The following is a 457,473-nucleotide window of genomic DNA, read 5'->3' as shown; positions in this document are numbered from 1 at the left end:
CGGCTGGCTCGGACTTGGCTTTTGCCATGTCGGACAGTTTTGCTACTGTGTCTTTTGTCCACTTGGAAGAAATCTCTGTGGACTTCTCAACAGCTGTCAGCGCTACGCCGGACAGTTTTTCGTTCAGAGCTGCGGATGTTTTGAAGGATGCTTCCATGGAAGTTGTGTCCACTGGGAATGCGCCCATCATGTCTTTGAGCATTGCGGTCATGTCTGGTGTTGCTGTCTTTGTCATTTGGGTAGTCCTTGCTTGCATCAACGCAGCATTATGCTGCGTTCTAATTTCAGGTCGCGTCCCGCTGGCTCGTCCAGTGTTCCGCGTCTGCAAACAACATAGATGCTGCAGCGCGGCATTGCAAGTATTTTCTGCACCGCAGCATCGCCTTTAAGTTGTACCAAATCTTGCTGAAAAATCAGCCTCTTGCCTTTACGGCAACGTAGGTTCCCGGCGCGTCGCATAAAATTTTTCTTCCTGCGTCCCCCGGAATACGGGCGGGAATCATCTTGCCTGAGTGTTTCGCAAGCCACTTCTCCCAACGCGGCCACCACGACCCTTCGGTAAAGTCAGCACCTGCCAGCCAATCCTCATGGCTGAGTGTTAGATCATCGTTGGTATAGTGGCCGTACTTGCCTTTACTGGGGGGATTGACGATGCCCGCAATGTGCCCCGACTGGGTCATGATAAAGGTCTTGTCGGTGCTGCCCATCTTTTGCACACCACGATAGCTGTCTTTCCAAGGGGCGATGTGGTCCGTCTCACAAGCGATGGCGCAAAGCGGCACATCGACCTCGTCCAGCACCAGATGTGCATCACACAGATCATAACCGCCCTCGGCCAGTTCATTGTTCTGGCACAACCCGCGTAGGTACTGCATCGCCATTTTCGCAGGCAGGTTGGCCCCGTCCCCGTTCCAATAAAGCAGGTCAAATGCGGGCGGTGTCTCTCCCATCATATAACTTTTGACGGCAGGCCCGTAGACCAGATCGTTGGAGCGCAGGAAAGAGAAGGTCCGCGCCATTACAATAGATGGCAGGATACCCTTATCCGCTGTCTCCGCCTCAATCCCATCGATAAAATCATCGGTCAGGAAGGGGCGGAACTCTCCTTGATCGGAGAAGTCGGTGAGTGCAGTAAAGAAGGTGGCGGATTTCACCGACGTATCACCGCGCTGCTTGAGCAGGCTCAGCGTGAGACTGAGCGTGGTGCCTGCGATACAATACCCTACTGCATTAACCTGCTTTTCACCCGTAATCGCCTTCACTTCGTTGAAGGCGGCGATATAGCCTTCCTCAACGTAGTCTTCCATGCCGACATCGCGGTAGGTCGCATCTGGATTGATCCACGACACCATAAACAGAGTATACCCCTGATCGAGCACCCACTTCACAAATGAATTCTGCTCTTTGAGATCGAGAATATAGTATTTGTTGATCCATGGCGGAAAGACGATCAGCGGTGTGGCGTGCACTTTCTCAGTGGTGGGGGTGTATTGGATCAACTCGAACATACGGTTGCGAAACACCACTTTGCCGGGCGTGGTCGCAATATTCTCGCCCAACTGGAATGCATTTTCGTCGGCAAGGCGCACGATCATTTCGCCTTTGTTGGCCTCAAGATCACCGATGAGGTTCTCAAGCCCTTTGATCAGGCTCTCCCCTTCGGTATCGACTGCACGTTGAAGCGCGTCAGGGTTGGTCGCAAGGAAATTGGTCGGACTCATCATGTCGATAATCTGACGCGAGAAATAGGCCAAGCGCTGTTTTTCACGCGGTTCCATATCCTCCACATCAGCGACGGCCTGCTCCAAAGCTTCGGCATTCATCATGTATTGCTGTTTGACGAAGTTGAAATACGGATGCTGCTCCCACAGAGGGTTGGCAAAGCGGCGGTCAGTCGGCGTGCGGTCCGCTGGAGCCGTGAGCGTCCCCTTTGCAAGCGCTTGCTGCGCCTCGACGAAGTGGGTAACTGATTTTGTCCAATAGCCCAACTGATGCTCGATCAGTTTGGCAGGATTAGTCATCGCCTCCTGCATGTAGGCTTTTGCTGCTTTTTGGAACAATTCCTGATTGGGAGCATCAAGGGCGGCCTGATGCGTGTTGCGATTGGCCAAAACGTTTGTCAGACGCTCGCGTAACGCCTCCACTTTGGTCAGGTTTTCGGTCATCCGTGCCATGGAAGCCGCAGTCGGTTCACCATTTGTCGTAGTATCAGTTGCCATGTTAATAATTCCGTCCTATGTTTGCACCTGCAGCATTTTAGTTTGATTGGCCTGTTCGAGGCCTACCAAAACCCCGATGCGCCCGAATCTGGGCTTTGGTACAGGAGTTCCGCTATGCGCTTTATGGCATCATACGACATGATGGAGACAATCCGAAACACAAATGAGTGGCTCGGAGCTTCCGCAAAGGCGATGGCCGCCTATCCCGCATTGTCAGTCTTCCCCAATCCCGCGCTTGAAATGGTCGGCGCATGGGGAGAAGTGACAGAACGCACGTTCAGCCGTATGGCAGTCAAGCCTGACTGGAACATCCCTCCCTTCGTGGGCGCCGAAGGCACAGACCGGCTGGTATCCCAAGAGATTGTACTCAAGGGCGACTTTGGCGATCTGCTGCACTTCCGTGTACAGGGCCGCACCAAGAAGAAGCGCCGCGTTTTGCTGGTTGCCCCTATGTCGGGCCATTATGCTACACTGCTGCGCTCGACTGTGATCAGCCTTCTGCCTGATTGTGAACTCTATATCACCGATTGGCACAACGCGCGCGATATCCCTGTCAGCTCTGGCAAGTTTGATGTCGAAGATTACACCATGCATTTGGTCAACTACATGCGCCACCTCGGCGCCGACACGCATGTAATCGCTGTATGTCAGCCTGCGCCATTGGCCCTCGCCGCCACCGCATATCTGGCCGAGGAAGATCCAAAGTCGCAGCCAAGCTCGCTCACCCTCATCGGCGGTCCGATTGATCCGGGCGCGGCACCGACCGAAGTCACCGATTTTGGCCATTCTGTCACCATGGGTCAGCTTGAGCAGTCCATGATCCAACAGGTTGGTTTCAAATACAAAGGCGTCGGGCGCATGGTCTATCCAGGCCTTTTGCAGCTCAGCTCGTTCATATCGATGAATTTGGACACGCATAAGGACGCGTTTACGAACCAGATCAAGCGTGTCGCAAAGGGCGAAGCCCATGAGCATGACAAGCACAACAAATTCTATGACGAATATTTGTCAGTTATGGATATGCCTGCGGAGTTCTATCTCTCTACCGTGGACCGTATTTTCCAGAAACACGAGATCGCAAACAATGATTTTGTGGTAGACGGAAAAAAAGTGGACATGGGTAAGATTACCACCACCGCGATAATCACGATTGAGGGCACAAAAGACGACATCACCGCCCCCGGTCAATGTATTGCCGCTCTTGCCCTGTGCACAGGTGTGCCGGACGAGAAGAAGGCCAGCCACGTCGAAGAAGGCGCCGGTCACTACGGCATCTTTGCGGGCAAAAGCTGGCGCAACAATATCCGCCCACTGGTGATGGATTTCATTGACGATCACGAAAAAGCCACCCCTCCAGGCTACCGCGTGAAGCAGGCGGCAGAAGCGAAGAAATCCGCAGCCGCGCCTAAAGCCAAAAAGGCCTAAGTCATGACGGATGTGCCCTTTTCTTGTCAGTGTGGCGAGATTAGGGGCACATTACATCATGTGACCCCGCAAAACGGCAACCATGTGCGGTGCTACTGCAATGCCTGTCGTGCTGCGGTTCTTTATACAACCGGTGAAGATGTGGGCACGCGCGGTGTCGAGCTTTACCAAACCACCCCCGACAAAATCAGCTTTCAGCAAGGGCGCGGCAACCTTGGCGTTTTTTCCTTCTCGCCGAAAAAGCTTTTGCGATTTCGTGCGATCTGCTGTGGTGTCCAAATGTTTACGATGCTGCCCACACCCAAATTTGCGTTGGCAGGTGTCATGACAAATCTTCTGGAAGATAAGACTGCCATCGGTCCCATAGCGATGGAAGCGTTTGTTCCACAGCCAGATGGACGCTCCAAGCACAGCTCGATCTTACGTCTTTATGGTGGAACCATGTGGCGTGCGCTGGTCGCGCGTATCACGGGGCGATGGAAGCAGACGTCATTTTTTAACATCAAGACGGGCCAACCCGTCGCAGAGGTATATGTCCCGACCCCTGAAGAGCGTGCGAAATTACCGCTATGACTATCTCAACACGTAAGGCTGGGCCAACCACTCGCGCAGCGCGGCTGTTGTCTCGTCGGGCTGTTCAAGCATGGGCAAATGGCCCGAATTCTCCAGCACGCGCAACTGTGCATATGGGATCAGCTCTGCCATAAACTCGTGCCTTTTGACGGGATAAAGCGTGTCATGCGCCCCACACAGCACCAAGGCAGGCACTTTACAACGGCGCAGCGTGGCCTGCTGGTCTTTGCGGCGCTGCATGGCGCGGGACTGTCGGATATAGACTTCAGGCCCCAGCGTTTGTGCCATCTCCATCACAAGACCCAGCACCTCGTTGCGGTAGGGACCAGGGGCCAAGGTGTTCACGCTTATCTCGTCACGCACGACGTCCATGAACCGTCCAGAGCGTACTTTGACGATCATTGGTTCACGATTGGCCGCAATCACGGGCGTCTCAGCCAGCGGATGTGTATCAAGCAGGGCAATGCGCGCCACACGATCGGGTGCACGGCGCAAAATCTCCATCGCGACAACACCGCCCATGGAAAACCCCGCCAACGCAAAGCGTTTCGGCAGGATGTCGAGCAGCGTCGAGGCGATTTCCTCGATCCGCTCCCCTTGGGTGACGGGGGCGACCATAACGGCGGTATCACAGGACAGTTCTGCAATTTGCGGACCAAACAGGCGCGCATCGCACATCATTCCCGGCAATAGAACCAGTGGCTCTCTCATGGCGCAATTTACTCCGGCTTCCCTGCCTCACGTGCATGCCGTGCCACGCGGTCAGGTGCAAGCCCTCAGGGGTACGCAATGCCCCGCAATGGGGGGAAATCCGCGTATCGCGCGGCACGGATGACCTTATTTTCGGCAGGTGTCTCCCCTGCCCGCAACAACATGCCGCGCGGCGCGATATAGCTGCTGATGGTGCGTTGCGGATCTGGCCGCCAGACTAAATTGAAGGCCGCCAGTTTGGGAAAAAACCACATCTCGGAGTACGGAAGATGGTCATGCACCCACCACGCCAGATCGCGCCAGTCGCGCCCTTGGGCGTATTGATCGGCAAACCACGGAATCACTAGTGAGATGCCAGCAATGGGACGGCTCGGCACATCCCAAATGTGGCACTCGATCGGATTGTCGCTGCGCGCACAGTTCAGTTTGTTCTCATTGCCGTAAGTGTTGAGCGCGGCGGAGCGGTAGCCGGAGCGGATCGCAAGACGGCCAAAAGTTTCCTCCAGCGGGTCAAGCAACTCCTGACACAACCGCTCCCCGTGTTTGATCGCCAGATCGGGATCATCGGGGATGTTTGGGATGCCGTGAAAGGCGCTGATCTCGCTCATCATGAAATCGCGCATGTAAAAATGCTTGGACAATCGCACACGGCCAAGAGTCTCAAGGCTCCACATGCTGGCCGGTGTACGCATCAGTATCCGTTCCAGCGGAACGCGCCATCCTCCGACAAGGATGAGAAAGGATTATGTGACACTTCCCAAATGTTGCCCTCTGGGTCAGAAAAATATCCGATATATCCGCCCCAGAACACGTCTGATGCAGGTCGCAAAATGCGGCCTCCAGCCACCTCGGCCTTTGCCAGCAAAGGTGCGACCTCTTCTTTGGTCCGTACATTGTAGGAGAATGTCGTCGCACCCTTACCCATCTCCTCCACCGGCAAACCAATATCCTCGGCCAGCTTTTCCAGCGGATAAAGGCCCAGCGTCTGACCGATCAAGTCAAACGCGATAACGCCATCCTGTGTCTCGACACGGATCCAGTCCAGCGCCTCATAGAATGCGGCCATGGCTTCCATATCCCGTACGCCCAAGGTGATCAGACTGATCCGTTGCTCCATTACATAAATCCTCCAGACTGGTTTTTCCATTGCCCCAGCACATCCTCGACCGCCCGCTCGATCAGCCCAAGGCATGGACCGTCAGAAAAGCGGTGGTCGGCGTCCTTGACCAACAGTAGCTGCATGTCGGGGCTGGAGGCATGGTCCAACAGCCGCGTGGCAGTGGCGACGCTCACGGCAGAATCTGCCGTGCCTTGCAGCATCCGTACCGAACAGGGCAATTCAAGATGCCCGCGCAGCACCAGATGCTTGCGCCCGTCCTCGATCATCCGCTTGGTCACTACATATGGCTCCATGTAGTCGGAGGGCAGCTCGACACGGCTCTGGGCCTGGAGCGCTGCGCGTTGTGTTTCGTCGAAACTGTCCCACCAGCCATCTTCGGTAAAGTCTGGTGCGGCGGCGATAGTGACCAAACCCGCCAGCCGCTCGGGTGCTGCACGCGCCAGCAGCAGTGCCTGCCAGCCACCCATGCTGGACCCAACGGGCACAATCTGCCCGTCGGTCAGAGCATCGACGGTCGCCATCGTATCCTCATGCCAATCGCCGATGCAGCCTTCCTCGAAGGCACCTGATGATTGACCGTGACCGGAGTAGTCAAGCCGCAGAAATGCACGCCCCGTCGCCTGAGCCCAATCCTCCAGATGCACTGCTTTTGTGCCTTCCATGTCGGATTTGAGCCCTCCTAGAAAGACGATGCAGGGTCCCTCACCGCGCGTCAGGTGGTAGGCGATTTTGCGCCCCTGTGCTGTGTCCAGATAAGATGGCTCTGTCATTTGATATCTTTTCAATTGGGGAATTGGGTTAGAGGCCGTGCGGCCTAACCACTGACATAAGGCTTATCCGAGGGGCGATAGAATATTTTTTGATTGTGCAGACGACCCAATAGCTCGTTAATTGTTGTGACATGATCATCGTCGGGTACTTTTGGCAGCAACGCGCGCGAACCTTCGCGTCCCAAGGACAGATCACGTGTCACCACGTTGAGGGCAGCTTCTATCAGGTCGATATCGGACAGGGTCAACTCGAAATTACGGTTGTATTTGGGCATGGGAGAACCTTTCGCTGGTTGGCCAACTGTGCCGCATTCGCGCACGCGGTTCAACCGTCCTCACCAGCGTTGGATTTTGTGCCGCAACGGCATTGATTCGCCTTGTTGCCGCGCAGCGCATTAGTGCTAAACCTTTGGATATGAATGCAACAGCGCCAGACCGTTTGATGATCCCTGCCCTCTCAGCCTGCAACTTTGTCATCGGCATCGGGGCGTTCGGGATTATTGGTCTGGTCGAGCCTTTGGGCGCTGATATGAGCCTCACGCCTGCACAAACGGGCCAGCTACTCACGGTTTATGCCGTCTCCTACGCATTTTTGTCGCCGCTGCTCATCGCTTCAACGGGTAAAGTTGGGCGGAGGCGTATTATGGCACTGGGGTTTGTGATCTTTGCACTCGCCGCGCTGATCTCGGCGTTATCGCCCTCCATGACGGGACTGAACATCGCTCGGATTATGGCGGCGGCAGGTGCGGGCATATTTACACCGCTGTCCGCCGCAGTTGCCGCAGGGCTTACGCCCGAAAACAACCGCGCCAAAGTTCTGGCCGCGGTCTTTTTCGGCCTCACCATGTCTCAGGTTGTGGGCGTCCCTGCCAGCAGTTGGATTGCCTATACCTTCGGCTGGCGATGGGCGTTCTGGCTGGTCTTTGCACTGGCGCTGCCGTGCATCTGGCTCATCTGGACGCGGGTGCCTGCGGGGCTGCGGTTCCAGCCTGTGACCCTTGGCGATTTGCGCGATGTTATTGGTGAGGGGCGGCTCATGCTTGCCATTGGGTTCACCGGATCGTTTATCGGAGCGCAATATGTGCTCTTCACCTACATCGCCCCCCTGCTCAGCTCCACGATGGGGTTTGGTGGCGATGGTATCGCACTCACTCTGATGATGGCGGGATTTGGTGCAGTGGCGGGTAATATTTTGGGCGGGTACCTCTCGGACCGCTTTGGCTGGCGTATCACGCTGACAGGGCTTTGCATCTTCCAGATGCTCATGATGCCGATGTTCTCGCTCCTACCGGTCAGCGTGCCTGTCCTGATTTGCATGGTGTTCCTGTGGGCCATGGGTGGCTGGTCCTTCATGGCGGCACAACAAGTGCGCCTGTTTGCACTCGCAGGGCACCGTGCACCTGTTGTGCTAGCGCTTAACGCAGCGGCGATTTATGTGGGCGCGGCGATCGGGGCGGCACTGGGCGGGTTGATGATCACCAACTTTGGCCTTTTGTCATTGGGCATCACGGCAGGGATCGGTGCGTCACTGGCCTTGGCACATTTGACACTATCTGCACGCCTCAGCCCGCTGAATGAGGCGCACCCTTGACGCAAACGCCCGCTGCGGTCAAAAGCGCCCATACATAAACCCGCAACCGGGCGTCTCGTAGGCGCCAAACTGACGAGGAGACCGACATGGTCCAGATCGCACTCACCCTTCCCGACGGCAATGCACGACACTACGACGCAGGTATCACTGCGGGCGAGGTCGCAACTGACATCTCCAAATCGCTGGGCAAGAAAGCCATCAGCGCCACCGTGAACGGTGAGCACTTTGACCTCGCGTGGCCGATCAACGTCGATGCTAGCATAGCCATCCACACCATGGCCGATGAAGAGCAGGCCAATGAATTGGTGCGCCACGACCTTGCGCACATCATGGCCCGTGCGGTGCAGGAAATCTGGCCCGATACAAAAGTCACCATCGGCCCCGTGATCAAAGACGGCTGGTACTATGACTTTGACCGCGCCGAAAGCTTTACCCCCGAAGACCTCGGCCTCATCGAAAAGAAGATGAAGGAGATCATCAACAAACGTGATCCCGTGCGCACCGAAGTCTGGGACCGCCCCCGCGCGATCAAGCATTACGAGGATCTTGGCGAGCCGTACAAAGTCGAGCTGATCGAAGGCATTCCAGGCGACGAGCCTTTGCGCATGTACTGGCATGGCGAGTGGCAGGACCTCTGCCGTGGCCCGCATCTGCAACACACCGGACAAGTACCGGGTGACGCGTTCAAGCTCATGTCCATCGCGGGCGCCTATTGGCGCGGTGACAGTGACCGCGCGATGCTGCAACGCATCTATGGCGTGGCCTTTACAGGTAAGGAAAAACTAAAAGCGCACCTCAACATGCTGGAGGAAGCGGCCAAACGCGACCACCGCAAGCTGGGCCGCGAGATGGACCTTTTCCACATGCAAGAAGAAGCCCCCGGCCAGATTTTCTGGCACCCGAACGGGTGGATGATCTACACCCAGCTTCAGGATTACATGCGCCGCAAGCAGCGCAGCGATGGCTATGTCGAAGTGAATACACCGCAGGTTGTGAGCCGTAAATTGTGGGAAGACTCGGGCCACTGGGAGAACTATCAGGATCACATGTTCATCGTCGAAGTGGACGAGGATCACGCGCGCGAAAAAACCGTCAACGCGCTCAAACCGATGAACTGCCCCTGCCACGTGCAGATCTTCAATACAGGGATGAAGTCTTACCGCGACCTGCCCCTGCGTATGGCCGAGTTCGGCTCGTGCAACCGCTATGAGCCATCAGGTGCGCTGCACGGCATCATGCGTGTGCGCGGATTTACCCAAGATGATGGCCATATCTTTTGCCGTGAGGACCAGATTGTCGAGGAGACGGCAAAGTTCATCACCTTCCTCGCCTCCGTCTATGCCGATCTGGGGTTCAACGACTGGACCATCAAACTCTCCACCCGCCCGGAAAAGCGTATCGGCTCGGATGAGAGCTGGGACTACGTTGAGAAGGCGCTCGGGGATGCGTGCAACGCTGCGGGTCACGAGTTCGAGTTGCTGGAGGGTGAAGGCGCGTTCTATGGCCCCAAGCTGGAGTTCACCCTGACCGATGCCATTGGCCGTGAGTGGCAATGCGGCACCTTGCAGGTCGATCCAAACCTGCCCGAACGCCTTGATGCGACCTATGTCGGCGCGGACGGCGGCAAGCACCGCCCTGTGATGCTGCACCGGGCGACCCTTGGCTCTTTCGAGCGGTTCATCGGTATCCTGATCGAAGAGCACGCGGGCAAGCTACCCTTCTGGCTGGCCCCGCGTCAGGTTGTCGTGGCCTCCATCACCTCCGATTCCGATGCTTATGTAGATGAGGTGGTCGCAACCCTCGTCGCTGCGGGTGTGCGTGCCGAAGCGGACAAGCGTAACGAGAAGATCAACTACAAGGTGCGCGAACACTCGGTCGGCAAGGTCCCTGTGATCCTCGCTGTGGGTGCGCGCGAAGTCGAAGAGCGGACCGTTTCCGTACGCCGCTTGGGTGAAAAGCAGACCTCGGTCCAAGCGCTTGTCGATGTTACAGCCGCGCTCAAAACCGAAGCGACACCACCTGACCTTTTGTAACAATCCGCAGGGTTGGCCCCTCACAAGGCCACCTGAATTGTTACAGAAACGCGAAATAGGGATAAAAACCGCCGGATTCGCACAAGAATTCCGGCGGTTTTTCTAACAGACCTGTGACACACTGTCTCGTGAGTAGATTTTGTCGCGCATGCCTGTTTTAGTAGCCATACCGATACAAACCAAGATTTCAAAAGGGAGAGACCTGATGTCCACAACCATGAAAACCCTCGCCATTGCAGGCGTCGTTGCCGCATCCATGTCTGGCGTTGGCACAGCCGCCGAAGCAGCCTCGAAAGAGAAATGCTATGGCGTGTCTCTCGCAGGGGCCAATGACTGCAAAGCAGGACCTGGCACCACATGCGCAGGCTCCTCTGTCACAGATTATCAGGGCAACGCATGGACCTTGGTCGACGCGGGCACCTGCACCACAATCGAGTTGCCTGCCATGGCAGACGGCTCTGCACGTGCAGGCTCGCTTGAGCCACAAGACCGCGACCTGCCAGCATAATTATACTGTCACAGGGCGCGGCAATGCTTGCGCCCTGTGGACACCATATGATCCTTGGAGAGCATTGATATGTATGACCAATCCTCCCCCGCTTCTGCTCTGCCCCATGGCGTGGGCGTTGGCTACAAACCCCAACATTTCACCGATCTGGTAGCGGCGCCCGGCGCTGTTGAATGGATTGAAGTGCACGCTGAGAACTATATGGGCGACGGTGGTCGCCCTCACGCGCAGCTGCGCGCGTTAGCGGAGCGTTTTGCCCTGTCCATCCACGGTGTGGGCCTGTCCATCGGGGGCGATCAGCCGCTTGACGTTGAACACCTCGTCCGCCTGCGTACTCTGATTGACCGCACCAATCCCGCCAGTTTTTCCGAACATCTGGCATGGTCCACCCACGGCGCGGAATACCTCAACGATCTTTTGCCCCTGCCCTATACTGATGCCACGCTCACCCGCGTTGGGGATCACATCGCACAGGTGCAAGACACGCTTGGCCGTCAGATGCTGCTGGAGAACCCGTCAAGCTACCTCGCCTTTGCCGAAAGCACGATGGCCGAAGCGGATTTCCTTGCGGCACTTGTGGCGCGCACGGGCTGTGGCCTGCTGCTGGATGTGAACAACGTCTTTGTCTCGGCCACCAACCTCAACCTCAGTCCCCATGCCTATATTGATGCCTACCCCCTTGAAGCTGTTGGCGAAATCCACGTGGGTGGCCATGATGAGGATCACGATGATCAGGGTGCGCCCCTCCTGATCGACAGCCATGGTGCCGCCGTGATTGATCCGGTTTGGGCGTTGCTGGACTATACTCTTGCACGCTCCGGCCCAAAGCCTGTGCTGGTGGAATGGGATACCGATGTCCCTGACTGGCCCACTCTACGGACCGAAGCTGACCGTGCTGCGGCCGCTCTCGCGCCTGTGCTGGCGGTCTGATGACTGTAACCCAAGACCAGTTTCGTGCCGCGCTTTTGGATATAGCGGTACCCGTTCCCGATGGTCTTCTCGACGGGATGGGCGCCCCTGCCGGTCGCCGCTACAGCGTCTATCGCAACAATGTAACCCACTCTCTCATAGAGGCGATGAAGGTCGCCTTCCCTGCGGTGCGCAACCTGCTTGGGGCGCAAAACTTCGATACGCTGATGCCGGTATTTGTGCGCACGCATCCACCGCGCTCCCCGATGCTCATGTTCTATGGCGCTGATTTTCCTGCGTTTCTAGAAGAGTTCGAGCAACTCAAGCATCTTGGCTATCTTGGTGATGTGGCGCGTCTGGAACTGGCATTGCGCAGATCTTATCATGCGGCGGATGCTGCACCTTTTGATCCGATAGTCCTGCAACAACCGCCCGAAGTGCTTGCAGAGATGCGCCTGTTCTGCGCCCCTGCGACATCGGTCATGCGTTCGCGCTGGCCCTTGTTTGACCTTTGGCGACGCGCATTTGATCCCGACGCCCCCGCGCCCCAAGCACAAGGTCAGGCCGTCCTGATCACGCGTCCCGAATTTGACCCAGCCGTACATCTGCTCCCCACCGGAGCTGCCACTTGGCTCTCCTCACTTGAGGCAGAGCCAATAGGGCGGGCAGTTGAAGTAGCTACCGCTGCAGCACCCGCCTTTGATTTTGCTGCTACCCTTACGCTCGCTCTCCAGACACACGCCTTCTGTACCCCCGAAAAGGACACGTAATGAATACCCTCACCACCCACTATCGCGACGCTACTGACCGATTGGAGCAGGCTGACTGGCTTGTCCCTACTCTCGCGCGGTTCTTGTTTGCTGCGATCCTGCTCATGTATTTTTGGGTGTCCGGGTTGACCAAACTTGGCAACGGGTTTGCTGGCATTTTCTCCCCCTCGACAGGGGCATATGCACAGATCTTTCCACGCGTGATGGAAACCGTTGGTTACGACACCGATCAACTTGCCCTGTGGCAGAAGCTTTTGGTGCTTACAGGCACTTGGGCAGAATTCGTATTGCCGCTGCTCATTGTTGTAGGTCTGCTGACCCGCCTCGCCGCATTCGGTATGATTGGCTTCGTCGCCCTTCAGACGCTCACAGATCTCTACGGCCACGGTGCCTGGGGCGACAGCAAGGTTTTGGGCGCGTGGTTTGATCGCTTTGCCGATGGTATGATAATGGACCAACGGGCGCTGTGGATTTTCCTATTGTTGGTAATTGTCATAAAAGGCGCAGGACCAATCTCTTTTGACCGCGCCCTGCGCCCCGCCGACTAACTCGCGGCTTTCACATCCGCCTCGGTCTGTGTGGACCACCCCAGAAACAACGTGTCGCCCGCTTTGATCAGCGGGCGTTTCATCAATGCTGGGTGCTGAGCAATCAACGCAAGGGGCGACTCACTCCGCGCAGCCTCATCCAATCCTCGCCAAGTGGTAGAACGGGTGTTCAGCAACCTATCTCCGAACATCTTGAAAGCTTGCGCCATCACTTCATCAGGCACACCATCAACCCGGACATCGCGCAGTTGCGCATCAGGCAGTGCCTTTACCGCTTTTCGGCAGGTGTCACAATTTTTCAAACCGAATATTTCAACCATCGCCTAAATCCTCATCATAGCGCTCGCACACTCGCCAAATTATCAATAATTCGTCGCCCTGTCCTTGAAATCTTCCAAACATGCACGACTTTTATTTCTACGGTGGTCGATCATTCCATAAGCCACCATGCCGCAACGACGCGGGTCTATACTGAATAAGGAGGCTATGAAGAGATGCCAACAGGAACAGTCAAATGGTTCAATACTACAAAAGGTTTTGGGTTCATCGCCCCAGAAGGAGGCGGCGCAGATGTATTTGTTCACATTTCTGCTGTTGAACGCTCGGGGCTGACCGGTCTTGCCGACGATCAGAAGGTCAGTTTTGAAATGGCCGAAGGGCGCGATGGACGGCAGATGGCTTCGGAGATTACCCTACTCTGAAAGATGCCCCGACAGCGCATCAGCTTTGTCGGGGTTTTTGTTTCACCTCAAGAGCTTAGTCGAATGTGCAGCCTTTTGTGCCAATTTGGCAATCGCTGCGCGCACGGCGTGTTCTGTGCGTGACGCGGTGCGTTACGTGGCGCTTTTTCTTAGCGATTGGATGGGACATGGCAGATTGATAGCTGATGTGTTGGTTGGGCTTGCCGCAGCAGATGACGCCGTTGATGGAGACGGGTTGTAGGCCTGTGGGGCAGTAATTCTCGTGCGTTTTGTAGGGATAGATTTTGGTTTCTGCTATGGCCGTTTGAGGCGCTACGGTCATTAAGCCGAGGGCTGCGATTAGTGCCAATCCTTTGAATCTATACATTTTATCTCTCGCTTTTGATGGGTTCCCTCGTAGTTTTGCCGAGGTGGGGCTTCAAGTCCAGCTTTTTCAGGTCAGGGTTGTGGGGAGAGAGGCGTAGCCGTGGAAGCGGATGCGACCGCCTGATTTGCGATTTTCAGAAATTTTGTAGTCGGGGTAGCGGGTTAGGAAGCGCTGGATCGCGATGCGGCCCTCCATGCGGGCGAGGGTGAGGCCAACACAGACGTGGGGGCCACCTGCGAAGGCGAGGTGGCGGTTGGGTTGGCGAGAGATATCAAATTTTGTTGGGTTATCAAAGACTTCTGGATCACGATTTGCGGCACCGATGCAGAGGTGGAGGTTGGTGCCTGCGGGAATTTTGTGGGCGCCTAGGGTGACTTCGGAGGTGGTTTGACGGTTGCCGAATTGATTGGGAGAGGCCATGCGGAGGACCTCTTCTACAGCCGTATTTATGAGGCTGGGATCTGCGATTAATTTAGCTTTTTCAATGGGATGGTCGTGCAGGAGGGCGAGGCCTGAGCCGATGAGATTAGTGGTGGTCTCGTGCCCTGCGTTCAGGATGAAAATGCAGTTTTGAATGAGCTCGATCTCGGAGAGGGTTCCTTGGGTGTCGCCTTGGATTAATCGGGTCAGGACGTCTGTTTCCGGGTCGCCGGGGTGAGCGGTGCGGCGGGCGATAAGGTCTTGTAAGTAGGCCTTAAATTCGGAGACGGCGGTGTGGCCTTTGGTGAGTTGGGTGTCCGTCAGGGTCGGCTCTAGGGCGCCCAGGATGGCGAGGGACCAATCGCGCAGGGGGGCGCGTTCGTTCATTGGGATATTTAGGAGGTTTCCGATGATCTGGATGGGGATGACGGAGGCGTAATCCTCAATGATATCTGGGGTTTGGGGCATGTTGTCGAGGAGGTGGTCGACGGTTTTGATCAGGCCGTCATCCATGCACGCAATCGCCTTGGGTGCGAGGGCGGAGGACATGATGCGGCGGACGCGGGTGTGGAGGGGGGGATCGTTGAAAACCAGCGACGTTGTATGATGCTCAAACAGCGGGGAGCCTGCGCCGAACTTGGGTTCAAACGCTTGTTTTTTATCGGAAATATAGGTGGTGGTGTCGCGGTAGATCGCGTTCAGATCGGCGTGACGGGAGATGATAAAAGAGCCGTCAGGCTGGGGGCAAACGGGAGCATTTTGCAGGAGCGCATCGTAGTGCGGGAAGGGATTTTCGGTGAAATCCGGCGGGGGGCTGGCGAGGTTTAACATTTGGCTAGTTTGGCGGATTTGGGGGGTTGGTCAATGGGGGGTGTTATCTGTGCACCGTCTGTACACCCCCCGTACACCGTCTGGGTGTATGGTTTCTGTTGCGTTGCAAAGGAAGCGTATGCCCGATTCAACTGTTGTTAACCTTGTCACAGCTATTGTGCCTGCATGCCGAATTATATCCGACCCCGCCAGTCTGGCGCTTGTGTTTTTCTGACCATCACTTTGGCGCAACGTGGGTCAGCGACCCTTGTGGAGCGGATAGCGATCTTGCGGCAAGCGGTGCGCGCGACGATGGAGACACGGCCCTTCAGGATTGATGCTTGGGTTGTTATGCCCGACCACATGCATTGCGTTTGGACCTTGCCCGAGGGGGATGCGGAATACGCGCAGCGTGTGCAATCGATCAAGGCGCGCTTTTCGCGTCAGTTGCCGATGGGGCCGCGCAGGGCGAGCCATATTGCGCGGCGCGAAAAGGGTATTTGGCAGCGCAGATTTTGGGAGCACCATATCCGCGATGCCGCCGATTTCGAGAACCACATCGCGTATTGTTGGCACAATCCGGTAAAGCATGGGTTTGTGGATAATGTCCGCGATTGGCCATATTCGTCATGGCACCGTGATCATGCGTAGCGATGGGGTGACGCGTAGGGTGTGCATTTATGCGCACCGATGCGCGGCGTTGAAAGGGCGGACGGTGCGCATTGAATGCGCACCCTACAGCTCGCTGCCAAACAGAGTTGGGCATTATCGATACGCTAGTCGCCTCAACGCTCCTTCGTATAAATCAATCAAAACACGCATATCATCCAGTCCATTGAAGAATGATTGGGAGTCCACTCCATGTTCTGGTGTAAGTTTCAATTCAGTTCTAACATGTTTCAGTCTGCCCTTACCCACTTGTTTGGACCAACCTGGGAACCCAAGTGAACACACTCTTCGCATCTCAGTATGATATTGCTGCTTTTGAAATGGATGCTTTTTTTTCACTTCCACTTTTTCCCATCGGGAAATATCGATGGAGTTATTGCTCGGATTTTCCATTACAACATCGTATTTCTTTAGTACTTTTTCCAATTCTCGATAGGTGATCAGGTATTGTCTCTTATCCAGCCGATGTGTGTTTTCTCGAAGATACCAACTGATAAACCTTACTTCAGGATCATATTCCGACTTTTGTAAATCTTTAAATCTACGATACTTCTTCAACCCTCGTTCAGCTATCAAAACTGTTAAATTTTCTAGATCAGTTGGGGAAACCGATAGAATAAATCCATTTACATACAGATAGTGAATCGTGCTTAAATAAGCTGTTCTCTTGTTCGCATCGTAAAATGGATGGTTCATTATCAAACCGTAGAGAAGCGTCGCCGCTTTCTCGTGTACAGTACTCCACTTTTCGATGCCTCCATACGAAACATGCGGTCGACTTAAAGCTGACAGCAACATTGCTGGCTCCTTTGGGCCAATACCACCAATTCCTTCGCCTTCGCCCTCTCTCAAAAAATAGTCAACGACCGAAAAATGTGCACGCATAACCTCTTCAACCATAAATGCCGTGCCATCCGACTGATCAGAAACCAGCGATATTGCATTTGAATATTTGGGCTGCAAACTTGGAACTAGCGTATCAATAAAGGGCTCCATTAAGAATTGGTCTCCTTCAGCGCCCCCTCAAACTCCCGCCACTCCCCCTTACTCATCCCCGAAGTCTCCTGCGTGACCTCCTCGCCCTTCAACATGCGGCGTATACAATCCAGCGCTTTGCCTGACATCGTGGCTCCACCCAAACGGTAGTCCTCGAAGGCTCCGTAGGCGGCGGGTACCCAGTCGGCGACGACTTTGCAGATTGCATCGGCGTAGACGCGGATTTCGTATTGCGCGTGGCTGTCGGCGCGCAGGCGGAGGAAGTGGAAGAGGTTGTGCAGGTCCACTTTCCAATACCATTGGGTGTAGATGTTGGCGGGGAGGTTCATGCGGGCCAGTTCGCGTGCGAGGCCGTCTTGGGGTTCTCCGTCGGGGCCTTGCTCTGCGATCATGGCCTCGTAGTTGTCGTAGGCGCGGTTGCTGTCTGATTTGAGGATTTCGAGGACGCGTGCGGCTTCGGCACCCTCAAGGACGCCGCCTCTGCCTTGATTGTTGATCACGGATTGCGCGTTGATGTGGGAGGGTTCGGGAATGTAGAACTCGCGGTCGAGGATCGAGTAGCGCGCGGAGTATTCGTTGACGTTGGCGGTGCGGTGGCGGATCCACTGGCGCGCGACAAAGACGGGGAGTTTAACGTGGAGTTTGATCTCGCACATCTCGAAGGGGGTGCTGTGCCAGTGGCGCATGAGGTAGCGGATCAGCCCTTCGTCGTTCTGGACGGATTTGGTGCCTTTGCCGTAGCTGACGCGGGCGGCCTGACAGATCGCCGAATCGTCGCCCATGTAGTCGATGACGCGGATGAAGCCGTGATCGAGCACTTCGTGCGCGGTGTAGAGGTGTTTTTCCATCCCCGGGGCCACGGCACGCAGGGTTGGCTGTGGATTTGACCGCAACTCGTCAATTTCGGCTTGTTGCTCTGGGCTGATCGGCATTTTTGCGGTCCTTTGGTCGGAATGGATGGGATGTCATAGGATTCGGGGGCCACTATATCTGGCGATGGGCGGCGCGGAAACGCCAGATATGGTATTGTTTTTTGGCCATAGTATGAGGGTTAATCCGCCTCTTCGAGCCATGCACGTTGACAAGCGGCAGGCGGGGCGGCGATGGTCGGAAAAACTATAAAACATCAGCTCTCGAGGGCAGAACATTGAAAAATCAAATTATCAGCCTCGCAATGATTGCGGGTTTGGCGGCATGTAGCGGCGGTAACCCGTTTGATGTCGTTGAAACGGAGGAAGTCGCTGGCGGTGAGACCGATGGCGATGGCATCACAACAGATTCTGGCGTGCCCCCCGGGACGGTATCGCCCTCAGCCGGCTCTACCGTCTTTCGCAGTGAGCCGCTTTCCGACGCTGCCGGCGCCGAGAACTATGGCAACGGTTTTGCCAATAGCGTGAGCTATAACAGCGCCGATGACACCTTTACGGTAAACAACCTCGCGTTTGATGGCGACAGCCCATACCAGCGCGGCACCATCGTGAGCAGCCTGAACGAAGGGCGGTTTGCGGTATACGAAGCCGAGGATTCAGCTACCGATCCGATAGGTGGCGGTGCGATTGACCAGCTGACGTACCGCGCCGTTTATGGCGTGAGCCGCAACCGCACAGATACTGGCATTCCCACAACGCAGTTTGCGATTATCCGCACGGGCAACTACATCCCCTACGGTTTTGGTGGCTTCATTTATCAGCGTGACGAAACTGTGACCCTGCCTGCCTCGCTGCAAGCGGGATATACAGGAAGTGCGGGCGGTCTGCGTGATTTCAAGAGTGGGGGCGGTCTTCAGTACACGACCTCAGACATCCGTATCTCGGTGGACTACGATGACTTTGACGACGGTGCGGCCGTCCGTGGGGCGATTGAAAACCGCAAGGTCTTTGACATTGATGGTAACGACATCACCTCTGAAGTCGCAAACCAGATCAGTGAAGGATTGACCGAACTTCCGATTGCGCGATTTGTCATCGGGCCTGGCGTGTTGCAGGAAAGTGGTGATTTGGTCGGTGAAATTACGGCCAACTACACAGATGTAGAAGGCAACGTCGCCTCGTATGAAACGGGGAATTACTACGCCATCATGTCTGGGGACAATGCTGAAGAGATTATTGGCGTCTTCGTCCTTGAATCAGCCAGCCAGTCCTCACGCGATACCAGCGGATTTATCGCTTATCGGGGCGATGTACTGAGACCATGAACCACAACGCGAAGCGCTTATTTGCTTTGACATTCGGCGCGGCGGTTCTGTCCGCTGCGCCTATTGCTTTTGCAGAGCAATCACCGTCCGAGCAGGTCCAACTTTCGGTAGAGCAGATGCGCCTTGCGGCGGAACTGAACCTGCGCAATGGTGACTTTGACCGTGCGTTGGTCTTTGCGGATGCTCTGCTGAGGCGTGATCCCAAGGATGTAACAGCCCTACTGATCCGCGCCCACGCCCTGCGGGTAAAGAAAGAGTTTTCTGGCGCACAAAACGCGGCCCGTCATGCGTGGCGTGCGGCCGAGACGGACAATCACAAATACACTGCTGCAATGCTAATGGCGCAAGCGTTGTCCTCGGATAACAAGCGCACACGCGCACAATTGTGGCTACGCCGCGCCGCCGAAGTTGCCCCGACAAAACAGCATGAAGCACGCGCAGCAGAGGATTTTAGATACGTTCAGCGGCGCAACCCATGGCAAACGAATCTGTCTTTCACGCTGGCGCCCAATTCCAACATCAACAATGGATCAGCGCGCGACACGTCTTCACTTCTGTATCAAATCTTCAACCCATTAGACATTGACGGGGCTGGTATCGTCGAGCTTGGGGCTGCGAGCAAGGCGCTCTCCGGGATTGAGGCGGGGCTGAGCGTACAAACGCGCTACCGCTTCAAGCAGACAGAGCGAACGGCTCATGATCTGAGATTAGGCGTGTCCTTTCGCACCTATCAGTTGTCGGCTTCTGCCAAGGCTGACCTTGCCGAAGCCGATGCCGAGCGTGTGGCCCAAGGACAAGAACCAAGCGATATAACGGGTAGCGATTTTTCCTATGGCACCGTGCAGGTTGGATATGGCTACAAACAGCTGCGCAAGGACCAGCGCGGCGAGTTTTCCTTTACAGCGGATGTTGGGCAAAGTTTTTATGGCGGCGATGAGTACAACAGCTTTTTGCGCACTTCGATCAGCCAATCCTATTACGCATCCCGCACGACCAAATATTCTTTTGGTCTGAGCACCGATTTTAGATACGCGCAGCAGGGCGCTGATTACCAATTATACCAGATCAATGCAGGGATAAGCCGCAAGCTTGCTAGCGGGGATGGCCTGTACTTGGGTGCAGTTGCAAGCATGACAACTTCGGATACAGAGCGCTTCGAATATGGCGAACTGGGTCTGCGCGGCGGCTATGTGCTGGGGCGTGAGATCATGGGCACCTCTTTGCAATTCGGGTTGAACACCAGCTTTCGGGATTATGATGTATCGCCGCACGATCCGTCGGGTCGGCAGGAATTCAAAGTGGGCGGAGATATTACCGCCACATTCAAGCAGATCGACTATTTCGGGTTTAATCCCACCGTCAGCCTGACCGCCTCTACCACCAACAGCAATATCGGACTTTATGATGTGAACCGTGTGGGGCTGAACATCGGGATTGCATCGGCGTTTTAGGGTCTGGGTATCTCGACAAGGGGGCATCGGGTGCTACGGTAGAGGCAAATAGAAATGCCCAAAAAGGAGCCTTCCCAATGCCCATCAAATATCTACACACAATGGTTCGCGTCAAAGACCTTGATGCGTCCATCGCTTTTTACAAACTGCTGGGGCTGGTTGAGCGGCGGCGGATGGACAACGAGGGTGGACGCTTTACCCTTGTGTTTTTGTGCCCTCCCGGCATGGATGACGGTCATGCGGATGTGGAGCTGACCTATAACTGGGACGGCGATGAAGGGCTGCCGTCTGACAGCCGCCATTTTGGCCATCTCGCCTATACCGTTGAGAACATCTATGAGACATGCCAGCACCTTATGGACAATGGCGTGCTCATTAACCGTCCGCCCCATGATGGGCGTATGGCGTTCGTGCGCTCGCCCGACAACATCTCGGTTGAGTTGTTGCAAGAGGGCGACGCGCTGGAGCCCGCAGAACCGTGGACTTCAATGGGTAATACCGGCAGTTGGTAATGCGCTGCTTCTGGGCGGCAGGGTTGGCGTTGGCTGCCCTGCCCGCTCATGCAACTGAGTGTCGTCTGGCCCTCGCACTTGCGGTGGATATTTCAAGCTCGGTCGATGCAACTGAGGATACCTTGCAGCGCAGCGGTATTGTCGCGGCTCTTACCTCACCCGAAGTGGAGGCGGCATTTTTTGCTTCTGATCTACCAGTGGCTCTGGCAGTCTTCGAATGGTCGGGGCGGTATAATCAGGAAGTTATCCTTGATTGGGTGATGATCGACAGCCGCGCTGCGCTACTCGGTGCGGCGGAAGTGGTTGCAGCATCGAAACGCTCGCACAACGATTTTCCAACGGCGATGGGTTACGCCTTGGGCTATGGTGCGCAGCTGCTAGCGCGTAGCCCTGAATGTCTGCGCAAGACACTGGATATGGCGGGCGACGGGGTCAGCAATGAAGGGTTTCCCCCCGCCAATGCCTACCGCGAATTTCCATTTCAGGATGTGACGGTGAACGGTCTGGTGGTGAATGCGGCGGATTTCGAGGGCGAAGTTGGCCTGATCGCGTTTTACAGCGGCGAAGTGATCCATGGCCCCGGTGCGTTTTTGATTATCGCGGACGGGTTTGATGATTTCGAGCGCGCCATGCGCCGCAAGCTGGAGCGTGAACTGACGCCGCCCACAATTGGTGCATTGGAGCTGGAGGGAGACGCGGGATGAGAGCAGTGCTCCTTTCGCTACTGCTCGCTTTGGGTGCGGGACAATTGGTTGCGCAGGAAGTTTGCCGTCAGGCGCTGGTACTGGCGCTCGATGTGTCAGGATCAGTTGATGCGCGTGAATACCGTTTGCAGGTGGGCGGCGTAGCTAGGGCGCTGAGTAGCGACGCAGTGCGCGCCGCTTTGCTAGAACGCGTCGAGACGCCTGTTGAATTGCTGGTGTTTGAATGGAGTGGCCCCCAAGACCAGATGCTTTTGGTGCCCTGGACGCGGATCACGGATGCGGCGGCGCTTGAGGATGTGATTGCGCAGTTGAACAGCGTCGAGCGGCGGGCTGAGGCCACACCCGGTACCGCCCTTGGCGTGGCAATGATGCGCGGGGCGCAATATCTGGCGCAGCGGGGACATTGCTGGCGTCAAACGCTGGATATTTCGGGCGATGGGAAAAGCAACCTTGGGCCACGTCCGCGCAATGTAAAGCCCAAGTTGGAACAGGCGGGGATTACCATCAACGCGCTGGTCATCGGGGCTGATGATCCTTCGAGCGGTGACATTCGTCAAAGCGAGATTGCCGAGTTGAGTGCTTATTTTCGGGCGGAAGTGATCTTGGGGCCAGATGCTTTTGTGGAGGTGGCGCTTGGGTTTGAAGGATATGCAGATGCGCTGGAGGCCAAACTGCTGCGCGAGCTCGATGTCTTGGTGCTCTCGCAGCGGTGAGGCCTTTGCTCAGGTGTCGTGACCGGGGTTCTGCCGTGCGAGTTTGCGCATCAGACCGGGCCAGACCAGATTATCGCCCATGCCTGGGGTAAAGGCACCTGCAGCTTGCCCTGCGACGGTATCTGCCATGGTTTGCGGCTCCTCATGCAGGTTCTCGTCCCCCGCTGCTTGGGCCAGAATTTGAGTTTTGCAGGCGTTTTCAAGGAAATACATGCGCAGAAACGCGATTGCGCAGTTTGGCCCGACCGTCAGCGTGCCATGGTTGCGCAGCATCAGCAGGCTTTTCTCGCCGATGTCGGCCACGATACGTGCGCGCTCATCCAGATCAAGTGCGATGCCCTCATAGTCGTGATACGCCAGATCGTTGTTCACAGCCATGGAGAACTGGGTATAGCGACGCAGGCCGCCGTTTTGCACCGACACGGCCACACCGTAGGGTGTGTGTACATGGATGACACAGCCTGCGTCATGACGCGCGGCGTGGATCGCACTATGGATCGTAAAACCTGCGGGATTGATGAAATAAGGCGTATCGGCGCAAATATTGCCATCAAGGTCGATCTTAACCAACGAAGAGGCGGTCATCTCGTCGAACATCAGACCGTAGGGGTTGATCAAAAAGCGCTCTTGTCCATCCTCGTCGGGAAGGCGCAGTGAAATATGGGTAAAAACCAGATCGGTCCAACCATGCAGCGCACAAAGGCGATAGGTCGCGGAAAGTTGGCAGCGCAGGTCCCATTCGGCCTCGGACACTTGGCCCTTGAGGGTGGGTAGGCCTACGGGATCAGGAATATCAAAGCCGCCTGTGCGAAGCGCTGATTGGGTGTTCATGGCTGTCTCCTCTGGGGTGCATCTGTCGCAGAGGAGTGTCGGACCTGAACAGCGGCCCTGTCAACGATGCTGATGCAGCATGACGCGGCGTTGATTATCCATAAGTTTCTGCATAGCGGCATGTTTTGGCAATGAGGTTGCGCATCGATTTTGGGGTTCCGGTGGATGCAAACATTTATAAAATCAGCAAAGGCGGAATCTGAAACGACAATCTCTTCGGAAAATTGGAGGTGTGTGACAGGCTTAAGACGCGCAGCGAGATACCCCGCTGCGCAAGTTCATCAGTAAATATAACGGATTTGATCAGTCCAGTATCGCTCTACCCGTTTGAGGGAGGCGGTGATGTTGATCACACCCTCTGGTCCCAGCACGCCCTTATCCTCAAGTCCGCCCGCGTGGCGCGAGAACAGATCAGCCACCACATCGCGGATATAGCGGCCTTTTTCCGTTAGGCGCACCCGCACGGAGCGGCGGTCAATCTCGCAGCGCTGGTGGTGCATATAGCCCATCTCGACCAGCTTTTTGAGGTTATAGCTCACGTTGCTGCCTTGGTAATAGCCGCGGCTCTTAAGCTCACCTGCGGTTACTTCATTGTCACCGATGTTGAACAACAAAAGCGCCTGGACCGCGTTGATCTCCAACACGCCGACCCGCTCGAACTCGTCTTTGATCACATCCAGCAGCAATCGGTGCAGCCGCTCTACCAGCGACAGCGCCTCCAGATATCCGGTCATAAATCCCTTTTCGGGGGGGGACGTTTTCTCATTGGCTGGCAGGCCAATGGTATCCTGAACACTCATACTACTCTCCGACTTATTATGGCTCTGCCGCAGAGAATGCATAAAAAGTCGGAATATTTCGTTAAAAGCTAGAGGATCAATTTATTCAACGGAAATATGGGCTTGGATGTCTTTAACCAAATCTACATAGGGAGTTTTTGGTGCAAATTGTCCAGTGACCCATTGATAGAGGTCGTGGTCGTTCTCATCGAGGAAGTCGTCATAGAGGGTCAGGCCATCGTCGCTCATGCTCGATAGGCGGTCGGTCGCATAGGCGGAGAGGATCAGGTCCATCTCTTTGATCCCGCGGCGCATGGAGCGCATGGCGAGACGTTTGATCCGCGTCTCGCGCGGCTCGCCTTCGGGGCGGTCGGGGCGGGGCATTACAAAAACAGGTTCAGACATCGGTGGTCTCCATCAACATTGCGCGCAGGCGTTTTTCCAGCCGTGCGACGTGTTTGGCACTTTGTGACAGCTCGACCCGCAGGCCACGCATCTCGCTAAGCAATTCGGCAGCGTCAGCAGGCAGGACCCCTGCCCCGTCGGCACCATCAAGACCTTCACCCTCCCCGTTGATCATCCACATCATCGAGACGTTGAGCAGACCCGCCAACATCGACAGGCGGTTTGCACGCGGCTCTGACAGATCGTTTTCCCAGCTTTGCAGGGTCTTGAGGCGCACGCCAAGACGGCGGGCCAGCACTTCTTGGGTCATGCCAGCGGCATCGCGTGCAGCGGCGACACGGTCCCCGAAGGTGGCAGCGTCCGGGCCGAACCAGTCTGCCTGTGCTGTGTCGTCTTGTGCTGTGTCGTCGATCTCATCCGTCATTCTGTGCTCCTGTTACGCCAAAGGCGCTTGCAACTGCGGGGGGCCACCCCCTATGAGTGTTCGTGACTTTCATATAGCGCAACGAGGCCGAAATGGAACTGCTCTCCCGTACACTTGCACGCGTAAAACCCTCCCCCACTATTGCTGTGACAACAAAGGCTCAAGAGCTCAAGGCTGCTGGCCGTGATGTGATTGGTCTGGGCGCGGGCGAGCCTGATTTTGACACACCCCAGAACATCAAGGATGCGGCGGTGGCCGCGATTGCAGCGGGTAAGACCAAATATACTGCTGTGGATGGGATCATCGAGCTCAAGCAGGCGATCTGTGCCAAGCTCAAGCGCGACAATGATCTGGATTATGTACCTGCGCAGGTGAGTGTCGGGACCGGTGGCAAGCAAACTTTGTACAATGCCTTTATGGCGACGCTGAACCCAGGTGAAGAGGTGATCATTCCTGCGCCCTATTGGGTCAGCTATCCTGATATGGTGCTGCTTGCAGGCGGGACGCCTGTTGCGGTCGAATGCCAGATCGAACAAAACTTCAAGATGACGGCCGAGCAGTTGGAAGCGGCGATAACGCCCAACACTAAGTGGTTCATCTTTAACTCACCGTCGAACCCGACGGGTGCAGGATATACGTGGGATGAGTTAAAGGCGCTAACGGATGTATTGCTACGCCATCCGCATGTCTGGATCATGACCGACGATATGTATGAGCATTTGTGCTATGACGGTTTCAAATTCTGCACCCCAGCGCAGGTGGAGCCAAAGCTTTATGACCGCACGCTGACCTGTAATGGTGTGTCCAAGGCCTATGCGATGACGGGCTGGCGCATCGGCTATGCGGCGGGGCCGGAGAAATTGATCGGCGCGATGCGCAAAGTGCAGTCGCAATCGACGTCCAATCCTTGCTCCATCAGCCAGTGGGCGGCTGTTGAGGCGCTTAACGGGACGCAGGACTATATCGCGCCCAACAACGAGATGTTTGTGCGCCGCCGCAATCTGGTAGTCAAAGCGATGAATGCAATCGACGGGATGACCTGCCCCGTGCCGGAAGGGGCGTTTTACGTGTATCCGTCTATTGCGGGGCTGATTGGTAAGACGTCGACAGTAGGCACGTTGATCGAGAATGACGAAGTTTTCGCTACGGCATTGCTGGAAGAGACTGGCGTGGCGGTGGTGTTTGGCGCAGCCTTCGGCCTGAGCCCGAACTTTCGCATTAGCTATGCCACGTCGGACGAAAACCTTGTGGAAGCCTGCGAGCGGATCACGGCATTTTGCGCAGGGCTCAGCTGAGACCAAACACAGGCGCGAGGCGCAGGGGGGAATAATTTTCCACTGCGCCTTAGGGGGGTCGCGTACCCGCGAAAAAAGACAGACTTGGGGTGATCCAGATGGCCGACAAATTGCCAGAATATTATTTTCGCGTGCGCGAGAATGGCGCGTTTGTGTTTCGGCTGGATACAGAGAACCGCCAACGGCGCATCGAGATGGACCAGATCGCGGTCGTCAACATGCGCAACGGCGAGATAAAGCCGCAAGGGGATCGTACCCTTTCAGAACCTGATATTGCAGCCATCAAAGAGTGGATGGAAGAACGCGCGGCGACGCTGGCGCACCGCGAGATTGACGATATTTTCCGCGCCATTGATTATCTGAACACCACGGCACATTGGGCGCAGTCCCGCGCCAATGACGAACAGCTTGAGGCAGTGACCGATGCGCTGCTTTTGGCGATGCATGACTTGCGCAGCACGCTGGTACGCAAAAAGGCAGACCGTTTGATGAAGAACTAGGCGTCGATCTGTTTTCTGGCTATGCTTGGCAAAACAGTTCGCCAGAAGCGCCAGTTGAGCAGGATTGCCGCCACGCCAAGGCCAATGGCAAGGCCAGCCCAAATGCCTATGCCGCCCCATCCAAAGGTAAAGCACAGCACATAAGCAGTTGGCACACCCACCACCCAATAGCTGAATGCGGCATAAACCATGGGCAGGCGTGTGTCCTGCACCCCGCGCAGAGTGCCAAGGGCGATGGCCTGAGTTCCATCGGCCAGTTGAAACAAACCCGCCATGAACAGCAGCCCTACTCCGATGGAGAGGATTTCGGCGCGGTCGGGTTCATCCTTCGGGATGATGATATCGATGAAAAACTCGGGCAGCAAGATGAACAGGCTTACCGTGAGAACGGCAAAGGTGAGTGACATCATCGTGACCACGAATGCGCCGCGTGCGAGATGGGGCGCGTCGATGCGGCTGTAGGCATTGCCAGCACGCACTGTGGCTGCGTTACTAAGACCGAGGTGAACCATGAAGGTCAGCGAGGTGAGCTGCATCGCGATGCCATGGGCCGCGAGGGGAACAGTGCCGAGCCGGCCCATCATAAAAGCGGCGGCAGCGAAGAGACCGACCTCGCTCAGCGCGGTGATGGAGATCGGCCAACCGAGGACAAACACCCGCCGGAGCATATTTCGATCAGCGGCCCAGATGCGGCGGAAGAGATCATGTTCGGGCAGCGCGAGACGCACATAGATCACCACACCGATCAGTGAGACAACTTGCGTGCTCAGTGATGCGATCGCTGCACCGAAGATGCCCAGTTCAGGTGCGCCCCAGTTGCCAAAAATGAGCGCGTAATTGACCAATGCATTTACCACAGCGGCGACGACTGTGATCCAAAGCACTACTTGCGTACGCTCAAGGGCGGCGAGATAGGATTTTAACACCATGACAAACAGTGCAGGCAAAATGCCCCAGCCTGCCACCGAGAGATAGAGTGCGCCGTTGGTCACCACATCCTCCCCCTGCCCCATAAGGCGCAGGATCGGTGCAGAAAAGATCATCAGCGGCAGCGCCAACAGCGCAAAAGCAAAGCTGAGCCATAGGCCCATGCGCGTGGCGCGGCGGATAGACGTCTCATCCCCTTCGGCCTGAAAGCTGGCGACCATAGGCATCACGGCCCAAGCAAAGCCCGAGCCGAAAATAAACAGCACAAAGAAATAGGTCGAGGCCAGCGTCACGGCGGCCAGTTCCTCGACCCCGTACCGACCAAGCATGACCGTATCAGTCACACCAATCGCCATCTGCGCGATGTGCCCGCCGATGAGGGGCAGGCCCAGAACGGCAATGGCGCGGATGTGCGCGGGGGTGGACATGATTTTGAGCATAGCGCCTGTCTAGGCTCAAATCTGCGGCTGCGAAAGGCGCGAATTGGCGTTTGTGATGTTGCGTCACAACGGGGCGGTATGATTGTGTAAACGGGCCGTGCTGACCTAGGCTGGTCTCAACAATCGGGAGGATGTGACATGGGCGAGCATTGGACAGAGACGGTCGAGTTGAACGGGGAGGCGTTTTTCGTACGCCATTGGGGGGACAAGAAAGCACCCAGAATTTTGATGCTGCACGGGTTCCCTGAATATTCGGGCGCGTGGAACGATTTGGCGCCGCTGCTGGCCGAGCGCTTCCATTGCATCGCGCCCGACCAGCGCGGATACGGGCAAAGCTGGCGACCTGCCGATCCTGCGCTCTACAAAACGGCGCTTCTAGTGTCCGATCTGGTGGCGCTTATTGGCGAAGAGCCGATCATTGTGCTGGGCCATGACTGGGGCGCGTCTGTGGCTTATGCGCTGACCATCGGACGGCCTGATCTGGTGTCCAAGTTGATCATCATGAACGGTGTGCACCCTGCCCCGTTCCAGCGCGAATTGGCCAAAGGCGGGCCGCAAACAGATGCCTCGCAGTACATCCACTTCCTGCGGCGTAAAGGGTCAGAGAATATTCTGGCTGCCGATGATTTTGCCAAGCTGATGGGCTTGTTCTCGGCGCATATGGATATGGACTGGCTCAGCGGTGAGACGCTAGCAGGATATAAGGCGGCATGGCGCGATGCGGCGGGGTTGCGCGGGATGGTGAATTGGTACCGCGCCTCGCCGCTCAAGATCGGACAGTCGGGAGAAGCCATTCAGGGCTTGGTGTTTGATCCTGCGCGGTTGCAAGTGCGCTGCCCCCACCTGCTGATTTGGGGGACAGCGGATACGGCGCTGCTGCCAGAGACAACCGAAGGTTTGGAGGAGTATGCGCCTGATCTGACACGGGTGGAGATTGCGGGCGTGGATCACTGGCTGCACCATCAAAAACCGCAAGAGGTGGCGGATGCGGTGCTTGGCTGGCTGGGGTGAGGATGCAGATGGGGTGTCTGTGAGGCTGAGTCCAATGTCCCATAAGAGCCTAAAGTAACCGATGCTGCGCTTGGCATGAATGACTGCTTCACTTCGTCGGCAGTGGCACGTCGGGCCACTGGGTAGTGAGCTCTGCTTGAACCCCGCGCTCTAGATAGGTTGACAGAACTACGTAGCTTTTGGTGCCCCTGACGCCTGGGAGAACATAAAGCTGAGCCAATAACTCCTCTAGTGCCTGTGCGTTCGCGGTGCGTACTTTCATGATGACGCAGGTATCTCCGGCAACGGAGTGCATTTCTTCAATCTCAGGAAGGTCACGAAGTCCCATCATGCGCTCGCTCTTTCCCCAGCCATCCGCATCAACATGCACAAATGCGAGGAAGTTCTTTCCACAAGCCGGACCGTCAAGTTGTGCGCCGATGCCCTTTATCGCGTATCGCCTCAATCGCTTGACACGCTCATGCACAGCAGGAGCCGAAAGTCCGACTTGCTCGCCGATATAGGCGTACGTGGCGCGGCCATCGAGATTGAGGGCGGCTAATATCTTTCGGTCAAATGTGTCCAGCGGACGCTTGGTAGGCGCTGTCTGCTGAACATCTTTTGTTTCTCTCTTCATACCGCCGATTTTGCCTTTTTATGCATTATCTATTCCGTAACTTGCAGTTATAGCGAAAGGATATTCAGATGAAGACCCGAGAAATCAACCCCACGACCGGAATTTACCCGGCAACGCGCGACTACGTTCACGCGATGGAAGTGACTGGAGCATCGAGACAACTTTTTGTCAGTGGAACAATGGGCTTGGCCGAAGATGGGTCAGCCCCAGCGAGCTTGGACGAACAGCTCAAACTTATCTGGACAAACATTCAGCGCATCCTGACGGAGGCCGAGATGTCTGTTTCGAACATCGTGCGGCTCACCAGCTACCTAGCCCGACCCGAATACGCCGAGAGAAACCAAACCGCACGAGAGAAGGCCCTAGGTGGTCGGGCAGTGCCTACTACGGCAATAGTCGTTACAACACTCGATCCCTCTTGGCTGGTCGAAATCGAAGTCATCGCCATGAGCTAGCCATTCCAAAATTAGACCTTCGCGCAAACGCAGCGAATGCACGCTTTGTCCGCACAGCAGACTTGAAAGGATTGATGCCTGCCAAACGGCTAGGGCGCACCCCTAGCTGTGATTCCAGTCGTCAGGATCGGCGCTGTTGTTGGGGCTGAGGCCGATGATGTCACCGTCGGTAGAGCAGCCAAGGCCCAAAACGGTGCGGTTGGCGTAGGAGAAATAGGCAGTGACTTGGTTGATCTCTAGGATCTCGCCATCGTTCCAGCCTGCCATACGCAGGGCCTCCACATCCATTTGGACCATATCGTTGGGCGATTGGGTGAGACGTTGAGCATAGCGCATTGCGGCATGTTGGCGGGCATCGAGTGGCATGGCGGGAATGTCGGTATCCTCTATCGCCGTCCGCAAGGCCTCCGAGCGGGGATCGTCGGCGAGCAGCCGTTTCATGCCCGCGAAGTGATGCTCGACACAGTAATTACAGCCGTTGAGGTGCGAGACCCAGACGCCCAGCGCCTCAAGAAACCACTTGGAGATCGTGTTGTCGCGGTGGTGCAGGACGTATTTATAGACCGCCATATGCGCCTCCATCGTGTGGGGGCGCAGAGAGTGCATCATCATGATATTATCGACATTGTTGTCGGGGCCAGTGACACGCTTGTAGAGGTCTTTGAGCTTGCCAGTGGCGGCGTCGAAGGGGATGGTTTTGATCCAGGCCATGGGGATGCTTTCGGTGATAGGACTTTCGCGAAAGCTTAACCTAAAAAGATAACCATAGGCGACGTCTCTTTTCATCATGACCGTTTTGGGAGTCCCGTCTGCGGGCTTTTCTGCTGTAAGGCAAGAATTCTGAATGGCTGCTTTCGAGGTCTTGCAGTTCTCTAACTGGTTTCAGCACAGGAGGTCTAACTCGCAATCAAATTACTTGACCTTATCAATAATTGATACTATCAACTAATAATGAAATCTCACTCTCCAGAATTAATGTCCCCGTCAATTCACAAAAGCCTTGGCTACTGGACATCTCTCGCAGCTCGGACAATGGAGGCTGAGTTTAATAAGCGTTTAGCGCGTTTCGGAATAACTCGTGTCGCTTGGGCAGTGCTTGGTTCGATCCATTATGATGAAAAATTGACGCCGTCCGAATTGGCCAAGTTTCTCAGTCTTGATCGGGCGGCCATCACAAGGTTGCTGGACAAACTTGAGGCAGAGAAGCTGATAACCCGTCACCAAACTGGTGATGACAGGCGCTCAGTTTCTTTGCGACTGACGCCCAAAGGCCAAGCAGTTTCTGTTGAGGTCGCGCAAGAATCCGAGTCCGTCAATGCGCAATTTGCGGCTGGGATCGCACCTGAAGATGTCGAGCAGCACATCGAAATGATCAAGAAAATTCTTGGAAACGCCAACAAGACCGTCTCGTCCCTTTAACATTAAATATAGGAGACTTTCATGAAGCGCTTATTGCAAATACTGACTCTGCTCTGTTCGTTGGGGCTCACGCAAACAGCTTTGGCCGCAACAGATTATCCGGTAGACGCACCCGTCGGCGGTGAGTCGTTTGGCCATAGCGTTACCTCCATTGGCGACGGCATCTACGTTTTTCGTTGGTGGGTTTACCGCAATTTCTTCATCGTTACTGACGACGGAGTGATTGCAACAGATCCGATGAATCCCAAGGCGGCAAAGCTGTTGAAAGCTGAAATCACCAAAATCACGGATAAACCGATCCGATACGTTATCTACAGCCATAATCACCATGATCACATTGGCGGAGGCGTCATGCTAGATGGTGAAGGCGTTGAGTTCATCGGGCATGAAAACGTGGCAAAGGAATTGGGCGATCACCCCAATCCGACCATTCCCCTGCCCGACATCACTTTTGCAGACACCTACACGGTAGAGTTAGGTGGGCGAACCGTTGAGCTTGAATACTTTGGCCCCAATCATGGTGAAAGCTTAGTCGTGATGCGGTTGCCCGAAGAACAAATTATATTCGTTGTCGATATTGTTACACCGCGTCGGGTGGCATTCAGGATGATGCCTGACTTTTGGCCCGATGAGTGGGTCCGCTCTCTTAAAGAAATCGAAGCGACAGACTACGACTATGTAATCACTGGCCACGGTCCAGAGTTCGAACCCGCAATCGAACTGGCGGCCGTCGTGACGGAACAGCGTGAATATATCGAGGATCTTATGGCCGCTGTAAAATCTGCAATGGATGCGGGAACTCACAGTCCGGACGAGCTACAGCAGACAGTGAAGCTTCCTAAGTATGAACACTGGCGCGCCTATGACGCTTGGCTGCCGATGAACATCGAACGCATATGGGCTTACTACCACATGGGTTGGTGATCCACTAAGTGTTGATCACCCGAAGTCCGCCGAAGATTTGGTGGACTTCGGTTTTTGTTGGCGCAACTTCAGCTCAACGACAAAAAGTGTAGCTGGATGGTATCGATTGCTGCCGTTCGAACTTCGCGCTGCATCCCGGAAAATAGGCTCGAAACTGCCCGACTCTTCGAAGCGAAAAGGTTACATGCTCACTTGCGCGTGCGGGTGAATACCATCTTTTGTTCGTGCAAATCTGCCTTATCCCCGATCCACGCATAGGCAAGGAGTGCAGGCTCTCGGTCGCCAACGGTAATGCGGTGTAGATGGTCGGGCGGGTTGAAGATCATGGAACCCGGAACATAAACGCCTTGGTGGTTTTCGGACACCGCACCTGACAGACAGACATAGCTTTCGGTGATCCCTTTGTGCGCGTGGGCGGGATAGGTGCAACCCGGCGCAAAGAGGACCACGCCGAGGATGATTTCGTCACTGATGATTGGCCCATTTTGCCCTGCAAGCTCCGCGTAGGCATAGCTGTTGGCGAGGCCCTTGGGTACTTTTTCATATCCGTATTGCCAGCTGAGTTGACTGTCGAGCGCGTCAAAAGCGCGGACCACGGGGGCAAGCACGCCTTGGCGTCCTTCGTCCAATGCACGGCGCAAATGCGCGGTAACAGGCTTTTCGGCGCGGGGTTGGAGGCGGATGGTCGCGTTCTTTTTGAGCAAGCGGCTAATGGCTTCGCGAACCTTGCGCTGGTGGGAGCGAATGCGGTCACTGCCCCCTGCGGGGAGGTAGCGGTAGAGTTCGTCATATTCTTGCAGCAGATAGCGCCAGTTGGGCATATCGCGCAATGTGGGGTCGGTCTGCGGGGTGGTGTCCATGGCGTCGCTCCGTGAGTTAAGCGTGACCTAGCGCGGGAATGGAAACGCGCAAAGAGGAAAACCGCCACAGCGGCGATATTAGCAGTGGATAAAGCAATGTCGGCGATTGCCCCGCCGCACCGCACCTGTCAAAATACGCGCTAATCAAAAGCAACAGCAGCAGGCTTATCCCATGTCCGATCTCCTCTCCGGCAACACGCCAAAGCCGTCCGAGTATGATGCCTCCTCGATCCAAGTGTTGGAGGATATGGAGCATGTACGCCTGCGGCCCGGAATGTACATCGGCGGTAAGGATGATCGCGCGTTGCACCACATGGTGGCGGAAATCATCGACAACTCGATGGATGAGGCCGTCGCGGGACATGCCACGTGGATCGAGCTTGAGCTGCACGATAATGGCCATGTCACCGTGCGAGACAACGGGCGCGGTATTCCAATTGATCCGCACCCCAAGGACCCGACCAAATCCGCGCTGGAGATTATCTTCTGTACGCTGAATGCGGGCGGTAAGTTTTCTGGCGACAACTACGAGACGTCGGGTGGTTTGAACGGGGTTGGCTCATCAGTGGTCAACGCTTTGAGCGATCATTTGCGGGTGGAAGTAGCGAAGAATCGCGAGCTGTTTGCGATGGAGTTCTCCCGCGGTGTGCCGCAGGGCAAGCTGGAGAAGATTGGTGCAGCCCCGAACCGACGCGGTACTGCCGTGACCTTCCATCCTGATCCCGAGATTTTCGGCAATCTGCAACTGCGCCCCTCACGGCTCTTCTCGATGGCGCGGTCCAAGGCGTTTCTCTTCTCCGGTGTTGAGATCCGCTGGAAGTCCGCCCTGCCTGATGGAGATATGGCCCAGGAGGCGACGTTCCACTTCCCCAATGGTCTGGCGGATTACCTCAATGAAGTGATGGCCAAATCCTCGACATACGCCGAAATCCCGTTCTGCGGCTCGGTGGATTTCAAAGAGAAATTCGGCCAGCCCGGCAAGGTGGAATGGGCGATCAACTGGACGCCATCCCGTGACGGGTTCATCCAGTCCTACTGTAACACCGTGCCCACGCCAGAGGGCGGGACGCATGAGGCGGGGTTCTGGGCGGCGATCCTCAAAGGGATCAAGGGCTACGGCGAGCTGATCTCGAACAAAAAGGCCAGCACAATCACGCGGGAGGATTTGATTACGGGCGGTTGTGCGCTGGTCTCGATCTTTATCCGCGAACCTGAATTTGTGGGCCAGACCAAGGACCGATTGGCCACTGTGGATGCACAGCGGATGGTCGAGAACGCCGTGCGCGACCACTTTGACAACTGGCTGGCAGCGGATACGAAATCTGCGGGCGCGATCCTTGATTTTCTAGTGCTGCGAGCCGAAGAGCGGCTCAAGCGGCGGCAGGAAAAGGAAACGGCGCGGAAATCTGCGACCAAAAAGCTGCGCCTGCCTGGAAAGCTGACGGATTGTACGTCCAAGACGCGCGAAGGCACAGAGCTGTTTATTGTGGAGGGCGATTCCGCTGGCGGCTCTGGCAAGGGGGCGCGTAATCGGGTCAATCAGGCACTCTTGCCGCTCAAGGGTAAGATTTTGAACGTGCTGGGGGCGGCGTCCTCGAAACTGCACACCAACTCGGAGATCAACGATCTGTGCGAGGCCTTGGGCGTTGGCATGGGCACGAAATTCAACCTCGACGATCTGCGCTATGACAAGATCATCATCATGACCGACGCGGATGTGGACGGCGCACATATTGCGGCGCTGCTGATGACGTTCTTCTACACACAGATGCGGCCGATGATCGACCACGGACATCTGTATCTGGCCTGTCCGCCGCTGTTTCGCCTGACCCAAGGGGCGCGCCGCGTTTATGTGGCAGATGATGCGGAGAAGGATATGTATCTGGAAAAGGGCCTTGGCGGTAAGGGCAAGATCGACTTGCAACGCTTTAAGGGTCTGGGCGAGATGGACGCGAAGGACCTCAAAGAGACCACAATGGACCCGGCCACGCGCAAGCTGATTAAGGTGACGGTTCAGGAAGACACACCGGGCGAGACGTCAGATCTGGTCGAGCGGTTGATGGGGAAGAAGCCGGAGCTGCGCTTCCAGTATATTCAAGAGAACGCGCGATTTGTGGAGGAGTTGGATGTTTGAGGGGAGCGAAACTTGATAATAATATTCGATCACCTCGACCCCGCAGATTTAAAGAAAGCACGCAGGTCTGTCCTCGCCGCATCAATAGCGACATTGATATTTGCGACCTTGCAAATCAGTGAAGATAGCCACATTGAATTTTTGGAATTCACGCTGCAAATTTCGCAGAATAAAATTGTTAAGCTTGGGCAGGTCGCAGCACTAATTCTTTTGGTGATTTTTTTCTTAAAAATGATCCCAAATGCGATTGTGGCTATCAAAGCTGCGTGGCTTAATCGACTCAAGAGCATTGATCAACATGAGAGCATGACACTTCAATACAGTTGGGGTTGGGACGAAAGCGAAGACTTTGGTGACGATCCCCAAGGGGAAATCAAAGCCCTCGAAAGTAAACAAAAGTATAGAAGAACAAAGTCAGAAAGGTTCTTTGACCGAAATTTAGCTCTTACAAATACGGTTATTGCCTTGGTCATGGACGTTTCGTTGCCAATAGTTTTTGCTTTATTTGCGGTCTGTAATCCATATTTCCTAGCCCAAAGCATCCAAACCAATGACAAGCAACTATTTTTGCTCAAATCGCAGCAAGATGAGATAATAGCGCTTGACGAAGACAACGAGGCACTGGGAGATAGGCTCCCTCCCCTTGAGAGCGAGAACGGAGGCTAGGCACAAACGCGCGTCCTGGTGACTGGAACTTCGGTGGCAGATGACCGGTGCGGGCCGTTAGGTTTTGCCCTTACCCCGCTCCCTACTCCTGAATATGCTTCAAATACGCCACCAGATCCGCAATCGGCTTGCTTGTCATGATCGGCTGGCCTGACTCGGATTTGAGTATCGCGTCTTTTTCCTCAAAGAACGGGCCGTAGATCGGCATGGGGGAACCGTGGGAGACGAGCGGGTCGCTGCCGTCGATGCGCATGACCACGCGCACTGTCGGAAAGCCGTCATGACGTTTGGCGAGTTCGCGCAATGATGGCGGTTGCAGGATGAGCGCGGGTGCAAGGGGCCCGTCGCCCCGCGCCTCTGCGCCGTGGCACACAGCGCAATGTTGGTCATAAAGGTTTGTGCCCATCTCCACGTCCTGCGCCATGCTCATTACGGGCGACAGAATGAGCGTTGTGAGGGCTGCCAATACCAGTTTCATAGGGCTCTCCTTTTGAGTTTCACTGAGCGTAACACAGCAGCGGCGCGCATGGTCTGATCTGGATCAATTTCCGCAGCACGGGCGATTTTGCGCTTGTGCAGGCCCGGTCTCCCCGCGTTAATACTGCCATGCGCTATGCCCTTTTGATTTTGTTATTCCTTGCCGCTTGTGGGGGCCGTCCGCTGACGGAAACAGAGCGGGCGTTTACGGCTGGAATTCACGGGCCTACGCTGGACGTGAGCCGTGTGCGCCTGCATGACGGAGCACCCACGCGGGCGGTGACGTTTCGACGCAAGCCGCGACCGCGGACCACGTGCCGCGAGTTGATCTTTCCGCCGAATACGGAAGAAAAGATCGTGACTTCCAAACCCGCCGCTGTCGCGCTTTATAACCGTGTGCTCTTTGACAAGGACTGGTTCCTTGACGATTACCTGCCCGATTATCCTGACCGCATCGGACTGGTCGCAGCGATGCTGCTTTCCCATGAGTTGACGCATGTCTGGCAGTGGCAGAACCGCAAGCTGACGGGGTATTCACCCCTCAAGGCCGCTAGGGAGCATCAGGTGAGCGATGATCCCTATCTGTTTGATCTGGCGGACCGCAAGTTTCTGGATTTCGGGTATGAGCAGCAAGGCTCGATCGTGGAAGAGATGGTGTGTTGTCGTGCGTTGCAGCCACAAGGGGCGCGGACCAAGCGGTTGCATGCGTTGGTGTCTCAGGTGATGCCAGTTGCAGCCCTGCCGCAGAGCGCCGCGTACGATGTCGGTCTGCCGTGGGACGGCATCGATCTCAAGCGGATATGTATGTGAGGGGCGGAATGGCGCACTATGCGATGATCATGGTGCTGGCGGGGATTGGTATTCCCGTGCTCGCCGCACTCAACGCGCAACTTGGCGTGCGGATCGGCTCTCCTGCGGCGGCCGCCACTGTGCTATTTGTTGTGGCGTTTATCGCCTCATTGGTGGTCGCGTTTTTGGTAGCACCGCAGGGATTTTCCAAGCTGGTAGATGTACCTAAGCATCTGTTTCTGGCAGGTGTATTGATCGCGTTTTATGTGCTGAGCATCACGTTCATTGCGCCGCATTTCGGAGTGGGCAATGCGGTGTTCTTTGTCCTCCTGGGACAGTTGATATCAGCAGCATTGATTGACCACTTCGGACTGTTTGGCGCTCAGGTCTCGCCTGTTAGCCTGACCCGCGCGGGCGGTATCAGCGTCATGGCAATAGGTGTCTGGCTGACACAACAGGCGTGACGGGGCGCCGAGTTTTACGATAATTCGGGCTCAAATTTTTTCAAAAATTTGGCACCACGGTCAGGCGTTTGCGAGACTTGTGATAAGGGTCCATGTGTCCTCCCCAACTTCGACAGGGTCCATGCTCTGCTTGTTCTGGCCGGGCATGCGCGCGCCTTCATCTTGGGCGATATGCGCGGCCAGAGCTTGGACTTTGTCGCCAAAGTCATGGCTCACGCTTGGATCGATGATGAGGTAGTATTGGCCCAGATCGTGAGGTGCGCCCTCAGGCGCTTTGAGGGGTTTGACGTCACGCGACAGGACCGACCCTGTGAGAGCGGCGGCGAGCACTTCGGCCATGAGGCCAAATCCCCAACCTTTGTATCCGCCCATGGAGACAAGCGAACCTTTAATCGCGGCGTTAGGATCGGTGGTGGGGTTACCCTCTGCATCAAGTGCCCAGCCTTCGGGGATGCTCTGGCCCGCCGCTTTGGCCATAGTGATTTTGCCCAGTGCTACTGTCGTCGTGGATTGGTCGAATTGCATTGCGATGCCGCCCTGCCCGTCTGGCACAGAGAATGCGATGGGATTTGTGCCGATGGCGCGGGTCTTGCCCCCTGGTGCAGCGACGATCGGGGATGCATTGGTAAAGCCGATGCCTATCATGCCTGCGAGGGCGATTTGTTCGGTGAAATAGCCCAGCGAGGTGCAGGTGTGGGCATGCGCTACGGATAGGGATGCCACGCCATTTGTGCGTGCGGCATCAAGGGCAACGGGAAGTGCATGGGCAAAAGCGGGTTGAGCAAAACCAAAGCCTGCGTCAGCCAACACGGCCCCTTTGCGCGGGGTGCTGACTTGGGGTGTGACGGTACCAGAGACGCGGCCAGAGCGGAGTTGTTGGCAGTAGCTCTCGACATAGTAGAGGCCGCAAATTTTGTTGCCCACACTTTCGGCTTTGCGCACGGCACGCGCGACTTCCGCGGCGGCGAAAGCTTCGGCCCCGTGTACGCTCAATGCGCGGCGAACGGTTTGTTCGATCTCGTCGAGGGATATCTGTGGCATGTGGAGGGCTCCGATTGGAATGGCGTTTAGACGGCGCGCAGGGTGCCTTTGTCGAGGCGGATCTGGCGGTCCATCCGTGCGGCAAGTTCAAGGTTATGGGTTGCGATGAGGGCCGACAGGCCTGTGCTGCGGACAAGTGCCATGAGGGCGGCAAAAACAGTCTCGGATGTCTCGGGATCAAGGTTGCCAGTCGGCTCGTCAGCGAGCAGGAGTTTGGGGCCATTGGCCAACGCGCGGCAGAAGGCGACGCGCTGTTGTTCCCCCCCCGACAGCTCTGCGGGGCGGTGGGCGGCGCGGGGGGCGACGCCGACACGAGTGAGCAGGTCGATGGCGTGCGCCTCTGCCACATTGCGAGCGATCCCATTGGCGAGTTGCGGCAGGATGATATTCTCGGCTGCGGAGAATTCGGGGAGCAGATGGTGGAATTGGTAGATGAAGCCCACATCGTTGCGGCGTACCGCAGTACGGGTGGCGTCACGCTTGCCTGTCATGTCTGAGCCACCGATCTCGACTGTGCCACTGTCGGGCGTGTCGAGCAGACCTGCGATATGCAGCAGGGTGGATTTACCCGCACCTGAGGGCGCGACAAGCGCCACAACTTCGCCTCGTGCAACTTCAAGGTCGATACCGTTGAGGACCGTAACCTCACTAGGTTTGCCGCTGTTGTAGGCCTTTTTTATGTCGCGCAAGCGCAGAACAGGATTACTCATAGCGCAGCGCCTCAACCGGGTTCATCCGCGCCGCACGACGTGCGGGAAAGATGGTTACAATGAACGAAAGTCCCAATGAGAGCCCTACGGCAGAGAGGACGTCACCCAACTCCAACTTAGCGGGGAGGAAGTAAATGCCACGGATCGACGGATCCCATGCATTTCCGCCCGACATCCAATTCACCAGACCAAAAACCTGATCCACATAGAGCGCAAAGAGGCAGCCAAGGATGACGCCCATGGCCGTGCCGATGATGCCTGTGAAGGAGCCGCAGATGAAAAAGATGCGCAAAATTGATCCCTCTGACAGGCCCATGGTGCGCAGAATACCGATGTCGCGACCCTTATTTTTCACAAGCATGATGAGGCCTGAGACGATGTTCATCGCGGCGATCAGAACAAGAACCGAGAGGATTACAAACATCACGTTATCCTCGATTTCAAGCGCGTTGAGAAAGCCCGACGACGCTTCGCGCCATGTCCAGATCAAGGCACTATCACCAGCGGCGGCGAGGATATCGGGGCTGATGTCCTCTACCTTGTCGGGGTCGGCGACCATGACCTCCAGCTCGTTCACGGCTCCCTCAGAATTGAAGTAGCTCTGCGCCTCGGCCAGTGGCAGATATGCGCGGGTGCGGTCAATATCGTAGCGGCCGGCGGTGAAAATGTAAGTGACCTCATAGGCGTTGATGCGCGGGCTAGTGCCAAAGGCAGTTTTCACGCCATCTGGCGAGATGAGGCGGATCGTATCGCCTACCTGTGCACCCAGTGTGCGGGCGATTCCAGATCCTATGGCGATGCCTTCGCCAAAACGGCCAATGTCCCCTTGGGCCGTTTGGGGATTCGCAATGCGGGGGATGGTGTTGAGGTTCTCGGAGGTGATGCCGTAGACTTCCATGCCTGCGTTGTTACCCTGAAATGTTGCCATGACCTGACCGCGCACGATGGGGGCAACGCGGGTGACACCGTCTACAGCGGCGATTTGGGCGGCCAGTACATCATAGTCGCGGATACTGTGGTCGACACGGCCATTGGGCTGAACCACGCCCATTTCATAGACGGTCACATGAGCGTTTGCGCCCAGAATGGTATCAACAAACTCCGCCCGAAAGCCCGAGCGCACGGCCAGCGTCGCGATGAGGGCAAAGACAGCAAGCGTGATACCGATAAGGCTGATCCACGTCATCGTGCTCACACCGCCCTCACTGCGCCGCGCACGCAAGTAGCGCCATGCGATCATCCACTCAAACGGGGCAAAGGGGGGAGTCTTGGTGGCCATTTCGGTCCTAGCTTACGCGATTTTGCGCACCGTGGGGGTTTGTGGGGTGCGGGTCAAGATGAGGTGGGCGGATCAGGCCGTGGGCGCCGCCGAAAGGGCATGCGCAGGAGGCCAAATATGAGGCTGAGTGCAAGACTGCCGAGGACAAAGCCCACACCCGCGAAGGTCAGCCCCGCAAAATTCATCGGCACCGCAGGTTGGTATGCCTCCCACGCGGCACGGGCAATTTCGGGGTCAGTAAATCGGGTGCCGTTATAAGCTCGCATAAATGGCCCCTGCCCTTGGAGCGTTTCAAGGTCGCGGCGCAGCCGTTCATAGCGTGCGATGGAGCGGGTCATATCGGTGCCACGCCGCTCCAGAAACGGAGTGCCTTGCATCTGGGAAATTGCATCGTCGCGGGTGAGATTCGAGGCCGTGGCGGAGGCGTCAAAATCAGCGACAACTCCGCCCAGTGCATCAACCGCACCGCCCAGCCGTTGCAAATACTGCTGTGAAAATTCCGGGAACTGGGACGTGGCAGCTGCCCCTGCAAGGCCGCCTACAAACACCATACTGCGCAGTATCATCGCCAATAGTACCCCACTCACAACGCGTTGTCCTGATCGCTGCCTAATGCGCAGGGGTCATAAGATCAAGGCGCCCTTATTCAGGCGTGAGCCGCAACAACCGACCATGTGAATTGTCCAGGATCAAGATCGCCCCATCACGGTCAATTTCCACATCGCGTACGCGCATTTTACCATCCAAGAATCGCTCTTCACCCACCACACGGTCACCTTCAAGGACCAAACGCACCAAACCGCCGGGGTTGAGCGAGGCGGCCAAGACGTTACCCTGCCAGCCGTCGAACATTGTCCCATCGTAGAAGGCGAAGCCACCAGGAGCGATGACAGGATCCCAGTAGTATTGCGGCTCGGCAAAGCCTTCTTGTCGCGCTTTTCCACTGCCAATCGCTGAGCCGCTGTAATTCACACCGTAGCTCACAACGGGCCAGCCATAGTTTGCGCCAGCAGCGATTTTGTTAAGCTCGTCGCCGCCTGCGGCCCCATGCTCCAGCGTCCAAAGCGTTCCGTCAGAAGGGCGAATATCCGCGCCCTGCACGTTGCGGTGGCCAAGGCTCCAGACTTCGGAGTTAAAGGGATTCCCCGCAGCCGCGCCGCCCTCAAGATTGACGCGCACGACTTTGCCATAGGTTTTATCGAAATCTTGGGCATATTTGCGCTCACGGGTCGAAAAATGCTCCCCCGTGGTGATGTAGAGGTAGTCGCCCTGCGGCACCACGCGAGAACCGAAGTGCATGGCGTTGGGCGATGGCGGGTCTTGCACAAACACATCGCGCAGTTCGCTCAGGCTAGTGCCATCCGCACTCAGAACCGCGCGGGCAGCGGCGGTGGCTGACATGCCGCCTGCCATCGGTTTGGCGTAGGTCAAAAATATCACACGGCTTGTGGCAAAATCCTCAGCCAATGCAACATCAAGCAATCCGCCCTGCCGCTGAGCCAGCACTTCGGGCACTCCTTTGATCGGCGGCCCTGCCTTGCCGCCGCTGACCAAGCGCAACGCGCCTGATCGTTCAGTCACAAGGTAGCCACCTTCAGGCAGCACTTCGACGCCCCACGGCGTATCAAGACCCTCGGCCAGCACGTCGATTTGCAGCATTACACCGCTTTCAACAGCGGCTGCGCGGGTCTGGTTTTGAAATGCGGGAGTGAATTGCGGGGCGTTCTTTGCGCCCTGCTCAACGCCCTGTGCGCAAGCGCCTGTGGCCATAACAGCCGCTACTGCAAAAGTGAGTATATTTTTCATCGCCACTCCTCATGTCATCAAACATAGAATGGTGCAAAAGGAGCGCAGATCCAGCCCGCGCTCCCTTGATCGGTCAAATTCCGCGAACGGTGAGACCTTTGTAGATCTGGGCAATGCGCTCGACTGCCTGTTCTGGCGGCATCTCTTCGCTCTCGCCTGTGCGGCGGGAGGTCAGCTCAACCACACCATTCTTAAGGCCGCGTGGCCCCACAGTGATGCGCCATGGCAGACCGATGAGGTCCATTGTTGCGAACTTGCCGCCTGCACGCTCATTGCGGTCGTCGTACAGCGGCTCAAGGCCCAGCGCCGTGAGGCTGTCATAGAGTGCTTGGCACGCGCCATCGGCTTCCTCGTCGCCCTGTTTGAGGTTGATAATGCCGCAGTGAAAAGGTGTGACCCCTTCGGGCCAGATGATGCCCTTGTCGTCATGGCTGGCCTCGATGATCGCGCCCAGAAGACGGGAAACACCAATGCCGTGGCTGCCCATATGGACAGGAACGACTTTGCCATCAGGCCCTTGCACGGTGGCACCCATGGCCTCGGAATATTTGGTCCCGAAATAGAAGATCTGCCCAACTTCGATGCCGCGTGCTGTGCGGCGACGCTCTTCTGGGATCTCGTTGAACAGCGCCTCATCGTGGGTCTCGTCGGTGCGGGCGTATTTCGTGGTGAATTCTTCCATCACGGCGGCACATTCTTCGTGGCTGTCATAATCAATCGCACGGTCGCCGAATTTCAGGTCGGTCACGGCGCTGTCATAGAACACCTCCGACTCGCCCGTCTCGGCCAGCACAAGGAACTCATGCGTATCATCGCCACCGATGGGGCCAGAATCCGCGCGCATGGGGATCGCTTGCAGGCCCATCCGCTCGTAGGTGCGCAGATAGCTGACGAGGTGACGGTTGTAGGCGTGCAGCGCATCCTCTTTGGTCAGGTCAAAGTTGTAGCCGTCCTTCATAAAGAACTCGCGCCCCCGCATAACGCCAAACCGCGGGCGCATCTCGTCGCGGAATTTCCACTGGATGTGATAAAGGGTGAGCGGCAGGTCTTTGTAACTACCCACATGGGAGCGGAAGATGTCGGTGATCATTTCCTCGTTGGTTGGACCATATAGCATGTCGCGGCCCTGACGGTCAGTTATGCGTAGCATCTCTTCGCCGTAATCATCATACCGACCACTTTCGCGCCACAGGTCAGCAGGCTGCAAAGTTGGCATAAGCATCGGCACGTGGCCTGCACGTATCTGCTCTTCATGCACGATATTTTCCAGCTTGCGCAGCACCTTAAAGCCCAGCGGCAACCATGAATAAATCCCTGCGGCGTTCTGCTTGATCATACCCGCCCGCAACATATAGCGGTGGCTCACAATCTGCGCCTCAGCGGGTGTTTCTTTCAAAACGGGCAGGAAATAACGGCTCAAACGCATGGGGCGCTCCTCTAAAAACTTCGTCTTTTGCCTAAGCTAAACAAGGCCTCACCACAATCATCAAGATGACTGCTTCTCTATTTTGCCAAATAAAGTCTGGGGAGCCCGAGGGGCTAGCCCCTCGATTCCGAACTCACAGCCGCACGCTGCACCAACCGTAGCGCCACATCAGTAGCCTTGGCCATATCCTGTACCGAAATCCATTCAAGCGGCCCGTGTATTTCCTGCATGCCCGTAAAAATGTTGGGACAGGGCAGCCCCATTTCCGTCAGGCGCGACCCGTCTGTGCCGCCCCTGATTGGGACCGAAACAGGCTCGATCCCTGCATCCCGCACGGCGTTATGGGCCAAATGCACAGGGGTCATGTCATTCTCCAACCAATAGCGCATGTTGCGGTATTGCGGTGTGATCTCGCAGGTGATTTGCGCACGCGGCTCGGTCAGGGCAACAGCCTCACAAACTTTGCGCAGGATTTCGCCCTTGTGGGCCAACCCTTCACGCTCGAAATCGCGTATGATGAAGCCGACGCGGACCTGTGCAGCGTCGCCGGAAATGTCAGTGGCATGGATAAATCCTTCGGCACCGCTTGTCGTTTCGGGCGTCATGGTCGTCTGGGGCAACGTCTCAACGATGCGGGAAGCCAGATGCATGGCATTGACCAGCTTGTCCTTGGCCCAACCTGGATGGATCGAGACGCCTGTGACGGTGACAATGCCCCGATCCGCCGAGAATGTCTCATGCTCCACCTCCCCCGGTTTGGAGCCGTCGAAGGTGTAGGCAAAATCGCAGGCCATATCGGCAGGCAGGCGCGGATCGACGCCGCGACCGATTTCTTCGTCAGGGGTGAAGGCAAGGCGCAGTTTACCGTGCGGGATATCGGGATTTTCCAGCAAATGGCGTGCAGCCGTCATGATGATTGCTACCCCTGCCTTGTCATCTCCGCCCAGCAGCGTGGTGCCAGAGGCGGTGATCAAGTCATGTCCCACACACTCGGTCAGATGGGGCGAGATATCTGGGCCAAGGCGGCGCTCGGGCGCATCGGGGAAGGTGATATCGCCACCATTGTACCCTTGGATCAGGCGCGGCTTTACCCCTGTGGCATTGAACTGCGGGGCGGTATCCACATGGGCGCACAGGCCGATGGTCGGCCCTTCAGCAGTCGCAGGCACGGTGGCGAGCACGACGCCGTAATCGGTGAGCTGCACGTCGCTTGCGCCCATTTCCTCCAGCTCCGCCACAAGCATGCGGCTCAGGTCCAGCTGGCAGGCTGTTGAAGGCTGGCTGGTGCTGCTCTCGTCCGATTGTGTGTCCACAGCGGCATAGCGCATCAGACGGGTTTGGAGTTCAGTATCAAAGGCGGTGCGCATCAGTGGCTCCTTTTGTAAAGTTCTGGGCAATCGTGGCGCTGCGCAAGCTGGTGTCAAGCAGTGCTGTCTTGACCGACAACAAACAACTGCCCCAACAGGGCCGCACGGGCGATGGCCTGCGCCGTTGTATCCACATCAAGCGCGTCGCGTGCCCCGCGCAGGTGTTTCTCGACTGTCGCGACGGACAGGCCAGTTACCACGGCCACATCCTGCATGGATTTACCCTCGGCGATCCATTCGAGCATCTCGCGTTGGCGCGGGCGCAACGGGTTGCGTTTGGAGGGCAGCGGCATCCGTGTGATGTTGAGATGTGCCGCAATACACATGGTCTCGATCGCCTCGCCGTGGTCCTGCCACAGCGCATCCATTTTTGCCTGCGACCAGTCGCGCTGTCCCATCATGCCCAACCCCCCTTTGAGGCGCGTGGTGTCCGAGGGAAAGCTGAGCAAGTAGCCTGCAGGTTGTCCTGCAGCCCCCATTTCTTCCAAAAACCGCTGTTCGTCGCGCGGCAATCTTCCCGCCTGCGCTTCTTCAAGGAACCACCCCCAAGAGACTGTTCCGTCATTCTCAGCCATCCAGCGATAATGCGGCGAGCGACGGTAGAGGCCTGTTTCGATGTAGTCGGTAAAATCCTGCGCGCCCATCGAAGACAAAAACAGGATATCCTGTAGATCGCCCAGCGACATGCCATAGCGCGATCGGGTCAGCCCATAGCGCACGGCAGTGATTCCGAAGAACCCCAGCCCTTCCAACAGCAACGACCAGACCTCGCCATAGGAGGATCCTTTGAGGATGCGGGCCGTCTGGCGCATTAACATCGTGCTACTTGGTGTTTGGATCACGGCAGACATCTTTCAAACTCCTGACGGGATAGAACATTCTAAAGTGTAGAGTGGGCCAAGGTACACTGTCCAGACAAGCGAAAAACCGCCCCAAAGCGCGTAGATCCAAAAGCAAAACAACAAGAAGACATGGAACAGGCCTGAACCTTTGATCCACCCTGTGCGTCGCGTTTGGGACATGCACAGCTGCATGTTACCCAGCGATAATGGATGACCCGATGATTAAACAGATATGTACCGCCGCCGCCTTTGCGACCACCCTTGGCATGGCGACAACCGCCAATGCCGACAACATTGTCGAGATTGCCTCTGCCGATGCGCGGTTCTCGACGCTGGTCGCGGCAGTCCCCGCAGCAGGTCTGGCCGAGACACTGCAAGGTGCCGGACCTTTCACCGTCTATGCCCCGCTCAATGATGCCTTCGCCGCCCTGCCCGAAGGCACGGTCGAGACATTGCTCATGCCCGAGAACAAGGGCCAGCTGATCGATATCCTGCTCTATCATGGGGACGACCGCAATCTGCCCGCCGAGGCGATCCCCACAGGCTCTACCTACTTCAAGCGGATCAACACGGCCGAGCGGTTGTGCATCACCAAAAATGCCGATGGCGTAAACATTGCGGACGGCACGGGCGAGATGGCCACAGTTGTTGTCGCGAACATCAAAGCGGACAATGGCGTGATCCATGTCATCGACAAAGTGCTGCTGCACGGCACACGCCCTGCCTGCCATAAACTGCGCGCCCTAGCGAAGAATCCAAGGCCCTGCCCCAGTAGGTAGGGCCTTTTCAGGTCCGCAGCTCTGCTGGCCCCTTGAAAACATAGGCGTCATGGGCGATGTGTCATGCAACCTTCAGGAGCGCACGCTATGGCACTGCCGATCAAAGACCAGATGAAATATTGGGGCGTCGCCGCAGCCGCTATAATGGTGATATTATGGTTTATGGGGGATGTATTGCTGCCCTTCGTGCTGGGCAGTGCAATTGCATATTTCCTCGATCCCGTGGCCGACCGCCTAGAGCGGCTGGGCTTGACGCGGGCCATGTCCACGGCGGTGATTACTGTTGTAGCGCTCTTGGTATTTGTCATCATGGCGCTTTTGGTCATTCCGACGCTGGTGTCCCAAGCGGTCAATCTGTTCGAGATTGCACCCGATCTAACCAAGCGCCTCAGCCTTTGGGTGACCGAGCGTTTCCCTTCACTGCTTGAAGAAGGCTCGACGCTGCAAAGCTCGATTAATTCGCTGGGGACAGTGGTAAAGGAGCGCGGTGGTGAGCTTTTAAATACGGCGCTCAGCTCTGCCGCCGGCATCATCAACATCATCATGCTGTTTGTGATCGTGCCTGTGGTGGCGGTTTATATGCTGCTTGATTGGGACCGCATGATTGCGCATGTGGACGGGCTGTTGCCGCGCGATCATGCCCCTGTAATTCGCCGCCTTGCCCGCGATATCGACAAGACACTGGCCTCGTTCATTCGCGGGATGGGTACAGTTTGCCTCATCCTCGGAACCTATTATGCTATTGCGCTGATGCTGGTGGGCTTACAGTTCGGGCTGGTCGTCGGGTTCATCGCGGGGCTGGTCACGTTCATCCCCTATCTCGGTGCGCTTATTGGCGGTGCCTTGGCGCTTGGGTTGGCCTTGTTCCAGTTCTGGGGCGATTGGGTGTCGATCGGCCTTGTGGCAGGTATTTTTGTGATCGGTCAGGTGATCGAGGGCAATGTGCTGACGCCCAAGCTTGTGGGGAATTCCGTTGGTCTGCATCCTGTCTGGTTGATCCTATCGCTGTCGGTTTTTGGCACGCTCTTCGGCTTTGTCGGGATGCTGGTAGCCGTGCCTGTTGCGGCCGCACTTGGGGTGATTGCACGCTTTGGTGTGGGGCAATATCAGGACAGCCTGCTGTACCGTGGGACAGAGCAGCCGCACACGACATTCACCGAAAAGTCCGAGTAACATGGCCGTCCAGCTGGGATTTGATCTGCCGGTGCGGACCGCGCGGGGACGAGATGATTTTCTGATCGCCCCCTCGAATGCGATGGCCGTGGCCATGATCGAGAACTGGCGCAACTGGTCAGGTGCCAAGATGGTGCTGAGCGGCCCTGTCGGCGCAGGTAAAACCCACCTCACCCATGTCTGGGCGCAAGCGGCGGATGCAAAAATAATCGCTGCGCAGGATTTGCGCAGCGAGGACGTGCCGACGCTTGCAAAAAGCAGTGTAGCGATTGAGGACATTCCGCAGATTTCAGGGGATGCAGAAGCGCAAACTGCATTGTTTCACCTCCATAATATGGTGCTGGCCGAGGGGCATACGCTGTTGCTCACCGGAACAGGCACGGTGGGTCATTGGGGCTTGCAGCTGCCCGATCTGGTAAGTCGCCTGCAAGGGGCGATGGAAACCACGATTGATGCGCCTGACGATGCGCTTCTGGCGGCGGTTTTGGTCAAGCTATTGGCAGATCGCCAGTTAATGCCACCGCCTGATGTGATCCCTTACCTGCTCAAGCGGATGGACCGCTCATTTGCAGAGGCAAACCGGATAGTGGCAGCCCTTGATCATCAAAGTCTTGTGCTCAAACGCCCGATCACACGTGCGTTGGCGGGGCAAGTGCTGGACAATCTCCCCCAAGGCGGGTGATAGTCGGACAACCCCGTCTTATTGCTGTTACATTTCTTTGGGATAGCTACGTCCATGTCTGATGCCGACTTCCTGACTGCACCTTTTGATCCTCCTGTTGATCTTCCTGATCTGGACCTGACAGGTCCGGGGCGGTTCCAGAACCGTGAGTTGAGCTGGCTCGGCTTTAACTGGCGTGTGGTCGAGGAGGCCGAGAACCCCCGCGTGCCGCTCTTGGAGCGGTTGCGATTTTTGTCGATCTCGGCGGATAATCTGGATGAGTTCTATACCGTGCGGGTCGCAGGTCTGCGTGAGTTGGCGCAGGCAGGCAATACCACCCCCGCCGCCGATGGCCTGACCCCTGCCGAACAACTGGTGCTGATCAACCAGAATGCCCGCGCCCTGATGATGCGCCAGCAATCGGTGCTGGTGGATTTGCTGCGCGAACTTGATGATCAGAACATCATGCTGGAAGGGCCACAAGACCTGAGCAAAGACGACCTCAAGGCACTTGATGATGTGTTCCTCAACAAAGTGTTTGCGGTTCTGTCGCCGCTCGCAATTGACCCCGCGCATCCCTTCCCTTTTCTGCCCAATACCGGCTTTGCCCTCGCGGTGCAGTTGGAGCGAGTAAGTGATAAAAAGCCGCTGCAAGCTCTGCTGCCGATCCCTGCGCAAATCGACCGTTTTGTGACCCTTCCTGCACCAGACGGGCGCAGGCGCTTCCTGCCGCTCGAAGAGTTGCTGGTGCTGAAAATTCCTGACCTGTTTCCAGGTTATAAACTCAAGGCGCATTTTGAATTTCGCGTGTTGCGCGATAGTGATTTGGAAGTAGAGGACGAAGCCGAAGACCTTGTGCGCGAATTCGAAGTAGCGCTGAAACGTCGCCGGCGCGGCGAAGTCGTGCGGATGACCCATTCGGCGGGGGCGCCGCCCAAACTGCTTGCCACGATAATGGACGAGTTGGGGGCGAAGCCGCAGGACGTGATCGAGATTGACGGCATGATCGGTATCGATGATCTGTCACAGCTGGTGAGCGAAGATCGCCCTGATCTGCTGTGGCCCCAATTCATCCCGCGTATCCCGGAGCGGGTCAGCGACCATGACGGCGACATGTTCAAAACCATGCGCTCGAAAGACATGCTTTTGCACCACCCTTACGAGACATTCGATATGGTGGTGCGGTTCTTGCAGCAGGCCGCGCGCGATCCGAATGTAGTGGCGATCAAACAGACACTCTACCGCACGTCGCGTGACAGCCCGATTGTCGAGGCGCTGTGCGAAGCGGCGGAAGACGGCAAATCCGTCACTGCACTGGTCGAGTTGAAAGCCCGTTTTGACGAAGCTGCAAACATCCGCCAGTCGCGGCGGCTGGAGCGTGCTGGTGCGCATGTGGTTTATGGCTTCATCGACCTCAAGACGCACGCCAAAATATCGACAGTGGTGCGCCGTGAGGGGGACGAGTTAGTCACCTATACCCATTACGGCACGGGCAATTATCACCCCATTACGGCGCGAATTTATACCGACCTGTCGCTCTTTACCTCCGATCAAAAGCTGGGGCGCGATGCGACAAAGGTCTTCAATTACCTGTCGGGATACGCACAGCCTGCGCATCTGGATAACCTTGCCATTTCGCCGACCACACTCAAACCGCGCCTGCTGGCGATGATTGCGGCAGAGGCCGAGCATGCCAACGCAGGCAAGCCAGCAGTCATCTGGGCCAAAATGAACAGCCTTGTGGATGACGAGGTGATTGATGCGCTTTATGCCGCCTCCAACGCAGGCGTACAGATCAGCCTTGTGGTGCGCGGCATTTGTGCCTTGCGCCCCGGTGTGCGAGGATTGTCCGAGAACATTCGCGTTAAATCTATTGTGGGCCGTTTCCTTGAACACAGCCGAATCGTGTGTTTCGGCAATGGCTACGGCCTGCCGCACAAAAAGGCGCGGGTGTTTATGTCATCCGCTGACTGGATGGGCCGCAACCTTAACCGCCGTGTCGAGACGTTGGTCGAGATCGAGAACGCCACCGTAAAGGCCCAGATCACGAGCCAGATTATGGCGGCGAACCTTGCTGATATTGCGCAAAGCTGGGTTATGGCGCCTGACGGCAGCTTTACCCGTCCACCCCTGCCTGAAGGGCAATTTGCCTTTAGCTGCCACCGCTTTTTCATGGAAAATCCATCGCTGTCGGGCCGTGGAACGGCAGGCGCGTCGGATGTGCCAAAGCTCACCCATACCGAAGACTGACGCGCGCGTCGGTTCCCCTTTGGTTAGTGATTGACGCGGGGCGGGGTATGGGCCACCCTTCCCGAAATTTCCGCCTCACCTGCCGGAGTGCGCATGACTGATCTGATCCCCACGACCCCTCCCGTTCCTGAAACCGGCGTGGCCGATCTGGGACTTTTCGGCAAACCTTTGTTCCAAGACCCTGGTGCGCGGGCGCTGCGGCGCGTTGGTGTGGTTGATGTCGGCTCCAACTCTGTTCGGATGGTGGTGTTTGATGGGGCCGCGCGAAGCCCTGCGTATTTTTATAACGAAAAGATTATGTGCGCCTTGGGTTCAGGCATGGCCGATACGGGGCATCTTTCGCCTGAGGGCCGCGTGCGTGCCCTGTCCGCTATGCGGCGGTTTTCAAAACTGGCCGAGGGGATGGGCTTGTCTGAAATGACCGTAGTGGCCACGGCAGCGGTGCGCGATGCCTCTGACGGGCGCGAGTTCTGCGAGGAGGTCCGCGCAGAGACGGGCCTGAAAATTTGGGTCATCGATGGTGAGGAAGAGGCGCGACTGTCGGCGCAAGGTGTCCTGCTTGGCTGGCCCGGTGCCTACGGTCTGGTGTGTGATATCGGGGGTTCCTCGCTGGAACTGGCGGAGATTTCGGGCGGACGCGTGGGCAAGCGGGTGACATCATCGCTTGGACCACTCAAGCTGCGCGATATCAAAGGCGGTGCCAAAGCACGCAATGCCCACATCAAAGAAGTAATGCAGGCCCTCGCCGAGAAGATGGGCGATCAGCGCGACCGCATGTTCCTTGTGGGTGGCTCATGGCGAGCGATTGCACGAATTGATATGATCCGCCGCGGATATCCGCTGCACGTGCTGCATGAATACCGGATGACACGTCAATCGGTGCGCGACACAGTTGAATATATCCGCACCAATGACATTGAGGAGTTGCGTACGCTTGCGGGGGTCTCTTCCGCACGGGCGTCACTGGTACCCTATGCTTGCGAAGTGCTGAGCCGACTGGTCAAGACCTTCAAGCCAAAGGATATTGCGATCTCAAGCTATGGCATCCGCGAAGGGATGCTCTATGAGCAGATGCCGCAACGCCTGCGCGATCGAGATCCTCTGATCGAGGCTTGCCGCTTTGCCGAAGATAAAGATGCGCGCTCCCCCGGTTTTGGCCGCATGCTCTATAACTTCATTCTACCACTTTATAAATCAGCCTCCGAGCCGCGCAAGCGACTGATCAAAGCCGCGTGTTTGCTGCATGATGTCAGTTGGCGCGCGCATCCCGATTACCGCGCTGAAGTCTGTTTTGACAATGCCACGCGGGCAAACCTTGGTGGGTTAAAACACTCCGAGCGGATTTTCATGGGGTTGGCCCTCATGCATCGCTATTCCAACAAAAGCGAGAATGCACGGTTTGGCGATCTGTTCGAAATGGTAGATGCACAAACCCGCGCCGAAGCAGAAATTCTGGGCAAGGCCATGCGTTTTGGCGCGATGCTGTGGATGGATAAGGTGGCAGAGCTTGGCGAGATGCGCTGGTATCCGAAGAAAAAAGAACTGCATTTGCGGCTGAGCCCAGAGATGATGCCGCTGTTTGGGGAAGTGGCAGAAGCGCGGTTCAACTCGCTCGCCTCATCGCTGGAGGCACAAGCGATTGTGACCACCGCAAAGCGTTAAAGCTCGATCTGGGGCATCTGCTCTTCTGGTGTCAGCTTTGGCACATCGGGCTTGCGCCGAATGATGATGTCGCCATTAGGTTGGACTTCTGGCGCTTCATAGACGCTCCAGTCCTCGACTTCTTGCAGCATGCTCAAGAGTTTGGGCCCCATTTCGCTTACGAAATCCTGCAAGGCGGGGCCTGCCTCTTCCATCAACTTGGCCATCTCGTCTATGGCGGGGGCCATCTCCTTCATCAACCCTTCAAAGAAAAGCTGCGCACCACGCTCCATCAGCGTCGGCCCGTCCTCCTGCGCCATAAGCGGTGAGGCGAGCATCAAAGTGACAAGCGGGACGGCAATGATCTGTTTCATAATTTTAATATAGGAGGTATCGGCGAAAATTCCAAACTACAGCTCGATATCAAGCGTGACGGGAAAGTGATCGGAAGCGGTAACAAGGGCATCGCGCAGCGTGGGATCAGTCCAACAGATCGGGTCATCCAGCGGGTGCCAAATACGCCAACGCGGGTTTCTCGCGCGAAGCATGGGGCAAACCATGATGTAGTCGAGGAGCGCTTGTAAAAACCTGTCCTCTTCACGAATCCAAAAACGCGATGTGGTAGGCATCGCGCCAATCCGCTGACCCAATGCACGCGCAGCATGCGGATCAAAGAGCGGATGCGAACCCTCTGCGCCAAGGATCACCTCGACCGAGGAGCGGCCAAACAGATCCTCGAACACATCCAAACCGGGGCCGTCGTTGAGATCGCCCATCAGCATCAATGGTGTGCCGGTCTCGATGCTTTCGTCAATGCGTGCGCGTAGCCAGACCGCTTGGGCCAGTTGCTTGCGACGGTTGGCAATCGATATCTGCATGGCGTGTGCATCGTCGCGAGCACCGTATGGAGCCTTAGATTTGAGATGTGCACCGATCATGCGAAAGTCAAAACCAGAGCCTGTTTTCAGAGCCAGCTCCAGTGGCGGTTTGGAGAACACGACCTTATCTTCAGTGGCATCAATATCAAGATCGATGCGCAAAATGCCATCAAAACGCGGCGCACCTGTGGCGCCATCTGGTCCTGTTTCGGCCCCTTGGGGATCATGCTGTGCCGTGAGGGTATCCGGGTCAAAGAGCAGGGCAATTTCCTGTTGGGTGTTATTGCTGAACCCCATAACCGCCGTTCGTGCCCGTAAATCGAATGCAGAGGCAAAGTTTTCGAGCGCAGTAACAGTGCTGCTTTTTCGGCCAGTATCAGGGGCTTCAATCACCATCACGGCGTCTGCATCAATGGCCTGAAACACTCGTCCCACTGCTGCAATCTGTTGGGCGCGGGTAACGTCGCGGCGGCCAGACCACCCCTCATCCACACGCAACCTGTCATCGTTGTCAAAGAGATTGGCGAACCACTCCACATTATATGTTGCAATGCGCATCAGGCGGCCTTGCCCGACAGTGTCTCCCAAGCGCGATTGATATCAATCATCCGCTTTTCGGCAAGTTTCACGGCTTCTTCGGGCAGACCGCGTGCGATCAGCGCATCAGGATGATTTGCGCGCACAAGCTTGCGCCACGCGGCGCGCGCCTCCTCACGGCTGGCGTTCTGCGCAATGCCCAGCACGGTATGCGGCAGCGGCGAGCTGTTGGGAACAAAGCGCGCGCGCATGGTCTCGAATGCCCCTTCTGGCAGAGCAAAGATATCGGCAACTTCTTCGAGAAACGCATTTTCGTTCGGGTGATAGATGCCGTCAGCCATGGCGATGTGAAACAGCCCCTCCATCAGATCGCACAGGATAGAGGCATCATCGCCAAACATGTTTTTGATACGGCGGGCATAGTCATCAAATCCTGCGACATCAGTCCGGGCAAGGTTAAAAACCTTGGCAGCACCTGCTGCGTCTGTATCGGCGATCTGGAACACTTCGCGAAAGGCAGTGACTTCGTCGCGGGTGACCTGCCCGTCTGCTTTTGCCATTTTGGCACCAAGTGCCACCACCGCAATCGTAAAAGCGACGGAACGTTGGGGCGCTGTGCGCAGGCGGTCAAAGACAGCCGATAGCCCCTCGCCAGAGGCGAGAGCAGAGAGGGCTTCGGAAATGCGGGTCCAGATTGACATGAGGTTACCTTACCCTGTGGACGATGAAATGTCAGGGGGCCGTAAGGGTTCTGCTCATCAAGATCAGATCATGCCAGCGTCCCATTTTGTGCCCTACCTGTGGTAAATGGCCAGTTTTTGCAAACCCCAATCGCTCATGAAATGTAACTGCAGCAGTATTTTCGCCACCGATCGCGGCAACCATGACGTGGATGCCTTGCACGTAGGCTTGGGACATTGCCTCCTTTAGCAAAGTGCGACCTATGCCTTTGCCGTGGGTTTGGGTGATGATACTGTGTTCTGCCGTGTGGACGTAGCCATCGCCTGCACGGAAAGGTCCCCATGTGATAAACCCTGCGCAGATGCCGCCAAGCTCAGCAACGAGAAACGCATCCCTGCGGACAGCGAACAACGCGGCCAAATCCTCGTCGCTCTTTTGCACGCTCATAAATGTCGCGGTTGTGTCGCGGATCATTGCGTTCCACAGCGCTTTGATCTGCAAGAGATCGTTTGCCGTGGCCGCGCGGATCAGCACAATTTGGCCGTGCCTTGCGGTGTTGTGAATGTCGTTTTCAGTTTCGCCTCTCCCACACTGAAGATAATGCGCTTGTCTGCAAGAAGCGGGGCAAGGAGTGCACCCAAAGCCATGGCCTGCGGGTGATGCACCTCCAGAGACGTCAGTGCGCATCCTTGCTGGGTCAAGCGCGGTGCAGGATGGGCATCGCCGATCCACTGTATCAACGCAGGGGCGCAATTATCATAGGGCAGCATGCCGCTTTGCGGGACTGCCATGCGCCAATGCAGATCGCCGCGTTGCAGATCGACGGGCATGCCAAAGCCATCGGGGAGTTGCCCCAGCGTCGCATCCAGATCGTCACAACGACAAATCCAGTTGGTCAGGCGTGGCCCGCCTGCAAAATTATCCAGATCAAACCATCGTGACCTATCAGGTTTGGGCGCATCGGGGTTGATCGCAATCGCTTCCAGATAAAGACCGTCCTCCAATCCCAAGAGTGTGTTGTGGGTGTGGAAAATCGCATGCTCGCCACCCTTTTGCAGCGGTACACCAAGCGCGGCCTCTACATGGGCAGTTGCCGCCGCGAGTGTCCCTCCCGCGACAGCGATATGGTCAAAAGTGATCATGCCCGTGCAGCGCGTATCAGCTTCAAGATATCCTGTGCGGCATTCGGGATGTTGGTGCCCGGACCAAAGATTGCTTTCACGCCAGCATCATAGAGGAACTGGTAGTCCTGCTGCGGGATAACGCCACCACAGATGACCAGAATATCCTCGGCACCTGCATCTTTGAGAGCTTTGACAAGCTGCGGCGCGAGGGTCTTGTGACCCGCCGCTTGAGAGCTGATGCCAATGACATGCACATCGTTGTCAACGGCGTCTTGCGCAGCTTCAGTTGGCGTTTGGAAAAGCGGACCTACGTCCACGTCGAAACCGATATCTGCAAAGGCAGTTGCGATAACTTTGGCACCACGGTCGTGACCGTCCTGCCCCATTTTAACAACCAGCATACGGGGGCGGCGGCCCTCATCTTCGGCAAAATCTTCAACCGACTTCTGAATCGCGGCAAAGCCTTCGTCGCCTTCATAAGCGGCTCCGTAAACCCCTGCGAGGGTTTTGACTTCCGCGCGGTGGCGGCCAAATTCTTCTTCCATGGCCATGCTGATCTCTCCTACGGTGGCACGGGCGCGCGCAGCTTCAATGGCGGCTTCCAGCAGGTTGCCGCCCTCTTTGGCGCGGCGGGTCAGCTCGAATAACGCATGTTCAACAGCGCCATCATCGCGGGACGCCCGGATAGACTTGAGGCGCTTGATCTGGCTGTCGCGCACTGCAACGTTGTCCACATCCATTATGTCGATCGCGTCTTCTGTTTCGCGGCGGTACTTGTTTACGCCGACGATCACATCCGTACCGCGGTCTTGGCCTGCCTGACGCTGGGCGGCAGCTTCTTCAATGCGCAGCTTGGGCATGCCAGTGGCCACAGCCTTGGTCATGCCGCCCATTTCCTCGACTTCCTCGATCAGCTTCCATGCCGTCTCGGCCATATCGTGGGTCAGCTTTTCGACATAGTAAGAGCCTGCAAGCGGATCGACGACATTGGTCACACCAGTCTCTTCTTGGAGGATCAACTGGGTGTTGCGTGCAATGCGGCTGGAATTCTCGGTCGGAAGAGCAATTGCCTCGTCCAGAGCGTTGGTGTGCAGAGACTGCGTGCCGCCGAGGACCGCTGACATCGCCTCATATGCCGTACGGATCACGTTGTTATAGGGGTCTTGCTCTTGCAGACTGACACCAGAGGTCTGGCAATGGGTGCGCAGCATGGAGGACTTCGGATTTTTCGGCTCGAACTCCGCCATGATGCGGGACCAAAGCAATCGGGCAGCGCGCAGTTTTGCGGCCTCCATAAAGAAGTTCATGCCAATGCAGAAGAAGAAGCTCAGGCGCGGGGCGAATTTATCTACGTCCATACCGGCAGCAATCGCCGTGCGCACATACTCGCGCCCGTCAGCAAGTGTGAAGGCCAGCTCTTGTACAAGGTTCGCGCCCGCCTCTTGCATGTGATAGCCTGAGATCGAGATGGAGTTGAATTTTGGCATCTCGTTTGCCGTGTATTCAATAATATCCGCGATGATCTTCATCGAAGGCTCTGGTGGGTAAATATAGGTGTTGCGCACCATAAATTCTTTGAGAATGTCGTTCTGGATGGTTCCCGACAGGACGGCGCGGGAGTGTCCTTGCTCTTCGCCTGCGACGATGAAACTGGCGAGGATCGGGATAACCGCGCCATTCATCGTCATGGAAACGCTTACCTTATCGAGTGGGATACCATCGAAAAGGATTTTCATATCCTCGACGGAATCAATCGCCACACCAGCCTTGCCCACATCGCCCTCAACGCGGGGATGGTCGCTGTCATAGCCACGGTGCGTTGCCAGATCAAAGGCGACAGAAACACCCTGTTGGCCTGCCGCAAGGGCGCGGCGGTAGAAGGCGTTGGACTCTTCAGCCGTGGAGAAACCCGCATATTGCCGGATCGTCCACGGACGACCTGCGTACATCGTCGCCTTTACGCCGCGCGTATAGGGCGCCTCACCAGGGATACCGCCAAGATGGCTTACACCGTCAAGATCTTCGGCAGTGTAGAGCGGGGAGACGTCAATCCCCTCAAGCGTCTTCCACGTCAGATCCTCAAGCGAGCGGCCACGCAGCTCTCCCTCAGCCAGTTTGCGCCAGTCGCCCTTGTTGGCGCCCTTGGAAGCTGTGTTCGGTGTATCGGTCATGGGATTGTCCTTTTGTAAGTGCGCCCGTTGGCAGGGTGAGCCCTGCTCTTGTACGGGTGCGATCCTCTGTCAGTGTTGCAAGCCCGTCCGCACCGGCGGCGAGCCACATCATATCATCGGCGTAAGCCTCGCGCAGGGCGGCACCCTGCTCGGGGGTAAACGGGTTCCAACGCCCCTCACCTGTCACCAGATGCGCAGGGAGCGCGTCAACAGGAACGCCATTCTGTGCCATCTTGTCGCGCAACATCGCAACATCGGGAGAGCGGTTGAGCCAGCTTTTGGCGTGGGGTTGGGGGGCTGCATGGCCAGTGGCCACTTCAAGTATCTTGTCCGCCTGGCCCGCAAATTGCTCAAACGGCATCACGTTAATCTCTGTCTCAGGCAAAGCACAGGACAAGTCGGTGATCACGTCGCGCCATGTGCGCGATGAAGAGGCCAGTGCTGCAATACGTGATGCATCAGGCAGAGAATGGCCCCTGCCCACACCGTAGGCCGCAACGGAGGACCACCACAAATCTTGCGCACGGATACACATGACGACACGGGTAATCCGCCCCTCAAACGCCGCATCAAGCCGCGCCATGCGCTCGCCTATGGCGGGGAAAAGCGTGGCGGCCCGCAGGCAAGCGCGCGGTGCGCCGATCATGTTTTCCTCACTCACCAAAAGGCGCTTGGCCCCTGCCCGTTTCGCCTGTGCGGCGTGCAGTCGCACACGGCCCATGGCACGGCGTTGGAGGTTACGACCATTCATCATACGCGGCGCGGCGAACAACCCATCAAACAAACCCTTGCGCAGCATGTTCGGCTCCCAGAGAGCAGTCCCTTCGGCCATAAGATCCGCGCGGTTGCCCCGCAAATAATGCTGAAAACTGGTGGAGGCGGTGCGATGCGCACCCACGTGAAGGATGATATCCATAAACCTAACAATGCCTTTGCGCCAAGGGGCCACGCGCGGCGGCCCGGGAAGGGAAACTGCAACAGTCATGTGGCAAAACCCCTTGCGGTGGGCTTAATGCTAAAAATAAGGCTATCTGCCTTCGCAATCGACGTTAGACCCACTATATACAGTCCAAAGGGAGATGTTATGAAATCGTTGTTAAGTGCTGTAATTATTGGGTTAATTGGCTGTTCGGCACAGGCGCAAACTCTGTTCGAGCCTGACTTCCCACTGGTTATCCTCAATGCTGCGGACACGGATTTGAGTGAATTTGTATGGAAAAATCGCCCGATCATCGTTTTTGCCAACAGCGAAAATGATCCAGCCTTCATCGAGCAGATGGAGTTGCTCATCGCTCGGCCAGAGGCGTTGACCGAGCGCGATGTCGTTGTGATCGTTGATACTGATGCAGAAACACTCAGCCCCATCCGGCGCAGGATGCGGCCGCGCGGGTTCATGCTCACACTTGTTGGAAAAGACGGCGATATCAAATTGCGAAAGCCATTTCCACAGGATGTTCGTGAAATTACTGCAAGCATCGACAAGATGCCCATCCGCAAACTCGAAGTTCGCAACGCGAAGGAACGCGCCAGCGAATAGCGCACGTCGCGGCATTGAACTGCCTTACCTTCCTGAAAAGGCGCACCACTGCGGGCAACCCTGCCCGCAGATATTATCTGTGAATTTCCGCTCACTCGAATTCCATGATGATATCGTCCACCGCGAGGCTGTCACCGGCGCCAGCGTTAATCTTGGTCACCACACCTTTGCGCTCGGCACGCAGGATATTTTCCATTTTCATGGCCTCGATTGTGCAGAGTGCCTGACCATCCTGCACTTCATCGCCCACAGCCACATCCAGTTTCACGATCAGACCCGGCATCGGGCAGAGCAATAGCTTGGATGTGTCGGGGGCAACTTTAACGGGCATCTTGCAGGCCATCTCCGCCTGAAGCGGGGTGCGCACGTGTACTTTGAGATCAGCACCACGGGTGCGGATGCGGAACCCACCCGAGATTTTGCCGACTTTGAGGATCAGCGGCTTGTCCGCCACTGTCATCGTGGCGAGTTGATCACCAGGTGTCCAATCACCCGATACGCGCAGGGTTTCGCCCCCTTCAAAGGTTACGGTGGCCCCTTCTTTGTCAGCCGTGATCGTCACATCAAAGCTGTGATCCTGCACGGCAACATTCCATTCGGTGCCAACTTTGCGCTCGTGGTTGTCCATCCGGCCCGACACGCGGGCGCGGCGGATTTCGGCAACGCGGTGCATGGCGGCAGTGGCGGCAGCGATGCGTTTCAACTCCCCCTCAGCCAAGGTGACGCCTTGAAATCCATCAGGGTATTCATTTTCGATGAAGGCTGTTGTCATGGTACCCGCAACAAAGATCGGATGATCCATGACCGCACTCAGGAACGGCAGGTTGTGACCGATGCCTTCCACTTCAAAGCTGTCGAGAGCCACACGCATCCGCTCGATCGCTTCCTCGCGGGTGGGGGCCCATGTGCAGAGTTTGGCGATCATAGGATCATAATACATGCTGATCTCGCCGCCTTCATAAACGCCTGTGTCATTGCGCACGGCTGTCTCGCCCGTAGGGGCATCGCCATGCCATTTGTCATTCGTCAGCAGCGGGCCAGCGGCGATTTCCTGAGGAGGGCGGTAGCGTGTTAGGCGACCGATGGATGGCAAGAAACCACGATACGGGTCCTCTGCGTAAAGGCGGTTCTCGATGGCCCAACCGTTGATCTGCACGTCATCTTGAGTGATCGTCAGCGCCTCGCCATTGGCAACGCGGATCATCTGTTCCACCAGATCAACGCCTGTGATCATCTCGGTGATCGGGTGTTCAACCTGCAAACGGGTGTTCATCTCAAGGAAGTAGAAATTCTTGTCGCCATCGACGATGAATTCAACAGTACCTGCCGAGGTGTAGCCAACCGCCTGCGCCAGCGCGACCGACTGCTCGCCCATGGCTTTGCGCGTCTCGGCGTCGAGGAAGGGGCTCGGCGCTTCCTCAACAACTTTCTGGTTGCGGCGCTGGATCGAGCATTCACGCTCATTAAGGTAAATACCGTTGCCATGCGCGTCACAAAGCACCTGAATTTCGATGTGGCGCGGGTTGGTTACGAATTTCTCGATAAAGATACGATCATCACCAAAGGAATTGGCGGCTTCGTTCTTGGAGGACTGGAAGCCTTCACGCGCTTCCTCGTCGTTCCACGCGATGCGCATTCCCTTGCCACCGCCGCCTGCGGTCGCCTTGAGCATGACTGGGTAGCCAATCTCACCGGAGATTTTCACAGCCTCGTCAGCATCTTCAATGATGCCCATATAGCCTGGTACCGTGCTCACGCCGGCTTCTTTGGCGATCTTCTTGGAGGTAATTTTATCCCCCATCTTTTCAATCGCCCCTACTGGGGGTCCGACAAATGCCACGCCCTCAGCGGCCAGCGCCTCGGCGAATTTGGAGTTCTCGGAGAGAAATCCATAGCCGGGATGCACGGCCTGAGCGCCCGAGGATTTAATCGCCTCCATTACTTTATCAATCACGATGTAGGACTGGTTCGCCGGCGGTGGTCCGATATGCACTGCCTCATCTGCCATCTGTACGTGTAGCGCTTGTTTGTCCGCATCCGAATAGATCGCGACAGTCTGGATACCCATTTTGCGCGCGGTTTTGATAACGCGGCAGGCAATCTCGCCACGGTTGGCGATCAGGATCTTATTGAACATATTCAGGGCCCTTATGATGGTAGAACGGATTTGAGAAACGCAAAAAACCACGCGGGCCAAGGGCCTGCGTGGGAAGTGAGGTAGATGAGTACGGGGCGGATGGCCCCGATGTCGAATTATTTACAGCGGACCAATTCAGTTTGGCAGGCGAGCAAATTCGCCCCGGCGCCAATGGCTGCCCCTTGCAGGACGCTGCCACTGACAAGGACGGCCGCCCCTGCACCGATGGCCGCGCCGCCAATGGTTTGTTCGGTGACCGTGTCACCGCAAGCGCTGAGCGCTCCTGCAAGCCCGAGTGCAGTGATGATCCTAAATGTGCCCATGCCCGCGACCTTTTATAGGTTCTGTTTGCAAAGCGCGCGCCAGATCGACCAGCGTTTTCACGGCCCACCCTCGGCCCAAAAAGGACGGGCAGCGCGGCGGAGGGACTTGCCTGCTGCCCGTCAAAGGAAGGGTTTTGGTTCGTGGTCGAGAAACACTCAGAGCCGAAACTGTGGTGCGTCTTCACTGTGACCTTGGCCCGCATAGATACGCCTGCATAGCGCCCTGTCAGAACCGCAGCTTTTTCGGCCAAGCCTTGCTCAAATTGAAGGGTGGTGCGCAACAACATGCCGATTATTCACCCACAACTTGCGGAAATGTCTGGCGTGCGATGCGCAGATCGATTTTGAGCATGGCCTCGTAGTCGGCAGGGTCAAACGGATCAGTAGCGGGGATCACTTCGCGGCCAAAGAACCACGACAGACGGCCCGCATCAAGATTGCCACGCTCGAAAGGCTCCTCGCCGAAAGTGTCCCATAGTGCCTTGAAAAAGAACTCGTCTGCGCGGCGGTCTGGCGCACGGCGATCGGGACGGCGCTCACGTGCGCTCAGCTCGGTTGCGCCCTTGGGATTGGCACGACGCAATGTGAATTGGAAGTCCGTACCCGGAAGCCGTCCGGGAAATCCGCGATGTTTGAGCATATAGGCTAGTGCCATGCTGCGCCCTCCGCGGTTGAGGGTTTGCTTGGGGTCAGGACGGGCGCGGACGCCCATCCCGTCTTTGATTTACTTGTACTTGCCTGTATACACAGGCTCTTGGCTGATCGGTTCTGGATCAACCACGACAAATTCTTCGACCTGCTGCTCGCGCGCACAGGCAGCAACGGCGACCATAAGGCCGAGCATTGCGAAAAGTTTGATGTTCTTCGACATCTGTATCTCCTGTCACTTGTTATACGGGGTTCGGTTGTGAAACCTGCCATTTTTCCCGCAATAGATTTGGGCTGCGCACATGCGCTACCCATGGCTATCATACCCAAGTGAGGGTGATGTGGATATGTGGATAAATCTGTGGACAACTTATGTGACTCCAAAGCCGCAAAACCGCCCTTGCATGAGGGTCGATCCGCAAGATGTTGTGTATGCATCAGAATTCATCCCACATGCAGACGCCGTTTTCAGGGCGAAACGATTCAAAATACTGCGTCGCATCGGGGTCGGGCACGCCGAATTCGGTGATGCGGTCCATGAAGGAGATCACGATTTTATCGCCTTCAAGCCCGTATTGGTTGATGTAGGAAAGCGCAAAAGTCTGGCACAGATGCAGCATGTCTAGGCCTGCAACTTCGAAGTTGATTTGCCCTGCTCCCACTGCAATTTGTGGCGTGAGGTAGCGAAAGCGTAGGTAAGTTGTGCTCTCCTGCGCGTCCACCAATACCTCGTGTAGCATAGCCTCTTGGCCCGAAGGGACAGGAGTTGCGGCGAGCGGTGTCGCAAAGAGGACCAATCCCATAAGCGCTCTCATGAGGCTTCCGCCGGATGTGTCTCAAAGACTGCTGGAGAAACGATCTCGATCAGTTCCATGTCATCGGAGTGGCGCACTTCGCGGTGGCGGATGCCAGAAGGTTGCAGAACGCATGACCCTGCACGCAGGGTATGCTCGCCCTCACCCTCATATTCGAACACAACCCAGCCTTTGGTAACATAGACCATCTGGAACTCGAGATCATGTGTATGCCACGTCCCAGGACTTTCCATCCCGGGCACAGCGCGGATCACATGCGCACCAAACTTGCCGTCCGTTGCTTCTGTCACGCCAAGCTGGCGGTACTCAAAGAACGGACGCAAGCCTGCCCCTTCAAACACGCCGTTGTCGGCATGGCCGATGGTGAAGCCTTTTGTGGACCAGACGCTCATCCCTTACAGCGGAATGTTGTCGTGCTTTTTCCACGGCACGTTGGTTTTCTTGTTCCGCAGGGAGGCAAATGCGCGGGCAATCCGCTTACGCGTGCTGCGCGGCTGGATTACTTCGTCGATGAATCCGCGTTCGGCGGCGACGAAGGGGTTGGCGAAGCGGTCTTCATAGTTGGCTGCGTGCTCGGCGATCTTTTCGGGATCATTCAGATCGGCGCGGTGGATAATCTCGGTCGCGCCCTTTGCGCCCATTACAGCGATCTCGGAGGTGGGCCATGCGTAGTTGAAGTCGGACTTCAGATGCTTGGAGGCCATAACCACATAAGCACCGCCATAAGCTTTGCGCGTGATCAGTGTGACCATGGGCACAGTTGCTTCGCCGTAGGCGTAGAGCAGCTTAGCGCCGTGTTTGATCACGCCACCGTATTCCTGAGACACACCCGGCAAGAAGCCCGGCACATCGACAAGCGAAAGGATCGGAATTTCGAACGCATCGCAGAAGCGCACGAAACGCGCCGCTTTGCGCGCGGATTCGATATCAAGCACACCCGCAAGCACCATCGGCTGGTTCGCAACCACACCAACGGAACGGCCCTCAATGCGGATAAAGCCTGTGATGATGTTCTTGGCGAATTCTTCCTGAATTTCGTAGAAATCACCCTCATCCGCCAGCTTGAGGATCAGCTCTTTCATATCGTAGGGCGTGTTCGCATTCTCTGGCACAAGCGTATCAAGCGATGGCTCGATGCGATCAGGGTCATCAAAGAAGGGGCGCACGGGTGGCTTTTCGCGGTTGTTGGACGGCAGGAAGTCGACCAAGCGGCGGACCTCGGCCAGCGCTTCAACGTCGTTCTCAAAGGCGGCATCGGCGACGGAGGACTTTTTGGTATGCGTGGATGCACCGCCCAGTTCCTCGGCAGTCACCTGCTCGTTCGTCACGGTCTTGACCACATCAGGACCTGTTACAAACATATATGAGCTGTCTTTGACCATAAAGATAAAATCGGTCATGGCGGGGGAGTAGACAGCACCGCCCGCACAGGGTCCCATGATCACACTGATCTGCGGGACAACGCCCGAAGCCTCAATGTTGCGCTGGAAGATATCGCCATATCCTGCAAGGCTGTCGACACCTTCCTGAATACGCGCACCGCCTGAGTCGTTGATACCGATGATTGGTGCGCCGTTCTGGATCGCCATGTCCATGATCTTGCAAATCTTCTTGGCGTGCGTGGCAGAGACCGAACCGCCCAGAACCGTAAAATCCTGAGAAAAGACGTATACGAGGCGGCCATTGATCGTGCCCCAGCCTGTGACAACGCCATCGCCTGCAGGCTTTTGCTCTTCCATACCAAAGTCAGTGCAGCGGTGAGTGACGAACATGTCAAACTCTTCAAACGAGCCCTCGTCCAGCAACAGATGCACACGCTCCCGCGCGGTGAGTTTGCCTCGCCCGTGCTGTGCGTCGATGCGTTTCTGACCACCACCAAGGCGCGCATCTGCGCGGCGATCGTCAAGCTGTTGCAGGATATCTTTCATGGACAGGTCCCCTTACCGAATTTCATGCGTCAACATAGAGGAGGGACGCGGGGAGACAAAGGTCATTTTAGCAAATTTGCAAACAATTTCCAAAGGTATGACTGCAAATTGCAAAATAGCTAATTCAATTAGCGCTATGCTGGTCCGATGAGTGAAACAACTCTTTCTCGACAATGCACAAGGAGCGCCCTACTTATTTAACAATGCAACAGATCAGAGAAGACCTCCAGCCAGTAAAACTCGGCTCTCGGACGTCCCCGCCTCATATTTTGACCCTTATATTACTCGCTGGCATGTCTGCCTGCGTTATGAATATGTTTTTGCCCAGTTTGCCCGCAATGGCGGCACATTTCGAGACGGACTACGCAGTCATGCAGTTGTCTGTGGCGATTTACCTTGGATTTTCAGCGATCCTGCAGATCTTTGTCGGGCCAATCTCTGATAAATATGGCCGCCGTCCCGTTGTTCTGTGGGGGCTTGGCATTTTCATGTTGGCCACTTTGGGCTGCATTTTTGCAACCAGCATCGAAATGTTTCTTACATTCCGCATGGCGCAGGCCGCGATTGCGACCTCCATGGTGCTGAGCCGTGCTGCCGTGCGCGATATGTATGCGCAGGATCAGGCCGCTTCGATGATCGGCTATGTCACAATGGGCATGGCCGTGGTGCCGATGATAAGCCCTGCGATTGGCGGTGTCCTTGATGAATGGTTCGGCTGGCAGGCTGTGTTCTGGGCCTTGTTTGTGTTGGGCGGGGCGACACTTCTGCTCGCGTGGGCGGATATGGGCGAAACGGCCCTGCCTTCGGATAAATCCCTCACCGCGCAGTTCCGCGAATACCCCGAGCTTTTGCGCAGCCCGCGGTTCTGGGGCTATGCGTTGGCGGCGAGTTTCAGCTCTGGCGCATTCTTTGCCTATCTGGGCGGCGCGCCCTTTGTGGGGCAGGTTGTGTTTGGCATGTCGCCTGCGACCCTCGGCTTTTTTTTTGGCGCCCCTGCGGTCGGATATTTCACGGGTAACTTCATCACCGGACGCTACGCCGTGCGCTTTGGTGTGGATAGAATGGTCATGTGGGGCTGCATCGCCAATGCCATGGGCAGCACGATCTCCTTGATGATATTCGAGTTGGGTTTTGGTACGCCGATCAGCTTTTTCGGGCTGATGATGCTGGTGGGTCTTGGCAACGGTCTGGTGATCCCCAATGCCACGGCGGGCATGCTGTCCGTGCGGCCGCATCTGGCGGGGACGGCATCGGGCCTTGGCGGTGCGATTATGATTGGCGGCGGTGCCGGTCTGAGCGCTTGGGTCGGTATTCTGCTCACGCCAGAGACGGGCGCATTCCCGCTTTTGTGGATGATGCTGATCACAGCACTTTTGGGACTTGTCTCTATCGTGCTGGTCATGCGCCGCGAGAGATCCCTGCGCCTAAAGGCCTAGGGCCACCTTGCGCCAGTGAGTTTGCAAAGTTAGACACAAACCAAGTCGAATTTGCAAAGGGCGCAACGACATGGCCACCCAGAAACTCTATGCAGGGGCAAAGCTGCGCGAGCAGCGGCTCAAGATCGGGCATACGCAAAAGGATTTTGCCGCCCGCCTTGGCGTCTCTCTGCCCTATCTGAACCAGATGGAGAACAACAACCGCCCTGTCTCCACAACTGTGGTGCTGGCGCTGGCCTCCGAGTTCGGAATGGATGTGACGGAGCTGAGTTCGGGCGACACAGAGCGCCTGACCAGCGACATGCAAGAAGTGTTGTCCGATCCACTGTTTGCGGGGGACATGCCAGCACTGGCCGATGTGCGCCTCGCGGCCTCAAATGCTCCCAGCCTTGCACGGGCGTTTATCGCGCTACACCAAGGGTACCGTCAGGCCCACGAACGCCTCGCCTCACTGGATGAGGCATTGGGCCGCGAAGATGCACGCCCTACGCCGAGCCCATGGGAAGAAGTGCGCGACTTCTTCCACTATTGCGATAACTACATCGACGCCGTGGATCGCGCCGCCGAGCATTTTGCCACCCGTGCAGGCCCAGACATTCGTGCCGCCGCTATTGAGACCTTGGCACTTGCGGGTTTGACAGTGGTCTTCAGCGATATGGACGCCCTGCGCATGCTCGACCGCGCGGCAGGTGCGGTCCATATCTCGTCTCGCGCCCAGCCCGAAACCCAGACTTTCCAGCTGCTTTTGCAAGTGGCCCTGACCCAGCAGAACGCGTTATTAGAAGCCACCCTTGATCTGGCACGTTTCCATTCCCCCGCCGCCCGCGACATCGCCAAAATTGGGCTGGCAAACTATTTTGCAGGGGCGGCCCTGCTGCCCTATCGTGCGTTTCAAGCGCGTGCGCAGGCGTGTCGCCACGACCTCGAAGTACTCGCCCAACATTTCGGCGCCTCGATCGAGCAGATCACACACCGCCTTGCCACCCTGCAACGACCGGGTGCGAAAGGTGTGCCGTTTTTCTTTGTCCGCGTTGATCAGGCTGGCACAATTACCAAGCGCCACTCCGCCACGCGCCTGCAATTTGCCCGATTTGGCGGGGCTTGCCCCTTGTGGAATGTGCATCGCGCCTTCGAAACACCAGGTCAGTTCCTGCGCCAACTGGCCGAGACACCCGATGGCGTCCGCTATATCTCGATTGCCCGTGACATCACCAAATCAGCGGGGCGGTTCGGCGCGCCCACGCGGCGGTTTGCATTGGCTTTGGGCTGTGAGGTGCGCCATGCCTCGCAGCTGGTCTATGCCGACGGGCTCGACCTCACACGCGACTCTGCGTTTGAGCCGATTGGCATCTCATGTCGGATTTGCACGCGCAAAAACTGTCACCAACGGTCTGTGCCTCCACTTGAGCGCAACCTCGTCGTTGATCCTGATCGCCGCGATGTGCTGCCCTATAGTGTCGATTAACGCTTGGCTGCACGCCATCCTGCCGCTTGGGCCGCGGCGGTGGAACAGAACCACCGCTCGCCCTTGGTCTCGTCAATTCCAGCATTTTCGTAAAACTGCTGGCCGGGCGAATGGTAAATCTTTACGCCCTTGGTGTTGATGTTACCCTTAATCTTGCAGGCGTCATCGGGCGGGATCCGCCCTTTAGCGCGGGTCTTGCGGTGCTGTGACGGTGTCTGCAAACGCACAGCGTGCAATCCGCGATCAATGGCTGATGCCTGACGCTCGATCTCCACATAGTCTTTGCTGTATTTTACATAGGCAAAAGCGAACCCTTCTCGCACCAGCCACGCGCCTACATCCTCGCCCAAGGCCGCACATCGTGCCACCGTCCGCCCGTAGCGGTCCAACTCCACAGCATCGCAGCGTGCCACTTCACCAGTGTAGCGATCAGTGACAGCGCGCGTAATCCAGCCGCCACAGGCCCAATCAGCACCCTGCTCGGTCTGGCAGATCTGGTCACTCTCGGGCGCATCAATGCCGTGTAAACGGATGCTGACGCCCGCCACTTCAAAACTATCGCCATCGATCACGCGAATGGTCCCGACAATCTGGCCCTCCCGCTCGTTCGCCTGCGTGATCCCACCAAACAGGCCAAGCGCGACAACGCCCAGCGCCAAGAGCACGGGAAAGCGCCAGCGGCGCAGGGGGGATTTGAACAAAACAGCCATCACGGCCACTTATGGAAAATAAACATTCCCTTAAGATAGCGGCGAAAGGCCCAAAGGTTAACAAAAAGTTAACGCCGCTCTGGATTTATGACTAGTCGTTAACCTTTACCGCTGCGCGGTCTGCCAGTCCGGATGTATCCATGGTTGGTCATTTGACGCCGCCAAGGGTTCTTTGCCCAGCACATGATCCGCCATCTTCTCCCCCACCATGATCGAGGGGCCGTTGAGATTGCCATTGGTAATACGCGGAAAGATCGAGCTGTCGACCACGCGCAGCCCCTCGACACCAAACACGCGCCCATGGCTGTCCACCACAGAGTCCACATCATCTTCGCTGCCCATTTTGCAGGTGCCACAGGGGTGATAGGCGCTCTCGGCATGCTCGCGTACAAAGGCATCAATCTCGTCATCGGACTGCACCTCCGCGCCAGGCTGGATTTCATGTTTCACAAAGGGCTTGAACGCGTCCTGCGCAAAAATCTCGCGCGTCAGGCGGATACAACGGCGCCACTCCTCCCAATCCTCTGGATGGGACATATAGTTAAACAGAATCTTAGGATTGTCCGCAGGATCGCTCGAGCGGAGCGAGACGCGCCCCCGCGATTTGGAACGCATCGGCCCCACATGCGCCTGAAACCCGTGCCCCTCTGCCGCCGCCTGCCCATCATAGCGCACCGCTATGGGCAGGAAGTGATACTGGATATCAGGATAGGGGATGCCCGCACGGCTGCGGATAAAGGCCGCACTCTCGAACTGGTTTGACGCGCCCATGCCCTTCTTTGTGAACAGCCACTGCGCCCCGATCACGGCCTTCGAGATCAGGTTCCAGTGTTTATAAAGCGTGATCGGCTGGCTCGCCGCCATCTGCATATAAACTTCCAGATGATCCTGAAGATTGCCGCCCACTCCGAGCCTATCCGCGACAACATCAATACCATGCTCCCTAAGGTGCGCCGCAGGACCAATCCCCGACAGCATCAAAATCTTGGGCGAATTGATGGAGGACGCCGCCAGCAGCACTTCGCGCCGTGCGCGGATCACTTCGATCTTGCCGCTGCGTTCAACCTCCACACCCACAGCGCGGCCTTTTTCGATCACCACCCGCCGCACAAAAGCGCGCGTGATCTCAACAGTGTCACGCTTGAGCGCAGGACGCAGATAGGCATTGGCCGCAGACCAACGGCGTCCGCTATGCACCGTCTGCTCCATCGGCCCAAAGCCTTCCTGCTTCTCCCCGTTGTAGTCGTCAGTGGCTTCATAGCCCGCCTGCTTGCCCGCTTCGACGAAGGCCGCAAATAGCGGGTTCTCGCGCGGCCCACGGCTCACGTGCAACGGACCATCCTTGCCACGCCAATAGCTGTCACCACCGTGGCCACCATCATGCCACGTCTCCATGCGCCGGAAATAAGGCAACACATCGGCGTAGCCCCAGCCGTCCGCGCCCTGATCGCGCCAATGGTCATAGTCCATCGCATGACCGCGCACATAGACCATCCCGTTGATAGACGACGACCCGCCAATCACCTTGCCCCGCGGGCAGACCAATTCACGCCCGTCCAGATGCGGTTCAGGTTCGGAGAGATAACCCCAATCATAGCGCTTCATGTTCATGGGATAGCTAAGAGCGGCAGGCATCTGAATAAACGGCCCCGCATCCGTACCGCCATGCTCGATCACCAGCACCGATGCCCCTGCCTCACCCAAGCGGTAGGCAATGGCACAACCGGCGCTTCCCGCGCCCACAATCACAAAATCGGCTTCCATCATTCTCTCTCACTTCACGTGATTCCACGACGGGTCAAGGAGGCCAGAGGCCCCCGGCTCTTGCCGGGCTTGTCCTTGAGGCGTCGGGGAATCGCCCCAAACTTGGCGAGGTGACTTTAGGATCAGAATGATCCCTCAGGCACCTCTCAGCAAAACGGGAAAAACCTCTCAGCCTCTCCCAGCGTTATTGTTTCGTAGACACACCGGCCGCACGCTTCAAAATATGAAATGCGCGTCAGCGCTCCGCTGGATCACGCGCCTTCTCAAAATGGCGCTTCCATATCCCCCATGCGCACGTAAACCGACTTCACTTGGCTATAGTGCTCAATGGCTGCTTTCGAGTTTTCACGGCCCACACCAGAGGCCTTCATGCCGCCAAAGGGTGCTTCCACCGGCGCATCGTTATAGCTGTTGATGAAACAAGTCCCCGCCTCCAGCGCGGCCACAACACGGTGAGCGCGGCTCAGATCACGGGTAAAAACACCAGCCGCTAATCCAAACTCGGTATCATTCGCCCGAGCCAGCACATCGGCCTCTTCTACAAAATCCAGCACTGCCATTACAGGGCCAAAAATCTCCTCGCGTGCGATGACCATATCGTCGGTCACATCGGCAAAGACACAAGGCTGCATATAAAACCCTGCCCTCTCGATCGCCTTGCCCCCGTATACCACGCGCGCACCTTCCGCCTCGCCTTTGGCGATATAGTCGAGCGCGATGTCCATCTGGCGCTTGGACACCATGGGGCCAAAGCTGGTGGCGGGGTCCATCGGGTCGCCGATCACCGCGTTGTCCAAACGCTCGGCCAACCGTTTGAGGAAGGCCTCCTTGATCGAGGTATGCACAAACACCCGCGTCCCGTTTGAGCAGACCTGACCGGAGCTATAGAAGTTCGCCATAATCGCGCCCGAAACAGCGTTCTCGATATCGGCATCCTCGAAAACGATCATCGGGGATTTGCCGCCCAGCTCCATGGTGACATGCTTCATGCCCGCCGCCGCCGCTGCATAGACTTTGCGGCCCGTAGGCACAGAGCCTGTGAGCGAGACTTTGTCCACGCGGGGGTCCGTAACCAACGCAGCCCCGACATCCCCCAGACCCTGCACCACATTATACAGACCCGCAGGCAGGCCCGCCTCGTGCAAAATCTCGGCCACTTTGAGCGCACTCAGCGGTGTCGTCTCGGAGGGCTTGAACACAACCGAATTGCCGCATGCCAGCGCAGGGGCACCTTTCCAGCAGGCGATCTGCGTGGGGTAATTCCACGCGCCAATGCCCACACAAACGCCCAGCGCCTCGCGGCGGGTATAGACCCAGTCTTCGCCAAGCTGGATATGCTCCCCTGTGAGCGTCGCGGCCATACCGCCGAAATATTCCAGCGCATCCGCACCAGAGGTCGCATCCGCCACAGAAGTCTCCTGATAGGGCTTGCCGGTATCATAGGTCTCCAGCACGGACAGGTCGTGGTTCCGCTCGCGCATGATATCGGCAGCACGGCGCAGGATGCGTCCCCGCTCGGTCCCGCTCATCGCGGCCCACGCGGCTTGGGCCTTTTTGGCAGCAGTCAAAGCCTGCTCGATAATCGCAGGTGTTGCGGCATGTACTGTCGCGATCACTTCGCCTGTGGCGGGATAGATCACGTCAATCGGCGCCCCTGCGGTATCTTCAACATAGGCGCCATTGATAAAATGGCTGGCGGTTGGTTGGATCTGCATCATATCTCTCTTTTCATCGGATGTCGGCATGTGCCGCGTCTGGTATTTCTATTCCCCACGCGGAAAGCGTTTGTTTTCTTCCAGCACGTTGAGGTCCATGTGGTTGCGCATATAAGCCTCGGAAGCGTCGCGCAGCGGTTGGTAATCCCACGGATAGTAACCACCAGAGCGTAGCGCCTCGTACACTACCCAGCGGCGTGCTTGGGATTTGCGCACGTCTGCATCGTAGGCGTCGAGGTTCCAGCGGGCTTCGGATTTGGCTTTGAGTTGGGCGAGCGTACCTGCGTGGGCAGGCACTTCGGCAAGGTTGCTCAACTCATGCGGATCGGCGTCGAGATCAAACAGTTGGTCGGCATCCAATGCACAGCGGTTATACTTCCACTTGCCATAGCGCAGGGACACAAGCGGCGCGTAAGAGCCTTCCGCCGCGTATTCCATCGCCACAGGCTCGGTTCGCTCCACCCCCTGCCCCATCGGCACAAGGCTCTGGCCTGTTGTCCATTCCGCGACGTCCTCCATGCTCACCCCTGCCAGATCACAAAGCGTCGGGCAGACGTCGATATTGCTCACAGGTGTAGTCTGTAGCCCCGCCTCCATCTGCGGCGCGGCAATCATCATCGGCACGCGCGCCGAGCCCTCGAAGAAGCTCATTTTGAACCACAGCCCCCGTTCCCCCAGCATATCACCATGGTCAGAGACGAATACGATGATCGCCTCTTGGCGCGTGTCCTCCAGCGTTTGCAATATCTCACCCACTTTATCGTCGAGATAGCTGATGTTGGCAAAATAGGCGCGGCGGGAGCGTTTGATATCTTCTTCGGTGATGTCGAACTCACGCCAATTGTTGGCGTCGAAAATCCGCTGCGAATGGCTGTCGTGATCGTCGTAAGCCATTGCAGGGATCTCGGGCAGCAGGTGTTCGCAATCCGCGTACAAATCCCAGTATTTCTTGCGCGCCACGTAAGGGTCATGCGGGTGTGTGAAGCTGGCTGTCAGGCACCATGGCCGCGAATCCAATCCACGCGACAACTCATAGATCTTGCGCGTTGCCTCGTAAGCTACGGCATCGTCGTATTCCATCTGGTTACTAGTCTCGGCCACACCTGCGCCTGTGACGCTGCCCATATTATGATACCACCAGTCGATCCGCTCGCCGGGTTTGCGGTAATCGGGGGTCCAGCCGAAATCGGCGGGATAGATGTCTGTGGTCAGACGCTCTTCAAAGCCGTGGAGCTGGTCCGGCCCCACAAAATGCATTTTGCCTGCAAGGCAGGTCTGGTATCCTGCACGGCGCAAGTGATGTGCGTAGGTAGGGATGGAAGACGCAAACTCTGCCGCGTTATCATAGACGCCTGTCGCACTTGGTAACTGACCCGACATAAATGCCGCCCGCCCCGGTGCGCAGAGCGGCGAGGCTGTGTAGGCGTTCTTGAAACGCGTCGAACGAGCAGCCAGCTTCTTGAGGTTCGGTGCGTGCAACCAGTCGGCAGGACCATCGGGAAAAAGCGTGCCGTTGAGTTGATCCACCATAATAATCAGGATATTGGGCTGGGTCATTTTGCGGCTTTCACAATCATTTCCAATGCGTTCAGGGCGGTCTGCTGGGCGTCCCTGCTGGACCCGTCCTCGGACAGGGCCGCACGCAGATACAGACCGTCAATAAGAGCGGCCAGCGTTTCGGCATGCGCTTGCGGTGTGGCACTGAGCGGGCGCAGCGCATGGGTGAGGTTCGAGCGCAGGCGTGACTGATAAACCGCCAAAAGCTGCTTCATTTGCGGCTGGGTCGGGGCGGCGGCATAGAGGGTCATCCATGCGGCGACTGTTTCGGGCGCAAAGCATGTCTCGTCAAAACTGGCTGTGATGATCGCTTCGGCGCGGGCCAGCGGTGTTATGGTCCGCCTGAGGCTGTGGCGCACAACGGCGCCATACTCACCAAGGATATGGCGCATTGCAGCCAGAAGGATCTGGTTCTTTCCACCGAAATAGTGGTGTGCAAGTGCCGTAGACATGCCTGCCGTCTTGGCGATCTGGCCCACCGTCACGTCAAGCGACTGCGCACGGCCAATCTCGGCGATTGTCGCCTGCACCAGTGAGGCGCGGCGCAGCGGTTCCATCCCGACTTTGGGCATCAGATTCGGCCTTCTCTAAACATAAAAAGCAACCTGATCTTTTTATATTGACCCGTCAATCAATAAAAAATCAACCCTTGGTCGCAGGCGCATCTGGTGTCACTTGGCGCTTCAGCATCGCCTCGCGCCACGTAATAAACGTAACGGAGCTGAGGATCACGATGCCACCCAGAACAACCCAGATATCGACAGCCTCCCCAAACCAAAGCGCACCAAGAAGCGTTGCCCAGATCAGCTGTAGAAATGTGACAGGTTGCGTCACCGTCATAGGTGCAGCGGCAAAGGCAAGGGTCATGGTATAGTGCCCAGCCGTCGCAAATACGGCCACACCTGCGAGAAAGGCAAGTTCGCGCGCGTTGGGCGTCACCCAATCTGCAAATGCAAAGGGCGCAAGGCCGATGGTCACAAAAACAGAGAGCAGCCCGACAACCACGCCCGGCTTAACTTCATCCGCCATGATTTTCGCCAAAAGGTAGCTGCCTGCAAAGACAACAGCCGCCATGAGCATGGCGAGATGGCCGTCACTGACCTCACGAAATCCGGGGCGCAGGATGACTGCGGCCCCCGCCAGACCCAGCAGCACCGCCACAATGCGTCGCGCCGCCAGTCGCTCTCCCAGAAACACCGCAGCGCCGATAGTCACATAGATCGGCGCGAGATAGCCCATAGCAGTGACTTCGGCGATGGGAATGCGCACCATGGCATAGAACCACAAGATCACACCGCCCGCGTGAAAAAAGCCGCGCATGGAAAATAACGTCCATTGCCGTTTCGTCAGATGTGCAGCCCGCAACGCGCCCAGCGAGGGCAGCAAAAACACAAGTCCCATAGCATAGCGCAGAAACGCCGCCTCCCCCGGAGGCAGGCGCGGCCCCATCGTTTTGACCAGTGCTGTGACCATGATGAAACAGATGCCTGTCACAAACATCCAGAAGATGCCCACAAGCGGCTGATGGGGAGTGCGTGTTACCATTGGCCAAGTTGACCGTAGTTATGGATTACGCGCAAGGGCTTACTGGGTCAGCAGCGCGACACCAATCGACCACATCGTGACAGCAATCAACGCATCAAGGATACGCCAACTCACCGGCTTGGCGAATACCGGCTGCAAAAGGCGTGCGCCGTAACCGAGGATAAAAAAGAAGATCACACTCGCCAAGATCGCACCCAACGCAAAGGCCGTGCGATCAGGATATTGCGCCGAGACCGAGCCCACCAAAACCAATGTATCAAGATAGACATGGGGGTTGAGAAAAGTGATCGCCAACAGCGTCAGGATTGTCCGCTTGAGCGATTGTGCAGGCGCCCCCGCAGCTTCGAGCACTTCTCCGCCACGCCACGCACTCAACGCGGCACGCGTCCCGTACGCGATCAGGAATGCCGCCCCGCCATAGCGCATCGCCGTCTCGAACCACGGAACAGCCGCCGCCAATGCGCCAAAGCCCGCAACACCCGCCCCAATTAACAGCGCGTCGGTAATCGCACAGGTCAAACAGACCCAGAACACATGCTCGCGCCGCAAGCCTTGCCGCAAAACAAACGCGTTCTGTGCCCCAATCGCAAGGATCAGCGAGAGGCTGAGCAGAAAACCGGGAATAAAGGAGGACATTTGGAATTGGCCTTGTGGCTGGATCACGAACAGGCCATTGGCCTAGGTCTGCTGGTCTGTATTGTCCAGACGTTACAGCCCCTCACAACAATGCGTTTTGTTTGTGATCGCGCTTTGGCGTAAATTTGACAAAGTGAAAGCGTATTATCTTTTTATTACCTTTCAATGCGTTATTCGACGCAACAGTAAAAACTGGAATATATCGTCACCTCACGTGAAACTGAACAGCCGCCTCTGGCGTATATAGATAAGAGTGCCTATCTGCACCGTTAGAGATGAAGGAAAAGCAGATGACCGAGACAACCAAGAAGCTAGAAATTAGCCAGACCGAGCTGGACCTCATAGCAAACGCGCTTGAGACCCAATCAAAGATACTGTGTATGCAAGCCAGCGCTGGCGGGCATGGCGCACTTGCCCGTCTGAACGAAGTAAAACGCGTTTTGGCCACGATCGCATCGCACCGCGAAGACGCAAGCCCCCGCCGCGCTGAGAACAGCGGATTATGGGGGCTTATGCGCTCCATGCGTCAGGCCACCTGATACCCTAGAGGTTCGGACGGCGGCCCGTTTTGCAAGGCAGCAATCGACACTTCATACAATAGATACGAAAAAGGCCGCTGCAAACGAATGCAGAGGCCTTTTTGCGTTTCAGAAGGTGCGCGTTATTCCAGCGCTTCCATCACCTCGTCGGAAGCCTCGAAGTTTGCTGTAACACGCTGCACATCGTCGTCATCTTCCAGCGCATCGATCAGCTTCATCAGCTTTTGCATGCCCTCAAGGTCCAGCTCGGTTGTCACGGTCGGGCGCCAGATCAGCTTGGTGCTGTCGCTCTCGCCCAGCTCCGCTTCAAGAGCGGTGGACACTTCGTTTAGGTCGGTATCCGCGCAATAGATCACATGCCCGTCCTCGGAACTGTCGACATCCTCGGCCCCCGCTTCAATCGCGGCCATCATGACGGTGTCGGCATCGCCCACAGAAGCAGGATACATGATCTCGCCTTTACGGTCGAACATGAAGCCGACGCTGCCTGTTTCACCCAGATTACCGCCATATTTGGTAAAGGTAGAGCGTACGACAGAAGCGGTGCGGTTACGATTGTCGGTCATCGTTTCGACGATGACGGCAACACCGTTGGTGCCATAACCCTCATAACGGATTTCTTCGTAATCCTCCGCATCGCCCCCAGTCGCCTTTTTGATCGCGCGGTCGATGTTGTCTTTCGGCATCGAAGCCTGCTTTGCTTCCTTCACCGCAAGGCGCAGACGCGGGTTCTTGTCCACATCGGGGTCGCCCATTTTGGCCGCAACTGTGATCTCTTTTGAAAACTTCGAGAACATTTTCGAGCGCAGCTTATCCTGACGCCCCTTGCGGTGCTGGATATTTGCCCATTTGGAATGGCCTGCCATGGAGTGTCTCCGTTTGAGGTAATTGTATCAGGCGCGCTTATAAGGCAGCAGATGCATCGGGGGCAAGGCTCACATCGGCAGAGGGGCCAGCAGGTGGCAAACCTATGTAACGCTCATGGCTTTTCACCCCTTGTCCTAAACGCGGCTGTGCAACATGGTGGCCGAATGACAAATGATCAGATTATCCTCTTCGCGCTTTTTGGCGCTGTTTTTGGCCTCTTGCTCTGGGGGCGCTTCCGCTATGATATCGTAGCTTTTTCTGCCCTGATGGCAGGTGTTGTGCTGGGGGTTGTCGACAGCAAGGACGCCTTTGACGGCTTTGGCCACCCCGCAACTCTTGTTGTGGCCCTTGTGCTTGTTGTCTCCGCGGGGCTTGTCCGCTCAGGTGCAGTGCTGCTGATCACCCGCACGCTTATCGACAGCTCCCGTTCGCTTGGAGCGCATATCACACTCATGGGCGCTGTTGGCGGCATCCTGTCGGCCTTTATGAACAACGTTGCGGCCCTCGCACTCCTGATGCCCGTCGACATCCAGACAGCACGCAAAGCGGGACGCTCGGCGGGCCTGTCGCTGATGCCACTTAGCTTTGCCACAATCCTTGGCGGTATGGTCACCCTTATCGGTACGCCCCCCAACATTATCATCGCAGCGATCCGCGAAGAAAGCCTTGGCGCACCGTTCAAAATGTTCGACTTTGCTCCTGTGGGCGGCGTAGCCGCAATTGCGGGTTTGATTTTTGTCGCCCTCATCGGCTGGCGGCTCATCCCCGCACGCGACGATACCAGTCTCAGCGCAGACGACCTTGATGCCTATATCGCCGAATTGGTTGTGCCCGAGGGCAGCAAACAGATCGGCAAGCGCCTCTCGGAGTTGGAAGAAACGGCCGAAAAGGCGGACGTCATTATCATTGGCCTGATGCGGGACGGCAAGCGCCGCTATGGCCGCGCACAAAGTGCTGAACTGCATGCAGGCGATGCCATCGTATTAGAGGCGGCTCCGGACGCGCTGGATGAATTCCGCTCCACACTTGACCTCGCAGTGGCCGAGGCCGAACGCGCCGAACGCCTGCATGCAGATGGCGAGGGCGTTGAGATCATAGAGGTTGTTGTGACCGCCGAATGCCGCCTTGCAGGTCGCACTGCCCAATCTGTTGGCCTTGCATGGCGCCAGCGCACTGTCCTGCTTGGCATTTCACGGCGTGGTCAAAAGATTACTGCACAGCTGCGTAAAACCGAACTCGAGATAGGGGACATCCTGCTATTGCTCGTCCCGCGCGATACTGGCGATGATGTTGTTCAATGGCTGGGCGTCTTGCCTCTCGCTAACCGCGGCCTTGCGGTTACGGAAAACAGCAAAGTGTGGCTCGCCATCGGTCTTTTCGCGGGTGCTGTCGTCGCGGCCTCGCTTGGGCTGATCTATCTGCCCATCGCTTTAGGCATCGTTGTTGTCGCCTATGTGCTTGTGAAAATTGTGCCGCTGTCGGAACTTTATACCCATATCGAGTGGCCCGTGGTTGTCTTGCTCGGTTCTATGATTCCACTTGGTGCTGCCTTACAAAAATCGGGCGGGACCGAACTTATCGCAGGCTCGCTCGTGAACCTCACTGAAGGCATGCCTGCTTGGGCCGTGCTCACTGTCCTGATGGTTGTCACCATGACCCTGTCGGATGTGCTCAACAACACCGCTACGACGATCGTAGCTGCTCCTGTCGGCATCCAGATGGCTCAGACGCTCGAAGTGAACCCCGACCCGTTCCTCATGGCCGTAGCCATCGCCGCCTCCTCGGCCTTCCTGACCCCTATCGGGCACAAGAACAACACGCTGATCCTCGGTCCCGGCGGCTACGGCTTTGGCGACTACTGGCGCATCGGACTACCACTTGAGATCATTATTGTGGCCGTTTCCATTCCCGCCATCCTTGTGTTCTGGCCGCTCTAGGACTGCGCAGTCGACCCTGCATTCAGTTTGCCATAAACCTGCAAAGGTCATGAGGCAGCGCGACCAGCGCAGTCCTCAAACCTTAAAAGAAGATCGGTATCACGGCACTCGCTATTACAGACATCGACAGATTCAGCGGAATTCCAACACGCATGAAGTCAGTGAACTTATACCCCCCTGGCCCGTAAACCAAGGTGTTGGTCTGATACCCGATGGGCGTCGCAAATGCACAAGACGCCGCAATCATCACGGCTACGACAAGCGCACGAGCATCCATGCCAAGTGCATCCGCCAATGAAATAGCAATTGGCGTCATAATCACTGCCACAGCATTATTCGAGACAATCTCGGTAAAGATGGTGGTCATCAGGAAGACACAAAAGATCACAATCGCAGGGGACATGGTCCCCAAAAACGGCGAGACCGCATCGACAATCATCTGCACGGCCCCTGTATGCTGGAGCGCTGCCCCCACGCAGAGCATGGAGAAAATCAGCGCAAGCAAGCGCCCGTCAATGAAGGAAAACGCTTCATCCGCATCGATGCAGCCTGACACCAACACCACAGCCACGGCAATAACAGCCAGCATCAGAATGGGCGCCACGTTAAAGGCTGCGAGGACAACAATCGCGGCCAGCGCACCAATGGCAATGGGCGCATGACCACGACGGTAGGCGCGCTCGGACGGGGTGCTGACATCCACCATATCCATATCCACCGACAGGCGGTGGATATCTTCCGCGTTCCCTTCAAGCAGCAGCGTATCCCCAACCCGCACCACCAGATCGTCCAGCTGTCGCCCGATATTCTGGTTCCGGCGGTGCACAGCTAGCGGGTAAACACCGTAGCGGCGGCGCAAGCGTAAAGCGCCAAGCGAGCGGCCAATCATCTTACAGCCCGGTGTAATGAGAACTTCGACGGTTGTGGTCTCTACTGCCGAAACTTGGTCAACGCGTTTTAACTCAGGCGTAGCTTGCAGGCTCAATAACTCTGCCATCTGCGTGCGCAACACGACGCGGTCACCCGTTTGCAGAATAACATCCTTGAGATTGCGCCGCAGGGACGCATCCCCGCGCACCACGTCGATCAGGCGTACGCCTTCACGCTTGAACAGCTTTACGTCCAACACTTCGCGCCCGATCAAGTTGCTGTCGGTGGGGATCACAGCCTCGGAAAAGAACTTCATTTTTGAGCGGTCGCCTAGCATACCCGCCATGCTATCGCGCTCCGGCAGCAGCCGCTTTCCGATGGTCGCCATATAGATGAGCCCCCAAGTACAGACCACCAAACCCACGGGCAGGATTTCGAAAATACCAAACGGCTCCATCCCTTGCGCACGCGCCACACCGTCCACCAACAGGTTGGTCGAAGTCCCGATCAGGGTAAGAGATCCGCCCATGATTGCCGCATAGCTGAGAGGAATCAACAACTTGGACGCCTTTGTGCCAAGTGTTTTGCTCAACTGCACCACCACAGGGATCATCACAACAACTACTGGCGTGTTGTTCATAATCGCAGAAGCCCCCATAACCGACAGAATTACTCCGATTACGGCTAGTTTGGGGTTGGTGCGAGCATAACGCTCTGCCATGCGGGTCAGCACCTCAAGCGCACCTGTGCGTACCAGCGCCCCCATTACGATAAACATTGCAGCAATCGTCCACGGTGCCGAATTTGACAACACCATCTGCGCATCGTCATAGGGCAACAGCCCTAATGCCAGCAGAGCAGCAGCCCCCCCAATCGCAACCACCTCTGTGGGCAGAGATTCGCGCAAGAACAGGATAAACATGACCCCCACAACCGTGAGGGACATAACAGCCTGTGAGAATTGTGAGAGTTCAAAGAGATACATGGGATCGCCCTTATTGAAGTCTTACTTGTCGCCGATTGGCAGGCCTGTATCAAGCAGTGCTTTGGGACGCGGTTGTACCAGGTACATACCTGCAAACATCATTGCCAGTGCCAGCCAGATCACATTCGAGAATGCTTCTCCCAGCACCAGCCACGCCCAGAACAGGCCAAAGCCTGTCACCATATAGCTAACTTGTACTGCAAACACCGCCCCTGCCCGACCAACAAGCCAGACATAGCTTGCGTAGACCAGCACATGCACAACCGATGCCGCCACAAGAGCCGCCTGCGCCGTCGGCAATGGCCATTGCGGTACAACCGTCTGCCCTGTGGCCAGCATTAAGGGTGCTACGGTGACCAACCCTACCAGCGATGCCCCGAGCATCAGCTGGAAAGGATCGAGCCCAGCCACACCCCAACGCGCCACGTAATTGCCCTCAAACGCATAAAACATTGCAACTACCAGATAGATCGCTGCCCATCCAACAGGCACCGCTTCGCCCAGATCAACAGAAGGAACGATAATGATCAGTACGCCAATCAGACCAAAGCACAGCCCCCCAAGGCGCCGCCATGCGAAGCTGTCTGTTCCCAAAAGCAGCGCGATGCAAAAGGCAAACATGGGAATGATACTCAGCAAAAGCGACATGATGCCCGCGGGCAGATGCACAGCCGCCTGATAGCTCAGCGAATTAGGCAAGACTGCCCCGATGAGCGCAATGACCAGATAAGCCCGCAAAGCAGCCGCATGACAGGGCAGACCTGTGCGGCGGATGGCGCAAACAGCGCCCATCAATACAGCACCCAGCACCTGCTGCCAAACAAGCAGCCCGAAGGGGCCATATCCCGTGCTGACAGCAATTTTGGTCAGGGGCTGTGTCGCCCCCCAGCCTGCGCCCATCAGCACGAGAAAGCCGCTGAACAAAAGGAGTTCGCGGCGATAAAACGTGCTTTGGCTCAAGGGGCGCTCTGTTGCAACTGTCCGCCTTGGCGCACTGGCACGATCCGCGTGGCCTTGCCCGTCTTGTCATCCGTCTCGACATAAACACCAGAAAGGGTCGCCTCGCCATTGGCCGGGGAAAACCGCTCTTTGGGCATGCCAGTGATGAAACGGCGCAGCGGCTCAGTCTTTTCCATCCCGATCACGGAATTATAGTCGCCGCACATACCAGCATCAGACAGGTAGGCAGTGCCACCCTTCAAAATCATCGCATCGGAGGTTGGCACATGGGTATGGGTGCCGACGACCAATGACGCGCGCCCGTCACACCAATGCCCCGTCGCCATCTTTTCGGACGTCGCCTCACAGTGGATATCCACAATGATCGCATTGGCCAAACCGCCCAGCGGATGCGTCTTGAGCACCGTATCCAACGCCGAGAACGGATCGTCGTAGGGGCGTTTCATAAACACCTGCCCAAGCGCTTGGGTCACCAGAACCTGCTTGCCCGTGCGCGTCTTGAACAGGCGCGCGCCCTTGCCCGGTGCATTTTTGGAGAAATTTAGCGGGCGGATAATGCGCGGCTCCTGCTCGATAAAGGCCAGCATGTCCTTTTGATCAAAGGCGTGGTCCCCCAGCGTCAGACAATCCGCCCCCGCCTCCAGCAGATCCTTGGCATGGCTGCCAGACAGGCCCATCCCAGAGGTCGCGTTCTCACCGTTCACAACGATGAAATCGAGTTTCCATTCAGTCCGCAAGCGGGCCAGATTTTCGGTAATGGCGCGGCGCCCGGCGCGGCCCATCACATCACCAAGAAAGAGTATTTTCATGGAGGCATCGCTACGCGGGTGTCCCGCCGCGTGCAAGAGGATAGGTGAGCGAACGCACAAGAGGTATGTATTCGCGCAGCATATCACAAAGTCATGTAGGTCCGCTTTCTAGTATGTCGCTGCTATGTAGCTGATCGTTGCCCGCCTAAGTCGTTTTGAAATTGCATCAAAGTCTCGCTCGCCTGCCGAAATCGCAGAATCGACCATGCCATGACACATGGCGATAACATCTTGCGCAACGGTCTGCGGATTCTCAATTGCGTGGCGCTGAAGCACCCCTAAAACGAGCTGAAACATGTTGGATTTAAGCGCTTGGGTTTCTGCGTCCATCGGCAACTGCGCTTCTGCTTGCTCCAGAATATCAGTTAATTCTGGTGCGCGCAGGTGGTGCTTCAGGCTTGCGTCGATCATTGCACCGATGACGTCAGCAAGAACACCCGCATTTGATGCCTGCTGTGCTGCAATCAAATCCGTAAGCATGTCGCGGCGCATATCACGCACTAAGGCAGCAAGGATCGCCTCTTTGCCCGGAAAGAACTGGTAGAGTGAACCGACCGAGACACCCGCACGCTTAGCGACAACATTGGTGTTGAACCCCTTAAGGCCATTCCGCAACAAAATCTGCTGAGACGCGGTCAGAATGGCTTCAACCGTGTCACGGCTTCGCCCTTGTTTTGGTCGACGTCTCGGCGTGAGTTTTTTGATATTTTCGGGCATTTTAAGGTGAGCAATCATTCGTGTTTGTTGTCTAACAAACTGCGGCAGGCGTCGATGGAAAACAACATAAACGTGAGCAATCACTATGAGAGGCCTGCGTCATTCATCGTAACCAACTGAATCATAGCACTTTCTAACTGATCGCCCAACTAACCAAAGGCGAGTAGCTTTTGGATGCCCTGAACTCGTATTTTGATACTCAACAGCACCATTTCAGGGAGAAACCAGATGACAACCAACGGGACAGAGCAAGACACCAAAGGCAGTAAGCGATTGTTTTGGACGGCCTCGGCATTCTACGCCCTGATCGCGTTTGAATTCTTTTACATGGCCAGCCCTTTTGCGGCGTATTTTTATTCGGTCTACGGACCAGGCATGGACTGGCTTCAGGCGCTTCCAATTGCAGATTGGACGTTGTGGTTCATTCTTCCCCACCTTGTGGAAGACACCCGATCTGCGGTGCTCAACTATGTCGAATTGTTTGGCCTCGCCCTGCTATTCGGTGGCCTTATTGCGTTTGTTGCAGGCGTCTTTCAGGTCTACCGCGCCAAACTCACGAAAAGTGGGGCGGTGAAGGAGGGCGTTTACCGATACATCCGCCACCCGCAGTATTTAGCGTTAATCATCGCCAGTTTGGGCATGCTGTTGGTGTGGCCTAGATTTCTTGTGTTGTTCTCTACCTCATGTGTGATCCTTGCCTATGTGCTGCTTGCGCGCAGCGAGGAACGACAGTGTTTGCGGTCATTTCCCGACTATGCTGACTATATGGAAACGACAGGTATGTTCTTGCCGCGCATATCCCAACGCACAGGCACTGGGCCCATGAGTACCTTCGGTCTCCTTGCTGGTTTTGTGATGACGGTCGCACTGGTGACGGCGGGTGCATTCGGCCTGCGCTCTGCTGCCATAGGATCGCTTTATACAGTGGACACCGACGCGGGCGTCTTTCTGTCTGTGGCGCATATTGATGATGCTGACCTTGCATCTGTCGCCCAGATTGTCTTGGCAGATGTTGATGTTCAGGAAACGATTTCTGCGGCTGACGCACATGGGCAGGTGTTGGCGTATGTGCTTCCAACCGAGATGTACGTTTCAGAGATACCGATGCATCTGCCAGCTGGGGAGGCTTTCGGGCATTCCGTTCCCCGCAATGCTGACCCCACTCAGTGGAAAGTTATCCTCACTCAGGCTGAATTTGGCGCGGGCCACGATGGAGCAAATATCCTTCGAGAGGCCGTCAACAAATCACCGCTGGAAGAGGTGCATATCGACCTTTCAACGCAGCAAATCACGAACAGGCACGAGCCGCCACAAGATGCATTCTACAACGGTCGTCAGGTTCCGATCTTTTAATAATGCCTCAAAACAGCTCAAAGAAAGATCTAACAAATGCAACGTGTATTACCGCCGCTTCTGCTTCTCCTGACCTTGGTCGTCATGATTGTCGCAGCCTATGCTTGGCCTGTCGGTGACATAATCCCCCAGCCCGTGCGATGGATTGGCGGGTTTGCGGCGGCGATAGGCATTTTGATTGCGGCCAAGGGGGCGCGGCTGTTCAAACAGGTCGGCACCAACATTAAGACATTCGATGCGCCAGAAAAACTTGTGACTACGGGGCTGTTCGCATTGAGTAGGAACCCCATGTATCTTGGCTTTGCGCTTTGTTCAGTTGGGTTTGCTATAGCGCTCGGGTCGACGTCGCCGCTTCTTGTAGCCGCATTCTTTTGTGTGACTTTGGACCGCTGGTATGTGCGGTTCGAAGAGGCAGTTATGCAAGAAACCTTCGGTGCAGAGTATGAAACATACCGCTCCCGTGTGCGTCGTTGGCTGTGAAACCGCGCACATCACGAACCACTCCTATTGTCTGGCTTTGCCTCGCCCTTCCGGCCATATCGTGGGGTGTCACCTTCACCCAGCAGGGCGCGATCATCGCAGATGATGTGTTGAATCCAACCGGTGCTTTATCGGCCATTCTGTTTATCCTTGCACTGACGGCGACACCCTTGCGCTATGTCTGGCCACGGGGCGTTTTTACTGTCTGGCTGTTGCGCAATCGGCGCTATCAGGGCATCGCAAGTTTTGGCTACGCGCTGCTTCATACCTTGTTTTACCTGCTGGATGCGGGATCGCTCTCGAAGGTCGTTTCGCAACTGCCAATACTGGAGATTTGGACAGGTTGGATTTCGCTGCTGATCATGGTTCCGCTGGCGTTCACATCAAGTGATGTCGCAGTCCGAAAGCTAGGGCGTCAATGGAAAAAGCTACAACGATGGGCTTACGCTGCTGCCGTTCTTGGGTTGCTGCATGCCCTGAGCTTGAACAACTGGGAGGATCCTTGGGAACCGATGATCGTGTCTGCGCCATTGATTGTGCTGCAAGTTTTGCGGTTAAAACGGAAAATTACGACGCGACGCACCAGTGCTTAGATGAGTGCTGCTCGTGCATTATCTTCCAGCCTGTTCCTATAGAGGCACGAGGTTCAGTGTTCCGTTTCGCAGAGGCCGTGATCAGCAAGCGTTTCTATGACCGCGCAGGTAGCCATATTGCCAGCATCACACTTTGTGATGCGTTTCAACTCACGCTCTAATCGTCGCAACTTTGTAATTTTGCTCTGAACCTCTCGAAGGTGTTGGGCGGCAATGCTGTGCGCATCATTGCATGGTTCTTCTGGATGCTGGCTAAGGTCCAGAAGCCCCCTAATGTCTTCTATCGTAAATCCCAGATCACGAGAGTGACGGATAAAGGACAAGCGGCTTAGGCCATCTTTGGTGTATCTGCGTTGATTGCCTTCTGAACGCCCAGGTTCATCGATCAAACCCATTTGTTCATAGTAACGAATGGTCGGTATTTTGACGCCCGTGCGCTTGGAAAGCTGGCCGATTGAAAACATCGAATTTTCCTCTTGAAGCTCTAGTAGCTAGAGGAATTATAGTTGTGAAGACTCGAATATGGAAGCGTCTTCATGAACATACCCCCACTCGCGCAACTGGCATTTTGCATGGTGATGGCAAGCTTGCTTGCTGCTTTCGCACCACTAGCGGCGTTCCATGCACCTGTATGGCTAATTGCGTTTGAAGCAATCGCTGGAGTCGCGTTTCTGCTGCCCGCCGTCGTGAGCTTCGCGCGTCACAAAACGACAGTGAATCCGCAGTCACCAGAGGCGGCGACCACGCTCGTAACCAGCGGCATCTACAGCATAACGCGCAACCCGATGTACGTGGGAATGCTGATCCTCTTGATCGCTTTTGTCCTATGGCTCGGGGCTCTCAGCGCAGTCTTGGCTGTAATCGCGTTCTTTCTGATGATTGATCGATTTCAAATCAGGGGCGAAGAACGGGTCCTGATCCAATTATTCGGCAAACCTTATCAAGATTATGCCGCGCGTATCCCGCGCTGGCTTTTCATTCGCACAAAACTGGAATCATCAAATGACTGAGACAATCAACGAAACCGAAGTCTTGTGCGGATGCTCCGGTAATCCAAAATTTGATGGTGTCGATCCCGCCTACAAGCGGGTTCTTTGGATCGTTATCTTCATAAACGCTGCCATATTTTTCATTGAAATTTCGGCGGGCAAACTTGCTGGATCACAGGCACTTCAAGCAGATGCTCTCGACTTTCTGGGGGATGCATTAACCTACGGCGTCAGCCTCGCAGTCATCGGGATGAGCCTTAAGGTACGTTCAACCGCTGCGCTCATCAAAGGGCTTAGCCTGTTGTTCATGGGCCTTTGGGTCTTTGGCTCGACGGTTTACCAGATATTCATTCTGGGCGTTCCTACCGCGCAGATTATGGGCTTGATCGGGTTGCTGGCGCTTGCTGCCAACTTGGCAAGTGTCTTGCTTTTGATGCGCTACAAGGACGGTGATGCAAACGTCCGCTCTGTCTGGTTGTGTTCGCGCAATGACGCCATTGGCAATGTCGCGGTCATGATTGCAAGCTTTGCAGTCTTTCTGACGGCTTCGGCGTGGCCTGATCTCATCGTGGCGATCATTATGGCAGGTCTGTTTCTGAGATCGGCCGAGCTTATTCTGGTTCAAGCTTGGCAGGAATTCCGTTCAGGCGAAGATACTGGGGCGCTAAACAACCATGGACACGATCATGCTTAACAATATCGAAGTCTTCGCAATTTTCATCGGTGGGATTGCCGAGTGCTACCTTCTTGTGGCCTTCGGGTGGTCAATCGCATTCCCAGAGCGTCGTATCTGGCCCCCAAAGGAGGCCACAACCGGCATCAAGCTTCGAGTCTGGCTTGCCACGATCTCGATATTTATCGCGACCTTCGTGCTGGGCATCGCTGACTGGAACAGTTTCGACTGGCCAGCACCGGCCCGGTGGACCATTGGTCTTGGCTTAATGATCACAGGGAATGTAGTTGTCTGGATGGGTGTCAGAAAAATCGGCCTAGGTGCGACCAGTGGCGAAGTCGCCGAGTTAAAGACTGATGGCCTCTATCGCTACTCTCGCAACCCACAATACGTTGCTGACATGGTCATCCTTATCGGCTGGGCCGTACTGTCTGCGTCAGGATGGGCGGCATGCGTCGCCACGTTCGGCGTCATCGTTCTCGCGGCCGCGCCATTTGCTGAAGAACCTTGGCTGGAAGACGTCTATGGGGCGGATTATAGGACCTACAAAGGTAAAGTGAGGCGTTACCTTTAGCAGGGTTGCCGAAAGCGGACCTTGCCACTACCGGAGCGAATGGCAGTTTTGTCCCGCGAAGCGGCTATCGGCATGTAACACCCGCACTAAATATCGTTCGCAACCGCAGCTAAAGTCTGGTTTGAGCCCAAAATGACGGATGCTGCGTTTTGCGCGGACGGCGGCTTTGCGTCCATTCTAATGGATGTAGCGGAATGCATGAGTGGCAACTCTATTCGTCAGATTGATGTTTGGGAAGTGAGGCGGTCTGGGTCGACCACCTCACCCCAATTTTAGACTACTGACCAGAAAGCTGACGCAAAGCACCTGCCCAATCTTCGATGTGGTACGTCCGGACGATCTTACCATCCTCGATTTCGTGGATGTCGATTGTCATAATGTCAAAGCTACGTCCTTCGCCGTCAACGCCGAAGAGTGGACCAACGGGGGTGCCAGTTGCGCGGCTGCGCACTGTTACGAAATTGCCGTCTTGATGCATGGCTTGAACGTCCCAATTGAGATCAGGAATAAGTTGCGCAAACCCACCCACCTGTCCGAGAAAAGCTTCGGCGTTCTTGTCGTTGCCAGAATAACCACCGACGCTTTCCCAATTTTCCGCGATTGCGGCCTGAAAGGCGGCGGTCTCTGATTCAGACGCTGGATCGCTAAGCAAATCATAAAATGTCGTAACGGTTGCGGTGTCATCAGCCCATGCACCAGTCGCAATCGTGGTAAGGGCGATAGAAGCAGCTGAGAGAATATTTCTCGTCTTGTTCATACTAGAGTCTCCTGTTTTTCAAAGAGACACCCGCAGATGTTCTGCAGGTGTCATACAGGAACTATGGACAAGTCGCATTTGATACATAAGATAGGATATATAAATCTAATTGTTCGGATTTTTTGACTAATGATAGACCGCCTCCGCCAGATGGCCATTTTTGTCAAAACGATTGACCATGGCTCTTTTCGCGGCGCAGCGCGCGAGTTACGGCTGTCGCCTTCCGTGGTCAGCCATCACATTTCTCAGCTTGAAGAACATCTTGGCGTCGCGTTGATGTATCGCTCGACAAGAAAACTGGCCCTGACCCATGAGGGCGAGCGGTTGCTTATGGCGTCGCGCAAAATGCTAGAGGCTGTTGAAGGAGAGCTCGCGACACTTTCAGTCTCGGCCCGTGATCCGAGTGGTGAGTTGCGTATTACGCTTCCTTCCGTTCTATCCCAATCGCCTCTCACGGATACGATTGCGAAATTCTCGAAAACGTATCCGCGTATTCGCCTGACATTGAATTTCTCAGACTCCCGTCGAGCGCTGATTGAAGGTGGATTCGACATCGGAATTCGTATGGGTCCTGGTGTTAAGAAATCACCAAACAGCACATTGCTCTTTAAGGTCGGTCGCAAGCTTGTAGCATCTGCCGATTACCTTTCCACTCGCGAGACTCCAAGTGATCCAAATCAGATCCGCGATTGGGATTGGCTTGCGCTTTCTACGGCAAAACACGACTCGCTTACATTCCGGAAAGCTGGTTGCGCACTGGTCAAAGTCAGGCCCGAAGCATGTATTTCAGCAAACGACGCGCAGGCGCTTTACCGGCTGGCGCGTCAAGGGACTGGGCTTGCGGTAGTTCCAGTATTTCTGGCCGAAACGGATGTAGCAGATGGCCGTGTCAGTTTTGTGTTGCCTGATTGGACTTTGGGTGAAATCGACGTTTTTGCCGAATGGCCGGAAAACGCACCGAGACATGGCTTGATCCATTTGTTTCTGGGAGAGTTGAGTATCGGGGGAGATCGTCAACGCCAGACCGCAACCTCCGCCCCGGAAACTGAGTAATTACTTCGGCCTGACCAAGACAATTGCGGCCGCTTGCCGCCAGTCAAATTCCGCACGACATTCCAACAGCAGCCATTGGCGTAACCGCAGCGAAAGCTCACTTTGTCCGCTTAGCAGACCTCTATGCAATCTGCAGCGGAGGTCCGGTTTCCGCCGTTGCTGCATTTTGTCACCAGTCAGCATTTGAAAATGCGGTCGTTGGCGACGGATGCGGCAAGGGTCACTTTGTCCCGCATAGCGTGAATTCAGACATTACTCAATTTCGCGGTTGCGACGAAAGTCCGCAATGACGGGCCGCACCGCAGCATCTTGAGGTGGCCGTGAACGGAAGTAATGGGCCGTGAGTTGCGGGGGACAGGGACCTCTATCATAGCTCGAAGCAGATATTGGCGCAGAGCGCAGCAAAGGTCTCTTTCGAGCCCATTGTGACCGATGCTGCGGAGTGCAGGAATGTCCGTTTTCGGGGAGCTGGCAAAATTGCTCCGAAATTCCGGCCCATAGCTGCCATTCGTTGTAGTGCTCAGCGCTACGGTGCAGCTTCCCCGAAGCGGACGTTTGCAAAGGTGTGCAGCAATTTAGCAACGCCGTTGATTGCTCTGCGAACGAAGTTATTTTGAAAGTAACTCCAGAGATGTTTGCCTACTCTGATTTGAAGCTATGTACAGTTTAGACCACGACCTCCTCCCAAAAATCGGCGGGCATATCATGAAGCTGTTGAGCTGCGGCGTCATCGATCCAATCTTGTTGCTCATCCTTTGACCAGTGAGCGAAGTCTGAGACTTGAGACGCCATTGCACGTGCCTTTCGGATCGCTTGTTGATATTTCAGCTGCTCGATCGGCGCATTCGGAACGATGGCATAGACAAATGTTCCATTCATCGCAGCCGCAAGGTTTTCCATTTGCTTGAGGGAAACAGATCCTTCTTTCTCGCTGCGTTCTGCTTGATACACCGCATTACGGCTGACACCTTTGCGCAAGGCGACCTGTTCTGCTGACATACCCAACGCAAGACGCATCGTCGAAATCCAACCCTTTTCAGGAATCGATCTATCGGTAAACTGCTCCGCAGTGCGGTCGAGCAATCGAGCCAGTCGCCTGCGTTGTATGAAATCTGGCATTCAGATCCTTTTGGTCATCTTTTTGACGACGTCGGAAGTACATGTAGCTGCTAATTATGATAATTACTAATTTATTATGCACTTATTTTATGATTTGCATATATATACCTAACATTATCTCTTATTTGTGTTAAGTGTGTCCAGAAGGAGATCAAATGTTCGAAATATTCTTGGCGCCAAACGCCTTACCATTTGCGATCGCACTTGCTGTCACTGCTGGCTTGTTTGTCATTGAAATTATTAGTCTTATTTTTGGGGCAACCGTTCTTGGCCTTGGTGGAGAGGCTCCCGATATTGATGTCGATGCAGATTTTGATCTATCGGCAGATATTGATGTTGAAGGGCTAGATGCTGATCTCATTGGGGAGATTGGCCCCGCGCCCTCTGATTTTCTGACTTGGATCGGCGCGCGCGACGTACCATTTTTGATCTGGCTTGTCTCGTTTCTGACGATGTTTGGTCTGTTTGGCCTCATAATCCAGTCCGTCGCACTGTCCATACTCGGTGTGCCCCTTTTTACAATTCTGGCCGTTATAATAGCGATTGCGCCTGCCCTTGGCATCACGCGGATCATTGCCAATTGGGTTGCGTTGATTATGCCAAAAACGGAAACCAGCGCCATGCGCACGCGGTTCTTGGGGGGACATCACGGCACCATTACCCAAGGCACGGCTACTCGGGGCAATCCAGCAGAAGCTAAGATCAAGGATCGGCATGGGAATATGCACTATTTGCGGGTCGAGCCCTTGGATGATGACGGGATATTTAGCCAAGGCGATGATGTTACTTTAATCCGTAAACGCGGCGATAAGTTCTTTGTCATCTAAGCCACACACTTCACTCAGATTTACATTTTAAACGACTTAATGGAGTACACTATGGAGCTTGCTAACATTCTTACAATTGCCGGTATTATTATCGGCCTACTGGTCTTCATTGGCCTGATCATGGCCCGCCTCTACAAACGCGCAACCCGTGAAACCAGCTTGGTCAAAACCGGATCAGGCGGCAAAAAGGTCATCATGGACGGTGGCACAATCGTCGTGCCCTTCTTGCATGAGATTTCCAAAGTTAACATGAGAACACTGCGCCTTGAAGTGGCGCGCGTGAACGAACAGTCCCTGATCACCAAGGACCGCATGCGTGTAGATGTTGGCGTTGAATTCTATGTTTCGGTAAACGCGACTGACGATGGCATTTCGCGTGCGGCACAAACGCTGGGTGACCGGACATTCCATGTAGATCAGTTGCGCGAAATGATTGAAGGTAAACTTATTGACGGCCTGCGTGCTGTTGCTGCCCAGATGACGATGGACGAGCTGCATGAGAACCGCGCAAGCTTTGTTCAGGAAGTTCAGAATGCGATTTCCGAGGACCTGTTAAAGAACGGTTTGGAATTGGAAGCCGTGTCATTGACCGCACTAGATCAAACGCCATTTGAACAGCTGGATGAAAATAATGCCTTTAACGCGGTCGGCATGCAAAAACTGGCGTCTGTTATCGCGACATCCCGCAAAGAACGCGCAGAGATCACCGCCGAGGCAGACGTGTCTGTTGCCCGCTCCGAGATGCAGGCGGAAAAGCTGAAGTACCAAATTGACCGCGAACAGAAGGAAGCGTCAATTATGCAAATTCAGGAAATTCAAACATTACAGGCGCGTCAAGAAGCCGAAATCGCCCGCAATCAAGAGGCCTCTGATCAAGCAAAGGATCAGGCCCGCATTGAACGGGAGCGTGCTGTGCGGGCCTCGGAGATTGAGCGTGAGCGCACGATTCGTGAAGCCGAGATTGCAAAAGAGCGCGAGCTTGAGGTTGCAGATCAGGAACGCCAGATTATCGTTGCCAAAAAGTCTGAGGAAGAAAGCCAAGCCCGTGCCTCAGCAGACAATGCCCGCGCCGAAGCAAAAAAGGCTTCCGAGGCGATTGAAACAGCCCGCGCAGTAGCAGAAGCCGAGCGTCACAAGCAGATTTCCCTGATTGAGGCTGAAAAGGAGGCTGAACGTCAAGCCACCGGGATCCGTCTTGCCGCCGCAGCTGAAAAGGACGCCGCAAGCGACCGCGCAGCAGCCAAACTTGAAGAAGCCCAAGCTGATGCAGACGCTATGATTGTGCGCGCTAAAGCCAAGAAGGCAGACATGCTTGCGACAGCGGAAGGCCAGACCGCGATTGCAAACTCGGAGAATGAGCTGAGTGCCGAGATCATTGCAATGAAGGTTCGGTTGGCTGGCTTGGAGGCGATGCCTGCGATCATTTCCGAGATGGTTAAACCCGCTGAAAAAATCGACTCAATCAAGATCCACCAGGTGACTGGCATGGGTCGTGGCATGGGCGGTGACGGTGCTGCTGGCGGAGGTGGCACTCCGGTCAATCAAGCGCTGGATTCGGTGCTTGGGATGGCGCTGCAGATGCCCGCAATGCAAGCTCTTGGCAAGGAGTTGGGCATCAGCCTTGAAAACGGTGTGGCCGGTGTCGCCAATGGCATTCTGGATGTGCCCGCTACAACACAAGCGACTGTCGACGAGCCGATTGAAGAAGTAGCTAAAAATTAGATTAAAAAGGGTGCTCAGAATATCGGGCACCCTCAATGGTCTCTGAAAGTCGGCAGAAACTGGGAACATCAGTGGCTTCCATCGGTTCTTTGAGAAGATCGCAAGTTTGATGAATTTGATTTAATTTCGGCATTACCACCATTCGCTACGGCTGAAAGTACCACGTCGTTCCGAATCTCTGCTTCCTGATACTATTAAGTCAACACTTGCACTCGCGGCGAAAGTCTATTTCCTGCATCTGGTTGCATCAACTGTCTATAAGAGCGGCCATTGGCTGAGCGGCAGGCAAGGTCGGCTTTGTCCCGCAAAGCGGACCTTTGCGACGACAGTTTTTGCACCGTGCTCTGACCCGCCCAACTAATCAGATTACCGCCCAAATCTCACGCAAGGCACGCCCTGTTAACCTCTGCTAGTACTCCCAAACAGTGCACAGGGGTGTGTACGGATGCTGTACAGGTGATGTACGCATAACGCCCCCCTAAAAACCCTGCCCCACAAGGCGTTAACGCTCTTCGGAACGCAAAATCACAAATCACACGTTCCCCTGTTGCGCATACGCACCCGTTGCGCTTCAATCAGGTCCAAATGCAACGGCAGGCGCACTATGAAAAACAAACTTCTTCTGATCATCCTCGACGGTGTCCCCTACCGTAACTGGCGGCGCCTTTTCGGAAATCTTGAAGGGTGGGTCGACAGTGGCGATGCGCGGGTGTGGAAAATACGCTCGGTCCTACCCTCCACCTCCGCCTCCTGCTATGCCTCCATCCACACAGGCGTTGCTCCTGCCCAGCATGGCTGCACCGGCAACGGCAATGTCTTCCGGCTGAGCCAGCCTGATGTCTTTTCCCAAACCCGCGCTGCCGGTGGTGTCACGGGTGCCGTCGCCCACAGCTTCTGGTCGGAGTTCTTTAACCGCCATCCTTTTGACTACGTTCGCGATATCGAATATGACGAGCCAGAAAGCACCAGCATCAACCACGGCCGTTTTCACACAATGACGGGCTACGGCCTTGTGAACCAGATGACTCCCTCGGATGTGGATCTCTTTGCCACACTCACCAATCTGTGCCTGCGATTTGGGCTTGATTACGGGATGCTGCACACCTGCACTCTCGACAGCATGGGCCACCGTTTTTTCCATGACTGTCAGGAAATGGATCACGCCTGTCACGTCATGGACGAGATGTTGGGGCCATTCATCCCCAAGTGGCGTGCCGCAGGTTATGAGGTCATTGTAACTGCGGATCACGGTCAAGACGCACGTGGCCACCACGGCGGGCGCGATCCGCTCCAGCAAGAAGCCGCGCTTTACTATTTTGGCGATGCAGAGGGGCCTGAGGCCGATGTCGTGATCGACCAGCTACAACTTGCGCCGACGATCCTGACCCGTCTGGGTGCACCTGTGCCGGGCACCATGAAAGCATCAAGCTTCTTGCGCTAGTCAGTAGGGCCACTGACCTTTTGCCAGCGCGGCGACCGCATCAGAGACACGTTTAAAAAACGCAGCCCCCCGCGTGGACATATTGCGCGCGCGCAAGCAGCCATGCACAAGCCCCGCTTCGTTGAACCACACGGCCTTCCCCCCTGCTGCGGAGACGGCATTGCGGTAGCTTTCGCCGTCACTGGACAGCGGATCGCATTGCGCCGTTACAATCACCGTGTTTGGCAGACCTCTAAAATCGTCATCATGGAGCGGCGCATAACGCGCATCCCCCACAGGTGATTTAGCTCCACCTGTGCGAATGGTTTGATAGAATAGCATGTCGCGGGTCGTCAATTCTGGTGCATTTGCATGCGCGACATAGCTGCCTTTTGTCGGATCCCCACCCAAGCCTGGATAGATCAAGATTTGCCCTGCAATGCGGTCACGGGCATGATGGGTAACCGCTGCAGCAAGGTTGCCGCCCGCGCTGTCTCCCGCCATCAGGATCGTCCCGCCAAAAGCAGCCTCAATCCCCTCGAAAGCAGCCGCGGCATCATTGTAGCAACCGGGAAATACGGTTTCAGGCGCAAGGCCGTAGTCCACGGATATGACACGCACCCCTGCCCGTGCGCACAACTCGGCACAGACATCATCGTGGCTGTGCAACCCACCGACGACAAAACCGCCCCCATGGTAATAGATGAGCGTAACCTCAGCAGGCCCCGCCTCATACCGGCGACAGGCTACGTCACCGTGCGGCTCATCCCATGTCTTCACACCCTCCGGGCGGCCTCCGTGGAATGCAGCGCACATATTGTCATAGACTTCGCGTTGCTCTGCTACGGTCAGATCAACGGCATTCGGCGGATAAAACTCCGCCCCTTTTGCGATATAGGCCTGCACCTCAGCGTCGAGGAGCAGGCCATAGTCAGGTTGATTGCTCAAGCGGCATCCCACTGGGTGACAAAGCTGCCCAACACTTCGTTCACAGAGTCAGCATCCGCGCCATTCATCGCCATGACAGCAACAAGACCGCGCTTTTTATCGTCCATCACATGATCAACCCGTGCGGCGACGCCTGCCTTTTCCAAAGCACCGTTAAAGACCCGTGTAATCGCCATGCGCCGCAAATCAGGCTTGAAGATTTTGCCAACAGCGGTTTTGGGCAACTCATCCATTATGGTTATGTTCTTGGGCTGGGCCGCACGCTCATGCACACGGCTGTTGGCGAATTCCAACAGCTCTTCGGGAGTGACACTCGCGCCACCGACCAACTCAACAAAAGCGCAAGGCACTTCGCCGGCATGGGCATCGGGCTGACCGATAGCACCTGCAAAGGCCACGGCTTCATGTCCCAAAAGCGCTTCTTCGATATCGGCAGGGTCAATATTGTGACCGCCTCGAATGATCAGGTCCTTGGCGCGGCCAGTGATCCAGATATATCCATCCTCATCCTTGCGCCCCAGATCACCCGTGCGCAAAAACTTTTCATCATAGTAGAGATCAATGTTTTTATCCGCTTCGGTATAGGTATTGCCTGGGAAAACGCCGGGATTGGAGACGCAAATCTCGCCGATTTCATCGACCTCGGCATCAATCGGGCCATCTGGCGTCCCTTTGATTATCCGCACCTTGGAATAAGGAAATTCGACCCCGATGGAGCCAACTTTCCGCACGCCATCCGTGGGGTTGCCCGAGACAAGCACGGTGGCTTCGGTCAGGCCGTATCCTTCGACAATGGTGATACCTGTCGCCTTCTCGAACCGCTTGAACAACTCCATCGGCAACGGGGCAGAACCGGAAAAAGCAGTCTTAACCGTAGACAGGTCCGCATCAATCGGTCGCTGCATCTTGGCCGAGATCGCAGTCGGCACAGTGATGATGAAAGTGACTTTCCAGCGCTCGCAGAGTTTCCAGAAATTATCAAACACACCCTCGCCACGATACCCTTGTGGGGTAGGTAGGATGATGTGGGCACCTGAATGCACGCAGCCCATAAACACCGCATGCACACCCATCACATGGAAGAAGGGCAGCGGACACATCGCCACGTCGTTCTCTGTATAAAGCAGACGCGCACCCGTCCATCCGTTGTAGATAATGCCGGAATATTTGTGCTGCGCCACTTTAGGCATGCCCGTTGTACCGCCCGTGTGGAAGTAACAGGCCACACGGTCCTCTTGCGGATCCTCAAACTGCAAGGTTTTTGGCTGCTTCGCCATCTCCTCGTTGAGGTTCATGTATTTCGCTTGGTTCTGCACAGTCCGCTTGGGGCGGATCAACGGCACGATGATCTTTTTCAGACCTGTGAGGTACCGGTGCAGGTCAACTTCGAGCACGGTTTTGACATTCGGCGCGAGAGCAACTGCTTCGGCTGTTTTATCTGCTACATCTGTCTTTGGGAACGGACGAAGGGTCACAACTACGGAAGCGTTCGTTTCCCGCAGGATTGCGCCTATCTGCTCAGCGTCGAGCAGCGGGTTAATAGGGTTTACGATACCTGCGATTGCACCGCCCAGCAGAGTTATCGCCGTCTCGTTGGTGTTGGGAAGCACATAGGCTACAACATCTTTTGGACCGATCCCGAGACTGCGAAACAGGTTTGCGGCCTGCACGGATTTATCGTGCAGTGTCTGCCATGTCAGCGTCTCGGCAAAATCTTTTGGACCCGAAAGAAGCTGATAGCTTATGGCATTATGATTTGGAAATTTCGAAGTGGTGCTGGCAAGCATGCCATACAGCGTTTTGTGCAGATCGCGGTCTTCCCACGCGCTCTCTGCCTCGATAATGTCGCGGTCCGGTATCCCAGAATATCCCATGTGTTTTCCTCCCCTGTGCTGCCACTTTTGTGACATGCGTAATTTGTCACATGACGATGACCTGCCCGCCGCCAAATTTCAAGCAAAGCATGGCACGGGACGCAGCGTTATGATGCTGCTTGCCCATACGTCAGTCATGTGAAGGAGATATGGGGATGGTCCGCGCCATGCGGAAGGGCTGTACCCCGATAAAGCGCGGGGTACAGCAGTATTCTTAGGCCGCTGGAATGCGCAGCACCTGACCGGGATAGATTTTGTCAGGATGGGTCAGCATCGGCTTGTTTGCTTCAAAGATTTTCTCGTAATGTGCGCCATTGCCGAGGGTCTTTTCCGAGATTGCCCAAAGGGTGTCACCCTTCTCGACCGTGTGGAACGTAGGCTCGCCCTCGCCACCTGTCACATCGTCCTCGACAGCAGCTACGCCTTCGACGTTGCCCACGGCCAGAATGACCTTCTCGCGCATTTCCTGTGAGGCAGCTTTGCCTGTCACAGTCACTTTGTCGCCGTCTACTTTAATGTCCAGACCTTCGGCATCAAGGCCAAGCTCTTTCAATTCATCTTGCAACGCCGCGCCGGACACTTCGGCGGCATCATCACCACCAAAAACTTTTTTGCCAGCACCTTTAACGAAACTCCACAGACCCATTTGAATACTCCCTGAATGGATTGATTTGTGCCCAGAGTGTTTCACCCTGCGGCACATAAGCGCAAGGGGGAATTACTCTGCCGCAATTCCGTCCGTGAATTGAAGTCGTGCCAAACGGGCATAAAGCCCCCCTTTAGCCACCAGATCATCATGGGTGCCCGTGTCCACAATCTGCCCTGCCTCAAGCACAACAATGCGGTCCGCCTTTTTCACAGTCGCCAAACGGTGTGCCACGATCAGGGTTGTACGCCCCGCGCTCAACTCTTCCACTGCCGCTTGCACGGCCCGCTCACTCTCGGCGTCCAATGCGCTGGTCGCCTCATCCAGCAGCAGCACAGGAGCCGCGCGCAAAATGGCACGCGCAATGGCGATGCGTTGTTTTTGGCCGCCAGACAGCATCACCCCACGCTCACCGAGGTAGCTGTCATAGCCTTCGGGCAGCTTGGCGATGAATTCATCAGCGGCGGCGGCACGCGCGGCACTCTCGATCTCGGCGTCTGTCGCTTCCGGGCGACCAAATCGGATGTTCTCGCGTGCGGAGGCGGCAAAGATCACAGGGTCTTGGGGCACCAATGCGATCTGGCGGCGAAACGCGTCCCGCTTGAGGTCGCGCAGATCAACGCCATCAAATGTGATGCGCCCAGATTGCGGATCATAGAACCGCAAAATCATCTGGATGATGGTTGTTTTACCGGCACCCGATGGTCCAACAAATGCAACAGTCTCGCCCGGCTTGATCTCCAGCGTGATCCCATCAAGGGCGGCAGTTTCTGGCCTTGAGGGATAGCGGAAATTCACATCTTCAAACCGGATATGACCTTGCACCGGCTCTGCCAAAATCTTTGCTGCGGCAGGATCGTTCACGGGGTCTTGGGTTTCTAGCAAATCAACCAAACGCTCGGTTGCTCCTGCCGCGCGTTGCAACTCGGACCAAATCTCTGACAGGGCAGCAACAGCACCCGCGACCATTACCGCATAAATCAGGAACTGGATCAGCGCCCCAACAGTCATCACTTCATTGCGCACATCACGCGCACCAATCCAAAGCACGCCAACGACGCCAGAAAAAACAAGGAAAATCACAATGGTAGTAAGGTAAGCTCGGGTTCGGATACGGCGCCGCGCAGCCTCGAACGAGTGCTCTGTCATGTCGGCGAACTGTGCACGGCTTGCCGTCTCATGGGTGAATGCCTGAACCGTTTGTACGGCAGTCAAACTTTCGGAGGCATTGCCGGAGGAGGCCGCGATCCAGTCTTGGTTCTCACGGCTTAGCACACGCAAACGGCGGCCAAGGAAAAGGATGGGCAGCACAACAGCAGGCACAATCAGCAGCACTAACCCCGCCAGTTTGGCCGAGGTAAGCAGCATCAGGATTAACCCGCCCACAAACGTCAGGAAGTTGCGCAGCGCGATGGAGATCGACGAACCGATAACGCTGAGGATCAGCGTAGTGTCAGTGGTAATGCGGCTGAGGACTTCGCCCGTCATAATCCGCTCATAAAAAACTGGGCTCATGGAAATCACGCGGTCAAATGTCGCCTTGCGAATGTCGGCAACCACACGCTCCCCCAGCCGCGTCACAAGCGCATAGCGCAGCGCAGACCCCACGGCGAGCAGGCCCGCAATCGCGAGGGCAGCAATGAAATACTGATCCAGCAGCGCCTCCTCGCCCACGTTGAACGTATCCACAACGCGGCGCACCGCCAAAGGCAAAGCCAGCGAGATCATCGCCGTCGCCACCAGCGCCGTCAGAGCCCCGGCCATGAGCAAGCGGTAAGGCCGCAGGAAGGGGAGCAAAGCACCCAATGCACCAATCTTGCGCGAGCGCGCGCGCTCTTCTGTAGCCGAGGGGGGGGGCGTCGGAGTATCCGCCATGCGCTGTCCTTTATAAAATCGTGCAGCGCTTAGTGGCGTGCGGATCATGCGGGGTCAAGCGTTGCGCTGTCGCATGCTGCAATTGCTGTAAGAAAGAGTGGAGCGGGCGGAGGGAATCGAACCCTCATCTTCAGTTTGGAAAACTGAGGTCTTAACCATTACACAACGCCCGCGCACCTGCATTGGGTATGTCATCAATGCCAGAGCGTCAAGATGGTCTGCGGTGGATTTCTCACCTGCACCCGTCAAAAATACGCATCTTCAAAGCACGTTGCGCCCCAATACTCCGGGAAGCCATGTTTTCACGTTGGCTTGTCTGCCCATCTGCCACCCCAAGACCTGATTGCTCGACAGACATGGCAACCCTGTCCGCGCCTCGATTTGGTCAATCACATCCAATGTCCTCAGATTGGTACAGGATAAAAACACCGCTTGTGTCCCACCCCGAGCCACAAGATCATACGCTGCCTCGACAATGGAGTGCGGTGCGATGCGCACAACACTCGCTTCATTGGCCTCGTTGAAGCTACCGAAAACAGGTGTGGCGATGCCTGCCTTATCCAATGCGTCGCGCAAGCGGTCAGACACATCGGCCGTGTAGGGTGATAAAAACGCAAGCTGCGTAACATCCATGGCGCGGCATGCTGCAATCAAAGCGCTGAGCGGGTCGGTGACATGTCCGGTCTGCGCACCCTCACCAATCAACTTGGCCACCTGTATGGACCCGATCTGCGCAGAGGCCGAAGTGCAGCCATATCCGATTGCAGCATAGCGCAAAGCATTTGGCAAAAGCCGCGCTGCATCTGTTAGATGAGAAGACATAGCGCGTAATTTCTCTGGCGTGACTTCGGGAGCACTTGGCACACGGCTGACGTAAATGGGCTGCTCGATGGGAAACATGCGGCGCAGATCGCCCTCAATCGTCTCATCAGTTTGTAAAACAATCATGCCCAACGGCGCAGATCCGTCCGCAATACGGGAGTAGCCATAGTCGGTCACACCTGCACCATCTCGCGCCCCGCACGCGGCGATAAAAAGCGCGGCGCACCGCCCGTGATCACGATGTCCTCCTCATGGACCAAGATTTTGCCGCCCTCAACGGAAATCCCGGGCTCAAGCGTGATCACCATCCCTTCCTCCAACACCGTCTGATCGTCAGGAACCAGCGAAAGGCCCTCTGTTAATTGCATCCCCAAACCATGCCCCAGCCGCCCCGCCTCAGAACCGCCTGCGCCCCCTGTCACAATACTGTCCATCGCGTGAAAAAGCTGTGCGGCGGTGGTGCCGACCCGTGCGATATCCGCTGCGGCGTCAACGGCATCAATCAGACGCGCATAGGCTGCTTCAGTTTGCGGTGTCGGCGCGCCCAGACTGAAATTGCGATCAAAGTCGCAAAAATATCCGTCCCAAACGAGACCGGTATCGAGCATCAGCACATCACCTTGCGCAAGAGCCGCATCACTGGCTGGTGAGATTACATCGCCATACCCGCCTTGTGCAGCGCCACCCGCAAGGTAGGGAACCCAATCCGCCCCCTCCTCCAGACACAAGCGCTGAAAATTACGAAACACACGCGACAGGGGGACACCCTTTGCGGCAATCTCTGGCACGCGGGCAAAGGCACGGCCCGCAATGGTGCAAGCGTGTTCAATCTTGGCAATCTCTATGTCGGATTTGACAGACCGAAGCCGCGCCACGATCCCCGCATCATCGCTCACAGAAGGCCGCAGTCCCGCCTGCACCCGGGCCCAATCAGCCAGCGGCATACGCAGATGGCTCTCATATCCCATCGGCGTCCCGATATTTGCAAAAGCGTTCAATGTATCTGTGAGCAGGCTTACGCCGTCATCAGCCAGATCGGGTGCACGCCATGTCCGAATATCATCAATCCACGTTTGCCCCATCAGCGCCGCGCCAATGGACGGGATCACCGCAATCGGTTTGCCCTCATTCGGGACCACCAAAAACCAAGGGCGCGACGGACTTTCCCAGAACCGCGTGAGGTATCCTGTGAAATAGCGCACATCGGCCTCAGTGGTGAGCAAAAGCGCATCAAGGCCTGCCGTCTCCATCATCTTTTGGGCACGGCGGGTGCGGTTTTCAAACTCCGCTTGCGCAAAGCCGCGCTGCATCAGGCGGGGCCTTCGCTGAGCACGCAGAAAATCCGTGATTGTGCCGTGATCCCGAGGTCATCGCGTTGCGCATCATCCAACGCAATCAGCGCCGCAATACCCGCAGCGCCCGACGGGGACGAGCCAAAGCCCGCAACCATTGCAAGCCCTGCCCCTGCTTGGCCTTCCGCCTCCGTGATCAGCGCGAAATCATCTGCGTCCTGTGCCAACCCTTTCAGCGCAATGAGCGAGGGCATCTTGCAATCAAGCCGTCCCATGTCTGAAACGGGGCCGCTGCTCTCAACCGCTTTGCCTGCCGCGATAGACCCATGCAGCGCGGCAGCAGCATGCGGTTCAACCACAATGATGCGGGGCGTGTCACTCCATGTCTGCCGCGCCAACGCAGCACAAGCACAGGCAAGTCCACCAACGCCTGCTTGTAGGAAAATATGCGTGGGCATCTCGGGCAGTTGCTCAATCGCCTCTGCCATAAGTACAGTATAGCCTTCCATCAAACGGTAAGGGCGCTCTGTATAGCCATGCCATGACCCATCCGACAGCAGGTCCCAGCCATTGTCATCAGCGGCCTTTTCCGCCGCTTTCAGACTGTCCTCATAGGTCTCGCCCTCGCGGACGACCTGTGCGCCCTGCTCTTCCAGCCGTGACGCGAAACTCTGGGGCACTGTCTGCGCGATATAGACAACTGACGCCGCGCCAAACGCCTTTGCCCCCGCTGCGACAGACATACCGTGATTGCCCGCGCTCGCGGTGACGTAGGTGCGTCCGCTCACGTCAATATCCTGCGCATCACAGGCGATGACATAAGCCGCGCCCAGCGCTTTGAAACTGCCCAGCCCCATGCGCCCACGCTCATCCTTGATCCAGACGTCCTGCACGCCTGCTTGTGTGGCAATGGCAACTGACGCCTCCAGTGGCGTCACCTTCGCCACAGGGCAACGCGCAACCAATGCCTGCGCCCGCGGCGCATCACGGGACGGTAGCGGGATGTCATCAAGACCGGAAAGCGGCGCGGGGCGGGTAATATGCAAAATATCCATATTCCAGAGGTGAGCCGTAAGCAGGCCATGGGTCAAGAACAATCGCGCCATAATATCGGCACGGAGTGGCGTGCCCAGAAAAGTTGGAAACGTCCCAAGCCATATTGGGCTCTGGGCAACAACAGTGAAGTGCCGCCCATAAGCCCACCGATCAGTAGCCACACGCTGCCCAGACGGTAAAGCTCGGAAAATCACATCGTGAAGCCTTACGATCACAGGCCCCGAAAACACAAAAGATGTGATCGAAATGTTTGCATACTGTTTACTGCAGATTTAATTGCGGATTGAGCGGGGGTGCCAGCCGTAGAACTGGGCGGCCATTAGCACAAATATCAGAACTTTCAGGGCGTCTTTCTTATGCCAAAGGTTTGTGACAATAGCGCAACCCTAAAATTGGTCGCCGGAGCACAGACAAAAATAAAGCACAGGCGTAAAACTGGCTGTCGGCCTATCAGGAACAAATTTTTGGAAATAGCTCCAGATGAAGCCCTACAGATCTAAATCCCAAAGGAATAGGAAAAGAACCCAAAAGTAGAGGACCTCAACCAGAGTTCTAGTCACCTACGCAAGGTGTACCTGCCGCCGCCCAAATTTCCAGGTCCTCCGCCAACTCTTCGGTGGTTCCAGGTGCGGCGTTGCGCCCTGCACCGGGTTTGAAGCCGTAGTTAACAAAAGCACTCGTGCGCACGTGCTCAGCCAGTTCAGCCATGTCGAAGCCATCATTCGCTTCAGGATGGCGCAACTGCTGACATACCTCGACACTAGACTTTCCACGCCACGCTAATTCAACAGGCGGCAAACGCCACGCCTCGTCAATTTGCGGTGCGGCATGCGGCACATTATTCGCGCCTTCGGCACTGATGTGACAGACGCGGCACGGAATACTTTCTGCCCCAATTCTGCTTTCGCCTGCAACAATGTTCATTCCGTGCACACTGTCCTTGGCATAGCCAAGGTCATCCCACGCAGGCCGCCCGCTCTCTCCGACGTGACAATTTGTGCAGCGCGGATGGGATGCCACGGCATAGATCCGGTCCCAAGCTGACGACCCCGCATCCTGCGCCTGTACGCCTGCTGGCAAGATCAATGTGAGGGCGAGTGCCAGACGCCTCATACGAAATCCACCGTGTGAAAGAATGGCATTTCGCGCAGGCGTTTGCCCGTTGCAGCAAAGATCGCATTGGCCAAAGCGGGTGCCGCAGGTGGCACAGGAGGCTCACCCACACCGCGAATTGCGGGATTGTTCTCAAGCCCGCGCACTTCAATGATCGGACATTGGTGCATCCGCATGCCTTCGGCGAAGTGATAGTTATCCTGCTCTGCACGGCCATCAGAATAGGTAATCTCGGAGTTCATAGCATGGCCCAGACCCCAGATCACACCCCCCGCGACTACATTCTCGAAGGTAACAGGGTCAACAACCCGCCCCACTTCGGCAGCAACCCACACATGGTCAATCTTGATCCCGTCATCTGTATCAGTTACTTGCACCACTTCCGCTGTGGGCACCCCAAAGGACGTCACCAGCGCCACACCGCGCCCTTGACGGGGTCCAAGCGGGCTGCCCCAGTTGGACATCTCGGCCACAGCTTCCAAAACAGCGCGGGCATCGGGGTCATTGGTCAGACGCAAGCGCTCCTCCATCGGATCGGCCCCTGCGGCATGGATCAACTCATCCAGAAAACTCTCTGCGAAAAAACCAGCTGTAGAGGCCCCGACCGAGCGCCATGACGATGTCGGCGCAAGCTCTGGCACAGCGTAGGCACGCACACGAAGATCTGGCACAGCGTAGCGCATGTTCCACGCCCCCGCAGCGATTTGCGTATCTGGTCCGGGAACAGGCGCACCAAGGCGACCCGATTGGGAGCGCGAGGAAGAAACTGTGGCAATGTCGAGATCAAGCACCGTCACCTTGCCATCTGCATGCGCACCACGGCCGCGTCCCATACCAATCTGGCGGTTATAGTCTTGCGCAAAATCTTCCTCACGGCTGAACGTAAGTTTGACAGGTGTGCCCATCACTTCACGCGCCACATCCACCACAACATCGACATTGTCGAACTCAAGACGGTGACCAAAGCTGCCACCGGCGTATTGGTTGTGCAAAAAGACCTGCTCCGTCTCCATGCCCAACCGCTTCGCAACACGCTGCTCTACAAAGCCGGGAATTTGGTGGGCAACCCAGATGTCCACACGATCTGCGGTGACCAATGCCATGGCATTGAGCGGCTCAAGCGGTTGGTGCGCCACATAGGGCGCACGGTATTCGGCCTCAATAACCTCAGCACCCTCAAGCGCGGCATCCACATCACCGTCATGGCGCCACTCTTTGTCCAGACGCTCTGGTGTGAATGAAGCGGCAACTTCGGCCCAATGGGTCTCCTGCTCGGCGGGGTACGGGGCCCGTGCCCAGTCATATTCAATCTCTTCCAGTGCGCGGAAGGCACGCCAAGTGTTGTCTGCAATCACCGCTACACCGTAAGGCAGACCGACGATTTGCGAAACACCGCGCATTCCCTGTGCCGCTGTCGCGTCAAAGCCTTGGAGTGCTGCCCCTTTCCGTGGGTTCATCCGCACCGAGGCATGCACCATACCGTCAAGTTTAAGATCGATACCATAGGTCTGCGTGCCTGTAGATTTAGCCACCACATCCAACCGCTCGACCTGCTTACCGATCAAACGCCACTGGGACGGATCACGCAGAGTGACATCGGTAACAGGCTCCAATTCAGCCGCGCGGTCAGCGAGGTCGGTATAGGCGATGCGCACGCCATCGGGCAGGACAACTGCCCCCGCTTCGGTCTTGAGCAACGCTGCCTCAATGCCCGTCTCGGCAGCAGCTGCCGCTTTCAACGTCTCACGCGCTACGGCCCCTGCCATGCGCAATTTGTCAAAACTGTCAGGCACCGAGGTTGAACCACCTGTCACCTGCGCGCCTAACACCTTCATGACAGCACCCATGGTGCTGCGCATCGCCTCTGCGGCAAAGCTGTCGTCGTTAGAGCGGAACGGCACTGCCTCAGCCGCTAGCGCTGTGTTGTAGTAAGCACCCGCAGGCACGCCCGGCGTTGTGGAAATTTGGTTTAGCTCCACATCCAGTTCCTCGGCGATCAGCATCGCTTGCATGGAGGCGGCACCCTGACCGAGATCTGTATGCGGTGTGACCAGTGTGATACCTTCGGCGTTGATCTTGACCCAAGGATTAAACACCGCATCGCCCGCACGCGCACTGGCGATAAGCGGGTTGTCTGGGTCCCGTTTTACCAGATAGGTGCCGAATGCCACGCCGCCCAAGATGGCCGCAGAACCGACAAGAAACGAACGCCGCGCGATTGTTTTCAGACGACCCATATCAGGCTCCTTGCAGCTTGGTTGCGGCGGTTTTGATCGCAGCACGAATGCGCGGATAGGTTCCGCAGCGACACAAATTACCGCTCATCGCTTGATCAATTTGTTCGTCATTTGGCTCACCATTCAAATCGAGAAAACTGGCCGCCTGCATGATCTGCCCCGACTGGCAATAGCCGCATTGTGCGACCTGATGCTCGATCCATGCCTCTTGAACAGCGTGCAACGCACTGGGAGAACCGAGACCCTCAATTGTGGTGACATTCCCGTCTACATCCCCTGCCGCCAACTGGCAGGAGCGCACGGCAACACCGTCCACATGAACGGTACAAGCGCCACATTGCGCAATGCCACAGCCGTATTTTACATCTGTAATGCCCAGTTCGTCCCGCAGCACCCACAGCAGAGGCATGTCATCCTCGACATCAACTTCATGGGATTTTCCGTTCACGTTCAGTTTCATCGTATCTGCCTCTTGGTGGGTCGATTATTTGGATTGCATCCGCTCAATCATTTTGAGCACAGCACGGCGCGGCAATAACGGAATGATCCAGTTGACCATGAAGTCCAACTGCTTTTCGTTGATTGCGACCAGTTCACCACGAGACATAGCATCGTATCCATATTTTGCCACCGATCTGGGCGTTTTACCGCCACCTGCTGTCAGCTTTGTTCCGTGCAAATCGGCGCGGTCGGCAAAGGCGGTTTTGACATAACCGGGTGCCAGAAGGGTGACTGTCACCCCTTGGGGCCGCAGCTCATGATCCAACGCTTCAGAAAAGCTTTTTACAAAAGCTTTGGTTGCGAAATACACTGCTTGAAGCGGGCCAGGCATAAAGCCGGCACTGGAACCTACATTGAGGATGCGGCCTTGCGCACGTTTGGACATCTCGCGCCCGAAGTGATGGCTTAACGCGACCAGCGCTTTGACGTTTAGATCAATCATCTCCAACTCGTCGTCGATATTACGATCAATATGACGCCCCTGCCCGCCAAATCCTGCGTTATTGATCAGGATATCAATCTGGATACCCGCTTCGGTCACTTGGCGAACAAGCTCGGATGGCCCCTTGGCAGTTCCAAGATCAGCAACAATGACATGCGCTTTTACTTTATGCTCTGCCTCGATCTCGGCAGCGAGTTTTTTAAGCTTATCCTCCGAACGGGCCGTCAAAACGACATCGCCGCCTTTCTGCGCATGATAGCGGGCAAATTCGGCCCCGATACCAGAGGATGCGCCAGTGATAAGGGCAGTTTTCGACATTAGGATAGCTCCGACTTGATTGAAAAGGCTTGCATGACAGATACGCGCGAGGCGCGGCGTGTCAACATGCGGTCAAGGGTCAACTCAGCCGCTTGCGCAACGTCAGAAGTCCATAAAAGCAAAGGCCCGCCAAAAGCCCCCACACCGCAGCACCGATGCCAGCAACACTCATGCCTGATGCCGTGACTGCGATGGTTAATATCGCCGCCTCGCGCCCATGATCTTCTGCCAATGCGGCCCGCAATGCCCCCGCCATGACATTTAATACCGCAAGACCGGCAAGCGTGGAAAAGACAAGGTCCGGAACAGCGGCAGCAAAGGCAGTCAGCAATCCTGCGCACATGCCGAACAGACAATAGAACACGCCTGCCATGACGGCGGATTTATAGCGCTCTGCGGGGTCGGGATCACTGTCCGAATTTGCGCACATCGCCGATGTAATAGCCGCCACACAGATCGAGAAAACACCAAAAGGGGCCGCAAGGATGCTGCCTGCCCCCACGGACGAGAGCAGGGCAGATGGCGGCGGGGTAAAGCCATAGCTGCGCAGGATCGCCACGCCCGGAACGTTCTGGGTGGCCATCGTCACGACAAACAAGGGCAGCCCGATACTGATCGCAGCGGTGAGCGTAAACGAAGGGTTGGTCCATTCGGGCAATGTCACAAATGACATGCCGCGAAGTGCGGCGGTATCGCCCATCGCAAAAGTCATCACACCCGTCATCACAAGCGCCACTGGCACCGCAGCAAGGCGGTGTACCAGCGCCCCCGCAATCCACGCCCCGATGATTGGTCCCACAAAAAATGGCAGTTGCGGCAAAGCTTGGAAAGGCACTAGACAAATGGGGAAGAGCACCCCGGCCAGCATCGCCTGGGCCAGATTTGCGGGAATTGCAGCCGCAGCATGCCCCAAGGGGCGGACAAGACCTGCCGCCAGCGTGAGCAGACCTGCGACAATGAACGCGCCAACGGCCACAGGAAAACCGCCCTGCGGTGCCACACTCACTGCCAGCAACGCAGCACCCGGTGTCGACCACGCGATGCTAACGGGCATGCGAAAATAGAGGCTCAGGACGATGGCGGCGATACCCATCGCCATGGCAGAAGCCATAAGCCCTGCCGACGCCTGGGCGGGGCTCGCGCCGACGGCAGAAAGCCCCTGCACCACAATCGGGAAAGTACCAAAGAATCCGACAATCGCCACCACAAGTCCGGTGGAGACGTGCCGGACGGTCGGGGTCATCCTAGAATTCGACGACGGCGCGAATGGATTTGCCTTGGTGCATCAGTTCAAATCCTTCGTTGATTTGGTCGAGGGTGAGCTTATGCGTGATCATCGGGTCGATCTCGATCTTGCCGTTCATGTACCAGTCTACGATTTTTGGAACATCGGTACGACCTTTGGCCCCACCAAAAGCTGTCCCGCGCCAAACGCGGCCGGTAACCAGTTGGAAAGGACGGGTGGAAATCTCGGCACCTGCTGGGGCTACGCCGATGATAATGCTCTCACCCCAGCCTTTATGCGCGGCCTCAAGGGCGGTGCGCATGACTTGGGTGTTGCCTGTGGCGTCGAATGTGTAATCCGCGCCACCTTTGGTCAGTTCGACCAGATGGGCGACAAGATCGCCCTCGACCTTTGAAGGATTTACGAAGTCAGTCATCCCAAAATAGGTGCCGACCTCTTGCTTGTCGTCGTTGAGGTCCACACCAACAATCTGGTCCGCCCCTGCCATGCGCAGCCCTTGAATCACGTTGAGGCCGATACCGCCCAGACCAAACACAATACAGCGCGCGCCGATCTCAACTTTAGCTGTGTTGATGACCGCACCAATCCCTGTCGTCACACCGCAACCGATGTAGCAAATCTTGTCAAAGGGTGCGTCTTTGCGGACCTTGGCCAGCGCAATCTCGGGCACGACAGTATGGTTCGCAAAGGTGGAGCAGCCCATGTAATGATGGATCGGCGTACCATCCAGCATGGAGAAGCGTGTGGTGCCATCGGGCAGTTGGCCGCGTCCTTGGGTGATACGAATTTTCTGGCACAGATTGGTTTTGCCGCTCAGGCAGTACTCGCATTCACGGCATTCAGGGGTATAGAGCGGGATCACGTGGTCCCCGACTTCCAGCGTGGTGACACCCTCGCCCACTTCCAGCACAATTCCCGCACCCTCATGACCAAGGATAGCGGGAAAGATGCCTTCGGGATCATCACCTGAGCGGGTGAATTCATCTGTATGACACAGGCCTGTGGCCTTGATCTCGACCAGCACTTCACCGCGCTTGGGTCCTTCCAGATTGACCTCCATGATCTCCAACGGTTTTCCTGCTTCAACAGCAACGGCGGCGCGGGTTCTCATCATGGTGGCTCTCCTGAAAATATTTGGCCCAGAAGGACCCAAGGACGGCGGTTTTGTCAAGCAGATCGCATGGCGGATGCCGCCTGATCAACAAGCGTCTCGGGCGCTGTTCCCAACACTTCTGCTATTGCAGTACTTAATGGTGTCGGCGTGAAATCAGGCAAAGCTGCCGCCAAAGCGCTTCCATCAACGCGGTGGGGTGTGTCCCACAGATACCGCATCTCGTTCACTTCGCGTATCAGCGGACTGAAGAGGCCAATGATACGCATCAAAGACCAAGGGAAAGATGCAGTTTTGAGCGATTGACCGACCTGCCGCTCGACTACGGCCTTAAGCTCTGCTCCCGTCAGGCTATACCCTTCAAAGCCAAAGCTTGCGAAAGGCGGGAGTGCGCCCCGTTTCTCAGCAAGACCTACCATCGCCCGCGCCATGTCAGGCAGATAGGCCCAAGCATGCACCGCATCCATGCGACCAGGATAAGTGAAAATACCTTTGCCCACCTTATTAGTGATATAGGTTTCGAACCAGTTGCCCGTCTTGGTCTTCTCGATGAAATCGCCACCGCGCAGGACGACACTGCGCAACCCCTGCTCTGCAGCATCGGCAAAGGCCTGCTCCATCGTGACACGCAAGGCACCTTTGCGGGTCGTGGGGGCAAAGGTCCCACTCTCACTCAGTAATTCAGGCGCGTTTTCGCCAAAGGGGTACACATTGCCTACCACCATGACCGTGGCCCCGCTGGCGCGGCCTGCCGCGATAACATTACGCGTATGGATTGGCATCTGTTTGGTCCAATGCTGATAGGCGGGATGGACTGCGTGCACGATCACATCCACGCCCCGCGCCGCCGCGACCAAGGCATCGCGTTTCATCACGTCACAGGCAACATGAGAAACGCCAGCAAGCGGCGCACCATCGCCTGCACGGCTCAAAGCGCGGACGTTCCAGCCTGCATTTGCGAAAGCCTGGGTTGCAGCGCGGCCAAATCGACCCTTTGCACCGAGGATGAGAACTGTTTGTGTCATGATAATCTCCGTGTTCATTTCTATTGACACTTGAACTCTAGCAATCAGAATATGGATAGATAATTGTCAAAATTGGAATTGCGATATCCATATATGAATACCCCTGATATCCCTTGGCATCTTCTGCAATCCTTTGCCGCGATGAGTGAAGCGGGATCTCTCTCCTCTGCGGCAGGAAAGACGGGTACCAGCCAACCCACGCTCAGCCGCCACTTGAACCAGTTGGAGGATCTGCTGGGGACACGGCTGTTTTTCCGTACGTCGGCAGGTCTTACACTCACGTCAGAAGGCGCGGCCGTGCAGGCACATGCTGATGCGATGGCGCAGGCCGCGGCGCAACTTTCCTTTAAAGGAGCGCAGGCCCAAGAGATCAGCGGAACGGTGCGCATCACCGCCAGCCAGATTGCCGCGACCTATCTTTTGCCGCCAATGCTGAGCAGTCTGCACATCGCCCATCCCGCCCTCGACCTTGAGGTGGTTGCAACAGACCAAAGCGAAAATTTGCTGCGCCGCGAGGCCGATCTGGCGGTGCGCATGTACCGTCCGACACAGAATGACCTGATTGCGAAAAAGGTGGCGGATTTACCCATCGGAATATTCGCATCCCGCAGCTATCTGGAGCGGCGCGGCACACCCCAAACTCCGCAAGACTTGGCGCAGCATACAATGATCGGCTATGATCGCAGCACACTCATCATCGACGGCATGCGTCAGGTCGGGATGGAGGTCGACCGCAGTTTTTTCGCCTTCCGCTCAGATGATCAGGTGGTGTGCTGGCGCATGATACAGGCGGGGTTCGGCATCGGTTTTGGCCAGCGCGGCATGGCAGAAATGCATGAGGAAATTGTCGAAATCAACCCTGAGATGGATATCGGAACGATCCCTGTCTGGCTCACCGCGCATAAAGAGTTGCGGATGAGCCCGCGGGTACGTCTGTGCTTTGACCATCTCGCGGACTGTTTCGCGGCGCTTTAGGCTTTCTCGATCACCGGATCAGATATGTCCGCATCGGTGGCGGGCACATCAAATGTGGCCCACTGCTCACCCTCGGGCAATTCAGGTGGTGCATCACAAGCACGGCGGTGCATGTTCACTTTGGCGATGAAGTTGGCCGAAATCGGTGCTGTGACAAAGAGGAACCCCATGATCAGCAACTCCTGAATGGCCCCCTCGTTAAACACACCGTTGTAGATGACGGAGGCCAAAAGCAGCGCCCCCACGCCAACGGTCCCCACTTTAGTTGGCGCATGCAGACGCGTCATGCTGTCGTTGAACTTGAGCAATCCGATTGCGCCCACCAGCGTAAAAATCGACCCCACAACAAGGCAGAATATAACCGCGTAAATGGCAATAATTTCATAAGTCATTCGATGATATCTCCCCGCAAGACAAACCGCGCATAGGCTACGGTCGAGACAAAGCCGAGCATCGCAATGATCAGCGACACTTCGAAATAAATGCGCGTCCCTTGAGACAGTCCCATCAGGACGATCAGACCGATCGCGTTCACCACCATCGTATCCAGCGCCAGAATTCGGTCGCCCGTATCAGGCCCGATCACAACACGGATCATGGCCATCAGCTGGCACAATCCAACAATAACAAATGCGAGGATCAGCGCATAATCCATCATCTCGGTAGCGAGAGTCATACGAAAATCTCCTTCAGGCGTGCCTCATAACGGTTTTTGATCGCATCCACTTCAGCCGCAGGATCATCGGTGTGCAATACATGGACCAGCAGGTAATAACCACTTTCGGAGACATCTGCCGACACCGTACCGGGGGTCAGCGTGATGGTACCCGCCAGCAGGGTGATCGCCTCAGGCTTGCGCAGATCAAGCGGGACAGTAATCCACGCGGGCTTCAGCTTGGCGTTGGACACGGTCAGAACAATCCATGCCACTTGGATGTTGGCCACCAGAATGTCCCACATGACCAACAGTGTATAAGAAATCATTTTCCCCACACGAAACCCACCGGGGCGTTCGGGCCAGAAGGCCGCTGTGAGGCGCGGAATGATTGTGCCGAGGATCAGGCCGAACACAAGCATCCCGGCCGAAATTCCATTCTGCAAAATCGTCCAGACAATCGTGAGCAGGATCGTGAGGAGCGGATGGGGAAAGAGCCAGTGGAACAAACGTGCCATCTCAGGAATCCCCCTCTTTTGTCTCGACCTTTTCATCGGTCTTCGCACCGCTCAACTTACCCGGCGTGCCAAGCACTGTGTCGATGTAGGTATCAGGTTGGAACAACTGCGCCGCTGTTGCGCCAGTGTATTTGTACATCTGCCCAGCAAATACCGTATGCGCCATCAGCAACGCCAGCAATCCGCCCACCGCCACAAACGACAGGGCCGAAGGTGCCGCGCGCCCCGCATCCGCGACAGGTGCACCATCCGATTGCGCCTTCCAGAACAGCACCGATCCCGCACGGGCGAAACCAACGATGCTGATGAGGCTGGAAACAAGGACGACCGACCAGACCCATACCGCAGGTCCGTTGTCAAAGGCCGCATTCAGCACCATCAGCTTACCTACAAAGCCGGACAAAGGCGGCAGGCCCGTCATGGCAATAGCAGCAACCATAAACAGCCCTGAAATCAGAGCAGCACCCGCCACAGGAGCGTCTGTGCGGAACTCAAGATGCCCACGGCTTTGGCGAACCAGATCAACGATGAGGAACAAGGCCCCCGCCGCCAGCGTGGAATGCACCATGTAGTAAAGCGCTGACGCGATGCTTTCTTGGGTGAAGAGCGCAATCGCTACCATCACCATACCCATCGAGCTGATCACCGCGAAGGCGACCAAACGGTCGAGCTTTTTGGCGGCCAGTACACCCACAGCACCTACAGCAAGCGAGAGCAACGCCACAGGCAGAAGCCATGTACCGTGCAAGCCGGAGGTCACGTCAAGATCGACAGGGAAGATCATCGTGTAAACGCGGATGATCGCATAAGCACCCACTTTGGTCATGATCGCGAAGAGGGCCGCAACGGGGGGCGGTGCCTCGGCATAGGAGCTGGGGAGCCAGAAGTGCAACGGAACCACCGCAGCCTTGATCGCAAACACAAGGATCAGCAGGACCGCAGCCACACGTATGCCCACCGTCGCATCCGCACTGATGAGCTGCACCCGCTGGGACAGATCCGCCATGTTGAGCGTCCCCGTCTCGGCATAGATCGCGCCCAGCGCAAAAAGAAACAGGGTCGAGCCGAGCAGGTTGAACAGCACGTATTGAACGCCTGCGCGCAGGCGTGCATTGCCGCCCGAGTGGATCATCAAGCCGTAAGAGGCAATCAACAGCACCTCGAAGAAGACAAAGAGGTTGAAGAGGTCACCTGTCAGGAAGGCACCTGCGATGCCCATAAGCTGGAACTGGAACAAAACGTGGAAGTGCCGCCCCCGCTCGTCCCATCTGGAGCCGATTGCATAAAGCAGCACAAAGAGCGCGAGCACTGCCATAAGCAGCACCATCATCGTGCTCAGCCGGTCCCCGACCAGCACAATGCCGAAAGGAGCTGCCCAATCACCAAGCTGGTAGAGCATCACTGTGCCGTCAGAGGTCTCAAGCGCGAGGCCAAGTGCGATGGCAATCATCGACAGAACACCACCAACCGAAAAAACCCGTTGGATGCCCATGTGATAGCGCGCAGCGAGAATAATAAACGGTGCGAGGATCGCCGGCAGTACAACCGGCATAATCAGCCAATGGGTCATGTTGCGTCCTCCCCACGGCCATCTGCATCATCAATATGATCATCGTCAGTGCCGAGGTATGCGCCCAGTGCAATCATTACCACAACAGCCGTCATACCAAAGGAAATCACAATCGCCGTCAGCACCAAGGCCTGCGGCAGCGGATCAGTATAAACAGCCGCATCCGACAGGATCGGTGGCGCACCCGTTGTCAGACGGCCAGAGGCGAACAGAAACACGTTCACAGCATAAGTGAGCAGTGACACGCCGAGGATCACAGGAAAGGTCCGCAAGCGCATAACCATGTAAAGGCCACCCGCTGTCAGCACACCAATCGCAGAAGCTACAAGAAATTCCATGTTATGCTCCTCCCCCTTTTAGCGCTTCGTTCTCTGATCGCGCAGGGTTGATATCCATGGCGTAGTCACTGTCCTTTACATGGGCGCGGCGTGCGAGGCGCGAGAAGCCGTCAAGCGAGAGCATAACTGCCCCCACAACCGCGAGGAATACGCCGAGGTCAAAGAGCGCGGCAGTCGCCAGCTCGAACTTCTCAAACGGCGGGATGCGAACATAGGTGAAGTCGGAGGTCAGGAACGGCTTGCCCACAAACCATGATCCGATACCCGTCAGGCCCGCGATCAATACCCCTGCCCCGATCACACCATGGTGCGGATAGCGCTGGCGCTGACTGGCCCAACTGTAGCCGCTGGCCATATATTGCATGACTAAACCAATAGAGACGATAAGGCCGGAAATGAATCCGCCACCCGGCTCGTTGTGGCCGCGCAGGAAGATATAGAAACCTACCATCATCACAACGGGCATCAGTACGCGGGTCATCACCACCATCATCATGGGGTGCATGTCACCCGCCAGCGGTTTGTCCGGTCTACGGTTGAGCAGACGCGCACGCACAGGACCGCCCAAGAGCGTCTCCGTCAGCGCATAGATCAGCACCGCTGCGATGCCCAACACGATAATCTCGCCGAAGGTATCGAAGCCACGGAAATCCACGAGGATCACGTTCACCACATTGGTACCGCCGCCGCCCTTATAGCTGTTGGCGAGATGAAATTCAGAAATTGGCGAAGTAACAGCGTCGCGGAGCAGATAGTGATAGCTGAGCGCCATGGCAGCCGAACCACCTGCAACTGCAACGCTCACGTCACGGAAGCGGCGCATGACCGAACTTTCAATCGGTGTTTCATTTGGTAGGAAGTTAAGCGCGAGCAGCAAAAGGATCGTGGTCACAACCTCCACCGTGATCTGGGTCATCGCCAGATCGGGCGCAGAGAAGAACACAAAACCGACCGAGACCATGAGGCCCACAATGCCAATCAGCACCAGCGACAAAAGACGGTTGCGGTGCTGGAACATCATGCCCAAGACCGCTGCCACGAGCATCAGCCAGCCTGCAACTTCTATCGCGCCCACAGGCTGGACTTCGCGTGTCGCGGCACCGACAGTACCCGTGCGCCATGCGTAGTATCCCGCAACAACCACAGTCACTGCCATCACCGCGCCATAGCGTGTAAATGCCCCGTTATGCAGCGGCAGTGTCAGCGCCTTTGCCAATCGCACGATGCCTTCGACCAAGGCCTCAAAGATCGTTTTAGCCTCAGGGCGCGGGGCCGCATCCCACAGCTTGAGAAGCGGGTTGAACAGCGCCAGAACGATCAAACCACCCATAACCGCCGCGATGGACATGTAAAGCGCAGGCACCAGACCGTGCCAGATTTTGAAGTACGCCTTTGGCACTTCGACAACCCCACCAAGAACGGCAGAGGTAATCCCTTTGACCGCAGGCTCCGCCAGAAACGGCGCGACACCGATGACTACAACCAGAAACACCAAAAGCGCAGGCGGCAACCACAGACCGCTTGGCGGATCATGTGGTGTGGCGGGGTAATCGTCCCGCTTAGGGCCAAGGAAGGTGTGACCAATGAGGCGGAAGCAATAAGCTGCGGAGAAGAGCGACCCCACAACTGCCAGCGTCGGGACGATCCAGTGATTACCGCCAAGGACCGTGTGATAGGCCTCCTCGAGCATCATCTCTTTGGACAAGAAACCGTTGAGCAGCGGAATACCCGCCATCGACAGGGCCGCAAGGGTGGCAATTACGAAGGTGATCGGCATGAGGTGCCGCAACCCGCCAAGACGACGAATGTCGCGGGTATGCGTCTCGTGATCAATAATGCCCGCCGACATAAACAACGCGGCCTTAAAGGTCGCGTGGTTCAGGATGTGAAACACCGCCGCCATTGCGCCAAATGCCGTACCGGTGCCAAGCAGCATGGTAATAAGGCCAAGATGCGAGACTGTGGAGAAGGCCAAGAGCGCTTTCAAGTCATGCTTGAACAACGCGATCACAGCGCCAAGCACCATGGTAATCAGCCCAGCAGAGGTGACCAGCCAGAACCATTCTGGCGTGCCGGACAGAACGGGCCACATGCGCGCCATCAGGAAAATACCCGCCTTTACCATCGTGGCGGAGTGCAAATACGCAGACACAGGTGTAGGTGCGGCCATCGCGTGGGGCAGCCAAAAGTGGAACGGGAACTGCGCGGATTTGGTAAAACATCCAATAAGGATGAGGATAAGCGCGGGAAGATAGAGACTGCTCTCTTGAATCAACTCACGGTTCTGGAGGATCACGCTCAGATCATAGCTGCCTGCGATCTGGCCGAGGATCATCATACCACCGATTAGGGCAAGGCCGCCCATACCTGTAACAGTCAACGCCATACGCGCACCTTGGCGGCCTTCGGGCAGATGCTTCCAATAGCCGATAAGCAAGAATGACGAGAGCGAGGTCAGCTCCCAGAAAACAAGCAAAAGCAGGATGTTATCCGACAAAACGATGCCAACCATCGCCCCTTGGAACAGCAGCAGATAGGTGAAAAACTCACCCATGTTATCCTCACGCGCGAGGTAGAACCGCGCATAGGTGATGATCAGCAAGCCGATACCAAGGATCAGCGTGGCAAAGAAAAATCCCAACGCGTCCAGCATCAGAGTAAAGTTCAGCCCCAGCGAGGGGATCCACTCTGCGCGGAACATCACCACATCGCCTGCCATCACCGCAGGCAGGTTGGTCATCAATCCGACAAAGGCGGCCAGAGTTATCGTAAATGTCACCCCCGCACAGGCGGCACGCCCCGCTTGGTTCATCAAACCGGGCAGCAACGCACCCAAAAACGGCAAAGCAACAATCAAAAGAAGGGACACGTGCGCTCCATACTGTTGGGGCCAAGAGATCTTTGCCTCTGCGGCTTGTCGTTTCGCCCCGATATGGAATCATGAACGATAGTTGTTTTGTACTCTAGGCGCTAAATAGGAAAGGTGCGAACCGATACCAAGACGCGACATGAAATTTCTTGAGGTTTTTGATCAGATACAGCGTCCGCCGTCTACTTCCATGCAGACGCCCGTTATCATAGACGCCTCATCCGAGCATAGATAGCAGGCCGCATTGCCCATATCCTCGGGTGTGGAAAAGCGCCCCAAGGGAATTGTCGAGAGGAACTTGGCACGCATTTCCGGCGTATCCTCTCCCATGAAAGACGCCAAAAGCGGCGTCTCGCCTGCGACAGGGTTCAGCGCGTTCACTCGCACACCCGAAGGCGCAAGCTCCACCGCCATCCCCTTGGTCGCGTTATTCATCCAACCCTTGGTGGCATTGTACCAATTGAGATTGGGGCGCGGCGACACACCTGCCGTGGAGGCAATGTTCAGGATGTTGCCCGCGCGGCGTGCCTTCATCAGGGGGACGATGTTGCGTGCTGTGAGGTAAACAGATTTGCAATTCACCGCAAAAACGCGGTCGAATTCATCGTCGCTGATCGTCTCCATTGGCGCGGGCAGATGCGTGATGCCTGCATTATTTACCAAAATGTCGATATGACCCCAAGCGTCGCATGCCTGCGCCGTCATGGCCGCAACACTGGCACCATCCGACACATCAACAGTCGCGACAATCGCATGGGCGCCCATCTCCTGACGCAGCTCCTCCGCCATCGCTGTATTCAGGTCCGCAATCATGACCTGTGCGCCTTCGGACACAAACTTCCGCACTATCCCCGCGCCAAAGCCGGAGGCACCGCCCGTTACAATCGCCGTTTTTCCCTGCAAACGCATCTCAAACCCTCCCAAGTTTGTTTCAATTTCTGTCACTACCCATGAAATGCCGCCACTGTTTTCAGCGATGTGAAACCATATAGTGCCTCAAACCCCTTCTCGCGGCCATGACCCGACAGGCCTGAACCGCCAAAGGGTAACTCTACCCCGCCCCCCGCGCCGTAATTGTTTAAGAAAACCTGCCCAGAGCGCAGCGCTTTTGCCAACCGCATCTGCCGCGCTCCGTCCCGCGACCAGACAGACGCCACAAGCCCGTAGGCCGTGCCATTAGCAATCGCCAGCGCCTCGGCCTCATCCTCAAACGGAATGATAACCTGAACAGGGCCGAAGATCTCGTCTTGGGCCAAGATATGATCAGGTGACACACCCTCGAACAATGTGGGGGCGACATAGGCGCCGCCTTTTGGGGCATCGGTGATAACTGTTCCTTGGGCGACCATGTGTAGGTCAGTGCCTTTGGCCAGAAACCCGTCGACGATTTCCTTTTGACGCATAGAGACCAAGGGTCCAACGGCCAGATCAGCCATCGAAGGCCCTGCACGCAGGGCGACATAGCGTTCTGCCATTTTTGTCACAACCTCGTCATAGACACCCCGTTGCACCAGAATACGCGACGAGGCAGAACAGGTCTGGCCCGCGTTCTGAATACCCGCGTTCACCAGAAACGGCAAAGCAGCGTCAATATTCGCGTCGTTAAAAACCAGTTGCGGAGACTTGCCCCCCAGTTCCAAAGTAACAGGCACCAAATGCCGGGCTGCGGATTGCTGGATCAACCGGCCTGTCCCAACCGATCCAGTGAAGGAGATATGATTAACGCCTGCGTGAGAAGTGAGCGCGGCCCCCGCCTCAGCTCCCAAACCTGACACGACATTGAGCGCACCATCGGGCAGCCCCGCACGTCGCGCCAATTCGCCAAAGGCCAGCGCTGTCAGGCAGGCCTCCTCGGCAGGTTTTAAGACCGCGGCGTTGCCCGTAGCCAATGCCGCACCAACCGAGCGACCAATGATCTGCATAGGGTAATTCCACGGCACGATATGCGCTGTCACCCCATGCGGTTCGCGCAGGGTGTAAACCGTGTAGCCGTCGAGATAGGGGATCGTCTGGCCATGCAGTTTGTCCACTGCCCCTGCGTAGAACTCCATATACCGCGCAAGGGCTACGACATCGGCGCGCGCTTGGGTCAGAGGTTTGCCAACATCAAGTGCCTCTAACTCCGCCAGCGCGTCAATATTCTCCAGCACCAGCACACCGATTTTTTGCAAAATGCGCCCCCGCTCAACGGCGGTACTGCGGCCCCAAGGCCCGTCAAACGCTGTGCGTGCCGCTTGCACGGCCCTGTCGATATCCTCGGCGTTGCCCCGTGCAATTTCGCACAGCACAGTCCCATCAGACGGGTTGACCAACGGAAGTTTTTGACCACTGGCGGACGGAACCCATTTGCCTGCAATCAAACAATGGCTTGGATCAATATCCAACGGGCGCAATGACATGGCAACTTCCTCACAAGGTGTGCCCTTCAGATTGGCAAGCCTACAAGCACTTGGCAAGACGCTAGCGTATATTCATCCGAATTGAGATCCGTCAGTTGCAGCTATCATTACTTTCAGAGGCTAAACTCTGACAGGACTTTTGCCTCTTTTGCTTTCAATGCCATTCGCGCTGTGGGGCCATAAATGCTCAGATCACTGCGCAGTTCGGGAAACAGCTCAAACAGTTCACTGCGTGCATCATCGGCCAGCCTGTCGACGCCAAATGCGGCGGGATGGAAGCTTTCTGCGGGGATGCCGTTGGCGAATATGATCTCGTGCTGTTCAAACATGATATGGATGTAAGTGACGCTCTCTTGGGGTTTACGCACCACGTCCTTACCGTCGATCAGATGCAAGGCGGGTACCAGAACTTCGGATTGCCCGAACAAAAGTTCCGCGCGGTACCCCTTGATCAGCATCCGGTGTTGTGGCGAGACTGTGAGGTCATCCAATGCACCGGGGAAAACAGACTTCGCAAAGTTTACTGGGGCGAACTTGTCGTCGCCACAAACAGTTGTTTTGCCGATCCAACCAATCTTTTGCAGGCCGTTGTCCTGAGTAATGACAGGATCGCCAACCTTGAGATCCTCAATCTTGCGTAGGCCCGAATGTGTGGCAACCAGCGTCCCTGGGACAAAGCAGATGATGTTTTCAATGTTGTTGAAGTTAACAACTGTACCGTCGAGCAGCTGAACCGTACCCGAAATGCCGCCGCCCACATCAATGGGATTTGTGATGTTAATCGTTGTACGGTCTGCGATTCCGTTCAGGTCGAGCGTGTCGCCGTTTATCTCGGCGCCTTCGCCGCCGTTTATAAAGATTGCGTCGCTTCCCGCCTCGCCCAGATCAAAGAGGGTGAACAGGTCGTCCCCGTCTCCGCCCTCAAGGGTGTCGCCTTGGGCCGCTTGCAGAACATCATCACCAGTGCCGCCGTCAATATCGTCAGCGCCCAAACCACCGGTAATGGTATCGGCACCTTGACCGCCCTCCACTGTATCTGCGCCAGTGCCGCCGATGACACTGTCGTTGCCGTCTCGGGTAGCGATGTTGATGCCCGATGTGGTGGCAGAACCGTCAACTGTATCTGCGCCGTCAGAGAGCGTGATCCGTTCAATTTCGGAGAATCCGAGTGTGTCTGTCCCGTCGCTGAACGTTCCAGCCTCGTTACCGGAATAGACAACGGTGATAGGATCAACGATCGCGGCAGTGTTCACGGCGAGCGTGTCAAAATCGGTGCCTGTCGTGGTCGTTTCGCCGCCGATAATCGTGTCGGCCCCGAATGCGTCTTCAATACGGAAGGTATCGTTGTCTGCACCGCCATCAATGAGGTCCGCACCCGCCATCCCGTTGATGACATCGGCCCCATCACCGCCCAACAAGGTGTCATCACCGCCAAAGCCGAAAATGACATCATTGCCAGCTTCGCCAAAGACCACGTCATTGCCCGAACCTGCGGTGATATAGTCGTTTCCGTCCCCGCCCATGACCGTGTCATCACCAGAACCGCTGGAAATGGTGTCATTGCCCGCTCCCGCTTCGACACTATCGTCATCCGAGCCGTCGAGCGCGTCGCCTGCGTCAATCATGTCCCCTTCGGGATCGTCTGTGTAGCCTGCGTTGATCAGGTCATCGCCCGAAGTGCCTTCAACGATGTAATTTGGGCCAATTGGAATGCCAATTGAGACCAGTCCAGCTACACTATCGACCTCGCTTGAGAGAACACCGACCAGCGTGATGCTTTCGCCGCCCGTGAAAGTCAGGATTGCGTCACCTGTGCCGTCGCCATTTGTGTCGCTGACAACAACGTCGTTGGTGTTGACCGGCGTGGTACCGCCATCACTGGTCAGGCCGGACACATCGAGCTGATCGTTTGTGGTGCCATCGCCGCTGTCGGTCAGATCAAAGGCCTGAATTGTATCCGCGCCGCTGCCATCCGCCAGCACAACTGTATCACGTCCACCGCCAAGAATGATGTTTTCGATATCAATGAAGGTGGCTGTATCCGTGCCATCGCTCACTGTGCCGTCTTCGGGATCAGCGTCGGTCAAATTGACCGTGACACCAGTGGTAGTCGCGCTCAGATCAAGAGTGTCACCTGTGGCCTCGGTGGTTTGGCCGCCATCAATGCTGTCATTGCCAAAGCCGTCCTCAAGCACGATGACATCGTCGCCCTCTGCGCCATCAATCGTGTCCGCACCGGTGCCTCCCGCAATCGTATCATCGCCAATCTCGCCATCAAGCAGATCATTGCCCGCGTCGCCGCTGATAAGGTCATCGCCCGTGCCACCCATAACAGTGTCATCGCCCGCACCCGCTGTGACGGTATCGTTCCCGTTACCTGCCTCGATACTGTCGGCATTGGTGCCTGTGGCGTTATCATTGGTATCGACCATGTCGCCTTCGGGATCACCGGTGTAGCTCGCGTCGATGTTATCGTTACCCCCCGTGCCTTCGACGATGTAGTTTGGCATTGGGATGCCAATCGCTTCGAGTGCTTCGGGATCGTTGAAGATCGCGGCTGGTACGCCGATCAGAGTCAGGCTCTCGTTGCCAGGGAAGATGAGGATCGCGTCGCCTGTACCATCGCCATTGGTATCGGAGACGGTAATGTCATTTGTGTTCACAAGCGCGCCGTTGGCATCAGACATGCCTGTCACATCAAGCTGGTCAACACCTGTCCAGTTACCTGCACCATCCACAGTCGGCGGCGCAAAACCTTCAATACTGTCAGCGCCAGAGCCGTCGCCGAGGATCAGCGTATCGGTGCCAGCACCCAGCACGATGTTCTCGATCTCGGTAAACGTGGCCGTGTCCGTTCCGTCCGAGACTGTACCAGCCTCAGGATTCAAAGCCGTCAGATCGACAGTCAGATCGTCCGTTACAGCACTAAGGTCGAGCGCGTCACCTTTTGTCTCGCCCGTCTCTCCGCCAGCAATGATGTCATTGCCAAAGCCGTTTTCGAGAATGTTAACGTCGTCACCAGACGCACCCAACAACGTGTCATCGCCGGTACCACCATTCAGTGTATCGTCCCCGTCACCGGCACTCAGGCTGTCATCGCCTGCACCGCCGATAAGGGTATCTTCGCCACCATTGTTACCACCGAGCAAAGTGTCATGGCCGTCGCCCCCCAAGAGGGAGTCGTTGCCATCGGAGCCGTCGAGGTAGTCATTTCCCTCTCCGCCATCGAGGGTGTCGTTGCCAATCCACGCCTCCACGCTGTCGTCGCCCGTGCCACCGCTGAGGCTATCATCACCAGCACCGCCGAACACGCTGTCGTTGCCCGCGCCGCCGCTGACGGTATCATTGCCATCATCGCCACTGACACTGTCGGCGCCATCCCCTCCGTCGATGCTGTCATCGTTCTGACCACCCGAGATTGTGTCATCACCCGTGCCGCCCAGTAGCGTATCATTGCCATCATCACCGTTGATCTGATCCGCCTCGGTTCCGCCATCAATGATATCGTTGCCGCCACCGCCCGCGATGGTATCCGTCTCGCTGCCGCCAAAGATCGTGTCAGCCTGGTTTCCACCGAAGATGAGGTCGTTGTTGCTGCCACCGTCGATAAAGTTACTGCCCGTTGAGCCATAGATCTCGTCGTTGCCAGCCCCACCCAAAAGCGTGTCGTTGCCAAGGTCACCAATCAGCGTATCGTCGCCAGTGCCGCCATCAATGCTGTCATCACCATCATCACCATCAAGCGCATCGGCGCCTGCACCGCCCAGTATCGTGTCGTTGCCGCCCTGACCAAAGACGGTATCATTTCCTTCTCCTGCAATAACGCTGTCATTGCCTGCGCCAGCAAACACTTCGTCATTGCCGGTTCCGGCAACAATCGTGTCGGCACCTGCACCAGCGTCGATGATATCATTGCCGGCACCTGCCTCGATTGAATCGTCATTGGACCCGTCGAGCGCATCGCCTGCATCGATCATGTCCCCTTGGGGATCAAGCGTGTAGCCCGCATTGATCGTGTCATTGCCCGAAGTGCCTTCGACAATGTAGTTCAGCGGAACATCCGCCTCTGTCGTTACGGTAACAAAGCCGACATCGGTGTTTCCCGCGCTATCCACAACAGTATAGGTGAACGGCTCACTTCCCAGATCGTTATCAGACAGGATTGTGATGGTATTGTCGGCATTCAACGTAACTTGCTCGCCTGTCGGGAGAGTCACTGTCTGGCCTACAATAACGGGCACGCCGTTAATCTCAGTGATGGTCAGGCCGTTGCCTGTTGTGTCAATGTCGTTATCCAGGACATCGACAGTTGTCGCGGTGTTGGCCTCAACTGTGATTTCGTCATCAAAGGCCACGGCGATGGTCTGGACACTATTGGCAGCAATGAGAACATTCGTGTCATAGACACCGTCCCCACCATCGGCCAATGCGATGCGGATCGTATTCAACGCACCTGAATTTACGGGCGCATTGATGGAAAGAACCTGTGTGGTCCCATCCATTTCAGTGTTGTACGTGTCGCTCGCAGTCGGGTTGTCGATATATAGGTTGGAAGCGACAGTGCTGTTGACTGTATCAATCGAGACAACGCCACCGGGTACGGGATTGAACGGCACATAGACCGTATTCACCCATACGCCAAATGCGTCATTCACACCGCCGTTAACGTATTCGAGGTACTCCTCGGATGAGAAGGTGAATAACATGGTGATGTAATCGCCCGTGGGCGTGAACGTCGCTTCGAGGATGACGGCATCTTGTGTCGATTGACCTGTCACAGCGTCAAGTTGTGTATCGCCAAGTTGATTGTTGTTTGTACTCGCACCGCTCTCAGAGGTGTTTGTATCTGTCGTGCCGCTGCTATTGGTGAAATCAGCCGCTTGGCCCGTTGACAGAATAATGCCTGCATCACCCGGCGCGATCGTGCCCAGCGTTGCGTCTGCGCCTGAGTAGGTGCCAGATGCACCTGCCGCACCTGTGAGTGTTGCCGTGCCGATCGTCACCCCGTTGCCAAAAATGGTCTGGGCGAGCGTGGTCGCGTCAGCAGTTGTGTTGATGGCTAATTCTGTTGCGATAGGCATTACGGGTATTCCAATTCTTAAGCGCCACGTCGGACAAAGCGGCGCGTTCAAGATTGGAATATGTCAGGGCATTGAGGGCCTACTGGGGCTACAAATTGATTTAAATTAGACAGAGCAACAACTTCGCAGCCTCTTAATGCACGCAAGGGTAGGTAAACTGAGGCAACTATGGCTTTTTTTGCGTTACAATCGCGCAATTTGGTCACAATTGTATCCATAGGGATAACAAAGCTCTCCTTCGCTTAACTTTAGCGCGCAGCCCCGAACAATGTGGCGGAGCTTCTTTTCTAAGCGTCTTGCGTCGCACCTGAACAATGCGTTTACAATCCGTGGTTTTGGCGCCTAGTGTACCTCCCGAACCTGAAACACCCTCGGCTTCTCCGGCCAAGTTTCCCACGGTTTCGTGCGACGCAGCGGGGAATGCCTACTGGAAAGAAACGCAGATGCATCTATGGCCTGCCAAGATTACCGAGCTGATCACGCGTGAGACGCATTTCGGGAGCCGCGACATCAACTGTTTTTCAGACCGGCCAGATACACTGGACGCGATGTTCGCGCAGTCTGTCGCGCGTAATCCCGACGGTGAAGCCATGATCTGTGAGGACGTTCGGCTGACTTACGGCGCGCTCGATGCGCAGGTCGATACGGTCGCCGCAGGCCTACAAGCCATTGGCGTTGCTGCACAAAGCCGGGTTGCTCTTCTATTGGGCAACAGCGCGGAATTTCTGGTCGTGTTGTTGGCAAGTTTACGGATCGGGGCAATTGCCGTGCCGATCAATGTCCGCGAGCAAACGCCCGAGCTGGTCCATATCTTACGCAGCTGTGGCGCTTTGGTTCTGGTGCATGACGCTGATTTGGCCGCAAAGCTCCCCGCTGCTATCGATCTGCCCGAACTTCGACATCGCATCTGTTTGGGTGAAGCCGTTGAGGGATCAACCTCCTATGACAGCCTTCTGGCTCATGGCACTTCCCCTGATCGACCACCCGTCACCGAAGAGGACACTGCCGTCATCCTCTATACTTCCGGCACTACGGGGCAGCCGAAGGGCGCAATGCTCACGCACCTCAATATCATTCATTCCGCCATGCATTTTGAATTGTGTATGGAACTGGGCGCGGGCGAGCGGTCCTTGCTCTCGGTGCCGGCCTCCCATGTGACGGGTTTGGTCGCCACGCTGTTCACCATGCTGCGCACAGCAGGATGCAGCGTAATCATGCGAAACTTTCAGGCAGAGGCGTTTTTGGCGCTAGCGGCGGATGAGAAAGTCACCCAAACGCTCATGGTGCCTGCGATGTATAACCTGTTTCTGTTGCGCTGTCGGATTGAGGATTATGATCTGTCGCATTGGCGCATCGGCGGCTATGGCGGTGCGCCAATGGCACAGTCCACCATTCAAGAGTTGTCTGAAAAACTACCTGACCTCTTGTTGGTTAACGCATATGGCGCGACCGAGTTGACATCTCCCGCGACGATCATGCCGCTCGGCTTCGGCACGACACGCTCGGACAGTATCGGGGTAGCAGTTCCGTGCGGCGAAATCCGCATCGTTGACGAGACGGGCCATGACGTAGAGACAGGGGCGCATGGCGAATTGTGGATCAAGGGGCCGATGGTGGTGCCGGGCTATTGGAACAATCCCGAAAAGACCAAGGCCGAGTTTCAGGGCGGCTATTGGAAAAGTGGAGACGTTGGTTCACGCGATGCAGAGGGTTTTGTGCGCCTGCATGACCGACGCAAGGACATGATCATTCGCGGCGGCTACAACATCTATTCTGCCGAGATCGAGAATACCCTGACCGCGCATCCCAGCGTGATCGAATGCGCTGCCATCGGACGGCCTGATCCCGTGCTGGGCGAAAAGTTGCATGTGTTTGTGCAGACCGCCGATGCCACAATTAACGAGGACGCGGTCAAAGCATTCGTTCGCGCCCGCATGGCGGATTACAAGATACCAGATTTTGTGACGCTGATTTCCGACCCGCTGCCGCGCAACGCCAACGGCAAAATCGTCAAGGCAACTCTACGCGCTTTGACAAAAGATTAGGCTGTCATCCCGCCGACAATCGTGCGTGCGAGGTCAGTTGCAATCAGATCGCGGTCTGCATCGCTTTGCTCGGGGCGCACACGGTACCAGTCAACCAAGCCGTTGAGCGCACCCATCATCACGCGCCCTGCGATCTTGACACTGGGCACACAGAGGCTGCCCTCAGCGACACCAGCATTCAAAACATCGCGGTATAGTTCCTCATAATCGTTGCGCTGGTTTATCAGTTCGGTCAGAACGGCACGCTCTGCTTCTGTTGTGGACCCGCGCAGATAAATCTCAACGCCCAGACGGATGCTGCGCTGATACGGCAACGTGTCCATCATAACACGGGCATGGGCCACAGCCATCGCTTCGAGCTTTTCGCTATACGGGATCGACAGCTCCAGCACCGGACCGACGGCATCAAAGCAAAATTGCATCGCCTGTCGGTGCACCGCAAAATAGATCGCATTCTTGGAGCGGAAGTGATGATAAACCCGCCCTTTGGTCGAGCCCAGCACATCAGCAATGTCGTCAATTGTCGCCTTTTCAAGCCCTTTGAGCATAAAACATTGCGCGGCAGCCTCAATGATCTGCTGTCGACTGTCCAATTTTTCATCGGGCTTTTTATCGGCTTGCGCGTGCATCATCTCAACCTATTTCTTGCCCTTCCCATTTTTAAAGGGGTCCTTTTTCCGTCTGTCCGCTGGCAAGGCGGCACAGGTGTTCTATTCCCTACCTTATCATAGGTCACGCGCAAAACTCTCAATTTAAGCCATTCGCACGACGGAACGCATGATCACTATTGACACCTCACTGTACAAGACTGACATTAGCATACTACCGAGAATGTTGCGCCGCCAAAACACCAATGGTCAACAGTCATTTCGTCACTTCGCGGACGAGAGAGGTGGAAAGACAGTCAACGGCCCCGATGTGTAAACGCCGCGTTTCTGGGTCAATTCATATGTTTGGGAGGACACAAATGACTTACAAGAACACAGTAGCAATTGCCGCCACGCTTGTCGCGGCAACCCTAGCGGGACAAGCCGCCGCCAAAGAGCGTCTCAATTTCGCATACGGCTACCCGAATACGTCCGCGATCGGCAAAGCAGTTGATGATTATGCAGCTGCCGTATCCGAACGGTCGAAGGGCGAAGTGGACGTGACAGGCTTTGCCATGTCCCTGCTCAGCCTGCCAGAGACATCACCCGGTGTGCGTGACGGCCTAGCCGATGTAGGATTTGTGCTGCCGCCCTATTATCCCGCTGAATATTCGACAAACCTGTTCCTGCACGAGATGAACCTGCTCATCAATCTGGTGGAAGAGCCCACAGGCAAAGAGCCTCTGGCCTTCGCGGGTGCAATGCTGGAGTACTCCTTAAACAAATGCCCCGAGTGTATGGCAGAGAACGTCGCGCAAAATCAGGTCTATACCGGTGGCGGTGTAACACCCCTCTACAACCTGCTGTGTAAGGACGTAAAAGTCACAAGCATTGCTGACCTCAAAGGCCTCCGCCTTCGTGCAGGTGGTGCCGGTTTTGTGCGCTTCGCTGAAGCCTTTGGTGCCCAAGGTGTACGCCTTCCTGTGTCCGAGGCCTATGAGGCGCTAGATCAAGGTATCATCGATTGCGCCATGCTTTCTGCGCCTGAGTTGACGAACTATAACCTGCATGAAGTTGTCACCGATATCACGCTTGCCGTGCCGGGTGGTGCGTTCGCCGGTGTGTCCTCTGCCAACATCAATGCAGACCGTTGGAAGGCAATGGATGACGCAGGCCGCGAAGCACTGCTTTGGGGAGGTAGCCATATGACCGCGGACGTCACATGGAACTTCTACACTGATGATAGCGCCGCAATCGAGCATGCACGCGGCAAGGGCATCAACATTCATACAGCAGATGCAGAATTGCAGGCAGCGGTGAAAGACTTTGCCCGTTCCGATCTGGAGACAGTATCGGCCCTGTTCAAAGACACCTACGGCGTTGAGCGGTCAAACGAGATCGCAGCTGACTTTGGCCCGCTCTTGGCAAAGTGGAACGGCCTTGTTGTCGATATCGACAGCAGCGACGCATTGCAGCAGCTGTTCTGGAACGAAGTGATCTCGAAGGTTGATCCGGCCACTTACGCCAAATAAACCAAGCATCACTTGATACTCGGGGCGCGGCGCATTGCTGCTGCGCCCCACTTTCATATCCCTCACATACAACGGATAGATCCATGAAAACCATTGCATCCGCAATCTCATGGCTGATCTCGGGCACCGCGACGATTGCAGGCATTATGGTGCTCATGCTGGTCGCCCATGTCACCATCGACGTGGTTATGCGTTTCGTCTTCGAGACGCCGCTCAATTCCACAATTCTTTATGTTTCGGCCTTCTACATGGTCGGCATCGCCTTTCTCCCGCTTGCCGCGGTTGAGCAGAGGGACAGCCACATCGCCGTCGAATTGTTGGTAGAGAAGTTCCCGACAAAGGTTCAAAGCTTCCTCGCTGGACTGGCGCTCCTGCTCACGTGCATTGTGACGGCAACAGTTGCCATTCGCACAGGGGACGAAGCGATTGCGAAATACATGGGTGGTGCCTTCTCGATCGAGGCGGGCGGTAAGGTTATTACATGGCCCACATATCTGCCTCTGCCCATCGGTTTTGGCCTCATGTCGATTGTCGCGGGCTGGAAATTCGTCTGCCATATGACTGGGCGGCCTCACGGCCTTGATGCGCTGCGGATCGAAGATCCTTACCTGTCCGATGGAGACACAAAATGACCGAACTCCAGATTGCAGGTATCTTTATTGCCGTCCTGCTGGTGATGATCTTGATGCGCATTCCCATCGGAATCTCACTTATTGCAGTGTCCTTCGGTGGACTATGGTCAATGTTCAACTGGAACATCGCATGGGGCAGCCTCGGCATTGTGCCCTACAGCTTTGCAAATTCTTGGGTGCTCAGCTCAATCCCTGCATTCCTATTCATGGGGTTCATTTGCTACCACACGCGGCTGACCCAAGGCTTATTCAACGCTGCGCAAATCTGGCTATCAAACTTGCCCGGCGGTCTGGCGATCGCATCCGTATTTGGGTGTGCGGGCTTTGCGGCGGTGACAGGGTCGTCGGTGGCATGCTCTGCTGCAATGGGCAAAATTGCGGTACCGGAAATGATGCGCCACCGCTATAGTGCAGAACTGGCCACAGGTACCGTGGCTGCGGCGGGTACTATCGGTGCCTTGATCCCCCCGTCGATCCTGATGATCCTCTATGGCATCATCTCGCGCCAGTCGGTGAGTTCGTTGTTCTTGGGCGGTCTGGTGGTGGGTTTGATTACCCTCTTTGCATACATCGCCCTCATCATCGTGCGGGTAAAACTGAACCCCAACCTCGCACCACCTGTGAAAATTAGCGCAACCCGCGCCGAAAAGATCAAGGCGCTGGGCCAGACATGGCCTGTTCTATTGATCGTCGTTGGCGTGTTCACGGGACTATTCAGCGGCGTATTCACCCCGACGGAAGCAGGTGCCATTGGCGCAATGCTGTCTACGCTGGTGGCATTTATGAACCGCACGCTCACGTTCAAAGCTCTGCGCATGGCAATTACCGAGACGCTGACCACAACAGCGGCTCTTCTGATCATCGCTGTCGGTGCGAGCTTGCTCACCCGCTTTCTGGCGCTGTCGGGGATAGGCGATGCGCTCTCGGATACGATCCTCGGGTTTGGCGTCTCGCCACTAATGGTTATGATCGGAATTGTCTGCGTTTATCTCGTACTCGGCATGATGTTGGAGCCTGTTGGCGCCATGCTGCTCACCTTGCCCATTGTCCTGCCGATTGTGGACGAGACAGGCTATAGCCTGCTGTGGTTCGGTGTGGTTCTGGTCAAGCTGCTCGAGATCGGAATGATCACGCCTCCCATGGGGATGAACGTGTTTGTCATCAAAGGAGTGGTCGGTAACATCGCATCTCTCTCGACAGTATTCAGAGGCGTGTTCTGGTTTGTTATCATCGACCTCTTCATCGTCGCGGCGCTGATCGCCATGCCGGATATTGTGCTATTCCTGCCCGCTATGGTCGGAAGATAGCGACCAAGCGTCACCGACACCGCGCTACGTGGTGTCGGTGATCATACGCTAGATAATTTCGTCTTCGTCGAACAACGGCGCTTCCTCAAGTTGGGTGGCAAGGTCATCTACAGCCGCTTCAGCAACATCCGCTGATTTGACTGCCGCGACATGAAAGAGCGCGTCACCTTCATGTACAATCGGCATGACAGCCCGCCCGACGATGATCCCGCCATATTTAGCGGCAACTTCGATCTCGCTTTGGCCGAATGGATCAGAGATGGCTGCGATGATATCGCCTTCCTCAACCAGATCGCCTTCCGCCTTGAACATCCGCAACAAACCACCCGCTGGTGCACGCAGCCAATGACTGTCCGAACAAACAATGGATTTTGCTTTGGGTGCCGCAATGCCTGCACGGGGCAACAACCCCTTATCCTTGAGGATGCGCAGAATGCCCGCGACGCCGGCACGCACATACATCTCGTCAAAACGCATGCCCTCCCCCGCCTCATAGAGGACTACATCAACACCAACTCTCTTGGCCTCTTGACGCAAACTGCCATCGCGCAGGGCACTGGTCAGGATCACAGGCGCGCCAAAGATATGGGCAAGGCGCAGCGTCTCGCGATTATTGGCAGAGACACGCACCTGCGGCAGGTTCGTGCGGTTGATCGCGGCCGAATGTAAATCAATCCCGAGCGAGCAACGGGCCACAATCTCGGTCATGAAGATATACGCCAGCCGCGAGCCAAGCGAGCCATGGGCAGAGCCAGGAAAGCAGCGGTTAAGGTCACGGCGATCAGGCAGGTAGCGAGAATGATTAAGAAAGCCGAAGGTGTTCACAATCGGAACCACAATGAGCGTTCCGCATAGCGACTTGAGGTTTTTGGTGCGCAGCAGGCGGCGCACAATTTCGACCCCGATGACCTCATCGCCGTGGATGCCCGCACTTACAAATATTGTCGGACCGTCCTGCTTTCCATGTACCACATGCGCAGACAGAGTGACGGGGGTGTGATCCGACAGAGTACTGACGGGAATGTTGATGGTCTCGCGGCTGCCCGGAGCCACCGACACTCCCGCCAGCTCGAAACTGGCGCGCTTGCTCATCCTTTTCCCTTGGTCTTTGTGGCGTTGGGCTTGGCGTGCTTCTCGATATGCTCGATCATCATGCCCGCGATATCGAGGCCTGTTGCCTTCTCGACCCCTTCCAGACCGGGGGAGGAGTTTACTTCCATCACCACTGGGCCACGGTCTGCGCGCAGCATATCAACACCACACACGTTAAGGCCCATCGCCTTGGCAGATTTAATCGCAGTTGTACGCTCCTTTGCAGTCAGTTTTATAACCTCTGCCGTACCGCCACGGTGCAGGTTTGAGCGGAAGTCCCCTGCCGCCCCTGTACGCTTCATCGCGGCGACAACTTTGCCCCCGATCACAATGGCACGGATGTCTGTGCCGCCTGCCTCCTTGATGAACTCCTGCACTAGAATGTTCACACCTGCGCCGCGAAACGCTTCAACCACAGATTTGGCCGAGCGTTTGGTATCGGCCAGAACCACACCTATACCTTGGGTGCCCTCCAACAGCTTGATCACAACAGGGGCACCGCCTGCGAGATCCAGCACTTCTTCGGTCTGTTTGGGGTCATGCGCAAAGGTTGTCGTAGGTAGGCCGATGCCGTCACGTGCCAGCAGCTGCATTGAGCGCAGCTTGTCGCGCGAGCGACCAATGCCCACACTCTCGTTAAGTGGATAGACGCCCTGCATCTCGAACTGGCGCAGCACGGCCATGCCGTAAAATGTGATCGAGGCACCGATGCGTGGGATGACTGCGTCATAGCCTTCCAGCTTTTCGCCATTGTAGTAGATTTCAGGGTTCTGTGACACGATGTTCATATAGCAGCGCAGCGTGTTGATGATATCGAGCGTGTGCCCGCGCGTCTCCGCCGCTTCCTTGAGGCGCTGGTGGGTATAAAGGTTTGCATTTCGGGCAAGCATTGCGATCTTCATGGTGTGTTTCCTTCAAATGCCGGCTTTGTGCTGACAAGGTATGATTTGCCCGGATGAACGGCGATATTGTGATGACGCAGTGCGCGCCGCCCGAGAATTAAGGGGAACCGCATGGAGCCACGGTCCGTCAGGGAGATGTCGATTTTCCACTTGCGACCCGCAAGGATCATTGGTGTGCGGATGACGATACGCGTCTCTGGCATACCACTGGTGTTGGTGATGGCGCGCTTGGTGAAGACCGGAAACGTCAGAACACGCGACGGCTCCCCCTTGATATCAGGGCTGAGGAATCGCACCCATTTTTGATCATTTTGATAATAGGTCTCTATGTCTACAGCATGAAGTGCAGTGGTTTTTGCACCCGTATCGACCTTTACGGCAAAATCGGTGAGGCCAAGATCAGGCAGGCTGATACATTCATGCCAGCCAATGATCATCAATGGCTGAGACTGGTCCGTTGCGCCGTGAGTCATGTCAAATTTTCCATGGGGATTCTCTTCTCATCATACTGCAATACCCGTGCAACAGTTTCCATAGACTGTACATGTGCAGTCAGCATAAGAAGAAAAAATTCAGCCCAGAGCCAGCAATACGAAGAGATGATAAACGAGTATTCCGGCGATGAAGGTGTTTGGAGGTCACTGAAAATGCGAAAACTATGTGAAACCTGTGGCTGGACAGGTTCCCTGATTGGGTCGGCCGGGGCTGCCTACCCCTCGCATTCCTGTCTGCATTTTCGAGGGGGAAACGACCACTTTCCAAAAAATCACTGCAAACTTCACAATTGGCAGGTGATAATTCAAGGCGACAAATGTATTTAGGTATGGCACATAACTATTAGGGTCGGGAATGCCGTGTTTTAAAACCGCTACACAAAGACCCTTTGCAGAGAGCCGCCTTTGGTGTGTAACTCTGAAAGATAATGGGAGAGAGAACTATGAATAAACTGAAATCAACGCTTTTGGGCGCGACTGCATTGGCTTTTGCCGCTTCTGGAGCACTGGCGCAAGAAGTGACGCTGAACATGCATCAGTTCCTACCAGCGCAGGCCAACGTACCCAAGCAAGTTCTTTCTGTTTGGGCAGACCGCATTGCGACGGAATCTGATGGGCGGATCAAGATTGAGATGTTCAACTCAATGGCACTTGGCGGTACTCCACCAGAGCTGCTCGACCAAGCAGTTGATGGCGTGGCAGATATCGTCTGGACCGTTGTAGGCTATACACCTGGCCGCTTCCCCGAAACCGAAGTGTTCGAGCTGCCCTTTATGGTCGAGGATGCGCGCGCCGCCTCCTGCGCCTATTGGAAGATGTACGACAAAAATATGCGCGAAGATTTCAAGGATGTGCATATCCTTGGGACATGGGTCCACGGCCCCGGCATGTTCCATACGTCTGATCCCGTCGAAGTTCCATCCGACCTTGAAGGCATGAAAATTCGCGGTGGCTCGCGCCTTGTGAACCAACTGCTTGAGCGGACGGGTGCGACTCCCGTGGGCATGCCCGTTCCTGCCATCGCCGAAGGCTTGTCCAAAGGCGTGATCGACGGCACCACGATCCCATGGGAAGTGACACCAGCGCTCAAAGTGCCCGAGTTGGTTGAGAACCACACCGAATTTGAAGGCCCTGGCCTTTACACCCTCGGATTTGTTCTGGCGATGAACAACAACTCGTACAATAATCTGCCAGACGATCTTAAGGCCGTGATGGACGCGAACTCCGGTTTGGACTTCTCGGTTTTTGCCGGCGGCACTCAAGCTGATGCTGATGGTCCTGCACGGGTTATTGCAGTTGAGATGGGAAACAACATTGTCACTGTGGATGCAGCAACTGCTGCCTCCGACTGGCTGCCCGTCATCGAGCCGATCTATGCAGACTGGATCGCTGATATGGACAGCAAAGGCCGTGATGGCCAAGCCATCATCGATGAGGCGCGGGCGCTGATGTCAGGCGAATGCAAAGGCATTATGTCAAAATTCTGATCGCAATAGACAAGCTATAAAACGGCTGGCCGCCCTGGATTGGGGCGGCCTAGGCATAATTTGCCATACGACTTGTGGGGCCAGAATGTACTCTTTCATATATAGATTGTCGCGTGCGATGGCTTATCTTGGTGGCGTCATGCTCACTGCGCTGATCGTCTTGACCTGTATTTCCATTGTCGGGCGCAGCCTGAATGGTGTGCTGCACGCCGACGCAGTTGTCTCCCTCATGCCTGATCTTGCGCGATGGTTGATTGACGCGGGCATCGGTCCGATCAATGGCGATTTCGAATTGATCGAGGCGGGCGTGGCTTTTTCCATCTTTGCGTTTCTGCCTTGGTGCCAAATCACGGGTGGCCATGCCTCTGTCGATATTTTTACATCCAAACTTTCACCGCGTGCGGACCGCATTTTACAAATGCTGATCGACGTGCTGTTTGCCACTGTCCTCGTCCTGATCGCAGTGCAACTCTATGCTGGCCTGCTGAGCAAGCTGAACTCGGGCCAGACCTCGCTGCTACTCGAATTTCCCGTCTGGTGGGGCTATGCGCTGTGCATGTTTGGTGCAGTCACCAGCGCATTTGTGAGCGTTTACATCGCCGTCTTGCGTATCGCATCGGCAGCAACGGGGCAGAACTATCTGCCGACTATGGACGGAGCAGACCATTGAGTGATGTAGCGATTGGCGCCCTGTCGTTTCCTGTCCTTCTCGGGCTGATCTTCCTGCGCGTCCCCATTGGTCTGGCGATGTTCACCGTAGGTTTTGGCGGGCTTGTGTTTGTCAACGGTGATGCTTTTATCGCCGTCGCCCGGCTCAAATCCGAGACATACACAACTTTTTCCAGCTACTCGCTGTCGATCATCCCGATGTTTCTATTGATGGGTCATTTCGCAACTTTGGGAGGGATGAGTCAGGCGCTGTTCAAAGCAGCAGAGAGTTTCTTGGGTCACCGCAAAGGCGGCGTGGCAATGGCTGCTATTGGCGCTTGCGCTGGCTTTGGGGCAATCTGCGGGTCTTCCCTCGCGACTGCTGCCACCATGAGCCGCGTGGCCCTGCCCGAACTCAAGCGTTACGGATATTCTGGTGGCTTCTCTTCTGCAACACTGGCCGCTGGCGGCACGCTTGGCATCCTGATCCCACCCTCTGTGGTTCTGGTGATCTACGCGATCCTGACTGAACAGAATATCGCCAAGATGTTCCTTGCAGCCTTTATTCCGGGCATCATTGCCGCTCTTGGCTATGTCCTTGTGATCTCCCTGTATGTGCGCCTCTACCCCAACAGCGCGGGCACCCGCGAGCGCATGCCCTATATGGAGCGCTTCATGGCCCTGGTTGATGTTTGGCCAGTGCTGCTTGTCTTTGGTACTGTCGTCGGCGGCATCTATCTGGGGTGGTTCACCCCAACCGAAGGCGCTGCGGTTGGCGCACTTGGCACAGGGGTGATCGCATGGTTTGCAGGAGGACTGAGCCGCTCGTCGCTGGCTGAAAGCTTCTACGTCACTGCCCGGTCCACTGCGATGATCTTTTTCATCGTACTGGGCGCTGCCTTTTATAATGGCTTCCTCGCCCTCACTCAAGTACCCCAAGAGATTGCCGCGTGGGTCGTGGAGCAAGGCGTCAGCCCGTGGATGGTGCTGATCTTTATCCTCGTGCTCTATTTGCTGCTCGGCTGTGTGATGGACAGCCTTTCGATGATCCTACTGACCATCCCGATCTTCTGGCCAATCATGCTTGAACTCGACTTTGGCTTTGTCTTGATGATGGATCTTCACGCTGCCAAACTGGATACCGCGATCCAAGAGGGTATGACCGTTTGGGACGGATTGCTAGGTGGAGGCATCCCGAACCTAACTGAAGCAAAATTCGACAGATTGCTGGACAAGAGCAATGCACAGGCTGCCCTACTCGGGCTAGGCTCTGTAGCCGATGCCGCAACGCTATCGCTCAGTCAAAACCAGATCATTGCCATCGTGAACGAGACAACGCCTGAAATGGTACAACAAGCACGCGATGTGGTGGCAAGCGGCGGAGAGCTTAGCCGCGAGTTGCTGCGCGAGTTGAACATCCGCGGCGCGAACGAGAGTGCGCTCAACCGCATTAACATCGAACAGACAGCGATCTGGTTCGGCATCCTTGTGCTGATCGTGGTTGAGGTCGGTCTGATTACGCCGCCTGTTGGCATGAACCTATTTATCATCAACGCGATGGACCGCTCTACGCCCATCATCGAGACCTATAAGGCGGTGCTATTCTTTGTTGCGTCTGATTTGTTTCGCGTTGTGCTGCTGGTGGCCTTCCCCGCAATCACACTGTTCCTGATCCCATGGTATTAAGAGCGCCTTTACACGCGGCATAACGAAAGCGGCACGCACTCCACCGGAGTGCGTGCCGCTTTTCATTTGGCTCTCAGCAATTTATAAAAGAAGAAGTCGTCCTCATCCAACTCGTTTTCGCTCATGATTGTGAGCAACGACGTACAGCCATCAACATCAAAGCTCAGGTTTGTCTGGCGGTCAGTACAGGACAAGGCGACCATCAACTCTTCTGGTGTTTCGAAAACATCGCCGAGGCCGCTCACGTCAATCCTGTCGGCAGCATCATCCACGCCAAAGCCCTGAACTGTCACAGACCCTTCGACCGCGTGGATTGCGAAAACTTCATCACCTGTGCCACCGGTAAGCGTGTCGGTTCCAGCCCCGCCATCAAGGGTGTCGTAACCTGCACCACTACTCAGTCCGTCATTTCCCTCATTACCATGAATCGTATCATTTCCGTTGCTGGCATTGATCAAATTGTTTCCATCACCGCCCTCGGCATGGAAAGCAGACCCCGCACTCTGCCCGTCGATGAAGTCAATACCTTCGTCCATATAGATGCTGTCAGAGTCCTCATAGACGCCGATAAATGCCAGATCATTTCCAGCACCGCCGTGGATCTCATCATTGGCCTGACTGTCCACCAGAATGTCGTTCCCATCGTCCCCGTAAATCGTATCGGTTCCGATGCCGGCAATCAGCGTGTCGTCGCCGTGACCACCACGCAGTGTATTGTTCCCATCTCCACCTACGAGAGAGTCATCGCCTGACCCGCCATTCACGGAATTGACAGCACCCAAAGCAAGGAACGTATCGGCCCCAACGCCACCCGTCAGAACGTCGGCATCGTCTGTCCCACTGACTGAGCCGGAAGACAGCATATCCTGCCCTTCAAAGACCACCGCGCTGACGTCACCCATGAGTGTTGCATATGCATCGATATTGAATTCACCCAGCACCGTAAAAGGGCGCGGCACATCTGCGTGTACATCACCCTGACCCTACGCGACACCTGCTCCATTTTTCTCAAGTGACATGAGACTGTCGGGATCCACCGCTACAGACCACGTGGCTGTCTCGCCCACTACGATCACGCTGTCCGCTACAACAGCATGGCGCACCCCGTCCACATAGACAACAAATTCCATCGTGCCACCCGTGCCGGATCGGCTCAAGAAAATATTATCGGCCCCTGTGGCGTCGCCGCTATCGAAAACGGTCTGCCCGTTTCCATACCCAAAGCTGTCAAAGCGCGCTGTCACACTAGGCGTGAAAGCGCCACCTATCTGAGGCGTATCAATCATGGGCACATCTTCAGAATTTCCTTGGACCGCATCTCATCCACATCAGCCGGTTTCACAAATGTAGTAGAATTTGATCAAAACTTCCCACTCATGCTGCATTCGGCATAAGAAGCAATCAGTTATACGAGTATCGATTTTTTTTGCCCATTCATGAAAAACGCACAATTTTTGACAACTGCGGCATGTAGGTGAGATCGGTACTGGATTGTTTCTCTATCGCAGCTTGCGCGCAACGATTCAGCCGCCATCCAATTATGGAATTCGCAAGTGAGTTAGACAGCTGACGTCGCCTTCCCAAGGCAGCTGGACTGTCCTAAGCAGAAACAAATGCAACGCGGGGAGAAGGCGATGGCAGAAGCTATTCAGAACAGATGCAAAAATATGATCCTTGGTGCCTTGGTCGCAGATGCGGCCGCGATGGGGCTTCATTGGATTTATGATCAATCCCATATTCGAAAGATTGCGCCTGATGTGCCTGAATTTTCTGCACCTGATCCAAAAAACTATGAAGGAGTGATGGGCTTTTTCGCCCATCCCAATCGCACCGCTGGTGCACAGTCGCAATACGGCGAGCAGGCAGTTGTAATGTTGCGGACCCTCGCTGCATCCGGCGGGCACTTTGAAGAAGCTGCGTTTGCCGATGCGTTTCAGGCGCATTTCGGCTATGGAGGCGGCTACGTTGGGTATATTGATCATGCGACGCGAGCGACTTTGGACAATATGCGCCATTTCGAAGACGCGGCCATGGCATGCATAGAGACGGATCCTTCTGACGCGCCAGCACGCATCGGAAAAAGCGTTTTGGGAAAAGCTCTCCCTCTCTTGATGAGACATTCAGGGACTGCTTTGAATCAAGAGTTTGAGGAGCAAATCCGCGCCACTTATGACGACGACGCAATAGTGACCTATGCGATGCTGCTGTTGGACAAACTCAAAAAGGTTCCTCTTCCGACTGGGGCACATGACTTGCAGCTTCCAGCAATTGCAAAGTTACCTCCACTTGTCGCGCTTCTCGTATCCCGAAATCAAAACGCGGCCTTTGACGGGATCGTCGCATCAGCGGTGAAGACTACAAACGATCACCCGACTGCTGCGCACTACGGCTTAATATCGGCTCATATGATAAGGGGCGCACTTACATACGGCACCAGTGCCGACGCGGTTCGCGCCGCGCGCTCCATCGCGCAAGGGGAGGCTGTGACCCTGCTGGATAAAGCAATCGCCATGAGAGATGAAAGCTGTGAGAACGTAACACAGCAATTTGGTATGGCCTGTGACTTACCCTTTGGCGTGCCATCCGCCGCCCATAACATCGCGACAGCCCCATCATTCAGCGATGCAATCCGCCGCAACATTTATGCTGGCGGTGATACCTGTGGACGGGCCATTCTGGTCGGTGCGGTTATGGGTGCAATTTACGGCTGCGGTGGGGCACAAGGTATTCCCGCTGAATGGGTCGCCCACCTTGAGAAACGAACCGAAGTATCAAATTTGTTAAAAGTGCTTTTTGAATAATGGCACTGCTAGCCTGTTGGGTGGCGGCATTCCTAACAATTTGCAAGCTGTGTTGCTGATCTGATCAAGTCCAAAAATAGGCCAGCCGCGATTGTCCCTATGCTACTGATGGTAGAACCACGGCAGCCTCCACTGTATCAGGTGGCAAAGTGATGCTAAAGATGCAGCCGCGCACGGGTGCTGACCGCAACGTGATTTCGCCTCCCCATGCCGCAACCGTCCTCTGAACAAACGCAAGACCGAGACCTGTCCCTTCTGTCTGGGTCAGCCTCGAAAAAGGTTCAAACACACGTTCCTGATCCGCAGGGCTGATGCCCGGTCCGTCATCTTCAACATCAATCACCACTTGGCCCTGATTGATATATCCGCGAATGGTAATTGTACCTTTACGCTTATCGTGATGCTTGGCCGCATTCGTAATCAAGTTGCGCATCACCATATCAAAGCAGGTCGGCTCTACCTTTACTGCGGGCATGTCTGGAGTAATCACAATACGCATCGCCTCCCGCGGTGCAGCCATCTTGACGATATCCTCAAGCCGCTCGTTCGGTACAAAACAACGTGAGGGCGCTTGGTCAGAGTCGGCCTTGGCATAATCCAACAAGTCAGAAACCAGCAAACTCATCCGCCCAGACAAATCGCATAACGTGTCAAAGTTATGTTGTGCGTCCAATGGCAGCGGCATTTGCGCTTCAAGCAAGTCCTCAATGATAAATTCGAAGAGCATTTTTTGCTGCGCAAGTGGGGCCTTAAGATCATGTGCTGCCATGGCCGAAAATGCCAACAGCTGCTGGTTTTTTCGAACCAGCTCACTCCGCTGATCGGCTAGTTGCTTTTGTTGTTGATGAAGAACACTGACATCAACCCAGATCGCCGCATAATAACGCGTGCCAAGGGGGAATATGCTCAGATCAAAGCTACACCCTTGGCGCGTATGAACAATTCTCTGATCACTGCGCCCCTCTCTTAAAGTTGTTGCCATTTTCTGTGTGAATTCAGCAATCCCCACTGGAGCCAAATCATTAACCAAGAGGCCCGATTGGTAAAAATCGACCCATACTTGCGACAGGGTTGCACCACTCTTGAGGCGAGGGACAAGCTCGGGAAATCGCGCGACAAAGCCACTGTTCCAATGAACGGCTTTCATGTCCGCATCAAAAATCATGATCGCTGCGCGCATCTGGTCAAATGCGTCGATCAACAACTGGTTGGCACTAGACTCACTGGCCAAAACTGCAGAGCGGCGGCGCAGCCGGATCGTATAAATCCCAAGCGCTACAGTCGTCAGCGCGATACCGCCCACAATCATCGCAACATTGCCAAACCACGGATGCTGGACAATGCTGCGATCAACGCCAAACCAAAGTGTTCGCACAGCTGTGAGTTTCTCCGGTGAGACGCGCTGTTTGATCGCTCTTTCAAAGGCAGCATGCACCTCCGGCAGTTCACGACGGATGATTATCCCGTAGGGTGTGACTGCAAGGGGCGGTGAAAGGCGACGCACTTTGTCTTCGACAAAACTTGCCCTCAAACGCTCATCAAATGTCTCGGAAACGGATACAACAGCATCCACTTCCCCGCGTAACAGCGCCAGCAGCAATGTATCGGATGTCTGATATTCAACCAGTGCGACACCCGGTAATAACTCTGCTGCGCTTTGCGAGATTGCACCGATTACAACACCAATACGTTTGCCAGATAGGGCCTCAACAGACGTCTTTTTACTGTCTTGCCGCACATATGCCGACAAAACGTAAGCCCCAAGAGATGCCGTTGCCAAACCTGCTGCCCGACGCTCTGGTGTCAGAGCAAGAAATACGGTCAAGTCGACGTCGCCTTGCGCTAGCATCGCCAAAAACTGTTTCGGATTTTCCGCCGAAACAAACTGAATATCGTAGCCCAATGGTTTCGCCAGATCCTTTATTATATCAATGCTATATCCCTGTGCATCGCCCTCTGAATCTGTGAAACTATACGGGTAAAAGTCACCATAAACAGCCCGCAAGACTGGGCTATCTCCCAGCTGCTGGGCGGACAGAACACATCCGGCAAAGGATGCTGTCAGCAACACAAACGTGGCCAAGGCAAAGCGGAGAAAAAAGGACATGGGGCGGGCTCTTTAACTAGACAACTCGCCTTGGTTTATCTCAGGTTTATAAATTCATAGTTAAGGGCCCATCACCTTATTGGATGCAAGCCAGTCGCTCGGACTTTCGCCACTGACCCTAAGGAATTCACGATTGAAATTGGATTTGGTATTGAAACCCGATCCAAGCATTGCGGTTGTCACGTTTTCACCAGCTAAAAGTGATTTTTGCGCGACAGCAATACGTGCCGCATTGATATAACGGGATACGTTTTCGCCAGTTACCCGATTGATTGCGCCTGACAATTGCTTAACGGGCACGCGCAAACGGCGTGAGAGCTGGGACATGGTAAGGTCCGGGTTTAAATAGGGCCTTGCCTGCTCCATCAAAACTTCGAGCTGCGCCATAATTTGAGTATCTGCCGGATCGGCTTCACGTGGCGGAGCAGTCTCATCGACCTCTACTGCCCCACTGCTCAACGCGCCGGATAGTGTTAAAGCGCCCACTACAATCAGCGTTGTGCTCGAAAATATACTTATGAGCCATGGCTGCAAATGACCCATGTCTAACAGTTGAGCCAGCACGATTACACCGTCACTCGCAGCGGACAGGATGAGAGCCCCTCCAATGATCTGCCAGACAAGGCGCGGAAGATCACCCGCTTCAAGCCGCATTCGCGGCAAAGCGTCGGATCCTTTCAGGCAGGTCCAAATGATGAAAGTTCCGTAGCCCAGAAAAAGCGCCGGGATCAACAGATCAAGTGCGGGTCGGCTCAGGACCACAGCGCCTGCGACCACTAAAGGACCAATAAGATGCAGTCCGTCATGTGCCGCCAACCGCCGCACGGCAGTTGCCTGAAACGCCACCCATGCCATTGGCGGGATCAGGCTGGCTGTGACTGGTTGGAGAATTTGCGCAAAAGGTATGCCGTAATGCTGTGCGAACGAGATGATGAACCCCTGAGCTGCACAAAGCGCCAGCAGCATCGCAAGCGGTCCATGGCGTCGGTCCATCACCCAAAGCCTGATCAGCAGAAAACTCAGGACAAGGGCACTGATCATAGGAATAGGCAGGCTGGGCATCAGATCATTCTCATATTCTGTGAGATGTCAGAATGGTCCTAAAACGCGATCTTGGCGACCTCAAACAGGATTTAGGACGCCAAGAAAACAGCGGTGCGGCATCCAGAACCCATCGCAACCCACTTGTTAGGAGACCCCCATGAACATCTTTGTTAAATCCACTATTGCCTTCATAATGACCACAACCGCGCTGCATGCAGATCCTGCTGGCGTCCGCGATCTCCGCATTGATGCCCCTCACCATGACCGCGCCATCAGCGGGGCACTCTACTACCCCTCACAGGGTGGCGGTACGCCAGAAATCTATGCAGAGAACCCCGTTTTTGTCGGCATGCCCATCCTCAAAGAGGCAAACATGGCAGAGGGTAAACGCCCGCTCGTGCTACTGAGCCACGGTATGGGCGGTCATATCCGGTCGCTCGGCTGGCTTTCAATTGCGCTTGCGGAGCGGGGCGCGATTGTTGTTGCTGTGAACCATCCCAATTCAACGTGGGGCGACTTTGACCTTGCAGAAGGATTAAAGCATTGGACCCGCACGCAGGATATGAAACGCGCTTTAGATATGGTGCTGAGTGATCCAGAACTCTCTGCGCATATCGATACGACACAGATCATGGCGGCAGGCTTTTCCTATGGCGGGTGGACTGCCCTTTCATTGGGTGGGCTAAAAGGTAATCATGCAGCCTATGTCGCGCATTGTGCCGAATATGGCGCGGCGTCCAGCCATTGCTCCGACCTTGAAAGCGGTAATGCAGGTCTGGCCGATATGGATCAAACCCTTTGGAATGGCGACTATAGCGATCCACGGATCACATCGGTCTTTGCAATTGACCCTGGCCTGATCTGGGGAATGGGTGTGCAAGAAGTCGAAGGGATCGTCGGGGATGTGACACTGATGTCCTTGGGTGAAGGGGAGAGCCGTCTGCTCGCCACCGATTTCGATCTGGCAAAACTGCCCGCAGTCCTGCCTAAGGCTCAGATTGTCCGGATGGTACCTGCTGCGCATTTTTCGGTTCTGCCAGTTTGCAAACCGCAAGGTGCCGCAATCCTCGAAGAAGAAAAGGATGATCCAGTTTGCACCGACCCGGCAGGGACAGACCGCGCCGCCCTTCACGAAAAGATCATTGCGGTCCTGGCGGAAAAACTCGATCTCTAAGTAAAATACCTCCAAGCGGTGCACACAGCATCGCTTGGAGGAAAACACTTACCTTTATGCCATAAACCATGGACGACCCAGACCGCCAATACGTTCTTTGGCCACCCGCATCCCGATCCAGAGGGACAAGAGCAAGCCCGTCCCGACACCCGCCGCAATGCCCAAGCGCACGCCCGTCAGCCCACCATCGATCACATAGGCAAAAAGCCAGATAAAAAGCGCAATGCCAATCCACTGGCGGTAAATTCCGATCCACATGGTCCACGCCGCTTTCTTGAGCGCTTGTAGTAAGGAGTTGATTGAGAAGAGCACCACATAAATGGGTAAGATTGCTGCCTCAACCTTGAGAAACAGCGCCGAGATGCGGATGACTTCAGGGTCGTTGGAAAAGACAGATGCCGCCAAGCCGCCGCCAAACCACAAGAACGGGAATGCCAAAGTGGTGCCGATCACCCCAAGTATCCAGCAACGGTGAAACGCTTCGCGCACGCGCGCATCATTGCCAGCGCCAAAGTTTTGCGCCGCAATCGGGACAAGCGAAATAGTGATGCCCAGAGCGGGCAGCAAGAACAACTGTTCAATCCGCATGGTGATACCGTAAGCCGCCAAGGAGGCCTCGCCATAATCCTTGAGCGCGTATTGCACGATGAACCCGCTTGAGAAAGTTACCAACAGCGCGAAACCTGCGGGGAAGGCTTGGGCAATTATTTCGTAGTATTTGGCGGTAACTGGCTTGAACTCTGACCACTTGAGGTCTTGCATCATCGTGCGACCAAAAACCCGCCACAAGATAAAGACAGCAACGCCTGTCTGGCTCAACACTGTGGCCAATGCGATGCCATTAAATCCGATGCCACCAATGACACCGGGGATGCCAAACATAAGTAGCGGATTCAGACCCACATTGACAAAGAAGGCTACCACCAACGCGCGTTGCATCGTGCGCGTGTCCCCGCGCGCCTGCAGGATGCCGTTAGCTGCGGGGCCGATGATGAACCCCGGCAACGCAAAGATGAGCCAATAGAAATATCCCAAACCCGCGTCGCGGTATCCCCCAGGCTCCGACACCACAGCAATCAACGTTGGACCGGATACAGAGGCAATTGCGAACATAAGTAACGTGACCATCACAGCGAGGCCGATCCCTTGGACTGCGAGATGCCGTGCCTCGGCGTCGTCCTTGCGGCCTTTCGCATTGCCCACCAGCGCACTCATTGCGGAACTGAGGCCAAAGCCCACGGCAACAAGGATAAAGAATGCCTGAAATCCAACAGCAAGCCCCGCCTGCGCCTGCGTGCCAAAGTAGCCAGCATAGAAGGTGTCCACCACGTTATAGAGTGTGCTGAACAACATCCCCACAGCCGCAGGAATTGCGAGGCGGCGGAAATGACCGCCAAGTGGGCCTTGTGTGAGGTCGTGGTCTATCATCGCGACTGCCTTGAAATGAGGCGGGCAAAAAGCAAATGGCCCAGAATGGATAAGGGCGCCCTAAGGCGCCCTCTCAACAATTATATTCTGCGGCTCACAGACCCCATTTCAAAGCAACCTCTTCGAAGAAACCTTGGGTCTTTTTCAACTCGATCCAGCTATTAACATAGTTGATCCAGACCTGATCGGTCTGTGGCAGCAGCATCGCGATTGGTGTGGGCGCACGTGGTGTGTCCACCTCGACCTGACGCACATTCGGGAATTTCTCCAGCAGCGTCGAACCCTCAATATTGGACGTTACAAAAACATCCGCACGGCCCGACAACACTTCTTGGAAACCACGCGCTGGCGCTTCAACCACTACGATCTCCGCCTCGGGGAACCATTCTTTGACCATCTTCTCGAAGGAGGTGCCGAGCGTTGTCGCAACTTTCACGCCCTCTTTGTTGATGCTATCCCAACCGTCGAAGTTGCCGACTTTGTCATCCGTCGTGAAGGGGAACATCTCAACCGCGATGTAGCTGTGTGAATATCCGGCAGCCTTGAGACGCGCAGGGCTGATCGAAGCGGAGCCCGTCATATGGTAGTTGCCAGCAACAACACCGTTCACCAGTGTTTTCCAATCGGTCGGCACCATTTCAAGCTCGACGCCCATATCAGCTGCGAGCTGTGTCATGATGTCGATGTCATAGCCCACATATTCGTTGGTCGCCGTGTCACGTACGGACATCGGGTTCCAGTCGCCTGTTGTGCCGACTTTCAGCACGCCCTCGCTCAGAATTTCGTTGAGAGCGGATTGCGCCATTACTGGCGCTGCCGCGACGGATGCGGCGAAACCAAATGCAAGGCCGATGGTTTTCAGAAAATTCATGTGTCTTCCTTCTAGGATTGGACTATGTCGTCGCAGATGCGACTTGTTAACTTGTGCAGCAACCTAATGCCGGTTGCGCCCATGGCAACTGTCACCTCTACTATACATTCCGAAAGGGAGACGTCCATGGCAGATCAGACAAGCTTCAATCACGCAAACGCGATTGAAATCAAAGGTCTCAACAAATGGTATGATGCTTATCACGCGTTGAAAAATATTGATCTGACTGTGGCTCATGGCGAGCGGATTGTGGTTTGCGGCCCCTCCGGCTCTGGCAAATCAACGCTGATCCGCTGCGTGAATTCACTGGAGGCGCATGACAACGGCTGTATCACTGTGGACGGTACAGTAATGGGCGATGCGGCCTCGATCGAAGCGATCCGCGCCGAAGTCGGCATGGTGTTTCAGCAGTTCAACCTATTTCCACACCTTACCATTTTGCAAAACCTCACCCTTGGCCCGATGAAGGCACGCGGCCTGTCGCGCAAGGATGCCGAAGAACGTGCCATGAAATATCTTGAGCGCGTGCAAATTCCCGAGCAGGCCGACAAAAAACCGGGTGCTTTGTCAGGTGGTCAGCAGCAGCGCGTGGCGATTGCGCGGTCGTTGTGTATGGAGCCAAAGATCATGCTCTTTGACGAGCCGACTTCCGCGCTTGATCCTGAAATGATTTCTGAAGTGCTTGATGTGATTGTGGACCTTGCCGAGAGTGGCATGACGATGATCGTGGTCACCCATGAGATGGGCTTTGCCCGTCGCGCAGCAGACAGGATGGTGTTTATGGATCACGGCAAGATCGTCGAGACGGGCACGCCAAGCGAGTTCTTCGAGAACCCAAAGACCGAGCGCTGCCGCGCTTTCCTCAACCAAATTCTAAAGCACTGAGAGCGCCCATGAAAAATCTCTTCGCACTCGTAGCGCTGACGCTCCTTACGGGGTGTGGCAGTGGCGGAAACTGGGGCTGGTACGTCATTAACCCAACAACCACTCAGGGCTGGAACAATATCACCTTTCTGCTCGACGGTTTTGGCGCAACGATCCTGCTGTCGGTGATCGCAGCGGTCATGTCCATGGTAATTGGGCTTATGGTCGCCCTGCCCGGCATGTCGTCCAACCGCTGGATCAGAATGCCCAGCCGCATCTATATCGAATTCGTACGTGCCATCCCGTTGCTTCCTATGCTGTTCTGGGTATTCTACGGTTTACCTGTTGTGCTTAAATCCATGGGCATCTCGGTCAGCATCGACGCATTCTGGGGCGCTGTGATTACGCTGGCGATCTCTGACTCTGCCTTCACTGCAGAGATCTACCGCTCGGGCATACAATCCATCGCGCGCGGCCAAACGGAGGCCGCCAAAACCATCGGCCTCACCTACGCACAAACCATGCGCTATGTGATCCTCCCCCAAGCTATCCGCCGTATTCTGCCCCCCTTGGCGAACCAGTTTATCTACATCGTGAAGATGAGCGCATTTGCCTCTGTGATTGGCATGCAGGAACTCACGCGCCGCGCGAACGAACTTGTGGTGACAGAATATCGTCCGCTGGAAATCTACAGCCTGCTGATCCTTGAATACCTTGTGCTGGTGCTGATCATCAGTTTCTTTGTACGCTGGCTGGAACGCAAAATGGGCGCGGACGAGAGCCGTTAACAGGAGAGAGCAATGAACTGGACCAAATTCCTTGATGAGACGATGGGTCGTATCGGCAGCTTGCAGGCACAAACACCCAAGATGTTCGAGGGTTTCAACACGATGGGTAAGGCAGCCAAAAAATCGGGTGCGCTTGACGAGAAAACCAAAGAGCTCATCGCCCTTGGCATCGGGATTTCGACCCGCTGCGACAGCTGCATAGGGTTTCATGTCAAATCGCTTGTGCGCATCGGCACGACCCGCGAGGAACTCTGTGAAGCGTTGGAAATGATCGGCTATATGGGCGGTGGCCCGTCAATTGCCTATAGTGCAAAAGCGCTTGAGGCATATGACGAGTTTGCAGCCGTCTGATGTACCGGCGATATGCGATCTATTTCACACCTGGCGGAGCATTGGCAAAGACAGGCGCCGCGTGGCTGGGATGGGACATCGCAACAGGCAAAGCCGTACCTCATCCGCCTATAGAAGGGCTGAATATCGCAGCCCTGACAAAGCGCCCTCGAAAATACGGGCTTCATGCCACCATCAAACCGCCGATGGTCCTTGCCGATGGCACCACGGCCGAGGCGTTTGTCAAAGCGGCAAGCAGTCTTGCAAAAAACATCGATCCAGTGGCCCTCGACGCCCTTCACATCACTCAGATCGGCAGGTTTTTGGCCCTTACCGCCGGGGGTGACACACCGCAGCTGGATGCGCTGGCTGCGCAGTTTGTCGAAGCACTCGATCCGTTTCGCGCACCTCCCACTCCCGAGGAGATTGCCCGCAGACGCCATCGCACTCTTACAGCATCACAAGAACGTAACCTCGCCCGCTGGGGATATCCGAATGTGATAGAAGATTTCCGTTTTCACATCACGTTGACGGGTCCGATCAAAAATCCAGAGGAGGTCTTGGCAAAGGTTACTGCGCATTTTGCGCCCGTCTTGCCATCTCCTTTTATAATAACGAACCTGATTGTGGCTGGCGAGGATGCTGACGGCATGTTCCACGCGCTCACACGGCTACCGCTGGGGCGCTAAAGCAGTCAGATCGACCCCTCCGCCAATCGCATCGTTAATCAAAGCGCGGGCATCAGGCACCAGCGCCTCAAGCTGTGGCAGATCGTTGACACAAAGGAACTTAACCTGCGCCAGAGCCTTCTTTTGTAAAAGTTGGCGGGTTTTTTGCGGATCTTCTCCCGCTCCTTGACCACTTTTGATGTGAAGGGCATCTGCTCTATCCGCCAAAACCGCTTGCCCTTCAGCGATGCAGTGATGATTATGTACGCCTTGGGGTAAAAACTGACTGATATCACGAAAGCGGTGAGCGATGTTGGTCGCAAATACATCGCAATGTCTTTCGAACAGATGAGCCATTACGCTGCGCCGCAAGGGGTGCACGACATGGGCTGCCGCAAACACCCGGCCGGCATCCACATCGCAAAGCGCTGCCGCGTTAATCTGCATGAAGTAATTGAAAGCGGCGGGATCGTTCCGTGCATCCGCGTCAGCCACCAGCGCACCATAGTCGCGCCACGTACCGCGCAAAACGGGGTGGTCGCCGTTGAACATATCGTTTGGGTCGATCTTGGCCGTCAGAAAAACATCATCGTTGAAATACAAAAAGCGCTCGCTCAGCCCCTCGATCCGCCACATCACGCTCTCGATCGCCAATGAATTGAATGTCGGCAGGACATCCAGATGCCCTTTGAAAATCTCGGCATGCAAAGCGATGCGCACTTTCGCCCGCAGCGCCGCTGGCAAAGGAGACAGATCAGGCCCGTCTTGCTCGACCACAATCCAGATGTATCGCACCCAAGGAGCGTTGTTATGGATCGATTGCAGGCAGAAATATATCTCGTCGCTTGATTCCCAACGGTGCGGATTGCTGGCGTTTTCATTCAGCGGACCGGCCGTCTGCGTCATAAAGTGCATTCGGCGGTGACGATGCGCCTCGCAGGTGCCATCCACCCATGTGATGACAGCATCAATCGGATCGGGAAGGTCGGTGTCTTTCACGGGGCTCTATGCACTTTTCTGGGGTCTTTCTGAGCAACTTAGTGCGCTCTTGCATAAAGGGCATAAGATATTCGCATGTCAGGATAGCTTGACGTGGGACGCTCCCCGTTTGACATTGCGCCATACACCAGCCGCAGGAGCCATAATGCAGCCTACGATAGATCCTGATATTTTGCGCCAATGGATCGGCAAGCAGGAGAATTTGCGTGATACGCTGCATCTGGGTCCCGCCAATCTGATGCAGATGACCCTTGACCGTGAGCCGACACTGGCCCTTGGTGCTCCGCTGCCACCGCTTTGGCATTGGCTCTATTTCCTTCAATCCGCCCCGCTCGGTGCGCTGGGACGCGATGGGCATCCGGCACGCGGCGGATTTCTCCCGCCTGTGGCTCTCCCGCGCCGCATGTGGGCGGGTGGGCGCTTTGGCTTTGGCACGCCTTTGCGTTTAGGTGAGCAAGCCGAAAAACACTCTACCATCAAGGAGGTCGTTCTTAAAACAGGGCGCTCGGGTGCGCTATGCTTCGTCACCGTGCGTCATGAGGTGAGCAGCGAAGGGTCGCCCGCTTTTTGGGAAGAGCATGATATTGTCTACCGTGAAGACCCGTCCAAAGGCGTGACACCACCCCTAACCGCACCAGTCGGCGATGCGTGGGACTATGTCGAAAAAATCACGCCCTCTGAGGTAATGCTTTTTCGTTATTCCGCGCTCACGTTCAATGGCCACCGCATCCACTATGACCGCGACTATGCACGCAACGTTGAGGGTCACGCGGGCCTTGTGGTTCACGGCCCGCTTATTGCGACGATGCTGATAGACATGGCCCAGCGCATCGCAGGGGGCACCCTGCCGCGCAGTTTCGAGTTTCGCGCAGCGAGCCCAATATTTGACGGCGCACCGTTTAGCCTGAACGCCAAACACTCGGATGACACTGTTACACTTGCGGCTGCAACGCCACAGGGGCGTTTGGCAATGCAAGCTACAGCCATTTTTTGAATGTACCGCGTGGAAAGCTCAGAGCAATGACAGAGGATACTCAAGCTGGACGCATGGCGGCAATATCATGGCCTGTCTGCAGCGCGATTGGTCCAGTTGGTATCGCGCCAATGAACCTGTACAAGATGTTGCCGCGGAGAAAGGCGTCATTGGTCACGGACAAACACCTCCCCGATCTCGCAGCGGCCTTTGACGGCTTCGGCATTGGTGACGACGCTATACTGTCCTTTCATCATCATTACCGGAATGGCGACCGCTTGATTAACGCTGTACTGGCGGAGGCCGCGCGCCGCGGTTTGCGCGGGCTGACGATTGCGCCTAGCTCATTGTTTCCCGTCCATGCGCCGCTGGCCGATTACATCAAAAATGGCGTGATCGGGGATGTTGTGACGGACTATGCCAAGGGGCCCGCTGCGGAGGCGATGCTGTCAGGTGCCCTGCGCAACCCTGTGCTGCTGCAAAGTCACGGAGGCCGTGCACGTGCGCTAAGCACAGGGGCTCTGACAGTTGATGTCGCCTTTGTCGGGGCCTCGCTTGCGACTGCCGATGGTGCCTGTACTGGGCGTGGCGGTGCGTTGGCTTGCGGCCCTCTGGGCTATGCGATGGTAGATGCGGCATATGCCACCAATACGGTCGTGTGCGCCCATGAGATTATCAGTGGCCCCCTGCCCCATATCGATATTCCTGCGGCGCATGTGGATGCGGTAATCCCCTTCTCGCATCCTGGTGACGTGGGAGGCATCGCAAGCGACACAACCTTGCCTTCGCCGACGCCCCAAGCGCGACAGATTGGCAGTTTGGTGGCAAAGGTCATCGCCGGCGCGGGGCTGATGCGTGATGGTATGTCCCTGCAAACGGGAGCGGGGGGCTATTCCCTGTCTGCTGTGCCACTCATCGGGGCCGCCATGGCGCAGGCAGGCGTGCGCGGAAGCTATATCTCGGGCGGGATAACAGGTGCGCATGTCGCCCTGCAACAGGCAGGTCTGTTTGAGCGGATCCACGACGTGCAGTGCTTTGATGACGCTGCTGTCGCTTCCTCGTGCTCCAATGGCGGTCATCATGCCATGAGCGCTTCAGACTACGCCAACCCGCTTAACTCTGATGCCATCGTAGAGGAATTATCGGTCATGGTTTTGGGCGCTGTAGAAATAGACCGCGCGTTCAACGTCAACGTGACGATAGGGGGCGGTGGCACGCTCATCGGGGGTCCAGGAGGGCATCCTGATGCCGCACAAGGGGCTGAGTTAACAATCGTGACCACGGGCCTCACGGCAGGCGGCTATGCCAAGCTGGTCGAACATGCAAGATGTGTCACCACAGCAGGAGCATATGTCGATGTTCTGGTGAGCGACTATGGAATCGCCGTGAACCCCGCACGACCAGACCTCGTAACTGCGCTAGGGAAAGCAGGCCTCCCCATAATTGCTTTTGATGCGCTCATGAAAATAGCGCACCAGAATGCAACCAAATCGAGAGTGCCGACCGCACCCCGGCCACGGGTGTATTTAGAGCACCGTGCAGGCGGTATCTTCGATTGGGCGTGAGACAACCCAGTTCCCCATAACACGCGCGCATCAGCAAGGGCGGTTGAACGCCACGCCTGTTGCCGCCAATATCAACCTTCCAGCCCCTCCTAAAAGGACCGCAAATGTATTTGGCCATGAACCGTTTCACCGTTACCATCGATAATGCCGAAGCGTTTGAGGCGCTGTGGCTGGGCCGTGATAGCCAGCTCAAAGAGATGGACGGGTTTGTCGAATTTCACATGCTCAAGGGAAACGAATTGGACGGCAAGATCATCTATGCCTCCCACACGGTCTGGGCCTCGGAAGACGCCTTTCGTGGATGGACGAAAAGTGATGCTTTTCGCAGCGCCCACAAAGGTGCAAAAGAAACTGCAAAGCTCTATGAAGGTGCGCCCACGTTCGAGGGGTTCAGCGCGATCCAACATATCGCTAAAAATTCACCCTAAATGCGAAGCAGTTAATACGCGCTTCGCCATATTTCCGTAGCTTTATGCTATTAGCCACTGGTCTACCTAAAACTCAGGACAATGGCATGAGCATCTTCTTCAGACCCGCCGTCGGCGGGCGGGCAAGCGCGGACCCGAACGCCACTTTGGCCCATATCCACGACTATGCCGAACGCGGACTGGCCTTGGGCGGGCAGCGCATGCTGATTTTTGCTGCAGCCTTGGTGCTGCAGGCTTTCTATATAAGCTTTTTCTTTGCGGCGATCTCGCTCATCCTGATTATCGTGGCCGAAGTTTTTGACGCGCGCACTCTATCGCAGGCCCGAGAACTCACGACAAATAGCCCCGATGCGTTGCGCAAAGTCTTGCGGCGCATTCACATGGGGGCCCTTTATGGCGCATCTGTCGTCAGCTTCTTTGCGCTTTCCGTCGCTTTTGCCCAGACTGGCAAACAGTATCTTTTGCCCATGTTTTTCCTGTTGGGTGCAGCGGTATTTGCAGCCATGCACAATCATCAACTGGTCACGGTGCTCATTATTCGCCTCACCATCTATGGCGCCACCTTTCTCATCATTCCACTACTGGATCTCATTGCTTCGGGCGCATCGCCGGGCCACGAAACCTGGCTCAATTTTTTCACGAGCCTGTTTGTGCTTTATTTCGTCGCTGATTGCTCGACTATCGGTGTGCGCTACTACCGCACAAATATGCGACAGCTGGCGCAGCTCAGGGTCGAGAATGATCGCGCAAATGCTGCCCTTGCTGCGAAAACCGAATTCCTGTCAACGGTGAGCCATGAATTGCGCACACCATTGACGTCAATCCGTGCCGCCCTTGATATGGCCATGGCAGGCGTTTTTGGCCCGATGCCGGATAAATCCATGAAAGTCTTGAGCATCGCACAGCGCAACGCACAGCGCCTTAGTGCACTTATTGACGAGCTGCTAGACCTCCAGAAAATCGAGGTCGGCATGATGAAGTTCGACTTCTCGGAGGTACAGCTGGCAAAGCTGATTTCGAATACCGTGACCGATAACCGCTCTTATGCTCAGGAGTTGGATGTGACCCTGACCATGCTGCCCGTCGATACCGGACTCTATATAAGGGCTGACCCGATGCGCCTTGAACAAGTGGTCACAAATCTGCTCTCCAACGCGGCAAAATTCTCGGAGCCAGGAAGTGAGGTCACTCTTGGTGTAACAGCCGATGCCGATGGGGTCTCTATCCGTGTGTCGGATCAGGGTGTCGGGATTGACCCGGCCGATCATGATCGCATTTTTGACAGTTTCAGCCAACTCGACAATACAGATATCAGAAAGGTGAACGGCACAGGTCTCGGGCTCAATATCTCAAAACGCATCGTGGAAGCACACAAAGGCGAAATCGGCTTCGAGCCTAATCCAAAGGGTGGCACCATCTTCTTTGTCAATCTAAGCCGCACTTACCCCGCAGAGCGTGGCGAAAATCTAGAACCCGCTGCAAAATCAGGATGTTAAATTACCATATGTTCCCTGGCTTGGATCTCCGCCAAAATCTACTCAAATAGCATTTACATTTTGACCAACTACGCCCATCCTTCAGCAGTTTTTACGTTATTTGAAAAGCCATTCCTTGCCCCTTCAGAACATTATACCCAACCCAGCCGACGAACAAAACGCGATTGCAAATTCATTGGCAATGCAGATTATTTTTGGAAAAATTGCGCCTTTTCACAGGTTGATTGAAGACGACTTGATGGCCGAGTTTGCAGCTTCCCGTCACCGCGTTCGCCGTGCCATTGATATCCTCGTTTCGCAGGCGTTGGTCGTGCGTGAAACGAACAAAGGTGCGCATGTTTGCGGCTATTCAGGTGAAGAAATTCAGCAAATTTATGAATTGCGCGACATCCTGCACACAGCTGCTTTGCGCCGAATAAAATTTCCTGTGGACCCAAAAACCATTGCAGCGTTACGCACTCTGAATGACGCTCACGTGGCTGCCTCATCGCAAGGCGATTTGGAAAAGGTATTTCACATAAATAACCGCTTCCATGCCACCATTTTTGCGTGCTGTGGCAATCCCGTATTAGCCGAGGCGATTGAGCTTCAAGCACAGCGTACCTATCCTGTGCGCACAAACGGCTTTCATCGGGCGGGTTATCTTTCTTTGGCACAAGATGAACATAAGAAAATGATAGACGCGCTTGAGTACGGCAATGTTGAGGCCCTGATCTTGTTATGTAGAGCACATATAGCACGCCCGATGCGGAGCTATCTTGAACAACATGGCCTTGCACCTTGCGCATAATCCGGACCTGAGAGTTGGTAGAGATGCACATTTTCTGATTCAAGTTTCAGGGCGTTTGCACCATAACGGATAGAAAAAACGCCACAGAAAAGCACCTTATCGTGGCTATCAAATTGTCCAATTTCCGCCGCTTTTCCACGTCAAAACCTCCCTTGTAGTTTATTGCGTTGCGTTGTTTGTGGAGTGCCCAAGGTGAGAATTCTTGCGACCGATGATGATCCGATTATCTTGGAACTCGTGTCACAGTTTCTGATCACTGTCGGACAGCACGACGTGGTCACCGCAAAGAGCGCGTCCGAAGCGCTTGACCTACTTTCGAAAAATGATCCAGCGTATATCGAGTGTTTTCTGAATGACATCCAGATGCCCCAAATGGACGGCATCGAACTGGCCCGTCAGATCCGCAAGTTGCCAAATCATGCTACTTCGCCGATTATTATGCTCACGGCCATGTCGGAGAAGCGTTATATCGACGATGCCTTCGCAGCTGGCGCATCCGACTATATCACCAAACCGTTTGACATGATCGAGTTCAAAACCCGTATCAGCATGGCAGAACAGCTCGTCCTGAGCCGCAAGACTGTTACGGCTAAGCTCTTTGCGCCGAGTGCGCTAAAAATTGCGGTTGGTAAAGATGACGCAGTCGATTTGCATGCTCCTGTTGAACTTAACGATATCGACAATGTGATAGCATGCAGCGCCATGGAAAACTATGTCGCGCAGCTATCACGAAGCTCGCTTTTTGGTTCAACCGTTTTTGCATTCACACTCCGCAAACCAGAAACCTACTGCGAAGCACTTTCGCCAGCAGAATTCAAATTTCTACTTGAGGATGTGGCCGAATGTATCTCGGATTGTTTGGCCGATCATCAGTTCCTCATGACTTATGCCGGTAACGGGACCTATCTGTGCATCACCGAAAGCGGCTGGCGCCCAGAGATGTCCAAACTGATGGCCGCAGTAAACCTTCATCTAAACCAGATGAAGATCGTATCGAACACCAGTGCAGAGCTTTATCCCCGTGTTAGCGCAGGGAATGCCATCAGATTGGTCTGGAAATCCAATGATCAAGTGCTTAGCGCGCTGGGCAAAGCACAAACATCAGCCGAACACGCCGCAGCAGAATTCGAGCGCCTCAAATCAGACTTTTTTCATACGGGGAGATTAGCATGAGTTCTGTAGCTCTACAGATTCCCGGTCTTGACCGGATACGCCTGCGCTTTCTTGACTTGCTCGAACACCGCAAGGTCAACATCGCCCGGCACGCATTGGCTGCATGGGACGGCGAAACAGCCGAAGAGATCAATGCAAATCTTGAAGCTGCACGCAGCATACTGCACCAGATCGCTGGAACAGCAGGGACAGTTGGATATGAAGCGCTAGGAATTACCGCGCAGCATTGCGAGGCTCAGATCATTGCTCACATTGAAGGGCCCTATGCAGACCTTGCCGTTTGCCCCGGTGAAATTATCTGGTTCATTGATACGTTTGTCGAGGCCTGCGACGGTCTGGCTGAATAAGCGAAATCGCCTCAACCCATTGTTGACTTGATCTGATCACCCAGTGTCATCGGATCAAACGGTTTACTAATAACTTCGGCGGCACCTGCAGCCCGCAATTCTTCCAACTGCGAACTTTGTGCGCGTGCGGTCATGAATATCGCGGGTGTATCTTTGACATGTGGGCGTTCACGCATGAGCGAGAGTGCTTCCTTCCCCGTCATCCCTGGCATCATCATATCCAACAGAATAACATCTGGCGTAAAGGTTTCGAGGCACGATAACGCATCAGGGCCAGAGGAGCATTGAACCACTTCAAATTCGTCGCGAAGCTCAAGCGACAGTTTCACGATCTCCCGAATATCCGCATCGTCTTCGACATGTAGCAGCTTTATCATCGATATCCCTAATCAACAGGACTCACCCTGCGTTTTGCATGTTTTCAGTAGCACGCAAGGTAATCGATGTACCGATTTGGCGTGGTAAGCTCACTTGAAATACCGTGCCTGCCCCTTCTCTACTCTCAAACTCAATTCTACCGCCCAAAGTGTCTACAATTCCTTTACAAATGCTCAACCCAAGTCCCGAGCCGCCGTTTCTGCCGCGATTTGAATTAGTCATATCGGCAAACCTCTCGAATACCTTGTTTTGATCGTTTTGCGGAATTCCAATACCATAGTCCTGCACGCAAAGGATCACACCACCCGCCGAGGTCTTGAGCGAAACAGTAATAGTTCCACCCGTTCTGGAGAATTTAGCTGCGTTAGTCAGCAAATTGTCCAGAACCTGCATGATACGGTGTGCATCACTGTTTAACCAAACAGGAGCATCCGCACCAACGAGGTCAATAGTAAGATCAAATCGTTGGAAAATTAGGGCCGATGTATCGATGACGTCACGAAGCAGCGCCGCCAAGTCAAACACGCGAGGATCGATTGCCATCCGTCCTTCGGCAATCTTCTGCGTTTCGAGAATATCATTCAGAATATGAGACATCCGGTCAGCGTTTCTGTGTGCGACGCTAAGAAGTTTGCGCGCCGATGCTGACATATCCCCAGATGCATTTGACAACAATAATCCCATAGATCCTTTGATTGACGTCAGCGGTGATCTTAGTTCATGGCTAACTGTTGCCATACATTCTTCTGCCATTTTCCGCTGCGCTACATCAGTAGAAACATCGCGATACATCAGCATCACGCGCTCACCATCGTCAATATCCTTGGCTACCGCGAGGAAGTGGCGCCCCTCCATCTGGATCGGTTTGGGATCGAGAGACTTTGACTCCGATGGCATCCCGCGAAGGTCTCCGCAGTTTTCCGTAGGCCAAATATCCCAGACAGAACGACCGATCAGGGCATCACCAGTTCGCCCAATGCATTGCAAAGCAGCACTATTTTCATAACAGACTCTTCCGTTTGTCCGCTGGATCACCCACACTGGGTCATCGAGGAAGTCAAACGCCGTAAATTGATCTTCCTTTGCGCGACCCTGCCGCAGCAAAAACGCAGGTATGCTAGCGGCTAAAAAAAGTGCGCCAGAGATAGGTAATGACGTAAGCGGAAGTGCTGATGAAGCTAGAATGGTCTGCGCACCGACATACCAAATCGCTCCAAACGCGATCCCGCTTAAAAGAGCACTGCGCGTAGAAAAGCCAGCATTCTCGTTCATGGGGTGCATCTCCAAATCTGTCATTTTTCAAACGGTTTTCGTAATTTCGTGCTTGGGTGAACTATCTTCCAGCAAATTGACGATTTTGAGGCGATGCGCGGTGTATCGTGCCTTCTTATTTTCGTCGTGAGCCAATCCATCAATCAAGACCTTCAACCGTTCAACGATATCTGTTACCCCACGCTTGGGACCGATCAGAGGTTCAGCAAACCACTAATCGTGATACTTAGATTTGGTCTGTGCAACGCCAAGAAACGCAGCTTCAGGGTAGCGCTGCGTTAAGCGGGGGAGCGCCTCTTCATCCTGTGTTTTGGCGATTTTGCATTCGATTATTAGAAAATAACAAAGCGTGGTAGAAAAGTGCAGTGCATCTTACGTGCACCCTCCCCGAAGATGAACATCGCCTACGCCTTCCAGTTCACCAGCAATTTTTGCCGCGAGGATTTCATCCTCACCGACTCAAACAATCTATGGCAGAACCGGCACAGAAGCCGCGATGTCATTCATCCGTTCTTCTATCGTTTTTGATGACGTCGTCTTTGCCAAGGGGCAGGAAAACCAAAACATTGTTTGCCTACCAGATCGTCGTTCAAATCCGATCTGTCCACCATGTCGCAGAACGATCTGCTTGGCGATATTAAGGCCAAGACCTGCCCCGCCTGCGATCCGCGTGTCCGATCCATCCGCTTGCGTAAATGCGTTAAACAAATGGGCCTGAAATCCCTCGGGCACAGGGGGGCCAATATTTTCAACTTCTATGATCGCGTCAACACCACGCATATTTGTTCGAACAACGACGGAGGTGTCAGGATCAGAGAATTTACTCGCGTTTGAAAGTAAACTGCCCAGAACTTGCTGCAACCGCCGAGCATCGCCTTCGACCAGTACGCCATCGTGGTTGTTAATCAGTTCGAGCGTGTTTCCATGTTCGTGTGCAAATTCCTGCATTTGAGCCACCGCATTGACAGCAATCTCTTCTAGGGAGAGGCTTTCGATTGCAAACGGCACCTCACCCGAGGATATTTTTTCAAGATCGAGAATATCATTTACAATCGCCGTTAGCCTGTCGACATTTACACTTGCTATATCAAGCAATCGAAGCGCCCCTTCGGGAAGAGGCTGCGTCACCGAAAGCAACCCTAAAGCACCCTTGATCGAGGTGAGCGGCGTGCGCAATTCATGGCTCACGGTCGCGACAAACTCGCTTTTGATTTGTTCAATTCGTTTTTGATCAGTGATATCAATGATCTGTGCAATATAGACATTCTCAGATCGGTTTTTGTCATAGGTCCAGTTCAGGTTGAACAAGCCCCATCGGTTTTCGCCGCTGCGCGTGCGCAACTGAAACTGGTTCTGATAGGTACTGGCCGTATCGGATTTGAGTAATGCACGCACATCACGCGATAATATTACAAAATCCTTGCGCGACAGCAGCTGTGCGAGCCGCATACTTTTGCGCATTGCTTTAACATCATACCCACTCAGCGTCGCAAGTGCCGCATTCACGCCAATAAACTGCCCATGCTCGTTCATGACCGCCATCCCAACAGGTGCATCTTCCAAAACCATGCGGAAACGTGCCTCGCTCAGCTCCAGTGCATGGCGCACTTCGCGCAGATCGGTGATGTCCATTTGGGCACCGATCAGTTTTGTAGGAAGCCCGTCGCTGCTACGCGAGACAGGCACCGCGTTTGAATACATCCAGCGCCACTGCTCACCACAGCGGATGCGATATTCAGTGATGCTCCGCTCCGCCTCACCAGAAAAGCACTTGCGATCTGCCGCAATCAACGCGGGCAAATCGTCAGGATGGACCCGCGACAAAAAATCTCGCTCCCAGTCAAACGGGGGCGTCAAATCATCGGTTCCCATGATCTTGTGCCACGTCTCTGACAACTCCCCTTTTCCTGTAACGCGATCGATATCAAAGATGCCGATACCGGCCCCCGTTAGCGCGGTTTCGTAGCGTTGGTGCAATGCTTCTATCGCCCTGCGGCTGGAAATTTGTTCCGTCACATCGCGGATCAATACCGTCTTATGCACTGTCCCTTCAGCGGTACGCCACGTGTTCGTTTGTACATCCAGCAATAATCTTTCACCGATGGACGTCATTCCTTCTGCATTGCAAATATCACAGATGCGCTCCCCGCTGCGCATGCGGACAACACTTTCGAAATTCTGGCCTTTAAACGTCGCCTGCGAAATACCAAACAAGGAGGCGGCCCCCTCATTTGCAAAGGTTATCTGCCCCTTCTCGTTGAGCACCATGACGACCGATACACTGGTGTCGAGCAGCGCACGATTTTCTTCCTCACGCGCCCCAAGCTGTCTCGCACGTAGTTCAGCCATCAACTTCAGGGATCGGTGTCGCATCGCCGTAGCCCTTAGCGCGGAATGCACAAGCGCCGTAAACGCAAGGCCCATCCCAAGCAGCAGATAGGGAAAGGAACTGCTGTAGCGCCTATCAAATTTTGGCTTACTTGAGAATTCAAGGAGCCAATGACTGCCGTATTGCTCTATGGTGTAGTTATGTCTGAAGTGTCCCTCAACAACATCCTCTTCAGGGGTCAAAAACAATGCCTGCTCAACCTCGGGCAATGACCCTTGGTAGACATTCAGATCATATAAAGTGCCAAACTCCGAAGTGACCCCACCAAGTATCGTTTCAACGCTAAAGGGAGCCATCACCCACCCTTTGAAGACGTGAATAGTATCGCCAGCCGCAACGCTTGGCGCGTATACGGCCTGTAGCATCAGCAATTCAGCCTTGGCCGGCATGGCCTTGCTGCGGACCAGAACAGTTTCCCGGCTGCTGCGTGCAAAGTCGAGCGCATCTCGCACATCTGCTTCGGCCAACCTATCGACCCCGATGAGCCCCCCATACTCCGACTCTGGCCCGAAAGTGGTAACGATGAGCGTTTCACTGCCCTGATCTCGCGACTTAAACGCGAGCGTCATACCCTGCGGTGAGCCAGTTGCGCGTTCGATCAGTGTGATGTCTTGTGCGGGAACGGCGCGGATAAAAGCAAACCCCTGCAAGCCGGGCGCATTCTGCTCAAGATTGAGGCCGTTCATATATGTCTCGATCTTTCCGACATCCACTTGGGAGTCGGTAGCAATATAAGCACTCATACCGACCAGCACTTGGGCGTAATTCCGAATGCGCAAATTGATACCGCCCACACCATTCATGGTAAGTTTGCGAAACTGAAATTGCGCATGCAGCTGCTCAAATCTAGTGGTGTAGCTGAAGCCCCAAATGCTCACCAACAGACAGATTAGGACCAAAAGCCGGCTTCCACGCCTCGACACGGTCATGCGCTGTCGAAATCCGCGCCAACCTGCGACGTGTCGCCCGTCCGGTACTGTTCCGCGAGCGCCAGAATCGGGATCACCGCGAATTTGTGTAAAAATCGCAAACAGGGACAAACGAGAAATCTCCGCTGGGAAAGGCTTCTCTTCTTCCTATCTTGCAAAGATTAACAGCAGCTAAGCGCTCAATGATTTCATCAAACCGTTAAGCAGACGAACAAGTTCGGAGCCGGATGAAAGGCCTAGAGCAAGCGGATCAAAAGCGCCGCGGAGAGCGCCACCACAATCAGACCCGCTGCGATCTCGAACATAGGCATTACCCAGTTCAGCGCACTGGCACTGGCCAGACTACGCATCACACCGCCGCGAAATCCGCTTGCTGCAATGCCAACGGCAACCGTGACCGAGGCAGTACCGAGCGCCATGGCAAAGGCACCCGCAATCCCAACGAGAGGAATATCCATTTGCCACGTAATGATCAGCACGAACAACGCACCTGTGCAGGGCCGCACAGCAATCCCTGCGATCAAGACAAGCGCGTCGCGCAGGCTTGTCGCAGTCTCGGCCTCCTCTATGGACGGCCCGTGTCTGTGTCCGCAGCTTGAACATGTATCAGAGGGACCATGATGCGCATGTCCGAGAGTGGCCTGGGTGCGGCGCAACCGCGCTACGCCGCGCCAGACCAGCCACAGGCCGATTGCTGCGATCAGCGCATAGCTGAACGGGGCAAGCCAGTCCTCAGCCGCCCCCACCATTCGTTCGCGTGTCAGCCCCAAAAGCCACAAACCGCCAAAGGCCAGTACAATCGCAGTGACCGCTTGGCCAAGGCTGGAAAGAAATGCTATGAGGGACAAACGCCCAATAGGAACCGTGCGGGCCATGCCATATCCGCCCACCAACAGTTTTCCGTGGCCTGGACCGATGGCATGGAAGAACCCGTAGGCAAAACAGCTGCCCATCAGCAGGGCAAAAGCACCGCCATCCCCACCGCGCAAAGCCCGTAACGTACGCGCGATACCGTTTTGAAAGTTGCGTTGCTCACCCGCGGCCCATGCGGCCATCTGGTCGAACCCGCCACTCCACCAGAGCCATGCAACCACCGTGCAGGCCAGCAGGAGAGCTGCTCCTATTGCGCGGCGCATGTGATTTTAACTTCTGTGGCAAAGCGGCGACCAATATCACCAAGCCCTGCGGCCTCCATATCGAAATCCATCGGCAGCGCACCGAGTTCTGCTTTTGTCATGGCAAGTGCGCCTTCGATATCAGGCTCTGCTATCGCCACCGCACAGCCGCGTCCGCCTTGTATTTCGACAGGCAGGCGCACTTCGTAGGCTGTGTAATACGTCCCGTCATAGGGCAAAAATTGAGCCGCCTTCGTGATCTTGGGCGCCCCCTCGACGGCACGCAGGTGGGTGGTAACAATCTTGCCATCCCGCAGGGTTGCTGTTGGCGCAGAAGGTGCAGACAATCCAAGGGATGCACCGTCCACCATCCCCACCAGATCGCCGTTGTACCCCTCGATCCACTGCATATCGAAACCCGTTAACACAGCAATGTCTTCGGCATTCAGGACACCGTCATAGTCACTGTCCACGCCCATGTCCTCGGTCACCAGCAGGGAGTAAAGATCGTCATACTCCCACGTGACCTGCACATGGGTCAGGCGATTTTCATCATCGAGCACAAACGAAAGCCCTGTGTTCACAAAAATATGCGGATGCGCCGCCAGCGGCGCCGCGAACAGGGTCATACAAAAGGCCAGAGATTTATTCATGATCGCTATCTATGCGCAGCAGATGCGCTGTTCAATCACTCAAACGTTCAAACAGCGGCAGCAATCAGCCGACCCAGACGTGCAATACCCTCGTCGATGCTGGCTTCGTCCGTGCGGCTAAAGCTCAGGCGCATGGTGTTGGTGCCAGACCCGTCTGCAAAAAACGCATGACCGGGGACAAAGGCAACCCGCTCGGACTTGAGCGATTGGGCAAGCAAGTCGGCGCAATTCATATGCTTGGGCAGTTCCAGCCAGATAAACATACCACCTTCGGGGCGGGTCCAAGTCACCCCTTTGGGCATATGTGTTTCCAAAGCAGCCAGCATACGATCACGCCGCGCACTATATGCTAACTTAATCTTGGCTACATGAGCATCAAACTGCGCATTTGCCACTGTGGCAATCGCCATCTGGTTTATGGTGGAGCTGTGCAAATCCGCCGCCTGTTTGAGCAATACCAACTGGCTGATTACCTCTTGTGCACCACAGACCCATCCAACACGCAAACCGGGGGCCAGAGTTTTGGAGAAGCTGCCACAATAAAGCGTGCGGCAGGCGTTGATATCGCCCTTACGCTCAATCTCGCGGGCCAACACAGGCGAAAGCGCCTCGCCCTCGTATCGCAGGCTTTGATAGGCGGCATCTTCAATCACGGCGATGTCCAGCTCGTCTGCCAGATCAATGACCCGCTCGCGCATCCCCGCATCCAGCGTCTTGCCCGTGGGATTGGCAAAATCAACGGACATATAGGCAAACTTCACGCGCCCCTCACCTGCCGCCTCGGCATAATCCGTGGCAGAGCGGTTTGTTTCAGGGTCAAGGCGGTCATAGCGCGGCTCATAGGCGTTGAACGCGCCCAATGCGCCCAAGTAGGTCGGCCAGCCGACCAGCGCCGTATCACCGGGGCTGAGCAGCAGCTTGCCCAGATAATCCAGCGCCTGTTGGGAACCGGACGTGATCAACACGTTGTCGCGGGTACAAGGAATGCCCAGACGCGCCATTTCACCCACGATCCAGTCGCGCAGCGGCCCGTAGCCTTCGGACACCGAATACTGCAAAGCCGTCGCTTGGTTTTCGGGCGTCAGCGCATTTGCAAAAGCCTCCTGAAACGCTTGCGCTGGAAACAAGTCAGGGTCAGGGATGCCACCCGCAAAGGAGATGATGTCAGGCTGATCCAAAAGCTTCAAAAGCTCGCGGATTTCGCTGGCCTTCATACGGTCGTTGCGCGTTGCGAATATCTGGTGCCAGTCCATCATTTGTCCCTCCCGAACAACTGTCTCAGGGTACAAAGCATGGATTCGCAATTTAGGTCAATAAGTATGTCCTATATGTCCGAAACGGCCCTAAACCCGCCAGCGCAGCACACGCCGCTCCAGCATCCCAATGACCCAAGACAGCAGAACCCCCAGCACCGACAGGATCACAACACCTGCAAACAACCGCTCCAGATCATAGAGGCTGCCCGCCTCTAGAATATAGGCACCGACACCGTATTCCGCGCCCAGCATTTCCGCTGCGACCAGCAGGATAATCGCGATCGTGAGTGAGATGCGAAGGCCTGACAGGATACCAGGCATCGCACCGGGCAACACGATCTTGCGGACAATCGACCACCAGCTCAGGCCGAAACTCTGCCCCATGCGGATCAACGTGCGGTCCACATTGTCAACGGCTGCATAGGTCGCCACCACCGTGGGCGTAAATGTCCCAAATGCGATCAGCGCATATTTGGACCCTTCATCAATCCCGAACCAGATCACAAACAGCGGCAGCAGCGCGATCTTGGGGATCGGAAAAATCGCAGCGACCAGCGGGACAAGACCCGCCCGCACATAGGCAAACAGCCCGATCATCACCCCCACGGAAATGCCAACAATCGCCCCCATCGTTGCCCCCACCGCCAAACGGCTTAGCGAGGGGAGCAGATGTTTAAACAACAGCCCAGAGTTCCAAAGCTCAACGAAAGTGCCCAACACATCGGACGGCTTGGGCAAGGTCAGTGCAGAGATCCACCCGCTTTGCGTACCCCATTCGGCAAAAGCGATGAGCAGGATAAAAACCGCAATCCCAAGGCCGCGCACACGCACTGGGGCAAAGCCGCCCCCCCGAAAAGGAACACGATCAGACATTCAAAAGCTCCGCATCCGCCGCTGCTGCCTCATCACGCATGAGGCCCCAAAGATGCTGCTGCTGCGCCTCAAGGGCCGCATCGCCATAGGCACGTTCCGCCAGCGGAGTTTCAATTTCGACAATCTCGCGCACTTCCCCCGGGCGGCGCGAGAGCACAACGATCCGGTGGCCAAGACGCACAGCCTCCGCCAGATTATGCGTCACATAAACCGCGGTAAAAGGCGTCCGCGTCCAGAGCCCGACCAGATCATCCATCAGCAATTCGCGCGTCTGACTGTCGAGCGCGGACAAAGGCTCATCCATCAGCATCACCGCAGGGTTTACCGCCAAGGCACGCGCAATCGCAACACGCTGCTTCATGCCGCCCGACAGCTGCTTGGGCAGTGCGCCTGCAAAATCCGTGAGCCGCGTGCGGGCCAGAACATCGGCGATGATAGCAGCTTGATTGCTGAGACCGTGGTCCTCGAGCACCAGCGCTACATTCCCCTCCACCGTGCGCCACGGCAGCAACGCGAAATCCTGAAAGATGTAGGTGAGCGCGTTCAAACACCCCTTGGGCGCGGAGCCTACCTGAAGCACTGCACCCTCTGTCGGCTGCTCCAACCCGCCCAGTAGCCGCAACAACGTGGATTTCCCACAGCCTGACGGCCCAACGATGCAGGTGATCCGCCCTGACGGAATGTCCAACGACACATCGCGCAGCACATCAGTTTCGCCGTATCGGTGCGTTACAGCATTAAGCATCAAATCCACGGAATATCCTCAGTCAAACTTCACGCCCTTTGCGATTTGCACCAAAAGCCCCAGCACGATGCCCGCGGCAAAGAGTGCCAGCCCGCCCAAGATGGCCTCCGTCAACGTGGCAGCACCTAGCATACGCGCCACAGACACAGCCATTTCAATCGGAGTCCCAGAAAAGGCAACATAGACGCCCAGAGCAGCCCTTAGCAGACCCACAACAATAAGAAGCCATGCGACCAAGCCGCCACATCTGATAAAGAACATTTCATGCCTTCCGAAAACAAGGGCAGAGCGTTGAGCGCCCTGCCCCTGGATATGTGTGCGTCTTGGTTACGCGCCCACAGTTTCGACATAGGACGTATCCACCAGCGTATCGAAGGTAATATCCTTACCCACCAAATCCTCAGACTGGAACCACTCAAGCTGGTCGCGCACGGAGGCGACATTCATTTTTGCACCCTCGTTCAGGCGCATGGTGCCGTTGATGATGGAGGGGGCGGCTTTTTCGCGCGGGCGGTCCGTATAGACATATTTATGGATCAGATCGACCATCGCGTTCATGCCATCCTCGCCGCCGTCCTTGGCGATCATGGCTGCGTTGTAATCGGCGACACCTTTTGAATATGCTGCGAGATAATCAGTGGTCATCTGCTTTTCCTCGGCTGCGTTCTTGGCGGAGGTAAAGACCGTGGTGACCTGATAATCAGGTAAATACGTCGCAACATCACCGATGATATGCACAGCACCAGACCCCGCCAAAGGCTTGGCGATATGGGGCACAATAGACCACGCATCAATCTGGCCAGACTTGAGCGCACCAATGATTGCGCCCACTTTTTGCAATGGTTTGAAGTTGAGGCTGATCCCCTCAGCCTCGGCCATTTTCGAGCCCATGTAATGGAACGATGAACCTGCCGTGCTCATCCCGAAGGATTTGCCATCCAACATGGAAGGCGCGGTAATCCCTGCTTTGAACGCGGCATCTGAAACGAGGAATTTCTGACCGTCAATGCCCGTTTCCTCCTGCAAGGCGCCACCGATAACCTTGATCGCGCCCTTATCGGCGAGCGATACAAGGCCACCAGAAATCGCGGTCACAGCATAGTCCACATCGCCACTGGCAATTGCCACGGCCATCGGCTGCGCCGCTTGGAAGAATTTGACTTCGACATCCAAACCCGCCTGCTTGAAATACTCCCGCTCAAGCGCGACGAAAGTGCCGGAATGGCTGGTAAAGCGCAGTGCGCCGAGTGTGATCTTGCGACCAGATGCAATCGCTGGAACCGCCAGCCCCAATGCAGCCGCAGAAGCTGTGATACTCGCCAGTGTTTGGCGGCGTGTTAGAATTGTCATGTCTCTTCTCCCCATTGTTTTTCAGGTCCAGCTTGCCCTTGGCCTTCGCAAATAGTCAAGCAAACAGCCCTATCGCCTGATTGCCCTGCACCGCAACAAGGGCTATGACCTCCCCAACCCAGACACAGAAAGGCTGCTGCCCATGTCCTTTGATCGTTCCATCAAAATTGCCCCTTCCATCCTTGCATCCGACTTTGCCAATTTCGGTGCGGAATGTGCTGCCGTTGAGACGCAGGGCGCGGATTGGATACACGTTGACGTCATGGACGGACATTTCGTGCCAAACATCACCTTCGGTGCGGCCACTTGTGCCGCCATCCGCCCCCACATCAAAGGGATCATGGACGTGCATCTGATGATCTCTCCCGTCGATGCCTATATCGAGGATTTCGCAAAGGCAGGGGCAGACTTCATCACTGCCCATGTCGAAGCAACACCCCACATTCACCGTACGCTCCAAGCGATCCGCGCGACGGGAGCCAAGGCTGGTGTAGCACTTAACCCCGGCACACCTGCATCAGCAGTGGCCGAGTTACTTGACCTCACCGACCTGATCTGTGTGATGACTGTGAACCCCGGTTTTGGCGGTCAGAAATTCATCGATATGAGTGACAAGATCAAAACTCTGCGCGCCATGATCGGCAACCGCCCCATCCATATCGAGATCGACGGCGGCGTTGACCCAAAGACCGCACCCATCGTGGCGGCGGCAGGTGCCGATGTGCTGGTTGCGGGTTCAGCCGTGTTCAAAGGCGGGTCGGTCACGGACCCCGCCCCCTACGGCACAAACATCCGAAACATCCGCGAAGCGGCGGCGGGCGTCTATACTTAAGAATTCGTTGCTTTAGGGCAGATCGCCGCCCAAGACCTCGATCATCTTATGCTTGAGCAGTTTGCCTGTCGGGGCCGCGGGCAATGCCGTGGCCAAAACGATATGCTTGGGCCGCTTGTAACCCGCCAGCCGCTCCTTCACGAAGGCACGCAGTTCCTCGACACTAGGGCGATCACTGTCTGACACTTGAACAAAGGCAAGCACTTCCTCATCGCCATCCTTGGTGCGACCAACGACTGCGGACTGTATTACCTGCGGGTGATCGTTGAGGGCCGCCTCGACTTCGGGGGGATAGACGTTGAACCCACCGTGGATGATCAACTCTTTTGACCGACCCAGAATGTGCAGCTTATTCTCGGCGTCTATCTTGCCCAGATCACCCGTGCGCAACCAACCCTCCGGCGTCAACGCCGCAGCAGTAGCCGCCTCGTTGCGGTAATAGCCTTTCATAAGGTGCGGACCGCGCACCAGTACTTCGCCCTCGTCTACGCCATTGCCGCCCGGCGCGTTCACGTCAATCATCGCCTCAGTGCCGGGTGTCACCGGCCCAACGGAAATATCAGGGGAGCCGATGGGATTGTTTGTGGCGGAAGCGCCTGACGAAGTCTCTGTCATGCCAAAGCCGTTTTGTAATGGTAGCTCGTAAAACGCTTCGGCCTTACGCTTCCACGCAGGGTCAAGCGGCGCACCACCGGAAGAGACATAGCGCAGCTTCGGCGCGCCCAGACGCTCCATCCCCTGCTCTTTAGTGTATTGCATGACAAGCGCGTGCATCTGTGGGACTGCAGGAATGATCGTGATCCCGCCCATCGCAGCATCATACAGTTTTTGCGCCGAAAACCGCGCTTCGATCTGGACATGCGCACCAGTAAAACAAGCCCCCGTCAGCACAGAGATCAAGCCGAACACATGGCTCATCGGAAGCACGCCATAGACCACATCATCAGGCGTCATTTTACGCAACCCGCTGGAGGCCATGCCGCCAAACCGGATGCCGCTATGGGTGAGCATTACGCCCTTAGGGTCGCCCGTGGTACCCGTAGTATAAAGCAGCACGGCCACATCATGCAGATCCGCATCGGGATCTGAAGTCCCCTGCGCCAGCAGCAATGATCCAAAGGCACCCGTGATCTCGTGTGCACCCATCCGCGCCCCATGTGCGGCCGCATCAGGCGAGACATGGGAGGTCATCAGGATCGCCGCAGGAGTGGCATGTTTGAGAACTTTGGCGACTTCTGCCTCTGTCTGCCGCGCGTTGAAGGGGATGATAACAGCGCCCACTTTCCACGCTGCATGCAGGGCCGCAACCGCCGCTGCGCAATTCTCTACCAGCAGCAACACACGGTCAGTGGGCTGCACACCCGCCTTGCGCAATTCCGCCGCGAGGTCGTCACTGGCGCGGTCAAGCTCTGCGTAGCTCCATTTCACACCACTGGAATCGCTCAGCGCAGTGCTGTCGGGGGCGACCGCAACGCGATCTTTCAGAAAATCTTCAACCCGTGCCATGCGCCGTACTCCTGTTCAGCCGTAATTCGGGCTGCGTTTTTCTAAAAATGCCGCGATGCCTTCGGCAGCCTCGGGCGCGCCAGTCGCATGACCCATAGCGTCACGCTCATGGTCCAGCTGTTCTGCCTCTGTCGCATCATATGCAGCAGCCACCATTTTGCGGATCGCCGCCTGTGCATCGCGCGGCCCCGCTGCAAAGCGGTCTGCGTATGCGCGTGCCACATCGATTGTGCCGCCAACCTCGGTGAGTGTGTTGACCACACCCAGATCATGCATACGCTCGGCCAGCACAGGCTGGGCCAGCATACACATCTCCATGCTCAGCTGCCGGGGTAGCGCACGGGCCAAATGCGCCGTGAGGCCGCCATCAGGCACAAGCCCCGCTTTGACATAGGCCGCCACGAATTTCGCGCCCTTCGCGGCGACAACAATATCACAGGCCAGTGCAAAGCTGAGGCCAGCACCCGCAGCGCCGCCCTCAACAGCCGCGATAAACGGCACAGGACAAGCACGCATGGCGCGGATCACATCGTGCAGCCCGTCAATACGCGCGGTGCGGTCTTCGGCCGACATGCCTTGGCTTTTGATGAGCTGGTTGAGGTCGCCCCCCGCACAGAAAAACGGCCCCTCTGCGGTCAGGATAATCGAGCGGATGCGCCGCTCGGAGGCCATCTCACAGGCTTGCATGATGCAGGCATAGAGTTCGGGCGAGAGTGCGCCGCGTTTGTCCGTGTTCCCGTTCCAGATGATCAGGCGGTCGCCTGCGTCTTCCAACCGTGCGCTCATGATATCTCTCCCGTTATGTTAGTTTCTCTTGTGGAACGCGTTTGAACACGCCCGTTGATGTGGCCACCAATGTGCCGTCCTCGTGGCGCAATTCGGCGCTGATGAACAGCAGGCTGCGCCCGCCGCCCGTCACTGTGCCCGTTGCCGTCATGCGGCCCCGTTTGCCAGAGCCTACAAATTGTGTATTCATCGAGACCGTCAGAAACGGCGCTTTGCCCGTCGCATCCACCGTGAGCGATCCGGTTGTCCCGCACGCGTTATCCAGCAGCGTCACAGCGATCCCGCCGTGCAATACACCATGGCGGTTGAGGTGGTCATCGGTCACATCAAGATAGCAACGCCCATGTGCCGTGTCCCGAACATCCACGACATAGCCGACAAGGCGTTGTGTGCCGGTCTCACCATGGATGAAACCGGCGTCTTCGTTATGCTGCGGCGAGGGCAATAAACCGCTCCAGGTGGTGATCCACATCACCGAAACGGTGATCAGCCATCACAATACGCTTGGCGATATGAGCCAGTTCGTATTCTTGGGTCATGGCAATGCCGCCATGCAACTGAATGCTCTCTTCGCCCACCAGACGGCCGACGCGACCAATCAGGTTCTTGGTGGCGGATATGTTGCGCTCACGCACGCCGCGCTCGGCTTCCAGATGACCTGCGGCGAGGATGACAGCAGAGCGTGCCTGCTCCATCTCGATCAACAGATCGGAGAAACGATGCGCCAAGGCTTGGAATGTGCCAATCGGGCGGCCAAACTGCTTGCGCGTGCCAAGATAATCTTTGGTCAGGTAGCAAGCCGTCTCCATCGCGCCCAAAGTCTCAGCGGTCTGGGCGACGTTTGCCGCAGCGATACGCGCCTCAATGGCATCCGCCGCTTTGCCAGCCGCACCCAAACGGCTCGATGCTGGAACCGCCACATCGTCCAGCGTGACTTCGGCAGCGCGGCCCCCTGCGAGCAGAGCATAGCCCTGAATGGTCAGACCTTTTGCATCTTTGGGAACCAAGAACAGCGAGATACCATCCGCATCATCCTGCGCACCGCTCTCACGCGCGGAGACCACCAGCATATCGGCAGCTTCGGCGTTCACGACAACAGCTTTGCGCCCACTCAGGATGATCTCGTCACCCTTCTCTGTCGCAGAGGTGCTGACACGGGTCAGGTCATAACGGCTTGTCGGCTCACCGTGGGCGAAGGCCATCTGCAGACTGCCATCGATTATGCTTTCAATATGCGCTTGCTGGTCTTCGTTTCCCAGATCGGCAACTAAACCACCAGCAAGAACCGCAGTATCGAGGAAAGGCTCAACAACTCCTGCGCGGCCCAACTCTTCGAACACCACTGCGATGTCGAATCCTTTGCCACCAAAGCCGCCATGCTCTTCGGAGAAGAGCGCGCCAATGACACCAAGCTCGGCCAACTCGGCCCAGATCTCGGAGGACATGCCACTGTCGGAGTTCAGTATCTTGTTACGGGTCGCTGTGTCGTATTTCTCCCGCAGGAAACGGCGCAGCGTATCTTGCAGCATTTGCCGCTCTTCGGTCAGATCAAAATTCATGGCTCAGCTTCCCATCGTAACTTTTGCAATAATCCCGCGCTGGATCTCGTTTGATCCCCCGAAGATCGACAATTTGCGGTTGTTGAAATACTTGGCCGCGACAGGACCTGCGCCCAGCGGATCGGGGATCATCGCGTTTGAGCCCTCTACTGCCTCGGAGGAGAACGGCATTGCGTATGCGCCTGCCGCACGGCGTGCCAGATCGTTAATCTCTTGGCGGATGATGGTGCCTTTGACCTTGAGCATAGAGGATTCCACGCCCGGCGCAGTGCCTGCCGCCGCTTTTGAGACAATGCGCATGTTGGTCGTGGACATGGCCATCAGATCAATCTCGACCTGCGCTACACGCGCCGCAAAATGCGGGTTCTCGATGAGGGGTTTGCCGCCCGCCATCTCGGACTTTGCCAGGCGTTTGACCGCCGACAGACCCGCTTGGGAGAAACCTACGCCAGCGATGTTTGTGCGCTCGTGGGTCAGCAGGTATTTGGCATAGGTCCAGCCTTCGTTCTCTTTGCCCACAAGGTTCTCAACGGGAACTTCAACATCCGTAAACCAGACTTCGTTCACTTCGGGCGTACCATCAAGCAGGATGATCGGGCGCACTTCGATGCCCGGTGTGTCCATGTCGATCAGCAGGAAGGAAATGCCTTCCTGTTGCTTCACGTCCTTATCGGTGCGCACGAGGCAGAAGATCATATTGGCGTGCTGGCCCAGTGTGGTCCACGTCTTCTGGCCGTTCACAATGTAATGCGTGCCTGCTTCGTTCTTGACCGCAGTTGTTTTGAGCGAGGCAAGGTCGGAACCTGCACCTGGCTCGGAGTAACCCTGACACCACCAATCCTCACCCGACAGGATGCGGGGCAGCCAATAATCGTTTTGCTCTTGCGAGCCGAATTTTTGCAACACGGGTGCCAGCATACCAAGGCCAAACGGTACGATCCGCGGGGCAGAGACCATCGCGGCCTCTTCCTCGAAGATATGCTTTTGCACAGCGTTCCACTCGGCACCGCCAAACTTCTTGGGCCAATTTGGGGCGAGCCAGCCTTTCTCGTTCAGCAGGCTATGCCAGTTTTCCATGTCTGCTTTGGTCAGCTCGGCCTTGCCGCGCACTTTGTCTTTCATCTCGGGCGTGACTTTTTCCGCCAAAAACGCGCGTACTTCGTCGCGAAAGGCAATCTCTTCGTCGGAATAGCTCAGATCCATTTTAGGTTCCTCTCCATCAATCTGTCGGGTGCACTCAAGCTTTACTTAGCTGGAGCGCGGTTCAAGTCATCAAAGCTGCGACCCTCCGCCACAAGTTGTTGCAACAGCGCGCTTGGTTTCCAGAACCATGCATCCTCTGTCGCGAACCGCTCGATGTCGGCGAGAACGGCCTCCAGCCCTTGCAGGTCTGCCCATTTCAATGGGCCACCCCAAAAACGCGGGAATCCGTAACCAAACAGCAGTACCATATCCACATCGGCGGGGCGTCGGGCGATCCCCTCTTCCACCACCTTTGCTGACTCGTTCACCATGGCACACATATAGCGCCTGACAATCTCCTCATCACTGAAATCACGTGGCGTTATTTTCAATTCCGCCTGCTCGGCTGCGATGAGTTCGGGGATTTTGGGGTTTGGCACGCTTGCACGGCTGCCAGCTTCATAAAGATAGTATCCCTCTCCCGTCTTGCGCCCGAAGTGGCCCTTCTCGCACAACTTGTCGATATAGGTCGGCACACGCTCGTCGGGGTGGCGGTCAGGTGCTTTGCGCTTGCGGGTCATCCAGCCGATGTCGAGCCCTGCGAGGTCAGCCACGGCAAACGGCCCCATGGCAAAGCCGAAGTCAACCAGTGCCTTGTCAATCTGATAGGGTGAAGCTCCATCAAGCACCATGTGATCCGCCACTGTACGGTAAACGGCCAGAATACGGTTGCCAATGAACCCGTCGCACACGCCAGCACGGACCGATATCTTGCCCAAGCGTTTGCCCAGAGCGAACCCCGTGGCCACAACATCAATCGCAGTTTTGTCGGCCACCACAACTTCGAGCAGCTTCATCACATGCGCGGGGGAAAAAAAGTGCAGCCCGATCACATCCGCAGGCCGCGACGTGGCCGCCGCAATCTCGTCCACATCCAGATAGGAGGTGTTGGAGGCGAGAATGGCTCCCGCTTTGCACACAACATCCAGCTTGCCAAAGACTTCCTTTTTCACTTTCATATTTTCGAACACGGCCTCGATCACCAGATCAACGTCCGACAGCGTGTCGTATTGCGTGCTCACGGTCAGCGCTTTGGTGGTTAGCGCGTCATATTGCTCTTGGCTGATCTTGCCGCGCTTCACCGCGCCGCTGAGGTTGCCCTCTATGCGGCCTCTCGCGGCAGCGACTTGCTCCTCCGTCATCTCGATCAGGACAACGTCCATCTTCGACAAAAGCGCCGCAGTGGCGATGCCTGCGCCCATGGTTCCGCCGCCGATCACACCAATAGCCTTGAGGGGACGTGGCTCAACCCCTTTCAGCTCGGGCAGGTTGCTCACTGCACGCTCGTTAAAGAAGGCGTGAATCATGCCCTTGCTTTGGTCGCTGGCCAGCATTTCCATGAACAGTTCACGCTCAGCCGCCATGCCATCAGCGAATGGCAGTTCCGAAGCGGCCTGCACCGCGCGTACACCTGCGCCGCCACTGATCTGGCCACGACCCTTTTTCATCACCCCTTCATAGGCCGCATTCCAATCAATCTCTTCTGCAGCAGGCAGTTCCGATACAGGGCGGCGCGGGGCGTTTTCGGCCAGTAATGAAGCGGCATAGGCAAGGCCCACCTCTTGGGGGTCGCCCTCTTCAATCTTGTCGATAATGCCCATCTCATGCGCTTCGGCAGCGCCAATCTGGCGACCCGATGTGATCGCCTCAATCGCCTTATCAGCCCCCACCAGTCGCGGCAGACGTTGGGTGCCGCCTGCGCCGGGCAAAAGGCCCAGATGCACTTCAGGCAAACCCACTACGGCTGAGGGCTGCGCGACGCGGTAATGCGCACCAAGGGCGACTTCCAACCCGCCGCCCAACGATACGCCATGCATGGAGGCAATAACCAGCAGCGGCGAACCTTCAATACGCGTGCACAAATCGGGCAAGGCGGGCGCCTTCGGGGGTTTGCCAAATTCCGTGATATCCGCACCCGCAATGAACGCGCGGCCATCGCCAACGATAAGCACCGCCTTTACGTTGGCATCGCCTTCGGCGCGGTCCATCGCGTCCGACAGCCCCTGACGCACCGCTTGGGACAGGGCGTTCACAGGCGGGTTCTGGATACGCAAAACAGCAACAGGACCTTGGACACTATAGTCAACAGAATCAGACATTTTGGCTCTCTTTCACTCAGTTATTTCATCAACCGCGACGGCTCAGCGCGGGTGCGCGGCCTGTGCGCATCTCAAGGGCTTTTACAAGGCGGTGCAAAGCGGGACCAACCTCCGCGTGCATCCGTGCCGTTGGAAGGGTTTCGGGCGTGGCCCCGCAAGTAAAGGCAACTGCCTCACCGAACTCTCCAGCATCATAGGGAACACTCACCGCGTTTACCGTACTGGCATAGCGTGTCGCCTCGGCGGCGATGATGAACCCTTGGCCCAGCAACTGATCATATCCATCCTGCCGCACGGCCCGCATATCTGCATCAGGCTCCAGTGCCTCAAACCGCTCTGCGTCCATTGTAGCCAAAAACGCCTGCCCCGATGAGGACCACAGCAAAGGAATACGGTGCCCAGGCTCCAGCCAGATCGCCTGCGCCGTGGCAGGGCGCCACGTGCGCACCAGCATCATGCGATCACCGTCACGCACCGCGATGAGGGCAAGAGTGCCTGTATCGTCAGCAAGCTGCTGCATATCATCGCTGACCATATCTACAAAACTGACTGCAAGGGAGGCCACGGAGCCCAGCACAATCGCCTCGGGTCCAAGGCGGAAACGGTCATTTCGACCTCCATGGCTGAGATAGCCTAACTCACACAGGGTATAAGTCAGCCGCGAAATCGTCGGCTTGGGCAGGCCCGTACGCTCCGCGATTTGGGCATGGGTCAAACCATTATCGCTGGCCCTGAACACACGCAGGACACCAAGGCCACGGGCCAGCGTATTGGCGAACTTCCTGTCCGGATTCTGGCTTGAGCTTTGGTCTGTCATCTGGCCGCCGTGAGGATCAAAATGGATGTCATCGGAAATTGCATGATACGGATCGATGCAGTGATGTCCACGCTTTGAACAAGCGCCCGACGTTCATACACCTCGGGCCTTAGCGCATGACCCGAACCGGCAGCGCTACCGCAGAACACAATCGCGCCCGTCCATCGCGATTACACGTTGCAAACAGGGAACAGCGCTGGACGGCGCTTGTTTTATAATGTTCACTCTGGCCCAAGGGACAAGGACAGACATGGCGCTGCTAGAGGTATCATCACTCACAATCGGCTTTGGAAAAGCGGCTCCTGTTGTTGAAGGCGTCAGCTTTTCTGTGGAATCTGGTGAAACCCTCGCTCTTGTAGGGGAAAGCGGGTCGGGCAAAACGCTGACCTGTCGATCCATCCTGCGGATTCTGCCAGCAAATGCCCAGCTCCGCGGGGGGGAGATTCGCTATAATCACGCGGGTGCGAGTTGTGATTTGACGACTGCCCCCGAAAAACAGATGCGCAGCTTGCGCGGTGATCGTATCTCGATGATCTTTCAGGAACCGATGCGCTCGCTCTCGCCACTGCACCGTTTGGGGGATCAGGTCGCGGAGGTTTTGCACCTGCACAACGCCATCAGCGGTTCCGATGCAAAGCGTCGTGTGCTGGCACAGTTTGAACGTGTTGGTTTTAACGATCCAGAACGCGCATGGACAAGCTATCCTTTCGAGATGTCAGGCGGCATGCGCCAACGCGCTATGATCGCCATGGCGATGGTATCCAAACCCGATTTGCTGATCGCGGACGAGCCGACAACAGCCCTTGATGTCACCACCCAAGCGCAGGTTTTAGGACTGATCAAGGATTTACAACGCGAGACAGGCATGGCCGTGATCCTCGTGACCCATGATCTTGGCGTTGTGGCCAATATGGCGGACAAGGTCGTTGTAATGAACAAGGGCCGTGTGATGGAGGCAGGTACCGCGCAGCAGGTGCTTGGCGATCCGGCCCACGGCTACACTAAAAAGCTATTTGCCGCCGCTCCTGTCATTCCGACTGTTTCTGATCCAGTAGCTCCAGCCCCGCAAACCGATCTCATTCTTGAAATCCGCAATGTTACGAAAAGCTTTACCCTGCGTACGGGCGGGTGGCGCGCGCCGACCGTGGTTACGGCCTGCCGCAATGTGGACCTCAAACTGCCCCGCGGTAAGACGCTGGCCGTGGTCGGTGAAAGTGGCTCAGGAAAGACAACTTGCGCGCGCGTAGCTCTTGGCGCGATCACGCCAGATGCCGGCGGCGAAGTTCTATTTTCAGCCCGCAGTGGCGAGACGCCCACTGATGTGCACAATATGACCTCCGCCCAGCGCCGGAATTTTCAGCGCGACGCACAAATGGTGTTCCAAGACCCCTACTCCTCCCTATCCCCGCGTATGCGGGTCCAAGAGGCGCTGACCGAACCTGCTGAAATCCACAATATCGGCACCCGTGCCGAGCGGCGCGAGAAAGCGGCCGAGATGATCCGCATGGTGGGCCTCAGCCCCGATATGCTGCCACGCTATCCGCATGCCTTCTCGGGTGGCCAGCGCCAGCGGCTGTCCATTGCGCGTGCTCTTACCCTTGATCCCAAACTGCTGGTCTGTGACGAGCCGACCTCGGCGCTTGATGTCTCGGTGCAGGATCAAATTCTTGGCTTGTTGGAGGATATCCGCGACGAAGCGGGGCTCAGCTATCTGTTCATCAGTCACGATCTGGCCGTTGTGGCCCGTATCGCCGATGAAGTGGCAGTCATGCGCGGCGGTGTTATCGTCGAGCAGGCCACCCCCGACATTCTATTTCACAACCCGCAGCACCCCTACACTCAGGCGCTCATCGCGGCCCAGCCAGAGCCAGATATAAACCGCCCCATCGACCTTGATCTGGTCGCAAAAGGGGCGGGCAGCACGGAAAGCTGGCCAGAGATGTTCCGCTTTGAAGGTCAGGCCGCCCCTGCCCTACGCGAGCTGACACCCGGGCATATGGTGCGTTGCCATGCGTAAATTGGTCATATTGGCTGCGGCCTTCCTCCTGACGACAGCGCCTCTTTTTGCTCAAACGCCGCCCCTCACCGAAAGCAGCTTTTGGGGTTTGGAGGTTAAGGACGGCATTTTGCCCCCTGTATCCGAGCGCGCCCCTTCCGAGCCGCTGATCGTAGATCTGGAGGCCAAGGGCCGAACCAACGGAATTCAGGGCGGCACCCTGCGCACCCTTGTATCGCGCAGCAAAGATATTCGCCAGATGGTCGTTTATGGCTATGCCCGTCTGGTGGGATATGCTCCCGACTATTCGATCCAGCCCGACATCCTACGCGCTGTCGATGTGTTTGAGGACCGACGCTATACCCTGCATCTGCGCAAGGGGCATCGCTGGTCCGATGGTGCGCCGTTCACTTCTGCCGATTTTGCTTATTGGTGGAACGATGTGGCAAACAACGACGAAATCACGCCCTCTGGTCCGCCAGAGTGGATGATGGTCGACGGCAAGATGGGCATTGTCACCTTCCCCGATGCGCATACTATTGTGTTTGAATGGGACAGCCCCAATTCGAGTTTCTTGCCACTGCTCGCACAGGCCAGCCCGCCGTTCATCTACCGCCCCGCGCATTATCTCAAACAATTCCATGCAGATTATGCAGATCCTAACTTTCTGGTGCAGGAAATTTTGGCTGCTCGTGTCAAGAGTTGGCCCGCCCTGCACAACAGACGCGACAACATGTACAAGTTCGACAATCCTGACCAGCCGACTCTACAGCCTTGGATGAATGCGAGCGGAGAGCCTACGTCGCGGAACCTCTTCGTGCGTAACCCCTATTTTCACCGCTTCGACACCGCAGGCACGCAACTGCCCTACATCGACGTGGTCCAGATGACTGTAGTGGGCAGCGGCCTGATTGCAGCCAAGGCAAACGCAGGCGAAGTCGACCTTCAGGCCCGTGGCCTTGATTTCCGCGATGTAGCGATCCTCAAGAAGGGTGAGAAAGACGGGGGCAACTACCGCACTCTTTTATGGGCCAACGGTACCGCCAGCCAGATCGCCATTTATCCCAACCTCAACTTCGCCGATCCGGTCTGGCGCGATGTCATGCGCGATGTGCGTTTTCGCCGTGCTTTGAGCCTCGGGATTGACCGCCGCATGATTAACCGCGCTCTTTATTTCGGACTGGCAGATGAGGGCGGAATGACCGCACTGGAGCGTAGCCCCCTACACAATGCCGATCACCTCTCCGCATGGGCCGCGATGGATATCGCACATGGCAATCGCCTGCTCGATGAGATGGGCCTGACCGATCGGACAGGGAACGGGCTGCGCAAGCTGCCTGATGGTCGCCCAATGGAATTTGTGATTGAGACCGCTGGAGAGCGGCAGGAAGTCGAAAACGCCCTGACAATCATCACCGACACATGGCGCGAGTTGGGCATCAGTCTGGTGATGCGCCCGCTTGACCGCGATATCCTGCGCAACCGCATTTACGCAGGCACAGGCATGGCAGCGGTTTGGTATGGCTGGGATAACGGCCTGCCCAGCGCTGCAACGTCGCCCGAATATCTTGCGCCCACGCAACAAGAATTTTTCGCATGGCCCAAATGGGGTCAGCATTTTCAGACCATGGGACAGGCCGGTGAGGCTCCAGATATGGAGGCCCCAAAACGCCTGCTACAGCTTCAGTCCGATTGGAACAGGACGAGTGATGCCGCTATGCGTGAAGCAATCTGGAATGAGATGCTCGACATCCACGCACAAGAACAGTTCGCGATTGGTATCCTATCGGGTGCCCCGCAGCCCGTTGTCGTATCGCGGCGCTTGCGCAATGTGCCCGAAAAAGGCATCTGGGCCTATGAGCCAGGTGCGCACTTCGGTATCCACCGCATCGACGAATTCTACTTTGAAGATCCATTCCAGCAGGTAGGCCAATGATCCTTCTCCGCTACGCCATTGGTCGGTTTTTCACGATGCTTCTGACGCTGTGGATCGTTTCGATCCTTGTGTTTGCCATCATCAACCTGCCCCCCGGCGACTACCTCAGCAACCAGATCGCAGAGTTGCGCGCGACGGGTCAGGCCGAAGGTGTCGCCAAGGCCGAGTTCCTTCGCAGCGAATATTCTCTCGACCGTCCATTGTGGGAGCAATACATGATCTGGGCAGGTTTCATGCCCGGTCCACAAGGATTTTACGGCCTGATCCAAGGTAACTTTGGCTGGTCATTCGAGTTTGACCGCCCCGTGTCCGAGATTGTGGGCGATGCTCTTTGGCTCACAGTTTTGGTCAACCTCGCCGCAGTTCTCTTTGTCTATGTTGTGGCACTTCCCTTGGGCGTGCTCGCCGCCGCCAAATCCGAAACTTGGGTGGATTATACCGCTGGTTTTATCGGCTACCTTGGCCTCGCAACACCCAATTTTTTGCTGGCGCTGATCCTCTTCTATTACGGGCATAAGTACTTTGACCTGCCCATCGGCGGTCTGATGAGCCCCGAATTCGAGGGCCAGCCGATGTCGTGGGATAAGGTCAAATCCATCTTGTTCCATCTCATCGTGCCAACCTTTGTAATCGGCACCTCTGGCGCTGCTGCCATGATGCAACGCTTGCGGGCAAACATGCTGGATGAGCTCAGCAAGCCCTATGTCGAAACTGCCATCGCCAAAGGCATGAAACCCGCTGCAATGCTGCGCAAATATCCCCTGCGCATGGCGTTCAACCCTTTTGTCGCTGACATCGGCAACCTGCTGCCTGCAATGATTTCCGGCTCTGTATTGGTGTCGGTTGTTTTGGGCCTGCAAACCATCGGCCCCTACCTGCTCACGGCGCTCAAGTCACAGGACCAGTTCCTTGCCGCTTTTGTGCTTATGTTTGTCGCCCTGCTCACGCTGATTGGCACGATGATCTCGGACGTACTTTTGATGCTTCTTGATCCACGCATCCGTACCGGAGGGCGCCGCGAATGAGCAATCGTCCCGATGGCCGCTATGTCGATCCCGCGCCGTGGGTAGATGGTGCCGACCTCTCCGCGCCCGAACGGGCCGAATTTGATGCGCCCAGTTATGTCCTGATCTGGCGCAAGTTCCGGCGTCATAAACTGGGTCTGGTTTCGGGCTTGTTCCTGTTGATCTGTTACCTGATCCTGCCCGTTGCAGGATTCGTAGCCCCCTATACGGCGAACGAGCGCAGCGCGGATTACCTCTATCACCCCCCTCAAGAGATTAACCTATGGCATGAAGGCGAATTCATTGGCCCTTATGTCTATGCCACCACGGCCATCGCCGATCTCGAAAATTACCGCTGGCGCTATAGCGTGGATGAAACCGCCCCCATGCCGCTCACGTTCTTCTGCGAAGGCGCGGACTACAAAATCGCAGGCCTGATATCATCAGACACGCACCTGTTCTGTGCGCCCGAAGGGGCCACAATCTTTCTCTGGGGCTCCGACCGCCTTGGCCGCGATGTGTTCAGCCGCATCCTCTATGGCGCGCAGCTGTCGCTTACTGTTGGCATTATCGGCATCACCGTGAGCTTCATCCTCGGTATCTTCTTTGGCGCTATGGCGGGATATTTTGGTGGACGCATCGACTGGACCATCAACCGCGCGATCGAAATCCTGCGCTCGCTGCCCGAGCTCCCCCTCTGGCTCGCCCTCTCCGCTGCCGTCCCCTCCAATTGGGGGCCTGTGGCTGTCTTCTTTATCATCTCAATTATCCTCGGCATCCTCGACTGGCCCGGCCTAGCCCGTGCAGTGCGCGCCAAATTCCTGAGCTTGCGTGAAGAAGAATACGTGCGCGCCGCCGAGATGATGGGCGCAAAGCCCAGCCGCGTGATCCGCCGCCATCTACTTCCCAATTTCATGAGCCACTTGATCGCGAGTGCGACCCTCTCGATTCCCGCAATGATCCTCGGCGAGACAGCGCTGAGCTTTCTCGGGCTCGGACTGCGTGCTCCCGCTGTCTCTTGGGGTGTGATGCTCAACGATGCCCAAAACCTTGCCAGTATCGAAATCTACCCTTGGACGGCGATTCCCATGCTGCCTATCATCGTCGTGGTCCTCGCCTTCAACTTCCTCGGCGATGGCCTGCGCGCCTCCCTAGACCCCTACCGCAGCTAAAAAAGGTGCCACATTCCTGCGGCACCTTTCGTTATTTTAATTAGAATTGCTGAGAGCGCGAGGGGCAGAGCCTTTCGCGTATATCAAATGGGCTAGAAGCCAATTCGACATATCTTAGCCGTACCAGCCACCCATTTTCACTTCGATACCTTCGCCGACCATCTTGGCGAATTCAGCGGGGTCCTGCGTGCCATTGTCACGGCCACGGTAGTGGTAGGGATAGACAAACGTTGGCTTGAATTCCGCCACAGCAGAGGCCGCTGCATTGGCATCCATTGTGAAGGGCAGGTTCATGCAGACGAATGCCAGATCAATGTTCTCCAAAGCACGCATTTCAGGCGTATCTTCGGTATCACCCGAGACATACATGCGGAAACCTTCAAAGTTCAGCACATAACCGTTGTCGCGGCCCTCCGGATGAAAGTTCTTGCGGTCTTCGGTAATATTATAAGCGGGGATCGCTTCAATGCTCAGCTCTTTGAAAATCGCTGTCCCCCCGTTTGCCACTTCACCTGCCTGTGCCTGCATGGCTTCTGGAAGCTTGGCGAAGACTGCGGGGTTTGCAATGATCTGCGTCCCCTCACCCACGATAGCATCCAGCGTTTCCTGATTGTAATGGTCACCATGCTCGTGTGTGATCAGAACCAGATCAGCGGCAGGCATATCTGCATAGATTTCGGCGCCACCGACCGGATCAACGTAAATCACACCAATCGGTGTCTGCGCGACAAAAGACGCGTGGGCGACTGGCATAATTTTGATCGGACCCGCTGGGGTATCAAACGTATCGCCTGCGTGTGCGGCGGCACGCGCAGCAAAGGGCAGTATTGTCACTGCACCTGCAGCGGCGGCTGTGGTCAGCATGAATTGGCGGCGGGATGTGTTGGTAAAATCAGACATGAATGCTCCGTTATGTGCGTGTCATTACGTCACACTTAGACCGCCCCCTTTGACTATCAAGGCTCACCTATCATCGCCGCTCGCCTCTCCTGCCGCCTCTGGCAGATCATCTTCTTCAAGCGATGCATGCGCTGCTGCGGCGACTTCTTTCTTTTGGTCTTCGGTAAGATCGTCAACTTTGCCATCGGCCAACCGCACGGTCACTTCGCGGTGGGCAAACTTGATGCCTTCGCGCTCGAAGAGCTCGCGAATTTCCTCATAGACCCGTTTTCGCACCAACCATTGATCACCTGGTTTGGTCATAAATTTCACGCGGATGATCATCGCGCTGTCCTGCATTTCGATCACACCCTGCGACTTTAACGGTGCTATAAAATTCTGCCCGATTACCGGATCATCCAACAGAGCAATACCAAGTTTTTTGATGAGCTTGCGCACCTTCTCTACGTCCGTGTCATAGGTCACCCGCAGGGGCAGCTTCATGATCACCCAGTCGCGGGAATAGTTTGTCATAACTTGCAGCTCGCCAAACGGGATCGTGTGTAAGGCACCAAGATGGTGGCGCAATTGGAACGAGCGGACCGATATTTTTTCGACGGTGCCTTTGACCCCCCCCACATCCAGATACTCCCCCTTGCGAAAGGCATCATCGAACAGGAAGAACGCCCCCGCAAAAATATCGCGCACCAGCGCCTGAGAGCCGAAGCCAACCGCGACACCGACGATACCAGCACCCGCAAAGAGCGGACCAACGTTGATCCCGACTTCCATCAGGAGGATCAAGATGATGGTCACGACCACCACGATAAGCGTGAAATTTCGAAAGAGCGGCAGCAACGTGGCAAGGCGTGATGCAGAGGATGCGCCGCCTTCATCGCCTGGCTCTGCCTCAATCTCGTCCCCGCTTTCTTCTGCGATCTTTGTATCAATCCAGATGCGGAACGCGTGATAGACGACATAGCCAATGAAAACGATGACCATGAGGTCCAGCAGGCGGTCAAAGACGGATTCGACCATTCGTGCGCTGTCATTGTCCCAAATATAGAAGAATGCATAAGACCCCGCGACAAAGGCCAGAATACCTGCAACCCGCCGCGCCAAAGCTTCAAAACTATTGAGGACGCGCACTGGCTGTCCGCGCTCCTCTGCTGCGGCCGAGAGCATATCGTGCTCGGCGTCGGTCAGATCGGCAACCGTGGGGGCCTGCACCGCTAAAGCAGGCTCAATGCGCGCTCCAAGGGGGCCAGCGGGGCTGTCACCCTCAAGGGCGAGTTCAGGATCGGGATCAGGACCATCTTCACGCAGCATCTGCCGTTCTTGCGCCTCACGCTCAAGTCGCGCTTGCTCGGCGGCTTCGCGTTCGGCCTGTTTGTCGCGCAACAGACGCAGAACACGCGCACGGGCAAAACCGCGCTCAATGATATAGTTGACTACGCCGTAGACCACGACAATCGAGACAACGATCCCGTATGCACCCGCAATCAGCGGGATCGAGCTGGGGTTCTCCAACACCAGATCATAGGTCAGCTCGAACCACGCGAACACGACATAGACAATTACCACAGGCGCCCAAAGCTTGCTCAGCATCCGCGCGAGCAGGCCCACTTCGACGGGTTCTTTTCCGCGCCGAAGCGCATAGGAGATCGCGCGGTGATTGACGAGAACCATTAGGATGTTGAGCAGCACCAATACTCCTGAAAGCAATGCTGCAACCAATGCATAGATGTCATAGTTCAGGCCCAACTCTCCAATCCATATACCGAACAGGATCGCACAGATGTCAAAGCCCGCAACCAACCACAGCCACCTGTGCAACCGCTTTGCATCGCGGTCGGAAAAGAACGGGATGCGGTATTGTGGAAGGAAAGGGGACAGAATCATCCGCCACAGCCCCGCCGCAACACGGCAACAGAAATAGGCAATATTGATGAGCGTTACGGTAAACTGGGCCGCGCTGTCAGTCAGCGGCGGAAAGAAGGTAACGCCCAAGATATAGGCCACCGCCATGGAGACCAGAATGCCCACAACGCCAATGAAAAAGCGGAACACCAGAAACGGCATCTTCTCGGCGTAGCCTGTAGGATCCTCCATTACGCGGGCCACCACAAAGCGTTTGACCAGACGTTTACCGAATATTTCCCGCTCGACAATCACGCCAATGCCGAACAACAGCAAGCTCATCCCCAGCATTTTTACAAACAGCATCAGCGTGCCATCAGGCGACGCTGCCCGCAGAATATACAGGACTTCTTCCAATGCTACGGGCAACTCTTTAAGCCTTGTAATCAGCGCATCGCGCACCTGATCTGCATTCTCCTGCACCTGCATCAGCCGCGAATAATCCTCGGCGGTTGGCGGCGCATTCGGATTTACCGCCGGCTCCGTCTGGGTGAGTACGCGACCGTCGGTATCAATAACGATAATGCCCACGCCGTCCCGTGCTGCACTGCGCAGTGTTTCGGCCAGTGTCTCACTCTCCGGGATCGCCTCCACCTGAGGCTCTCCCGACAGGAGCGATGCAATACCCTGCGCTTGAACCTGGTGAAGCGGTGCAAGGGCAAAAACAAGCGCCATCAGCGCGACATACATCATGCGGTAGATCATTGAACTGCTTTCCTTTGGCATCCGGCACGCAACCGCATTCACACAGACGTGACGCTACGTGCTTGGTCCGTGCATTGCAATTGACCTCGCCTTTGCCATTTCAAGTACATCAGAGATACCAACCGACATTCTGATCATGTTTTACAAGGGACAATCTTTCGTGCCATAGCGGTGGAAGGGCTGTACCGCCAATTTACTTTTTACCGCAGCCCAAGGAATTAACTATGACCACAGCCACCAATACCGACAGGATCGCCGTCTTAGGTCTTGGTTATGTGGGGCTTCCGCTGACGCTGGCCTTGGCGCGTGCAGGCTTTGACGTGCTGGGCTATGACATTCATGCGCCGATGATTGATGCCCTGCGTTCAGGCACCGATCCAAACGGCGAAATCTCGGACGAGAAGGTCGCAGCGACCACCGCAAAATTTTCCCATGACGCCGTTGACTTGGCGAGGCGCACTGCCTTTATCATCGCGGTGCCCACGCCCATTACCGACGCAAAAGCGCCTGATTTGGGGCCTGTTCTGGGTGCTTGCGCGACCATTGCACCACATCTGACTGACGGCGCATTGGTTGTGCTGGAAAGTACTGTCTACCCCGGTGTCACCGAGGAAGTCTGCGGTCCGGCTCTTGCTGCTGGAAGCGGGTTGGAGGCAGGTCGCCAGATCAAGTTGGCCTATTCGCCAGAGCGCGTGAACCCCGGTGATGCCGAACACTCTATGGAGAATGTGATCAAGATCATCGCGGCGCAAGATGCGGAAACATTGGACCGTGTCGAGGCAATCTATGCCCCCGTGGTAAAAGCAGGCTTGCACCGCGCCTCTTCCATCGCAACGGCAGAAGCGGCGAAAGTGATCGAGAATACCCAGCGCGATCTCAACATTGCCCTTGTCAATGAATTTTCGCTGATCTTTGCCCGCCTCGGCCTTGATACTCTCGAAGTGCTGGAAGCGGCGGGGACCAAATGGAACTTCCTGCCGTTCAAGCCTGGCCTTGTGGGTGGGCATTGCATCGGTGTTGACCCCTATTACCTCACCTACCGCGCCGAGCAGCTGGGCTATCACCCCGAAGTGATCCTTGCAGGCCGCCGCATCAATGATGCCATGGGCGCACATGTGGCCCAGACCCTGATCAAAGCAATGCTCAAGAAGGGCATCGGCGTGCGAGGGGCGCGTGTATTGATCCTCGGTTATACGTTCAAGGAAAACTGTGCGGATACCCGCAATACCCGCGTGGCCGATATCGTGGCCGAGCTTGGTGATTATGCGGTGAGTGCAGAGGTTCATGACCCGTGGGTGGGTGTTGAACGTCTGCATAGTGAGCACGGTGTGACCGCCGTCGAGGCACCGCAGGCTGGTACCTATGACGCAATCATCGTCGCAGTCAGCCACCGCGAATTTGTAGCACTCGGATCCGAAGCTATCCGAAATTTTGGCAAAGAGGGCGCCGTGCTGTACGACATCAAAGGAATATTCGGCAAATCAGGCAGCGACCTGAGGCTTTGAGCCTGCTGACGATCGGAAAGAATGATTATGACGCAACAGGCCATCGTAAAAGCCACCGCTCGCGCACCTTCGCGCCGCATTATGCTTTACAGCCATGATACGTTCGGGTTGGGCCATTTGCGCCGCTCCCGTGCACTGGCCACAGCACTGACAGCAGGTGATCCCGAAGCCTCGGCAATCATCCTCACTGGCTCTCCTGTGGCCGGGCGGTTTACTTTTCCCGAACGGGTCGACCATATCCGCCTGCCCGGTGTGACGAAACTGCCTGACGGCTCCTATGTGAGCTCGACCTTGGGCCTAAATATTGACGCGACCACAAATCTGCGTGCAGGTCTGATCCAGTCAGCGGTTGAACAGTACAACCCTGACCTGCTCATTGTGGACAAAGAACCTACGGGATTTCGCGGTGAATTGTTGCCCACCTTGGAGTGGTTGCAAGCACAAGGCACTTGCCGTGTGGTGCTGGGCCTTCGTGATGTGCTGGACGAGCCTGAAGTGTTGGCCGCCGAATGGGCACGCAAGGGGGCCGTAAAAGCAGCGGAAGCCTACTACGACGAGTTTTGGGTTTACGGCAATGAAGATATTTATGACCCGACAAAAGGCTTGCCCTTCAGCGATGCTACCCGCGCCCGCATCCACTATACAGGCTATCTGCGCCGCACCCTCACCGACAGCTCGGATGTGCCGGACGAACCTTACATTCTGATCACGCCGGGCGGCGGCGGCGATGGGGCCGCGATGGTGTCGCTTGTGCTGGATGCCTATGAGGCCGATCCCGATCTGGGACCCCACGCGATGCTTGTCTATGGCCCTTTTCTGTCGGGAGATGTGCGCGATGCTATGGATGCACGTGTGGCCGCTCTCAATGGCCGCGTGACAGCGACAGGGTTCGACAGCCGCATTGAGGCGCTTTTTGCCAACGCCCAAGGAGTTGTTTGTATGGGCGGCTATAATACATTCTGCGAAGTGCTCAGCTTTGATCAACGCGCTGTGATTGTGCCGCGCACTGTGCCGCGCCTTGAGCAGTGGATACGTGCGAGCCGCGCTGAGGAGCTTGGCCTTGTTCGTATGCTGGATGATGGGCGTGATGGTATGACTGTCGATGCAATGGTTGCCGCGATCCGTAACTTGCCCACGCAGAAGAAACCCTCCGAGGCGGGGGCCGATGGTATCCTTGACGGATTGAAAGTGGTCGTGGAACGCGGTCGCGCCCTCATGGCCCAAAAGGACGAATGATTATGACCACGCCCCCCCTCGCCATTGTTGTTAAAGGCTGGCCGCGCCTGTCGGAGACATTCATCGCCCAAGAATTGGTAGCGCTTGAGGAAGCGGGGCTGAGTTTTGACTTGTGGTCGTTGCGTCACCCGACCGACAAGAAAACCCACCCTCTGCATGACCGCCTCGAAGCCCGCGTGCGCTATCTGCCGGAATATCTGCACGAGGAGCCACGGCGTGTTCACGAGGCTATGGGGGCTGTTACGGCGCTGTCTGGTTTCGATGCTGCTGCCGAAATCTACGCACGCGATCTGGAACGCGATGACACCGCCAACCGCCGCCGCCGTTGGGGGCAGGCCTGCGTTCTAGCACATGAGGCCGAAGGCTCGCTTGAGGCTCTCTACGCACATTTCCTGCACACACCTTCTTCCGTTGCACGCTATGCTGCGATCCTGCGCGGGGTGCCTTGGTCCTTTTCGGCCCATGCAAAAGACATCTGGACTTCTCCCGACTGGGAGTTGGAGGAAAAGCTGAACGGCGCGACATATGGCGCGGCATTCGGGGCCACCTGCACGCGGTTCGGTGCCGAGCATTTACAGGGGCTCGCAGACACGCCTGAACGCGTTGATCTGGTCTATCACGGCCTTGACCTCGCCCGTTTTCCTGCCCCACCTGACCGCCCCCTGCGCAGCCTCGATGCGCCGCTGCGGATGATGTCCGTCGGGCGCATGGTCGAGAAAAAGGGCTTTGACACGCTCATTGATGCACTCGCGTTGTTGCCAGCAACGCTCAACTGGCACTGGACCCATATCGGCGGTGGCGAGCTGGATGCCGTAATGCGAGCTCGCGCGCAAGCAGCTGGCGTAGCGGATCGCATTACTTGGCGCGGCGCTTGCGATCAGCCTGATGTGATTGAGGCAATGCGCACCGCAGACCTCTTTGTGCTGCCCTCGCGTATTGCAGCGGATGGCGACCGAGACGGGCTGCCCAATGTGTTGATGGAAGCGGCGAGCCAACTGCTGCCCATTCTGTCCACACCAGTCTCTGCCATCCCCGAATTCATCACCACGGGTACACATGGCCTGCTCGCCATCGACAGCGCGGACGCCTTTGCCGATGCCATGCAGCAAATCGCAAGTGATCCGACGCTCGGCCCCCGCCTTGCGCAAGCAGCTCATACCCGCCTGCATGCGGATTTCACCATGGCCCCCGGCATTGCACATCTGGCCAAACGCCTGCGTGGCATATTGAAAACCGTCTGATGCTGTTGGCCTTTTATGCGCCCCTAAAACCACCTGCCGACCCTGTTCCCTCAGGGGACCGCGCAATGGCCCAAAGCCTGTTGGCCGCTTTTGATTACATGGGTACGCATGTTGATATTCCCTGTACATTGCGCAGCCGTGATGGTGTGGGCGACGGCACTATTCAGGCCAACCTTCTGGCCAAAGCTACCGCGCTGATCCCGCAGATAATCACGCAAGGGCGCGATGCGAACTGGCAGGCTTGGGTGACTTATCACAGCTACTATAAAGCGCCCGATCTCATTGGTCCTGCCGTATCCCGCGCCCTTGGTGTCCCCTACCTGTTGATAGAAGGCACACGCGCCCGCAAACGATTGGGCGGAGCATGGGACGCTTTTGCCCGCGCTGCCGAGGCGGCATGTGATGCTGCGGACGTAGTCTTTTACCTGACCGAGCGCGACCATGAAGCGCTGGCAAAGTATGCGCCCCAAAGTCAGCGGCTTATACATCTGCGGCCCTTCCTGTCCCAGACTGGGTTACCCCGCACCGCGCATGGCACGCACTTTCTCAGTGTGGGAATGATGCGGGTAGCTGCCAAACTGCCCTCCTACCAGATCATCGCGGATGTCATGGCCCTGCTGCCTGAAACCACCCAGCTTGAGATTGCAGGCGACGGCCCCGCCCGAGCTCAAGTCGAAGCTGCCATGGCGCCGCTTGCAAATCGTGTGCGTTTCCTCGGTGCCTTGGATCCTGACGACCTTGCCGCCGCGTACGCCCGCGCTGGCGCCTTGATCTGGCCCGGTGTGGATGAGGCGTTCGGCATGACCTATCTGGAAGCACAGGCCTATGGATTGCCCGTCATCGCCCAAGACCGCCCGGGCGTGCGCGATGTCCTATACCCTCGGACTTATCCATCTGTCGATGCTGGCGCAGCTGGTATGGCCGAATTTGCCATGATACCTGCACCCGCCCCTGACGATATCCGCGCATATATGGCCAAACATCATCTTCTACCTGCCGCCGCCAAGACACTGCGCACTGGGCTGAGACAGGTAGGCGTCACATGATCCGCCTTGCACTCTTGCGCCACGGCCACACCACCTGGAACCGTGAGGGCCGTGTTCAAGGGCGTAGCGACATCCCGCTGGATGCTTATGCCGTACAGGAACTTGGCGCACTACGCCTGCCCACACCATGGGACAGCGCTGATTTGTGGTCCAGCCCGCTGGAACGTGCGGCCCATACCGCCCGATTGGTCGGTGGACACGCGCCCAAAACCGACGCTGCGCTCATGGAAATGAACTGGGGCGATTGGGAGGGGCGCAAAGCCGCAGAACTGCGTTCCGACCCTTCCTGTGATCACCGCGATATCGAAACATGGGGTTGGCACTATACGCCTCCGAATGGAGAGTCGCCCGCAGCGCTGCATGCGCGTCTATTGCCATGGGTGGCACAGCGAAAAACCAATACGGTCGCCGTGTGCCATATCGGTGTGATGCGCGTATTGATGGCCCATGCGACAGGATGGAATTTCGACGGTCTTGCCCCTTTTGCAGTCAAGCGAAACCGGTTGTTTGTGATCGAAATAAGGGGCAACGACTGGACCTTACTGCCCGACTCCATCAGATTGGAAAGCCGCCCGCCATGAACGTTATGATTGTTGTCACCCATCTGCTTGGCACCGGGCATTTGGCCCGAGCGCTCACTTTGGCACGTGCGTTTGATGCTGCGGGAGATGCTACTTGTGTGGTGTCAGGCGGGATGCCTGCGCCGTTACTCACCAAAAATGGGGATAAACTGGTGCAACTGCCACCCCTTCGCTCCGACGGGGTTAATTTTTCCCGCTTGCTCACATCTGAAGACACGGTCGCCACACCAGACTATCTGGCCGCTAGGGAAGATACCCTACTTTGTGCATTGGCCGCTTTCCGCCCCGACATCCTCATTACCGAGCTTTTTCCCTTTGGTCGCCGAATTTTGCGGGACGAATTTCGCGCTCTGCTGGATGCCGCTAAAGATATGCAAAAACCGCCACTGATTTGCGCCTCTGTACGCGATATTCTTGCACCGCCATCCAAACCACAAAAAGCAGCCTTTGCCGATGAAATGGTGAGTGCGTATTATGACAGCGTTCTGGTCCATTCCGATGAAAAATTCACCTCGCTGGACACCAGTTGGCCTGTGTCATCCACCTTGCGGGCAAAGTTAAATTACACAGGCTATGTCACACCGACGGCGGTGGGTCCGCATCCTGATAAGGTTGGTGCAGATGAGGTTATTGTCAGTGCTGGTGGCGGCGACGTAGGCGGGCCGATTTATGAGGCGGCGATGACGGCAGCAGCGCAGATCAAGAAGCCAATGCGTATCCTTGTTGGCGGTGCAAATCCGGATGATCGCATCAACGCACTGCGCAAAACGGCACCACCAGATGTGATTGTAGAGCCCGCGCGGCCCGACTTCCGCCAGATGCTCCACCATGCCGCCGCATCTGTTTCGCTCTGCGGGTATAATACCGCGCTCGACATCTTGCAGGCAGGCACACCTGCGGTGTTCATTCCATTCGATGAAGGGGGCGAAGTCGAGCAAGGCCTACGCGCCTCTGCCCTTTCAGCACAAGACGGGATCAGAATGCTGTTACGCGCGGATCTTACCGCCCAGAACCTCTGCACCGCAATCGATGCTGTCATTGCAGAACCGCGCCGGAACAGAAGCCTTGTGCGTTTTGATGGCGCGGCCCGAACAGTCGCAGTCACCCATGCGCAAAGGAGACAGCAATGAGATTTGACTGGTCCGCTTTGACACAAGAGATGTCGCACTGGCGGAGTGAGAACCTGATTCTCCCGCTTTGGTGGCGAGACGATGACGCCGTGGCAGAGACACCGGCATTGGTAAGACTGTCCGAACTTTCAACAGAAACGGGATTGCCTGTTCACCTCGCTATCATACCCGATTTGATCGAGGACTCCCTGATCGCCGAGGTCAAACAGCAGGCACAGTTGATCCCCGTTATCCATGGCTGGCGACATGAGAGCCATGCGCCTATTGGTTCTAAAAATGCCGAGTTTGGACATATGCGTGCGGATGTCCCAGCAGAGCTTGGCCAGGCTTTTGACCGGATGAAGGACAGCTTTGGCGACCGGTTGGTTTCGATCTTCGTCCCGCCGTGGAACCGCATCGCTCCTGAAGTACTGCCGATATTAGAAGCATCAGGATATCGGGGCCTGTCGACCTACGGACCCCGCCAAGCCGTTCAACCCATTCAAAACATCACGCAGATCAACACGCATATTGATCCGATATTCTGGCGTGGTCACCGGGGGTTGTCGGATCCCGAAGAACTGGTCATCGGAATTACTACGACCCTGCGCGACCGCCGTATGGGTCTGACGGACAAAGAGGAACCACTTGGCCTGCTTACCCACCATCTGGTCCATACCGAAGCGGTATGGGCATTCACCGGCGATCTCGTTCGGGTTCTGCTCGATGCTGGCGCCATCCCCGCCGATATCGCAGGGCTACTTCAGGCGGGGCGCAGGCCAAGCATCTGACGCGCTTGGGTCGGGGTTGCTACTGCGCGCTCATACTCGGCGCACAGTTTAGCGGCGCGTTTGATCAGGGCCGCATTAGAGGGGGCAAGCGTGTTTTTGTCGAGGCGGACGTTGTCTTCGAGACCTGCTCTTGCGTGGCCCCCTGCGGCAATGGCCCATTCGTTGAGGATGATCTGGTTAGGGCCTACTCCGGCTGCGCACCAGAGAGCATCAGGGGCGAGACGTTCGACGGTTTTGATATAGAAATCAAAGGTCTCGCGGTCGGCAGGCATGGCGTTTTTGACGCCCATGACGAATTGGACGTACAGCTGGCCCTTGATGCGGCCATCGCGGTTCATCTCAACCGCTTTGTGGATGTGGCTCAGATCGAAGCATTCGATTTCGGGTTTGACGTCGTATTTCACCATCTCGGACGCCAACCAATCGACCAGCTGTGGCGGGTTCTCATAGACGCGGGTGGGGAAGTTGTTGGAGCCTACAGACAGACTTGCCATATCGGGGCGCAGGGACAGCATTCCGCCGCGCTCTTGACCCGCGCCAGAGCGGCCACCTGTGGAGAATTGCATAATCATATCAGGGCAATGCGCGTTGATCCCCTCCTGCAGCGCCGCGAATTTATCGGGGTCTGAGCTGGGCGTCTCGTCGTCATTGCGCACATGGGCGTGGCAGATGCTGGCGCCTGCCTCATAGGCCGCATGGGTGCTCTCGATCTGCTCGGAAATGGAGATCGGGACGGCGGGATTAGCGGCCTTGGTGGGGACAGAACCAGTGATGGCGACGCAGAGGATGCAGGGGGTCATGAGGCTCTCCAAAGGCAAAAACAGGGTGTCACCCCTTGTACACCCCCTGTGCACCCCCCGTACACCACGTTGGCACTCTTTAATTTGCAGTCAGGTGGGTGATCTTGCGTGCGACCATGTAGGAGATTGGCAGGGCGAGCAGCGCGCCCACGGCGGCAGCCATGAGGATCGGCGGGAAGCTGACGTAGCCCATGACGAGCACGGCGATGACACCACTGCCCGCCAGCGTGGTGGCAATGATGGAATAGAGGATGGAGGCGAGACGGATCATGGGGAGGCTCCTTTGTGCGCGTTGTCAGGAGGAGCATAGGCGCAGCGTGACGGCGCGACCTTGATTCAGGTCAAGATAGCCGTAGCGCGGAACCATTGCGGGTCTGGCGCATTAGACGTGAACAAAAGGAGAATATCATGGAAAACCCAAAGACAGAGCCGACAGGAAATGCCGTCAAAGACCCCGAAGATTGGGTGACGGGCGACGAGCCAATGACGGGCGCGCAGGGCAGTTATCTCAAGACGCTGTGCGAGGAGACGGGCGAGGAGTTTAATGGCGATCTGACCAAGGCCGAAGCGTCAGAGCGGATCGAAGCGCTCAAGGAAAAAGCGGGTCACTGATCCGCTCAGCGCTTTTTGACGAACTCCGTCAGGATCACGATGCGCTGGCCCTCAACGCGGCCCTCGATATGGGCGTCGTTGTCGGGGACGAGGGTGATGCGGTGGACGGCGGTGCCGCGCTTGGCGGTGAAGCCTGCGCCTTTGACGTTGAGGTCCTTGATCAGAACCACGGTATCGCCTGTGGCGAGGGGGACGCCGTTGCTGTCGCGGTGGTTGGTCGCGGCGGCTTGGTTGTCGGCCCACGCTTGGGTTTCGTCGTCGAGGTAGAGCTGTTCGGCCAGATCGCGGGACCAGTCGGTGTCGAGACGTCTTAGAGTGCGCAGGGCGAAGACTTGGAGGGCCGCGTCTTCGGACCACATAGTCGAGGCGATGGCGCGGAAATGATCAGGGGGTGTTTGGGGGTCGGCGCAGGTGGCGCAGATGGTGATGGAGGCGTCAGCGGGGCCGCCTGTGACGGGGGTGTCGGTGAGGGGCGCGTCAGTGGTGCAGAGGGGGCAGGTCATTTTGGGGTCCAGTCAGGTCGGTTTTAGCGGATGTACCACCGATCCTGCGGCGTGCCATGTTTTTCGTCAGGCTCTGACCAGTCCATTTGTTTTAGAACGGCGTAGGTCGCGGGGAGGGAGATTATGGCACCCACGATCATGGAGGTGATCATGGAGGTCCACGAGAAATAGCCCGCGACAATGACGGCCACGACGAGCGCGCCCGAGAGGGTGGAGAAGACGATGGAGTAGATGGCGAAGGCGAAGTGGATCATGGGGGGCCTCTTTGGGTTATTTTAAAGATAGGCTATTTGGAGCAGTCTTCAATTAGAGGCACCGCGCACGAACAGAGGGGCTGGTGCGAAGCGCCCTTCCCTTAGGCGCGGTTCGGGCGCTGCCAAATCAGGGAATTGGCTTTCTCCGAAGGCTTGATAAGATAGAGAAACTTTCCTAATGCAAAACAAATATTAGAGACGGATCTAAAAAATGGACATTTTGTTAAATACGTGGGAATTTGAATACGCTCTTGTCCCCTGTATAATTGCCTATCTCATTTTTGATTTACCAATTATCTATCGAAGAGTGACTCGCAAGGCTTATGTACCCATTTATTTCGCTTTTTTTCCTTACGGCTTTTCTGACGAACTGTATGCGAAGTATTTTGATGAAGACCGCTTTTACATGGTTGGAGGTCCATACCGCGCAGTGGACAAGTCGAAAGCGCGGACAAGTATCATATGGGTTTCAGTCCTTTCACTCGTTCTCACAATGGCAATAAGCCCCTTTATTTCTGGGATGTTTGGCCACTATATCTTGAGTTCTGAACAATTCACACAGTTCCTTTGGACCCTCGGGATCATCAAGGCAGTTCTTCTGGGTACTTCTCTCTATAATTTACGTTGGGAGTACCAAATAACCGACTATGTTCCCATCTCATATATCGCGTTGATCTACATAATATATTGGGGTGCGCTATTAACGCTTACGATCAACTCGTACGGCTGGATTGCTGAGCAGGACTCAATCGGTGGATTTTCTTCGGTAATGCTGAGCCTATGGGAGTTCTTTCTTTATGACATCGGCATTCAGCTGGCATTAGTTGCTGCACTTGGTGCACTAATTCCGTGGCGCTTAACCCAGAACTTTCACCCAATGGACAACGAAGACGAAATTGAATGATCAACACGCGTCGATCACAAATATTTCGTTGCGTATCAGAATTTAACGAATTTTCATCAGATGTACGGGCTTACGCAGCTGCGCTGACGATATCTGAAATGCAATTTCGACCATTCTATTTTCGATTTATAGAATATTCTTATGTAATGATATTGATCTCGCTTGGTTTAAATCCAAGCCGAGTTTCAATAGGAATCAGTCAACTCTCGCTCCGTCATATTCGGCGAATTGAGGGTCTATCAAGCCTCCAAGGACTTGTACGGAGTATGGACGGGCGCTTCTCTCTGTTAGTTTGTTGCAAGTTAATTGAAGAGATGAATGCCGATTGCATTGACGACGTCATAAGTGAGTACAATGGTAATGCTCTGCCTTACTATCGTAGAACTGTAAAAAACGAACTTCGTCTGCTGCAATCATCCATCCATTTTCAGCGCTGAGATAAAGGCCTCTTGAGGTATATTAACGCTCCCAAACTGCCGCATCTTCTTCTTACCCGCCTTCTGCTTATCCAGCAGCTTGCGTTTACGCGAGGCGTCGCCGCCGTAGCATTTGGCCGTCACGTCTTTGCGCATGGCCGAGAGTGTCTCGCGGGCGATGACTTTGCCGCCAATCGCCGCTTGGATCGGGATTTTGAACATGTGACGGGGGATGAGGTCTTTTAGTTTTTCGACCATGGCGCGGCCGCGCATTTCCGCACGGTCGCGGTGGACCATGGTGGAGAGCGCGTCGACAGGCTCGTCGTTCACGAGGATGGACATTTTGACCAGTGCGTCCTCGCGGTAGCCGATCATCTGGTAGTCGAAGGACGCGTAGCCTTTGGTCACCGATTTGAGGCGGTCGTAGAAGTCGAAGACCACCTCATTGAGCGGCAGGTCGTAGACGACCATCGCGCGGGAGCCTGCGTAGGTGAGGTCCATCTGGATGCCGCGGCGGTCTTGGCACAGTTTGAGGACATCGCCCAAGTATTCGTCGGGGACGAGGATGGTTGCTTTGATCCGCGGCTCTTCGAGGTGTTCTACAAACGTGAGGTCGGGCATGTCGGCGGGGTTGTGCAGCTGCTGCATGGTCCCGTCCTTCATGTGGATGTCGTAGATGACGGAGGGGGCCGTTGTGATGAGGTCGATGTCATACTCCCGCTCGATCCGGTCGCGGATGACTTCGAGGTGCAGCAAGCCAAGGAAGCCGCAGCGGAAGCCAAAGCCGAGGGCGGCGGAGGTTTCCATCTCGTAGCTGAAGCTCGCGTCGTTGAGGGCGAGTTTTTCGATGCTGTCGCGGAGGTCCTCGAACAGGGCGGCGTCCACGGGGAAGAGGCCACAGAAGACGACGGGCTGGGAGGGTTTGAAGCCGGGGAGTGCTTCTGTGCAGCCGCGTTTCTCGTGGGTGATGGTGTCGCCAACGCGGGTATCGCGGACCTGTTTAATGCTCGCGGTGAGGAAGCCGATTTCGCCGGGGCCGAGGACGTCGATTTCTGTCATGGCGGGGCGGAAGACGCCGATGCGGTCGACGTGGTGGACCGAGCCGTTTTGCATCATCGTGATTTTGTCGCCCTTGCGGAGCTGCCCGTCCATGATGCGGACGAGGACGATCACGCCGAGATAGCTGTCGTACCACGAATCGACGAGCATCGCTTTTAGCGGGGCGTCGAGGGTGCCTTTGGGGGCGGGGAGACGGTGGACGACGGCCTCTAGGGTTTCGACAATGCCTTCGCCCGTTTTGGCGGAGACGCGGATCGCCTCAGAGGCGTCGATGCCGATGACGTCCTCGATCTGTTCGGCGACGCGGTCACAATCGGTGGCGGGCAAGTCGATCTTGTTCAGGACGGGCACGATCTCGTGGTCAGCGTCGAGCGCGTGATAGACGTTGGCCAGCGTCTGGGCCTCAACGCCTTGGGTGCTGTCAACAACCAGCAGAGAGCCTTCAACCGCACGCATGGAGCGGGAGACCTCATAGGCGAAATCGACGTGACCGGGGGTGTCGATCAGGTTAAGGACATATTCCTCGCCGTTGAGCGCTTTGTAATTGATGCGCACGGTCTGGGCCTTGATCGTGATGCCACGCTCGCGCTCGATGTCCATACTGTCGAGCATCTGCGCCTTCATATCGCGCAAGGCAACGGTCTGCGTCTCTTGGATGAGGCGATCAGCGAGGGTGGATTTGCCATGGTCGATGTGGGCGACGATGGAGAAATTGCGGATGTGTGAAAGTGGTGTCATAGATTTGATATGTAGGGGTTTTGAGGAGCGGTCAAGGTGGATGATGTCGCGGGGAAACTAATAGAATGACGATATTTATCGAGGGCCTTCGACTCGGTGACTACCGTGGGATAGGTAAGACGCAGGAAATCGCGCCATTGAAGCGTTTCAACTTCTTTGCGAGCGCAAACAACAGCGGAAAGTCGACGATTCTTGATTTCCTTGCTCGCTATGGCGAAGCCCTGTCTTCGAATTCCACAAAAGCAATAAATCTGCCCTATTTGGATCAACATCGCGAGAGCGGAAAAACCCACCCAGTAATTGCCGTTGGCATTGAGAGGGACGAATTCCTTGATAAAGTGGAGGAAACTGACAGCGGTCAAACGCGATCAGGTAAATCAATTTCTGATTTTTTTTACGAGCTAAGTGGTGCCTCTGACTTGGTTTGGTTTGAAGCAAATGAAGCAGGCAAAGGTAAATTTACTGCGTTTAAGCACGTTGATCGTAGTACGGTGGGAAGCGCAATGCATAGCGATGACTGGTACGCTCTTTGGAAACGTCTTACCGGTCATAGTGGCGGTGGCCTCTTACAGCACCATGTTCCTGAAACTCTTAGCAGGATCGATGGCATTTTCAGCTTTTCATTTCCGAGCATTCACTTGCTGCCTGCGGTGCGGCAAATTGGCGACGGAGAGCAAGCCTTTGAAGGCCTTGGCGGCGAAGGTCTTATTGGTCAGCTTCAAAGGCTACAAAATCCCTCGATAGAAGAACAAGAAAATAAGACGCAATTCGAGAAGCTTAATCACTTATTGCAGACCGTTCTTGGTAAGCCAGACGCTGAAATTGAAATCCCCCACAATAGAGAAGCCATCATTGTCAGAATGGACGGAAAAGCACTTCCTCTTTCTTCGCTGGGAACAGGGATTGAGGAAGTGATCATGATCGGTGCCTACTGCACCATCTATGACGGCACAATTATGTGCCTCGAAGAACCAGAGCTGCATTTACATCCGATCCTACAACGCCAACTCCTCTCTTACCTAAAGGACAATACTACTAGCCAATACTTCGTCTCTACCCATTCTGCCGCATTCATTGACATGCCAGAGGGCAGGATTTTCCAAGTTGAGAACGATGGAAGTTCAACGACCATTCGGAGTGTCTCTGCTCGCGCTTCACGACGACTGTTGAGCGATCGCTTAGGTTATCGTGCATCAGATGTTGTACAAGCGAACAGTGTGATCTGGGTCGAAGGACCTTCTGACCGAATTTACATTAAGCAGTGGCTCAAACAAGTCGATCCAGAACTGGTCGAGGGTATCGACTATTCGATCATGTTTTATGGTGGGCGGCTTCTGAGCCACCTAACTGGTGAAGAAGACTTGGTTGCCGACTTTATAAATCTGAAAGCGCTCAATCAGAATTCTGCCATCATTTTAGATAGTGATCGGCCAAAGAATGGAGCGCGATATAACGCGACCAAGATGAGAATTCTAAGTGAGTATAAAGAAAATTCTGGTTTTGCTTGGATTACGCAAGGACGAGAGATTGAAAACTATCTTGACGCTGAGAAGTTACATGAAGCATTGAAGTTGGTTCATCCGACCACCTATCAGCTTCCGAACGTAGGGGATGAGTTTGCCAACCGTATGAATTGTCTTAGGTCCAAATCAAGCGATGGAACGAAAATGGGAACGGCAGAAAAGGTAAAAGTCGCGCAAAAGCTAGTTGAGGAAGAGTTGAACCTCGACGTTCTTGACTTAAAAAAGCAGATCAACGGCTTGGCCGCGTTCATTCGCAAAGCCAATCATCGGTAGTCCACTCCCCATTTGCCCCCTGCCCTGCATCTGTGCTAATCTCGCGCCAGAGCAGATAACGCCGCACCAAAGGGGAAAACCCCACCCGCGGCTTGAGACAAAGGCAGAGACTATGAAAACAACGGTTTTGGTACTGGTTGCGGCCACTGCGCTGTCCGCTTGTGGCGGCGGTGGTGCATCAAATTACACGACTCGCGGGGCTTATGCGCCTACGCAGCTTTTTGCCACGGGGCCGATCCAGCGTGCGTGTATGTCGCAGGGGCGCAAGGCGGCGAGTTCTCAGCGGTGTGGCTGTGTTCAGGCGGTTGCGGACCAGCAGTTGTCCAGCGCCCAGCAGCGGCGCGGGGTTAAGGCGTTCAAGGATCCGCATAAGTTGCAGGAATGGCGGCAGTCCGATCGCGCCTCCGACAATGCGTTCTGGGATGTTTGGAAGGCCTTTGGCCAGACCGCATCACGCGTTTGCACCTAGGCTTGTGACTGGGTCGGTTCGCCAAAGCGGTCTTTGAGCCGTGTGGCGATCTGGTCGCGGGCTGCGCGGAATTGGGTGAGTTTTGCCTCGCGCCCCTCGCCCAAGCCTGTGGGGTCGAGGATCGGCCAGTATTCAACATCAAGGTGGAAGTAGCGGGTGAGTTCCAGCGCGCGGCGTTGGGAAGCGGGCGAGAGGGCTATGACCAGATCGAACGAGCTTAGGTCGTCGCCCCAGTTCTCCATCTCGTCAAAGCTGCGCGAGCGGTGGCGGGAGAGTTCCACGCCGAGTTCCTGACAGACGGCGATGGAAAAGCCGTCGATCTCCAGATCATTTTTCACGCCGACGGATTGGACATAGACGTCCATCCCGTACATCTGCTTCATCAGCCCTTCGGCCATGGGGGAGCGGACGGCATTGTGGTCGCAGCAAAAGAGAACCGACTGGGGAAGCTCTTGGGTCACGCCTCAGCCTCCGAAATGCAGGACGCAGATGAGGGTGAAGAGGCGGCGGGCGGTATCAATGTCGATCTCGGCTTTGCCCTCAAGGCGTTCCTGAAGGACGCGGGAGCCTTCCATGTGGATGCCGCGCCGCGCCATGTCGATCGTCTCAATCTGGGCGGGGGGGAGTTTTTTGACAGCGTCGAAGTAGCTCTCGCAGATTTGAAAGTAGTCTTTTACAACTTGGCGGAAGGGGCCAAGGGAGAGGTGGAATTCGGCGGCTTTTTCATCGTCTTCGGTGGCCACATCAAACACAAGGCGCTTGTCGCGGATCGACAGGCCAAGGTGGTAGGGCCCCACGGGGGCGGGTCGGTCATCGCGACTGGGTAGAACAAAAGTGTTGTCTTCGAGCAAATCGAACATCGCGACGCGGCGCTCTTGCTCAATCTCGGGCGTGGGGGCCGGCAAGTTGGCGTCATCAATTACGATATGGGTGATGCGCGACATGGTGTGGCTCCGGTTTGGGCGGTGTGAATCCCCTGATAGACCAGCGACGCGGGTCACGCAATCACTGCGATGGCGAGCATAGATAGCAAGGAAGCGTTGCAAGGCCACCCTGTGACACATGCGTTGCATAATATCACAACGGAACGCATTCGATGCGCCTCAACTCCCTACAGTCGAGCGTCTTGGAACAAGCTGTCTTTGCCACTTTGTACGCCTATTTCTGTGCATGCTAGACTGCCGCAAAAGACGAATTTTCAACCAACGATCCAAGCAAGAAAGCTCGGGTTTGTCGACTAAATCGTTAACTAAAAATGGTAGAAATTCGTTTACCGCACCGCAGTTGGGCTTTCCCACGCAAAGTTTTGAAATAGTGGGCGTGGCTGCCCCGCTTTGCGCTTCGCGACGTTCGCATCAAGATGCGGCAACCCTTTGTCGTGGATGTGTCGGCTCGGCTTCTTGCGCTGCAGCGGCAAAACAGGCGCTAATCATTCAGTTTACGCAGACGGGCCGTTACAGACAGACCGTGCGCTTCAAGGCTCTCGGAACGGGCCAGACGTTCGGCGGCGGGGCCAATGGCGCGAAGAGCAGCGGGGGTCATGTGAGCCAGAGTTGTGCGCTTCATGAAATCCAGCACTGAAAGGCCGGAGGAGAAGCGTGCCGAGCGGGCAGTAGGCAGGACGTGATTGGGGCCGCCAACGTAGTCGCCGATGGCTTCGGGAGTCCATTGGCCCAAAAATATCGCGCCTGCGTGGGTGATCTTGGCGCTCAGTGCGTGGGGGTCGGCAACGCAAAGCTCAAGGTGCTCGGGGGCGATGCGGTCGGTGAGTTTCGCGGCTATGTCGAGGTCAGGCACGGTGATGATCGCGCCAAAGTCGCGCCACGAGGGGCCTGCGATATGGGCACGTTGGAGAGTTTCCAAGCGTTTTTCGACGGCGGCGGCAACTGCCTTGCCGAAGCCGGCATCTGTGGTGATGAGGACTGATTGCGCGCTCTCGTCGTGTTCCGCTTGAGACAGCAGATCAAGGGCGATCCAGTCGGGATCGTTGTCAGCGTCGGCGACGATAAGGATTTCCGAGGGGCCAGCGATCATGTCGATGCCGACTTTGCCAAAGACGCGGCGCTTGGCGGCGGCGACAAAGGCGTTGCCGGGGCCAGTAATTTTATCAACGGGGGCTATGGTATCTGTGCCATAGGCGAGTGCGGCGACCGCTTGTGCGCCGCCGATGCGGTAGACTTCATCCACGCCAGAGATTTGAGCGGCGAGCAGGACCAGAGGGTTGAGGATGCCATCAGGTGTGGGGACAACCATGGCGAGACGCTGCACGCCCGCGACTTTTGCGGGGATGGCGTTCATCAGGACCGAACTGGGGTAGCTCGCGAGGCCGCCCGGCACGTAGAGGCCAGCGGCGGAGACGGCGGACCAGCGCCAGCCAAGAGTGGCCCCTGTGTCGTCGGTCCATTCTTCGTCTTTGGGGAGTTGGCGTTCGTGGTAGGCGCGGACGCGGGCGGCAGCGAGTTCTAGGGCTTTGCGGTCCTCGGCGCTGACGTCCTCGCAGGCTGCTGCGATCTCTGCTGGAGTGATACGAAGGGTGTCAGCGGTGAGCGTGATGCGGTCAAACTTTGCAGTTAGACCAATGACAGCCGCGTCGCCGCGCTTGCGCACCTCCGCAATGATGTCTGCCACTACAGCATCCACATCCGGGCTGTCCTCACGCTTGGCGTTTAGAAGCGTGGTGAAGGCTCCTTCAAAATCGGGGGCAGTGGCGTCTAGGAATACGGGCATGAGGGAAGCTCCTGTGGTTGGACCCCGAGTTAGCGGGGAATGGCGTTGGCCTCAAGAGGGGTGCGGCAGGATGCGCAACAACATCAAGTCATTTTCGGGACCGTTTTCACCGATTACTGCGTTGGGAAGGCGCCCGTACTGAGTGAAGCCCTCCCGCAGATAGAAAGTAACAGCACGGGTGTTTGCCTCGTTAACTGTAAGCTCTAATTGCCATTGGCCCGCACGTGTGGCGTATGCGATTGCGGCCCGCATAAGGTCCCTTGCGAGAGATGTTCCTTGGAAATCAGGTACCACGTAGAGGGGGCCAATCTCGGCACGGTGGCGCATGGAAGGCAGGGTATAGGGATTTAAGCCGATCATGCCGACGGGCTTACCCTCATGCATAGCGAGGAACTTGCCACCGCTTTTCAAGCGGGACACATCATCTTTATCATTGCTGGCCTCATGTTCGGCCAGCGACAGCATGAATGCATGCGGATAGCGCACCATTCCGTCGCGGCGCAGGCTGCGCCATTGGTCTACGTCGTTTTCCGTGGCCTCCCGAATTTCGACCATCAGTCGGGATGGCTAGGGCGTTTTTTCGATGGGGCCGTGTAGGGGCGTGTGACGTCTTTGAGTGTTACGTCCAGCGCTTCGACGGTGAGGCGGATTGCGCCGTCACCTGCCAGCGTGAGGATGATATGGCCTGAGGGGGCGTCTGTTTGCTCAAAGCCGATGTGCAGGAGCGACAAAACCGTGTCGGCATCGCCTTTTGGCACGCCTTGGGACGCGACACTCTGGACGGTGTTGAACATCAGCACGGATTGCACGCGTTCGGGGGCGTGACGCTCAGATCCGTTGTCCTCCCAGCGCATGCGGTTCAGGAGCAGGGCAAAGCGCCCTGCCCGTTTGTCCCACTTCATCTCCGAGGCGGGAAAAACGGCGTCTTGGGTCAGTGAGGAGATGATTTTCAGATCATCCGCGTCCAGAGCGCCGAGGTTGAGGGGGGACTCACCGCCGTCCTCGAATTTTGCATCCATGCTCATTCGTCTTTGATCCGCTCAATATTGGCGCCAACGCCGGAGAGTTTGGCCACGACGTGCTCATAGCCGCGATCAAGGTGGTAGACACGGGAAACTTTTGTCTCACCTTCAGCGGCCATCCCCGCGAGGATCAGCGAGACGGAGGCCCGCAGATCGGTGGCCATGACGGGCGCACCTCTCAGTTTGTCGACGCCTTTTACGATGGCTTTGCCGCCGTGCACTTCTACTTTTGCGCCCATGCGGATGAGTTCGGGAGCGTGCATAAAGCGGTTCTCGAATATCTTTTCTTCCAGTGTCGAGGTGCCTTCAGCTGTGCAGAGGAGCGCCATCATTTGTGCCTGAAGGTCCGTCGGGAAGCCTGGGAAAGGCTCGGTTGTGACATCCACCGCTTTTACGCGATCCGTGCGGCGTTTGACCTTGAGGCCTTTTTCCGTCTCGGTCACTTCGATACCAGCTGCGTCCAGTTTTTCGCAAAAAGCGCCGATGAGGTTGATGCGGCCGCCCAACAGCTCAACTTCGCCGCCGCAGATGGCGGGTGCGAGCATGTAGGTACCAAGCTCAATCCGGTCTGTGACGATGGGGTGTGTGGCGGCACCGAGGCGGTCAACGCCTTGGATCGTGATTGTAGGGGTGCCGTCCCCCTCGATCTGTGCACCCATACGGCGCAGGCAATCGGCGAGATCGACAATCTCTGGCTCGCGCGCGGCGTTATTGATGACTGTCGTGCCCTTTGCCAAAGTTGCGGCCATCATAATGTTTTCAGTTGCACCAACGGAGGCGAAGGGGAAATCAATCACAGCCCCTTTGAGGCGGCCACCGGCGGCTTTTGCATAGAGGTAGCCATCGCGCAAATCGATGCTGGCGCCCATTTTTTCAAGCCCGTCGGTGTGGATGTCCATTGGGCGTGCGCCGATAGCACACCCCCCCGGCAGGGACACTTCGGCATAGCCCTCACGCGCCAAAAGCGGGCCGAGGACCAGATTGGAGGCGCGCATTTTGCGCACGATGTCATATTCGGCGCGGGTGTTGATGGACCCGTGGCAAGACATCGAAATCACGCGACCTTCTTGCAGCGTTGTTATTTCAGCGCCCAATGATTGTAGCAGCTGCGTCATGGTGCGGATGTCGCTGAGGCGCGGCGCATTGGTGAGGGTCAGAGGCTCCTCACTCAGCAGCGTTGCTGGCATCAGGGCGAGTGAGGCATTCTTTGCGCCTGCGATCGGAATTGAGCCTGAGAGCGGACCGCCGCCCCGTACCAGAATTGCGTCCATGCCTTAGTCTTCCTTGTGTTGCGCGTCTTGCGCTGTGCCTGATGTATCGCTCTCGGAAGCGCGTGCGCGAGCTTGTCCCTTGCGCCGTGCCATATTGGCTTTCAGCGCTTGAGCCAGCCGCGCCTTTTTGCGCGCAGCTTCTGCCGCTCTAGCCGTTTGGGCCTGCGATTGGTCGCTTGTTTGAGAGGGCTGTTTGTCTGCCATGACGCTTGTCTAACGCAGCGATGCGGCGGGGTCCAGATAGCTGAGAATTTGGCTTGCACGGCGCGGCATTTGCCGCTAGTCAGCGCGGTACCAACGCTGTGGTAGCTCAGTGGTAGAGCGCGTCATTGGTAATGACGAGGTCGGGAGTTCAATCCTCCCTCACAGCACCAGGTTTCTCCGATAATATAAAATATTGATTTTGCGCAAGCTGCCTGCCCTACTTTGCGCAGCTTATGGTGCCGCCGTGCGCGATAGTCGTACGCTTTGAGCAGTGAGGTGCTGATTGGCTTCGCAGGGGAGTTTGACGTGGCCGAGATGTCCCAGTCGAGGCCTTCCTGATCCGCACGTTAGGCTGCCTGCGGTTTGGCTCCCGCCCGATTTGCATGGTTTTCTGTGTCGATCAGCGCTGCAGCGAGGGCTCGGCGGCGATGCCGATACGGACGGCGGTATAGGCCCCTTTGTCGATGGCTCCCATGGCGCGTTGCATCTCAAAATGGGAGAGGTCCACAGGCGTTAAGAGCCAAGAGTACAAGCGGCAGTGTTTGCATAATGATATCTGCATGTCGGGGCCGCCCCCTAATGTTTTCAATTGTGAGACTATTTCCAGAATTGAGCTCGAATGCGACGAAATATGCAAAATCGGCAATTTGTTTCAAATTGCAACTTCAATAGAAAAGTCATCTGAAATCTTGAAGTTGGGTGATCGCGCAAAACGCTGATTGCGATCACCCCTCTTTAGTTAGCGTAACTGGCTTAGCAGGGATAGGGACGGCTTTCCCGTCACGGGCAGGCCTTGGTTTGCCTGATAGGCGCTGATCGCTTTTTCGCTGTTGGGGCCGATCACGCCGTCACTGCCGCCTGTGTCAAACCCTTTGGCGGTGAGACGCTGCTGCAGGGTGATACGATCATCTTTTGTCAGGCCGTTTGCATCGGGCGGGAAGCTGCCGCGCAAGCGACCGCCGCCACCGATGCGGTCTGCCAGATGGCCCACACCGATCGCGTAGGCGTCAGAGTTATTATAACGCTTGATCGCATTGAAGTTGCGCGTGACAGAGAAGCGCGGGCCGCCCGCCTGTGGTTGGATGGTGCGCCCTTGCGGTGCGCCACTCCCCACTTCGCCGCCCCATTTGGTGCCGCGTGACCAACCGTTCCGCTTGAGATAGGCGGCGGTGGAGGCGAGTGAATCCGTGGGATCTTCGGACCAGATGTCGCGGCGGCCATCGCCAGTGAAATCAACGGCAAAGGCCTGATACGACGTTGGTATAAACTGGGTATGCCCCATCGCGCCCGCCCATGACCCTGTCATACGGGAGGCTGGTATATCGCCGTTTTGCACAATCTTGAGCGCGGCGATCAATTGCTTTTCAAAGAACGCGCCGCGTCGCCCGTCAAAGGCCAGCGTGGACGTGGCCGAGATCACAGGGACATCACCTCTGCGCTCGCCGAAATAACTCTCCAAGCCCCAGATGGCGCAGATGATTTCTGCGTCGACACCGTATTGCCCCTCAAGCGTTTGCAGGGTGCCACGGTGACGGGCAAACGCGGCGCGACCTTTACTGACGCGTTCGTCGGACGCTGCGATGGAAAGGTAGTCTTCAAGGCTGCGCTTGAACTCGGTCTGGTTGCGGTCACGTCTCACGCAACCAGGCAGGAAGCCTGTGCCGCGGAAAGCCTCGGTCAATGTCGCTTGCGAGATGCCACGCGATGCGGCGCGGCTGCGAAAGCCCCTGACCCATGCGTCATAGCCCGCATTGGGGGTCGGGCGCAGATCGGCGGGCAAGCCGCCTGTGTCTGCTCTGCTTTGGTACGTTGTTGCCCCGCCGCCACAAGCGGTGAGGGTGAGGGCGCTGGCCCCCATGAGAAAATGTCTGCGTGAAAATGTCATTATACCTGCTCGCCTGATTGGTCTTTTGACGAATGATAAAGGAATGCAGGCGCGTGGCAACTGCCCTTACTGCGTCGCACGCGGGGCTTTGCCTATGGCTCTTCCCCGCCGCACAATCCGTCAGGGGCGATAGAGTGGCACTGTGGACATCGACATCTTGGCAGAGCCGTTTTGCACGTCGCGTGCGTGGCTGATGTAAATCAGCGTCTGGTTTTTCTCGTCAAAAATCCGCTTTACCTTAATGGATTTAAAAACGATGGAGCGTGACTTGGTGAATACATCCTCGCCCTCATCATCGCGGTCGATATCACCGATTTTAATCGGACCAGTTTGACGGCAGGAGATTGAGGAATTGGACGGGTCTTCAAACCAGTTTCCTTTTTGCAATCGGTCGATTATGCCACGCTCGAAATAGGTGACGTGGCATGTCACCCCGTCGACCTCAGGATCGGCCAAAGCCTCGATTATCAGGTCATTTCCGAGCCAGTCCACATCGACATTGCCGACCTGTTCGGCGGCAAGCGTTGCGGGCAAGGAAAGGGTGAGAGCAGTCAAAATGTGTTTTATCATATCGTTCAACGCAGATGCAGGCTGCGATGTTCCGCCGCATGCAAAATAAACATTCCCGTTTCAATTTGCTTGCCTGCCGGAGGTTGAGAACATTATAAGAACATCATGGCAAAATTGAACCTTCAGGAAAAGCTGGCCCTGCTCAGCGATGCGGCGAAATACGACGCAAGCTGTGCGTCGTCTGGCACGAGCAAGCGCAATAGCGCGGATGGCACTGGCCTTGGCAGTACGGAAGGGTCGGGGATTTGTCATGCCTACGCGCCTGACGGGCGCTGTATCAGTTTGCTGAAAATCCTGATGACGAATTTCTGCATTTATGACTGTGCCTATTGCATCAACCGTGTGTCGTCTCAGGTGCCGCGTGCGCGGTTTACGGTGGAAGAGGTCGTGCATCTGACGACCGAGTTTTATCGCCGAAATTATATCGAAGGCTTGTTCCTGTCGTCGGGCATCATCAAGAGCCCTGATGATACGATGGCCGATATGGTGAGGATTGCGAGAAGTTTGCGGCAGGATCACAATTTTCGCGGGTATATCCATCTCAAAACGATTCCCGATGCCTCGCCCGAGTTGATCGAGGAAGCTGGCCTGTTGGCGGACCGCTTGTCGATGAACATCGAATTGCCGACAGATGCGGGAATCAAAGCTTATGCGCCTGAGAAGGACGGCAACGAGATACGCCGCGCCATGGGGCGGGTGGAGCTGCGCAAGCAAGCCGCCAAGGAACGCACGCATACGGGGCGGAGGAGCGCAAAGTTTGCGCCGGCAGGGCAAAGCACGCAACTGATCGTGGGGGCGGACGGTGCAAATGACGCCACTATTTTGCAAAGCTCAACGCGGCTTTATTCGTCATACAAATTGAAGCGGGTTTATTATTCAGCCTTTTCGCCCATTCCTGACAGCACGGCCTCCTTGCCCCTCATCAAGCCACCATTGGTGCGCGAGCACCGGTTGTATCAGGCGGATTGGTTGCTTCGCTTTTATGGCTATCAAGCAGACGAGATAGCCTCGGCCGCGACGGACGGGATGCTGGATCTGGAGATTGATCCTAAACTGGCGTGGGCCTTAGCCAACCGACATGTCTTTCCTGTGGATGTGAACCGTGCAGGCAAGGATATGCTGCTTCGTGTTCCGGGGTTCGGGACGAAATCGGTGCAGCGCATCCTGTCAGCTCGGCGCAGTGGTGCGTTGGGGTTTGGCGATCTCAAACGCATCGGTGCATTGGTGAATAAAGCCAAGCCCTTTATCACTACTCGCGACTGGTCCCCTGGCGGACTGACCGACGCAGCCAATTTGCGTGCGCGGTTTGCCCCCCCACCCGAGCAGATGAGTCTGTTTTGATCTATAGCCCTCGCCTGCCGCGACTGGCGACTTTTGAAGCATGGCGCGATGCGGCCCGTGCCTTGGCCAGCAATGACATCCCTGCGGATGATATCGAGTGGGCGCTGGAGGGAGAAGAAGAAGGCCTGTTTGGTGGCGGCGCTCCCCTGCCCGTGCCGCGCGAGATATCAGTGCCATCAGCGTTTTTACCTTTGGCCAAACTGGTCTGTGCGCACCGCGCCGGCGGCGTGCATGATCTTCTCTACCGTGTGCTGCTGCGCTGTCGCGGCAATGCGCGGCTGTTGGGAAATCGTGCAGACGCAGAAGTGCAACAATTGGAGGCATGGGCCAAGAACGTCCGCCGCGACATGCACAAAATGAAAGCTTTTGTCCGTTTTCGCGATGTGACACCCCATGGCGCGAACAGGCGGCAATTCATCAGCTGGTTCGAACCTGACCACCGGATCGAGGAATTGATTGCGTCGTTTTTCACGCGGCGGTTTGGCGATATGGATTGGGTGATTGTCACCCCCGAAGTGACCACGCGGTTTGCGGGGGGAGATGTGAGCCATGAAGCGGTGGCCAGCGAGCGCCTTGATCTGAGTGACGAGACAGAAGAGCTTTGGAAAACGTACTACGCCAACATCTTTAACCCCGCGCGCCTCAAGGTGAAGGCGATGCAGTCGGAGATGCCCAAGAAATACTGGAAGAACCTGCCCGAAGCGGATTTGATTCCTGGCTTGATTGCGGGAGCAGAAGCGCGAATGCGCAAAATGCAGGAGGATGCCCCGACCCTACCCCCCATCCGCGCCGAGCGGATATTGGAGCGTCTGCCGACGCGCGATGAAGCCCACGATCTACATGCCTGTGCGCGGTGTCCGATAGGCGCACAAGCAACGCAAGCAGTATTGGGTGTAGGGCCACTCGATTCGCCCTTGATGATTGTGGGAGAGCAACCCGGTGATCGTGAGGATCTTGAGGGTGTGCCTTTTGTCGGTCCTGCAGGGCAATTGCTTGATGCTATAATGAGCGAGGCAGGCCTCGACCGTCACGCAGCTTATGTGACCAATGCCGTCAAGCATTTCAAATTTTCTCCAAGGGGTAAGCGGCGCATCCACCAAAGCCCGCATCGCAGCGAAGTGGAGGCTTGTCGGCTCTGGCTGGAGCAGGAGATTGCCCTCGTTCAGCCTGCCTTCATCCTTGCATTGGGCGCTACTGCAGCGCTGGCGCTCACGGGGGATGGTACGGCGCTGATGGCACGGCGCGGGCGGGTCGAGCGCGGGCGCGAGGGTATCCCCGTTTTGATCACACTACATCCCTCCGCTATCCTGCGCAGCGATGGCCCAACAGCGCTGCGTGAGTTGCTAAAACAGGACTTGGCTAAAGCGGCTAAGATGCAGGAGGAAATCAACACGCTTTGAAGATAGTTGTAATACAACAGCAGAGGAATTTTTTCACATTCCACCACCAATGAGGTAGTCATGCACTCATTAAGAAACCCCAAGCTTACCGCTTCAAATAAAATACTTGGATTTTGACCAAATTTTCAAAATATCGGGTTGCTGTCCTCCTCATCATGACTTAGAGAACCCTCATTGGCGCGGGATGGAGCAGCCCGGTAGCTCGTCAGGCTCATAACCTGAAGGTCGTAGGTTCAAATCCTACTCCCGCAACCAATCAACCGGAAACAGCCCGCGCAGTTTGCGCGGGCTGTTTCGTTACTGCTGATGCAGCTTTCTGGTTTGACTGAGTTTTCAATAAACCGTTGCTGCGCTAACGCCCGACGTCTTTTCCAAGTCATCGGGCGCACAGAAGGGATCAGAAGATAAAGCTTTCGCTTTCAAGCGCTGCCAATTCTGCGGACAGGAGTGTGATTTGGTCGCCTGCTTGGCCAGCGGCGAGTTGGGACAGGTCGATGATTGTTGCCCACCCTTCATCGCGTGCAGCGTCTGTGACTTCTGCAAGATCTGTACCAAAGGCGCTCAGATCGAGGATGTCTGTGCCTGCTTCAAAATCAAAGACAAAATCCTGACCATCGCCCGCTTCGAATACAAATGTATCTGCGGTGGAATCACCGCTCCAGTTGCCACCCCAAAGTTTGTCATTGCCTGCGCCGCCGTGAATTTCGTCTGCGCCCGTTCCGCCGACAATCTTGTCAGTGCCCGCCCCGCCGATCAAAGCATCATCGCCTGAGCCGCCAGCGAGATAATCACTTCCTTCGCCACTGTTAAGCGCATCATCTCCTGCTTCACCACGCAAGCTGTCGTTGCCTTCACCGCCGAGCAGTTCGTCGTTGCCTGATCCGCCCGAAATCAAATCATCGCCCTGATCGCCAGACAGCATATCATTTCCCGCACCGCCATTGATGTCATCGGCACCTGCATTGCCGTAGATTTCGTCGTTCCCTTCCCCCCCGCGCAGGGTGTCGTTGCCGCCCTCCACTTGGGTCAATGTCGGGCCACGCAACAAAACGGCCGCTTCTGCGTCAATCTCGGCGAAGGCATCGGCAGAGCGGGGATCGACGGCACCATCGTTCGAGCCTGTTGAGACCGTTTCGGCCATGAATTCGGCGAATGCTTCGCCCGTGTGCCAATCCATATTGATGCGGAAAATGCCGCCTTGGGTGGAGGTGGATTGATCAAGGTCGTGATCACCATTATTCAGACCGAAGTAGAGATTGCCATCCGCATCGAAGAATACTGCGCCATACGCGCCGCGCGGCATACCATCGAGCATTGTATCACCGTGGAGGGTGCCGGTGATTTCAAGCTCGGAGAATGTCGGTGTGCCGCCATCGGTCACAGTGCTGGTATCGATCCGCACCACACGCCCATGGCCGCCATTGTGATCCGGTGCCACCACCGCGAGGAAGCAGTTTTGCTCGGCGTTGAAAGCGATATCGTATGTGCGGTCTGTGAACATGTCGCTGGGGAAGTGGAAATGCTGGATCACGGGATTGCCATCCGCGTCGAAGTTGTCGACATCGACAACGCTGATGCGGTTCAAGCCGGAGTGGAAGGTCCACAGGTTGCCTTCTGCATCGAAGTCACCGACATAATCGCCGTAAAACCCGTCGCCCACGCGGTAGGCGTCGCCGCTGGCGTCAATCATGACGATGTCGGAGCTGTTGACCTGATTGCCCAGCGCATCCAGACCGCTGGATTTTGCCACGCCGTAGATGAGATTGTCTTCGATGTTGAAGCCAACAGCGTTGATGCGCAAATCGGGTGCATCGCCGATGACAGTGTATTCATTTTTTTCAGCATCAAAGACGTTCAGTTGTCCGTTGATGACCTGATAGAGATTGGACTGGCCTGCGGCGAATGCGTCTACCGTGATCGCGTCCCCCCCGAAGGAGACAGTCGTTTCATAGGAAATGATCGGACCGTCGAAATTGTAGGAGATGCCATCTGATCCCTCAACAGCGCGAAAGCTCAACGCGCCCCCATTTCCCGTGCTGACAACGTCGACTTCGAACGTCTCGTAGGCGCCTGACGTTGTCTCGACCGTGTCGACGACTTCGCCGTTCCAGATGACTTCGACTGTGGCTGAGGAGTTGCCTGCGGAAAAGTTTGCGGCGAGATCAAAGGCGATTGTATATGTCTTTCCTGCGACTGTTGCAGCGGATTGCGAGATTTCTGTTGTGCTTTGGTTGTCGGTAATGGCCCATGCCCCGCCTTGTGCCAATGCTGTAAAAGTAGAGGCATCATCACGCGCGCGGGCCAGCAGATTATCACCCGCCAGATCGCCATAGATCACATCATTGCCAGCACCGCCGTTGACGATGTCATTGCCCAGACCCGCCTCGGCGTAATCATTGCCCTGCTCAAGGTTGACCGTATCATTGCCCAGACCTGCGAAGGCGCGATCATTGCCAGAGCCCGCATTTACGATGTCATTTCCTGCGCCCGAAAACAGCAGGTCGTTGCCGCCATTGCCCAGCAGCACGTCATTGCCTGCGCCTGTGGTGATGATGTCATTGAAGGAGGTGTTTGCGCCATATGTGCTGTGTACCACTGCGGCCTGATTATAGGTCCATGTGCCGTCGACGAGGGTCCATTCTGCGCCGACCATATCGCCAGCGGCGAGATCGTTGCCACGACCTGTTGTGATCTCGTCGTCGCCCTGATTACCGTTGATCCGAATGGCATCCTGTGCGGCGACGGATAAGACCGCGCCGTCGATGTTGTTAAATCCATCGCCCATGATGTCATTTATGGCGGTGCCGGTGAACTCGAATGCATCGTTGCTGAGGTCAATCGTCATGTCGTTTCCTTTTGAATTTCTCAGAGCAAGCATCTCGCTCAGCGTGTCGTGGCCTGACCCTCAGACTGCGTGATTGCGTTTGAGCAAGGCCGTTGATGCTTTATGGCGTTGGGAAATCCGCTTGGGCAGTTTGGCAAACAGATAAGAGATGACCCAAACGGATAGGTCGGCTCTCCTGTCGGATCGACGGTTTGGGCAGGGCGGTAGTTTAGCCTGCGAGGAGATTGCCCCGAAGTGGTAATTTTGCGATGCACCCGCCAAGAGTGCAGTCCGCACAACCAAAAGGGCGCGGTATTTGCAACAACTCTGTATAAATGAATTCAAATGTCTACGGGCGACAAATACGTGCCACTTTTTAAAGTGACACGCGGGCTTGAGGCAAGATTGAGGTATAAAGGCATGCAGCCTGTTTGTGCGTGGACGTCTGTGGAATTTAGAGCGATGTGCGGTCTGGAAGCAAAACGGTGAACCCGTTGCGAAACATAATACACGTTACTTTGGCAGCGCTGGTGCTTCCGTCTGTCGGGAGCGCGCAAAGCAATGCGCAGGGAAATCCTGTGGCAGAACCCGAACTGGTTTCCGCAGTTGAAGCGCGGACAGTTGTTGTGGATACGGCCAACCTTGCCGTCCCTTCGGCCAACGAAATTATTGTGGACCTGCCCAGCGCGCGGCATGCCTCGCGCTACCAACAAGGTGACGTAAACGGGCTACGCTATGTTCTGTTTCCGAACGGGTCGGGCAAGATCATGCGGGCAGAAGACACGCGTTCCGTGCTGTACCGGTTAAGTTGCACCACCGGCATCTCGTGTATCATTACGGGCGTTGGTGCGGCAGATGTGACTGTGAAGGCTGTCAACGCTCCCAAGCCTGCGATGCCTGTTGCGCCAGATGGTGACGCACTTGCGCGATATCTGGCTCAATGGGTTCTTGCGGGGACGGGTTCTGCGCCACAAGAACTTAAGGCTGATGATCCCTCCGTTGAACCAGCACCCGTTATCGTGACGGCCGCGCCAGCACTTGACACTGCACAGGAGGATGAGCCCGTTGAGAACGCAGCAAAAGTGTCGCCCGCTCCTGTAAACAAGATTGCCAAGCCATCCAAGTCAGCACCAAAACTGCCGGCCGCGTCGCGCAAAAAGGATAAGCCAATCTCTGTACGGGTATCCGAGGCTGCCAAACCTGTTTCGCGCACAGCCGTTCAGAACACACCAGAAGTGACGCAGAGCGCAGCACCCGAGAAGACGTTTTTCCAACGCATCAACCTTGCCTGTTCTATCACTGGGAGCGTCACGTTACGCTATAGGAACCACAAAACCGGCTCGGAGCGATTTGGCAAACCGCGTGCCAGTCTGGGGTGCGGGGCAAAGCTGAGTGAGAAACTATCGCTGCGCCTTTCCATCATCGGCTACGCAGACAAGCACGAGAAATCACCCTCGGACGCGGAATTCACATACGCGATTACATACCGTGCAACGGATAAGATTACGCTTGGCTATTCCAACTATTCTGGCCGCTTTGACAACTCGAGCAGCGCATTTGTCGACTCGCTCACCTCTGGCACGTTGCGGGCAAGTTACAAGCTGCCGCGCATCTCTTTGCCGAATGAAAAAACTATCGGCTGCTCGGCCAGCATCGGGTTGCCGAACCCCAAAGATACCACTGCGAACCTGACGTGCAGCTATGCTGTGACAGACAAGTTACGGATCAGCGGTACGGCCTATGCCTATTTCTCTGGCAAACAGGAAAGCTATGATGCGGACTTTGCCTATAGCGCAAGTTACAGGGTCAATGACGACTGGAGCGTGACCTATAGCAACTATGCCAACAACCGCTTCTTCTGGAACAGGAGCAACAGCTCGGGTGAAGGACTGTTGGGAGGCACGGTCTCCGTCTCTTACAAGTTCAAGTTCTGAACCCCGATCACAGGCAGGTGCCAAGATCGGCCAATTCTGCTATTATCAGCGTGATAAGATCATCACAGGGCTGACCTTCTCTTGCGCGGTGCTCAAGATCGCGCGCCATTTCCGCCATGTTGGTAAATCCAAGAACAAGCGATGAGCCTTTGATGGAATGAGCCTGCTCACTTATAGTTTTCGCATCTTGGGCAGCGGCAGCCACGATAACCTTGTCAAAACGCTCGGACGTGTCAGTCATATATTTTCGCACAAGGTCGACGAGTTTCTCCTCGGAAAAGATCGTCAGCATCTCGGTCACAGTGGCAGGCGCCATTCGGGAGAAAGCTTTTGCAGCGCTTGTTTCATGGGCGGCTTCAACAGGTTTGGTCACTTCGTTTTGCCCCTTGTTCCCACATCTTGTTAGCGCGGATTCCAGCTTTGACTTCAGTTCCTCAAACGGGATTGGTTTGGACAAGATTGTATCAATTCCCACCAAGGCCGCCTCGTCCTCGACAGCATCCATGACATGGGCCGTAAGCGCAAGAAAAGGAGGCATCGGCACATTGCCCCATTTCATCCGGATGCGGCGTGTGGCCTCAAGCCCGTCCATTTCCGGCATGGCGACATCCATCAAGACCAGATCAAACTTTGCAGGATCAAACATATTCAACGCGATGCGCCCATTCTCCGCAAGATGTGCAATCAGATTCATACGCTCGGCATATGTGAGCAATAGCTTTTGATTGATGATGTTGTCTTCGGCAATCAAAACGCGTTTACCAGCAAGGATATTGCTTGTTGCTTTGGGCACGTCGATTGATGCGGGTTTGGTCGCGAGAGGCGCGCCGATTTCGACGGGCAACTCGAACCAGAATGTTGACCCTTTGCCCAGCGCACTTTTCACGCCGACTGTCCCGCCGCATCCCTCAAGGATTCGTTTACAGATGGCCAAGCCCAAGCCGGTGCCTTGTGCTGCGGCAGAAAGGGGATTTGCGATTTGGGAGAAGTCCTTGAACAGGTTTTGAATGCCAACCTCCGAAATACCGACGCCGAAATCCTCGACTTCGACGCGCAAGAGTGCGCCCTTCTCGTGCGAGGCTGCGGTCGCTCTTATGATGATGGGGCCATCAGTGGAATAGCGCACTGCGTTGTTGATAAGGTTCGAGATCACTTGACGAATGCGCGTTGCATCCCCGAGAAATATCACAGGGACGCTGTCGCCTATTTCGGCTTGGATAGTTCTGTTGACGTTGATCTCGCTTGAGTTGGCCAACATGCACACACTTTCGATCAACGCGCGCACATCTACGCGTTCTTCCTCGAAGATGAACACGCCTGCTTCCATCTTGGAGAAGTCGAGCACATCATTGACGATGCGGCTGAGGCCAGTTCCTGCGCTGGCGGCATATTTCAGCAGTTCCTGCTTGCCCACATCTGTCTCGTCCATTGCCAGCAGATCGATCATGCCTAGCATACCGCCCAGCGGGGTGCGAATTTCATGGCTCATGGTGGCGACAAACCTGCTTTTTGCTTTGCCTGCGGCTTCGGCCTGCTCAAGGGCCTGCTCCAGTTCCGCAGTGCGCGCCCGAACGGCCTCTTCGAGATGGGCAGATCGATCACTTAGCTGTTGGTTTGCACGATAAAGTTCGCGGCTCTTCGCCTCCAGCAATTGCTCTGCTTCCTGACGGGCCGCGCGCTCACGCTGATAGCGTCGGCGCGATACGCGGTCATCGATATGACTTTGAGTATCGTTCATTTGCTCGGGCTGCTTTATTGGTTCAGGCGGATATCGAACAGAGTTGCATTTGTTCTGCCTGAAACGGGACAGCGTTCGATTGCGGCTGTCTCTTTATACCGCTCAAGACAGGCCTCGACCATGCCATGGCAAAACTCGACCAAAGGCCGTGGCGAGGAATAGGTGAGCTTCAAATGCTTGTCGGCAAGGCGATCTGTCTCAAATACGGGCAGCTCAGCATCGGGGTAGAGCTTTTTGACATCGACATGAATCTCACCATCGACGGCTTCGAGAAGCGAGAAACTGTCATGTTTTCCTGTGAAAAACTCAGCATAGTTTTCAGTAAAGTGGTCCATCATCCAATGACCAAACTTCCTTTGGAGCACTTCGGCGCTGATGCCGGAATGCTCGCTGAAGGCCATGACGATTTTGATTAGCTCCGAGCAGGGGTAGTTGCCCACGGTGGTAAACGCCCCGTCATTCTTGAGGTCTACTTTGTCGAGCACGAGGTCAACGACGTCTTCGCCAAACGCGTCTTCTGCCATGCTTACCAGCTCTACAAAGATCGTGCCCTTCATGTGTCGCCTCTTTTCTAAAAACCCTAACAGCCTGCGTTCGGGTCTGATGACGTATTGATCACGGGATAGCGTTACCCAGTTGTCCCGACATCTTAAAACAACATCATGACAATTTAGGGTCGCTAACGTGACACCCTCCGGCAAGGGGATTTCTCAGTTTTTTTCCCTGACTTGAATGGCGTCGGTTGACCTATAGATGTTCAACGGCGCAAAAGTCTGGCGGTTGAGTGCAATATGGTCCTGAACAGTGATGGACTTTGAATTTTTGCCACTTAATGGACAAATTCTACCTGTTTATAGAGCACTAAGATTATTTCACACGACTTAGGATTTATCCACGTGAGCATTCGACATTCAAACGGGATCAACTGGATTGTGCTCATCCTCAAGACTGGCACATTCAATGTGCAGGCGCCGAGGATTACGGGGGCGTGCTTGTGACGGATCGCCTTAAAATCATTGTCGCGGAAGATAATATCGTGCAGCGGGCCTATCTTTCGCAGCTGATCGAAACGCTTGGCTATGACGCCGTGCCTGTGGAAGATGGACGCGAGGCGTTGCAGCACGTGCGCAATTCAGACGTCCAAATCGTCATCAGCGATTACCAGATGCCCTACCTTGACGGGGTCGAGCTTACCCGTGAAATCCGCAAGCTAGAGCTGGATCACTACGTTTACATCATCATGATCACTGGCAGCGAAGAAGATGACGTCAGAAGCGAGGCCCTTGAAGCGGGTGTTGATGATTTCCTGAATAAAATGCGCAGTCCTGTTATGCTCAATGCGCGCATCCGTGCCGCAAGCCGCATGATCAGCCACGCAGGAGAGTTGGCCGAGCGTAACAGGGTGATCAAGGAATCCAGTGAGCGCATTCAAGAAGACTTACGCGCGGCAGCGGCAGCACAGCGGCGGCTGCTTCCGGATATTCAGACAGAGATGTTGGGCTTTACCATCGCATCTGCTTTTGTGCCTTCATCGTTTGTCTCTGGCGATATGTTCGGTTGCTTCCCACTCACTGAGGATACGTTCGGGTTCTACGCCGTCGATGTATCGGGGCACGGGGTGCATGCGTCCCTTTTGTCTGTTGCGATTGGCTATCTCATCACGCCCGAGTTTTTCAGAAAAACCGTACTGCGGGACGGGAAGCTGGATGATCCCGCTGCACTGGTTGCTAATTTGAACCTGCGCTTTGGCGCTTCGGACGATGACGAATATTTCACGATGTTCTGCGGCGTAATCAATACAGTGACCGGAAAAATGGATTATTGTCAGGCCGCCTACCCTTCTCCCTATTACGTTAAAGACACAGGTGAGACCCAGATGATCGGTGATGGCGGGTTTCCCGTAGGTATGTTGCCCGATGTGGAATACGAAAATAATACGATGATGATTGATCCGGGGGGTGCGATTGTCATTTGCTCCGATGCGGCACCCGAAGCCGAGAATAGAAACAACCAGCCTTTCGGCCTCGACCGTTTGCGCCAGATGGTTTCAACCCTGCCCGACACAGGCGCGCAGAATATGCCCGATCATCTTGTGCGCACACTCACCGATTGGCGTGACGGCGATACACTGGAAGACGACCTGACAGTCGTCGCCCTGCAAAGAAAGAAATAGAATGATACACACGACACAGCATGATCCCGATGCAACCGTCGTTCGACCGGGTGTTGAACGCCTAACGGCTGCAAATGCGACAGAGTTTAAGACCGAAGTCGTTGCTTTGGTTGAGGCAGGACATAGTCAGATCATCATAGATTTTGCGGCTGTCTCGTTTCTGGATTCCTCGGGTCTTGGCGCACTTGTGGGTGTGCTCAAGAAGATCGGACATCGCGGTGACCTGTTGGTTTGCGGATTGAATGGCGACGTTGACCAGATGTTTCGCGTGTGTCGAATGGACCGCGTCTTTCCAATCTACCGCGATGTTGATGCCGCTTTACAGATGCTGCGCGAGCGTCAGTGAGCCATCAAACCCACCATATGCCCAAGCAGCTTGCTGCTGTGGATCCGATTGTTGTGGCCCTGCGGTCGGAGGTAGAGCCGATTGTTTCAGACGGGACACGCTTCCGGTTTGGAATTTGTATTATTGAGGCGCTGACCAATCTGGTGACCCACGCGGCAGTGGACACATCGGAAACCGCGATAGAGATCAGGATGAACCTGAAAAACGGATACGTGAAAATCGAAATTTTCGATCCTTTGGGGGCAGCCCCCTTTGACCCGTGTAGTGCAGCTAAAAATCTATCGGAGATAGATGGAATGGCAGAGGGCGGACGAGGTATCGGGCTGATCATGGAATGTTCGGATGCGGCCCAATATGGGCCATCCGGTGATCGAAATAGCCTAAAATTAGAATTCTGGGACGCCGATGATGCGGCCAGCCCACAGTCCGAAAACGGAGCAGAAACATGATTAGAAAATCTCCCATCAAAACCGCCTTGCGCCTTGTGGCCTCGTGCATCGCGCTGACAGCGGCGACATTCGCGCAGGCCCAAGAAACCAGCGATGGCCCTCGCGCCATTACGATCCAGAATGTGATTGTGAACGGCACCGAGTACGACAACATGACGATCCGTTCGGACTCTCCACTGATCATCGACTTCGACGGTGTGGCAGGTCTGCGCCCTACGTGTGATCGTGGTGCGCGCTTTGGCTCAACGGCGCATTTTGGTCGCAACGGCGCGTTGACTGACCGTGAGTATGCGATGGCAAAGACGGCGTGGTCATATTTTACTAAGCGGTTCCAGCCCGAGACGGGTCTTGTAAATGCGGTGGGCTCCTATCCCTCCACCACATTGTGGGACACGGCATCCTATATTAGTGCGCTTGTGTCTGCCTATGAGCTGTGTGTGATCGACAAGCGCGATTTTGATACCCGCGCGACCAAGCTGCTCAACACCTTACGCAACCTTGATCTTTTTCAGGGTGAAGCGCCGAACAAAGTTTATAACTCCAAGACAGGCGAAAAAGTTAACTATGCCAACGAGCCGGGTGAAGTTGGCATGTCAGCCCTTGATATCGGGCGGATGCTTGTCTGGTTGCGCATCCTCAAGGAGCGTCATCCGCATCTGGCCAACAGCGTAGATAACGTGCCGATGCGCTGGAACTTTTGTAATCTTGTGAATGATGACGGCCGCATGTTCGGCTCGTTCAAGCGCGGTGATGGCACAACCCGTTATGTTCAGGAAGGGCGTCTGGGATACGAGGAATATGCTGCCAAGGGGTTCGCGCTGTGGGGTTTTGATACATCACGTGCCATGTCACCAGAGCCGCTGGCCTATACGACTATTTTCGATGTGAAAGTGCCCTATGACGGGCGTGATCCACGGGTATTCAAGAACCAGAATTATGTGTTGACCGAGGGGTATATCCTCGACGGTCTCGAACTGGGTTGGGACATGCCGACTGATACCGTTGATGATCCTGCAACGGCGAGCCACGGCTGGCGCGCTGAGTTTGCCAACCGCATCTATCTGGTGCAACAGCGCCGGTTCGAGCAGACGGGCATCGTCACGGCCCGCTCCGAGCATCAGGTCAACGGCAGCCCGTATTTCGTCTATGATACGATCTTCGCTGACGGGTATGCGTGGAACACGCTTGATCCGACGGGGGAGTATCAGCCCGACCGCTCTGCCATTGCGGCGAAGGCTGCTGTGGGGATGTGGGCGCTTTGGGATACGGATTATACCGACCTGCTGTTTGAAAGTGTTGCCGACCTTTCAGAGCCTGACATGGGTTTTTACGAGGGGCTGTACGAGAACGGGAACGGCTATATCCCACTGCAATCTGCTAACAACAACGGCATCATCCTCGCCGCACTTTTGTACAAGGTGCAGGGGCCGATCCTGAAAAAAGAGAACAACAACGTCCAGACATGGGACATGAAGTTTAACGGCACGGACATTCGCGACAACAAGTGCCACCCAAACCAGATGATCAAAGAGGTTGCCTGTTGTGCTTGTGCCAACCCGCCAAAAATTGATCCCGTTATTCCCGTGGAGGAGTTCATCTATTGCCGTCCTGTTCTGACAGGTGGCGAGATTGGGGCGACCGAGTGCTCAACAACGGAGCATAACCTCGCGCCGCCCAAAGTGCGCAATGTTCTCCCGCAGTCGTGCCCAATCCCGTCTGCTGACCAATGAGCGGGGGCGGCAAACCTCGTCTGCTTTGGTTTGATGCAAACCGTGTGTTTGCAGCAATGGGCGTGGTGCTGATCCACTCCTCGACCGATTTCGCAGGCCAGCCGTTTGCCAATGCCGATCCTGATGCGCGGCTGTTGCCGATCTTTTTCCGCTCGCTGGGGGAATTCTCCGGCTCGGAAATGTTCTTTATGTTCTCGCTGTTTCTTATGGCGATGCGTGTGGACAAAAAGATGCCCGCCTATGGTACTGCCATCGGACAGCAGGCCAAGCGCCTGTTGGTGCCCTTTGTCTTCTGGGTGATTTTCTATGCCTTTTTCAGAATGATCAAAGCCGATGCTTTTGGCTATGCTCCTTATATGTGGGACCAGATTACTGATGCCAAAAGCTGGGTCGGCTACTTTATCTTGGGCAAGTCACAGTATCATATGCACTTTTTGCCGACGCTCTTTGCCTTGTTCCTATTTTATCCAGTGATGCGCATTGCGACGCGGTATCCTGTGATGGGGTTTACGGTTTTGTTGACGCTGGGTGTGATGAACAGTGCACAGGCGTTTGTTTGGGGTTTGGACCTTGAGCCTGCTCTGCGCGACTATGTTATTCGCGCGCTAAAAGTATTTGGCTATGTCGGGTACGGTTTTGCCGCCTTTGCGATTTACGGGCTTTGGAAGGACGGCATTCCGCGTGGTGAATCCCGCCTTATCCGGCGCACTGCCTTCTACCTTGCGGGGCTGGCTTATGTCTCGACCATGCCGTTTTACGGTGTTGCCTATGAAACAGGCGCTTGGGGCGTGCGGGGCGGTTGGGATTTTTACGGCCATTTCCTGATGCCTATCTGCATTTTCTTCGTGTTCCTCGGGGGGCAGTTCTTGCAGTGGTCGAACCGCTGGTCCGTGCTGGCGCAATACAGCTTTGGCGTTTATCTGGTGCATCCGCTGGTCATAGACCTGTTTGATGTGGCGCTCTTCACGTCGGGTGCGTCAGGCTACATGGCGCCTTGGGCGATTGTTTTGACGCGCTATGCTGTGGCCCTTCCCGCGTCCTTTGCATTGGCGTGGGGCCTATCGAAAGTCGCTCTGCTCGCATGGACAATCGGCCTGGGTCCGACGCCGTGGGAACAGCGCAAATCCCGCAGCAAAGCGGGTGTCTAAAGATGGATGACTATTTCCTGAAGTTCGAGGACCGCAAGCCTGAGCCACCCCTACCCTATTCGGCTACGCGTGAAATGCTCTGGCAGTTTCTGGCGACAATCGCGCTGGTTGTGGGTGGTTGGTACATCTGGTGGCGGTGGGCGCATTCGCTCAACCCCGAGGCGATGTGGTTTGCTGTGCCTTTGGTGATTGCAGAAACCTGCGCCTATTTCGGGATGATCCTTTTTGTATTTAACCTTTGGAAAGATGATCCGCTCAAGATAGAGAGCCCGCCAGAGACGCTGGACGATGTGGTGCGCAACCATCCCGAAGGCGCGCGCAAAATTTCCGTCGATGTGATGTTTGCCACCTATGACGAAGATCCCGAGCTGGTCCGCCTTGGCATTCTGGATGCAAAGCGGATGACATATCCGCACCCGATAGATATTCGCATTCACATCCTTGATGACGGGCGACGCCCCGAGATGAAAGCGGTCACGGAAGCCGAAGGTGTCAACTATATCACCCGCAGCACGAACGAGGGCTTCAAGGCAGGTAATCTACGCAACGCGATGGAGCAGACCTCTGGGGACTTTATGGTGATCTGCGATGCGGATACACGCCCGTTTCCCACGCTATTGGAACACACGCTTGGCTATTTCCGCGACGAGAAAATGGCGTGGGTCCAGACGCCGCAGTGGTTCTATGACCTGCCCGAAGGGGAGCACTTGACGGACAAGCTTAAGCGGCGATTTGGCCACAAGGGTGCGCAAGTAGGCAGCGCGATCGAGCGTGCGATTGGTCCCCTTGTATATGGCGCTGACCCTTTCGTGAACGACCCTAAAATGTTCTATGATGTCATTTTGCGGCGGCGGAATTGGGTGAATGCATCGTTCTGCTGTGGTGCAGGATCCATCCACCGTCGTGAGGCCGTGATGGAAGCCGCCTTGCGCAGCTTCGGCGATAAGGTCGAGCAGCGCGCATTTGCCATTGAAGAGAATGTCACGGTGTCGAGTAAGGAGCGTGTTGTAGCGACCGAGTTGATGGCAGCGATCCGCACTGAGTCTGCGGCTACAGAAGTGCTGACCCCCTACCGCTTTCACGTCTCGGAAGATATTTACACGTCGATTGTCCTGCACTCCGACAGCGAGCGGGCATGGAAATCCAAGCAGCACCCTATCGTCGAGAGCAAGATGCTGTCACCGCAAGACATGCTGACATGGACAGTTCAGCGGTTTAAATACGCAGGCGGCAGTCTGGATATTTTGAAGAACGACAACCCGCTGTTCAGGCGTGGTTTGTCGTTTGGGCAACGGATGATGTACGGCACGACCTTCTATTCCTATCTCGCACCCCTTTGGAACATCGTGTTTCTGTTTGCACCAGTGATCTATCTGCTCACTGGCATCTCGCCTGTCGCGGCCTATTCGGATGAGTTCTTTTTCCGCCTGATCCCGTTTCTTGTAACGTTGGAACTGGCGATCATGGTAGGCACATGGGGCATTGCGGGATATGCGGCCAAAGCCAGCTATCTCGCGTTTTTTCCACTGGGCTTGAAGGCCCTGTTCGCCGTAGCCAAGGGTGAGAAGATTTCGTTCAAAGTAACTCCCAAAACGCGGCAGTCGGGCACGTTCCTTGAATTGGTCTGGCCCCAAATTGCGGTTGTTGCCCTCACCCTACTGGGAGCTATTTGGGCTCTCGGCGCACTGGTTATCGGGGACACATCACATTCCGCTGGTGGAGTGGTCGCAAATATCCTTTGGGGCTTTAACAATTGTTTGGCCATGGCAGGCATGATCGGCGCTGCAATGTGGCAACCGCCCAGCACAGATAAGGTATCTTTAAAATGAGTTTCCGCGACAACCTGATAAAAGCACGCAGTCACATCACCTTTCTTGTGGCATTGGGGTTGGGCCTTGCGCTTGTTATCTCGCTTGAGAAAAGAATAGACACCCGTAAATCCGAGGCCGTTGAAGTGACAGAACAGGCGCAAACGCTGACCGAGGCCGTGCAGTCCCCTCTCTCTATGTTTGAGGATGTGACCCCGCTGCCCTTGGCGATCACAGGGACCAGCACGCAAGAGGACCTTGATCATGCGCGGATCGCGTGGCGCTATTTCGAGAACAACACCCATCCCGAGACAGGGCTGGTCAATTCGGCGGATAAATACCCCTCCACCACGATGTGGGAAACGGGATCCTATTTTATCGCCGTGATTTCTGCCGATCTGCTGGGGATCATCGAGAAAGAAGAGGCGGAAGCGCGTATTGCGCTGGCGCTTGGCACATTGAGCGAAATGCGCTTGTTCGACGATGCCCTGCCGAACAAAGCCTATAATGTGCAGACGGGTGAATTGGTCGATTACGGCAATCGGCCTGTCGAGCGTGGCTTGGGCTGGTCTGCACTTGATATCGCGCGGATGGTCGGTGCGATGGGGCAAGTCCAAAACAGCTATCCCGATCTTGCACCGCAAATCGCTGCGGTCATGGACACGTGGGACCTGAGCCAGATGGTTGAAAACGGGCAACTCATCGGCGGCAATATCGCTGATGAAAAGCTGCGCCGTGATCAGGAAGGACGCGTGGGCTATGAGCAATACGCGGCCAAGGCGATGATGCTGTTCGGCTTTGACATGGTTAACGCATACCGCGCGGAAGATCATTTGATGGTGAAGGAAGTAATGGGCCAGCCTATTCCAGTTGATAGCCGCCTGCACCGAAATATCACGCCTGCGTTCACCGTGAGTGAACCTTATATTTTTGACGGACTTGAATTCGGGTTTGACGCACGTTCGCACCGTTTTGCGACAGCAATCTACAAGGCGCAGGAGGCACGGTTTCGCGAAACTGGCGTTCTAACCGCAGTGAGTGAATCCCACCTCGATGAGGCGCCTTACTTTGTCTATTCATCCATTTGGGGTGGTGGTGCGCCATGGGCAGTCATGACCTTTAAGGGGGAGCGTCTGGACAGCAAGCGCACAGTCACAACGAAAGTGGCCTTTGCGATGGATGCCCTGTTTGGTACCGACTACACGCGTGAATTGGTTGCTACGATTGCACCTTTGGGTGATGTCGAGCGAGGCTGGCCCGAGGGCATTTACGAGATTGATGGTAGTACAAACGGTTCTGTCACGACCAACACAAACGCAACTGTGCTGGCCGCCCTCGCCTTTCGTGCGCACGGCCCTTTGATCCAAGCGCGCCAATGAACAGACGCGCGCTCGGCTTTTTCTTTGTTTTCCTGTCGGGCGTGGGGCCCGCCGTAGCGGACCCCTGCGTCCTCGCCACGTTTGACAAGCCTTTGCAGGGCGCCAACAATGTCGTGACCCGTCATGCGGATGTCCCGTCATCCCAGTTTCCCGGCCTTTGGCAGGAGGGGGTTTTAGAAGGGTATTTCTACGCCGTTTATGGCAATGGTGAGGGAACCGTGGCGGCGGCGAGGACTGCGCCCGCTTGGGAAATAAGAATTTCCTGTGCAGCGGGGCAATTCGAATGTGCATTTACTGAGGATGGTACACCGCCCAAGGCGGCAAATCGCGTGGCCGGTGTCGTGGCCCAGTGCTTGAAGGGTAAAGCGTCGCCAAAGGATGAGCCCGTGATCCCCGAGCCTATTGTGCCATGTGGCCTTGCCACGTTGGAGGATGGAAGCGATGGCAAATTGCTTCAGCAGCTTTTAGTAATTGCAGGGGCTGATCCCGGACCTCTTGACGGGTTTGTCGGGAATGATACGCGCAAAGCGCTGGCCGAAGTTCTGGGGGCATCATCAGCGTCGCTGGGAACAGCCGAAGCGCTCACTGCATTGGACGCGTTTCTCTGCAAATAGCGCTGCGGCGCGCGGTTGAAGAAGCTCAGAATAGTCCAGCTTCTCGCGCGATAAGGGCCGCTTGGGTGCGGTTAGCGGCGTCGAGCTTTCGATAGAGCGTTTTCATGTGCAGCTTGACCGTAGGTTCGGTGAGTTCGAGATCGCGGGCGATTTCTTTATTCGACTTCCCCTCGGTCAGTCCTTTTAGCACCTGCAACTCCCGCTGTGTCAGCTTTTGCGCAAGCGGATGTTCGGGGCTCTCCTCGACGGCTGTCATAAAATCGATGGGAGCGTACTGCTCCCCCATCGCCATAAATTTGACCGCGTTGATCATGGATTTAGCGGGCAGTGTTTTAGGGACAAAGCCTGCTGCTCCTGCTTCTAACGCCTGCTCGGCGATCTCCTTTGTGGCCTCACCAGAGAGCAGCGCAACCCGCTGCCCATCTTTCATTGCGATTGTCTGCTTTAGCCCATCAAGGCCGTTCATGCCCGGCATATTAAGGTCGAGCAGGATCAAATCGAAGCGTGCTTCGCTATCAATCAACTTATGGGCACCGAACAAATCGCCAGCCGTGCAAGTCTCGATATCGCCCTGCGCTTCTAGAAAAAGGACCAGTGTATCGCGTAGCAAATCATGGTCGTCTGCAATCAATACGCGCATCACGGCCTCCTGTATTGCCTCTACCTTTAGCGTTACACTTAGACGTTTTTACAGTGCAATGGCAGCACAATAGTGGCGACCCTCGCGTTTTCGCCCGTCAGGGGGATGTGGTACGGTTATTCATATAACTATCCGAAAGGATAGGAACCTATCCCCCTGCTACGGGTGCGCCAACCGAGAATATCCTATACCAAGGGCAGAAATGTAAAAAGGATGACCCGATGTTGCGCAATACTCTTCAAGCGATCTCAATCACACTTTGTATGACTGTCCCAGCCTGGGCCGGAGATATGGTAACACCAACGGGTGAGGTTATGCTTAGTGTGTCGGGCAATCTGAACCAGACGAATGCTGACGGGGCAGCCCTGCTTGATCTCGAAATGCTGCAAGCACTTGATCAGACAATAATCGAGACTTCCACAATCTGGACAGAGGGGAAGCAGACCTTTGAGGGGGTCTCCCTTGCTGTGTTGGTAGAGGCGTTGGGCATTACGGGCGGGACTTTGCGCGCCACTGCAATCAATGACTACACTGTTGAAGTGCCACTGACCGATGCTGTTGAAGGGGGACCCATCGTAGCATACCGCCTCAATGGCGAGACGATGTCTGTGCGCGATAAGGGTCCCCTCTGGCTCGTGTATCCTTATGATGACAACTCCGATTACCGTACCGAAGTCGTCTATTCGCGAAGCATATGGCAATTGGATCGCATCGAGGCCGTAGACTGAGTTTTGATTGCGGCGCAAAGCTGATACTTTGCCTCAATCGCAGGAGTATCCGGTGTCACAATCGAAAAAGACAGATTTCCGCAATCGCTTGATCATGACTATCCTGCTGGGGTTTGTTGGATTTCTTTCGATTGCGTTTCTCACGATAAATGTTGCGCGCGATCTGCGACTTCTCAACTCGGCTACATCGGACAATGTTCAGTGGACACTGTCACAAGCCGAGGTAGAATTCCTTGAATTCGAGATTATACTTGATGCGGAATTGAGGGACAGCGTTCCTGATCTTGTACAATTGCGTCGCAGCTTCGATATCTTTTATAGCCGGGTTCAGACTCTCGCCCAAGCGTCAATATATGCGCCCGTCCGCGAAGTTCCTGAGTTCTCCAACAACCTCACTGCGATACAAGCATTTCTGGCGCAGACTGTTCCAACCATTGATGCTCCCGATGAAACGCTGGGCGCGTCCCTCCCGGCTCTTTCCGAAGCGACGCGAGCGGTTCGTAGCGATGTGCGCAAGCTCGCCAACAGCGGCCTCAACTTTTTCGCTACCAACTCTGACGCGCGACGCGAAAGGGTATTTGACACGTTATTTCAACTCGCCGCAGGCGTCGCCTTTCTGTTGGCTACCTTGCTCATATTCTCTCTTTATCTGGGCTTTTTGAACCGTCTGAACGTGAGGCGCCGCCTGAATGCCATCCAGACCAGCAAGCGGTTGAATGTTGTCACAAGCACCGCGCTGGATGCTGTCATTGTTTGTGATGATGACGGGCGGGTTCTGGATTTCAACGCGGCCGCTGTGCAAATGTTCGGATATAGTGCCGAAGAAGCGATCGGGAGCGATCTGGGAGCGCTGATCGTCCCTGACCATCACCGCGCTGCCCATGATGCAGGTATGGTCCGAATGCGCGCGAATGGCGAAAAGCGTGTCGTTGGCAAGGGTCGGATCAAACTTGAGGCAAAGCGGGCTACTGGCGAAATCTTCCCTATCGAATTGGCAATTCAGTCAGCAGAGGTCGATGAGGGTGAAATATTTATCTCGTTTCTGCGCGATATCTCACACCGTGTTGCTGCAGAAGAAAACCTCGTGGCCGCAAGAGATCGGGCACTTGCCGGGGAGAAAGCCAAGACCGATTTTCTGGCGACGATGAGTCATGAAATCCGCACGCCGTTGAACGGTCTGTTGGGCAACCTAAGCCTTTTAAAGGACACCGAGTTAGACGCCAAGCAATCCCAGTACATCAAAAACATGGACACCTCCGGCAGGCTGCTAATGAGCCATATCTCGGACGTTCTGGACATCACAAAATATGATGCGGGCAAATTACAACTGCGACCCGTAGTTATGAACCTCAGCACGCTTTTGCAAGATATTGTGGACAGCCAAAGCGGAGCTGCTGCGGCACATGACACAAGCCTTTCTTGGGCGTGGTCGGGCACGCCAGGTGATTGGATTTTTGCTGACAAAGAGCGCATCCAGCATGTGCTGATGAACATTATCGGGAACGCCATCAAATTTACGCGCAGTGGTGAAATCATTGTTAATGCGCAGGTCGTCGGAGACATCACTACCTCCCCTGATGTGGAGCTGACCATAACTGACACTGGCATTGGCATGGACGCAGCGCTTAAATCGCAGATATTCGATGACTTTATGACGGGAGATGCGTCTTACGACCGCGATGTTGGCGGGACAGGACTGGGCCTCGGGATCGCCTTGCGGTTTGTGAAGGCGATGGGTGGCACCATAGATGTACAAAGCGAAGAGGGAAAAGGCAGCATGTTCACCGTCCGGTTTCCTATCAAACCTGCTGTGCCACCTGTATCAATGGACCAGACTTCGCAGGATGCTGCCAAGTTACCGTCAGCGCATATTCTGCTGGTCGAGGATAATGAGATCAACCGCATGGTCGCCCGCGAGATGATTTATGCACAAGGTCATACTGTTACCGAGGCGCATAATGGACAGATCGCTGTGGACCTTGCTGCAACGCAACACTTTGACCTTATCCTGATGGATATAAGCATGCCTGTGATGGATGGTCGTACGGCAACGCGAGCGATACGGGCCTCGAATGGACCCTGTGCAAATGTCCCTATCGTGGCACTCACTGCAAACGCCATGGTCGATGAGCAGGAGGCGTTTTTGGAAGATGGCATGAATGATATTCTAACCAAACCACTTTCGCGTGCGGGATTGATCAACTTGATCACATATTTCACAAGCGAGACTGGCGGTTGCGCGACACAGGCGAATACATCCGCGCCACTCGTAATTCCGGTGCACTTGGCCGAAATGAAAGAAGCCTTGGGTGTTGTCGCAACAGACACATTGCTGGCGCAGTTTATAGACGAAATGGACCAAGCCACCGTGTCCTTGTCCACAGACCTGCCCTTAGAGAAAGCCGCCGAAATGGCGCACAAAATGTCAGGAAGCGCTGCAACTTTCGGTGCTACCGAACTGCGAAAATCGCTGAACAAGATCGAGAATTCAGCCAAGACAGCTAACATCCCGGCAATGCATGCTGCCATCCAGAACCTCTCTGGCGTTTGGACAGCAACTAAATCTCTTTTGCGCGTTCAGTGATCCGCAAACCTTAGCAAATCAGAAGCCTATAGCAGCCGTTTTTCATCTAAAGCCGTTAGCTAAACCTAAATCTTGTACCAGAACCATGGTCCACTACGGCGGTTGTGACCTCTCGCAACTAATCAAACCGAAACAGCCCGCAAAAATTTGTGCTGGCTGTTTCGCTTCAGCCTCCTCTTGTCACAAGATGCCAGCCAAATGGCCTGCAAGTTCGATATGATGCCCGTTTGGCGCATGCTCGTTGGGGATCATACCGATTTCAGACACCAGCCCACACAGAGCTTCTGTCGCTTCAATCTTGATGGCCGGGTTCCGTAGCGCCGACGATGGTTTCCGAATCTTGAATTGATAAAGATCAGTTAGACTGGGAGGTAGTCGAAAGGCTGGTGGTTCAGGGCTTTGTGAGAGAAAATCAGTGAGCAAAAACTTTCCAGCTTCGAGTTCCGCCATTCTACCCTTCATCCTTGGTTGATACTTCCCAGCCTCAATTGCAGCGAGGATGCCTGTGATCTTCCTCTCCACCTGAACGACATCTCGTGTGGCTTTCTCCTGCGCTGCATCCGCATTAAGAGCACGACGATACTCTTCCACGAATGTCGCAATCAGTTCAGGATGGACAAGGCTGTCCCGCAACCCTGTGAGCACACGATCTTCGACCACTTCTCGTTCAATAGTGGAGCGATTGGTACAGATGGCATTGCCCTTATTCTGGGCCACAACACAGCCGTAGCGGGTCTTGTTGATCACAGTGTAACTTCTGCCGCGGCAGTCGCACTTAATTAGGCCAGAGAACAGATAGCTTGGACGTTGTGCATTCTCGGGACGTGTCCGAGGATCTTGAATCCCTGCAGAATTCATATCTATTCGGGTAAATATCTGCTATGTCTTAATCCTTTCCCACAAATAGTCATAAATAATCTGCAAATCGGGGACTTCCTCGGTGTCCCATTGCTCAGGCGGGTTCAGTCGTGCCTTGGCGCTTTTGAGTGTCCGGATCTCTAGCAAAAGTTTGGCAGTATCAGACTAGGTTCAGGAAATATCCAATAGTTGCATTGCAACTTGCAGATTTTTAATTTCATGAGATTTATCAAGTATCTTTATTACGTTTGGAGCTGAAAAACAGGCGGTGACTGATGATCATTGAAGGGTCAGGTCAAAATCCACACAGAGAGCATTGTTCTGCGTCTTGGACCTCCCGTCATAAAGCGCCCCTGCCCTTCTCTATGCCTCGTACCAAAGCTCCGACCAGAGCTTTCACCTCCTGCGATAGGTACTCGCGAGGAGATCCAGCAAATTGACCGTTCAGAGACATCTGAACAACACCGTGGACGGCGGCAAAGAGCGTCTGCGCACGCAGTGCCAGTGCATCACCAACCAAGTCCGGAAACATTTCATGCAGAGGCTTAACGATGTTTTCAATGAGCACCATATACTCTTTCTGATGCCATTGCGGCAACTCTTGGTTCTCTGGCAAACGGTGATTGAACACGGCATGCCAAAGATTTGTCTCAGCCATAGCGAAGGCGACATAAGCTTGCGCCAAGCTCTGGATCGCCTGATCTGCGGCGGCATCATGGGGGACGACCTCTTTTAACGTGTCGCCAAGCCGCGCAAGGGTTTTCGAGTTCACGAGAATAATCAAGCCGTCAAGATCAGTGACCACATTATAGAGCCCGCCTAAAGCGCAGCCTGCTTTTGTGGTTACGTTGCGCGCTTTCAGCCCTTGTAGACCATGTTCGGCAATCTCGCTTTCAGCAGCTTCTATCAGGCGCATGCGCAAAGCATCCCGCTTTGCATCCTTATTGTTTCCCAAATCAAAACACTCCGTTTTTTGAACGATGTTCACTTTTATCTTGAACGATGTTCATTCTTGCGTCATACACTTACTTGAACAACGTTCATTTACCAGAGGAGATCGAAATGTTCAAACAACTTATGACACTGGTACGGGGCTGTTCAGCCGACAGTGCAAATGCATTTTTGGATGCAAACGCGTTACCATTGCTGCGCCAGCAAATCCGCGAAGCCGCCGCATGTGTGGAGAAATCCCGCAAGGCTCTGGCAATGGTGATCGCATATTCCGAGCGCGAGAAGGTTTCGCTCACCCGTATCGAGGAGAAGATCGCCGATCTTGAGCTTCGCGCTACTGCCGCTTTGGATAACGACCAACTGGAACTGGCGACGGAAGCTGCCGAAACAATTGCCCATCTTGATGCAGAACGGAACGCGGCACAGCACACGATCAAGACATATAGCACCGAGATTGCGCGAATGCGGGAAGGTCTCAGCAAAAGTCAGACGGTCCTTGGCGATCTGACACGCGGTCAGCGCCTCGCGGAGGCCAACGACAAAGCACAGCGGGTCCAAGGCCAGATGACGACATTGCATTCCGGCAATCTGGAAGAAGCCGCCGACACATTGAAGCGCCTTCAGGAGCGCCAAGCCCACTCGGATGCCACAGTGGCCGCATTGGAAGGGCTGTCAGCGCCCGACAATGCCGCCGCAATGAGCGACCGATTGGCCGCAGCGGGGTTTGGTCCGGCCAAGCGATCTGATGCAGCTGCGGTTCTGGCGCGGCTGAAAAACAAAAAATCCTGAATCCGATAATTCAAAACAACACAAACAGCGAGAGATGACACAATGACAAACGCATATATCAACAAGCCTTCACAAGCCTGGAACATGTTCACCTACATCCAATTTATTATTGCAGCTTCGATGATGGCAGGCGGTATCTTCTTTCTCGAAGCCAGCTTTTCCGCAAAAGGATTTTACGCGATGGCCGCTCTCATGCTGGTCAGCTCCACTGCCGGCATCACAAAAACGGTACGCGACGTCGAAGAAAGCGAGCGCCTGCACAACAAGATCGAAGATGCGCAGACCGAGCGTCTTTTGGCTGAAACAAGTTCAACCACCTGAACCTTATGCCGTCATCCGGGTGCGTAATTTATGCGCCCGGATTTTCCCCTCAGGATATTTCGCAGGATCATTTCAATGCAACTCAAACTTCTTACATTTCGCCGTGTCGCACATTTCACCACCTTTTTCCTTGTCATCACTGCCTTGCTCGGCTGGGCTGCAACTGCCGCTTCTATCCATCTAACAGGCGCATCCCTCACGGCCGCATGGGGCGCTCTTGGCCTCGCAGCGGTTGCGACTTTCGCCGCGCTTTTTTGGTCACGCCGCGCAGGATGGCTTGTTATACTCACAACAGCCGGCATCACGGCGGGGTTGTTTCAACAGATCAAACCTACCGAGGACCGAAACTGGGCCTTTGACGTAGCGCACGGTGTCACAGCGCGCGTTGACGGCGATATTGTGAAGCTTGGCAATGTAAGGAATTTTGACTGGCAGTCGATTGATATTGCAAATGTCTCTTGGGAGGAGCGCAGTTATGATCTGTCGAAACTCGCGTCCGTCGACATGGTCACCTCCGTGTGGGACAGCCCCGATATTGCGCATCTCATTGTAACTTTCGGGTTCGGCGATGGTTTGCGGGTGGCATTTTCGGTCGAAACACGCCGCGAAAGTCATGAGGAATTCAGCTCGATCGGCGGTTTCTTTCGTCAATTCGAGATGGTTCTGATCGCTGCGACAGAAGAGGACATTCTGCAACTGCGCACAAACCACAGGCAGGAGGATGTCCGCCTTTATCCGCTCGATCTCAACGCCGAGCATCGTCGCGCCCTGTTCTTATCCTATGTGAAGATGGCCAAAATGCTGGAAGAAAGCCCCGCCTTCTACCACACACTTACGCGCAACTGCACAACAGCAATCCTTCCACTGGCGCGCGGCATCAAGCCTGAGATGAAGATGGATTGGCGTGTGTTAATGTCTGGCCATTTGCCAAGCTACATTGATCAACTTGGCGGATTTGGGGATGAGGTGGCGATGGAGGTTCGCGAAGAACGCGCCGCAATCACGCCGCTGGCACTGTCTGCACCTGAAGCGCCCTATTCCGATGTCATCCGCGCGGCGTATCGATCTCAATAATAACGTCCGAGACATTGAGGCGGGTTCGGTTGGGAGTTTCGCCTTTGGCAGCCCCCAACCGGAGTGCGTTCAGCAACATCCGCTCCTTTGAGATACCAAAGCGTTGGCAGACAGTCGCGCAGGTCGCAGGGTGATCTGCGAGGGCGGCGGCGGGCCATCCCACCAGACCCCTTGTTGTCGCCGCAAGCCAATATCGGTAGAATGCCCGCCCAGCCTCATACATTGATCCATCAACGGGCCAATGGAACAACGCGATTGCCCCCGCGCCCGATGTCCGTGCCGCCTCCCCCGACAAAGCAGGGCCAAGCCCGAGCCATGCCAGCAGGTCATAGAGTTTAGTCCCCAAGACAGACGGTGCCAGAACAGCACTCAGGCGGTCCATAACAAGCGCCTCATTATTCAGGCCATCGCTGTGATAACCTGCGCTGGTGGGCTTCATTCGCATCCAGTGCAAAAGCTCGGTGCGGAAGTTTTGATCCCGCATGATCGCTGCAGATGCGTGATCAATGCGCGTCGCCAGCCATTTGATCTGATCACTCTTTTGAATGAGGGTCACGTTATTGTCGTGCCAACCTGACCAGACATCGTCGGGACTTACGCTGAAACCCGTGCGATGTGTGATCCTGTTTTTGACGTACTGCGCCAAGGCAACATCATCGGGCCGCGCTGCACCCTTCGGCGTTACAGAAGCGACGGGCCGCAATTCCCCTTTATCTATAGAGTCCAGCCATGTGACATCAGCACCAAACCCTCGAGCGGAAAACGACAGAACGGTGGCTTCAACTGCCGCACCGCAGGCAATCTGAAAGTCACGGTCATTTGGATCGCCAACGGGCAAGCGGCGACTGGTATCGGCATAGACCGTGACCCCCTCTCCTGACTGCGCCCAGCGCACAGGCTGTGTGTTATGGGCCGAGGGGGCCAGCATGGCCTCGGCGACAATCGCCTCGAAGATTGCGCGGTCCATCATGCCAGATATTTAGAGAAGAGGTGCAAGCGATGCAGCGCCTTCGCACCGCTTTTCTCCGTTTGTCTCAAACTTGCGGTATTTTCATCCGCGATCCATGTACCGCCAACAGACCTATACCCCGCAGCGATCATGTCTTTTGCCATCTCGCCGAGCATGAGCGGGTTCACCGAGCGGCGTTGGAATTCCGGCATCACCCCTTGGAAGATCACTACGGCGCGGGTCCTGTGCGCACGGTAGCGCAGATAATGATAGGGGGCGGACAATTTGAACCGTGACCCAATCTTCGCCAGTAAAGGATTGAGATCAGGAATGGCGATGACTGCACCAACTGGTTTGCCCTCATAATGCACAACTTTGGAGATGCGGGGGTCCATGATCCACTTCATATCTTTTGCCTGAAAGTGAAATTCTTCGGCTGAAACTGGCACAAACATGGGGTTATCTTTAAAGCTGTGGTTCAAGATGGTTCGTGCATCCTCCAGACGCGCATCAATGGTTCGGCGCGTAATCGGCGCAAAGGAAAACCCGTCATCGAGGATCGCCTGCCGTGTCTCGTCGGGCAAGACCTGAGGGGCATCCTGCTGAGTCAGGAACAGCTGGAAAGTCGTCATTGGGAAGTGGCTCTGATAGCCCATCTGTTTCAGCAGTTTTGGCACATGCGGCGGATTCCAGATTTGATCGGTATAGGCCGCATGTTCAAATCCGTTGGTCACGACTCCCGATTGCTGCATGGCTGTGAGGTTGAAGTTACCCGTTAGCCGCGTCAGCCCCTTTGCTTTTGCCCAAGCTTCGGCAGCGCCGAGCAGCATTGCCGCAACCTCTGGATCGTCCGCGCAATCAAAGAAACCAAAATACGCCTGCTTTGGATCATGGAGCGCATTTGAAGCAGCATGGATATGTGCAGTAACGCGTCCGATCGCTTTGCCGTTACGCTTAACCGCAAAATAAGTGAAATCCGCGTCACTCTGGAAGAGCGGGTTTTTCACGGACAGAAACCGCGCCAGATCGCTCTTCATTGGGGAGACATAAAGGGAATGCGCCCCATAAGCGTTGAAGGGTGCATCGAAAAAGCCGCTAAAATCGCGTTCGGATAATTCTATCATGATTGTTTTTCGCCTGTAATCAGCGTCGCCATACGGGCGATAGCACCAAAGCCTGACTGCGACGTGTCTGCCCCCGCAATGGCAGGGTTATTCAGCATCACGAGGATCAGCGGATCCTGTGTCAAGGCAACTGCATGTGTCGCCCCGTACCGTGAGAACAACCAGTTCATGAGTTCCGAATTCCCCGCATCGATTTGCTGGCGGTGGTTCAGAGATGCAAATTCACCGCGCAAAGCAGGGATATCGAAATCGCCGAGGTCGCTTTCCAACAACAACACGGCTTCTGGCGCCCCTGCCCCACGGCGTAAAAGCTCCAGACCCGCCTGCGGTCCTGATCCCGTGACACGCGCCATTTCACGCATGGCAACAATCGAGCCATCCTCTATATGCAGTGCGATGGACGCCTGCCAGATTGCCAAAAGCATGATCGCAGCGACAAGCACAGAAACGACCTGCATGCCATTTCGCATTGAGAGTGGTGCAACGACCATCAGCAAAAGGGTCAGCCCTACGCTCACGACAACCACGCTCCCAAAGCCGCGCAGAATTTCCGATTGCTTGAGACCGGAGCGGCGGAACCCTATGGAAAGCCAGCACAGCGCCAAGACAGCCAGACCGCCCAGACGCACAGGCAGATCAACTGCAGGTGTGCGCATAAAATCCGACAGCATGAAGGGTAGGATCAGCAAAAACGACAGGGCCATACGGCTTATGGACTGGTTTTCGGCCAATGACAGGCTGTCGTAATCGCGGGAGAAAGTGAACCATGCCACCCCTGTCAGACCGACAAGTTGGAGGAGGAGCAATCCGAGGACGTGCCAGAACTCGATAGCATCAAACGACACCAAACCCAGCAGGACAAAGACCACCGCGCCACCCCCGCATAGTTTCTTAAGCCACGGGGGGGCGTGGCGGCGCAAAAGCACCTCTGCAAGCAGTAACGCCGCTAGTGGGATAAGTGCTGCCATAGCATAGGTCGTCGCCGTAAAGGCCCACCCCATATTGCCCCAGTGACCCACACGCGCGACCATCAAGACCACAAGGACCCAAAGGCAAAAGCGAAAGCTGCGCCGCACGGGTGCTGTCTGTACGATGTCATCAAGACTGCGCAGGACAATAAAGGCACCTATCGCCCCGCAAATCGAGACAGCCGCATCAGCCACAAATTCCGGAGAGCCAAGGATCAACGGTTTATCATCTTTGATAAGGCGCGGCGGACAAGCGGCTTCATCACCATGGTGATGAGTTTGTTTTTCGGGCGCTCGATCTTACCCCTATGCGTATTGAGGAACCAGCCGCGATGATCTGTGCCACGCGAACGTTTCAGGATGATGTTCAATGCCTCGCCTGCCATCAAGGTGCCGGCCATCACGACCATGGGGGCAAATGACATCCTGCTTCTGGTCCCTGCAACCATTTCACCGGCCAGATCGAGATCGATGTAATGGCGGGAACTGGAATGCAGCATTACATGCGTCGCCTCCGCCATGACCGCGTCCGAACGCATCTGGGAAGTGATCGCATTCCATTCAGTTCCGATCGTCGGGAAGCACAGCCATTCTTCGGGCATCGGGCTGTCGGGTATTGTGACATAAACGGAGGGCAGCGGGGAGGCATAGGCGTCAATCACTGCGCGATTGTGCTTCTTTGCCGTACGATACAACAGCAAGCTCGCGCCCAGATCATCAGTGCCATTGATTACAACATCGCAGGAGGAGACAAGGCGGTCGACGTCTTCGCACCAATCAGCGCCCAGCACCTCTATCTGCGCTTGTGGATTGATGCGCAGACACTGGTCGCGCGTAGCCTGCGCTTTGTCCTGACCGACAGTATCAAGGGTCGCGAAGAGTTGGCGGTTCAAATTTGAGACTTCAAAGGCGTCCAGATCTGCAAGGATGAGCCGCTCCACCCCTGCACGGATCAGCGTCATAATAGCACTTCCGCCCATGCCACCTGTGCCACAAACAAAAACGCATGCATCCCTCAGGGTCTTTTGTTCTGCTTCCGATACGAACCCCAAATTGCGGGTGGTGAATTCATCATAGGTAAAATCGGTCATTTGTGCTTCTCCTGTGCGCGCAAAACGCCGACTTCACGGCGGCTATCGGTCCAGTGCCAGACAGGCAAAGCCAATCTTTGCAGCACCGCCGCCCCCACGACCATCAACACGGCCGCAAATGAACGCGGCGGCACTTCACGTGCGAGATATGAAAGTGCCGTTTTTGTGTCGATTTGGCCCAATTGGAGGACATCGTCGCCCCTCTCGTAGTCCAGTTCACGTTCACAAAAGGCGTTCACAGCATCATCTCGATGCTTCGGAGCCTCTTCGAAGGTCTTTTTCAAATGATCCGAACCGCCCGTGTAGGCGTTCTTGATCACAAATCGATCTTCGTCAAACTTGGCATCATCGCCCACGCCAAAGACATGCCTGTGATCGTTGATGATCCTGCGCGCCAATAACAAATGCATCAAACTTCGGGTTTCACCGCTTGCATGCCCCGGCGCGGGATAGACACGCGAAAACCCTGCACCGACCAACCCGACAACTGCAGGAACCTGCGTGACATTGGAAACCCAAAGCGGCCGCATGCCGTTACGAAACAGCATGAGGATGCAGGTTAACCCATAAAGGACCCAGCTGAGCCCTTGGCTGCGCAACGTAGGGTCCACCATGACCAGACCCAAGTGCAGGACGTCTTCGGATGTATGCCCCAGATCGACGTCAATATGCGCCAGCGCATTAAAGGCAACAGGTGTTTGGTCGGACTTCAACGTGACAAGGGTAACGATGGAACGGCTCAGGCTGGACGTATCTTTGCCAAAAACACCATATTCCAAGTTGCCAGCAGGCAAAGTTGTGGAGGCAACCTGACGCAATTTGCCCACAAATTCCTCCAACTCTGCGGCCTCCATCCAAAGGCTTGGACGCTCTACAACCCTGACCATATGCGTCCGCGACACAGAAAACGAGATGTCCAAATGCTCTTGCGAGGCCGCTTTCAATAATATTCGAAACACTTAAATGCCCCAATTTGATGAGCTTAGATTAAGTCGAGAACTATGGTCGAATAAAGGCTTACTTTAAGATGAGGGCCTTTTCTCAAACGAAACATCGCATGTTGCGTAGGTGACGATCGTTGCTGCCTCCTGCATTGAGCGCGAATGCGTTATCCCTTTCAGAGCTTTCCTTTTTAGCAACGCTTTAGCGATCCTGGCGCTGTTTGTCAGTGCAAGTGAAAGCAGTTCCTACGGACCCGCCTCTAGAGAGGTATTCTACTTTCCCTTCACAGCTGATTTAGCCCCGCTTAATAGTCCAGATATCCGTACCCTTTGAAGTATGGAGCCCCATATCACGAATGCAGTTTTGTCCGTTCCGATTTCAGCCGGACAGCATAGCTCACTCCCCAAAACCTCCGCGATAACACAGTTATATCTGCTGAATCATACTCTGGTCACAGAGTAATCTGATCCATCACGCATACAACTTAATTGGAATTCTATTTACTAATAACAAGTTGCACCAAGCGGTTGTAACGCTTCGTTACGACCGAGCCGCTTATCTTACCTCAAACTTACTGGCTTCGTAGGTCACAGTATTGAGGGCAGATCCAACCCATGGCAACTTACACTTTCACAGGATTTTCCCCCTCAAATCTCTCGCTCCCGTCGGCAGGGCAGATACGGCTGAACTCAAATTACGATTCCACAGCCGCATACCGGTTTGAGATTACGGATGATGATGCCACGTGGTCGGGCGACTCCGCCACCAACTCTACAGCCGATGATACGACCCGGCAGACAACTATTGTCTATGATGAAACAGGGGCGGTAGTTGTCAGCGGACAAAGCTATCTTGAATATGCCAAGACGGCTGTGGACGGCTACGGCACTTCCATTGATATTTTCCGGGTGATGATCGGCACAACAACGGTTGGCTATGTGGCTAACGGACAGGTTGTTCCGGGCAATACCTATGACTTCGTCCTGACGGATATCACGCCTGGAAATGAACCTGCCTACGCCTCCATTGTCGATCAAACCTTTGATCCGGATGCGCAGAACGACATGCAGGGCACCGTTAATGGTGATTACCAACGGGGATACGATGGCAACGACTCACTCTTTGGAAGAGATGGTAATGACACCCTCGAAGGGTGGGATGGCGATGACTATGTAGACGGCGGCGGCGGGAACGATACCTTATATGGCTGGACCGGCAATGACACGGTCGTAGGCGGCGACGGTAACGATAGCATGCTTGGCGGCAGCGGCAACGATAGCATGTCAGGCGGCGGCGGTCGTGACCGGCTCTTTGGAGAAGATGGCAATGACACGTTGTCTGGAGGTGCCGACACCGACCTGATCAACGGGCAGAACGGCGATGATTTGATCGATGGCGGATCAGGCTTTGACAACCTGTATGGAAATGCAGGCGCTGATACGGTCTTTGGGGGCAGCGGTGCGGATTATATCTTTGGCGGGACGGGCGCTGACAGCCTTGATGGCGGCGATGATGCGGATACGTTCTATCTCGAGAATACGTTCGGCAATGACACGATCATTGGTGGCGAAGGTGGAACCGATCAAGACACAGTAAATCTATCGCCCGTTTCAGTTGCCGTAAGCATTACCTACACTTCTAACGAAACAGGCACGATCACTAACGGCTCCGATACAATCACATTCTCGGAAATCGAGAATTTTGTCCTTACGAACAGTTCGGATATTTTTGATGCACGTTTGAGTAACGCCAATACTTCTGTCTCCGTTAATACTGGCGGCGGTGATGACATCATATGGACCAGTGGAGGTGCAGACAGTGTTGAAAGCGGCACTGGTAACGACACGATAAACGTCAGCAGTGGCGGGAATGATCAGCTGTCCGGCAATGAAGACGCTGATGAATTCTACATACTGGACGCTGCCGAAAATGTCACAATTTCTGGCGGCGAAGGGGTAACGAGCGGGACGGATGATGATCTTCTGGACCTGTCCAATCTCACGAGTGGCGCCACAATTACCACCACGGCCTCCGAGGCTGGTACGGTTTTTAACGGTGCCCATACCATCTCATTCACGGAAATAGAGCGCATTGTTCTCACCGACCAATCAGACAACTTTGACGGTAGTGCGGATAGTGGGGGCGTAGACCTCGATGCAAGCGGTGGCGATGACTTTATTCAAGGCGGGTCAGGTGCTGATAGCCTCGTGGGCGGTGCCGGAAATGATACCTTTGGTTTCCAAGATGGCTTTGGCAACGACACTATGCATGGCGGCGCAGGCCGAGACGCTATAGAGCTCAGCCAACTCAACGGCCCCGTCACAATCGATTACACCGCCGACAATAGCGGCACGATTACAAACGGCAACGATACCGTAAACTTCTCCGGGATCGAGGATATCGTTGCCACAAATAGCGACGACTATGTTGATGGGCGCGGGAGTAGCGCGGGTGGAACCTTCGACCTTGGTGACGGGGATGATACCCTCTTTGGCACTTTTGGGTCGGACTCTATACTCGGTGGTGAGGGCGATGACTGGATCGACAGCTGGGGCGTAACGAGCGATACGATTGATGGCGGGGCTGGGAACGATACCCTTGAAGGCGGCGCTGGCGACGATCTGATAATCGGTGGTGTGGGCGACGACGAACTGCTTGGTTGGACCGGGAACGACACCCTTCAGGGCGGCATAGGTCGCGACACGCTCACCACAGATGTAGGTAACGATCTGCTTTCTGGCGGTGATGATGCCGATACGTTTATCATCACCACTGCACTGGAGGGTGATACAGTTGTCGGTGGCGAGGGCGGCAATCTTGACAGCGACACCATCGATGCCACCGGGATTATCTCAGATCTGGCAGTTTCGTTTTCGGGGTACGAGGCAGGAACCTTCAGCAACGGCTCGCACACTATTTCGTTCAGCCAGATCGAGAATATATTCGGCGGCGCAGGTGACGACAGTCTGGACGCGCGACTGGACACATCGGGCGTCGGATTATTCGGATTTGACGGCAATGATACCCTCCGTGGTGGTTCTGGTGACGATTACATTGATGGCGGTGACGGTGACGACTTCCTCACCACTGGAGAAGGTCAGGACACGCTATTCGGCGGTGCGGGTAATGACACGCTCATGAACTCCGCAGGTAATGACAGCCTTGTGGGGGGAGACGGCGATGACAGCATCATAGCTACGTTGGGCAATGATACGCTGGAAGGCGGCGACGGCAACGACACCTTAAGAGGTGGCGATGATGACGATAGTCTTGTGGGAGGAGCGGGTGATGATCTCCTGGATGGCGGTGCTGGCAACGACGAGATTTATGGTGGAGACGGTAGCGATTCAGTTGTCTTCATTGACGGCGGTGGTGAAGATTCTGTTTGGGGGGGCGAAGGTGGAACCGATGTCGATACTCTTGACCTAAGCGGTCTTTCCGGCCCCATCTCGATCACTTCCACCAACAACATCTATGGAACCGCCACCAACGGTACAGACACCGTCTATTTCACCGAATTCGAACACTTTATTCTGACTGATGGTTCCGATTTCGTTGATGGCCGAAACGGTACAGACGGTGTCACAGTCGAGCTTCGTGATGGCGATGACTCGATCTACGGCACCATGGGCGATGACAGTCTTGATGGTGGTGACGGAACCGACACATTTATCGTGACCGATACTTTTGGCAATGACACCATTATCGGCGGTGAAGGGGGTACTGACGAAGATTTCATCGATCTTTCGAATCTTACCGGCCCTGTCACTGTTACCTACACTGGCGATGAAAGTGGCACGATCACCGATGGCAGTAATACAATTTCCTTTTCCGAGATCGAGAGGCTCGTTCTTACCGATCAAGACGATGATGTTGACGCGTCCAATGACACTGCGGGCATCGATATCGACCTTGGAGCCGGTGACGATTCAATTACGGACGGCGACGGAGATGACCGGATCATCGCTGGTGACGGTAACGATTATGTAGCCGCAAATGATGGCAATGACACCATTGAAGGAGGAGCCGGTGATGACGACATCGAGGGGGGAGGCGGGTCAGATTCGATCGATGGCGGGTCAGGCAATGACTATCTCGCGGGTTTTGACGTCAACGGCCTCGCCGCTCACAGCAACGTTGTGGGAAGTGATGATGGCGCAGGAGATTTTATCGAAGGCGGGTCTGGCAATGACACACTTTTGGGAGGCCGCGGCGATGACAGCTTAAGTGGCGGCGACGATGATGATATCCTGCTGGGCGGTGCGGACGACGATACACTTGACGGTGGTGCGGGCAATGATGAGCTGGTCGGTGGTGATGGCAACGATACTTTCATACTCTCCGGCGGCAATGACACGATTACAAACTTCAACGAGGGTAACACCGGCGCGTTAGGCGACAGCGACACGACCAACAATGACTTCATCAATTTGGGCGCATATTATACGGATCTGGTTGAGTTGCGCGGCGATTTTGATGATGATGGCGAGCTGAACCAAAGTAGTGGTGACTTTTCTGACAATACCTCAATGTCGGGTGGCTCATTATCGTTTAGCCCTGAGGCAGAGCGAAGCAGTTTTTCAGCCGATAATACCGGTGTCGTTTGCTTTACGACAGGCACAGCCATCCTCACGCAGCGCGGTAACGTTCTGATCGAAGAACTGGTAATTGGGGATCTGGTAGTCACTGCCGATAACGGGCCGCAGCCTGTTCGCTGGATCGGAATGCGGCGGCTGGATACCAAGACATTAAGTGCCGCGCCGAACTTACGTCCAATTTTGATAAACTCTCATGTCTTGCAAAATGAGAGGCCGCTGCTTGTTTCTCCACAACATTGTATGATGCTAGGTTCCCACAATTTAGTGCGCGCAAAGCACCTTGTGGAAAAAATGGCCGGTGTTCGGATTGCACATGGCAAACGGTCGATAACATACGTGCACCTGATGTTTGACGCCCATCAAATCATATTCGCGGAAGGTGCTCCATCCGAGAGTTTTTACCCTGGTCCGATGAGCTTAAAAATGATTCACACCAAGATGCGGCATGAACTGTTTACCCTGTTTCCTGACCTGAAGCATGAACAGGATTGCCGCGACAGGATAGCACAAAACTATGGCGAGACCGCGCGCTACGTAATAAAAAAACGTGAGCTACCCGTTCTATTTCCAAAAAGAACATTGTCAGATTTAAAAGTTGAGCATTTGCTCACCTAGCGGTGCCGGAGACTGCTCTTACCCAACCAGTTAGATAGACATCACTGCGGAAAACCTTCCACAGCCCAATCTCGCTTACCACTCCATAAGCCATCGTCTAGTATTGTAAATTCGATATTAAAGCTAATGCAAAGAGGCGATTTTAAACTGCCTTTGATGAATCACTGTCTGATGTGTGGGCTTATAGATTCAAATTAGAATATTTGAAAAGAGGGTGTTTTGGCGCGTCACAGCCACTGAGCAATTGGGCATGATACAGACAACAAGAAAACAAAGGTACTGGCCAGAAGATATTCAAAGATTTCAATCTGACTACTCAAATTTGAAAGTTTGTACATAATCGGCGGTTGCTGCACCGGTACGATTGCCTTCGTCTTAGGTGCGCAATAGCGTAGGGCAATTTAGCGTCACTAGGTATTGTAGTGGTCTCTCCATCGGTAAATGGTGAGTTGTGTTCCACTCAGCGAGCAATCGATCTTGCAGTCAGCAACTCGCCGTTCTGGCAGTCGACGCTGTGTGGAGCGGTGCTGACTCCGAACGCTGAACACGCGACGTTCTGAAACTTTGAACTGACTACGCTCGTGATTGATAAAAATCCGTCTCCGCGACGGGCTCTGAAATTCCACAATGCGGGCTCTTTCAAGATACGCTTGTTCAATCACATATATCGATCTGATTGCGTCAGTTCGAAGCATGCCTTGCCTTCTTAGGACTTCAATCTGCCGTAACCTCACGACAATCTCTTCAGGCTTTAGTCTTTTTTGCGGCTACCTTTGGTCCAACGCCTTCCTGACTTTAGGGGCAGATCGCTTTAAGGGGAAGAGGCTCACTGTGACGCACCAACATCTCCTTATCAATTAGGTCACCTAGCCGCCCGCTGATGGGGAAATAATACACCATCACATTGTGTGCGCTCGCAGGAAAGGCACGCACTACTCGAAATAAAATCGGCATCCCCTTCGAGATGCCGATAAAGATCGCAACAGTTCTCTTTGACTACTATTTGGAGGCGATAAATCCGCCCTTCAGAACAACACCATCGCCCGTTACATCCAGTGCGCCGGCAACTTCTTCAGCATTCTCACCAAAGACGGCACCGTCTACTCCCCCGTAGAGCGGACCATCGAATGATGCAGACGCGTTTGTTGAAACGACAGTCGAGCCCCCCAGCAGTCCTCCATCGTCAAAGGCAACATCGGAGACGACAACACTGCCAAAATCATCAACAGAGGATGGCGAAGCAAGCCCCGTCGCAACAGTACCAGACAAATTGTTGAAAGTCACCGTAGCATTGTCCGCACGGAAATCGATCGTCGCCGTCACGTCGCCAGTCAGATCAAATACACCTTCAGGTGCAGCGACCACGAGGACAGACTCGCCATCATAAGAAGCTGTTCCACTAATGGGCAAATCGCCCGGTGCTGTTTGATTGCCAAACGCACCAAAGGTTTGTTCCGCACCATTGAGGGTGAACAGGCGCGACTGGGTATTGCCCAGCCCTCTCAAAGACATCGTCGCGCCGGACGGAAAGACGACCGAATCCCCAGCAGCGTTGATCTGACCGACTTCACCGTTGTAAGACAGCGTGTTCGCATCACGATCAAGCACTACGGTCGCACCAGCTACGGTCGCATCGAGCGTAGTTGTCCCAGCCCCTGCTAAGGGAGTATAGTCTGCGCCGGGACTACTGCCGCCGCAGCCTGCAACAAAGGCCGCCACAACAAGAATGAATGATTTTTTCATGATTTTTTCCTTAAGCAAAGTCGAAGTTATCGGTTGTCAGCGCGTCAGCCTGTACACCGTAAAGTAGCACAGATGTACCAGCTGCCGAGAAGAGTGCGCCGTCATCCGTATTGGTAAAGCTTGCCAGAGCAGCATTAGCGTCGACGAAATCGAACCCGACAAGCCGAAGACTATCGGCGCTTGTGTCGAAGTCGGCACCAACGGCAACAGCAGCAGGTGTTTCATAGTCGATCTCAAGCCGTGCGATGACATCGTCGCCTTCCGCAGTTCTAAACACAAACGTGTCAGCGCCTAGACCGCCTTCCAGGAAATCGTCGCCACCACCACCGGAGAGCACATCGTTGCCCCCAATGATCGAACTTAGATCACCAACCAACACGTCATTTCCCGCACCGCCCTGAAGCGCATCAGAGCCAATACCACCAGAAAGTACGTCATTACCGCTTCCGCCTGATAAAACACCCTCTTCGCTGTAGTTGGCCAATAGGTCGTCGCCAGATTCACCTACCAAAAGGTTTGAGCCTGACGAGTCAACAATGGCGTCATTACCTGCACCACCGCGCAGAACATCATCACCTCCGCCGCCCTGAACCACGTCATCACCTGAGCCAGCGATGACCAGATCATCGCCCGCGCCTGCGTCGATGACATCATCGCCGCCCGCTCCAGAAATGATATCGGCCGTTGCCGAGCCAGTGAGAATATTGTCCGTGTCATCGCCATCAACTGCTGTAGCCGTTATAACTGACAACAAATCTGTGGATGTCTTTGCAATACTGCTTGTCGTTGCGGCAAATCCTGTGGCCCCTGCTCCGGCTGCGGCCGCCGCGACACCAATACCAGCTTCAGCTTCGGCTTCGGCTTCCACTTCGGCTTCTGCCAAAAGGCCACTTGCTGCTTCAGAGCCGGCAGGACTACTGGAGTTGGGATTTGACGAAGGCTCGACCGGCTCTGGATTCGTAGCGTTTGCGGCGAGTTGGAAAAGCGGGACTGAACCGGGGTCGAAACTTCCAGTTGTTAGAGTGTAATCCAGAATGACAGAAAACTCGCCTTCGGCTTCAATTTCGAATTCGTTCTCTCTGCCACCGTCGAGCGGTGTACCCGCCAGTGCGATTGCTGCGGAAACCCCGCGGCCTTGGGTATCCCAAGCAGCAGCGTAGGCCTGAATTGTGCCTGCGGAGCCATTCTCGGGCAAGACAACATACGTTGACACGCGAGCACCTGATGCAGCAGCAGCAGCAGCAGCATTTTTACTGGCGTCCGCAGCCGTACTTGACACGATACCCGCATATCCCGCCGCACCTGCGGAGGCTGCAGCAGCACCCGCACCAATGCCGACTTCCGCTTCTGCCTCAGTTTCAACCTCAACCTCAAAAGCGCGATCGCTGGTGTCTACGGTTGGAGAGCTTACAACAGCGTTGTTAAATTCGTCTGCCTCCCCATCAAACACCGAAGTACTGGTAGCGGAGGATGACGCAGCACCAAGTGGTATATCGTTGCCATAGGTATGACCAAGAGTAGCGACTGCGGCAACGCCCGCGGCAGCTGCGTTTACGCCAACTTCAGCTTCTGCCTCGACTTCTACCTCTGCCTCGATCTCAAGTTCTACTGGCTCAAGTCCGTCTTGCGATTTGTTTGCGGTAGGCCCTTGGAACTCGGGCGTGATATTCTCAACGCGGCGCTCTGAGATTGTCACACCGCTGGTCGGTTGGTCAGGTCCGCTATTGGATTCAAGCTGAATCTGGGACTCGGATGTGCTGTCACCACTTGTTGTGGTCGACACAGATCCGCCAGCCTGACTGTTGCCAAAGGCATCTTCGGGGGCACTCGCTTCGGCTTCGCTTTCGACCTCCGCTTCAGCTTCCGCCTCCGCCTCGTCGAGCGATCCGAGCGCACGCGCTGCAAGCACCTTTTCCGCTCGGTCAAAATCAGGATCAGACAACTGGCCTGCAAGCTGCACCAAGTCATTGTTCACTTCGAACACACCGCTGTGGCCGTATGTCGAGGCAGAACCGGACGTACTTGCAGCTGCGCGTGCATCAGAGCCGATGCCTGCCGCGCCGCTACCGCCTGCGGCAACAACGGCCACAGCCGCTGCATTGTACCCGACCTCGGCTTCAGCTTCGGCTTCTGCTTCTGACTCCGCCTCCGCTTCACTTTCAAAATCCAAATCAGGCTCAGGCGTAGCACTTGCTTGTGGCGTCGGTGACACATCGCTTGTGATCACCTCGTCGTCGACTGTGGCTGTGCCCTGCGCTCTGGAGTTGTCGGCATCACCAGCTGCGGGTGCAGTCAGCAGCGCGGCGTTCACCGCCTCTATTGACGACTGAAAGGTGCCAGAGCTGGTCGCCGTACCTGCGGAGGCATCTGCATCACCAATGGCATAGTTACCGACAATAGCCGCCCCAACGCCGCCACTTGCCGCCGCTGCGGCTGAGCCGTTGTTAGCTTCGGCTTCGGCTTCTGCTTCGGCCTCAATTTCGACCTCAGACTCAGCTTCCGCCGCTCCTGTTTGCGGCGCAATCGCGACCCGCTCAACACCTTCGCGCGTTTCTGTCAGACCTGACATCGCGGCATTAGCCTCGCGGCCCTCCGCATTCGGTCGTTCGGTTGTTGCAACCGATGTAGAGCTACCACCATCAAGTGCGGCGAATACATCTGTTAGAAAGACGTCACCGTTGCCACCAAGGCCAGAACCGACAGCACCCAACGAAATCGCAGTGCCAGCAACTGCGGCAGCACTGCCCTCACTCACTTCCGCTTCCGCTTCCGATTCAATCTCGGCCTCTGCTTCCGCTTCAACTTCGGCCTCGTTTTCGCCAAGTGTCGTATCAGTTTTGATTTGCAGGACCGGCATAGTTGTGGACGGACTGCTGTCTACAGCATCGACATTGCCTTCCGGCAAAAATGCGTCAGGCGTTTCAGTCTCACCATTTGCGACAGTCGCAATCGAGCCACTGGCCAATGTGTATGTCAGTGCATTCGAGCCTGACGCCGCAGCCGCTGCGCCAAATGCGCCGGCTGCCCCTGCGGTACCAGCGGCAGCTTCAGCCTCTGCTTCGCCTTCGGCTTCCGTTTCCGCTTCGCTCTCGGCCTCGAATTCAAACTCTGACTCGAGCGTTTCAGAACCGTTAACTGTGTTTACGCCGCCACCGTCTGTTCCAGCTTCATCGCCCGAAGCAGAAGCAGTGCCATCCGCCGCTGCCGTACTGGCAAAAACAGTAACGTCAATCGACGTGCTGTCGACCACGGATCCTGACGCATCAAACGCTTCGGCGGAGATCGTCAGGGGGCCCGTCTGCCACTTATAGTCGGCTGACTCATCCGGCCCGATCGAAAGCGCAAAAGGCTCCTCGGTGATCGTAAAGGTCGTGTTGTTAAAATTGTAAACAATACGTGTTACATCATCTTCGACAGAGGAGGCAGTATCAGGAACAAGCAATACTGTGCCTATGGCCTGAATCGAAATTTGGCTTCCAGAACCAAAATCATTAATGCGATCACCTGTTGCTGGATCTACAAAAAATAGCTTCATTTGGTTCTTCCTCTTTCGTTTTTTCCTTGGCGGCCCGTAGCTGCCAAAAGTTCAATCTTGTTCGGCCCTTAATCAGGCCCCTATTTGGTCGCCGGGTACAATTCGTCCTATGGATTATCCATAGGATAAATTTGCGGATATCTTGGAAAATCTTGGTTACTTTTTATCTACCTTAACGTGACAACTAGACACCGATAAAAGCGTTCCCAATATTTTTCAACTTTTTCACCAACATAGCCAAGTCCGGGTTTCATGTCTTACCAACGCCGTTGCTAAAATGCCCTGCACAAGCCGAACACTTACAGCAGACACATCATGGCACAAACCTGCCGGAGGTGGTTTTCTGTTCATCATCGTGGGATAGGACAAGGTAGCCCGCTCGGCATTAATCTATGACATAGGATAGGCGTTTAATCGGCTGTGGGCGGCAAAAATCGCCCACCTTAGGGTCACTACCTTCTTGAAGGCTTGTCGGCGGATTAAGTTACCTTCACGCAGTTGACCAAAGTGGGTAAGCTTTTCACGACTGCGAGGACTTGGCTGTGCACGTAAGGCTCCTACGACCAGCAGTTTTCCGTGATACCGCAGCGATGGAACCTAGGCTGGAAAATTTCAACAGCTTGCGATGGAGCCGCGCTCTGACAATCACCCCGAGCCATCCGCTGATCACTCGTCATGGAGGTGCACAGCAATCCGCTAATAGGGATGGAAACCTGCTCGTCGGTAGAGTTTCAGGGATCAGGAGCGGTTTAAACGAATAGAAATTTGGGCTTACGGGGGTGGTCGCAGTATGCGGCGCGTTGCCTTGATGCAAGCGATGCACTTCGAATATCCTTCGTTTCATTCTTCCTCAATGCTGTGGAATCGCCTCATCCAATCGGAAAGAGATTTAAAACGGTGTAGCTCATTCTTGATCGCCTCCATCATCGATCATTCTTTTTGTAAGACGAAGCACGTCGAGCGTTTGCTCGGTCCAAAATTCCTTCATTTCAAATGGTTTAGGGCGCAAGCTTTGTACCTCGTCGGTATTGGCCGCCCGATCCCTATCGCCAGCCACTGGCTTCTAGCCAGCCTCCATCAAGTCCTCGGACCACTTGCAATAGACGCCTTGCGATAAGCCTTTACCGCGACACATCTCCGCTCTCCTGTCTTCACCGCGCAAGCCACCCAAAACCAAAAGGGTCGTCTCTTCAGATAAATAATGCTTGCGGCCAACACGCATGATTTTTTTGACGACTTCTCGCCAGATATTCTTGTTGGCCTTCCCATCGTTCACTCTTCGGTGGTTCGCATGAACCAAGAATTGTTTCGTGTTAAATTCCGATATTTTGACCCTCCGCTAACGTCAAATAGTGATCGATGTTCCCTGCAGTTTTGCGTGTTGCTGATTTTCGATGTCCAGCTTTACACGTCAGAGACATCAGCAAGTGCTTTGGATTTTTCTTGGCCTTACAGATCGCAAAGACAGTAAGCGTTGCACCTGCCCCCTCTTTGCCCCCTAAACGCAGTATTGGCAAAAATGGTATCCTGCCTCTGATGATAAGTAAGAGGCCAAAATGGCGGGACACGAGATTTGGGGATTCACTATTGAGAAGTCTCCTGCTGGCAAAATTGGCTGGCGTGTAGAGGTGAAGTAGAAGGCCACGCGGCGCATTCGTGAAGATGGCCAATCTCCCTGAGATTTAGCAGCAGAACTTGGCTCTCATGAATGCCTTGTACGAAAGTGGTCGGTTGCGGACAGACGGAGCCGTGGTGAAAAACCCATATCGAGGGTCCTGCGTTCGCGGCATCGGAAGTTGAGCAAGATCTCCCCGGTTTCGAGATACCCTTGCCAGTAATCAGTTCTCCATCCGGTTTTGGACGCATACTTTGCGGAGACGTGGCTATCGAGTTCCCTTTGGGGCTTTCGGCAGGCGATCTACTTAAACTCGTAAAGGTCTCGGGGCATACGCATGACCGCGCCTTCAAACACCAGCAATATATTTCTCGCGACGACGCCAGTCGATTTCAGAAAGGGAATGGACGGACTAGCCAACAACGTTCTAAGCTATTCTAATCTCGACCACCTTTTCGGGGTTTTCTTCGTATTTCGCTCTAAGGGGCGCTACAAAATTGAGATGTTGATGTGAGACGGTACTGGTCTCTTTTTGGTCGACAAACGCATCGAGGGCGCAGGTTTCGTCTGGCTGAAGCTGAACGAGGGGAAGGTATCCTTGACCAACGCACAGTTCGAGACGCTGTTCGAAGGTCTCGATTTGCAGCGTTTTGCAGCGGCAAATTACCACTACCCAAAAGTGGCATAGCGGAACATCCAGCATTTCTTGAAGATGGAAATATTCGGGGATTGCCAAACTACTCGTTGCGGTCCGGCGGAAAGCTCAAAGATCGGCAGCCAATCACAGTGAAAAAATCGTGGCAAAAGCTACGAAAACAAGAACCAAATGTCACTTTTCCGGACACACACTGATTGAAATAGCTTTGCAAAAATCTGTGACACACAAATCACAACACATGTCTAACTATCTGTTATGATTTAAATATCATGGAATGCCACCAGGATTTTATGATCCCCCAAAGCATAGGCCGAAATTTGACGGCCGGATGAGCAAAATACGCTTATTTTTTGGATTTGATGGAGGTCGCAGCGTCTCGCTGCTTCTAGGGATATGCACGACACGATAGATAGCCGTGCGGCTGACCTTATGGCATCGTCTGGACCAGACGGCCCGACGTTAGTCGGGCGTCTCCAAGCGTTTGAACGTTCTATTCTGTCTGAGACCGCCAAAGACCTTCATAAATCAAACGCAATTATCCAGATCAAAAATTCTGAAAACCATGAGCTCAAGGGACAGATCGGAAAGCTGAATAAGATGATATCTGTTGCAAACGCAGACCGTAATCCTGACATAGGCAAAGCTACGATGCGGGGCGCCGCCAACACAATCTCAGTTCCATACGACACCCTCTTAGCAGCTTCAGGGTCGCAAGAAAACTCATGTCTGGATTCACCAATGCCAAAAACGAAACCGGCGACACACAATCGTAGCGGGAGTGGCCCACGCACCTTGAAAGGCGTGAATGGGACATGGGAACGCTTGACCTGTTATGTTCCTGTGGCTGTGGTGGCCAAATACGTGGCTACGACATAAACGAAACTTGGAAGTGGTCCCCGCAACATACATTATCCCGGTGCGTAAGTAGTCAAAATATCGCTGCTTGGCGAAAAAAAAGTAGTAGGAACCGCTTGTATTCCACGTCTTTTTACCCAGACATCGTTGAGCAACAGGTTTCTGGCTGATGCGATTTGCAACCGCTTTGGCTGGTACATGCCTTGATGGCGACAAGAGCAGGCTTTGGCCTGTCAGGGTATCGACTTCAAACGTAGTACCTTGATGAATGGGTCAAAGCGCGTAGCCATCGATGCCTTTTTAACGCTCTATCAATTGTTGGAACTTGAGTTGAAGCAAAACAGAAACCGCTTCTTCATGGATGAAACTCCAGTGCCAATACTTCAACTCGGAAATGGCAAAGCCGGCACCAATTATCTATTTGCGTTGCTTCGCGATGACCTTTCGCTTGGGGGGAGAGAAGCCCCCATTTGTGCTCTATTCACACAGCAAGACACGGGCCTGGCACATTATTCAGCAACTCCTAGTGGGTGTATCTAGGATCGTACAAACGGATGCCTATATTGACTAAGCACAATTGGGCAAGCTGGGGACGTCCGTCGAAAATATCATTCCAGCTAAATGTTGGGCATGTACCCGCCGTTATTTCACTGACGACTACGAATTCAACAGTACTGAAGATGCTGAAGCAGTCATCATGATGATTTCAGAGCTTTACCAAGTTGAAAAAGTGGTGAGGGAAAAAAATCACCACCTGAACGACAAGCTTATCGTAGGCAATAATCCGTCTCGATACTTGATCGCATAGAGGCATTCCTACTTGAAGCTTCTGGCCGCCATCTGGCCAAAAGTAGAATGGCGAAAGCGATCAACTATGAGCAAAACCAATTGGGCGATTTAATGCGCCTCATCGATGACAGCCGTATTGATCTAGACATCAATTCGGTAGAGCACATGTTCAAGCCAATATTTTTGGTACATAAAAATGCGCTGTTTATCGGTAGGGACCAAGGTGCTAAAGCAAAGACGATACACGTCACCATCATCGAGACCTGTAAACTCAACAAAGTGAACCCTGAGCGGTATCAAAAGTAGGTGCTGGATCAAATCACGGCGAAGTTGCCGCGAAGCAAATACGAAAAGCTGTTGCCATGGAATGCACCGCAAAGTTCGTCGTCGGTAGGTAGATATCGGCGGATAGCGGTCAATCGCTGCAAACGTCAAATCAATAAGGCATTGTAAAAAAAGCGGACGTTGGAGCTTTCCAATTTATGCGCTTCAGAGCTTCCGGTTTTGCATCTGCTGTCCTTCTAACAGTCCCAAAACAAGACGGCGATCTTCATCGGGCTAGGTGATCTTTACGGAAATCTAGAAAATCTGATCCAGAACAGATCGTCAGTGAATTTGCCATCAACGACTTTGAACAAGCCCGCCGATTTCGAGAATGCGGCTCAGTACCTCGTCAGTTCCTTCATTTCGCCGCAGCGCACAAAATACATAGGGCCGGACCCCGCGCATTTTTTCGCAGTCCTGTTTCATCACATCCAAGGATGCTCCGACATGGGGTGCCAAGTCGGTTTTGTTTATCACCAAAACGTCTGACTTTGTCAGGGCAGGCCCGCCTTTGCGCGGGATGTCCTCGCCCGCGGCAACGTCGATTACGTAAATCGTGACATCGGCCAATTCGGGGCTGAAAGTAGCAGACAAATTGTCACCACCGCTTTCGATCAGCACGATATCGAGATCAGCGTGGCGCGCGCGCATCTGCGCGATGGCGGCCAGATTGATTGAAGCATCCTCGCGAATGGCAGTATGCGGACAACCGCCTGTTTCCACGCCGATGATGCGATCCTGCGGCAGGATTTGCATCCGCATCAGCGCTTCGGCATCTTCCTGGGTGTAAATGTCGTTTGTGATGACACCGATGGAGAAATCCTCCTTCAATGCGCGGGCAAGGCAGGCCGTCAGCGTGGTTTTACCTGCGCCAACGGGGCCTCCGATGCCGATGCGCAGGGGTCCGTTAAGTGATGTCATGACCGGAATATCCTTGGTTGTAGCGTTTCGTGTTGCATGGCGGCGATGTCAGAGAGGAAGGCCGTGCTGCTGAGATCGTCCAATGTCGTGCCGATGGTGCGTTGTGCTATCTGATCACAAAGCGGGACAAGGGCAGCAAGAACACGTTGTCCCTCCGTCTGCCCCAGAGGCACGGCACGCACAGCTGCCGAGACAAGGTTACTGGCGAAGGCGTGCAGATACATTGCAGCAGTGAGATCAACGTCGAATTCTGCCCGCGCGGCGGCATGGCCCACAGCAACAGGGTAGCATAAAACGTTCGTATCGGTGTCCGCTACCTCGTCCACGCGCCAGATTACAGCGGTGGTTTGGGTGAATGCAGTTCCCTGTAATTGCGTCTCAAAGACCCGCTCGCGGGAGGCGGAAACCGCAATCGCTGTCTGATTGACCTCTTCCAACTGTGCGGGTGTTGTGCAGGCATATGCAGCACGCAGAAGGACGCCGTCATTGCGCCCGCTGCCGTGTTCCAGCACATCCCAAAGCCAGTCTTGCAAATCCTTGGCGCTGCGGATCACTCCCTTTTGAATGGCTGTTTCGAGCCCGTGCGAATAGGCGAATCCGCCCACCGGAAAGGCGGGCGAGAGCCATTGCGCAAGGGTAAGCATATCGCTGTTAGTGCTCATGCGCCGTCGCGACATGTTCGTGCGAATGGATACGCCCGTGTCCGTATGCGCCCCCTTCGGGCGTAAAGGCTGCGGTAATCGGCTCAACCACAGCGCCCAGATGTTCGAGCATGTGGCCGATGACAGGATCCGCTTGGATCAGCAGATGATCCTCGTTGATCTGACAAGGCGTATGGCGATTGCCCACATGCCACGCCAGCCGCACTAGATGCGGTCCCGATACTTTGTAGAGGCTTTCAACACCCGCCGCGATCTCGACCAGCACACCAGTATCAAGCTCAAGCGCGTCCCCTTCATTCAGGGACGTCGTCTGTGCCAGATCAACAACAAAGGCCTCCCCCGTTGCCGTGGTCAGTCTTTTGCGGCGCAAAAAGCGCTCGGTGTAATCGAGTTCACATCGGGATGCGGGACCGGCCCACCCCCCTTTGCGGTGCAGGGTCTGGGCGATGGGTAGCGTTGTCATAGCGTCCTCTCAGAACATGAAATAGCGTTGTGCCATGGGCAGCACATCGGCAGGTTGGCAGGTCAACAGGACGCCATCCGCGCGCACCTCATAGGTTTCGGGGTGCACGTCGATTTGCGGCAGAGCGTCGTTGAGGATCATGTCCGCTTTGCTGATGGCGCGGGTGTTTTTTACAGCGATTGTTTGTTTGGCCAGACCAAGCGTTCCCCCAATGCCTGCTGCATGCGCCGCACCCGAGACAAAGCTGACCGAGGTATGGCGCAACGCGCTCCCGTAAGCCCCAAACATCGGACGGCTATAGACCGGCTGCGGCGTCGGGATGGAGGCATTCGGATCCCCCATTTGGGCCACAACAATTGAACCAGCCATCAAAACCATTTCGGGTTTCACACCAAAGAACGCAGGATTCCAGAGCACCAGATCGGCGCGTTTGCCCACACTGATGTCGCCGATGACATGGCTCACCCCTTGGGCAATCGCGGGATTGATCGTGTATTTCGCAATGTAGCGACGTACGCGGATGTTATCGTTGTCGCCTGTCTCTTCCGCCAGCGGGCCGAGCTGTTTCTTCATCTTGTCTGCGGTTTGCCACGTGCGGATCAACACTTCACCCACTCGGCCCATCGCCTGACTGTCCGAGGCGATGATCGAAAATGCCCCCATATCATGCAGGATATCCTCGGCGGCAATCGTTTCGCGGCGGATGCGGCTCTCGGCAAAGGCGACATCTTCGGGGATGGATTTATCAAGGTGATGACAGACCATGAGCATGTCCAGATGCTCTTCGAGCGTGTTCACCGTGAAGGGCCGCGTCGGGTTGGTCGAGGAGGGCAGCACATTCGCATCGCCGCAGATTTTGATGATATCAGGGGCATGGCCACCGCCCGCACCTTCGGTGTGGAAGGCGTGGATCGTACGGCCCTTCATCGCCGCGACCGTATGCTCGACAAAGCCGCTTTCATTGAGGGTATCGGTGTGGATCATCACCTGCACATCCATGTCGTCGGCCACGGACAGGCAGCAATCAATCGCCGCAGGTGTGGTGCCCCAATCTTCATGCAGCTTGAGCGCACAAGCACCCGCATTTACCATTTCGACCAAGGCGGCAGGCTGGCTTGCGTTGCCCTTGCCCGACAGGCCGATGTTCATGGGAATGCCATCAAAAGATTGCAGCATCCGCCCAATGTGCCACGGCCCCGGTGTGCAGGTGGTGGCAAGCGTTCCATGTGCAGGGCCAGTGCCGCCACCAAAACAAGTTGTCACGCCCGAATGCAGTGAATCCTCCATCTGCTGCGGACAGATAAAGTGGATGTGGCTGTCCATACCGCCCGCCGTCAGGATGCGCCCTTCGCCTGCGATTACTTCGGTACCGGGACCGACGATAATATCGACGCCGCTTTGCGTGTCGGGGTTGCCCGCCTTGCCGATGGCATGGATCAGCCCGTCTTTGAGCGCCACATCAGCCTTGTAGATGCCTGAATGATCGACAATCAGCGCGTTGGTAATGACGGTATCTACCGCGCCACCTGCACGGGTAACTTGGGATTGACCCATCCCGTCACGGATCGTCTTGCCGCCGCCGAATTTCACCTCTTCGCCGTAGGTGGTCAGGTCACGCTCCACCTCGATAATCAGATCGGTATCGGCAAGGCGCACCCGGTCACCAGTGGTCGGGCCATACATGGCCGCATATTGCGCGCGGGGGATTTGGGTAGGCATCAGAGGTCTCCCATAACTTGGCTGTTAAAGCCGAAAATACGCCGCGCTCCACCAATGGGGATCAGCTGCACCTCGCGGCGCTGGCCCGGCTCGAACCGCACGGCGGTGCCAGAAGCGATGTCGAGGCGCATGCCACGTGCGGCGATGCGGTCAAACTCCAGCGCGGGGTTGGTTTCGGCAAAATGATAGTGGCTGCCCACCTGCACGGGGCGGTCGCCTGTATTGGCAACCATCAGCGTGAGCGCGTCAGCACCGGCATTGAGGGTCAGCACGCCATCCGCAGGGAAGACTTCGCCAGGGATCATTTGCAGCTCCAAGCCAGAAACGCCGCAAAGCCGATAATCAACAAGCCTACCGCCAGCGGCATCCAGTTCGGGTCTGTGAGGTGGTGATGCAAATGCGGGGCCTCATGTGCGACAGACGCATTGGCAACAAAGATCAGAGGCAGGCTGCGTAGGATATGGTTCATGTCGGGGCTCCTCGGAGTGCTTAACGGATTGGATTGTGGACGGTGACCAGTTTGGTCCCGTCGGGGAATGTCGCTTCGACCTGCACTTCGTGGATCATCTCCGCGATGCCCTCCATGCACTGCTCGCGGGTAACAATATGGCCGCCCGCCTCCATCATATCCGCGACAGAGCGGCCATCCCGCGCGCCCTCAACCACGGCATCAGTGATCAGCGCAATCGCTTCGGGATGGTTGAGCTTGACGCCACGGGCAAGCCGCTTGCGGGCAACTTCGGCAGCCATCGCAATCAGCAGTTTGTCTTTTTCACGGGGGGTCAGTTGCATGGATTAAAGTCTCCAGGACGTGGGTAAAGTGTGGTTGGATAGATGCTCAAGCGCAGGGACCAGCGTGCGGCGCAGCTCGAAACTGTCCGCGGCAAGGTGGCGGACGACCAGCACGCCGCCCGACAGCATGCTGGCACCTGCGCTGTCTGGCAGCAGGGCGCGCAGCGTGGGCAGATGTGCCTCGGCATCGGGAGCAACAAAAACAACGCTCGCCATGGCACCCGCACCGTTTGCGATCGCGGGGCGGGCAAGGTGGTCGGTCGCGTTTCCGCTCAAATCGATGCCATCAACATAGAGCGGTCTGCCATCGCAAATGATCCTGATGCGGTCCTGAAAAAGGATATCGTCCAATCTCTCCGGCATCGCAGCGCGCCCGAAAACCAAAGGCTCCACCATCAAAAACCGCGCTTGAGGCGCCAGCGATATTTCAAGGCGTCTGTGCAACGCGCAGCGGTCATAGAGGATCAACTCTTGCGGAAGCCAGTGCAAACAGCCGCCATCTTGAACTGTAAGCCGCGTTGCGACACGCCCGACCTCGCCGACTTGCGCGCGGTACGCCCGCTCGGCTGCTTGTGTGGTCAGGGTCAGTTTGGCACCGTCCAACACCTCGATATCCAAATCAAAACGATCACCGCCCGTAATGCCGCCCGCCGTATTGACCAAAATCACCTCGGCATCCTTGCGGTGCGTTTGCGGAAAGATCAGCTTGAGCGATCCTGATTGGCGGAGGTCCCGTAGTCGTGTTTTGCCAGCCACGTCGCCATACACAGAGACCTTCGCGGACCCGATTGCACGCGGCTGTAGGGTGCTCGCCGGTGGAACACTTATGGGAACAGTAAGGGTGATTTGAGGCCTCCGACGCCAAAGTTTCTTGTGCCCAATTGCATCACACCACACGGCCTGACGGCAGTTGTGAGCATGAAATTAGCTCTGATCATTTCGGAAGTGATTAAATTGAAGGCGACAAACGGCCACGTCGCCTAATTTGCAGGCGGATTTGAGTGATAGGGATGATAAACAGGTCAAGAAATTGGCCATATTGCCGCGACGCAGCAACGATAGCCCAACCCCTGTTCTCGAATCGAGCATCACTGAACACGGGGTGTGTGACGACTGGATGAATTGGACCTCAGACCGGCCGCCACACGGTTTGCAACATTTAAGTTGCAGAGATTAGCTAAGGTGCATGACTTGTGAGAACAAGATGCATTGGTGATCTCTGCATGGAGAAATCACATGAAAACAACATCTGCTTTTGTCGCCGCCCTGACGCTATCAACGGCGCTGCCTGCTTTTGCCGCTAACTGCCCCATAAAAGTGGGGGTACTGCATTCACTTTCGGGCACCATGGCCATTTCCGAGACTACGCTGAAAGATACGATGGAAATGCTGATTGACCAGCAAAACGCCAAGGGTGGCGTTCTGGGCTGCGAGCTTGAGGCAGTCGTCGTCGATCCGGCCTCCGACTGGCCGCTCTTTGCCGAAAAGGCGCGTGAATTGCTGACGGTACAAGAGGTCGATGTGATCTTTGGCAACTGGACTTCTGTTTCGCGCAAATCCGTGCTGCCTGTGATCGAAGAGCTCAACGGCCTGCTGTTCTATCCTGTTCAATACGAGGGTGAGGAAAGCTCCAAAAATGTCTTCTACACCGGTGCCGCGCCGAACCAGCAGGCGATCCCTGCCACGGATTATTTTCTTGAAGAGCTCGGTATCGAGAAATTCGCGTTGCTGGGCACCGACTATGTCTATCCGCGCACCACGAACAATATCCTTGAGGCCTACCTGCAATCCAAAGGCATCGCGGACAGCGACATATTTGTGAACTACACGCCCTTTGGTCACTCCGATTGGTCCAAGATCGTGGCGGATGTTGTGGCCCTCGGGGCGGATGGCAAAAAGGTCGGCGTGATTTCAACGATCAACGGTGACGCCAACATCGGCTTCTACAAAGAACTCACCGCCGCCGGTGTTTCCGCAGATGACATTCCTGTCGTAGCCTTTTCCGTGGGTGAGGAAGAACTCTCCGGTCTGGATACCAGCAACCTTGTTGGCCACCTTGCCGCTTGGAACTATTTCCAGTCCGCAGACACGCCCGCCAACACCGAGTGGATCGCAGCATGGAAAGAGCGGATGGGCGCAGAGCGTGTTACCAATGACCCGATGGAGGCGCACTACATCGGCTTCAACATGTGGGTGAACGCGGTGACAGAAGCAGGCAGCGCAGACGTGGATGCCGTGCGCAGCGCGATGTACGGGCAGGAATTCCCGAACCTGACAGGCGGTACAGCCGTAATGCTGCCCAACCACCACTTGTCTAAGCCGGTTTTGATCGGCGAGATAACGGCAGAGGGTCAGTTCGACATTATCAGCCAAACAGCCGAAGTACCCGGCGATGCCTGGACCGACTTCCTACCTGAATCCGCCAAATTGGTGTCGGATTGGAAAGAGCTGGGTTGCGGTATGTACAACACCGAGACGAAGACCTGCGTTCAGACGCTCTCCAACTACTGATCCCCTTGTGAGGGCACGTTTGCGCGTGCCCTCCACCTCCTATTATCCGGAATTTGAAATATGAAAAGCCTGCTGCTGGCCTTGTGCTTTGCGTTGTCCTTTGGCCATTTAGCCCTTGCCCAAATGACCCCCGTTCAGGACGTGCTGCAAACCCAGCGCGCACTGATCGAGAAAAGCTCGCGGCGCACGATTGGCCCTGCGATTGATGCGCTGGTGGCCAGTGGATTGCCCCAAATGCAAAACGTGTTGGAGGTTTGGCAGGGCAAGCAGATGTGGCAGCGAAAAGCAGATGGGTTGTTTCTTGCCGCGACGAAGAATGACGATGGCAGCTACACTTTACAAAGCTTCGATGACGGAGCAGAGGTCGGCACCGCTACCTCTACCGATCTGAAACAGCTCAAACCCAACAGCGGTGTGCGTGCCATGATCGCCACAGCTTTGGTGCAATTCCAACTCTCTGACTCCGATCCCGCCAAACGTGCCGACGCGCTGGATTCAATTGCGCGTGATCCCGAGGCGGCATTACTCGCGCCCCTGCGTGCCTCAATTGAGGGGGAGCAGGACGCCGCTATCCTTGCCCGCAAAACGCGGTTGGAACGGCTAATGAGCATGGCTTATGATGACGATATCCCCACCCGCGTCGGTGCGATTAACGATATGTCGGGTGATCTGGGTGTAGATTTTCGCGCGACCCTCAATCCGATCCTCACCACGAAAAGAATAGTGTCCCAAACGATGCCAGAGGGCAATATCGCGCGTGAATTGACTGTCGGTACTGATGCTTTGCCCCGTATCCAAGCCTATGATCTCATGATCGCAGGAGGCGATGCGCCTCTTCAAATCACAGCGGACGCCCGTGATGCCGTCCTTGAGGCGAACATCATCGCAGGCCGCATTGCAGATATTCCCGTGATACAACTCTCGACCGAGTCCGCACGCGACAGAGCTTATGACGCGTTGGTCACAGGCGGCTTGGCAGCGCCACGGGTCACGCAAGAGGACATCGATGCGAGCCTCGCAAGTTTCCGTTTCTTCGACGTCTACGACGAGCCCTCGGAGGCAGTCACCAAAGCTGCCGAAGCCGCACTCGCCGCCTCCGAGACCCGCGTCGCGATTAGCCAAGCAGCCGATCTTGGGCTTGATGCGCTCTCGCTTGCGTCGATCTATTTCCTCGCCGCCATTGGCCTTGCCATCACCTTTGGCGTGATGGGGGTCATCAATATGGCCCATGGCGAATTTATCATGATGGGTGCCTATACCGGCTATGTGGTGCAGCTCTTCGTGCCCAATCACACAGCCTCCATCCTCATTGCTGTGCCGCTGGCATTTGTGGTGACCTTTGCTGCAGGGGTTGCGCTTGAGCGGCTCGTTGTGCGCTGGCTGTATCATCGCCCGCTCGAGACGCTCTTGGCAACTTTTGGCGTCTCTATCGCGCTCCAACAACTGGCCAAGAACATCTTTGGCACGCAGGCCCGCCCGCTGACCTCGCCTGCGTGGTTGGACGGGGCATGGGTCATCAATGATGTCGTCTCGATCAGCTATATCCGCATCGCCATCTTCATCCTCGCGCTGCTATTTCTGGCGCTGTTTCTATTTATCATGAAGCGGACGCGGCTGGGGTTGGAGACACGCGCAGTTACCCAAAACCCAAAGATGGCAGCAAGCATGGGCATCAACCCCGACCGCGTTAACATGCTGACTTTCGGGATTGGCTCTGGCATTGCGGGCATAGCAGGTGTCGCCATCGGGCTGTTTGCCAAGGTGACCTCCGAGATGGGCAGCGACTATATCGTACAAAGCTTTATGACCGTTGTCGTCGGCGGCGTTGGCAATATCTGGGGCACGCTGGCAGGGGCGGCGATGATCGGCGGGTTCCAGAAGGGGGTCGAATTCCTGAACCCCTCCAACACGTTGGCCGCGCAAACATATATGATCATCTTTATCATCATCTTCATCCAGTTCCGGCCAAGGGGCATCATCGCCCTCAAAGGCCGCGCGGCGGGGGATTGAAGCCATGGAACGCTCCTTCATCGCGCGCAACCCGTCCGTCCTGATCTTCCTGTCCATATTGGCGCTGTTCACGCTGGGGGTCACGATCCTCTCCGAGGGGTTGGGAATCGGGGTAATTTCTACCAGCTTCGTAAAGGTTCTGGGCAAGACGCTGTGCCTTTGCCTCATCGCCATCGCGATGGACCTGATCTGGGGCTACACGGGCATTCTGTCGCTGGGCCATTTCGCCTTCTTCGGGCTGGGGGGCTATATGATCGGCATGTGGCTGATGTACGAGCGTACCCGCCAGATTGTCGAGACTTCGCTTTCAGAGGGGGTATTGCCGCCAACCCCCGAAGAGATCAGCACCGGCATCGGCAATCAGATATTCGGCGTTGTGGGCAGCAGCGAGTTTCCATTAATCTGGGCCTTTGCGGACAGTCTGATGGTGCAGCTCGCCTTCGTCGTTGTGGTCCCCGGCATCCTCGCGCTCGTCTTTGGCTGGCTTGCATTCCGCAGCCGTGTCACAGGCGTCTACCTGTCAATCTTGACACAAGCCATGACACTCGGCCTGTCGCTCTATCTGTTCCAGAATGCCAGTGGCTTGCGTGGCAACAACGGGCTGTCCGGTCTACAAAACCTCCCTGGTGTGACCGCCCCGCAATCGGTTGTATCGCTGTGGTTCTTCTGGGCTTCGGCACTGGCGCTTGCCCTGGGCTATCTGCTGGTGGCTTGGGTTGTGTCGGGCAAGTTCGGCTCGGTCATCCAAGGCATCCGCGATAACGAGGCGCGGGTGCGGTTTCTGGGATATTCGGTCGAGACCTACAAACTGGCTGTATTCACCCTTACGGCTTGCATTTCAGGCATCGCAGGTGCGCTCTATTATCCTCAAGCGGGCATTATCAACCCCGCCGAAGTCGCCCCCATCGCCTCGATCTACCTTGCCGTTTGGGTGGCAATAGGCGGTCGCGGGCGCCTTTATGGTGCGGTTATCGGCACGGCCTTTGTCAGCCTTGTCTCAAGCTGGTTCACAGGCGGTCAAGCACCGGACGTGCCTTTGGGCTTCTACACGGTCAAATGGGTGGACTGGTGGCTGGTCCTGCTGGGCCTCAGTTTTGTCTTGGTCACACTTTACGCGCCAAACGGCATCGGCGGTTTGATTGATCTTTTGAAAAGCAGACGCAAGGAAACAGACGCATGAACACGCTTTTGGAAGTCTCGGGCGTCACCGTCAGCTTTGATGGTTTCCGCGCAATCAACAATCTGTCGTTCCAGATCGCAAGTGAAGAGCTGCGCGCGGTGATTGGCCCTAACGGCGCGGGGAAGACAACGTTCATGGACATCGTTACGGGTAAAACCAGACCCGACGCTGGCCACATCTTGTGGGGTGAGAAAAGCACCTCGCTCATCGGCATGTCGGAGGCAAAAATTGCTCATGCAGGCATCGGGCGAAAGTTTCAGAAGCCGACTGTCTTCGAAGAGCAGACCGTGCAGGAAAACCTGATGATGGCCCTGCGCAAAGACCGCGCGCTTTTGGCTGTGCTGTTCTTTCGACCTTCCAAGGATGACTTCGCCCGTGTCGAAGAACTCGCCCATCAGATTGGTCTGAACGACGCGCTGCTGCGTGTCTCGGGTGAGCTGAGCCACGGTCAAAAGCAATGGCTTGAAATCGGGATGCTGCTGGCCCAAGAACCACAATTGCTGCTTGTCGATGAACCTGCCGCTGGCATGACGCCAGCCGAGCGCGAGAAAACCACCGCGATCCTAGTTGAGGCGGCCAAGACCCGCGCAGTAGTCGTGGTCGAGCATGACATGGAATTCGTACGCCGCCTTGAGTGCAAAGTGACCGTGCTGCACGAAGGCTCCGTTCTCGCCGAAGGCAGCCTCGATCATGTGACCAAAAACCAAGACGTAATCGACGTCTATCTGGGGCGCTAGAATATGTTGGATATACAGAGCCTCTCCCTGCATTACGGCAACTCGCAGATCCTCTATGACATTTCGATGCAGGCCCAACTGGGGGAAGTAACCTGCGTCATGGGAACCAATGGCGTGGGCAAAACCAGTCTACTCAGGGCGATCTCGGGCACGCACCCACGATCGGGAGGTAATCTTACTTTCGACGGCCAGTGTTTAGGTCAGGTTGGGGCACATAAAATGGCACAGCTAGGCGTCGGCTACGTCCCGCAGGGGCGCGATATTTTCCCGTTGCTGACTGTGCGCGAAAACCTGCAGACGGGATTTGCCTGCCTGCCCAGATCAGAGCATTTTATCCCCGATGATATTTTTGAGCTGTTTCCCGTCCTAAATGAGATGGCGCACCGTCGCGGTGGTGATCTGTCTGGAGGGCAACAACAGCAGTTGGCCATTGCTCGTGCGCTCATCACCAAACCTAAACTACTCTTGTTGGATGAGCCAACAGAAGGCATTCAACCCAACATTATCCAACATATCGGAAAAGTCATAAGCCTGCTGCGGGATCGAGGCGATATGACGATTATTCTGGTCGAGCAGTACTTTGATTTTGCATATGAGCTCGCGGATCAGATTGTCGTTTTGAAGCGTGGACAGGTCATCGAAAATGAATCCAAAAAACAATGCAAGCGTGAAGCTATCTTAGCCAGCGTATCCGTATGAAATATCAAAAGCAGATAATTTTTGTTCTGATATCAACTTGAGAATACGAATTTTAAAGCCCTTTTTCCTAAGCTGCTGTCTGTATCTGAAGATGGTGGTAATTACTGATGCGAGATGCTGGTAAGGATAATTTGGTAGAGTTGAGGCAATTCAGACTAAGCTCCAAGCTTCGCTCATGATATGATAAGAAAGGCATGATGGGCAAACGTCTGTAATGTGGAGGCTGCACCGCAGAGTCGCGTTCACGCGGCAATGACCGCTTTGGGAAGTCCGTGGCGGACGGCCCAAGTGCTTATATTTCATTAGCTTCTGCTATTGCCAACGCATCTTCAAGTTCAACGTCCATATGTCTGACAGTGCTGCCCATCCTCGTATGCCCCAGCAGAAGCTGAACGGCGCGCAGGTGGCCCGTCTTCTTATAAATCTGAGTGACCTTTGTGCGTTGCAATGAATGGATCCCATAGGCGGCCATCTCCAAACCGATGGACGAAACCGAAGCCCGCACGAGGCGGGCATACTGAACAAAGCCAGATCGCAATGGTTCTCGGCGAGTTCAAGCCTGACACGGATCGCCCGGACATGTTTGGGCTCCAACGGCCGTTTCTGGTCAACGATGCGAACCTTATTCCAAGCGGGGCGAAGTGCGCGAAGGGTGGGTAAGTTTGGTGTTTGCATTATGGATCCTCCGATGCGCCCTGCCCTCACACATCAACTACCCGGCGTTGACACAGCATCCAAGGTCAGCTTCGAGACAGAAAGCACCAGACGCTGCGCCGTGCACCAAGGGCCAGTTTGTGAGATCAACAGCCATTGAAGCAAAAATAGCTGACCAATGTGACCAGACGTCTACATAATGGCCATAGTCCAACTGTGGCTGTCTAAATGCAAAAACCTTAGGCGGCCCAGATATTGTTTTAGTGACTGCGTCGTTTCATAGGGCAACCGCTGGTGCACAGAAAAGTATCGGATAAAAATCTGATAGATCATCATTTGCATACCTTATGACCTGATAATAACTATAAATTTTCTAAATTTCAGAGCCGATGCTACCCTTGATCGAAATCCACGAGCTTGAGGTAAATATGAACAGGCAAGACTTCCAAAAATGCTTCGACACGTCCGGTCCTGTTATACTGCCTGTTATTCACGTTCTTGATGCCGAACAGGTGCGGCGTAACATCGAGGTAGCAAAAGAGGGTGGCTGTCCCGGTGTCTTTCTGATCAATCACGACTTCGAGAAAGAAAAGCTGGTTCCGATTATCAAAGAGATGCGGCATGCGTTTCCTGACTACTGGCTTGGTGTGAACTTTCTGGCTGTGACCGGTAAATTCGCATTTCCAATTCTGGGTGAGCTTCAGGCTCAGGGTATTCGGGTTGACGGCTATTGGGCGGATGACGCCCGCATTGACGAGCGCCGTGCTGAGGATGATCAACCCGAAGCAAATGAGATCGCAAAAATCCTCAAGACGAGTGGTTGGGACGGTCTGTATATCGGTGGCACCGCCTTCAAGAAACAGCGCGATGTTGATCCCGCACAGTATGGCAAGAGCGCACGCATCGCCACCAACTACATGGATGTGGTCGTGACCTCCGGCGTCGCCACTGGCCACGCTGCAGACGTTGGTAAAATCGAGATATTTCGGGAGCATTGCGCAGACACAGCCCTTGGGCTGGCCTCTGGAATTACGCCTCAAAACGCCGCGCACTACGCAGACGCGGTTGATCTTTTCATGGTGGCAACAGGCATCAATTTTGAGGGGGACTTTTACAACATTGACCCCGATCGCCTGAAACACCTCATGCACCTCACACAGAAATAAGGGAGACGATCAAATGACATTCGACAAAGGGTCCAGAGACGACCGCTGGTACTTCTCGTTGATGGCGCCGAACACCAAAGGCGAGAAATTTGCGTGGCTGGACCCGACGTCCATCTACATCAACGGCAAGGCCTATCATGACCTGCTGGATGATCTCTGCGCCGACCTGAATGCCGACGATATTGATGTTGTCGCAGGACTTGACGCGATGGGTTTTGTTTTGGCTGCTGGCATTGCCGCGCGGATCGGGCGCGGCTTTCTGCCGATACGCAAGACTGGCAAGTTGTGCGTCGATACAGATATCGCATCCATGACTAATTATTCGGGTCAAACGCAAGCGATGGAAATGCGCCTACCAGCCTTTGCGCCAGAAACGCGGGTCTTGCTTGTGGATCAATGGGTTGAAACTGGCGGAACGATGCACGGTGCTGTGCAATTGGTTGAGAAGCAAAAGGGCAAAGTAGCAGGCATGGTGGCCATTGTCATGGAAGACAATGAAAACACCGCAGAATACCGCAAGAAATACAAATGCGTCACAGCCATTCAACCGGACACAGAGTGGCAGCGACAGGCTAACGCTCAGTATCTCGAAAGCTTCAAGACCTACAAGCCCGAGATGGCATTTCCGGTCTAGGACCCAAGCCGAGCGCACATTTCACGAAGCTCACCCAAGAGGGTTTCCAAAGATGAGATAAATCTGTGAAAACAGCAATCGTCCGCTTGCCAAAGCGATTGCAGCACATGTGAACGTGCTGCTGGCGGAGTGTAATGTGTGCTGCGTTTATCTGGCAAAGCAGTCGAGAGGATTAGCGCAGCTGATCTATCCCCTTTAGTGGCACCTGACACGATTGGTGTGGCTGAAGCCGTCCTCGTCTTGCTTGGATAGCGGCTCGGGACAACGAGTGCATGCGGAGCCGTTATAGGTTTCTATCTAGAATAAGTGACGCTAATGTACCCAACATGAGCGTCACCAATCTATCCACAGAGCTTCTGAGAGCTTTCATAACCGTCATCGAAGTAGCTAGTTTTACACGGGCTGCAGAGATTTTGGGCCGGACTCAACCTGCAATCAGCTTGCAAATCAAAAGGCTGGAAGAAACGGTTGGGAACGCCTTGATTGAGCGTAAAGGCAAAGAAATCACCCTAACCGAACGGGGCGAGGCGCTTGCAATTCATGCCCGACAAATCCTGCGTCTAAACGATCTTGCTATGGTGCAATTCGAGAAGCCAAGCGAATCCTCAAAACTGCGGGTTGGCTTGCCAGTAGATTATGCCGTGAACACACTTCAATCCTGCCTGACCGATGTCGTCCGAAAATATTCAGAAGTGCAGGTCGAAATACGCTGCGACTTATCCAAGCACGTTCTAACCGCCCTGCGCAGTAACGAGATCGACATAGCGGTTGCCCTGTTTGACGGGGACGATCAGCAATTCCTGTTCCGCAACTGGAAAGAACAACCCACGTGGGTTGGCGCAACTGACTTCGACATCCCTGCTGCGTCCGACATCCCACTTGTCGTTCATCCCTATGGATGTGTCTATCGGGACCGAATGACCACTGCATTGAAACTGGCGGGAAAAAGCTGGCGTATTGCCTATTCGAGCCCCGGGATCGGCGGTGTTCAACGTGCAGTCCACGACGGGTTGGGCCTGTCCTGTCTGACGGCTCCAACAGTTCAAAGCGGTATGCGCAAGTTCACCGAAAAAGACGGCCTCCCCGTATTGCCCCCTTTGCACATTGGTCTGTTTGCGCGACAGGCGCAGTTGGGTGCGGGCGGATATGCAGCGATTGATGCCATCGTAAAAATGCTAGAAGCACAATCTTTGGGCATTCATTCTGGATAAGCGCTCATTATGCAGACATATCAACGATAAATTTCCCAAAACTGCCGTCTTGCAATAGCATTCCTCTAAGTCAGCGCCGAACCTAACGGTTCAGCACAGCAACGAATGCTCCTTTCTGCGAAAGGGCGACCAACTGGGAGAAGACGATGATGAGACCAACACTGAATTCCTCTTTGTATGGCCTAAACCGCCGCCAACTACTCAAAGCAGGCGGCGCTGCGGTTTTGACCACTCCTTTCGTTAGCCGCGCTTGGGCCGCCACAACCGAGATCAATATGCTGGCGTGGTACGGTCACGGCGAGCCGGATATGGTCGCGGAATATGAAGCCGCGAACAACGTCAAGTTCGTGCCCAAATATTACGCAGGTGGCGACAACATGCTGGCGCTGATCGCGCAATCCCCTCCCGGCACGTATGACCTGATCCTGTCTGACGGCGAATTTGTGCAACAGTTGAACCTTGCGGGCTACATCGACGAGATGGAGCCAGCAGATTATCCGCTGGATGACATGCTGCACGAAGACTTCAAACAGTTCCCCGGCCACTGGGCCGATGGCAAGATGTATTCCATGATGCTGCGCGGTGGCCACCTTGGTGTTTCTTACAACAAGAATTCGGTTACTGCCGAAGAAGCGACAAGCTATGAGTGCTTCTGGAAGCCGGAGCTTGAAGGCAAGGTTGGCCATTTCGATTGGCACCTGCCGACGCTAGGCATGATGAGCCTCTATAATGGCAACGGTGCTGGCCTGTGGGATCTGGACGATGCCAAATGGGCCGCAGTGCAAGAAACCACATTGGGTCTACGTAAGCAGGTCGGTGGTTTCTTTGATTACGGCGGCACGTTCAACGGCCTCAAGAATGGTGATATGCAGGCGATGGTCGGTATCGGTGACTGGATCACTGGCGTTTTGGAAAAAGACGGCGCACCCGTTGCATCAGTCATTCCCAAAGAGGGCGGAATTCAATTCACGGAAAGCTATTCCATCGGCAAGGGCAGCGAAAAAGCGGCCGAAGTCAAAAAGTTCATCCAATACATGATGTCCCCTGTGGGTCAGGTGAAATCCGCACAGATGGCGGCCTATCCGGGTTTTTGTGTCACCAAAGCGGGGCGCGCTGCCCTGATCGAGGCGGACTTGGCCGAGGCCACACGGTCGCACCAGATCGACGGCGATGCGCAAGATCCGATCACATTGATCAAAGAGGGCCGCATCCATTACCGCGATATCCCGCAGCAGCAGGGTCTCGAGGATTGGAACGACTTCTGGTCAGAGTACAAGAACGCCTAATTGGGTCACCTGAACACACATAAACGGGCGGCCATCTGGTCGCCCTTTTTCACCAAAGGATTGCCCCTAGAACATGCCTTCATCAGCCGACCGAAAACTCAACCTCTACGCGCTGACATGGCGGCTTCCTATCATATTTTGGCAGTTCATCTTCTTCGTCGGACCGGTGCTCTTCATGGTCGCGATGTCGTTCTTCCTTGTGAAGAACTACCGCATGACCGAGGCGTTCGAATTTGTGAACTGGTCCAAGATGCTGAGCCGCGGATACTTCTGGGACAGCTATTGGTACACGGTTTTCATAGCTGGGGTCTCGACCCTCTGTGCGATGTGCATCGCCTTTCCTGCCGCATTTGCACTGGCTTTCCGCGCGTCTGAAAACACCCGCCGCTGGGCAATCTTCCTGCTGATCATCCCGTTTTTCACAAGCTATCTGGTACGCACCTTTTCATGGTTCGTCATCTTGTCCGAGAATGGCGTAATCAACGGTATGCTCAACTACATCGGCCTTGGTCCCTACACGATGCTCAACACCAATTTCGGCACACTTGTCGGCTATATGACCCTGACGCTGCCATTGGTTGTGATCTTGCAAACTGTGACGATGGCCAACATAGACAAGAACCTGATCGAGGCGGCCCGCAACCTAGGTTGCTCCGCCTTCAGAACCATCTGGCAGGTGATCATCCCGCTGTCCAAGACAGGTCTAATCATCGCCGCTATCTTTTGTTTCATCCTGTCGTTTGGTGACTTTGTGGCCCCGTTCTATCTGGGTGGATCGCAGGAACCCACCTTGCCGATCTTGATCCTTGATACCACCAAATCAGGCCAGCAGTGGCCACGTGCCGCAGTGGTCGCAATAATGATGATGGGTACGCTTTTCGCCATCGCCTTTACTGGCATCGCCTTGGCATACCGCAAGAAGAAGGGCGCGAAATGAATCAGAGCCGCACTCTTAACGTCGTCCTTGGCATCTATGTGGCGATGGTATTTGCCTTCGTCTTTGCACCAATCATTTTCAGCATGATCTTTTCGTTCAACTCCCAACGGTTCCCCACCATTCCGTTGGGCGAATTCACGACAGAATGGTATGCAAAAATTCTCGCTGATCCCGATGTTTGGGAGGCCGCACTGAACAGCTTGATCGTGTCGTGCTCCACCGCCCTCATCGCAACCTTCCTTGGGTTTTGCACCGCGTATTCCGACTTTCGGTACAACTTCCGCTTTAAGGGTCCGTACCTCGCCTTGATCTTGCTGCCGCCCACTATTCCGCTCATCATTATGGCGCTGGCTATGCTGGCTTGGTTCTCGAAAATCGGCATGTCAGGGCAACTCTATTCGATCATCATCGCGCATAGTGTTTTAACCGCACCCTTTGCCATGGCCGTCATCCGGTTGCGCCTGAACCAGATGGATCCTGATCTGGAATCAGCCGCGTGGAACCTTGGCGGCTCCGAATGGCAAACCATGCGCCATGTCATCATTCCGTTTTGCAAACCCGCGATCTTCTCGGCGCTGTTCCTGACAGCTGCTGTGTCCTTCGATGAATTCGCCGTTTCATGGTTCGTCTCCGGTCTGAACAAGACCCTGCCAGTGATCATCCTTGAGATCGTTCAAGGCAACATCGACCCACAGGTCAATGCCATTGGGACCTTTGTATTTCTAATTTCCATGACCCTCGTTGTGCTGGCCCAAGTCTTTTTCGCCAGCCGCCAAATGAAGAGCATCAAAACATGAGCAAACCGCTGGTTGTCTTTGACAAAGTCCAAAAAAACTTCGGCAATTTCGTTGCGGTGAAAGAGCTCGATTTCGAAATTCGCGAAGGTGAATTTCTGGCAATCATGGGGCCATCTGGCTGTGGGAAAACCACCACCCTGCGGATGCTTGCCGGACTTGAGACCCCCAGCGTCGGTGAAATCCGCCTGAACGACCGCGGGATGAACGATGTGGCACCGCACGAGCGGGATACGCCACTGGTCTGGCAATCGCTGGCGCTGTTCCCATTTCTGACAGCCCGCGAGAACGTCGAGTTCGGCCTTAAAATGCGTGGCGTGGACAAGGCCGAGCGGCGCGAACGCGCTCTTAAATGGTTGGCCAAGATGGATATCCTCGAGTTTGCGGATCGCGATATTTCGACCCTGTCCGGAGGCCAGAAACAGCGCGTAGCACTTGCGCGGTCACTGGTCATGGAACCGCAGATTCTGCTACTGGATGAGCCGCTCTCGGCGCTTGATGCCCACCTTGTGATCCGCATGCAGGCAGTCCTGACCGATCTACAACGAGAGTTGGGCATTACCTTTGTTTACGTCACCCACTCCCAATCAGAAGCCTTTGCTATGGCAGACCGCGTCATCATCATGGGTAAAGGCGAGATTGCCCAAATCGGCTCCCCTAAGGACATCTACCGAGAACCTGCGAACCAATTTGTCGCCGAGTTTGTGGGGCGTAATAATATCCTGTCGGGCAATGTCGCGTCGTTGTCAGATGACACCGCACGTATCACCACGCCATCAGGTGACTTCACCGTGCCCACAAACGAAGTACGTTTGACCGAAGGCCATAACGCCAGCTTTGTCATCTCGGCTGATCTGGTCCACATTTCCATGGGTGAGCCCGAGGGCAGTAACAAAGCGCAGTGCAAGTTGATCTCGGAGGAATTCGTTGGCTCCATGGTCACGCTGTTTCTGGAAGATGCACAGGGCCATGAGTTCAAAGTCCAGATGCAGGAACGCGAATTGTCCAAGTTCGACCTCAAGAGCGGTGCGGAAATCTGGCTGTCATGGGACACTGCCAGCGCCCACGTTCTAAATGAAAGTTAATCCATGATCCGCAATCCGATCCCTTGGCCAAATGGCGCGAAATGTGCAGTAGCGATTACATTCGATATGGATGCGGACAGTCTCATCCACATCGCCAAGCCTGAGGACAGCTTTGATCGCCTTTATCCTATCTCAATGGGCCGCTACGGCCCTTTGGTAGCTTTGCCTCGCATCCTTGACACCTATCGTCGTCTGGGGCTGAAACAATCGTTCTTTATACCTGGCTGGTGTCTGGAAACCTATCCAGATGTGGCGGAGGCGATCCTGAAAGACGGTCATGAGATTGGCCACCACGGGTATCTACATGAAGACCCGATCAAAACGCGTGGCCAGCAGCGTGAGTGGTTTGAGCGCACGCTGGATATACATCAACGCATCTGCGGGCAAAAGCCGCTTGGCTATCGCGCGCCAGTCTACAACATCACGCAAGAAGTGGTGGATCTGATGATCGAACACGGGATGCGCTACGACAGCTCGATGATGGCGGATGACATCCCCTATCAGTTGAAAACGGCAAAGGGGTCGCTCTACGAGATGCCAGTGCATTGGGGGACGGACGACTGGCCACCCTTCGCTCACTACGACGAAATCGGATATATGATGCCAGTCGCAGCCCCCTCCAAAGGTCTTGGAGGGTTTTGGGAGGAATTCGACGCGCAGTATGATGCTGGCGGGTTCTTCATGTTGATCATCCATCCCTTTCTCACCGGCCGGTTGGCCCGCTGGAGCCAAGTCGAGGCTTGGATCACCAGAACGCAGGAAACCAAAGACGTTTGGTTTGCCACTTTGGAACAAATCGCCGATCATATGGACCAATTGCAACGGGCAGACATTTGGCATCCTACTGTTGAAAAACTGCCCTACTATTCCGGCCCAATCCTGACGGCAAAGGACACAAACACATGAACGCAGATGACACACGCCTTTTGCGCATCGCCTACGACGAGGCCAAAGCCGGATTTGACGAAGGCGGTTGCCCGATTGGGTCCGTTCTGGCACGTGGCGGAGAAATTGTTTCGCAGGGCCGCAATCAACGTGTGCAAAAGGGCGATCCGATTGCGCATGGTGAAATGGACGCGCTGCGCAAAGCGGGACGGCAGAAAACCTACCGTGACACGACGCTGTATACGTCGCTGAGCCCTTGCATGATGTGCACCGGGACGATCATCCAATTCGGCATCCCACGTGTGGTGATAGGCGAGAACACAAACTTTGGCGGCAACGAAGATTTCCTGCGCTCCAAAGGCGTGGAGGTGATCGTCGCCAATGATCCTGATTGCACCGCCCTGATGCAGCGCTTCATCACAGAAAAACCAGCACTTTGGGCAGAAGATATCGCTGAATAGTTCAGACGGTTAGCTAGATTGATGTAGGTTTCCACAGCATTCGGGTATCCTGAAATATTGCGATAACATGGGACCTTCGAACGAATGCCGATAAGCTTGCAAGTAAATAGGCGCTTTGAACATTTGTTATGTGGCAGCGGTGCGTTCACACATCCACTTCTGCCGCCAGACCACGTCGAAAGCTACGAAAAGTGTTAAGACCGGACGTTGGTGCAACTGTGGCGAAAGCCCGTTTTTTCCCGCACAGCGGTTATCCAGTTCGTCAACATGCTGCGCTGACTACAAAAATCCGTTTCGGTGAAGCTGCAACGCAGCGCGATTGGTGGTGGTCAACGTCCGCTTTGGGCCGTTACTTTTAAATGTGTGTCGATTATTGACTGAACAGCCGTGGACCCTTTACGGCATGTGAAGACATGCGCCCTTTCAGTCCCTTCCGAATTTCGGACGCAAAGCCTTCCGAGGTGGTGACACGGATGTAGTCTCGCTCAAAACGTTTAAGAGACACGACATACGTCCCATCTTCGTGGCGATGAGGCGTGACGATCTCACCCTTCTGCGGCCCACGTGAGACTTTCGCCAAGATCTTCATTCATCACCTATTCTGGAAAAGCCTTTTGCAACGTAGATCATCAGTTCAAGGTAGCTACGAGTTTTCAAGGACATATTAGAATGACCATTGAGGTTGCATGACGCTGAGGCCGGTAGTTATTGATTTCACCAATTGCCCGGTTCCGATCTTGCGGACGATATCCTTCTGATGTGTTGCCCAGAGCATCACCAATAGCGATGTCGAATAAAATTCCGTGCATTTCATCTTTGCAGACATGAAATATGGGTATGTGGCAACTCGCGATGACTGAGGAAAAAGGTATTCTTGTTGGCTTTCGCTCTCGCAGCTGAAACAGGATGCCAAGAACGTTCTGGTGAAAAGGTCGGGGTTACGGTGCATGAAACCGTTACTCGACATAGCGGTTAACCAACAAAGGACTTTCATATGTCAAAAGAACACCTGCCAACTTGGATCTCAAAAAACACCTACTGCAAAATCAAGGACCTGATGCGTCTGTTTGACGTATCTCGTGCGACGATAGACAGGTGGTGCCGAGAAAACCCAGGATTCCCTCAGAAACGGAAACTTGGCAGCTCGGGTCGTGGGAATTGCAGTACAAGGTTTGTTGTATCTGAGGTGGCAGATTATGTTGATACCGTTCACAATCAACACGAAGCAGAAAATGAGATGATCTACAAAGTCTCATAATGACCGTTATGAGCCCAAAACAGAACTCCATGCAGTCCGGTACCGCATTCCGTTTTCTTTGTTTCCTTGCGCTTACTAGCTTTTTGCATTTGAAGTATCTAATCGCTATAAGTTTTTTAAAAAATAAAGAGGGCCACAAGGTATAATGCAGCCGTTAAAAACACTATGCTCTGAGTTCATTGAAAAGTATGGAACTGCAGTAGGCTTTTGCTCTCTAACATTGGTTGGCCTCGGACTATACTTGTTCGGCCATTTCCATGCTCCAACACCAGTTGGTGCTACGAGTAATTTAATTTGGTATGCTCAGCTCGCCTTTGACCTTGGGCGAATGATTTTAATTGGTGCTATACTCGGCGCTTTTGTGCGGTTCCTCCATACCTTCAAGGCTATTCGAGAAGTCGTAACCGACGTTTTTTTTGGCGATGAAATACTTAAAAGAAGAAAAGATATTGATGAAATTTGGGCCAAGCTGAGCAAACATATTTTTATTCCAGATTTCTCCAATGAAAATGGGTTGAGTGGCGATTTGCAGGAGAGGATCGTTGAACAACTTAAACAAGGCATGCAGCATAACAAGACTTTTTATGTTCGTTCAAGTGATCGAACAATCACGGTAAAATGGGCTGATGCAGACAACAATATCGTTGAAATTACTGATAGCTCAATCGAAGAATTCATTCCATTTCAAAAGGGAGGAAATGTACATTGGAAGCACGTGTTCTCTGCAGGAGATAATGCCAAGAGCGCGGACTATTCCCCTGAGTTCAGTGTTGTCATCGACGGAGAGAATATTGAACCCTTAGTTGATAAAACGACCTCAGATGTCCAAGTAACATACTCTTACAACATGGAGGGTAAAGATCTATACAAAGTATCCAAGCGATCAGTTCGCCGTTGGAATCTTGAAGCTGACCCACTTATTGTTTTCGTCTCTAGGCATATCGTCGAATCGTTACGCTTAGAAATCAACTGCTTGGATGATAACTTAAGGCCGTTTTTTGAAGAGCATCACTTAAACGACAAGTTTTTTGTCCAACCGAATGATGCGGGAGAAGCACGGCCATCAGATTATGTGACACGTTGTACTTCACCGATTTTGCCAGGTGACGGCTTTACTATAGCTCTTATAAAAATAGGATAAGTTGTTCAAAGAGTTTGCATATTTAACCTCTTGTTACTATATATTCCTTACGAAGACGTGACCGCAACCTAACACGAAAGGTGTCCGCGATGTTTAAGTCCAAAGAGACTCTCGTATAAGACGCTGAAAACTAACAAAAAAGGCCCGCTTTGGCGGGTCTTTTTTGTTACGTCAGGCGTTTTGAAATTATTCAAAATCAAGTGGGCGAATCGTATTCGTACATAACATTTAGAAATTTGACCTCTTTTAAGAGCTGCGATACTGCATGGAGGCAAAGAGCGAACTCATGTACTCGAACTTGCAGTTCAAATCATCAAGACTGCCACTTCGTCTCACTGAGCTGAGCTCAAGGCTTATCTGCCAGCTTCTAACAATTCAAGAAGCATTTAGCGCACTCACTCCGTGTCACCAGTGTGTCACCAACTAAATTTCAGATCAAATTATGGGTGCTAAAAATTCACAGTATAACATGCAAGTAGTTGATTTTGTGTAGTATTAAAATGGTGCCCAGGGGCGGAATCGAACCACCGACACGAGGATTTTCAATCCACTGCTCTACCCCTGAGCTACCCGGGCACCGGGACCAGTAAACTGGTCGGGTGAGCGCGTTCTAGGGTCTCAAGCTGCTCGTGTCCAGCCCCATTTTGCTTTCTCGCAAAACTAGACTCGGGACATATCAAATACTTCGATGACAATCTGTTATAGTGACCCAAAATCCTTAAGTTGGCGGGAACAGATTACTTATCTTCACTGGCGGATCGAACGGCAGGCGATGCGCTGGCGGTGCCATTTCCTAGCAAGACGAGGTAAGCCAGATGTCATCGGTCAGCGGGTCTTGAGGGGTATAATCCTCTTCAACTGAAATCGCATACGCTGCTCTGCTACACCCGCTGTGCATGGGCCACCCACGACTTTGCATAATCGTTGGAAGCGTTCGAGCGATATGGATGCATTCGCCCAGATCATAACGGGATCAGTAGCATCGGGACCTGCCAATCCGACCCACTCGACTGTTCCGGCGAGGGGGCCAGAACCCACCACTCACCCTGATTTTGTGGTTGAAAAGGGGTGTGGACACCTAGTCAGTCAGACAATGGCCTGCCTGAGTACCAATTACGTGCAACCGATGACACCAGCGATTACTCGATCCATCTCTTCAGCGCCGCCAACCGCGGTATTGATGCGGAATGTTCCGTAAACCTTGTCAGAAGGGCCAAAAGGCCTTCCATTCCTGATCACTAATCACGCAAGAAGAACGTTCGATGTGACAAACTGTGCAGCGGTATTGAGAGCGTTTTTGGCAGGCATAAAGACTACTGACGCACCGCAAAACGCTATGACCGATATCCAAAAATATTCTTGTCTACATTTACTCGTGCTGCAAACGTAATTTTTCAGTTATGAGGACCCAACTCGAATGAGGCATAGATCTAATGCGTTTTCTGCGCAGGCGGATTCTCTAATGCTTCAATTGCTTTTTCAATATCATCAGGGTCTTGAGAGGCAGCAGCATAGGCACCAGAAAACCACTTGGACAAGTCGATATCTGCGCACCGGCGCGAGCAGAAGGGGCGATATTTCTGGTCCGCATCGCTTGAACAAATCGGACAAGTCACGCGAGCACCTCGGCCAACGGGGAACGTGCTCGTTTACGTTGCAACTCGTAGTGGCCGAGAAGGGTCCAGCCAACAAGTGTGGTCTCCACATCATCCGCCTTAAAGGCAGAGCGTAGGGCTGTTTCGAACGGACGGCGGTCCTTCTTGGGCATAGGCGCCAGGTCGAGCACGATCTGCCCACCAAGACCGCGCAAGCGCAGTGCACGGGGCAAGGCCCGGGCGCAGGCCATGTTGGCTTTGATCCCAGCTGCCAATGACACGTCAGTGCCTGTGTTTACGTCCACTGCCACCAACGCGCGTGTCGGCTCAACATACATCGATGCGCCACCAGAGAGCGGGACAAAATCCTCGGCCAGAGCATCAAGAGCGTCAAGCACGCCGTGCTCTTCAAATCCTCCTGCCTCGGTCACAACTTCGGCTTTCTCGACCCAATCGCGCCACGCGAGCACGTGAGGACCATCACCCTCGGAGAGAGTTTCCATCTCATTGCTCTGGTCGGTGAGCACGTTATGAGCAAGGCTCAACATGGCTTCAATATCCTCGGAAATTGCATCAGACTGTGCGTCGGCACAGCTGGAGCGGAGTATCAAGCCGTAGGTTGCACCGTTCATCGCTTCATGGGCAATCTCCAGCAGGCGGTCGCGCTCTGCCTCGTCGCGGATGGAACGGGAGATGTTGAGGCCCGGTGCGTCGGGTGTGATGATCGCATAGCGGCTTTTGAAAAGCAGCTTGGAGGTGACCGGGATTGCCTTGCCATCTTCGGGGAAGCCCGTGACCTGTACAAGAATCGGCTGACCGGGGGCGAGGCCCTTGATCTGGCGCAGGAAGGCCATGCCATCAGGCGTTTTGAGGAACATGCCCCCCTGCCCTTTTACGGGGCGGTCAGCAATGGCGCGGTAGACCGTCCCACTGCGGGCAGCATCCGGCGTATCGACCAACAGGTCTTCGAGCTTACCATCCACCATCAAAGCGGCGGCTTCGATATCACCGAGGTGATCAAGGATGATTGTGCGGCCTTTCATGAGCCTTCTCCATATAAAGGGTAGCCGCTGGCACGCAGCAGATTTGCAGTCTCGGCGAGGGGCAGGCCCACAATGCCGGTGAACGAGCCGGATATCCATGGGATCAGCACGCCAGCGGGGCCTTGGATGCCATAGCCGCCAGCCTTTCCTTCCCAATCGCCAGTGTCGAGGTAGGCCTTCAACTCTTCGTCCGAGAGGCTTTTCACGCGCACAATGCTCATGACATCACGCTCCCAGAGTTTCTCGCCACGTTTGACGGCAACGGCAGTGATTACCTTGTGACGGCGGCCCGACATGGCACGCAAGAACGCCTCCGCTTCGTCACGGTCCGCAGGTTTGCCCAAGATGCGGCGGCCCAGCGCCACGGTCGTATCAGCACACAGCACGATATCGTCTGCATCGGCAGGCACTGCAACGACCTTCTCACGCGCCATGCGGGCGCAATAGGGGCGCGGCAGCTCAGACTTCAAAGGGCTTTCGTCAATGTCAGGCGCGCGGATATCATCGGCAATAACGCCAATTTGCGCCAGCAATTCCTTGCGGCGCGGTGATCCTGATCCGAGGATGAATTTCATAAGGCAGCTCCTCGCCCGACCCTGCGGGCAGGCGGGGTGTGTTTATTTGAAACGGTAGTTGATCCGGCCTTTGGTCAGGTCATAAGGGGTCATTTCGACCTGTACCTTATCGCCTGCCAGAACGCGGATGCGGTTCTTGCGCATTTTGCCTGCCGTGTGCGCGATGATCTCATGGCCGTTTTCAAGCTCGACCCGGAACGTCGCATTCGGCAGGAGTTCCTTAACGATACCGGGGAATTCGAGCGTATCTTCCTTGGCCATGGTCTCTCCTGTAAATACGTCCCCTCTTTGGGGACTGCGCTTAAATGAGCGCATCGGCGGCGATTTTCAAGGGGAGATGCACGTGAGTCGCGTTTTTAGCCTCTCTAGCTGCTGGCATATGTGATCCTTAGGCTATCAAGCGCCATCAGCGCGCCCTTCCAGCTCCAAACCAGACGCATTACCTGTTGAAGTTGCCGCCAAGACCCTCGTGAAGGGATGATGCAGGCCAGGTGATTCTTGCCAGAACGCTCACGGCTTGACGGTCAAGCCGCGGCCCCTCACAACATTTGCTATTCCCATCCACACGGAGCATCCTATGAGCAAAATCATCATCCTCACCGGCGCAGGCATTTCAGCAGAAAGCGGTATCGAGACATTTCGCGCCGAAACGGGCCTTTGGGCGCAGCATCGCGTAGAAGATGTGGCAACGCCCGAAGGGTTTTTACGCGACCCCCAACTGGTCGTGGATTTCTATAATGCACGCCGCGCTCAAGCTGCGGAAGCGCAGCCTAACGCGGCCCATAAAGCGCTGGCGCGACTTGAAGCAGAGCACCGCGGAGATGTCCTTGTTGTGACACAGAACGTCGATGACTTGCATGAGCGGGGCGGCACGCAAAACCTCATCCATATGCACGGGGCGCTGAACTCGGCGCTTTGTGGACGGTGTGACCATCGCTGGCCTGCGCCCCTGCAAATGGCGGTGGGCAATGCCTGCCCTGCCTGCGATGCGCCTGCGGCACGGCCAGATATCGTTTGGTTTGGGGAAATGCCCTACCAGATGGAGCGTATATTCACAGCCCTCGGGCAGGCTGATATTTTCGCCGCCATCGGCACCTCTGGCAATGTCTATCCCGCCGCAGGCTTCGTTGCCGAGGCTGCGGGTGCAGGGGCACAAACGCTTGAGATCAATCTGGAACCGTCCGCCGTGGGATCACAATTTGATAAGGCACTGCTGGGCCCTGCGACCCAGACCGTCACGGCTTGGGTCGAGGATATTCTCAACAGCAATTAGAGACGCCGGAATTTTTCAAAAATCCCGAACCGTTTCATGTAAAAAACCCTGCTGGGGCTAGCGGTTCAAATCCACAGGGATGATGATTTCAACTTCTCCCACGCGCTCGAATACAAGTGTTACAGGCACCAACTGACCTTGCGTGAGCGGCTCTTGCAGTCCCGTGAACATCAAATGGTCGCCGCCCCGCTCGAACGCGTGTACAGCTTCGTCAGGGATCGAAATCCCCCCCTCAATCGCTCTCATGCGCATGACGCCGTTCACATCCTGAGAATGCGTATGAAGCTCTACACGACCCGGCAATGCGCTGCTCACCCCGACGAGGCGGTCATCCGTTCCTGTGATGTTGCGCAGGACCATAAACGCCGCAGCGGTGGTAGAGGTGGACATGCTGCTGCGCAGATAAGGTTCTTCCACAGCGAAGGCTGCATCGCTTTGATCCAGCGGCGATAGCTTGACCGACACAACAGCCATCACCACGGCAACCAGTGCAAATAGCACGACAATGCTTAGTGTTGCTTTGCGGTTTCGCATATCGGACCTTCCTCTTGCTCTGACCTATGTGTGGATACTTTGGCAAAGATACCAGTCCCAAACACGAAAACGGCCCCGACCTGAATTCAGGTCGGGGCCGTTTCAAATCAGTTCTAAAGCGAGCTTAGGACAGCACGTCAGCCGTAGCACCGGACTTCGCGATCGCTTTTTTGATCTTCAACGCGTTGTCAGACAGCTCGGTGTCTTTCGCTTTTGCAAGGTACGCATCCAGACCACCACGGTGATCGACCGAGCGCAGAGCCGCAGCAGAGATGCGCAGTTTGAAGCCACGGCCCAGCGATTCGGACTGAAGCGTTGTGTCGTTCAAGTTTGGCAGGAACCGACGGCGCGTGCGGTTCTTGGCGTGGGATACGTTATTGCCCGACATCGGGCCTTTTCCGGTCAATTCGCAACGGCGCGACATGGGTTCATCCTTTTGGTTCGGCGCGGCACCCACGTTTTGGGACCACAGCTAATCAAGTCGCACCATTGGCGACCCGTAAATTGGTTCGCAGTCATTAGGAGGAATCGCAGGTCAGGTCAACCCGCCATGCCCCGAATATCGTGCCTAGCTACGCAATTCGCGCACAAACGCAGCGGCAGCGGCAGTAGGCTCGCGCTCCCCGCGTGCGACCGCATCACTCAGAGCCGCCAAAGCGGTACGGACCCGTGGTTGGTCAAGCTGCGCCAGAAGTGCCGTTTTCACCGAGTCTTCAAACCAATAGCGCGCTTGCGTGGCGCGCGTAAGCTCCCAAAAACCGTGATCGCGGCGCCAGTCCGAAAGCGTTTTCAGTGTCTCCCAGACCTCAGGCAGGCCGCGCTGTTCCAACGCTGACACGGTCATCGCTTTTGGGTAGCCTTCGGGATCCTGTGGGCGTTTACGCATCAGACGCAGTGCGCCTGCATAATCGGCCTGTGTGCGCATTGCTGTCGCCTTGAGATCGCCATCAGCTTTGTTGACCACAATCACATCGGCCATTTCCATGATGCCGCGTTTGACGCCCTGCAACTCGTCTCCGCCCGCAGGGGCAAGCAGCAGCAGGAAAAGGTCGGACATTTGTGCCACCACGGTCTCGGACTGGCCCACGCCGACCGTCTCGATCAGCACCACATCAAACCCTGCCGCCTCGCACAGCGCCACAGCCTCCCGCGTGCGCCGTGCGACACCGCCCAGATGGGTCTGGCTAGGGGACGGTCTGATAAAAGCATTCGGATCACGGCTGAGCAAATCCATCCGTGTTTTATCCCCGAGGATGGAGCCACCAGAGCGAGACGAGCTGGGATCAACTGCCAGCACGGCCACCCGCAGCCCCTGCGCTGTCAGCATCAAACCAAAGCTCTCGATGAAGGTAGACTTCCCCACACCGGGTGTCCCCGACAACCCGATGCGCAGCGCTTGCTTTTGTGTGCCGAGTGCGGCCAGCAACTCTGTTGCTTGGACGCGGTGATCTGCACGCCCGCTTTCCACCAGCGTAATTGCACGCGCCAAGGCACGTCGCTCCCCCGCGATGATCCGCTGCGCCATATCTTTGATGTCCATGGTATGCCTCCGCGCCATTCCTTCCGTTTTTCACGCCCCGCGCCGCGAATGTCCAGCCTTGCCCCACACCTCTGCACCACAGATAAGGGCCGCATGAAAACGCAACTGCCCATTGATGAAGTCATGCCCGATATCTTGGGGGCGCTGCGCGACCGTGGACGGCTCGTGCTCCAAGCGCCGCCCGGTGCGGGCAAGACGACACGCGTACCACTGGCGATGCTGGAGGCGGGGCTGACTGACCAACGCATCCTGATGCTCGAACCCCGTCGGCTCGCCGCCCGCGCCGCGGCAGAGCGGATGGCCCAGACCTTGGGCGAGAAAGCGGGCGAGACTGTCGGCTACCGCGTGCGCGGTGCGTCAGAGGTATCAAAGTTTACCCGCATCGAAGTAGTCACCGAAGGCATTCTCACCCGCATGATGCAGGAAAATCCTGAATTGCCGGGCATCGGCGCAGTGATCTTTGACGAATTCCACGAACGCTCGCTGAACGCAGACCTTGGCCTCGCCCTGTGTTTGGAGATCGCAGGCGTACTGCGCGATGACCTGATGCTGGTGGCCATGTCCGCCACGCTGGATGCTGCCCCAGTAGCAGCACTGATGGATGCACCGATCGTCACCTCCGAGGGCCGCAGCTTCCCCGTGACGCCAAACTGGCTTGATAAACCGCTTCCCAAAACAACGCGGTTCGAGCAGGCAGTTGCCGATCTGGTGCTCTATGCGATGACACAGACGGAAGGATCGGCGCTGGTGTTCCTGCCTGGTGAGGGGGAGATCAGGCGCGTACAGAACCTCTTGGAACGACAGGTGCCTGCGGACTGCACCGTGGCCCCGTTGTTTGGTGCGATGGATTTCAAAGCGCAGCGTGCGGCGATCAATCCTGCGACCGAGGGGCGCAAGATCGTGCTGGCCACTTCCATTGCTGAAACATCGCTCACCATCGAAGGGATCCGCATTGTCGTAGACGGCGGCAGATCGCGCCGCGCCGAGTTCAATCCCTCGTCAGGTATGTCGCGCCTCGTCACCACCCGCGTGACCCAAGCCGAAGCCACCCAACGCGCAGGCCGCGCAGGACGGATGAGCGAAGGGGTTGCCTACAAGCTCTGGACCAAAGGTGAGGATGGCGCACTCGCCGCATATCCTCCTGCCGAGATTGAGAGCGGCGACTTGAGTGCCTTTGCGCTCGAATTGGCTCTGTGGGGGGCGCAGGCAGAGGAACTGGCCTTTGTCACCCGCCCTCACGCGGGGCGGCTTATGGAGGCCAACTCCCTTTTGCACATGCTGGGCGCTCTTGACGCAGAACATCGCATAACCGCACATGGTCGCTCGCTCGCCAAACTCCCGCTGCACCCGCGCTTGGCGCATATGGTGGCTCTCGGGGGTCGCAAGGCGGCAACGCTGGCCGCGATACTGGCGGAGCGTGACCCACTGCGCGGTGCGCCCCTCGACCTTAGCCACCGCATGCGCGCAGTTGCGGGGAAGCGGGTGTCAGGCGAAGTGCACCACGCAACGCTGGCCCGCATCCGCCAAGAGGCCAAGCGGCTCTCTCGGTCCACTTCTCCCGATGGACCCGAAGACATCGGCACCCTTGCCGCCCTCGCCTATCCCGACCGCATCGGTCTACGCCGCAAGGGAGACGCGGCGCGATTTGTGCTGTCGGGAGGCAAGGGGGCAGTGGTTTCTGACGGTGATCCACTGGCAGGAGAACGCCTTATTGTGGCAACAGACCTTGACGGTGACCCGCGTGAAGCTCGCATTCGCCAAGGTACCGCCCTGCCGGAAAGCGCACTGCGTACGGCCTTTGCCGATCAGATAGCATGGCATGATCACTGCGTCTGGTCGCGCCGCGAGGGGCGGGTCGAGACACGACGGCAGGAACGCTTTGGCGCGTTGGTTCTGGATGACCGCATTTGGAGCGATGCACCCCAAGACGTGGTGGCCCAAGCGATGCTGGAGGGTGTGGCGCAGCTGGGCCTACGCCCTGACAAAGCCGCAGCAAGGTTTCTGCGCCGTGCGGCCCTTATGGCGGATCAGCCTGACTTCCCCGACTTCTCGGAGGCAAATTTGCTCGCGACGCTTGAAGACTGGCTCCTGCCCCACCTTGGCACCACACGCAGCGCTGCTGATTGGAAACGCTTTGACATGTTACCAGCGCTAAAGGCGCGGCTAAGCTGGGACCAGCAACAACAGATGGACCGCGCCGCACCGGGGCATTTCGTGACGCCTTTGGGTCGGCGCATTGCAATCGATTATGACGGAGACACGCCCCAGATCGCCGTGCGACTGCAAGAGATGTTTGGAGTCACGCGCCACCCGAGCGTGGCAGGCCAGCCGCTTCAGGTGACGCTGCTCTCACCCGCCCAGCGCCCTGTGCAGGTCACGATGGATTTGATCGGTTTCTGGGATGGCTCCTACGCCGATGTGCGCAAGGATATGAAATCCCAATACCCGCGCCATCCGTGGCCTGAAGACCCGCGTGAGGCCGATCCTACGCTGCGGGCCAAACCGCGCGGCACCTAAGACCGCTCACTGGTCAGATCAGGCCATTGCGCATTGAATTTGCCGTCCTTATCCGTGCGTGCAAATCCGTGTGCGCCAAAGAAATCCCGCTGCGCCTGAATGAGGTTCGTCGTGCCGCGTCCGCGCCGCATGCTGTCGTACCACGCAAGCGCTGCTGACAGTGCAGGCAAGGCTGTTCCAAGGGAGACCCCCGCCACCACAACGCGCCGCAAGGCAGGCATGGTTTGGGTCAGTGTCGCGGCGATTTTCGGTGACAGGATCAGGTGGCCATGCGGCAAATCAGTACGAAATGCTGTTGCGAGGTCATCCAACAACGCCGAGCGGATGATGCATCCGGCACGCCAAATCTCGGAAATGCGGGCCATGTCCAACGACCAGTCAAATTCCTGCGATGCAGCATCCAGAAGACGAAATCCCTGAGCATGGGCGATTATTCGCGCCGCAATCAAAGCCTGCTCAAGATCATCCTCAGAGGGCATATCCGCATGCAAGGCACCTGCGCCCAAAGCGGATTCAGCCGCATTACGCATGCCCTTCTCGGAAGACCAGCCCCGCGCACCAACGGCAGCCTCGATCGCATTTGCAGACTGCCCCATCTTCAGCGCCTCAATGACAGTCCAGCGGCCTGTTCCCTTTTGCCCTGCCTGATCAAGAATAACATCGACCATCGGCAATCTTGTATCGGGATCGATGGTTTGCAGAGCTGCGGCACTGACTTCAATCAGGTAGGAACTCAGGGGGCCGTCCTGCCAGCTCTCAAACAGCTTTCCGATGCGCGGCGCATTCCATCCCCCACCATCGCGCAGCAGTCCGTAAAGCTCGGAAATCATCTGCATGTCGGCATATTCGATGCCGTTATGCACCGTCTTTACAAAATGCCCAGCGCCGTCCGGGCCCAAGTGGGCCACACACGGTTCACCCTCGAATTTCGCTGCGATGGCTTCGGCCATCGGCTTAAGCTGGGTCCAGCTGTGCACAGAACCGCCGACCATCATCGAAGGACCGTTCCTCGCACCCTTTTCACCACCCGACACCCCCATCCCAACGAAATGGGCGCCTGTGCCGTTTAACCGATCAAACCGGCGTCGGGTATCATTGAAATCAGCGTTGCCACCATCAATGATTGTATCGCCGTCGTCCAAAAAAGGCATGACGGCTTCGATCATCGCATCCATGGGCGCACCAGACGGAATCATAAAGAGGATAGTGCGCGGAGCCTTGAGGCTTGCGACAAATGTCTCAAGCGTTATTTGTGGACTAATGGTAGTAGCAAGTGGACCTGCTTGCTCAACGAACTTGCCGATCCACTCAACCTCGCGGTTAGTCACGGCAACCTGAAAACCGTTCTCTGCAAGATTGAGGGCCAGTGCACTGCCCATCGTGCCCAATCCGTAGATTCCAATGTCGGCAATGGCCCGTGTCATATAATTTCCCTACTCCAAGTCCGGTTTTGGCAAGGTTGGTTGTTTTGACAAAGCAGCGCAAGCCCATGCACTTCCTGCTCCAATATCGCCAATTCGCTAAAATTAGTTTGTGGATGCCCTGAAATTAGAAGCAAAAAATTTGCAGCCAGAGATAATATAAAACATGTGTTGAATGCACTTTGGTCTGGCGCATGCCGTCAAACTTTCCAATTTGATGCGGTGGTCGGAGGTTGCAGCGCTGTGCGACCGTGAGACCCGGAGACAGGCCTGCGCACACAGAAGTCAGCCAAACCTATCGAGACCAGCGAGGGGGTAGCGGAACCAGAACTGCAAGCGATTTTACGCGCGATTTACCAATCACAAAGAGCTGCGCCCCGCATACCGCCGCCCTAAGAGCAGTATGCAAGGTGCAAGTCATTTTGGCTATTTCTCAAGGCACCAGCGCATGATCGCCTTTTGTGCATGCAGACGGTTCTCGGCCTCGTCAAAAATGACAGACTGTTTGCCGTCCATAACTTCGCTGGTGACTTCGTCATCACGGTGCGCAGGCAAGCAATGCATAAAAAGCGCCTCTGGCTTGGCCTGCTCCATGAGTTGCGCATTGACCTGATAGCCGCGCAACTGGTTGTGGCGACGCTCTCGTGCGGATTGCGGATCATGCATGGAGACCCATGTATCCGTAACCACCAGATCAGCGCCCTTCACGGCCTCCTCTGGATTGCGCACAGTGGTATAGAGCCCCTTGAGCGCAGGCTCGGGCTCCAGCGTTTCTGGGCCGGTGAAAACCAATTCGAAATCAAATTGCTTTGCGGCATGGGCGAAGCTGGCGAAGACATTGTTGCCATCCCCCGACCAGACAACGCGCTTGCCCTTGATGGGGCCGTTATGCTCCTCGAAGGTCATGATATCGGCCATAATCTGGCAAGGGTGACTGCGGTTGGTGAGGCCATTGATGACAGGCACCGTTGCGTATTCCGCCATCTCGTGAAGGGTCTGCTCTTCAAAGGTGCGGATCATAATGAGGTCGACATAGCGTGACAGCACACGGGCAGTGTCGGCGATTGTCTCGCCGTGGCCCAGTTGCATATCCGCCCCCGACAACACCAGCGTCTGCCCCCCCATCTGGCGCACGCCCACATCAAAGGAGACGCGTGTGCGGGTCGATGGTTTCTCAAAGATTAGAGCAACCATATGGTCCTTGAGCAATTGTTCATCATCCAGCGCACCGCGGGGGCGGCCGTCGCGGGCGGATTTCATCGAAGCGGCGTTGTCGATGATCGTGCGCAGTTCGGATTGATCGGTTTGATGGATGTCGAGAAAATGTTTCATGGTCATGTCTTTGCTGGAAAGGTCGCGGATCAGGGGGCAAGCCCCCAATGATGAGTTAGATTTGCCAAATGAAATTCAGGAGGCGTGCAAGCTGGTGGCGGCGTGGTCAAGGCGGGTAACGGCCTCGGCGATCTCTTCGTCCGTGATCGTCAGCGGCGGCAGAAGGCGAACAACATTATCAGCCGCAGGCACTGTAATGACTTCATTTGCATAACCTGCGTTCACCACATCGCCGGGTGCCACTTTGCATTTGAGACCAAGCATGAGACCCGCGCCGCGCACACTCTCGAATACGTCTGGATGTGCCGCGACCAGTCCTTCAAGCTTTTGACGCAGCAGACCTGCCTTGCGGTTGACCTCGGCCAAAAAGTCGGGGTCGGCCACGATATCGATCACCGCACAGCCCACGGCACAACCAAGCGGGTTGCCGCCATAGGTCGAGCCATGTGTGCCTGCGGTCATGCCGCTGGCAGCATTTTCCGTGGCGAGGACTGCGCCAAGGGGAAAGCCGCCACCGATCCCTTTGGCAACCATCATTATATCGGGGGTCACGCCTGACCATTCATGGGCAAAGAGCTTACCCGTCCGGCCCACACCGCATTGCACCTCGTCGAGGATCATCAGAATGCCATGTTCGTCACACAGATCGCGCAGACCTTTGAGACAAACATCTGGCAACGGGCGTATCCCGCCCTCTCCCTGCACAGGCTCAACCATCACGGCGCAGGTTTTGTCATTGATGGCGGCAGTGAGCGCCTCATGATCGCCAAAGTCGAGATGGACAAAGCCCGGCAGCAAGGGACCGAAGCCTTTGGTCATTTTTTCTGAACCTGCGGCAGCGATGCCCGCAGAGGAGCGACCATGGAAAGAGCCAGAGAAAGTGATGATCTCGACGCGGTCAGGCTCCCCTTTGTCATAGAAATACTTGCGCGCCATTTTCACGGCAAGCTCGCAGGACTCTGTGCCCGAGTTGGTAAAGAAAACCGTGTCAGCAAAAGTATGCTCCACCAGTTTGTCCGCCAGCGCTTTTTGCTGCGGAATCTCGTAAAGGTTGGAGGTGTGCCAGAGCGCACCGGCCTGTTCGGTTAGCGCGGCAACAAGTGTCGGGTTCGCATGGCCCAGCGCGTTCACCGCAATCCCTGCCCCGAGGTCGAGAAAACGTCGTCCATCTGCTTCGATGAGCCAAGTGCCTTCGCCTTTTACAAAGCTCAGGGGCGCACGGGAATAGGTCGGCAAGACAGAAGTGATCATCAGGATCATCCTTTCGAGGGGGTGGGACTTTGGAAAACTGCCACGAAAGTCTCAAAAGCGCATGAGAGTTCCGAAGGGTCAAGTGGGGAGTGCACTTTGGCACGCTCGATCACAGCCTCCCTTACGGCAGACTATGCGCATTCAGGTCAGCGGCGTCGTCGGAGCGATATGTGCGAGCATGTAATCATAGGACCTGAGTAACGCTTTGCCATTTTGATGCAAGAGCTTTTGCAAAGCTGGTGCGCTGGCTCTTGTCCGTGCGTGGCATCCGCGCCATAGCACGCTCATGTATATCCCCAAGACCCAGAATAATGCGCTGGCCGCAGCACTGATCCTGATTGCTGCCGCATTTATCGGGGCAACCACATTAATAGCAAAGAGCCTCAGCACGGAAACCTATGGCCCGCCGCTGCATGCGCTTCAGATCAGTCACGGGCGGTTTGTCTTTGCCTTCATGGCGCTGTCACTGGTGGCGATGGTCCTGCGCCCCACACTTTCCACGTTTCACTGGAAACTTCATATCGCGCGCACCACGTTTGGCTGGGCGGGGGTGACGCTGTTGTTTGCCGCCGTGGCGTTTATTCCTCTGGCCGATGCGACGGCCATCTCGTTCCTAAACCCTGTGTTTGCCATGATGCTCGCGATCCCCCTGCTGGGCGAGAAAGTAGGCCGCGTGCGCTGGTCTGCAGCAGGGCTGGCCTTGATTGGCGCGGTGGTTCTGCTGCGCCCTACACCCGATAGCTTTCAACCCGCTGCATTGTTGGCCCTCGCGGCAGCGATGATCATGGGACTGGAGCTTATTTTCATGAAAAAACTGGCAGGGCGGGAGAATCCGTTTCAAATTTTATTAATAAATAACTCTATCGGTTTGTGCATCGCGAGCCTTGCGGTTCTGCCGTTCTGGCAGCCGCCAACGGGTCCGCAATGGATGCTACTGGCTGGGATCGGGCTGTGCATGGCCGTCGCCCAGACATGTTTCATCAACGCAATGGCGCGCGCTGATGCAAGTTTTGTGGCACCATTCAGCTACGCCAGTTTGATTTTCGCTTCACTCTACGACTTCTGGTTCTTTGATGTCGTCCCCGACGGGGTCACAGTTTTAGGTGCAATTATCATCATTTCGGGGGCAATATGGCTTGCCTTGCGCGAAGCGCGGTTGAAAAAGCCTGCTCCACAGCCCTCTAGAGCGGTGTGATCCCTTGCACCTGCCGCCACAGCCATTACTATAGAAGACTGATTTTGCATAAGCGGTCCCCTGCGGGCCGCTTTATTATACTAGGGAAGCCTCCATGTCCTGGACCGATGACCGCGTTGAAATTTTGAAGAAAATGTGGGGCGAAGGCCAGTCCGCAAGCCAGATCGCAAAAGAGCTGGGCGGTGTGACCCGCAATGCTGTGATCGGCAAAGTGCATCGCTTGGGCCTGTCCAACCGCACAACTGCTGGTGCCACTGCCAAGGCTGAGCCAAAAGCGAAAGCCGCACCGAAAGTGCCAGCAAAGGCCAAACCCTCGGCCCCAGTGGAGCCCGAGGTGAAGACAAACGCCGACAAGCCCGACCTCAAGACCGAGCCTGCGATCTCCCCAAATGCTGTGCGTCCGCCGCGCAACCAGATTATTCCCGCAGGCCAACCGCTGCCGCCGCAACCGTCAGCAAACGAGATCAGTCCCGAAGCCCTCGCCAAGGTCAACGAGATCGAGAAGAAGGCCAAGAAGCTGAGCTTGATGGAGCTGACCGAGCGGACCTGCAAATGGCCAGTGGGCGATCCTGCCACGGAAGACTTCTGGTTTTGTGGTCTACCTGTAAAACAGGGCAAGCCCTATTGCGAAGCCCATGTCGGCGTTGCATTCCAGCCCATGAGCGCACGGCGCGATCGCCGCCGCTAAGCACAAGGCAAAGCCTGTTCGCAGGCTTTGCGCCCAGAATTTCTGTGAAATTCTGCCCTGCTACATCACCGTCATTTGAAACATTTACCACGCAGTGTTGAATTGCAGTGTCGGTCGCTTCGCGGCCATATGCGGAGCAACCAGCTAAAAGGTCTCCCATGTCATCCCCAGATACGTTCCGTGCCGCTGACGCCATTGCCCAACGCCTTTATGCGGCGGGATGTCGCCACGCGTTTGGCATGCCCGGTGGCGAAGTCCTCACTCTTGTAGATGCTCTTGAGGCCGCAGGGATCACTTTTGTTCTATGCAAACACGAAAATGCTGCGGGATTCATGGCCGAAGCCGCCTGGCATCAAACGGGCGCGCCCGGCATTATGGTGGCGACCATCGGTCCGGGTGTGCTCAACGGGGTCAATTCGATTGCCAACGCGCTGCAAGACCGCGTGCCACTGATCGTACTGTCAGGCTGCGTGGATGCGGCAGAGGCCGAGACCTACACACACCAAGTGCTCGACCAGCAAGCGGTCCTGCGCCCGATTACCAAGGCCAGCTTTCAGCTCAGCGCAGGGGCCGCCCATGTGGTCGCGGACAAAGCTGTTGGTATCGCGCTTGAGGGCCGCCCCGGTCCCGTTCATATCGATGTCCCCATCTCTGTCGCTGACGCAAAAATCTCCGCCCTGCCCCCAGCCCAGCGCACTACGCCCTCGGTTACGGCACCAACAGGGAGTGATCTCGAGACAGCGCAAGAATGGCTTGGAAGCGCGAAACGTCCCGTGATGGTCGTTGGCGTGGATGCCATGAACACGCAGGCTGAGGGCGAACTCACAGCCTTTGCAGAGCGTTTCGGCATTCCGGTTATCACAACATACAAAGCAAAAGGGCTGCTGGACGAGCGGCATTCCCTCGCTTTGGGCGGCGCGGGCCTGTCTCCTTTGGCCGATAAGCATCTTGTACCGTTTATCCAGCAGGCGGATCTGGTGATCTGTCTCGGTTATGACCCGATTGAAATGCGCCCCGGTTGGCGTGACATCTGGGATGCCAGACAGCAGCGGGTCATTGATATAACTGCTGTGCCAAACCACCACTATATGCATCAGGCCAGCCTGAGCTTCATCGCCGATTGCGCTGCAAGCCTCTCGGCCATTGCCGAGGGTGTTACCCCACAGGAGCAAACATGGCCAAAAGGAGAGATCAACGCCGTAAAAGCAGCACTTGCTTCATCGTTTCCGCGCGGCGAAGAATGGGGTCCCGCCGCCATCATCGACACCTGCCAACACCACCTGCCTGACGACACTATTGCGACTGCAGACAGCGGCGCACACCGGATATTACTGAGCCAAATGTGGACCTGCACCCAGCCGCGCGGGTTGCTGCAATCCTCCGCACTCTGCACCATGGGTTGCGCCTTGCCACTGGCGATGGGAACTGCCCTTTGCGCACCTAAACGTGTTGTCGTTTCCTTCTCCGGTGACGCCGGCTTTCTGATGATAGCAGGGGAGTTGTCGACAGCAGCCGAACTTGGCATCAAACCGATCTTTGTTGTCTTTGTTGATGGCTCGCTTGCCCTGATCGAGTTGAAGCAGCGCCAACGCCAGTTGCGCAATGCCGCCGTAGACTTTGGCCATCATGATTTTGCTGCCATGGGTCGTGCCTTTGGGGGTGCAGGCCATACGGCCACAAACCGCACAGAACTTGAGGCCGCCTTGGCTGCAGCACAGAGTGCCGACACCTTCACGGTAATTGCCTGCACGATTGAGCGAGGAGCCTATGACGGACGTATCTGAAACTGTTGGCGCCTTGGACGGGGTATTTGTCCTCGACCTCTCGCGCATCTTGGCTGGCCCTACGGCAACCCAGCTTTTGGGCGATATGGGCGCGACTGTGATCAAAGTGGAAAACCCCAAATCAGGCGGTGATGACACACGCGGTTGGGGGCCAAATTATGCACAAAACGAGGATGGCAGCGCTTCTGATCTGTCTGCCTATTTCATGTCCTCCAACCGCAACAAACATTCCATCGCCGTCGACATTGCCACGCCAGAGGGACAGGACGTCATCCGACGCCTTGCCGCACGCGCCGATATCGTGGTTGAAAATTTCAAGCCTGACGGACTGGTGAAATATGGGCTGGACCATGCGACCCTGTGCGCGGCCCACCCAAGCCTCGTCTATTGCTCCATCTCAGGCTACGGCCAAACAGGACCGAACCGCGACAAACCAGGCTATGATCTGATGGCCCAGGGGTTTAGCGGGATCATGTCGATCACCGGCGACCCTGAGGGCGTGCCCACCAAAGTAGGCGTTGGCATCGCCGATGTGATGTGCGGGATGTATGCGACCATTGGCATCCTCACCGCCCTGCGCCACCGCGACAAAACGGGTGAGGGCCAACATGTCGAATTGGCGCTGATTGACGCGTCCATGGCGTGGCTGGTGAATGAGGGGCTGAACTACCTCACCTCAGGCGAGCTGCCAGAACGACGCGGCAACGCACATCCCAATATCGTGCCCTATGATGCGTTTGAGGTGGCTGACGGTCACTTCCTGCTCGCCGTGGGAAACGATGCGCAATTTGCCCGGTTTTGCGATGTGATCGGTCTGCCTGACCTATCCGCGGATGTAGATTTCGCCACCAATCTGGGGCGGATCAAGAATCGCGAAGCCCTGATGCGCCAGATCAAACCAGCGCTGAAAACCTGGGCAAAAGAAAATATTCTGGAGGCGCTTGCCAAGGTAAAAGTCCCCTGCGGCCCCATCAACACTATCAAAGAGGCACTGACCTCAGAGCAAGCACAGGCACGCGGCGCAGTGCGCAACATGTCCGTTAAAGGCGTAAAGGGCGGTCAGATACAACTGCTGAGCAATCCTCTCAAATTCTCAAAAACACCTGTGAAGTATCGCCGCCCCCCGCCCCGTTTCGGGCAGGACACAGACGAAGTTCTTGCAACATGGCTGGGCGACAAACCAACGTCCTAGCGGGGTTTATCGCCAATTCCCTGCGCAAATCGAAGTCAATGCCGCTGAAAATGTCACCAACTTCACGAAAGTGGCTTGGCGCTTCACGTTGGCGTGTGGCATGGCCCAATCCCCTGACGACATCCGCTCTTATCAGCTAAGCAAGGTTCAACGCAGTGTTTAATTTGCACAGCTACCCAACCAAAAGGTGCTTCTCCTGTGACCCAGTTTGATATGTGCGCATGCCCTGTGACGCTGACTTCAGCCACAGCTTTAGCCGATTGGAACGGGGTCATTCACGGCCTGCTTTCGCACGGGCAGCAAACACCTGTTCACCTTGGACGCTTGATGGAGGCTGAGCCAAACTTTGCCATGGGCCACGCAGCACGCGGATTATTTTGCCTGATGACGGGGCGAGCCGAAGTTATTGCCTCTGCCCACGCAGCTCTTGGCACAGCGAAAGCGGCCGCTGCGCTTAAGGCCGTTACTCCCCGCGAAACGAATTGGATTACGACGCTCGAACTGTGGCTAAGCGGTAAGCCGACTGCCGCTATTGCTACAGTGGAAGATGTTTTGCGCACCCTGCCCCACGACACGCTCTCGGCTAAACTAAGCCATGGCATCCGTTTTATGTTGGGCGACAGTGCAGGCATGCGCCGCTCGGTTGAGCGCATACTGGACGCACATACCCCAGGTCATGCTGGACGTGGGTATCTGCTTGGCTGTCACGCTTTCACCCTTGAAGAAACTGGCGAATACGCGCGCGCAGAAGTTGTGGGAAAAGAGGCGCTGACTTTGACCACGGATGACGCATGGGGCCTGCATGCGGTGGCTCATGTTTATGATATGACCTCGCGGCCCGACTGCGGAATTGCCTTGATCGAGAATAACACCACTGCTTGGGGTCGCTCCAACAACTTTCGCTACCATGTCTGGTGGCACAAGGCGCTTCTGCACATGGAGCGGGGAGAACTGGATATCGCGCTCGGTCTTTATGATGCGCAAATCCGTTCGGATAAAACTGACGACTATCGCGATATTTCGAATGCCACATCACTTTTGATGCGGCTGGAACTTGAGGGCATGGATATTGGTCCCCGGTGGGAAGAACTTGCGGATTTCTCCGAGAACCGTGTCGAGGATGGCTGTCTGGTCTTCGCCGATCTGCACTATTTACTGGCCCTCACAGGAGCAGCACGCGGTGCAGCACGCAATGCCATGACGGCGCGCTTTGCCCGTGACGCCACCAAAGCGGGCGAAATGCCTGCCCGCGTCGAGGCGCCGGGCAAGGCGGCGCTTGCAGGGCTCAATGCCTTCTCGGAGGGGCGTTATGATACCGCATTTGCGAACTTGGCGGCAGCCCGCCCATTGATGCAAACCATAGGTGGCAGCCATGCACAACGTGATGTATTCGAGCGCATAACCATAGACTCAGGCCTGCGTGCAGGTCGATATGATGCAACCGCCGCCATTCTGCGGGACCGCCAGAAAACACGCGGCGGTCATATCGACCGCTTTGCCGCCACCCGTTTTGAAAAGATCAACACTGCACGCGGGATCGCGGCGCAATAAACTGGACCGAAAACCTTTATGCCGACGCCTGCCACCCCTGTTGCCACTGCACTACGTGTGCGCGACCTCCGTCTCGATTTCTTTCGTGGCATTGCGATGTTCATTATTCTGATCGCCCATACACCGGGAAACTTTTTGACCTCATGGATTCCTGCGCGTTGGGGATTTTCGGACGCGACAGAGATGTTTGTTTTCTGCTCTGGCATGGCTTCCGCCATCGCCTTTGGCGGTGCGTTTCAGCGCTCGGGCTGGTTTCTGGGCTCAGCACGTGTGGGGTTTCGCATATGGCAAGTGTACTGGGCACATATCGGACTCTTCATTGCCGTAGCTGCCCTGATGGCTGGGTTGGATTACTATGGCGGGTTTGGCAAAAACTATATCGGCTCCCTGAATCTTTGGAAGTTCTTTGAGGACCCCGCCGTGCCTTTGGTTGGGCTTATGACGCTAACCTATGTGCCCAATTATTTCGATATTCTGCCCATGTATATGGTCGTACTGGCGATGATGCCGATTGTGATGGCGCTTCAACAGATTCACACTGGATTGGTTTTCACCTTTATGGTTGCTGTCTGGCTGGGGGCGCAGACTTGGCTGCTGGGGGACTATCACCTCGCCTTTCCCGCAGAGCCCTGGTCAGAGCGCAAGTGGTTCTTCAATCCCTTCGCATGGCAACTTGTGTTCTTCACAGGGTTTGCACTCATGCGCGGCTGGATACCCAAACCGCCTGTGCATTTCGCACTTGTCGTATTGGCCGCTGTCATTGTCATCGCCAACATCCCGCTAAGCAATATCGGCGTGCGGGCCGTCGCGCGGGACTGGTTCTTTGTGACAGAAACGGGCAATCCCGTTATCGACGCGCGTATCGCACTCAAGCCGCTTATCGACAAAAGCGATTTTGGTCTCTTCCGCTACATCCAGTTCCTCGCACTCGCCTATCTCGCGTGGGTTCTGGCGGGTGATAAGGGTGACAATCTGCTGGCGCGGGGCGCCAGTATGCTGGCACGGGTCTGGGGGCAAATCCTCAAGATTATCCTCAAAGTAGGCCAGCAATCTTTGGCAGTGTTTATCGTGTCCATGTTCACCGCACGGGTAATGGGATTTGTCATGGATATGATCGGACGTACAACAGCGACCACATTACTGGTCAATTTGGGTGGCGCGATAATCCTTGTCGTCACCGCCTATGGGGCCGGCTGGTTTAAGTCCCAACCTTGGAAAGTGAAAGCCTGATGCTGCGCCGCGATGTCCTCAAAACACTTGCTGCCTTGGCCGCAGTCCCTAGTGCAGCACTGGCCGAGGATGCGCCTTTGCATGTAGGTGACACATCCACGCCCTTTAACGCACAAACGGTCAAAAATCTTGCGCGGGCGCTGGCTGAGAGAGACTATCAGCCGCGCCCCTCCATTCCAAAGGAATGGGAGAACATCAGCTATGATCAGTATCGCAAAATCTGGTTTGATACCCGCAACGCACTTTGGGAGAACACCACCCGTCCGCAGCGGTTGGATGTCTTCCCTCCCGGGCTTTATTATGGGCAAGGGATCGAGATAAATGTCGTTGAGGATGGCGGCGCACGTCCGCTGGTGTTCGATTTGGAGGTGTTTGATCGCACCGACCAGTTCCCCGACCTGCCGCTGAACGAAAACATGGGCTATTCCGGTTTGCGCTTGCGTGCCGATCTGCGCAACTCTGGCGCGTTTACGGAATACGCGGTGTTTCAAGGGGCCAGCTATTTTCGCGGAATTGGCACAGGCGAAATATACGGCCTATCGGCCCGCGGTCTTGCCCTCAAGACAGGCGATCCAATGGGAGAGGAGTTTCCAGATTTCACCGGATTCTGGATCGAAACGCCTGAGGCCTCGGACGCCTCGGTCACGCTGCATGCCCTACTGGACAGCCCCAGCTGTTCGGGAGCCTACCGTTTCGAGATCACCCATGGCGACGTGCTGCATATGGAAGTCGAAGCGACTATATTCGCAAGGGCCGAAATGGCCCATGTGGGCATCGCCCCGCTGACGTCGATGTTCCTATTTGACGCGACCGACCGTGCGCGGTTCTCCGATTTCCGCCCCAACGTGCACGACAGCGACGGCCTGCTCATCCACAACGGCGCAGGCGAAGTGATCTGGCGGCCATTGGCGAACCCCAAAACTCTGCAAATCAGCGCCTTTGGAGACCAGAACCCAAAAGGATTTGGCCTGATGCAGCGCAAACGGGACTTCAGCGATTATAACGATCTCGAAGCGCTTTATCACAAGCGCCCCTCAGTCTGGATCACCCCGCGCGGGGACTGGGGTACAGGTGCCGTAACGCTCGTGGAAATTCCGGCAGACCTTGAAATTTACGACAATATTGTCGCCTATTGGCGCCCTGCCAACCCTATCACGGCAGGCGAAGAACATCACATGCGCTATGGGCTGCGATGGGGTGCCGATCCCGCACCAAACCCACCCGAATTATTACGGGTGCTGAGCACAGCCATGGGAGGACGGCCCGAGGGTGGCTTGGTCATGGTCATAGATTTCGAAGACGGCAGTGCGCTGCCCGAAGACCTGAGCGCTGTTGACGTGATTTTGCGCAGCAGCACAGGCACCACAACACCTGGAATTTTACAGCGTAACCCTGAAACCAATGGCCCCCGACTTGCGTTTACCTTCATGCCCGAAGGTGCTGACGTGGCTGAGTTCCGCGTGCAGCTGCGCACCGGCGACGCCCCCTTGAGCGAAGTATGGCTTTACCGTTGGACAAAGACCTGATGCAGGATCAAGACCTTAACACTTCAATGCCGCCCCGCGCGCCCATGGACGCACTAGAGCAGACGTTTGGCACAGCGCCATTACCCGCTTTTGCGGACAGACCTGCCACTGGTCCTGCATGGCGGGCCGCTACGTTTTGGCCGGCCCTGATCGGTACGGCGCTGCTGGTGGCGGGTCTTTATGGCTGGCTCGCAAATGGCGGGATGAGTGGTATGGAATGGGCGCTGCTTAGCATGATCGGTGCGACATTTGTCTGGGTCAGCCTGTCGGTCAGTACCGTTGGCGTGGCCATTGCAGGATTACTGGCGCGCGCAAATGCAGATGTGCGCCCTGTCGGAGAGATCATCGGTATCGACGTGGCGCTGCTGGTGCCGATCTATAACGAAGTGCCGCAAAACGTTTTTGGCAATGCGGTCGCAATGCTGGACGACTTAGCCACGCGGCACAGGCCACATCGCTATAGCCTGTTTATTTTGTCAGATACCCGCGATGATGCGATTGCCGCCCGCGAATGGCAGGCATTCGAAGATTTGCGGCGTACCGCGCCCGACGGTTTTGCCGTTTATTATCGCCGACGCACCACAAACACCGACAAAAAGATCGGCAATATTGCCGACTGGGTCCGCGGCTGGGGCGCGGCGTATGAAGGCATGGTTGTGCTTGATGCAGACAGCTTGATGAGCGGCCGTGCGATTGACCGCCTGTCCTCCGAGCTATCGTCTGATCCACGTGCTGGACTGATCCAGACCTTCCCAATGCTCATTGGTGCACAAACCGTTTTTGCCCGTTTGCAGCAATTCTCGAATGTCGCCTATGGCTGGCTGCTGGCCGAAGGACTGGCAACTTGGGCACGCTCCGAGGGCAACTATTATGGCCATAACGCGATCATCCGCACGCAGGCTTTTGCCACCAGTGCGATGCTACCCCATTTGCGCGGACGCAGCGGCAATGACCAACTCATCCTGAGCCACGATTTCGTGGAGGCGGGGCTGCTGCGCCGTGCGGGTTGGGGCGTGCGTTTCCTGCCGCGTGTGACAGGCAGCTTTGAGGAGACCCCTGCCACCCTGATCGACTATGTCATCCGTGACCGTCGCTGGTGCCGCGGAAATCTACAGCATTTGCGCCTGCTCGGCACTAAAGGGCTGCATCCTGTATCGCGGTTTCACCTTTTTCACGGTGCTGTCGCCTATCTGCTCAGTCCTGCGTGGTTCTTCCTGTTGGTGATCTGGGCACTGTTGGGAAAGGATGCGGAAACAAACGTTGTGCGCTATTTCAATGAGGCGAACCCGCTCTTTCCAGACTGGCCCCCCGCCATGAGCCACATCGACAGCGCGGTATTTCTGATCATCATGTACGCCATGCTGCTCACTCCCAAAATTGCGGGCGCTGGCATTATTGCCGCAACACCGCGTGCGGCGCGGGTGTTCGGCGGAGCTGGTCCTTTTTTGCGTAACTTCCTCGTCGAACTTGCGCTTTCCATCGCTTACGCCCCCATCATGATGATCCAGCAGACCAAAGCGGTGCTCCGCGCCCTCACCAGCAGTTCGGAAGCATGGGCACCACAATCGCGAACCGCACGCCAACACAGTTGGGCCACACTCATCAAATTCCACTGGATCGAGATGGTGCTGGGTGTGGTTTTGCTGAGCGGATTGCTCGCTGGTTTGATCTCTTTGTGGCTGCTACCGATCATGGCGAGCCTTGTATTGGCGGTGCCCCTTTCAGCGCTGTCAGGGATGCAAGTATCGCAGCGTGCGGGGTCAACTTTCCGTCTTGATAGCCCCTACACTTTACGAGAACCCGCAATCGTCCAACGCGCATTACAAGAACGGGCACGGCTTGAGTTGGCGTTGAATGCCGCCGATGTGGCAACCAAATAGCAAAGATTTCGCGTCCCTCCAGGAGGGCCAATCCCACAATGCAAAACGCCCACCAGACTTCTCTGGCGGGCGCTTTCATTTTAGCACTGTCGCACTCTTACGAAGTTACTTGCTCCCGCAGGATCGAAGCGGTCAGAGACAACATCAAGTAAATGCCACCAAAGATCAGGAACGCCAGAATGGTATTCTCGAACTTGCGTGGATAGCTTGGCTCCTCACTCGGCACGGGCCGCACAGCGATGGTAAGATATCGGACCTGACGGGTTGCCTCTGTACGGGCCTGCTCCAAACCCGTTTGGGCCAGTTGCAGGTTTGTGTCCGCGTTCACCAGATCGGCTTGGGCCAATTGCAAACTCACCGCTTGTTGGGCCAGTGAATTCGTACCCTCAGTGGCATTGTTCATGCGGTTATTGAGCTGCGCCAGCGCTCCTTCAAGGCGGCGCACATCGCCTTGCGCACCCTCGACTTTGGCACGGTTGGGCCGCGCATTGTCCAGCAGAGCAGCAAGCTCCAGCTGCTTTTCGATCAACAGGGTTTCATAGTTGGTGATCTGGGTCCGGATCGCGGCAATCACAGCTTCGGGATCGACCCCATTTTCGACCTGAAGTTCGATCAGCCTTTGCTGGGCATCACGCCGCGCTTGCTGCGCCTTCTGAAAACCGATCTCGGCATCGACCATGCCACTGTCACGTTTGTCCTGACTGAGGCTGTTCACACGCTCTTCGGCATATTTCAGCAACCGCTCAGAAAAGGTAGTCGCAATCTGTGGGTCAGCTGCAATGATCTCCATCCGGATCACGCCCTCTGTCGGGTCATAGCCAATTTTGACGTTCTTTTTATAGAGTTTATAGGCCTCTTCGTTGGTTGGGCTATCGTTCAACCGCTGGATCGGATCAATTGACGGATCAGCAAAGTGATCCTTGAAACCCGCATCACTGTTCAACCGCAGCATCGCATCCTTGGATTGCAGATAGGCTTGGGTGGCGATGCTGTCCGCAGAGTTGGCAAACTGTGTCGGTAGCAGGCCGCCAAACGGGCTTGGGCCGCCGCCGCCTTCGTTCTGGATGATCAGGAATTGACTGTCGGTGGCATACATCGGTGTCGCCACTTTGTAGAAATAATATCCAGCGAAAAAGGTCGGCAAAATGACAAAGAAGGCCAACCGCACAATGAGCAGACCCATCTTTCTGCGACGACGCCGTGTGATGTCTTTTTGGATGTCTGAGATTTCGCGCGTGCGACGCTCCATCGGACTCACTTCGGTAGAGGGCAGCGTGCTGCGGCCTGTGGGGATCGTCTGGGGTAGTTGCACACGGCCAGATCCTGCCCCCCCTTCAACGCTGGGCAAGGTGGCCATGACATCGCCGGGGCCGCCCTCATGTTGGGCCCCGCCCGCTTGGGGTACAACAAGTTCAAGCATGTTGGAGCGTTGGAATGGGTCAATCCCTTTTGCACGCAGCAGACGCACCGCATCAAAATCGGATGTCGCCGGAAGGCCATGTTTTTGTGCAACGCGCCGCGCCATGCGCAACTGTCGCCCTGTCAGGCCTTCTTGTCGAATGGCATCCATATCCTGCTCACCGCTCACCTGAGCGGCTGATGCTACGTCACCCGCCTGCGCTGTTGGCTGTTTAGGCGGCGTCTGCGGTGCAGGTTGCGGGATCGCTTGCTCCGACGCTTTAGGCTGAGGCGCGGGTCGCGCAGCAGGCTTGGGCGCCTCGGAGGGCGATGTCGCGGCTTCTGTCTCCGCGCTCGGACTACGCTTGATGCGGAATTTTCTAGCTTTGGGTTTGGTAGTCATACAACTGTTTCGCTTCTTCCAAGCTGTCAAAAACGTTAAGCTGCCCGTCCACAAGGACTGCGGCAGTTCGCGCGAATTTTTCTAGCGTTTCCGCCTGATGCGACACAATCACGATTGTGGTGGTGCGCAGGCGTTCTTGCAGGATTTCTCCTGCTTTTCTGTTAAATTCTACGTCCGTGGTGGACGGCATACCCTCATCAATCAGGTACATATCAAAATCCAGCGCCAGCATCAGCGCAAAGGAAAAGCGTGCGCGCATCCCCGCCGAATAGGTGCCAAGCGGCTGGTCAAAATATTCGCCCAGACCACAAAGCCAGCGACAGAAACTCTCGACATAGTCGGGATCAAGCCCGTAGAGCCGCGCGATATAGCGCGAGTTCTCCATTGCAGACACTTTACCCACAACGCCGCCCATGAATCCGAGTGGGAAAGAGATGTTACACCCACGGTAAATCTCGCCCTCATCAGGCTTTTCCAACCCTGCCATCATGTTGATGAGGGTGGTTTTGCCGGTTCCGTTGGGCGCAAGGATGCCCATGGATTTACCAAGCTCAACGCGGAACGACGCACGGTCAAGGATGACCTTGTGTTGTGTACCCGTCCAGAAGGACTTGGAAACGTTACGAAATTCCAGCATTGTGCGCCTGCTCCGCCTTTGTTTGCGGGATGAAGTTTACGCCTCTCTTACGGAGGATATAATTCCATCTATAGACAGAATTTGACCATATTATGTCCGATTTGGAAACAAATGTACAATAAGACCGACAGCGTTTCCGACAGCAGAGTTAACCGTGCCCGATCACCTGCTTTGAATGTACACAGATGGTACCGTTTTCTTCGATTTCCAACGTGCAATGGGACAGGCTGAACCGTGTCAAAAGCATCTCACGCAGGGCCGTTCTGGTCTGGCTGGCAGTGGCATCGGAAGTCAGAACGATATGCGCTTCGAGCGCGTTTACATGCTCCCCCATTCTCCAAAGATGAACATGATGGACCGACGCAACACCGCCCTCCGCCTCTAGGGCTGCGATCACCTCAACCGTGTCCAGATCATCGGGACTGCCCAGCATGAGCAAACGTATAACATCAGGCATCTCGACGGCAGCGTGCCAAAGGATATAGCCCGCAATGAGCAGGGTGACGAGCGGATCAACCCAATGCCATTCAAACAAAATAACCAGCGTTCCGGCAATGATCACTGCCACCGAACCAAGCGCATCTGCCAGATTGTGCAAAAACGCCGCACGAATGTTCATGCTGTTTTTGGAGAGCCGGTAAGTAAGTGCAGCGGTGCCCAGATCAATTGCCAGAGCGACCCCCGCTACGATCACGATGATCCAACCCGTCACTTCCGTAGGTGCAAAGAAACGCGCAATCCCCTCATATACAAGATACAGCGCTACAACGACCAAGGTGGTATAATTGATAAGCGCCGCGACCGCCTCGATCCGTCCATAGCCGAATGTCATCCGCGCATCTGCGGGACGGCGTGCAACTTTACGTGCGAAAAATGCAATAATCAGCGCCATGGCATCTGACAAATTATGCATCGCATCAGCAATCAGCGACAAGCTCCCTGCAAAAATGCCGCCAATGATCTGCGCCACAGTAAGCGCAAGGTTGAGCGCCACGGCAAAGGCAACTTTGGTGTCTCCTGCATTGGGGTCAACATGATGGTGGTGGGTGTGTTTATGTCCCATCAGCCGTGACCATGCTCAGCGCAGGGTACGTCAGCATCGGCACAACACTCCGTCAACAGGAAATGCGACAAACCGTGCACCCGCTCATAGGCGATAGCCGCGCAAATAATGCTGCGCCCTTGGCGGGTCTGCTCGACCAAGCCTGCCGCGGCCAGGATTTTCATATGATGGGTAAGCGTTGACCCTGTCACCCCAGTTGCCTCACCCAGTGCCCCGATGCTCAGGCCCGATGGTCCCGCCCTGACCAGCGCGAGTAAGACTATAAGCCGTTGTTCCGAGCCAAGGGCCGCGAAACCCGCTGCCGCGATGGTGATATCGGGTGTGGGTGATTCTATTTCCATAATTCTAGAAATATAGAATAATATTGGCTTGTAAACCTACCTTCGATAGGTATCGAAATATATTTTCCTTGGCAAAGCCTGCTTCCCGCTTACTTAAGGCGCTATGAAAGACATCCGCCCTGATCTGCACGCCTGCACCCTGTGCACCCAACGCTTTGCCGCGACGGCCACCGCACACCGTCCCAATCCCGTGGTGTGGTTCCAAAAAGGTGCGCGTCTGCTCATCGCGTCCCAAGCCCCGGGGATGAAAGTGCACAAAGCCAACACACCGTTTTGGGATGCTTCCGGTGTGCGCTTGCGCAGTTGGCTCGGGCTTGATGAAGACGCGTTTTACGATCGCTCCCGCGTGGCGATCATCCCTATGGCCTTCTGCTTTCCAGGTTATGACGCCAAGGGCAGCGACCTGCCGCCGCCCCCTATCTGTGCAAAGACATGGCGCAAAGACGCCTTGGCAATGGTACCCGAAGCCCGCCTCACCGTGCTCATTGGGGGACACGCCATGCGCTATCATCTGCCAAACTTTACAACAGTCACGCAAGCCGTGCGGGACTGGGAGACAAATCCGCGCGGCACCTTCGCCTTGCCACATCCTTCATGGCGCAATACGGGTTGGCTCAAGAAAAATCCGTGGTTCGAGGCCGAGGTACTCCCTCGCTTGCAAACCGCCGTTGCCGAGGTGATGCTATGACCCAGACTCCGCTTGATACTGCCCATGCCGCGATGATGGCCGCGCCCGACGACGACACCGCCCGCCTGCGGTTTTACGAGCGGATGGCGGATGTAGAGCTGTTCTTGCTGCTGGAGGCCGAACCCGAGGGGGACCAGATCAACCCGCGCGTGCTGGACTTAGAGGGCGCTCAGTACCTGTTAGCCTTTGATCGCGCCCAGCGCCTTGCACAATATGCGGGTGAGGCTGGCGCCTATGTCGCGCTGTCGGGCCGCAACGTTGCCGCGATGCTGGAGGGGCAACCGCTTGGCATCGCGCTCAACATGGATGTGGCTCCTTCCGCGATCCTGCTGCCTGATACCGCCGTTGCGTGGTTACGCGAGACGCTGACCAACAAGGCCGCGCAAATCGAGGCCAAGATCGAAAGTGTGCTGCCCCCCAAAGGTCTGCCAGAGCAACTCATCACTGCCATCGACGAAAAGTTGGCCACTGCTACAGGCATGGCCGCCAATGCATGGCTGGTGGGTGTTGCGTACGAGGGAGGCGGGCGCGGGCATCTGCTCGCCTTTATCGACGCCATTCCGCGTGCACAAGACGCGCTGGTACGTGCGGCCTCCGAAGCGCTCACCTTCTCTGGCATTGAAGCAGGCGCGATGGACGTAGGGTTCTTCAATCACAGCGATCCGACTGTAACAAAGCTGATGAAAGTGGGCTTGCGGTTTGATTTGCCCCAAATGGAAACATTACAGAACACGCCACGTTTACCCGGTGGAGACACAGGCGCACCGCCTATCCTGAAATAATCGGTGTTAAAAACGCTTGCTGGCTCACGCCACCGCGAGGTCACGCAAACGCGAGATGCAAGCGTAGTCTTGTCTGGCTAGGCTTTGGGTATACCATCACTCTCACAGGAGACTTTCATGAACCGCTTTGTCCTCACTATCGCCGCCGCTGCCACCGCACTCAGCTTTGCCAACGCAGCCTTTGCAGGTGAGCAATTTGTCGACGAGACAGGTTTTGCCGTCTCTGGTTATGACGTGGTCGCCTACTTCTCCCTGCCACAAAACGCTGTCGGCCAGACGAACACCGCTCCCGTCGAGGGCATCAAATCCATCACGGCAGAGTATAACGGCGCGACATTCGCCTTCTCGTCGGAGGCAAACCGCGACCTCTTCACAGCCAATCCCGAAAAATACGTCCCCCAATATGACGGCCACTGCGCTTACGGTGTGGCAAAGGGTGGCAAAGTACCAGGCAACCCGACATTGTGGCGTATCGTAGATGACAAACTCTTCCTCAATATCACGCCCAACGTCGTAGGCTTCTGGGAAGAGGACATTCCGGGACACATCAACATGTCCACAGGCAACTGGCCCAGCCTTGACCCACAGCCCGCCGCCGACCGCACCATTCCCCAGTGGTCGTCAATGGCACCCAAAGGCTGATCCATGGCTACCCCCTCCTCCCCCAAGCTGACCCGCCGTGTTGTAATCGGAACCGCAATCGCCAGTGTTGGCGGCGTAGCTCTGGCACGGTGGTACAACATCGGCGCAAGGGAGGAGGACGGCATGAACGTCAGCGCAGCTTATGCAGCGGCGATTGAGGGACGCATAACCCTCATCGACATCCGCCGCCCTGATGAATGGGCCGCGACGGGTATCGCGCAGGGTGCAATCCCGCTCGACATGCGCGATCCTGAGTTTGCACAAAAGCTGCTGGCGCTTGTGCCCGACCCCAATGACCGCATCGCCCTCATCTGCGCGCGCGGCGTACGCTCGCGTTATCTGGCAGGGCAGCTGACGGAGGCTGGCTTCACCAATATCATCGACGTGCCCGAAGGCATGCTCGGCTCTGGCGCGGGGCCGGGGTGGCTTGCGGCGGGTTTACCCGTCACCAAACTCTGACCGATTGCCGAACCCACCTGCGTAGATTATAGCCAGCGCATGAGCACAAATCCCCCAAGCCTCCGCCCCGATCTGGCCCCCCGAGCCACCTTCTCCGAGCCAAAGCGCACAGGCCAGCCGACCATTGGCATGGTCAGCCTTGGTTGCCCCAAAGCGTTGGTGGACAGTGAGCGCATCCTCACCCGCTTGCGCGCCGAAGGCTATGCAATCTCCCCTGACTATTCGGGCGCAGACGCCGTGATCGTGAACACCTGCGGCTTTCTGGATTCCGCCAAAGCCGAGAGCCTCGACGCCATTGGCGAAGCGCTCACCGAAAATGGACGCGTGATCGTAACAGGCTGCTTGGGCGCCGAGCCTGATTATATCCGCGAACACCACCCTCGCATCCTCGCCGTCACGGGCCCGCACCAATACGAGCAGGTCTTAGACGCCGTGCACCTTGCCGTGCCGCCCTCCCCCGATCCGTTCATCGACCTGCTGCCTGCGTCTGGCGTGTCGCTCACCCCGCGCCACTTCAGCTACCTCAAGATTTCCGAGGGCTGTAACCACAAGTGCAAATTCTGCATCATCCCCGACATGCGCGGCAAACTCCAATCCCGCCCCGCCCACGCGATCATCCGCGAAGCTGAAAAGCTGGTCGAGAGTGGCGTCAAAGAGCTGCTGGTCATTTCCCAAGACACCTCCGCCTACGGTGTTGACATCAAACACGCCGAAGATCGCGGCCACCGCGCGCATATCACCGACCTTGCCCGTGATCTCGGGTCATTAGGTGCATGGGTACGCCTGCATTACGTCTATCCCTACCCCCATGTGCGCAAACTCATCCCGCTCATGGCAGATGGTCTGGTCCTGCCATACCTCGACATCCCGTTCCAACACGCCCATCCCGATGTCCTGAAACGCATGGCCCGCCCCGCCGCGGCAAGCAAAACCCTCGACGAGATCGCAGCATGGCGCGAGGTCTGTCCCGATATTACCCTGCGCTCGACCTTCATCGTCGGCTATCCCGGTGAGACTGAGGCGGAATTCCAGACGCTACTGGATTGGATGGACGAGGCCCAACTCGACCGCGTCGGCTGCTTCCAATATGAAAATGTTGCGGGCGCACGCTCCAACGCGCTGCCCGATCATGTGGACGCGGATGTGAAACAAGACCGCTGGAACCGCTTTATGGAAAAGGCCCAAGCAATCTCCGAGGCCAAGCTGCAGGCCAAAGTCGGCAAGCGCATGGACGTGATCATCGACGAAATAGACGAAGACGCCGCAACCTGCCGCACGAAAGCCGACGCACCAGAGATCGACGGAAACCTGTTTATCGACGAGGGCCATGAGGCGCTGACCGTGGGCGATATCGTCACGGTCGAGGTGGAGGAAGCGGGTGAGTATGATCTGTGGGGGCGCGTTGTGCCAACTTGAGCTCTCTGGAGAGGCGCACCGTCACTGCTGCCCCTCTCCAGAGCATCCATTCTGCGGCATTATTAAAGGCCCCCTTTCACAGCAGGCACAAAAACCTTCAACAACTACCTATTTTTTGAACGGGGTTTGTGGCCGCTTTAATCGCGGTGGTTTTGACATGTTCCAAAAACGAGCGTTTTTGGAACATGTGTTGAATAATTAGTCTATCTAAGCCGTTTGAACGTATCGGGGTAATCGAGCACGATACCAGCCCCATCAATTTCCAGCTCCGCTGTAAAATTCCGAAACAACCCTTCATAGCGGTAGAGCCTGCCAACTTCGAGACAGGTGTATCGCTGTTCAGCGCGTGCCGGAATAAAGGCATCCGCAATCTGACTAGGTAGCGGCACGTATGCTGCTAGGATTTCACGACTTTCACCAGCCGAGAGGCCGAGACGTTTGATTGGCAGTGCATTGGTAGCCGGTGTCACACCAATATCTACATCAATGCATCCGTTCAGGTGTTCCAAAGACGATCCCGCGACAAGATCAAGCCAGTTTCCGCAACCATCTGCCTCAATATGCAAAACTGGGCCGCTGGCATACTGGACACGAACTTCCTTTGTGCGAAAAATTCGTCAGTTCGAACGGAATAGAACGCACCATATTTTGTCTCTCTTGCGCCCACGACGGCACCGGTCAGATTCATGCCACCTTCGTTAGTCTCGACAACGCAGTGTTCCAATCCATTGTCGTTCCAAGCCTGCCATCGCACATCCACCATCTTTACCATCTCCTATAAGGTATTTTCCGACTGTCTTTTGAATTAATGCGGAATGCAAATTGGGTTCAATGGGACATTCTCTGCGCCTATACGGCTTTCCAAAAACGACGGTTTGTTGAACAGTTCTTCAGAGGCCGCCGTTGAAGGACTAGATCCAAGCGAAAACTTTGCTCAGCACTCTAGACAAAAACTGGACGCCCATTTCTTCCGCCCCAGACGCAGCAGAACAGGTGTCATCTGGATGCCTCGGTTAACATTTAAACCATAACCAAGGAGTGAAACACAACTTTACTTGCAATGTTCCCTCTCTGTTCTATATTGAATGTAGAACAAGAACAGGGAGCATCCCATGTCGTATCAAACTACGTTTACCGATCTCTTTGACACAGCGCAGTCCGCCACACAGGCCGAATTGCCACTGCCGACACCCACGCCTGCTACGGAAAAGCAGATCGAATATGCCAAATCGCTGGCGGAAAAGACGCACTCGGAACTGCCCGCAGGCATTACCCAAGACCGCGCGCGCATGTCTAAATGGATCGACGCGCACAAACCCGCGCCAAGTCAGTTCAACGATTACCCCTCCTCCAAGCAGGTCGGCTTTGCCGAGCGGATTGCGCGGCTTAAACGCACGCAGGTCCCGCCAGAGTGCTTTCGCGACCGTGGCCTCATGTCGCGGTGGATTGACGGGAATAAACCACGTTAGGGGCTGGCTTTGGCCCCTTGCACCCCTATCTGTTGAACATGACAGAGAAAACCGAAGTCCTCTATAACGGCGAGTGCCCCGTGTGCAGCCGCGAGGTGAACCACTACGCAAAGCTGAGCGACGATCAGGCGCTGCCGATCCGGTATGACGATCTCAATGATCTGTCAAAACTGCACGCGTGGGGCATCACGCCCGATCAGGCAGCGCGGCGGCTGCACGTGCGTAAAGACGGTCAGATCACAGCAGGGATACCAGCGTTCATCGTCCTTTGGCGGGAAATACCCCAAACCCGCTGGCTCGCAAAACTATTCAATTTGCCCGTGATCCACCGTATTGCCTGCTTGGGTTACGACTATGTTCTCGCTCCAGTGATTTATCGATGGCATATCGCGCGGCAGGGGCGGCAGTCCTAATTCGCCGCCAGCTCCTCAAGGTAGTCTCGAACACAAGTTTGCACATGGCGAAAACGGTCACCGCCCAAATGCTTGCCACCATACCACCGCGTCACCACAACGAGATGCCCGATGATCCCATCGCGCTCCAGCATCCGCAGGATAACCATGCCTGCTCCACTCTCCCCGTCATCGGCCTTAATTGGCCCATCGTGCGGTAAAAGCGCTCCCCACGTATTATGGGTCGCCCTCGCATAGGATTTGTTCCGTTTGAGCGATTTCAGCGCCGCATCAATGTCGGCACGGCTGGTGACTGGACACCCCGATACCGCATATTTGCTACCACGGTCCGCAAGAATGATTCCCAACATACGCACAGTCAGGAATACCTGACTTGGCTGAACACACAGGTTGGCGTAATTATATTGCACAACATACGATCTTTGTTTGGCTTTGTTTTAAATTTACGCATTTCACGACCGTTTCAAACACAACCAATTTATATCGGGACGAATACCCATGCAATTATTCCCTCATCCATCGGCTTTGGCCGAGCTAATAGGCATTGCAGGCTTCTGTCTTTATGTCCTCACCTACGGGCTGCTCACATTCCGCTTTATCAGTGGCCCGTCGGTTCTATACTTCACGATGAACCTCACCGCCTCAAGTTGCGTTCTTATCGGACTCTCTTCCAGCTTCAACCTCGCCTCGGCGATGATCCAGATCTTCTGGATTTCCATGTCTCTGATCGGAATCACACTGCAACTAAGACGCAGCTAGCAGATCCAGTTCAAAGACCTGCCGCAGTGCGGCGCACCACATCGATGCGCGATGCATTGGGTGGATGCGTTCCCAGAAATTTGTCACCGGGATCAGGAATACGGGTAAAAAATTCTGCGCCACGCAGGGGATTATATCCGGCCTTTTGGGTGATGACTGTGCCTAGGGCGTCCGCCTCCAGCTCGAATTCCTTTGAATAGCTGCGCGCACCAACCTGCGCTCCAAGTTCTTGCGCAGAGCGCACTGCATTGGCATCACCACCGCTCAACGTGGCCAACCCTGCAAAAATAACAGCCCCTGCAACCGCATTTTGTTGCTGTCGGCCTATGTGGCCTGCGATGTGGTGCGCCGCCTCATGCCCCATGACAAACGCGAGCTCGTCCTCATTACGGGCATCGGCAATAAGCGCGAGCGTAAAGGCGATGATGGGCCGCCCCTGCTGGTCTATCGTCTGATATGCATTTGCCGGCTGATCGGGTCGGTCATCCACCACGATATTGAAATCGCAATTCACGTTTTGCGTCCGTGCCCTGCACTCCCGCTCTGCGACTGGCTCAAGAGTATTCACCACCTGCACAAAAGAACGCGCACTGGAGCGAATAGAAGCCGACGAAGGTTGGCTCGGCGTTGTGGCGGGTGCAGGCCCCGTGGGCGCAGCAGGCACAACATCACAGGCGGATAGCCCTGCGATAAGGCCCAAAGCAACAATAGCGCGCATGATCATCGGGAGGGTTTCCTTTTCTGGGCGTTCACCGCGTAATTTAGCACGCTGAGCCGCCAGTGCCAGCCTCATAAGGATGCGATCTGTCGTTTGCGCGAAGGTGTGCCACCCGCTGCGATGATTGCACAGCTTGCGCATGGGGTCTTATCCGTTAGTGTTGTTTGCATGTTTACCATTGAGCATGAATTTGACGCGACAGTAATCACCCTCGTCGATGAGGGTGACACGCCATTACGTGAGGACGTAACCCTGAGCGCGTTTGACACCCGCATAACTCTGGAACAGTGGGATGCGGAAACCGACAGCGTCCGCAAAATCACCCTATCGCCCAATCAGCTGCGCGATCTTGCAGCTGCACTTAACCTGCCCGAAGGCATTTACCACAGCGCACCCTGACTGCGCCAATCAACAGGACACATCCCATGGCCACTGGTACCAACATCCGCACCTACTTCGAAGGCACATGGCACAACGGCGATCTGAGCGTGATGAAAGCTGCCGATCACGGGGCATGGCTTGGGACAACTGTCTTTGACGGTGCGCGCTTGTTTGACGGGCTGGCACCAGACCTTGAGGCGCATTGCGCAAGGATTAACCGCTCGGCGCGTGCATTGATGATCACCCCGACCGTGAGCACCGAAGACATGGTTGCAATCGTACGCGAGGGTCTTGCTGCCTATCCGCACGAGGCAGCTGTATATATCCGGCCCATGTACTGGGCGCTGGCGGGGGATGAGCTGGGCATCATTCCTCTCGAAGGGGCCACAGGCTTTGCCGTCTCGCTAGAACAAATTCCTATGGCCCCGCCCGAGGCTTCCGCGACCCTCACTCGCACACGGTTCCGCCGTCCCGTGCTTGAGGATAATGTGGTGAATGCCAAGGCTGGGTGCCTCTATCCCAACAATGCGCGCATGATGGCCGAGGCGCGCAGCAAAGGGTTCAATAATGCGCTTGTTGCTGATGCTATCGGAAACGTTGCTGAAACCGCCTCGGCCAATGTGTTTATGGTAAAAGACGGCGAAGTCTTTACTCCAGTACCCAATGGTACATTCCTCGCAGGGATCACCCGTGCGCGGCATATGGAGAATATGCGAGCCGATGGGCTGCACGTGCATGAAAGCGTGCTGAGCTTTGACGATTTTCACGCGGCAGACGAGATATTTCTCTCGGGCAACATGATGAAAGTCACCCCGATCAGCGCCTTTGACGAAACAACCTACCGCGTCGGCGGTAACGGCAATCCCGTGACCCAGCGCGTGCGCGAGATGTATTGGGACTGGGCCGCTACACAAAAAGTGTAACATTTGCGGAGGCGGCAAATTTTTCAAAAATTTTGGGTCGGAATTTGAGAAAACTCCGTTTGATGCCCGGGTTGACCCGACTGGACCTTCAAAAGCCAATTGCATGAAGCGCCTGCCCGCGCCATGATCGCCACCGATGTAGGGAGAATATCATGCGCAAGTTTCTTGTGGTCCTTGATGACAGCCGCGAATGCCTCAGCGCCATGCGCTTTGCTGCGATGCGAGCGTCCAAAACAGGCGGCGGCGTCGAAGTCCTCGCTGTCATACCCCCGGAAGAATTTAACCACTGGATCGGGGTTGGCGACATCATGCGTGAAGAAGCCCGCGAGCGGATCGAAGTCCACTTTGAAGTCTTTGCCAAATGGATGCGCGACCGCCAAGGCGTTGATCCCGAACTGGTCATCCGCGAAGGTCAAGCTGTGGACGAGATCATGGCACAAATCAAAGAAGACAGCGAGATTGGCGTGCTGGTCCTTGGGGCTGGCACCGACGGCAAAGGGCCGGGGCCGCTGGTCACCCAACTTAGCCGCAACTCAGGCTCGCTCCCTGTCCCGATTACAATCGTTCCGGGTGACCTGACCAAAGAGCAGCTAGAAGCGATCACCTGATTACCCTCAGTTTAGAATCATTCCAATCCCTTGACATTCAGGCTCTGCATCCGCATATCTTGATCAACCCTCGACGGAGATATTGCACGATGTTTATCCAAACAGAATCCACACCCAATCCCGCAACGCTCAAGTTTCTACCCGGTCAGAACGTGCTGGAAATGGGCACTGCAGATTTCCCGACACCTGACACTGCCGCCACGTCCCCGCTGGCCACGCGCCTGTTCGCGGTTGAAGGTGTGACAGGTGTGTTCTTTGGCATCGACTTTGTCACCGTTACCAAAACCGACGATATGGAATGGGACCATCTTAAGCCAAGTCTGCTCGGTGCGATTATGGAGCATTTCCAATCAGGTCAGCCTGTCATGGGCGCGGATCATAAAGTCACGTCAGGTCACGCCGAGCATACAGGCGAAGACGGCGTTATTGTCGGCCAGATCAAGGAGCTGCTCGACAGCCGCGTGCGTCCTGCGGTGGCTCAAGACGGCGGCGACATCACTTTTCATGGTTTTGACCGCGGCGTGGTCTATCTTCACATGCAAGGCGCTTGCGCGGGCTGCCCCTCCTCGACGCTCACTTTGAAAATGGGCATCGAGAACCTTTTGCGCCACTACATCCCCGAAGTGACCGAAGTGCGCCCTGTTGCCTAGTTCCGCCTTTCCGGACACTAAAAAGAAATCTCCGAAGGTTCTGGTGTTTGATACATCAGGGCCTTTCGTCTCTGTAGGGACTGGTTTTGATGGGTACTACAGCGGCGAAGTGCTCGACATGGCAAAAGGCCAAGCCGAAGCGCTGTTCCCCCTGATTGAGGAACGTTTGGCGCTTTGCGGTTGGACGCTCGCGGATCTTGATGCGATAGGTGTCGCCACCGGACCGGGGAATTTTACGGGCATCCGCATTTCGGTATCGGCTGCGCGGGGCCTGGGTCTCGCTCTCGGCATTCCGGTATTTGGCCTGAACCAGTTTGAGTTAACCTACGGCATCATACCGGTTCCGCACGGCACATTGATAAGCGTTCTCGCACCGCGCAACATGGCTTATGTCGAAGGTTCGCGCTTAGATGCAGGCAAGATTTCAGCACAGATGATCGACCCCGCGCATCTGCCAGACGATTTGCAACTCTGCTCGCGCATGGCCGTATTTGGCCACCGCGCAGATGAGATTTCAGGGCATTTCGGGGCAACGCCCTATGTCGACCCATACCAGCCCGACCCCGCGCTGATGGCAACTCTGACAGAACAGAAATACCTTGAGGCACTGGCCTTCCCGCCCAGCCCCGCGCCCAACTACGTCAAGCCACCCGATGCGGCCCCTGCACGCGACACGCCGCCCCAGATCGTGCCATGACGCCTGTGCAAATGGCCGAAATCCATCAAGCTGCCTTTGTTCATGAACGCGGCTGGCAAGCGGATGAATTCACACAGCTTTTGGAGCAACCTTTTACAGATGCGCTCACCACTGAGGGCGGATTTGCCATCACCCGCACCCTTGCGGGCGAAAGCGAATTGCTGATCCTTGCCGTCGCACCAACCCACCAACGGCGCGGCATCGCAGGCCGACTGATGATGGAATGGACTACGAAAATACAAGCGACGGCAGAGACCGCATTCCTCGAAGTTGCCGCTGACAATCAGGCTGCAATTGCACTTTATATCAAACACGGATTTGCCCGGACGGGCCTGCGAAAAGCATATTACAAGCGCACAGATGCCCCCGCAGCGGATGCCATGCTGATGAGCCGTGCGCTTACGCAAGGTTAATCGCCCCACAGGACCGCCGTGTTCAACGAATCAGGTTGACCCCACCCCCGTCCCCACAGACAATTTGCCCCAGCATCGCGCCCTCGCGCGATACTGGGTGCGGCGGCTCTGGCGCCCGCCCTAAAACAAAAAAAAACTGGGAGAGACCTATGACCCTCATGACCAAATTCCTCGGCGCTGTTGCAGCCACCGCACTGAGTGCTGGTGCCGCATTGGCCGAACCTGCGCTGATCTTCGATCTGGGCGGAAAGTTCGACAAATCCTTTAACGAGGCTGCCTACAATGGTGCGCAAAAATGGGCGGACGAGACAGGCGGCACCTACCGCGAGATCGAACTTCAGTCCGAGGCCCAGCGGGAGCAAGCGCTGCGCCGTTTCGCCGATGCGGGTCTAAACCCGATCATCACCATGGGCTTTGCCATGGCCGACCCGCTCACAGCTGTTGCACCTGACTATCCAGACACAAAGTTTGTGGCAATCGACGTCACATGGCTCGATGCGCCAAACATCCGCCAGATCGGCTTTGCCGAGCATGAGGGTTCCTTCCTCGTCGGTATGCTGGCAGGCATGAAATCCGAGAGCGGCACAGTCGGCTTTATCGGAGGCATGGATATCCCGCTCATCCGTCACTTCGGCTGCGGCTTTGCCCAAGGTGCAAAGGCTGCAAACCCCGATGTAAAAATCGTGGCAAACATGACAGGCACAACACCTGCCGCGTGGAATGATCCGGTAAAAGGCTCCGAGCTGACAACCGCACAAATCTCCCAAGGTGCAGATGTTGTCTTCGCAGCTGCGGGCGGTACAGGCGTGGGGGTTTTGCAAACAGCAGCAGATCAGGACATTCTGGCCATCGGTGTGGACAGCAACCAGAACCACCTGCACCCCGGTAAGGTTCTGACCTCCATGCTCAAGCGTGTGGACGTTGCGGTCTATGACGCGCTCAAAGCGGGCACCGAAGTTGAAACTGGCGTCTTCACACTTGGCCTTGCCGAAGATGGCGTCGGTTATGCGCTGGACGAGAACAACGCATCCCTGATCAGCGACGAGATGAAAACAGCCGTAGACGCGGCTCGCGCACAGATCATCGCAGGCGATCTGACCGTTGCTTCCTACTATGAGAACGATAGCTGCCCCGCGCTCGACTTCTAATCGACGCATAACATCTATCGGGGCCGCGTTGACAATTCAGCGCGGCCCTACTCTATTGAGACTCCCTGTTGCTGGCTGCCGCTGCGCGCAGGTGTGAAGGACTGCCTCATGACCACTGCTCCCGCCATCGAACTCAAAGGCATCTCAAAAGCCTTTGGCCCCGTGCAAGCCAATAAAGATATTTCGATCCGCGTGATGCCGGGCACGATCCACGGCATTATCGGCGAGAATGGCGCGGGCAAATCTACCCTGATGTCGATCCTCTATGGTTTTTACAAAGCGGATAAGGGCGAGATTTTCATTGGCGGTAAAAAGACAAACATTACCGACAGTCAGGCGGCCATTGCCGCAGGCATCGGCATGGTATTCCAGCACTTTAAACTGGTTGAAAACTTTACCGTCCTTGAGAATATCATTCTGGGTGCAGAGGATGGCCGCTGGCTCAAACCCTCCATCGCAAAGGCGCGGCGCACCCTGATTGAACTTGCCGATGATTACGGCCTAAGCGTCGAACCTGATGCGCTTATTCAGGACATCGGCGTGGGCATGCAACAGCGTGTCGAGATCCTCAAAGCGCTATACCGTCAGGCCAATATCCTCATTCTGGACGAACCGACTGGCGTACTCACCCCTGCGGAGGCCGACCAGCTATTCCGCATCCTTGACCGGCTGCGGGCCGAGGGAAAAACGATCATCCTCATTACGCACAAGCTGCGCGAGATCATGGATACCACCGACACGGTTTCAGTGATGCGGCGTGGTGAAATGACTGCCACGGTCAAGACATCCGAGACGTCTCCTGCCGAATTGGCCGAATTGATGGTAGGCCGAAAAGTTTTGCTCCGTGTCGACAAAGCACCTGCAAAACCCGGCGCACTTGTACTGAGCGTCAACGACCTACGGGTACGTGACGACAAGGGTGTAGAACGCCTCAAAGGCATCAGCTTGCAAGTGCGCGCTGGCGAAGTCCTTGGCATTGCAGGCGTTGCGGGTAATGGGCAGTCCGAACTGCTTGAAGTCCTCGGCGGCTATGCGGATGGGACAGGCAGTATCACCGTTAACGGTCAGTCCCTCGACCTCACGGGCAAATACTCCGATGGGCAATCGCGCCGTGCACGTGGCATCGCCCATGTGCCCGAGGACCGACAGCGTGAGGGGCTAATCATGGATTTTACGGCGTGGGAAAACGTCGCCTTCGGCTATCACAACGACCCCGCCTACCGCTCTGGCATTCTGATGGACAATGCCGCGATCCGTGCCGACACCGAGGGCAAGATGGAGCGTTTTGACGTGCGCCCGCCTAACCCCAAACTCAGCGCCAAAAACTTCTCTGGCGGCAACCAGCAAAAGATCGTCCTTGCCCGCGAGATTGAGCGGAACCCCGACCTGCTGCTGATTGGACAACCCACGCGCGGCGTCGATATCGGTGCGATTGAATTTATTCACCAACAGATCGTCGCCCTGCGCGACAAGGGAAAAGCAGTGCTGCTCGTCAGTGTCGAGCTGGACGAAATCCTGGCGCTGAGTGACCGTATCGCCGTTATGTTCGATGGCCACATCATGGGCGAACGCCTGCCCTCCGAGACGGACGAGAAAGAGCTCGGCCTACTCATGGCGGGTATTACCGACACCGACACACCGCATAGCGTCGCGGAAATCGAGGAAAACCTCGCCTATGCAGGCGACGGGGAGGCGAAATAGATGGATGTGATGCCAAAATGGGCCGAGGTGATCCTCGTGCCGCTCATCTCATTGTTGCTCGCCGCGATCCTGTCGGCGCTGGTAATCCTCGCCATCGGGGAGGATCCGATGGCCGCAGTGAAATTGATGGTGACGGGTGCGCTCGGCTCGACCTATGGCTGGGGCTATACCCTCTATTACGCGACGAATTTTATGTTTACGGGGTTGGCGGTTTCCATCGCTTTCCATGCGCGCCTGTTCAACATCGGAGGTGAGGGACAGGCCGCATTGGGCGGCCTTGGTGTCGCCCTCGCGTGCCTGTATATCCCATGGCCCCATTGGTCGCTGGCCCTCATCGGCGCGGCAGTCGCCGCAGGTCTGTTCGGCGCGGCCTGGGCGGCAATCCCCGCTTATCTTCAGGCAAAACGCGGCAGCCATATCGTCATAACCACAATCATGTTCAACTTCATCGCCGCCTCTCTGCTCAATTATGTGCTCGTCAATGTCCTGCGCCCCCAAGGGTCAATGGACCCTGCCACCGCACGCTTTCCCGAGGCCGTCCACCTGCCCACGCTCCATGAGATGCTCGCCCCCTTTGGCATCGCCTTTTCAAAATCCGCTCCCGCCAATGTCTCGCTTCTAGTGGCGATTGCGGCCTGTGTATTCCTTTGGTTTCTGATATGGCGTACGCGGCTGGGCTACGAGATCCGCAGCTTCGGCCACTCTGAATCTGCAGCGAAATACGCAGGCATTGCACCCGTCAAAATTATCATGATCACTATGATGATTTCGGGCGCACTTGCGGGCATGATGGCAATCAACAACGTTATGGGCGAGGCAGAGCGTCTGGTCCTCAATTCCGTCGAAGGCGCAGGCTTTATCGGCATCGCTGTGGCGCTTATGGGCCGATCGCATCCCTTGGGCGTGTTTATCGCCGCAATCCTCTTCGGGTTCCTCTACCAAGGTGGTGCCGAACTGGCGCTTTGGACCACCATCCCGCGCGAACTCATCGTTGTGATCCAAGCGCTGGTGATCCTCTTCACAGGTGCGCTCGACAACATGGTGCGCATGCCGCTCGAGCGCGTCTTCCTCGCCTTGCGCAAACGCAAGGAGGTGTAGAGCATGGACATGTATCTCACCCTCCTCCAACTTCTGGACTCAACAGTGCGCCTTGCGACGCCGTTACTGCTGGCCTGTCTTGCGGGGCTATACTCCGAGCGCGCAGGCATCTTCGACATCGGCCTAGAGGGCAAAATGCTTGCTGCCGCCTTCTTTTCTGCGGCCATTGCCGCGATAACGGGCAATGTCTGGGTCGGTCTGATGGCTGGTATTGGTGCGTCGCTGGTGCTCAGTGCAATCCACGGCATCGCATCCATCACCTTTCGCGGAAACCAGCTTATCTCAGGCGTTGCGATCAACTTTCTCGCCGCGGGCCTCACAGTCCTGATTGCGCAGGCGTGGTTCAAACAAGGGGGCCGAACGCCCTCACTCATCGGCAATGGGCGGTTTGAACCGATCACCCTTCCCTTCGCCGAAGCGCTCCAAGGCGTGCCAATTCTCGGCCCCCTTTATTATGAGCTTATCTCGGGCCACTCGATCCTCGTCTATGTGGCTTTTGCGGCGGTCCCCTTCACATGGTGGCTTCTCTTCCGCACCCGGTTCGGCCTGCGCCTGCGTGCTGTTGGCGAGAACCCTGCTGCCGTTGATACAGCGGGTGTCTCGGTCGTCGGCCTGCGCTTTGCCGCAGTGGGCATTTGCGGAATCCTGTGCGGGATTGCAGGCGCATACCTTAGTACCGCGCTGCAAGCAGGCTTTGTCAAAGACATGTCAGCAGGCCGCGGCTTTATCGCCCTCGCAGCCCTCATCTTTGCCAAGTGGCGCCCGTGGCACGCGCTTTATGCCACGCTGCTCTTCGGTCTGTTTGGCGCACTGGAAACCCGCCCTGACATCATTGAGCAACTCATTGGCATGAAGGTACAGGGCCAACTTCTCGCCGCGCTTCCTTATGTCATGACAGTGATCATCCTCGCCGGTTTTGTGGGCAAAGCCATACCGCCACGTGCAGGCGGCGAGCCATATGTCAAAGAAAGATAAGTCCAGATTACCGCAACCCGTAAGTCCTCTCTTTTAGATCATTGATTTTGAAAGCAGTGCAGCCTAAGGAAAACTATGCAAATCTACCTGCCCATCGCCGAAGTATCGGTTAACGCCTTCCTTCTTTTAGGTTTGGGTGGAATTGTGGGTATTTTGTCGGGCATGTTTGGCGTCGGCGGTGGATTTTTAATGACGCCACTGTTGTTTTTCATCGGTATTCCGCCTGCCGTGGCTGTTGCGACAGAGGCCAACCAAATCGTTGCCTCCTCCTTCTCTGGTGTGCTTGCGCATTTTAAGCGAAAGACAGTGGACCTCAGGATGGGCACCGTGCTGCTCATCGGCGGTCTGGTCGGTGCGGGCTTGGGCGTTTACGTCTTCAACATCCTCAAGGCACAGGGCCAAGTCGATCTACTGGTCAAGCTATGCTATGTTGTTTTCCTCGGCGTAATCGGCGGGTTGATGTTCTTCGAGAGCCTCAATGCCATCCGCAACGTGAAGAAGGGCAAAGCACCCAAGCGCAAAAAGCATAACTGGATTCATGGCCTTCCGTTCAAAATGCGGTTTCGCGTGTCCGGCCTCTATATCTCTGTCATTCCACCGCTGATCGTTGGGGTGCTGGTCGGTATTCTCGCTGCGATTATGGGTGTCGGAGGCGGCTTTATTATGGTGCCTGCGATGATTTATCTTCTCGGCATGCCAACCAAAGTGGTTGTGGGCACGTCACTCTTTCAGATCATTTTTGTGACCGCTTTCACCACCATGCTCCACGCTACAACGAACTATACGGTAGACATTGTGCTGGCTGTTTTGCTGCTCGTAGGTGGTGTAATCGGTGCACAGATCGGCACGCGCATCGGGGTCAAGATGAAGGCGGAGCAGCTGCGCATCCTGCTTGCCATGATGGTCCTCGCCGTTTGCGGCAAGCTGGCGCTTGAACTGCTTCTACAACCGACCGAGCTTTATTCCATTGCCGCAGGAGGCCACTAATGCGCCGCCTGATCCTATCCGTCGCCCTATGCATCGCAGCATCCCTGCCTGCCATGGCGGAAGAAGTTGTGTTGGGACTAAGCAGCGACACTGTCTCGATCAATACCAACTTTGACGGCTCAGAAATTCTAATCTTTGGCGCGGTCAAGCGCGATGCCCCCTTCCCCGCCGAGCCACCTATGGAAGTTATCGTGACTGTGTCCGGTCCGTCCGAACCTGTCACCGTACGACGCAAAGAAAAGAAGTTCGGCATTTGGGTGAACACCGACGCCGTCGAGATCGACAGTGCGCCAAGCTTTTATGCCGTCTCCACTAGCACCTTAATGGGTCTGTCATTGAGTGAGACAGAAGACGTGCGCCACAGCGTCTCGATCCCCCGCGCCATCCGCTCCGTCGGCGCACCTGACAACATCTCCAACAGCGAAACATTCACCGAAGCGCTGATCCGGATCAAATCAAAATCAAACCAATATCAATTGAATGAAGGTACAGTCAGCGTAGACGAGCAGACGCTTTTTCGTACCTCAATCGCTCTACCTGCTGCGTTGACCGAGGGTGACTACCAAACCCGCATTTTCCTCACCCGCAGCGGCGACGTCGTTGCCCAGTACGAGACAAGCATTTACGTGCGCAAAGTCGGGATGGAGCGGTGGCTGTTTACGCTCAGCCGCGAGCGGGCATTCCTTTACGGCTTGCTCTCGCTTGGTATTGCGATTTTCGCGGGCTGGGGCGCTTCGGCGATCTTTTCAGTCTTCCGCCGTTAGGGGGCTGCCTCAACCGCGGCCCATATAGGGCATCTTGGTCGCCATCACGGTCATAAACGGCACGTTAGCACTCAACGGCAACTGCGCCATGTGCAGCACTGATTGTGCTGCATGTCCGACATCCATTGTGTGCATTCCTGGGTTAGCAGCCTTGAGGTCGGTGACAATCGGACTCTCGGCATTGCCGATGTCAATCTGCCCCGCCGTGATGTCGAAGGGCCGCCCGTCCAGTGCCAGCGATTTGGTCAGTCCTGTAATCGCATGTTTGGTGGTGGTATAGCAAACCGAGCCCTCGCGCGGTGTATGCGCCGAGATGGAGCCATTGTTGATAATCCGCCCACCACGACCCGATGTCCGCATCGCACCAAAAGCCAGTCTTGCAGCGATGAACATTCCATTCAGGTTCACATTCAAAACCTGCGCCCAGTCGTCCAGCGCAATCTCGTCAATCGGCGCAGAAGGGCCGAACATGCCTGCATTGTTAAAGAGCACATCAATCTCGCCAAAGGTGGCGAAGGCATCCGCCATCGCTAGCGTATCCGTCACATCCACAGACAAGACCATTGCTTCATCATGCCCCTTTGCCACTTCTTCCAAAAGCTCTTTGCGCCGCGCCACGAGTCCCACGCGCCAGCCAGTTTCAAGGAAAGCTTCGGCCGTTGCACGACCAATTCCAGAACTGGCCCCAGTAATCAAAATGGATTTCATCCCAATTCCTCCTCGGTTGCATCCAGCGTTAACTTCGCCGCAGGCGTCGCCCGCAAATCATCCACATTCAACGCATAAGTTGGCGTCGACAGGCGGTTGCGCACCACCCAGATCAGCCTGTTCTGCGCCCGTGTTATCGCCACATAGGCCAGTCGCTTCCACAAGGGCTGCCCCGCTTCCATCCGCCCCATCCGTGCGGCCGCATAAAGATCGGGCGCAAAGACCTGCACGGTGTCCCACTGGGAGCCCTGCGCCTTGTGGATCGTCACGGCAGCACCGTGCAAAAATGTGGCCCCCATACGTGCGGCGAAAGGGATGAACGGCTCCTCCTCATCGGGCTTTTCAATTTTCACGATACTCGCAGCACTCACCTGCGGGTCTTCGGCCCCCATCACATGCAGACGTGAAAAACCCGGTTTGCGCCCTGCCCCGAGGTAGACAACCTGTGCCCCCTTGATCAGGCCCCGCGCTTCAAGGTCGAGCCGCTTTTTGCGATGTTTGAGCGGCAATTCAATCCCATCACAAATCAACGGTTCACCTTCGATCAGCGCGTCTTCGGGTGCACCATGCACACGGCGGAAAGCATTGATCAGACGGATACGTGTGGCATTACGCCAGACCAACACGGGGGAACGCGCCATCAAATCCACTTCAACCCGCTGCCCCCAGACGACACGCGCGTCACGCTTTGACGCATCCTCAATCATCCGCTCGAACTGCTCGAACCCGATGTCGGGATCAGCAAGCGCATGGGCCAGATCAAGGATCGGATTATCCGCCTCCTGCCGAAAAATGCGGTTCAGGTTCATGACACGTTTTTCTGGCAATTTCTCGAAGACCATCGTGCCAGATTGCCCAACAGGAGCGAGCTGCGCAGGATCACCGAACAGCAGTAGCGTCGGAAAAATTTCTTTGAGATCTTCGAATTGCTTGTCATCCAGCATCGAGGATTCGTCGACAAAACCGATATCCAACGGCTCCTCCCGCCGCTTCCAGCCGGTGATGAAATCACTGCCGCGCAAACCTGCGGCGGCCAAAGCACCGGGAATGGATTTGTTGTTTTGATAAAACGCATGGGCGCGATCGAGGGCAATCTCAGTCAGCCCCTCAACATCCACAGGTCGCTCACCATTGCCGGCCAGCCACTCCGCAATGCGCTCGTATTCAGGGTCATAGACGGGGGTATAAAGAATGCGATGGATTGTCGTGGCGGGTACCCCGCGCAGGCGCAGCACGCTCGCCGCTTTGTTTGTGGGTGCAAGGATCGCAAGCGTGCGCTTGTCCTTGCGCTTCTTGCTTTCGTAATCGCCCGAAACGATATCGACGCCCGCCGCTTCCAACGCTTTATACAGTTCCGCTAGCAGAAGCGTCTTACCCGACCCCGCCTTGCCCGTCACCGCCATGACCTGATTTTTGGTGCCTTTGGGCGGCATCAGCAGATCATCAGCAAGGCTCACCCCCGCAGATTGCAGCATTGTACAAACAGCATCATGTGCTGCGGCCTGATCGTCGGAATATGTAAGCTCTGTGGTCATGCGCGGACATTAGAGGGCCGGCAGCGCAGGGACCAGAGGCGTTCAGGCGATGGCGGAAAATTCCGCAATTGGCATACTTCCAAAAGAACGCTCGAACCACACGCGACTTTGCCCACACGTCACGCCTGCACGCTCTGCCACACAGTGCTGAGCTTCCTTGTCAAACGCCCAAAGGCCAACGCTGATCTGTTCTCGTCCTGCTCCCATGCTCCCCAGCACTTCGGGAGATGAGCCGACCCGCTTGTAAATACGCACCATCCGCGCGTCAAAGACTCCAACGAAAAGACGCACACCAAAACCCGTCATCAATTCGCCCCCTCCAAGCATCAGCGCAGCCGCGACGTGAGCGCCCTGACCGGGTGCCATGCAAAATCGCGTACATTCCCAAATGAGCGGGCTGCGGATCGGCGCATCAATCAAATCGCCAAAATGATCATTAACCATTACTGGACCCGTCGTCGGTAGAAATCGGGTTGACCCGCCATGCCCGCCATCCGCTGTTTCCCAAATCACATAGAGCGGGTTGAGCGCATCATACTCATCACGCTCATGCCCCTTGGCATCCACAGAAACATTCCACCCGAGGCGCGTTTTGAACTGATCCGCACGGTGCGTAAACATCTCGTCTGCAAGGCGTGGATATTGATCAAGTTGATCAGCATATAAATAACGCAGCATTAAAAAGCTCCCCATGGCATCTAAAACGATGTCACAAGCAATATCGCTGAAGTGGTTAATACCATTTTTACAAAGGGTGCGCCCCGCCAAAGATTCGCGCAACAGTATAATTTTAAAGGCTTAAACCACGATCAATCCGCGGCTCATTGCCCGCGCAACCGCGTGGGTTGTATTCAATGCGCCCAATTTATACCGCGCACTTTCAATATAGACGCGCAACGTATGCTCGGAAATCGACAAAGAATTGGCGACTTGTGCGCGACTGTATCCGATGGCCAATAGGGTCATCGCATCAATTTCACGCGGAGACAGCGCTTGTTGCTGTTCTGGCTGGCGCTCTGGTTCAAACTCAAGCGCTTTTTCGTTAAAATAATGGGCGATCAGGATCAAATCGCGGCGGTGCTCTTCGGTAAATTCGGCCCAAATATCATCATCACAGGTATGATTTACAGTGAACAAAGCAAATTGACCCTTGGGTCCGCGAATTGGAACAGAGAACCCCTGATTTCCGACACCGTATTCCGTGGAAACCCTCAAGAATTCACGCGCTGCTTTGCTCGACCAATCAAGCATTTTCCAATCAACAGGATGAAATCTTTGAAAACAACCCTGCACCACAGGATCAATCCGCAAATAGTTTTCTTCCATATATTTGTGCTGCCACGCCTCGGAATAGGTTCCGCATCCGTATTGATCACCGCTTGAATCGACCCAGTGATACACCAGATGATCTACGGCGTAGAAATCCCTTAGCGCCTCCGAAACGCACTGCATCCCGTCAAGCGTGTCTGCCTGTTCCAACGAGGACAGGATGCCCTCTAGTTTGATCTGTTTCACCGACATCTATCTGCTTTGCAGACCTCTCATCCTTCGAGGCGATCTCGGCCATGGCGATGAGTGCAGTATCATCGAGCTGCTCTGCCAGAAGTGGCAGGGCATTGGCGTCGGCAAAACTACGCAAATCAGCGAGAACGTCTAAAATCCAATCACTACGCATATCGATGTTCCCTCTTAAATGGTTAACGAGCCGTTAACATTACAGTAGCACGCGTTAAAACAACTCTCCTATTCGCGAATTTCCACTCCCCAGAAATAGTGAGGGAAACAATCTCAAACCATTGTTCGCATTGAACTGGTTTCAGAAACGTAAACGCCCCGCGAATGGCAGGAGCGATTCGCGGGGCGTCAGAGCTGTCAGAATTTAAGTTTTGTCTTATTTGCGAGCGTCTAGTGCGTCCTCAAGCGTTCGCAGACCTGTCTTTGGCGACTGAACCAGCACAGACATGTTGCCAGGCTTATGTTCATTACGCAGCATTTTCATATGCGCTTCGGGCAGGTCGTTCCATGCGAACACTTCGGACATGCACGGGTCCAAACGGCGCTCGATCATCAACTTGTTGGCTGCGGACGCCTGCTTGAGATGGGCAAAATGCGATCCCTGCAAGCGCTTCTGATGCATCCACATATAGCGCACGTCAAAGGTACAGTTGAAACCAGTGGTGCCGGCACAAATCACGACCATGCCGCCCTTTTTCACAACAAGGCTGGAAACAGGGAATGTCGTCTCGCCCGGGTGCTCGAATACCATGTCGACGCTAACGCCTTTTCCGGTGATATCCCAAATTGCTTTACCAAACTTGCGCGCTTCTTTGAGCCAGACGTTATATTCGTCCGTGTTTACTGTAGGCAATTGCCCCCAGCAGCTGAAATCCTTACGATTCAGGACGCCCTTGGCACCCAAATCCATAACAAACTGGCGCTTGCTCTCGTCCGAGATGACGCCAATCGCATTGGCACCCGCCGTATTGATCAACTGGATCGCGTAAGAGCCAAGGCCACCTGATGCCCCCCAAACCAGAACGTTCTGGCCTGGCTTGAGATCGTGAGGCTCATGGCCGAACAGCATCCGGTAAGCAGTGGCAAGCGTCAGCGTGTAGCACGCACTTTCTTCCCATGTCAGGTGCTTGGGGCGCGGCATCAATTGCTGGCTTTGCACGCGTGTAAACTGGCTGAAAGAGCCGTCGGGCGTCTCATAGCCCCAAATACGCTGCGTTGGGGAATACATTGGATCGCCGCCGTTACATTCCTCGTCGTCACCGTCATCCTGATTGCAATGCACAACGACTTCGTCGCCCACTTTCCAACGTGTCACGCGATCTCCAACAGCCCATACAATGCCCGCAGCATCGGAACCGGCAACATGGTACGGCTCTTTGTGGCCGTCAAACGGGCTGATCGGCGTGCCAAGGGCAGCCCAAACACCGTTATAGTTCACACCCGCCGCCATCACGAGGACAAGCACGTCCTGACTGTCGAGCACGGGCACATCCACAACTTCTTCCAGCATCGCCGTGTTTGGCTCACCATGGCGCTCACGACGGATCGCCCACGCGTACATCTGCTTTGGCACATAGCCAATGGGCGGCATTTCACCCATCTCATACAAGTCTTTTTCGGGTGCATCGTATTGCGCGATTGTCGTATCTAGTGCCATGTCGCCCTCCTGCGGGAATAAGGGATGCCGCAACGCGGAAAAGCGGCTCTCAAACGACTGAGTAAGCCCGTCTGCGCAACATTGCAACCACTGACACGTCTTTTTTGAAATTTTATGACCCAGCGGGTGCAGAAAAACCCTTCGCAAGCGCAGCATCAAGCACAAGATACCCATCGGGTAAGTAGTGGGCAATCGAATTGGCGTAAAACTGGGTTGCCGTTTCCTGCCCGTGCACGATGCGCCAAACATCGCCGTCCTTCTCGATCAGCCCGTGTTGCTCCATATGACCGCAGGCCTGAGCCACCTCGTCCGACAACGCGCTTGTGTCCAAAACGATGCTTTTCGCGGGCAGCTGGTCCAGCAAATCGCGCACTTCTGTTTCAAGCGTATCGGCATCCAACGCACCGCGCTTTCGCAAAACCGCAGCCACAAGCGGCACTCCCAGCACAGGCATCACCGCTTCGATCCGCGACATGAGCAGTTGCGACAACGCATCTACATCCTCGACTTTGCCAAACTCCCTCAGGCTCAACGGTGTGCCAAAGGCCACTGCTGCCGTGCCAAACCGCGTGTCATGGCCGCGCAAACGCCGCCAGAACTTGCGCAGTATAAATGCAACCACAACTGAAATACGCGCACCAAACCTGCGATCGCCCCGCGCATGGGCGGCGATGAGCACGCGATCTTCGAGCACTCGGTCATAGTTGATCGCCACAGGCACAAACACGATATCGCGCCCGCCGTCAGGTTCGAATCCGTCGACCAAATAGCTGAGCAACCCAACCTTGGGCGGTTGCAACGCCCCCGTGAGGCTCAAGCCTCCCTCGGGATAGAATGCCTGCGTATCACCACCACTCGTCGCCATCTGCACGTAGCGCGACAGCACTTTACGATAGAGTGAGCCCCGCGAGCGGCGGCGGATAAAATACGCCCCCCACAAACGGATGAGTGAAGACAAGGGCCAGACCCGCGCCCACTCTCCCACTGCATAAGATAACGTCGAAGTCTTGGACGCGAGATAAGTGACCAGCACGTAATCCATATTACTGCGGTGATTCATCACAAAAACAGCTGTTGAGTCCTTCGGGATTGCGGCAAAAACTTCGTCGTTCTGCTTTGCCGTGCGAATCCGGTACACCGATTCCGCCAGCACTTTGGCCACCCGCATAGCAAAACTGAAATAGGCAAAGGCGGAAAACGTCGGCACGATCTCACGCGCATATTCCCGCGCTTTCTGAAATGCCACATTCTCCGGCACATTATTCTTCTCGGCATACAGCGCGATCTCGCGCGAAACTTCGGGATCGTAGATTAGACGCTGGATCATGTCGTACCGCCGCGCCAGCTTGAACGGCTGGATCGGCCGTTTGAGCCGCGTATTAAGCCGCGCCACAGCCTTCTCGAACCGCCGCCGGAAGAACCAGCGCACTGAAGGCAACAGGAAATGGCTCAGTGCTGTCACCGCCGCAAAGAGCAAGATCAGCACAAAAAGCCAAAGGGGAAGGGTCACCGTCTGCGTCATCGCTCATACCCTTGCAGCGCAGACCTCCAAGGACAATAACTAACTCATCGAAACAGGGCGGCGCATGATCAATTTCACACTCTCAAAAGGCTTCTCCGACGCAGAGCGCAGGGTTGTTGCACGGCTCTATTGGGGCGCCTTCTCCGCAAAACTTGGCCGCCTTTTGGGACCGGACGAGACTGCACTGGCCTTCTTTTCCCAAATCATAACACCGAAATTCGCGATCACCGCACGCGACGCGACAGGCAAGGTGATAGGTGTCGCGGGTTTCAAAACGTCAAAAGGTGCGCTTACTGGCGGCGGCATGCGCGACATAGCACGGTACTACGGCTGGTTTGGTGCGCTTTGGCGCGGTCCACTTCTGGCCCTACTAGAACGGGAAATAGAAGAAGATACTCTGCTGATGGACGGTATATGCGTGGACAGCACGGCCCGTGGCTGGGGTGCCGGCACTGCGCTCTTGGGCGCGATAAAGGCCGAAGCGGCTGCACGCAACCTGACCCATGTCCGCCTCGATGTGATAGACATAAACCCACGCGCCCGTGCCCTCTACATCCGCGAAGGCTTTGTCGCGGGTCCACCCCAGAACATCGGCCCCCTGCGCCTGCTTTTCGGCTTTTCCAGTTCCACACCGATGACATGGACCGTATAACAGACATGCCGCAACGCAGCGAATTGACACTGCATGAAAGTTTCTTATATCTACCTCATTACGTAATAATATTGCTTAGCTGATTCAGAAAGGCCCGCCATGACAGATGCCCCCAAGAAAGACCGCCCTTGGCTCATCCGCACCTATGCGGGCCACTCGACGGCAAAAGCCTCAAACGAGCTTTATCGTAACAACTTGGCCAAGGGTCAGACGGGTCTTTCGGTTGCTTTCGACCTGCCCACGCAGACAGGCTATGACAGCGACCATATCCTAAGCCGTGGTGAAGTTGGCAAAGTGGGCGTACCCGTGGGCCACCTCGGCGACATGCGCGCACTCTTTAAAGACATCCCGCTGGAACAGATGAACACTTCCATGACCATCAACGCGACAGCACCTTGGTTGCTGTCGCTCTACATTGCCGTGGCTGAAGAACAGGGCGCAGATGTCTCCAAGCTCCAAGGTACCGTTCAAAATGACCTGATCAAAGAATACCTGTCGCGCGGGACCTACATCTGCCCCCCTGCCCCCTCCCTCAAGATGATCGCCGACGTGGCGGAGTATTGCTACACTTCCGTTCCCAAATGGAACCCGATGAACGTCTGTTCCTATCACCTCCAAGAAGCGGGAGCGACGCCGGAGCAGGAACTCTCCTTCGCGCTGGCCACCGCCACTGCCGTCCTCGACCAACTCCGCCCCCGCGTGGCACCCGAAGATTTCCCCGCCCTCGTTGGCCGCATTTCGTTCTTCGTGAATGCAGGCATCCGTTTTGTGACCGAGATGTGCAAAATGCGCGCCTTTGTCGATCTGTGGGACGAAATCTGTGAGGAGCGTTACGGTGTGACCGACCCTAAATACCGCCGCTTCCGCTACGGCGTGCAGGTCAACTCCCTCGGCCTGACCGAGCAACAGCCCGAAAACAACGTCTACCGCATCCTTATCGAAATGCTCGCCGTGACGCTGAGCAAAAAGGCACGCGCCCGCGCCGTGCAACTGCCCGCATGGAACGAAGCGCTCGGCCTGCCCCGCCCGTGGGACCAGCAGTGGTCCATGCGCATGCAACAAATCCTCGCCTATGAGACTGACCTGCTTGAATTCGACGACCTATTCGACGGCAATCCGGCGGTGGATGCCAAAGTTGAACAGCTCAAAGAAGGCGCCCGCGCCGAGCTGGCCCATATCGACAGCATGGGCGGTGCCATTGACGGCATCGACTACATGAAATCCCGCCTTGTAGACAGCAACGCGGATCGCCTTGGTCGGATTGAGGCAGGCGAAACAATCGTTGTGGGTGTGAACAAATGGCAAAAGGGCGAACCATCGCCCCTGATGACGGGCGACGGCGGCATCATGACCGTGGACCCCGCCGTGGAAGCCCAACAAATCGACATGCTTAACGCTTGGCGTGCGCAACGTAACGAGGGCGAAGTCAACGCAGCCCTCAAAGACCTGCGCGCCGCAGCAGCAGAGGGCCGCAACATCATGCCAGCGTCCATCGTCGCCGCCAAAGCAGGTGTCACCACAGGTGAATGGGCCGAACAAATGCGTGCCGTACACGGTGAATACCGAGGCCCGACAGGCGTGGGAAAAGGGCGCAGTAACAAAACCGAAGGCCTCGACGATCTGCGCATGTCCGTGGACGCCGTGAGCGACCGCTTGGGCCGCCGCCTGAAATTTCTTGTGGGCAAACCCGGTCTCGACGGCCACTCCAACGGTGCGGAACAAATTGCCGTGCGTGCCCGCGATTGCGGCATGGATATCGCCTATGAGGGGATCCGCCTCACCCCTTCCGAAATTGTCGCCGCCGCGCTGAACGACGAGGCGCATGTTGTTGGGCTTTCCATTCTGTCAGGCTCTCACATTCCGCTGGTCGAAGATTTGATGCAGCAGATGCGCGATGCAGGGCTAGGCCATATTCCGGTGATCGTTGGCGGTATTATCCCAGACGACGATGCAAAGCGTCTTTTGGCGATGGGTGTCGCACGGGTTTATACGCCAAAAGATTTTGAGTTGAACACAATCATGGCTGATATCGTCACCTTGGCTGACCCTGAAGCAGTTGCCGCAGAGTAAGCCAGAACACCTATAAAATAAGACTGCAATCCCGTTTCATTTAGGATAAAGGCGATCTAGGAAACTAAGGAGTCTTTTTCCGATGAATAAAGAACTTAAATTGATGAGCCGCAAAGAGCTCGAAAAGCTCTTAGCGGATGTGAAGAAAGCGCTTCAAAGCGCACAAGCCCGCGACAGACGTGATGCACGCAAGGCAGCAGAGCGCGCCGCAGCAGAATTCGGCTTTACCTTGAATGATTTAGGCGACGAGAAGCCTGCAAAAATCAAGAAGGTAAAAGGCCCCAAGAAAGCCGCGAAGCCCTCCAAACCAAAGTATGCCGACCCCGATGACAGCTCCAAAACATGGACTGGAAAAGGCCGTCAGCCGAATTGGTTTCGCGCCGCAGTAGAAAAAGGAATCGCCCCGTCTACGCTGGAAATTTAATTGTGTTTCTATTAACGCGGGAATAGCGGCAAAATTCCGCCACCCCCGCGTTAGTCGTCAAACCGCCAGTGCCGCACGACCAAAGATAAATTTCCATCGGGCGCCGTCTTTCATAACGATCTCTCCGCCGCCAGACCGCGGCGTCTCATAGGTTGCGGTGCCGACACCTGTCATCCCGTTAGAACACTTCACAGGAAAAGTCGTCGTCCCCGTTTGCCCATTCGGGCGATAACGGCCCTGACACGTGGTCGCGCCATTGGTGGCTTGAAACCAGCCTCCCTCCAAGAATGTCGCCGTAGCCGACCCTTTGAAAACCGTATTGCCTGGACCCACAACAGCCACTGGGAAGGACACGTCACAGGCCCCCAGCAGCGCAAGCCCCGCCGCTGCAATCATTCCAATCATTCTCGTTTTATTACCTTTTATATTGGTTTCGCAGCCACAAAAAATCCGATCAGTGCCAAAGGAACCAGTAAGGGAAACCTCCATTGGAACTTGCCCCCGCTGCACAGGGTGGGCATCTTGGGACCAGCCCCAACCGGAGAAAATGCTATGACCGTCCACATCGGCGCCACCCCTGACCAAATCGCTGAGACTGTACTGATGCCAGGTGATCCCTACCGCGCCCGCTGGGCTGCCGAAACATTTCTCGACGGGGCCGAATTGGTCAACGAGGTGCGCGGGATGCTGGGGTTCACAGGGACATGGCGCGGCCACCGCGTCACCATTCAAGGGTCGGGCATGGGCATGCCGTCCCTGTCGATTTACGCGAACGAACTGATCTCGACCTACAATGCCCAAACCCTCATCCGCATCGGCTCTTGTGGCGGCATGCAACCCCATGTGAGCATCCGCGACGTCATCATCGCAATGACAGCCAGCACAATCACATCGCCCTCCTCAGGCATTATGCGTGAACTTAATTATGCCCCCTGCGCCGATTGGGGGCTGCTCCGCGCTGCCGTCGCCGCATCCGAAGCGCGCAACACCAAAACCCACGTGGGCGGCATCTACAGCTCGGATGTCTTCTATGCCGAGCGCCCCGATTTGGACGAACAGATGGTCCGCCACGGCATTCTCGCCGTTGAAATGGAGGCCGCCGAACTCTACACTCTTGCCGCCCGCCACAGCCGCCGCGCTCTGGCAGTTTTGACCGTCTCGGACCATCTACAGACCGGAGAGGCCCTCCCCTCCGAAGAGCGCGAGCGGTCGTTCGGCGATATGGTCGAGATTGCGCTTGAAGCGGCCTTTAATGAAGGTCCCGCAGGTTGAGACTGCGGGATCGAGTTCAATTGGTAAAATGAAGGCTCCGGTTACGCGTCGTGGCTTTTATCATATCCATTGGGCGGTGGCGGGGTCCAGTTTTGGAGTGCTTCGGGATCAGGGGCAAAGACCTCAACCAAAAGTGGGTAACATTGTGCCTCATCCGATGAGTGGACAGTGCTGCAATCTCCGCCGGGACAGGCGCTAAGTGCGCCGAGCAAATCAATCTCTGCAAAGAACTCCAGCTTATCACCCGGGCGCACAGGGCTCGCTTTCATAAAATACTGGCCTGTGTCGCGGGTAAATCCTGTGCACATAAAGACGTTGAGAACATCATGGATATGCGGCTCGGCATCGGCTAATGCGATACCAAGGTGATTAGCCAAGGCGCGGGTGAGGTTTGAGTGGCAACAGTGATGATACTGCCCACCTGACAACAGGTTATGCGTATAAGGGTCACAGCGCGTACCGATCACATCGTGAACCGAGCCGCCAAACGTGTCTTTTCCATACCACCCAAGGCTATCATGCGTGATCGTCGCCATAGGGCGCAGCGCGGGAAAGCTTGACCACATTTGCTGGCCCCGCGTGATATGGGTGCCATGCAAAGCGCGGGTCTTGCCTGAATAGAAACGCTCGCTCAGATCGTTTGCATTCCACAAATTCAAATCACCAACCTGCGATCCTTCAACACTGGTGATGGAGAAGAAATGGCCCGCAGGCACACCAAATGCCGCAGCATCGCGTGCCGGCACGATAACTTCGTCTGTTTTGGTCATGGTGGCACGCGCGGCATCAAGCATCGCCATATCAGGCGCTGGCAGAGTTTCGACGGGGTAGCAGATCACAGGCGGCACTGCCCGCCTTGCGTCAGCATCAGATGGAATGGTCATGCATTGCTCCCTGCTATGCGACCCGAAAACAGGCAGCCGCCCAAAAATGTCCCTTCAAGCGCGTTATATCCGTGATATCCGCCACCGCCAAAACCGCTGGCCTCGCCCGCAGCGTACAGTCCTTCCAAAACGTCACCAGAAGGGGTCAGCACGCGACCTTGAATATCAGTATGCAACCCGCCAAGCGATTTTCGCGTAATCACGTTCAGCCGGACCGCAATCAAGGGGCCGTTCGCAGCATCCAGAATTGCGTGGGGCTTTGCGGTGCGAATAAGCTTGTCCCCTTTGTATTTACGTGCGCCACGAATTGCTGTGATTTGTGCGTCTTTGCAAAAATCATTATTTAGTTGCAGGTCACGCGCCTGAATTTGAGCACGAATATGATCCATCTTGACCGGAGCATTCGGGGTCAAATCATTCATCCGCGCCACAAGCGTTTCCAGATCATCCGCCACAATAAAATCGGCGCCCTTTTCCTTGAACGCCTCCACCGCAGGGGTCGCCCCCTTGCCCAATCGTGCCGTCAAAACCTCGCGCCAGCCCCCTTCGGTCAAATCGGCGTTTTGCTCTGAGCCTGATAGCGCAAATTCTTTTTCGATTATCTTTTGAGTGAGGATAAACCAGCTATGCTCACCCACGCTCAGGATACGCTTGAGTGTACCCAGCGTGTCGAAGCCGGGCATAAATGGGGCCTCCATTCGGTCACCTTTTGCATCGAACCACATCGACGATGGACCCGGCAGCACACGAATGCCGTGGTTGGGCCAAATCGGGTCAAAGTTCTGCAACCCCTCGCAATAGTGCCACATACGGTCCTCGTTGATCAGACCTGCGCCCGCCTTTGCCGCAATTCCATGCATCCTCCCATCAACATAATCAGGCACACCCGCCACCATGGTCTTGGGCGCTTTTCCCAGCCGCGATGGCCAATGTTTGCGGACAAGCGCGTGATTGCCGCCAATACCACCCGTGGTGATGATCACCGCCTCGGCCTTATGCTCAAACGCGGAAACCACTTTACGGGAGCTAGAAACCCCGCGTGCGGCGGTCGTATCCTCAAGAATGTCACCCCGCACCCCTTTGACCACTCCGTTTTCGACGATCAGAGCCGATGCACGGTGCCGGAACCCCATTTTCAGTCGCCCGTCCGCCGCATAACGCACCATCAGATTAGCGAACGGTTTGACCACGCCAGTGCCTGTTCCCCATGTGATGTGAAACCTCGGCACCGTGTTGCCGTGCCCCCCTGCCAGCGCACCACCCCGCTCGGCCCAGCCGACCACCGGAAACCAGCGCATGCCAAGGCCGTGCAGCCACGCACGCATATCTCCCGCTGCGAACTCCACAAACTTCTCGGCCCAGAGGCGCGGATTTGCATCTTCATCGCGGTCAAATTGCGCCGAACCTTGCCAATCGCTCCACGCAAGTTCTGCACTGTCACGAATGCCAAGGCGGCGCTGCTCGGGGCTGTCGACCATGAACAATCCGCCAAGGGACCAGAACGCCTGCCCTCCAAGGCTTTGCGGTCCTTCTTGATCCAGCATCAGCACCCTACGCCCTCGCGAAATCGCCTCATGCGCGGCGGTCATACCCGCAAGGCCCGCACCAATGATAATCACGTCCGCTGAAAAATCACTCATATGGATGTTCCCTGTATCCTTACCCAAACGCTACAGGTCCGAAGCCCCCTCTGTCGAGGTTAGCACAAGGATCAGAGCGAGGAGTTGCCCAATCCGCGTTTACACATGTCAGGTGGGCCTTTTGTCGAAGTAAACGCTTCGGCGCCGCAGGCCGCGCAGCAGTACTTGCGTAATGCACCTTGGTTTCCGCTGTTGTTCTCGCGCCAGCGGCACCCACGCACAGCACGGTTGCGCCATGCAAGAAATGCCACAACACCGACAACTATGGGCAGAAGGATCAAAACCATCAGGTGAACTGCACATCGATTGCCCATAAATGGGGCCGCTCGCGGGACCGCGCAATATAGGCCGCACCATCTCCCCATCCGTTCCAGCCCGCTTTGGGCTCATTCTCGATTTGGATCACAAAATCCCACGTGTCGTCCATTTTCTTGTAATTCCACCATGGCTCAGATTGCACCGTTCCCGGCCATCCGCCCAGCTTTGTCTGTTGTACAGTCTGCGACCAGTCATAGGCGTAAACATCCACATCCCGCGTATCCACAACATCGCCTGCCATATCGTGATTGGGATAATCTGCATTTTGGTTGCCCCATTCACCCAAACGTGGCGAAAGCGGTGATTTATGCAATGGTACCTTGGGGATCGTCAGCGCCTCGAGTGTCGGATAGGCCCGCAATGCCCATGTCGCAGTCGGATCGGGGTCAACGGTGTTGATTATCTGCGTCGGCGCAATCGCATCTTTGTCACTGATAAAGATCGTGACGAGCGCCAGATCGCGCAGCGCATCGGGGACAAAAGGCGCTTGGCTCAGGTTCAACTGGCACAGCGGCCAGAGCGGCACATCATGGCACATCGGCCACGCCTCATCACTGCGCGACAGGCGAACTGCGCCGAACATCGAGGCAAAGGGATCAATGTTGGCAGGTTTGTTGAAAACAATCGGAGTGCAGGGCCGTTCCAGCACAAGGCGCAGGTCATCCTCGCTCAGCGCCTCGTGCGTCAAATCAGGAACGGGCGGCGGTGTCACAGCTTCCTGAACACCACCGCCCGTCAGTTTCTTGAGCCAACCAAACATCAGTTGGGCTTAAACAGTCCGCTCGACCATCAGCTTCTTAATCTGGCTGATCGCCAGCGCAGGGTTCAGACCTTTGGGGCAGGTCTTGGCGCAGTTCATAATCGTGTGGCAGCGATAGAGTTTAAAGGGATCCTCAAGCTCGTCCAAACGCTCACCCGTTCCCTCATCGCGGCTGTCGATGATCCAGCGGTAGGCATGCAACAGCGCTGCGGGTCCAAGGTAGCGATCGCCATTCCACCAATAGCTCGGGCAAGAGGTAGAGCAACACGCACACATGATGCACTCATAAAGGCCGTCCAGCTTGGAGCGATCCTCAATCGACTGCTTCCATTCTTTCGCAGGTGCGGGTGTCTCTGTCTCCAACCATGGCTTAATGGACGCGTGCTGCGCGTAGAAGTGCGTGAGATCCGGGATCAAATCCTTGACCACAGGCATGTGCGGCAGCGGATAAATTTTCACGACACCCTTCACTTCGGCCATGCCATAAGTACAGGCCAGCGTGTTGATCCCGTCGATGTTCATCGCACAGGAGCCACAAATGCCCTCACGGCAGGAGCGGCGGAAGGTCAGCGTGGGGTCAATCTCGTTCTTGATCTTGATGATCGCGTCCAAAATCATCGGCCCACAATCGTCCAGATCGACGAAATAGGTATCGACAGACGGATTTTTGCCGTCATCAGGGTTCCAGCGATAGATGTGGAACTCTTTGAGGTTGGTTGCCCCTTCTGGCTTGGGCCATGTTTTACCGCTGGTCATGCGGGAGTTCTTGGGGAGCGTCAGTTGTACCATGATGCTGTTCCTTTTTGTATCAATCGGTCGGCGCAAGCGCCAAAATCGTCAAAGTGTTATGGGTGCGCGGTTACGCAGGCAGGTCTGTGTCGCAGGGCGTGACAGGATGTTACGCACCACAGCGACAGTGTCGTCGTCCACACCCACGACAGATGCTTTCGCCAATTCGCGCACTTCAACCGCTTGGGCATTTTCGATCACACAGCCGGTAAAGGCTTCAATGAGCGGCTTTGGCACCTGCGGAAAATTGATCGCAATCACTTCGGTCACAGCAGAAGTCGCCGCTTTGCGCCCCGTCTGGTCCGCAGCGGCTGTTACCTTGTTGCCGGCAGATTCGAATTGGGCGCAGCCCGTGAGTGCCAATGCGATGGAAACCATAATTACGCGTATCATACAGGAGCCTTTCGAGGCGGTAGTTTCATATGCAATTTTGATGTCTCGGCCAAGGTGGCCAAGCGCTCCGCATCGTCTTCGAAATGCGGGATCAACCGCTCCATGAACCGCAAGTCATGCGCCGCAGTCCACGCCAGCAATCCATATTCCAGATCACCCGCCATGGCCGCATCACGGGACGTGGAATTCAAGTCACCCGCGCTACCCACCTTGCGCTGAAACGAGGAGCCACCGCCATAGCGCTGGACTTTGCCACGGCTCAGATCGCGCACAGGCAAACCCAAAGCCCGCAAAATACCCGCACGGTAATCTTCCGACGTCATCCAGTTATCATAGCAGATCGCGATGATCCCTTTGGCCTCGGCAACACGGTTCAACCCCTGAATATAAGTCGCAAAGGCCAGCGTCATAATGCGCATGCGGTCCGTCGCGCCAAAACCGTCATTCTTCTTGATCTTCGCCAAGAGCGACGCCGACCAATTTAAAAAGCTGCGGTAGATAACCACCTGATGCGAGAAATCCGCATCCGACATGGTGTGGCTGGCCTTTTGCGGCTGCCCCGCAGGTTGCGGCATGCGGTCCTCATAGGAGACAATCGCCATCGGCGCGTCCCCTGCTCCAGCGATCCGCTTGTCATCTTTAACATCCACATGTGGCATCACCTGCCGCTGCGCGTCATAGACATCCAGCGACCCATAGTGGACCTGCGGATTTTTCCCGAACTTGCAATTGTTAAAGAATACGCCACCCGTCGCAGCCTCAGGCGCATTGCGCATCAGCCAGTCAATGATCGCGTGGTTGCCAGAGCGGCGCATGCCGAACACTTGCAGCGCACAAACGGGGGTAAATCCCGCTTGGCTCCACGTTGTGCCTGTCTGCGCCGCAACGGTCATTCTTAGTAAACCCGCGCTTTCGGAGCGATTTTTTTCAGGTCAATGCCGCCCTCGTTATGGCTGGTCAACGGCTGTGTGTGCACACCGCGGAAGCCAAGGCTCGCCTCGTTCCCTTTGAACCAGATGAGCGAGTGCTTGCGCCAGTTCACATCATCGCGATCAGGGTAATCCTCATGCGCATGCGCCCCACGGCTTTCCTTACGCGCTGCCGCTGCCGTAATCGTTGCTACTGCGTTCGGCATCAGGTTGGTCAGCTCAAGGGTTTCCATCAAGTCAGAGTTCCAGACAAGTGAAGTATCTGTCACCTTCAGGTCGGACAGTTTGCCCGCCACATCCTTCATCTTCGCTTCACCCTCGGCCAGCGTCTTATCGGTGCGGAATACTGCCGCATCGGCCTGCATGGTCTGCTGCATCTCAAGGCGCAGCTCGGCCGTTGGCACGTGGCCCTTGGCATAGCGCAAGCCGTCAAACCGCGAGAACGCGGCCTCAATAGAACGCTTGCTCGGCGTTGGTACAGGCGTGCTCGGGTCTACGATTTCCTTCGCACGAATAGCTGCCGCACGACCAAATACGACCAGATCGATCAACGAGTTCGAGCCCAAACGGTTTGCACCATGCACAGAGGCACAACCCGCCTCCCCCACAGCCATCAGACCAGGCGAGACATTGTCAGGCTTGTCCTTGGTCGGAGCAAGCACTTCACCCCAATAGTTCGTCGGAATGCCGCCCATGTTATAGTGCACAGTCGGCAATACAGGGATCGGCTCTTTCGTGAGGTCCACGCCCGCGAAGATACGCGCAGATTCGGAGATACCCGGCAAACGCAGGTCCAGCGTCTCTGGTGGCAAGTGGTTGAGGTGCAGGTGGATGTGATCCCCCTTCTCGCCGACACCGCGACCTTCGCGGATCTCCATCGTCATGCAGCGCGACACAACATCACGGCTGGCGAGGTCTTTGTAGGTTGGCGCATAACGCTCCATAAACCGCTCGCCCTCGGAGTTGGTAAGATAACCACCTTCCCCGCGCGCACCCTCAGTGATCAAACAGCCTGCGCCATAGATACCCGTCGGGTGGAACTGAACGAACTCCATATCCTGAAGCGGCAGACCCGCACGTGCGGTCATACCACCGCCGTCACCCGTACAGGTGTGGGCAGAAGTCGCTGAGAAATACGCACGGCCATAGCCACCCGTCGCAAGCACAACCATCTTTGCTGAGAACAAGTGCATCGTACCATCATCAAGCTTCCAGCACAGGACACCCTGACACACGCCATCGTCAGACATCACCAGATCAATGGCGAAATACTCGATGTAGAACTCGGCGTTGTGCTTGAGCGATTGACCATAAAGCGTATGCAAGATCGCATGCCCCGTCCGGTCCGCAGCAGCACAGGTACGCTGCACCGGCGGTCCCTCACCGAACTCAGTGGTATGGCCACCGAACGGACGCTGGTAAATCTTGCCTTCTTCGGTACGCGAAAATGGAACACCGTAATGTTCTAACTCATAAACCGCCTTAGGCGCTTCACGCGCGAGGTATTCCATAGCGTCCGTATCACCCAACCAGTCAGAACCTTTGACCGTGTCATACATGTGCCACTGCCAGTTGTCTGGGCCCATGTTTGACAAGGACGCAGCAATACCACCCTGCGCGGCTACTGTGTGCGAGCGTGTGGGGAACACTTTGGAGATACAGGCCGTCTTCAGCCCCTGCTCCGCCATGCCCAAAGTGGCACGCAAACCCGCGCCCCCTGCCCCTACAACAACAACGTCATATTCATGGGTCTCATATTCATAAGCAGCCATATCGCGCCCTCTTCAATGTTTGGGACCCAACCGGAAACCGGTCACGACCCTGTCTATGTCACCAACGCCCTTGAGGCGTCTGAAATCCGGTAGTCCCTATCGGCAGAGCGACCCGCCTTTGGACTCAATCTAGCATGGGCGGCGAAAACGCCTAGGGGCAATCCGCCACGCCATATGTCGCACCCGATATTACAGGGCCAATTTCGCAATCGCAAAGATACCAACCGCCGCAGCACCGTAGCTGATGCAGGTCATCACAACGATGGACACTTTTTGCGCCAACCCGTGCACATAATCCTCAAGCAGCGTTTGCACGCCATCGTTGAAATGCTTGAACGTCACCAGAATGGTCAGTGCGGCGATGATCGCTGGGAACGGACGGCTATAGTAGGCGACGATCTCTTCATATGTACCGCCCAATGCTGCACCAAAGGTGAACACGAACAATGGCAGCAGGATCAGCAAAGCAACCGAGCTGATGGTCATGGACCAGTGATGCGCCGTGCCGGACTTGGCAGAGCCGAGTCCCATAGCGCGTTTGCGGTCTGTCATAAATGCCATGGTATTCTCCTCAAACCGCGATAACTGTAATGATCGTCAACAGAACAGACCCGCCAATACAGGCCCAGCCCAGCTTCTCCGCCGTCTCGATATCCATCATCACAGCATTGTCCCAGATCAAGTGCCGTACACCGGCCAGCGTGTGATACCACAGCCCCAACACAGAGAAGAACATGATCAAATCACCGAACCAGCTGGTCAGAAATCCGTTTACGATATCGAAATAGGCAGGACCGCTTGCGGCAGCAAGAAACCACCAGACAATTAACAGTGCAGAAATCAGCATCGCGTTGCCCGTAATCCGTGTCAGGATCGACGTCATCGACGTCAGCTGCGGGCGGTAAATCGACAAGTGTGGCGAAAGAGGACGGTTGCCCCGGTTCACATCGGCCATATCAGGCTCCTTTGTGGCTACTTGGCTTTACTACTAACGTATTTTTCGCCGCTGTCACGGGGACAAGCAGTCAGATGAGCGCCTGTTTGCGCTAATTCTACTGAAAATTATCGCAGTGCAGCAAATTTGTGATCACAGAAATAACACTGTGATCACACTTCAGCGACTCATCTATGTTAATTAACGAAAAAGGCGCGCCTTCTTGGGCGCGCCTTTTAAATTCTCATCCAGCGTCTGCTTAGGTCAGCGAGCTGTCGATGCCCTTACACGCGTCGACCAAACCTTTGACCGCGGAAACGGAGTTGTCGAACATTGTCTGCTCGTCTTTGTTCATCTGGATTTCGACAACTTTCTCAACGCCACCAGCGCCAATCACAGTTGGTACACCAACATAAAAACCGTTGAGGCCATAAGCCCCGTCAACATATGCAGCACAAGGCAGCACGCGCTTTTGATCTTTCAGGTAGGCCTCAGCCATCTCAATCGCAGAAGTCGCGGGCGCATAAAAAGCAGAGCCGGTTTTGAGCAGGCCGACAATCTCGGCACCGCCGTCACGGGTCCGCTGAACAATCGCGTCCAGCTTCTCTTGTGTGGTCCAGCCCATCTTCACCATGTCAGGCAAAGGAATGCCCGCAACAGTGGAGTAGCGCGTCAGTGGTACCATCGTATCACCATGGCCGCCCAGAACAAATGCAGTCACGTCGCGCATGGAGACTTGGAACTCCTCCGCGAGGAAGTGACGGAAGCGCGCCGAATCAAGCACACCAGCCATGCCGCAGACTTTTTCGTGTGGCAGACCGGAGAATTCGCGCAGCGCCCATACCATCGCATCGAGTGGGTTGGTGATACATATTACAAATGCATTCGGCGCATGCTTGGCAATGCCTTCGCCTACGGACTTCATTACTTTAAGGTTGATGCCGAGCAGGTCATCACGGCTCATGCCAGGCTTGCGCGCCACGCCAGCAGTCACGATACACACGTCTGCACCAGCAATATCAGCATAATCGGAGGTGCCAGACATCGCAGCGTCAAAGCCTGCGGAAGGGCCAGATTCCGCGATATCGAGAGCCTTACCTTGTGGCAAACCATCAGCGATGTCGAACATCACCACGTCACCCAGTTCCTTTACAGCCGCTAAGTGGGCAAGCGTGCCACCAATGTTACCCGCGCCGATCAGTGCAATTTTGGCTCTTGCCATGTGTCCGTTCTCCATGAGTTTGCGTTGGCGGCGGCTTAACCCCAATGAGGCGTTCTGGCAAGGTACAGTTGCAGACGCGCCAGATCACTCCGAGTTGGGAATACCAACTTCGGCCTCTTCGCTCTGCGTATTTACATAGGCCTTTTCCGCTGTACGCGGCGTCCCGTCTACTGTCGCACTGTCTGGATCAACGTCGAATGTGGTACCTGTTGGCGCTTCATCGCCGACCATTTCATCAGCAGGTAATGCTTTGTCGATTGTCGCGTCCGGATCTTGGGGAATTGCCTTTGCATTAGTGTTCGGCGCGTCCGACGCATGCGCAATGGGCGCCAATCCGATGAGGGCAGCGATTGCAACGGAACCCAAAAATGTAAAGGATGGGGAAAAGCGGGTCATAACTGAAACTCCTTGTTTGCGATTAGAAAATTTGTATTCGATATCTAACGCGCCCGCCGCCGCCTCCGTTCCAATTTATGCACTCCGATCAAGGCAACGTCGAATTTAGTTACCACTTATCGAAAGACACCTGCCACGTGCAGCTGCGAGTACGCAAAAAGGCCACCCCTAGGGATGACCTTTCTGCAAGTATCGACTTCCGTCGGACTATCGCGGATGAATTCTGCGACAGGCACGAAACGATTTACATGTCGTCGCGCTCGAAAGCTGGTGCTTTTTCGAGCATTTCTTTAGACGTCTTCACGACCAAGAAACGATCGTCGTCGTCAGTTTCGGTCAGCACCATGATGGAACTCATTGGCACGGACACATCGCGTTCGCCGATACCGATGAAACCGCCAATGCCCAGAATCACTGCCGATACTTTTCCATCCGCAGTTACGATGATGTCGTTGATCTCACCGATATCGTCCCATTCTTTTTCCGCGTCGGCCAACACTGGCTGTGTCGCGTCGAATTCTACGTCTACATTGTAGATGCGCATGCCAATCAGGTCAGATGCGAAAAAATCAGTTGGCTCTGCGCTTACAGTGCCAACATCGGACATCTTGGAGTGACCGTCCGCAAATGCGGCGCCGGTGAGTGACATAAGTACTGCTGTAGATGCGAGAAAGTTTTTCATTTTGGTGTCTCCTAAGTTATTGCTACATCTCTGTAACTTCTGAGATACCAACCCGACCTGCGACAATACGTTCCATAGATATTTATCAAAATCTAAATTTCTTAAAATTCACGTAGCCGTCTGTCATCAACTACTCCAAATCAAATTTATTGAATCTACGCGCGTTATCGAGCGTCTCTTCATACGCGTAGATTACAAAGTACTTATCACCACGCACATCCGTCACCACGCTGACACCATCTATTGCGGCAGTCACTTCACGGTCGGCAAGCCCCCAAAACCCACCAACACTCAGAACCAGCGCTTCGACAGTACCATCTGTGTTGATCATCACATCCTTTATCGAGGCAACCCGCTCGAACCGCTCCAGTCCCGACAGCGGCATACGGTCTTCGGTGTTTGGACGCCCGCGAAAGTTATATACAGGCTCACCAATCATATCGCGCACCAAAAGGCTCGACTCAGACATCTTCACAATGCCCACTTCCGTCTCTTGGGACTGCGCAAAGCTCGCTCCCGCCAAACCAAGGATCAAACTGGTCGTGATGAGCAAAGTCTTCATATAGGGGTCCTCCCAACGGACAAAATCAAAGGTTGGTGCGCGTTGCACTACCTGTCAAAGATAATCACACCAGCGCGAATTCAAGAGGCACTCATGCTCATTCTCGATCTTTGGTTCTTTGCCATTGCCGGACCTGCGGTCCTCTTCGCGGGCATATCCAAAGGCGGATTCGGCTCTGGTGCCGCTTTCGCTTCTGCATCCGTACTTGCCCTCGTTGTCGATCCGGGCCTTGCACTGGGCGTTATGCTGCCCTTGCTCATGCTCATCGATGTGGCATCGCTCAAACCTTATTGGGGCCGCTGGCACCTGCGCGAGGCACTCCTGATCATCGCAGGCGCTCTGCCCGGTGTGGCTCTCGGCGCCGCCCTGTACCGCATCGCCTCCCCTGACCTCTTGCGCCTGCTCATCGGGCTTGTCTCCGTCGGCTTCGTCGCGTGGCAGATCAGCGTCAAACGCGGCTGGCTCAAAATGGGCGCACATCACATGCCCGACGGCGCAGGCCTCATCGCTGGCATCGCTGTCGGCTTCACCAGCTTTGTCAGCCACGCAGGCGGCCCCCCTGCGGCTGTCTTCCTACTGTCGCGTGGCCTTAGCAAAACTGGATATCAGGCAACCTCAGTACTCATCTTCTGGGCCGTCAATATCGCCAAATTCATCCCCTACGCCTTCCTCGGCATGTTCACGATAGAAACGGCACAGGCAAACCTTGTTCTCGCCCCCTTCGCGCTTGTCGGCGCATGGCTCGGCGTACGCGCCCACCGGATCGTGCCGGAACGTGCATTTTTCGCCCTCACCTATGTCCTGCTCACTGTCACAGGTGTCAAACTCATCTGGGACGGGCTGACTTAGTTTGAGCTCGACCTAAGCGTCATTTCCCTTTGCGGGCAGCGCTTCGGCGACTTCCTCGAACGACTGCCCCGACGCCACAAGGCAAGTCACCCCCGTGGGCATAGTTACCAGAATCGTCCAGCTTCCCGTCTGATCACTGGCAAAAACCTCAACCATCGCGTTGTTCGACCCGATCCCCACAGATTGCCGCGTTTCGCCATAACCACTCGCCAATCGCTCAACCACTGCTTCACGCGGTCCACAGTTGCGCTGTGATTGCGCCACCGCCTGTGTTGTCAGCGCAACGTAAATCGTTGCCGCAACCGTCAACGCGGCAAGGTGAATAATCTTTGCAGTCCGTGTCATATCATTGCCCTTCCAGTATGGCCGGGCGGCAAATACCGTTGCCCCCGATTGATCCGATCCGTCACACCCGCATCCCAAGTCCTGCTTCAGCAACGCTCCAATCCTGCCCGCACACCCCTGAAAACGGAGTTAACGCAGCGTTCGCATCCCGTTGCAAAGCAGGTTTCGCCGCACTGCGGCACGTTTTGACTTGAAGTTTTTGCGCCAAAATGCCCCTCTGCACGCAACTTTATTGCGCAACCCACCACCCAAGGAGCTCTTCCATGCCCTCAATCGCCCGTCCCCTTCGGTCCGTCCTCTACATCCCCGGCTCCAAACCCCGCGCACTGGACAAGGCACGCGGCCTGCCCGCCGACGCGATTATCTTTGATCTCGAAGACGCCGTGATCCCCGAGGAAAAGGTCGCCGCCCGCGCCACGCTGGCCGAGGCATTGGCCACAGGCGGCTACGGCAACCGCATGAAGATCATCCGCATCAATGGCCTCGACACCGAATGGGGTGCCGATGATGCGAAAGCCGCTGCAAAAATGGGCGCAGACGCGATCCTGCTGCCCAAGGTAGACAACCCCGCCGACCTCGACGCCTTGGCCACATTCACGGGCAACATTCCCCTGTGGGCCATGATGGAATCACCGCTCGGCATGCTCAACGCCGCCGCCATCGCAGCCCACCCCAAGCTGCAAGGCATGGTCATGGGCACCAACGACCTCGCCAAAGAGCTGCAAACGCGCCCCCGCGCGGACCGCCTTCCCATGATGACAGGCCTCGGTCTGTGTGTCCTCGCAGGCAAGGCCTACGGCATCGCCCTCATCGACGGCGTCTACAACGCGTTCAAAGATGATGAGGGGCACCGCGTTGAATGTGACCAAGGGCGCGACATGGGCTTTGACGGCAAAACTGTGATTCACCCCGCGCAACTTGATGTCGCGAACGAAGCCTTCTCGCCGTCTGAGGCCGAGGTCGAACTGGCCCGCCGCCAGATCGCCGCATTCGAGGAATGCGAGGCGACAGGACAAGGCGTCGCCGTGGTCGATGGTAAGATCGTCGAGAATCTACATGTTGCAACGGCCCGTGAAACACTGGCAAAGCTGGACGCAATCAACGCCCTCAGCTCGGAGTAGCTCCATGACCCTTCTTATTATTGGCCTCATCCTCTGGATCGCCGCCCATTATTTCAAACGCCTCGTGCCCGCCCAACGCGCGGCTATGGGCAACGCTGGCAAAGGCATCGTAGCCGTTGCCATCGTGGCATCCCTCATCCTCATGATCATCGGCTACCGCAGCGCCGAGATGGTCAACATCTGGTATCCACCCGCGTTCCTGACAGGCATCAACAACCTCGCAATGGTGCTTGCCCTTTGGATTTACGGCTCCTCCGCAGCCAAAGGTGCGAAAGCATGGCCTGCCTATAAGACCCGCCATCCCCAACTCCTTGCCGTGAAAATCTGGGCCGCTGCCCACCTTTTGGTCAATGGTGATTTGGCCTCGATCATCTTGTTCGGCGGCTTGCTTGCATGGGCTGTAGGCTCGGTCATCCTGATCAACCGCGCACAGCCTGAATGGACAGCACCTGCACCCGCTGGCCGCCGAACATACATCCGCCTGATCATTATCAGCGTTGTGATGTACGTCGTCATTGCAGGCATCCATGCTGCCCTCGGCGTTAATCCATTCTCCTGAATTCTAGGAAAACCCAGATGAAACTTTACCGCTTTCTATCCGAAGAAGACACTTCCGCTTTTTGTCATAAAGTTACCGATGCTCTGAACAAGGGGTGGGAGCTTTACGGCACCCCCACCCAGACATGGGACCATGCCGCAGGCGTAATGCGCTGTGGCCAGTCGGTGGTAAAAGAAGTCGAGGGCGATTACACCCCTGAGACAAAACTGGGAGCACACTGAGCATGGCCACGAAAACAAACGCAGGTAATTTCTTCGAAGATTATACAATCGGTCAAATCCTCACCCACGCTGTCCCACGCACAGTGAAAATGGGCGAACGCGCACTCTACCACGCGCTCTACCCTGCTCGCCACGCACTCTACTCTTCTGATCAATTTGCCCAAGACTGCGGCCTGCCCTTTAGTCCGCTCGACGATATGATCGCCTTCCATGTGGTGTTCGGCAAGTCCGTCCCCGATGTGTCCCTCAATGCCGTTGCTAACCTCGGCTATGCCCAAGGGCGCTGGCTCCTGCCCGTCTGGCCTGGCGACACGCTGCGCTCCGAATCCGAAGTCATTGGCCTCAAGCAGAACTCGAACGGCAAAACCGGCGTCCTCTATGTGCGTACCCGCGGCCTAAACCAGCATGATGAAGCAGTGATGGAATACGTCCGCTGGGTCATGGTCCGCAAACGCGATGCCTCCGCACCAGCGCCTGAAACGGTCATCCCCGATCTTCCCGAGGCAATCAAAGCCGCCGATCTGGTCATCCCCGAGGGTCTCGATTTCACCAAATACAACTTTGCCCTCGCAGGAGAGCCGCACCGCTTTGCTGACTACGAAATTGGCGAAAAGATCGATCACATTGATGGCGTGACAATCGAAGAGGCCGAACACATGATGGCCACGCGCCTGTGGCAGAACACGGCCAAGGTCCACTTTGACACCTCCGCTCGCCCTGACGGCTCTCGCCTGATCTACGGCGGTCACGTCATCTCCATGGCCCGCGCCTTGTCCTTCAACGGCCTCGCAAATGCGCAAATGGTTGTAGGCCTCAACGGCGGCGCCCACGCCAACCCCTGCCTCGCAGGCGACACAGTACGCGCGTGGAGCGAAGTCCTAGACAAAGCGGAAACCTCCACGCCCGGTGTAGGCGCCATCCGCCTTCGCCTTGTGGCCACAAAAGGCGGCAAGCCGTTCGATCTGCGCGGAGAAGACGGCAAATACCTCCCGACCGTCCTGCTTGACCTCGACTATTGGGCACTGATTCCGCTTTGATCCGTGGCAAGTAGGCCAAAACCTGCTTCCAATCTGTTGCGATTTTGACAAGAAGTGAACGGTTTCAATCCGGAAACCCGCACTCTTTGACATTATTTTCCAAACATTCCCGCATTTGTGATCACACGTTCTGACCGTGTGATCACAAATGTCATTTTAGTCTGGATTTATTCATCCAGCTGCTCAATGCTGTTCAGGAAAAATTACGCAATCCGTGTATATCACGCTTAAATCAGAACCAAAGACGGGACCGTCGCTTATGAACATCCATGAATATCAGGCAAAAGCTCTTCTGCGCAGCTACGGCGCACCAGTTTCCGACGGACGCGTTGTCCTCAAAGCCGAAGATGCAAAAAATGCTGCAGGCGAACTTGATGGCCCGCTGTGGGTGGTAAAGGCGCAAATCCACGCTGGTGGCCGTGGCAAAGGTAAGTTCAAAGAAGAAGGCGCAGGCGAGGCAGGTGGCGTACGCCTAACCAAATCCGTGGCCGAGGCAGCGGAAGAAGCCAAGAAGATGCTGGGCCGTACATTGGTCACGCACCAGACTGGCCCCGCAGGCAAGCAGGTCAACCGCGTCTATATTGAAGATGGCTCCGGCATTGAGACTGAACTCTACCTCGCCCTGCTGGTTGACCGCGAAACATCCCGCGTAGGCTTCGTCTGCTCCACCGAAGGCGGCATGGACATCGAAGAAGTCGCTGCTTCCACACCAGAGAAAATCATCAACTTCTCCGTTGATCCTGCCACGGGCTTCCAAGCATTCCACGGCCGCCGCATCGCGTTCGAGCTGGGCCTCACAGGCAAAGCGGTCAAGCAGTGCGTCTCGCTCATGGGCATCCTCTACAAAGCATTCCTCGAGCGCGATATGGAAATGCTGGAAATCAACCCGCTAATCGTTACTGACTCCGGTGATCTCAAAGTGCTCGATGCAAAAGTGTCTTTTGACGGCAACGCCATGTACCGTCAGGCCGAAGTGTCTGAGCTGCGCGACGAGACAGAAGAAGACAGCAAAGAGCTCGAAGCTTCCAAGTATGACCTGAACTACATCGCCCTTGACGGCGAAATCGGTTGCATGGTCAACGGTGCGGGTCTCGCGATGGCCACCATGGACATCATCAAACTTTACGGCGCAGAGCCTGCGAACTTCCTCGACGTTGGCGGCGGTGCCACCAAAGAGAAAGTGACCGAGGCCTTTAAAATCATCACCTCCGACCCGCAGGTCAAAGGCATTTTGGTGAACATCTTCGGCGGCATCATGCGCTGCGATGTCATCGCCGAGGGCGTTGTGGCCGCAGTCAAAGAGGTCGGCCTCAAAGTGCCGCTCGTCGTGCGCCTCGAAGGGACCAACGTTGAAGAAGGCAAAGCCATCATCAACAATTCCGGCCTCGACGTGATCGCGGCTGATAACCTCAAAGACGGCGCTCAGAAGATCGTGAAAGCCGTCAAAGGCTGATCACAATGAATGCTGCATGCGCCACAACCCTCTGTCTGACCACCGCTTTGGTGGCAGGCAGCGCTGTGGCCGCGCAAGATGCAGCAACCGTAGGGCGCGCCTTCGCCGATCACTGCTTCAACCCGCGCCTGACCGCGCAAACGGCTCAAGCCAACATCGGCCCGTCAGGGGCAAGGATCGACTTCTACAATCTCGATCCGTTCACCTCCGCCGCCCCCTCCCCCGTGACGGGGCGCGCGCAGACCATAGGCACGGACCGCCGCTGCGAAGTCGCCTTTGACGGGTTTGATCTGCAAACGGCGATCAAATGGGTCGGACTGGGGCTGAAGCAAGAGGGGCTTGCAGATAGAAAAGCAAAAGTCCCCGAAGGCTTCGCCCGCGCAAATGGCACCGCTTTCATCGCCGCTGCACAGCTCAACCCCAACCGCATCGCAGTGGTGCAGGTGGGCGCGCGCGACGGCGCATCGGGCACCGAGACATTCATCAACGTCGAGCGTCTGCTGCCGCTCGACCACATCAAACAATAGGGCGCACCGCCCCGCGCCACAGCGCAAAAGACACTGAAAGAGGACTATCATGGCCGTACTTATCGACGAGAACACTAAAGTAATCTGTCAGGGCCTAACCGGCTCCCAAGGCACGTTCCACACCGAGCAAGCGATTGCATACGGCACCAAAATGGTCGGCGGCGTCACCCCCGGCAAAGGCGGTCAAAGCCACCTTGACCTGCCCGTCTTCAATTCCGTGCACGAAGCGCGTCACGTCACCGACGCGAACGCCACCGTAATCTATGTCCCGCCCCCCTTCGCAGCTGATTCCATCCTTGAGGCGATTGACGCAGAAATCGAATTGATCGTTTGCATCACCGAAGGCATTCCAGTTCTCGACATGATGCGCGTAAAGCGTGCGCTGGACGGCTCCAAGTCCCGCCTGATCGGCCCCAACTGCCCCGGTGTGATCACGCCTGACGCGTGCAAAATCGGCATCATGCCCGGCCACATTCACAAACGCGGCTCTTGCGGTGTTGTCTCGCGCTCCGGCACGCTCACCTATGAGGCGGTCAAACAGACCACCGATCTCGGCCTCGGCCAATCCTCCGCAGTAGGCATCGGCGGCGACCCTATCAAAGGGACCGAGCATATCGACGTCCTGGAAATGTTCCTCGCCGACCCTGAGACACAGTCCATCATCATGATCGGCGAAATCGGCGGCTCCGCCGAAGAAGAAGCCGCCCAGTTCCTCGCGGACGAGCGTAAAAAAGGCCGCTGGAAACCCACCGCAGGCTTCATCGCAGGCCGCACAGCCCCTCCCGGCCGCCGCATGGGCCACGCAGGCGCGATTGTCGCTGGCGGCAAAGGCGATGCGGAAAGCAAAATCAACGCCATGCGCGAAGCTGGTATTGTGGTGGCCGACAGCCCCGCAACACTGGGTGAAGCCGTGCAAGAAGCGATCGCAAAAGGCTAATGACCAGGCAACGCTCGGATATTGCCACAAAGGGCATTTCCCGACCGAGGGTGGGGAAGAATTCCCCGCCCGTGGGGGCGGTTGGGAAATGCTCGGCCTTCGTCCGAACCAGCCTATTGCCACTATTGATGACGGCCCCATCAATTGGCTTCGCAGATATCAACGCTATTAATCGGGCAACTTCCAGCCCTCCGCCATCGCTAAAAATCGTTCTGCATAAGCTTCATGAAAGCCCAAGTGTGGTCACTTATGATTCAAACGAAGTGTCCCCCGAGATCCTAAACCAATTCGCTCGCGACATCTGCTGTACTACTAAGCCTCGCGTCGAACCCGTTCCAGCCCGCCTACTCCAGCGCCTTAGAAACCGTAAGCGCGCGCATATCTTCTGCTGAGGTAATCACATGACCGACCATCCAGCCAACGACCAATTTCACGCCTCCTCCTTCATGCAAGGCCACAATGCCGAGTATCTGGAGCAAATGTATGCGCGCTATGCCAACGACCCCAATGCGGTAGACGAGAGCTGGCAAGAGTTTTTCAAAGCGCTCGGTGACGATGGCAATGACGTCAAGGCCGAAGCCACAGGCCCAAGCTGGGCGCGCACCGACTGGCCCCCCATGCCCGCCGATGATCTCACCAACGCCCTCACAGGCGAATGGCCAGCCGAAGCGAAGGCCGCAGGCGGCAAGATCGCCGAGAAGGCCAAGGCCGCAAACGTTGAGCTGTCAGACGATCAAATCCAACGTGCTGTGCTCGACAGTATCCGTGCGCTCATGATCATCCGCGCCTTCCGCATCCGTGGCCACCTCGCCGCCGATCTTGATCCGCTTGGCATGCGCGAAACCACCAACCACCCGGAGATGGACCCGAAGTCCTACGGCTTCACCGAGGCCGACATGGATCGCCCCATCTTCATCGACAACGTGCTTGGCCTGCAAATTGCCACCATGCGCCAGATCACGGACATCCTCAAAGCCACCTATTGCGGCACGTTCGCCCTGCAATATATGCACATCTCCAACCCCGAAGAGGCCGCGTGGCTCAAGGAGCGGATCGAGGGCTACGGCAAGGAAATCCAGTTCACCAAACAGGGCCGCAAAGCGATCCTGAACAAGCTGGTCGAGGCCGAGGGCTTCGAGAAATTCCTGCACGTCAAATACATGGGCACGAAGCGCTTCGGCCTTGATGGCGGCGAAAGCCTGATCCCGGCGATGGAGCAGATCATCAAACGCGGCGGCAACCTCGGCGTCCAAGATATCGTGATTGGCATGCCGCACCGCGGTCGTCTCTCTGTCCTCGCAAACGTCATGCAAAAACCCTACCGCGCCATCTTCAACGAATTTCAGGGCGGCAGTTTCAAGCCCGAGGACGTCGATGGCTCAGGCGATGTTAAATATCACCTTGGTGCGTCCAGTGACCGTGAGTTTGACGGCAACACCGTGCACCTCAGCTTGACCGCCAACCCCTCCCACCTTGAGGCCGTAAACCCTGTCGTGATCGGCAAAGTCCGCGCCAAGCAGGACCAGTTGGGCGACAAAGACCGCACTGCCGTGATGCCGATCCTGCTGCACGGCGATGCGGCCTTCGCAGGCCAAGGCGTTGTGGCGGAATGTTTCGCCCTGTCGGGTCTGCGCGGTCACCGTACGGGGGGCACCATGCATATCGTGGTCAACAATCAGATCGGTTTCACTACTGCACCCCACTTCTCGCGCTCCTCCCCCTATCCAACCGACAACGCGCTGGTCGTTGAAGCGCCGATTTTCCACGTCAACGGTGATGACCCCGAGGCCGTTGTGCACGCCGCCCGCGTCGCTACAGAATTCCGCCAGAAGTTTCACAAAGACGTGGTCATCGACCTCATCTGCTACCGCCGCTTTGGTCATAATGAGGGGGATGAACCGATGTTCACAAACCCTGTCATGTATAAGAAGATCAAAAAGCAGAAGACCACGCTCACCCTTTATACCGACCGCTTGGTAAAGGACGGCCTCATCCCAGAGGGCGAGATCGAGGATCTCAAAGCACAGTTCCAGGCCAAGATGAACGACGAGTTCGAGGCTGGCAAAGAATACCGCCCCAACAAGGCCGACTGGCTGGACGGAAAATGGTCAAATCTGAGCCGTCCTACTGAAAAGAAATACCAGCGCGGCAAAACTGCGGTAGAGCCTGAAACATTAGCCGAAGTGGGCAAGGCCATTAGCACCGCCCCCGACGGCTACCCGCTGCATAAAACAGTGGCCCGCTTGCTGGAGGCAAAGGCCGCAATGCTCGACAGCGGTGAAGGGTTTGACTGGGCCACTGCCGAGGCACTCGCTTTTGGCTCGTTGCTCACCGAAGGGTACAAGGTACGCCTTTCAGGACAGGATTCCGCACGCGGCACCTTCTCTCAGCGCCACTCCGCCCTGATCAATCAGGACACCGAAGAACGCTATTACCCGCTCAACCACATCCGCAAGGGTCAGGCCGAATATGAAGTCATCGACTCCATGCTCTCCGAATATGCGGTACTCGGTTTCGAATATGGCTACTCGCTAGCAGAGCCGAACGCGCTGACCCTGTGGGAAGCGCAATTCGGCGATTTCGCGAACGGTGCACAGATCATGTTCGACCAGTTCATCTCGTCAGGCGAGAGCAAATGGCTGCGCATGTCGGGCCTCGTCTGCCTTATGCCCCACGGCTATGAAGGCCAAGGTCCAGAGCATTCCTCCGCCCGTCTGGAGCGTTTCCTCACCATGTGCGGCGGCGACAACTGGATCGTGGCAAACTGCACCACACCGGCCAACTACTTCCACATCCTGCGCCGCCAGCTGCACCGCAGCTATCGCAAGCCGCTGATGCTGATGACCCCCAAATCTCTGCTGCGCCACAAAATGGCTGTCAGCAAGGCCGAGGAATTCACCACAGGCAGCAGCTTTCATCGCGTGCTCTGGGATGACGCCCAGCAGGGCAACTCCGACACCAAACTGGTGGAAGACGACAAAATCAAACGCGTCGTCATGTGCTCCGGCAAAGTCTACTATGACCTGCTTGAGGAGCGTGACTCCCGCGGTATCGACGATGTCTACCTCATGCGGTTCGAACAATTCTATCCCTTCCCCGCCCAATCTGCCGTGAAAGAGCTTGAACGCTTTAAAAACGCAGAGATGGTCTGGTGTCAGGAGGAGCCAAAGAACCAAGGTGCATGGAGCTTTATCGAGCCAAACATCGAATGGGTGCTGGGCCGTATCAAGGCCACGCACACCCGCCCCGTCTACGCTGGCCGCGCCACCGCAGCATCGCCTGCAACCGGCCTCGCCTCCCAACACAAAGCACAACAAGCCGCACTCGTGAACGATGCGCTTACCGTTAAAGGATCCAAATCATGAGCAGCGAAGTCCGCGTCCCGACCTTAGGTGAATCCGTAACCGAGGCCACCGTAGCCACATGGTTCAAAAAAGCAGGCGATACCGTCGCCGTCGATGAAATGCTCTGCGAGCTTGAGACGGACAAAGTCACCGTCGAAGTGCCCAGCCCCGTTGCAGGCACCTTGTCCGAAATTGTCGCCGCTGAAGGGGAGACGGTAGGCGTAGACGCCCTCCTTGCCATGGTGTCAGAAGGGGATGCAGGCTCCACAGCCGCACCTAAAGCCAAGGAAGCTGCCCAAACCGAAGGTGCCGCCGCACAATCGCCCGCTGCTACTGCTGAATCTGGCGAAGCGGTCGATGTAATGGTCCCCACCCTGGGTGAAAGCGTAACAGAAGCAACCGTGAGCACATGGTTCAAAAAGGTTGGCGATACCGTCGCCCAAGACGAAATGCTCTGTGAACTTGAAACCGACAAAGTCTCCGTCGAAGTACCAAGCCCCGCAGCGGGCACCCTGACCGAGATCATCGCCAATGAAGGCGACACCGTCGACGCAAAAGCCAAACTCGCCGTTATCTCCTCAGGCGCAGGTGCCGCTGCGAGTGCTCCCGCATCCGAGGTTGCCCCCGCCCCCGCCGCACAAAATCCGGCAAGCGGCAGCAAGGACGTCGAAGACGCCCCCTCCGCAAAGAAAGCCATGGCAGAGGCAGGCGTCAGCCGCGATCAAGTCACAGGCACAGGCCGCGATGGCCGCGTGATGAAAGAAGATGTTGCCAAGGCTCTCGAAATGGGCAAATCAGCACCCGCTTCAGCCCCTGCTGCTCCACGCGCACCTTCCTCTGCGGACGACGCCTCCCGCGAAGAGCGCGTTAAAATGACCCGCCTGCGCCAGACCATCGCACGCCGTCTGAAAGAGAGTCAAAACACGGCCGCCATGCTCACCACCTACAACGAGGTCGACATGACCGAGGTGATGGCACTGCGCAACGAGTACAAAGACCTCTTCCTCAAAAAACACGGCGTGAAACTTGGCTTCATGTCCTTCTTCACCAAGGCTTGCGTGCATGCTCTGCGCGAAGTGCCCGAAGTGAACGCCGAAATCGACGGCACCGATGTGGTCTATAAGAATTTCGTGCACATGGGCATCGCCGCAGGCACGCCCACAGGTCTCGTCGTTCCCGTCATCCGTGACGCCGACGCCATGTCTTTTGCGACAATCGAAAAAGCTATCGCAGAAAAAGGCGCCCGCGCCCGTGACGGCAAACTCTCAATGGCTGAAATGCAGGGCGGCACCTTCACCATCTCCAACGGTGGCGTCTACGGCTCGCTCATGTCATCACCCATCCTGAACCCGCCACAGTCCGGCATCCTCGGCATGCACAAAATCCAAGACCGCCCCATGGCAATCAACGGCGAAGTCGTGATCCGCCCAATGATGTACCTCGCCCTCAGCTATGATCACCGCATCGTCGACGGCAAAGGCGCGGTGACGTTCCTTGTGCGCGTGAAAGAAGCGCTTGAGGATCCACGTCGCCTGTTGATGGATTTGTGATCCCAGCGATTGCCATAGGCCAACGCCCACTCTGCGGAGGGGGTCGCATATGAAGCGCCTATTGCTCTTCATTGCGATCTTGGCCGTGGCAATCCCAGCCTACACGATGGTAATGGCACGGCTTGATCTGGTAACGCCGCCGCCCTTGGTTGAATTAATGGAACAAGCTGACCTTATCGAAGTCGATAAGTCAGAGCGTGTGCTCACTCTATCCCGCAACGGCGAGGTATTCGCCTCGTATAAAATCAGCTTGGGCGCAGCAGGTGATGATGGTCATAAAGAGCGCGAGGGTGATGAACGTACACCCGAGGGTCTCTATGAAATAGATTGGCGCAACGATGGGAGCTTCGCATACCTCAGCTTGCATATTTCCTATCCCAACGTACAAGACATTGCCGCAGCCACAGCCAAGGGCGACGATCCGGGAGGCTTCATCATGATCCACGGGATCGCAAACGGTTGGGGATGGCTCCGCACCCTCCACCTCGCTTGGGATTGGACCGATGGATGCATCGCCGTATCAAACAAGGAGATGCGTGAAATATGGGCGCATGTCCCAAACGGAACACCAATTAAGATAGAAGCCTGATACCATGACGTCCAGATGCCATGCTCCCGTCTTCAACGCCTTTAAGGGAAAAGAACCAACATGCAACTCATCGCCCACTACGAAGTCACCGATTTCGCCCAATGGCAAACCGCCTTCGCCGCCGACGATGAGGCACGCCGCGACGCGGGCCTTGGCGTGCTGCAAATCTGGCGCGATGCCGACAGCACCACCCACGCCTTTGCGCTGATGTCCGTCAACGACCGCCCCCGCGCGGAGCAATGGATCACCCGCTCAAACGCGCTGCACTCCGATGACGCAAACACCGTCACCCACGCCAGCCACTTTTTCATAGAGACCGCATAATGACACCTGAACTCACCGTCCTCACCCTCGCGGCCCTCCTGCAAGTGCTGCAATTTTGCGCCTACTCGGCCACTTCTGTCGCGCAAGTCGGGACGAAGAAGGCAGCAGGCCCACGCGACACACCAATCCAACTCACAGGGATCGCGGGCCGCTTGCAGCGCGCCATGAACAACCACTTCGAGGCACTGATCCTCTTCACCATCGCCGTGCTCGCGACCCAACTCTCCGAGCAGAACACACCCTACACCGCTGCATGTGCCTATATCTATCTCGGAGCACGGGTCCTCTATGTGCCAGCATATGTATTTGGCCTGTCACCATGGCGCTCGCTTGTCTGGTTGATCGGACTACTCGCCACTGTTGCCATGCTCACGGCAGCATTACTTTAATGTCAGCTTCCTCCACATCGGTGTACTGGGGCGGTACGCTCGTTGTACGCCCCGCACCCCCTAAATTTGACCAAGGAGAACCCCATGTCGAGCTATGATGTCATCATTATCGGAGCTGGCCCCGGCGGCTATGTTGCGGCCATCCGCTGTGCGCAACTTGGCCTGAAGACGGCTTGCGTTGAGGGGCGTGAAACCCTCGGCGGCACTTGCCTGAACACCGGCTGCATCCCGTCCAAAGCGCTCCTGCACGCCTCCCATATGCTACACGAAGCGGAGCATAACTTCGCCGAGATGGGTCTCAAAGGCAAAAGCCCCTCAGTCGACTGGCCGCAGATGCAAAAGTATAAACAGTCCACCATCGACACCAACACTAAAGGCATCGAATTTTTGTTCAAAAAGAACAAAGTAGACTGGATCAAGGGGTGGGCATCCATCCCAGCAGCGGGCAAGGTTAAGGTCGGCGATGAGGTCCATGAGGCTAAGAATATCATCATTGCTTCCGGATCAGAGCCGTCCCCCCTCAAAGGCGTCGAGATTGATGAAAAAGTCGTCGTGACCTCCACAGGCGCGTTGGAGCTTGGCAAGGTTCCGAAAAAAATGGTCGTGATCGGCGCAGGCGTTATCGGACTTGAGCTTGGCTCGGTCTATGCGCGCCTTGGCTCGGAAGTGACGGTTGTTGAGTTTCTCGATCACATCACCCCAGGCATGGATGCAGAGGTGAGCAAACAATTCCAAAGAATGCTCAAGAAACAGGGGCTAAATTTCATTATGGGGGCGGCTGTCCAAGGGACCGAAGCCACCAAATCCAAGGCGAAAGTCACCTATAAACTGCGCAAAGATGACAGCGAACATGTCATTGATGCTGATACTGTATTGCTTGCAACGGGTCGCCGCCCCTTCAAGGATGGGCTCGGCCTTGAAGTTTTGGACATCCAGATGACCGATCGCGGTCAGATCCAAGTGAACGATCACTGGGAAACCTCCGTGAAAGGCATTTATGCTATCGGTGATGTCATCGAAGGACCCATGCTCGCGCACAAAGCGGAAGACGAAGGCATGGCCGCTGCTGAACAAATTGCAGGACAGCATGGCCACGTAAATTACTCCGTCATTCCAGGCGTGATCTACACACATCCCGAGGTTGCAAACGTGGGGGAGACTGAAGAGACGCTCAAAGCAGCGGGCCGCGCCTATAAGGTCGGTAAATTCAGCTTCATGGGCAACGCTCGCGCTAAAGCGAATTTTTCCGGTGATGGTTTTGTAAAGCTGCTCGCTGATAAGGAAACCGACCGCATTCTGGGCTGTCACATCATTGGCCCAGCCGCAGGAGACCTGATCCATGAGGTTTGCGTTGCAATGGAATTTGGCGCATCCGCACAGGACTTGGCAATGACATGTCACGCACACCCGACATATTCGGAAGCGGTGCGCGAAGCTGCACTGGCCTGCGGCGACGGCGCAATTCACATGTAACTTGTGCGATTGTTAAGGGGGTAGGCTTTGATGCAAAGTCTGCCCTCAAATCCTCACCGAGGATTTGTCACCACATTGTATGTGCAGCACGCGGTGCCCAGTCAGCGTCATATCTGTGACCACCTTCTGCACCTTCGCTTACCTCTGCTAAGATCTCTCCAACAGTAGGCAAACCAATGCTTTGGTCTTCTCCTGACCATATTTGCGAACGCATCAACGCACGTGCGCATTGGCTATATATCTCTACAACATCTACAATAATCACTGTTGCAGGCCTAATACCCTTCTTGTCAAATCGGGCACGCAGCACGTCATCGTCGGTGAGCCAAGCGGTTCCATTCACCCGCATCACATTATTTGAACCTGCGATCATAAACATCAGCGACAAGCGACCGTCGGTGACGATATTCCGTAAAGTATCCAATCGCTGATTGCCTCGCCAATCGGGTAAGGCCAACTGTTTGGGACTTAGTTCAAGAACAACAGGACCATCATCCCCACGGGGACTACCGTCGGTGCCATCGGGTCCAACCGTGCTGATGATGCAAAACTGTGACGCCATAATCCACTTGCGATAGAGCGGCGTTAGATAATCGGATACTTTCCGTAGCGCAGGCGCACCGGGTGTTCCGTAAAGCGATTCAAGCGCTGCGATACTATCAATTTTTTCCATAGAGATGTGCCACACCCGTTTCTTCGAGCAGCGCATCCGATGCTGTCTCGATGCGTTGTTCCAACTCAGCTACAAATTCATCCCGCGGCAAGCCGGGCGCAATGGGTGGTAAAAAATCGACAACTGCCACACCAGGACGGCGGTACAGGCCGCGGCGAGGCCAAAACACGCCTGCGTTTGTGGCAACAGGATAACAGGGCTGCTGCAATTGTTCATAAAGGATCGCCGTGCCCACCTTATACGGCATTTTTGTCCCCGGTGCCGAGCGTGTCCCTTGTGGGTAAATGACGAGTTGCCCCGCCTCGCGGCGACCTGCTTCGACCTCTTGCACCATCTTGGTGATCGCCGCCCCTCGCTTGCCGCGATCAACAAAAATGAATTCCATCTTGGTCACATATTGCCCCAGAAAGGGCGCATATTTCAGTTGGCTTTTCATAATGAATTTGGAGGCTGGCAATGCATTGTAGATCATCAAAATATCAAGAAACGACTGGTGTTTGGCAGCAACCAATGCACCCATCGTGGGAGGTGTGCCGCGCACTTCGCAGCGTAAGTTGATCATCCAGCCAGCCGTCCAAATTACCCAACGCGCATAAGCGCGACAGCCCGCGTAGGCACCCCGTTTTGAAACCATTGCCCATGGTGCATAGGTCAACCCGATAATTGGCAGCACAATCGTTGCCTGTACCGAGAACAAAATTGAGCGGATCCATTGCAAAATATTCATGTTAGTCCTTCCAACGTGCGCCGTGCCGCCAAACGTGTGGCCAAAAAGGCTACACCAGCCGCCAGCGGCGGTATCAGCAGCGGGTAGAGCCAATGGATGCCCTGAAATCCGAGTCCTGTCAGAAAGCTTGCCGTCTCGTCGCCACCGCTGGGCAAGAGCAGCACCGCGATCATTCCCAGAACCATTCCCACCGCCGCGCCAATCAACGCCCGCAGGGTAAAGCGGCGGATGAAAGCATGGGCGATGTAGTCATCAATCGCTCCTACCAACCGTAGGACAGCAATCACTTGGGCGTTGGCCGCAAGGGCCGCATTCGCCGCTAATGTCACCATGGCCGCAGTTACAGATGCAATCAGAATAATCGCAAGCCAGCCCAGCGTCTTGAGCCGTGAGGCCGCCTTGACCAGCGGCGCACGCCAGCGACTGTGATCGTCCAACACAGCACCCGGCACTTCAGCAGCAAGGCGCAAACGCAGCCCCGCCGCATCCATACCTTCAGCTGTTTCAATGACTTCAATGAGGCGCGGCACGGGAAGTGTATCCAACTCCAGCGTCGCCCCGAACCACGGTGCCAGTAATGCGGCCTGCTCTTCATCGGTCAGTGCGCGCGCTTGGGCCACACCGCGCGTTGTCTCGAGAATACGCAGGGCTGCATTCGTCTGCGCCTGTTGCTGGTCGGCAGGTGCTGCAATGCGGATGGTTGCAGAGCGGGCAAGTTCTTCGCCCCACTGATCCGCCAGCCGTCCCGCAGCAAGCGAAAGCGCCAGTGCGAACACAGCTAAAAATGCCATTGCACCCGCTGCAAACAAAGTGAGTTGAGCTGTAAAGCCCGAGGGCGGCACCACTCGGTCCGCTTGCGAATCCGAGTGAAACGCACGCTCAAGGAACGCCACAACCCCCTTCACAAATCCGCTCCTGCGAGTTGTATGCGGCGATTTGCAATGCGCAAAACGCGTGCCTGCACATGCGCCTTTGTTGCGCGGATTAGGCTTAGGTCATGGGTCGCCACCAGCACGGTTTTGCCCATGCGGTTCAATTCGATCAGCAGACGCAGCAGACGCTGGGACATATCCCAATCCACGTTACCAGTCGGCTCATCCGCAAGGATCACATCGGGTGACATGATTACGGCGCGGGCCAATGCCGCCCGCTGTCGCTCCCCTCCCGACAACTCGGGCGGCAAGGCGTTCGCGCGCTCGGTCAAGCCAACCCAATGCATCAAATCGTCAAGGTCTTCGCCTCCCGCTTCGGCGCTGCGGCCGGAAACATGCAGAGGAAGGGCGATGTTTTCCGAAACGGGCAAATGGTCGAGAAACTGGCAGTCTTGATGGACCACCCCCACACGTCGGCGCAGTAAGGCAACGTCGTCGCGGGTCAGTCCGCGCACATCCGCGTCAAACAATTTTACCTGTCCCGCAGTGGGCAACAGCGCACCATAACACAGCTTCATCAGGGTGGTTTTACCAGAGCCTGACGGCCCCGTGAGGAAGTGGAACGACCCCGGTGCGAGTTTCAGCGAGATGTCTGACAACAGTTCCCCGCCGCCATAGCTGTAGGCCACATTTTCCAAGTCAATCACGACAGGTCCCCTTCGGTTAGCCTGTTGTGCCTTAGCATCGCATGGGTTTCAATCCATCCCCACAAGGCATTCGTAACAGATTGCACTTTTCGCGCCGATACATACCCCCTATGGTAGCGTTAATGTATGTTAATCGGGTCAAAGACCGATATTTCGGGGCGTAACATGAGACTAATCTGTCCAAACTGCGATGCACAATATGAAGTACCCGATGACGTAATGCCCGTTGCGGGCCGCGATGTGCAGTGCTCTAATTGTGGACAGACATGGTTCCAGCATCATCCCGACCATACTCCTTCCGACGGTGAAGGCCTGAAAGACACCCCAGCGCCGGACGAAGAAACAGCGCCACCCCCGCCACCGCCACCCCCTCCGGCCGCAGCGCCGACACGTAAACAGCTTGACCCTGCCGTGGCCGATATTCTGCGCCAAGAGGCCGAGGCGGAGCAGGCAGCCCGGCGTAGTGCGCAATCCGAAGGGTTGGAAAGCCAACCCGATCTGGGAATGGACCTTGAAGATAGTAGCTATGAGGATGAGGCAGAACGCCGTGCGCGTGAAGCCCGCGACCGGATGGCCAGACTGCGTGGCAACGAGACCCCTGAAGTTCAAGCCGCCGGCGGCGCTAAGCCTGGTGCCGAGGGTGCCACGACTGCAGCCGCCCTTGGCTCGCGCCGCGATCTGTTGCCCGATATCGAAGAGATCAATTCAACTCTACGCTCAGGTTCCGCCCGTACGGGTGCTGGTGCCGCAGACCTGGACCCCGAATTTGAGGCTCCATCCCACAGCCGCAGCCGTAGGGGTTTCCGCACAGGCTTCATCACCATTCTGCTCATCTTTGCCGTTTTGGCGATAGTCTATGTCTCTGCGCCGCGCCTGTCCGCCGCTGTTCCCGCACTGGAAGCGCCGCTGCAAAGCTATGTCAGCTTGGTTAACCAAGGTCGCAGCTGGTTGGACACAAAGGTTCAGGGCCTCCTGAAATCACTTGATTCCGCTGCTGCTGGCAGCAGTTAACCATTTCTACTTCTAGAAGCGATCCAGCAAGCGATTGAGATAATCACGCTCTGTCTCAGGCCGTGCTGTCTCGCCCGAGCGGCGCCGAATTTCATCTAGCAACTCACGTGCACGTCCGTAGGCGTCATCGTTCAGATCGGCCTGCTCATCGCTTCCTGCCGCGCCATTGCTACCTTGGCTGCGGCCCAGCGGGTCACGGTTTTCAGCACGTTGGTCGCCATCTTGCTGGCCCTGACCCGGTTGTTGGTTTTGCTCCTGCTCGGCCAGCGATTCGCCTAAAGATCGCATGCTGTCACGCAGCGCCTCCATAGCTTGGGACTGGTTGTCGATTGCTTCGGCCAAATCTCCATTGCGCAAATTCTGCTCGGCCTGATCCATTGCCTCACCCGCACGGTTCAACGCATCACGCGCAGCATCGCCTTCGGGTGTACCTTGGCCGGGCATCCGGCCTTCCTGACGGCTTAACTCATCGCGCAGCTGCTGTTGACGTTCGGCTAGGTTTTGCTCGGTGCCTTCGCCTCGCGTTTGTCCTTCGCCCTCGCGCTGATCACCTCCGCCGCCTTGCTCCCCTTGCTGTTGCTCCTGCTGGCCTTCGCCTTCGCCCTGCTGGCCCTCATGGCTCTCACCGCGTCCTTGCCCCCCGTTTCGGCCCTCGTTCTGCTGGCTCTCGCCGGCTTGGGCATTGGGGTTGAACTGTTCTTGCAGGTCACGGAATGCTTGATCGCTCAGACCCTGCTGCTCGCGCAATGTTTCGGCGAGGCCTTCCATCGCCTGTTGACCGGGCGACTGGCTGCCCTGACCCTGCTGACCTTCGGCCATCTGCATGTTTTCCATCATCTCTTGCAGCTGCCGCAACGCTTCTTCGGCCTCGGCCATCCGGCCTTCTTCCATCAGCTCTTGGATACGGTCCATCATACGTTGCAAATCGTCCTGCGTCATTTGCATGGTTTCGCCCTGCTGTTGCTGGCTCTGCTGCTGGTCGCCCTCCTGACGCTCTGCCTGCTCACGCTGCAACTGCTGCATGAAATCCTCGGTGGCGCGGCGTAACTCCTGCATCAATTCAGCGATTTCCTCGTCTGTTGCGCCATTCTTCATCGCCTCATTAAGACGCTCCTGCGCACGTTTCATCCGTTCGCGGGCGTCCTCAAGGTCGCCCACCTCCAGCTCTAACGCCAAATCCCACAGATCTTTTGCGATTTGGCTCTGATTTTCCTCGTCTAGGCCGAAGCGTGCATAGGTCTCAATCCGCCCGATCATCTTGCGCAGACGCAGCGCTGTCGTCTCTTTGCGAAACGCTTCCTCGGGAAAGTAACTCACCGCGCGGAGCACTTGGGCTGTACGTTTTGTGTTAGAGCGGCTCCACAAAATATCGCGGCGCATCTCGATCACGGCGGCCGCAGTCGGATCAAAGAAACGGCGGCCCGGCAAGGTCATCTGCATCGGCGCTGTCTGCGCCTGCTGCTCCGCCGCATCCAATGCAGTCATTGCAACAGTAACAGGCAGGTTTGCCCAAGGATGTTCCGAGAAATCGTCAATCAGGTTTTCTTCAAACGCGGTACGGTTCCCTGCAATTGGCATGGGCAACGGTACAATCACTTCCGGACGCATATCAGGTTCAGCTTCCAAACCGTAGCGTCGCTCAACCGAGGCAAGGTCAAGCATGATCCGCGCCTCACCTGCTTCAACGCCGTAGTCATCCTTGGCAGCGAAGGGCAGACGCATCTCGCCCATAGCAGACACTTCAGGCAGGCCAAGAATGACCACCTCTGGTGCCTCATCGGCACGCACAGTGACATCCCAAGCGCGTGCATCTGGACCGTCGATTTCTAACGCACCATCTTGGGTCACTTTGAAGTCAAACGCCATCTGTGGCGGCGCGTCAGGATCGATCTCTACGTCATTGCCGGAAACACTCTCCGAAACGGTAAGTGCGCCAACTTCCCCGTACAGACGCATTGTGACTATTGTGCCCACAGGCAATTCAAGTGACCCTGCGGTCTGATCATTCAGGTACAACGTAGGTTTGCCCGTATAGCGCGGCGGCTCTGCCCAACCTTCCCATACAGGTCCCGCAGCCAGTGTTCCTGCACCGCCCGATGCCATCTCGGCTACGGTGCCGACACGCCAGATCGAGCCGAAAAATACCGCAATAGCGAAAGCCAATACCGCAACATACCGCAAGGCATACGGATCACGCGAAGAGACGCGCAAATCGGCAGGAACAGCTCGCGCCTGCGCCGCACGTTCTGCCATGCGCAGCTTGTGCGCGCGCCAAACTGCGGCAGAAGCTTCGTCAGAATCGCCAATCGCCTGCTCATCTAACAGCGCAGTAATAGGCCGCCCTGCAAGACTGCTATCAAGTCGCATCATCGCATCGGCCGTTGAGGGCCACGACCAATGACGCACAGCATAGACAAACGCCCAGAAGGCACCCGCCGCCGTCAAACCCACACAGGCCCAGATCGCTTCAATCGTCAGAATTTCATGCAGTCCCATCATGGCCGCTGCCAGCGCCATTAGGATCACACTCAGCAGTGGCCAAAGACTACGCACCAGCCCCTCGGCTCGCATACCAGCACGTGTGAGCCATAGTGGACGGCGCAATTCATCAAGCGTTTGTTTCAAATCATCAGGTGTGAATTGAACCATGGGAACCTCTCAAAGGTGGCTCTCAACTCGCAGGATGCGTTTCAAGCCATTCAGGTATGGTATCGCGATTTATCATTTCGTCAAACGTCGGACGTGGGCGGATAACCGCAAATTGATCACCATGGACCAAAACCTCGGGGATTAGCGCACGCGAATTGTATTCGCTGGACATAACAGCACCATAAGCGCCGGCACTGCGAAACGCCACCAGATCACCCGCACCCAGCGGCACCATGTCGCGCTGCTTGGCAAAAGTATCGCCGGATTCACAGACTGGACCAACGATATCGTAGGGCTGCTTTTCCGTGCCCGCAGGGGCCTCAATGACCGGAATAATGTCGTGATGGGCCTCATACATCGCAGGGCGGATCAAATCATTCATCGCCCCGTCAAGGATAAGAAAGTCGCGCCCCTCCCCCGATTTGACATAAATTACTTTACTCACCATCAGACCCGCATTGCCCGCGATCAATCGACCTGGCTCAATTTCAATCTCACAGCCCAAATGCCCCAAGGTCCGATGTACCATCGCGCCATAGTCACTGGGTAAAGGCGGCGCCTCGTTGCTGGTCTCGTAAGGAATGCCAAGGCCACCACCCAGATCAAGGCGGGTGATAGTATGGCCATCGGCACGCAATTGTTCGGTCAGTTCTGCAACTTTTAGATAGGCCTGCTCGAACGGCGTAAGGTCCGTCAATTGCGAACCGATATGCACATCAATCCCGATCACGCTTAACCCCGGCATGGCGGCGGCCATGGCATAGACTTCACGTGCACGCGAAATTGGAATGCCGAACTTGTTCTCGGACTTGCCTGTCGCGATCTTGGCGTGGGTCTTTGCATCGACGTCGGGATTCACGCGCACTGTGATCGGCGCAACTTTGCCCAACTCGAGCGCCACAGCGTTAAGCACTTCCATCTCCGGCTCGCTCTCGACGTTGAACTGGCGGATACCGCCCTCAAGTGCGACCCGAATTTCACGCGCAGTTTTGCCCACGCCAGAAAACACAATCTTGTCTCCGGACACTCCTGCGGCGCGTGCCCGCAAATATTCACCCTCGCTCACTACATCCATCCCAGCACCAGCCTGCGCCAAAGTACGTAAGACTGCCTGATTGGAATTTGCTTTCATCGCATAGCAGACCAGATGGTCCATCCCCTCCAGCGCCTCGTCAAACGCACGAAAATGGCGCAGCAACGTCGCTGTGGAATAGACATAGAAGGGCGTGCCAACAGCCGCCGCAATCTCTGCAACGGGCACATCTTCGGCAAAGAGTGCGCCGTCACGATAGAGGAAATGATCCATATTTCATTTGGCCTTTTAAACTCGAATCCACCCCTACCGAACTGGTGCGGAGCGTAGAAATAGATAGAGCGGCAAACCACAGCTTACCCCAATACAAAACGTCGCAGGAATTGCGATCAACGCGCCCCAATTGCGGCGTGTCGCGACTTCGGCGACAATCCAGATGGTCAGGGCCACAGCGGCGATCGTAAGATCCCAAACAAGACCGCTGGTGGCCGCGTTCACATGCCACGCATCCACCATCGCCATAATATCCCAACCGTTTTCCTGAAACCATTGGACAAAGTAATACATCGGATGAATCGCACCCCAAATCGCCAATGCCAGATACATAAATCGTAAAACAGACATCAAAAACTCCGAACTACACCGACATTGACATGACCTGACACGTGAACGCCGGGAGTAATATTGCTTGGTATTTGCCGCGGTGACGTCTCAGAAGGCGCACGTGCGGATGGCTGTGTGCAGGCGACAAGCGCCAGAATCGATATCGCAGCTAAAGCTTTCACAGGCCAAGGCCGACCCGAACAGGACCCTTCTTGAGCCCCAGATTTGCACCAAGACCTACACCATCCCCGTTCAGGGTTACATTGACACCGCCCGTCGGCTGCACAGGTTCTCCGTCAACACCACAGCCGACCAATGCCAGCGCGGCCAGAACAATCATCTTTTTCATTTCATGTGCTCCTTCCAGCGGGTGATCTGGATACGGACCTGTGCGGGCGCAGTACCACCGTATGAAGTGCGCGAGTTCACCGAATTATCAACCCCCAACACGGTGAATACCCCGTCATTGATACTCGCATGAACCGATTGCATCTGTTCAAGGGTCAGATCAGGCAGATCACAGCCCTGTGCTTCGGCCATCGCTACCAATGCGCCTGTGATGTGGTGGGCATCGCGGAACGGCAGGCCCAGAACACGCACCAGCCAGTCAGCCAGATCGGTCGCAGTTGAAAAACCGCTGCCAGCCGCCGCTGCAAGCTGTGAGCGGTTGGCATTCATATCGCGCACCATCCCCTCCATCGCGGCCAGGGCCAGCATGAGGTTGTCGGCAGCGTCAAATACCTGCTCTTTGTCTTCTTGCATGTCCTTGGAATAAGCCAGCGGCAGACCCTTCATCACCATCATCAAAGCAACATTCGCCCCAAAAATGCGGCCAATTTTGGCGCGTATAAGCTCGGCTGCGTCAGGGTTCTTTTTCTGCGGCATAATGCTTGAGCCTGTCGAGAAGCGATCCGACAGAGTCACAAAACGGAACTGAGCAGAGGACCAGATCACCAGCTCCTCGGCAAATCGGCTCAGGTGCATGGCGCAAATACTGGCCGCGCCCAAGAATTCCAGCGCAAAGTCACGGTCACTCACCGCATCAAGGCTGTTGGCAGAAGGACGGTCAAAGCCCAGCGCTTGCGCCGTCATATCGCGGTCAATCGGGAAGGAGGTTCCCGCCAAAGCGGCGGCACCTAGCGGCGACTCGTTCATCCGCGCACGCGCATCGCGCATGCGGCTCAGGTCACGTCCAAACATCTCGACATAAGCCATCATATGATGGCCCCACGTGACGGGCTGTGCGGTTTGCAGATGCGTAAATCCTGGCATCACCCAATCCGCCCCCGCTTCGGCCTGAGCCAGCAATGCATCAATGAGCGCAAGCAGCGCCCCCTCGGCGGCATCAAACTGATCACGCACCCAGAGTTTGAAATCGGTCGCTACCTGATCATTGCGCGAACGGCCTGTGTGCAAACGCCCCGCAGGCTCGCCGATGACTTCCTTGAGGCGTGCCTCCACATTCATATGAATGTCCTCAAGAGCGGTAGAAAATTCAAACGTTCCACCCTCGATTTCTGACAAGACCGTGAGCAGGCCTTCCCGAATGGTCTCGGCATCGCTAGTCTCAATGACACCCTGTGCGCCGAGCATGGCCGCATGGGCCCGAGACCCGGCAATATCCTGCGCCGCCATCCGCTTGTCAAAACTGATCGAAGCGTTAATTGCTTCCATGATCGCGTCAGGACCAGCGGCGAAACGGCCGCCCCACATTTTGTTCGAAGTCTTATCTGCCATTTGCCTAATTCCCCGGAGGGACCCATGAAGAAACTGTTGCTTGCCATCGTCTATACGGCCCTCACGGTGGGTGCAAACCCCGCACTCGCGTCTGACGGCGATATCATTCGCCCCATGGTGGCAGGCGATATGAAGAAACTGGCAATTCACGAAACACCCAAAGCAACTTCGAACGCGTCATTTGATCTAGCTGACGATGCGGGCCGTGCCTCGCTTGAGGATTATCGCGGCAAATACGTGCTGGTGAATTTCTGGGCCACGTGGTGTGCCCCCTGCCGCAAAGAAATGCCGCATCTGTCCGAGTTGCAGACCGAGTTGGGCGGCCCAGATTTCGAGGTCCTGACGATCGCGACAGGCCGGAACTCTCCCACGGGTATCTCTAAGTTCTTTAAAGAGATCGGCGTGACAAACCTGCCGCGTCACCAAGACCCAAAACAGTCATTGGCCAGCCAAATGGGCATATTCGGTTTACCTATTACGGTGCTGATTGATCCAGAGGGGCGCGAGATCGCAAGACTGCGCGGCGATGCGGATTGGGCAAGCGATACGGCCAAAGGCATGATAAAGGCGCTCATCGACGCGCACAAAGCGGGGTAGAGGCGGGCGGCAACGGTTGCCGCCCAGTCAAATCAGGCGGCGTGACGCATAATAGCCGCCTCTGACGGTGACAGCGTGCGCCGCGCAAAGCTGCCGTAGGTGTGCGGATCATATTCCAATTCGGGATACTCCGCCAACAGACGCTTACGATCTTTTTGATCCAACGAGGCAAACGCCGCAGAGGCAGGGTGAAAGCTTTCTGATTCCAGACCATTGGCCAGCAGGATTTGATGCTGGTCTAAGAGGACATGGATGTAAGTGACTTCGCGCACTTGCATATCAACAGTGATCGTAGCCCCGTTAATCAGGTCTTTTGCGGTTACCAACACTTCAGATGTGTTAAACAAACTTTGCGCAACAGCACCTTTGATCAGCATCCGATGCTCGGGGGATACAAGCAAATCCTCATCAGGGCGGTCAACGCCCAGCGCGCCCCCAGAAATGCGAATGGGTCGCAGCTTTGGCATCGCAAACAATCGCGCACCCGTCATTCGCCGTTGGCCGATCCAGCGCAGCGGTTGCAGTCCGTTATCTTTTGTCTGGACAGTATCGCCTTCGCGCAAATCCTCGATCAGGCGAACGCCATCTCCTGTCTGGATGCGCGTACCAGGGGTGAAACAAATAACACCGCTTTGCTGTCCATTCGACGTTTCTGCTGCAACAGTCCCGAGGGTGTGATGCACAATCCAAAGGTCGCAATTGCGCGGCGGCATCTCATTGAGGAACATCAGCAACGGCTGTGTGCCACCACCCAATTCGATCAACGTCACACTGTAGCTTTTGCCACCGTCAGTCACCACGAAACTGTTGTCCATAAGCGGAGAATTCTCGCCGCTCTTATCCCACGTGCGTGGCCCGGCGTCCCGCTCTAATGCGGTCCCCACCAGCCTATGCACCATGCGTGCTGCGCGTTTGCGCAAATTTTCTGCTCCGTCCGCATCGTCCAGTTGCAAAACATCTGACGGCCCGTCCACACGCACAGCGTCCCCACGCCATGCCCATGCAGCACCTACACTCAACGCCTGCACAGGTGCAGCATCAAGACCATCTATTTCTGTTTGCGACCAGGAAATTACGAACGTGCCACGAAAGCCCGTTACCATTTACTCTTCGCCTGCCTCAGTTTATTTTTTTATTAACTAATCGTTAACAAGATTGTTCTGAGCTGGGAAGAGTAAAACAGGCGTTTCGGGCAGGAGTGTTGCGGAATGACCCGCCTAAAAGCTGAGATTTATGCGAATGGAGCCGACAACCTGACCATCGGTCTGCGCCTCAAACTCCTCCCCTAAATAGGTCACGCCATAAAAAGCCGAGGCCTGTTCACCTTGCCAATGCATGCCAGCACGCAGGCGGTCGCGGTTGTTTGTGAGGGTAAAACCGCGCTCTTCAGGAAGATAGATACTGTCTGAAACATGGGCAATATCCGCTCCCAGCAAAAAGGAAAAGCCGGTTGCGTCATCATCTGTCACTACGCGGTAGCGATGACCCGTAACACTCTCCCGGACAAGCAACTCGCGCTGCCCAATCATTCCAAATGTCAGATCGACACCTGCCCGTACCATTGTCTCCGCACCCGCACGGCCTTCAAGAAACGGGCGCACATGCAAATTCGGTGTCAGCGATAGATCGTGGCCGATCTCGGCCACGATCGTCGGATGAAAGCCGCCTGAAATCTGGTCGTTGAGCGTGCTACGTGACGGCTGGTTCACACCAAGCACATTGTGCAATGCCCGCTGAAAACTGCCCAAACCCGTGCCGGAACCTGTTATGACCATATCAGCGCCAAGGGCCGTATCAAAGCCCTGCCACGTGAAATGAGTATGTGCGCCGACAGAAAGAGCACCCGCGTAGGGACGATCCCCAGCAGCGGGCAGGTCCAGATTGGTTGGCGCAAAAATCTCTGCTGACAGGCGGAATTCGATCAGATCGCCAAAACCGCTCGGCGCTTGCCCTGCCCATTCTGGCCCCCAAACACGTGACGAGGTCCACGACCCTGTGCGCCAGCGGTCCTTTCCGTCACCCAGAAAGTCGTTGGTTACCAGCCGGCCATAGCCGAGCTTTTCACGCGGACCGGCCTGCGCTGATCCAACAGCCAATGTAAGGGAAAGGGCAAGCGCAATAAGTGAGCCCGCGACGTGTTTGAACATCGGACAATCCTGTCAGTTGCGCCCCCACAACTTTAACCACCTTATGCGCGACCAACGATTCGAACCAAGCGCGGAATTGTGCATACTGAGCGTGCCTGCGCGATTGCGTCATTGATGCCACGTTTTCGTGCTGGAAAGACAGGCGTTGAATGTGGTTACCTGCACCAAACAAGGGGACCCTGCCATGAACATTCTATTCATCATGTACGACCAGCTGCGGTTTGATTATCTGAGCTGTGCAGGGCACCCCCATCTTAAGACCCCTCACTTTGACCGTGTTGCAGCAATGGGTGTGAGGTTCACCAACTCCTATGTGCAATCGCCCATCTGTGGGGCCAGCCGCATGTGCTTTTATACAGGGCGCTATGCCTCCAGCCACGGTGCGCAATGGAACGGCTTTCCGCTGCGGGTGGGTGAACAGACATTAGGTGATCATCTGCGCAAGGTCGGCATGGACTGCTGGCTATTGGGCAAGACCCATATGAAAGCAGATGCCGAAGGAATGGAGCGGCTGGGCCTCGCGCCAGACAGCACCATTGGTGCGCGGCAGGCCGAATGTGGCTTTGATGCATGGGCGCGGGACGACGGGCTTTGGGCGTACGGGCCCGACGGATATTACGACGAAAAACGCTCCCCCTATAACGAATATCTGAAATCCAAAGGGTATGACGGCGAGAACCCTTGGGCAGACTATGCCAACGCAGGAGTGACGGATGAGCAGATTGCATCAGGCTGGATGTTTCGAAACGCAGACCAACCTGCCAACATCCGCGAGCAAGACAGCGAGACGCCGTGGCTCACCACACAGACGATCGAATTCATGGAGCAAACCAAAGGGACGTGGTGCGCGCACGTCAGCTTTATCAAACCGCATTGGCCCTATATCGTCCCCGCGCCCTACCACAATATGTTCGGCCCCGAGCACGTTCCGCCAGCACTGCGCGACGAGATCGAGCTGGAAAACCCGCATCCCGTTTATGGCGCTTACCAAGGCAATAAAATCGCCAGCGCCTTCCAGCGCGAAGAAGTCCGCGACAAGGTGATCCCCGCCTACATGGGCCTGATCAAGCAATGCGATGACCAGTTGGGCCGCCTGCTCGATCATCTGGAGGAAACCGACACGCTGAAAAACACCATGATCGTTCTGACCTCGGACCATGGCGATTATCTCGGTGATCACTGGCTGGGGGAGAAGGATCTGTTCCATGAGCAATCGGTGAAAGTGCCGCTCATCATCTTTGACCCGCGCGAAAGCGCCGATGCCGCCCGTGGTACGGTCTGTGATGCGCTGGTCGAGAGCATTGATCTGGCCGCAACTTTCGTCGATGCGGCGGGTGGCAAAGTGCCTGACCACATCATCGAAGGCCGCTCTCTTATGCCTTGGATACGCGGTGAAACGCCAGAATGGCGCGAATTTGTGATATCGGAATACGACTACTCCGCCACGCCGCAATGCGTCAAACTGGGGCTGGAGCCACGCGATGCACGCCTTTTTATGGTTTTCGACGGGCGTTACAAGATGATGCATGCCGAAGGGGGCATGCGGCCAATGCTGTTTGATCTCGAGAAGGACCCCGATGAGTTCCACGATCTGGCCAAAGGCGACGCGCATCAGGCCGAGATTGACCGGCTCTACGCCATGCTCGCGCAGTGGGGCCGCCGTATGTCGCAACGGGTGACCAAGTCAGAGGACGACATCAAGGCAATGCGTGGCGGTTCTTTGGGTAGAGGGGTGCTGCCCTTCCTCTATGACGGCTCCGAAGTGGATGAAAAATACACAGCAAAATACCGCGGACCTGCGCGACAAAAATACGGTGAAGGCACAGAAAGCTAGTCCGCGCCATCAACCTGCTGCAGGTCTTCTAGCATATCGAGTAATTGTTCAAACTTCTCATCGCCATAGCGTTTGCGCAGATCTATTACCAATCCGGCGGCCTCTTTTGCGTGGTCTTTTAGAATGGTTAGCCCAGTAGCCTCGATCTGCACAATACTACGACGGCGGTCAGCCGCGTCTGCCCGCCGTGAGATTAGACCCTCAGCCTCCATCGCGCTTAGGATACGCGTTAGACTGGGCAGCAAAAGGCAGGCCCGCTGGGCAATCGTATTTTGATCCTGCGCACCGCCCTCTTCCAGAACACGCAGCACACGCCACTTTTGCTCGTTCACAGAACTGCCTGACAGCATCTCGCGGACAGGGCCCATCACGGTTTCACGAGCTCTGAGCAGCGCAATCGGCAAAGAGCGGTTGGTACGGCGCAGATTGGAGGAGGGCGCTTTGAATGTATCATCATTTGACATAGTCCGACTATGAGCCATTGCTGGGCAATTGACACAACCCATATTTTTGCTTAACAAAGCAAGTATTATGCAGTAGGAGCACATATGCCCCATATTACCTTGGAATATTCTCCGAATCTGGAAAGCCATCTGGATATTCACGCTCTTTGCATAACGCTCAAAAATGCAGCAGCGGCGACTAATGTATTTCCTCCTGCGGGAATTCGAGTTCGTGCGATTGCTTGCACCCATGTTGTGATTGCTGACGGCGACCCCCAGCACGGTTTCATTGATATCAACATACGTTTACGCGCTGGTCGCACGGTGGAGGCCAAGACAGCTGCCACCAATGCAATTTTCGCTGCTGCTACCGATTTCACCGCCGCTTATATGGCTGCGCACCCTTTTATGTTGTCGCTGGAGATGCGCAACATTGATGCCGATCTGAGCCGCAAGACCAGCTCGATCCGCGATTACCTGCCGGAGGATATGGCATGAGCAAACTTGACGAAAACCTGAGCCGCCTTGGGGTGCATCTGGAGCGATTTCAAAAAACTGGCATCCAAAATCTAATTGGTGGCAAGGACGAGGCGGGCAGCCAGACGTTCGAGACACGCTCCCCCGTGGATGAAAGCCTGATCGCCAATGTTGCACGCGGAGACGCATCCGACATTGACCGCGCTGCTAAGGCTGCAAAGGCCGCCTTCCCCGCATGGGCTGCAATGCCCGGCAAAGAACGCAAAGCGCTGTTGCACAAAATCGCAGACGCCATTGAAGCGCGCGCGGACGAAATCGCACTGTGCGAATGCTGGGACACGGGCCAAGCCATGCGCTTTATGTCCAAGGCCGCCTTGCGCGGTGCCGCCAACTTCCGCTTCTACGCAGATTTGGCACCCTCCGCGCAGGACGGCAAATCCCTACCTTCCCCCGATCACATGAACATCACCGGCCGCAAACCTATCGGTCCCGTTGGCGTCATTACGCCGTGGAACACACCCTTCATGCTCTCCACATGGAAGATCGCGCCCGCGCTGGCTGCGGGCTGTACGGTCGTGCACAAACCTGCCGAATTCTCGCCGCTCACTGCGCGTCTGCTGTCGGAGATTTGTCGCGATGCGGGTCTGCCTGACGGTGTGCTAAATCTTGTCAACGGCATGGGCGAAGACGCGGGCCGTGCCCTGACAGAGCATCCTGACATCAAAGCCATCGCCTTTGTTGGCGAAAGCCGCACGGGCTCTATGATCATGAAACAAGGTGCTGACACTCTTAAACGCGTCCACTTCGAGTTGGGCGGCAAGAACCCCGTCATCGTGTTTGAGGATGCTGATCTGGACCGCGCTCTAGATGCCGCTGTCTTCATGATCTACTCGCTGAATGGCGAGCGCTGCACATCATCATCGCGCCTTTTGATCCAAGAAAGCGTGCGTGAAGAATTTGAGGCTAAGCTGATCAAACGCGTAAACAACATCCGCGTGGGTCACCCCCTTGATCCTGATACCGAAGTCGGCCCGCTCATTCACAAAGTACACTATGACAAAGTTGTCAGTTACTTCGACGTGGCCCGCGAGGATGGCGCGACCATCGCAGCAGGTGGCACCACACTCCAGAGTGACGGTCACTACGTCGCGCCGACGCTGTTCACCAACGCCACCCCCGCGATGCGCGTGGCTCAAGAAGAAATCTTTGGGCCCGTCCTCACCTCCATTCCGTTCAAGGACGAAGCCGAGGCGCTGCACATCGCCAATGATGTGGCCTACGGTCTGGCGGGATATGTCTGGACCAATGATCTGACCCGCGCGCTGCGCTTCGCAGATGCACTTGAGGCTGGTATGATCTGGGTGAACTCGGAAAACGTGCGCCACTTGCCCGCCCCCTTTGGCGGCACCAAGGCCAGCGGCATTGGCCGTGACGGCGGCGATTGGTCGTTCGAGTTTTACATGGAACAGAAGAATATCGCCATCGCCACAGGGCTGCACCGCATCCCGCAGCTTGGCGCGTAAAGGAGTACCGACATGCCAATCCCAGCCCCGAACCTGTACCCCGACTTCAACATCATCCGCCTCAGCCATATCGAGCTGTTCGTGCGCGATCTGGCGTGGTCCCGTGCGTATTACGTCGACACGCTGGGCCTGCAAGTCACACATGAAGACGCGGATGCCATCTATCTGCGCGCTATGGAGGAACGCGGTCACCACTGCGTGATCCTGCGCAAGGGGACTGGCGGCGAGGTCGGCGTTCTGGGCTTTAAAGTCTGGGACGAGGGCGAGCTGGACAAGGCGGAGACGTGGTTCAACGCACGCGACCTGCCCACCGAATGGATCGAACGCCCGTTTATGGGCCGCGTGTTGCGCACCCGCGATCCGTGGGGTGTGCCGCTTGAGTTCTACGCAAAGATGGACCGCCTGCCCGTCATCACCCAAGAATACAAACTATACCGTGGTGTGAAACCGCTGCGCATCGACCACTTCAACCTGTTCAGCTCGAATGTGGACGAAGCCGTCGCCTTCTACGGCGATATGGGATTCCGCGTCACCGAATACACGGCGGACGAGGAAACCGACCGCACATGGGCCGCGTGGATGCACCGCAAGGGGGGCGTGCACGATATCGCCTTCACCAATGGCACCGGACCGCGCCTGCACCACATGGCCTTCTGGGTGCCAACGCCTTTGAACATCATTGATCTGCTCGATCTGATGGCCACTACAGGATACGTCAGCAATATCGAGCGCGGACCGGGACGCCACGGCATCTCCAACGCCTTCTTCCTCTACATCCGTGATCAGGACGGCCATCGCACGGAAATCTATTGCTCTGATTACCAGACCCTCGACCCCGATCTGGAGCCGATCAAATGGGACCTCAAAGACCCCCAGCGCCAAACACTTTGGGGTGCGCCTGCACCTAAATCGTGGTTTGAATTGGGGTCAAAGTTTGAAGGGGCCGAGCTTGCCGAGAGTGATCTCAAAGCCCAGCCGATTATCGCACCTTAAAAGGGACACAACATGAAGTGGGACGAATTCGCCCAATGGGGCCGCCAGATTGCCGATTGGGGCCGCGACTATCATGAAGGTTTGCGCGACCGCCCCGTGCGTGCGCAAACCCGCTATGGTGAAATTGCAGCACAACTGCCCAAGACAGCTCCCGAGACGGGTGAGTCGATGGAGCAGATATTCGGTGACTTCGAAAAGATTGTGATGCCGGGGATGACCCATTGGCAGCACCCGCGCTTCTTTGCTTACTTCCCTGCAAATGCGTCACCACCTTCTATGCTGGCCGAGTTCCTCGTCACCACGCTGGCCGCGCAATGTATGTTGTGGCAGACCTCACCCGCCGCGACAGAGATGGAAACCCGCATGCTGGAATGGCTGCGCGATGGCATAGGCCTGCCTGACGACTTCCACGGCGTGATCCAAGACAGCGCATCGTCTGCTACCCTTGCCGCCGTTCTGGTCATGCGGGAACGTGCCACCGACTGGCGCGGAAACGAGGACGGGTTAAACGCCCAAGGACAGTTGCGCGTCTATGCCTCCGCCGAGGTGCATTCCTCCGTTGACCGCGCCGTGTGGGTGTCCGGCATCGGGCGCAATAATCTGGTACGCATCCCGACCCAAGGGGCCACGCGCAGCATGGACCCCGAAGCCCTCGCCGCCGCGATCAAAGCCGACCGCGCAGCAGGCTTTGTTCCCGCTGGTATCGTCGCCTGCACAGGCGGCACAGGCACGGGCGCATGTGATGATATTGCTGGCGTCGTGGCCGTGGCAAAAGCCGAAGACCTTTACCTCCACGTGGACGCGGCGTGGGCAGGCGCTGGTATGATCTGCCCCGAATTCCGCAATCTGTGGACAGGGGTCGAGGGCGCTGACAGCGTTGTCTTTAACCCGCACAAATGGCTGGGCGCACAATTCGACTGCTCTGCGCATTTCATCCGCGACCCCGAAGCGCTGGTGAAAACGCTGGCAATGCGCGCCGACTATCTGCTCACACCGGGCGATCAGGACGTGATTGATTATTCCGAATGGTCAATCCCGCTGGGCCGCCGCTTTCGTGCTCTCAAACTATGGTTCCTCATGCGCTCCTACGGGATGGAGGGGCTGCGCACGCGCTTGCGCAATCATGTGAACTGGGCCGAGAATCTGGCAGAAAAGCTCCGCGCCCATCCACGCTTCGAGATCGTGACCGAGCCTGTCTTGTCCCTGTTCACCTTCAAGCTGACAGGCGTGGACAGTGACGGGCAACTGGCCTTTGTGGACCGTGTGAATAACGACGGGCGCATCTATATCACCCAAACCCGCGTGGGCGGTGACATGGTGATCCGTTTCCAGATCGGGCAATTTGACTGCACCAAAGATGACATCGACACAGGCTATGACGTGCTGTGCGAACTGGCGGAGGCCTCATGAATTTTGCAACCTACACCTTTGACGGGCAACAGTTTTACGGCGCCGTGGCCGAGGACGGTCTGATCCCGCTATCACCCGAATTCCCCGAATGGCGCACGATGCGCGATGTAGTCGAAGCGGACGGATTTGGCGCATTGGCGACCCGTGCGCTTGATATCAGGGCGCGCCATGATTTGGATGCCATACGCTGGGACATCCCCGTGCCCAACCCCGAAAAAATTATCTGCGTCGGCGTCAACTTCCCCGATCGCAACGCGGAATATAAAGACGGGCAGGAAGCGCCGCCGAATATGTCGCTCTTCCCGCGCTTTCCGCGCTCTTTTGTGGGTCATGGCACGCCGCTCACCCGCCCGCCAGAGACACCGCAGCTTGATTATGAGGGCGAGATTGCCGTGATCATCGGCAAGGGAGGCCGCCGCATCCCGCAGGAGGATGCGCTCAGCCATATCGCGGCACTGACCCTGTGTAATGAGGGAACCCTACGCGATTGGGTCCGCCATGCGAAGTTCAACGTGACCCAAGGCAAAAACTGGGACGGCTCTGGTGCGATGGGGCCATGGCTGGTCCCGTTCGAGCGGGACGAACAGATCACCGATGTGGCCCTGCAAACCCGCGTCAACGGGGAACTGCGTCAGGACGATCGCACCGGTCGCATGGTGTTCCCTGTCGCGCGTCAGATCGCCTATATCTCAACATTCACCACCCTCGTTCCGGGTGACATCATCGTATCGGGAACACCTACGGGCGCAGGCGCACGCTTTGATCCACCCCGCTTCCTTGTGCCTGGTGACCAGATTGATGTGTTCGCCGAAGGGATCGGCACGCTCAGCAATGGCGTGGTCGACGAATGACAGCAAATGATGTGACCACCGCCGCCAGGATGCTGTACGAGGCCGACAAGGCAGGCAAGCAATGCGGCCTGATCTCCTCCGCCTTTCCCGACGCCAAACTGCAAGATGCCTACCGCATCCAAGATGCGCTGATCGACATGCACTACGAGGCAGGGCGAAGCCGCATCGGTTGGAAAATCGGCCTGACCAGCCGTGCAATGCAACAAGCACTCGGCATCACTACGCCTGACAGCGGCGTGCTGCTCGACAACATGCTATTCAAGAGCGGCGACACCGTCACCGAAGGCCGCTTTATCCAGCCGCGCATCGAAGCCGAGATCGCCTTCGTCATGGGCGCGGATATCGCAGGGGCGGGCCACAGCCGCGAGGAGGTGATCGCCGCCACTGCCCATGTCGCCCCCTGTCTGGAAATTCTCGATACCCGTATTCTGCGCGCCGATCCCGACACGGGCAAAGCGCGCATTATTACCGATACAGTCTCTGATAATGCCGCCAATGCTGGCATCGTGATGGGCGACAAAACCCATGCGTTCAATGCCCATGACCTTCGTTGGGTAGGGGCGATTGTCGCACGGGACGGCGTTGTTGAGGAGACAGGTCTGGGCGCAGGTGTGCTTAATGATCCTGTCACCGGCATTATATGGCTGCTCGACCGCCTCGCGCAATTCGGCAAGGGGTTACAGGCAGGCGAAGTGGTCCTGTCAGGCTCTTTCATCCGCCCCGTTGAAGCCCCCGCTGGCAGCACATTCGTCGCAGATTTCGGCGCATTTGGCCGTGTGGATCTAACCTTCGCCTAATGCCTATTTCAGGAGCCGCCTCTATGCTGGACCAAGCCACCATCGACACCCTGCGCAAAGCGCCTGTTCCCCCTGCGCAAAACCTGATCAACGGCCTCTCCTGCGCCGCCTCTGACGGGCAGGTGATGGATGTGATCTCTCCCGTTGATGGCAGCACCCTCACAACCATGCCGCGCAGCACTGCCACCGATGCGGACCGCGCGATTGCGGCGGCGCGACGCGCTTTTGATGACGGGCGTTGGTCTGATATGGCCCCGGCGGCCCGCAAAAAAATTATGTTCAAATGGGCTGAGCTGATCGAGAAACACGCGCCAGAGCTGGCCGTGCTGGGCGTGCGCAACAATGGCACCGAAATCGCTATGGCCCTCAAGGCAGAGCCGCTGGGGGCTGCGCAGACCATCCGCTATTACGCTGAAGCGCTGGATAAGGTGTATGGTGAGATTGCCCCTACAGACGGCAACACTTTAGGCATGATCCACAAAACCCCCGTGGGCGTGGTTGGCGCGCTCATCCCGTGGAACTTCCCGCTGATGATCGGCGCGTGGAAACTGGGGCCCGCGCTCGCCGCAGGTTGTACCGTAGTGGTCAAACCGCCCGAGACAGCATCCCTGACGCTCATCCGCATCGCGGAGCTGGCGCTGGAGGCAGGCCTCCCCGCAGGTGTGGTGAACGTCGTGACGGGTGAAGGCGCCGTTGTGGGTGCGGCAATCGCGGAGTCCATGCATGTTGATGTGCTGACCTTCACAGGCTCAGGGACCACAGGCCGCCGCTTGATAGAAGCCTCAGCACGCTCGAACATGAAACGCGTCTATCTGGAATTGGGCGGTAAATCCCCCAACATCGTCTTTGCCGACGCTCCCGATCTGACCAAAGCGGCCAAGATCTCAGCCGCTGGTATTTTTCGCAACTCGGGTCAGGTCTGCATCGCGGGCGCACGCCTGCTGGTAGAGCGGTCGATACAAGAGGAATTCACCGATCTACTGATCAAGGCGACAGAGTCCATGAAAATCGGTGACCCCCTCGATCTAGGCAGCGCAGCTGGTGCCGTGAACTCTGCCCGCCAGCTAAAGCAAAACCTTGCCTTTGTTGCAGAGGCACGTGCGCTGGGGCGCCCCGTTTATGGCGGTGAGCAGCTTCTGGCGGAGACGGGTGGCTTTTACATGGCTCCCGCCATTGTGTCTGACGTGATGCCTTCCGACCGGCTGTTCCGCGAGGAAGTATTCGGCCCCGTCCTCGCCGTCACACCCTTCGACAGTGACGAAGAGGCGATAGCCCTCGCCAATGGTACGGAATTCGGACTGGCGAGTGCGGTCTGGACTTCCAACCTGTCCCGCGCCCACCGCATGATCGCAAAGCTGCGGGCGGGTGTCGTACATGTGAACACATATGGCGGGGCAGACGGCACTGTGCCGCTTGGCGGGGTCAAACAATCGGGCAACGGGCACGACAAATCCATGCACGCGATGGACAAGTTCTTTGATCTGAAAACAGCTTGGATCGCGCTCTGAGCACTAGCGGCGTTTGCCGGGTGTGCGTGTGGTTTTGTTGCCCCGCGCGCCCGTGCTTTGAGGTGTGTTGGCAGTGTTCTCTGCCGACAGCTTGCGCCAGCGCTCAATCCGCGCAGGGTCCAGTGTCCCTGCCTTTACGGCTTTGAGCACGGCACAGCCCGGTTCATGCATATGGGTGCAATCGCGAAACTTGCACATTGGGGCCAACTCGGTAATTTCGGCGAATAGCACATCTAGGCCGATCGCCAAATCACTCACATGCAGAGTTCGGATACCGGGCGTATCAATAACCCAGCCGCCTTGTGCAATGGAATGTAGCGAACGGGATGTTGTCGTGTGTCGCCCCTTGGCATCTACCTCGCGAATACCACCCGTCAGCTGCGCATCCTCCCCTGTTTTTTGCGCCAGCGTATTCAGCAAGGTTGATTTCCCGACACCAGACGACCCGACAAGTGCCACAGTCTGCCCTTCCCCGCACCAAGGGGCGAGCACATCGATTGCATCGGCGGTTTTTCCGTTTACGGCAACAACAGCCAAGTCCCGTTGAAGCGCGGCGGCCTGCTCCACGAATGGCGTAACATCCTCCACCTGATCAGCCTTCGTCAGCACGATCACGGGATTTGTCTCTGCCTCATTGGCAAGCGCAAGATACCGCTCAAGCCGCGCGGGGTTAAAATCATCATTGCAGGAGGTCACAATAAATAGCGTATCCACATTCGCCGCGATAAGTTGCGGTCCGCGCCCGCCTTCAATCTTGCGCTGCAACAGCGCGTGCCGCTCAAGACGGCGAACCACCAGATGCGTGTCAGGCTCCGCCAAAACCCAATCGCCAACCGCAAATTCAGTTGTTTTTGAGCCTAAAGGCAAAGCAGGCTTAATCCGCCCGCTCACGGCTACCGCCCCCATCCGCGCGCGGTGGACGGTGGCAATACGCATCGGCGTCAGATGTGCCTCATCCGCCTCAACCTGGTCGGCAAAAAAGGCGGTCCAGCCCAACGCCGCAAGTGCGCGTTCATCATTTTGAAAACTCTCTGTCACATTCTATTCAATGCTCGGCAGACTCGAATGATGCAAGCCCTCTGTACTTTAATTCGTACCGCAGTGATGCCATAGACCGCAAAAATTCACACTACTGTCATGCAAATACTTGATCGCAATACCATCCCCCGCTACGCAAACGTCAGCATGAGGACACCGGCATGAAAATCTGCGCCATCACGATGGTCTATCGCGACTATTGGGCCCTGGACCAGTGGTACCGCCACTACGCCAAGTATCTTGGCGCTGAGAACCTCTATATCATATCACACGGGGTTGATCCTGAAATCGCAAAGATTTGCCCCAAGGCAAGTATCATCAATATTCCGCGTGAAGATTTGAAAAGCTTTGACCGCGTGCGCATGCGGGTAATCAATGGCATTCAGTCAGGGTTGGGCAACATTTACGACTGGGTGATTCAAACCGACGCAGACGAGTTGGTCTGCTTCAATCCAAACACCTACGGCTCGTTTCAAGAGATGTTCGAGAGCACCAAAGCGCCTGCTCTCTTTGCGCTTGGCCTCAACGTAGCAGAAGTCGAAGGGGACATGCCTCTCAAGCGAGCCGATATGGCACTCGCCAACCGCAGAACTGCTTGCGTGACCGGAAACTACAGCAAGGCATTTGCCGTACGCAAATCAATCCCACTGCGCTGGCACGGCGTGTTTTGTGGCTATCGCAAGACAGAAGACTTTCCCTTCGAGATGCCCGATGACGTGTTCTACGTCCATCTCAAGCACGCCAACCTTGAAGCACTTATCGCCGCCAACGCCGTGCGCCAGTCCGTTGCCGACAGCGTAGGCGAAAAATGGAACGTCAACGGCTGGGCGGAGCCGGACTTTCACGCAAAACGCTTCTTCCGCAAAACGGCAGCGGCCAAGTTTCTGCCGTGGGAGCAAGCCGTGGCTTTGGGCTATTCGCAAATCCGCGACAACCCCGTCCGCGACCCAGAACGCGGCATCGTGAAGCCACCCTTCATCAACTACGTTTGCCGCACGACCCTTCCCGACTGGTTTCGTGAAATATAGTTCGACAGCCTCTTGATGGACCTGCTTGCTTGGCACATAAACGGCCATAGCGGTCCCTTAGCTCAACTGGATAGAGCAGCTGATTTCTAATCTGCAGGTTTGGGGTTCGAGTCCTCAAGGGATCGCCATGAAAGTAAGGTGAACATCAACACCATGGCGAACCTCACGGCACCGAATTTATAGCAAGTTGATGATATTTACCCCGTCAGGATCCGCCTAACGATTTGAGGGAATTTAACCAGCGAAACCGCCGATTGACTCAAAGACAATCTTTCCGACAACTTCTGGGCCAATCAGTTTGTCTCACCTGTCTATTTTGAGGCCACTGCCCTCTACTTCCGCACCTTCACAGTCAACCCAGCAATCTCAGATGAAGGTCTACCATTTGCTGAGAAATGCTATCACGTGTTCTTACTGGGCAAGCTAACCATTACTGATGAACCAAAACGATAGTGAAAAAGTGGTCATTGTAATCTAGAGAAAATAGGATGTTGAACAAGTCCATAGGAGCCGGAACTTCCTATCGGCTCTTAGGCTGATTGCTGAAAGAGTTTCAGCTTCCTGCCGTGGTTGTCTGTAATACATCGAAAACTGTATGAAGCAGGTCAGAGCGGTTTACAGGTTTCATCAAATGAATATCCGAAGTCCTCATTTTTGTATCCTGCGCAATGGCATCGGAGGCGTAGCCAGACAAAAAGATACATGGCATGTCAGGGTCGATCACACGGATAGCTTCAGCCAATGCAGGGCCCAAGAGGTTACCAGGCATAACGACATCTGTTAGCAGAAGGTCAAACCTTTTTGGGGATGAAAAAATCGCTAACGCTTCATCTCCCGACTTGGCCGTCGTGACATCATACCCTGCACCTTCCAACGTACGTTTGAGAACTCGCATTACCTCTTCTTCATCCTCAGCAAGCAGAACAGCGCCCTTCCCTCGTGATTGTTGATCAGTGTCCTGCTTCGCACACTCTGTTTGGATGTCTTGCTGATCAGTCGCTTTGAAAATGAGGTTGAATGTCGTCCCGATACCGATCTCGGATTCAATCTGGATTGATCCGTTTGATTGTTTGATAAAACCCTGCACCATCGACAGTCCCATGCCAGAGCCAAATCCTAAAGGTTTATCCGTGAAGAAGGGTTCGTAAACCTTCTCAATCTTTTCCGGGGAAATACCGCAACCGGTGTCGCTTATAGTCATCCTGACATAGCGCCCGGGTTCAAAACTCTCGGCGCCAATCAACGGTTCATCTTCGTGGACTGCTATATTCGAGGTTTCGATTTTCATCGTGCCCCCGCTTGGCATTGCGTCTCGGCCGTTCAGCAAAATATTAATAATCGCGTTTTCCGCAGAAGTCGGGTCCAACTCGACATCCCACAATTCTGTCATCAACGCCACTTTAAGATCTATGGTAGCAGGCAAAACGCGTGAGCTCCATGTCATCGTATTCTCGACAAGCGCATTGAGATTGAGCCGTTTGGGTTCAAGATAGGCGCGTCGCGAGAAGCTCAGAAGATTTTTTGTAAGATCAGCACCGCGCAAGGTGGCCTCAATCGCATAGCCTACCAGCTCATCGCGCTCCGCCTCGTCATTAACTTCGAGACAGAGTTCCAGATTGCCAAGTATTATCGCAAGCAGGTTATTGAAGTCATGCGCAACACCACCCGTCAGCGTACCAATCGCTTCAATCCGTTGGGATTGGCGCACGGCTGCCTCGGCCAAACGCAGTTCCGTCAAATCAATACTTGTGCCGACACTTTCAATCATCTTACCATTTGCATCGAATATGGGCTCTTCAATTTGATGTATGTATCTGACGTCCCCATTCGGCCAGAGCGCTCGATATTCGAAATTTTGTGCTTCGCCAGCGTCCAGCCTTTCGATAGCTTGCTGGAAAACTGCACGATCACTAGGATGAATGAGCGACAGTTGCGCATTGGGTCCCGATGCTCGAAGACAAAACTCATCCGCGGTCAGTCCAAAATGTGCTGCATGCTGATCGGAGCAGTACTCACAGTTGTCGCTTTGCGCCCCAAAAGAGAAATGGCCGATACCTGCAATACGCACAGCTGTCCTCAGTTGTGCCTCGCTTTCGGCTACTTTGGATATCTGCTTCTCGGTTTCTATTGTTTTATCAAGCAACAATAACTTGAGTTTTTTTTCGATTTCGCGGAAGGCTTCGATGCTGGCATCGCGCTGATCTTTAAGGTGGCCGAGTGTACCACCTATAACGTGAAACAAGAGTACCCCGGTGACGACCTGCGGAATGTCTCCAGTCAATGTAACGGGTCCAAATTGCACAAAATACGCTCTTACAAAGACCGCAGACGCAACACTCCCCCCAACAAGTCCTGCCCGCAGCCCTCCCAGCGATCCTGCAATGATAACGCATGTCATCAGAATGAAAAAAGGAGCCGGCAGCGCGAAGCCAAGGAGCGTTTGCACCTGAACCAACAGGGCTGCGATGATTGTTGGCATAGCCCATTTAAGCTTTTTCATTGTAGGTGCTCGCTGTGAAGACATTGTATTTAAAGCATTATTACGATGCATTTTTGAGAAAGAAGAGAACCGTCACTTTTGTAAACAGCTCATGGGCCGAGATGCTCGCTCAAGCAATACGGCATATCGAGTAAATGATGTTGGATTACAAATTTTTTCGAACTCGTTAATGGCAATCAGGCTTATGGAAACTCTTGATCCGAAAACGGGCGCAAGCATGGTTTATGGGAAATAACGCTTCTCAATCGCCCCTAGAACGAACATTTCGGCGAAATTGAGAAAAGTCAAAAATCGCGCATCTGGCTACCAATACGAACGTATATCAAAAGCGGGCAAAGCCGAATTTGGCGGGGATGCTATCCACCGCTAATTTCTGAGACCGGAACATATATCGAAAGACATTATACTTTTTCAACAAGCCGCTATTTCGCACGATCAATATATTACCGAAAAAGGCTGTTTGACTTGACCATGGGCTTCTATCGGGTTCTTTCGATTATTGCCTCCTCCTATGGATCATTCGATAAACGTATTTGTCTTGGCACTCCTGTATAACATGCAGCTCTCTTACGCGAACAGATTGCTGCGTCTCACCCAATACGTTGAATCTCCCCGTTTGGGTAAAGTTAGTTGGGTTTGCGGTTCCGACCTGAACAGCCGCAACCTGGTTTGGATGACCATCTGTGATCGAGCCGAAGATCGTGTTGTTGCGACCTGTCTCATTGAATGCAGATGCATTACCGTGGATTCCAAAAAAGTATCACTAACACTCAGAATGATACCATTGCCGCGACCTGTCTGGAACATATTACCCACCTTCAACGCAGCCGAAACAGTTGCAGTATCACCAGAAAATCCAAAACAGGTATTGTGATCATCGCCAAAAACTGTGGCTTTGATGGTATTGACCGTGTTGCCGCTCAACCAGAAATTGAAGGATTTCAAGTGGTCCGAGGACTGCATTTAGGCCCGTAAACGCCGTTTGACCGGCGATATATCGCACGCTGCCCCCCCCCCCCGATGGCGTCAAAGAACTACGCCGAGAAGCAAAAGGCCCGAAAGAAGTGGTTGTTGAGCAGACGCTAGAACTGCATCTTCTCAAAAAGGGCACACAACTCCCCTCTCCGCAGATTGCTTTGCAATCGGCTGCCGTGCAATCGAAAGGATCAAAGGAAAGACACTTGAAACGCGACGCTGGTATCGCAGACAACGGGCCACATAATCAAACCAACCAGATGAGCCTTCCTCTCTCCTTCTTTAAAATGCTCTTAGTTCCAAAAGCCTGACGCAGGACAATTGAGGGCCTGACACTCGGCGCTGCAACCTAGATGATTTGACAAAGACTACCGCCTTGATGAGCTATAGACACGTGTTCTGGATTTTATAAATGACCAACTAACGGCAGCCCAGTTTCCCTTCCCATACGGACCCTTCCATAAAAAGAAGGAAGGATGTTGCTGACCTGAGGTGCCAAATTATAATAGATAAATTTCACGTGTGCGGCCGCTCACATTCATGAGCGGCCATTCAAATATTCCCAATAAACGCAAGGCAGCCTGTGCCTTTCAGGTTCATATTTTTAAGCGGCCTCAGTCCGTTTCAACTGATGTGCTGCTGAGATGATATCTGCCGCTTTTTCTCCGATCATGATAGACGCGGCATTGGTGTTCCCACTGACGATATCAGGCATCACACTTGCATCAGCCACCCTGAGGTGTCCAACACCGCTGACGCATAGGTTTGCATCTACGACGTCGCCCATGCGGCAGGTCGAGCACAGGTGATACACAGTCACCGAGTAATGCAGCGCAAGGTTTTCGAGCAAAGCATCGCTGGGAGCTTGCCCCTCGACATAGCCGTGCTTTTTGGCAAGTGCGGGGGGAATGTTAAGCGGTCCGGGCTTTTTCTCTCCTGGCCAGTTTGCCGCAATATCGAGCGCTTTTCGGATCACTGCGACCATCACTTTTAGATCATGTGGATCGGTGAGGTAGTTCATGCGGATAATCGGCGCGGCAAGCGGGTCTGAACTCGCCAGTACAATTTCGCCTTTGCTGTGGGGCAGCACAGGATTGGCCAGCAGCAGCATGTTTTCCTGATCCGCCGCGAGCGTCTTGTCGGGATCCTCAAAGAAATCTTCGAGTTTTATCCTCAAACGCTCACCCAAAAGGCCCGCGTCAAAGCCACTCGGCACATATCCGATTTGCGCATCATGGCTATGCGCATCGCCCAACCCGGTCGAGAAGAACGCAACCGCATCATAGAGAGAGGACGACACAAGGCTTTCTCCTGTTTCCATCCACTGGGCCACGCGCCGCTCTGCTTCGGCTTTGAGACCTGCCAGTTCGGGCGACAAGTTCTCATCGTCGGCAGGATCAGCAGGGAGAGGCCCAGCAGGCGCACGCAAGGCGTCGGGTCCTGCGGAGACGCCTACCTCGGCGATTGGAACACCAATGCCGGGTGCGGGGAAGAACAGCGGACAATGCAGGTGGTCTTTGAGGTTTTTACCCACACCGGGCAATTCGTGCAGGCACTCCAGATCAACCGCCTCGATTTCGCGGCGAGGTCCGATGCCTGACAGCATCAGGATTTGTGGCGAACCTACTGCGCCTGCACTCAGGATGACTTCACTTGACGCATTGATCGTATGCGTGGTGCCGTCTGCATCACGGTACTCAATACCACTTGCAGCGCGTGCGCCCTGCTCACCTGACAGGATCACCCGCGTCACATGGGCGTGCGGGATGATCGTGAGGTTGCCACGTTTTTCTGTGTCACCTTGTAGAAACGCGCGGTAGGTACTGGAGCGCATTCCGTTGCGCGTTGTTGTTTGGAACAGCGAGGCCACACCATTCGGACCCCCACGATCCCGCCCGTTGTAGTCACCTGTCGGGATGCCTGTTTCCCCCGCCGCAGTCACAAAATCGCGTGATGCCGGAATAACGGGAGAGCGAACGGACACGCCAAGCGGACCGCCTGTGCCATGGGCGTCACTATCGATCGAGATTTCATTACTCGGCGTCAGGTCCTCGCTTTTGATGAAATAGGGGAGGACATCCTCATAGCTCCATCCTGTGGCACCCGCTTCGGCCCACGCGTCGAAGTCTCCCGGATGGCCGCGTACATAAGCCATATAGTTTAACCCTGATGAGCCACCGAGCATTTTACCACGCGGCACTGGCATCAGATTGTCGCGCAACCCAAGGCCGGCGTTGCCTGGATCGGCAGTGTACATCCAATCGGTCTGTGGATCGAGTTGTAGACCCGCAACAGCGGCGGGCATCATTTCATGGTCTGGGGGTGGGCCGCCTGCCTCAACAAGTGCGACGCGGCAGTTGGGATCTTCGCTTAGGCGTGTGGCGATCACAGCACCGGCCGAGCCGCCGCCCACAATGATGAAATCATACGTATCAGACATAAGTTGGTTTCCTCCGCTAGAAGCCTCTGACATTTTGGGGGCCAGATGGCATTGACCGGCATGCCGTTGCCGAAATAAATGCACGCATAACGTGCGTTGATACAGCAGCCCGTGATTACATGGCTGGTTGATCCAGTTTCTTGTTTGCCGCCCAGATGAGCGCGACCAGCGCAGCTGATACTCCGCCACCAATCAAGGTGGTCATCAAACCTGGAAAACTGAAGGCAAATCCTGCAATCGCCAGTGGTGCGCGCAGCAGAGTGCGGACATGGCCCACGCCCAGAAGGTACCCCTCAAGTCCGCCTGATAGCAAAATGATACCAATAATGATTGAGGGGAGCACATAAATCAGGGGTGTCAAATCGCCCTGAAGCACCAGTGCAGGTTGGAACAAAAAGAACAGCGGCACGAAGTAGATCACCACCCCCAGTCGCATGGCGGTAAAGGATGTCAGCATCGGCTTGGCCCCTGCGATGGTCGCGGCAAGGAAGGCGGCAGCGCCTACAGGGGGCGTTATGACCGATAGCATCGCATAATAGATGATGAAGAAGTGCACAGCGACTTCGTTCAGGCCACCAATCTCGATAATCGCAGGAGCGAGTGTCACGGCGAGGAAGATGTAGGCGACAATCGCCAGACCTGCCATGCCCATTATGAAGCAGGCGAGCACGCCGAGGGCGATGATCAGGTACACGTTATCCCCGCCCAAAGCGATGAGACCCGATGTCATGGAACCCGTCACACCCGTAATCGTCAATGCGCTCACGACAAAGGCGATGGGGAGGATGATCGCAGCGGTTTGCGTCACTAAAATACCAATCTGGCGCAGCGTGGCAAAAGCGCGGGTGGGCGTCATCATCGTTTCACGGTTCAAAAAGCTGAGGGCGACCATCATCACACAAGCGTACCATGGCGCGTAATACTCCCAACGCATATAGAGCAGCCCCCAGACCAGAAACACCATCACGGAAAGGAAGGGCCAGCCGCGTTTGAGGACTGCACGGGCCGAGGGTAAGGCGTCAGGGGCCATGCCGACCAAGCCCTTGCGCGCGGCATAGGCGTCAACTTGGAGCAGTAGCCCAAAGTAAAACAGCAAGGAGGGCAGGATCGCGGCCACCATGATTGTCGCGTAATCAACGCCGATGGTGATCGCCATGACAAAGGCAATCGCCCCCATCACGGGCGGCATTACGACACCACCTGTGGAGGCACAGGCCTCAATCGCGGCAGCGTAATGGGCAGGGTAGCCAACCTTTTTCATCGTGGGGATCGTGATCGATCCTGTGCCAGCGATATTGGAGAAAATCGAGCCTGACAGAGAGCCAAAAAAACCACTGGCCACGATGCAGACCTTTGCCGGACCGCCACGGTATTTGCCAAAGCCGGCATTGGCGAGATCGATAAAGAACTGACCCGCACCTGTGGCGATGAGGACCCCTGCAAACACCAAAAAGCCCAAGACAATCTCAGCCACAATCTTGGTGGTGATGCCCATCATGCCTTCGGTGCGGAACACATGGGCCTCGATCATCCGATCAAAGCTGTAGGGGATACCCATCATAATGCCAGGAAAGGAATCGGCGACGATCGGGTAAAGGCCAAGAAAGAACACCACCAACAGGAAGGGGATGCCACCAGAACGACGCGCGATTTCCAGCATCAACACCCAGAAGATGATTCCTGCGGGGATGTTCGTCCATCCCGCCTGTACCATGTCCCACGCATGGGTGGAGAACCACATGCAGATGCAAAAAGACACCGCAGCTGCGATGATGTCATAGAAGGGGACCGTCATTTGCCCCTTGCGAGCAGGCAGTGCGATAAAGGCGGCTGCACTAAAAATGCCGATAAAGAACCAGTAGTATTGCCCTTCCAGCAGACGCTTGCCACCGATTGGGATGCCAAAGACATAAGCGATCCCCATACCCAGTCCGCAAGCGCAGAGCAGAACAAAAATTATGCTTTTGGCACAAAACAGATCGCCCAGTCTGGTGACTTCGGAGGCGTGTATAGTGTCTGTTGCGGGACTAGGGGCTGACATGCGCTGATCCTGACAAAACGGGCCAATAAGGCGGGACGTGACGAGGATAGCAGAGCGGGCGCACCGCTCTGCCGATAACGTGTCTTGGGAGGCGCTTAGAGGCGCGAGCGGAAGCCTGTTAGGCCTTGGGTTTTCTTGGCCATGTGATCAAGGAATTCCTGGTTCTCGAAATTAATCTCGATCCCTTGCTCCATCGCCTCTTTCAATCCTTCCTGACGCGCAGCGATCCAGCTGTCCATTTGCGCAATAGCGGCATTGTTCCATGCGTCATCTGCGTCGGTCCATTGGCCAATCTCGCGCAAATATTTCACCGTGCCTTCATGCACAGGCATTGGTGTGCGGTCGAGGTAGCCGCGAAACAGCTCCATCGACATGCGCGCAGCCAAGGCGTGCGTCCCTTTGTAGGCGTCGAACGAGCCGTGCATCCATTTCGCCATGTTATAGACGAAATCCACATCTGCCGAAGCAGGCACGGAATAGAGAAAGTTTGATGTTACACCGCCCACGCCCTGCGCAGTTTTTACGCCAAGCGATATTTCTGTCGGAATGAGCATGGGACGGTGGGTGAGGTAGCCGTCCCATCCTTTGGTATCTGCAGGGTCCATATTGAGCCAGCGGATGCTGCCTGGTGCGCCTTCCATCTCGGACAGGACGGACGAAATGGGTGCGCAATAGGCCACGTCAGATTTACCTTCTACGACGGAGCGGCAGTTCTCGCTATAACTGGAAGCGGGTACAAATTCGATGCCTGCCGCTGCTTCCTCTGGTGTCATGCCAAGAAAGGCAGGCAAAGCGTCATTAACAGCGGTGACCATCGCAGGCGAGAACAAACCTTGGGTGACGCGCACACCACCCTTTTTGATGTCGACTAAGGTTTGGATTTCAGAATCGCCAGCCACGACATAGCCCCAAGGCGTGTCGTTATGGTGCCACATGATGCGTTGCGCCGTAGGCTTCACCCCAGCGTAGCCGCCGATCCCCTGAACCTGAAACCGCATCTCAGCGGCGGCAACAGAGGAAATCGCAATATCTTCGCGGTCAGTCAGTCGAAGGTAGCGAACTTGTTCACTATCTTCAGGCACGATGCGCACCGTCGCGCCAGTCTCGGCTTGCAGTACCGGCCCCCAGCCATTGGTGGAGGCAAAGCTGCCTGTGGAAGTGCCGGGCGTTCCAATCACCAACAGCCGCGGCCAGTCATAATCCTGTGCTATTGCCGCACCCGTCAGCCCCAGTGCAATCACTATGGACCCGATGGCTGTTGATGCAAGTTTCTTGATATTTTTCATGTCATCCCTCCCGTTATTATTCCAGATCAGTTCGGATACGCTGCGCGCCATTTGTTTAAAGCTATGCAGAAACTTGCCTGCGGCACTCGTGAACAGATCATTGCGGCCTCAGCCGTAGCTGCGAAAAGCAAAGCACATTGAGCCGCCTCCCAACGGTCCAAGGTGTCTGGCGCACTCAACAAAGAGGTTGCTGCACGATGGCCAGAGCCAAAGCTAAGCAACTGGTTTCCAACCTGTCAATGATTGTGTGCGGATGTTCGAAGCGCAAAATCATATCTGGATTCAACAGCGTAAAGTAGGTAACTGCCCTTGAAAGCCTTAGAGTTATCGCCTGAAACTCAGCAAAACGCGCAGCTTCTACGGGCTTATTCTACCCATAGCTCACACCCTAGTTACGTTGGGTAACAGTCTTTGGAGACCTATGGCAGCAAAAGACTGCTGTGCAATCTTTCCACCATTCCGATTCTATACAGGATGCGGCACCCTTTAGTGCTGCTCGACCCGCTCTAATCCGCGCTCTTCCATTCGACTGGCGTAACGTAGGCAATGTTGTCATCAACACTGACCATCACTTCACCGTCTTGAATGTTGATCTGCAACTTCATTGAGCGGCTTGCCAATTTCGCCAACTCGCTTGTGTCCTTTTCCGACAGATTTATGACCTGAAGGTTGTCAAAGCGGGTTGTGCTGTTTTTAATCTTTTCCCACCACGCCTGCGCCGTCCTGCCGCCGTAACAATAGATTATAACCTTACCTGATTTGCCGCAGGACTGACGCACCACCTTTTCGCTCGGCAGTCCCAACGCAACCCACAATTCCAACTCGTCACTCAGGCTTTTTTGCCAGATGTCAGGTTCGTCATCCGTCGACAGACCCTTGGTCATCTCCAAATGCTCATTGGCATTCAACGCAAAAGCCAACAGTCGCACCATGAGCCGCTCATCCGTCTCTGACGGGTGCCTTGCCACAGTTAGTTTATGGGTCTCGTAATAGTGGCGATCCATATCCGAAACAGAAAGTTCCACTTTATAAATAGTAGATTTTTGCGCCATAAAACTTTCCTAGCATTGCAATTCTTACGGACGCCTAGTGCGTCTGACGTCCTTGTGAAAGCAGATAAAGATGACCTTTTGGAAATGCCGACCTGTTGCCTGTGCCTAATTCGCTTGTGGCTCACAGTTCTGTCCTGAAAAGCAAGCGGCGCAGTAATATTTGTCAAAACGGCTGTTATCAAAGAATGATATCACAACAATCGCCACCTTCCGCTTGCCTTTGGCAATCGTATCGCCGTGTAACGGTGGATGCATAGGATATGTTGTATGCTCCATGCCGTAAGGCGGAGTGAACTCGTCAACTGATCAGCGTGGACGCGAAGATAATACGCATCAAACCACATGAACTGCGCTGCTTATACCAAGAAGGCTCTGTTCCAGCACTCTGATCCTTGTGTCAGCACATATCATGTTTTGCGAACATCAGAACATGACCCGATCACGCAAACACAATTCAGGTATTCTCTAAGAACTAAAATGGTTTGGCCGTTCTCTTAACGGATTTCGCGAAACTCCGATGGATGTCCGCAGGTACGCAGCGCCATTTTTAATTCAACCCTTGCGAGAAAGTGAAAAGGGTTGTCTGATGACAGGTGCCACCAACAGATAGGATCACGGAAGGGAAATCCGGTTGGTCGGGTGCTTCTGTCCTTCCCTGTGGCTCAAGAGCGGTGCCAAAAAGCGAAGGGTGTGGTCGTATTTAATGCGAATTGATGAAACGTTTGTCCTCACTAAATCAAATTTGGTTTCCGTCGGACAGCTTCTGGTCCAATGACCCAGACCAACCCGTGGCATGTCACGGGGGTTGAAATGTGCCCTGATGGCGTGTTGCACGTTTTAGCCGGAAGAATGCCCACGGATAGGCCCAGCGCGGCGGGGTAGCAGTGAGCGAGCCCAACACAACTTTCAAGCCAGCCATTACTGCCGCCCAGCGGCACCCTCGTAATCTGACCTGTTGGCGGATCGATATAATAGTCAAAGCGGCTGTCAAAAACAGAGGCGATTAAAGGTATATCAAGGCGCACTTCGATCCCCGTCACGCGCACACGCGCCCTGACTGTATGTCATTGCTTCAATCTATTTAAGTAGTTCGGGGAAGTTGAGTGGCGCCTCGACACGGGTGACGCCTTCTGCGATCAACGTTGCGCAAATCTCTGACACTTCATACGTCTGAATGATTTGCAGGATGGCTATGGCATTCCAGTTCATGTGTTGGCCCCTTTATATCCGCTGTACGCTGAAGTTAGTCCAGCGAGCGTAAAGTCTATGCTCTCCAGCATTTCAGCCTGAATGCCCTGCTCCGCCAATGCGATGCGGTAGTGCGCCGCAACATCATTTACACCAAGGATCGCCACATGACGGCCCAACCAATAAGGCTTTGTGCCAGCCAGCTCCAAACCGATCAATAACCCTGACAGCCGCGCACGTGCAGCGTCAGCAGGAGTGTCCAATAACAGCTCCGCAGCATGCATCCCGAATAGTTGCGCAGCAAAGGCCTGTGGGCGATCCATCGCGTTGGCCACACCTGTCAAAAAGCTGCCCTGATCCCATCCGGTACTGGTTACCGTATGGCGCAAAACAGACTGCTGTGACAGGAGGGCAAAAATTTCACCCGTAATGCAGGTCTGAAAGCTGACAATCTCGCCCGCACTGATGTGCACCCATTTTGTGTGGGTGCCAGCCAGACACAAAATACCGTCAAAATCGGGCTGGCTGCTTAGAACACCTGCGATCTTCGCCGCCTCACCGCGCATCACGTCAGGCGGGGACATCTGCTTCACCCCTGGCAGGATATGCACTGACAGGCGAGGGTCAGTACAGGCGGGAGTCACAGCCGATTGTCCGCTGGGCGGGGCGCAAGGGGTCGCAACATAGGGCGCTTCCAGCCACCCTTCACGTGCGCCGACCATGCCCGTACAAATCACAGGGGTGACATGATCAGATGCGAGATATGGATCCACAAGCTCTAAAAGCGCAGATTCAAATGCGCCCTGCGCAAGACTTGCTATCCCTTTGTCAGAGCTGTCTTGGGCAAACGGCAACCCGTCAGGGCCCATCATCCAGACCCTCAGATACGAGGTATCCCAATCGACGGCGATCCACTCAGCCAAATCTTGCATGCTATCCATCCCCTATCCCGAAACTATAAAGCCGCCACCTACGACGATCAGTTGGCCCATCATCATGCGGCTGAAGTTCGACTAAAGGAACAAGACTGTGTTCACAATGTCTTCGGATATGAGCGTACTCTTGCGGCATTGATGTTCGATATGCGCGGGCTGCGCAAACCAAGAAACGCGATGTGTTCAATCTTCAGGGGCTTTACCTTGTGACAGGATGGGTTTCTTTTCCCACCAGAGATGCGAGGGTTGCCCCTCGGTCGACTTGGGTCACAGGATCGATTTAGACTTTGACGAAGCCGCGCGGTTAATCTGGCTAATGTGGCTTCCATGCGGCACGACGCTCCGACAGCAGCTCGTCAGGCGACAGTATATATTAAGCGCCCTCTCATCGACTGACAAACGAATGCGCTCGCTGGTTGGCTCCAGTGCAGGATTGCCTCCAGCGCACATTGCAGGACTGCGGCTTTGGCTACCTGTGCCTGAAATTCGCGCTTCCGAAACAAGTTCCATGTCGCGTGCCCCTTTTTTGACCATCTTGGCCTGAATCGGCATTTTTCATCGTGACCCAGGTAATGCGCTGAGACAGCACAAGGTCGCGCTGTTTGAGCACGGGTTTACCGCGTGAAAGGCCCATTTTTTCCACGGTTGCTGGCTCAAAAGCGGTGAGCCCCAAGAGCCGCGGTATTGTTTACGCACTGGCCGCGGCCTTACCTGCGGTGACGACAAAGCACGCGCCAAATAGGTTCTGTTGCTGCTCAACGATTACAGCAGAGCCCGCACTGTTGAGGCGCAGGGTATTTGCGCTGCGCATCCAGTCGCGGATGTCTTTCCACCACTAAGGGACGCTCCTTAGAACTCCCGCTCGCGCGCACCTAATTCACGCAGGTTATCCCGGAATCAGTACGGAAGCAAAAACGAAGCACTGCTTTCAATCTCGACCACCGCAAACCGGCTCGCAAACGGTCAAACAAGGCATAGGTCCCATGGGTCAAGGCCGCATCCGGTATCGGCAGGACGCGACGATGATCCCATTTGATATAGTCGATAGGGTTATCGCACAAAATGATCGCTCTCTGGTCGCAAAGATAATCTCCCACATGCGGCAGCGCCATGTTGACAGGTTTTTGCTGCCGACGCTGTGTCGGGTCGGATGCGCCCGAAGCGCAATCGGAATCGACGCGGCAGACGCCGCTGTCCTCGAAGATCATCTCAGACCCGAACCATAGACCAAACATCATACCAAAACTGTGCACATGCTCAATAAGTGGAGTCGAAGCGTCGGGGGTATTTGCGCGGAACAATGATCCAGACATGCGGACTGGTGGTGTCATCATCGCGGCGTCCGAACCCACCGTCACCAAAGACGAACCTCTCTCCCCTCGGGTGTGCCTTACGCTGCGCCGTCTCTTTTGGAACAGGCCACTTGTGATAAAATCAGGCCGCCTCTCAACAGTAGTAGTGCGCAGGGAGCGGTGTGTCAGGCTTGGGCATGAAACATCCGGTCGCGCAATTGGCGCTGAAAGCTAGCAGCGAAGCCAGTCAGTCCAGTGTCCGAATGGGTCGGATAAAGGGGGCGGTCTCAAAACGCGTGGCCGCCACGATCTGCATGTCCATTGTGTGATCCCATCATACTTGACGGCGACCGCCCTGCCACTCCTCAGCGCCCATCGTGTGACCGCCCGACCAGCAATAATGAAAACCTCAGCAATCACCAAACCTGCAAACCGCGACGTCCAACACGGTCTTGCAGGTAATAATACGCGCTTGCGGATCGACGGGAAATTCGAAGGTCAGCGTGAAACCGTTACCCGCATCCTCACACAAAACCTCGGAGCATCCTCTTCCTCAACCGCATTCCAGCGAAATTCATACAACATCAGCGTGGCGTCGCTGCTGATCAAATTCAGCCCCGCCTACCTCGGAAAGCTAAGTGTAGTTTTGGAGGAAAGAGACAGCTCAGAATTTTCGTTAGGCATTCCACTTGTCACATCAATCACATGTGCGGCCGTCAGCGTATCAAGGTCTTTGCCCAAAGATAGATTGCTGCTCCAGTAAATCACATGGGGTTGTCAGTCTTTTGTAGAAGTTAGAACGAGCGTCTATTGCGGTACAATGCCTTGGCGCGCAATGGTGGCCCGCTTGATATTTTTGACAATCTTTTCGTCAGGACTTTTGCGTGTTCCAGTTATCTGTCTCATTTTCAATTCCTCAATGTTTGCGATGAGTCCAGAACACTCACTTATTAAATATTTCGATTTGGACACATAGGCGCTGACTTCGGATAATAGCAATCATGGGGACCCAGTAGAAGTCGATCTGTTCGTCGACCGAGCCACCTTAGCGCTTCGCAGTCGTTCATGAAGCTCCATGCTTGCTGCCAAGAGTACGGTTGGTGATCAGCGAAAAAGCCGCGCAAGTTGATCAGCCTGCGCCAGTTTGCAACTGTCACGCGAATGCGTGGATTAAACCACTCCACCTCGCCACACGGGCGCATTTAAAGGTAATCGAACCAGCTGCCCGCATCTCAGAGGAGATTTAAACCGATCGCACAACAAGCGCGGCCCGATATGACGATTTTTTCACATCTGACCAGCTCTTCGTCAAAGGTTGTAGGTACACTCAAGCCCTGCTTTTTAAAGATGACCTCGCGGTAGTATATGCCCCGCTGGTCTTAGGTATAAGGGCCAATGCGGTTCGCGGTATACCAATTAATCACATTTGGCGGGTTCGCACCCAACGCATTGCAGATCTGAGTTTTCACGCTTCACGTTTAACGATCCTCAACTAAACGCACATTTGCGGATGCAGTTCGTTGAACCCCAGAAGAAGGCCCACCACCACTGCACGCAGCGATCCGCCTTGGCCTGATCGACAATGATCAGGTTGTATTTGTCGATAAACAACATGCCAGCCACAGCAAATTATCATTGGCGCGTAAGGATCAGGTCGCACCCACCCAATGCTCCGGTGTCGTCATGAAAGACATCGTTAAACGCTGTGGCGACATCCAAGCAATCCACAGGATTGATCTTTTTCCCATACGCCGAATTAGGCGTCTTTTGTTGCGCCACTCGGAGGGCGATTGCACGCGACCCTGACAGCAAATTCGTTGCAAGCTTCATTGGGCCACCCATAATAACTTTCTGGATGGTACTTCCCACAGGCAAGGCCGTGGCACTTGCGAATCTTGAAGGGACGTACGCCCTGCTCGCAACGCGACCCGAAAACGGCATAGCCATCACTCTCGGCATCCGACCTAAACTCATCTAGATCGACGCGAGCGGTGATAGCTTCACCATGGACATGACCAAAGCACTGGGCGGCGTCTGCTTTGTTCACCTGCTGTCAGGCTAGGGCACAAAAATCATCGTGGCAGAACGCGGCAAGGAATGTTCCAAAGAAGGCCCAAACGTTGGGGTAAGATACCGCTGGACCGCGCCATGCTGTTTGACGTCGAGACGGAGCAACGTTTGCGGTAACCAAATGGTGGTCGCAACATCATCCCATTTTACCATAATACGGGGTCCATGGCTTCGATAAGAAATTGCCAAGTCCCGTCACGAACGCCAATCCTTCGGCGCGTTACGTATGTTCAATCTGCGATTATAAAATCAATTTCTTGAATTGGGCTAGGGTCAACGGCAACAGCCGAGTCCCTCAATACTACAGCACTGGCTACATGATCGGTCTTTTGCGCGCGCTAAGGTCATCAAGCATCGCAATTTCTGCCAAAGTGGCAAGATCGGGCACCCGCAGCGTTCCATCAGTCCAATGCGCGAGTTGCCGCGATCTGAGAACCGACAGTGTCTTGTTGGTATGCACCAGTGACAGGCCCAGCGCATCTGCGATGTCTTGCTGAATATATGGCAGCTTCATCGTGCCATTCGTAACCATTCCCAAAGCGTCCGCACGGATAAACAGCCGGGACAGGGCCCATGCCACCGCCTGAAGCGCTGTGCGCTGACCAATTGTCGTAAGCGCATCGCCCATGAAATGCTCCTCAATGGCCGCAAGCCATGTCAGCGAAAACGCCCTGTCAGGACGCTCTTTGAAGAATGACCAAAACTCCGAACGGTCAAAAACACACAACGTCATCTTCGTCGTCGCCTCCACCGAATGGCCCATCTCCCCCATCACACCTGCCTGAAGACCAATGAAGTCACCGGGGAAAATCATATTCACGACCTGACGCTTGCCGTCAGCCAGCAATTTGTAGCGCAAGCCCATACCATGGAGCGCCGTAAAGAGCTGTGGACTGTTCGACCCTTCCATCAGGATCGGCGTGCCAGCATCAACAACAAGCTCGCCGACCTTAAATCGCTGCATGAAGCTCACCTCCTCGGCGGACATACCCTCGAACACATCGCGCCGCCGTAGCGCACAATTTTCACATTTCGTTGCCAAATTATCGTGTATCCTATGTCATAGGTTAATGCGGGGCGCTGTTTGAGACCTTAATCAGATCTGATGGACAAGTATATTACCATCAGTCGGCGCAGTTTTGTTATTGTGGAACCCGACCCCGTTATCGGTCTTGATTTGACAGGTATCCTTCAATCCGAATTCCCTGAAGCAGAGTTGAAATTGTTTCGTCGCCAAGAGGATGCTGAACAGCATATCCACAAGGTGACGTCGCCTATTTGTGTCGTACTGAGCGCCAGTGTGGCGACCGCCCCGATGCTTGCCCTTTTGCAAGAGCGCGTGGCCAGTCAAGGAGAAGTACTGTTTATCGGGAGTGAAAGGGATGTAGGCTTCCCCGCTGCTTTTGTACAAACACCCTTTACCTCCGAAATGATCCTCTCGGGCTTGATAAGACAGGTTGGCTAGCGGAAGCACCCGAACGATTGGCATGCTTAACCAGAAAGCTGATGCCATCATGGGCAACGCAGTGAACGTGGAACCAAGCCTGCTCTACCCTCGTTGACTTGGTGAAACGCGCGGTGGCAGCGCTGCGCACCAATGCACCAAACGGGAGAATTCCATGCTCTATTATGCACTTCTTTTCTTTATCGTAGCGCTTGTCGCTGCTCTGTTCGGATTTGGCGGAATCGCCTCTGCCTCAGCAGGTATCGCTCAGATTCTGTTCTTTATTTTCTTGGCGCTCTTCGTAGCGACATTGATTTTGAGAGCTGTCCGTAACTGATAGGAAAGGCCACGCTGCACATTGTAGCGTGGCCTTTGCAAATTCTAAACTGTGGGAGCAAATAAAGCGGCCCCCACGATCAGTCAGTAACTTTGCTTAACTCTTGAGTGTTTCGGTCGAAGCGAAGAACATTGCTTGGCTCACAGCCGATTTAACTTCCAATTCGTGAAACGGCTTTGAGATCAGAAATGCAGGCTCTGACTTATCGCCCGTCAACAGACGCTCGGGGAATGCTGTGATGAAAATTACAGGCACGTCCATCAGTTCGAGCAAGTCATTTACGGCTTCGATACCAGACGAATTATCAGCAAGTTGGATATCCGCCAGGATCAGATCCGCGTTGTGCGCGTTCCCAAGTTTCACCGCCTCTGTGTGTGTCCGCGCAATGCCCGTCACAGTATGACCCAGATCGCTCACGATGGCCGACAAATCAGCCGCGATAATCGGCTCGTCTTCAATGATCAAGACCCGCCCTTTAAAGCTGTCGGCAAGCTCAACATTGGCTGTGGCGATCAGATCGCGAACGTCTTGCGGCTCAATCCCCATTACCACGGCAATGTGATCATAACTCATGTCTTCTATCGTGCGCAGCAAAAGCGCTTCACGTGAGTTCGCAGTAAGATTGGCAAGCAGCCCAAGTGCGCGACTGCGGATACCTCCCTCGTCATCTGCGAACTGCTGTCCCGATGACGCCCAGATGGCATGAAAACACTTGAACAGATTAACCTTGGCAGGATGCCCGTTTTCAAAAGCGGACCTATCCTTCAACAAGGCTTCCAATGTGGCGACGGTATATTTGTCCCCCCGCTCCTGAGACCCTGTCAGCGCCCGTGAATACCGGCGCAGGTAAGGCAGTTCTGCTGTAATACGATCAGAAAATGTCGCTGTTGCAGAGTTATCATTCATTATAAGTGCCTTTATTGTGTTTTTATAGGAACCAAACGGGGGGCGAGCGGTTTAGTTCCACGCGTAGCCAACTTTATTGAGGATATTTTAGAATGAGCGACAGCGACGATCAACAGAACGAAGAAATTGCCAATCTGATCAATAATAACCTCAAAAAAGTATTTGCAGACCTGGAAGAGGATAGCATGCCGGGTCAAATCCTAGATTTGCTGTCCGTCCTGCGCGCGCAAGACATGGAAGAAAAGGACAAAAAATGAGCGTCCCTGATCCAAAAGACGAACTAATCACACACCTTCCAGCTTTGCGCGCCTTTGCCCTCAGCCTAACGCGGAATCGCGCCACAGCAGATGATATGCTGCAAGATACTGTGCTGAAAGCATGGACGAACCTCGATAAATTTGAACCCGGTACCAACATGCGTGCTTGGCTGTTTACAATTCTGCGCAACAATTTTTACAGCTCCACACGAAAGACGAACCGTGAAGTTGCGGATGTCGACAATGTATTTTCGGATACACTCTCGGTGAAACCTGCGCATGATGGCCACTTGCAGATGATGGATTTCAAACAGGCATTTGCTAAATTGCCCGTTGAGCAACGCGAAGCCCTCATTTTGGTAGGTGCCTCCGGGTTCTCCTATGACGAAGCAGCAGAGACATGCGGTGTGGCCACTGGCACAATAAAAAGCCGTGTTAACCGTGCCCGTGCCAAGCTGACCGAGCTTCTACAACTGGATAGCGATGACGCACTTGAGCTTACCGACAATGCTACGATGGCCGTTATTGGTAGCCCCGGCTTGCCATCGTGAAGGAAAACAAATGGTACAACGGTTTGCGATTTCAGATCGTTGTGCTGATGTCAGTTGCCTTGCTGCCGTTGGGGGCCATCGCAGTCTATCAGACAAACCGTGTCGAGGTGCAGGCAAAACAGAACGACGCACGTATCATTTTGGCTGTGACAGCCGATAGTGCGAAAACTCAAGGATTGACGCTTGAGCGGGCCAAAAGCGTTGTTGATACCTTAGCGATATTCGCAGCCGATTTAAGCTCGACACCAAACAAGTGCCAATCTGAACTCTCAAGTATTCTTGCAGCCTATCCAGCCGGCAGCGACATAGTAATCAGATCGGACGGTGGCAGAGTAATATGTAGGGCATCGATCAACGTATCTGGCGGCGCTTCTGTTGCATCCACCAGCACGGCATTTGAGGACACCGAACGTGTACAAATAGTCAAGCAGCAGACCGAAAAAGGGTTGACCTCTTTCTACTTGGTGCAGGCTTCATTCTTAGTTAACGGAACAATCGGCGGCGTTGTGTCAATAAGCGTCCCGCAGGAAGACTTCCCCGTTCCAGAGAACATACGTGACGATCTGGCCCTTATCGATCTGCTCGTCTTTACGCCGCAAACAGACACCATGCCTGCGCAGAGCGGCACAATCGCTGGCGGAAACGAACTTCCGAAGGATTTGTCCCTTCTACAGCAACCCAACGACGGATTGACTTTCACAAGCCCAAACAGGGATGGTGACCCGCGGATTTACACAGTGATCTCTATTGTGGACAGCCCTCTAGCAATTTTAGGCATTTGGCGTCAGGAAGAAAGCCTTGCCCAGGTCGTTGGTGACTTTATCAAACCCGCCATTTTTCCTACCCTGATGTGGTTTGGCAGCATGGCAGTTGCCCTCCTCTCGATCTACACATTGGTCTTGCGCCATCTGTCGCGCATCAGGCGGAATATGGATGCATTCTCGAAGGATCGAAAGATTGATCAGGGCCGCCCGCAGGTTGCTATGCCGAATGAGTTGCGGGCGCTGAGTGGCAATTACGACCGCTTAACCGATGATATTATGCGCGAGGAGGCACGGCTCGAAGATACGCTGCGCGAAAAGAACGTCTTGATCAAAGAAGTTCACCATCGCGTAAAAAACAATCTCCAGCTCATTGCCTCAATCATGAACATGCAGATCCGCACGGCAAAGCAGCCCGAGACAAAGGCAGTATTGTCCCGCGTTCAGGACCGCGTTCTTAGCCTCGCCACCATTCATCGCAACCTCTATCAGACACAGGCTGGTGGTCGGGTTGATGCAGGAAATCTGGTTGCCGAGATTGTGCAAAAATCGGCCTCGATGGGAATTGCGGCACAGGATTCTGCCCATGTCGAGACCGATATTGACCCTGTTATGCTCTATCCTGATCAGGCGGTCCCCTTGTCCCTTTTGGTTGCTGAAGCCGTAACAAATGCGGTCAAGCACCTCGGCACAGGGGAGGACCGGAAACCCGAGTTAACAGTATCTCTTAAACAAACTGGAGATCAGTGCAGCTTAGCTGTGACTAACTCTATTGGCGCACATGACCCACAAGATAGTACCGGCCTTGGCAGTGAGTTGATGAACGCTTTTGTCTTACAGCTTGGCGGCGCGTTAACCACTAAGAAAACAGTCGACAACTATAGCTTTGCCGTGACATTCACCGTCGAAAAGTTTGAGCCGGAAATGCGCGACTTCTAATTGAACGGCGACGTTTTCGTTGCCATCAGAAGCTTTTATCATAGCTCACTGGCCACAAAAAAAGGGCACGAAGAGTTGCCCCTCCGTGCCCTTTTTTCATCGTAATAATTTTATGCGTGGGAACCTGCTGCGCGTGGTCCCGCAAAGAACCAGATGACAAAACCGATGACGGGCAGAATTAGGACAAGTAATGTCCAGATCACTTTGCTTCCAACTGTCGCGCCCGAGCTGAAGATCGAGATAATGGCCCAGATGTTGAGAGCCAATACGATAACGCCGCCTATACCTGCATATTCCATGATTAGTTCCTTCGATTGATTTAACTTGTTATCAAGACAACCGGGTCGCGCAGACTTTGTTCCAATCTAGCGAAGATTATTATTTCAACTCGTGCCGCACCTGTCCAAATGCGAGCAGCGCGAAAATCAAAGTTCCGCCCAAAATATTGCCTGCCAAAACTGGGAGGAAAAAGCTGAACAGAGCCTCATTAAGCGGCAACAATCCCTGCACCATAAGAAACGCCATCTCGACCGATCCCGCTACAATATGAGTAAAATCCCCTGCGGCGATCATCCATGTGAAAACAAGGATTACGAAAAAGCCGAAACCATCGGATTCAGGCAACATCCAGACAATCGCGGCCACGAGGATGCCTGCGGGTATAGCACGCTGAAATGCCTCCATTGGCGCAAATCCTGTTGCATGACGGGATAATTCTTCAATTGCGGGCAACAGCTCGGTCGGAATGGCGGAAGTATGCGCAAAACCATATGCCGCAGCAAAGGCTCCGACAACATTAGCAAGGAGCACGATCCCCCATAAGGTTGCTACACGTCCTAGCATACTTGGCGTTGGTTCCTGCATCAACGGCAGCACGGTCGTTATCGTATTCTCGGTGAAAAGCTGCATGCGCCCAAGGATCACAACAAGAAATCCAAAGCTATAGCCGAGGTTCTCTACGAGGTATGACCATTGCGCATCTGGCAGATAGGTTCTGAATATCGCCTCGCCCAGAACCGAGAGCGAAATCATGATACCTGCCGCCACTCCTGACCACATAAGAGAGAGTTTGGGGCGCTCCAGCTCTTCCACACCGTCGCGGCGGATTACCTCAAATATCAACTTTGGTGATAGACCCTCGGCGTGTTTTACAACTTCGGCTTCTTCTCGTGTGTGGTTCGACATTATTCTTCTCCTGTTCGGGCAGTGACAAACGCACACCTACCCGCAACGTTCCTCCCGCGATCGCCATGAAAGCGGGCTGCAATTTGCGCCATTGTTCCTAGGTACTCTTTAACGCCCCTTCGACAGCGCGCGCCGTAGGGAAGCTAAACACATCCACATGTCGCGTTGCAAAGACCGCAGCGCCGCCACCAACGACATTGGCCACTGCAGCTGCAACAACGACACCAATATAGCCAAAGACACCAACCCCGATCCACGCCAGCGGCAAATAGATCGCGAATATTCGGCCTAGGCTGAGGGACATGGACCAAAGCGCCTTATCCCGCGCGTTCATCGCCGCGTTGGCAATCACAACTAGGCCGTACCCAAACATTGATAACCCGACAATGCGCAAATAGAGCGCTGCATAGTCCTGATCCGCCTGCCCTGCCGCCAAAAGCCCCGCAATTGGCATTGCAAACAGAAGCAAAACCAGCCCAACAACAGCGCCGTAGACACAGCTAAAACCAAATGCCCAACGGGTGGCAGATTGCGCACGCTCCTGCTTCTCTGCACCCCAGTTCTGACCTACTACGGGACCAATCCCCGCCGAAAGCGCCATCAGCGGCACCAACAGGATCGACTGCACCCTGCCCGCCGCACCAAAACCTGCAACCGCATCATCCCCGACGGTCGCGACTGCTGCTGTCACCAATGCCATGCCCGCAGGATTGATCGCGTTAGAGAGGGACGCAGGTGCGCCGACATTCAGAATTGTGCGGCAATTTTTGCCAAAGCTATGCAAAATCTGCCCACAGATCCCCAATAAGCCCCGGCGCCATGCAATCCAAAGGGCAAGCACCATCGCGACCACGCGACCAATCAGTGTCGACAGCGCGGCCCCCGCTGTTCCCATCTCAGGCACCGGCCCCCATCCAAAAATAAAGACTGGATTCAGAATAATACCGAACAATGCGGCCACGATCATAATTGCAGCAGAGGTAGCACCATCCCCGTGAGCGCGAAAAACCGAGTTGGTAATCATCATCGTTACCAAAAATGGAAACGAAAACGCCCAAAGCGGCATGTAGGCTGCAACCTCTTTTGCGACGTCGCCAGATGCGCCGAGCGCAGAGAATAGAGAAGGAAAGCTCACCCAGATTAGCAAACCTGCAACAATCGATAATGCGATACCCAGTCCAATGGCATGCAGGCCGAGGCGGCGCGTCTCCTCCGCATCGCACCCCTTACCGATCCGCTGGGACAGCGCTGCGTTAGCCCCCGCACTTACCCCGATCGACAGGGATGTGAGGGCGGTGATCACAGGATAAATGAACCCGACAGCAGCAAGTGCCGCAGCACTTACCATTCCAAGGAAATAGGCGTCGGCAAGACCCACAGCGATAACCGAGAAAATCCCGAAACTCATCGGCGCGGACATCACAGTAAGCGCTTTCCAAACGGGACCTTTGGTAAGGTCACGTGTTTTTGAATTTGCCAAAGAAAGAATCCTTTATTGAAATAATTTCAGCGGGTCAGCAGACCCAATAACCGTTGCTCAGCCACGAACAGACCCGATTTGCGTAAAGGAGTGATTGCAACGGGCGGCTCCCCTGACAAAGCGATAACTGCAGGATGAATATAACTATTTCGCGCCACAGACGGCGTATTATGCAACCGTTTGGAGGCCGCCTCGGCGATCTCGGTTATCGTTGCATGCCCTTTTTCCGCGCATTCAAATGCAGCGAGCGTTCCGGCCCATGTCCGAAATGTTTTTGCGGTTACCTCGTCTTTGCCGGAGGCCTCGGTCAAGTAGTTATTCAACTGATGCGAGGACAGGCTCTGTCCCGCGCCAGCTTCGTCCGTCCAAGACAGCAAAGTAGCACCCTCAACATCCTGTATTTTATGAAGCATTTTTTGCAGCTTTTTGTCCGTAAGTTCTTTACGGACCTTGGTACCGCCTTTCGCCGTGAACTTAAGTTCCAGTGCGTCTTTACGAATCCGCAAATGTCTGCGCCTTAAGGTCAACGCGCCATAACTGCCATTTTGATCGGTATATTCCTGTTGCCCAACGCGCAGTGCTGCGCGATCAATCATCAATACAGCGGCAGCAAGGGCAAATTCGGCATCGCCTGGATCGTTGGAAAGGTCACGTTCGACTCTGCGCCTGATTTTGGGTAATACCTCCCCGAAGTCTGCCAATTGCTCGTATTTTGTGGTTGCTTGTTTAGCAGACCACTGAGGGTGGTACCGATACTGTTTGCGATGGCGCGTGTCGCGGCCTGTTGCTTGCAGATGTCCATTCTCTTTCGAACAAATCCAGACATCTTCATACGCCGGCGGAACAGCGAGCGCTTCAATGCGCGCCCGCTCTGCGCCACGCGCGATGGTCGTTCCGTCAGGCGCGACATAACTAAAGCCCCTCCCACGTCGCCGGCGCGAAATTCCTGGCTCCGCGTCGGTGACATAGACGAGACTTGTGCTCACGCGCTCTCAACCTCGGACGCGAGCTTTAGCACAGCGTCGCCATCATCTTGTTTAATGTAGAGTGCAGGATCCTCAACGGAGCCGTTGCGCGTCACCTCGGTCCCTTTGATCTTGCGCGTGGTCTTTTCATTGAACACGGACTGCACTTCGCCTGTACCGTACCCACTGCCCCACTCCCATTTAACCTTGTCACCTTCGGAAAAACTTGCCATTCCGCGTTCCTTTGTGTGCTCATTGATTGAACCCGCCCCCTACCTGTTTGGTCTTGGGCGGGGTTCGTACTATTTCTTGGTTGCGTCTTTTAGCGCATCAGAGACCGCACCATCAGCGTTCGACCCATCGACTGCGTCTTTGATTTCTGCGCTCGCCTCGCCATCGACATGGGCATGACTTGGGTCACCATTCTCGCCCGCTTGACCTTTCAGATCGTGGTGCTGTTCAGCGCCTTTGAAGCCAATCACGGTTTCGTCGCTGCTGTCATTCTTTGGGTTGGGTGTGTGGTCAGTCATCGGTATTCCTTTCAATGTCTATTATCCGCTTGCAGGCGGTTCATATCTCAAACGTATCGGGTGCGCCGTTGGTTCCGTTATGCGACTTCGGGTACCGGACGCGCACCAACAAACTCCCAAGCTTGCTCATGCTGAGTCGCCTCGAAGGCTTTTGCTTCAACGGGGATGATTTTATCCATCAAATTGATCATTTTAGACGCCTTTTCAGGGGCACCGATAACGGCATAACGGGAAACGTGCGAAAGAGCGCGGAACCGTGAGGTGATCACATCGCCGTCCAACATGCTGTCCCAATCGCTTCCAGTGAAACCAGTTAAATCCAGCAACATGTTCACCTTCTCAGAACGGTCAAAAACGGCATTCATATATTTCGCCAACGCCTCTGATGCGTCATCATCGATGTGTCCTGTCACTCGGAATGCGTGAACTGTCTCGCTATCAGTCTTAATCTCGTTGATTGGACCATATGAAAAATTTGTCATAATATCTCTCCTATTCACACCTCCAACCATCCGCACGGCATTTCGGTTCCGTCCGGCACTTGCCATGGCGTAGTATGATCCTGACGGGGGTGTTTTGCGCGGTAGCAGGGCATACATACTCTTGGCGTATGCGCGACAGCACTACTTCACGAGGATTTGAGGATATTTGAATGAGGACACGCTCTGAAAACCTTATGAGCATGCTCAAGCGTATTGAGGAGGCCGGAAACGACGGCCCGATCACAGTGCATGAAATCGTTCATCTCATCGGTAAGGTGAGCTTTGCCCCCCTACTCATTGTGCCAGCGATTGCACTTGTCAGCCCCCTCAGCGGTATCCCGCTTTTTTCTTCCACGATGGGGATGATTATATTTTTGGTTTCGATACAGATGCTGCTACGGCGAAACCACTTGTGGCTACCGCAATGGATATTGCGCCTCGAGGCTAAGCGGAGCCTCGTACGAATTGCTTTTGAAAAGGTCCACCCCGTGGCAGGCTGGCTCGATCGGCGGACACAGACCCGCCTGATCGCTATCACGCGACAACCCTTTGTTATCATACCTCAAACCCTCTGTGTGGTATCAGGCCTTTTCCTACCGCTGCTGGAGTTGGTCCCCTTCTCGTCGTCGCTGATCGGATTGTCCGTTGCGCTTTTGGGGCTAGGAATGTTTGCACGGGACGGCGTGATCCTTGTTCTTGCAATAGTCCCCTATTTGCTCATCGGGGGCCTCATCACAAAAATTATTTGATGGTGACCATATGCTCCAATAACTGCTCAAAAGACAAAGTGTTGCGCTCAATTATGACACCGCTCTTAAATTCGTCCACGTCTGCATAGGCGCCAGGAAATGCGATGCAGTTTAAGTCCGCAGCTGTCGCTGCTGCCAGACTGACAGCGGTATCTTCAATCGCAAGACAGGTTTTCGGATCGATTTGTAGTATTTCTTTAGCTACCTGATATATGTCTGGCGCTGGCTTACTGTTTTCAACCATCTTTGCGTCGCCCACAAAATCAAAATCTTGGCGCGAAAGCGCACCCCCCAGAGCGTTAAACACCGCATCGGTATTCTGGACTGAAGTGGAGGTCACAAAGCCCAGACGCACGCCATTGGACTGCGCAGCGCGCACAACATCCAAAACGCCAGGCCGTGGCAAAACTTCTTCTTCCTTCATCATTCGGTTAAATATTTCGGTCTTCCGCGCGTGCAGGGCCGTTGCATCCACCGCAGTTCCGCGTTCACAGGCGTAATCCTCAATCCGCTGACGTCCGCCTGATTGTTTCAGAAGCGCGCGATAAGTCCCGGTGTCCCACTCCCAGCCGATATCATTTTCGTCGAATGCCTGATTAAACGCACGGCGTTGCAATTCGGATGTCTCGACAATCGTCCCGATTGATCCGAACAATAAAGTTTTCAGCTCATGCATGTTATTCTCTTTCTGTGAATAGCGGACAGATGACCCCTGAGTGGCCAGTGTTTCCCGTCTTGTTGGAGATATAGTGCTTGCCAGACAACGCAGCTCGCAGATACTTCGTTGCACGCAGACGCGCGAAGTGAAAATAAACTACGACAGATTGAACAAAAGTAGCCCGATACGCGTTGGCTAATAGCCATCTAGTAAAAATGCCGCGCTTTCGCGGTACATATGGCACCACAGGGGTCCAAGACATGCCAGATAAAAGCCAAGGCGAAGAAAGCCTGCCTGACAAATTGCGCATAACATCAGGTCGGGCGGAAACCGCTGTAGTCGGGATATTTCTGATCTTACTGCTTCAGGCGATGGTATGGGCAGCAGAGTTTCTGATACCCGTGACGGCGGCATTCTTGGGGTATTTCGTACTGAATCGCCCCCGCCGCTATTTGGAGAACCACGGCATTGCGCCGTTTGTATCCGCCACCATATTTACAAGCATCCTTACCGCTTTGATCCTGCTTCTTATGGTACAGCTAAGTGCACCTACCGCGCAATTTATCGAAGACCTCCCTGCGCTAATGGAACAGATCAAGGCGAAAATTTCCGCCTCCGGTGGCGCACTTGAAGCCATTAATAACGCAACGACCGCCGCCGAGGAAATCATAGCAGAGCAAGACGCGGGGACCGTTTCCGTCGAAGTTGTTTCCCGTACAGGATTTGCCGCAACCCTTTTCAGCATGGCACCCGGCCTGCTGAGCAGCATCTTGTTCACTCTGATCCTACTGTTTTTCCTTGTGTCCTCAGGCGACCTTTTCCTGCACAAAACTCTGGAAAGCTTTGACCGTTTTTCCGACAAACGCCGCGCCGTAGAAGTACTGCACTCCATCGAAGAGCGTCTGGGCCGTTATCTGGGCGGCATTGCCCTGATCAACTTTGGCCTCGGCGTAGCTATCGCTTCAGCGATGTACTATTGGGGCCTTCCCGGTCCGCTTGTTTTCGGCTTCATGGCTTTTGCGCTCAATTTTGTTCCCTATCTGGGTGGTGTTTTGGGTGCTTGTATCGCCGCCGCTGTCGCCTTTGTGAGTTTTGACGAAGCGTGGATATCCGTTGGCGTTTTTCTCACCTATATGGCCCTGACCTCAATAGAAGGACAGCTGATCACACCCGTACTTATCTCCCGCCGGATGCAACTTAACACAACTATTGTATTCCTCTTTGTCGCGTTCTTTGCATGGATATGGTCGGTCATCGGCATGGTCGTGGCCTTGCCAATCCTTATCGTGATAAAAATTGTTTGCGACGAAATCGACGGTTTCAAGACACTTGGCAGGTTTTTAGGAGACACATCTACGCTGCCAGCGTCAAAGTCAAAACAGTCCTGATCATCGAATGCTGGACATACAGCCCATGCAACATAACTTCATCACACAAACTTTTTCAAAAACTGGATATCACGCATGTCGGAAACGCTTGAGGGCCTGAAAGCCGAGAACACTAGGCTAAAACAAGAGCTCGCGGATGTGCTTTTGCAGAAATCCGAGGAAGTGATGCAGGAGGAAAAGTCTCTCGAGCGCATTAGCTTTCTGGAGGCGATGCTGGAGACCATCCCGATTGGCATCGTTCTCGCCGAGGCACCTAGCGGCAAAATCACAACTGGCAACTCTCTCGCGGAAGAGATGGTCCGTCATCCAATCTACAATTCCGAGGACGTACATTCCTACGGGGAGTGGGTTTCGTTTCACGAGAATGGCAAGCAGGTTGAAAGCCATGAATACCCATTGGCAAAGGTAGTAGGCGAGGGGCACGATTACGCCGAACTTGATGTGAATTACCAACGTGGCGATGGCACTATGTTCTGGATGCGCATTGTCTGCCGCCCCGTTTTTGCCTCTGACGGCCAGATGCGCGGTGCAACTGTCGCGCTCATCGACATAGATAACGAGCGCCACCTGATGGCTCAGCAGGACGTTCTGATCGCAGAACTTAACCATCGCGTGAAAAACGCCTTTACCGTGGTCAAATCAATTGTCAGCCAGTCCTTGCGCGGCACCAATGCTTCCGAGGGCGCCCGCGACACCATCGACAGCCGTCTGGACGCCTACGCAAAGGCACACTCGCAACTGATCGGGAACCGCTGGGATCGTGCTCATATTGGCAAGATTGCCGAGGACACAATCGCACGCATTGCAGGCGGCAGGATTACGATGAAAGGGCCCGATGTCGAAGTGCCCTCCCGCATTGCCATGTCACTGTCGATGGCATTTTACGAATTGGCGACAAACGCCCTCAAACACGGCAGCCTGTCCGACACAGAGGGGCGTGTGGAGTTGATGTGGGATTATGTCACACCACAGCAAGATACCATTCGCCTAGTGTGGGTGGAACTTGATGGCCCTGCACCCGTTAGTCCTACAACAAAGGGGTTCGGATCGAAAATCACAAACCAGATTTTGGCTGCCGAAACATACGGCAAGGTGATCATCGATTATCCCAAAGCAGGCTTCAAGTGGAGCCTGGAAATGCCACTGAATAAAGAGGACTAAGTACCAATGACATCCGATCCAAAGCGAATATTCATCGTAGATGACGAAGCACTTATTGCGTTCGAAATGGCTGACGCGCTCGAGGATTTGGGGTTTGAAGTCGTCGGGCCCTCTACCCACCTCAAAGATGCATTGGGCTTGGCAAAAGAAGGTGATTTTGATGTCGCCTGTCTTGACGTAAATTTGGGTCAGGGAAAAACATCCGAGCCGATTGCGCGCATCTTAACCGAGCGGGGCATTCCCTATGTCTACATTACCGCCTATGAGGCCAGCCAGATCGACTTTTTGAAGTCCAACGACAATGTGGTGCGCAAGCCGGTCTCGATCAGAGATTTGAAGCAAGCGTTGCTGGACGCCCAGAAATCCTAATCAAGCCCACATCTTTTATGCACATAAAAAAGCGGCCCTGTCATGGGGCCGCTTTTTCACATTTAGATTTGGAAGCGCCTAAGAGATGTTATGCGGCTGCCTTGTTGATGCCACCTGTCGCAATTTTTGTCATCACGCGGTCGCCGTCATAGGTGTCATCAAGACATGCTTGCAAGATGGCACCATCTTCGTCCTGCTCCAGACGGTTGGCAAAGGCGACCAAACAGCCGTAGCCCGCAAGCGCGTAATGAACCATGCGCTGATACTGAGTGATGATCATGGCATCACGGGCATCGTCGTCACCAAACTCGGTAGCAAGGACATGCGCGTGCGCTTCATTAACAAGACCCTCCATGCCTTTGCAGTGCTCACCGGTAGGGTCGACGTCGTGGCGATTACAAATCTCCGCAACTTTTTCCATCCCGTCGCTTATCCCATTCGCTCCCCTGATCAAAGCCTCTGACAACTCCTTGTCTGTTGCAGCCCGACCAAGCGCCGTCACGGCCTCAAGCGATTGTTTGTTCGCACTCCACAAATCCTGAAGTTGGTCATGGTAAACGTCTTTGAGTGATTGCATGATCATAGCAGTCTCCTTAAAAAATGAATATTCACCAGACAAACGGTTCTTGGGCCGTGTTGTTCCTTAATATTTAAGATTTTTTAGCGGCCATCCTGAAAAAGTGCTCTAGAACAGTTATGGAACATGTCGCCGCCCACCGCGTTCGGCTGATGTAGATATACCAAGGAACAGCTATGGAATGGTCTGAATTACTCGGCTTTGACTACACGCAGGCAGACTGGATCTGGCGGCTGGTCTGCGCTTTGTTTGCGGGTGCCATCTTGGGTATCGACCGCGAGGTCAGACATCGTCGCATCGGCATCCGTACCTATATGATGGTATCGCTGGGCGCTGCAGTCTTCACAATAATTTCGATCGAAATGGCAACAGATATGGTCGCCGCTGGCCTGTCCTCTGATCCCTCACGTGTGATCCAAGGGTTGGTTGGAGGTTTGGGCTTTTTGGGGGCCGGTGCAATCATCCAAGGGGACAAAAGCGTGGGCGGCATGGCAACCGCTGCCAGCCTTTGGGTTGCTGGCGCTGTGGGTCTCTCCGCAGGCCTTGGATATACCGCAATCGCGCTCGTAACTGCATTGCTCGCCGCGACAGTTCTATGGGTCAGCCGCTTTATGGAGCATCGCGGTGCAAAAGACCGCCCCGACCACGCTTCGGACGAATAGATCAGCCCTTGTCGACCTTCAGTTTGTCTGACGGCGTTCACCCTCCCCTTAAGGCCAAACAGCCCATCCCAGATATCCAAGCAACCCCAACGCCACCATAATTCCGATATGGCGCGGGCGAATGCCCTCTCCCGTGGAGGTTTCCTCACCCGGATGATAGCGTGGGTCCATAAATCGGGTCTGTGCCAAAAGCGTGCTGCGCATGCTCGACTCCCGTTCTTCGATCACACGCAGCCCGCGACCGCTCTTTGAATTCAGCGCTTCAATCGCATCAATCAGCGATCTCTCTTGCGCCAAAACATCCGCGAATTTTTCCGGTGTCACTCCCAAATGTTCCGATACCAGACGGTTTTGAAAGGCCCCGATAAAATCATCCTTGGTATCGACAATCACATTACATTCCGTATCAAACCCCAAGGAGCGATTGTTCATATTGGCCGATCCGATGTGCAATGCGGTACCATCGGTTATTAGTATTTTGGCATGAACATAAATCGGCTGCTCCGCCGAGGTAACGGGATGCCAGATGCGAAACCGGTTTTCATGATCAGCTTCATTGAGACGGTTGATCATGATATCGCGCACCTCGTGCATCGCGTCATCTTCAAAGGCGGACATCGCTGTTTGAGGGTTTACGATCACGATTTGCGGACCGCCCACATCCGTCAACCGCGCTTCTAACGCGGCGCAGATCGTATCAGCCGCGAAATATTGCGATTCAATATAGATGCTGCGCTGTGCCGTCTTGATGGCGTACAAAAACGCCTCTTCAATCTCGTTGACCAAAGGCGCACCTTCAAACGGCGGCTTTGTTCGTGCTATCGCCACATCAATATCTGATGCCGCAACCTCAAGGTCTTCAGGCCAGATCGGGTTTCCGTTTTTAGTCGGCACCTCCAGTTCCTCACTTCTGGCACGGCTCCACCGCTCCCGAGACAATGCTCCCAGCGCCGCCGCAGCAGGCCCGGATACGGCAGAAGTCGCATCATGCCATGGCTCGGATGGGCTGCCATCCTTGCACACACGGCGTGGGTCATCCGGCAAATGCTCGGGCGTGTCCCAGCGGTTTTCCGTTGCATCAATCCCGCCGCAAAACGCCACACAATCATCCGCCACCACAATCTTCTGGTGATGACAGGCACCGAACGGATGATGCCCATCCAGTGCAAGGTGAATGCGATCACTGCCAAACGCAGCAAGGGCCGCCGTCGGCGCGAGACGCCCCGGTGCTACCAGAATCGATCCGTTCCACTTGAGCATATAAATATGCAAATCAGGTGTTCGCCGGATCACTTCTTCCAAAAACGGCCCCAGTTTGTTCGGCAAACCGTCCGGCGCATTACCTTCCGCATCACTCTCACCGGGGAGCATTTCAATCTCGAGGTCGAAGTCCCACCCAATCAGCAACAACTGCTGTTGCGCGGCTATAATGACCTCGCGCAGAACGATGAAATAGCGACAGGCATCCACGATCAAAGCAAAATTATCTGCCCGCTCGACGCGCCAATGTCTGCTGTGCTCTGTCTTGTTTCGCTCATTATTCATTTGTTCGCCTAAACGTGCGTTTTGTATTTCCGACAGCAGTGATGAGGCAGCATGAAGATCACTGTACGGGTTAACCCCGATGCTATCTCATTCCCTCGAACAGTCCAGACATCTAGGGCAATTAGCCACGACCCTGCAGTCTTCAACGTGTCAATGGGCGTGATGTTTCCACCACCCCACGATAACTAGAGACAATCGCGCACGAATACGTCTTAAGGGGCGCATGACACCCCTAACACTCACATCGCTTGCGCAACTGCACCATCTCACCGTTGATACCATCATCGATGTGCGTGCGCCTGCCGAATACGCCGAGGATCACCTACCGGGTGCGATTAATCTGCCCGTCCTCACAGATGCCCAACGCGCCGAAGTCGGCACCATATACACCCGTGAAAGCCCCTTTAAGGCCCGCAAAATCGGCGGCGCACTTGTGGCACAAAACACCGCGCTACACCTCCAAGGCCCACTGGCGGACAAGGACGGCGCATGGCAACCGCTGGTCTATTGCTGGCGGGGCGGACAGCGTTCAGGCGCTTTTGCCACGATCCTTGATCAGGTCGGCTGGCGCGTCCAGTTGCTGAAAGGGGGCTACAAAAGCTACCGAAGCGAAGTTGTCAAAATCCTCTATAAAACGCCCCTGCAGCATCGGCTGATACTGGTGGATGGCGGGACAGGCACGGCAAAGACGGCCCTTCTGCACCACCTCGCCGCCCAGGGCGCACAAATCCTCGATCTCGAAGGACTAGCGGCCCATCGCGGCTCATTGTTCGGAAGCGTCGAGACACCACAGCCCGCGCAAAAGATGTTCGAGAGCAGGATCGCCGCAGCGTTAACGACACTCGATCCCGACAAAGTCACTTTTGTTGAGGCAGAGAGTTCCAAGATCGGAGAACGCATGCTGCCCGCATCGCTCTGGGCGCTCATGTGCAATGCCACCCGCATGCGCATCACCGCACCGCTCACCGCGAGAAGCCGCTTTCTCTGCGAGGCTTATGCCGATCTCACACAGGATAAGGCAAAATTCAGCGCCCTACTTGACCGCTTGCGGCCCTATCATTCAACCGCGCAGATCACCGAGTGGCAGGCGCAGGTCAACGCGCAGAATTGGCAAACCCTTGCCTCAGGTCTGATCACCGCGCATTATGATCCCCGCTATGCCAAATCTGTGGGCCGCAGGGACGTCACCTTTCACGACATAACGCTTCCCGATTTGTCAGATGACACACTGGAAAAGACGGCCCAGCGCATGCAGGCCCAATTCAGCTAACCCGCAAACGGCCCGTACCCGTACTCAACCGCCCGATAACGTGACCAACGCATCCCTGAACGCTCAGCGCGTCGAGCACGCCATCAACCTGCCCCGCAGGAACAGACGCCAACATTCCGCCCGCCGTTTGCGGATCAAACAACAACGCATCCTCCACACCCTCAACAACCGCATCGGCACGGTTCACTGCCATCAGGCTCGATGAAATACCCTGCTCCGCCAGCGGACGTGCGCCTGAATACACCGGGATATCTTTGAGCGACAACACAGCATCAAGATTGGATGCCTCACAAATCGCGAGGACATGCCCCGCAAGCCCGAACCCCGTCACATCCGTCATCGCAGTAGCCACGCGGCCCAACACCTGCGCCTCACGGCCCTGCGGTTGCGCCATAATTGCAAGCGCTGCAGCCACGTCGCGGCCATCGGCCTGACCCGCCATATCAGCCGCCAGAATGACACCCGACCCGATAGGCCGTGTCAGGATAAGCACATCACCATTTTGAGCCCCTGCCACTGTGAGTGGCATCTCTTCCCGCGTTCCGGTCACGGTGAACCCAATCGACAGTTCGGCCCCCATCGTCGTATGCCCGCCGACCAGTTGCCCGCCCGCAGCTCCGATCACTTCATTTGCCACGCGGCTTATCTCGGTCAATGTCCGCGCCTGTAGGGGTCCAGACATCTGCGGCACTACAATCGAGGCGAGCGCCACCTGCGGCTGCGCACCCATTGCCCAAACATCGCCCAGCGCGTGTACCGCCGCAATCCGCGTCATAAGCGCGGGATCCTCAATGAAACCCCGCAAATGATCCGTACTCATCACTTGGAAACCACCAGCCTTTAGGCGCAGCACAGCAGCATCATCCCCCGCCCCCGTGACAACATCCCCCGTGGGCTTTGCGATTCCTTCCAATGCCCCTGACAACACGCCGCGCCCTACCTTGGCACCACATCCTCCGCACAACGGTTTGGCCGCGAGCAAATCCTTCGCGCCAGAGGCCAGCGCACCCGTGACTTGCGGCGCAGCCATCTCTGGTAAATCCTCAAGGCTGTCCATAAATTTGCGGTCAATCTGGTCTTTCCACCGCCACATAAACGGCCCATGCAGCGCCATACCAAATTTCTCGGCAATGGCCGACTTGCCCCCCAGCGAGATCAGTTTGAGGTAGTTCTTTTGCGGAGTCCAAGTCTTGCGCCGCCCGCCGCTGAGCGCCGCGCGCAAATTGTGGTGCAGCACAGGCGCCGCCCGCACAGCAAAAACACCCGCTTTTGGACGCGGCGCATGGGGCATCACGGCGCAATCGCCCACGGCAAACAATGCCTCATCCCCAATCACGCCCAAATCAGCGCCCACGGTGATGAACCCGTTTTCCTGCGGCAGTTCCGTCTGCGCGATCCATTTATGCGCAAAAGCACCCGCAGCACCGACACATAAGGCGGCAGCAACGGGCGCTTGTCCAGCCAGCACCACTTCACCAGCGCGAATTTCGCTCACGCGCACATCGGTCAACACACGCACGCCCAGCCCCGCCATTGCGCGCAAAATCTGCTGGCGAACACGGTGGCCGACGCCTGAAATCTCTGGTCCGGCCTCAATTACGGTCACGTTGGGCTGAACCCCCGCCGCTTGCAGCGCAAAAGCCATCGCCATGGCAAGCTCACAGCCCGCAACGCCACCCCCGATTACAGCAACGTAAGGCGCTACATCCCCCGCCTTTGCCGAGGTCAAGAACCTGCGCCACCGCGCGGCATAGGTATCCAGCGGCTTGGCCCCGATCGCATGGGCAGCAAAGCCCTTTATGTCCATCTGCGCCGTGATTCCTACGTCAATCGAGGCCACGTCATAGGCGATAGGGCCGCGTCCCTCCAAAACGATCTCGCGCCGCGATTGATCCACATCCACCGCCTTGTCCAAGATCAGCCGCGCCCCCGCATGACGACACAGCCGCACCAGATCAATCTCAAGATCGTCGCGCCCGTAATGGCCTGCAACATGACCGGGCAGCATGCCAGTATAGGGCGCTGTCGGGCCAGGATTGATAACTGTCAGCCGCGCCCCCTTCAGTGGGTCCATGCCCCATGCCTTCAACACCAAAGCATGCGCATGACCGCCGCCCACCAGAACCAGATCGCGAGTATAGGGTACGGTCGTAATCACAGGCTGTCCTTCATGTTGGTGCTTTGGTGCGGTGCTATCATGAATCCGCCGCCTGTCCCTGCCATGTAAGCGGATCAAGGCGTAACAATTCCGTTAACTGCTCATAGACCTCGGGCTCCTCAGCTTGCAACGCGGCTGGCCGCTCGAAAAATGTCTCGACAGCCACAGCGAAAAACTCCGCGTGATTTGTCGCGCCGTATCCATCCATCGCCGTGCGCCGCCCCCGCGTCACATTCTCCTCTTGCCGCTGGTGTGCCGCGACAATAACCCGCTCCCACGCGGCGTAGCTTTGCCCGTCGCCTAGCAACGGTTGCCCGTTGGTGCGACCTGAAAGATCATCCAGTTGGTGGGCGAACTCATGCAAAACAACGTTATGCCCATCTTCGCGATCTGCCGCGCCCATCTGGCTATGCTGCCATGACAAGATCACAGGCCCACGCGACCAGCTTTCTCCCGTGCGCACAGTTTCCTCTTCCGTCACAACGTATCCATCATGGCTCTGGGTTTTGGACTTGAATGCACCAGGATAGACCAGCACCGTTGTCAGATGCGTATACCACACGTCCACATTCACAATCAGCAAACAGGCCTGCGCGGCAATCGACAGCTCCATCTCTTCGGTAACTTCGAGGTCGTTACACCCCACGACGTTCACCTGATCGAGAAACAGGTTTATCTTCCCCTCCAACGCCTTGTGCATCTGGGCAGGAAGTGCAAGCACCAGCGGGACCTGTGCAGCGACAATCCCCTTTTGCCTGTCCGACAAACCAGAGGCCAAAAGCGCCGCACGCTGCTTGCGCTTTTGAAAAACGCGCACCGCAAAGCCACCCGCGACAAGGATGAGAATAATAAGCGCAATGGGCATAAGGCAATCCGCCTGTAAGTCGGGATAAGAGAATAGACGCACCCCAGTGTGAAGCGGTTTGCCCCGACACACCACCTGCAAAACCGCCAGTGAACTGGTTGCGCTTGACGGCACAATGCCACAGGTTCAAATTCCAGCGCCACAGGAGACAGACAGATGATCATATACGGGTTGAGCACATGCTCCGACTGCCAAAAAGCACAAAAAGCGCTGGAGGCCGCAGGCAAGCCTGTCACATTTCGCGACATACGGGCAGACCCGCTGTCAGAAGATGAATTGGCAAAGCTGATCGTTGAATTTGGCGACCGCTTGGTGGACCGCACGTCCAACGACTATCGTGCGCTCAATGACTGGCTCAAAAACTCCGAGGCCGAGGCCCAGATCGCCGCCAAGCCAAAGGTGATGGCCCGTCCCGTGATCGAGGATGGGGAGACCTATTACCTCGGTTGGACCGAGACGGTTCAGGCAGCGCTTCTGCCATAGCCCCCCCCGAGCAAAGGATGCCAGACATGGAATTGAACGCTGATTTCGACACCCGCGTTGTGGTGCACTCCGACCAGATCGCGTGGACGCCCTCCCCCATGCCCCGCGTGGACCGCCGCATGCTGGACCGCATCGGTGCCGAGGTGGCCCGCGCTACCTCCATCGTGCGCTACGCCCCAAACAGCAACTTCTCCCGTCACACCCATACCGGCGGAGAAGAATTCATCGTTCTCGACGGTGTGTTTCAGGACGAACACGGCGATTACCCTGCGGGCACCTACGTGCGCAATCCGCCCACCACGGCCCACACGCCGGGGTCGGATAAGGGCTGTACCATCTTTGTGAAGCTCTGGCAGTTCGACATGGATGACCGCACCCAGTTTAGAAAAGACATGGCCGCTGAATTGGGTGCGTCCTCGCAGGGCGTCTCAACAGCAACTCTGCACCATGACGCGTTCGAGACGGTTACCTTTACGCGCCTTGATGCAGGTGCGTGCTACGAAAATACCCAAGCAGGCGGCATAGAAATACTGGTCGTCGCGGGCTCAGTCACCGAGCACGCTGAAGTTCTGGGCAAGGGCGCATGGCTCCGACTTCCAGCAGGCACCGCACTTGATATCATGGCAGGTGCAGAGGGTGCAGATGTCTGGATAAAGACGGGCCACCTCATCCACGCGAAACCGCCCTCGGCGACGGCCTGATCCATGAAAACCCTGATCATCGGCGGCGGCCTCAGCGGCCTTGCTCTGGCCTGCGCACTTGAGGATCAGGGCATGGAGTATCTGCTAATAGAGGCCCGACCACGCTGGGGCGGCAGGATAAAAACCGAGCATTCACATAACAGCTTTTTTGACATGGGCCCCGCGTGGTTCTGGCCTGCCCAGCCGCGCATCGCAGCGCTAATTGAGCAGTTGGCGCTGGAGAAGTTCGACCAATTCGCCGACGGCATGGCCGTTTTCGAGGACGCCCAAGGGCAGGTGCAACACAGTCACGGCATCGCATCTATGGAAGGGTCATGGCGCCTTCAGGGAGGATTAGGTGCATTGGTGCAAGCACTGGAACAACGCATACCACAGCAGCGCAAACGCCTCGGCGCGGCGGTCAAAACTCTTGCGAAAAATACCCAAGGCATCACCGCCACCCTCGCATCCAGCGAGGCGCTTGTGGCGGATCATGTTGTGCTGGCCCTGCCCCCAAGGATCGCTGCGACCCTCAATTTCATCCCCGCCCTCCCCGATACCACACTGCGCGCCATGGCAGGAATCCCCACATGGATGGCGGGTCAAGCAAAAGCAGTCGCGACCTACAAGACTGCCTTCTGGCGGGAGGAAGGCCTTTCTGGCGATGGGGCAAGCCGCCTTGGTCCGATGGTCGAAATCCACGATGCCTCCCCGCACCATGACGGCGCGGGTGCTCTATTCGGCTTCATCGGTGTTCCCCCTGCAGGTCGCTATGACACCGCCGGCCTGCGAGCCCGTATCTGCGCACAGCTTGGCCGATTGTTCGGTCCTCAAGCAGCGCGGCCCGAAACCCTCTATGTCAAAGACTGGGCCTTCGATCCCTTCACTGCGACCCCAGCGGACACAGCACCACTCTATGCCCATCCGACCTATGGTCTTCCATCCGCCATCGCCAATATTTGGGACGGGACGCTCCACTTTTCAGGAACCGAAGTCGCCCCACAGTTCGGTGGCTACCTCGAAGGGGCGCTGGAAGCGGCCGAGAAAACCCGTGCGGTTCTGGTAGCAAAGTAGAAGACACGCGCTAACTTCGCGACGACGCAGCAAATGCCAAAAAAGCCTTTCATATTATAACACTCACTTCTTCCAAGCGTTCAGGACCTAGCGTTCTAAACACGCGGGTTTCCGATCGATACCCCGCATTGGCATCCGGTGGCACCAGTCTGCTCTTGTCCCGTTTCGGGGTTCATGTGTCGCCACCACGTTTGACTGGAACGACCCCAAATTCAGGGCGTCGATAAGTGAGACAGGTCCGAGAGACGCCCTCGACTTCTTGGCACTCCCATCAAATTTTACGAACGGCTTCTAACCGGCGCACGGGATTGACCTGTCTATTGGCAACGGCTCCCTCATGAGGGCGATGGCAATGACCAGCTTCAGGGCGAAGACGGGAACGTCACAATCAGCGGCGGCGCCCGCAACATAGTCTCCACCCAAGCAATCTCACAGAGGGTGTAACAGAAACATTCACCACCGACAGTGATGGCGCCATCACGAACGGTGATGTTGCAAACACCTTCTCCAATATCGAAAACCCGATCCTCACAAATGCCGAGGGTGTGGTCGATGCCAGCCTCGGCAGCGCAGGTATCGATGTCGATATGGATGCGGGTGACGACTCCGTCTTTGGCGGCATTGGTGACGTCATTATCGCAGACGGCGCAGGCGATGACGTACTCTCAGGGGTCTACAGCAACGACACACAGATCGGTGGCGCCGGTAATGATCGGCTGTCCGGTGATGGTACCAGCATTTACACCGCTGGCGACGGCAACGAGACAACAACCGAGTTCAACACCATTAACACGGGCGCGCTCAACGATGGGGACAGCACCAATAACGACCTTGTCGATCTGGCGGGATTTTACAACCATATCGTTGAGTTGCGTGCAGACTATGTAAACGTGCTGGACCACCACGCGCCCTTACTGGTCTCTCAACAGCAAGGTCTTATGATCGCGGACCGACGAACTGGTGAGGACTAAACATCTGGTCGCGACAAGCGCAGGCATTCGCATCGCAAAAGGGAAACGGAAGCTCCGCTACATTTACCTGCTATTCAACGCTCACCAGATTATATTTGCAAATGGCGCCCCTTTAAAAAGCTTACATCCCGCTCAGCATCAGCAAGCTAAACGCCAACGCCTGCTTGGAACTCCACGAGATATTTCCCGAACTGATGTTTCGTACCCTTGTCGCCAAAACACATTGCGACACTACGGGCAGACCGCCCGGTTCCGCATGTCCATGTGATAGCGTATTCAAGCAGCACGGCGTCCCGTCCAACCAAAACCAAGCATTGACCCCAACACCACAATCACGGCCAACCCCGCCAGCAGGGTCCAACCGAACCCCGCGACAATCGCCCCCGCTGCAAATGCACAGAGCGTTGAGGCCAGCGCGATCACCGTATCATTCGCCCCCTGCACCACCGCTTTTTGCGCTTCTGGCACCACAGCCGCCAACATGGTCGTCGCACCGATAAATCCAAAATTCCAACCTACACCGAGAACAATCAGTGACAGATAGAAATGCTGCACCGACAGACCAATCGCCGCTATAACACCAGACACGACCAACAGGGCCAAACCCGTCATGGCAATGCGCTGCGTGCCGAACCGCTTGATCAAGAAACCCGTGAAAAAGCTGGGCGCGAACATCGCCACCACATGCCAGCGGATCACATCCCCCGCCGCCGCCTCGCTCAACCCGCAGCCGATCATGGCCAGCGGCGTAGGGACCATCAAAAACACCATTGTCCCCATAGACACAGCCCCGATCCCGACTGCCCTGCGCACGTCGCCCTGCTTCAAAATCGACAGCGCGGCCAGCCTCTCGCTCAAACTCTGCGGCTGGACGGCCACCGCCTTAGGCATCCGCACAAAGGCAAGCACCCCCAACCCCACAACTGTAATCCCTGCAATCGACGCATAGGCTCCGGCCAAGGGCACAGGCGCAAAGCCATCTTTCGCGATGATGAAAATCTGCGGCCCCGCAAATGCGGCTACCAACCCCGACGTCAGCATGAGCGAGATCGCCACAGGCTGCCACTCCACGCTTACAACTTCAGCAGCAGCAAAGCGGAAATACTGGTAACAGGCCAACGCTGCCCCCAGCGCCATATGCCCCAGACACAGCAGCGCAAAACTCCCCGCCAGCAACGCCCATGTCCCCACCAGCGCGCCAGCAATGGCAAAACCGCCCCCGATCATAAACCCCGCCTTGCGTCCCAGCCGCCCCATCACCAGCGAAAATGGCGCTGCCGCCAGCAGCCCCGCCAAAGTCTGGAGCGAGGCGGGAATAGTCGCCAAGGCCATACTCGGCGCCAGCATCAACCCCGCCAAGCCGCCAAGGATGATGAGCATGGGCATCGCCGCTCCCAAAATGGTATTGGCCACTAGCAGCCCGAAGAAGTTTGCGTTGCGGGTAAATGAAGTGGCCGACATGATAAGATCCCGCTGCAATGGTATTGACTTGCGTAACCATAGCGCAGATCGTTGATGTCTTATATGTCAATATGGCGTCAAATATGGACAGCACTCATAAAACCCGCACCCTAGATATTCTCTTGTTTGAGGATGTGAACCTGCTTGACGTTGCAGGCCCTGTGCAGGCGTTCAAATCCGCAAACCTTGAAATGCGTCCCAGATATCAAACGCGCTTCGTCTCAATTGACGGCAATCCTGTGCGCAGTTGTTGCGGCCTCACCTTGACCCCCGATGCAAAGCTGAGCGCACGGTCCACCAGTGACGACTTCCTCATTCCCGGCGGTATCGGCATTGATGCCCTCCTGCCCGATACCGCCCTGTGCCGCATCATACAAAAACGCGCGGCCCGAACAGGCGACGGCCGGCTTATCTCTATCTGCTCGGGCGCGCTTCTTCTTGCGCAGGCTGGCGTGCTGGATCACCGCCCCGCGACGACCCATTGGTCCCGCGCCCAACACATCCGCAACTACCCCGATGTACTGTGGGACCTTGACCAGATCAGCACAGCCCACGAGCGCATATTCACATCCGCAGGGATCGCTACAGGCATTGATCTGGCTCTTGCGATTATCCGCTCGGATTGCGGTCGGGCAACCGCCTTGGCCGTGGCGCGCGAATTGGTTGTGCAGCTGCGCCGCACAGGGGGGCAAAGCCAGTATGCCATACACCTCGCCGCGCAATTCACCGATGACAACAAACTGACCAGACTGATCGAACAGGTCATTACGACCCCCCAATACGACTGGTCTTTGGACGCCCTCGCCGACACGGTTCATATGAATCCCCGCACCCTGACCCGCCATTTTAAACGTGAGTTAAACGAGACCCCCGTACAATTCGTTGAGCGTGTTCGCGTGGATCACGCACGCGGGCTACTCCATGAAAATATGCCTCTTAAACAGGTCGCGATCAGCAGCGGTTTTGGCGATCTGCAACGCATGCGCCGCGCGTTCCAACGTCGTTTTGGCGTGCATGTAAGCGAATATCTCAGCGTCTTCCCCCCCGCAGGCTAAGCGCTTGCCTGCCCCGCGTTTTCCCACCTTATGTATGAAAAGTGAGCATCCGAGAAGGAGCTAACATGCTAGACATCGCCAAAACGATGGCCAGTCGCACCCGCTTGCTCGGCCCCGACATCTCGACCCTCTATGACGATCCGCTGCACCTTGTGGGCCTTAACGGCGTCTGGATCTACTATGTCAACGCGGGAATAATTTTGCGAAGAGCCTTGAAATAATTGAATAAATTCAAAGTCGTTCAGATCATCCCTCAAAAAAGACCAAGCAGTTCTACCACATAACGCCTCAAGATTTATCATAGCAAATAGCCGAAAGTTTTGCCAAGTAACGGGAATTGAAAAAAGCCGCCCCGAAGGGCGGCTTGGATAGATGTTCATGCAAAGAAAGTTCTATACGTCAGAACATCGATTCATCGCAGAGTTCAAAAAATTTCCGCGGTATTGTAGATTCGACGCCCGCCTCTCGCAGTGACAGAGCAACGGCTTTTGAAGATAAACTGCTCTCCTTAGCCTGACTCTGTTATTCAACAACAGCGCTTAGCCACATTTGCTGTGCCCGCAGCTCCCACACGTCATGCAGCCTTCAATCATACGCAGGTCATACTGTCCGCAGCTGCCACATGCTTTCCCGCGCGGCTGCTCGAGGCCTACTACCTTCGCTTGCGGGTCCGATTTGAGACCAAGGCCCTCACCCGCTATAAATCCGGTCGCTACTAGGTGTTGCTCGATCACGCCGCCAATCGCTGCAAGGATGGAGGGGATATACTTGCCGCCCATCCATGCACCACCGCGTGGGTCAAACACCGCCTTCAGCTCTTCCACGACAAAGGACACATCGCCACCGCGACGGAAAACTGCCGAGATCATCCGCGTCAGCGCCACAGTCCACGCAAAGTGCTCCATGTTTTTGGAGTTGATGAACACTTCGAACGGACGGCGATGCCCGCTCACAACCAGATCATTGATGGTGATATAAAGCGCATGCTCGCTGTCAGGCCATTTGATCTTATAGGTCGCCCCTTCCAACTCTTCGGGACGGTCCAACGGATCTGACATATATATTACGTCGCCATGGGGTTCTTGGGGCTCTTCGCCATCGTGGCTGATAACTTCGGGTGCTGTCTTCTTGTCCTCGGAAACGGACAGAACCGACCCAGTCACATCGTTCGGACGGTAGGTCGTGCAGCCCTTACAGCCTGTATCCCACGCCTCCATGTAGACCTCCTTGAACGTGTCAAAGGAGATATCCTCGGGGCAGTTGATCGTCTTGGAGATTGAGCTGTCGACCCATTTCTGCGCCGCTGCCTGCATCTTCACATGCTCCAGCGGAGCAAGCGTCTGCGCGTTCACAAAGTAGTCGGGCAGCTCTTTGTCGCCAAATTTATCGCGCCACATCTGCACCGCGTAATCCACCACTTCTTCTTCCGTGCGGCTGCCGTCCTTTTGCAAAACCTTGCGGGTATAGGCATAGGCGAACACCGGCTCGATGCCCGAGCTGACATTGCCCGCATACAGACTGATCGTGCCCGTCGGCGCAATCGAGGTGAGCAGCGCGTTGCGGATACCATGTTCGCGGATCGCTTCACGCACGTCCTCATCCATCTTCAACATAGTGCCAGAAGCTAGATATTCTTCGGCATCAAACAACGGAAACGCGCCCTTTTCCTTGGCCAAGTCAACCGAGGCCAGATATGCGGCGCGGGCGATCGCGTGCAACCAATCCTCCGTCTGACGCGCCGCCTCGTCGGAACCATAACGTAGGCCCAACATTAAAAGAGCATCCGCCAGACCCGTCACACCCAGACCGATCCGGCGCTTATTCTTCGCCTCGATCTGTTGCGCCTCCAGCGGGAATTGCGACACATCCACGACGTTGTCCATCATCCGCACGGACGTCGCGACCAATTCATTCAGCGCGTCAACATCCAGCGCGGCATTGGCTTCAAACGGATTAGCAACCATACGCGCAAGGTTGATAGAGCCGAGCAGACAGGCCCCATAAGGCGGCAAAGGCTGCTCACCGCACGGGTTTGTCGCCGCAATCGTCTCGCAGTAGCTGAGATTGTTTGCCTCGTTAATGCGGTCGATGAAAATCACGCCGGGTTCTGCGAACTCGTAGGTCGCTTTCATGATCGCATTCCACAGGTCCAGCGCTTGCACAGTCTTAAAGACTTTGCCGTCGAATTTCAGATCCCACGAGCCGTTCGCCTTCACCGCATCCATAAACGGATCAGTGATCAGCACGGACATGTTGAACATACGCAGACGTGCCGCGTCGGACTTCGCCGTAATAAACGCTTCCACATCAGGGTGGTCACAGCGCATGGTCGCCATCATAGCACCGCGGCGTGAGCCTGCGGACATGATCGTGCGACACATCGCATCCCAAACATCCATGAACGATAGCGGGCCAGACGCATCCGCAGACACGCCCAACACATCCGCGCCCTTGGGACGGATGGTCGAGAAGTCATAGCCGATCCCGCCACCCTGCTGCATGGTCAGGGCCGCTTCTTTCAGCATGTCGAAAATGCCACCCATGCTGTCAGGGACCGTGCCCATAACAAAACAGTTGAACAGCGTCACACGACGCGCTGTGCCCGCACCCGCCGTGATGCGACCCGCTGGCAGATATTTGAAATCTTCCAACGCCTCAAAGAACGTCTCTTCCCAACCGTCCTTGTCATTCTCGACCTGTGCCAGATCGTGGGCAATACGGCGCCATGTATCCTCTACCGTCACATCATGGGGCGTACCATCCGCCGCCTTAAAGCGGTATTTCATGTCCCAGATTTGTTCGGCGATAGGGGCAGCAAAGCGGGTCATGGCGATTCCTCGAATTGGGTTATTAGGGAGGTTCCTCATACCTTAACATACTCGAAAGGCCATGCCCAAATTTCGAAATTTAAGAGCGACAAACCACCACAGCTTGCATCTGTGACACTTTGGCCTACCCTATGATGTGGCTTGGAGGTGAGTCTGTGGATAAAATGGTGGGTAAGCCTGTGGGCAAGAAATTCGTAAACATGATGAAGCTGTCGGTCGGCACTGATAACGTCGACCAACTCATCGCATGGCAGCAACACCGCGCTGAGCTGTCACCCGGTGGGCAGTATTACCACCAGACCCGCATGTGGCCCAAACGCACTGAGGAAATCCTCAATGGCGGCTCGATCTATTGGGTCATAAAGGGCGAGATTTCGGCCCGCCAGCGCATCATCCGCTTTGACGAAAAGATTGGCAATGACGGCATCCGCCGTTGCGGCATTGTGCTCGACCACGATGTGATTCCTACTGTCAGCACCCTGCGCCGCCCGTTTCAAGGCTGGCGCTACCTCACACCCGAGGACGCCCCCGCCGATCTCCCAAAAGGCCGCAATCAGGAAGAGGCGCTGCCAGAAGAGCTCAACCGCGCCCTCGCGGAGATCGGATTGCTGTAATCAGCCAAGCCGCGCCATCAGCACCTCAAGGCTTGTGCGTTCATCCGCATCCAAAGCCGCCGCACGCGATTTCCACAGCGTCGCCTGAGAGCGCAAGATGACTCCGTCGCTCAGCACTTTCAGGTGATTGGCGCGCAGCGTGTCACCCGTTGATGTGATATCCGCAATCGCCTCCGCCGTCTCGTTCGCCACGGTCCCTTCCGTCGCGCCCTGACTGTCGACCAGCGCATAGTCCGCCACACCCGCCCCGCGCAGAAACTCCCGCACCAAGCGGTGATACTTCGTCGCGACCCGCAGACGGTGGCCGTGGACACCACGGAACGCCGCCGCCGCCGCGTCCAGATCATGCAGCGTGTCCACATCAGTCCATGCCGCAGGTACGGCGAGGATCAGGTCCGCATGACCAAATCCCATCTCCTCCACTGCAATCACCGACTGATCCCAAAGAGCCAGCTTTTCATGCACAAGGTCGGTGCCTGTCACACCCAAATGAATCCGCCCCGCCGCCAACTCGCGCGGTATTTCCCCCGCCGACAGCAGCACTAGCGAAACACCTTCGATCCCGTCAACCACACCCGCATATTCGCGGTCCGATCCACTGCGCGCCAGCGTAATGCCTCGCGCACCAAACCACTCGAACGTCTTTTCCATCAGCCGCCCTTTAGACGGCACACCCAGCTTGATCGTCATAGAGTTGCCCCCAGTTCCAGCATCACACCGGGCCGCATCACGCCGCCCACAGCCGGAATTTCACGCCCACCACCGCCGAGCCTGCGCGTCAGCGCATCATAGCGACCGCCACTGGCCAGCAGCGACAAATCAGGCCGCTCAACGGCTGCAAAGCCGAAAACAAAGCCGTCGTAATATTCCATCGACGTCCGGCCATAGCTTGCGTCAAACGCGAGCTTGCTCACATTCACGCCCCTAGCTGCCAGCGCCTCCTGACGCGCGGCAACCCGCGCCACCGCTGGCACAATCGCAGGCAAATCTACGGACAAATCATGCAACCGCCCCAGCGCATCTGGCATCGGCGCCGAAATATCCAGCAAGGCCGCGATCAAATCCACATCCCGCGCCGGAATCGGCGGCACCTCTGCATCTGCCGTCAGCGCCGCAATCCGCGCATCAATCTCATGCTGCCGCCGCGCGCCAACCAAGGGCGCATCGCTCGCCGCAAACTCGGGCACACCGCGATCCGTCGCAAACCGCTCCAACAAAGCGCGAAACCGCCGTGGTCGCCAGATGTGACGCATCAATGCATTCTTGCGCAGGTCGGAGGTGTCCAGACCGTTCACCACCGCCATCAACACGCCAATATCCCCCGTCACCGCCCGCACAGGCAAATCGCCCAGCGCGCCTGCAATCAGGGCAAAAACTTCGGCGTCACTCGCCGCAGGATCGTCCCGCTCGAACACCTCATATCCGACCTGAACAAACTCGTTGGCGCGGTCCGCATCATGCTCTTGGCGGCGAAACACCTCACCTGCGTAGGTATAGCGTGCAGGATCGGCCCCATGCGCCATGTGCATCTGCACCACAGGCACGGTAAAATCGGGCCGCAACATCTGCTCTCCGCGCAGGGCATCCGACGTCACATAGGCCCGCGCCCGAATGTCCTCACCGTAGAGGTCGAGCAAAGTATCCGCAGGCTGCAAGATCGGCGGCTCAACCGCCTGCGCCCCCTGCGCTTCAAACCCTGCCCGCAAACGGGCGGCCAGCGCGTTGGTGTCGCCGCGTGTCACTGTCACTGATACAGCTCCAAAATCTCGCGCACTTTGCTCACCAGATCACCGCGTGCCACTTCATACTGGCTCGGACGGTCGCGCCATTCCTCCAGCGTCGCATTTTCGGCAATCTTGGCCCCAAGGATCAAATCCTTGATCTGGATGACACCGTTTTCCTTTTCGGTATCGCCTTCGATCACAGCAATCGGGCTGCCACGTTTATCGGCATACTTTAACTGATTGCCAAAGTTCTTGGGATTGCCAAGATAGACTTCCGCCCTGATCCCCGCCTGCCGCAACTCGGCCACCATCGCCTGATAATCCGCCATCCGCGCCTTATCCATCACGGTCACGACCACAGGCCCCTGCGCGGAAGTATCCAACCGCCCCTTGGCCTGCAAAGCCGCCAGCAAACGATCCACTCCAATCGATACACCCGTCGCAGGCACTTCTTGTCCCGTGAACCGCTTGACCAGATCATCATAGCGTCCGCCGCCCGCAACAGAGCCAAAGTTGCGCGCGCGCCCCTTCTCGTCCTTGATCTCGAAAGTCAGTTCAGCCTCATAAACAGGGCCGGTGTAGTAGCCTAAGCCACGGACAACAGAGGGATCGATAACGATGCGGTCATGTCCATAACCTTGACTACCTAAAAGATCAGCAATTTCTGCGAGTTCGTCAACGCCTTCATGCCCAATCTTGGTATCTCCGATTAGATCAGCCAATTTTGAAATTGTCGCAAAATTTAGGATTGCAGCACGCTCGTCGTCGGTTCCATTTTTTGAAATTTCCCGCAGTCGAGCACCAGCTTTTTCGAACGAAAACTCACCATCACCAAGAACTTTTGAACGTAGAAATCCTGGAGCTAAAGTAAGCTCACCTTCTTCATTCCAAAGCTTCTGTGCATCAACGCGAGCATTTATGAATCCAATAACCACATCAGCCTGAGCCTCACTCAGCCCAGCGCCTTCCGTAAAATCCCCACTCTCATCCTTGCGCCCAGCACCCAGCAGCGCACGCACCCCGTCCACACCCAGACGGTCCAGCTTATCAATCGCGCGCAGGACAATTCCGCGCTCGGCCTCTTTGTCGTCACCCGACAGGCCAGCAACTTCCAGCACACCGTTCAAAACCTTACGGTTGTTCACGCGAATAATGTAATCTCCACCGAGTCCCACTTCTTCCAAACAATCGGCCAGCATCGCGCAAATCTCCGCGTCCGCCGCAACAGACCCCGCTCCAACCGTATCCGCATCACACTGATAAAACTGGCGATAGCGCCCCGGTCCGGGCTTCTCATTGCGCCAGACTGGACCCATCGCATAGCGGCGGTAGGGCGTGGGCAATTCATTGCGGTGCTGCGCATAAACACGGGCCAGGGGAGCAGTGAGGTCATAGCGCAACGCCAACCAATCCCCGGGCTTGTCGCTGTCCGCATCTTCCTGCCACGCAAAAACCCCCTCGTTCGGGCGGTCCACATCGGGCAAAAACTTGCCCAGCGCCTCGACCTTCTCGACCCCCGCACTCTCCAGCGCGTCAAAGCCGTAGCGATGATAAACCCCTGCAATCTTTGCCAACATATCGGCACGCTGTGTCACCTCTGCACCGAAATAATCGCGAAAGCCTCGGGGCGTTTCTGCCTTGGGGCGCGGGGTCTTTTTGGGCTTGGCCATGATGGTCCTCTGCACGCTGTAAATCTTGGGCAGGCTCTAACGGATGCAAGCCTGCGGGGCAAGCAAGCGCTGCCCATTGCACAGCCGCACAATCCGCCCTAGATCACACCCATGGAAAAATTCGAAGAACAAATGGCTCACATCATGCGCAGCGTCGATGACCTCTCGGACATCGTGGCCCAGCAACAGAACGAGATTGACCGCCTCAACGCGCGTGTCGAAATGCTTATGCGGCGCGAGGGAGAGCGTGAAGCCTCAGGCTCCGGCGGGATCATCGTTGGGGACGAGCGCCCGCCACATTACTAGCGTTAGTAGGATTTGAGCGCGGAAGCCAACACTGTGCCATCGTAGATCAAAAACTCTTTCCACTTGTTGTTGATTTCCCCGAACTCATAGGCGCTTACAAAGGCGAGTTCGGCGTCGAGAGTGTTGATCTTGCCGCCGCAGGGCTTATTCTTTTTCGCGCGACAAACCTTCGATTTCACCTTGTCATAGGCCGTATCAGTGGCGGCATAAGGCAGGTGCTTACCCGCAGGACTAAACCGGATTGTCTCATAGAACGAGGGCGTACCAAACAGCGCATTGGCAGCCGTAAACTGGCGAGGGCAACTATCGCCGAAACCGGTGATGTAGAATGTCCGCTTGTCGCGAACGCCGGGGTTACTGTCGTGCAGCGCAAACCCGCGCCGCCCCAAACTAGCGACCTTCTTGCCCAAGGCCTTACCCTTCGCATCACACACCCGCGCAATCTCACCAAATGCCAAAGTTGTGCCAAATTCCACATCCCGCGTATCGGGGCCCGTGCGCGCCGCGTTTTTCTTAGGCTTTGAAGCACCGCCACCAAACAGACCAAACCCGCTGCGCCGCGGTTTCAATTCTTCACGCGGGGTGACATTTTCAGGGGTTAGTGCCGCCAACTCCACAGGCTCATCCACAGGAATCGCATCGGAAGCAGACCCCGTTGTTGTCACGGCTGTTGTCTCGATAATCACTTGCTCGGACTGCCTAGCCGCAACATCCGCCGCAATCGCCGCAGCAGGGTCCGCGTTCGCAGCGCGATTAATCAGCCCCCGCAGGAAACCCCCTGCTTTGGGCGCCTCCGCTTGGACTGCTGGTGCGGGAACACCCTCAGGCACCTCGCCTTGCGCCGCCGATGTCCCAAGGAACCCGTCACGCGCAACTTCCTCCGCATCAGGCAGTGCCGCAGCAGCAGGATCGGTCGCAACCACATCCACTTCGCTCAGACGGTCAACACCCGCCAAAGGGTCACTACAGGCAGCAAGGCCAAGAACAAGTCCGACTACTGGTAAAAGACGCACGCTGCTACTCCCACAAAAAGTTTAGGGACTCTTAACGAAGCCCACCTATGGCGTCCAGCAACTCACGTAAAGCTGCGACAATCGGCGGACTAACGCAGGCTCAGATTTCCTCCACCTCAAGCACGCCCCCCAAAGACCGTATCGCCCCTTTGATCTGCGGGGTAACGGGGAATTCCATACCAAGGTCCACCTCGACTTCGCCGGGCAACGCAGGGTCCATCAGGCACAAATGCACTGGCCCCTTTCCAGGAACAACCTGCGCCTTGCGCGCCCCTTCCAATACTTGGGACACGGCTGCAATCGCACTTGGCGTCTCGATAAAGATACGCAAACCCATGCCACCCGCGTCGGCCACAGCCGTATCAATCGGCACCACACCACGGCCTAACAGCTTCAACTGATCACTCTCTAACGTGGCCTCAACGCTGACCACTACTTTGGCCCCCGTCTCCAGATGATCGCGGCAAGCCTCCAGCGTGTCCGAGAACAGCGTGACCTCATAGGCGCCCGTAGTGTCCGACAACTGCGCAAAAGCAAAGCGGTTGCCGCGCGCCGATTTCCGCTCCTGCCGCCCCGCAACAACGCCCGCCAGCTTCGCCACCAACGGTCCGCCCCGAGCCTTCTCCATCAGCTCGTCCAGTGTCAACACGCCCTTCCGCTTGAGCGGCCCCATATAATCATCCAACGGATGCCCCGACAAATAGAAGCCAACTGCCTTGAATTCTTCGGTCAAACGCTCCGCCGCGAGCCAGTCATCGCTGGGCATCATGCGCGGCTCAGGCAGGTCATCGCCCGCCTCACCAAACAGCGACACCTGATTGGACGCCTTCTGCTCGTGGATCGCCGCAGAATACCCCACCAGCGCATCCAACGCGCCAAACACCCGCCGACGATTAGGATCCAAAACATCAAACGCACCCGACCGCGCAAGCATCTCCAATGGTCGCTTGCCGACACGTTTGAGATCAACCCGCCGCGCCAGATCAAACAGCGTGGCGAATGGCTTTTCCACACCCTCAACCTTGCGCCCCTCAGTGATCAGCTTCATCGCCTCAACACCGACGTTCTTGAGCGCGCCCAGCGCATAGACCAGCGCCCCATCAACCACCTTGAACGTCGCATCCGAGCGGTTTACGCAAGGCGGCACCCAAGGCAGCTCCAACCGCTTGCGCACTTCCTCGAAATACACCGCCAGCTTGTCGGTCAGATGGATATCGCAGTTCATCACCCCCGCCATAAACTCGACAGGATGGTTCGCCTTGAGCCACGCCGTCTGGTAGGAAACCACCGCATAGGCCGCCGCGTGCGATTTGTTAAAACCGTAGTTCGCAAATTTTTCCAGAAGGTCAAAAACCTCCTTGGCCTTTTTCTTATCGACACCATTGGCCATGGCGCCCTTTTCGAACTTCGGCCGCTCCTTCGCCATCTCCTCGGCGATCTTCTTACCCATCGCACGGCGCAGCAGATCAGCACCGCCAAGGGAGTAGCCCCCCATGACCTGCGCGATCTGCATAACCTGTTCCTGATAAACAATAATCCCCTGCGTTTCCTCAAGGATATGGTCAATCGACGGATGCACAGACTCGCGCTCTTTGAGCCCGTTCTTCACCTCGCAGTAGGTCGGAATATTCTCCATCGGACCGGGACGGTAGAGCGCCACAAGCGCCACAATATCTTCGATACAGTTCGGCTTCATGCGCTTGAGCGCATCCATCATGCCGCTGGATTCCACCTGAAACACCGCCACCGTCTTGGCCGCAGCGTACAGCTTATAAGACGCCTCATCATCCAGCGGAATGGTCGAGATATCGTCGATCAACCCCTCGGGCGGCACAAACAGTTCCGTGCCATCAGCAGCCAGATGCAGATGCCGCCCCGACGCCTTGATCTGGTCCACCGCATTCTGGATCACGGTCAGCGTTTTCAGACCCAAAAAGTCGAACTTGACCAGCCCCGCCTGCTCCACCCATTTCATGTTGAACTGGGTCGCGGGCATGTCAGAGCGCGGGTCCTGATACAGCGGCACCAACTCGTCCAGCGGCCTGTCGCCAATCACAACACCCGCCGCGTGGGTCGAGGCGTTCCTGAGCAATCCCTCAACCTGCTGCCCATAATCCAGCAACCGCGCAACGATCTCTTCGCTACGCGCCTCCTCCCGCAAACGCGGCTCATCGGCCAACGCCTTCTCGATGGAAACAGGCTTCACCCCCTCAACAGGGATCATCTTGCTCAATCGGTCCACCTGCCCATAAGGCATCTGCAACACACGCCCGATGTCACGCACCGCAGCCTTCGACAACAGGCCACCAAAGGTGATGATCTGCCCCACCTTGTCACGCCCGTATTTCTGCTGAACGTACTGAATGACCTCCTCACGGCGATCCATGCAAAAATCGATGTCAAAGTCGGGCATAGATACCCGTTCTGGGTTCAGGAACCGCTCGAACAGCAACGAATAGCGCAACGGATCAAGGTCGGTAATCAACAACGCATAAGCAACAAGCGACCCCGCACCAGACCCCCGACCGGGTCCCACAGGAATCCCCTGATCCTTGGCCCAATGGATGAAATCCGCAACAATCAGAAAGTAGCCAGGAAACCCCATCCCCTCGATGATGCCCAGCTCGAATTCCAGCCGCGCCTCATACTCGGCCACCTCCGCCGCATGCGGAATAATCGCCAACCGCGCCTTCAGCCCTGCCTCCGCCTGACGGCGCAATTCCGCAACCTCGTCATCGGCAAACTTCGGCAGGATCGGATCGCGGCGATAGGCCTGAAACGCACAGCGCTTGGCAATCTCGACGGTATTCTCAATGGCCTCGGGCAGATCAGCAAATAGCGTCACCATCTCCGCTTGAGATTTGAAATAATGCTGCGGCGTCAGGCGTCGGCGCCCCTCCTGCTGGTCAACATAAGCACCGTCCGCAATACAGATCAGCGCATCATGCGCCTCGTACATCTTACTGTCAGGGAAATAGACATCATTCGTCGCGACCAGCGGGATATCCATGCCGTAAGCCATCTCGACAAAGCCGCGCTCGGACAATCGCTCCGCCTCCAGCGCACCATTCTCACCCGGATGCCGCTGCAACTCGACATACAAGCGATCACCAAACGCCTCCTTCAACGCCCCCATCAACGCCTCCGCCGCAGGCCGCTGACCGTTCTGCAACAAAAGGCCCACAGGCCCCATCGGCCCGCCCGTCAAACAAATCACGTCCTCTGAATGCGCCGCCAGTTCCGCCATCGTCACCTGCGGGATCGCCCCGCCTTTGTCGAGATAGAGGCACGAGTTGAGCTTCATCAAATGCTCATACCCCCGCTCACTCTGCGCCAACAAAACCACGGGCGCAGGTGGCCGAACCTTCTCACCCGGCGCGGCGGCTACATATTCCAGATCAACCTGACAACCGATAATCGGCTGCACCCCCGCCCCCGACATGCCAATGGAAAACTCCAATGCCGCGAACATATTGTTCGTGTCGGTCAGCGCCATCGCAGGCATACCGGCTTTGACACATATATCAGGCAGCTTTTTCAGCCGCAGCGCCCCCTCCAACAAAGAGTATTCGGAATGCGTGCGCAGGTGAATGAATCGGGGTGCTTGTGTCATACCCAAACTCTAACTTGGATCGCTCAGACCCTCTACCGCGAAATCACACTTGGCCCACCAAACCAATCAACCCCTTGCCATTTCCCAGCCCCCCGCCGTAGCCTGTTCCCGTCCGCCCTCTACGCCGCATCGAGGGCTGCACAGACCAACAACTTGTACCGCGGCGGGGTCACCCCCATGCAGATCACGTTTATGCTCAACGGCACCTCCGTCACTTTGACGGAGCCAACGCCGACAACCACCCTCCTCGACTGGCTGCGCGAAGAGCGCCACCTCACAGGCACCAAAGAAGGCTGCAACGAGGGTGATTGCGGTGCCTGCACCGTCATGGTCACCGACCAGACAGGCCACGCGCCCCTCAACGCCTGCATCCTCTTTCTTCCGCAACTCCAAGGCAAACACATTACCACCGTTGAAGGCCTTAGCCAAAAAGATGCCCCCCTCCACCCCGTCCAAGCCGAGATGATCACTCACCACGGCAGTCAATGCGGCTTTTGCACACCGGGCTTTGTGATGAGCATGGCCACCGCCCATCTAAACGGTGACACTGACTACGACACCACCCTCGCCGGAAACCTCTGCCGCTGCACTGGCTACGCCCCCATTATCCGCGCGGCCATCGCATCTGAGGAACACCCCGTCCCCGACCACCTTCATCATTTGGCGCTTAAGACCCCGGAGATTCTGCCCGAAAGGGCGGACGGGGCAGCGCCCCAATCCTCCGACGATCTGGCAAAACTCTACGCCGCCAACCCTGACGCCACCCTCATCGCAGGCGCCACGGATGTCGGTCTCTGGGTCACCAAACAACTCCGCGAAATCGCCACCCCCATCTTCCTCAACCAATGCGCCGACCTGCACGGCATCACCCAAACCAACACCCACTGGCGCATCGGCGCGATGACCACCATCGCAGAGGTTGAGCGCACCCTCACACCCCACTTCCCCAGCCTCGGGTCAATGCTGCGCCGCTACGGCTCGACCCAAGTCCGCGCCGCAGCCACCCTTGGCGGCAACATCGCCAACGGCTCCCCCATCGGCGATGGCAGTCCCGCAATGATCGCTCTCGGCGCGACCATACATCTGCGTATGGAAAACACGCACCGCGAACTCCCGCTCGAGGATTTCTTCATCGCCTACGGCAAACAGGACCGCCAACGCGGCGAATTCGTCGAAGCAATTACCGTTCCCAAACAACCCTATACACTTCACTGCATCAAAATCTCCAAACGCTTTGACCAAGACATCTCCGCCGTCTGCGCCTGCCTGAACCTGCCCGTGCATGACGGCACTTTCGGCCAAACCCGCCTCGCCTACGGCGGCATGGCGGGCACCCCCGCCCGCGCCAGACACGCCGAGGCGGCCCTCACAAGCCAACCCGCAACGCTCACCACAATCCAATCCGCCATGCAGGCCCTCACACATGACTTCACGCCAGTGTCCGACATGCGCGCCTCCGCCGACTACCGCATGAAGGTTGCCCAAAACGCACTGCTCCGCGCCTTCCACAGTATAAACGGCACGGCAACAGACTTGCATGAGGTGACATCATGAGCGCCCCAAACGTGAGCGTCGGAAAACCGCTCCCTCATGACGCCGCACATCTGCACGTCACAGGCACCGCCCGCTATGTTGACGACATCCCGACCCCCACAGGCACCCTGCACCTCGCCTTCGGGCTAAGCGACCAGGCCTGCGGAACAGTCACCGCCATGAACTTTGATGCCGCCCGAACCGCCGCAGGCGTCATCGCCGTCCTCACTGCTGGCGACCTCCCCTTCGCCAACGACGTCTCTCCCTCCAATCACGATGAGCCTCTACTCGCGACAGGCACAGTCCACTACATCGGCCAGCCAATCTTCATGGTGATCGCCACCAGCCACCTCGCCGCGCGAAAAGCGGCCCGTCTGGCCGAGATTACCATCGCCCCCGAGACACCAATCCTCACCATCGACCAAGCCATGGCTTCCAACTCCCGCTTCGAGGACGGCCCCCGCATTTACACCAAAGGCACCCCCGACACCGCCCTGCCAAAATCCAAGAACCGCCTCACCGGCAGCTTGGGAATCGGCGGTCAGGAACACTTCTACCTAGAGGGCCAAGCTGCCCTCGCCCTCCCCGGCGAGAACGGCGATATGCTGGTCCACAGCTCCACCCAGCACCCTACCGAGATCCAGCACAAAGTGGCCGAAGCCATCGGCCTCCCGATGCATTCTGTGAGGGTCGAGACCCGCCGCATGGGCGGCGGCTTCGGCGGAAAAGAAAGCCAAGGCAACGCTTTGGCGGTCGCATGCGCAATCGCTGCACGGCATACTGGCCAACCCTGCAAAATGCGCTATGACCGCGACGACGACATGATGGTCACCGGAAAGCGCCACGATTTTCGCGTGATTTATGACGCAGGCTTCGACGATCAGGGCCGCATCACCGCCCTCGACTTCACCCATTACGCCCGCTGCGGTTGGGCGATGGACCTGTCGCTTCCTGTGGCCGACCGCGCCATGCTGCACGCCGACAATGCCTACCATCTTGAGCATATCCGCATCACCTCGCACCGCCTCAAAACCAACACGCAAAGCGCTACTGCCTTTCGTGGTTTCGGCGGTCCCCAAGGGATCGTCGGTATCGAGCGCGTCATGGATCACATCGCCGCCCATCTTGGCCGCGACCCACTCCAGATCCGCCGCGCCAATTACTACAGCGACGACAACGCCGACCAAACTACCCCCTACCAACAGCCCGTCACAGATTGCATTATCAACGCCCTGACCGAGCGCCTAACCACCAGCGCCAACTATCATGAGCGCCGCAAAAACATCAATGAATGGAACGCCAAAAACCCCGTCCTCAAACGCGGGATTGCCCTCACCCCTGTCAAATTCGGCATCTCCTTCACGCTGACGCACCTGAACCAAGCAGGCGCACTCGTCCACGTCTACCAAGACGGCTCCATCCACCTCAACCACGGTGGAACAGAGATGGGCCAAGGGCTGTTCCAGAAGGTCGCCCAGATCGCCGCCTCCGAATTCGGCGTGCCCGTGAGCCAGATCAAAATCACCGCCACCGACACTGCAAAAGTTCCCAACACCTCCGCCACCGCAGCCAGCTCTGGCACCGATCTCAACGGCATGGCGGTCCTAAATGCATGCCAAACCATACGGCAGCGCATAGCCGATCACCTCGCTACGCTTTACACTTGCCCCGCCGACCAGATCACCTTCCAAAACGGCCACGTCAAAGTAGGCGAACAAACCTTCACCTTCGCGCAAGCCGCCCAAAAAACCTATGAGGCCCGCATCAGCCTGTCGGCCACAGGCTTCTACAAAACACCCGACATCAAATGGGACCGGATCAAAGGCGTGGGCCAGCCCTTCTTCTACTTCGCTTACGGCGCCGCGATCACCGAAGTCGTCATCGACACGCTCACAGGCGAAAACCGGATCTTGCGCACCGACATCCTGCACGACGCAGGCCAATCCCTGAACCCCGCCTTGGATATCGGCCAGATCGAGGGCGGCTATGTCCAAGGTGCAGGCTGGCTTACCACCGAAGAACTTGTCTGGGACGACACAGGCGCGCTCAAAACCCACGCACCCGCGACCTATAAAATTCCCGCCTGCTCAGACCGCCCCGATATCTTCAACGTGGCACTCTGGGACCAGCCAAACCCCGCACACACCATCTACCGCTCAAAAGCGGTGGGCGAGCCGCCATTCATGCTTGGCATCTCCACATGGTCCGCGCTGGCCGATGCCATCCAATCCTGCGGCCCGATCTATGCCGACCTCCAAACGCCGGCCACTGCCGAAGCTGTCCTGAACGCCATCACAAGGACAAAAGGTGATGGCTGAAGCAAAAAGTGCCATCTACATTGAAATCACTGCCACCCGTGGCTCTACCCCGCGCAATGCGGGAACGGGTATGACCGTCACGGCAAGCCAGACAAAAGGCACCATCGGCGGCGGCGCACTAGAATACCAAGCCATTGCAACAGCCCGCCGCATTCTCGCAACAGATGGCGCAGAGCAGTGCGAGGCCATTCCCCTCGGCCCCAATCTTGGCCAATGCTGCGGCGGGTCTGTTACGCTGCTCTATACCTATTCGCGCAATCACAGCGCAGAACAGCCGTCGGTCGATATCCCCACTCTAAAAATTGGTACGACAGACCCAGCAGAACTCTGGATATGGGGGGCAGGTCACGTCGGCCGTGCGGTCGTCAAAACCGCTCCCCCACAGGGGTTCAAGATCACATGGATCGACACCACACCCGACCGCTTCCCTTCCCATATTCCCCCGCATGTTACCCAAGCACTCGCGGCGAACATGCCCCTTCTCGCCTCCCGCGCACCAACATCCGCCCATCACCTCATCTTCACCTACTCCCACGAGATCGACCTCGCCCTCTGCGCCGTCCTCCTCAAACGCGGCGCTGCCAGCACTGGCCTCATCGGTTCACAGACGAAATGGGCGCGCTTTTCCAAACGTCTACGCGAGATGAACCTCGACCCATCGCCCATTATCTGCCCAATCGGTGATAAATCCCTTGGCAAACACCCCGATCAGATTGCACATGGCACCGTCCGCACATTAATCTGCGACTCCCAAGCCAAGGTTTCCTAATGACCCCACCGCTGTTGTCCCTTTCTGCCCTGACCAAAGCCTACCCCGGCGTGGTCGCCAATGATTCCGTCTCGCTTGAGATCAGCGCAGGTCAGGTCCACGCGCTATTGGGTGAAAACGGCGCAGGCAAATCGACACTGGTCAAAATGATCTATGGCCTCGTCAAACCCGACACAGGCACGATGCAGATGAACGGCGCGCCCTTCACCCCGTCCGAGCCGCGCGCCGCCCGCGCCGCTGGGGTCGGCATGGTGTTCCAGCACTTTTCACTCTTCGACGCGATGACTGTCGCCGAAAACATCGCCCTCGGTATGGAGCACGCCCCCAAGCTCAGCGCGCTTTCCGCCCAAATCACCAAAGTTTCTGAGGCTTACGGCCTGCCACTGTCCCCCGACCGCATCGTAGGTGACCTGTCCGCAGGCGAACGCCAGCGTGTCGAGATCATCCGCTGCCTGCTCCAAGAGCCTAAACTGTTAATCATGGACGAACCCACCAGCGTCCTCACCCCGCAAGAAGTAGGAATCCTGTTCAAAACCCTGCGCAAACTCAGCGCGGAAGGCACAGCAATCCTCTATATCTCTCACAAACTCGAAGAGATCCGGACCCTGTGCGACCACGCCACCATTCTGCGATTGGGCAAAGTCGTCGGCGAATGCACCCCCCGCGATACCACCGCGCGCGAGATGGCGGAAATGATGGTCGGCAAGCTACTGCAAACCCCCACCCGCGCGGGCCAGACCGCAGGCGACACAGTCCTCACTCTAACAAACCTCACCGCCCCTGCCCCCAACGCCTTTGGCATGGCTCTGAAAGACATCTCCCTAGAATTGCGCAGCGGTGAAATCCTCGGCATCGGCGGCGTTGCAGGCAACGGACAGGACGAACTCCTCGCCGCTCTCTCGGGCGAACGCCCCGTTGCACGCGGTATGATCAGCTACAAAGGCACAGACATCGGCCCTCATGGCCCAACGCTCCGGCGCAAGGCAGGCCTACTCGCCGCTCCGGAAGAGCGCATGGGCCACGCCGCCGCACCCGACATGTCCCTCACCGAAAACGCCATGCTCACAGGGGCCGCCCGCATGGGGCTGGACAAAAGCGGCTTTCTCGACTGGCCCGCAGCGCGCACCTTCGCCGAGGCCGTGATTGCCAAATTCGACGTCCGCACGCCCAGCGCAGCCTCTGCTGCGCGGTCCCTTTCGGGCGGCAACCTGCAAAAATTTGTCATCGGCCGCGAAGTCATGCAAGCGCCCGAGGTCTTTGTCGTGAACCAGCCAACTTGGGGCGTCGACGCCTCCGCCGCTGCCGACATCCGCCAAGCCCTGCTTGATCTTGCGAAAAATGGGGCCGCCCTGATTGTGATCTCTCAGGACCTCGACGAGTTGATGGAAATCTCCGACCGCTTTGCCGCGCTGAATGAGGGACGCCTGACCCCGCCACGGCCGGCGCAGGGTATCACAGTAGAAGAGATTGGCCTGATGATGGGTGGTGCGCACGACATGGAGGTGGCGCATGTTTGAAGCCGCGGGATTTCAGTTTAGAAGCAAAGTGAAGATAGGCCTCGTGACAGGGGGCATCGCATGATCGCGCTAGTCAAACGCCCCGAGGCAAGCCGCGCTTTCTCTCTCGCCGCACCCTTATTGGCTGTGCTGGCCACAATGGTCTTTGGAGGGTTGCTGTTTATGGCCCTTGGCAAGGATCCATTCGAGGCGATCACTACGATTTTCTGGGAACCGTTGTTTGGCGAATTCGCCTTCTTCTACCGCCCTCAACTGCTGATAAAAGGCGCGCCTTTGGTCCTCATAGCGATCGGCCTAAGCCTAGGGTTCAAGGCGGGCATCTGGAACATCGGCGCCGAAGGCCAGTATATCATGGGCGCGCTGTTCGGTGCCGGCGTGGGGCTGGCATTTTACCCGATAGAAAGCGCGTTCATCTTCCCGCTCATGGTCATTGCAGGCGCATTCGGTGGCTGGATTTGGGCAATGATCCCCGCCATCCTGCGCGTAAAATTCGGAACAAACGAAATCCTTGTCTCGCTCATGCTGGTCTATGTGGCAGAGCAGTTCCTTGCTTCCATGTCGCTGGGCCTGCTCAAAAACCCCGAAGGGTTCGGCTTCCCAGGCTCGCGCAACCTGCAGCAATATGCCAGCACGCATAACGCCGATCTAATCGCAGGGTCAGGTATGCACTGGGGTGTCGTTGCCGCTTTCATCGCTGTGATCTTTGCCTATGTTCTGCTTGCGCGCCACCGCCTCGGCTTTGCCATTCGCGTTACGGGCGATGCGCCCCGCGCCGCCGCTTTCTCCGGTGTGAACCCTGCACGGTTGGTGTTGTTCTGTCTGGGCATGTCGGGGTTGCTTGCTGGTCTGGCAGGGATGTTTGAGGTGTCTGGCCCCGCAGGTCAGGTCACGATTGATTTCAATGTAGGATATGGCTTTACCGCGATCATCGTCGCCTTTCTGGGCCGTTTGCATCCTGTGGGTATCCTGTTTGCCGGCGGCCTCATGGCGCTCACCTATATCGGCGGCGATATCGCGCAATCCAAAATGGGCCTTCCTGCCGCCGCCATTCAGGTGTTCCAAGGGATGCTGCTGTTCTTCCTGCTCGCCTTTGATCTCTTCACTAATTACCGGCTGAAGTTTGGCCGGACGGAGACCGCATAATGGATCTATCAGCAATCAATCCGATCCTGTTTATCGCAGGCTTTTTCGTCGCCGCGACCCCGCTCATCTTTGCCGCCATCGGCGAACTGGTCGTGGAGCGCACTGGCGTATTGAACCTTGGGGTCGAGGGCATGATGATTATCGGCGCGATCTGCGGCTTTGCCACCGCCGTTGAGACAGGCTCGCCCCTGCTGGGCTTTGCCGCCGCTGCCGTTGGTGGCGCTGCTCTCAGCTTGCTTTTCGCCTTTCTGACCCAAGTCATGCTCGCCAATCAGGTGGCCTCTGGCCTCGCCCTCACACTTTTCGGCCTCGGCTTTTCCGCTCTGCTGGGGCAAAGCTATGTGGGCATCAAACCGCCACGCATGGGCGATGTGAACTTCGGACCCCTCGCCGATATTCCCGTGCTTGGCCCCATCCTGCTCAGCCATGATATCATCGTCTACTTCGGCCTCGCACTGGTTGTGGCCGTTTGGGCTGTGCTAAAATACACCCGCATCGGCCTGACACTACGTGCTGTCGGTGAAAACCACGATGCCGCCCACGCGCTGGGGTTCAAGGTCAAGCGTATCCGCACACTGGCCATCATGTTCGGCGGCGCATGCGCCGGTATGGGCGGAGCATACATCAGCTTGATCCGCGTACCCCAATGGACCGAAGGCATGACCGCTGGCATCGGCTGGATCGCACTCGCGCTGGTGGTATTCGCCTCATGGCGGCCCCTGCGCGTGCTGGCGGGTGCCTATCTTTTCGGCGGTCTTGTGCAATTACAGCTGAATCTTCAGGGCGCAGGCGTTGCCATTCCCGTCGAATATCTGGCAATGTCGCCTTACGTCATAACCATTATCGTCCTTGTGTTTCTGTCGCGCTCCCGCAGCGCCGCACCGGGATCACTGGGACGCATATTCCACGCCTCGTCCTGAGGCATATCTGCTTGAACAACACTCTGGGGAGACTTCTCACATGACATTCACCAAACGCGCCGCGGCCAAACTGCTGCTCGGCACGGCACTTGCCGCATCCATGGGCACATCCGCCTTTGCCGACGGCCACGCCAAGACAAAAGTCGGCTTTGTCTACGTCGGTCCCATCGGTGACGGTGGCTGGACCTTTGAGCACGACAAGGGCCGCCTTGCCGTTGAAAAAGAATTCGGCGACAGCGTCGAGACCGTCTTCGTCGAGAGCGTGGCCGAGGGCCCTGACTCCGAGCGTGTAATGACACAAATGGCACTCGACGGCGCCGAGCTGATCTTTACCACCTCCTTCGGCTACATGGACCCGACCATCAACGTGGCAAAGAAGTTCCCGAACGTGAAGTTCGAGCACGCCACAGGCTACAAACGCGCAGACAACGTTTCCACCTACTCCGCACGCTTCTATGAAGGTCGCGCGATCCAAGGCCACATCGCTGGCTCCATGACCAAGTCAAACATCATCGGCTACATCGGCTCCTACCCGATCCCCGAAGTCATCCGCGGCATCAACTCTGCCTTTATCCACGCACGCAAAGTTAACCCTGACGTACAGTTTAAAATTGTCTGGGCCTACACATGGTTCGACCCCGCAAAAGAAGCGGACGCAGCCAAGGTCCTGATCGAGCAAGGCGCTGACGTGGTTCTGCAACACACAGACTCCACAGCACCACAGGCAGCTGCTCAAGAAGCGGGCAACGTAATCACATTCGGCCAAGCGTCTGACATGGGCCAGTACGCACCGTTCCCGCGCGTCTCGTCAATCATCGATGACTGGGCTCCCTACTACATCGCCCGTGTTCAGGCAGTCAAAGACGGCACATGGTCCTCAACGGATACATGGGACGGCATCGGCGCAGGCATGGTCGGCATCGGTGAAATCTCCGACGCGGTTCCCGCAGATGTAAAGGAGCAGGCACTTGCCCTCAAAGCATCCCTCGCCGACGGCTCATACCACGCCTTCACAGGTCCGCTGAACAAGCAAGACGGCACAGCGTTCTTGGCAGACGGCGAGACAGCAGATGACGGCACATTGGCCGGCATGAACTTCTACGTTGAAGGCATCGAAGGCGACATCCCGCAGTAAGCGGCATTAACATTTGAACTTAGGAAGGCCCTGCCCGAGGTGGGGCCTTTTTTATTGCACAGGCTCAAACGGGCGGCACCGCTCTGCGCCGCACCGTAATCAGCAAACCCAATGTCAGCAATGCAATCGCCATGATGCTGGTCAGGCTGAATGCCTCGCCCAAGATCAAAAAGCCCAAGACTGCTCCGCCCCCCGGCACCGCCGCGAGGATCGCCGAGGTATTGGCTGTTCCGATAGACCGAGACGCATGGGCAATAAACAACAACCCGATTAGGTTGGGCACAAACCCCTGATAGACCGCCTGCAACAAAAGCGGTCCCACGGGTGCCTCCACGAGTCCCGAAGGCAGCCAGATCACCCAGATCGGCAAATAAATCACCGCGTTCACGATAGTGCCGCAAAAGATAATCTGCATCGCGCCCAGTTGCCAACGTTCGGACAAGATCACATAAGTTGCGAAAAATAACGCCCCGACAATAAAGAGTGCATCCCCGATCCACGTGTCTGCATCACTGGCAATACTCCCGTCCCATGCCAGCACAATGGCAGAAATCAGGATCAACAGCGCCCCCATCCCTTGCCGCAAGCTAGGACTTTGGCGGAACAACACAAAGGCGAACAGGATACTGATTAGCGGCAAAATCCCGTTCATAAATATCCCACCATGCGCCGCTGGTGCATATAAAAACGCCGAAAATACAGCGATGATATAAACTGGCCCCAGTATGAACGACAGAACCACAATCTGAATCCAACTCAAACCCCGCCACGGTTTATAATAAAGGCACAATGGCAATGCGATGATCGAGGCCAAGCCATAGCGCATTGCCGCCAGATCATAGACCGTCAGCCCGCTGTCCTGCGCCACGCGGCTCACGATTAGCCAGAAAGACCAGACAAAAACAATGCTCCAAGCAGCGGCAAAGCCTGTGACTTGGGATGAAGGACGACTAAACATAAAAGTTGCGCCAAAATACAGGTGGGGAAACGCCCACCCCATCTCCCTATGGCCTGAACTGCAACGAGACAAGCGTAGCGCAACGTCTCTTCAAACTAAATCTTCCCATTCCAATCCCAGTCCCTAGGATGGCTTCATGATAAAACTTCATCACCTCAACAGGTCCCGCTCGCTCCGCATCCTCTGGCTCCTCGAAGAGATCGGAGAGCCTTACGAATTCATCACCCACACCCGCGATGAGAAAACCAATCTCGCCCCGCCAGAACTCCTGAAACTCCACCCCTTGGGTAAATCCCCGATGATCGAGATGGACGGCGAGATTGTGATCGAGAGTGCGGCCATCACCGAAATCCTATGTTCCAAATACGCGCCCCAGATGATCCCCAAGGCTGGCACAACCGCCCACATCCGCCACCTTGAGGCGATGCACTTCGCCGAAGGCTCCGCTATGACGCCCGTTCTGCTCAATCTCTACGTGAGCAAACTGGGCGAGGCTGGCGCACCCCTGCATCCGCGCATCGCGTCCGAGCTCGACAACCACTTCGCCTATATGGAAAGCATCCTGCGCCCCTCGGGTCACTTCGTCCTTGATGATCTGAGTGCCGCCGACATCATGCTTAGCTTTCCCGCCCAGATCGCCATGCGTCTTGATGGTCGCGCAAAATACCCCAAGCTGGCGGCCTTTGTAGACTCTATTGAGGCCCGCCCCGCCTACCAGCGCGCCGTGGAAAAGGGCGGCGTTTAACGCACCCTTAACAAATGCCACCGCACGCCGCGTTAACCACGCTCCCCTGCGCAAAAGGTGCACAGGGGGGTGTACGGCCTGTGCACAGGTTCTGTACGCAAAACACCCCCCACATTCCCCATAAAACAACGCCGTTAACCCTTGATTCGCTGCACCCGTTCCGATCGCGCCTTTACCCGTTGCGCGCCCGCCGCCCCCGTGCCAAAAATTCGAACAATAGGCACAGCATCCAAGGCACACCAAAATGACCGACATCCTCATCATCGGCGGCGGCATCGCAGGCCTCTCCGCCGCCGCCCGCCTCAGCGCTGACGCCCAAGTCACTGTTTTGGAAATGGAAAGCGCCACAGGCTACCACACCTCCGGCCGCTCCGCCGCGCTGATCGCGGAAAACTACGGCGCGCCTTCCGTCCAAGCGCTCAACCGCGCCAGCATGGAGTATTTCCAACAGGGCGAATACCTGACCCAGCGCGGCCTCCTCGTCGTCGCCCGCGAGAGCGAACATGAAGCCTTCAAAGCGGACGTGGCCAACATGGGTGTACATCCCATCACCCCCGCCGAAGCCATTGATTTCGTTCCCGTTCTTGACCCTGCAAAAGTGGGCCTCGCCGCCTATCACGCGCCCGCTTTCGACATCGACACAGACCGTCTGATGCAGGATTTCATCCGCACCATTCGCGCCAACGGCGGCCATGTAATCACCGATGCCGTGGTCACCCAAATCCGTCAGGACGCCCACGGTTGGCACGTCACCGCAGGGGCCGAATTCACTGCCAAAACCCTCGTAAACGCCGCTGGCGCTTGGGCCGATCTGATCGCTGGCATCGCGGGCGTAACGCCACTTGGCATCATACCCCACCGCCGCTCCATGGCCCGCCTCGCGGCACCGGGGGGCCATGACACATCCCGCTGGCCGATGTTCTTTGGCGTCAATGAGAGCTGGTACGCCAAGCCCGACGCAGGCGCGCTCCTCGTCTCTCCCGCCGAAGAAATAGCCACCCATCCCCATGACGCCTACGCCGATGACATGACCCTCGCCGAGGGCCTTGATCGCTATGGAAATATGGTGTCCGAGCCTGTTAAACGCCCCATCGCCACGTGGGCAGGATTGCGCAGTTTTGCCCCTGATCGCACCCTCGTTCTGGGCCGCGATCCGGAAGTGCCAGAGTTCGTCTGGTGCGCGGGCCAAGGGGGCTACGGCTTCCAAACCTCCCCTGCCGCCTCCACGCTTCTGGCCGATCTGATCACGGGCCGCACACCGTCGCTCGATGCCGCCTCCGTCGCCGCCCTGCGCCCCGACCGCCTGCGCCCATGAGCGGCCTGCCCCCCAGTGCCAGTATCGCCACCCCCATCGATGGCGCCATGCTGTTTGCTCCCTCAGCTGAGCGTAATCTACCCATCATCACGGCCTTGCTGACCGAGGTCGCGCCACCTCAAGGCCGCGCACTTGAGATCGCCTCAGGCACAGGCCAACACGTCACAGCCCTCGCCGCGGCCCTCCCCGATGTCGACTGGTTCCCCTCAGAAATCGCCGCCGACCGCATCGCCAGCATCAACGCCTACGCAGCGTCCACACAACTCCCCAATCTGCACCCCACCATCGCGTTAGACGCCACAAAACAAGGGTGGTCCGCGGATCACGCCCCCTTTGATCTGATCCATCTTGGCAATCTGCTGCACCTCATTTCCCAGCCCCAAGCGCTCACGATCCTGACCGAGGCTGCTCTTGCCCTCACGCCCACAGGCACCCTGACCCTCTACGGTCCCTTCATGCGAAGTGGCACGCTTACCTCTCAGGGAGACGCGCAATTTCACGCCGAGTTATCCGCCGCCAACCCCGCCATCGGGTACAAGGATGACAGATGGATCAATGAGGTGCTGACATCCGCAGGACTAACCCTTAGCGTGAGGGAAATGCCCGCCAACAACCTTGCTTTTATTGCGAAACGGACTCCGATATGAACATGCGCGCCACCCTCTCGATCCTGCTGATCTCCCTGCTAACGGCCTGTGGCGGCAGTGGTGACAGTGGCAAAGCGACCCCATTGGGAGAGCCAGTCGCGCCCAACTTTAGCGATGCCGACCCCGTTGATTTCAAAGGGCAACGCCCCTCACGTTTCCCTGTTCACGGTATTGATGCCGCCCGCTTTCAGAAAAGCGTTAACTGGTCCCAAGCGCGGCGCAATGGCGTGAACTTTGCTTTCCTCAAAGCGACCGAGGGCGGTGACCTACTGGACCCGATGTTCAAATCCCACTGGCGCGGCGCAGGCAAAGCGGGCGTCGCACGGGGCGCCTATCACTTCTACTATTTCTGCACGACCCCCGAGGTTCAGGCCCGCTGGTTTATCCAGAATGTACCGAAATCTAAAGGCATGCTGCCTCCCGTCCTCGATATGGAGTGGAACCCGTTTTCACCCACCTGTGCGCACCGCCGCCCCGAAGCAAAAGTGGTTCAGGCCGAAATGCGCCGATGGCTCAAAATCGTCGAAGCACATTACGGCCAGCGCCCGATTATATACACAACTCCACGCTTTTACGAAGAGAACAGGCTGGAATTCTTTAACGGCTATGAATACTGGCTGCGCACTACGGCCAAGACCCCGCGCGAAGCCTACCCCCGCGAAAGCTGGCGTTTTTGGCAGTACTCGGCGACAGGGCTGATTGACGGAATTGTAGGTGAGGTTGATCTCAACGCATTTTCGGGCAGCCGCGCGGAATGGACGGCATGGCTGGCAGCTCGCACGCACCAATAGCCCTCAGGATATACGACCCAGTCCCATGGGCAATATCCAGACATGTCGGTGTGCCACTTTGATCTGGCACGACGGTCCATAACCCTTAAGTGCTTCCAGCGCATTACCCGCGCGGGTCGCAACGCAGTTGAGATTACCCTCAAAATCAGGCAGGTGGAAAACTACTATTTTGCGGGTCTTTCCAAACCGCATTTGGGTCAGCGTAATCTGCGGGGCAACGCGGTCATGACAGGCGTCCCAGCACAACTCTGCAATGTCGGGAAGGTGGCGCAGGCTGTCCCAGCGATTGAGCAGGACAATAGTGACAGTCGCGTCTTCAGCCTGTTCAGTGCTCAGCGCTGCGCGGATTTCATCGGCCCGATCACCAATCACAGCGACAGTA

The 457,473-nt window shown here is 55.8% G+C and carries 436 protein-coding genes, 5 tRNA genes and 4 pseudogenes (2 of these 445 running past the window's edge); 211 read left to right on the top strand and 234 right to left on the bottom strand.

The annotated features are described in order from the left end of the window. Both Q0775_RS12700 and phaC read right to left on the bottom strand, forming a co-directional pair. Positions 1–235, bottom strand: partial view of a phasin family protein gene (locus tag Q0775_RS12700; protein WP_298861304.1) — the 5' portion only. Its footprint begins 215 nt before the window's first position; 235 of the gene's 450 nt are visible here — the first part of the coding sequence; its start codon is at positions 233–235; the stop codon falls past the left edge of the window. Between the two features lie 178 nt (positions 236–413). Continuing rightward, a complete protein-coding gene (gene phaC / locus Q0775_RS12695) occupies positions 414–2,219 on the bottom strand; it encodes a class I poly(R)-hydroxyalkanoic acid synthase (RefSeq protein WP_298861301.1) in 1,806 nt (601 codons plus the stop codon). Positions 2,220–2,333: 114 nt separating this feature from the next. Between phaC and phaZ the strand changes: the two genes are divergently transcribed. Both phaZ and Q0775_RS12685 read left to right on the top strand, forming a co-directional pair. Then, a complete protein-coding gene (phaZ, locus tag Q0775_RS12690; protein ID WP_298861298.1) occupies positions 2,334–3,644 on the top strand; it encodes a polyhydroxyalkanoate depolymerase in 1,311 nt (436 codons plus the stop codon). Between the two features lie 3 nt (positions 3,645–3,647). Continuing rightward, entirely contained in the window at positions 3,648–4,217 is a 570-nt protein-coding gene (locus tag Q0775_RS12685; RefSeq protein WP_298861295.1) for a DUF6151 family protein, read from the top strand. Here the strand turns inward: Q0775_RS12685 and Q0775_RS12680 are convergent, their stop codons facing one another. The 5 genes from Q0775_RS12680 to Q0775_RS12660 form a co-directional block, all read right to left on the bottom strand. Further along, positions 4,218–4,928, bottom strand: coding sequence for an alpha/beta hydrolase (locus Q0775_RS12680; RefSeq protein ID WP_298861292.1), 711 nt, complete (start codon positions 4,926–4,928; stop codon positions 4,218–4,220). It lies immediately after the preceding gene. 65 nt (positions 4,929–4,993) lie between these two features. After that, positions 4,994–5,602, bottom strand: coding sequence for a hypothetical protein (locus Q0775_RS12675; protein ID WP_298861805.1), 609 nt, complete (start codon positions 5,600–5,602; stop codon positions 4,994–4,996). A gap of 17 nt (positions 5,603–5,619) precedes the next feature. Further along, a complete protein-coding gene (locus tag Q0775_RS12670) occupies positions 5,620–6,045 on the bottom strand; it encodes a VOC family protein (RefSeq protein ID WP_298861289.1) in 426 nt (141 codons plus the stop codon). Then, a complete protein-coding gene (locus Q0775_RS12665) occupies positions 6,045–6,818 on the bottom strand; it encodes an alpha/beta hydrolase (protein WP_298861286.1) in 774 nt (257 codons plus the stop codon). Before Q0775_RS12665 ends, Q0775_RS12670 begins: the two co-directional genes overlap by 1 nt. Positions 6,819–6,862: 44 nt before the next feature. Beyond that, complete coding sequence (locus tag Q0775_RS12660; RefSeq protein WP_298861283.1) at positions 6,863–7,093, bottom strand: hypothetical protein; 231 nt, start codon at positions 7,091–7,093, stop codon at positions 6,863–6,865. Positions 7,094–7,260: 167 nt separating this feature from the next. Between Q0775_RS12660 and Q0775_RS12655 the strand changes: the two genes are divergently transcribed. The 6 genes from Q0775_RS12655 (at position 7,261) to Q0775_RS12630 (ending at position 13,177) form a co-directional block, all read left to right on the top strand. Continuing rightward, a complete protein-coding gene (locus Q0775_RS12655) occupies positions 7,261–8,409 on the top strand; it encodes an MFS transporter (protein WP_298861280.1) in 1,149 nt (382 codons plus the stop codon). Between the two features lie 86 nt (positions 8,410–8,495). Further along, complete coding sequence (gene thrS / locus Q0775_RS12650) at positions 8,496–10,442, top strand: threonine--tRNA ligase (protein ID WP_298861277.1); 1,947 nt, start codon at positions 8,496–8,498, stop codon at positions 10,440–10,442. 205 nt (positions 10,443–10,647) lie between these two features. Beyond that, positions 10,648–10,950 (top strand): DUF2282 domain-containing protein, encoded by a 303-nt coding sequence (locus Q0775_RS12645; RefSeq protein ID WP_298861275.1) that lies wholly within the window; start codon positions 10,648–10,650, stop codon positions 10,948–10,950. Positions 10,951–11,019: 69 nt separating this feature from the next. Beyond that, the gene (locus tag Q0775_RS12640) at positions 11,020–11,880 is read left to right on the top strand and encodes a DUF692 domain-containing protein (RefSeq protein WP_298861272.1); all 861 of its coding nucleotides are present in this window, start codon (positions 11,020–11,022) and stop codon (positions 11,878–11,880) included. Then, positions 11,880–12,629: a DNA-binding domain-containing protein gene (locus Q0775_RS12635; RefSeq protein ID WP_298861269.1), complete on the top strand. Its 750-nt coding sequence runs from the start codon at positions 11,880–11,882 to the stop codon at positions 12,627–12,629. The genes Q0775_RS12640 and Q0775_RS12635 overlap by 1 nt, the downstream gene beginning before the upstream one ends. After that, a complete protein-coding gene (locus Q0775_RS12630; RefSeq protein ID WP_298861266.1) occupies positions 12,629–13,177 on the top strand; it encodes a DoxX family protein in 549 nt (182 codons plus the stop codon). Before Q0775_RS12635 ends, Q0775_RS12630 begins: the two co-directional genes overlap by 1 nt. On the opposite strand, the gene Q0775_RS12625 is transcribed toward Q0775_RS12630, so the two are convergent. Next, positions 13,174–13,497 carry an ArsC/Spx/MgsR family protein gene (locus Q0775_RS12625; protein WP_298861263.1) on the bottom strand — a complete coding sequence of 108 codons (324 nt, stop codon included), beginning with the start codon at positions 13,495–13,497 and terminating at the stop codon, positions 13,174–13,176. The two genes, Q0775_RS12630 and Q0775_RS12625, sit on opposite strands and share 4 nt — an antisense overlap. A gap of 174 nt (positions 13,498–13,671) precedes the next feature. Here Q0775_RS12625 and Q0775_RS12620 point away from each other — a divergent pair, with 174 nt between their 5' ends. Continuing rightward, entirely contained in the window at positions 13,672–13,878 is a 207-nt protein-coding gene (locus Q0775_RS12620) for a cold-shock protein (protein ID WP_298861260.1), read from the top strand. A 55-nt stretch (positions 13,879–13,933) separates the two neighbouring features. Here the strand turns inward: Q0775_RS12620 and Q0775_RS12615 are convergent, their stop codons facing one another. Together Q0775_RS12615 and Q0775_RS12610 are read right to left on the bottom strand one after the other, a co-directional pair. Further along, positions 13,934–14,245, bottom strand: coding sequence for a hypothetical protein (locus tag Q0775_RS12615; RefSeq protein WP_298861258.1), 312 nt, complete (start codon positions 14,243–14,245; stop codon positions 13,934–13,936). A 66-nt stretch (positions 14,246–14,311) separates the two neighbouring features. Continuing rightward, positions 14,312–15,496 carry a cytochrome P450 gene (locus Q0775_RS12610; protein WP_298861256.1) on the bottom strand — a complete coding sequence of 395 codons (1,185 nt, stop codon included), beginning with the start codon at positions 15,494–15,496 and terminating at the stop codon, positions 14,312–14,314. A 165-nt stretch (positions 15,497–15,661) separates the two neighbouring features. Here Q0775_RS12610 and Q0775_RS12605 point away from each other — a divergent pair, with 165 nt between their 5' ends. Beyond that, positions 15,662–16,126 carry a transposase gene (locus Q0775_RS12605; protein WP_298861254.1) on the top strand — a complete coding sequence of 155 codons (465 nt, stop codon included), beginning with the start codon at positions 15,662–15,664 and terminating at the stop codon, positions 16,124–16,126. A gap of 114 nt (positions 16,127–16,240) precedes the next feature. Here Q0775_RS12605 and Q0775_RS12600 read toward each other — a convergent pair whose 3' ends face one another. Both Q0775_RS12600 and thyX read right to left on the bottom strand, forming a co-directional pair. Then, positions 16,241–17,140: a type II toxin-antitoxin system death-on-curing family toxin gene (locus tag Q0775_RS12600; RefSeq protein ID WP_298861252.1), complete on the bottom strand. Its 900-nt coding sequence runs from the start codon at positions 17,138–17,140 to the stop codon at positions 16,241–16,243. After that, the gene (thyX, locus tag Q0775_RS12595; RefSeq protein WP_298861250.1) at positions 17,140–18,072 is read right to left on the bottom strand and encodes an FAD-dependent thymidylate synthase; all 933 of its coding nucleotides are present in this window, start codon (positions 18,070–18,072) and stop codon (positions 17,140–17,142) included. Before thyX ends, Q0775_RS12600 begins: the two co-directional genes overlap by 1 nt. 215 nt (positions 18,073–18,287) lie before the next feature. Here thyX and Q0775_RS12590 point away from each other — a divergent pair, with 215 nt between their 5' ends. The 5 genes from Q0775_RS12590 to Q0775_RS12570 all read left to right on the top strand — a co-directional run bounded on the left by Q0775_RS12590 (position 18,288) and on the right by Q0775_RS12570 (position 22,714). Then, on the top strand, positions 18,288–19,334 hold the full coding sequence (locus tag Q0775_RS12590) for a hypothetical protein (RefSeq protein WP_298861249.1): 1,047 nt from the start codon (positions 18,288–18,290) through the stop codon (positions 19,332–19,334). Further along, positions 19,331–20,785 (top strand): hypothetical protein, encoded by a 1,455-nt coding sequence (locus Q0775_RS12585; protein WP_298861247.1) that lies wholly within the window; start codon positions 19,331–19,333, stop codon positions 20,783–20,785. The genes Q0775_RS12590 and Q0775_RS12585 overlap by 4 nt, the downstream gene beginning before the upstream one ends. Positions 20,786–20,862: 77 nt before the next feature. Next, entirely contained in the window at positions 20,863–21,297 is a 435-nt protein-coding gene (locus Q0775_RS12580) for a VOC family protein (RefSeq protein ID WP_298861244.1), read from the top strand. Continuing rightward, positions 21,297–22,001, top strand: a complete 705-nt coding sequence (locus Q0775_RS12575) for a DUF1194 domain-containing protein (protein WP_298861241.1) — start codon at positions 21,297–21,299, stop codon at positions 21,999–22,001. The genes Q0775_RS12580 and Q0775_RS12575 overlap by 1 nt, the downstream gene beginning before the upstream one ends. Further along, a complete protein-coding gene (locus Q0775_RS12570; protein WP_298861238.1) occupies positions 21,998–22,714 on the top strand; it encodes a DUF1194 domain-containing protein in 717 nt (238 codons plus the stop codon). The genes Q0775_RS12575 and Q0775_RS12570 overlap by 4 nt, the downstream gene beginning before the upstream one ends. 9 nt (positions 22,715–22,723) lie before the next feature. On the opposite strand, the gene Q0775_RS12565 is transcribed toward Q0775_RS12570, so the two are convergent. The 4 genes from Q0775_RS12565 to Q0775_RS12550 all read right to left on the bottom strand — a co-directional run bounded on the left by Q0775_RS12565 (position 22,724) and on the right by Q0775_RS12550 (position 25,153). After that, the gene (locus tag Q0775_RS12565; protein ID WP_298861236.1) at positions 22,724–23,545 is read right to left on the bottom strand and encodes a class II aldolase/adducin family protein; all 822 of its coding nucleotides are present in this window, start codon (positions 23,543–23,545) and stop codon (positions 22,724–22,726) included. Positions 23,546–23,826: 281 nt separating this feature from the next. Then, positions 23,827–24,345 carry a winged helix DNA-binding protein gene (locus tag Q0775_RS12560; RefSeq protein ID WP_298861234.1) on the bottom strand — a complete coding sequence of 173 codons (519 nt, stop codon included), beginning with the start codon at positions 24,343–24,345 and terminating at the stop codon, positions 23,827–23,829. A gap of 81 nt (positions 24,346–24,426) precedes the next feature. Next, a complete protein-coding gene (locus tag Q0775_RS12555; RefSeq protein WP_298861231.1) occupies positions 24,427–24,729 on the bottom strand; it encodes a succinate dehydrogenase assembly factor 2 in 303 nt (100 codons plus the stop codon). Then, positions 24,722–25,153 (bottom strand): helix-turn-helix domain-containing protein, encoded by a 432-nt coding sequence (locus Q0775_RS12550; protein WP_298861229.1) that lies wholly within the window; start codon positions 25,151–25,153, stop codon positions 24,722–24,724. Before Q0775_RS12550 ends, Q0775_RS12555 begins: the two co-directional genes overlap by 8 nt. A gap of 92 nt (positions 25,154–25,245) precedes the next feature. On the opposite strand from Q0775_RS12550, the gene Q0775_RS12545 reads away from it, so the two are divergent. Continuing rightward, positions 25,246–26,448: a pyridoxal phosphate-dependent aminotransferase gene (locus Q0775_RS12545; protein ID WP_298861227.1), complete on the top strand. Its 1,203-nt coding sequence runs from the start codon at positions 25,246–25,248 to the stop codon at positions 26,446–26,448. A gap of 98 nt (positions 26,449–26,546) precedes the next feature. Beyond that, positions 26,547–26,948, top strand: a complete 402-nt coding sequence (locus Q0775_RS12540; protein WP_298861225.1) for a hypothetical protein — start codon at positions 26,547–26,549, stop codon at positions 26,946–26,948. On the opposite strand, the gene Q0775_RS12535 is transcribed toward Q0775_RS12540, so the two are convergent. After that, on the bottom strand, positions 26,945–28,315 hold the full coding sequence (locus Q0775_RS12535; RefSeq protein WP_298861223.1) for an MATE family efflux transporter: 1,371 nt from the start codon (positions 28,313–28,315) through the stop codon (positions 26,945–26,947). The two genes, Q0775_RS12540 and Q0775_RS12535, sit on opposite strands and share 4 nt — an antisense overlap. Before the next feature lie 138 nt (positions 28,316–28,453). On the opposite strand from Q0775_RS12535, the gene Q0775_RS12530 reads away from it, so the two are divergent. Continuing rightward, positions 28,454–29,326 (top strand): alpha/beta hydrolase, encoded by an 873-nt coding sequence (locus Q0775_RS12530; RefSeq protein ID WP_298861220.1) that lies wholly within the window; start codon positions 28,454–28,456, stop codon positions 29,324–29,326. An 88-nt stretch (positions 29,327–29,414) separates the two neighbouring features. On the opposite strand, the gene Q0775_RS12525 is transcribed toward Q0775_RS12530, so the two are convergent. Then, positions 29,415–29,942, bottom strand: a complete 528-nt coding sequence (locus Q0775_RS12525) for an Lrp/AsnC family transcriptional regulator (RefSeq protein WP_298861218.1) — start codon at positions 29,940–29,942, stop codon at positions 29,415–29,417. A 68-nt stretch (positions 29,943–30,010) separates the two neighbouring features. On the opposite strand from Q0775_RS12525, the gene Q0775_RS12520 reads away from it, so the two are divergent. Then, positions 30,011–30,397, top strand: coding sequence for a RidA family protein (locus Q0775_RS12520; RefSeq protein WP_298861216.1), 387 nt, complete (start codon positions 30,011–30,013; stop codon positions 30,395–30,397). Positions 30,398–30,499: 102 nt separating this feature from the next. Here Q0775_RS12520 and Q0775_RS12515 read toward each other — a convergent pair whose 3' ends face one another. Then, entirely contained in the window at positions 30,500–31,108 is a 609-nt protein-coding gene (locus Q0775_RS12515; RefSeq protein WP_298861214.1) for a peroxidase-related enzyme, read from the bottom strand. A 321-nt stretch (positions 31,109–31,429) separates the two neighbouring features. On the opposite strand from Q0775_RS12515, the gene Q0775_RS12510 reads away from it, so the two are divergent. Both Q0775_RS12510 and Q0775_RS12505 read left to right on the top strand, forming a co-directional pair. Continuing rightward, positions 31,430–31,816 (top strand): MarR family transcriptional regulator, encoded by a 387-nt coding sequence (locus Q0775_RS12510; RefSeq protein WP_298861209.1) that lies wholly within the window; start codon positions 31,430–31,432, stop codon positions 31,814–31,816. Positions 31,817–31,837: 21 nt separating this feature from the next. Then, positions 31,838–32,740: an MBL fold metallo-hydrolase gene (locus Q0775_RS12505; protein WP_298861206.1), complete on the top strand. Its 903-nt coding sequence runs from the start codon at positions 31,838–31,840 to the stop codon at positions 32,738–32,740. Between the two features lie 188 nt (positions 32,741–32,928). On the opposite strand, the gene Q0775_RS12500 is transcribed toward Q0775_RS12505, so the two are convergent. Then, positions 32,929–33,600, bottom strand: a complete 672-nt coding sequence (locus tag Q0775_RS12500; RefSeq protein WP_298861203.1) for a dimethylsulfonioproprionate lyase family protein — start codon at positions 33,598–33,600, stop codon at positions 32,929–32,931. 172 nt (positions 33,601–33,772) lie between these two features. On the opposite strand from Q0775_RS12500, the gene Q0775_RS12495 reads away from it, so the two are divergent. Both Q0775_RS12495 and Q0775_RS12490 read left to right on the top strand, forming a co-directional pair. After that, positions 33,773–35,734, top strand: a complete 1,962-nt coding sequence (locus Q0775_RS12495; protein ID WP_298861198.1) for a DNA topoisomerase IV subunit B — start codon at positions 33,773–33,775, stop codon at positions 35,732–35,734. A gap of 12 nt (positions 35,735–35,746) precedes the next feature. Continuing rightward, positions 35,747–36,400 (top strand): hypothetical protein, encoded by a 654-nt coding sequence (locus Q0775_RS12490; RefSeq protein ID WP_298861196.1) that lies wholly within the window; start codon positions 35,747–35,749, stop codon positions 36,398–36,400. An 82-nt stretch (positions 36,401–36,482) separates the two neighbouring features. Here Q0775_RS12490 and Q0775_RS12485 read toward each other — a convergent pair whose 3' ends face one another. Continuing rightward, positions 36,483–36,878 carry a cytochrome c gene (locus Q0775_RS12485; RefSeq protein ID WP_298861193.1) on the bottom strand — a complete coding sequence of 132 codons (396 nt, stop codon included), beginning with the start codon at positions 36,876–36,878 and terminating at the stop codon, positions 36,483–36,485. Between the two features lie 128 nt (positions 36,879–37,006). Between Q0775_RS12485 and Q0775_RS12480 the strand changes: the two genes are divergently transcribed. Next, the gene (locus Q0775_RS12480) at positions 37,007–37,687 is read left to right on the top strand and encodes a hypothetical protein (protein WP_298861190.1); all 681 of its coding nucleotides are present in this window, start codon (positions 37,007–37,009) and stop codon (positions 37,685–37,687) included. Between the two features lie 8 nt (positions 37,688–37,695). After that, positions 37,696–38,130 carry a DMT family transporter gene (locus tag Q0775_RS12475; RefSeq protein ID WP_298861188.1) on the top strand — a complete coding sequence of 145 codons (435 nt, stop codon included), beginning with the start codon at positions 37,696–37,698 and terminating at the stop codon, positions 38,128–38,130. A 60-nt stretch (positions 38,131–38,190) separates the two neighbouring features. On the opposite strand, the gene Q0775_RS12470 is transcribed toward Q0775_RS12475, so the two are convergent. The 8 genes from Q0775_RS12470 to Q0775_RS12435 all read right to left on the bottom strand — a co-directional run bounded on the left by Q0775_RS12470 (position 38,191) and on the right by Q0775_RS12435 (position 46,610). Next, a complete protein-coding gene (locus Q0775_RS12470; RefSeq protein ID WP_298861185.1) occupies positions 38,191–39,171 on the bottom strand; it encodes an Ldh family oxidoreductase in 981 nt (326 codons plus the stop codon). A gap of 26 nt (positions 39,172–39,197) precedes the next feature. Next, positions 39,198–39,881, bottom strand: a complete 684-nt coding sequence (locus Q0775_RS12465; RefSeq protein ID WP_298861183.1) for an ABC transporter ATP-binding protein — start codon at positions 39,879–39,881, stop codon at positions 39,198–39,200. Next, a complete protein-coding gene (locus Q0775_RS12460; RefSeq protein WP_298861180.1) occupies positions 39,874–41,160 on the bottom strand; it encodes a lipoprotein-releasing ABC transporter permease subunit in 1,287 nt (428 codons plus the stop codon). The genes Q0775_RS12465 and Q0775_RS12460 overlap by 8 nt, the downstream gene beginning before the upstream one ends. A 53-nt stretch (positions 41,161–41,213) precedes the next feature. Then, the gene (locus tag Q0775_RS12455) at positions 41,214–41,747 is read right to left on the bottom strand and encodes a DUF2937 family protein (protein ID WP_366863576.1); all 534 of its coding nucleotides are present in this window, start codon (positions 41,745–41,747) and stop codon (positions 41,214–41,216) included. 55 nt (positions 41,748–41,802) lie between these two features. Beyond that, positions 41,803–42,966 (bottom strand): PQQ-dependent sugar dehydrogenase, encoded by a 1,164-nt coding sequence (locus tag Q0775_RS12450; RefSeq protein ID WP_298861177.1) that lies wholly within the window; start codon positions 42,964–42,966, stop codon positions 41,803–41,805. 73 nt (positions 42,967–43,039) lie between these two features. After that, the gene (gene proS, locus Q0775_RS12445) at positions 43,040–44,392 is read right to left on the bottom strand and encodes a proline--tRNA ligase (protein ID WP_298861174.1); all 1,353 of its coding nucleotides are present in this window, start codon (positions 44,390–44,392) and stop codon (positions 43,040–43,042) included. Positions 44,393–44,505: 113 nt separating this feature from the next. After that, positions 44,506–45,759 (bottom strand): peptidase T, encoded by a 1,254-nt coding sequence (gene pepT / locus Q0775_RS12440; RefSeq protein WP_298861172.1) that lies wholly within the window; start codon positions 45,757–45,759, stop codon positions 44,506–44,508. Between the two features lie 53 nt (positions 45,760–45,812). Next, positions 45,813–46,610 carry a LuxR family transcriptional regulator gene (locus Q0775_RS12435; protein WP_298861169.1) on the bottom strand — a complete coding sequence of 266 codons (798 nt, stop codon included), beginning with the start codon at positions 46,608–46,610 and terminating at the stop codon, positions 45,813–45,815. A 257-nt stretch (positions 46,611–46,867) separates the two neighbouring features. Between Q0775_RS12435 and Q0775_RS12430 the strand changes: the two genes are divergently transcribed. The 5 genes from Q0775_RS12430 (at position 46,868) to Q0775_RS12410 (ending at position 53,126) form a co-directional block, all read left to right on the top strand. Further along, positions 46,868–47,380 (top strand): fasciclin domain-containing protein, encoded by a 513-nt coding sequence (locus Q0775_RS12430; RefSeq protein ID WP_298861800.1) that lies wholly within the window; start codon positions 46,868–46,870, stop codon positions 47,378–47,380. An 87-nt stretch (positions 47,381–47,467) separates the two neighbouring features. Beyond that, a complete protein-coding gene (locus Q0775_RS12425; protein ID WP_298861166.1) occupies positions 47,468–48,553 on the top strand; it encodes an AI-2E family transporter in 1,086 nt (361 codons plus the stop codon). A gap of 1 nt (position 48,554) precedes the next feature. Then, positions 48,555–49,235 carry a DnaA/Hda family protein gene (locus Q0775_RS12420; RefSeq protein WP_298861164.1) on the top strand — a complete coding sequence of 227 codons (681 nt, stop codon included), beginning with the start codon at positions 48,555–48,557 and terminating at the stop codon, positions 49,233–49,235. A gap of 54 nt (positions 49,236–49,289) precedes the next feature. Continuing rightward, positions 49,290–51,464 (top strand): RNA degradosome polyphosphate kinase, encoded by a 2,175-nt coding sequence (locus tag Q0775_RS12415; protein WP_298861161.1) that lies wholly within the window; start codon positions 49,290–49,292, stop codon positions 51,462–51,464. Positions 51,465–51,557: 93 nt separating this feature from the next. Next, positions 51,558–53,126: a Ppx/GppA family phosphatase gene (locus tag Q0775_RS12410; protein ID WP_298861157.1), complete on the top strand. Its 1,569-nt coding sequence runs from the start codon at positions 51,558–51,560 to the stop codon at positions 53,124–53,126. Here Q0775_RS12410 and Q0775_RS12405 read toward each other — a convergent pair. From Q0775_RS12405 to Q0775_RS12375, 7 genes are read right to left on the bottom strand one after another with little or no spacing between them, the layout of a single operon-like run. Continuing rightward, positions 53,123–53,479, bottom strand: coding sequence for a hypothetical protein (locus Q0775_RS12405; protein WP_298861154.1), 357 nt, complete (start codon positions 53,477–53,479; stop codon positions 53,123–53,125). The two genes, Q0775_RS12410 and Q0775_RS12405, sit on opposite strands and share 4 nt — an antisense overlap. A 36-nt stretch (positions 53,480–53,515) precedes the next feature. Then, a complete protein-coding gene (locus tag Q0775_RS12400; RefSeq protein ID WP_298861151.1) occupies positions 53,516–54,541 on the bottom strand; it encodes an endonuclease/exonuclease/phosphatase family protein in 1,026 nt (341 codons plus the stop codon). Further along, positions 54,541–55,221: a molecular chaperone DjiA gene (locus Q0775_RS12395; protein WP_298861149.1), complete on the bottom strand. Its 681-nt coding sequence runs from the start codon at positions 55,219–55,221 to the stop codon at positions 54,541–54,543. Before Q0775_RS12395 ends, Q0775_RS12400 begins: the two co-directional genes overlap by 1 nt. 31 nt (positions 55,222–55,252) lie before the next feature. Further along, entirely contained in the window at positions 55,253–55,735 is a 483-nt protein-coding gene (locus Q0775_RS12390) for a GNAT family N-acetyltransferase (protein ID WP_298861147.1), read from the bottom strand. Next, positions 55,729–56,343 (bottom strand): VOC family protein, encoded by a 615-nt coding sequence (locus tag Q0775_RS12385; protein ID WP_298861144.1) that lies wholly within the window; start codon positions 56,341–56,343, stop codon positions 55,729–55,731. The genes Q0775_RS12390 and Q0775_RS12385 overlap by 7 nt, the downstream gene beginning before the upstream one ends. Then, positions 56,340–58,496: a methylmalonyl-CoA mutase gene (gene scpA / locus Q0775_RS12380; RefSeq protein ID WP_298861140.1), complete on the bottom strand. Its 2,157-nt coding sequence runs from the start codon at positions 58,494–58,496 to the stop codon at positions 56,340–56,342. Before scpA ends, Q0775_RS12385 begins: the two co-directional genes overlap by 4 nt. Further along, positions 58,432–59,481: a hypothetical protein gene (locus tag Q0775_RS12375; RefSeq protein ID WP_298861136.1), complete on the bottom strand. Its 1,050-nt coding sequence runs from the start codon at positions 59,479–59,481 to the stop codon at positions 58,432–58,434. The genes scpA and Q0775_RS12375 overlap by 65 nt, the downstream gene beginning before the upstream one ends. A gap of 99 nt (positions 59,482–59,580) precedes the next feature. On the opposite strand from Q0775_RS12375, the gene Q0775_RS12370 reads away from it, so the two are divergent. Further along, complete coding sequence (locus Q0775_RS12370; protein ID WP_298861134.1) at positions 59,581–60,033, top strand: DUF4174 domain-containing protein; 453 nt, start codon at positions 59,581–59,583, stop codon at positions 60,031–60,033. Positions 60,034–60,124: 91 nt separating this feature from the next. Here the strand turns inward: Q0775_RS12370 and Q0775_RS12365 are convergent, their stop codons facing one another. The 7 genes from Q0775_RS12365 to Q0775_RS12335 all read right to left on the bottom strand — a co-directional run bounded on the left by Q0775_RS12365 (position 60,125) and on the right by Q0775_RS12335 (position 65,884). Next, entirely contained in the window at positions 60,125–62,170 is a 2,046-nt protein-coding gene (locus Q0775_RS12365; protein WP_298861132.1) for an acetyl/propionyl/methylcrotonyl-CoA carboxylase subunit alpha, read from the bottom strand. A gap of 116 nt (positions 62,171–62,286) precedes the next feature. Further along, entirely contained in the window at positions 62,287–62,493 is a 207-nt protein-coding gene (locus Q0775_RS12360; protein WP_298861129.1) for a hypothetical protein, read from the bottom strand. Positions 62,494–62,785: 292 nt separating this feature from the next. Continuing rightward, the gene (locus tag Q0775_RS12355; protein ID WP_298861126.1) at positions 62,786–63,148 is read right to left on the bottom strand and encodes a hypothetical protein; all 363 of its coding nucleotides are present in this window, start codon (positions 63,146–63,148) and stop codon (positions 62,786–62,788) included. A gap of 69 nt (positions 63,149–63,217) precedes the next feature. Then, positions 63,218–63,364 carry a hypothetical protein gene (locus Q0775_RS12350; RefSeq protein WP_298861124.1) on the bottom strand — a complete coding sequence of 49 codons (147 nt, stop codon included), beginning with the start codon at positions 63,362–63,364 and terminating at the stop codon, positions 63,218–63,220. A 214-nt stretch (positions 63,365–63,578) separates the two neighbouring features. Next, a complete protein-coding gene (locus tag Q0775_RS12345; RefSeq protein ID WP_298861122.1) occupies positions 63,579–63,944 on the bottom strand; it encodes a DUF6497 family protein in 366 nt (121 codons plus the stop codon). Between the two features lie 8 nt (positions 63,945–63,952). Further along, positions 63,953–64,348 (bottom strand): cupin domain-containing protein, encoded by a 396-nt coding sequence (locus Q0775_RS12340; RefSeq protein WP_298861119.1) that lies wholly within the window; start codon positions 64,346–64,348, stop codon positions 63,953–63,955. Between the two features lie 3 nt (positions 64,349–64,351). Further along, complete coding sequence (locus tag Q0775_RS12335; RefSeq protein WP_298861116.1) at positions 64,352–65,884, bottom strand: acyl-CoA carboxylase subunit beta; 1,533 nt, start codon at positions 65,882–65,884, stop codon at positions 64,352–64,354. A gap of 203 nt (positions 65,885–66,087) precedes the next feature. On the opposite strand from Q0775_RS12335, the gene Q0775_RS12330 reads away from it, so the two are divergent. Then, a complete protein-coding gene (locus Q0775_RS12330; protein WP_298861113.1) occupies positions 66,088–67,320 on the top strand; it encodes a multidrug effflux MFS transporter in 1,233 nt (410 codons plus the stop codon). Between the two features lie 70 nt (positions 67,321–67,390). After that, a complete protein-coding gene (locus Q0775_RS12325) occupies positions 67,391–68,785 on the top strand; it encodes a short-chain fatty acyl-CoA regulator family protein (protein ID WP_298861110.1) in 1,395 nt (464 codons plus the stop codon). Here the strand turns inward: Q0775_RS12325 and Q0775_RS12320 are convergent. From Q0775_RS12320 to Q0775_RS12290, 7 genes are all read right to left on the bottom strand, one after another. Next, positions 68,782–69,495, bottom strand: a complete 714-nt coding sequence (locus Q0775_RS12320) for a thermonuclease family protein (RefSeq protein WP_298861107.1) — start codon at positions 69,493–69,495, stop codon at positions 68,782–68,784. The two genes, Q0775_RS12325 and Q0775_RS12320, sit on opposite strands and share 4 nt — an antisense overlap. Positions 69,496–69,600: 105 nt before the next feature. After that, entirely contained in the window at positions 69,601–71,259 is a 1,659-nt protein-coding gene (betA, locus tag Q0775_RS12315; RefSeq protein WP_298861798.1) for a choline dehydrogenase, read from the bottom strand. A 263-nt stretch (positions 71,260–71,522) separates the two neighbouring features. After that, positions 71,523–72,974 (bottom strand): betaine-aldehyde dehydrogenase, encoded by a 1,452-nt coding sequence (gene betB, locus Q0775_RS12310; protein WP_298861105.1) that lies wholly within the window; start codon positions 72,972–72,974, stop codon positions 71,523–71,525. A 48-nt stretch (positions 72,975–73,022) separates the two neighbouring features. Next, positions 73,023–74,531 carry a choline-sulfatase gene (gene betC, locus Q0775_RS12305; RefSeq protein ID WP_298861102.1) on the bottom strand — a complete coding sequence of 503 codons (1,509 nt, stop codon included), beginning with the start codon at positions 74,529–74,531 and terminating at the stop codon, positions 73,023–73,025. Then, complete coding sequence (gene betI / locus Q0775_RS12300; RefSeq protein ID WP_298861099.1) at positions 74,528–75,103, bottom strand: transcriptional regulator BetI; 576 nt, start codon at positions 75,101–75,103, stop codon at positions 74,528–74,530. Before betI ends, betC begins: the two co-directional genes overlap by 4 nt. Positions 75,104–75,173: 70 nt before the next feature. After that, positions 75,174–76,076 (bottom strand): DMT family transporter, encoded by a 903-nt coding sequence (locus Q0775_RS12295; RefSeq protein ID WP_298861096.1) that lies wholly within the window; start codon positions 76,074–76,076, stop codon positions 75,174–75,176. 39 nt (positions 76,077–76,115) lie between these two features. Beyond that, positions 76,116–76,712 (bottom strand): LysE/ArgO family amino acid transporter, encoded by a 597-nt coding sequence (locus Q0775_RS12290; protein ID WP_298861093.1) that lies wholly within the window; start codon positions 76,710–76,712, stop codon positions 76,116–76,118. A gap of 290 nt (positions 76,713–77,002) precedes the next feature. On the opposite strand from Q0775_RS12290, the gene Q0775_RS12285 reads away from it, so the two are divergent. After that, a complete protein-coding gene (locus tag Q0775_RS12285; protein ID WP_298861091.1) occupies positions 77,003–77,251 on the top strand; it encodes a hypothetical protein in 249 nt (82 codons plus the stop codon). 122 nt (positions 77,252–77,373) lie between these two features. On the opposite strand, the gene Q0775_RS12280 is transcribed toward Q0775_RS12285, so the two are convergent. Next, the gene (locus Q0775_RS12280) at positions 77,374–78,117 is read right to left on the bottom strand and encodes a YebC/PmpR family DNA-binding transcriptional regulator (protein ID WP_298861088.1); all 744 of its coding nucleotides are present in this window, start codon (positions 78,115–78,117) and stop codon (positions 77,374–77,376) included. A 165-nt stretch (positions 78,118–78,282) separates the two neighbouring features. Here Q0775_RS12280 and Q0775_RS12275 point away from each other — a divergent pair, with 165 nt between their 5' ends. Continuing rightward, positions 78,283–80,055 carry an SLC13 family permease gene (locus Q0775_RS12275; protein WP_298861085.1) on the top strand — a complete coding sequence of 591 codons (1,773 nt, stop codon included), beginning with the start codon at positions 78,283–78,285 and terminating at the stop codon, positions 80,053–80,055. Positions 80,056–80,137: 82 nt separating this feature from the next. On the opposite strand, the gene Q0775_RS12270 is transcribed toward Q0775_RS12275, so the two are convergent. From Q0775_RS12270 to Q0775_RS12255, 4 genes are all read right to left on the bottom strand, one after another. Continuing rightward, complete coding sequence (locus Q0775_RS12270) at positions 80,138–81,910, bottom strand: SLC13 family permease (RefSeq protein ID WP_298861083.1); 1,773 nt, start codon at positions 81,908–81,910, stop codon at positions 80,138–80,140. Between the two features lie 21 nt (positions 81,911–81,931). Beyond that, entirely contained in the window at positions 81,932–82,870 is a 939-nt protein-coding gene (locus Q0775_RS12265; RefSeq protein ID WP_298861080.1) for a DMT family transporter, read from the bottom strand. Further along, on the bottom strand, positions 82,867–83,679 hold the full coding sequence (locus Q0775_RS12260; RefSeq protein ID WP_298861072.1) for a TIGR00282 family metallophosphoesterase: 813 nt from the start codon (positions 83,677–83,679) through the stop codon (positions 82,867–82,869). The genes Q0775_RS12265 and Q0775_RS12260 overlap by 4 nt, the downstream gene beginning before the upstream one ends. Positions 83,680–83,787: 108 nt before the next feature. After that, positions 83,788–84,396 (bottom strand): TetR/AcrR family transcriptional regulator, encoded by a 609-nt coding sequence (locus tag Q0775_RS12255; RefSeq protein ID WP_298861069.1) that lies wholly within the window; start codon positions 84,394–84,396, stop codon positions 83,788–83,790. Positions 84,397–84,624: 228 nt separating this feature from the next. Here Q0775_RS12255 and Q0775_RS12250 point away from each other — a divergent pair, with 228 nt between their 5' ends. Genes Q0775_RS12250 through Q0775_RS12240 form a run of 3 tightly spaced genes read left to right on the top strand, consistent with a single transcriptional unit; the run spans position 84,625 to position 86,822 of the window. Beyond that, the gene (locus Q0775_RS12250; RefSeq protein ID WP_298861066.1) at positions 84,625–85,749 is read left to right on the top strand and encodes an isoprenylcysteine carboxylmethyltransferase family protein; all 1,125 of its coding nucleotides are present in this window, start codon (positions 84,625–84,627) and stop codon (positions 85,747–85,749) included. 36 nt (positions 85,750–85,785) lie between these two features. Next, positions 85,786–86,229, top strand: a complete 444-nt coding sequence (locus Q0775_RS12245; RefSeq protein ID WP_298861063.1) for an isoprenylcysteine carboxylmethyltransferase family protein — start codon at positions 85,786–85,788, stop codon at positions 86,227–86,229. After that, on the top strand, positions 86,226–86,822 hold the full coding sequence (locus tag Q0775_RS12240; protein ID WP_298861060.1) for a ferric reductase-like transmembrane domain-containing protein: 597 nt from the start codon (positions 86,226–86,228) through the stop codon (positions 86,820–86,822). Before Q0775_RS12245 ends, Q0775_RS12240 begins: the two co-directional genes overlap by 4 nt. 53 nt (positions 86,823–86,875) lie before the next feature. Here Q0775_RS12240 and Q0775_RS12235 read toward each other — a convergent pair whose 3' ends face one another. Then, entirely contained in the window at positions 86,876–87,286 is a 411-nt protein-coding gene (locus Q0775_RS12235; RefSeq protein ID WP_298861058.1) for a helix-turn-helix domain-containing protein, read from the bottom strand. A gap of 108 nt (positions 87,287–87,394) precedes the next feature. On the opposite strand from Q0775_RS12235, the gene Q0775_RS12230 reads away from it, so the two are divergent. Genes Q0775_RS12230 through Q0775_RS12220 form a run of 3 tightly spaced genes read left to right on the top strand, consistent with a single transcriptional unit; the run spans position 87,395 to position 89,058 of the window. Further along, entirely contained in the window at positions 87,395–87,832 is a 438-nt protein-coding gene (locus Q0775_RS12230; RefSeq protein WP_298861055.1) for an isoprenylcysteine carboxylmethyltransferase family protein, read from the top strand. A gap of 22 nt (positions 87,833–87,854) precedes the next feature. Then, the gene (locus tag Q0775_RS12225) at positions 87,855–88,505 is read left to right on the top strand and encodes a cation transporter (RefSeq protein ID WP_298861795.1); all 651 of its coding nucleotides are present in this window, start codon (positions 87,855–87,857) and stop codon (positions 88,503–88,505) included. Continuing rightward, on the top strand, positions 88,498–89,058 hold the full coding sequence (locus Q0775_RS12220) for a PEMT/PEM2 methyltransferase family protein (RefSeq protein WP_298861052.1): 561 nt from the start codon (positions 88,498–88,500) through the stop codon (positions 89,056–89,058). The genes Q0775_RS12225 and Q0775_RS12220 overlap by 8 nt, the downstream gene beginning before the upstream one ends. A 277-nt stretch (positions 89,059–89,335) precedes the next feature. On the opposite strand, the gene Q0775_RS12215 is transcribed toward Q0775_RS12220, so the two are convergent. After that, entirely contained in the window at positions 89,336–89,815 is a 480-nt protein-coding gene (locus Q0775_RS12215; RefSeq protein ID WP_298861049.1) for an ester cyclase, read from the bottom strand. Between the two features lie 150 nt (positions 89,816–89,965). Here Q0775_RS12215 and Q0775_RS12210 point away from each other — a divergent pair, with 150 nt between their 5' ends. Next, positions 89,966–90,868, top strand: a complete 903-nt coding sequence (locus Q0775_RS12210; RefSeq protein WP_298861044.1) for a LysR family transcriptional regulator — start codon at positions 89,966–89,968, stop codon at positions 90,866–90,868. Positions 90,869–91,534: 666 nt separating this feature from the next. On the opposite strand, the gene Q0775_RS12205 is transcribed toward Q0775_RS12210, so the two are convergent. Continuing rightward, positions 91,535–91,951: a helix-turn-helix domain-containing protein gene (locus Q0775_RS12205; RefSeq protein WP_298861040.1), complete on the bottom strand. Its 417-nt coding sequence runs from the start codon at positions 91,949–91,951 to the stop codon at positions 91,535–91,537. A gap of 191 nt (positions 91,952–92,142) precedes the next feature. Here Q0775_RS12205 and Q0775_RS12200 point away from each other — a divergent pair, with 191 nt between their 5' ends. The 3 genes from Q0775_RS12200 to Q0775_RS12190 all read left to right on the top strand — a co-directional run bounded on the left by Q0775_RS12200 (position 92,143) and on the right by Q0775_RS12190 (position 95,977). Beyond that, the gene (locus Q0775_RS12200; protein ID WP_298861037.1) at positions 92,143–92,814 is read left to right on the top strand and encodes a YqiJ family protein; all 672 of its coding nucleotides are present in this window, start codon (positions 92,143–92,145) and stop codon (positions 92,812–92,814) included. A gap of 51 nt (positions 92,815–92,865) precedes the next feature. Further along, on the top strand, positions 92,866–94,536 hold the full coding sequence (locus tag Q0775_RS12195; RefSeq protein ID WP_298861034.1) for a flotillin domain-containing protein: 1,671 nt from the start codon (positions 92,866–92,868) through the stop codon (positions 94,534–94,536). A gap of 604 nt (positions 94,537–95,140) precedes the next feature. Next, a complete protein-coding gene (locus Q0775_RS12190) occupies positions 95,141–95,977 on the top strand; it encodes an alkaline phosphatase family protein (RefSeq protein ID WP_298861031.1) in 837 nt (278 codons plus the stop codon). On the opposite strand, the gene Q0775_RS12185 is transcribed toward Q0775_RS12190, so the two are convergent. The 15 genes from Q0775_RS12185 to Q0775_RS12115 all read right to left on the bottom strand — a co-directional run bounded on the left by Q0775_RS12185 (position 95,978) and on the right by Q0775_RS12115 (position 112,462). Beyond that, positions 95,978–96,904, bottom strand: coding sequence for an alpha/beta hydrolase (locus Q0775_RS12185; protein ID WP_298861028.1), 927 nt, complete (start codon positions 96,902–96,904; stop codon positions 95,978–95,980). Then, on the bottom strand, positions 96,901–98,778 hold the full coding sequence (locus Q0775_RS12180) for an acyl-CoA synthetase (protein WP_298861025.1): 1,878 nt from the start codon (positions 98,776–98,778) through the stop codon (positions 96,901–96,903). The genes Q0775_RS12185 and Q0775_RS12180 overlap by 4 nt, the downstream gene beginning before the upstream one ends. A gap of 214 nt (positions 98,779–98,992) precedes the next feature. Further along, positions 98,993–99,424 (bottom strand): peptidoglycan-binding protein LysM, encoded by a 432-nt coding sequence (gene lysM, locus Q0775_RS12175; RefSeq protein ID WP_298861021.1) that lies wholly within the window; start codon positions 99,422–99,424, stop codon positions 98,993–98,995. A gap of 72 nt (positions 99,425–99,496) precedes the next feature. After that, positions 99,497–101,299 (bottom strand): ABC transporter transmembrane domain-containing protein, encoded by a 1,803-nt coding sequence (locus Q0775_RS12170; protein ID WP_298861018.1) that lies wholly within the window; start codon positions 101,297–101,299, stop codon positions 99,497–99,499. A gap of 98 nt (positions 101,300–101,397) precedes the next feature. Next, positions 101,398–101,472 (bottom strand) — tRNA-Gly (locus tag Q0775_RS12165). Positions 101,473–101,560: 88 nt separating this feature from the next. After that, positions 101,561–102,298 (bottom strand): Asp/Glu racemase, encoded by a 738-nt coding sequence (locus tag Q0775_RS12160; protein ID WP_298861014.1) that lies wholly within the window; start codon positions 102,296–102,298, stop codon positions 101,561–101,563. Beyond that, the gene (locus tag Q0775_RS12155; protein WP_298861012.1) at positions 102,295–103,431 is read right to left on the bottom strand and encodes a Xaa-Pro peptidase family protein; all 1,137 of its coding nucleotides are present in this window, start codon (positions 103,429–103,431) and stop codon (positions 102,295–102,297) included. Before Q0775_RS12155 ends, Q0775_RS12160 begins: the two co-directional genes overlap by 4 nt. Continuing rightward, positions 103,431–104,468: a pyridoxal-phosphate dependent enzyme gene (locus tag Q0775_RS12150; RefSeq protein WP_298861009.1), complete on the bottom strand. Its 1,038-nt coding sequence runs from the start codon at positions 104,466–104,468 to the stop codon at positions 103,431–103,433. Before Q0775_RS12150 ends, Q0775_RS12155 begins: the two co-directional genes overlap by 1 nt. Before the next feature lie 553 nt (positions 104,469–105,021). Then, positions 105,022–105,582, bottom strand: a complete 561-nt coding sequence (locus Q0775_RS12145) for a hypothetical protein (RefSeq protein WP_298861006.1) — start codon at positions 105,580–105,582, stop codon at positions 105,022–105,024. Next, positions 105,579–107,819: a molybdopterin cofactor-binding domain-containing protein gene (locus Q0775_RS12140; RefSeq protein ID WP_298861003.1), complete on the bottom strand. Its 2,241-nt coding sequence runs from the start codon at positions 107,817–107,819 to the stop codon at positions 105,579–105,581. Before Q0775_RS12140 ends, Q0775_RS12145 begins: the two co-directional genes overlap by 4 nt. A gap of 1 nt (position 107,820) precedes the next feature. After that, on the bottom strand, positions 107,821–108,279 hold the full coding sequence (locus Q0775_RS12135; protein ID WP_298861000.1) for a (2Fe-2S)-binding protein: 459 nt from the start codon (positions 108,277–108,279) through the stop codon (positions 107,821–107,823). A 24-nt stretch (positions 108,280–108,303) separates the two neighbouring features. Further along, the gene (locus tag Q0775_RS12130) at positions 108,304–109,080 is read right to left on the bottom strand and encodes an SDR family oxidoreductase (protein WP_298860997.1); all 777 of its coding nucleotides are present in this window, start codon (positions 109,078–109,080) and stop codon (positions 108,304–108,306) included. A gap of 79 nt (positions 109,081–109,159) precedes the next feature. Further along, a complete protein-coding gene (locus Q0775_RS12125) occupies positions 109,160–110,323 on the bottom strand; it encodes a benzoate/H(+) symporter BenE family transporter (RefSeq protein WP_298860995.1) in 1,164 nt (387 codons plus the stop codon). Between the two features lies 1 nt (position 110,324). Further along, complete coding sequence (locus Q0775_RS12120; RefSeq protein WP_298861793.1) at positions 110,325–111,437, bottom strand: S-(hydroxymethyl)glutathione dehydrogenase/class III alcohol dehydrogenase; 1,113 nt, start codon at positions 111,435–111,437, stop codon at positions 110,325–110,327. 56 nt (positions 111,438–111,493) lie between these two features. Next, entirely contained in the window at positions 111,494–112,462 is a 969-nt protein-coding gene (locus Q0775_RS12115) for an NAD-dependent epimerase/dehydratase family protein (protein ID WP_298860992.1), read from the bottom strand. A 93-nt stretch (positions 112,463–112,555) separates the two neighbouring features. On the opposite strand from Q0775_RS12115, the gene Q0775_RS12110 reads away from it, so the two are divergent. Continuing rightward, positions 112,556–113,437, top strand: coding sequence for a LysR family transcriptional regulator (locus Q0775_RS12110; protein WP_298860988.1), 882 nt, complete (start codon positions 112,556–112,558; stop codon positions 113,435–113,437). On the opposite strand, the gene mnhG is transcribed toward Q0775_RS12110, so the two are convergent. The 9 genes from mnhG to Q0775_RS12065 all read right to left on the bottom strand — a co-directional run bounded on the left by mnhG (position 113,434) and on the right by Q0775_RS12065 (position 126,867). Continuing rightward, the gene (mnhG, locus tag Q0775_RS12105; protein WP_298860985.1) at positions 113,434–113,829 is read right to left on the bottom strand and encodes a monovalent cation/H(+) antiporter subunit G; all 396 of its coding nucleotides are present in this window, start codon (positions 113,827–113,829) and stop codon (positions 113,434–113,436) included. The genes Q0775_RS12110 and mnhG overlap by 4 nt on opposite strands. Then, on the bottom strand, positions 113,826–114,113 hold the full coding sequence (locus Q0775_RS12100; protein ID WP_298860982.1) for a K+/H+ antiporter subunit F: 288 nt from the start codon (positions 114,111–114,113) through the stop codon (positions 113,826–113,828). Before Q0775_RS12100 ends, mnhG begins: the two co-directional genes overlap by 4 nt. Further along, positions 114,110–114,610, bottom strand: a complete 501-nt coding sequence (locus Q0775_RS12095) for a Na+/H+ antiporter subunit E (protein ID WP_298860979.1) — start codon at positions 114,608–114,610, stop codon at positions 114,110–114,112. The genes Q0775_RS12100 and Q0775_RS12095 overlap by 4 nt, the downstream gene beginning before the upstream one ends. Before the next feature lies 1 nt (position 114,611). After that, positions 114,612–116,180: a monovalent cation/H+ antiporter subunit D gene (locus Q0775_RS12090; RefSeq protein WP_298860976.1), complete on the bottom strand. Its 1,569-nt coding sequence runs from the start codon at positions 116,178–116,180 to the stop codon at positions 114,612–114,614. Continuing rightward, positions 116,177–116,518, bottom strand: a complete 342-nt coding sequence (locus tag Q0775_RS12085) for a Na+/H+ antiporter subunit C (RefSeq protein WP_298860974.1) — start codon at positions 116,516–116,518, stop codon at positions 116,177–116,179. Before Q0775_RS12085 ends, Q0775_RS12090 begins: the two co-directional genes overlap by 4 nt. Before the next feature lies 1 nt (position 116,519). Beyond that, positions 116,520–119,387 carry a monovalent cation/H+ antiporter subunit A gene (locus tag Q0775_RS12080; RefSeq protein WP_298860971.1) on the bottom strand — a complete coding sequence of 956 codons (2,868 nt, stop codon included), beginning with the start codon at positions 119,385–119,387 and terminating at the stop codon, positions 116,520–116,522. 162 nt (positions 119,388–119,549) lie between these two features. Continuing rightward, on the bottom strand, positions 119,550–120,296 hold the full coding sequence (locus tag Q0775_RS12075; RefSeq protein ID WP_298860968.1) for an SDR family oxidoreductase: 747 nt from the start codon (positions 120,294–120,296) through the stop codon (positions 119,550–119,552). Positions 120,297–120,331: 35 nt separating this feature from the next. Further along, positions 120,332–121,786, bottom strand: coding sequence for an aldehyde dehydrogenase family protein (locus Q0775_RS12070; RefSeq protein WP_298860965.1), 1,455 nt, complete (start codon positions 121,784–121,786; stop codon positions 120,332–120,334). Between the two features lie 113 nt (positions 121,787–121,899). Next, positions 121,900–126,867 carry a choice-of-anchor L domain-containing protein gene (locus Q0775_RS12065; RefSeq protein WP_298860960.1) on the bottom strand — a complete coding sequence of 1,656 codons (4,968 nt, stop codon included), beginning with the start codon at positions 126,865–126,867 and terminating at the stop codon, positions 121,900–121,902. A gap of 443 nt (positions 126,868–127,310) precedes the next feature. Between Q0775_RS12065 and Q0775_RS12060 the strand changes: the two genes are divergently transcribed. Further along, positions 127,311–128,912: a class I adenylate-forming enzyme family protein gene (locus Q0775_RS12060; protein WP_298860957.1), complete on the top strand. Its 1,602-nt coding sequence runs from the start codon at positions 127,311–127,313 to the stop codon at positions 128,910–128,912. Here the strand turns inward: Q0775_RS12060 and Q0775_RS12055 are convergent. Further along, a complete protein-coding gene (locus Q0775_RS12055) occupies positions 128,909–129,544 on the bottom strand; it encodes a TetR family transcriptional regulator (RefSeq protein WP_298860954.1) in 636 nt (211 codons plus the stop codon). The genes Q0775_RS12060 and Q0775_RS12055 overlap by 4 nt on opposite strands. Positions 129,545–129,879: 335 nt before the next feature. On the opposite strand from Q0775_RS12055, the gene Q0775_RS12050 reads away from it, so the two are divergent. The 3 genes from Q0775_RS12050 (at position 129,880) to Q0775_RS12040 (ending at position 132,970) form a co-directional block, all read left to right on the top strand. Further along, positions 129,880–131,031 carry a C4-dicarboxylate TRAP transporter substrate-binding protein gene (locus tag Q0775_RS12050; protein WP_298860951.1) on the top strand — a complete coding sequence of 384 codons (1,152 nt, stop codon included), beginning with the start codon at positions 129,880–129,882 and terminating at the stop codon, positions 131,029–131,031. Positions 131,032–131,114: 83 nt separating this feature from the next. After that, entirely contained in the window at positions 131,115–131,663 is a 549-nt protein-coding gene (locus tag Q0775_RS12045) for a TRAP transporter small permease (RefSeq protein WP_298860948.1), read from the top strand. Continuing rightward, positions 131,660–132,970 (top strand): TRAP transporter large permease, encoded by a 1,311-nt coding sequence (locus Q0775_RS12040; RefSeq protein WP_298860945.1) that lies wholly within the window; start codon positions 131,660–131,662, stop codon positions 132,968–132,970. Before Q0775_RS12045 ends, Q0775_RS12040 begins: the two co-directional genes overlap by 4 nt. A gap of 48 nt (positions 132,971–133,018) precedes the next feature. Here Q0775_RS12040 and Q0775_RS12035 read toward each other — a convergent pair whose 3' ends face one another. Genes Q0775_RS12035 through Q0775_RS12025 form a run of 3 tightly spaced genes read right to left on the bottom strand, consistent with a single transcriptional unit; the run spans position 133,019 to position 135,437 of the window. Continuing rightward, entirely contained in the window at positions 133,019–134,062 is a 1,044-nt protein-coding gene (locus Q0775_RS12035) for a succinylglutamate desuccinylase/aspartoacylase family protein (protein ID WP_298860941.1), read from the bottom strand. Further along, complete coding sequence (gene rimK, locus Q0775_RS12030) at positions 134,059–134,964, bottom strand: 30S ribosomal protein S6--L-glutamate ligase (protein ID WP_298860936.1); 906 nt, start codon at positions 134,962–134,964, stop codon at positions 134,059–134,061. Before rimK ends, Q0775_RS12035 begins: the two co-directional genes overlap by 4 nt. After that, the gene (locus Q0775_RS12025; protein ID WP_298860933.1) at positions 134,961–135,437 is read right to left on the bottom strand and encodes a RimK/LysX family protein; all 477 of its coding nucleotides are present in this window, start codon (positions 135,435–135,437) and stop codon (positions 134,961–134,963) included. Before Q0775_RS12025 ends, rimK begins: the two co-directional genes overlap by 4 nt. Positions 135,438–135,901: 464 nt before the next feature. Between Q0775_RS12025 and Q0775_RS12020 the strand changes: the two genes are divergently transcribed. From Q0775_RS12020 to Q0775_RS12010, 3 genes are all read left to right on the top strand, one after another. After that, entirely contained in the window at positions 135,902–136,945 is a 1,044-nt protein-coding gene (locus Q0775_RS12020) for a TRAP transporter substrate-binding protein (protein ID WP_298860931.1), read from the top strand. Between the two features lie 85 nt (positions 136,946–137,030). Then, on the top strand, positions 137,031–137,615 hold the full coding sequence (locus Q0775_RS12015) for a TRAP transporter small permease (protein WP_298860929.1): 585 nt from the start codon (positions 137,031–137,033) through the stop codon (positions 137,613–137,615). Next, entirely contained in the window at positions 137,612–139,279 is a 1,668-nt protein-coding gene (locus Q0775_RS12010; RefSeq protein ID WP_298860926.1) for a TRAP transporter large permease, read from the top strand. The genes Q0775_RS12015 and Q0775_RS12010 overlap by 4 nt, the downstream gene beginning before the upstream one ends. Before the next feature lie 62 nt (positions 139,280–139,341). Here Q0775_RS12010 and Q0775_RS12005 read toward each other — a convergent pair whose 3' ends face one another. Together Q0775_RS12005 and Q0775_RS12000 are read right to left on the bottom strand one after the other, a co-directional pair. Further along, positions 139,342–140,181, bottom strand: a complete 840-nt coding sequence (locus Q0775_RS12005; RefSeq protein ID WP_298860924.1) for a calcium-binding protein — start codon at positions 140,179–140,181, stop codon at positions 139,342–139,344. 81 nt (positions 140,182–140,262) lie between these two features. Next, entirely contained in the window at positions 140,263–140,565 is a 303-nt protein-coding gene (locus Q0775_RS12000; protein ID WP_298860922.1) for a hypothetical protein, read from the bottom strand. A gap of 348 nt (positions 140,566–140,913) precedes the next feature. Here Q0775_RS12000 and Q0775_RS11995 point away from each other — a divergent pair, with 348 nt between their 5' ends. Further along, a complete protein-coding gene (locus Q0775_RS11995) occupies positions 140,914–142,080 on the top strand; it encodes an ADP-ribosylglycohydrolase family protein (protein ID WP_298860920.1) in 1,167 nt (388 codons plus the stop codon). Between the two features lie 97 nt (positions 142,081–142,177). On the opposite strand, the gene Q0775_RS11990 is transcribed toward Q0775_RS11995, so the two are convergent. Beyond that, positions 142,178–144,187: a transporter substrate-binding domain-containing protein gene (locus Q0775_RS11990; RefSeq protein WP_298860917.1), complete on the bottom strand. Its 2,010-nt coding sequence runs from the start codon at positions 144,185–144,187 to the stop codon at positions 142,178–142,180. A gap of 60 nt (positions 144,188–144,247) precedes the next feature. Continuing rightward, positions 144,248–145,249, bottom strand: coding sequence for a helix-turn-helix domain-containing protein (locus Q0775_RS11985; protein ID WP_298860914.1), 1,002 nt, complete (start codon positions 145,247–145,249; stop codon positions 144,248–144,250). Between the two features lie 139 nt (positions 145,250–145,388). On the opposite strand from Q0775_RS11985, the gene Q0775_RS11980 reads away from it, so the two are divergent. Further along, entirely contained in the window at positions 145,389–146,405 is a 1,017-nt protein-coding gene (locus Q0775_RS11980; protein ID WP_298860911.1) for a hypothetical protein, read from the top strand. Positions 146,406–146,459: 54 nt separating this feature from the next. On the opposite strand, the gene Q0775_RS11975 is transcribed toward Q0775_RS11980, so the two are convergent. After that, positions 146,460–147,833, bottom strand: coding sequence for an MATE family efflux transporter (locus Q0775_RS11975; RefSeq protein ID WP_298860909.1), 1,374 nt, complete (start codon positions 147,831–147,833; stop codon positions 146,460–146,462). A gap of 94 nt (positions 147,834–147,927) precedes the next feature. Continuing rightward, entirely contained in the window at positions 147,928–148,638 is a 711-nt protein-coding gene (locus tag Q0775_RS11970; protein WP_298861791.1) for a transporter substrate-binding domain-containing protein, read from the bottom strand. A 192-nt stretch (positions 148,639–148,830) separates the two neighbouring features. On the opposite strand from Q0775_RS11970, the gene Q0775_RS11965 reads away from it, so the two are divergent. From Q0775_RS11965 to Q0775_RS11950, 4 genes are read left to right on the top strand one after another with little or no spacing between them, the layout of a single operon-like run. Then, positions 148,831–149,589, top strand: a complete 759-nt coding sequence (locus Q0775_RS11965; protein WP_298860906.1) for an amino acid ABC transporter ATP-binding protein — start codon at positions 148,831–148,833, stop codon at positions 149,587–149,589. 8 nt (positions 149,590–149,597) lie between these two features. Beyond that, a complete protein-coding gene (locus Q0775_RS11960) occupies positions 149,598–150,356 on the top strand; it encodes an amino acid ABC transporter permease (RefSeq protein ID WP_298860903.1) in 759 nt (252 codons plus the stop codon). A 12-nt stretch (positions 150,357–150,368) separates the two neighbouring features. Then, positions 150,369–150,707, top strand: a complete 339-nt coding sequence (locus Q0775_RS11955) for a carboxymuconolactone decarboxylase family protein (protein ID WP_298860900.1) — start codon at positions 150,369–150,371, stop codon at positions 150,705–150,707. Next, positions 150,707–151,375: a DUF1045 domain-containing protein gene (locus Q0775_RS11950; protein WP_298860897.1), complete on the top strand. Its 669-nt coding sequence runs from the start codon at positions 150,707–150,709 to the stop codon at positions 151,373–151,375. The genes Q0775_RS11955 and Q0775_RS11950 overlap by 1 nt, the downstream gene beginning before the upstream one ends. Here Q0775_RS11950 and Q0775_RS11945 read toward each other — a convergent pair. Continuing rightward, the gene (locus Q0775_RS11945; RefSeq protein WP_298860894.1) at positions 151,358–152,353 is read right to left on the bottom strand and encodes a hypothetical protein; all 996 of its coding nucleotides are present in this window, start codon (positions 152,351–152,353) and stop codon (positions 151,358–151,360) included. The genes Q0775_RS11950 and Q0775_RS11945 overlap by 18 nt on opposite strands. Before the next feature lie 145 nt (positions 152,354–152,498). Here Q0775_RS11945 and Q0775_RS11940 point away from each other — a divergent pair, with 145 nt between their 5' ends. From Q0775_RS11940 to Q0775_RS11910, 7 genes are all read left to right on the top strand, one after another. Further along, entirely contained in the window at positions 152,499–153,347 is an 849-nt protein-coding gene (locus tag Q0775_RS11940) for a MaoC family dehydratase N-terminal domain-containing protein (RefSeq protein WP_298860892.1), read from the top strand. Positions 153,348–153,373: 26 nt separating this feature from the next. Further along, positions 153,374–154,891, top strand: a complete 1,518-nt coding sequence (locus tag Q0775_RS11935) for a citrate lyase subunit alpha (RefSeq protein ID WP_298860890.1) — start codon at positions 153,374–153,376, stop codon at positions 154,889–154,891. Between the two features lie 104 nt (positions 154,892–154,995). After that, positions 154,996–155,319, top strand: a complete 324-nt coding sequence (locus tag Q0775_RS11930; protein ID WP_298860889.1) for an antibiotic biosynthesis monooxygenase — start codon at positions 154,996–154,998, stop codon at positions 155,317–155,319. 86 nt (positions 155,320–155,405) lie between these two features. Next, positions 155,406–156,815: a HAMP domain-containing sensor histidine kinase gene (locus Q0775_RS11925; protein ID WP_298860887.1), complete on the top strand. Its 1,410-nt coding sequence runs from the start codon at positions 155,406–155,408 to the stop codon at positions 156,813–156,815. Positions 156,816–156,930: 115 nt separating this feature from the next. After that, positions 156,931–157,605 carry a GntR family transcriptional regulator gene (locus Q0775_RS11920; protein ID WP_298860884.1) on the top strand — a complete coding sequence of 225 codons (675 nt, stop codon included), beginning with the start codon at positions 156,931–156,933 and terminating at the stop codon, positions 157,603–157,605. A gap of 192 nt (positions 157,606–157,797) precedes the next feature. Continuing rightward, the gene (locus Q0775_RS11915; RefSeq protein WP_298860881.1) at positions 157,798–158,778 is read left to right on the top strand and encodes a response regulator; all 981 of its coding nucleotides are present in this window, start codon (positions 157,798–157,800) and stop codon (positions 158,776–158,778) included. Continuing rightward, a complete protein-coding gene (locus Q0775_RS11910; RefSeq protein ID WP_298860878.1) occupies positions 158,775–159,125 on the top strand; it encodes an Hpt domain-containing protein in 351 nt (116 codons plus the stop codon). Before Q0775_RS11915 ends, Q0775_RS11910 begins: the two co-directional genes overlap by 4 nt. Before the next feature lie 11 nt (positions 159,126–159,136). On the opposite strand, the gene Q0775_RS11905 is transcribed toward Q0775_RS11910, so the two are convergent. The 10 genes from Q0775_RS11905 to Q0775_RS11860 all read right to left on the bottom strand — a co-directional run bounded on the left by Q0775_RS11905 (position 159,137) and on the right by Q0775_RS11860 (position 170,085). Then, on the bottom strand, positions 159,137–159,502 hold the full coding sequence (locus Q0775_RS11905) for a response regulator (protein ID WP_298860875.1): 366 nt from the start codon (positions 159,500–159,502) through the stop codon (positions 159,137–159,139). A 22-nt stretch (positions 159,503–159,524) separates the two neighbouring features. Next, the gene (locus tag Q0775_RS11900) at positions 159,525–160,775 is read right to left on the bottom strand and encodes a PAS domain-containing sensor histidine kinase (RefSeq protein ID WP_298860872.1); all 1,251 of its coding nucleotides are present in this window, start codon (positions 160,773–160,775) and stop codon (positions 159,525–159,527) included. Between the two features lie 468 nt (positions 160,776–161,243). Beyond that, on the bottom strand, positions 161,244–164,063 hold the full coding sequence (locus tag Q0775_RS11895; protein ID WP_298860869.1) for a PAS domain S-box protein: 2,820 nt from the start codon (positions 164,061–164,063) through the stop codon (positions 161,244–161,246). 266 nt (positions 164,064–164,329) lie between these two features. Then, positions 164,330–165,229 carry a hypothetical protein gene (locus Q0775_RS11890; RefSeq protein WP_298860866.1) on the bottom strand — a complete coding sequence of 300 codons (900 nt, stop codon included), beginning with the start codon at positions 165,227–165,229 and terminating at the stop codon, positions 164,330–164,332. After that, positions 165,214–165,861: a DUF1007 family protein gene (locus tag Q0775_RS11885; RefSeq protein WP_298860863.1), complete on the bottom strand. Its 648-nt coding sequence runs from the start codon at positions 165,859–165,861 to the stop codon at positions 165,214–165,216. Before Q0775_RS11885 ends, Q0775_RS11890 begins: the two co-directional genes overlap by 16 nt. A gap of 47 nt (positions 165,862–165,908) precedes the next feature. Continuing rightward, positions 165,909–167,114 carry a PLP-dependent aminotransferase family protein gene (locus Q0775_RS11880; RefSeq protein WP_298861789.1) on the bottom strand — a complete coding sequence of 402 codons (1,206 nt, stop codon included), beginning with the start codon at positions 167,112–167,114 and terminating at the stop codon, positions 165,909–165,911. A gap of 90 nt (positions 167,115–167,204) precedes the next feature. After that, positions 167,205–167,990 (bottom strand): ABC transporter permease, encoded by a 786-nt coding sequence (locus tag Q0775_RS11875; RefSeq protein ID WP_298860860.1) that lies wholly within the window; start codon positions 167,988–167,990, stop codon positions 167,205–167,207. Further along, entirely contained in the window at positions 167,983–168,744 is a 762-nt protein-coding gene (locus Q0775_RS11870; RefSeq protein ID WP_298860857.1) for an ABC transporter ATP-binding protein, read from the bottom strand. Before Q0775_RS11870 ends, Q0775_RS11875 begins: the two co-directional genes overlap by 8 nt. A 9-nt stretch (positions 168,745–168,753) precedes the next feature. Continuing rightward, entirely contained in the window at positions 168,754–168,996 is a 243-nt protein-coding gene (locus Q0775_RS11865; RefSeq protein WP_298860854.1) for a hypothetical protein, read from the bottom strand. Between the two features lie 66 nt (positions 168,997–169,062). Further along, a complete protein-coding gene (locus Q0775_RS11860; protein WP_298860851.1) occupies positions 169,063–170,085 on the bottom strand; it encodes an ABC transporter substrate-binding protein in 1,023 nt (340 codons plus the stop codon). 142 nt (positions 170,086–170,227) lie between these two features. Here Q0775_RS11860 and rpe point away from each other — a divergent pair, with 142 nt between their 5' ends. Further along, positions 170,228–170,917 (top strand): ribulose-phosphate 3-epimerase, encoded by a 690-nt coding sequence (rpe, locus tag Q0775_RS11855; RefSeq protein ID WP_298860848.1) that lies wholly within the window; start codon positions 170,228–170,230, stop codon positions 170,915–170,917. 12 nt (positions 170,918–170,929) lie between these two features. Here the strand turns inward: rpe and Q0775_RS11850 are convergent, their stop codons facing one another. From Q0775_RS11850 to Q0775_RS11820, 7 genes are read right to left on the bottom strand one after another with little or no spacing between them, the layout of a single operon-like run. Then, positions 170,930–172,423 carry a class I adenylate-forming enzyme family protein gene (locus Q0775_RS11850; RefSeq protein WP_298860845.1) on the bottom strand — a complete coding sequence of 498 codons (1,494 nt, stop codon included), beginning with the start codon at positions 172,421–172,423 and terminating at the stop codon, positions 170,930–170,932. A gap of 15 nt (positions 172,424–172,438) precedes the next feature. Further along, positions 172,439–173,209 carry an oxepin-CoA hydrolase, alternative type gene (locus Q0775_RS11845; protein WP_298860838.1) on the bottom strand — a complete coding sequence of 257 codons (771 nt, stop codon included), beginning with the start codon at positions 173,207–173,209 and terminating at the stop codon, positions 172,439–172,441. A gap of 13 nt (positions 173,210–173,222) precedes the next feature. Further along, on the bottom strand, positions 173,223–173,654 hold the full coding sequence (locus tag Q0775_RS11840; protein ID WP_298860835.1) for a PaaI family thioesterase: 432 nt from the start codon (positions 173,652–173,654) through the stop codon (positions 173,223–173,225). Continuing rightward, positions 173,635–174,768 (bottom strand): acyl-CoA dehydrogenase, encoded by a 1,134-nt coding sequence (locus Q0775_RS11835; RefSeq protein ID WP_298860832.1) that lies wholly within the window; start codon positions 174,766–174,768, stop codon positions 173,635–173,637. Before Q0775_RS11835 ends, Q0775_RS11840 begins: the two co-directional genes overlap by 20 nt. Positions 174,769–174,771: 3 nt before the next feature. Further along, positions 174,772–175,971: an acyl-CoA dehydrogenase family protein gene (locus Q0775_RS11830; protein WP_298860830.1), complete on the bottom strand. Its 1,200-nt coding sequence runs from the start codon at positions 175,969–175,971 to the stop codon at positions 174,772–174,774. Between the two features lie 41 nt (positions 175,972–176,012). Then, a complete protein-coding gene (locus Q0775_RS11825) occupies positions 176,013–178,109 on the bottom strand; it encodes a 3-hydroxyacyl-CoA dehydrogenase NAD-binding domain-containing protein (protein ID WP_298860828.1) in 2,097 nt (698 codons plus the stop codon). A gap of 28 nt (positions 178,110–178,137) precedes the next feature. Then, positions 178,138–178,926, bottom strand: a complete 789-nt coding sequence (locus Q0775_RS11820) for a helix-turn-helix domain-containing protein (protein ID WP_298860825.1) — start codon at positions 178,924–178,926, stop codon at positions 178,138–178,140. Between the two features lie 250 nt (positions 178,927–179,176). Between Q0775_RS11820 and Q0775_RS11815 the strand changes: the two genes are divergently transcribed. From Q0775_RS11815 to Q0775_RS11800, 4 genes are read left to right on the top strand one after another with little or no spacing between them, the layout of a single operon-like run. Continuing rightward, positions 179,177–180,943, top strand: coding sequence for an ABC transporter ATP-binding protein (locus Q0775_RS11815; RefSeq protein WP_298860822.1), 1,767 nt, complete (start codon positions 179,177–179,179; stop codon positions 180,941–180,943). Then, positions 180,936–182,858, top strand: a complete 1,923-nt coding sequence (locus Q0775_RS11810) for an ABC transporter substrate-binding protein (protein WP_298860820.1) — start codon at positions 180,936–180,938, stop codon at positions 182,856–182,858. Before Q0775_RS11815 ends, Q0775_RS11810 begins: the two co-directional genes overlap by 8 nt. Next, the gene (locus tag Q0775_RS11805; RefSeq protein ID WP_298860818.1) at positions 182,855–183,883 is read left to right on the top strand and encodes an ABC transporter permease; all 1,029 of its coding nucleotides are present in this window, start codon (positions 182,855–182,857) and stop codon (positions 183,881–183,883) included. Before Q0775_RS11810 ends, Q0775_RS11805 begins: the two co-directional genes overlap by 4 nt. Next, complete coding sequence (locus tag Q0775_RS11800; protein ID WP_298860816.1) at positions 183,880–185,034, top strand: ABC transporter permease; 1,155 nt, start codon at positions 183,880–183,882, stop codon at positions 185,032–185,034. The genes Q0775_RS11805 and Q0775_RS11800 overlap by 4 nt, the downstream gene beginning before the upstream one ends. A gap of 114 nt (positions 185,035–185,148) precedes the next feature. On the opposite strand, the gene Q0775_RS11795 is transcribed toward Q0775_RS11800, so the two are convergent. Beyond that, entirely contained in the window at positions 185,149–185,934 is a 786-nt protein-coding gene (locus Q0775_RS11795) for an MBL fold metallo-hydrolase (protein ID WP_298860813.1), read from the bottom strand. 63 nt (positions 185,935–185,997) lie between these two features. Next, complete coding sequence (locus tag Q0775_RS11790; protein WP_298861787.1) at positions 185,998–188,535, bottom strand: mechanosensitive ion channel family protein; 2,538 nt, start codon at positions 188,533–188,535, stop codon at positions 185,998–186,000. Positions 188,536–188,762: 227 nt separating this feature from the next. Here Q0775_RS11790 and Q0775_RS11785 point away from each other — a divergent pair, with 227 nt between their 5' ends. The 7 genes from Q0775_RS11785 to Q0775_RS11755 all read left to right on the top strand — a co-directional run bounded on the left by Q0775_RS11785 (position 188,763) and on the right by Q0775_RS11755 (position 196,047). Further along, positions 188,763–190,043, top strand: a complete 1,281-nt coding sequence (locus tag Q0775_RS11785; protein WP_298860810.1) for a nucleotide sugar dehydrogenase — start codon at positions 188,763–188,765, stop codon at positions 190,041–190,043. Positions 190,044–190,070: 27 nt separating this feature from the next. Then, positions 190,071–191,279 (top strand): hypothetical protein, encoded by a 1,209-nt coding sequence (locus Q0775_RS11780; RefSeq protein ID WP_298860807.1) that lies wholly within the window; start codon positions 190,071–190,073, stop codon positions 191,277–191,279. After that, positions 191,276–192,520 carry a glycosyltransferase family 4 protein gene (locus tag Q0775_RS11775; RefSeq protein WP_298860804.1) on the top strand — a complete coding sequence of 415 codons (1,245 nt, stop codon included), beginning with the start codon at positions 191,276–191,278 and terminating at the stop codon, positions 192,518–192,520. Before Q0775_RS11780 ends, Q0775_RS11775 begins: the two co-directional genes overlap by 4 nt. 65 nt (positions 192,521–192,585) lie before the next feature. Next, positions 192,586–193,566: a glycosyltransferase gene (locus Q0775_RS11770; protein ID WP_298860801.1), complete on the top strand. Its 981-nt coding sequence runs from the start codon at positions 192,586–192,588 to the stop codon at positions 193,564–193,566. Beyond that, complete coding sequence (locus tag Q0775_RS11765; protein ID WP_298860798.1) at positions 193,563–194,147, top strand: histidine phosphatase family protein; 585 nt, start codon at positions 193,563–193,565, stop codon at positions 194,145–194,147. Before Q0775_RS11770 ends, Q0775_RS11765 begins: the two co-directional genes overlap by 4 nt. Beyond that, on the top strand, positions 194,144–195,277 hold the full coding sequence (locus Q0775_RS11760) for a glycosyltransferase (RefSeq protein WP_298860795.1): 1,134 nt from the start codon (positions 194,144–194,146) through the stop codon (positions 195,275–195,277). The genes Q0775_RS11765 and Q0775_RS11760 overlap by 4 nt, the downstream gene beginning before the upstream one ends. Continuing rightward, positions 195,274–196,047, top strand: a complete 774-nt coding sequence (locus Q0775_RS11755) for a polysaccharide deacetylase family protein (protein ID WP_298860792.1) — start codon at positions 195,274–195,276, stop codon at positions 196,045–196,047. The genes Q0775_RS11760 and Q0775_RS11755 overlap by 4 nt, the downstream gene beginning before the upstream one ends. Here Q0775_RS11755 and Q0775_RS11750 read toward each other — a convergent pair. Both Q0775_RS11750 and Q0775_RS11745 read right to left on the bottom strand, forming a co-directional pair. After that, a complete protein-coding gene (locus Q0775_RS11750) occupies positions 196,020–196,847 on the bottom strand; it encodes a 3-keto-5-aminohexanoate cleavage protein (RefSeq protein WP_298860788.1) in 828 nt (275 codons plus the stop codon). The genes Q0775_RS11755 and Q0775_RS11750 overlap by 28 nt on opposite strands. Positions 196,848–196,926: 79 nt before the next feature. Further along, positions 196,927–197,118 (bottom strand): hypothetical protein, encoded by a 192-nt coding sequence (locus Q0775_RS11745; protein WP_298860785.1) that lies wholly within the window; start codon positions 197,116–197,118, stop codon positions 196,927–196,929. Between the two features lie 137 nt (positions 197,119–197,255). Between Q0775_RS11745 and Q0775_RS11740 the strand changes: the two genes are divergently transcribed. Continuing rightward, on the top strand, positions 197,256–197,459 hold the full coding sequence (locus Q0775_RS11740) for a DUF3072 domain-containing protein (RefSeq protein ID WP_298860782.1): 204 nt from the start codon (positions 197,256–197,258) through the stop codon (positions 197,457–197,459). 5 nt (positions 197,460–197,464) lie between these two features. Here Q0775_RS11740 and Q0775_RS11735 read toward each other — a convergent pair whose 3' ends face one another. Both Q0775_RS11735 and Q0775_RS11730 read right to left on the bottom strand, forming a co-directional pair. Next, positions 197,465–197,962, bottom strand: a complete 498-nt coding sequence (locus Q0775_RS11735; RefSeq protein ID WP_298860779.1) for an alkylphosphonate utilization protein — start codon at positions 197,960–197,962, stop codon at positions 197,465–197,467. A 23-nt stretch (positions 197,963–197,985) separates the two neighbouring features. Next, on the bottom strand, positions 197,986–198,216 hold the full coding sequence (locus Q0775_RS11730) for a hypothetical protein (protein WP_298860776.1): 231 nt from the start codon (positions 198,214–198,216) through the stop codon (positions 197,986–197,988). A 211-nt stretch (positions 198,217–198,427) separates the two neighbouring features. Between Q0775_RS11730 and Q0775_RS11725 the strand changes: the two genes are divergently transcribed. Further along, positions 198,428–199,120, top strand: coding sequence for a hypothetical protein (locus tag Q0775_RS11725; RefSeq protein WP_298860773.1), 693 nt, complete (start codon positions 198,428–198,430; stop codon positions 199,118–199,120). A 413-nt stretch (positions 199,121–199,533) separates the two neighbouring features. On the opposite strand, the gene lepA is transcribed toward Q0775_RS11725, so the two are convergent. Continuing rightward, positions 199,534–201,333, bottom strand: coding sequence for a translation elongation factor 4 (lepA, locus tag Q0775_RS11720; protein WP_298860770.1), 1,800 nt, complete (start codon positions 201,331–201,333; stop codon positions 199,534–199,536). 65 nt (positions 201,334–201,398) lie between these two features. On the opposite strand from lepA, the gene Q0775_RS11715 reads away from it, so the two are divergent. Together Q0775_RS11715 and Q0775_RS11710 are read left to right on the top strand one after the other, a co-directional pair. Next, entirely contained in the window at positions 201,399–203,129 is a 1,731-nt protein-coding gene (locus Q0775_RS11715) for an AAA family ATPase (RefSeq protein ID WP_298860767.1), read from the top strand. Positions 203,130–203,241: 112 nt separating this feature from the next. Continuing rightward, the gene (locus tag Q0775_RS11710; protein ID WP_298860765.1) at positions 203,242–203,598 is read left to right on the top strand and encodes a hypothetical protein; all 357 of its coding nucleotides are present in this window, start codon (positions 203,242–203,244) and stop codon (positions 203,596–203,598) included. On the opposite strand, the gene Q0775_RS11705 is transcribed toward Q0775_RS11710, so the two are convergent. The 7 genes from Q0775_RS11705 to Q0775_RS11675 all read right to left on the bottom strand — a co-directional run bounded on the left by Q0775_RS11705 (position 203,595) and on the right by Q0775_RS11675 (position 208,822). Continuing rightward, positions 203,595–204,059 carry a low molecular weight phosphatase family protein gene (locus Q0775_RS11705; protein ID WP_298860761.1) on the bottom strand — a complete coding sequence of 155 codons (465 nt, stop codon included), beginning with the start codon at positions 204,057–204,059 and terminating at the stop codon, positions 203,595–203,597. The two genes, Q0775_RS11710 and Q0775_RS11705, sit on opposite strands and share 4 nt — an antisense overlap. 3 nt (positions 204,060–204,062) lie before the next feature. Then, positions 204,063–204,542 (bottom strand): UPF0262 family protein, encoded by a 480-nt coding sequence (locus Q0775_RS11700; protein ID WP_298860758.1) that lies wholly within the window; start codon positions 204,540–204,542, stop codon positions 204,063–204,065. Positions 204,543–205,023: 481 nt separating this feature from the next. Then, on the bottom strand, positions 205,024–206,325 hold the full coding sequence (gene hisD, locus Q0775_RS11695; protein WP_298860755.1) for a histidinol dehydrogenase: 1,302 nt from the start codon (positions 206,323–206,325) through the stop codon (positions 205,024–205,026). A gap of 51 nt (positions 206,326–206,376) precedes the next feature. Then, positions 206,377–206,880 (bottom strand): GNAT family N-acetyltransferase, encoded by a 504-nt coding sequence (locus tag Q0775_RS11690; protein ID WP_298860753.1) that lies wholly within the window; start codon positions 206,878–206,880, stop codon positions 206,377–206,379. Continuing rightward, positions 206,880–207,350 (bottom strand): DUF2948 family protein, encoded by a 471-nt coding sequence (locus tag Q0775_RS11685; RefSeq protein ID WP_298860751.1) that lies wholly within the window; start codon positions 207,348–207,350, stop codon positions 206,880–206,882. The genes Q0775_RS11690 and Q0775_RS11685 overlap by 1 nt, the downstream gene beginning before the upstream one ends. Further along, positions 207,347–208,618: a UDP-N-acetylglucosamine 1-carboxyvinyltransferase gene (murA, locus tag Q0775_RS11680; RefSeq protein ID WP_298860748.1), complete on the bottom strand. Its 1,272-nt coding sequence runs from the start codon at positions 208,616–208,618 to the stop codon at positions 207,347–207,349. The genes Q0775_RS11685 and murA overlap by 4 nt, the downstream gene beginning before the upstream one ends. 3 nt (positions 208,619–208,621) lie before the next feature. Further along, on the bottom strand, positions 208,622–208,822 hold the full coding sequence (locus Q0775_RS11675; RefSeq protein WP_298860746.1) for a hypothetical protein: 201 nt from the start codon (positions 208,820–208,822) through the stop codon (positions 208,622–208,624). A 95-nt stretch (positions 208,823–208,917) separates the two neighbouring features. Between Q0775_RS11675 and Q0775_RS11670 the strand changes: the two genes are divergently transcribed. After that, positions 208,918–208,992: transfer RNA gene (locus Q0775_RS11670), tRNA-Thr, on the top strand. Between the two features lie 569 nt (positions 208,993–209,561). Here the strand turns inward: Q0775_RS11670 and Q0775_RS11665 are convergent. Both Q0775_RS11665 and Q0775_RS11660 read right to left on the bottom strand, forming a co-directional pair. After that, positions 209,562–210,707, bottom strand: coding sequence for a lytic murein transglycosylase (locus Q0775_RS11665; RefSeq protein WP_298860743.1), 1,146 nt, complete (start codon positions 210,705–210,707; stop codon positions 209,562–209,564). 120 nt (positions 210,708–210,827) lie between these two features. Then, the gene (locus tag Q0775_RS11660) at positions 210,828–211,277 is read right to left on the bottom strand and encodes a CreA family protein (protein WP_298860740.1); all 450 of its coding nucleotides are present in this window, start codon (positions 211,275–211,277) and stop codon (positions 210,828–210,830) included. A 105-nt stretch (positions 211,278–211,382) separates the two neighbouring features. On the opposite strand from Q0775_RS11660, the gene Q0775_RS11655 reads away from it, so the two are divergent. From Q0775_RS11655 to Q0775_RS11645, 3 genes are all read left to right on the top strand, one after another. Continuing rightward, positions 211,383–212,618: a putative DNA modification/repair radical SAM protein gene (locus Q0775_RS11655; protein ID WP_298860737.1), complete on the top strand. Its 1,236-nt coding sequence runs from the start codon at positions 211,383–211,385 to the stop codon at positions 212,616–212,618. After that, positions 212,615–214,018 (top strand): UdgX family uracil-DNA binding protein, encoded by a 1,404-nt coding sequence (locus Q0775_RS11650; protein WP_298860734.1) that lies wholly within the window; start codon positions 212,615–212,617, stop codon positions 214,016–214,018. The genes Q0775_RS11655 and Q0775_RS11650 overlap by 4 nt, the downstream gene beginning before the upstream one ends. 178 nt (positions 214,019–214,196) lie before the next feature. Then, positions 214,197–214,273 (top strand) — tRNA-Met (locus Q0775_RS11645). Between the two features lie 142 nt (positions 214,274–214,415). Here the strand turns inward: Q0775_RS11645 and Q0775_RS11640 are convergent. Next, on the bottom strand, positions 214,416–216,863 hold the full coding sequence (locus tag Q0775_RS11640; protein ID WP_298860731.1) for a calcium-binding protein: 2,448 nt from the start codon (positions 216,861–216,863) through the stop codon (positions 214,416–214,418). Positions 216,864–217,420: 557 nt separating this feature from the next. On the opposite strand from Q0775_RS11640, the gene Q0775_RS11635 reads away from it, so the two are divergent. Next, positions 217,421–218,776 (top strand): hypothetical protein, encoded by a 1,356-nt coding sequence (locus Q0775_RS11635; protein ID WP_298860728.1) that lies wholly within the window; start codon positions 217,421–217,423, stop codon positions 218,774–218,776. 7 nt (positions 218,777–218,783) lie between these two features. Here Q0775_RS11635 and Q0775_RS11630 read toward each other — a convergent pair whose 3' ends face one another. Then, entirely contained in the window at positions 218,784–220,514 is a 1,731-nt protein-coding gene (locus Q0775_RS11630) for an ATP-binding protein (protein WP_298860725.1), read from the bottom strand. A 14-nt stretch (positions 220,515–220,528) separates the two neighbouring features. Then, on the bottom strand, positions 220,529–221,071 hold the full coding sequence (locus tag Q0775_RS11625; protein ID WP_298860723.1) for a heme NO-binding domain-containing protein: 543 nt from the start codon (positions 221,069–221,071) through the stop codon (positions 220,529–220,531). A gap of 437 nt (positions 221,072–221,508) precedes the next feature. Here Q0775_RS11625 and Q0775_RS11620 point away from each other — a divergent pair, with 437 nt between their 5' ends. From Q0775_RS11620 to Q0775_RS11585, 8 genes are read left to right on the top strand one after another with little or no spacing between them, the layout of a single operon-like run. After that, positions 221,509–222,687 carry a SpoIIE family protein phosphatase gene (locus Q0775_RS11620; RefSeq protein WP_298860720.1) on the top strand — a complete coding sequence of 393 codons (1,179 nt, stop codon included), beginning with the start codon at positions 221,509–221,511 and terminating at the stop codon, positions 222,685–222,687. Position 222,688: 1 nt separating this feature from the next. Continuing rightward, positions 222,689–223,033, top strand: coding sequence for an STAS domain-containing protein (locus Q0775_RS11615; RefSeq protein ID WP_298860717.1), 345 nt, complete (start codon positions 222,689–222,691; stop codon positions 223,031–223,033). Next, complete coding sequence (locus Q0775_RS11610) at positions 223,030–223,482, top strand: ATP-binding protein (RefSeq protein ID WP_298860714.1); 453 nt, start codon at positions 223,030–223,032, stop codon at positions 223,480–223,482. The genes Q0775_RS11615 and Q0775_RS11610 overlap by 4 nt, the downstream gene beginning before the upstream one ends. Then, positions 223,479–225,212, top strand: a complete 1,734-nt coding sequence (locus tag Q0775_RS11605) for a DUF3131 domain-containing protein (protein ID WP_298860712.1) — start codon at positions 223,479–223,481, stop codon at positions 225,210–225,212. Before Q0775_RS11610 ends, Q0775_RS11605 begins: the two co-directional genes overlap by 4 nt. After that, positions 225,209–226,360, top strand: a complete 1,152-nt coding sequence (locus Q0775_RS11600) for an acyltransferase (RefSeq protein ID WP_298860709.1) — start codon at positions 225,209–225,211, stop codon at positions 226,358–226,360. The genes Q0775_RS11605 and Q0775_RS11600 overlap by 4 nt, the downstream gene beginning before the upstream one ends. 2 nt (positions 226,361–226,362) lie before the next feature. Then, complete coding sequence (locus Q0775_RS11595) at positions 226,363–228,189, top strand: cellulose synthase catalytic subunit (protein ID WP_298860705.1); 1,827 nt, start codon at positions 226,363–226,365, stop codon at positions 228,187–228,189. Then, positions 228,186–229,547, top strand: a complete 1,362-nt coding sequence (locus Q0775_RS11590) for a DUF3131 domain-containing protein (RefSeq protein WP_298860702.1) — start codon at positions 228,186–228,188, stop codon at positions 229,545–229,547. The genes Q0775_RS11595 and Q0775_RS11590 overlap by 4 nt, the downstream gene beginning before the upstream one ends. Continuing rightward, on the top strand, positions 229,544–230,161 hold the full coding sequence (locus Q0775_RS11585; RefSeq protein ID WP_298860699.1) for a hypothetical protein: 618 nt from the start codon (positions 229,544–229,546) through the stop codon (positions 230,159–230,161). Before Q0775_RS11590 ends, Q0775_RS11585 begins: the two co-directional genes overlap by 4 nt. 25 nt (positions 230,162–230,186) lie before the next feature. Here Q0775_RS11585 and Q0775_RS11580 read toward each other — a convergent pair whose 3' ends face one another. After that, entirely contained in the window at positions 230,187–230,801 is a 615-nt protein-coding gene (locus tag Q0775_RS11580) for a response regulator transcription factor (RefSeq protein ID WP_298860695.1), read from the bottom strand. 221 nt (positions 230,802–231,022) lie between these two features. On the opposite strand from Q0775_RS11580, the gene Q0775_RS11575 reads away from it, so the two are divergent. Both Q0775_RS11575 and Q0775_RS11570 read left to right on the top strand, forming a co-directional pair. Then, positions 231,023–231,529, top strand: coding sequence for a molybdopterin-dependent oxidoreductase (locus Q0775_RS11575; protein WP_298860692.1), 507 nt, complete (start codon positions 231,023–231,025; stop codon positions 231,527–231,529). 52 nt (positions 231,530–231,581) lie between these two features. Beyond that, the gene (locus Q0775_RS11570) at positions 231,582–234,113 is read left to right on the top strand and encodes an ATP-binding protein (protein WP_298860689.1); all 2,532 of its coding nucleotides are present in this window, start codon (positions 231,582–231,584) and stop codon (positions 234,111–234,113) included. A 180-nt stretch (positions 234,114–234,293) separates the two neighbouring features. Here the strand turns inward: Q0775_RS11570 and Q0775_RS11565 are convergent, their stop codons facing one another. Both Q0775_RS11565 and Q0775_RS11560 read right to left on the bottom strand, forming a co-directional pair. Next, on the bottom strand, positions 234,294–234,971 hold the full coding sequence (locus Q0775_RS11565; protein ID WP_298860686.1) for a zinc ribbon domain-containing protein: 678 nt from the start codon (positions 234,969–234,971) through the stop codon (positions 234,294–234,296). Positions 234,972–235,311: 340 nt separating this feature from the next. Next, positions 235,312–235,887 (bottom strand): TetR-like C-terminal domain-containing protein, encoded by a 576-nt coding sequence (locus Q0775_RS11560; RefSeq protein ID WP_298860683.1) that lies wholly within the window; start codon positions 235,885–235,887, stop codon positions 235,312–235,314. Between the two features lie 146 nt (positions 235,888–236,033). On the opposite strand from Q0775_RS11560, the gene Q0775_RS11555 reads away from it, so the two are divergent. The 3 genes from Q0775_RS11555 to Q0775_RS11545 all read left to right on the top strand — a co-directional run bounded on the left by Q0775_RS11555 (position 236,034) and on the right by Q0775_RS11545 (position 238,106). Then, positions 236,034–236,711, top strand: a complete 678-nt coding sequence (locus Q0775_RS11555; protein ID WP_298860680.1) for a PspA/IM30 family protein — start codon at positions 236,034–236,036, stop codon at positions 236,709–236,711. A 42-nt stretch (positions 236,712–236,753) separates the two neighbouring features. Continuing rightward, entirely contained in the window at positions 236,754–237,032 is a 279-nt protein-coding gene (locus tag Q0775_RS11550) for a YiaA/YiaB family inner membrane protein (RefSeq protein ID WP_298860677.1), read from the top strand. 75 nt (positions 237,033–237,107) lie between these two features. Then, the gene (locus Q0775_RS11545) at positions 237,108–238,106 is read left to right on the top strand and encodes a DUF4105 domain-containing protein (RefSeq protein WP_298860674.1); all 999 of its coding nucleotides are present in this window, start codon (positions 237,108–237,110) and stop codon (positions 238,104–238,106) included. Here Q0775_RS11545 and Q0775_RS11540 read toward each other — a convergent pair. Genes Q0775_RS11540 through Q0775_RS11520 form a run of 5 tightly spaced genes read right to left on the bottom strand, consistent with a single transcriptional unit; the run spans position 238,078 to position 243,197 of the window. Next, the gene (locus tag Q0775_RS11540; RefSeq protein WP_298860671.1) at positions 238,078–239,076 is read right to left on the bottom strand and encodes a hypothetical protein; all 999 of its coding nucleotides are present in this window, start codon (positions 239,074–239,076) and stop codon (positions 238,078–238,080) included. The two genes, Q0775_RS11545 and Q0775_RS11540, sit on opposite strands and share 29 nt — an antisense overlap. Continuing rightward, on the bottom strand, positions 239,073–240,179 hold the full coding sequence (locus Q0775_RS11535; protein ID WP_298860668.1) for a hypothetical protein: 1,107 nt from the start codon (positions 240,177–240,179) through the stop codon (positions 239,073–239,075). The genes Q0775_RS11540 and Q0775_RS11535 overlap by 4 nt, the downstream gene beginning before the upstream one ends. Further along, positions 240,176–241,366: a hypothetical protein gene (locus tag Q0775_RS11530; protein WP_298860665.1), complete on the bottom strand. Its 1,191-nt coding sequence runs from the start codon at positions 241,364–241,366 to the stop codon at positions 240,176–240,178. Before Q0775_RS11530 ends, Q0775_RS11535 begins: the two co-directional genes overlap by 4 nt. Continuing rightward, on the bottom strand, positions 241,363–242,238 hold the full coding sequence (locus tag Q0775_RS11525) for a ThiF family adenylyltransferase (protein WP_298860662.1): 876 nt from the start codon (positions 242,236–242,238) through the stop codon (positions 241,363–241,365). Before Q0775_RS11525 ends, Q0775_RS11530 begins: the two co-directional genes overlap by 4 nt. Beyond that, on the bottom strand, positions 242,235–243,197 hold the full coding sequence (locus Q0775_RS11520; RefSeq protein ID WP_298860659.1) for a hypothetical protein: 963 nt from the start codon (positions 243,195–243,197) through the stop codon (positions 242,235–242,237). Before Q0775_RS11520 ends, Q0775_RS11525 begins: the two co-directional genes overlap by 4 nt. Before the next feature lie 597 nt (positions 243,198–243,794). Between Q0775_RS11520 and Q0775_RS11515 the strand changes: the two genes are divergently transcribed. Further along, on the top strand, positions 243,795–248,393 hold the full coding sequence (locus Q0775_RS11515) for a Hint domain-containing protein (protein WP_298860656.1): 4,599 nt from the start codon (positions 243,795–243,797) through the stop codon (positions 248,391–248,393). Positions 248,394–249,392: 999 nt separating this feature from the next. On the opposite strand, the gene Q0775_RS11510 is transcribed toward Q0775_RS11515, so the two are convergent. Both Q0775_RS11510 and Q0775_RS11505 read right to left on the bottom strand, forming a co-directional pair. After that, on the bottom strand, positions 249,393–250,136 hold the full coding sequence (locus Q0775_RS11510) for a hypothetical protein (protein WP_298860653.1): 744 nt from the start codon (positions 250,134–250,136) through the stop codon (positions 249,393–249,395). Positions 250,137–250,146: 10 nt separating this feature from the next. After that, entirely contained in the window at positions 250,147–253,671 is a 3,525-nt protein-coding gene (locus Q0775_RS11505; RefSeq protein WP_298860650.1) for a hypothetical protein, read from the bottom strand. A 1,952-nt stretch (positions 253,672–255,623) separates the two neighbouring features. Between Q0775_RS11505 and tnpB the strand changes: the two are divergent. The 4 genes and pseudogenes from tnpB (at position 255,624) to Q0775_RS11495 (ending at position 257,894) form a co-directional block, all read left to right on the top strand. After that, positions 255,624–255,974, top strand: a pseudogene (gene tnpB / locus Q0775_RS11500) (IS66 family insertion sequence element accessory protein TnpB). 1,047 nt (positions 255,975–257,021) lie between these two features. Further along, positions 257,022–257,339 (top strand): annotated as a pseudogene (locus Q0775_RS19985) (transposase); the annotation flags it as partial. 37 nt (positions 257,340–257,376) lie between these two features. Continuing rightward, on the top strand, positions 257,377–257,607 hold the full coding sequence (locus tag Q0775_RS19980; RefSeq protein ID WP_366863522.1) for a transposase: 231 nt from the start codon (positions 257,377–257,379) through the stop codon (positions 257,605–257,607). Then, positions 257,592–257,894 carry a transposase gene (locus Q0775_RS11495; RefSeq protein WP_298861782.1) on the top strand — a complete coding sequence of 101 codons (303 nt, stop codon included), beginning with the start codon at positions 257,592–257,594 and terminating at the stop codon, positions 257,892–257,894. The genes Q0775_RS19980 and Q0775_RS11495 overlap by 16 nt, the downstream gene beginning before the upstream one ends. Before the next feature lie 315 nt (positions 257,895–258,209). Here the strand turns inward: Q0775_RS11495 and ureG are convergent, their stop codons facing one another. Genes ureG through Q0775_RS11455 form a run of 8 tightly spaced genes read right to left on the bottom strand, consistent with a single transcriptional unit; the run spans position 258,210 to position 263,225 of the window. Then, entirely contained in the window at positions 258,210–258,833 is a 624-nt protein-coding gene (gene ureG / locus Q0775_RS11490) for an urease accessory protein UreG (RefSeq protein WP_298860646.1), read from the bottom strand. After that, the gene (locus Q0775_RS11485; RefSeq protein WP_298860643.1) at positions 258,830–259,495 is read right to left on the bottom strand and encodes an urease accessory protein UreF; all 666 of its coding nucleotides are present in this window, start codon (positions 259,493–259,495) and stop codon (positions 258,830–258,832) included. The genes ureG and Q0775_RS11485 overlap by 4 nt, the downstream gene beginning before the upstream one ends. After that, entirely contained in the window at positions 259,485–259,958 is a 474-nt protein-coding gene (locus Q0775_RS11480) for an urease accessory protein UreE (RefSeq protein WP_298860640.1), read from the bottom strand. The genes Q0775_RS11485 and Q0775_RS11480 overlap by 11 nt, the downstream gene beginning before the upstream one ends. A gap of 9 nt (positions 259,959–259,967) precedes the next feature. Then, on the bottom strand, positions 259,968–261,677 hold the full coding sequence (gene ureC, locus Q0775_RS11475) for an urease subunit alpha (RefSeq protein WP_298860637.1): 1,710 nt from the start codon (positions 261,675–261,677) through the stop codon (positions 259,968–259,970). Beyond that, positions 261,677–261,982: an urease subunit beta gene (locus Q0775_RS11470; RefSeq protein ID WP_298860634.1), complete on the bottom strand. Its 306-nt coding sequence runs from the start codon at positions 261,980–261,982 to the stop codon at positions 261,677–261,679. Before Q0775_RS11470 ends, ureC begins: the two co-directional genes overlap by 1 nt. Then, positions 261,979–262,146: a hypothetical protein gene (locus Q0775_RS11465; RefSeq protein WP_298860631.1), complete on the bottom strand. Its 168-nt coding sequence runs from the start codon at positions 262,144–262,146 to the stop codon at positions 261,979–261,981. The genes Q0775_RS11470 and Q0775_RS11465 overlap by 4 nt, the downstream gene beginning before the upstream one ends. 20 nt (positions 262,147–262,166) lie before the next feature. Further along, complete coding sequence (locus Q0775_RS11460) at positions 262,167–262,469, bottom strand: urease subunit gamma (RefSeq protein ID WP_298860629.1); 303 nt, start codon at positions 262,467–262,469, stop codon at positions 262,167–262,169. Between the two features lie 3 nt (positions 262,470–262,472). Continuing rightward, positions 262,473–263,225, bottom strand: coding sequence for an urease accessory protein UreD (locus Q0775_RS11455; protein ID WP_298860626.1), 753 nt, complete (start codon positions 263,223–263,225; stop codon positions 262,473–262,475). Positions 263,226–263,705: 480 nt separating this feature from the next. Here Q0775_RS11455 and urtA point away from each other — a divergent pair, with 480 nt between their 5' ends. From urtA to urtE, 5 genes are read left to right on the top strand one after another with little or no spacing between them, the layout of a single operon-like run. Next, the gene (gene urtA / locus Q0775_RS11450) at positions 263,706–264,980 is read left to right on the top strand and encodes an urea ABC transporter substrate-binding protein (RefSeq protein ID WP_298860624.1); all 1,275 of its coding nucleotides are present in this window, start codon (positions 263,706–263,708) and stop codon (positions 264,978–264,980) included. A 60-nt stretch (positions 264,981–265,040) separates the two neighbouring features. Next, positions 265,041–266,990: an urea ABC transporter permease subunit UrtB gene (urtB, locus tag Q0775_RS11445; RefSeq protein WP_298860622.1), complete on the top strand. Its 1,950-nt coding sequence runs from the start codon at positions 265,041–265,043 to the stop codon at positions 266,988–266,990. A 4-nt stretch (positions 266,991–266,994) separates the two neighbouring features. Further along, positions 266,995–268,170, top strand: a complete 1,176-nt coding sequence (urtC, locus tag Q0775_RS11440) for an urea ABC transporter permease subunit UrtC (RefSeq protein ID WP_298860619.1) — start codon at positions 266,995–266,997, stop codon at positions 268,168–268,170. Then, the gene (gene urtD, locus Q0775_RS11435; protein ID WP_298860616.1) at positions 268,167–268,907 is read left to right on the top strand and encodes an urea ABC transporter ATP-binding protein UrtD; all 741 of its coding nucleotides are present in this window, start codon (positions 268,167–268,169) and stop codon (positions 268,905–268,907) included. Before urtC ends, urtD begins: the two co-directional genes overlap by 4 nt. 3 nt (positions 268,908–268,910) lie before the next feature. Continuing rightward, positions 268,911–269,606: an urea ABC transporter ATP-binding subunit UrtE gene (gene urtE, locus Q0775_RS11430; protein ID WP_298860613.1), complete on the top strand. Its 696-nt coding sequence runs from the start codon at positions 268,911–268,913 to the stop codon at positions 269,604–269,606. Between the two features lie 292 nt (positions 269,607–269,898). Here the strand turns inward: urtE and Q0775_RS11425 are convergent. Continuing rightward, positions 269,899–270,281, bottom strand: a pseudogene (locus Q0775_RS11425) (hypothetical protein). A 407-nt stretch (positions 270,282–270,688) separates the two neighbouring features. Between Q0775_RS11425 and Q0775_RS11420 the strand changes: the two are divergent. The 10 genes from Q0775_RS11420 to Q0775_RS11375 all read left to right on the top strand — a co-directional run bounded on the left by Q0775_RS11420 (position 270,689) and on the right by Q0775_RS11375 (position 281,118). Further along, positions 270,689–271,426 (top strand): BtpA/SgcQ family protein, encoded by a 738-nt coding sequence (locus tag Q0775_RS11420; RefSeq protein WP_298860611.1) that lies wholly within the window; start codon positions 270,689–270,691, stop codon positions 271,424–271,426. A 13-nt stretch (positions 271,427–271,439) separates the two neighbouring features. Beyond that, positions 271,440–272,060, top strand: a complete 621-nt coding sequence (locus tag Q0775_RS11415; RefSeq protein ID WP_298860609.1) for a phosphoribosyltransferase family protein — start codon at positions 271,440–271,442, stop codon at positions 272,058–272,060. A gap of 326 nt (positions 272,061–272,386) precedes the next feature. Beyond that, complete coding sequence (locus Q0775_RS11410; RefSeq protein WP_298860606.1) at positions 272,387–273,271, top strand: LysR family transcriptional regulator; 885 nt, start codon at positions 272,387–272,389, stop codon at positions 273,269–273,271. Between the two features lie 146 nt (positions 273,272–273,417). Beyond that, positions 273,418–274,557, top strand: a complete 1,140-nt coding sequence (locus Q0775_RS11405; protein WP_298860603.1) for an extracellular solute-binding protein — start codon at positions 273,418–273,420, stop codon at positions 274,555–274,557. 73 nt (positions 274,558–274,630) lie between these two features. Further along, the gene (locus tag Q0775_RS11400; protein ID WP_298860600.1) at positions 274,631–275,494 is read left to right on the top strand and encodes an ABC transporter permease; all 864 of its coding nucleotides are present in this window, start codon (positions 274,631–274,633) and stop codon (positions 275,492–275,494) included. Next, positions 275,491–276,291: an ABC transporter permease gene (locus tag Q0775_RS11395; protein ID WP_298860596.1), complete on the top strand. Its 801-nt coding sequence runs from the start codon at positions 275,491–275,493 to the stop codon at positions 276,289–276,291. Before Q0775_RS11400 ends, Q0775_RS11395 begins: the two co-directional genes overlap by 4 nt. Then, positions 276,288–277,373, top strand: coding sequence for an ABC transporter ATP-binding protein (locus Q0775_RS11390; RefSeq protein WP_298860593.1), 1,086 nt, complete (start codon positions 276,288–276,290; stop codon positions 277,371–277,373). Before Q0775_RS11395 ends, Q0775_RS11390 begins: the two co-directional genes overlap by 4 nt. A gap of 3 nt (positions 277,374–277,376) precedes the next feature. Next, positions 277,377–278,279 (top strand): polysaccharide deacetylase, encoded by a 903-nt coding sequence (locus Q0775_RS11385; RefSeq protein WP_298860590.1) that lies wholly within the window; start codon positions 277,377–277,379, stop codon positions 278,277–278,279. Next, positions 278,276–278,719, top strand: coding sequence for a nucleoside deaminase (locus Q0775_RS11380; protein ID WP_298860587.1), 444 nt, complete (start codon positions 278,276–278,278; stop codon positions 278,717–278,719). Before Q0775_RS11385 ends, Q0775_RS11380 begins: the two co-directional genes overlap by 4 nt. A 1,403-nt stretch (positions 278,720–280,122) precedes the next feature. After that, the gene (locus tag Q0775_RS11375; RefSeq protein WP_298860584.1) at positions 280,123–281,118 is read left to right on the top strand and encodes a hypothetical protein; all 996 of its coding nucleotides are present in this window, start codon (positions 280,123–280,125) and stop codon (positions 281,116–281,118) included. A 501-nt stretch (positions 281,119–281,619) separates the two neighbouring features. Here Q0775_RS11375 and Q0775_RS11370 read toward each other — a convergent pair. From Q0775_RS11370 to infA, 5 genes are all read right to left on the bottom strand, one after another. Beyond that, a tRNA-Phe gene (locus Q0775_RS11370) sits at positions 281,620–281,694 on the bottom strand. Between the two features lie 854 nt (positions 281,695–282,548). Further along, positions 282,549–282,734, bottom strand: coding sequence for a DNA gyrase inhibitor YacG (yacG, locus tag Q0775_RS11365; protein WP_298860579.1), 186 nt, complete (start codon positions 282,732–282,734; stop codon positions 282,549–282,551). Next, positions 282,731–283,756, bottom strand: coding sequence for a ribonuclease E/G (locus Q0775_RS11360; RefSeq protein WP_298860576.1), 1,026 nt, complete (start codon positions 283,754–283,756; stop codon positions 282,731–282,733). The genes yacG and Q0775_RS11360 overlap by 4 nt, the downstream gene beginning before the upstream one ends. Beyond that, positions 283,753–284,331, bottom strand: coding sequence for a Maf family protein (locus tag Q0775_RS11355; RefSeq protein ID WP_298860573.1), 579 nt, complete (start codon positions 284,329–284,331; stop codon positions 283,753–283,755). The genes Q0775_RS11360 and Q0775_RS11355 overlap by 4 nt, the downstream gene beginning before the upstream one ends. A gap of 42 nt (positions 284,332–284,373) precedes the next feature. Further along, on the bottom strand, positions 284,374–284,592 hold the full coding sequence (infA, locus tag Q0775_RS11350; protein ID WP_008228280.1) for a translation initiation factor IF-1: 219 nt from the start codon (positions 284,590–284,592) through the stop codon (positions 284,374–284,376). Positions 284,593–284,908: 316 nt separating this feature from the next. Between infA and Q0775_RS11345 the strand changes: the two genes are divergently transcribed. Continuing rightward, complete coding sequence (locus Q0775_RS11345) at positions 284,909–285,604, top strand: NAD-dependent deacylase (RefSeq protein ID WP_298860570.1); 696 nt, start codon at positions 284,909–284,911, stop codon at positions 285,602–285,604. A 57-nt stretch (positions 285,605–285,661) separates the two neighbouring features. Here the strand turns inward: Q0775_RS11345 and Q0775_RS11340 are convergent, their stop codons facing one another. The 3 genes from Q0775_RS11340 to meaB form a co-directional block, all read right to left on the bottom strand. Beyond that, positions 285,662–286,138, bottom strand: coding sequence for a copper chaperone PCu(A)C (locus Q0775_RS11340; RefSeq protein ID WP_298860568.1), 477 nt, complete (start codon positions 286,136–286,138; stop codon positions 285,662–285,664). Positions 286,139–286,262: 124 nt separating this feature from the next. After that, complete coding sequence (gene rpmB, locus Q0775_RS11335) at positions 286,263–286,562, bottom strand: 50S ribosomal protein L28 (protein ID WP_298860565.1); 300 nt, start codon at positions 286,560–286,562, stop codon at positions 286,263–286,265. Between the two features lie 144 nt (positions 286,563–286,706). Further along, positions 286,707–287,696: a methylmalonyl Co-A mutase-associated GTPase MeaB gene (meaB, locus tag Q0775_RS11330; RefSeq protein WP_298860558.1), complete on the bottom strand. Its 990-nt coding sequence runs from the start codon at positions 287,694–287,696 to the stop codon at positions 286,707–286,709. A 75-nt stretch (positions 287,697–287,771) separates the two neighbouring features. Between meaB and hrpB the strand changes: the two genes are divergently transcribed. After that, positions 287,772–290,195, top strand: a complete 2,424-nt coding sequence (hrpB, locus tag Q0775_RS11325) for an ATP-dependent helicase HrpB (protein WP_298860555.1) — start codon at positions 287,772–287,774, stop codon at positions 290,193–290,195. Here the strand turns inward: hrpB and gndA are convergent. From gndA to Q0775_RS11310, 3 genes are all read right to left on the bottom strand, one after another. Further along, entirely contained in the window at positions 290,192–291,619 is a 1,428-nt protein-coding gene (gene gndA, locus Q0775_RS11320) for an NADP-dependent phosphogluconate dehydrogenase (protein WP_298860552.1), read from the bottom strand. The genes hrpB and gndA overlap by 4 nt on opposite strands. 423 nt (positions 291,620–292,042) lie before the next feature. Then, the gene (gene argF, locus Q0775_RS11315) at positions 292,043–292,948 is read right to left on the bottom strand and encodes an ornithine carbamoyltransferase (protein ID WP_298860549.1); all 906 of its coding nucleotides are present in this window, start codon (positions 292,946–292,948) and stop codon (positions 292,043–292,045) included. Between the two features lie 75 nt (positions 292,949–293,023). Continuing rightward, complete coding sequence (locus Q0775_RS11310) at positions 293,024–294,199, bottom strand: aspartate aminotransferase family protein (protein WP_298860547.1); 1,176 nt, start codon at positions 294,197–294,199, stop codon at positions 293,024–293,026. Between the two features lie 286 nt (positions 294,200–294,485). Here Q0775_RS11310 and Q0775_RS11305 point away from each other — a divergent pair, with 286 nt between their 5' ends. The 8 genes from Q0775_RS11305 to mdoH all read left to right on the top strand — a co-directional run bounded on the left by Q0775_RS11305 (position 294,486) and on the right by mdoH (position 305,245). Further along, positions 294,486–295,394: a DMT family transporter gene (locus tag Q0775_RS11305; RefSeq protein ID WP_298860545.1), complete on the top strand. Its 909-nt coding sequence runs from the start codon at positions 294,486–294,488 to the stop codon at positions 295,392–295,394. Between the two features lie 94 nt (positions 295,395–295,488). Then, positions 295,489–296,082: a GcrA family cell cycle regulator gene (locus tag Q0775_RS11300; RefSeq protein ID WP_298860543.1), complete on the top strand. Its 594-nt coding sequence runs from the start codon at positions 295,489–295,491 to the stop codon at positions 296,080–296,082. 158 nt (positions 296,083–296,240) lie between these two features. Further along, positions 296,241–297,866 (top strand): thiamine pyrophosphate-binding protein, encoded by a 1,626-nt coding sequence (locus tag Q0775_RS11295; protein WP_298860541.1) that lies wholly within the window; start codon positions 296,241–296,243, stop codon positions 297,864–297,866. After that, the gene (locus Q0775_RS11290) at positions 297,850–299,058 is read left to right on the top strand and encodes a CoA transferase (protein WP_298860539.1); all 1,209 of its coding nucleotides are present in this window, start codon (positions 297,850–297,852) and stop codon (positions 299,056–299,058) included. The genes Q0775_RS11295 and Q0775_RS11290 overlap by 17 nt, the downstream gene beginning before the upstream one ends. Before the next feature lie 198 nt (positions 299,059–299,256). After that, complete coding sequence (locus tag Q0775_RS11285; RefSeq protein WP_298860537.1) at positions 299,257–300,609, top strand: tetratricopeptide repeat protein; 1,353 nt, start codon at positions 299,257–299,259, stop codon at positions 300,607–300,609. A gap of 18 nt (positions 300,610–300,627) precedes the next feature. Beyond that, positions 300,628–301,839: an OpgC family protein gene (locus tag Q0775_RS11280; RefSeq protein ID WP_298860535.1), complete on the top strand. Its 1,212-nt coding sequence runs from the start codon at positions 300,628–300,630 to the stop codon at positions 301,837–301,839. Continuing rightward, positions 301,839–303,365, top strand: a complete 1,527-nt coding sequence (locus Q0775_RS11275; RefSeq protein ID WP_298860534.1) for a glucan biosynthesis protein G — start codon at positions 301,839–301,841, stop codon at positions 303,363–303,365. The genes Q0775_RS11280 and Q0775_RS11275 overlap by 1 nt, the downstream gene beginning before the upstream one ends. After that, positions 303,338–305,245, top strand: a complete 1,908-nt coding sequence (gene mdoH / locus Q0775_RS11270) for a glucans biosynthesis glucosyltransferase MdoH (RefSeq protein ID WP_298860531.1) — start codon at positions 303,338–303,340, stop codon at positions 305,243–305,245. Before Q0775_RS11275 ends, mdoH begins: the two co-directional genes overlap by 28 nt. Positions 305,246–305,342: 97 nt before the next feature. On the opposite strand, the gene Q0775_RS11265 is transcribed toward mdoH, so the two are convergent. From Q0775_RS11265 to Q0775_RS11250, 4 genes are all read right to left on the bottom strand, one after another. Beyond that, positions 305,343–307,046 carry a capsule biosynthesis protein gene (locus tag Q0775_RS11265; RefSeq protein WP_298860528.1) on the bottom strand — a complete coding sequence of 568 codons (1,704 nt, stop codon included), beginning with the start codon at positions 307,044–307,046 and terminating at the stop codon, positions 305,343–305,345. Next, positions 307,024–307,683 (bottom strand): ATP-binding cassette domain-containing protein, encoded by a 660-nt coding sequence (locus Q0775_RS11260; RefSeq protein ID WP_298860525.1) that lies wholly within the window; start codon positions 307,681–307,683, stop codon positions 307,024–307,026. Before Q0775_RS11260 ends, Q0775_RS11265 begins: the two co-directional genes overlap by 23 nt. Positions 307,684–307,831: 148 nt before the next feature. Next, a complete protein-coding gene (locus Q0775_RS11255) occupies positions 307,832–308,746 on the bottom strand; it encodes a cation diffusion facilitator family transporter (protein WP_298860522.1) in 915 nt (304 codons plus the stop codon). Continuing rightward, positions 308,746–309,087, bottom strand: coding sequence for a metalloregulator ArsR/SmtB family transcription factor (locus Q0775_RS11250; protein WP_298860519.1), 342 nt, complete (start codon positions 309,085–309,087; stop codon positions 308,746–308,748). Before Q0775_RS11250 ends, Q0775_RS11255 begins: the two co-directional genes overlap by 1 nt. Positions 309,088–309,190: 103 nt before the next feature. Here Q0775_RS11250 and Q0775_RS11245 point away from each other — a divergent pair, with 103 nt between their 5' ends. The 5 genes from Q0775_RS11245 to rimO all read left to right on the top strand — a co-directional run bounded on the left by Q0775_RS11245 (position 309,191) and on the right by rimO (position 313,074). After that, on the top strand, positions 309,191–309,775 hold the full coding sequence (locus Q0775_RS11245; RefSeq protein WP_298860516.1) for a uracil-DNA glycosylase family protein: 585 nt from the start codon (positions 309,191–309,193) through the stop codon (positions 309,773–309,775). Next, positions 309,772–310,557, top strand: coding sequence for an SseB family protein (locus Q0775_RS11240; protein ID WP_298860513.1), 786 nt, complete (start codon positions 309,772–309,774; stop codon positions 310,555–310,557). Before Q0775_RS11245 ends, Q0775_RS11240 begins: the two co-directional genes overlap by 4 nt. 117 nt (positions 310,558–310,674) lie before the next feature. After that, positions 310,675–311,199, top strand: a complete 525-nt coding sequence (locus Q0775_RS11235) for a YHS domain-containing (seleno)protein (protein WP_298860510.1) — start codon at positions 310,675–310,677, stop codon at positions 311,197–311,199. Positions 311,200–311,202: 3 nt separating this feature from the next. After that, positions 311,203–311,658 carry a rhodanese-like domain-containing protein gene (locus Q0775_RS11230; RefSeq protein WP_298860508.1) on the top strand — a complete coding sequence of 152 codons (456 nt, stop codon included), beginning with the start codon at positions 311,203–311,205 and terminating at the stop codon, positions 311,656–311,658. A 39-nt stretch (positions 311,659–311,697) separates the two neighbouring features. Continuing rightward, positions 311,698–313,074 (top strand): 30S ribosomal protein S12 methylthiotransferase RimO, encoded by a 1,377-nt coding sequence (gene rimO, locus Q0775_RS11225; RefSeq protein ID WP_298860506.1) that lies wholly within the window; start codon positions 311,698–311,700, stop codon positions 313,072–313,074. A gap of 203 nt (positions 313,075–313,277) precedes the next feature. On the opposite strand, the pseudogene Q0775_RS11220 reads toward rimO, so the two are convergent. After that, a pseudogene (locus tag Q0775_RS11220) lies at positions 313,278–313,837 on the bottom strand (putative glycolipid-binding domain-containing protein). A gap of 349 nt (positions 313,838–314,186) precedes the next feature. Between Q0775_RS11220 and Q0775_RS11215 the strand changes: the two are divergent. Both Q0775_RS11215 and Q0775_RS11210 read left to right on the top strand, forming a co-directional pair. Continuing rightward, on the top strand, positions 314,187–314,543 hold the full coding sequence (locus Q0775_RS11215) for a hypothetical protein (protein WP_298860503.1): 357 nt from the start codon (positions 314,187–314,189) through the stop codon (positions 314,541–314,543). 38 nt (positions 314,544–314,581) lie between these two features. Continuing rightward, positions 314,582–314,956: a thiol-disulfide oxidoreductase DCC family protein gene (locus Q0775_RS11210; protein ID WP_298860500.1), complete on the top strand. Its 375-nt coding sequence runs from the start codon at positions 314,582–314,584 to the stop codon at positions 314,954–314,956. Here the strand turns inward: Q0775_RS11210 and Q0775_RS11205 are convergent. Continuing rightward, positions 314,953–315,312 carry a YigZ family protein gene (locus tag Q0775_RS11205; protein ID WP_298861779.1) on the bottom strand — a complete coding sequence of 120 codons (360 nt, stop codon included), beginning with the start codon at positions 315,310–315,312 and terminating at the stop codon, positions 314,953–314,955. The genes Q0775_RS11210 and Q0775_RS11205 overlap by 4 nt on opposite strands. 142 nt (positions 315,313–315,454) lie before the next feature. Here Q0775_RS11205 and Q0775_RS11200 point away from each other — a divergent pair, with 142 nt between their 5' ends. Beyond that, on the top strand, positions 315,455–315,715 hold the full coding sequence (locus Q0775_RS11200) for a hypothetical protein (RefSeq protein WP_298860497.1): 261 nt from the start codon (positions 315,455–315,457) through the stop codon (positions 315,713–315,715). Between the two features lie 10 nt (positions 315,716–315,725). On the opposite strand, the gene Q0775_RS11195 is transcribed toward Q0775_RS11200, so the two are convergent. After that, positions 315,726–316,433, bottom strand: coding sequence for a M48 family metallopeptidase (locus tag Q0775_RS11195; protein WP_298861776.1), 708 nt, complete (start codon positions 316,431–316,433; stop codon positions 315,726–315,728). Positions 316,434–316,601: 168 nt separating this feature from the next. On the opposite strand from Q0775_RS11195, the gene Q0775_RS11190 reads away from it, so the two are divergent. The 12 genes from Q0775_RS11190 (at position 316,602) to Q0775_RS11135 (ending at position 326,778) form a co-directional block, all read left to right on the top strand. Next, a complete protein-coding gene (locus Q0775_RS11190) occupies positions 316,602–316,832 on the top strand; it encodes a hypothetical protein (RefSeq protein WP_298860494.1) in 231 nt (76 codons plus the stop codon). A 26-nt stretch (positions 316,833–316,858) separates the two neighbouring features. Further along, on the top strand, positions 316,859–317,737 hold the full coding sequence (locus Q0775_RS11185) for a branched-chain amino acid aminotransferase (RefSeq protein WP_298860491.1): 879 nt from the start codon (positions 316,859–316,861) through the stop codon (positions 317,735–317,737). Between the two features lie 152 nt (positions 317,738–317,889). Then, on the top strand, positions 317,890–318,345 hold the full coding sequence (locus tag Q0775_RS11180) for a universal stress protein (protein WP_298860488.1): 456 nt from the start codon (positions 317,890–317,892) through the stop codon (positions 318,343–318,345). 89 nt (positions 318,346–318,434) lie between these two features. Then, on the top strand, positions 318,435–318,995 hold the full coding sequence (locus tag Q0775_RS11175; RefSeq protein WP_298860486.1) for a NifU family protein: 561 nt from the start codon (positions 318,435–318,437) through the stop codon (positions 318,993–318,995). Positions 318,996–319,038: 43 nt separating this feature from the next. Then, positions 319,039–319,692, top strand: coding sequence for a tRNA (adenosine(37)-N6)-threonylcarbamoyltransferase complex dimerization subunit type 1 TsaB (gene tsaB / locus Q0775_RS11170; protein WP_298860483.1), 654 nt, complete (start codon positions 319,039–319,041; stop codon positions 319,690–319,692). Next, a complete protein-coding gene (locus Q0775_RS11165; protein WP_298860480.1) occupies positions 319,689–320,105 on the top strand; it encodes a GNAT family N-acetyltransferase in 417 nt (138 codons plus the stop codon). Before tsaB ends, Q0775_RS11165 begins: the two co-directional genes overlap by 4 nt. A gap of 149 nt (positions 320,106–320,254) precedes the next feature. After that, the gene (locus tag Q0775_RS11160) at positions 320,255–321,253 is read left to right on the top strand and encodes a BMP family ABC transporter substrate-binding protein (protein ID WP_298860477.1); all 999 of its coding nucleotides are present in this window, start codon (positions 320,255–320,257) and stop codon (positions 321,251–321,253) included. 108 nt (positions 321,254–321,361) lie between these two features. Continuing rightward, positions 321,362–322,954: an ABC transporter ATP-binding protein gene (locus Q0775_RS11155; RefSeq protein WP_298860475.1), complete on the top strand. Its 1,593-nt coding sequence runs from the start codon at positions 321,362–321,364 to the stop codon at positions 322,952–322,954. Continuing rightward, a complete protein-coding gene (locus Q0775_RS11150; RefSeq protein ID WP_298860472.1) occupies positions 322,955–324,052 on the top strand; it encodes an ABC transporter permease in 1,098 nt (365 codons plus the stop codon). Between the two features lie 3 nt (positions 324,053–324,055). Continuing rightward, a complete protein-coding gene (locus Q0775_RS11145; protein WP_298860469.1) occupies positions 324,056–325,027 on the top strand; it encodes an ABC transporter permease in 972 nt (323 codons plus the stop codon). A gap of 75 nt (positions 325,028–325,102) precedes the next feature. Next, positions 325,103–326,014: a sulfite exporter TauE/SafE family protein gene (locus Q0775_RS11140; RefSeq protein ID WP_298860467.1), complete on the top strand. Its 912-nt coding sequence runs from the start codon at positions 325,103–325,105 to the stop codon at positions 326,012–326,014. Further along, on the top strand, positions 326,014–326,778 hold the full coding sequence (locus tag Q0775_RS11135; protein ID WP_298860464.1) for a TIGR02186 family protein: 765 nt from the start codon (positions 326,014–326,016) through the stop codon (positions 326,776–326,778). The genes Q0775_RS11140 and Q0775_RS11135 overlap by 1 nt, the downstream gene beginning before the upstream one ends. A gap of 9 nt (positions 326,779–326,787) precedes the next feature. Here the strand turns inward: Q0775_RS11135 and Q0775_RS11130 are convergent, their stop codons facing one another. From Q0775_RS11130 to Q0775_RS11100, 7 genes are all read right to left on the bottom strand, one after another. Continuing rightward, positions 326,788–327,486 carry an SDR family oxidoreductase gene (locus Q0775_RS11130; protein ID WP_298860461.1) on the bottom strand — a complete coding sequence of 233 codons (699 nt, stop codon included), beginning with the start codon at positions 327,484–327,486 and terminating at the stop codon, positions 326,788–326,790. Beyond that, the gene (locus Q0775_RS11125) at positions 327,483–329,021 is read right to left on the bottom strand and encodes an AAA family ATPase (protein ID WP_298860458.1); all 1,539 of its coding nucleotides are present in this window, start codon (positions 329,019–329,021) and stop codon (positions 327,483–327,485) included. The genes Q0775_RS11130 and Q0775_RS11125 overlap by 4 nt, the downstream gene beginning before the upstream one ends. 42 nt (positions 329,022–329,063) lie before the next feature. Beyond that, positions 329,064–329,699 (bottom strand): acyl-homoserine-lactone synthase, encoded by a 636-nt coding sequence (locus Q0775_RS11120; protein WP_298860457.1) that lies wholly within the window; start codon positions 329,697–329,699, stop codon positions 329,064–329,066. Between the two features lie 120 nt (positions 329,700–329,819). After that, positions 329,820–330,542 (bottom strand): autoinducer binding domain-containing protein, encoded by a 723-nt coding sequence (locus Q0775_RS11115; RefSeq protein WP_298860455.1) that lies wholly within the window; start codon positions 330,540–330,542, stop codon positions 329,820–329,822. Further along, on the bottom strand, positions 330,478–330,696 hold the full coding sequence (locus Q0775_RS11110; RefSeq protein ID WP_298860452.1) for a hypothetical protein: 219 nt from the start codon (positions 330,694–330,696) through the stop codon (positions 330,478–330,480). The genes Q0775_RS11115 and Q0775_RS11110 overlap by 65 nt, the downstream gene beginning before the upstream one ends. Positions 330,697–330,912: 216 nt before the next feature. After that, positions 330,913–332,193 carry a crotonyl-CoA carboxylase/reductase gene (gene ccrA, locus Q0775_RS11105; protein ID WP_298860449.1) on the bottom strand — a complete coding sequence of 427 codons (1,281 nt, stop codon included), beginning with the start codon at positions 332,191–332,193 and terminating at the stop codon, positions 330,913–330,915. Between the two features lie 112 nt (positions 332,194–332,305). Further along, entirely contained in the window at positions 332,306–333,715 is a 1,410-nt protein-coding gene (locus Q0775_RS11100; protein ID WP_298860444.1) for a 1-acyl-sn-glycerol-3-phosphate acyltransferase, read from the bottom strand. 64 nt (positions 333,716–333,779) lie between these two features. On the opposite strand from Q0775_RS11100, the gene Q0775_RS11095 reads away from it, so the two are divergent. The 3 genes from Q0775_RS11095 to Q0775_RS11085 all read left to right on the top strand — a co-directional run bounded on the left by Q0775_RS11095 (position 333,780) and on the right by Q0775_RS11085 (position 336,861). Next, positions 333,780–334,367 (top strand): GNAT family N-acetyltransferase, encoded by a 588-nt coding sequence (locus Q0775_RS11095; protein ID WP_298860442.1) that lies wholly within the window; start codon positions 333,780–333,782, stop codon positions 334,365–334,367. A gap of 99 nt (positions 334,368–334,466) precedes the next feature. Then, positions 334,467–336,437, top strand: a complete 1,971-nt coding sequence (locus Q0775_RS11090; RefSeq protein WP_298860439.1) for a protein meaA — start codon at positions 334,467–334,469, stop codon at positions 336,435–336,437. Positions 336,438–336,519: 82 nt separating this feature from the next. Further along, positions 336,520–336,861 (top strand): H-NS histone family protein, encoded by a 342-nt coding sequence (locus tag Q0775_RS11085; RefSeq protein ID WP_298860438.1) that lies wholly within the window; start codon positions 336,520–336,522, stop codon positions 336,859–336,861. Positions 336,862–336,918: 57 nt separating this feature from the next. Here the strand turns inward: Q0775_RS11085 and Q0775_RS11080 are convergent, their stop codons facing one another. Beyond that, positions 336,919–337,266 (bottom strand): hypothetical protein, encoded by a 348-nt coding sequence (locus Q0775_RS11080; RefSeq protein WP_298860435.1) that lies wholly within the window; start codon positions 337,264–337,266, stop codon positions 336,919–336,921. A 147-nt stretch (positions 337,267–337,413) separates the two neighbouring features. Between Q0775_RS11080 and deoD the strand changes: the two genes are divergently transcribed. Continuing rightward, positions 337,414–338,133 carry a purine-nucleoside phosphorylase gene (deoD, locus tag Q0775_RS11075; RefSeq protein ID WP_298860432.1) on the top strand — a complete coding sequence of 240 codons (720 nt, stop codon included), beginning with the start codon at positions 337,414–337,416 and terminating at the stop codon, positions 338,131–338,133. Between the two features lie 41 nt (positions 338,134–338,174). On the opposite strand, the gene Q0775_RS11070 is transcribed toward deoD, so the two are convergent. The 14 genes from Q0775_RS11070 to Q0775_RS11005 all read right to left on the bottom strand — a co-directional run bounded on the left by Q0775_RS11070 (position 338,175) and on the right by Q0775_RS11005 (position 349,414). Next, positions 338,175–339,017 (bottom strand): DUF1989 domain-containing protein, encoded by an 843-nt coding sequence (locus Q0775_RS11070; protein ID WP_298860429.1) that lies wholly within the window; start codon positions 339,015–339,017, stop codon positions 338,175–338,177. Continuing rightward, the gene (locus Q0775_RS11065) at positions 339,014–340,657 is read right to left on the bottom strand and encodes an FAD-binding dehydrogenase (protein ID WP_298860426.1); all 1,644 of its coding nucleotides are present in this window, start codon (positions 340,655–340,657) and stop codon (positions 339,014–339,016) included. Before Q0775_RS11065 ends, Q0775_RS11070 begins: the two co-directional genes overlap by 4 nt. Positions 340,658–340,728: 71 nt before the next feature. Further along, positions 340,729–340,944 carry a hypothetical protein gene (locus Q0775_RS11060; protein WP_298860422.1) on the bottom strand — a complete coding sequence of 72 codons (216 nt, stop codon included), beginning with the start codon at positions 340,942–340,944 and terminating at the stop codon, positions 340,729–340,731. After that, positions 340,944–341,735, bottom strand: a complete 792-nt coding sequence (locus Q0775_RS11055; protein ID WP_298860418.1) for a DUF1963 domain-containing protein — start codon at positions 341,733–341,735, stop codon at positions 340,944–340,946. The genes Q0775_RS11060 and Q0775_RS11055 overlap by 1 nt, the downstream gene beginning before the upstream one ends. 9 nt (positions 341,736–341,744) lie before the next feature. Next, positions 341,745–342,524, bottom strand: coding sequence for a succinate dehydrogenase iron-sulfur subunit (locus Q0775_RS11050; RefSeq protein ID WP_298860416.1), 780 nt, complete (start codon positions 342,522–342,524; stop codon positions 341,745–341,747). Between the two features lie 48 nt (positions 342,525–342,572). Continuing rightward, the gene (locus Q0775_RS11045; RefSeq protein ID WP_298860413.1) at positions 342,573–342,917 is read right to left on the bottom strand and encodes a hypothetical protein; all 345 of its coding nucleotides are present in this window, start codon (positions 342,915–342,917) and stop codon (positions 342,573–342,575) included. After that, positions 342,914–343,810, bottom strand: a complete 897-nt coding sequence (locus Q0775_RS11040; protein ID WP_298860411.1) for a hypothetical protein — start codon at positions 343,808–343,810, stop codon at positions 342,914–342,916. Before Q0775_RS11040 ends, Q0775_RS11045 begins: the two co-directional genes overlap by 4 nt. Before the next feature lie 2 nt (positions 343,811–343,812). After that, positions 343,813–345,618, bottom strand: a complete 1,806-nt coding sequence (gene sdhA, locus Q0775_RS11035; RefSeq protein WP_298860409.1) for a succinate dehydrogenase flavoprotein subunit — start codon at positions 345,616–345,618, stop codon at positions 343,813–343,815. Between the two features lie 189 nt (positions 345,619–345,807). Beyond that, the gene (gene sdhD, locus Q0775_RS11030) at positions 345,808–346,179 is read right to left on the bottom strand and encodes a succinate dehydrogenase, hydrophobic membrane anchor protein (protein ID WP_298860406.1); all 372 of its coding nucleotides are present in this window, start codon (positions 346,177–346,179) and stop codon (positions 345,808–345,810) included. 10 nt (positions 346,180–346,189) lie between these two features. Beyond that, positions 346,190–346,573: a succinate dehydrogenase, cytochrome b556 subunit gene (sdhC, locus tag Q0775_RS11025; protein WP_298860403.1), complete on the bottom strand. Its 384-nt coding sequence runs from the start codon at positions 346,571–346,573 to the stop codon at positions 346,190–346,192. Positions 346,574–346,811: 238 nt separating this feature from the next. Next, positions 346,812–347,774 (bottom strand): malate dehydrogenase, encoded by a 963-nt coding sequence (gene mdh / locus Q0775_RS11020; protein ID WP_298860400.1) that lies wholly within the window; start codon positions 347,772–347,774, stop codon positions 346,812–346,814. A gap of 84 nt (positions 347,775–347,858) precedes the next feature. Further along, a complete protein-coding gene (locus Q0775_RS11015; RefSeq protein WP_298860397.1) occupies positions 347,859–348,170 on the bottom strand; it encodes a hypothetical protein in 312 nt (103 codons plus the stop codon). Between the two features lie 244 nt (positions 348,171–348,414). After that, positions 348,415–348,852: a PRC-barrel domain-containing protein gene (locus Q0775_RS11010; RefSeq protein ID WP_298860394.1), complete on the bottom strand. Its 438-nt coding sequence runs from the start codon at positions 348,850–348,852 to the stop codon at positions 348,415–348,417. Between the two features lie 130 nt (positions 348,853–348,982). Further along, positions 348,983–349,414: a PRC-barrel domain-containing protein gene (locus Q0775_RS11005; protein ID WP_298860392.1), complete on the bottom strand. Its 432-nt coding sequence runs from the start codon at positions 349,412–349,414 to the stop codon at positions 348,983–348,985. 93 nt (positions 349,415–349,507) lie between these two features. Between Q0775_RS11005 and Q0775_RS11000 the strand changes: the two genes are divergently transcribed. Beyond that, positions 349,508–350,263 (top strand): sulfite exporter TauE/SafE family protein, encoded by a 756-nt coding sequence (locus Q0775_RS11000; protein WP_298860389.1) that lies wholly within the window; start codon positions 349,508–349,510, stop codon positions 350,261–350,263. Between the two features lie 12 nt (positions 350,264–350,275). Here Q0775_RS11000 and Q0775_RS10995 read toward each other — a convergent pair whose 3' ends face one another. Further along, on the bottom strand, positions 350,276–350,608 hold the full coding sequence (locus tag Q0775_RS10995; protein WP_298860386.1) for a hypothetical protein: 333 nt from the start codon (positions 350,606–350,608) through the stop codon (positions 350,276–350,278). A 263-nt stretch (positions 350,609–350,871) separates the two neighbouring features. Between Q0775_RS10995 and Q0775_RS10990 the strand changes: the two genes are divergently transcribed. The 13 genes from Q0775_RS10990 (at position 350,872) to lpdA (ending at position 364,132) form a co-directional block, all read left to right on the top strand. After that, the gene (locus Q0775_RS10990; RefSeq protein ID WP_298860383.1) at positions 350,872–351,729 is read left to right on the top strand and encodes a CoA ester lyase; all 858 of its coding nucleotides are present in this window, start codon (positions 350,872–350,874) and stop codon (positions 351,727–351,729) included. Between the two features lie 4 nt (positions 351,730–351,733). Continuing rightward, positions 351,734–352,288, top strand: a complete 555-nt coding sequence (locus Q0775_RS10985; protein WP_298860379.1) for an NnrU family protein — start codon at positions 351,734–351,736, stop codon at positions 352,286–352,288. A gap of 17 nt (positions 352,289–352,305) precedes the next feature. Beyond that, a complete protein-coding gene (locus Q0775_RS10980; RefSeq protein WP_298860376.1) occupies positions 352,306–352,509 on the top strand; it encodes a DUF1737 domain-containing protein in 204 nt (67 codons plus the stop codon). 2 nt (positions 352,510–352,511) lie between these two features. Then, on the top strand, positions 352,512–353,546 hold the full coding sequence (locus Q0775_RS10975; RefSeq protein WP_298860373.1) for a MaoC family dehydratase: 1,035 nt from the start codon (positions 352,512–352,514) through the stop codon (positions 353,544–353,546). A 259-nt stretch (positions 353,547–353,805) separates the two neighbouring features. Further along, entirely contained in the window at positions 353,806–354,999 is a 1,194-nt protein-coding gene (sucC, locus tag Q0775_RS10970) for an ADP-forming succinate--CoA ligase subunit beta (RefSeq protein ID WP_298860370.1), read from the top strand. Positions 355,000–355,004: 5 nt separating this feature from the next. Beyond that, positions 355,005–355,526, top strand: coding sequence for a succinyl-CoA synthetase subunit beta (locus tag Q0775_RS10965; RefSeq protein WP_298860367.1), 522 nt, complete (start codon positions 355,005–355,007; stop codon positions 355,524–355,526). Positions 355,527–355,575: 49 nt separating this feature from the next. After that, positions 355,576–356,463 (top strand): succinate--CoA ligase subunit alpha, encoded by an 888-nt coding sequence (gene sucD / locus Q0775_RS10960; protein WP_298860365.1) that lies wholly within the window; start codon positions 355,576–355,578, stop codon positions 356,461–356,463. Between the two features lie 401 nt (positions 356,464–356,864). Continuing rightward, on the top strand, positions 356,865–359,828 hold the full coding sequence (locus Q0775_RS10955) for a 2-oxoglutarate dehydrogenase E1 component (protein ID WP_298860363.1): 2,964 nt from the start codon (positions 356,865–356,867) through the stop codon (positions 359,826–359,828). Then, the gene (gene odhB / locus Q0775_RS10950; RefSeq protein WP_298860357.1) at positions 359,825–361,357 is read left to right on the top strand and encodes a 2-oxoglutarate dehydrogenase complex dihydrolipoyllysine-residue succinyltransferase; all 1,533 of its coding nucleotides are present in this window, start codon (positions 359,825–359,827) and stop codon (positions 361,355–361,357) included. The genes Q0775_RS10955 and odhB overlap by 4 nt, the downstream gene beginning before the upstream one ends. A gap of 49 nt (positions 361,358–361,406) precedes the next feature. Next, on the top strand, positions 361,407–361,946 hold the full coding sequence (locus Q0775_RS10945; protein WP_298860354.1) for a L,D-transpeptidase family protein: 540 nt from the start codon (positions 361,407–361,409) through the stop codon (positions 361,944–361,946). 60 nt (positions 361,947–362,006) lie between these two features. Further along, positions 362,007–362,270, top strand: a complete 264-nt coding sequence (locus tag Q0775_RS10940; RefSeq protein WP_298860351.1) for a hypothetical protein — start codon at positions 362,007–362,009, stop codon at positions 362,268–362,270. After that, complete coding sequence (locus Q0775_RS10935) at positions 362,270–362,659, top strand: MAPEG family protein (RefSeq protein WP_298860348.1); 390 nt, start codon at positions 362,270–362,272, stop codon at positions 362,657–362,659. The genes Q0775_RS10940 and Q0775_RS10935 overlap by 1 nt, the downstream gene beginning before the upstream one ends. Positions 362,660–362,743: 84 nt before the next feature. Continuing rightward, positions 362,744–364,132, top strand: a complete 1,389-nt coding sequence (gene lpdA, locus Q0775_RS10930; protein WP_298860345.1) for a dihydrolipoyl dehydrogenase — start codon at positions 362,744–362,746, stop codon at positions 364,130–364,132. 67 nt (positions 364,133–364,199) lie between these two features. Here the strand turns inward: lpdA and Q0775_RS10925 are convergent, their stop codons facing one another. The 4 genes from Q0775_RS10925 to Q0775_RS10910 are packed head-to-tail and all read right to left on the bottom strand — an operon-like array spanning position 364,200 to position 367,111. Beyond that, the gene (locus Q0775_RS10925; protein WP_298860342.1) at positions 364,200–364,805 is read right to left on the bottom strand and encodes an MSMEG_1061 family FMN-dependent PPOX-type flavoprotein; all 606 of its coding nucleotides are present in this window, start codon (positions 364,803–364,805) and stop codon (positions 364,200–364,202) included. Further along, positions 364,792–365,532 carry a lysophospholipid acyltransferase family protein gene (locus tag Q0775_RS10920; RefSeq protein ID WP_298860339.1) on the bottom strand — a complete coding sequence of 247 codons (741 nt, stop codon included), beginning with the start codon at positions 365,530–365,532 and terminating at the stop codon, positions 364,792–364,794. The genes Q0775_RS10925 and Q0775_RS10920 overlap by 14 nt, the downstream gene beginning before the upstream one ends. After that, on the bottom strand, positions 365,529–366,437 hold the full coding sequence (locus Q0775_RS10915) for a cell division protein FtsX (protein WP_298860337.1): 909 nt from the start codon (positions 366,435–366,437) through the stop codon (positions 365,529–365,531). The genes Q0775_RS10920 and Q0775_RS10915 overlap by 4 nt, the downstream gene beginning before the upstream one ends. Further along, entirely contained in the window at positions 366,434–367,111 is a 678-nt protein-coding gene (locus Q0775_RS10910) for an ATP-binding cassette domain-containing protein (RefSeq protein WP_298860331.1), read from the bottom strand. The genes Q0775_RS10915 and Q0775_RS10910 overlap by 4 nt, the downstream gene beginning before the upstream one ends. Positions 367,112–367,276: 165 nt before the next feature. Between Q0775_RS10910 and Q0775_RS10905 the strand changes: the two genes are divergently transcribed. Further along, on the top strand, positions 367,277–368,122 hold the full coding sequence (locus Q0775_RS10905; RefSeq protein WP_298860328.1) for a zinc-ribbon domain-containing protein: 846 nt from the start codon (positions 367,277–367,279) through the stop codon (positions 368,120–368,122). Between the two features lie 12 nt (positions 368,123–368,134). Here Q0775_RS10905 and Q0775_RS10900 read toward each other — a convergent pair whose 3' ends face one another. The 5 genes from Q0775_RS10900 to argH all read right to left on the bottom strand — a co-directional run bounded on the left by Q0775_RS10900 (position 368,135) and on the right by argH (position 374,144). Continuing rightward, positions 368,135–370,771, bottom strand: a complete 2,637-nt coding sequence (locus Q0775_RS10900) for a TIGR02302 family protein (RefSeq protein ID WP_298860325.1) — start codon at positions 370,769–370,771, stop codon at positions 368,135–368,137. Positions 370,772–370,793: 22 nt separating this feature from the next. After that, positions 370,794–372,077, bottom strand: coding sequence for a diaminopimelate decarboxylase (gene lysA, locus Q0775_RS10895; protein ID WP_298860322.1), 1,284 nt, complete (start codon positions 372,075–372,077; stop codon positions 370,794–370,796). A gap of 33 nt (positions 372,078–372,110) precedes the next feature. Next, positions 372,111–372,428, bottom strand: a complete 318-nt coding sequence (locus tag Q0775_RS10890; RefSeq protein ID WP_298860320.1) for a DUF2834 domain-containing protein — start codon at positions 372,426–372,428, stop codon at positions 372,111–372,113. Between the two features lie 157 nt (positions 372,429–372,585). Beyond that, complete coding sequence (locus tag Q0775_RS10885) at positions 372,586–372,756, bottom strand: hypothetical protein (RefSeq protein ID WP_298860317.1); 171 nt, start codon at positions 372,754–372,756, stop codon at positions 372,586–372,588. Next, complete coding sequence (gene argH, locus Q0775_RS10880; protein WP_298860314.1) at positions 372,753–374,144, bottom strand: argininosuccinate lyase; 1,392 nt, start codon at positions 374,142–374,144, stop codon at positions 372,753–372,755. Before argH ends, Q0775_RS10885 begins: the two co-directional genes overlap by 4 nt. Before the next feature lie 24 nt (positions 374,145–374,168). On the opposite strand from argH, the gene Q0775_RS10875 reads away from it, so the two are divergent. Beyond that, the gene (locus Q0775_RS10875) at positions 374,169–374,741 is read left to right on the top strand and encodes a TlpA disulfide reductase family protein (protein WP_298860311.1); all 573 of its coding nucleotides are present in this window, start codon (positions 374,169–374,171) and stop codon (positions 374,739–374,741) included. A gap of 32 nt (positions 374,742–374,773) precedes the next feature. On the opposite strand, the gene Q0775_RS10870 is transcribed toward Q0775_RS10875, so the two are convergent. Further along, positions 374,774–375,844 (bottom strand): Hint domain-containing protein, encoded by a 1,071-nt coding sequence (locus tag Q0775_RS10870; protein WP_298860308.1) that lies wholly within the window; start codon positions 375,842–375,844, stop codon positions 374,774–374,776. 114 nt (positions 375,845–375,958) lie between these two features. Continuing rightward, the gene (locus tag Q0775_RS10865; RefSeq protein ID WP_298860305.1) at positions 375,959–376,888 is read right to left on the bottom strand and encodes a lipid A-modifier LpxR family protein; all 930 of its coding nucleotides are present in this window, start codon (positions 376,886–376,888) and stop codon (positions 375,959–375,961) included. A gap of 184 nt (positions 376,889–377,072) precedes the next feature. Between Q0775_RS10865 and Q0775_RS10860 the strand changes: the two genes are divergently transcribed. Then, entirely contained in the window at positions 377,073–378,722 is a 1,650-nt protein-coding gene (locus Q0775_RS10860) for a sulfatase-like hydrolase/transferase (protein WP_298860302.1), read from the top strand. Here Q0775_RS10860 and Q0775_RS10855 read toward each other — a convergent pair. Further along, a complete protein-coding gene (locus tag Q0775_RS10855) occupies positions 378,719–379,186 on the bottom strand; it encodes a MarR family transcriptional regulator (protein ID WP_298860299.1) in 468 nt (155 codons plus the stop codon). The genes Q0775_RS10860 and Q0775_RS10855 overlap by 4 nt on opposite strands. Positions 379,187–379,270: 84 nt before the next feature. On the opposite strand from Q0775_RS10855, the gene Q0775_RS10850 reads away from it, so the two are divergent. From Q0775_RS10850 to Q0775_RS10820, 7 genes are read left to right on the top strand one after another with little or no spacing between them, the layout of a single operon-like run. Continuing rightward, positions 379,271–379,663: a 5-carboxymethyl-2-hydroxymuconate isomerase gene (locus Q0775_RS10850; RefSeq protein WP_298860296.1), complete on the top strand. Its 393-nt coding sequence runs from the start codon at positions 379,271–379,273 to the stop codon at positions 379,661–379,663. Next, the gene (hpaE, locus tag Q0775_RS10845; RefSeq protein ID WP_298860294.1) at positions 379,660–381,165 is read left to right on the top strand and encodes a 5-carboxymethyl-2-hydroxymuconate semialdehyde dehydrogenase; all 1,506 of its coding nucleotides are present in this window, start codon (positions 379,660–379,662) and stop codon (positions 381,163–381,165) included. The genes Q0775_RS10850 and hpaE overlap by 4 nt, the downstream gene beginning before the upstream one ends. Positions 381,166–381,177: 12 nt before the next feature. Continuing rightward, positions 381,178–382,158 carry a 3,4-dihydroxyphenylacetate 2,3-dioxygenase gene (gene hpaD / locus Q0775_RS10840; protein WP_298860291.1) on the top strand — a complete coding sequence of 327 codons (981 nt, stop codon included), beginning with the start codon at positions 381,178–381,180 and terminating at the stop codon, positions 382,156–382,158. A 12-nt stretch (positions 382,159–382,170) separates the two neighbouring features. Beyond that, positions 382,171–383,568 (top strand): pyridoxal-dependent decarboxylase, encoded by a 1,398-nt coding sequence (locus Q0775_RS10835; RefSeq protein WP_298860288.1) that lies wholly within the window; start codon positions 382,171–382,173, stop codon positions 383,566–383,568. Continuing rightward, complete coding sequence (locus Q0775_RS10830) at positions 383,565–384,419, top strand: fumarylacetoacetate hydrolase family protein (RefSeq protein ID WP_298860285.1); 855 nt, start codon at positions 383,565–383,567, stop codon at positions 384,417–384,419. The genes Q0775_RS10835 and Q0775_RS10830 overlap by 4 nt, the downstream gene beginning before the upstream one ends. After that, a complete protein-coding gene (locus Q0775_RS10825) occupies positions 384,416–385,216 on the top strand; it encodes a 2-oxo-hepta-3-ene-1,7-dioic acid hydratase (protein ID WP_298860282.1) in 801 nt (266 codons plus the stop codon). The genes Q0775_RS10830 and Q0775_RS10825 overlap by 4 nt, the downstream gene beginning before the upstream one ends. A 23-nt stretch (positions 385,217–385,239) precedes the next feature. Then, complete coding sequence (locus Q0775_RS10820; protein WP_298860279.1) at positions 385,240–386,724, top strand: aldehyde dehydrogenase family protein; 1,485 nt, start codon at positions 385,240–385,242, stop codon at positions 386,722–386,724. A 3-nt stretch (positions 386,725–386,727) separates the two neighbouring features. Here Q0775_RS10820 and rsgA read toward each other — a convergent pair whose 3' ends face one another. Beyond that, entirely contained in the window at positions 386,728–387,762 is a 1,035-nt protein-coding gene (rsgA, locus tag Q0775_RS10815) for a ribosome small subunit-dependent GTPase A (protein ID WP_298860276.1), read from the bottom strand. A gap of 161 nt (positions 387,763–387,923) precedes the next feature. Here rsgA and Q0775_RS10810 point away from each other — a divergent pair, with 161 nt between their 5' ends. Then, positions 387,924–388,790, top strand: coding sequence for a glycosyltransferase family 2 protein (locus Q0775_RS10810; RefSeq protein WP_298860273.1), 867 nt, complete (start codon positions 387,924–387,926; stop codon positions 388,788–388,790). Between the two features lie 51 nt (positions 388,791–388,841). Continuing rightward, positions 388,842–388,918 (top strand) — tRNA-Arg (locus Q0775_RS10805). Positions 388,919–389,343: 425 nt separating this feature from the next. Here the strand turns inward: Q0775_RS10805 and Q0775_RS10800 are convergent. From Q0775_RS10800 to Q0775_RS10755, 10 genes are all read right to left on the bottom strand, one after another. Next, a complete protein-coding gene (locus tag Q0775_RS10800) occupies positions 389,344–391,290 on the bottom strand; it encodes a PAS domain-containing hybrid sensor histidine kinase/response regulator (protein WP_298860270.1) in 1,947 nt (648 codons plus the stop codon). Positions 391,291–392,869: 1,579 nt separating this feature from the next. Beyond that, positions 392,870–394,705, bottom strand: a complete 1,836-nt coding sequence (locus Q0775_RS10795) for a GMC family oxidoreductase N-terminal domain-containing protein (protein ID WP_298860267.1) — start codon at positions 394,703–394,705, stop codon at positions 392,870–392,872. 115 nt (positions 394,706–394,820) lie between these two features. Beyond that, positions 394,821–396,746 carry a TRAP transporter fused permease subunit gene (locus tag Q0775_RS10790; protein ID WP_298860264.1) on the bottom strand — a complete coding sequence of 642 codons (1,926 nt, stop codon included), beginning with the start codon at positions 396,744–396,746 and terminating at the stop codon, positions 394,821–394,823. Positions 396,747–396,841: 95 nt separating this feature from the next. Then, positions 396,842–398,032, bottom strand: a complete 1,191-nt coding sequence (locus Q0775_RS10785) for a TAXI family TRAP transporter solute-binding subunit (RefSeq protein WP_298860262.1) — start codon at positions 398,030–398,032, stop codon at positions 396,842–396,844. Between the two features lie 506 nt (positions 398,033–398,538). Then, a complete protein-coding gene (locus tag Q0775_RS10780; RefSeq protein WP_298860259.1) occupies positions 398,539–399,084 on the bottom strand; it encodes a YaeQ family protein in 546 nt (181 codons plus the stop codon). Between the two features lie 1,077 nt (positions 399,085–400,161). Beyond that, positions 400,162–400,293: a hypothetical protein gene (locus Q0775_RS10775; RefSeq protein WP_298860257.1), complete on the bottom strand. Its 132-nt coding sequence runs from the start codon at positions 400,291–400,293 to the stop codon at positions 400,162–400,164. Continuing rightward, the gene (locus Q0775_RS10770; RefSeq protein ID WP_298861773.1) at positions 400,290–401,204 is read right to left on the bottom strand and encodes a 2-dehydro-3-deoxygalactonokinase; all 915 of its coding nucleotides are present in this window, start codon (positions 401,202–401,204) and stop codon (positions 400,290–400,292) included. The genes Q0775_RS10775 and Q0775_RS10770 overlap by 4 nt, the downstream gene beginning before the upstream one ends. Before the next feature lie 875 nt (positions 401,205–402,079). Beyond that, positions 402,080–402,541 carry an alpha-galactosidase gene (locus Q0775_RS10765; RefSeq protein WP_298860253.1) on the bottom strand — a complete coding sequence of 154 codons (462 nt, stop codon included), beginning with the start codon at positions 402,539–402,541 and terminating at the stop codon, positions 402,080–402,082. Positions 402,542–404,131: 1,590 nt separating this feature from the next. Next, positions 404,132–404,329, bottom strand: coding sequence for a hypothetical protein (locus tag Q0775_RS10760; protein ID WP_298860250.1), 198 nt, complete (start codon positions 404,327–404,329; stop codon positions 404,132–404,134). Positions 404,330–404,882: 553 nt separating this feature from the next. Beyond that, on the bottom strand, positions 404,883–405,557 hold the full coding sequence (locus tag Q0775_RS10755) for a Crp/Fnr family transcriptional regulator (protein WP_298861770.1): 675 nt from the start codon (positions 405,555–405,557) through the stop codon (positions 404,883–404,885). Positions 405,558–405,674: 117 nt separating this feature from the next. On the opposite strand from Q0775_RS10755, the gene Q0775_RS10750 reads away from it, so the two are divergent. Next, positions 405,675–406,034, top strand: a complete 360-nt coding sequence (locus Q0775_RS10750) for a hypothetical protein (RefSeq protein WP_298860247.1) — start codon at positions 405,675–405,677, stop codon at positions 406,032–406,034. Positions 406,035–406,188: 154 nt separating this feature from the next. Then, a complete protein-coding gene (locus Q0775_RS10745) occupies positions 406,189–406,350 on the top strand; it encodes a DUF1328 domain-containing protein (RefSeq protein WP_298860243.1) in 162 nt (53 codons plus the stop codon). A gap of 96 nt (positions 406,351–406,446) precedes the next feature. Here the strand turns inward: Q0775_RS10745 and Q0775_RS10740 are convergent, their stop codons facing one another. Beyond that, positions 406,447–407,256 (bottom strand): response regulator, encoded by an 810-nt coding sequence (locus tag Q0775_RS10740; protein ID WP_298860240.1) that lies wholly within the window; start codon positions 407,254–407,256, stop codon positions 406,447–406,449. A 92-nt stretch (positions 407,257–407,348) separates the two neighbouring features. On the opposite strand from Q0775_RS10740, the gene Q0775_RS10735 reads away from it, so the two are divergent. Genes Q0775_RS10735 through Q0775_RS10725 form a run of 3 tightly spaced genes read left to right on the top strand, consistent with a single transcriptional unit; the run spans position 407,349 to position 409,764 of the window. Next, positions 407,349–407,513 carry a hypothetical protein gene (locus Q0775_RS10735; protein WP_298860237.1) on the top strand — a complete coding sequence of 55 codons (165 nt, stop codon included), beginning with the start codon at positions 407,349–407,351 and terminating at the stop codon, positions 407,511–407,513. Further along, positions 407,510–408,064 carry an RNA polymerase sigma factor gene (locus Q0775_RS10730; RefSeq protein WP_298860231.1) on the top strand — a complete coding sequence of 185 codons (555 nt, stop codon included), beginning with the start codon at positions 407,510–407,512 and terminating at the stop codon, positions 408,062–408,064. Before Q0775_RS10735 ends, Q0775_RS10730 begins: the two co-directional genes overlap by 4 nt. Beyond that, the gene (locus Q0775_RS10725) at positions 408,061–409,764 is read left to right on the top strand and encodes a sensor histidine kinase (RefSeq protein ID WP_298860228.1); all 1,704 of its coding nucleotides are present in this window, start codon (positions 408,061–408,063) and stop codon (positions 409,762–409,764) included. Before Q0775_RS10730 ends, Q0775_RS10725 begins: the two co-directional genes overlap by 4 nt. Positions 409,765–409,874: 110 nt before the next feature. Here Q0775_RS10725 and Q0775_RS10720 read toward each other — a convergent pair whose 3' ends face one another. The 7 genes from Q0775_RS10720 to Q0775_RS10690 form a co-directional block, all read right to left on the bottom strand. Further along, positions 409,875–410,063 (bottom strand): PLD nuclease N-terminal domain-containing protein, encoded by a 189-nt coding sequence (locus tag Q0775_RS10720; protein ID WP_298860226.1) that lies wholly within the window; start codon positions 410,061–410,063, stop codon positions 409,875–409,877. A gap of 79 nt (positions 410,064–410,142) precedes the next feature. Continuing rightward, a complete protein-coding gene (locus tag Q0775_RS10715) occupies positions 410,143–410,949 on the bottom strand; it encodes a formate/nitrite transporter family protein (protein WP_298860223.1) in 807 nt (268 codons plus the stop codon). A gap of 97 nt (positions 410,950–411,046) precedes the next feature. Next, a complete protein-coding gene (locus Q0775_RS10710; RefSeq protein WP_298860220.1) occupies positions 411,047–412,429 on the bottom strand; it encodes an MATE family efflux transporter in 1,383 nt (460 codons plus the stop codon). A gap of 26 nt (positions 412,430–412,455) precedes the next feature. Further along, entirely contained in the window at positions 412,456–413,415 is a 960-nt protein-coding gene (locus Q0775_RS10705; protein WP_298860218.1) for a DNA topoisomerase IB, read from the bottom strand. After that, a complete protein-coding gene (locus Q0775_RS10700) occupies positions 413,412–413,627 on the bottom strand; it encodes a DUF2945 domain-containing protein (RefSeq protein WP_298860216.1) in 216 nt (71 codons plus the stop codon). The genes Q0775_RS10705 and Q0775_RS10700 overlap by 4 nt, the downstream gene beginning before the upstream one ends. Positions 413,628–413,696: 69 nt before the next feature. Beyond that, positions 413,697–413,924, bottom strand: coding sequence for a hypothetical protein (locus tag Q0775_RS10695; RefSeq protein ID WP_298860214.1), 228 nt, complete (start codon positions 413,922–413,924; stop codon positions 413,697–413,699). Between the two features lie 77 nt (positions 413,925–414,001). Continuing rightward, positions 414,002–414,406: an STAS/SEC14 domain-containing protein gene (locus tag Q0775_RS10690; protein ID WP_298860212.1), complete on the bottom strand. Its 405-nt coding sequence runs from the start codon at positions 414,404–414,406 to the stop codon at positions 414,002–414,004. Positions 414,407–414,576: 170 nt separating this feature from the next. Between Q0775_RS10690 and Q0775_RS10685 the strand changes: the two genes are divergently transcribed. Beyond that, complete coding sequence (locus tag Q0775_RS10685; RefSeq protein WP_298860210.1) at positions 414,577–415,155, top strand: exopolysaccharide biosynthesis protein; 579 nt, start codon at positions 414,577–414,579, stop codon at positions 415,153–415,155. Here the strand turns inward: Q0775_RS10685 and Q0775_RS10680 are convergent. Next, positions 415,148–415,831 (bottom strand): HAD-IA family hydrolase, encoded by a 684-nt coding sequence (locus Q0775_RS10680; protein WP_298860208.1) that lies wholly within the window; start codon positions 415,829–415,831, stop codon positions 415,148–415,150. The genes Q0775_RS10685 and Q0775_RS10680 overlap by 8 nt on opposite strands. A 242-nt stretch (positions 415,832–416,073) precedes the next feature. On the opposite strand from Q0775_RS10680, the gene Q0775_RS10675 reads away from it, so the two are divergent. From Q0775_RS10675 to Q0775_RS10665, 3 genes are all read left to right on the top strand, one after another. Further along, entirely contained in the window at positions 416,074–417,201 is a 1,128-nt protein-coding gene (locus Q0775_RS10675; RefSeq protein WP_298860206.1) for an AI-2E family transporter, read from the top strand. Between the two features lie 75 nt (positions 417,202–417,276). Further along, entirely contained in the window at positions 417,277–418,362 is a 1,086-nt protein-coding gene (locus Q0775_RS10670) for an HWE histidine kinase domain-containing protein (protein ID WP_298860204.1), read from the top strand. A 6-nt stretch (positions 418,363–418,368) separates the two neighbouring features. Continuing rightward, positions 418,369–418,731 carry a response regulator gene (locus tag Q0775_RS10665; protein ID WP_298860202.1) on the top strand — a complete coding sequence of 121 codons (363 nt, stop codon included), beginning with the start codon at positions 418,369–418,371 and terminating at the stop codon, positions 418,729–418,731. 88 nt (positions 418,732–418,819) lie between these two features. Here Q0775_RS10665 and Q0775_RS10660 read toward each other — a convergent pair whose 3' ends face one another. Continuing rightward, positions 418,820–419,314 carry a ferritin-like domain-containing protein gene (locus Q0775_RS10660; RefSeq protein WP_298860200.1) on the bottom strand — a complete coding sequence of 165 codons (495 nt, stop codon included), beginning with the start codon at positions 419,312–419,314 and terminating at the stop codon, positions 418,820–418,822. 170 nt (positions 419,315–419,484) lie between these two features. Here Q0775_RS10660 and Q0775_RS10655 point away from each other — a divergent pair, with 170 nt between their 5' ends. Beyond that, complete coding sequence (locus tag Q0775_RS10655; protein WP_298860199.1) at positions 419,485–419,970, top strand: MgtC/SapB family protein; 486 nt, start codon at positions 419,485–419,487, stop codon at positions 419,968–419,970. 48 nt (positions 419,971–420,018) lie between these two features. On the opposite strand, the gene Q0775_RS10650 is transcribed toward Q0775_RS10655, so the two are convergent. Then, positions 420,019–421,515, bottom strand: coding sequence for a phospholipase D-like domain-containing protein (locus Q0775_RS10650; RefSeq protein WP_298860197.1), 1,497 nt, complete (start codon positions 421,513–421,515; stop codon positions 420,019–420,021). A gap of 223 nt (positions 421,516–421,738) precedes the next feature. Between Q0775_RS10650 and mnmH the strand changes: the two genes are divergently transcribed. Beyond that, positions 421,739–422,785, top strand: a complete 1,047-nt coding sequence (gene mnmH / locus Q0775_RS10645) for a tRNA 2-selenouridine(34) synthase MnmH (protein WP_298860195.1) — start codon at positions 421,739–421,741, stop codon at positions 422,783–422,785. Here the strand turns inward: mnmH and selD are convergent. Together selD and Q0775_RS10635 are read right to left on the bottom strand one after the other, a co-directional pair. Further along, positions 422,778–424,943 carry a selenide, water dikinase SelD gene (selD, locus tag Q0775_RS10640; protein WP_298860193.1) on the bottom strand — a complete coding sequence of 722 codons (2,166 nt, stop codon included), beginning with the start codon at positions 424,941–424,943 and terminating at the stop codon, positions 422,778–422,780. The two genes, mnmH and selD, sit on opposite strands and share 8 nt — an antisense overlap. 37 nt (positions 424,944–424,980) lie before the next feature. Beyond that, on the bottom strand, positions 424,981–425,808 hold the full coding sequence (locus tag Q0775_RS10635) for a M90 family metallopeptidase (protein WP_298860192.1): 828 nt from the start codon (positions 425,806–425,808) through the stop codon (positions 424,981–424,983). A gap of 156 nt (positions 425,809–425,964) precedes the next feature. On the opposite strand from Q0775_RS10635, the gene Q0775_RS10630 reads away from it, so the two are divergent. From Q0775_RS10630 to Q0775_RS19975, 5 genes are all read left to right on the top strand, one after another. Then, a complete protein-coding gene (locus Q0775_RS10630) occupies positions 425,965–426,291 on the top strand; it encodes a glutaredoxin domain-containing protein (protein ID WP_298860190.1) in 327 nt (108 codons plus the stop codon). Positions 426,292–426,317: 26 nt separating this feature from the next. Beyond that, complete coding sequence (locus tag Q0775_RS10625; protein WP_298860188.1) at positions 426,318–426,992, top strand: cupin domain-containing protein; 675 nt, start codon at positions 426,318–426,320, stop codon at positions 426,990–426,992. A gap of 3 nt (positions 426,993–426,995) precedes the next feature. After that, entirely contained in the window at positions 426,996–428,045 is a 1,050-nt protein-coding gene (locus Q0775_RS10620; protein WP_298860186.1) for an FAD-dependent oxidoreductase, read from the top strand. Positions 428,046–428,590: 545 nt separating this feature from the next. Then, positions 428,591–429,016 carry a hypothetical protein gene (locus Q0775_RS10615; protein ID WP_298860184.1) on the top strand — a complete coding sequence of 142 codons (426 nt, stop codon included), beginning with the start codon at positions 428,591–428,593 and terminating at the stop codon, positions 429,014–429,016. After that, on the top strand, positions 429,006–429,284 hold the full coding sequence (locus tag Q0775_RS19975; RefSeq protein WP_366863470.1) for a hypothetical protein: 279 nt from the start codon (positions 429,006–429,008) through the stop codon (positions 429,282–429,284). The genes Q0775_RS10615 and Q0775_RS19975 overlap by 11 nt, the downstream gene beginning before the upstream one ends. 8 nt (positions 429,285–429,292) lie before the next feature. Here the strand turns inward: Q0775_RS19975 and Q0775_RS10610 are convergent, their stop codons facing one another. After that, entirely contained in the window at positions 429,293–430,477 is a 1,185-nt protein-coding gene (locus Q0775_RS10610) for an MFS transporter (protein ID WP_298860182.1), read from the bottom strand. Between the two features lie 83 nt (positions 430,478–430,560). Between Q0775_RS10610 and Q0775_RS10605 the strand changes: the two genes are divergently transcribed. Together Q0775_RS10605 and Q0775_RS10600 are read left to right on the top strand one after the other, a co-directional pair. Beyond that, positions 430,561–431,532 carry a helix-turn-helix domain-containing protein gene (locus Q0775_RS10605; RefSeq protein ID WP_298860180.1) on the top strand — a complete coding sequence of 324 codons (972 nt, stop codon included), beginning with the start codon at positions 430,561–430,563 and terminating at the stop codon, positions 431,530–431,532. Between the two features lie 65 nt (positions 431,533–431,597). Further along, complete coding sequence (locus tag Q0775_RS10600; protein ID WP_298860178.1) at positions 431,598–431,753, top strand: hypothetical protein; 156 nt, start codon at positions 431,598–431,600, stop codon at positions 431,751–431,753. Between the two features lie 318 nt (positions 431,754–432,071). Here Q0775_RS10600 and Q0775_RS10595 read toward each other — a convergent pair whose 3' ends face one another. Then, positions 432,072–434,360 carry an adenosylcobalamin-dependent ribonucleoside-diphosphate reductase gene (locus tag Q0775_RS10595; protein ID WP_298860176.1) on the bottom strand — a complete coding sequence of 763 codons (2,289 nt, stop codon included), beginning with the start codon at positions 434,358–434,360 and terminating at the stop codon, positions 432,072–432,074. Between the two features lie 164 nt (positions 434,361–434,524). Between Q0775_RS10595 and Q0775_RS10590 the strand changes: the two genes are divergently transcribed. Next, the gene (locus Q0775_RS10590; RefSeq protein WP_298861767.1) at positions 434,525–434,974 is read left to right on the top strand and encodes a DUF1489 domain-containing protein; all 450 of its coding nucleotides are present in this window, start codon (positions 434,525–434,527) and stop codon (positions 434,972–434,974) included. On the opposite strand, the gene hisG is transcribed toward Q0775_RS10590, so the two are convergent. From hisG to hisS, 3 genes are read right to left on the bottom strand one after another with little or no spacing between them, the layout of a single operon-like run. After that, positions 434,975–435,664, bottom strand: coding sequence for an ATP phosphoribosyltransferase (gene hisG, locus Q0775_RS10585; protein WP_298860174.1), 690 nt, complete (start codon positions 435,662–435,664; stop codon positions 434,975–434,977). It abuts the gene before it with no gap. After that, the gene (locus Q0775_RS10580) at positions 435,661–436,716 is read right to left on the bottom strand and encodes an ATP phosphoribosyltransferase regulatory subunit (protein WP_298861764.1); all 1,056 of its coding nucleotides are present in this window, start codon (positions 436,714–436,716) and stop codon (positions 435,661–435,663) included. Before Q0775_RS10580 ends, hisG begins: the two co-directional genes overlap by 4 nt. Before the next feature lie 2 nt (positions 436,717–436,718). Then, entirely contained in the window at positions 436,719–438,368 is a 1,650-nt protein-coding gene (gene hisS / locus Q0775_RS10575; protein ID WP_298860172.1) for a histidine--tRNA ligase, read from the bottom strand. A 111-nt stretch (positions 438,369–438,479) separates the two neighbouring features. On the opposite strand from hisS, the gene Q0775_RS10570 reads away from it, so the two are divergent. Beyond that, positions 438,480–438,674: a SlyX family protein gene (locus tag Q0775_RS10570; protein WP_298860170.1), complete on the top strand. Its 195-nt coding sequence runs from the start codon at positions 438,480–438,482 to the stop codon at positions 438,672–438,674. A gap of 2 nt (positions 438,675–438,676) precedes the next feature. Here the strand turns inward: Q0775_RS10570 and Q0775_RS10565 are convergent, their stop codons facing one another. Further along, entirely contained in the window at positions 438,677–439,687 is a 1,011-nt protein-coding gene (locus Q0775_RS10565; RefSeq protein ID WP_298860168.1) for a hypothetical protein, read from the bottom strand. A 100-nt stretch (positions 439,688–439,787) separates the two neighbouring features. Beyond that, on the bottom strand, positions 439,788–443,300 hold the full coding sequence (gene dnaE / locus Q0775_RS10560; protein WP_298860166.1) for a DNA polymerase III subunit alpha: 3,513 nt from the start codon (positions 443,298–443,300) through the stop codon (positions 439,788–439,790). 177 nt (positions 443,301–443,477) lie between these two features. Here dnaE and xdhA point away from each other — a divergent pair, with 177 nt between their 5' ends. From xdhA to Q0775_RS10525, 7 genes are all read left to right on the top strand, one after another. Next, positions 443,478–444,854, top strand: coding sequence for a xanthine dehydrogenase small subunit (gene xdhA, locus Q0775_RS10555; protein ID WP_298860164.1), 1,377 nt, complete (start codon positions 443,478–443,480; stop codon positions 444,852–444,854). Between the two features lie 11 nt (positions 444,855–444,865). Further along, positions 444,866–447,151: a xanthine dehydrogenase molybdopterin binding subunit gene (gene xdhB, locus Q0775_RS10550; protein ID WP_298861761.1), complete on the top strand. Its 2,286-nt coding sequence runs from the start codon at positions 444,866–444,868 to the stop codon at positions 447,149–447,151. Beyond that, on the top strand, positions 447,144–447,920 hold the full coding sequence (gene xdhC / locus Q0775_RS10545) for a xanthine dehydrogenase accessory protein XdhC (protein WP_298860162.1): 777 nt from the start codon (positions 447,144–447,146) through the stop codon (positions 447,918–447,920). Before xdhB ends, xdhC begins: the two co-directional genes overlap by 8 nt. Then, complete coding sequence (locus tag Q0775_RS10540) at positions 447,920–449,437, top strand: ABC transporter ATP-binding protein (protein ID WP_298860160.1); 1,518 nt, start codon at positions 447,920–447,922, stop codon at positions 449,435–449,437. Before xdhC ends, Q0775_RS10540 begins: the two co-directional genes overlap by 1 nt. 60 nt (positions 449,438–449,497) lie before the next feature. Next, a complete protein-coding gene (locus Q0775_RS10535) occupies positions 449,498–450,580 on the top strand; it encodes an ABC transporter permease (protein WP_298860158.1) in 1,083 nt (360 codons plus the stop codon). Next, positions 450,580–451,500 carry an ABC transporter permease gene (locus tag Q0775_RS10530; protein WP_298860156.1) on the top strand — a complete coding sequence of 307 codons (921 nt, stop codon included), beginning with the start codon at positions 450,580–450,582 and terminating at the stop codon, positions 451,498–451,500. Before Q0775_RS10535 ends, Q0775_RS10530 begins: the two co-directional genes overlap by 1 nt. Before the next feature lie 100 nt (positions 451,501–451,600). Beyond that, positions 451,601–452,635, top strand: coding sequence for a BMP family ABC transporter substrate-binding protein (locus Q0775_RS10525; RefSeq protein ID WP_298861758.1), 1,035 nt, complete (start codon positions 451,601–451,603; stop codon positions 452,633–452,635). A gap of 64 nt (positions 452,636–452,699) precedes the next feature. Here the strand turns inward: Q0775_RS10525 and Q0775_RS10520 are convergent, their stop codons facing one another. Beyond that, complete coding sequence (locus tag Q0775_RS10520; protein ID WP_298860154.1) at positions 452,700–453,593, bottom strand: DMT family transporter; 894 nt, start codon at positions 453,591–453,593, stop codon at positions 452,700–452,702. A 136-nt stretch (positions 453,594–453,729) separates the two neighbouring features. On the opposite strand from Q0775_RS10520, the gene Q0775_RS10515 reads away from it, so the two are divergent. The 4 genes from Q0775_RS10515 to Q0775_RS10500 all read left to right on the top strand — a co-directional run bounded on the left by Q0775_RS10515 (position 453,730) and on the right by Q0775_RS10500 (position 457,091). After that, entirely contained in the window at positions 453,730–454,338 is a 609-nt protein-coding gene (locus Q0775_RS10515) for a glutathione S-transferase (RefSeq protein ID WP_298860152.1), read from the top strand. A 244-nt stretch (positions 454,339–454,582) separates the two neighbouring features. Continuing rightward, a complete protein-coding gene (locus Q0775_RS10510; protein ID WP_298860150.1) occupies positions 454,583–455,653 on the top strand; it encodes an FAD-binding oxidoreductase in 1,071 nt (356 codons plus the stop codon). Further along, positions 455,650–456,300: a DUF938 domain-containing protein gene (locus tag Q0775_RS10505; protein WP_298860147.1), complete on the top strand. Its 651-nt coding sequence runs from the start codon at positions 455,650–455,652 to the stop codon at positions 456,298–456,300. Before Q0775_RS10510 ends, Q0775_RS10505 begins: the two co-directional genes overlap by 4 nt. Beyond that, a complete protein-coding gene (locus tag Q0775_RS10500; protein ID WP_298860145.1) occupies positions 456,297–457,091 on the top strand; it encodes a GH25 family lysozyme in 795 nt (264 codons plus the stop codon). Before Q0775_RS10505 ends, Q0775_RS10500 begins: the two co-directional genes overlap by 4 nt. A gap of 3 nt (positions 457,092–457,094) precedes the next feature. Here the strand turns inward: Q0775_RS10500 and Q0775_RS10495 are convergent, their stop codons facing one another. Next, positions 457,095–457,473, bottom strand: the 3' portion of a protein-coding gene (locus Q0775_RS10495) for a hypothetical protein (RefSeq protein ID WP_298860144.1). 116 nt of this gene lie beyond the right edge of the window; only the last 379 of its 495 coding nucleotides appear in the window; the start codon falls outside the window, past its right edge; its stop codon occupies positions 457,095–457,097.

This window comes from uncultured Sulfitobacter sp., from assembly GCF_947499945.1.
Classification (GTDB): Bacteria; Pseudomonadota; Alphaproteobacteria; order Rhodobacterales; family Rhodobacteraceae; genus Sulfitobacter.
Note: the sequence above shows the minus strand (reverse complement) of the source record. Positions and strands in the feature narration are given on the sequence as shown.

What these genes read in the sequence shown, in the direction of transcription:
- phaC (WP_298861301.1), bottom strand. Translation starts at nt 2,219, where the DNA reads ATGGCAACTGATACTACGACAAATGGTGAACCGACTGCGGCTTCCATG.
- phaZ (WP_298861298.1), top strand. Translation starts at nt 2,334, where the DNA reads ATGCGCTTTATGGCATCATACGACATGATGGAGACAATCCGAAACACA.
- Q0775_RS12685 (WP_298861295.1), top strand. Translation starts at nt 3,648, where the DNA reads ATGACGGATGTGCCCTTTTCTTGTCAGTGTGGCGAGATTAGGGGCACA.
- Q0775_RS12680 (WP_298861292.1), bottom strand. Translation starts at nt 4,928, where the DNA reads ATGAGAGAGCCACTGGTTCTATTGCCGGGAATGATGTGCGATGCGCGC.
- Q0775_RS12675 (WP_298861805.1), bottom strand. Translation starts at nt 5,602, where the DNA reads ATGTGGAGCCTTGAGACTCTTGGCCGTGTGCGATTGTCCAAGCATTTT.
- Q0775_RS12670 (WP_298861289.1), bottom strand. Translation starts at nt 6,045, where the DNA reads ATGGAGCAACGGATCAGTCTGATCACCTTGGGCGTACGGGATATGGAA.
- Q0775_RS12665 (WP_298861286.1), bottom strand. Translation starts at nt 6,818, where the DNA reads ATGACAGAGCCATCTTATCTGGACACAGCACAGGGGCGCAAAATCGCC.
- Q0775_RS12660 (WP_298861283.1), bottom strand. Translation starts at nt 7,093, where the DNA reads ATGCCCAAATACAACCGTAATTTCGAGTTGACCCTGTCCGATATCGAC.
- Q0775_RS12655 (WP_298861280.1), top strand. Translation starts at nt 7,261, where the DNA reads ATGATCCCTGCCCTCTCAGCCTGCAACTTTGTCATCGGCATCGGGGCG.
- thrS (WP_298861277.1), top strand. Translation starts at nt 8,496, where the DNA reads ATGGTCCAGATCGCACTCACCCTTCCCGACGGCAATGCACGACACTAC.
- Q0775_RS12645 (WP_298861275.1), top strand. Translation starts at nt 10,648, where the DNA reads ATGTCCACAACCATGAAAACCCTCGCCATTGCAGGCGTCGTTGCCGCA.
- Q0775_RS12640 (WP_298861272.1), top strand. Translation starts at nt 11,020, where the DNA reads ATGTATGACCAATCCTCCCCCGCTTCTGCTCTGCCCCATGGCGTGGGC.
- Q0775_RS12635 (WP_298861269.1), top strand. Translation starts at nt 11,880, where the DNA reads ATGACTGTAACCCAAGACCAGTTTCGTGCCGCGCTTTTGGATATAGCG.
- Q0775_RS12630 (WP_298861266.1), top strand. Translation starts at nt 12,629, where the DNA reads ATGAATACCCTCACCACCCACTATCGCGACGCTACTGACCGATTGGAG.
- Q0775_RS12625 (WP_298861263.1), bottom strand. Translation starts at nt 13,497, where the DNA reads ATGGTTGAAATATTCGGTTTGAAAAATTGTGACACCTGCCGAAAAGCG.
- Q0775_RS12620 (WP_298861260.1), top strand. Translation starts at nt 13,672, where the DNA reads ATGCCAACAGGAACAGTCAAATGGTTCAATACTACAAAAGGTTTTGGG.
- Q0775_RS12615 (WP_298861258.1), bottom strand. Translation starts at nt 14,245, where the DNA reads ATGTATAGATTCAAAGGATTGGCACTAATCGCAGCCCTCGGCTTAATG.
- Q0775_RS12610 (WP_298861256.1), bottom strand. Translation starts at nt 15,496, where the DNA reads ATGTTAAACCTCGCCAGCCCCCCGCCGGATTTCACCGAAAATCCCTTC.
- Q0775_RS12605 (WP_298861254.1), top strand. Translation starts at nt 15,662, where the DNA reads ATGCCGAATTATATCCGACCCCGCCAGTCTGGCGCTTGTGTTTTTCTG.
- Q0775_RS12600 (WP_298861252.1), bottom strand. Translation starts at nt 17,140, where the DNA reads ATGGAGCCCTTTATTGATACGCTAGTTCCAAGTTTGCAGCCCAAATAT.
- thyX (WP_298861250.1), bottom strand. Translation starts at nt 18,072, where the DNA reads ATGCCGATCAGCCCAGAGCAACAAGCCGAAATTGACGAGTTGCGGTCA.
- Q0775_RS12585 (WP_298861247.1), top strand. Translation starts at nt 19,331, where the DNA reads ATGAACCACAACGCGAAGCGCTTATTTGCTTTGACATTCGGCGCGGCG.
- Q0775_RS12580 (WP_298861244.1), top strand. Translation starts at nt 20,863, where the DNA reads ATGCCCATCAAATATCTACACACAATGGTTCGCGTCAAAGACCTTGAT.
- Q0775_RS12575 (WP_298861241.1), top strand. Translation starts at nt 21,297, where the DNA reads ATGCGCTGCTTCTGGGCGGCAGGGTTGGCGTTGGCTGCCCTGCCCGCT.
- Q0775_RS12570 (WP_298861238.1), top strand. Translation starts at nt 21,998, where the DNA reads ATGAGAGCAGTGCTCCTTTCGCTACTGCTCGCTTTGGGTGCGGGACAA.
- Q0775_RS12565 (WP_298861236.1), bottom strand. Translation starts at nt 23,545, where the DNA reads ATGAACACCCAATCAGCGCTTCGCACAGGCGGCTTTGATATTCCTGAT.
- Q0775_RS12560 (WP_298861234.1), bottom strand. Translation starts at nt 24,345, where the DNA reads ATGAGTGTTCAGGATACCATTGGCCTGCCAGCCAATGAGAAAACGTCC.
- Q0775_RS12555 (WP_298861231.1), bottom strand. Translation starts at nt 24,729, where the DNA reads ATGTCTGAACCTGTTTTTGTAATGCCCCGCCCCGACCGCCCCGAAGGC.
- Q0775_RS12550 (WP_298861229.1), bottom strand. Translation starts at nt 25,153, where the DNA reads ATGACGGATGAGATCGACGACACAGCACAAGACGACACAGCACAGGCA.
- Q0775_RS12545 (WP_298861227.1), top strand. Translation starts at nt 25,246, where the DNA reads ATGGAACTGCTCTCCCGTACACTTGCACGCGTAAAACCCTCCCCCACT.
- Q0775_RS12540 (WP_298861225.1), top strand. Translation starts at nt 26,547, where the DNA reads ATGGCCGACAAATTGCCAGAATATTATTTTCGCGTGCGCGAGAATGGC.
- Q0775_RS12535 (WP_298861223.1), bottom strand. Translation starts at nt 28,315, where the DNA reads ATGCTCAAAATCATGTCCACCCCCGCGCACATCCGCGCCATTGCCGTT.
- Q0775_RS12530 (WP_298861220.1), top strand. Translation starts at nt 28,454, where the DNA reads ATGGGCGAGCATTGGACAGAGACGGTCGAGTTGAACGGGGAGGCGTTT.
- Q0775_RS12525 (WP_298861218.1), bottom strand. Translation starts at nt 29,942, where the DNA reads ATGAAGAGAGAAACAAAAGATGTTCAGCAGACAGCGCCTACCAAGCGT.
- Q0775_RS12520 (WP_298861216.1), top strand. Translation starts at nt 30,011, where the DNA reads ATGAAGACCCGAGAAATCAACCCCACGACCGGAATTTACCCGGCAACG.
- Q0775_RS12515 (WP_298861214.1), bottom strand. Translation starts at nt 31,108, where the DNA reads ATGGCCTGGATCAAAACCATCCCCTTCGACGCCGCCACTGGCAAGCTC.
- Q0775_RS12510 (WP_298861209.1), top strand. Translation starts at nt 31,430, where the DNA reads ATGGAGGCTGAGTTTAATAAGCGTTTAGCGCGTTTCGGAATAACTCGT.
- Q0775_RS12505 (WP_298861206.1), top strand. Translation starts at nt 31,838, where the DNA reads ATGAAGCGCTTATTGCAAATACTGACTCTGCTCTGTTCGTTGGGGCTC.
- Q0775_RS12500 (WP_298861203.1), bottom strand. Translation starts at nt 33,600, where the DNA reads ATGGACACCACCCCGCAGACCGACCCCACATTGCGCGATATGCCCAAC.
- Q0775_RS12495 (WP_298861198.1), top strand. Translation starts at nt 33,773, where the DNA reads ATGTCCGATCTCCTCTCCGGCAACACGCCAAAGCCGTCCGAGTATGAT.
- Q0775_RS12485 (WP_298861193.1), bottom strand. Translation starts at nt 36,878, where the DNA reads ATGAAACTGGTATTGGCAGCCCTCACAACGCTCATTCTGTCGCCCGTA.
- Q0775_RS12480 (WP_298861190.1), top strand. Translation starts at nt 37,007, where the DNA reads ATGCGCTATGCCCTTTTGATTTTGTTATTCCTTGCCGCTTGTGGGGGC.
- Q0775_RS12475 (WP_298861188.1), top strand. Translation starts at nt 37,696, where the DNA reads ATGGCGCACTATGCGATGATCATGGTGCTGGCGGGGATTGGTATTCCC.
- Q0775_RS12470 (WP_298861185.1), bottom strand. Translation starts at nt 39,171, where the DNA reads ATGCCACAGATATCCCTCGACGAGATCGAACAAACCGTTCGCCGCGCA.
- Q0775_RS12465 (WP_298861183.1), bottom strand. Translation starts at nt 39,881, where the DNA reads ATGAGTAATCCTGTTCTGCGCTTGCGCGACATAAAAAAGGCCTACAAC.
- Q0775_RS12460 (WP_298861180.1), bottom strand. Translation starts at nt 41,160, where the DNA reads ATGGCCACCAAGACTCCCCCCTTTGCCCCGTTTGAGTGGATGATCGCA.
- Q0775_RS12450 (WP_298861177.1), bottom strand. Translation starts at nt 42,966, where the DNA reads ATGAAAAATATACTCACTTTTGCAGTAGCGGCTGTTATGGCCACAGGC.
- proS (WP_298861174.1), bottom strand. Translation starts at nt 44,392, where the DNA reads ATGCGTTTGAGCCGTTATTTCCTGCCCGTTTTGAAAGAAACACCCGCT.
- pepT (WP_298861172.1), bottom strand. Translation starts at nt 45,759, where the DNA reads ATGCGCACCGCCTTTGATACTGAACTCCAAACCCGTCTGATGCGCTAT.
- Q0775_RS12435 (WP_298861169.1), bottom strand. Translation starts at nt 46,610, where the DNA reads ATGTCTGCCGTGATCCAAACACCAAGTAGCACGATGTTAATGCGCCAG.
- Q0775_RS12430 (WP_298861800.1), top strand. Translation starts at nt 46,868, where the DNA reads ATGGCGACAACCGCCAATGCCGACAACATTGTCGAGATTGCCTCTGCC.
- Q0775_RS12425 (WP_298861166.1), top strand. Translation starts at nt 47,468, where the DNA reads ATGGCACTGCCGATCAAAGACCAGATGAAATATTGGGGCGTCGCCGCA.
- Q0775_RS12420 (WP_298861164.1), top strand. Translation starts at nt 48,555, where the DNA reads ATGGCCGTCCAGCTGGGATTTGATCTGCCGGTGCGGACCGCGCGGGGA.
- Q0775_RS12415 (WP_298861161.1), top strand. Translation starts at nt 49,290, where the DNA reads ATGTCTGATGCCGACTTCCTGACTGCACCTTTTGATCCTCCTGTTGAT.
- Q0775_RS12410 (WP_298861157.1), top strand. Translation starts at nt 51,558, where the DNA reads ATGACTGATCTGATCCCCACGACCCCTCCCGTTCCTGAAACCGGCGTG.
- Q0775_RS12405 (WP_298861154.1), bottom strand. Translation starts at nt 53,479, where the DNA reads ATGAAACAGATCATTGCCGTCCCGCTTGTCACTTTGATGCTCGCCTCA.
- Q0775_RS12400 (WP_298861151.1), bottom strand. Translation starts at nt 54,541, where the DNA reads ATGCGCATTGCAACATATAATGTGGAGTGGTTCGCCAATCTCTTTGAC.
- Q0775_RS12395 (WP_298861149.1), bottom strand. Translation starts at nt 55,221, where the DNA reads ATGTCAATCTGGACCCGCATTTCCGAAGCCCTCTCTGCTCTCGCCTCT.
- Q0775_RS12385 (WP_298861144.1), bottom strand. Translation starts at nt 56,343, where the DNA reads ATGATCACTTTTGACCATATCGCTGTCGCGGGAGGGACACTCGCGGCG.
- scpA (WP_298861140.1), bottom strand. Translation starts at nt 58,496, where the DNA reads ATGACCGATACACCGAACACAGCTTCCAAGGGCGCCAACAAGGGCGAC.
- Q0775_RS12375 (WP_298861136.1), bottom strand. Translation starts at nt 59,481, where the DNA reads ATGACTGTTGCAGTTTCCCTTCCCGGGCCGCCGCGCGTGGCCCCTTGG.
- Q0775_RS12370 (WP_298861134.1), top strand. Translation starts at nt 59,581, where the DNA reads ATGAAATCGTTGTTAAGTGCTGTAATTATTGGGTTAATTGGCTGTTCG.
- Q0775_RS12365 (WP_298861132.1), bottom strand. Translation starts at nt 62,170, where the DNA reads ATGTTCAATAAGATCCTGATCGCCAACCGTGGCGAGATTGCCTGCCGC.
- Q0775_RS12360 (WP_298861129.1), bottom strand. Translation starts at nt 62,493, where the DNA reads ATGGGCACATTTAGGATCATCACTGCACTCGGGCTTGCAGGAGCGCTC.
- Q0775_RS12355 (WP_298861126.1), bottom strand. Translation starts at nt 63,148, where the DNA reads ATGGCACTAGCCTATATGCTCAAACATCGCGGATTTCCCGGACGGCTT.
- Q0775_RS12350 (WP_298861124.1), bottom strand. Translation starts at nt 63,364, where the DNA reads ATGTCGAAGAACATCAAACTTTTCGCAATGCTCGGCCTTATGGTCGCC.
- Q0775_RS12345 (WP_298861122.1), bottom strand. Translation starts at nt 63,944, where the DNA reads ATGGGATTGGTCCTCTTTGCGACACCGCTCGCCGCAACTCCTGTCCCT.
- Q0775_RS12340 (WP_298861119.1), bottom strand. Translation starts at nt 64,348, where the DNA reads ATGAGCGTCTGGTCCACAAAAGGCTTCACCATCGGCCATGCCGACAAC.
- Q0775_RS12335 (WP_298861116.1), bottom strand. Translation starts at nt 65,884, where the DNA reads ATGAAAGATATCCTGCAACAGCTTGACGATCGCCGCGCAGATGCGCGC.
- Q0775_RS12330 (WP_298861113.1), top strand. Translation starts at nt 66,088, where the DNA reads ATGCAACAGATCAGAGAAGACCTCCAGCCAGTAAAACTCGGCTCTCGG.
- Q0775_RS12325 (WP_298861110.1), top strand. Translation starts at nt 67,391, where the DNA reads ATGGCCACCCAGAAACTCTATGCAGGGGCAAAGCTGCGCGAGCAGCGG.
- Q0775_RS12320 (WP_298861107.1), bottom strand. Translation starts at nt 69,495, where the DNA reads ATGGCTGTTTTGTTCAAATCCCCCCTGCGCCGCTGGCGCTTTCCCGTG.
- betA (WP_298861798.1), bottom strand. Translation starts at nt 71,259, where the DNA reads ATGGAAGCCGATTTTGTGATTGTGGGCGCGGGAAGCGCCGGTTGTGCC.
- betB (WP_298861105.1), bottom strand. Translation starts at nt 72,974, where the DNA reads ATGCAGATCCAACCAACCGCCAGCCATTTTATCAATGGCGCCTATGTT.
- betC (WP_298861102.1), bottom strand. Translation starts at nt 74,531, where the DNA reads ATGACCCAGCCCAATATCCTGATTATTATGGTGGATCAACTCAACGGC.
- betI (WP_298861099.1), bottom strand. Translation starts at nt 75,103, where the DNA reads ATGCCCAAAGTCGGGATGGAACCGCTGCGCCGCGCCTCACTGGTGCAG.
- Q0775_RS12295 (WP_298861096.1), bottom strand. Translation starts at nt 76,076, where the DNA reads ATGGTAACACGCACTCCCCATCAGCCGCTTGTGGGCATCTTCTGGATG.
- Q0775_RS12290 (WP_298861093.1), bottom strand. Translation starts at nt 76,712, where the DNA reads ATGTCCTCCTTTATTCCCGGTTTTCTGCTCAGCCTCTCGCTGATCCTT.
- Q0775_RS12285 (WP_298861091.1), top strand. Translation starts at nt 77,003, where the DNA reads ATGACCGAGACAACCAAGAAGCTAGAAATTAGCCAGACCGAGCTGGAC.
- Q0775_RS12280 (WP_298861088.1), bottom strand. Translation starts at nt 78,117, where the DNA reads ATGGCAGGCCATTCCAAATGGGCAAATATCCAGCACCGCAAGGGGCGT.
- Q0775_RS12275 (WP_298861085.1), top strand. Translation starts at nt 78,283, where the DNA reads ATGACAAATGATCAGATTATCCTCTTCGCGCTTTTTGGCGCTGTTTTT.
- Q0775_RS12270 (WP_298861083.1), bottom strand. Translation starts at nt 81,910, where the DNA reads ATGTATCTCTTTGAACTCTCACAATTCTCACAGGCTGTTATGTCCCTC.
- Q0775_RS12260 (WP_298861072.1), bottom strand. Translation starts at nt 83,679, where the DNA reads ATGAAAATACTCTTTCTTGGTGATGTGATGGGCCGCGCCGGGCGCCGC.
- Q0775_RS12255 (WP_298861069.1), bottom strand. Translation starts at nt 84,396, where the DNA reads ATGCCCGAAAATATCAAAAAACTCACGCCGAGACGTCGACCAAAACAA.
- Q0775_RS12250 (WP_298861066.1), top strand. Translation starts at nt 84,625, where the DNA reads ATGACAACCAACGGGACAGAGCAAGACACCAAAGGCAGTAAGCGATTG.
- Q0775_RS12245 (WP_298861063.1), top strand. Translation starts at nt 85,786, where the DNA reads ATGCAACGTGTATTACCGCCGCTTCTGCTTCTCCTGACCTTGGTCGTC.
- Q0775_RS12235 (WP_298861058.1), bottom strand. Translation starts at nt 87,286, where the DNA reads ATGTTTTCAATCGGCCAGCTTTCCAAGCGCACGGGCGTCAAAATACCG.
- Q0775_RS12230 (WP_298861055.1), top strand. Translation starts at nt 87,395, where the DNA reads ATGGTGATGGCAAGCTTGCTTGCTGCTTTCGCACCACTAGCGGCGTTC.
- Q0775_RS12220 (WP_298861052.1), top strand. Translation starts at nt 88,498, where the DNA reads ATGCTTAACAATATCGAAGTCTTCGCAATTTTCATCGGTGGGATTGCC.
- Q0775_RS12215 (WP_298861049.1), bottom strand. Translation starts at nt 89,815, where the DNA reads ATGAACAAGACGAGAAATATTCTCTCAGCTGCTTCTATCGCCCTTACC.
- Q0775_RS12210 (WP_298861044.1), top strand. Translation starts at nt 89,966, where the DNA reads ATGGCCATTTTTGTCAAAACGATTGACCATGGCTCTTTTCGCGGCGCA.
- Q0775_RS12200 (WP_298861037.1), top strand. Translation starts at nt 92,143, where the DNA reads ATGTTCGAAATATTCTTGGCGCCAAACGCCTTACCATTTGCGATCGCA.
- Q0775_RS12195 (WP_298861034.1), top strand. Translation starts at nt 92,866, where the DNA reads ATGGAGCTTGCTAACATTCTTACAATTGCCGGTATTATTATCGGCCTA.
- Q0775_RS12190 (WP_298861031.1), top strand. Translation starts at nt 95,141, where the DNA reads ATGAAAAACAAACTTCTTCTGATCATCCTCGACGGTGTCCCCTACCGT.
- Q0775_RS12180 (WP_298861025.1), bottom strand. Translation starts at nt 98,778, where the DNA reads ATGGGATATTCTGGGATACCGGACCGCGACATTATCGAGGCAGAGAGC.
- lysM (WP_298861021.1), bottom strand. Translation starts at nt 99,424, where the DNA reads ATGGGTCTGTGGAGTTTCGTTAAAGGTGCTGGCAAAAAAGTTTTTGGT.
- Q0775_RS12170 (WP_298861018.1), bottom strand. Translation starts at nt 101,299, where the DNA reads ATGGCGGATACTCCGACGCCCCCCCCCTCGGCTACAGAAGAGCGCGCG.
- Q0775_RS12155 (WP_298861012.1), bottom strand. Translation starts at nt 103,431, where the DNA reads ATGCAGCGCGGCTTTGCGCAAGCGGAGTTTGAAAACCGCACCCGCCGT.
- Q0775_RS12150 (WP_298861009.1), bottom strand. Translation starts at nt 104,468, where the DNA reads ATGGATATTTTGCATATTACCCGCCCCGCGCCGCTTTCCGGTCTTGAT.
- Q0775_RS12145 (WP_298861006.1), bottom strand. Translation starts at nt 105,582, where the DNA reads ATGAGGCGTCTGGCACTCGCCCTCACATTGATCTTGCCAGCAGGCGTA.
- Q0775_RS12140 (WP_298861003.1), bottom strand. Translation starts at nt 107,819, where the DNA reads ATGGGTCGTCTGAAAACAATCGCGCGGCGTTCGTTTCTTGTCGGTTCT.
- Q0775_RS12135 (WP_298861000.1), bottom strand. Translation starts at nt 108,279, where the DNA reads ATGAAACTGAACGTGAACGGAAAATCCCATGAAGTTGATGTCGAGGAT.
- Q0775_RS12130 (WP_298860997.1), bottom strand. Translation starts at nt 109,080, where the DNA reads ATGTCGAAAACTGCCCTTATCACTGGCGCATCCTCTGGTATCGGGGCC.
- Q0775_RS12125 (WP_298860995.1), bottom strand. Translation starts at nt 110,323, where the DNA reads ATGACCCCGACCGTCCGGCACGTCTCCACCGGACTTGTGGTGGCGATT.
- Q0775_RS12120 (WP_298861793.1), bottom strand. Translation starts at nt 111,437, where the DNA reads ATGAGAACCCGCGCCGCCGTTGCTGTTGAAGCAGGAAAACCGTTGGAG.
- Q0775_RS12115 (WP_298860992.1), bottom strand. Translation starts at nt 112,462, where the DNA reads ATGACACAAACAGTTCTCATCCTCGGTGCAAAGGGTCGATTTGGCCGC.
- Q0775_RS12110 (WP_298860988.1), top strand. Translation starts at nt 112,556, where the DNA reads ATGAATACCCCTGATATCCCTTGGCATCTTCTGCAATCCTTTGCCGCG.
- mnhG (WP_298860985.1), bottom strand. Translation starts at nt 113,829, where the DNA reads ATGACTTATGAAATTATTGCCATTTACGCGGTTATATTCTGCCTTGTT.
- Q0775_RS12100 (WP_298860982.1), bottom strand. Translation starts at nt 114,113, where the DNA reads ATGACTCTCGCTACCGAGATGATGGATTATGCGCTGATCCTCGCATTT.
- Q0775_RS12095 (WP_298860979.1), bottom strand. Translation starts at nt 114,610, where the DNA reads ATGGCACGTTTGTTCCACTGGCTCTTTCCCCATCCGCTCCTCACGATC.
- Q0775_RS12090 (WP_298860976.1), bottom strand. Translation starts at nt 116,180, where the DNA reads ATGACCCATTGGCTGATTATGCCGGTTGTACTGCCGGCGATCCTCGCA.
- Q0775_RS12085 (WP_298860974.1), bottom strand. Translation starts at nt 116,518, where the DNA reads ATGGAATTTCTTGTAGCTTCTGCGATTGGTGTGCTGACAGCGGGTGGC.
- Q0775_RS12075 (WP_298860968.1), bottom strand. Translation starts at nt 120,296, where the DNA reads ATGCGTTTGCAGGGAAAAACGGCGATTGTAACGGGCGGTGCCTCCGGC.
- Q0775_RS12070 (WP_298860965.1), bottom strand. Translation starts at nt 121,786, where the DNA reads ATGTCATTGCGCCCGTTGGATATTGATCCAAGCCATTGTTTGATTGCA.
- Q0775_RS12065 (WP_298860960.1), bottom strand. Translation starts at nt 126,867, where the DNA reads ATGCCTATCGCAACAGAATTAGCCATCAACACAACTGCTGACGCGACC.
- Q0775_RS12060 (WP_298860957.1), top strand. Translation starts at nt 127,311, where the DNA reads ATGCATCTATGGCCTGCCAAGATTACCGAGCTGATCACGCGTGAGACG.
- Q0775_RS12055 (WP_298860954.1), bottom strand. Translation starts at nt 129,544, where the DNA reads ATGATGCACGCGCAAGCCGATAAAAAGCCCGATGAAAAATTGGACAGT.
- Q0775_RS12050 (WP_298860951.1), top strand. Translation starts at nt 129,880, where the DNA reads ATGACTTACAAGAACACAGTAGCAATTGCCGCCACGCTTGTCGCGGCA.
- Q0775_RS12045 (WP_298860948.1), top strand. Translation starts at nt 131,115, where the DNA reads ATGAAAACCATTGCATCCGCAATCTCATGGCTGATCTCGGGCACCGCG.
- Q0775_RS12040 (WP_298860945.1), top strand. Translation starts at nt 131,660, where the DNA reads ATGACCGAACTCCAGATTGCAGGTATCTTTATTGCCGTCCTGCTGGTG.
- Q0775_RS12035 (WP_298860941.1), bottom strand. Translation starts at nt 134,062, where the DNA reads ATGAGCAAGCGCGCCAGTTTCGAGCTGGCGGGAGTGTCGGTGGCTCCG.
- rimK (WP_298860936.1), bottom strand. Translation starts at nt 134,964, where the DNA reads ATGAAGATCGCAATGCTTGCCCGAAATGCAAACCTTTATACCCACCAG.
- Q0775_RS12025 (WP_298860933.1), bottom strand. Translation starts at nt 135,437, where the DNA reads ATGACTCACGGCGCAACGGACCAGTCTCAGCCATTGATGATCATTGGC.
- Q0775_RS12020 (WP_298860931.1), top strand. Translation starts at nt 135,902, where the DNA reads ATGAATAAACTGAAATCAACGCTTTTGGGCGCGACTGCATTGGCTTTT.
- Q0775_RS12015 (WP_298860929.1), top strand. Translation starts at nt 137,031, where the DNA reads ATGTACTCTTTCATATATAGATTGTCGCGTGCGATGGCTTATCTTGGT.
- Q0775_RS12005 (WP_298860924.1), bottom strand. Translation starts at nt 140,181, where the DNA reads ATGGGTGACGTCAGCGCGGTGGTCTTTGAAGGGCAGGATATGCTGTCT.
- Q0775_RS12000 (WP_298860922.1), bottom strand. Translation starts at nt 140,565, where the DNA reads ATGATTGATACGCCTCAGATAGGTGGCGCTTTCACGCCTAGTGTGACA.
- Q0775_RS11995 (WP_298860920.1), top strand. Translation starts at nt 140,914, where the DNA reads ATGGCAGAAGCTATTCAGAACAGATGCAAAAATATGATCCTTGGTGCC.
- Q0775_RS11990 (WP_298860917.1), bottom strand. Translation starts at nt 144,187, where the DNA reads ATGTCCTTTTTTCTCCGCTTTGCCTTGGCCACGTTTGTGTTGCTGACA.
- Q0775_RS11985 (WP_298860914.1), bottom strand. Translation starts at nt 145,249, where the DNA reads ATGCCCAGCCTGCCTATTCCTATGATCAGTGCCCTTGTCCTGAGTTTT.
- Q0775_RS11980 (WP_298860911.1), top strand. Translation starts at nt 145,389, where the DNA reads ATGAACATCTTTGTTAAATCCACTATTGCCTTCATAATGACCACAACC.
- Q0775_RS11975 (WP_298860909.1), bottom strand. Translation starts at nt 147,833, where the DNA reads ATGATAGACCACGACCTCACACAAGGCCCACTTGGCGGTCATTTCCGC.
- Q0775_RS11970 (WP_298861791.1), bottom strand. Translation starts at nt 148,638, where the DNA reads ATGGCGCAATCCGCTCTCAACGAAATTCTGAGCGAGGGCGTGCTGAAA.
- Q0775_RS11965 (WP_298860906.1), top strand. Translation starts at nt 148,831, where the DNA reads ATGGCAGATCAGACAAGCTTCAATCACGCAAACGCGATTGAAATCAAA.
- Q0775_RS11960 (WP_298860903.1), top strand. Translation starts at nt 149,598, where the DNA reads ATGAAAAATCTCTTCGCACTCGTAGCGCTGACGCTCCTTACGGGGTGT.
- Q0775_RS11955 (WP_298860900.1), top strand. Translation starts at nt 150,369, where the DNA reads ATGAACTGGACCAAATTCCTTGATGAGACGATGGGTCGTATCGGCAGC.
- Q0775_RS11950 (WP_298860897.1), top strand. Translation starts at nt 150,707, where the DNA reads ATGTACCGGCGATATGCGATCTATTTCACACCTGGCGGAGCATTGGCA.
- Q0775_RS11940 (WP_298860892.1), top strand. Translation starts at nt 152,499, where the DNA reads ATGCAGCCTACGATAGATCCTGATATTTTGCGCCAATGGATCGGCAAG.
- Q0775_RS11935 (WP_298860890.1), top strand. Translation starts at nt 153,374, where the DNA reads ATGACAGAGGATACTCAAGCTGGACGCATGGCGGCAATATCATGGCCT.
- Q0775_RS11930 (WP_298860889.1), top strand. Translation starts at nt 154,996, where the DNA reads ATGTATTTGGCCATGAACCGTTTCACCGTTACCATCGATAATGCCGAA.
- Q0775_RS11925 (WP_298860887.1), top strand. Translation starts at nt 155,406, where the DNA reads ATGAGCATCTTCTTCAGACCCGCCGTCGGCGGGCGGGCAAGCGCGGAC.
- Q0775_RS11910 (WP_298860878.1), top strand. Translation starts at nt 158,775, where the DNA reads ATGAGTTCTGTAGCTCTACAGATTCCCGGTCTTGACCGGATACGCCTG.
- Q0775_RS11905 (WP_298860875.1), bottom strand. Translation starts at nt 159,502, where the DNA reads ATGATAAAGCTGCTACATGTCGAAGACGATGCGGATATTCGGGAGATC.
- Q0775_RS11900 (WP_298860872.1), bottom strand. Translation starts at nt 160,775, where the DNA reads ATGAACGAGAATGCTGGCTTTTCTACGCGCAGTGCTCTTTTAAGCGGG.
- Q0775_RS11890 (WP_298860866.1), bottom strand. Translation starts at nt 165,229, where the DNA reads ATGCGCCGCGCAATAGGAGCAGCTCTCCTGCTGGCCTGCACGGTGGTT.
- Q0775_RS11885 (WP_298860863.1), bottom strand. Translation starts at nt 165,861, where the DNA reads ATGAATAAATCTCTGGCCTTTTGTATGACCCTGTTCGCGGCGCCGCTG.
- Q0775_RS11880 (WP_298861789.1), bottom strand. Translation starts at nt 167,114, where the DNA reads ATGGACTGGCACCAGATATTCGCAACGCGCAACGACCGTATGAAGGCC.
- Q0775_RS11875 (WP_298860860.1), bottom strand. Translation starts at nt 167,990, where the DNA reads ATGTCTGATCGTGTTCCTTTTCGGGGGGGCGGCTTTGCCCCAGTGCGT.
- Q0775_RS11865 (WP_298860854.1), bottom strand. Translation starts at nt 168,996, where the DNA reads ATGTTCTTTATCAGATGTGGCGGCTTGGTCGCATGGCTTCTTATTGTT.
- Q0775_RS11860 (WP_298860851.1), bottom strand. Translation starts at nt 170,085, where the DNA reads ATGACAATTCTAACACGCCGCCAAACACTGGCGAGTATCACAGCTTCT.
- rpe (WP_298860848.1), top strand. Translation starts at nt 170,228, where the DNA reads ATGTCCTTTGATCGTTCCATCAAAATTGCCCCTTCCATCCTTGCATCC.
- Q0775_RS11850 (WP_298860845.1), bottom strand. Translation starts at nt 172,423, where the DNA reads ATGGCACGGGTTGAAGATTTTCTGAAAGATCGCGTTGCGGTCGCCCCC.
- Q0775_RS11845 (WP_298860838.1), bottom strand. Translation starts at nt 173,209, where the DNA reads ATGAGCGCACGGTTGGAAGACGCAGGCGACCGCCTGATCATCTGGAAC.
- Q0775_RS11835 (WP_298860832.1), bottom strand. Translation starts at nt 174,768, where the DNA reads ATGAATTTTGATCTGACCGAAGAGCGGCAAATGCTGCAAGATACGCTG.
- Q0775_RS11830 (WP_298860830.1), bottom strand. Translation starts at nt 175,971, where the DNA reads ATGGATCTGAGCTATTCCGACGAAGAGATTGCCTTTCGCGACGAAGTA.
- Q0775_RS11825 (WP_298860828.1), bottom strand. Translation starts at nt 178,109, where the DNA reads ATGTCTGATTCTGTTGACTATAGTGTCCAAGGTCCTGTTGCTGTTTTG.
- Q0775_RS11820 (WP_298860825.1), bottom strand. Translation starts at nt 178,926, where the DNA reads ATGACAGACCAAAGCTCAAGCCAGAATCCGGACAGGAAGTTCGCCAAT.
- Q0775_RS11815 (WP_298860822.1), top strand. Translation starts at nt 179,177, where the DNA reads ATGGCGCTGCTAGAGGTATCATCACTCACAATCGGCTTTGGAAAAGCG.
- Q0775_RS11810 (WP_298860820.1), top strand. Translation starts at nt 180,936, where the DNA reads ATGCGTAAATTGGTCATATTGGCTGCGGCCTTCCTCCTGACGACAGCG.
- Q0775_RS11805 (WP_298860818.1), top strand. Translation starts at nt 182,855, where the DNA reads ATGATCCTTCTCCGCTACGCCATTGGTCGGTTTTTCACGATGCTTCTG.
- Q0775_RS11800 (WP_298860816.1), top strand. Translation starts at nt 183,880, where the DNA reads ATGAGCAATCGTCCCGATGGCCGCTATGTCGATCCCGCGCCGTGGGTA.
- Q0775_RS11795 (WP_298860813.1), bottom strand. Translation starts at nt 185,934, where the DNA reads ATGTCTGATTTTACCAACACATCCCGCCGCCAATTCATGCTGACCACA.
- Q0775_RS11785 (WP_298860810.1), top strand. Translation starts at nt 188,763, where the DNA reads ATGACCACAGCCACCAATACCGACAGGATCGCCGTCTTAGGTCTTGGT.
- Q0775_RS11780 (WP_298860807.1), top strand. Translation starts at nt 190,071, where the DNA reads ATGACGCAACAGGCCATCGTAAAAGCCACCGCTCGCGCACCTTCGCGC.
- Q0775_RS11775 (WP_298860804.1), top strand. Translation starts at nt 191,276, where the DNA reads ATGATTATGACCACGCCCCCCCTCGCCATTGTTGTTAAAGGCTGGCCG.
- Q0775_RS11770 (WP_298860801.1), top strand. Translation starts at nt 192,586, where the DNA reads ATGGCCCAAAGCCTGTTGGCCGCTTTTGATTACATGGGTACGCATGTT.
- Q0775_RS11765 (WP_298860798.1), top strand. Translation starts at nt 193,563, where the DNA reads ATGATCCGCCTTGCACTCTTGCGCCACGGCCACACCACCTGGAACCGT.
- Q0775_RS11760 (WP_298860795.1), top strand. Translation starts at nt 194,144, where the DNA reads ATGAACGTTATGATTGTTGTCACCCATCTGCTTGGCACCGGGCATTTG.
- Q0775_RS11755 (WP_298860792.1), top strand. Translation starts at nt 195,274, where the DNA reads ATGAGATTTGACTGGTCCGCTTTGACACAAGAGATGTCGCACTGGCGG.
- Q0775_RS11750 (WP_298860788.1), bottom strand. Translation starts at nt 196,847, where the DNA reads ATGACCCCCTGCATCCTCTGCGTCGCCATCACTGGTTCTGTCCCCACC.
- Q0775_RS11745 (WP_298860785.1), bottom strand. Translation starts at nt 197,118, where the DNA reads ATGATCCGTCTCGCCTCCATCCTCTATTCCATCATTGCCACCACGCTG.
- Q0775_RS11740 (WP_298860782.1), top strand. Translation starts at nt 197,256, where the DNA reads ATGGAAAACCCAAAGACAGAGCCGACAGGAAATGCCGTCAAAGACCCC.
- Q0775_RS11735 (WP_298860779.1), bottom strand. Translation starts at nt 197,962, where the DNA reads ATGACCTGCCCCCTCTGCACCACTGACGCGCCCCTCACCGACACCCCC.
- Q0775_RS11730 (WP_298860776.1), bottom strand. Translation starts at nt 198,216, where the DNA reads ATGATCCACTTCGCCTTCGCCATCTACTCCATCGTCTTCTCCACCCTC.
- Q0775_RS11725 (WP_298860773.1), top strand. Translation starts at nt 198,428, where the DNA reads ATGGACATTTTGTTAAATACGTGGGAATTTGAATACGCTCTTGTCCCC.
- lepA (WP_298860770.1), bottom strand. Translation starts at nt 201,333, where the DNA reads ATGACACCACTTTCACACATCCGCAATTTCTCCATCGTCGCCCACATC.
- Q0775_RS11715 (WP_298860767.1), top strand. Translation starts at nt 201,399, where the DNA reads ATGACGATATTTATCGAGGGCCTTCGACTCGGTGACTACCGTGGGATA.
- Q0775_RS11710 (WP_298860765.1), top strand. Translation starts at nt 203,242, where the DNA reads ATGAAAACAACGGTTTTGGTACTGGTTGCGGCCACTGCGCTGTCCGCT.
- Q0775_RS11700 (WP_298860758.1), bottom strand. Translation starts at nt 204,542, where the DNA reads ATGTCGCGCATCACCCATATCGTAATTGATGACGCCAACTTGCCGGCC.
- hisD (WP_298860755.1), bottom strand. Translation starts at nt 206,325, where the DNA reads ATGCCCGTATTCCTAGACGCCACTGCCCCCGATTTTGAAGGAGCCTTC.
- Q0775_RS11690 (WP_298860753.1), bottom strand. Translation starts at nt 206,880, where the DNA reads ATGGTCGAAATTCGGGAGGCCACGGAAAACGACGTAGACCAATGGCGC.
- Q0775_RS11685 (WP_298860751.1), bottom strand. Translation starts at nt 207,350, where the DNA reads ATGAGCATGGATGCAAAATTCGAGGACGGCGGTGAGTCCCCCCTCAAC.
- murA (WP_298860748.1), bottom strand. Translation starts at nt 208,618, where the DNA reads ATGGACGCAATTCTGGTACGGGGCGGCGGTCCGCTCTCAGGCTCAATT.
- Q0775_RS11675 (WP_298860746.1), bottom strand. Translation starts at nt 208,822, where the DNA reads ATGGCAGACAAACAGCCCTCTCAAACAAGCGACCAATCGCAGGCCCAA.
- Q0775_RS11665 (WP_298860743.1), bottom strand. Translation starts at nt 210,707, where the DNA reads ATGACATTTTCACGCAGACATTTTCTCATGGGGGCCAGCGCCCTCACC.
- Q0775_RS11660 (WP_298860740.1), bottom strand. Translation starts at nt 211,277, where the DNA reads ATGATAAAACACATTTTGACTGCTCTCACCCTTTCCTTGCCCGCAACG.
- Q0775_RS11655 (WP_298860737.1), top strand. Translation starts at nt 211,383, where the DNA reads ATGGCAAAATTGAACCTTCAGGAAAAGCTGGCCCTGCTCAGCGATGCG.
- Q0775_RS11640 (WP_298860731.1), bottom strand. Translation starts at nt 216,863, where the DNA reads ATGACGATTGACCTCAGCAACGATGCATTCGAGTTCACCGGCACCGCC.
- Q0775_RS11630 (WP_298860725.1), bottom strand. Translation starts at nt 220,514, where the DNA reads ATGAACGATACTCAAAGTCATATCGATGACCGCGTATCGCGCCGACGC.
- Q0775_RS11625 (WP_298860723.1), bottom strand. Translation starts at nt 221,071, where the DNA reads ATGAAGGGCACGATCTTTGTAGAGCTGGTAAGCATGGCAGAAGACGCG.
- Q0775_RS11615 (WP_298860717.1), top strand. Translation starts at nt 222,689, where the DNA reads ATGATACACACGACACAGCATGATCCCGATGCAACCGTCGTTCGACCG.
- Q0775_RS11605 (WP_298860712.1), top strand. Translation starts at nt 223,479, where the DNA reads ATGATTAGAAAATCTCCCATCAAAACCGCCTTGCGCCTTGTGGCCTCG.
- Q0775_RS11600 (WP_298860709.1), top strand. Translation starts at nt 225,209, where the DNA reads ATGAGCGGGGGCGGCAAACCTCGTCTGCTTTGGTTTGATGCAAACCGT.
- Q0775_RS11595 (WP_298860705.1), top strand. Translation starts at nt 226,363, where the DNA reads ATGGATGACTATTTCCTGAAGTTCGAGGACCGCAAGCCTGAGCCACCC.
- Q0775_RS11590 (WP_298860702.1), top strand. Translation starts at nt 228,186, where the DNA reads ATGAGTTTCCGCGACAACCTGATAAAAGCACGCAGTCACATCACCTTT.
- Q0775_RS11585 (WP_298860699.1), top strand. Translation starts at nt 229,544, where the DNA reads ATGAACAGACGCGCGCTCGGCTTTTTCTTTGTTTTCCTGTCGGGCGTG.
- Q0775_RS11580 (WP_298860695.1), bottom strand. Translation starts at nt 230,801, where the DNA reads ATGCGCGTATTGATTGCAGACGACCATGATTTGCTACGCGATACACTG.
- Q0775_RS11575 (WP_298860692.1), top strand. Translation starts at nt 231,023, where the DNA reads ATGTTGCGCAATACTCTTCAAGCGATCTCAATCACACTTTGTATGACT.
- Q0775_RS11565 (WP_298860686.1), bottom strand. Translation starts at nt 234,971, where the DNA reads ATGAATTCTGCAGGGATTCAAGATCCTCGGACACGTCCCGAGAATGCA.
- Q0775_RS11560 (WP_298860683.1), bottom strand. Translation starts at nt 235,887, where the DNA reads ATGCGCCTGATAGAAGCTGCTGAAAGCGAGATTGCCGAACATGGTCTA.
- Q0775_RS11555 (WP_298860680.1), top strand. Translation starts at nt 236,034, where the DNA reads ATGTTCAAACAACTTATGACACTGGTACGGGGCTGTTCAGCCGACAGT.
- Q0775_RS11550 (WP_298860677.1), top strand. Translation starts at nt 236,754, where the DNA reads ATGACAAACGCATATATCAACAAGCCTTCACAAGCCTGGAACATGTTC.
- Q0775_RS11545 (WP_298860674.1), top strand. Translation starts at nt 237,108, where the DNA reads ATGCAACTCAAACTTCTTACATTTCGCCGTGTCGCACATTTCACCACC.
- Q0775_RS11540 (WP_298860671.1), bottom strand. Translation starts at nt 239,076, where the DNA reads ATGATGGACCGCGCAATCTTCGAGGCGATTGTCGCCGAGGCCATGCTG.
- Q0775_RS11535 (WP_298860668.1), bottom strand. Translation starts at nt 240,179, where the DNA reads ATGATAGAATTATCCGAACGCGATTTTAGCGGCTTTTTCGATGCACCC.
- Q0775_RS11525 (WP_298860662.1), bottom strand. Translation starts at nt 242,238, where the DNA reads ATGACCGATTTTACCTATGATGAATTCACCACCCGCAATTTGGGGTTC.
- Q0775_RS11515 (WP_298860656.1), top strand. Translation starts at nt 243,795, where the DNA reads ATGGCAACTTACACTTTCACAGGATTTTCCCCCTCAAATCTCTCGCTC.
- Q0775_RS11510 (WP_298860653.1), bottom strand. Translation starts at nt 250,136, where the DNA reads ATGAAAAAATCATTCATTCTTGTTGTGGCGGCCTTTGTTGCAGGCTGC.
- Q0775_RS11505 (WP_298860650.1), bottom strand. Translation starts at nt 253,671, where the DNA reads ATGAAGCTATTTTTTGTAGATCCAGCAACAGGTGATCGCATTAATGAT.
- ureG (WP_298860646.1), bottom strand. Translation starts at nt 258,833, where the DNA reads ATGACATCACTTAACGGACCCCTGCGCATCGGCATCGGAGGCCCCGTT.
- Q0775_RS11485 (WP_298860643.1), bottom strand. Translation starts at nt 259,495, where the DNA reads ATGAGCACTAACAGCGATATGCTTACCCTTGCGCAATGGCTCTCGCCC.
- Q0775_RS11480 (WP_298860640.1), bottom strand. Translation starts at nt 259,958, where the DNA reads ATGACAACGCTACCCATCGCCCAGACCCTGCACCGCAAAGGGGGGTGG.
- ureC (WP_298860637.1), bottom strand. Translation starts at nt 261,677, where the DNA reads ATGCCTACCCAAATCCCCCGCGCGCAATATGCGGCCATGTATGGCCCG.
- Q0775_RS11470 (WP_298860634.1), bottom strand. Translation starts at nt 261,982, where the DNA reads ATGATCCCTGGCGAAGTCTTCCCTGCGGATGGCGTGCTGACCCTCAAT.
- Q0775_RS11465 (WP_298860631.1), bottom strand. Translation starts at nt 262,146, where the DNA reads ATGAACCATATCCTACGCAGCCTGCCTCTGATCTTTGTTGCCAATGCG.
- Q0775_RS11460 (WP_298860629.1), bottom strand. Translation starts at nt 262,469, where the DNA reads ATGCAACTGACCCCCCGTGAAAAAGACAAACTGCTGATTGCGATGGCT.
- urtA (WP_298860624.1), top strand. Translation starts at nt 263,706, where the DNA reads ATGAAAACAACATCTGCTTTTGTCGCCGCCCTGACGCTATCAACGGCG.
- urtB (WP_298860622.1), top strand. Translation starts at nt 265,041, where the DNA reads ATGAAAAGCCTGCTGCTGGCCTTGTGCTTTGCGTTGTCCTTTGGCCAT.
- urtC (WP_298860619.1), top strand. Translation starts at nt 266,995, where the DNA reads ATGGAACGCTCCTTCATCGCGCGCAACCCGTCCGTCCTGATCTTCCTG.
- urtD (WP_298860616.1), top strand. Translation starts at nt 268,167, where the DNA reads ATGAACACGCTTTTGGAAGTCTCGGGCGTCACCGTCAGCTTTGATGGT.
- urtE (WP_298860613.1), top strand. Translation starts at nt 268,911, where the DNA reads ATGTTGGATATACAGAGCCTCTCCCTGCATTACGGCAACTCGCAGATC.
- Q0775_RS11420 (WP_298860611.1), top strand. Translation starts at nt 270,689, where the DNA reads ATGAACAGGCAAGACTTCCAAAAATGCTTCGACACGTCCGGTCCTGTT.
- Q0775_RS11415 (WP_298860609.1), top strand. Translation starts at nt 271,440, where the DNA reads ATGACATTCGACAAAGGGTCCAGAGACGACCGCTGGTACTTCTCGTTG.
- Q0775_RS11410 (WP_298860606.1), top strand. Translation starts at nt 272,387, where the DNA reads ATGAGCGTCACCAATCTATCCACAGAGCTTCTGAGAGCTTTCATAACC.
- Q0775_RS11405 (WP_298860603.1), top strand. Translation starts at nt 273,418, where the DNA reads ATGATGAGACCAACACTGAATTCCTCTTTGTATGGCCTAAACCGCCGC.
- Q0775_RS11400 (WP_298860600.1), top strand. Translation starts at nt 274,631, where the DNA reads ATGCCTTCATCAGCCGACCGAAAACTCAACCTCTACGCGCTGACATGG.
- Q0775_RS11395 (WP_298860596.1), top strand. Translation starts at nt 275,491, where the DNA reads ATGAATCAGAGCCGCACTCTTAACGTCGTCCTTGGCATCTATGTGGCG.
- Q0775_RS11390 (WP_298860593.1), top strand. Translation starts at nt 276,288, where the DNA reads ATGAGCAAACCGCTGGTTGTCTTTGACAAAGTCCAAAAAAACTTCGGC.
- Q0775_RS11385 (WP_298860590.1), top strand. Translation starts at nt 277,377, where the DNA reads ATGATCCGCAATCCGATCCCTTGGCCAAATGGCGCGAAATGTGCAGTA.
- Q0775_RS11380 (WP_298860587.1), top strand. Translation starts at nt 278,276, where the DNA reads ATGAACGCAGATGACACACGCCTTTTGCGCATCGCCTACGACGAGGCC.
- Q0775_RS11375 (WP_298860584.1), top strand. Translation starts at nt 280,123, where the DNA reads ATGCAGCCGTTAAAAACACTATGCTCTGAGTTCATTGAAAAGTATGGA.
- Q0775_RS11360 (WP_298860576.1), bottom strand. Translation starts at nt 283,756, where the DNA reads ATGAAAGGCCGCACAATCATCCTTGATCACCTCGGTGATATCGAAGCC.
- Q0775_RS11355 (WP_298860573.1), bottom strand. Translation starts at nt 284,331, where the DNA reads ATGAAATTCATCCTCGGATCAGGATCACCGCGCCGCAAGGAATTGCTG.
- infA (WP_008228280.1), bottom strand. Translation starts at nt 284,592, where the DNA reads ATGGCCAAGGAAGATACGCTCGAATTCCCCGGTATCGTTAAGGAACTC.
- Q0775_RS11345 (WP_298860570.1), top strand. Translation starts at nt 284,909, where the DNA reads ATGAGCAAAATCATCATCCTCACCGGCGCAGGCATTTCAGCAGAAAGC.
- Q0775_RS11340 (WP_298860568.1), bottom strand. Translation starts at nt 286,138, where the DNA reads ATGCGAAACCGCAAAGCAACACTAAGCATTGTCGTGCTATTTGCACTG.
- rpmB (WP_298860565.1), bottom strand. Translation starts at nt 286,562, where the DNA reads ATGTCGCGCCGTTGCGAATTGACCGGAAAAGGCCCGATGTCGGGCAAT.
- meaB (WP_298860558.1), bottom strand. Translation starts at nt 287,696, where the DNA reads ATGGCGCGGAGGCATACCATGGACATCAAAGATATGGCGCAGCGGATC.
- hrpB (WP_298860555.1), top strand. Translation starts at nt 287,772, where the DNA reads ATGAAAACGCAACTGCCCATTGATGAAGTCATGCCCGATATCTTGGGG.
- gndA (WP_298860552.1), bottom strand. Translation starts at nt 291,619, where the DNA reads ATGACACGGGCCATTGCCGACATTGGAATCTACGGATTGGGCACGATG.
- argF (WP_298860549.1), bottom strand. Translation starts at nt 292,948, where the DNA reads ATGAAACATTTTCTCGACATCCATCAAACCGATCAATCCGAACTGCGC.
- Q0775_RS11310 (WP_298860547.1), bottom strand. Translation starts at nt 294,199, where the DNA reads ATGATCACTTCTGTCTTGCCGACCTATTCCCGTGCGCCCCTGAGCTTT.
- Q0775_RS11305 (WP_298860545.1), top strand. Translation starts at nt 294,486, where the DNA reads ATGTATATCCCCAAGACCCAGAATAATGCGCTGGCCGCAGCACTGATC.
- Q0775_RS11300 (WP_298860543.1), top strand. Translation starts at nt 295,489, where the DNA reads ATGTCCTGGACCGATGACCGCGTTGAAATTTTGAAGAAAATGTGGGGC.
- Q0775_RS11295 (WP_298860541.1), top strand. Translation starts at nt 296,241, where the DNA reads ATGTCATCCCCAGATACGTTCCGTGCCGCTGACGCCATTGCCCAACGC.
- Q0775_RS11290 (WP_298860539.1), top strand. Translation starts at nt 297,850, where the DNA reads ATGACGGACGTATCTGAAACTGTTGGCGCCTTGGACGGGGTATTTGTC.
- Q0775_RS11280 (WP_298860535.1), top strand. Translation starts at nt 300,628, where the DNA reads ATGCCGACGCCTGCCACCCCTGTTGCCACTGCACTACGTGTGCGCGAC.
- Q0775_RS11275 (WP_298860534.1), top strand. Translation starts at nt 301,839, where the DNA reads ATGCTGCGCCGCGATGTCCTCAAAACACTTGCTGCCTTGGCCGCAGTC.
- mdoH (WP_298860531.1), top strand. Translation starts at nt 303,338, where the DNA reads ATGGCTTTACCGTTGGACAAAGACCTGATGCAGGATCAAGACCTTAAC.
- Q0775_RS11265 (WP_298860528.1), bottom strand. Translation starts at nt 307,046, where the DNA reads ATGACTACCAAACCCAAAGCTAGAAAATTCCGCATCAAGCGTAGTCCG.
- Q0775_RS11260 (WP_298860525.1), bottom strand. Translation starts at nt 307,683, where the DNA reads ATGCTGGAATTTCGTAACGTTTCCAAGTCCTTCTGGACGGGTACACAA.
- Q0775_RS11255 (WP_298860522.1), bottom strand. Translation starts at nt 308,746, where the DNA reads ATGGGACATAAACACACCCACCACCATCATGTTGACCCCAATGCAGGA.
- Q0775_RS11250 (WP_298860519.1), bottom strand. Translation starts at nt 309,087, where the DNA reads ATGGAAATAGAATCACCCACACCCGATATCACCATCGCGGCAGCGGGT.
- Q0775_RS11245 (WP_298860516.1), top strand. Translation starts at nt 309,191, where the DNA reads ATGAAAGACATCCGCCCTGATCTGCACGCCTGCACCCTGTGCACCCAA.
- Q0775_RS11240 (WP_298860513.1), top strand. Translation starts at nt 309,772, where the DNA reads ATGACCCAGACTCCGCTTGATACTGCCCATGCCGCGATGATGGCCGCG.
- Q0775_RS11235 (WP_298860510.1), top strand. Translation starts at nt 310,675, where the DNA reads ATGAACCGCTTTGTCCTCACTATCGCCGCCGCTGCCACCGCACTCAGC.
- Q0775_RS11230 (WP_298860508.1), top strand. Translation starts at nt 311,203, where the DNA reads ATGGCTACCCCCTCCTCCCCCAAGCTGACCCGCCGTGTTGTAATCGGA.
- rimO (WP_298860506.1), top strand. Translation starts at nt 311,698, where the DNA reads ATGAGCACAAATCCCCCAAGCCTCCGCCCCGATCTGGCCCCCCGAGCC.
- Q0775_RS11215 (WP_298860503.1), top strand. Translation starts at nt 314,187, where the DNA reads ATGTCGTATCAAACTACGTTTACCGATCTCTTTGACACAGCGCAGTCC.
- Q0775_RS11210 (WP_298860500.1), top strand. Translation starts at nt 314,582, where the DNA reads ATGACAGAGAAAACCGAAGTCCTCTATAACGGCGAGTGCCCCGTGTGC.
- Q0775_RS11200 (WP_298860497.1), top strand. Translation starts at nt 315,455, where the DNA reads ATGCAATTATTCCCTCATCCATCGGCTTTGGCCGAGCTAATAGGCATT.
- Q0775_RS11195 (WP_298861776.1), bottom strand. Translation starts at nt 316,433, where the DNA reads ATGCGCGCTATTGTTGCTTTGGGCCTTATCGCAGGGCTATCCGCCTGT.
- Q0775_RS11190 (WP_298860494.1), top strand. Translation starts at nt 316,602, where the DNA reads ATGTTTACCATTGAGCATGAATTTGACGCGACAGTAATCACCCTCGTC.
- Q0775_RS11185 (WP_298860491.1), top strand. Translation starts at nt 316,859, where the DNA reads ATGGCCACTGGTACCAACATCCGCACCTACTTCGAAGGCACATGGCAC.
- Q0775_RS11180 (WP_298860488.1), top strand. Translation starts at nt 317,890, where the DNA reads ATGCGCAAGTTTCTTGTGGTCCTTGATGACAGCCGCGAATGCCTCAGC.
- Q0775_RS11175 (WP_298860486.1), top strand. Translation starts at nt 318,435, where the DNA reads ATGTTTATCCAAACAGAATCCACACCCAATCCCGCAACGCTCAAGTTT.
- Q0775_RS11165 (WP_298860480.1), top strand. Translation starts at nt 319,689, where the DNA reads ATGACGCCTGTGCAAATGGCCGAAATCCATCAAGCTGCCTTTGTTCAT.
- Q0775_RS11160 (WP_298860477.1), top strand. Translation starts at nt 320,255, where the DNA reads ATGACCCTCATGACCAAATTCCTCGGCGCTGTTGCAGCCACCGCACTG.
- Q0775_RS11155 (WP_298860475.1), top strand. Translation starts at nt 321,362, where the DNA reads ATGACCACTGCTCCCGCCATCGAACTCAAAGGCATCTCAAAAGCCTTT.
- Q0775_RS11150 (WP_298860472.1), top strand. Translation starts at nt 322,955, where the DNA reads ATGGATGTGATGCCAAAATGGGCCGAGGTGATCCTCGTGCCGCTCATC.
- Q0775_RS11145 (WP_298860469.1), top strand. Translation starts at nt 324,056, where the DNA reads ATGGACATGTATCTCACCCTCCTCCAACTTCTGGACTCAACAGTGCGC.
- Q0775_RS11140 (WP_298860467.1), top strand. Translation starts at nt 325,103, where the DNA reads ATGCAAATCTACCTGCCCATCGCCGAAGTATCGGTTAACGCCTTCCTT.
- Q0775_RS11135 (WP_298860464.1), top strand. Translation starts at nt 326,014, where the DNA reads ATGCGCCGCCTGATCCTATCCGTCGCCCTATGCATCGCAGCATCCCTG.
- Q0775_RS11130 (WP_298860461.1), bottom strand. Translation starts at nt 327,486, where the DNA reads ATGAAATCCATTTTGATTACTGGGGCCAGTTCTGGAATTGGTCGTGCA.
- Q0775_RS11125 (WP_298860458.1), bottom strand. Translation starts at nt 329,021, where the DNA reads ATGACCACAGAGCTTACATATTCCGACGATCAGGCCGCAGCACATGAT.
- Q0775_RS11120 (WP_298860457.1), bottom strand. Translation starts at nt 329,699, where the DNA reads ATGCTGCGTTATTTATATGCTGATCAACTTGATCAATATCCACGCCTT.
- Q0775_RS11115 (WP_298860455.1), bottom strand. Translation starts at nt 330,542, where the DNA reads ATGTCGGTGAAACAGATCAAACTAGAGGGCATCCTGTCCTCGTTGGAA.
- Q0775_RS11110 (WP_298860452.1), bottom strand. Translation starts at nt 330,696, where the DNA reads ATGCGTAGTGATTGGATTTTAGACGTTCTCGCTGATTTGCGTAGTTTT.
- ccrA (WP_298860449.1), bottom strand. Translation starts at nt 332,193, where the DNA reads ATGGCACTAGATACGACAATCGCGCAATACGATGCACCCGAAAAAGAC.
- Q0775_RS11100 (WP_298860444.1), bottom strand. Translation starts at nt 333,715, where the DNA reads ATGACGCAGACGGTGACCCTTCCCCTTTGGCTTTTTGTGCTGATCTTG.
- Q0775_RS11095 (WP_298860442.1), top strand. Translation starts at nt 333,780, where the DNA reads ATGATCAATTTCACACTCTCAAAAGGCTTCTCCGACGCAGAGCGCAGG.
- Q0775_RS11090 (WP_298860439.1), top strand. Translation starts at nt 334,467, where the DNA reads ATGACAGATGCCCCCAAGAAAGACCGCCCTTGGCTCATCCGCACCTAT.
- Q0775_RS11085 (WP_298860438.1), top strand. Translation starts at nt 336,520, where the DNA reads ATGAATAAAGAACTTAAATTGATGAGCCGCAAAGAGCTCGAAAAGCTC.
- Q0775_RS11080 (WP_298860435.1), bottom strand. Translation starts at nt 337,266, where the DNA reads ATGATTGGAATGATTGCAGCGGCGGGGCTTGCGCTGCTGGGGGCCTGT.
- deoD (WP_298860432.1), top strand. Translation starts at nt 337,414, where the DNA reads ATGACCGTCCACATCGGCGCCACCCCTGACCAAATCGCTGAGACTGTA.
- Q0775_RS11070 (WP_298860429.1), bottom strand. Translation starts at nt 339,017, where the DNA reads ATGACCATTCCATCTGATGCTGACGCAAGGCGGGCAGTGCCGCCTGTG.
- Q0775_RS11065 (WP_298860426.1), bottom strand. Translation starts at nt 340,657, where the DNA reads ATGAGTGATTTTTCAGCGGACGTGATTATCATTGGTGCGGGCCTTGCG.
- Q0775_RS11060 (WP_298860422.1), bottom strand. Translation starts at nt 340,944, where the DNA reads ATGGTTTTGATCCTTCTGCCCATAGTTGTCGGTGTTGTGGCATTTCTT.
- Q0775_RS11055 (WP_298860418.1), bottom strand. Translation starts at nt 341,735, where the DNA reads ATGTTTGGTTGGCTCAAGAAACTGACGGGCGGTGGTGTTCAGGAAGCT.
- Q0775_RS11050 (WP_298860416.1), bottom strand. Translation starts at nt 342,524, where the DNA reads ATGGTACAACTGACGCTCCCCAAGAACTCCCGCATGACCAGCGGTAAA.
- Q0775_RS11045 (WP_298860413.1), bottom strand. Translation starts at nt 342,917, where the DNA reads ATGATACGCGTAATTATGGTTTCCATCGCATTGGCACTCACGGGCTGC.
- Q0775_RS11040 (WP_298860411.1), bottom strand. Translation starts at nt 343,810, where the DNA reads ATGACCGTTGCGGCGCAGACAGGCACAACGTGGAGCCAAGCGGGATTT.
- sdhA (WP_298860409.1), bottom strand. Translation starts at nt 345,618, where the DNA reads ATGGCTGCTTATGAATATGAGACCCATGAATATGACGTTGTTGTTGTA.
- sdhD (WP_298860406.1), bottom strand. Translation starts at nt 346,179, where the DNA reads ATGGCATTTATGACAGACCGCAAACGCGCTATGGGACTCGGCTCTGCC.
- sdhC (WP_298860403.1), bottom strand. Translation starts at nt 346,573, where the DNA reads ATGGCCGATGTGAACCGGGGCAACCGTCCTCTTTCGCCACACTTGTCG.
- mdh (WP_298860400.1), bottom strand. Translation starts at nt 347,774, where the DNA reads ATGGCAAGAGCCAAAATTGCACTGATCGGCGCGGGTAACATTGGTGGC.
- Q0775_RS11015 (WP_298860397.1), bottom strand. Translation starts at nt 348,170, where the DNA reads ATGACCCGCTTTTCCCCATCCTTTACATTTTTGGGTTCCGTTGCAATC.
- Q0775_RS11010 (WP_298860394.1), bottom strand. Translation starts at nt 348,852, where the DNA reads ATGAAAAACTTTCTCGCATCTACAGCAGTACTTATGTCACTCACCGGC.
- Q0775_RS11005 (WP_298860392.1), bottom strand. Translation starts at nt 349,414, where the DNA reads ATGAAGACTTTGCTCATCACGACCAGTTTGATCCTTGGTTTGGCGGGA.
- Q0775_RS11000 (WP_298860389.1), top strand. Translation starts at nt 349,508, where the DNA reads ATGCTCATTCTCGATCTTTGGTTCTTTGCCATTGCCGGACCTGCGGTC.
- Q0775_RS10995 (WP_298860386.1), bottom strand. Translation starts at nt 350,608, where the DNA reads ATGACACGGACTGCAAAGATTATTCACCTTGCCGCGTTGACGGTTGCG.
- Q0775_RS10990 (WP_298860383.1), top strand. Translation starts at nt 350,872, where the DNA reads ATGCCCTCAATCGCCCGTCCCCTTCGGTCCGTCCTCTACATCCCCGGC.
- Q0775_RS10985 (WP_298860379.1), top strand. Translation starts at nt 351,734, where the DNA reads ATGACCCTTCTTATTATTGGCCTCATCCTCTGGATCGCCGCCCATTAT.
- Q0775_RS10980 (WP_298860376.1), top strand. Translation starts at nt 352,306, where the DNA reads ATGAAACTTTACCGCTTTCTATCCGAAGAAGACACTTCCGCTTTTTGT.
- Q0775_RS10975 (WP_298860373.1), top strand. Translation starts at nt 352,512, where the DNA reads ATGGCCACGAAAACAAACGCAGGTAATTTCTTCGAAGATTATACAATC.
- sucC (WP_298860370.1), top strand. Translation starts at nt 353,806, where the DNA reads ATGAACATCCATGAATATCAGGCAAAAGCTCTTCTGCGCAGCTACGGC.
- Q0775_RS10965 (WP_298860367.1), top strand. Translation starts at nt 355,005, where the DNA reads ATGAATGCTGCATGCGCCACAACCCTCTGTCTGACCACCGCTTTGGTG.
- sucD (WP_298860365.1), top strand. Translation starts at nt 355,576, where the DNA reads ATGGCCGTACTTATCGACGAGAACACTAAAGTAATCTGTCAGGGCCTA.
- Q0775_RS10955 (WP_298860363.1), top strand. Translation starts at nt 356,865, where the DNA reads ATGACCGACCATCCAGCCAACGACCAATTTCACGCCTCCTCCTTCATG.
- odhB (WP_298860357.1), top strand. Translation starts at nt 359,825, where the DNA reads ATGAGCAGCGAAGTCCGCGTCCCGACCTTAGGTGAATCCGTAACCGAG.
- Q0775_RS10945 (WP_298860354.1), top strand. Translation starts at nt 361,407, where the DNA reads ATGAAGCGCCTATTGCTCTTCATTGCGATCTTGGCCGTGGCAATCCCA.
- Q0775_RS10940 (WP_298860351.1), top strand. Translation starts at nt 362,007, where the DNA reads ATGCAACTCATCGCCCACTACGAAGTCACCGATTTCGCCCAATGGCAA.
- Q0775_RS10935 (WP_298860348.1), top strand. Translation starts at nt 362,270, where the DNA reads ATGACACCTGAACTCACCGTCCTCACCCTCGCGGCCCTCCTGCAAGTG.
- lpdA (WP_298860345.1), top strand. Translation starts at nt 362,744, where the DNA reads ATGTCGAGCTATGATGTCATCATTATCGGAGCTGGCCCCGGCGGCTAT.
- Q0775_RS10925 (WP_298860342.1), bottom strand. Translation starts at nt 364,805, where the DNA reads ATGGAAAAAATTGATAGTATCGCAGCGCTTGAATCGCTTTACGGAACA.
- Q0775_RS10920 (WP_298860339.1), bottom strand. Translation starts at nt 365,532, where the DNA reads ATGAATATTTTGCAATGGATCCGCTCAATTTTGTTCTCGGTACAGGCA.
- Q0775_RS10905 (WP_298860328.1), top strand. Translation starts at nt 367,277, where the DNA reads ATGAGACTAATCTGTCCAAACTGCGATGCACAATATGAAGTACCCGAT.
- Q0775_RS10900 (WP_298860325.1), bottom strand. Translation starts at nt 370,771, where the DNA reads ATGGTTCAATTCACACCTGATGATTTGAAACAAACGCTTGATGAATTG.
- lysA (WP_298860322.1), bottom strand. Translation starts at nt 372,077, where the DNA reads ATGGATCATTTCCTCTATCGTGACGGCGCACTCTTTGCCGAAGATGTG.
- Q0775_RS10890 (WP_298860320.1), bottom strand. Translation starts at nt 372,428, where the DNA reads ATGTCTGTTTTACGATTTATGTATCTGGCATTGGCGATTTGGGGTGCG.
- Q0775_RS10885 (WP_298860317.1), bottom strand. Translation starts at nt 372,756, where the DNA reads ATGAAAAAGATGATTGTTCTGGCCGCGCTGGCATTGGTCGGCTGTGGT.
- argH (WP_298860314.1), bottom strand. Translation starts at nt 374,144, where the DNA reads ATGGCAGATAAGACTTCGAACAAAATGTGGGGCGGCCGTTTCGCCGCT.
- Q0775_RS10875 (WP_298860311.1), top strand. Translation starts at nt 374,169, where the DNA reads ATGAAGAAACTGTTGCTTGCCATCGTCTATACGGCCCTCACGGTGGGT.
- Q0775_RS10870 (WP_298860308.1), bottom strand. Translation starts at nt 375,844, where the DNA reads ATGGTAACGGGCTTTCGTGGCACGTTCGTAATTTCCTGGTCGCAAACA.
- Q0775_RS10865 (WP_298860305.1), bottom strand. Translation starts at nt 376,888, where the DNA reads ATGTTCAAACACGTCGCGGGCTCACTTATTGCGCTTGCCCTTTCCCTT.
- Q0775_RS10860 (WP_298860302.1), top strand. Translation starts at nt 377,073, where the DNA reads ATGAACATTCTATTCATCATGTACGACCAGCTGCGGTTTGATTATCTG.
- Q0775_RS10855 (WP_298860299.1), bottom strand. Translation starts at nt 379,186, where the DNA reads ATGTCAAATGATGATACATTCAAAGCGCCCTCCTCCAATCTGCGCCGT.
- Q0775_RS10850 (WP_298860296.1), top strand. Translation starts at nt 379,271, where the DNA reads ATGCCCCATATTACCTTGGAATATTCTCCGAATCTGGAAAGCCATCTG.
- hpaE (WP_298860294.1), top strand. Translation starts at nt 379,660, where the DNA reads ATGAGCAAACTTGACGAAAACCTGAGCCGCCTTGGGGTGCATCTGGAG.
- hpaD (WP_298860291.1), top strand. Translation starts at nt 381,178, where the DNA reads ATGCCAATCCCAGCCCCGAACCTGTACCCCGACTTCAACATCATCCGC.
- Q0775_RS10835 (WP_298860288.1), top strand. Translation starts at nt 382,171, where the DNA reads ATGAAGTGGGACGAATTCGCCCAATGGGGCCGCCAGATTGCCGATTGG.
- Q0775_RS10830 (WP_298860285.1), top strand. Translation starts at nt 383,565, where the DNA reads ATGAATTTTGCAACCTACACCTTTGACGGGCAACAGTTTTACGGCGCC.
- Q0775_RS10825 (WP_298860282.1), top strand. Translation starts at nt 384,416, where the DNA reads ATGACAGCAAATGATGTGACCACCGCCGCCAGGATGCTGTACGAGGCC.
- Q0775_RS10820 (WP_298860279.1), top strand. Translation starts at nt 385,240, where the DNA reads ATGCTGGACCAAGCCACCATCGACACCCTGCGCAAAGCGCCTGTTCCC.
- Q0775_RS10810 (WP_298860273.1), top strand. Translation starts at nt 387,924, where the DNA reads ATGAAAATCTGCGCCATCACGATGGTCTATCGCGACTATTGGGCCCTG.
- Q0775_RS10800 (WP_298860270.1), bottom strand. Translation starts at nt 391,290, where the DNA reads ATGAAAAAGCTTAAATGGGCTATGCCAACAATCATCGCAGCCCTGTTG.
- Q0775_RS10795 (WP_298860267.1), bottom strand. Translation starts at nt 394,705, where the DNA reads ATGTCTGATACGTATGATTTCATCATTGTGGGCGGCGGCTCGGCCGGT.
- Q0775_RS10790 (WP_298860264.1), bottom strand. Translation starts at nt 396,746, where the DNA reads ATGTCAGCCCCTAGTCCCGCAACAGACACTATACACGCCTCCGAAGTC.
- Q0775_RS10785 (WP_298860262.1), bottom strand. Translation starts at nt 398,032, where the DNA reads ATGAAAAATATCAAGAAACTTGCATCAACAGCCATCGGGTCCATAGTG.
- Q0775_RS10780 (WP_298860259.1), bottom strand. Translation starts at nt 399,084, where the DNA reads ATGGCGCAAAAATCTACTATTTATAAAGTGGAACTTTCTGTTTCGGAT.
- Q0775_RS10775 (WP_298860257.1), bottom strand. Translation starts at nt 400,293, where the DNA reads ATGAACTGGAATGCCATAGCCATCCTGCAAATCATTCAGACGTATGAA.
- Q0775_RS10770 (WP_298861773.1), bottom strand. Translation starts at nt 401,204, where the DNA reads ATGCAAGATTTGGCTGAGTGGATCGCCGTCGATTGGGATACCTCGTAT.
- Q0775_RS10765 (WP_298860253.1), bottom strand. Translation starts at nt 402,541, where the DNA reads ATGATGACACCACCAGTCCGCATGTCTGGATCATTGTTCCGCGCAAAT.
- Q0775_RS10760 (WP_298860250.1), bottom strand. Translation starts at nt 404,329, where the DNA reads ATGAAGCTTGCAACGAATTTGCTGTCAGGGTCGCGTGCAATCGCCCTC.
- Q0775_RS10755 (WP_298861770.1), bottom strand. Translation starts at nt 405,557, where the DNA reads ATGTCCGCCGAGGAGGTGAGCTTCATGCAGCGATTTAAGGTCGGCGAG.
- Q0775_RS10750 (WP_298860247.1), top strand. Translation starts at nt 405,675, where the DNA reads ATGGACAAGTATATTACCATCAGTCGGCGCAGTTTTGTTATTGTGGAA.
- Q0775_RS10745 (WP_298860243.1), top strand. Translation starts at nt 406,189, where the DNA reads ATGCTCTATTATGCACTTCTTTTCTTTATCGTAGCGCTTGTCGCTGCT.
- Q0775_RS10740 (WP_298860240.1), bottom strand. Translation starts at nt 407,256, where the DNA reads ATGAATGATAACTCTGCAACAGCGACATTTTCTGATCGTATTACAGCA.
- Q0775_RS10735 (WP_298860237.1), top strand. Translation starts at nt 407,349, where the DNA reads ATGAGCGACAGCGACGATCAACAGAACGAAGAAATTGCCAATCTGATC.
- Q0775_RS10730 (WP_298860231.1), top strand. Translation starts at nt 407,510, where the DNA reads ATGAGCGTCCCTGATCCAAAAGACGAACTAATCACACACCTTCCAGCT.
- Q0775_RS10720 (WP_298860226.1), bottom strand. Translation starts at nt 410,063, where the DNA reads ATGGAATATGCAGGTATAGGCGGCGTTATCGTATTGGCTCTCAACATC.
- Q0775_RS10715 (WP_298860223.1), bottom strand. Translation starts at nt 410,949, where the DNA reads ATGTCGAACCACACACGAGAAGAAGCCGAAGTTGTAAAACACGCCGAG.
- Q0775_RS10700 (WP_298860216.1), bottom strand. Translation starts at nt 413,627, where the DNA reads ATGGCAAGTTTTTCCGAAGGTGACAAGGTTAAATGGGAGTGGGGCAGT.
- Q0775_RS10695 (WP_298860214.1), bottom strand. Translation starts at nt 413,924, where the DNA reads ATGACTGACCACACACCCAACCCAAAGAATGACAGCAGCGACGAAACC.
- Q0775_RS10690 (WP_298860212.1), bottom strand. Translation starts at nt 414,406, where the DNA reads ATGACAAATTTTTCATATGGTCCAATCAACGAGATTAAGACTGATAGC.
- Q0775_RS10685 (WP_298860210.1), top strand. Translation starts at nt 414,577, where the DNA reads ATGAGGACACGCTCTGAAAACCTTATGAGCATGCTCAAGCGTATTGAG.
- Q0775_RS10680 (WP_298860208.1), bottom strand. Translation starts at nt 415,831, where the DNA reads ATGCATGAGCTGAAAACTTTATTGTTCGGATCAATCGGGACGATTGTC.
- Q0775_RS10675 (WP_298860206.1), top strand. Translation starts at nt 416,074, where the DNA reads ATGCCAGATAAAAGCCAAGGCGAAGAAAGCCTGCCTGACAAATTGCGC.
- Q0775_RS10670 (WP_298860204.1), top strand. Translation starts at nt 417,277, where the DNA reads ATGTCGGAAACGCTTGAGGGCCTGAAAGCCGAGAACACTAGGCTAAAA.
- Q0775_RS10665 (WP_298860202.1), top strand. Translation starts at nt 418,369, where the DNA reads ATGACATCCGATCCAAAGCGAATATTCATCGTAGATGACGAAGCACTT.
- Q0775_RS10660 (WP_298860200.1), bottom strand. Translation starts at nt 419,314, where the DNA reads ATGATCATGCAATCACTCAAAGACGTTTACCATGACCAACTTCAGGAT.
- Q0775_RS10655 (WP_298860199.1), top strand. Translation starts at nt 419,485, where the DNA reads ATGGAATGGTCTGAATTACTCGGCTTTGACTACACGCAGGCAGACTGG.
- Q0775_RS10650 (WP_298860197.1), bottom strand. Translation starts at nt 421,515, where the DNA reads ATGAATAATGAGCGAAACAAGACAGAGCACAGCAGACATTGGCGCGTC.
- mnmH (WP_298860195.1), top strand. Translation starts at nt 421,739, where the DNA reads ATGACACCCCTAACACTCACATCGCTTGCGCAACTGCACCATCTCACC.
- Q0775_RS10635 (WP_298860192.1), bottom strand. Translation starts at nt 425,808, where the DNA reads ATGCCCATTGCGCTTATTATTCTCATCCTTGTCGCGGGTGGCTTTGCG.
- Q0775_RS10630 (WP_298860190.1), top strand. Translation starts at nt 425,965, where the DNA reads ATGATCATATACGGGTTGAGCACATGCTCCGACTGCCAAAAAGCACAA.
- Q0775_RS10625 (WP_298860188.1), top strand. Translation starts at nt 426,318, where the DNA reads ATGGAATTGAACGCTGATTTCGACACCCGCGTTGTGGTGCACTCCGAC.
- Q0775_RS10620 (WP_298860186.1), top strand. Translation starts at nt 426,996, where the DNA reads ATGAAAACCCTGATCATCGGCGGCGGCCTCAGCGGCCTTGCTCTGGCC.
- Q0775_RS10610 (WP_298860182.1), bottom strand. Translation starts at nt 430,477, where the DNA reads ATGTCGGCCACTTCATTTACCCGCAACGCAAACTTCTTCGGGCTGCTA.
- Q0775_RS10605 (WP_298860180.1), top strand. Translation starts at nt 430,561, where the DNA reads ATGGACAGCACTCATAAAACCCGCACCCTAGATATTCTCTTGTTTGAG.
- Q0775_RS10600 (WP_298860178.1), top strand. Translation starts at nt 431,598, where the DNA reads ATGCTAGACATCGCCAAAACGATGGCCAGTCGCACCCGCTTGCTCGGC.
- Q0775_RS10595 (WP_298860176.1), bottom strand. Translation starts at nt 434,360, where the DNA reads ATGACCCGCTTTGCTGCCCCTATCGCCGAACAAATCTGGGACATGAAA.
- Q0775_RS10590 (WP_298861767.1), top strand. Translation starts at nt 434,525, where the DNA reads ATGGTGGGTAAGCCTGTGGGCAAGAAATTCGTAAACATGATGAAGCTG.
- hisG (WP_298860174.1), bottom strand. Translation starts at nt 435,664, where the DNA reads ATGACGATCAAGCTGGGTGTGCCGTCTAAAGGGCGGCTGATGGAAAAG.
- hisS (WP_298860172.1), bottom strand. Translation starts at nt 438,368, where the DNA reads ATGGCCAAGCCCAAAAAGACCCCGCGCCCCAAGGCAGAAACGCCCCGA.
- Q0775_RS10570 (WP_298860170.1), top strand. Translation starts at nt 438,480, where the DNA reads ATGGAAAAATTCGAAGAACAAATGGCTCACATCATGCGCAGCGTCGAT.
- dnaE (WP_298860166.1), bottom strand. Translation starts at nt 443,300, where the DNA reads ATGACACAAGCACCCCGATTCATTCACCTGCGCACGCATTCCGAATAC.
- xdhA (WP_298860164.1), top strand. Translation starts at nt 443,478, where the DNA reads ATGCAGATCACGTTTATGCTCAACGGCACCTCCGTCACTTTGACGGAG.
- xdhC (WP_298860162.1), top strand. Translation starts at nt 447,144, where the DNA reads ATGGCTGAAGCAAAAAGTGCCATCTACATTGAAATCACTGCCACCCGT.
- Q0775_RS10540 (WP_298860160.1), top strand. Translation starts at nt 447,920, where the DNA reads ATGACCCCACCGCTGTTGTCCCTTTCTGCCCTGACCAAAGCCTACCCC.
- Q0775_RS10535 (WP_298860158.1), top strand. Translation starts at nt 449,498, where the DNA reads ATGATCGCGCTAGTCAAACGCCCCGAGGCAAGCCGCGCTTTCTCTCTC.
- Q0775_RS10530 (WP_298860156.1), top strand. Translation starts at nt 450,580, where the DNA reads ATGGATCTATCAGCAATCAATCCGATCCTGTTTATCGCAGGCTTTTTC.
- Q0775_RS10525 (WP_298861758.1), top strand. Translation starts at nt 451,601, where the DNA reads ATGGGCACATCCGCCTTTGCCGACGGCCACGCCAAGACAAAAGTCGGC.
- Q0775_RS10520 (WP_298860154.1), bottom strand. Translation starts at nt 453,593, where the DNA reads ATGTTTAGTCGTCCTTCATCCCAAGTCACAGGCTTTGCCGCTGCTTGG.
- Q0775_RS10515 (WP_298860152.1), top strand. Translation starts at nt 453,730, where the DNA reads ATGATAAAACTTCATCACCTCAACAGGTCCCGCTCGCTCCGCATCCTC.
- Q0775_RS10510 (WP_298860150.1), top strand. Translation starts at nt 454,583, where the DNA reads ATGACCGACATCCTCATCATCGGCGGCGGCATCGCAGGCCTCTCCGCC.
- Q0775_RS10505 (WP_298860147.1), top strand. Translation starts at nt 455,650, where the DNA reads ATGAGCGGCCTGCCCCCCAGTGCCAGTATCGCCACCCCCATCGATGGC.
- Q0775_RS10500 (WP_298860145.1), top strand. Translation starts at nt 456,297, where the DNA reads ATGAACATGCGCGCCACCCTCTCGATCCTGCTGATCTCCCTGCTAACG.